The organism is Klebsiella sp. B345 (assembly GCF_051131735.1).
GTDB lineage: Bacteria > Pseudomonadota > Gammaproteobacteria > Enterobacterales > Enterobacteriaceae > Klebsiella.
Genome location: NZ_CP180443.1, coordinates 2,633,181 through 3,094,553, shown reverse-complemented (window position 1 = coordinate 3,094,553; position 461,373 = coordinate 2,633,181). Strand labels below are relative to the sequence as shown.

The 461,373-nt window shown below is 56.0% G+C and carries 410 protein-coding genes, 3 tRNA genes, 3 rRNA genes, 3 pseudogenes, 1 riboswitch and 1 other annotated feature (2 of these 421 running past the window's edge); of the genes and pseudogenes, 212 read left to right on the top strand and 207 right to left on the bottom strand.

All coding sequences use genetic code 11. From position 1 onward, the window contains the following. The 3 genes from argH to argC all read right to left on the bottom strand — a co-directional run. A protein-coding gene (gene argH / locus ACMYSO_RS14550) for an argininosuccinate lyase (protein ID WP_434665478.1) crosses the window boundary here: on the bottom strand, positions 1-38 show its start. 1,336 nt of this gene lie to the left of the window's left edge; the window shows 38 of its 1,374 coding nt (coding positions 1-38); it begins with the start codon at positions 36-38; its stop codon lies off the left edge, out of view. A gap of 70 nt (positions 39-108) precedes the next feature. Then, positions 109-885 (bottom strand): acetylglutamate kinase, encoded by a 777-nt coding sequence (gene argB / locus ACMYSO_RS14545; RefSeq protein WP_434586925.1) that lies wholly within the window; start codon positions 883-885, stop codon positions 109-111. 6 nt (positions 886-891) lie between these two features. Continuing rightward, positions 892-1,896: an N-acetyl-gamma-glutamyl-phosphate reductase gene (gene argC, locus ACMYSO_RS14540; RefSeq protein WP_434586926.1), complete on the bottom strand. Its 1,005-nt coding sequence runs from the start codon at positions 1,894-1,896 to the stop codon at positions 892-894. A gap of 177 nt (positions 1,897-2,073) precedes the next feature. Here argC and argE point away from each other — a divergent pair, with 177 nt between their 5' ends. Continuing rightward, the gene (gene argE / locus ACMYSO_RS14535; RefSeq protein WP_123757995.1) at positions 2,074-3,225 is read left to right on the top strand and encodes an acetylornithine deacetylase; all 1,152 of its coding nucleotides are present in this window, start codon (positions 2,074-2,076) and stop codon (positions 3,223-3,225) included. 255 nt (positions 3,226-3,480) lie between these two features. Next, on the top strand, positions 3,481-6,132 hold the full coding sequence (ppc, locus tag ACMYSO_RS14530) for a phosphoenolpyruvate carboxylase (protein WP_434586928.1): 2,652 nt from the start codon (positions 3,481-3,483) through the stop codon (positions 6,130-6,132). A gap of 108 nt (positions 6,133-6,240) precedes the next feature. Here the strand turns inward: ppc and zinT are convergent, their stop codons facing one another. Continuing rightward, a complete protein-coding gene (gene zinT / locus ACMYSO_RS14525; RefSeq protein WP_434665475.1) occupies positions 6,241-6,891 on the bottom strand; it encodes a metal-binding protein ZinT in 651 nt (216 codons plus the stop codon). Between the two features lie 153 nt (positions 6,892-7,044). Here zinT and ACMYSO_RS14520 point away from each other — a divergent pair, with 153 nt between their 5' ends. The 3 genes from ACMYSO_RS14520 to gldA all read left to right on the top strand — a co-directional run bounded on the left by ACMYSO_RS14520 (position 7,045) and on the right by gldA (position 9,927). Next, entirely contained in the window at positions 7,045-7,899 is an 855-nt protein-coding gene (locus ACMYSO_RS14520; RefSeq protein WP_434665472.1) for a helix-turn-helix transcriptional regulator, read from the top strand. 207 nt (positions 7,900-8,106) lie between these two features. After that, entirely contained in the window at positions 8,107-8,769 is a 663-nt protein-coding gene (fsa, locus tag ACMYSO_RS14515; RefSeq protein WP_434665470.1) for a fructose-6-phosphate aldolase, read from the top strand. A 54-nt stretch (positions 8,770-8,823) separates the two neighbouring features. Beyond that, complete coding sequence (gene gldA, locus ACMYSO_RS14510; protein ID WP_434665468.1) at positions 8,824-9,927, top strand: bifunctional L-1,2-propanediol dehydrogenase/glycerol dehydrogenase; 1,104 nt, start codon at positions 8,824-8,826, stop codon at positions 9,925-9,927. Positions 9,928-9,958: 31 nt separating this feature from the next. On the opposite strand, the gene metF is transcribed toward gldA, so the two are convergent. Both metF and ACMYSO_RS14500 read right to left on the bottom strand, forming a co-directional pair. Beyond that, a complete protein-coding gene (metF, locus tag ACMYSO_RS14505; RefSeq protein ID WP_123758001.1) occupies positions 9,959-10,849 on the bottom strand; it encodes a methylenetetrahydrofolate reductase in 891 nt (296 codons plus the stop codon). Between the two features lie 167 nt (positions 10,850-11,016). Continuing rightward, positions 11,017-11,916 (bottom strand): LysR family transcriptional regulator, encoded by a 900-nt coding sequence (locus ACMYSO_RS14500; RefSeq protein WP_434665466.1) that lies wholly within the window; start codon positions 11,914-11,916, stop codon positions 11,017-11,019. 89 nt (positions 11,917-12,005) lie between these two features. On the opposite strand from ACMYSO_RS14500, the gene ACMYSO_RS14495 reads away from it, so the two are divergent. Beyond that, a complete protein-coding gene (locus ACMYSO_RS14495) occupies positions 12,006-12,377 on the top strand; it encodes a carboxymuconolactone decarboxylase family protein (RefSeq protein ID WP_434665464.1) in 372 nt (123 codons plus the stop codon). 45 nt (positions 12,378-12,422) lie between these two features. On the opposite strand, the gene ACMYSO_RS14490 is transcribed toward ACMYSO_RS14495, so the two are convergent. Further along, positions 12,423-14,855, bottom strand: coding sequence for a bifunctional aspartate kinase/homoserine dehydrogenase II (locus tag ACMYSO_RS14490; RefSeq protein WP_434665462.1), 2,433 nt, complete (start codon positions 14,853-14,855; stop codon positions 12,423-12,425). Positions 14,856-14,857: 2 nt separating this feature from the next. Further along, positions 14,858-16,018, bottom strand: a complete 1,161-nt coding sequence (gene metB / locus ACMYSO_RS14485) for a cystathionine gamma-synthase (protein ID WP_174510280.1) — start codon at positions 16,016-16,018, stop codon at positions 14,858-14,860. Between the two features lie 265 nt (positions 16,019-16,283). On the opposite strand from metB, the gene metJ reads away from it, so the two are divergent. After that, a complete protein-coding gene (metJ, locus tag ACMYSO_RS14480) occupies positions 16,284-16,601 on the top strand; it encodes a met regulon transcriptional regulator MetJ (RefSeq protein WP_004869405.1) in 318 nt (105 codons plus the stop codon). Between the two features lie 122 nt (positions 16,602-16,723). On the opposite strand, the gene rpmE is transcribed toward metJ, so the two are convergent. Beyond that, the gene (gene rpmE / locus ACMYSO_RS14475) at positions 16,724-16,939 is read right to left on the bottom strand and encodes a 50S ribosomal protein L31 (RefSeq protein WP_045853658.1); all 216 of its coding nucleotides are present in this window, start codon (positions 16,937-16,939) and stop codon (positions 16,724-16,726) included. Positions 16,940-17,203: 264 nt separating this feature from the next. Between rpmE and priA the strand changes: the two genes are divergently transcribed. The 7 genes from priA to rraA all read left to right on the top strand — a co-directional run bounded on the left by priA (position 17,204) and on the right by rraA (position 25,320). Continuing rightward, positions 17,204-19,399, top strand: a complete 2,196-nt coding sequence (priA, locus tag ACMYSO_RS14470; protein WP_434665459.1) for a primosomal protein N' — start codon at positions 17,204-17,206, stop codon at positions 19,397-19,399. 151 nt (positions 19,400-19,550) lie between these two features. Next, on the top strand, positions 19,551-20,579 hold the full coding sequence (gene cytR, locus ACMYSO_RS14465; protein ID WP_123758007.1) for a DNA-binding transcriptional regulator CytR: 1,029 nt from the start codon (positions 19,551-19,553) through the stop codon (positions 20,577-20,579). Positions 20,580-20,655: 76 nt separating this feature from the next. After that, on the top strand, positions 20,656-21,657 hold the full coding sequence (gene ftsN, locus ACMYSO_RS14460; RefSeq protein ID WP_123758008.1) for a cell division protein FtsN: 1,002 nt from the start codon (positions 20,656-20,658) through the stop codon (positions 21,655-21,657). A gap of 91 nt (positions 21,658-21,748) precedes the next feature. Next, positions 21,749-22,279: an ATP-dependent protease subunit HslV gene (gene hslV / locus ACMYSO_RS14455; protein WP_095105382.1), complete on the top strand. Its 531-nt coding sequence runs from the start codon at positions 21,749-21,751 to the stop codon at positions 22,277-22,279. A 9-nt stretch (positions 22,280-22,288) separates the two neighbouring features. Continuing rightward, the gene (gene hslU / locus ACMYSO_RS14450) at positions 22,289-23,623 is read left to right on the top strand and encodes an HslU--HslV peptidase ATPase subunit (RefSeq protein ID WP_123758009.1); all 1,335 of its coding nucleotides are present in this window, start codon (positions 22,289-22,291) and stop codon (positions 23,621-23,623) included. 192 nt (positions 23,624-23,815) lie between these two features. After that, complete coding sequence (menA, locus tag ACMYSO_RS14445; RefSeq protein ID WP_434665457.1) at positions 23,816-24,742, top strand: 1,4-dihydroxy-2-naphthoate polyprenyltransferase; 927 nt, start codon at positions 23,816-23,818, stop codon at positions 24,740-24,742. 92 nt (positions 24,743-24,834) lie between these two features. Beyond that, positions 24,835-25,320: a ribonuclease E activity regulator RraA gene (gene rraA / locus ACMYSO_RS14440; protein WP_123758011.1), complete on the top strand. Its 486-nt coding sequence runs from the start codon at positions 24,835-24,837 to the stop codon at positions 25,318-25,320. Between the two features lie 61 nt (positions 25,321-25,381). On the opposite strand, the gene pfkA is transcribed toward rraA, so the two are convergent. The 3 genes from pfkA to cpxP form a co-directional block, all read right to left on the bottom strand. Next, positions 25,382-26,344, bottom strand: a complete 963-nt coding sequence (pfkA, locus tag ACMYSO_RS14435) for a 6-phosphofructokinase (RefSeq protein ID WP_123758012.1) — start codon at positions 26,342-26,344, stop codon at positions 25,382-25,384. A 203-nt stretch (positions 26,345-26,547) separates the two neighbouring features. Then, a complete protein-coding gene (gene fieF / locus ACMYSO_RS14430) occupies positions 26,548-27,444 on the bottom strand; it encodes a CDF family cation-efflux transporter FieF (protein WP_434665453.1) in 897 nt (298 codons plus the stop codon). 159 nt (positions 27,445-27,603) lie between these two features. Beyond that, positions 27,604-28,107, bottom strand: coding sequence for a cell-envelope stress modulator CpxP (gene cpxP / locus ACMYSO_RS14425; protein ID WP_123758014.1), 504 nt, complete (start codon positions 28,105-28,107; stop codon positions 27,604-27,606). Between the two features lie 155 nt (positions 28,108-28,262). Here cpxP and cpxR point away from each other — a divergent pair, with 155 nt between their 5' ends. Both cpxR and cpxA read left to right on the top strand, forming a co-directional pair. Continuing rightward, entirely contained in the window at positions 28,263-28,961 is a 699-nt protein-coding gene (gene cpxR / locus ACMYSO_RS14420) for an envelope stress response regulator transcription factor CpxR (protein ID WP_004203671.1), read from the top strand. Beyond that, the gene (cpxA, locus tag ACMYSO_RS14415) at positions 28,958-30,331 is read left to right on the top strand and encodes an envelope stress sensor histidine kinase CpxA (RefSeq protein WP_123758015.1); all 1,374 of its coding nucleotides are present in this window, start codon (positions 28,958-28,960) and stop codon (positions 30,329-30,331) included. Before cpxR ends, cpxA begins: the two co-directional genes overlap by 4 nt. A gap of 75 nt (positions 30,332-30,406) precedes the next feature. Here the strand turns inward: cpxA and yiiM are convergent, their stop codons facing one another. The 4 genes from yiiM to rhaS (ACMYSO_RS14395) all read right to left on the bottom strand — a co-directional run bounded on the left by yiiM (position 30,407) and on the right by rhaS (ACMYSO_RS14395) (position 33,810). Next, on the bottom strand, positions 30,407-31,081 hold the full coding sequence (yiiM, locus tag ACMYSO_RS14410) for a 6-hydroxyaminopurine reductase (protein WP_434665451.1): 675 nt from the start codon (positions 31,079-31,081) through the stop codon (positions 30,407-30,409). A 70-nt stretch (positions 31,082-31,151) separates the two neighbouring features. After that, positions 31,152-31,772, bottom strand: a complete 621-nt coding sequence (gene sodA, locus ACMYSO_RS14405) for a superoxide dismutase [Mn] (RefSeq protein ID WP_434665449.1) — start codon at positions 31,770-31,772, stop codon at positions 31,152-31,154. 280 nt (positions 31,773-32,052) lie between these two features. Next, a complete protein-coding gene (gene rhaR / locus ACMYSO_RS14400; RefSeq protein ID WP_434665447.1) occupies positions 32,053-32,901 on the bottom strand; it encodes an HTH-type transcriptional activator RhaR in 849 nt (282 codons plus the stop codon). A 72-nt stretch (positions 32,902-32,973) separates the two neighbouring features. Continuing rightward, a complete protein-coding gene (gene rhaS / locus ACMYSO_RS14395) occupies positions 32,974-33,810 on the bottom strand; it encodes an HTH-type transcriptional activator RhaS (protein ID WP_434665445.1) in 837 nt (278 codons plus the stop codon). Between the two features lie 311 nt (positions 33,811-34,121). Here rhaS (ACMYSO_RS14395) and rhaB point away from each other — a divergent pair, with 311 nt between their 5' ends. The 9 genes from rhaB to rhaM all read left to right on the top strand — a co-directional run bounded on the left by rhaB (position 34,122) and on the right by rhaM (position 43,901). Next, entirely contained in the window at positions 34,122-35,588 is a 1,467-nt protein-coding gene (gene rhaB, locus ACMYSO_RS14390; RefSeq protein ID WP_434665443.1) for a rhamnulokinase, read from the top strand. After that, positions 35,585-36,844 (top strand): L-rhamnose isomerase, encoded by a 1,260-nt coding sequence (gene rhaA / locus ACMYSO_RS14385; protein WP_434665441.1) that lies wholly within the window; start codon positions 35,585-35,587, stop codon positions 36,842-36,844. Before rhaB ends, rhaA begins: the two co-directional genes overlap by 4 nt. A 98-nt stretch (positions 36,845-36,942) precedes the next feature. Next, positions 36,943-37,773, top strand: a complete 831-nt coding sequence (gene rhaD / locus ACMYSO_RS14380; protein ID WP_434586945.1) for a rhamnulose-1-phosphate aldolase — start codon at positions 36,943-36,945, stop codon at positions 37,771-37,773. Between the two features lie 78 nt (positions 37,774-37,851). Continuing rightward, a complete protein-coding gene (gene rhaS, locus ACMYSO_RS14375) occupies positions 37,852-38,838 on the top strand; it encodes a rhamnose ABC transporter substrate-binding protein (protein WP_434586946.1) in 987 nt (328 codons plus the stop codon). A 53-nt stretch (positions 38,839-38,891) separates the two neighbouring features. Then, the gene (locus ACMYSO_RS14370; protein ID WP_434665439.1) at positions 38,892-40,403 is read left to right on the top strand and encodes a sugar ABC transporter ATP-binding protein; all 1,512 of its coding nucleotides are present in this window, start codon (positions 38,892-38,894) and stop codon (positions 40,401-40,403) included. Further along, entirely contained in the window at positions 40,400-41,407 is a 1,008-nt protein-coding gene (locus ACMYSO_RS14365; RefSeq protein ID WP_434670816.1) for an ABC transporter permease, read from the top strand. Before ACMYSO_RS14370 ends, ACMYSO_RS14365 begins: the two co-directional genes overlap by 4 nt. Beyond that, positions 41,404-42,423 (top strand): ABC transporter permease, encoded by a 1,020-nt coding sequence (locus ACMYSO_RS14360; protein WP_434665437.1) that lies wholly within the window; start codon positions 41,404-41,406, stop codon positions 42,421-42,423. Before ACMYSO_RS14365 ends, ACMYSO_RS14360 begins: the two co-directional genes overlap by 4 nt. Positions 42,424-42,441: 18 nt before the next feature. Next, positions 42,442-43,590, top strand: a complete 1,149-nt coding sequence (gene fucO / locus ACMYSO_RS14355; protein ID WP_434665436.1) for a lactaldehyde reductase — start codon at positions 42,442-42,444, stop codon at positions 43,588-43,590. After that, positions 43,587-43,901, top strand: a complete 315-nt coding sequence (gene rhaM, locus ACMYSO_RS14350) for an L-rhamnose mutarotase (protein ID WP_434665434.1) — start codon at positions 43,587-43,589, stop codon at positions 43,899-43,901. The genes fucO and rhaM overlap by 4 nt, the downstream gene beginning before the upstream one ends. Positions 43,902-43,947: 46 nt before the next feature. Here the strand turns inward: rhaM and ACMYSO_RS14345 are convergent, their stop codons facing one another. The 5 genes from ACMYSO_RS14345 to ACMYSO_RS14325 form a co-directional block, all read right to left on the bottom strand. After that, positions 43,948-45,336 carry a carbohydrate porin gene (locus ACMYSO_RS14345; RefSeq protein ID WP_434665432.1) on the bottom strand — a complete coding sequence of 463 codons (1,389 nt, stop codon included), beginning with the start codon at positions 45,334-45,336 and terminating at the stop codon, positions 43,948-43,950. A 337-nt stretch (positions 45,337-45,673) separates the two neighbouring features. Next, entirely contained in the window at positions 45,674-46,939 is a 1,266-nt protein-coding gene (locus ACMYSO_RS14340) for an MFS transporter (protein WP_434665429.1), read from the bottom strand. A gap of 41 nt (positions 46,940-46,980) precedes the next feature. Continuing rightward, positions 46,981-49,104 carry an alpha-galactosidase gene (locus tag ACMYSO_RS14335; protein ID WP_434665427.1) on the bottom strand — a complete coding sequence of 708 codons (2,124 nt, stop codon included), beginning with the start codon at positions 49,102-49,104 and terminating at the stop codon, positions 46,981-46,983. 114 nt (positions 49,105-49,218) lie between these two features. After that, entirely contained in the window at positions 49,219-50,214 is a 996-nt protein-coding gene (locus tag ACMYSO_RS14330) for a substrate-binding domain-containing protein (protein ID WP_434665424.1), read from the bottom strand. 95 nt (positions 50,215-50,309) lie between these two features. Further along, positions 50,310-50,858, bottom strand: coding sequence for a helix-turn-helix domain-containing protein (locus tag ACMYSO_RS14325; protein ID WP_123758036.1), 549 nt, complete (start codon positions 50,856-50,858; stop codon positions 50,310-50,312). Positions 50,859-50,959: 101 nt separating this feature from the next. Between ACMYSO_RS14325 and ACMYSO_RS14320 the strand changes: the two genes are divergently transcribed. Next, the gene (locus tag ACMYSO_RS14320) at positions 50,960-51,619 is read left to right on the top strand and encodes an AzlC family ABC transporter permease (RefSeq protein WP_123758037.1); all 660 of its coding nucleotides are present in this window, start codon (positions 50,960-50,962) and stop codon (positions 51,617-51,619) included. Further along, positions 51,619-51,942 carry an AzlD domain-containing protein gene (locus ACMYSO_RS14315; RefSeq protein WP_123758038.1) on the top strand — a complete coding sequence of 108 codons (324 nt, stop codon included), beginning with the start codon at positions 51,619-51,621 and terminating at the stop codon, positions 51,940-51,942. Before ACMYSO_RS14320 ends, ACMYSO_RS14315 begins: the two co-directional genes overlap by 1 nt. Before the next feature lie 40 nt (positions 51,943-51,982). On the opposite strand, the gene ACMYSO_RS14310 is transcribed toward ACMYSO_RS14315, so the two are convergent. After that, positions 51,983-52,195, bottom strand: coding sequence for a YdgH/BhsA/McbA-like domain containing protein (locus ACMYSO_RS14310; protein WP_123758039.1), 213 nt, complete (start codon positions 52,193-52,195; stop codon positions 51,983-51,985). A 128-nt stretch (positions 52,196-52,323) separates the two neighbouring features. Next, positions 52,324-53,160 carry a formate dehydrogenase accessory sulfurtransferase FdhD gene (gene fdhD / locus ACMYSO_RS14305; RefSeq protein WP_434665420.1) on the bottom strand — a complete coding sequence of 279 codons (837 nt, stop codon included), beginning with the start codon at positions 53,158-53,160 and terminating at the stop codon, positions 52,324-52,326. Between the two features lie 156 nt (positions 53,161-53,316). Here fdhD and fdnG point away from each other — a divergent pair, with 156 nt between their 5' ends. From fdnG to ACMYSO_RS14280, 5 genes are all read left to right on the top strand, one after another. After that, the gene (gene fdnG, locus ACMYSO_RS14300) at positions 53,317-56,367 is read left to right on the top strand and encodes a formate dehydrogenase-N subunit alpha (RefSeq protein WP_434665417.1); all 3,051 of its coding nucleotides are present in this window, start codon (positions 53,317-53,319) and stop codon (positions 56,365-56,367) included. A gap of 12 nt (positions 56,368-56,379) precedes the next feature. Then, positions 56,380-57,282 carry a formate dehydrogenase subunit beta gene (fdxH, locus tag ACMYSO_RS14295; RefSeq protein WP_434665415.1) on the top strand — a complete coding sequence of 301 codons (903 nt, stop codon included), beginning with the start codon at positions 56,380-56,382 and terminating at the stop codon, positions 57,280-57,282. Continuing rightward, entirely contained in the window at positions 57,279-57,914 is a 636-nt protein-coding gene (gene fdoI / locus ACMYSO_RS14290; RefSeq protein ID WP_434665412.1) for a formate dehydrogenase cytochrome b556 subunit, read from the top strand. The genes fdxH and fdoI overlap by 4 nt, the downstream gene beginning before the upstream one ends. Next, positions 57,911-58,840 (top strand): formate dehydrogenase accessory protein FdhE, encoded by a 930-nt coding sequence (gene fdhE / locus ACMYSO_RS14285; protein WP_434586960.1) that lies wholly within the window; start codon positions 57,911-57,913, stop codon positions 58,838-58,840. Before fdoI ends, fdhE begins: the two co-directional genes overlap by 4 nt. 191 nt (positions 58,841-59,031) lie before the next feature. Then, complete coding sequence (locus ACMYSO_RS14280) at positions 59,032-59,955, top strand: alpha/beta hydrolase (protein WP_434665410.1); 924 nt, start codon at positions 59,032-59,034, stop codon at positions 59,953-59,955. A gap of 15 nt (positions 59,956-59,970) precedes the next feature. Here the strand turns inward: ACMYSO_RS14280 and fabY are convergent, their stop codons facing one another. The 8 genes from fabY to typA all read right to left on the bottom strand — a co-directional run bounded on the left by fabY (position 59,971) and on the right by typA (position 68,097). Further along, positions 59,971-60,912, bottom strand: coding sequence for a fatty acid biosynthesis protein FabY (fabY, locus tag ACMYSO_RS14275; RefSeq protein ID WP_434665407.1), 942 nt, complete (start codon positions 60,910-60,912; stop codon positions 59,971-59,973). Between the two features lie 44 nt (positions 60,913-60,956). Beyond that, positions 60,957-61,394 (bottom strand): D-aminoacyl-tRNA deacylase, encoded by a 438-nt coding sequence (gene dtd / locus ACMYSO_RS14270; protein ID WP_434665405.1) that lies wholly within the window; start codon positions 61,392-61,394, stop codon positions 60,957-60,959. 2 nt (positions 61,395-61,396) lie between these two features. Next, the gene (locus ACMYSO_RS14265; RefSeq protein WP_434586963.1) at positions 61,397-62,251 is read right to left on the bottom strand and encodes a virulence factor BrkB family protein; all 855 of its coding nucleotides are present in this window, start codon (positions 62,249-62,251) and stop codon (positions 61,397-61,399) included. Positions 62,252-62,253: 2 nt separating this feature from the next. Continuing rightward, on the bottom strand, positions 62,254-62,844 hold the full coding sequence (yihX, locus tag ACMYSO_RS14260; protein ID WP_434665403.1) for a glucose-1-phosphatase: 591 nt from the start codon (positions 62,842-62,844) through the stop codon (positions 62,254-62,256). A gap of 138 nt (positions 62,845-62,982) precedes the next feature. Further along, positions 62,983-64,251 carry an MFS transporter gene (locus ACMYSO_RS14255; RefSeq protein WP_434665401.1) on the bottom strand — a complete coding sequence of 423 codons (1,269 nt, stop codon included), beginning with the start codon at positions 64,249-64,251 and terminating at the stop codon, positions 62,983-62,985. Positions 64,252-64,355: 104 nt separating this feature from the next. After that, positions 64,356-65,336, bottom strand: coding sequence for a sugar phosphate isomerase/epimerase family protein (locus ACMYSO_RS14250; protein ID WP_434665398.1), 981 nt, complete (start codon positions 65,334-65,336; stop codon positions 64,356-64,358). 7 nt (positions 65,337-65,343) lie between these two features. Next, entirely contained in the window at positions 65,344-66,054 is a 711-nt protein-coding gene (locus tag ACMYSO_RS14245; RefSeq protein WP_434670815.1) for a GntR family transcriptional regulator, read from the bottom strand. 219 nt (positions 66,055-66,273) lie between these two features. After that, positions 66,274-68,097, bottom strand: a complete 1,824-nt coding sequence (gene typA / locus ACMYSO_RS14240) for a ribosome-dependent GTPase TypA (RefSeq protein WP_123758054.1) — start codon at positions 68,095-68,097, stop codon at positions 66,274-66,276. Positions 68,098-68,476: 379 nt separating this feature from the next. Here typA and glnA point away from each other — a divergent pair, with 379 nt between their 5' ends. The 3 genes from glnA (at position 68,477) to glnG (ending at position 72,541) form a co-directional block, all read left to right on the top strand. Further along, positions 68,477-69,886 carry a glutamate--ammonia ligase gene (glnA, locus tag ACMYSO_RS14235; protein ID WP_434665396.1) on the top strand — a complete coding sequence of 470 codons (1,410 nt, stop codon included), beginning with the start codon at positions 68,477-68,479 and terminating at the stop codon, positions 69,884-69,886. Between the two features lie 187 nt (positions 69,887-70,073). Continuing rightward, positions 70,074-71,123, top strand: a complete 1,050-nt coding sequence (gene glnL / locus ACMYSO_RS14230) for a nitrogen regulation protein NR(II) (protein ID WP_123758055.1) — start codon at positions 70,074-70,076, stop codon at positions 71,121-71,123. An 8-nt stretch (positions 71,124-71,131) separates the two neighbouring features. Then, positions 71,132-72,541: a nitrogen regulation protein NR(I) gene (gene glnG / locus ACMYSO_RS14225; protein WP_123758056.1), complete on the top strand. Its 1,410-nt coding sequence runs from the start codon at positions 71,132-71,134 to the stop codon at positions 72,539-72,541. Positions 72,542-72,584: 43 nt separating this feature from the next. Here glnG and hemN read toward each other — a convergent pair whose 3' ends face one another. Together hemN and yihI are read right to left on the bottom strand one after the other, a co-directional pair. Further along, a complete protein-coding gene (gene hemN, locus ACMYSO_RS14220; RefSeq protein WP_434665393.1) occupies positions 72,585-73,958 on the bottom strand; it encodes an oxygen-independent coproporphyrinogen III oxidase in 1,374 nt (457 codons plus the stop codon). 188 nt (positions 73,959-74,146) lie between these two features. Further along, positions 74,147-74,653 carry a Der GTPase-activating protein YihI gene (gene yihI / locus ACMYSO_RS14215; RefSeq protein ID WP_434665391.1) on the bottom strand — a complete coding sequence of 169 codons (507 nt, stop codon included), beginning with the start codon at positions 74,651-74,653 and terminating at the stop codon, positions 74,147-74,149. Between the two features lie 583 nt (positions 74,654-75,236). Here yihI and yihA point away from each other — a divergent pair. Further along, entirely contained in the window at positions 75,237-75,869 is a 633-nt protein-coding gene (gene yihA, locus ACMYSO_RS14210; protein WP_123758060.1) for a ribosome biogenesis GTP-binding protein YihA/YsxC, read from the top strand. A 349-nt stretch (positions 75,870-76,218) separates the two neighbouring features. Here the strand turns inward: yihA and polA are convergent, their stop codons facing one another. After that, a complete protein-coding gene (polA, locus tag ACMYSO_RS14205) occupies positions 76,219-79,011 on the bottom strand; it encodes a DNA polymerase I (RefSeq protein ID WP_434665388.1) in 2,793 nt (930 codons plus the stop codon). A 395-nt stretch (positions 79,012-79,406) separates the two neighbouring features. Here polA and ACMYSO_RS14200 point away from each other — a divergent pair, with 395 nt between their 5' ends. Continuing rightward, the gene (locus tag ACMYSO_RS14200) at positions 79,407-80,315 is read left to right on the top strand and encodes an acyltransferase (RefSeq protein ID WP_123758062.1); all 909 of its coding nucleotides are present in this window, start codon (positions 79,407-79,409) and stop codon (positions 80,313-80,315) included. A 42-nt stretch (positions 80,316-80,357) separates the two neighbouring features. Here the strand turns inward: ACMYSO_RS14200 and dsbA are convergent, their stop codons facing one another. The 3 genes from dsbA to ACMYSO_RS14185 all read right to left on the bottom strand — a co-directional run bounded on the left by dsbA (position 80,358) and on the right by ACMYSO_RS14185 (position 82,340). Then, the gene (gene dsbA, locus ACMYSO_RS14195) at positions 80,358-80,981 is read right to left on the bottom strand and encodes a thiol:disulfide interchange protein DsbA (RefSeq protein WP_123758063.1); all 624 of its coding nucleotides are present in this window, start codon (positions 80,979-80,981) and stop codon (positions 80,358-80,360) included. A 27-nt stretch (positions 80,982-81,008) separates the two neighbouring features. Then, the gene (locus ACMYSO_RS14190; RefSeq protein ID WP_434665385.1) at positions 81,009-81,995 is read right to left on the bottom strand and encodes a serine/threonine protein kinase; all 987 of its coding nucleotides are present in this window, start codon (positions 81,993-81,995) and stop codon (positions 81,009-81,011) included. Between the two features lie 75 nt (positions 81,996-82,070). Further along, a complete protein-coding gene (locus tag ACMYSO_RS14185) occupies positions 82,071-82,340 on the bottom strand; it encodes a YihD family protein (protein ID WP_132731766.1) in 270 nt (89 codons plus the stop codon). A gap of 71 nt (positions 82,341-82,411) precedes the next feature. Here ACMYSO_RS14185 and mobA point away from each other — a divergent pair, with 71 nt between their 5' ends. Both mobA and mobB read left to right on the top strand, forming a co-directional pair. Then, positions 82,412-82,993: a molybdenum cofactor guanylyltransferase MobA gene (gene mobA, locus ACMYSO_RS14180; RefSeq protein ID WP_434665384.1), complete on the top strand. Its 582-nt coding sequence runs from the start codon at positions 82,412-82,414 to the stop codon at positions 82,991-82,993. Continuing rightward, the gene (gene mobB, locus ACMYSO_RS14175; protein WP_434665382.1) at positions 82,990-83,496 is read left to right on the top strand and encodes a molybdopterin-guanine dinucleotide biosynthesis protein MobB; all 507 of its coding nucleotides are present in this window, start codon (positions 82,990-82,992) and stop codon (positions 83,494-83,496) included. Before mobA ends, mobB begins: the two co-directional genes overlap by 4 nt. A 152-nt stretch (positions 83,497-83,648) precedes the next feature. On the opposite strand, the gene rrf is transcribed toward mobB, so the two are convergent. The 4 genes from rrf to ACMYSO_RS14155 form a co-directional block, all read right to left on the bottom strand. Further along, positions 83,649-83,764 (bottom strand): 5S ribosomal RNA (rrf, locus tag ACMYSO_RS14170). 94 nt (positions 83,765-83,858) lie between these two features. Beyond that, positions 83,859-86,762, bottom strand: a 23S ribosomal RNA gene (locus tag ACMYSO_RS14165). A gap of 218 nt (positions 86,763-86,980) precedes the next feature. Beyond that, a tRNA-Glu gene (locus tag ACMYSO_RS14160) sits at positions 86,981-87,056 on the bottom strand. 84 nt (positions 87,057-87,140) lie between these two features. Next, positions 87,141-88,682 (bottom strand): 16S ribosomal RNA (locus tag ACMYSO_RS14155). Together the 16S, 23S and 5S rRNA genes with 1 tRNA gene alongside form the textbook arrangement of a ribosomal RNA operon. A gap of 480 nt (positions 88,683-89,162) precedes the next feature. Between ACMYSO_RS14155 and ACMYSO_RS14150 the strand changes: the two genes are divergently transcribed. Continuing rightward, a complete protein-coding gene (locus ACMYSO_RS14150; protein WP_123756951.1) occupies positions 89,163-89,864 on the top strand; it encodes a FadR/GntR family transcriptional regulator in 702 nt (233 codons plus the stop codon). Positions 89,865-89,876: 12 nt separating this feature from the next. Then, positions 89,877-91,274 carry a multidrug transporter subunit MdtD gene (mdtD, locus tag ACMYSO_RS14145; protein WP_434665379.1) on the top strand — a complete coding sequence of 466 codons (1,398 nt, stop codon included), beginning with the start codon at positions 89,877-89,879 and terminating at the stop codon, positions 91,272-91,274. On the opposite strand, the gene rbsR is transcribed toward mdtD, so the two are convergent. From rbsR to kup, 7 genes are all read right to left on the bottom strand, one after another. Then, on the bottom strand, positions 91,271-92,254 hold the full coding sequence (gene rbsR / locus ACMYSO_RS14140) for a ribose operon transcriptional repressor RbsR (protein WP_434587071.1): 984 nt from the start codon (positions 92,252-92,254) through the stop codon (positions 91,271-91,273). The genes mdtD and rbsR overlap by 4 nt on opposite strands. 12 nt (positions 92,255-92,266) lie before the next feature. Next, a complete protein-coding gene (rbsK, locus tag ACMYSO_RS14135) occupies positions 92,267-93,199 on the bottom strand; it encodes a ribokinase (RefSeq protein WP_434670814.1) in 933 nt (310 codons plus the stop codon). 99 nt (positions 93,200-93,298) lie between these two features. Then, positions 93,299-94,189: a ribose ABC transporter substrate-binding protein RbsB gene (gene rbsB, locus ACMYSO_RS14130; protein WP_434586975.1), complete on the bottom strand. Its 891-nt coding sequence runs from the start codon at positions 94,187-94,189 to the stop codon at positions 93,299-93,301. A gap of 27 nt (positions 94,190-94,216) precedes the next feature. Next, the gene (rbsC, locus tag ACMYSO_RS14125) at positions 94,217-95,182 is read right to left on the bottom strand and encodes a ribose ABC transporter permease (RefSeq protein WP_123756956.1); all 966 of its coding nucleotides are present in this window, start codon (positions 95,180-95,182) and stop codon (positions 94,217-94,219) included. Between the two features lie 5 nt (positions 95,183-95,187). Continuing rightward, positions 95,188-96,693, bottom strand: a complete 1,506-nt coding sequence (gene rbsA, locus ACMYSO_RS14120; RefSeq protein ID WP_434665378.1) for a ribose ABC transporter ATP-binding protein RbsA — start codon at positions 96,691-96,693, stop codon at positions 95,188-95,190. A 10-nt stretch (positions 96,694-96,703) separates the two neighbouring features. Then, a complete protein-coding gene (rbsD, locus tag ACMYSO_RS14115) occupies positions 96,704-97,123 on the bottom strand; it encodes a D-ribose pyranase (RefSeq protein WP_434586977.1) in 420 nt (139 codons plus the stop codon). A gap of 185 nt (positions 97,124-97,308) precedes the next feature. Beyond that, complete coding sequence (gene kup / locus ACMYSO_RS14110) at positions 97,309-99,177, bottom strand: low affinity potassium transporter Kup (RefSeq protein ID WP_123756959.1); 1,869 nt, start codon at positions 99,175-99,177, stop codon at positions 97,309-97,311. Positions 99,178-99,394: 217 nt separating this feature from the next. Between kup and ravA the strand changes: the two genes are divergently transcribed. Next, a complete protein-coding gene (ravA, locus tag ACMYSO_RS14105) occupies positions 99,395-100,894 on the top strand; it encodes an ATPase RavA (protein WP_434665376.1) in 1,500 nt (499 codons plus the stop codon). After that, entirely contained in the window at positions 100,891-102,339 is a 1,449-nt protein-coding gene (viaA, locus tag ACMYSO_RS14100; RefSeq protein WP_434665375.1) for an ATPase RavA stimulator ViaA, read from the top strand. Before ravA ends, viaA begins: the two co-directional genes overlap by 4 nt. Positions 102,340-102,358: 19 nt before the next feature. On the opposite strand, the gene asnA is transcribed toward viaA, so the two are convergent. Next, entirely contained in the window at positions 102,359-103,351 is a 993-nt protein-coding gene (asnA, locus tag ACMYSO_RS14095) for an aspartate--ammonia ligase (RefSeq protein ID WP_434665373.1), read from the bottom strand. A gap of 152 nt (positions 103,352-103,503) precedes the next feature. On the opposite strand from asnA, the gene asnC reads away from it, so the two are divergent. The 13 genes from asnC to ACMYSO_RS14030 all read left to right on the top strand — a co-directional run bounded on the left by asnC (position 103,504) and on the right by ACMYSO_RS14030 (position 114,994). Beyond that, on the top strand, positions 103,504-103,962 hold the full coding sequence (asnC, locus tag ACMYSO_RS14090; RefSeq protein ID WP_045853727.1) for a transcriptional regulator AsnC: 459 nt from the start codon (positions 103,504-103,506) through the stop codon (positions 103,960-103,962). Positions 103,963-104,053: 91 nt separating this feature from the next. After that, positions 104,054-104,494, top strand: a complete 441-nt coding sequence (mioC, locus tag ACMYSO_RS14085; RefSeq protein WP_434582370.1) for an FMN-binding protein MioC — start codon at positions 104,054-104,056, stop codon at positions 104,492-104,494. 381 nt (positions 104,495-104,875) lie between these two features. After that, the gene (gene mnmG / locus ACMYSO_RS14080) at positions 104,876-106,765 is read left to right on the top strand and encodes a tRNA uridine-5-carboxymethylaminomethyl(34) synthesis enzyme MnmG (protein ID WP_434665371.1); all 1,890 of its coding nucleotides are present in this window, start codon (positions 104,876-104,878) and stop codon (positions 106,763-106,765) included. A gap of 108 nt (positions 106,766-106,873) precedes the next feature. After that, entirely contained in the window at positions 106,874-107,497 is a 624-nt protein-coding gene (gene rsmG, locus ACMYSO_RS14075) for a 16S rRNA (guanine(527)-N(7))-methyltransferase RsmG (RefSeq protein WP_434665368.1), read from the top strand. 615 nt (positions 107,498-108,112) lie between these two features. Then, entirely contained in the window at positions 108,113-108,493 is a 381-nt protein-coding gene (atpI, locus tag ACMYSO_RS14070; RefSeq protein ID WP_174509652.1) for a F0F1 ATP synthase subunit I, read from the top strand. Between the two features lie 8 nt (positions 108,494-108,501). Continuing rightward, positions 108,502-109,317, top strand: coding sequence for a F0F1 ATP synthase subunit A (atpB, locus tag ACMYSO_RS14065; RefSeq protein ID WP_123756967.1), 816 nt, complete (start codon positions 108,502-108,504; stop codon positions 109,315-109,317). A gap of 47 nt (positions 109,318-109,364) precedes the next feature. Next, positions 109,365-109,604: a F0F1 ATP synthase subunit C gene (atpE, locus tag ACMYSO_RS14060; protein WP_000429386.1), complete on the top strand. Its 240-nt coding sequence runs from the start codon at positions 109,365-109,367 to the stop codon at positions 109,602-109,604. A gap of 54 nt (positions 109,605-109,658) precedes the next feature. Continuing rightward, the gene (gene atpF, locus ACMYSO_RS14055; protein ID WP_434582378.1) at positions 109,659-110,129 is read left to right on the top strand and encodes a F0F1 ATP synthase subunit B; all 471 of its coding nucleotides are present in this window, start codon (positions 109,659-109,661) and stop codon (positions 110,127-110,129) included. A 14-nt stretch (positions 110,130-110,143) separates the two neighbouring features. Then, on the top strand, positions 110,144-110,677 hold the full coding sequence (atpH, locus tag ACMYSO_RS14050) for a F0F1 ATP synthase subunit delta (protein ID WP_123756968.1): 534 nt from the start codon (positions 110,144-110,146) through the stop codon (positions 110,675-110,677). A gap of 12 nt (positions 110,678-110,689) precedes the next feature. Then, complete coding sequence (atpA, locus tag ACMYSO_RS14045) at positions 110,690-112,231, top strand: F0F1 ATP synthase subunit alpha (protein ID WP_123756969.1); 1,542 nt, start codon at positions 110,690-110,692, stop codon at positions 112,229-112,231. Between the two features lie 50 nt (positions 112,232-112,281). Further along, positions 112,282-113,145, top strand: coding sequence for a F0F1 ATP synthase subunit gamma (atpG, locus tag ACMYSO_RS14040; protein WP_123756970.1), 864 nt, complete (start codon positions 112,282-112,284; stop codon positions 113,143-113,145). Between the two features lie 26 nt (positions 113,146-113,171). After that, positions 113,172-114,554, top strand: coding sequence for a F0F1 ATP synthase subunit beta (gene atpD / locus ACMYSO_RS14035; protein WP_004869217.1), 1,383 nt, complete (start codon positions 113,172-113,174; stop codon positions 114,552-114,554). Positions 114,555-114,574: 20 nt separating this feature from the next. Further along, positions 114,575-114,994, top strand: coding sequence for a F0F1 ATP synthase subunit epsilon (locus ACMYSO_RS14030; RefSeq protein WP_123756971.1), 420 nt, complete (start codon positions 114,575-114,577; stop codon positions 114,992-114,994). A 422-nt stretch (positions 114,995-115,416) separates the two neighbouring features. Here ACMYSO_RS14030 and ACMYSO_RS14025 read toward each other — a convergent pair whose 3' ends face one another. Beyond that, the gene (locus ACMYSO_RS14025) at positions 115,417-117,588 is read right to left on the bottom strand and encodes a right-handed parallel beta-helix repeat-containing protein (protein ID WP_434665365.1); all 2,172 of its coding nucleotides are present in this window, start codon (positions 117,586-117,588) and stop codon (positions 115,417-115,419) included. Between the two features lie 345 nt (positions 117,589-117,933). Between ACMYSO_RS14025 and glmU the strand changes: the two genes are divergently transcribed. The 7 genes from glmU (at position 117,934) to phoU (ending at position 126,392) form a co-directional block, all read left to right on the top strand. Further along, positions 117,934-119,304: a bifunctional UDP-N-acetylglucosamine diphosphorylase/glucosamine-1-phosphate N-acetyltransferase GlmU gene (gene glmU / locus ACMYSO_RS14020; RefSeq protein WP_434665364.1), complete on the top strand. Its 1,371-nt coding sequence runs from the start codon at positions 117,934-117,936 to the stop codon at positions 119,302-119,304. 306 nt (positions 119,305-119,610) lie between these two features. Continuing rightward, positions 119,611-121,440 carry a glutamine--fructose-6-phosphate transaminase (isomerizing) gene (gene glmS, locus ACMYSO_RS14015; protein ID WP_434665362.1) on the top strand — a complete coding sequence of 610 codons (1,830 nt, stop codon included), beginning with the start codon at positions 119,611-119,613 and terminating at the stop codon, positions 121,438-121,440. A 340-nt stretch (positions 121,441-121,780) separates the two neighbouring features. Next, entirely contained in the window at positions 121,781-122,821 is a 1,041-nt protein-coding gene (gene pstS, locus ACMYSO_RS14010; protein WP_434582383.1) for a phosphate ABC transporter substrate-binding protein PstS, read from the top strand. A 125-nt stretch (positions 122,822-122,946) separates the two neighbouring features. Further along, positions 122,947-123,906, top strand: coding sequence for a phosphate ABC transporter permease PstC (gene pstC / locus ACMYSO_RS14005; protein ID WP_123756976.1), 960 nt, complete (start codon positions 122,947-122,949; stop codon positions 123,904-123,906). Further along, entirely contained in the window at positions 123,906-124,796 is an 891-nt protein-coding gene (gene pstA, locus ACMYSO_RS14000; protein WP_123756977.1) for a phosphate ABC transporter permease PstA, read from the top strand. Before pstC ends, pstA begins: the two co-directional genes overlap by 1 nt. Positions 124,797-124,841: 45 nt before the next feature. Then, complete coding sequence (gene pstB, locus ACMYSO_RS13995; protein ID WP_110276026.1) at positions 124,842-125,615, top strand: phosphate ABC transporter ATP-binding protein PstB; 774 nt, start codon at positions 124,842-124,844, stop codon at positions 125,613-125,615. Between the two features lie 51 nt (positions 125,616-125,666). After that, the gene (gene phoU, locus ACMYSO_RS13990; RefSeq protein ID WP_123756979.1) at positions 125,667-126,392 is read left to right on the top strand and encodes a phosphate signaling complex protein PhoU; all 726 of its coding nucleotides are present in this window, start codon (positions 125,667-125,669) and stop codon (positions 126,390-126,392) included. A 58-nt stretch (positions 126,393-126,450) separates the two neighbouring features. Here the strand turns inward: phoU and yieH are convergent, their stop codons facing one another. After that, positions 126,451-127,116 (bottom strand): 6-phosphogluconate phosphatase, encoded by a 666-nt coding sequence (gene yieH / locus ACMYSO_RS13985; protein ID WP_434582384.1) that lies wholly within the window; start codon positions 127,114-127,116, stop codon positions 126,451-126,453. Positions 127,117-127,286: 170 nt separating this feature from the next. Here yieH and adeP point away from each other — a divergent pair, with 170 nt between their 5' ends. Then, entirely contained in the window at positions 127,287-128,624 is a 1,338-nt protein-coding gene (gene adeP / locus ACMYSO_RS13980) for an adenine permease AdeP (RefSeq protein ID WP_123756981.1), read from the top strand. Positions 128,625-128,668: 44 nt separating this feature from the next. On the opposite strand, the gene ACMYSO_RS13975 is transcribed toward adeP, so the two are convergent. The 10 genes from ACMYSO_RS13975 to ACMYSO_RS13930 all read right to left on the bottom strand — a co-directional run bounded on the left by ACMYSO_RS13975 (position 128,669) and on the right by ACMYSO_RS13930 (position 136,714). After that, positions 128,669-129,235, bottom strand: a complete 567-nt coding sequence (locus ACMYSO_RS13975) for an NADPH-dependent FMN reductase (protein WP_123756982.1) — start codon at positions 129,233-129,235, stop codon at positions 128,669-128,671. Between the two features lie 37 nt (positions 129,236-129,272). After that, the gene (locus ACMYSO_RS13970; RefSeq protein ID WP_434670813.1) at positions 129,273-129,857 is read right to left on the bottom strand and encodes a 4'-phosphopantetheinyl transferase family protein; all 585 of its coding nucleotides are present in this window, start codon (positions 129,855-129,857) and stop codon (positions 129,273-129,275) included. A 309-nt stretch (positions 129,858-130,166) separates the two neighbouring features. Next, positions 130,167-131,126: an HTH-type transcriptional regulator YidZ gene (gene yidZ / locus ACMYSO_RS13965; RefSeq protein WP_434665361.1), complete on the bottom strand. Its 960-nt coding sequence runs from the start codon at positions 131,124-131,126 to the stop codon at positions 130,167-130,169. Next, positions 131,095-132,279, bottom strand: a complete 1,185-nt coding sequence (locus tag ACMYSO_RS13960; protein WP_434665360.1) for an MFS transporter — start codon at positions 132,277-132,279, stop codon at positions 131,095-131,097. The genes yidZ and ACMYSO_RS13960 overlap by 32 nt, the downstream gene beginning before the upstream one ends. 190 nt (positions 132,280-132,469) lie before the next feature. Then, entirely contained in the window at positions 132,470-133,834 is a 1,365-nt protein-coding gene (gene mnmE, locus ACMYSO_RS13955) for a tRNA uridine-5-carboxymethylaminomethyl(34) synthesis GTPase MnmE (RefSeq protein WP_434665358.1), read from the bottom strand. Positions 133,835-134,029: 195 nt separating this feature from the next. Further along, on the bottom strand, positions 134,030-135,676 hold the full coding sequence (gene yidC, locus ACMYSO_RS13950; protein WP_434665356.1) for a membrane protein insertase YidC: 1,647 nt from the start codon (positions 135,674-135,676) through the stop codon (positions 134,030-134,032). Positions 135,677-135,678: 2 nt separating this feature from the next. Further along, on the bottom strand, positions 135,679-135,936 hold the full coding sequence (yidD, locus tag ACMYSO_RS13945; RefSeq protein ID WP_123756988.1) for a membrane protein insertion efficiency factor YidD: 258 nt from the start codon (positions 135,934-135,936) through the stop codon (positions 135,679-135,681). Next, the gene (gene rnpA / locus ACMYSO_RS13940) at positions 135,900-136,259 is read right to left on the bottom strand and encodes a ribonuclease P protein component (protein ID WP_049264554.1); all 360 of its coding nucleotides are present in this window, start codon (positions 136,257-136,259) and stop codon (positions 135,900-135,902) included. Before rnpA ends, yidD begins: the two co-directional genes overlap by 37 nt. Before the next feature lie 15 nt (positions 136,260-136,274). After that, a complete protein-coding gene (gene rpmH / locus ACMYSO_RS13935; protein WP_004871828.1) occupies positions 136,275-136,415 on the bottom strand; it encodes a 50S ribosomal protein L34 in 141 nt (46 codons plus the stop codon). Positions 136,416-136,633: 218 nt separating this feature from the next. Beyond that, positions 136,634-136,714, bottom strand: coding sequence for a hypothetical protein (locus ACMYSO_RS13930; protein WP_434587074.1), 81 nt, complete (start codon positions 136,712-136,714; stop codon positions 136,634-136,636). A 322-nt stretch (positions 136,715-137,036) separates the two neighbouring features. Between ACMYSO_RS13930 and dnaA the strand changes: the two genes are divergently transcribed. From dnaA to gyrB, 4 genes are all read left to right on the top strand, one after another. Further along, a complete protein-coding gene (dnaA, locus tag ACMYSO_RS13925) occupies positions 137,037-138,443 on the top strand; it encodes a chromosomal replication initiator protein DnaA (RefSeq protein ID WP_434582392.1) in 1,407 nt (468 codons plus the stop codon). A 4-nt stretch (positions 138,444-138,447) separates the two neighbouring features. Further along, complete coding sequence (gene dnaN, locus ACMYSO_RS13920) at positions 138,448-139,548, top strand: DNA polymerase III subunit beta (protein ID WP_123756990.1); 1,101 nt, start codon at positions 138,448-138,450, stop codon at positions 139,546-139,548. A gap of 139 nt (positions 139,549-139,687) precedes the next feature. Continuing rightward, positions 139,688-140,761, top strand: coding sequence for a DNA replication/repair protein RecF (gene recF / locus ACMYSO_RS13915; protein ID WP_434665354.1), 1,074 nt, complete (start codon positions 139,688-139,690; stop codon positions 140,759-140,761). 28 nt (positions 140,762-140,789) lie between these two features. After that, on the top strand, positions 140,790-143,204 hold the full coding sequence (gene gyrB, locus ACMYSO_RS13910) for a DNA topoisomerase (ATP-hydrolyzing) subunit B (protein WP_434665353.1): 2,415 nt from the start codon (positions 140,790-140,792) through the stop codon (positions 143,202-143,204). A 33-nt stretch (positions 143,205-143,237) separates the two neighbouring features. Here gyrB and ACMYSO_RS13905 read toward each other — a convergent pair. Next, positions 143,238-144,175 (bottom strand): annotated as a pseudogene (locus ACMYSO_RS13905) (LysR substrate-binding domain-containing protein). Positions 144,176-144,285: 110 nt separating this feature from the next. Here ACMYSO_RS13905 and ACMYSO_RS13900 point away from each other — a divergent pair. The 9 genes from ACMYSO_RS13900 to ACMYSO_RS13860 all read left to right on the top strand — a co-directional run bounded on the left by ACMYSO_RS13900 (position 144,286) and on the right by ACMYSO_RS13860 (position 154,124). Beyond that, a complete protein-coding gene (locus tag ACMYSO_RS13900) occupies positions 144,286-145,311 on the top strand; it encodes a zinc-dependent alcohol dehydrogenase family protein (protein WP_434665350.1) in 1,026 nt (341 codons plus the stop codon). Positions 145,312-145,426: 115 nt separating this feature from the next. Beyond that, positions 145,427-146,239 (top strand): sugar-phosphatase, encoded by an 813-nt coding sequence (yidA, locus tag ACMYSO_RS13895; protein ID WP_174509640.1) that lies wholly within the window; start codon positions 145,427-145,429, stop codon positions 146,237-146,239. A 278-nt stretch (positions 146,240-146,517) separates the two neighbouring features. Then, complete coding sequence (locus ACMYSO_RS13890; RefSeq protein ID WP_434670812.1) at positions 146,518-147,648, top strand: BamA/TamA family outer membrane protein; 1,131 nt, start codon at positions 146,518-146,520, stop codon at positions 147,646-147,648. A 235-nt stretch (positions 147,649-147,883) separates the two neighbouring features. Continuing rightward, positions 147,884-148,573: a D-galactonate utilization transcriptional regulator DgoR gene (dgoR, locus tag ACMYSO_RS13885; RefSeq protein ID WP_123756996.1), complete on the top strand. Its 690-nt coding sequence runs from the start codon at positions 147,884-147,886 to the stop codon at positions 148,571-148,573. Continuing rightward, the gene (locus ACMYSO_RS13880; protein WP_434665348.1) at positions 148,570-149,469 is read left to right on the top strand and encodes a 2-dehydro-3-deoxygalactonokinase; all 900 of its coding nucleotides are present in this window, start codon (positions 148,570-148,572) and stop codon (positions 149,467-149,469) included. Before dgoR ends, ACMYSO_RS13880 begins: the two co-directional genes overlap by 4 nt. 26 nt (positions 149,470-149,495) lie before the next feature. Then, complete coding sequence (locus ACMYSO_RS13875) at positions 149,496-150,113, top strand: 2-dehydro-3-deoxy-6-phosphogalactonate aldolase (protein WP_434665346.1); 618 nt, start codon at positions 149,496-149,498, stop codon at positions 150,111-150,113. Further along, positions 150,110-151,258: a galactonate dehydratase gene (dgoD, locus tag ACMYSO_RS13870; protein ID WP_434665344.1), complete on the top strand. Its 1,149-nt coding sequence runs from the start codon at positions 150,110-150,112 to the stop codon at positions 151,256-151,258. Before ACMYSO_RS13875 ends, dgoD begins: the two co-directional genes overlap by 4 nt. A 126-nt stretch (positions 151,259-151,384) precedes the next feature. Beyond that, entirely contained in the window at positions 151,385-152,722 is a 1,338-nt protein-coding gene (locus ACMYSO_RS13865) for an MFS transporter (RefSeq protein WP_123757374.1), read from the top strand. Between the two features lie 175 nt (positions 152,723-152,897). Then, entirely contained in the window at positions 152,898-154,124 is a 1,227-nt protein-coding gene (locus ACMYSO_RS13860) for a DUF3748 domain-containing protein (RefSeq protein WP_434665341.1), read from the top strand. A 1-nt stretch (position 154,125) separates the two neighbouring features. Here ACMYSO_RS13860 and ACMYSO_RS13855 read toward each other — a convergent pair whose 3' ends face one another. Next, a complete protein-coding gene (locus ACMYSO_RS13855; protein WP_434665338.1) occupies positions 154,126-154,458 on the bottom strand; it encodes a YceK/YidQ family lipoprotein in 333 nt (110 codons plus the stop codon). 243 nt (positions 154,459-154,701) lie between these two features. Continuing rightward, positions 154,702-154,775: a sequence feature (ROSE (Repression Of Heat Shock gene Expression) occurs in the 5'-region of heat shock genes and acts as an RNA thermometer to modulate expression.), on the top strand. Here ACMYSO_RS13855 and ibpA point away from each other — a divergent pair. From ibpA to ACMYSO_RS13840, 3 genes are all read left to right on the top strand, one after another. Then, positions 154,769-155,182, top strand: a complete 414-nt coding sequence (gene ibpA / locus ACMYSO_RS13850) for a small heat shock chaperone IbpA (RefSeq protein WP_123757002.1) — start codon at positions 154,769-154,771, stop codon at positions 155,180-155,182. It overlaps the preceding feature by 7 nt. A 120-nt stretch (positions 155,183-155,302) precedes the next feature. Beyond that, on the top strand, positions 155,303-155,731 hold the full coding sequence (gene ibpB / locus ACMYSO_RS13845) for a small heat shock chaperone IbpB (RefSeq protein ID WP_123757003.1): 429 nt from the start codon (positions 155,303-155,305) through the stop codon (positions 155,729-155,731). Positions 155,732-155,922: 191 nt separating this feature from the next. Further along, complete coding sequence (locus ACMYSO_RS13840; RefSeq protein WP_434582407.1) at positions 155,923-157,584, top strand: putative transporter; 1,662 nt, start codon at positions 155,923-155,925, stop codon at positions 157,582-157,584. On the opposite strand, the gene ACMYSO_RS13835 is transcribed toward ACMYSO_RS13840, so the two are convergent. Then, positions 157,552-158,298, bottom strand: a complete 747-nt coding sequence (locus ACMYSO_RS13835) for a GntR family transcriptional regulator (protein ID WP_434665335.1) — start codon at positions 158,296-158,298, stop codon at positions 157,552-157,554. The two genes, ACMYSO_RS13840 and ACMYSO_RS13835, sit on opposite strands and share 33 nt — an antisense overlap. A 298-nt stretch (positions 158,299-158,596) precedes the next feature. On the opposite strand from ACMYSO_RS13835, the gene ACMYSO_RS13830 reads away from it, so the two are divergent. The 4 genes from ACMYSO_RS13830 (at position 158,597) to ACMYSO_RS13815 (ending at position 162,349) form a co-directional block, all read left to right on the top strand. Continuing rightward, complete coding sequence (locus tag ACMYSO_RS13830) at positions 158,597-160,219, top strand: alpha-glucoside-specific PTS transporter subunit IIBC (protein WP_434665334.1); 1,623 nt, start codon at positions 158,597-158,599, stop codon at positions 160,217-160,219. Further along, positions 160,216-161,538 carry a 6-phospho-alpha-glucosidase gene (locus tag ACMYSO_RS13825; RefSeq protein WP_434665333.1) on the top strand — a complete coding sequence of 441 codons (1,323 nt, stop codon included), beginning with the start codon at positions 160,216-160,218 and terminating at the stop codon, positions 161,536-161,538. Before ACMYSO_RS13830 ends, ACMYSO_RS13825 begins: the two co-directional genes overlap by 4 nt. Before the next feature lie 111 nt (positions 161,539-161,649). Then, a complete protein-coding gene (locus ACMYSO_RS13820) occupies positions 161,650-161,997 on the top strand; it encodes a YidH family protein (RefSeq protein ID WP_174509632.1) in 348 nt (115 codons plus the stop codon). Then, positions 161,987-162,349, top strand: a complete 363-nt coding sequence (locus tag ACMYSO_RS13815) for a DUF202 domain-containing protein (protein ID WP_434665331.1) — start codon at positions 161,987-161,989, stop codon at positions 162,347-162,349. Before ACMYSO_RS13820 ends, ACMYSO_RS13815 begins: the two co-directional genes overlap by 11 nt. 61 nt (positions 162,350-162,410) lie before the next feature. On the opposite strand, the gene dsdA is transcribed toward ACMYSO_RS13815, so the two are convergent. After that, positions 162,411-163,739: a D-serine ammonia-lyase gene (dsdA, locus tag ACMYSO_RS13810; protein ID WP_434665328.1), complete on the bottom strand. Its 1,329-nt coding sequence runs from the start codon at positions 163,737-163,739 to the stop codon at positions 162,411-162,413. A 17-nt stretch (positions 163,740-163,756) separates the two neighbouring features. Further along, positions 163,757-165,094, bottom strand: coding sequence for a D-serine transporter DsdX (gene dsdX, locus ACMYSO_RS13805; RefSeq protein WP_434665327.1), 1,338 nt, complete (start codon positions 165,092-165,094; stop codon positions 163,757-163,759). Positions 165,095-165,319: 225 nt separating this feature from the next. Here dsdX and dsdC point away from each other — a divergent pair, with 225 nt between their 5' ends. Further along, positions 165,320-166,246, top strand: coding sequence for a DNA-binding transcriptional regulator DsdC (dsdC, locus tag ACMYSO_RS13800; RefSeq protein ID WP_434665325.1), 927 nt, complete (start codon positions 165,320-165,322; stop codon positions 166,244-166,246). A 61-nt stretch (positions 166,247-166,307) separates the two neighbouring features. Here the strand turns inward: dsdC and emrD are convergent, their stop codons facing one another. The 4 genes and pseudogenes from emrD to tisB form a co-directional block, all read right to left on the bottom strand. Next, complete coding sequence (gene emrD / locus ACMYSO_RS13795) at positions 166,308-167,492, bottom strand: multidrug efflux MFS transporter EmrD (RefSeq protein WP_123757016.1); 1,185 nt, start codon at positions 167,490-167,492, stop codon at positions 166,308-166,310. A 175-nt stretch (positions 167,493-167,667) separates the two neighbouring features. Continuing rightward, on the bottom strand, positions 167,668-168,501 hold the full coding sequence (locus ACMYSO_RS13790) for an EamA family transporter (protein WP_434665323.1): 834 nt from the start codon (positions 168,499-168,501) through the stop codon (positions 167,668-167,670). A 67-nt stretch (positions 168,502-168,568) separates the two neighbouring features. Next, complete coding sequence (locus ACMYSO_RS13785) at positions 168,569-169,015, bottom strand: GNAT family N-acetyltransferase (RefSeq protein WP_434665321.1); 447 nt, start codon at positions 169,013-169,015, stop codon at positions 168,569-168,571. A 90-nt stretch (positions 169,016-169,105) separates the two neighbouring features. Next, positions 169,106-169,220, bottom strand: a pseudogene (gene tisB / locus ACMYSO_RS13780) (type I toxin-antitoxin system toxin TisB); the annotation flags it as partial. A gap of 548 nt (positions 169,221-169,768) precedes the next feature. Between tisB and ivbL the strand changes: the two are divergent. The 3 genes from ivbL (at position 169,769) to ilvN (ending at position 171,948) form a co-directional block, all read left to right on the top strand. Further along, positions 169,769-169,864: an ilvB operon leader peptide IvbL gene (ivbL, locus tag ACMYSO_RS13775; protein ID WP_123757020.1), complete on the top strand. Its 96-nt coding sequence runs from the start codon at positions 169,769-169,771 to the stop codon at positions 169,862-169,864. A gap of 101 nt (positions 169,865-169,965) precedes the next feature. Continuing rightward, on the top strand, positions 169,966-171,654 hold the full coding sequence (ilvB, locus tag ACMYSO_RS13770) for an acetolactate synthase large subunit (protein WP_434665319.1): 1,689 nt from the start codon (positions 169,966-169,968) through the stop codon (positions 171,652-171,654). Positions 171,655-171,657: 3 nt separating this feature from the next. Beyond that, positions 171,658-171,948 carry an acetolactate synthase small subunit gene (gene ilvN / locus ACMYSO_RS13765; protein WP_123757022.1) on the top strand — a complete coding sequence of 97 codons (291 nt, stop codon included), beginning with the start codon at positions 171,658-171,660 and terminating at the stop codon, positions 171,946-171,948. 1 nt (position 171,949) lies between these two features. On the opposite strand, the gene ACMYSO_RS13760 is transcribed toward ilvN, so the two are convergent. Further along, positions 171,950-172,741, bottom strand: a complete 792-nt coding sequence (locus ACMYSO_RS13760; protein WP_434665318.1) for a DeoR family transcriptional regulator — start codon at positions 172,739-172,741, stop codon at positions 171,950-171,952. A gap of 336 nt (positions 172,742-173,077) precedes the next feature. On the opposite strand from ACMYSO_RS13760, the gene rbsK (ACMYSO_RS13755) reads away from it, so the two are divergent. From rbsK (ACMYSO_RS13755) to uhpT, 7 genes are all read left to right on the top strand, one after another. Next, the gene (gene rbsK, locus ACMYSO_RS13755) at positions 173,078-173,998 is read left to right on the top strand and encodes a ribokinase (protein ID WP_123757024.1); all 921 of its coding nucleotides are present in this window, start codon (positions 173,078-173,080) and stop codon (positions 173,996-173,998) included. Positions 173,999-174,025: 27 nt separating this feature from the next. Next, on the top strand, positions 174,026-175,342 hold the full coding sequence (gene fucP, locus ACMYSO_RS13750) for an L-fucose:H+ symporter permease (protein WP_434582424.1): 1,317 nt from the start codon (positions 174,026-174,028) through the stop codon (positions 175,340-175,342). A gap of 11 nt (positions 175,343-175,353) precedes the next feature. Continuing rightward, positions 175,354-176,367 carry an aldose 1-epimerase family protein gene (locus ACMYSO_RS13745; protein WP_434665316.1) on the top strand — a complete coding sequence of 338 codons (1,014 nt, stop codon included), beginning with the start codon at positions 175,354-175,356 and terminating at the stop codon, positions 176,365-176,367. Positions 176,368-176,510: 143 nt separating this feature from the next. Next, the gene (gene uhpA / locus ACMYSO_RS13740; RefSeq protein ID WP_434665313.1) at positions 176,511-177,104 is read left to right on the top strand and encodes a transcriptional regulator UhpA; all 594 of its coding nucleotides are present in this window, start codon (positions 176,511-176,513) and stop codon (positions 177,102-177,104) included. A gap of 17 nt (positions 177,105-177,121) precedes the next feature. Beyond that, positions 177,122-178,603, top strand: a complete 1,482-nt coding sequence (uhpB, locus tag ACMYSO_RS13735; RefSeq protein WP_434670811.1) for a signal transduction histidine-protein kinase/phosphatase UhpB — start codon at positions 177,122-177,124, stop codon at positions 178,601-178,603. 9 nt (positions 178,604-178,612) lie between these two features. Next, the gene (locus ACMYSO_RS13730) at positions 178,613-179,941 is read left to right on the top strand and encodes an MFS transporter (RefSeq protein WP_434670810.1); all 1,329 of its coding nucleotides are present in this window, start codon (positions 178,613-178,615) and stop codon (positions 179,939-179,941) included. A gap of 141 nt (positions 179,942-180,082) precedes the next feature. Beyond that, positions 180,083-181,477, top strand: coding sequence for a hexose-6-phosphate:phosphate antiporter (gene uhpT, locus ACMYSO_RS13725; protein WP_434665311.1), 1,395 nt, complete (start codon positions 180,083-180,085; stop codon positions 181,475-181,477). A 43-nt stretch (positions 181,478-181,520) separates the two neighbouring features. Here the strand turns inward: uhpT and ACMYSO_RS13720 are convergent, their stop codons facing one another. After that, positions 181,521-182,426 carry a LysR family transcriptional regulator gene (locus ACMYSO_RS13720; protein WP_434665308.1) on the bottom strand — a complete coding sequence of 302 codons (906 nt, stop codon included), beginning with the start codon at positions 182,424-182,426 and terminating at the stop codon, positions 181,521-181,523. A 229-nt stretch (positions 182,427-182,655) separates the two neighbouring features. Between ACMYSO_RS13720 and ACMYSO_RS13715 the strand changes: the two genes are divergently transcribed. The 3 genes from ACMYSO_RS13715 to nepI all read left to right on the top strand — a co-directional run bounded on the left by ACMYSO_RS13715 (position 182,656) and on the right by nepI (position 185,080). After that, positions 182,656-183,108, top strand: coding sequence for a DUF1198 family protein (locus tag ACMYSO_RS13715; RefSeq protein WP_434665306.1), 453 nt, complete (start codon positions 182,656-182,658; stop codon positions 183,106-183,108). Between the two features lie 114 nt (positions 183,109-183,222). After that, a complete protein-coding gene (locus tag ACMYSO_RS13710) occupies positions 183,223-183,744 on the top strand; it encodes an SRPBCC domain-containing protein (protein ID WP_434587078.1) in 522 nt (173 codons plus the stop codon). A gap of 154 nt (positions 183,745-183,898) precedes the next feature. Then, positions 183,899-185,080: a purine ribonucleoside efflux pump NepI gene (gene nepI / locus ACMYSO_RS13705; RefSeq protein ID WP_434665305.1), complete on the top strand. Its 1,182-nt coding sequence runs from the start codon at positions 183,899-183,901 to the stop codon at positions 185,078-185,080. A gap of 53 nt (positions 185,081-185,133) precedes the next feature. Here the strand turns inward: nepI and phnX are convergent, their stop codons facing one another. Continuing rightward, a complete protein-coding gene (phnX, locus tag ACMYSO_RS13700; RefSeq protein WP_434665303.1) occupies positions 185,134-185,943 on the bottom strand; it encodes a phosphonoacetaldehyde hydrolase in 810 nt (269 codons plus the stop codon). 9 nt (positions 185,944-185,952) lie between these two features. Beyond that, on the bottom strand, positions 185,953-187,056 hold the full coding sequence (gene phnW / locus ACMYSO_RS13695) for a 2-aminoethylphosphonate--pyruvate transaminase (RefSeq protein WP_434665302.1): 1,104 nt from the start codon (positions 187,054-187,056) through the stop codon (positions 185,953-185,955). A gap of 143 nt (positions 187,057-187,199) precedes the next feature. Here phnW and phnR point away from each other — a divergent pair, with 143 nt between their 5' ends. The 5 genes from phnR to phnV all read left to right on the top strand — a co-directional run bounded on the left by phnR (position 187,200) and on the right by phnV (position 191,970). Further along, positions 187,200-187,919 carry a phosphonate utilization transcriptional regulator PhnR gene (phnR, locus tag ACMYSO_RS13690; RefSeq protein ID WP_434665299.1) on the top strand — a complete coding sequence of 240 codons (720 nt, stop codon included), beginning with the start codon at positions 187,200-187,202 and terminating at the stop codon, positions 187,917-187,919. Positions 187,920-188,178: 259 nt separating this feature from the next. Further along, a complete protein-coding gene (gene phnS / locus ACMYSO_RS13685; protein ID WP_434665296.1) occupies positions 188,179-189,192 on the top strand; it encodes a 2-aminoethylphosphonate ABC transporter substrate-binding protein in 1,014 nt (337 codons plus the stop codon). 5 nt (positions 189,193-189,197) lie between these two features. Further along, positions 189,198-190,307 (top strand): 2-aminoethylphosphonate ABC transport system ATP-binding subunit PhnT, encoded by a 1,110-nt coding sequence (gene phnT, locus ACMYSO_RS13680; protein ID WP_434665294.1) that lies wholly within the window; start codon positions 189,198-189,200, stop codon positions 190,305-190,307. Positions 190,308-190,309: 2 nt separating this feature from the next. Then, positions 190,310-191,170 carry a 2-aminoethylphosphonate ABC transporter permease subunit gene (phnU, locus tag ACMYSO_RS13675; RefSeq protein ID WP_434665292.1) on the top strand — a complete coding sequence of 287 codons (861 nt, stop codon included), beginning with the start codon at positions 190,310-190,312 and terminating at the stop codon, positions 191,168-191,170. Between the two features lie 2 nt (positions 191,171-191,172). Continuing rightward, a complete protein-coding gene (gene phnV / locus ACMYSO_RS13670; RefSeq protein WP_434665290.1) occupies positions 191,173-191,970 on the top strand; it encodes a 2-aminoethylphosphonate ABC transport system, membrane component PhnV in 798 nt (265 codons plus the stop codon). Positions 191,971-192,037: 67 nt separating this feature from the next. Here the strand turns inward: phnV and ACMYSO_RS13665 are convergent, their stop codons facing one another. From ACMYSO_RS13665 to ACMYSO_RS13650, 4 genes are all read right to left on the bottom strand, one after another. Further along, entirely contained in the window at positions 192,038-193,417 is a 1,380-nt protein-coding gene (locus ACMYSO_RS13665) for a carbohydrate porin (protein WP_434665288.1), read from the bottom strand. 156 nt (positions 193,418-193,573) lie between these two features. Beyond that, complete coding sequence (locus ACMYSO_RS13660) at positions 193,574-193,876, bottom strand: PTS lactose/cellobiose transporter subunit IIA (RefSeq protein WP_434582447.1); 303 nt, start codon at positions 193,874-193,876, stop codon at positions 193,574-193,576. A 136-nt stretch (positions 193,877-194,012) separates the two neighbouring features. Further along, positions 194,013-195,338: a PTS sugar transporter subunit IIC gene (locus ACMYSO_RS13655; protein ID WP_434582448.1), complete on the bottom strand. Its 1,326-nt coding sequence runs from the start codon at positions 195,336-195,338 to the stop codon at positions 194,013-194,015. A gap of 11 nt (positions 195,339-195,349) precedes the next feature. Beyond that, positions 195,350-195,664 carry a PTS sugar transporter subunit IIB gene (locus ACMYSO_RS13650; protein ID WP_123757045.1) on the bottom strand — a complete coding sequence of 105 codons (315 nt, stop codon included), beginning with the start codon at positions 195,662-195,664 and terminating at the stop codon, positions 195,350-195,352. A 293-nt stretch (positions 195,665-195,957) separates the two neighbouring features. Here ACMYSO_RS13650 and ACMYSO_RS13645 point away from each other — a divergent pair, with 293 nt between their 5' ends. The 3 genes from ACMYSO_RS13645 (at position 195,958) to ACMYSO_RS13635 (ending at position 199,778) form a co-directional block, all read left to right on the top strand. After that, entirely contained in the window at positions 195,958-196,899 is a 942-nt protein-coding gene (locus ACMYSO_RS13645; RefSeq protein WP_434670809.1) for a LacI family DNA-binding transcriptional regulator, read from the top strand. Positions 196,900-197,131: 232 nt separating this feature from the next. Continuing rightward, entirely contained in the window at positions 197,132-198,502 is a 1,371-nt protein-coding gene (locus ACMYSO_RS13640; RefSeq protein ID WP_434665286.1) for an MFS transporter, read from the top strand. Between the two features lie 13 nt (positions 198,503-198,515). Continuing rightward, positions 198,516-199,778, top strand: a complete 1,263-nt coding sequence (locus ACMYSO_RS13635) for a gallate dioxygenase (protein ID WP_434665285.1) — start codon at positions 198,516-198,518, stop codon at positions 199,776-199,778. Here ACMYSO_RS13635 and ACMYSO_RS13630 read toward each other — a convergent pair. Further along, positions 199,775-201,001 carry a LysR family transcriptional regulator gene (locus ACMYSO_RS13630; RefSeq protein ID WP_434582454.1) on the bottom strand — a complete coding sequence of 409 codons (1,227 nt, stop codon included), beginning with the start codon at positions 200,999-201,001 and terminating at the stop codon, positions 199,775-199,777. The genes ACMYSO_RS13635 and ACMYSO_RS13630 overlap by 4 nt on opposite strands. A gap of 127 nt (positions 201,002-201,128) precedes the next feature. Between ACMYSO_RS13630 and galB the strand changes: the two genes are divergently transcribed. The 4 genes from galB to ACMYSO_RS13610 are packed head-to-tail and all read left to right on the top strand — an operon-like array spanning position 201,129 to position 204,535. Then, positions 201,129-201,869, top strand: a complete 741-nt coding sequence (gene galB / locus ACMYSO_RS13625; protein ID WP_434582455.1) for a 4-oxalmesaconate hydratase — start codon at positions 201,129-201,131, stop codon at positions 201,867-201,869. Next, a complete protein-coding gene (locus ACMYSO_RS13620) occupies positions 201,866-202,579 on the top strand; it encodes a 4-carboxy-4-hydroxy-2-oxoadipate aldolase/oxaloacetate decarboxylase (RefSeq protein WP_434665283.1) in 714 nt (237 codons plus the stop codon). The genes galB and ACMYSO_RS13620 overlap by 4 nt, the downstream gene beginning before the upstream one ends. 1 nt (position 202,580) lies before the next feature. Continuing rightward, entirely contained in the window at positions 202,581-203,666 is a 1,086-nt protein-coding gene (locus ACMYSO_RS13615; RefSeq protein ID WP_434665282.1) for a 4-oxalomesaconate tautomerase, read from the top strand. A gap of 2 nt (positions 203,667-203,668) precedes the next feature. Next, positions 203,669-204,535, top strand: a complete 867-nt coding sequence (locus tag ACMYSO_RS13610; protein WP_434665280.1) for a DUF1932 domain-containing protein — start codon at positions 203,669-203,671, stop codon at positions 204,533-204,535. Here the strand turns inward: ACMYSO_RS13610 and ACMYSO_RS13605 are convergent, their stop codons facing one another. From ACMYSO_RS13605 to ACMYSO_RS13565, 9 genes are all read right to left on the bottom strand, one after another. After that, positions 204,536-204,826: a YicS family protein gene (locus ACMYSO_RS13605; RefSeq protein WP_434665278.1), complete on the bottom strand. Its 291-nt coding sequence runs from the start codon at positions 204,824-204,826 to the stop codon at positions 204,536-204,538. It abuts the gene before it with no gap. Between the two features lie 102 nt (positions 204,827-204,928). Next, positions 204,929-205,831, bottom strand: coding sequence for a DMT family transporter (locus ACMYSO_RS13600; RefSeq protein ID WP_434665275.1), 903 nt, complete (start codon positions 205,829-205,831; stop codon positions 204,929-204,931). Positions 205,832-206,049: 218 nt separating this feature from the next. Next, positions 206,050-207,483, bottom strand: coding sequence for a PTS N-acetylmuramic acid transporter subunit IIBC (murP, locus tag ACMYSO_RS13595; protein ID WP_434665273.1), 1,434 nt, complete (start codon positions 207,481-207,483; stop codon positions 206,050-206,052). A 24-nt stretch (positions 207,484-207,507) separates the two neighbouring features. Then, positions 207,508-208,410 (bottom strand): N-acetylmuramic acid 6-phosphate etherase, encoded by a 903-nt coding sequence (gene murQ, locus ACMYSO_RS13590; protein ID WP_434670808.1) that lies wholly within the window; start codon positions 208,408-208,410, stop codon positions 207,508-207,510. A gap of 164 nt (positions 208,411-208,574) precedes the next feature. After that, positions 208,575-209,738 carry a multidrug effflux MFS transporter gene (locus ACMYSO_RS13585; RefSeq protein ID WP_434665272.1) on the bottom strand — a complete coding sequence of 388 codons (1,164 nt, stop codon included), beginning with the start codon at positions 209,736-209,738 and terminating at the stop codon, positions 208,575-208,577. Between the two features lie 69 nt (positions 209,739-209,807). Then, complete coding sequence (locus ACMYSO_RS13580; RefSeq protein WP_434665270.1) at positions 209,808-211,172, bottom strand: efflux transporter outer membrane subunit; 1,365 nt, start codon at positions 211,170-211,172, stop codon at positions 209,808-209,810. A 3-nt stretch (positions 211,173-211,175) separates the two neighbouring features. Further along, positions 211,176-214,283 (bottom strand): efflux RND transporter permease subunit, encoded by a 3,108-nt coding sequence (locus ACMYSO_RS13575; protein ID WP_434665268.1) that lies wholly within the window; start codon positions 214,281-214,283, stop codon positions 211,176-211,178. Continuing rightward, the gene (locus tag ACMYSO_RS13570) at positions 214,283-215,407 is read right to left on the bottom strand and encodes an efflux RND transporter periplasmic adaptor subunit (protein ID WP_434582467.1); all 1,125 of its coding nucleotides are present in this window, start codon (positions 215,405-215,407) and stop codon (positions 214,283-214,285) included. The genes ACMYSO_RS13575 and ACMYSO_RS13570 overlap by 1 nt, the downstream gene beginning before the upstream one ends. A gap of 131 nt (positions 215,408-215,538) precedes the next feature. Beyond that, on the bottom strand, positions 215,539-216,108 hold the full coding sequence (locus tag ACMYSO_RS13565; RefSeq protein WP_434665265.1) for a TetR/AcrR family transcriptional regulator: 570 nt from the start codon (positions 216,106-216,108) through the stop codon (positions 215,539-215,541). 199 nt (positions 216,109-216,307) lie between these two features. Here ACMYSO_RS13565 and ACMYSO_RS13560 point away from each other — a divergent pair, with 199 nt between their 5' ends. After that, positions 216,308-216,724: a GNAT family N-acetyltransferase gene (locus tag ACMYSO_RS13560; protein ID WP_434665263.1), complete on the top strand. Its 417-nt coding sequence runs from the start codon at positions 216,308-216,310 to the stop codon at positions 216,722-216,724. A gap of 3 nt (positions 216,725-216,727) precedes the next feature. Here the strand turns inward: ACMYSO_RS13560 and ACMYSO_RS13555 are convergent, their stop codons facing one another. Beyond that, complete coding sequence (locus ACMYSO_RS13555) at positions 216,728-217,375, bottom strand: TetR/AcrR family transcriptional regulator (RefSeq protein WP_434665261.1); 648 nt, start codon at positions 217,373-217,375, stop codon at positions 216,728-216,730. Between the two features lie 80 nt (positions 217,376-217,455). Here ACMYSO_RS13555 and ACMYSO_RS13550 point away from each other — a divergent pair, with 80 nt between their 5' ends. Continuing rightward, positions 217,456-218,949 (top strand): MDR family MFS transporter, encoded by a 1,494-nt coding sequence (locus ACMYSO_RS13550; RefSeq protein ID WP_434582472.1) that lies wholly within the window; start codon positions 217,456-217,458, stop codon positions 218,947-218,949. Here the strand turns inward: ACMYSO_RS13550 and ACMYSO_RS13545 are convergent. Further along, positions 218,946-219,860: a LysR family transcriptional regulator gene (locus tag ACMYSO_RS13545; protein ID WP_434665259.1), complete on the bottom strand. Its 915-nt coding sequence runs from the start codon at positions 219,858-219,860 to the stop codon at positions 218,946-218,948. The two genes, ACMYSO_RS13550 and ACMYSO_RS13545, sit on opposite strands and share 4 nt — an antisense overlap. Positions 219,861-219,962: 102 nt before the next feature. Here ACMYSO_RS13545 and ACMYSO_RS13540 point away from each other — a divergent pair, with 102 nt between their 5' ends. Both ACMYSO_RS13540 and ACMYSO_RS13535 read left to right on the top strand, forming a co-directional pair. Further along, the gene (locus ACMYSO_RS13540) at positions 219,963-220,592 is read left to right on the top strand and encodes a pyridoxamine 5'-phosphate oxidase family protein (RefSeq protein WP_434665256.1); all 630 of its coding nucleotides are present in this window, start codon (positions 219,963-219,965) and stop codon (positions 220,590-220,592) included. Next, the gene (locus ACMYSO_RS13535; RefSeq protein ID WP_434670807.1) at positions 220,592-221,062 is read left to right on the top strand and encodes a DUF1348 family protein; all 471 of its coding nucleotides are present in this window, start codon (positions 220,592-220,594) and stop codon (positions 221,060-221,062) included. Before ACMYSO_RS13540 ends, ACMYSO_RS13535 begins: the two co-directional genes overlap by 1 nt. A gap of 16 nt (positions 221,063-221,078) precedes the next feature. Here the strand turns inward: ACMYSO_RS13535 and ACMYSO_RS13530 are convergent, their stop codons facing one another. Beyond that, positions 221,079-221,615, bottom strand: a complete 537-nt coding sequence (locus ACMYSO_RS13530; RefSeq protein WP_434582475.1) for a carboxymuconolactone decarboxylase family protein — start codon at positions 221,613-221,615, stop codon at positions 221,079-221,081. Between the two features lie 117 nt (positions 221,616-221,732). Here ACMYSO_RS13530 and ACMYSO_RS13525 point away from each other — a divergent pair, with 117 nt between their 5' ends. The 4 genes from ACMYSO_RS13525 to nlpA all read left to right on the top strand — a co-directional run bounded on the left by ACMYSO_RS13525 (position 221,733) and on the right by nlpA (position 225,453). Continuing rightward, positions 221,733-222,638: an AraC family transcriptional regulator gene (locus tag ACMYSO_RS13525; protein WP_434665254.1), complete on the top strand. Its 906-nt coding sequence runs from the start codon at positions 221,733-221,735 to the stop codon at positions 222,636-222,638. A gap of 87 nt (positions 222,639-222,725) precedes the next feature. Further along, on the top strand, positions 222,726-223,499 hold the full coding sequence (locus tag ACMYSO_RS13520) for an isocitrate lyase/PEP mutase family protein (protein ID WP_434665252.1): 774 nt from the start codon (positions 222,726-222,728) through the stop codon (positions 223,497-223,499). Beyond that, a complete protein-coding gene (locus ACMYSO_RS13515) occupies positions 223,486-224,532 on the top strand; it encodes a bifunctional transcriptional activator/DNA repair enzyme AdaA (protein WP_434665249.1) in 1,047 nt (348 codons plus the stop codon). The genes ACMYSO_RS13520 and ACMYSO_RS13515 overlap by 14 nt, the downstream gene beginning before the upstream one ends. A 111-nt stretch (positions 224,533-224,643) precedes the next feature. Further along, positions 224,644-225,453: a lipoprotein NlpA gene (gene nlpA / locus ACMYSO_RS13510; RefSeq protein ID WP_434670806.1), complete on the top strand. Its 810-nt coding sequence runs from the start codon at positions 224,644-224,646 to the stop codon at positions 225,451-225,453. Between the two features lie 24 nt (positions 225,454-225,477). Here nlpA and ACMYSO_RS13505 read toward each other — a convergent pair whose 3' ends face one another. Continuing rightward, complete coding sequence (locus ACMYSO_RS13505; protein WP_434665246.1) at positions 225,478-226,032, bottom strand: NUDIX domain-containing protein; 555 nt, start codon at positions 226,030-226,032, stop codon at positions 225,478-225,480. Positions 226,033-226,199: 167 nt separating this feature from the next. Between ACMYSO_RS13505 and ACMYSO_RS13500 the strand changes: the two genes are divergently transcribed. Both ACMYSO_RS13500 and ACMYSO_RS13495 read left to right on the top strand, forming a co-directional pair. Then, complete coding sequence (locus ACMYSO_RS13500) at positions 226,200-226,979, top strand: MBL fold metallo-hydrolase (protein WP_434665244.1); 780 nt, start codon at positions 226,200-226,202, stop codon at positions 226,977-226,979. Between the two features lie 25 nt (positions 226,980-227,004). Continuing rightward, entirely contained in the window at positions 227,005-227,958 is a 954-nt protein-coding gene (locus ACMYSO_RS13495) for a GlxA family transcriptional regulator (protein ID WP_434665241.1), read from the top strand. On the opposite strand, the gene ACMYSO_RS13490 is transcribed toward ACMYSO_RS13495, so the two are convergent. The 5 genes from ACMYSO_RS13490 to ACMYSO_RS13470 form a co-directional block, all read right to left on the bottom strand. Beyond that, entirely contained in the window at positions 227,955-229,004 is a 1,050-nt protein-coding gene (locus tag ACMYSO_RS13490; RefSeq protein ID WP_434665239.1) for an NAD(P)-dependent alcohol dehydrogenase, read from the bottom strand. The two genes, ACMYSO_RS13495 and ACMYSO_RS13490, sit on opposite strands and share 4 nt — an antisense overlap. Positions 229,005-229,188: 184 nt before the next feature. After that, complete coding sequence (locus tag ACMYSO_RS13485) at positions 229,189-229,488, bottom strand: putative quinol monooxygenase (RefSeq protein WP_434665237.1); 300 nt, start codon at positions 229,486-229,488, stop codon at positions 229,189-229,191. Position 229,489: 1 nt separating this feature from the next. Beyond that, a complete protein-coding gene (locus ACMYSO_RS13480) occupies positions 229,490-230,497 on the bottom strand; it encodes a zinc-binding alcohol dehydrogenase family protein (RefSeq protein WP_434665235.1) in 1,008 nt (335 codons plus the stop codon). Positions 230,498-230,668: 171 nt separating this feature from the next. Further along, positions 230,669-231,556 carry a hypothetical protein gene (locus ACMYSO_RS13475; RefSeq protein ID WP_434665233.1) on the bottom strand — a complete coding sequence of 296 codons (888 nt, stop codon included), beginning with the start codon at positions 231,554-231,556 and terminating at the stop codon, positions 230,669-230,671. 154 nt (positions 231,557-231,710) lie between these two features. Further along, positions 231,711-231,805: transfer RNA gene (locus tag ACMYSO_RS13470), tRNA-Sec, on the bottom strand. 292 nt (positions 231,806-232,097) lie between these two features. Here ACMYSO_RS13470 and ACMYSO_RS13465 point away from each other — a divergent pair. From ACMYSO_RS13465 to ACMYSO_RS13455, 3 genes are all read left to right on the top strand, one after another. Continuing rightward, a complete protein-coding gene (locus ACMYSO_RS13465; protein WP_123757078.1) occupies positions 232,098-233,492 on the top strand; it encodes a glycoside-pentoside-hexuronide family transporter in 1,395 nt (464 codons plus the stop codon). Positions 233,493-233,651: 159 nt separating this feature from the next. Continuing rightward, positions 233,652-235,970: an alpha-xylosidase gene (gene yicI / locus ACMYSO_RS13460; RefSeq protein WP_434665229.1), complete on the top strand. Its 2,319-nt coding sequence runs from the start codon at positions 233,652-233,654 to the stop codon at positions 235,968-235,970. Positions 235,971-236,128: 158 nt separating this feature from the next. Then, entirely contained in the window at positions 236,129-236,860 is a 732-nt protein-coding gene (locus ACMYSO_RS13455) for a MurR/RpiR family transcriptional regulator (RefSeq protein WP_434665226.1), read from the top strand. Between the two features lie 29 nt (positions 236,861-236,889). Here ACMYSO_RS13455 and ACMYSO_RS13450 read toward each other — a convergent pair whose 3' ends face one another. From ACMYSO_RS13450 to ACMYSO_RS13435, 4 genes are all read right to left on the bottom strand, one after another. Then, positions 236,890-238,269: a glycoside hydrolase gene (locus tag ACMYSO_RS13450; RefSeq protein WP_434665224.1), complete on the bottom strand. Its 1,380-nt coding sequence runs from the start codon at positions 238,267-238,269 to the stop codon at positions 236,890-236,892. Between the two features lie 13 nt (positions 238,270-238,282). Then, positions 238,283-239,842: a PTS transporter subunit EIIC gene (locus tag ACMYSO_RS13445; RefSeq protein WP_434582498.1), complete on the bottom strand. Its 1,560-nt coding sequence runs from the start codon at positions 239,840-239,842 to the stop codon at positions 238,283-238,285. Positions 239,843-240,045: 203 nt separating this feature from the next. Then, the gene (locus tag ACMYSO_RS13440; RefSeq protein ID WP_434665222.1) at positions 240,046-241,755 is read right to left on the bottom strand and encodes an AsmA family protein; all 1,710 of its coding nucleotides are present in this window, start codon (positions 241,753-241,755) and stop codon (positions 240,046-240,048) included. Between the two features lie 158 nt (positions 241,756-241,913). After that, complete coding sequence (locus ACMYSO_RS13435; RefSeq protein ID WP_123757084.1) at positions 241,914-243,305, bottom strand: nucleobase:cation symporter-2 family protein; 1,392 nt, start codon at positions 243,303-243,305, stop codon at positions 241,914-241,916. Positions 243,306-243,590: 285 nt separating this feature from the next. Here ACMYSO_RS13435 and gltS point away from each other — a divergent pair, with 285 nt between their 5' ends. Next, positions 243,591-244,793, top strand: coding sequence for a sodium/glutamate symporter (gene gltS, locus ACMYSO_RS13430; RefSeq protein ID WP_123757085.1), 1,203 nt, complete (start codon positions 243,591-243,593; stop codon positions 244,791-244,793). A 159-nt stretch (positions 244,794-244,952) separates the two neighbouring features. Here the strand turns inward: gltS and glpK are convergent, their stop codons facing one another. After that, positions 244,953-246,461 carry a glycerol kinase GlpK gene (glpK, locus tag ACMYSO_RS13425; RefSeq protein WP_434665220.1) on the bottom strand — a complete coding sequence of 503 codons (1,509 nt, stop codon included), beginning with the start codon at positions 246,459-246,461 and terminating at the stop codon, positions 244,953-244,955. 21 nt (positions 246,462-246,482) lie between these two features. Next, on the bottom strand, positions 246,483-247,328 hold the full coding sequence (locus tag ACMYSO_RS13420; protein ID WP_123757087.1) for an MIP/aquaporin family protein: 846 nt from the start codon (positions 247,326-247,328) through the stop codon (positions 246,483-246,485). Between the two features lie 558 nt (positions 247,329-247,886). Between ACMYSO_RS13420 and zapB the strand changes: the two genes are divergently transcribed. The 4 genes from zapB to ACMYSO_RS13400 all read left to right on the top strand — a co-directional run bounded on the left by zapB (position 247,887) and on the right by ACMYSO_RS13400 (position 251,506). Further along, positions 247,887-248,132, top strand: a complete 246-nt coding sequence (gene zapB / locus ACMYSO_RS13415) for a septal ring assembly protein ZapB (RefSeq protein WP_095102595.1) — start codon at positions 247,887-247,889, stop codon at positions 248,130-248,132. Between the two features lie 158 nt (positions 248,133-248,290). Continuing rightward, entirely contained in the window at positions 248,291-249,280 is a 990-nt protein-coding gene (locus tag ACMYSO_RS13410) for a sulfate ABC transporter substrate-binding protein (protein ID WP_434665218.1), read from the top strand. Between the two features lie 92 nt (positions 249,281-249,372). Beyond that, positions 249,373-250,128: a CDP-diacylglycerol diphosphatase gene (locus tag ACMYSO_RS13405; protein WP_434665216.1), complete on the top strand. Its 756-nt coding sequence runs from the start codon at positions 249,373-249,375 to the stop codon at positions 250,126-250,128. A 73-nt stretch (positions 250,129-250,201) separates the two neighbouring features. Then, entirely contained in the window at positions 250,202-251,506 is a 1,305-nt protein-coding gene (locus ACMYSO_RS13400) for an SLC13 family permease (RefSeq protein ID WP_434665213.1), read from the top strand. A gap of 68 nt (positions 251,507-251,574) precedes the next feature. Here ACMYSO_RS13400 and tpiA read toward each other — a convergent pair whose 3' ends face one another. Beyond that, on the bottom strand, positions 251,575-252,342 hold the full coding sequence (gene tpiA / locus ACMYSO_RS13395) for a triose-phosphate isomerase (RefSeq protein WP_434582506.1): 768 nt from the start codon (positions 252,340-252,342) through the stop codon (positions 251,575-251,577). A 109-nt stretch (positions 252,343-252,451) separates the two neighbouring features. Further along, the gene (locus ACMYSO_RS13390; RefSeq protein ID WP_434582507.1) at positions 252,452-253,051 is read right to left on the bottom strand and encodes a DUF1454 family protein; all 600 of its coding nucleotides are present in this window, start codon (positions 253,049-253,051) and stop codon (positions 252,452-252,454) included. A 112-nt stretch (positions 253,052-253,163) separates the two neighbouring features. Here ACMYSO_RS13390 and ACMYSO_RS13385 point away from each other — a divergent pair, with 112 nt between their 5' ends. After that, complete coding sequence (locus ACMYSO_RS13385; RefSeq protein ID WP_434665211.1) at positions 253,164-253,592, top strand: DUF805 domain-containing protein; 429 nt, start codon at positions 253,164-253,166, stop codon at positions 253,590-253,592. Here ACMYSO_RS13385 and fpr read toward each other — a convergent pair whose 3' ends face one another. The 7 genes from fpr to gmk form a co-directional block, all read right to left on the bottom strand. Next, positions 253,593-254,339: a ferredoxin--NADP(+) reductase gene (fpr, locus tag ACMYSO_RS13380; protein ID WP_123757095.1), complete on the bottom strand. Its 747-nt coding sequence runs from the start codon at positions 254,337-254,339 to the stop codon at positions 253,593-253,595. It abuts the gene before it with no gap. A gap of 152 nt (positions 254,340-254,491) precedes the next feature. Next, on the bottom strand, positions 254,492-255,502 hold the full coding sequence (gene glpX / locus ACMYSO_RS13375; RefSeq protein ID WP_434665207.1) for a class II fructose-bisphosphatase: 1,011 nt from the start codon (positions 255,500-255,502) through the stop codon (positions 254,492-254,494). A gap of 68 nt (positions 255,503-255,570) precedes the next feature. Continuing rightward, positions 255,571-257,652, bottom strand: coding sequence for an ATP-dependent DNA helicase RecG (gene recG, locus ACMYSO_RS13370; RefSeq protein WP_434665205.1), 2,082 nt, complete (start codon positions 257,650-257,652; stop codon positions 255,571-255,573). Position 257,653: 1 nt separating this feature from the next. Beyond that, a complete protein-coding gene (gene trmH, locus ACMYSO_RS13365; protein WP_434665203.1) occupies positions 257,654-258,427 on the bottom strand; it encodes a tRNA (guanosine(18)-2'-O)-methyltransferase TrmH in 774 nt (257 codons plus the stop codon). Positions 258,428-258,437: 10 nt separating this feature from the next. Then, positions 258,438-260,561, bottom strand: coding sequence for a bifunctional GTP diphosphokinase/guanosine-3',5'-bis pyrophosphate 3'-pyrophosphohydrolase (gene spoT, locus ACMYSO_RS13360; RefSeq protein WP_434665201.1), 2,124 nt, complete (start codon positions 260,559-260,561; stop codon positions 258,438-258,440). 18 nt (positions 260,562-260,579) lie between these two features. After that, complete coding sequence (rpoZ, locus tag ACMYSO_RS13355; RefSeq protein WP_004868966.1) at positions 260,580-260,855, bottom strand: DNA-directed RNA polymerase subunit omega; 276 nt, start codon at positions 260,853-260,855, stop codon at positions 260,580-260,582. Between the two features lie 54 nt (positions 260,856-260,909). Then, positions 260,910-261,533, bottom strand: a complete 624-nt coding sequence (gmk, locus tag ACMYSO_RS13350) for a guanylate kinase (RefSeq protein ID WP_123757098.1) — start codon at positions 261,531-261,533, stop codon at positions 260,910-260,912. 258 nt (positions 261,534-261,791) lie between these two features. Here gmk and ligB point away from each other — a divergent pair, with 258 nt between their 5' ends. Further along, complete coding sequence (gene ligB / locus ACMYSO_RS13345) at positions 261,792-263,468, top strand: NAD-dependent DNA ligase LigB (protein WP_434665198.1); 1,677 nt, start codon at positions 261,792-261,794, stop codon at positions 263,466-263,468. Positions 263,469-263,473: 5 nt separating this feature from the next. On the opposite strand, the gene ACMYSO_RS13340 is transcribed toward ligB, so the two are convergent. Beyond that, the gene (locus ACMYSO_RS13340; protein WP_434582516.1) at positions 263,474-264,091 is read right to left on the bottom strand and encodes a trimeric intracellular cation channel family protein; all 618 of its coding nucleotides are present in this window, start codon (positions 264,089-264,091) and stop codon (positions 263,474-263,476) included. Between the two features lie 206 nt (positions 264,092-264,297). Beyond that, on the bottom strand, positions 264,298-265,161 hold the full coding sequence (locus ACMYSO_RS13335) for a YicC/YloC family endoribonuclease (protein ID WP_434582517.1): 864 nt from the start codon (positions 265,159-265,161) through the stop codon (positions 264,298-264,300). A 250-nt stretch (positions 265,162-265,411) separates the two neighbouring features. On the opposite strand from ACMYSO_RS13335, the gene ACMYSO_RS13330 reads away from it, so the two are divergent. From ACMYSO_RS13330 to pyrE, 6 genes are all read left to right on the top strand, one after another. After that, positions 265,412-267,115: a lysophospholipid acyltransferase family protein gene (locus ACMYSO_RS13330; protein WP_434670805.1), complete on the top strand. Its 1,704-nt coding sequence runs from the start codon at positions 265,412-265,414 to the stop codon at positions 267,113-267,115. Between the two features lie 70 nt (positions 267,116-267,185). After that, entirely contained in the window at positions 267,186-268,151 is a 966-nt protein-coding gene (locus tag ACMYSO_RS13325) for an HlyD family secretion protein (RefSeq protein ID WP_434665196.1), read from the top strand. Beyond that, a complete protein-coding gene (locus tag ACMYSO_RS13320; RefSeq protein ID WP_434665193.1) occupies positions 268,144-269,067 on the top strand; it encodes an ATP-binding cassette domain-containing protein in 924 nt (307 codons plus the stop codon). The genes ACMYSO_RS13325 and ACMYSO_RS13320 overlap by 8 nt, the downstream gene beginning before the upstream one ends. After that, positions 269,048-270,187, top strand: coding sequence for an ABC transporter permease (locus ACMYSO_RS13315; RefSeq protein ID WP_434665190.1), 1,140 nt, complete (start codon positions 269,048-269,050; stop codon positions 270,185-270,187). The genes ACMYSO_RS13320 and ACMYSO_RS13315 overlap by 20 nt, the downstream gene beginning before the upstream one ends. Positions 270,188-270,278: 91 nt before the next feature. Continuing rightward, positions 270,279-270,995, top strand: coding sequence for a ribonuclease PH (gene rph, locus ACMYSO_RS13310; RefSeq protein ID WP_004868954.1), 717 nt, complete (start codon positions 270,279-270,281; stop codon positions 270,993-270,995). Positions 270,996-271,054: 59 nt separating this feature from the next. After that, entirely contained in the window at positions 271,055-271,696 is a 642-nt protein-coding gene (gene pyrE / locus ACMYSO_RS13305) for an orotate phosphoribosyltransferase (protein WP_123757102.1), read from the top strand. Positions 271,697-271,733: 37 nt separating this feature from the next. Here pyrE and ACMYSO_RS13300 read toward each other — a convergent pair whose 3' ends face one another. The 4 genes from ACMYSO_RS13300 to coaBC all read right to left on the bottom strand — a co-directional run bounded on the left by ACMYSO_RS13300 (position 271,734) and on the right by coaBC (position 275,278). Continuing rightward, entirely contained in the window at positions 271,734-272,750 is a 1,017-nt protein-coding gene (locus tag ACMYSO_RS13300; protein ID WP_434665188.1) for an SMP-30/gluconolactonase/LRE family protein, read from the bottom strand. 158 nt (positions 272,751-272,908) lie between these two features. After that, on the bottom strand, positions 272,909-273,505 hold the full coding sequence (gene slmA, locus ACMYSO_RS13295; protein WP_434582523.1) for a nucleoid occlusion factor SlmA: 597 nt from the start codon (positions 273,503-273,505) through the stop codon (positions 272,909-272,911). Between the two features lie 125 nt (positions 273,506-273,630). Next, complete coding sequence (gene dut / locus ACMYSO_RS13290) at positions 273,631-274,089, bottom strand: dUTP diphosphatase (protein ID WP_004868951.1); 459 nt, start codon at positions 274,087-274,089, stop codon at positions 273,631-273,633. Next, positions 274,067-275,278 carry a bifunctional phosphopantothenoylcysteine decarboxylase/phosphopantothenate--cysteine ligase CoaBC gene (gene coaBC / locus ACMYSO_RS13285; RefSeq protein ID WP_434670804.1) on the bottom strand — a complete coding sequence of 404 codons (1,212 nt, stop codon included), beginning with the start codon at positions 275,276-275,278 and terminating at the stop codon, positions 274,067-274,069. The genes dut and coaBC overlap by 23 nt, the downstream gene beginning before the upstream one ends. Before the next feature lie 174 nt (positions 275,279-275,452). Between coaBC and radC the strand changes: the two genes are divergently transcribed. The 4 genes from radC (at position 275,453) to mutM (ending at position 277,830) form a co-directional block, all read left to right on the top strand. After that, on the top strand, positions 275,453-276,118 hold the full coding sequence (radC, locus tag ACMYSO_RS13280; protein ID WP_123757105.1) for a RadC family protein: 666 nt from the start codon (positions 275,453-275,455) through the stop codon (positions 276,116-276,118). Positions 276,119-276,447: 329 nt separating this feature from the next. Continuing rightward, positions 276,448-276,684 (top strand): 50S ribosomal protein L28, encoded by a 237-nt coding sequence (gene rpmB / locus ACMYSO_RS13275; RefSeq protein ID WP_002436699.1) that lies wholly within the window; start codon positions 276,448-276,450, stop codon positions 276,682-276,684. Between the two features lie 20 nt (positions 276,685-276,704). Continuing rightward, positions 276,705-276,872: a 50S ribosomal protein L33 gene (gene rpmG / locus ACMYSO_RS13270; RefSeq protein ID WP_003024094.1), complete on the top strand. Its 168-nt coding sequence runs from the start codon at positions 276,705-276,707 to the stop codon at positions 276,870-276,872. 148 nt (positions 276,873-277,020) lie between these two features. After that, a complete protein-coding gene (mutM, locus tag ACMYSO_RS13265; protein ID WP_434665184.1) occupies positions 277,021-277,830 on the top strand; it encodes a bifunctional DNA-formamidopyrimidine glycosylase/DNA-(apurinic or apyrimidinic site) lyase in 810 nt (269 codons plus the stop codon). Positions 277,831-277,901: 71 nt separating this feature from the next. On the opposite strand, the gene coaD is transcribed toward mutM, so the two are convergent. The 7 genes from coaD to rfaQ all read right to left on the bottom strand — a co-directional run bounded on the left by coaD (position 277,902) and on the right by rfaQ (position 284,834). Then, positions 277,902-278,378 (bottom strand): pantetheine-phosphate adenylyltransferase, encoded by a 477-nt coding sequence (coaD, locus tag ACMYSO_RS13260; protein ID WP_100682896.1) that lies wholly within the window; start codon positions 278,376-278,378, stop codon positions 277,902-277,904. Positions 278,379-278,380: 2 nt separating this feature from the next. After that, complete coding sequence (locus ACMYSO_RS13255; RefSeq protein WP_434665181.1) at positions 278,381-279,151, bottom strand: glycosyltransferase family 2 protein; 771 nt, start codon at positions 279,149-279,151, stop codon at positions 278,381-278,383. Next, positions 279,151-280,425 carry a lipid IV(A) 3-deoxy-D-manno-octulosonic acid transferase gene (gene waaA, locus ACMYSO_RS13250; RefSeq protein ID WP_434582530.1) on the bottom strand — a complete coding sequence of 425 codons (1,275 nt, stop codon included), beginning with the start codon at positions 280,423-280,425 and terminating at the stop codon, positions 279,151-279,153. The genes ACMYSO_RS13255 and waaA overlap by 1 nt, the downstream gene beginning before the upstream one ends. A 91-nt stretch (positions 280,426-280,516) precedes the next feature. Then, on the bottom strand, positions 280,517-281,506 hold the full coding sequence (locus ACMYSO_RS13245) for a glycosyltransferase (protein WP_434665178.1): 990 nt from the start codon (positions 281,504-281,506) through the stop codon (positions 280,517-280,519). A 30-nt stretch (positions 281,507-281,536) separates the two neighbouring features. Continuing rightward, the gene (locus tag ACMYSO_RS13240) at positions 281,537-282,631 is read right to left on the bottom strand and encodes a glycosyltransferase (protein WP_434665176.1); all 1,095 of its coding nucleotides are present in this window, start codon (positions 282,629-282,631) and stop codon (positions 281,537-281,539) included. Between the two features lie 2 nt (positions 282,632-282,633). Further along, positions 282,634-283,761, bottom strand: coding sequence for a glycosyltransferase family 4 protein (locus ACMYSO_RS13235; protein ID WP_434665174.1), 1,128 nt, complete (start codon positions 283,759-283,761; stop codon positions 282,634-282,636). Further along, the gene (rfaQ, locus tag ACMYSO_RS13230; protein ID WP_434665172.1) at positions 283,758-284,834 is read right to left on the bottom strand and encodes a putative lipopolysaccharide heptosyltransferase III; all 1,077 of its coding nucleotides are present in this window, start codon (positions 284,832-284,834) and stop codon (positions 283,758-283,760) included. Before rfaQ ends, ACMYSO_RS13235 begins: the two co-directional genes overlap by 4 nt. A 111-nt stretch (positions 284,835-284,945) precedes the next feature. On the opposite strand from rfaQ, the gene ACMYSO_RS13225 reads away from it, so the two are divergent. From ACMYSO_RS13225 to ACMYSO_RS13215, 3 genes are all read left to right on the top strand, one after another. Next, positions 284,946-285,908 (top strand): polysaccharide deacetylase family protein, encoded by a 963-nt coding sequence (locus ACMYSO_RS13225; RefSeq protein ID WP_434665171.1) that lies wholly within the window; start codon positions 284,946-284,948, stop codon positions 285,906-285,908. Between the two features lie 116 nt (positions 285,909-286,024). After that, a complete protein-coding gene (locus ACMYSO_RS13220; protein ID WP_434665170.1) occupies positions 286,025-286,666 on the top strand; it encodes a hypothetical protein in 642 nt (213 codons plus the stop codon). Between the two features lie 6 nt (positions 286,667-286,672). After that, positions 286,673-287,899, top strand: coding sequence for an O-antigen ligase family protein (locus tag ACMYSO_RS13215; protein WP_434665167.1), 1,227 nt, complete (start codon positions 286,673-286,675; stop codon positions 287,897-287,899). A gap of 18 nt (positions 287,900-287,917) precedes the next feature. On the opposite strand, the gene ACMYSO_RS13210 is transcribed toward ACMYSO_RS13215, so the two are convergent. The 4 genes from ACMYSO_RS13210 to rfaD form a co-directional block, all read right to left on the bottom strand. Continuing rightward, on the bottom strand, positions 287,918-288,835 hold the full coding sequence (locus tag ACMYSO_RS13210) for a sugar glycosyltransferase (RefSeq protein WP_434665166.1): 918 nt from the start codon (positions 288,833-288,835) through the stop codon (positions 287,918-287,920). Then, a complete protein-coding gene (gene rfaC / locus ACMYSO_RS13205) occupies positions 288,835-289,806 on the bottom strand; it encodes a lipopolysaccharide heptosyltransferase RfaC (RefSeq protein WP_434665164.1) in 972 nt (323 codons plus the stop codon). The genes ACMYSO_RS13210 and rfaC overlap by 1 nt, the downstream gene beginning before the upstream one ends. 3 nt (positions 289,807-289,809) lie before the next feature. Continuing rightward, entirely contained in the window at positions 289,810-290,868 is a 1,059-nt protein-coding gene (gene rfaF / locus ACMYSO_RS13200; protein WP_434665162.1) for an ADP-heptose--LPS heptosyltransferase RfaF, read from the bottom strand. 79 nt (positions 290,869-290,947) lie between these two features. After that, on the bottom strand, positions 290,948-291,928 hold the full coding sequence (rfaD, locus tag ACMYSO_RS13195; RefSeq protein ID WP_434665160.1) for an ADP-glyceromanno-heptose 6-epimerase: 981 nt from the start codon (positions 291,926-291,928) through the stop codon (positions 290,948-290,950). A 212-nt stretch (positions 291,929-292,140) separates the two neighbouring features. On the opposite strand from rfaD, the gene kbl reads away from it, so the two are divergent. The 3 genes from kbl (at position 292,141) to ACMYSO_RS13180 (ending at position 295,358) form a co-directional block, all read left to right on the top strand. Continuing rightward, positions 292,141-293,334, top strand: coding sequence for a glycine C-acetyltransferase (kbl, locus tag ACMYSO_RS13190; RefSeq protein WP_434582543.1), 1,194 nt, complete (start codon positions 292,141-292,143; stop codon positions 293,332-293,334). 9 nt (positions 293,335-293,343) lie between these two features. Continuing rightward, positions 293,344-294,369: an L-threonine 3-dehydrogenase gene (gene tdh, locus ACMYSO_RS13185; protein WP_123757121.1), complete on the top strand. Its 1,026-nt coding sequence runs from the start codon at positions 293,344-293,346 to the stop codon at positions 294,367-294,369. Between the two features lie 191 nt (positions 294,370-294,560). Further along, positions 294,561-295,358 (top strand): glycosyltransferase family 2 protein, encoded by a 798-nt coding sequence (locus ACMYSO_RS13180; RefSeq protein WP_434665157.1) that lies wholly within the window; start codon positions 294,561-294,563, stop codon positions 295,356-295,358. A gap of 144 nt (positions 295,359-295,502) precedes the next feature. Here the strand turns inward: ACMYSO_RS13180 and ACMYSO_RS13175 are convergent, their stop codons facing one another. The 3 genes from ACMYSO_RS13175 to gpmM are packed head-to-tail and all read right to left on the bottom strand — an operon-like array spanning position 295,503 to position 299,273. Then, positions 295,503-296,444: a divergent polysaccharide deacetylase family protein gene (locus tag ACMYSO_RS13175; protein WP_434665154.1), complete on the bottom strand. Its 942-nt coding sequence runs from the start codon at positions 296,442-296,444 to the stop codon at positions 295,503-295,505. A gap of 3 nt (positions 296,445-296,447) precedes the next feature. After that, positions 296,448-297,719: a murein hydrolase activator EnvC gene (gene envC / locus ACMYSO_RS13170; protein WP_123757124.1), complete on the bottom strand. Its 1,272-nt coding sequence runs from the start codon at positions 297,717-297,719 to the stop codon at positions 296,448-296,450. A 9-nt stretch (positions 297,720-297,728) separates the two neighbouring features. After that, on the bottom strand, positions 297,729-299,273 hold the full coding sequence (gene gpmM / locus ACMYSO_RS13165; protein ID WP_434665151.1) for a 2,3-bisphosphoglycerate-independent phosphoglycerate mutase: 1,545 nt from the start codon (positions 299,271-299,273) through the stop codon (positions 297,729-297,731). A gap of 244 nt (positions 299,274-299,517) precedes the next feature. Here gpmM and ACMYSO_RS13160 point away from each other — a divergent pair, with 244 nt between their 5' ends. The 5 genes from ACMYSO_RS13160 (at position 299,518) to cysE (ending at position 302,752) form a co-directional block, all read left to right on the top strand. Then, entirely contained in the window at positions 299,518-299,949 is a 432-nt protein-coding gene (locus ACMYSO_RS13160; protein WP_434665148.1) for a rhodanese-like domain-containing protein, read from the top strand. A gap of 107 nt (positions 299,950-300,056) precedes the next feature. Further along, entirely contained in the window at positions 300,057-300,308 is a 252-nt protein-coding gene (gene grxC / locus ACMYSO_RS13155) for a glutaredoxin 3 (protein WP_123757127.1), read from the top strand. A gap of 58 nt (positions 300,309-300,366) precedes the next feature. Further along, complete coding sequence (gene secB, locus ACMYSO_RS13150) at positions 300,367-300,834, top strand: protein-export chaperone SecB (RefSeq protein ID WP_041143201.1); 468 nt, start codon at positions 300,367-300,369, stop codon at positions 300,832-300,834. Further along, positions 300,834-301,850, top strand: a complete 1,017-nt coding sequence (gene gpsA, locus ACMYSO_RS13145; protein WP_434665147.1) for an NAD(P)H-dependent glycerol-3-phosphate dehydrogenase — start codon at positions 300,834-300,836, stop codon at positions 301,848-301,850. Before secB ends, gpsA begins: the two co-directional genes overlap by 1 nt. Positions 301,851-301,930: 80 nt before the next feature. Then, positions 301,931-302,752, top strand: coding sequence for a serine O-acetyltransferase (gene cysE, locus ACMYSO_RS13140; RefSeq protein ID WP_094326422.1), 822 nt, complete (start codon positions 301,931-301,933; stop codon positions 302,750-302,752). Between the two features lie 39 nt (positions 302,753-302,791). On the opposite strand, the gene trmL is transcribed toward cysE, so the two are convergent. The 5 genes from trmL to ACMYSO_RS13115 form a co-directional block, all read right to left on the bottom strand. Continuing rightward, entirely contained in the window at positions 302,792-303,265 is a 474-nt protein-coding gene (gene trmL, locus ACMYSO_RS13135; protein ID WP_434665146.1) for a tRNA (uridine(34)/cytosine(34)/5-carboxymethylaminomethyluridine(34)-2'-O)-methyltransferase TrmL, read from the bottom strand. 94 nt (positions 303,266-303,359) lie between these two features. Continuing rightward, entirely contained in the window at positions 303,360-304,544 is a 1,185-nt protein-coding gene (gene lldD / locus ACMYSO_RS13130) for an FMN-dependent L-lactate dehydrogenase LldD (RefSeq protein ID WP_434670803.1), read from the bottom strand. Further along, positions 304,544-305,317 carry a transcriptional regulator LldR gene (lldR, locus tag ACMYSO_RS13125; RefSeq protein ID WP_434665143.1) on the bottom strand — a complete coding sequence of 258 codons (774 nt, stop codon included), beginning with the start codon at positions 305,315-305,317 and terminating at the stop codon, positions 304,544-304,546. The genes lldD and lldR overlap by 1 nt, the downstream gene beginning before the upstream one ends. Next, positions 305,314-306,969: an L-lactate permease gene (lldP, locus tag ACMYSO_RS13120; protein ID WP_434582552.1), complete on the bottom strand. Its 1,656-nt coding sequence runs from the start codon at positions 306,967-306,969 to the stop codon at positions 305,314-305,316. Before lldP ends, lldR begins: the two co-directional genes overlap by 4 nt. A 279-nt stretch (positions 306,970-307,248) precedes the next feature. After that, positions 307,249-307,611 (bottom strand): YibL family ribosome-associated protein, encoded by a 363-nt coding sequence (locus ACMYSO_RS13115; RefSeq protein ID WP_434582553.1) that lies wholly within the window; start codon positions 307,609-307,611, stop codon positions 307,249-307,251. Between the two features lie 277 nt (positions 307,612-307,888). Here ACMYSO_RS13115 and ACMYSO_RS13110 point away from each other — a divergent pair, with 277 nt between their 5' ends. Further along, on the top strand, positions 307,889-308,113 hold the full coding sequence (locus tag ACMYSO_RS13110; protein ID WP_434670802.1) for a hypothetical protein: 225 nt from the start codon (positions 307,889-307,891) through the stop codon (positions 308,111-308,113). On the opposite strand, the gene mtlR is transcribed toward ACMYSO_RS13110, so the two are convergent. From mtlR to ACMYSO_RS13095, 3 genes are all read right to left on the bottom strand, one after another. After that, positions 308,102-308,698: a mannitol operon repressor MtlR gene (mtlR, locus tag ACMYSO_RS13105; RefSeq protein ID WP_434587085.1), complete on the bottom strand. Its 597-nt coding sequence runs from the start codon at positions 308,696-308,698 to the stop codon at positions 308,102-308,104. The genes ACMYSO_RS13110 and mtlR overlap by 12 nt on opposite strands. Then, on the bottom strand, positions 308,698-309,846 hold the full coding sequence (gene mtlD / locus ACMYSO_RS13100) for a mannitol-1-phosphate 5-dehydrogenase (RefSeq protein WP_434665141.1): 1,149 nt from the start codon (positions 309,844-309,846) through the stop codon (positions 308,698-308,700). The genes mtlR and mtlD overlap by 1 nt, the downstream gene beginning before the upstream one ends. 102 nt (positions 309,847-309,948) lie before the next feature. Further along, positions 309,949-311,868, bottom strand: coding sequence for a PTS mannitol transporter subunit IICBA (locus ACMYSO_RS13095; protein ID WP_434665138.1), 1,920 nt, complete (start codon positions 311,866-311,868; stop codon positions 309,949-309,951). Between the two features lie 664 nt (positions 311,869-312,532). Here ACMYSO_RS13095 and ACMYSO_RS13090 point away from each other — a divergent pair. The 5 genes from ACMYSO_RS13090 to selB all read left to right on the top strand — a co-directional run bounded on the left by ACMYSO_RS13090 (position 312,533) and on the right by selB (position 318,060). Continuing rightward, positions 312,533-312,889, top strand: a complete 357-nt coding sequence (locus ACMYSO_RS13090; protein ID WP_434665136.1) for a DUF3302 domain-containing protein — start codon at positions 312,533-312,535, stop codon at positions 312,887-312,889. Between the two features lie 2 nt (positions 312,890-312,891). Then, positions 312,892-314,028 carry an HlyD family secretion protein gene (locus ACMYSO_RS13085; protein ID WP_434665133.1) on the top strand — a complete coding sequence of 379 codons (1,137 nt, stop codon included), beginning with the start codon at positions 312,892-312,894 and terminating at the stop codon, positions 314,026-314,028. Between the two features lie 90 nt (positions 314,029-314,118). Next, complete coding sequence (locus tag ACMYSO_RS13080) at positions 314,119-314,727, top strand: glutathione S-transferase (RefSeq protein ID WP_434665130.1); 609 nt, start codon at positions 314,119-314,121, stop codon at positions 314,725-314,727. Positions 314,728-314,833: 106 nt separating this feature from the next. Continuing rightward, entirely contained in the window at positions 314,834-316,222 is a 1,389-nt protein-coding gene (gene selA, locus ACMYSO_RS13075) for an L-seryl-tRNA(Sec) selenium transferase (protein WP_434665129.1), read from the top strand. Beyond that, positions 316,219-318,060 (top strand): selenocysteine-specific translation elongation factor, encoded by a 1,842-nt coding sequence (selB, locus tag ACMYSO_RS13070; RefSeq protein ID WP_434665127.1) that lies wholly within the window; start codon positions 316,219-316,221, stop codon positions 318,058-318,060. The genes selA and selB overlap by 4 nt, the downstream gene beginning before the upstream one ends. A gap of 86 nt (positions 318,061-318,146) precedes the next feature. Here the strand turns inward: selB and ACMYSO_RS13065 are convergent, their stop codons facing one another. Next, positions 318,147-320,108 (bottom strand): glycoside hydrolase family 127 protein, encoded by a 1,962-nt coding sequence (locus ACMYSO_RS13065; protein WP_434665125.1) that lies wholly within the window; start codon positions 320,106-320,108, stop codon positions 318,147-318,149. Positions 320,109-320,118: 10 nt separating this feature from the next. Then, the gene (locus ACMYSO_RS13060; RefSeq protein WP_434665123.1) at positions 320,119-321,519 is read right to left on the bottom strand and encodes an MFS transporter; all 1,401 of its coding nucleotides are present in this window, start codon (positions 321,517-321,519) and stop codon (positions 320,119-320,121) included. 252 nt (positions 321,520-321,771) lie between these two features. Here ACMYSO_RS13060 and ACMYSO_RS13055 point away from each other — a divergent pair, with 252 nt between their 5' ends. Further along, positions 321,772-322,587 (top strand): helix-turn-helix domain-containing protein, encoded by an 816-nt coding sequence (locus tag ACMYSO_RS13055; RefSeq protein WP_434665121.1) that lies wholly within the window; start codon positions 321,772-321,774, stop codon positions 322,585-322,587. A gap of 42 nt (positions 322,588-322,629) precedes the next feature. Here ACMYSO_RS13055 and araD read toward each other — a convergent pair whose 3' ends face one another. From araD to ACMYSO_RS12995, 12 genes are all read right to left on the bottom strand, one after another. Further along, a complete protein-coding gene (araD, locus tag ACMYSO_RS13050) occupies positions 322,630-323,328 on the bottom strand; it encodes an L-ribulose-5-phosphate 4-epimerase (protein WP_004868864.1) in 699 nt (232 codons plus the stop codon). Then, a complete protein-coding gene (locus tag ACMYSO_RS13045; RefSeq protein ID WP_174509555.1) occupies positions 323,322-324,182 on the bottom strand; it encodes an L-ribulose-5-phosphate 3-epimerase in 861 nt (286 codons plus the stop codon). Before ACMYSO_RS13045 ends, araD begins: the two co-directional genes overlap by 7 nt. Continuing rightward, positions 324,175-324,837 carry a 3-keto-L-gulonate-6-phosphate decarboxylase UlaD gene (gene ulaD, locus ACMYSO_RS13040; RefSeq protein WP_434665118.1) on the bottom strand — a complete coding sequence of 221 codons (663 nt, stop codon included), beginning with the start codon at positions 324,835-324,837 and terminating at the stop codon, positions 324,175-324,177. The genes ACMYSO_RS13045 and ulaD overlap by 8 nt, the downstream gene beginning before the upstream one ends. After that, on the bottom strand, positions 324,834-326,339 hold the full coding sequence (locus ACMYSO_RS13035) for an FGGY-family carbohydrate kinase (protein WP_434665116.1): 1,506 nt from the start codon (positions 326,337-326,339) through the stop codon (positions 324,834-324,836). The genes ulaD and ACMYSO_RS13035 overlap by 4 nt, the downstream gene beginning before the upstream one ends. A gap of 47 nt (positions 326,340-326,386) precedes the next feature. Continuing rightward, positions 326,387-327,706, bottom strand: a complete 1,320-nt coding sequence (locus tag ACMYSO_RS13030; protein WP_044350496.1) for an MFS transporter — start codon at positions 327,704-327,706, stop codon at positions 326,387-326,389. Positions 327,707-327,759: 53 nt separating this feature from the next. Next, on the bottom strand, positions 327,760-328,695 hold the full coding sequence (locus tag ACMYSO_RS13025) for a DUF4862 family protein (protein ID WP_434665114.1): 936 nt from the start codon (positions 328,693-328,695) through the stop codon (positions 327,760-327,762). A gap of 45 nt (positions 328,696-328,740) precedes the next feature. Further along, entirely contained in the window at positions 328,741-329,208 is a 468-nt protein-coding gene (locus tag ACMYSO_RS13020; RefSeq protein ID WP_004868849.1) for a YhcH/YjgK/YiaL family protein, read from the bottom strand. 11 nt (positions 329,209-329,219) lie between these two features. Next, complete coding sequence (gene yiaK / locus ACMYSO_RS13015; RefSeq protein ID WP_434665112.1) at positions 329,220-330,218, bottom strand: 3-dehydro-L-gulonate 2-dehydrogenase; 999 nt, start codon at positions 330,216-330,218, stop codon at positions 329,220-329,222. 112 nt (positions 330,219-330,330) lie between these two features. Beyond that, positions 330,331-331,194 (bottom strand): SMP-30/gluconolactonase/LRE family protein, encoded by an 864-nt coding sequence (locus ACMYSO_RS13010; protein WP_434665111.1) that lies wholly within the window; start codon positions 331,192-331,194, stop codon positions 330,331-330,333. A gap of 1 nt (position 331,195) precedes the next feature. Continuing rightward, on the bottom strand, positions 331,196-332,263 hold the full coding sequence (locus ACMYSO_RS13005) for an ABC transporter substrate-binding protein (protein ID WP_434670801.1): 1,068 nt from the start codon (positions 332,261-332,263) through the stop codon (positions 331,196-331,198). Positions 332,264-332,326: 63 nt separating this feature from the next. Further along, on the bottom strand, positions 332,327-333,397 hold the full coding sequence (locus tag ACMYSO_RS13000) for an ABC transporter permease (RefSeq protein ID WP_434665109.1): 1,071 nt from the start codon (positions 333,395-333,397) through the stop codon (positions 332,327-332,329). Positions 333,398-333,410: 13 nt separating this feature from the next. Further along, positions 333,411-334,931, bottom strand: coding sequence for a sugar ABC transporter ATP-binding protein (locus tag ACMYSO_RS12995; protein WP_434665108.1), 1,521 nt, complete (start codon positions 334,929-334,931; stop codon positions 333,411-333,413). A gap of 223 nt (positions 334,932-335,154) precedes the next feature. On the opposite strand from ACMYSO_RS12995, the gene yiaJ reads away from it, so the two are divergent. Further along, positions 335,155-335,973, top strand: a complete 819-nt coding sequence (gene yiaJ, locus ACMYSO_RS12990) for an IclR family transcriptional regulator YiaJ (RefSeq protein WP_123757157.1) — start codon at positions 335,155-335,157, stop codon at positions 335,971-335,973. Positions 335,974-336,091: 118 nt separating this feature from the next. Then, entirely contained in the window at positions 336,092-336,580 is a 489-nt protein-coding gene (locus ACMYSO_RS12985) for a 4Fe-4S dicluster domain-containing protein (RefSeq protein ID WP_434665105.1), read from the top strand. Positions 336,581-336,662: 82 nt separating this feature from the next. Here the strand turns inward: ACMYSO_RS12985 and avtA are convergent, their stop codons facing one another. Together avtA and ACMYSO_RS12975 are read right to left on the bottom strand one after the other, a co-directional pair. After that, complete coding sequence (gene avtA, locus ACMYSO_RS12980; protein ID WP_434582571.1) at positions 336,663-337,922, bottom strand: valine--pyruvate transaminase; 1,260 nt, start codon at positions 337,920-337,922, stop codon at positions 336,663-336,665. Positions 337,923-338,095: 173 nt separating this feature from the next. After that, positions 338,096-340,129, bottom strand: a complete 2,034-nt coding sequence (locus ACMYSO_RS12975; RefSeq protein ID WP_434665104.1) for an alpha-amylase — start codon at positions 340,127-340,129, stop codon at positions 338,096-338,098. A 314-nt stretch (positions 340,130-340,443) separates the two neighbouring features. Here ACMYSO_RS12975 and ACMYSO_RS12970 point away from each other — a divergent pair, with 314 nt between their 5' ends. Further along, a complete protein-coding gene (locus ACMYSO_RS12970) occupies positions 340,444-341,262 on the top strand; it encodes a protein bax (protein WP_434665102.1) in 819 nt (272 codons plus the stop codon). 76 nt (positions 341,263-341,338) lie between these two features. Here ACMYSO_RS12970 and xylR read toward each other — a convergent pair whose 3' ends face one another. From xylR to xylF, 4 genes are all read right to left on the bottom strand, one after another. Next, positions 341,339-342,517 (bottom strand): D-xylose utilization transcriptional activator XylR, encoded by a 1,179-nt coding sequence (gene xylR / locus ACMYSO_RS12965; protein ID WP_123757161.1) that lies wholly within the window; start codon positions 342,515-342,517, stop codon positions 341,339-341,341. 124 nt (positions 342,518-342,641) lie between these two features. Beyond that, complete coding sequence (gene xylH, locus ACMYSO_RS12960; protein WP_434582575.1) at positions 342,642-343,823, bottom strand: xylose ABC transporter permease XylH; 1,182 nt, start codon at positions 343,821-343,823, stop codon at positions 342,642-342,644. Then, positions 343,801-345,342 carry a xylose ABC transporter ATP-binding protein gene (locus ACMYSO_RS12955; RefSeq protein WP_434582576.1) on the bottom strand — a complete coding sequence of 514 codons (1,542 nt, stop codon included), beginning with the start codon at positions 345,340-345,342 and terminating at the stop codon, positions 343,801-343,803. Before ACMYSO_RS12955 ends, xylH begins: the two co-directional genes overlap by 23 nt. A 63-nt stretch (positions 345,343-345,405) precedes the next feature. Continuing rightward, entirely contained in the window at positions 345,406-346,398 is a 993-nt protein-coding gene (xylF, locus tag ACMYSO_RS12950) for a D-xylose ABC transporter substrate-binding protein (protein WP_434665101.1), read from the bottom strand. Between the two features lie 375 nt (positions 346,399-346,773). Here xylF and xylA point away from each other — a divergent pair, with 375 nt between their 5' ends. Together xylA and xylB are read left to right on the top strand one after the other, a co-directional pair. After that, a complete protein-coding gene (gene xylA, locus ACMYSO_RS12945; protein WP_434665099.1) occupies positions 346,774-348,096 on the top strand; it encodes a xylose isomerase in 1,323 nt (440 codons plus the stop codon). Between the two features lie 86 nt (positions 348,097-348,182). Beyond that, positions 348,183-349,640: a xylulokinase gene (gene xylB, locus ACMYSO_RS12940; protein ID WP_434665097.1), complete on the top strand. Its 1,458-nt coding sequence runs from the start codon at positions 348,183-348,185 to the stop codon at positions 349,638-349,640. Positions 349,641-349,650: 10 nt separating this feature from the next. Here xylB and ACMYSO_RS12935 read toward each other — a convergent pair whose 3' ends face one another. After that, a complete protein-coding gene (locus tag ACMYSO_RS12935; RefSeq protein ID WP_434665095.1) occupies positions 349,651-350,646 on the bottom strand; it encodes an acyltransferase in 996 nt (331 codons plus the stop codon). Positions 350,647-350,825: 179 nt separating this feature from the next. On the opposite strand from ACMYSO_RS12935, the gene ACMYSO_RS12930 reads away from it, so the two are divergent. The 3 genes from ACMYSO_RS12930 to glyS all read left to right on the top strand — a co-directional run bounded on the left by ACMYSO_RS12930 (position 350,826) and on the right by glyS (position 354,259). Continuing rightward, positions 350,826-351,131 (top strand): YsaB family lipoprotein, encoded by a 306-nt coding sequence (locus tag ACMYSO_RS12930; RefSeq protein WP_123757382.1) that lies wholly within the window; start codon positions 350,826-350,828, stop codon positions 351,129-351,131. A gap of 137 nt (positions 351,132-351,268) precedes the next feature. After that, positions 351,269-352,180, top strand: coding sequence for a glycine--tRNA ligase subunit alpha (gene glyQ, locus ACMYSO_RS12925; RefSeq protein WP_004126458.1), 912 nt, complete (start codon positions 351,269-351,271; stop codon positions 352,178-352,180). A gap of 9 nt (positions 352,181-352,189) precedes the next feature. Then, the gene (gene glyS / locus ACMYSO_RS12920) at positions 352,190-354,259 is read left to right on the top strand and encodes a glycine--tRNA ligase subunit beta (protein ID WP_434665092.1); all 2,070 of its coding nucleotides are present in this window, start codon (positions 352,190-352,192) and stop codon (positions 354,257-354,259) included. 97 nt (positions 354,260-354,356) lie between these two features. Here glyS and ACMYSO_RS12915 read toward each other — a convergent pair whose 3' ends face one another. Further along, the gene (locus tag ACMYSO_RS12915) at positions 354,357-354,545 is read right to left on the bottom strand and encodes a hypothetical protein (RefSeq protein ID WP_434582582.1); all 189 of its coding nucleotides are present in this window, start codon (positions 354,543-354,545) and stop codon (positions 354,357-354,359) included. A 78-nt stretch (positions 354,546-354,623) separates the two neighbouring features. Beyond that, positions 354,624-354,833 carry a YdgH/BhsA/McbA-like domain containing protein gene (locus ACMYSO_RS12910; RefSeq protein WP_123757170.1) on the bottom strand — a complete coding sequence of 70 codons (210 nt, stop codon included), beginning with the start codon at positions 354,831-354,833 and terminating at the stop codon, positions 354,624-354,626. Positions 354,834-355,212: 379 nt separating this feature from the next. Here ACMYSO_RS12910 and ACMYSO_RS12905 point away from each other — a divergent pair, with 379 nt between their 5' ends. Beyond that, positions 355,213-356,832 (top strand): ABC-F family ATP-binding cassette domain-containing protein, encoded by a 1,620-nt coding sequence (locus ACMYSO_RS12905; RefSeq protein ID WP_434665091.1) that lies wholly within the window; start codon positions 355,213-355,215, stop codon positions 356,830-356,832. A gap of 102 nt (positions 356,833-356,934) precedes the next feature. Here ACMYSO_RS12905 and cspE read toward each other — a convergent pair whose 3' ends face one another. The 3 genes from cspE to ACMYSO_RS12890 all read right to left on the bottom strand — a co-directional run bounded on the left by cspE (position 356,935) and on the right by ACMYSO_RS12890 (position 359,300). After that, the gene (gene cspE, locus ACMYSO_RS12900) at positions 356,935-357,147 is read right to left on the bottom strand and encodes a transcription antiterminator/RNA stability regulator CspE (RefSeq protein WP_004868803.1); all 213 of its coding nucleotides are present in this window, start codon (positions 357,145-357,147) and stop codon (positions 356,935-356,937) included. 261 nt (positions 357,148-357,408) lie between these two features. Continuing rightward, on the bottom strand, positions 357,409-357,699 hold the full coding sequence (locus ACMYSO_RS12895) for an HTH-type transcriptional regulator (protein WP_434665089.1): 291 nt from the start codon (positions 357,697-357,699) through the stop codon (positions 357,409-357,411). A 242-nt stretch (positions 357,700-357,941) separates the two neighbouring features. Further along, positions 357,942-359,300, bottom strand: coding sequence for an MFS transporter (locus ACMYSO_RS12890; protein ID WP_434665086.1), 1,359 nt, complete (start codon positions 359,298-359,300; stop codon positions 357,942-357,944). A 431-nt stretch (positions 359,301-359,731) separates the two neighbouring features. Here ACMYSO_RS12890 and ACMYSO_RS12885 point away from each other — a divergent pair, with 431 nt between their 5' ends. Then, a complete protein-coding gene (locus tag ACMYSO_RS12885) occupies positions 359,732-360,442 on the top strand; it encodes a DUF3053 domain-containing protein (protein WP_434582585.1) in 711 nt (236 codons plus the stop codon). A gap of 86 nt (positions 360,443-360,528) precedes the next feature. Here ACMYSO_RS12885 and ghrB read toward each other — a convergent pair whose 3' ends face one another. From ghrB to ACMYSO_RS12855, 6 genes are all read right to left on the bottom strand, one after another. Continuing rightward, a complete protein-coding gene (ghrB, locus tag ACMYSO_RS12880; protein ID WP_434665084.1) occupies positions 360,529-361,500 on the bottom strand; it encodes a glyoxylate/hydroxypyruvate reductase GhrB in 972 nt (323 codons plus the stop codon). A gap of 23 nt (positions 361,501-361,523) precedes the next feature. Next, positions 361,524-362,804, bottom strand: coding sequence for an MFS transporter (locus ACMYSO_RS12875; RefSeq protein ID WP_123757176.1), 1,281 nt, complete (start codon positions 362,802-362,804; stop codon positions 361,524-361,526). An 83-nt stretch (positions 362,805-362,887) separates the two neighbouring features. Continuing rightward, a complete protein-coding gene (locus ACMYSO_RS12870) occupies positions 362,888-363,826 on the bottom strand; it encodes a sugar kinase (RefSeq protein ID WP_434670800.1) in 939 nt (312 codons plus the stop codon). Between the two features lie 33 nt (positions 363,827-363,859). Then, the gene (locus ACMYSO_RS12865) at positions 363,860-364,609 is read right to left on the bottom strand and encodes a sugar phosphate isomerase/epimerase family protein (protein ID WP_434665081.1); all 750 of its coding nucleotides are present in this window, start codon (positions 364,607-364,609) and stop codon (positions 363,860-363,862) included. A gap of 110 nt (positions 364,610-364,719) precedes the next feature. Beyond that, on the bottom strand, positions 364,720-365,736 hold the full coding sequence (locus ACMYSO_RS12860; RefSeq protein ID WP_434582590.1) for a LacI family DNA-binding transcriptional regulator: 1,017 nt from the start codon (positions 365,734-365,736) through the stop codon (positions 364,720-364,722). A 125-nt stretch (positions 365,737-365,861) separates the two neighbouring features. After that, positions 365,862-366,524 (bottom strand): OmpA family lipoprotein, encoded by a 663-nt coding sequence (locus tag ACMYSO_RS12855; protein ID WP_154144305.1) that lies wholly within the window; start codon positions 366,522-366,524, stop codon positions 365,862-365,864. Positions 366,525-366,691: 167 nt separating this feature from the next. On the opposite strand from ACMYSO_RS12855, the gene ACMYSO_RS12850 reads away from it, so the two are divergent. Further along, entirely contained in the window at positions 366,692-369,022 is a 2,331-nt protein-coding gene (locus tag ACMYSO_RS12850; RefSeq protein ID WP_434665078.1) for a molybdopterin guanine dinucleotide-containing S/N-oxide reductase, read from the top strand. Here ACMYSO_RS12850 and ACMYSO_RS12845 read toward each other — a convergent pair. Both ACMYSO_RS12845 and tag read right to left on the bottom strand, forming a co-directional pair. After that, complete coding sequence (locus tag ACMYSO_RS12845) at positions 368,991-369,431, bottom strand: N-acetyltransferase (protein ID WP_434670799.1); 441 nt, start codon at positions 369,429-369,431, stop codon at positions 368,991-368,993. The two genes, ACMYSO_RS12850 and ACMYSO_RS12845, sit on opposite strands and share 32 nt — an antisense overlap. Next, complete coding sequence (gene tag / locus ACMYSO_RS12840; RefSeq protein ID WP_434665077.1) at positions 369,409-369,990, bottom strand: DNA-3-methyladenine glycosylase I; 582 nt, start codon at positions 369,988-369,990, stop codon at positions 369,409-369,411. The genes ACMYSO_RS12845 and tag overlap by 23 nt, the downstream gene beginning before the upstream one ends. A 229-nt stretch (positions 369,991-370,219) precedes the next feature. On the opposite strand from tag, the gene ACMYSO_RS12835 reads away from it, so the two are divergent. The 4 genes from ACMYSO_RS12835 to ACMYSO_RS12820 all read left to right on the top strand — a co-directional run bounded on the left by ACMYSO_RS12835 (position 370,220) and on the right by ACMYSO_RS12820 (position 374,530). Next, the gene (locus ACMYSO_RS12835; protein ID WP_434665075.1) at positions 370,220-370,864 is read left to right on the top strand and encodes an autotransporter outer membrane beta-barrel domain-containing protein; all 645 of its coding nucleotides are present in this window, start codon (positions 370,220-370,222) and stop codon (positions 370,862-370,864) included. Positions 370,865-371,104: 240 nt separating this feature from the next. After that, positions 371,105-372,307 (top strand): L-lactate MFS transporter, encoded by a 1,203-nt coding sequence (locus ACMYSO_RS12830; protein ID WP_434582594.1) that lies wholly within the window; start codon positions 371,105-371,107, stop codon positions 372,305-372,307. 364 nt (positions 372,308-372,671) lie between these two features. Then, a complete protein-coding gene (eptB, locus tag ACMYSO_RS12825; protein WP_434665074.1) occupies positions 372,672-374,363 on the top strand; it encodes a kdo(2)-lipid A phosphoethanolamine 7''-transferase in 1,692 nt (563 codons plus the stop codon). Positions 374,364-374,453: 90 nt separating this feature from the next. Next, positions 374,454-374,530, top strand: a tRNA-Pro gene (locus ACMYSO_RS12820). A 3-nt stretch (positions 374,531-374,533) separates the two neighbouring features. Here ACMYSO_RS12820 and ACMYSO_RS12815 read toward each other — a convergent pair. Further along, positions 374,534-374,671, bottom strand: coding sequence for a hypothetical protein (locus ACMYSO_RS12815; protein ID WP_434665071.1), 138 nt, complete (start codon positions 374,669-374,671; stop codon positions 374,534-374,536). A 672-nt stretch (positions 374,672-375,343) separates the two neighbouring features. On the opposite strand from ACMYSO_RS12815, the gene dppA reads away from it, so the two are divergent. The 12 genes and pseudogenes from dppA to ACMYSO_RS12755 all read left to right on the top strand — a co-directional run bounded on the left by dppA (position 375,344) and on the right by ACMYSO_RS12755 (position 392,944). After that, positions 375,344-376,951 carry a dipeptide ABC transporter periplasmic-binding protein DppA gene (gene dppA, locus ACMYSO_RS12810; RefSeq protein WP_123757187.1) on the top strand — a complete coding sequence of 536 codons (1,608 nt, stop codon included), beginning with the start codon at positions 375,344-375,346 and terminating at the stop codon, positions 376,949-376,951. A 107-nt stretch (positions 376,952-377,058) separates the two neighbouring features. Beyond that, a complete protein-coding gene (gene dppB, locus ACMYSO_RS12805) occupies positions 377,059-378,078 on the top strand; it encodes a dipeptide ABC transporter permease DppB (protein ID WP_434665068.1) in 1,020 nt (339 codons plus the stop codon). Positions 378,079-378,087: 9 nt separating this feature from the next. Then, positions 378,088-378,990 carry a dipeptide ABC transporter permease DppC gene (gene dppC, locus ACMYSO_RS12800; protein ID WP_434582597.1) on the top strand — a complete coding sequence of 301 codons (903 nt, stop codon included), beginning with the start codon at positions 378,088-378,090 and terminating at the stop codon, positions 378,988-378,990. Positions 378,991-379,000: 10 nt separating this feature from the next. Beyond that, positions 379,001-379,984 carry a dipeptide ABC transporter ATP-binding protein gene (dppD, locus tag ACMYSO_RS12795; protein WP_434582598.1) on the top strand — a complete coding sequence of 328 codons (984 nt, stop codon included), beginning with the start codon at positions 379,001-379,003 and terminating at the stop codon, positions 379,982-379,984. Then, complete coding sequence (gene dppF, locus ACMYSO_RS12790) at positions 379,981-380,994, top strand: dipeptide ABC transporter ATP-binding subunit DppF (RefSeq protein ID WP_123757191.1); 1,014 nt, start codon at positions 379,981-379,983, stop codon at positions 380,992-380,994. The genes dppD and dppF overlap by 4 nt, the downstream gene beginning before the upstream one ends. Before the next feature lie 449 nt (positions 380,995-381,443). Then, a complete protein-coding gene (gene bcsO, locus ACMYSO_RS12785; RefSeq protein WP_434665065.1) occupies positions 381,444-382,016 on the top strand; it encodes a cellulose biosynthesis protein BcsO in 573 nt (190 codons plus the stop codon). 1 nt (position 382,017) lies between these two features. After that, positions 382,018-382,810: pseudogene (locus ACMYSO_RS12780) on the top strand (cellulose synthase operon protein YhjQ/BcsQ). 19 nt (positions 382,811-382,829) lie between these two features. Continuing rightward, positions 382,830-384,941 (top strand): UDP-forming cellulose synthase catalytic subunit, encoded by a 2,112-nt coding sequence (bcsA, locus tag ACMYSO_RS12775; protein WP_434582600.1) that lies wholly within the window; start codon positions 382,830-382,832, stop codon positions 384,939-384,941. Then, positions 384,938-387,409: a cellulose biosynthesis cyclic di-GMP-binding regulatory protein BcsB gene (gene bcsB, locus ACMYSO_RS12770; RefSeq protein ID WP_434665063.1), complete on the top strand. Its 2,472-nt coding sequence runs from the start codon at positions 384,938-384,940 to the stop codon at positions 387,407-387,409. The genes bcsA (ACMYSO_RS12775) and bcsB (ACMYSO_RS12770) overlap by 4 nt, the downstream gene beginning before the upstream one ends. Beyond that, complete coding sequence (locus ACMYSO_RS12765) at positions 387,406-391,458, top strand: cellulose synthase subunit BcsC-related outer membrane protein (RefSeq protein ID WP_434665060.1); 4,053 nt, start codon at positions 387,406-387,408, stop codon at positions 391,456-391,458. Before bcsB (ACMYSO_RS12770) ends, ACMYSO_RS12765 begins: the two co-directional genes overlap by 4 nt. Beyond that, a complete protein-coding gene (bcsD, locus tag ACMYSO_RS12760; protein ID WP_434670798.1) occupies positions 391,458-391,934 on the top strand; it encodes a cellulose biosynthesis protein BcsD in 477 nt (158 codons plus the stop codon). The genes ACMYSO_RS12765 and bcsD overlap by 1 nt, the downstream gene beginning before the upstream one ends. An 11-nt stretch (positions 391,935-391,945) precedes the next feature. Then, complete coding sequence (locus ACMYSO_RS12755) at positions 391,946-392,944, top strand: glycosyl hydrolase family 8 (protein WP_434665057.1); 999 nt, start codon at positions 391,946-391,948, stop codon at positions 392,942-392,944. Between the two features lie 21 nt (positions 392,945-392,965). On the opposite strand, the gene map is transcribed toward ACMYSO_RS12755, so the two are convergent. From map to bcsE, 5 genes are all read right to left on the bottom strand, one after another. Then, positions 392,966-393,745 carry a type I methionyl aminopeptidase gene (map, locus tag ACMYSO_RS12750; protein ID WP_434665054.1) on the bottom strand — a complete coding sequence of 260 codons (780 nt, stop codon included), beginning with the start codon at positions 393,743-393,745 and terminating at the stop codon, positions 392,966-392,968. Further along, positions 393,726-393,944 (bottom strand): ParD-like family protein, encoded by a 219-nt coding sequence (locus tag ACMYSO_RS12745; RefSeq protein ID WP_123757200.1) that lies wholly within the window; start codon positions 393,942-393,944, stop codon positions 393,726-393,728. Before ACMYSO_RS12745 ends, map begins: the two co-directional genes overlap by 20 nt. Positions 393,945-394,149: 205 nt before the next feature. Then, entirely contained in the window at positions 394,150-395,826 is a 1,677-nt protein-coding gene (gene bcsG, locus ACMYSO_RS12740) for a cellulose biosynthesis protein BcsG (RefSeq protein ID WP_434665051.1), read from the bottom strand. Further along, on the bottom strand, positions 395,823-396,020 hold the full coding sequence (gene bcsF / locus ACMYSO_RS12735; protein WP_123757202.1) for a cellulose biosynthesis protein BcsF: 198 nt from the start codon (positions 396,018-396,020) through the stop codon (positions 395,823-395,825). The genes bcsG and bcsF overlap by 4 nt, the downstream gene beginning before the upstream one ends. Beyond that, positions 396,017-397,573, bottom strand: a complete 1,557-nt coding sequence (gene bcsE, locus ACMYSO_RS12730) for a cellulose biosynthesis protein BcsE (protein WP_434665049.1) — start codon at positions 397,571-397,573, stop codon at positions 396,017-396,019. Before bcsE ends, bcsF begins: the two co-directional genes overlap by 4 nt. 296 nt (positions 397,574-397,869) lie before the next feature. Here bcsE and bcsR point away from each other — a divergent pair, with 296 nt between their 5' ends. The 9 genes from bcsR (at position 397,870) to ACMYSO_RS12685 (ending at position 413,798) form a co-directional block, all read left to right on the top strand. Further along, positions 397,870-398,058 carry a cellulose biosynthesis protein BcsR gene (gene bcsR / locus ACMYSO_RS12725; RefSeq protein WP_434582608.1) on the top strand — a complete coding sequence of 63 codons (189 nt, stop codon included), beginning with the start codon at positions 397,870-397,872 and terminating at the stop codon, positions 398,056-398,058. Between the two features lie 11 nt (positions 398,059-398,069). Then, positions 398,070-398,807 (top strand): cellulose biosynthesis protein BcsQ, encoded by a 738-nt coding sequence (gene bcsQ, locus ACMYSO_RS12720; RefSeq protein ID WP_434665047.1) that lies wholly within the window; start codon positions 398,070-398,072, stop codon positions 398,805-398,807. Continuing rightward, positions 398,804-401,422, top strand: coding sequence for a UDP-forming cellulose synthase catalytic subunit (gene bcsA, locus ACMYSO_RS12715; protein ID WP_434665044.1), 2,619 nt, complete (start codon positions 398,804-398,806; stop codon positions 401,420-401,422). Before bcsQ ends, bcsA (ACMYSO_RS12715) begins: the two co-directional genes overlap by 4 nt. A gap of 10 nt (positions 401,423-401,432) precedes the next feature. Next, entirely contained in the window at positions 401,433-403,826 is a 2,394-nt protein-coding gene (bcsB, locus tag ACMYSO_RS12710; RefSeq protein WP_434665042.1) for a cellulose biosynthesis cyclic di-GMP-binding regulatory protein BcsB, read from the top strand. Positions 403,827-403,829: 3 nt separating this feature from the next. Beyond that, positions 403,830-404,939, top strand: coding sequence for a cellulose synthase complex periplasmic endoglucanase BcsZ (gene bcsZ / locus ACMYSO_RS12705; protein WP_434582612.1), 1,110 nt, complete (start codon positions 403,830-403,832; stop codon positions 404,937-404,939). Next, positions 404,921-408,400, top strand: a complete 3,480-nt coding sequence (gene bcsC / locus ACMYSO_RS12700) for a cellulose synthase complex outer membrane protein BcsC (RefSeq protein WP_434665040.1) — start codon at positions 404,921-404,923, stop codon at positions 408,398-408,400. The genes bcsZ and bcsC overlap by 19 nt, the downstream gene beginning before the upstream one ends. A 233-nt stretch (positions 408,401-408,633) precedes the next feature. After that, positions 408,634-410,640 (top strand): sensor domain-containing phosphodiesterase, encoded by a 2,007-nt coding sequence (locus ACMYSO_RS12695; RefSeq protein ID WP_434665038.1) that lies wholly within the window; start codon positions 408,634-408,636, stop codon positions 410,638-410,640. A gap of 155 nt (positions 410,641-410,795) precedes the next feature. Then, the gene (locus tag ACMYSO_RS12690; RefSeq protein ID WP_154144294.1) at positions 410,796-412,082 is read left to right on the top strand and encodes a dicarboxylate/amino acid:cation symporter; all 1,287 of its coding nucleotides are present in this window, start codon (positions 410,796-410,798) and stop codon (positions 412,080-412,082) included. 219 nt (positions 412,083-412,301) lie between these two features. Then, a complete protein-coding gene (locus ACMYSO_RS12685; RefSeq protein WP_434665035.1) occupies positions 412,302-413,798 on the top strand; it encodes a M16 family metallopeptidase in 1,497 nt (498 codons plus the stop codon). A 112-nt stretch (positions 413,799-413,910) separates the two neighbouring features. On the opposite strand, the gene ACMYSO_RS12680 is transcribed toward ACMYSO_RS12685, so the two are convergent. From ACMYSO_RS12680 to ACMYSO_RS12665, 4 genes are all read right to left on the bottom strand, one after another. Further along, positions 413,911-414,840, bottom strand: a complete 930-nt coding sequence (locus ACMYSO_RS12680) for a sugar kinase (protein WP_434665033.1) — start codon at positions 414,838-414,840, stop codon at positions 413,911-413,913. Positions 414,841-415,111: 271 nt separating this feature from the next. Next, a complete protein-coding gene (locus tag ACMYSO_RS12675) occupies positions 415,112-416,434 on the bottom strand; it encodes an MFS transporter (protein ID WP_434665030.1) in 1,323 nt (440 codons plus the stop codon). A 270-nt stretch (positions 416,435-416,704) separates the two neighbouring features. Beyond that, positions 416,705-417,736 carry an inner membrane protein YhjD gene (gene yhjD, locus ACMYSO_RS12670; protein ID WP_434582617.1) on the bottom strand — a complete coding sequence of 344 codons (1,032 nt, stop codon included), beginning with the start codon at positions 417,734-417,736 and terminating at the stop codon, positions 416,705-416,707. A 119-nt stretch (positions 417,737-417,855) separates the two neighbouring features. Continuing rightward, on the bottom strand, positions 417,856-418,755 hold the full coding sequence (locus tag ACMYSO_RS12665; RefSeq protein ID WP_434665027.1) for a LysR family transcriptional regulator: 900 nt from the start codon (positions 418,753-418,755) through the stop codon (positions 417,856-417,858). Positions 418,756-418,874: 119 nt separating this feature from the next. Between ACMYSO_RS12665 and ACMYSO_RS12660 the strand changes: the two genes are divergently transcribed. After that, positions 418,875-419,633 carry an SDR family NAD(P)-dependent oxidoreductase gene (locus tag ACMYSO_RS12660; RefSeq protein WP_434665024.1) on the top strand — a complete coding sequence of 253 codons (759 nt, stop codon included), beginning with the start codon at positions 418,875-418,877 and terminating at the stop codon, positions 419,631-419,633. Positions 419,634-419,694: 61 nt separating this feature from the next. On the opposite strand, the gene ACMYSO_RS12655 is transcribed toward ACMYSO_RS12660, so the two are convergent. The 3 genes from ACMYSO_RS12655 to ACMYSO_RS12645 form a co-directional block, all read right to left on the bottom strand. Then, complete coding sequence (locus tag ACMYSO_RS12655; RefSeq protein ID WP_434665021.1) at positions 419,695-420,231, bottom strand: GNAT family N-acetyltransferase; 537 nt, start codon at positions 420,229-420,231, stop codon at positions 419,695-419,697. Between the two features lie 67 nt (positions 420,232-420,298). Further along, positions 420,299-421,951, bottom strand: a complete 1,653-nt coding sequence (locus ACMYSO_RS12650; protein WP_434665018.1) for an alpha,alpha-trehalase — start codon at positions 421,949-421,951, stop codon at positions 420,299-420,301. 260 nt (positions 421,952-422,211) lie between these two features. Further along, positions 422,212-423,360: an iron-containing alcohol dehydrogenase gene (locus ACMYSO_RS12645; RefSeq protein WP_434665015.1), complete on the bottom strand. Its 1,149-nt coding sequence runs from the start codon at positions 423,358-423,360 to the stop codon at positions 422,212-422,214. 110 nt (positions 423,361-423,470) lie between these two features. On the opposite strand from ACMYSO_RS12645, the gene ACMYSO_RS12640 reads away from it, so the two are divergent. Both ACMYSO_RS12640 and ACMYSO_RS12635 read left to right on the top strand, forming a co-directional pair. Further along, positions 423,471-424,094, top strand: a complete 624-nt coding sequence (locus tag ACMYSO_RS12640) for a glutathione S-transferase family protein (RefSeq protein ID WP_434665012.1) — start codon at positions 423,471-423,473, stop codon at positions 424,092-424,094. 209 nt (positions 424,095-424,303) lie between these two features. Beyond that, positions 424,304-425,407, top strand: a complete 1,104-nt coding sequence (locus tag ACMYSO_RS12635; RefSeq protein WP_434665010.1) for a serine hydrolase domain-containing protein — start codon at positions 424,304-424,306, stop codon at positions 425,405-425,407. A 19-nt stretch (positions 425,408-425,426) separates the two neighbouring features. On the opposite strand, the gene gorA is transcribed toward ACMYSO_RS12635, so the two are convergent. After that, positions 425,427-426,779, bottom strand: coding sequence for a glutathione-disulfide reductase (gene gorA, locus ACMYSO_RS12630; protein ID WP_434665007.1), 1,353 nt, complete (start codon positions 426,777-426,779; stop codon positions 425,427-425,429). A gap of 97 nt (positions 426,780-426,876) precedes the next feature. Beyond that, positions 426,877-427,719: a 23S rRNA (adenine(2030)-N(6))-methyltransferase RlmJ gene (locus ACMYSO_RS12625; protein WP_434665004.1), complete on the bottom strand. Its 843-nt coding sequence runs from the start codon at positions 427,717-427,719 to the stop codon at positions 426,877-426,879. A 193-nt stretch (positions 427,720-427,912) separates the two neighbouring features. Between ACMYSO_RS12625 and ACMYSO_RS12620 the strand changes: the two genes are divergently transcribed. From ACMYSO_RS12620 to rsmJ, 3 genes are all read left to right on the top strand, one after another. Beyond that, a complete protein-coding gene (locus ACMYSO_RS12620; protein ID WP_434665001.1) occupies positions 427,913-429,184 on the top strand; it encodes an acid phosphatase in 1,272 nt (423 codons plus the stop codon). A 185-nt stretch (positions 429,185-429,369) separates the two neighbouring features. Beyond that, positions 429,370-431,412, top strand: a complete 2,043-nt coding sequence (prlC, locus tag ACMYSO_RS12615) for an oligopeptidase A (protein WP_434664999.1) — start codon at positions 429,370-429,372, stop codon at positions 431,410-431,412. Positions 431,413-431,546: 134 nt separating this feature from the next. Continuing rightward, positions 431,547-432,299, top strand: coding sequence for a 16S rRNA (guanine(1516)-N(2))-methyltransferase RsmJ (rsmJ, locus tag ACMYSO_RS12610; protein ID WP_434664996.1), 753 nt, complete (start codon positions 431,547-431,549; stop codon positions 432,297-432,299). Positions 432,300-432,395: 96 nt separating this feature from the next. On the opposite strand, the gene ACMYSO_RS12605 is transcribed toward rsmJ, so the two are convergent. Continuing rightward, complete coding sequence (locus ACMYSO_RS12605; protein WP_434664993.1) at positions 432,396-433,598, bottom strand: NAD(P)/FAD-dependent oxidoreductase; 1,203 nt, start codon at positions 433,596-433,598, stop codon at positions 432,396-432,398. 232 nt (positions 433,599-433,830) lie between these two features. Between ACMYSO_RS12605 and ACMYSO_RS12600 the strand changes: the two genes are divergently transcribed. Beyond that, positions 433,831-434,334, top strand: coding sequence for an RrF2 family transcriptional regulator (locus ACMYSO_RS12600; RefSeq protein WP_123757227.1), 504 nt, complete (start codon positions 433,831-433,833; stop codon positions 434,332-434,334). Positions 434,335-434,375: 41 nt separating this feature from the next. On the opposite strand, the gene dtpB is transcribed toward ACMYSO_RS12600, so the two are convergent. After that, positions 434,376-435,824, bottom strand: coding sequence for a dipeptide/tripeptide permease DtpB (gene dtpB / locus ACMYSO_RS12595; protein ID WP_434587096.1), 1,449 nt, complete (start codon positions 435,822-435,824; stop codon positions 434,376-434,378). Between the two features lie 336 nt (positions 435,825-436,160). Beyond that, the gene (gene uspA / locus ACMYSO_RS12590) at positions 436,161-436,598 is read right to left on the bottom strand and encodes a universal stress protein UspA (protein ID WP_004126268.1); all 438 of its coding nucleotides are present in this window, start codon (positions 436,596-436,598) and stop codon (positions 436,161-436,163) included. Between the two features lie 379 nt (positions 436,599-436,977). Here uspA and uspB point away from each other — a divergent pair, with 379 nt between their 5' ends. Further along, on the top strand, positions 436,978-437,313 hold the full coding sequence (gene uspB / locus ACMYSO_RS12585; RefSeq protein ID WP_123757229.1) for a universal stress protein UspB: 336 nt from the start codon (positions 436,978-436,980) through the stop codon (positions 437,311-437,313). Between the two features lie 66 nt (positions 437,314-437,379). On the opposite strand, the gene pitA is transcribed toward uspB, so the two are convergent. Then, entirely contained in the window at positions 437,380-438,879 is a 1,500-nt protein-coding gene (gene pitA, locus ACMYSO_RS12580; protein ID WP_434582635.1) for an inorganic phosphate transporter PitA, read from the bottom strand. Between the two features lie 230 nt (positions 438,880-439,109). On the opposite strand from pitA, the gene ACMYSO_RS12575 reads away from it, so the two are divergent. Further along, positions 439,110-440,303 (top strand): NAD(P)/FAD-dependent oxidoreductase, encoded by a 1,194-nt coding sequence (locus ACMYSO_RS12575; protein WP_434670707.1) that lies wholly within the window; start codon positions 439,110-439,112, stop codon positions 440,301-440,303. A 20-nt stretch (positions 440,304-440,323) separates the two neighbouring features. Here the strand turns inward: ACMYSO_RS12575 and ACMYSO_RS12570 are convergent, their stop codons facing one another. Next, complete coding sequence (locus ACMYSO_RS12570; protein ID WP_434670705.1) at positions 440,324-441,217, bottom strand: LysR substrate-binding domain-containing protein; 894 nt, start codon at positions 441,215-441,217, stop codon at positions 440,324-440,326. Between the two features lie 107 nt (positions 441,218-441,324). Between ACMYSO_RS12570 and ACMYSO_RS12565 the strand changes: the two genes are divergently transcribed. Continuing rightward, a complete protein-coding gene (locus ACMYSO_RS12565; protein WP_434670704.1) occupies positions 441,325-441,906 on the top strand; it encodes a nuclear transport factor 2 family protein in 582 nt (193 codons plus the stop codon). Positions 441,907-441,937: 31 nt separating this feature from the next. On the opposite strand, the gene ACMYSO_RS12560 is transcribed toward ACMYSO_RS12565, so the two are convergent. The 8 genes from ACMYSO_RS12560 to ACMYSO_RS12525 all read right to left on the bottom strand — a co-directional run bounded on the left by ACMYSO_RS12560 (position 441,938) and on the right by ACMYSO_RS12525 (position 449,779). Further along, positions 441,938-442,951, bottom strand: coding sequence for a magnesium transporter (locus ACMYSO_RS12560; RefSeq protein WP_434670703.1), 1,014 nt, complete (start codon positions 442,949-442,951; stop codon positions 441,938-441,940). A gap of 55 nt (positions 442,952-443,006) precedes the next feature. After that, a riboswitch (M-box (ykoK) riboswitch) is annotated at positions 443,007-443,188 on the bottom strand. 123 nt (positions 443,189-443,311) lie between these two features. Next, complete coding sequence (gene nikR, locus ACMYSO_RS12555) at positions 443,312-443,728, bottom strand: nickel-responsive transcriptional regulator NikR (RefSeq protein ID WP_434670702.1); 417 nt, start codon at positions 443,726-443,728, stop codon at positions 443,312-443,314. Further along, positions 443,716-444,507, bottom strand: coding sequence for a nickel import ATP-binding protein NikE (nikE, locus tag ACMYSO_RS12550; protein WP_434670701.1), 792 nt, complete (start codon positions 444,505-444,507; stop codon positions 443,716-443,718). Before nikE ends, nikR begins: the two co-directional genes overlap by 13 nt. Beyond that, positions 444,504-445,268: a nickel import ATP-binding protein NikD gene (gene nikD, locus ACMYSO_RS12545; protein ID WP_434670700.1), complete on the bottom strand. Its 765-nt coding sequence runs from the start codon at positions 445,266-445,268 to the stop codon at positions 444,504-444,506. The genes nikE and nikD overlap by 4 nt, the downstream gene beginning before the upstream one ends. Then, positions 445,268-446,101: a nickel ABC transporter permease subunit NikC gene (gene nikC, locus ACMYSO_RS12540; protein ID WP_434670699.1), complete on the bottom strand. Its 834-nt coding sequence runs from the start codon at positions 446,099-446,101 to the stop codon at positions 445,268-445,270. Before nikC ends, nikD begins: the two co-directional genes overlap by 1 nt. Further along, complete coding sequence (gene nikB, locus ACMYSO_RS12535; RefSeq protein WP_434670697.1) at positions 446,098-447,042, bottom strand: nickel ABC transporter permease subunit NikB; 945 nt, start codon at positions 447,040-447,042, stop codon at positions 446,098-446,100. Before nikB ends, nikC begins: the two co-directional genes overlap by 4 nt. Continuing rightward, the gene (gene nikA / locus ACMYSO_RS12530) at positions 447,042-448,616 is read right to left on the bottom strand and encodes a nickel ABC transporter substrate-binding protein (RefSeq protein WP_434670696.1); all 1,575 of its coding nucleotides are present in this window, start codon (positions 448,614-448,616) and stop codon (positions 447,042-447,044) included. The genes nikB and nikA overlap by 1 nt, the downstream gene beginning before the upstream one ends. 302 nt (positions 448,617-448,918) lie before the next feature. After that, positions 448,919-449,779: a LysR family transcriptional regulator gene (locus ACMYSO_RS12525; protein WP_434670694.1), complete on the bottom strand. Its 861-nt coding sequence runs from the start codon at positions 449,777-449,779 to the stop codon at positions 448,919-448,921. A gap of 96 nt (positions 449,780-449,875) precedes the next feature. On the opposite strand from ACMYSO_RS12525, the gene ACMYSO_RS12520 reads away from it, so the two are divergent. The 8 genes from ACMYSO_RS12520 (at position 449,876) to arnF (ending at position 458,163) form a co-directional block, all read left to right on the top strand. After that, entirely contained in the window at positions 449,876-450,382 is a 507-nt protein-coding gene (locus tag ACMYSO_RS12520) for a phenolic acid decarboxylase (RefSeq protein ID WP_174510213.1), read from the top strand. A gap of 393 nt (positions 450,383-450,775) precedes the next feature. After that, positions 450,776-451,915, top strand: coding sequence for a UDP-4-amino-4-deoxy-L-arabinose aminotransferase (gene arnB, locus ACMYSO_RS12515; protein ID WP_434670797.1), 1,140 nt, complete (start codon positions 450,776-450,778; stop codon positions 451,913-451,915). A gap of 1 nt (position 451,916) precedes the next feature. Then, positions 451,917-452,900: an undecaprenyl-phosphate 4-deoxy-4-formamido-L-arabinose transferase gene (gene arnC / locus ACMYSO_RS12510; RefSeq protein WP_434582645.1), complete on the top strand. Its 984-nt coding sequence runs from the start codon at positions 451,917-451,919 to the stop codon at positions 452,898-452,900. Continuing rightward, complete coding sequence (gene arnA, locus ACMYSO_RS12505) at positions 452,897-454,882, top strand: bifunctional UDP-4-amino-4-deoxy-L-arabinose formyltransferase/UDP-glucuronic acid oxidase ArnA (protein ID WP_434670692.1); 1,986 nt, start codon at positions 452,897-452,899, stop codon at positions 454,880-454,882. The genes arnC and arnA overlap by 4 nt, the downstream gene beginning before the upstream one ends. Continuing rightward, positions 454,879-455,781 carry a 4-deoxy-4-formamido-L-arabinose-phosphoundecaprenol deformylase gene (gene arnD, locus ACMYSO_RS12500; RefSeq protein WP_434670691.1) on the top strand — a complete coding sequence of 301 codons (903 nt, stop codon included), beginning with the start codon at positions 454,879-454,881 and terminating at the stop codon, positions 455,779-455,781. The genes arnA and arnD overlap by 4 nt, the downstream gene beginning before the upstream one ends. Continuing rightward, positions 455,778-457,433, top strand: coding sequence for a lipid IV(A) 4-amino-4-deoxy-L-arabinosyltransferase (gene arnT, locus ACMYSO_RS12495; RefSeq protein WP_434670689.1), 1,656 nt, complete (start codon positions 455,778-455,780; stop codon positions 457,431-457,433). Before arnD ends, arnT begins: the two co-directional genes overlap by 4 nt. Continuing rightward, entirely contained in the window at positions 457,430-457,768 is a 339-nt protein-coding gene (arnE, locus tag ACMYSO_RS12490; protein ID WP_434582649.1) for a 4-amino-4-deoxy-L-arabinose-phosphoundecaprenol flippase subunit ArnE, read from the top strand. Before arnT ends, arnE begins: the two co-directional genes overlap by 4 nt. Beyond that, entirely contained in the window at positions 457,768-458,163 is a 396-nt protein-coding gene (gene arnF, locus ACMYSO_RS12485; RefSeq protein ID WP_434670688.1) for a 4-amino-4-deoxy-L-arabinose-phosphoundecaprenol flippase subunit ArnF, read from the top strand. The genes arnE and arnF overlap by 1 nt, the downstream gene beginning before the upstream one ends. Here arnF and acpT read toward each other — a convergent pair. The 5 genes in view from acpT to ACMYSO_RS12460 are tightly spaced (at most 1 nt apart) and all read right to left on the bottom strand, a layout consistent with a single transcriptional unit that may run on beyond the window. Next, a complete protein-coding gene (gene acpT / locus ACMYSO_RS12480) occupies positions 458,153-458,722 on the bottom strand; it encodes a 4'-phosphopantetheinyl transferase AcpT (RefSeq protein WP_434670687.1) in 570 nt (189 codons plus the stop codon). The two genes, arnF and acpT, sit on opposite strands and share 11 nt — an antisense overlap. 1 nt (position 458,723) lies before the next feature. Further along, positions 458,724-459,953 (bottom strand): beta-ketoacyl-ACP synthase, encoded by a 1,230-nt coding sequence (locus tag ACMYSO_RS12475; protein WP_123757253.1) that lies wholly within the window; start codon positions 459,951-459,953, stop codon positions 458,724-458,726. Then, positions 459,950-460,681, bottom strand: coding sequence for a 3-ketoacyl-ACP reductase FabG2 (locus ACMYSO_RS12470; protein ID WP_434670685.1), 732 nt, complete (start codon positions 460,679-460,681; stop codon positions 459,950-459,952). The genes ACMYSO_RS12475 and ACMYSO_RS12470 overlap by 4 nt, the downstream gene beginning before the upstream one ends. Next, the gene (locus ACMYSO_RS12465; RefSeq protein WP_434670683.1) at positions 460,678-461,154 is read right to left on the bottom strand and encodes an ApeP family dehydratase; all 477 of its coding nucleotides are present in this window, start codon (positions 461,152-461,154) and stop codon (positions 460,678-460,680) included. Before ACMYSO_RS12465 ends, ACMYSO_RS12470 begins: the two co-directional genes overlap by 4 nt. Beyond that, positions 461,151-461,373, bottom strand: the final stretch of a protein-coding gene (locus ACMYSO_RS12460) for a beta-ketoacyl-[acyl-carrier-protein] synthase family protein (protein WP_434670682.1). It continues 947 nt past the right edge of the window; 223 of the gene's 1,170 nt are visible here — the last part of the coding sequence; its start codon lies beyond the right edge, outside the window — the gene reads right to left on this strand; the stop codon is at positions 461,151-461,153. The genes ACMYSO_RS12465 and ACMYSO_RS12460 overlap by 4 nt, the downstream gene beginning before the upstream one ends.

Genomic DNA, 461,373 nt, shown 5'->3' with positions numbered 1-461,373 from the left:
TCGGCTGCCTGAGTAAAACGCCCGCCCCAAAGTGCCATAATGTGCTTCCTTCAAATTTGGTTTTATGCTGCCGGGAAGCCCTGTGCCCCCGTCTTCAACTGTGTTAAATCAGGCCAGAATACGCGTGCCGATAGGCGTGCCGTTAAACAACGCCGGCAGTTGCTCCGCATGGCGCCATGAGGCGATATCTACCGGACGACCCAGCGTGCGCGCCGCATCCAGTGCCGCATTTACCTTCACAATCATACCGTCGGTAATAATGCCTTGCTCGATCAGCTGCTCTGCCTTCGCCGCGGTCATCTCCGCAATACGCTGGCCTTTACCATCAAGAATGCCGCTGACATCGGACAGCAGAATCAGGTCCGCACCGAGCGTTGCCGCCAGCGCGGTCGCTGCCTGGTCGGCATTCACGTTCATCAGTTGCCCTTCATCGGTAACCCCGATGGAGCTGACCACTGGCAGATAGCCGCCCGCCAGCAGAGTGTTAATCAGCGCAGGCGAACCCGGCTGCGCCAGACCGACGTGGCCCAGCTCTTCGTCCAGCTGTGTCACCTTAACGCTATCGCCATCGCCGAGGAACAGGCCCACGGAAGCCAGATGGTGTTTTTTCGCCCAGGCCAGCAGCGTTTTATTGGCGGTTCCCGCCAGCGCGCCGGTAATAATATCAATCTGATCCGCTGGCGTGACCCGCAGGCCATTTTTCTTGTTCACCGGCAGGTTGAGCTGCTTCATCAACTCATCTACTACACAGCCGCCACCGTGCACGATAATCAGCGGGCGATGATGGGCTTCACGGTAATTCACCAGCGCGGTAAACAGGCGCTCCAGCGCTTCTTCGCTATCGAGTAACACGCCGCCGAGCTTAATTATTAATGGGTTCATCATCACACCTTAAATAAGAGACTGCGTCTCAGCGTAGCCGAAACGAATATTCGCGCACTGTATTGCCTGTGCCGCCGCACCTTTCAACAGGTTATCTTCCGCCGCCACCACAATAATGTGCTGGTCCTGAACGGCAAAACCGATATCACAGAATGGCAGACCCACGACGTTTTTCAATGCCGGCACGCCTTTATCATATAAACGGACCAGCGGCTTATTGGCATAGGCCTGCTGGAACACGGCGGCAACCTGATCTTTGCTCACGCCAGGCTTCAGGCGGCAGGTAATGGTTTCGAGGATCCCACGTTTAAAATTACCAAGGTGAGGGGTAAAAATAACCTCCGCGCCAAGGTGGGTGGAGATTTCCGGGTGGTGACGATGATTGAATACGCCATACGGCTGCAGGCTGACTTCACAGAAGCTATTGCTGATGGCCGCTTTACGCCCTGCGCCGCTGACGCCGCTGGTCGCATTGATCACCGGCCACTGGTTCAGATCCAGCAGGTCCGCATCGATCAACGGTTTCAATGACAACTGAGCCGCCGTCGGATAACAGCCCGGGACAGCGACTAAATTCGCCTCTTTCAGCGCATCGGCGTTCCACTCAGCCAGACCGTAAACCGCCTGCTCAAGCAGGGCCGGATGCTGATGAGTGAAACCGTAATATTTTTCGTAAAACGCACCGTCGTTCACGCGGAAGGCGCCAGACAGGTCGAACACCACGCAGCCTGCGGCAAGAAACTGCGGCGCCAGGTCGTGGCTCACTTCATGTGCGGTCGCAAGGAAGACAACATCGACGCCGGCGCTAAATTCGCTGATATCTGACATCGGCTGCAGCGGCAGATCCACAATGCCTTTCAGCTGCGGATGCAAATCGGAAACTAATTTCCCTGCATCATTGCTTTGCGCGGAGACCGTCAAAGCGGTTATGGTCATATGAGGATGGCGATTTACATAGGTCACTAGCTCTGCGCCGGCATAACCGCTGGCACCCACAATCAGCGTCTTCAACATCGGGGCTCTTCACCTTCTTACGTCATATTTGCCCAGGAAGCATTTCGCTTCCTCACCCAGTTAAGCCGTAAGAGTCTCCCTGCGTTTTATGGGTTTTCTTACGCTCAACGATAATGTATTTTTATTCATAAATAATGCATGAATATTGATACTATCATGACCCGAGGTGTGTCAACAATGAAAAACAATTTACCGCCCTTTATCGAGATTTACCGCGCATTGATCGCCACACCTTCCATCAGTGCAACCGAAGAAGCGCTAGATCAAAGTAATGAGACTTTAATCAATTTACTCGCTGGCTGGTTCCGCGATATTGGCTTCAATGTTGAAGTCCAGCCGGTGCCGGAGACGCGTAATAAATTCAATTTGTTGGCCAGTACCGGCCACGGCGCAGGCGGCCTGCTGCTCGCCGGGCATACCGACACCGTGCCGTTTGATGACGGCCGCTGGACCCGCGATCCTTTCGCCCTGACCGAGCACGACAACAAACTGTACGGCCTCGGCACCGCCGACATGAAAGGCTTTTTCGCCTTTATCCTTGATGCCCTGCGCGATGTCGATGTCAGCACGCTGAAAAAGCCGCTCTACATCCTGGCCACCGCCGATGAAGAGACCAGTATGGCCGGCGCCCGTTACTTTGCCGAAACCACCCAGCTGCGTCCGGACTGCGCCATCATCGGTGAACCGACCTCTCTGCAGCCGGTGCGCGCGCATAAAGGCCATATGTCCAACGCGATTCGCATCCAGGGCCAGTCCGGCCACTCCAGCGATCCGGCGCGCGGTGTGAACGCCATTGAGCTGATGTACGATGCCATCGGCCGCATCATGCAGCTACGCGACGACTTAAAAGAGCGTTATCACTATGCGGCGTTTACCGTGCCGTATCCAACGCTCAACCTCGGCGCGATTCACGGCGGCGATGCCTCAAACCGTATCTGCGCCTGCTGTGAACTGCATATGGATATTCGCCCGCTGCCGGGTATGACGCTCAACGATCTTAACGGGCTGCTGGATGAAGCGCTGGCGCCGGTAAGCGAACGCTGGCCGGGCCGCCTGACGGTATCCGAACTGCATCCGCCCATTCCTGGTTACGAATGTCCACCAGACCACCGTCTGGTTCAGGTCGTGGAAAAACTGCTCGGTGCCCAAACCGAAGTGGTGAACTACTGCACCGAGGCGCCGTTTATCCAGACGTTGTGCCCGACGTTAGTATTAGGCCCGGGCTCCATTAACCAGGCCCACCAGCCGGATGAATACCTGGAAACCCGGTTTATTAAGCCAACCCGGGAGCTAATAACCCAGGTTGTCCATCATTTCTGCTGGCATTAAGGGCAGTCCGTTCCCGTCGCTTTTGCCAGGGCGGGACGGTGATTCTGGTCACATTTCCATAAGTAATGCTTATCAGGGGACCCCTGAGTTAAATTTCGCAAATTACCGTCATTTATTCGTTTGCTGAAGCGATTTCGCAACAATTGACGTGGGGGTTTTTACGTGGCTTTATAAAAGACGGCTGCTTATCCGATGCTCACTGTTGCAGAGCGCCGGATATAACAAAATAAAATGAGATGGGGTGTCTGGGGTAACATGAACGAACAATATTCCGCTTTGCGTAGTAATGTCAGTATGCTCGGTAAGGTACTAGGCGATACCATCAAGGATGCACTGGGAGAGAACATTCTTGATCGTGTCGAAACTATCCGTAAATTGTCCAAGTCTTCTCGCGCCGGCAATGAAGCCAACCGCCAGGAATTGCTGACCACGCTGCAAAACTTGTCCAATGACGAGCTGCTGCCGGTGGCCCGTGCTTTCAGCCAGTTTCTGAATCTGGCGAATACCGCAGAGCAATACCACAGCATTTCACCGAACGGTGAAGCGGCCAGCAACCCGGAAGTGATTGCCCGCACCCTGAGAAAGCTCAAAGACCAACCTCATCTCAACGAAGAGACCATTAAGAAAGCGGTGGAGTCCCTGTCTCTGGAGCTGGTCCTTACCGCTCACCCCACCGAGATCACCCGCCGTACGCTGATCCACAAAATGGTGGAAGTGAACAACTGCCTGAAGCAGCTTGATAACAAAGATATCGCTGACTACGAGCACCACCAGCTGATGCGCCGTCTGCGCCAGCTGATTGCCCAGTCCTGGCATACTGATGAAATCCGCAAATACCGCCCGACGCCGGTTGATGAAGCTAAATGGGGTTTTGCCGTTGTTGAAAACAGCCTGTGGGAAGGGGTACCAAACTACCTGCGCGAGCTGAACGAACAGCTGGAAGAGAACCTCGGCTACCAGCTGCCGGTAGATTTCGTCCCGGTGCGTTTCACCTCCTGGATGGGCGGTGACCGCGACGGTAACCCGAATGTCACCGCTGATATTACCCGTCACGTGCTGCTGCTGAGCCGCTGGAAAGCGACTGACCTGTTCCTGAAAGATATTCAGCTGCTGATCTCTGAACTGTCGATGGTTGAATGTACCGACGAGCTGCGCGAACTGGCCGGTGCGGAAGGGGCACAGGAACCGTATCGCTATCTGATGAAAAAGCTGCGTACCCAGCTGATGGAAACCCAGGCCTGGCTGGAAGCCCGTCTGAAGGGGCAGAAACTGCCGAAGCCGGCAGGCCTGATTACCCAGAACGAACAGCTGTGGGAACCGTTGTACGCTTGCTATAAGTCGCTGCAGTCCTGCGGCATGGGCATCATCGCCAACGGCGAGCTGCTGGATACGCTGCGTCGCGTGAAATCTTTCGGCGTACCGCTGGTGCGTATCGACATTCGTCAGGAAAGCACCCGTCATACCGAAGCGCTGGGCGAAATGACCCGCTATCTGGGTATCGGCGATTACGAAAGCTGGTCAGAAGCCGACAAGCAAGCGTTCCTGATCCGCGAACTGAATTCCAAACGTCCGCTGCTGCCACGTCAGTGGGAGCCAAGCAACGAAACCCGCGAAGTCCTCGACACCTGTAAAGTGATCGCCGAGGCGCCGTACGGATCCATCGCCGCGTATGTGATCTCAATGGCGAAAACTCCGTCCGACGTGCTGGCCGTGCACCTGCTGCTGAAAGAGTCCGGTATTGGCTTCGCCCTGCCTGTCGCGCCGTTGTTTGAAACCCTGGACGACCTGAATAACGCCAATGACGTCATGACCCAGTTGCTGAATATCGACTGGTATCGCGGCTTTATTCAGGGCAAACAGATGGTCATGATTGGCTATTCTGACTCCGCAAAAGATGCCGGCGTCATGGCAGCCTCATGGGCGCAGTATCAGGCGCAGGATGCGCTAATTAAAACCTGCGAAAAAGCCGGGATTGAGCTGACGCTGTTCCATGGCCGCGGCGGTTCCATCGGTCGTGGCGGCGCACCGGCACACGCCGCACTGCTGTCTCAGCCTCCAGGAAGCCTGAAAGGTGGCCTGCGCGTGACCGAACAAGGCGAGATGATTCGCTTTAAATACGGCCTGCCTGAAGTCACCATCAGCAGCCTGTCGCTGTACACCAGCGCGGTACTGGAAGCCAACCTGCTGCCACCGCCGGAACCAAAACCGGAGTGGCGTCATATCATGGCCGAGCTGTCTGACATCTCCTGCAAGATGTACCGTGGCTATGTGCGTGAAAATAAAGACTTCGTCCCGTACTTCCGTTCCGCAACGCCGGAGCAGGAGCTGGGTAAACTGCCGCTGGGTTCTCGTCCGGCAAAACGCCGTGCGACCGGTGGCGTCGAATCCCTGCGCGCCATTCCGTGGATTTTCGCCTGGACGCAAAACCGTCTGATGCTGCCGGCCTGGCTTGGTGCAGGTACCGCGCTACAGAAAGTGGTGGAAGATGGGAAACAGAGCGAGCTGGAAACCATGTGTCGCGACTGGCCGTTCTTCTCAACCCGTCTCGGCATGCTGGAAATGGTGTTCTCGAAAGCCGACCTGTGGCTGGCGGAATATTACGATCAGCGTCTGGTAACCCCGGAGCTGTGGAAGCTGGGCGCCGAACTGCGTGAGCTGCTCTCTACCGGGATCAACGTGGTACTGGATATTGCGAACGATTCCCACCTGATGGCCGACCTGCCGTGGATCGCCGAGTCTATCCAGTTGCGTAACATCTATACCGACCCGCTGAACGTTCTGCAGGCAGAACTGCTGCACCGTTCGCGTCTGGCGGAAGAAGAAGGCAAAGAGCCGGATCCGCGCGTTGAACAGGCGCTGATGGTCACCATCGCCGGCGTTGCTGCCGGTATGCGTAACACCGGCTAATCTCTGCGCAATACCAGTCCCGGATAGCGCCGTTTACGCCTTATCCGGGCAACAAAAACCCCGGCCAGCTTCGCGCGACCGGGGTTTTTTATTAACCGGCTTTTTTCATTAATGGTGCAGCATCTCGTCGACGATCTGCTCTTTGTGTAGGGCATACGGATAATAGGTCGGCCAGTTATCCATCTCTTTCAGCAGCGCCTCCTGCGATTCATTACCCATAAAGATGTGGAAGTGCTGCGATTTGCGCGGACCGATAATATGATCGCTGAACTGAACAAATTTCGGCGCTTTTGAATCAGCCTGCTGGCATTCGAACAGATAGCGCACGCCCTTCTTACCGGAGGCATAGGTCAGGATCTTCTTGCCGGCATAGGCGTACTGGCAGGTATTGACCGTTTTGCCAATGTGGAACTCCATCACGTTGTCCTCAATCCCAATCTGGTCAACGTCGGTGGCATAGCCTTTCTTATAATATTCCCGATACTCGGCCACGCTCTTAGCGCCCGCTTTTTTGGCTTTTTGCTCCAGCACCGGATCCAAATCGCCATTGAGCAAATAAGGGTTCACCGACTGCCAGATCCCATCCCAATCGCTTAGCGACCGATCCTTAACGTCCCCATCGGCAAAAATGCCCTCGCTTGCTTTTATCTCCGCCTCGGTTAACGCGGGTCCATGGCTATGATTGCCGTGAGCAAAGGTCTGAGCACTGGCCAATAGCAGGCCAACACCCAACGCAAGGGCAGACATCTTTATGGTCATTACATTCTCCTGAGTTAACGCTTGCAACGATATGTTACGATATAACATATCATACACGTCGTGCAACATCGTTATCCTGCCATCCTGAGCCGGCTTTTACCCTTTCAGCTCTGTCCGGTATGATAAATACGAGGCGCCTTGTATGGAGCAAGTATGGATACCGATCTCAATCAACTCATCGACGCGTTAATTACCGGTCCGGCGGCGATCCAGCAGATCCGCTTTGCCAGCACCCACCGTCCGCGTGCCGATGAGGTGCAGAAGGCTGATTTTTCACGTCTTGAAATCATGCTTGAAGGCCAGCTGTACGATCCTGGTATAAAAGCCGATCCGCCAATACTTACCCAATATGACGCGCTGTATATCCCCGCCGGAGGATGGCATTTTCCCCAGTGGAGCTCGCCCTGTCGCACCCTGAGCATCGTGTTTGGCAAGCAGCAGCTGGTGTTTACTCTGCAGCGCTGGGACGGCTGTCATCTGCAGATTGAGGAAAAGCTGCAGGTTCCGCGTCGCGGCCCTCGTACCGGATCTTTTCTGCTACAGGCGCTCAACGAGATGCTGATGCAGCCCCAGGAACAGCGCACAACGCGCAGCATTGTTATCAGCCTGCTGAGCCACTGCGCCGATCTCCTCGGCAGCCAGGTACAAACCGCGTCCCGTAGTCAGGCGCTGTTTGAGGCGATCCGTCAGTATATCGAGGCCCACTTTGCCGAGCCGTTAACCCGCGAAGCGGTCGCGCAGGAGTTTTACCTCTCGCCAAACTATCTCTCCCACCTGTTCCAGAAATGCGGGCCAATGGGGTTTAACGAGTACCTGAATCACGTCCGGCTCGAACAGGCCAGGATGCTGCTAAAGGGCCATGACATGAAGGTCAAAGATGTCGCCCACGCCTGCGGCTTTGCCGACAGCAACTATTTCTGCCGCCTGTTTCGTAAAAATACTGAACGCTCACCCTCCGAATATCGCCGCCAGTACCACAGCCAACTGACAGAAAAAGAAATCCAGTAAAAACTAGATTTTTGTAAGTATTCTTCATATTTCTCTGATTACGCTGCTCATGGGCATCAGGAATAACGGGAGAAACGTGATCTAAATCATCCTTAACCGTAATGCGTACATTTATCCAGTTTTTGGCAAATTTGTCATCTGGCGACCCGTCGGTGAGAAGCCGTATCCTTATCTCAACATCACTGAATTGAGCATCGAGGAAAGGCTATGGAACTCTATCTGGACACCGCAAACGTAGCAGAAGTTGAACGCCTGGCACGCATCTATCCCCTGGCTGGCGTCACCACTAACCCCAGCATTATCGCCGCCGGCAAAACGCCGGTCTGGGAGGTACTCCCGCGCCTGCAAAAAGCCGTCGGGCCAGAGGGAACGCTGTTTGCCCAGACCATGAGCCGCGATGCTGAAGGCATGGTGGCGGAAGCCAAACGCCTGAGCAATGCCGTCCCGGGAATTGTGGTTAAGATCCCGGTTACCGCCGAGGGCCTCGCCGCGATCAAGCTGCTGCAGAAAGAAGGCATTCCGACCCTGGGCACCGCGGTCTATAGCGCCTCCCAGGGGCTATTGGCCGCGCTGGCGGGCGCAAAATATGTTGCCCCTTACGTCAATCGCGTCGATGCCCAGGGCGGTGACGGCATCCGCATGGTGCAGGAGCTGCAATCCCTGCTGGAGCTCCATGCGCCAGAGAGCAAGGTGCTGGCCGCCAGCTTTAAAACCCCACGTCAGGCGCTGGATTGTCTGTTAGCGGGCTGTGAAGCTATCACCCTTCCTTTAGACGTAGCGCAACAAATGCTTGGCACCCCCGCGGTAGAGTCAGCCATAGAGAAGTTTGAGCAAGACTGGAATAACGCTTTTGGAAATCTGAACCTGTAACCCGATCGGCGCGCCGCCAAAGGGCGGCGCCACGATCATCCAGGAGGAAAAGAAATGGATCACATTATTCAATCCCCGGGCAAATACATTCAGGGCGCGAACGCCATCACCCGCCTTGGCGAATACCTCAAACCACTGGCCGAACGCTGGCTGATTGTAGGCGACAAGTTTGTACTGGGTTTTGCCGAAGAAAAACTGCGTAAAAGCCTGACAGACGCCGGCCTGATGGCCGAGATCGTCCCGTTTGGCGGCGAATGCTCACACAATGAAATCAACCGTTTGCAGGACATTGCTAGTTCAGCCAACTGTCATGCCGTGCTGGGTATCGGCGGCGGCAAAACGCTGGATACCGCAAAAGCATTAGCTCATTTTATGCACCTTCCGGTGGTGATTGCCCCGACCATTGCCTCAACGGACGCCCCCTGCAGCGCCCTCTCGGTTATCTATACCGATGAAGGGGAGTTTGACAGCTATCTGATGCTGCCACGCAACCCAAATATGGTGATTGTCGATACGCAAATCGTTGCCGGTGCGCCACCGCGCCTGCTGGCCGCCGGTATCGGCGATGCGTTGGCGACCTGGTTTGAAGCCCGCGCCTGTTCACGCAGCGGCGCCACGACCATGGCAGGAGGTCAGTGCACTCAGGCCGCGCTGGCGCTGGCCGAGCTGTGCTACAACACGCTGATAGAGGAAGGCGAAAAAGCGATGCTGGCAGCGGAGCAACATGTCGTCACGCCAGCGCTGGAGAAAGTGATTGAAGCCAACACCTATCTGAGCGGCGTGGGCTTTGAAAGCGGCGGTCTGGCCGCGGCGCACGCCATCCATAACGGGCTGACGGTACTGGCTGATGCCCACCATTTCTACCACGGTGAAAAAGTCGCTTTCGGTACGTTGACCCAGTTGGTGCTGGAAAATGCCCCGGTGGAAGAGATCGAAACCGTTGCCGCACTGTGCCACAGCGTCGGCCTGCCGATCACCCTGGCGCAGCTGAATATTAAAGGGGATATTCCGGGCAAGATGCGCGCCGTGGCGGAAGCCGCCTGCGCAGAGGGAGAAACCATCCACAATATGCCTGGCGGCGCGACGGCCGATCAGGTCTACGCCGCGCTGTTGGTCGCCGATCAGTACGGCCAGCGTTTCCTGCAGGAATGGGAATAAAACAGAATGGCCCTCGATGAGGGCCATTTTTTTATACCGCCGGGCGAACGCCCAGCGTGTGGCAAATCGCGTAGCTCATCTCAGCGCGGTTCAGCGTGTAGAAGTGGAAATCCTTCACCCCTTCCCGGCTTAAAATCTTCACCATGTCCATGGCGATGTTCGCCCCGACCAGCTGGCGGGTTTCCGCATCGTTATCCAGGCCTTCAAACATTTTCGACATCCAGGTGGGGATACGCACGTTGGTCATGTCGGCAAACTTCTTCGCCTGTTTGAAGTTAGAAACTGGCAGGATCCCAGGAATAATTTCGACATCAATGCCGGCGGACACGCAGCGATCGCGGAAACGCAGATAGCTTTCAACGTCGAAGAAAAACTGGGTGATCGCCCGGTTGGCGCCCGCATCGACTTTACGCTTCAGATTCAGTAGATCCGCCTGCGCGCTTTTGGCCTCGGGGTGCACTTCCGGATAGGCCGCCACGGAGATATCAAAATCGCCCACCTCTTTCAGCAACGTCACCAGATCGGCGGCGTACATATCCGGCTTGCCGCTGCCCGGCGGTAAATCACCGCGCAGGGCAACAATATGACGAATGCCGTTGTTCCAGTAGTCCTGGGCAATGGCGCGCAGCTCGTCGCGGCTGGCGTCGATACAGGTCAGATGCGGTGCCGCTTCCAGACCAGTACGCTCTTTAATGCCTTTGATGATGCTGTGGGTACGGTCGCGCTCGCCGGAGTTCGCACCGTAGGTCACCGAGACAAACTTCGGCTTCAGGCTGCTTAAGCGATCGATGGACTTCCACAGGGTTTGCTCCATTTCACTGGTGCGCGGCGGGAAGAATTCAAAAGACACATTAATCTGGCCCTGCACTTCTGCCAGGCTCTGATTCAGCGCTTCCCGCTGATTGGCGTGAAAAAAGCTCATACCTTACCTCATCAATCGCATTTTATTGTTTGTTGTGTTGCGAACTTCTATACGTTTAGACGTCCAGATGTAAAAATGACGGAAAAGCGGGCAGGCGTCAATAGAAAAATCAGCGTAAACAGTGAGGAATATTCAGCGAAGATGAGATTAATTCATGTCGCTCAACGCTAACTTAATGATTCTTCAATTAACGGCAGCAGCCAATCGCGCAACGCGTCATCTTCCGGCCGGGTTAATAATCCGAGCGTCAGATGCAGACGGGCATCCTCCAGCGCCAGGAACACCACCCCCTGACGCTGAATAGCCGCAAATGAGGCCGGCAGCAGAATCATCCCTTCTCCACGTGCAATACGCGCCAGCAGGACATCATGCTCGGCAGGCTCTTCAACGTAGGTTGGGGCATAACCAGCACGTTCAAAGAGGCGCCGGGTCTGGTCAAAAAACGCCGGATTACGCTCCCGCTTGAACCAGAACAGCGGTTGATGGTTCAGGGCGTTTAAGGTCAGTGGGGCCATGGTGGCTTGCGGCCATGAAGCCGGCAGCGCCGCAATCAGCGGTTCATCATAGGGCAGCGGCGAAAACGTTAAGCCGTCGGCATCCAGTGGCAGCGCCACCAGCGCGGCGCTCAGCTTGCCCCTGCGCACTTGTTGAGCCAGGGCCGGTGAAGACTGTCGGATGAGGTGCAGAGCGCTGATGTGACCGCTCAGGGCGGATTCCAGCGGCGCAAAGATCCCCTGTTCAAATGCGGTGGTCAGCCCCAGTCGTAACGGCTGCTGCCGATCGCGGGAGAGTTGGCTTAACGCGCTTAACGTCTGTTCCTGCAGCGCCAGCAATGGCCGGACCGTCTCCAGCACCCGTTCACCTTCTGCGGTCAGTATCAGTCCTTTGGTGTGACGGACAAATAGCGTCACCCCCAGCAGCATTTCCAACTGGCGGATATGCCGGCTCAGCGGCGGCTGTGAAATAAACAACCGCTGTGCTGCCCGACTAATATTGTTCTCTTCCGCCACCACCGCGAAATAACGCAGCAACCGCATGTCCAGAGAAGATAAGCGAGAATTTGTCATACCGGAAAGGTATCACGAAAAGGGTATTACTCAACGCTTCCCGATGCCTCTACTCTCCTTACAGCACATTATCACTATGAGGAAAGATCATGACATCAGAACGTTATACTACCGGCCTTGATATGTTGCAGCGCGTTGACGGCAAAGGCGGCGATGCCGTCGTAGCCAGTTTGCAGGCTATCGCCCCGGACTTTGCCCGCTATCTGATCGAGTTCCCGTTCGGCGATATCTACGCCCGTCCGGGGCTGGATTTGCGCAGCCGTGAAATCGCCACCATTGCCGCGCTTACCGCGCTGGGCAACGCCGCCCCGCAGCTCAAAGTGCACATTGCCGCTGGGTTGCATGTTGGTTTATCGCAGGAAGAAATTGTTGAAGTGATCATGCAGATGGCGGTATATGCCGGGTTCCCGGCGGCGCTGAATGGCCTGTTTGCCGCCAAAGAGGTGTTCGCTGCACGCTGATACGACGAGACCAGACCAACGCCTGGTCTCGTAGACAGAGTTGAGTTACAGCAGCTGCGCCAGACGGTTGATGTCCGACTGAATGGCGCCAGCGGTCACATCGCGGCCGGCACCCGGGCCGCGGATCACCAGTGGGTTATCGCGGTACCAGCGGCTCTCGATCGCAAACACGTTGTCGCACGGCAGCAGCGCTGCCAGAGGGTGCTCCTCACGGACCGCTTCAACGCCGACCCGTGCTTTGCCGTTGGCATCAAAACGCGCCACATAACGCAGAACCAGCCCCATTTCACGGGCCGCTTCCAGACGCTGCAGCATCTGCTCGTTCAGCTCTTCACCATTCTCAAAGAAGTGATCGACAGACCCCTCTTCGCAGTGCGCAGGCACCAGAGATTCCACACGAACCTGATCGGGTTCGATGTCATACCCGGCCTCGCGGGCGAGGATCACCAGCTTACGCATCACGTCTTTCCCCGCGAGGTCAACGCGCGGGTCCGGCTCCGTCAGCCCTTGCTGCCATGCCTGATCGACCAGATCGGTGAACGGCACGGTGCCATCAAACTGCAGGAACAACCAAGAGAGCGTGCCGGAGAAAATGCCGCTCAGCGCCAGGATGGTATCGCCGCTATCGATCAGATCGCGCACCGTGTGGTTCACAGGCAAGCCCGCGCCTACGGTGGCGTTGTACAGCCAGTGACGACCGGTTTTCTCAAACGCATCGTGGATTTGACGGTATTTGTCGCTGCTGCTGGCGCCCGCCAGTTTATTCGCGCTGATCACATGGAAACCGTGGCTGGCGAAATCCAGGTACTGATCGGCCAGCTGCTCGCTGGCGGTCACGTCCAGCACCACTAAATCATCGTACGGGTGAGCGCGCATCCACAAAAACAGTGACTCTTCATCCTGGGCGACGGCCTCGTCGTTGAAGAAGGCCAATGCGCGGCTGGCGTCCAGGCCCTCGTAGTTCAGCAGGCTGCGGCGGCTGTCCACCACGCCGGCGAGAATAAATTCAAAACCGGTGCGTGCGGAAAGCGTGCTTTGTTCGCGAGCGAACAGCTCCAGCCAGCGCGAACCAATGTTGCCTTTGCCAAACAGCACCAGGCCAATGCGTTTCTCTGCGCGGAACAGCGACTGGTGCAGCCCCTGAATCAGGCTTTCCGTCGGGCCAGCACGCAGCACCGCGACCAGGCTGATGCCCTCTTCGGACTGCCAGGTAAACTCAACCGGCTGCCCTTTCAGTTGCTGCCAGAAACGGTGACAGTGCAGTGGATTACGGCTGACGCCGGCCCCGACCATCGCCACCAGCGCCAGCTTCTGACGCAGACGCAGTTCGCCCGGGAGACCGGCTTCGTCCAACAGGCGCAGCGCGCTGTCGGCAACTTCCGAGGTATAGCAGAACTGCAGCAGCTTACGGTCAGCATGGACACCGACCGCCAGCGGGCGCAGTTGAGCGCGTTTAAAGATAAGATCCAGCTCTTTATGCGCCAGCTTGAAATCCTGGCCAGCAGGCACCTGGAACTCAATCAGGCACACATCATCGTGGCTGGTCACAATACGCGCGCCGGTACCGGAGGCCAACACACGCTCAATACGCGTAGAGCCCTGTTCAGGGTTATAGCTACAGCGTAATTGCAGATCGATATCGCTGCCGGAAACCGGCTGCAGTGTACGAGCATGGAGCACTGGTGCGGCCAGACGTGCCAGCTCGCTGGCTTCATCCAGACGCAGCAGCGGCAGCAGACAGGCATCTTTCACCTTACGCGGGTCGGCACTATAGACCCCGGCCACATCGCTCCAGATCGTGACGCGAGAAGCCCCGGCCAGCGCGCCAATCTGGGTAGCGGAATAGTCGGAGCCGTTGCGTCCCAGCAGAACCGTCTCACCCGCGTTGTTGCGCGAGATAAAACCGGTCACCACCAGGCGTTTATTCGGGTGTTGCGCCATCAACTGCTGCAACAGCGGATAGGACAGACCTTCATCCACCTGCGGCTGTGCGGCGCGTTCGGCACGCAGGAAGCTGCGGGCATCAAGCCAGGCCGCTTCCTGCCCTAAGTGGTTCAGGACTGCCGCCATCAGGCGTGCGGACCAGACTTCACCGTGACCGACCACCTCGGCGTAGACCGCATCGGTCACGCCGCTGTCAAGCAAGCCGGCAAGGCGCTCGAGATCGTGGATAAAGGTGGCGATCAGCGTATCGGCGGCGTCTGCTGGCAGCAGGCTGGCGATCAGCTCCATGTGATAACGGCGCAGCGACTGCTGCACCTGATGCGCAGAAAGGCGATCGGTCTGGCTGAGTTTCAGCCAGCTAATCAGCTGGTTGGTGGTGCTACCCGCGGCGGAGACAACCATCATGTCCCCCGCCTGCGAGTATTCCGTCATGATCCCTGCGACACGCAGGTAACATTTCGCATCCGCTAAACTACTCCCACCAAATTTGTGCAGTTGACGACCCTTCGCCCCTGCCTGCGCATTCACACTCATGTTTATTCCTCGTTTGCTGCCCGGAAGCCATTTTCCAGGTCGGCAATTAAATCTTCACCATCTTCAATACCGGTCGAAATACGCAGAAGCGTTTCTGAAATCCCAGCCGCCGCACGTGCTTCAGGCGACATACCTGCATGCGTCATCGTTGCGGCATGCGAAATCAGACTTTCTACGCCCCCCAGCGATTCGGCCAGCGTAAACAGCGACAATCCGCTCAGAAAACGGCGCAACGTCTGCTCATCCCCGTCCAGTTCAAAGCTTAACATTGCGCCAAAACCTTTTTGCTGACGCGCAGCAATCTCATGCCCCTGATTTTCCGGCAGGGACGGATGATACAGTTTTTTCACCAACGGCTGGGCTTTCAGATAGTCGACAATCGCCTGAGCATTGCGCTGCGCCACTTCCATACGCGGAGAGAGCGTACGCAAACCACGTAGCAACAGGTAACTATCGAATGCACCGCCGGTGACGCCGATATTATTCGCCCACCATGCCAGTTCGGTGACAAGGGCCGGATCTTTGGCAATCACCACGCCCGCCACCACGTCAGAGTGGCCATTCAGGTATTTGGTGCACGAATGCAGTACCAGATCGGCACCCAGCGCCAGCGGGTTTTGCAACGCCGGGCTCAGGAAGGTGTTATCCACCACGCTTACCGCACCTGCTTCACGAGCCAGCGAGCAGATTTTCGCAATATCCACCACCCGCAGCAACGGATTACTTGGGCTTTCGACCAATACCAGCTTCGGTTTTTCAGCCAATGCCGCATTCAGCGCCTGTTCATCATTCTGATCGACAAACAGCACGCGATAGCACCCGCGTTTCGCCAGGCTATCAAATAAGCGATAGCTGCCGCCGTAGCAGTCATGTGGCGCCACCAGCACATCACCAGGCTTCAGGAACACGGTGGTCACCAGCAGAATGGCCGACATACCGGTGTTGGTCAGCACGGCACCCGCGCCGCCTTCCAGCTCAGCCAGCGCGCGCTGCACGACATCACGCGTCGGGTTGCCGCGACGGGAATAGTCATGGGCACGAGGTTCATTAAAGCCGGTGAAGTTGTAGGTACTGGAAAGGTGAATCGGCGGGACAACGCAACCGTACTGTTCGTCGTCATTTAAACCGCTACGCACTGCGATGGTGGCCTGTTTACGCGTCATGTTGGGCAGTTCCTGGGCTGAATCGGTGAAAAGTCAGGCACCAGAGTAATCATTGTCACAATGGACGTCAATACATCTGGACATCTAAACTTCTTTGCGTATAGATTGAGCAAAAAGCGAATAGCCGTTAAAATTATATGCATTGGCGCACATCCGCAGGGGCTAATCAGATGTCAGACACGCCCCGCTACGGTAAACTACGCGCAATTATGGCCAGACAAGACGTTCTGGTCCTTAACTAATGAATAGAGGATTAAGGTATCTCATGGCTGAATGGAGCGGCGAATATATCAGCCCATACGCTGAGCACGGTAAGAAGAGTGAGCAAGTAAAAAAAATTACGGTTTCCATTCCTCTGAAGGTGTTAAAAATCCTCACCGATGAACGCACGCGTCGCCAGGTGAACAACCTGCGGCATGCCACCAACAGCGAACTGCTGTGTGAAGCGTTCCTGCATGCCTTTACCGGTCAACCGTTGCCGAACGATGAAGACCTGCGTAAAGAACGCAGCGATGAGATCCCGGAAGCGGCGAAGCAGATTATGCGTGAGATGGGCATCGACCCGGATACGTGGGAATACTAAGCGCATGAAAAAGGGCGGAGTTTACCTCCGCCCTTTTTGACGTCACTGACTGGCCATCTACAGCGCGGTCTGGCGACAAAAACAAAAAAAGCCGCCCTGAGGCGGCTTTTTCTTTCAGCAAATTACTTGCTGGTACCCGGCACGCTGAAGCGCTTGTTGAAGCGGTCAACACGGCCACCGGTAGCAACGTCACGCTGCTTGCCAGTGTAGAACGGGTGACATTTACCGCACACGTCGAGGTTCAGGTCGTGACCAACGGTAGAACGGATTTTCATGACGTTACCGCAAGAGCAGTTAGCAGTAACTTCTTCGTATTTCGGGTGAATATCTTTTTTCATGGGAGAACCTCAGTTAAGGCCGCGTCGCTCTTCCAGCCCTAACGCCAGACACCACGCGATGTTAATAATTGCCTGTCACCTTCTACGCTACCGGTACATTGACCACAGCGCGAGACTTTCAGGTAATACGTTTAGTTTGATGCTGCACGAAGCGCACCAAAGGCGGCGAATCATACAGAATTTGACCAGCATATGCAAACTGATCCGCGAGCCCTTATTACAATGTGTATACTAAGCGGCCAGATTTCAAGTCAGGAAGATGACATGTCCGTCGCTCACGTTGCCCTGCCCGTTCCGCTGCCCCGTACCTTTGACTATCGCCTCCCTGAAGGCATGTCGGTCAAAGCAGGCTGTCGCGTGCGTGTGCCCTTTGGCAAACAGGAGCGCATTGGTATTGTCACCGCCATCAGCGAGCACAGCGAACTGCCGCTGGATGAGCTAAAACCGGTTGTCGAAGCGCTGGATAGCGAACCGGTGTTTCCATCTACCGTCTGGCGACTGCTGCTGTGGGCGGCCGATTATTATCACCACCCTATCGGCGATGTGCTGTTCCACGCGCTACCGATCCTGCTACGCCAGGGCAAGCCGGCCAGCGCAGCGCCGCAGTGGTACTGGTTTGCCACCGAGCAGGGCCAGGCCGTTGACATTAATAGCCTCAAGCGCTCGCCGAAACAACAGCAGGCGCTGGCCGCCCTTCGCCAGGGGAAAATATGGCGCTATCAGGTTGCGGAGCTGGAATTTAACGATGCCGCGCTGCAGGCGCTGCGTGGTAAAGGGCTGTGTGAACTGGCGAGCGAAACCCCGGCCCTTACCGACTGGCGAACCCATTTTTCCATTCCCGGCGAACGGCTGCGTCTGAATACCGAGCAGGCTACCGCCGTGGGCGCTATTCACAGTGCGTCAGACCGGTTTTCAACCTGGCTGCTGGCCGGTATTACCGGTTCCGGAAAAACGGAAGTCTATCTCAGCGTTCTGGAAAACGTGCTGGCGCAGGGCCGTCAGGCGCTGGTAATGGTGCCGGAGATTGGCCTCACGCCGCAAACCATCGCCCGCTTCCGCCAGCGCTTTAACGCACCGGTTGAGGTGCTGCACTCCGGGCTGAATGATAGCGAGCGTCTCTCGGCATGGCTAAAGGCTAAAAATGGCGAGGCGGCTATCGTCATCGGGACGCGTTCGTCACTGTTTACGCCATTTAAAGACCTTGGGGTGATCGTTATCGATGAGGAGCACGATAGCTCCTATAAGCAGCAGGAAGGCTGGCGTTATCACGCTCGCGACCTGGCGGTCTGGCGCGCCCACAGCGAGCAAATCCCGATCATTCTGGGGTCCGCTACGCCGGCGCTGGAGACGCTCTATAACGTCCGCCAGGGCAAGTATCGGCAACTGAAGCTGACCAAGCGGGCGGGCAATGCGCGTCCGGCTCAGCAACACGTGCTGGATTTAAAAGGCCAGCAGCTGCAGGCGGGACTTTCTCCGGCCCTCATCAGCCGTATGCGGCAACACCTGCAGGCCGATAACCAGGTGATTCTGTTTTTAAACCGTCGCGGTTTTGCCCCTGCGCTGCTGTGCCACGATTGCGGGTGGATTGCCGAATGCCCACGCTGCGACAGCTACTACACCCTGCACCAGGCCCAGCATCACCTACGCTGTCATCACTGCGACAGTCAGCGCCCAATCCCACGTCAGTGTCCGTCATGCGGGTCGACGCACCTTGTCCCCGTCGGGCTGGGAACCGAACAGCTGGAGCAGGCGCTGGCGCCGCTGTTTCCCGACGTTCCGATCTCCCGCGTCGACCGGGATACCACCAGCCGCAAAGGCGCGCTCGAGCAGCACCTCGCCGATATCCACCGCGGCGGCGCGCGTATCCTGATCGGCACGCAAATGCTGGCCAAAGGTCATCACTTCCCGGACGTGACGCTGGTGTCTCTGCTGGACGTTGACGGCGCGCTGTTTTCCGCCGACTTCCGCTCCGCCGAGCGCTTCGCCCAGCTCTATACCCAGGTCTCTGGCCGTGCCGGGCGCGCGGGTAAACAGGGCGAGGTGATTCTGCAAACGCATCACCCGGAGCATCCGCTGCTGCAAACGCTGCTGTATCAGGGCTACGATGCTTTTGCCGATCAAGCGCTGGCCGAACGTCAGACCATGCAGCTGCCGCCGTGGACCAGCCACGTCCTGATTCGTGCCGAAGATCATAACAATCAGCAGGCTCCGCTGTTCCTGCAACAGTTGCGCAATTTGCTGCAGGCCAGCCCGTTGGCCGATGACAAACTGTGGGTGCTTGGCCCCGTGCCGGCGCTGGCGCCCAAACGCGGAGGCCGCTGGCGCTGGCAGATTCTGCTCCAGCACCCGTCGCGCGTTCGCCTGCAGCATATCGTCAGCGGGACATTAGCGCTGATCAACACCCTGCCGGAAGCACGTAAGGTAAAGTGGGTGCTGGACGTCGATCCTATTGAAGGTTAAGCCTTCTCTTGCGAGACGGATCGAAAAAATTCAACAGTCATCACGTTTTTCATGAAAATTCTGTAACTCTCTGCATCGACTATCTGCTAAAAATGTTGCTGATGTCAGAGCACAAGGGATGTGTCTGCACGAGTCAGTGAGGAGAAAACAGGTGAAGCCCAAAAAACAGGTGGTTGCCGCCACGATGAAAGACGTTGCCCTGAAGGCAAACGTTTCCACGGCAACCGTGTCCCGAGCGTTAATGAATCCCGATAAGGTTTCTCAGACTACCCGTAATCGGGTGGAGCAGGCGGCGCTTGAAGTCGGCTATTTGCCGCAGTCGCTCGGGCGTAACATGAAACGCAATGAATCGCGTACGATTCTGGTCATCGTGCCTGATATTTGCGATCCCTTTTTCAGCGAGATAATTCGCGGCATTGAAATCACCGCGGCAGAACAGGGATATCTGGTGCTGATCGGTGACTGCGCCCACCAGAACCGCCAGGAAAAAACCTTTATCGACCTGATCATTACCAAGCAGATCGACGGTATGCTGCTGCTCGGCTCACGACTGCCCTTCGATGCGGGCGTTGAAGAACAACGCAATCTGCCACCGATGGTCATGGCGAATGAGTTTGCGCCTGAGCTTGAGCTGCCGACGGTACATATCGATAACCTCACAGCGGCGTTTAATGCTGTCAATTATCTGCATGAGCTGGGACACCAGCGCATTGGTTGCATCGCCGGTCCGGAAGAGATGCCGCTGTGCCATTACCGTCTCCAGGGCTATGTGCAGGCGCTGCGCCGCAGTGGGATAACTATCGACCCGCATTATATTGCGCGTGGTAATTTTACCTATGAAGCCGGAGCCAACGCGCTGGAGCAGCTTCTGGCGCTCCCTGTGCCGCCCACCGCGGTTTTCTGCCACAGCGATATCATGGCGCTTGGCGCGCTGTCGCTGGCAAAACGCCGGGGCCTGAAAGTGCCTGACGACCTGTCGATTGTGGGTTTCGATAATATCTCTTTATCTGAATTTTGCGATCCGCCATTGACGACCGTTGCGCAACCGCGCTTTGATATCGGCCGCGAAGCGATGCTGCTGCTACTGGATCAGCTACATGGTCATAATGTAAACAGTGGTTCACGATTGCTGGACTGCGAACTGATCGTTCGCGGCAGTACACGTAAAATCAGAGCATAACCATCCGGTTCTGGTCAAAGCCTTGCCGCTTAAGTAACATGGCGGACTGACGAACGAATAAGACAGCGAAACGATAGTGGCACAACGAGATTATGTACGCCGCAGCCAACCGGCTTCTTCGCGGCGCAAAAAGGGTAATACCCGAAGCTCAAGGAACAAACAGAGCAGCCTTGCGGCGGTTTCACCAACGATGGTTGCGATCGCGGCGGCAGTGCTGGTGGCCTTTATCGGTGGGCTGTACTTCATCACGCACCATAAAAAAGAAGAAGCGGAAGCCCTGCAAAACCGTCAGGCTGCAGGAAACGGCTTACCGCCAAAACCGGAAGAGCGCTGGCGCTATATTAAAGAGCTGGAAAGTCGCCAGCCTGGCGTGCGTGCGCCGACTGAACCGACGGCCGGCGGGGAAGTGATGAAACCCGAACAGCTCACCAACGAACAGCGTCAGTTACTGGCACAGATGCAGGCGGATATGCGCCAGCAGCCAACCCAACTGACCGAAGTTCCGTGGAACGAACAAACCCAGGCCCAGCGTCAACAAACGCTGCAGCGTCAGCGTCTGGCTCAACAGCAGGTGCAGCAGCAGCAACAGGTTGCCCAGCAGCAGTGGGCGCAGACGCAAACGCAGGCGCCGGTACAACAGCCGCGTGCGCAACAGCGAGTAGCCGAGCAGCCAAAGCCTGCTGCGCAACCAAAACCGGTACAGCAGCCGAAGCAAACCGCGTCTACCCAGCAGCCGTATCAGGATCTGCTACAAACGCCGGCACATACGACATCGCAGCCTAAAACACAGGCCGCCGCGCCAGTTGCGCGCGTTGAAGAAGCGCAGAAAGCACCGGCTGAGAAGAAAGACGATCGTAGCTGGATGATTCAGTGCGGCTCCTTCAAAGGTGCGGAGCAGGCAGAAACCGTGCGCGCACAGCTGGCATTTGAAGGGTTCTCCTCACGCATTACCACCAACAATGGCTGGAACCGCGTGGTGATTGGGCCGCTGAAAGGCAAAGAAAGCGCCAACGATATGATCACTCGCCTGAAGATGGCCGGGCATGCAAACTGCATTCGTCTCGCCGCCAGGGGTTGAAACCCTAAAAATCCCCCCCATCTATAATTGCATTCTGCCCCGCGTCATCCGCGGGGCCCCTATTCCGCATTTGTAACCAAGGGGTCTGCTCGTGACAACAATAGTAAGTGTTCGCCGTAACGGCCATGTGGTTATCGCCGGTGATGGCCAGGCCACGCTTGGCAATACCGTCATGAAAGGTAACGTGAAAAAGGTTCGTCGCCTGTACAACGACAAAGTGATCGCAGGCTTCGCCGGCGGCACTGCTGACGCTTTCACGCTGTTCGAACTGTTTGAACGTAAACTGGAAATGCACCAGGGACACCTGGTCAAGGCCGCCGTGGAACTGGCGAAAGACTGGCGTACCGATCGTATGTTGCGCAAACTGGAAGCCCTGTTGGCGGTCGCGGATGAAAACGCCTCGCTAATCATCACCGGTAACGGTGACGTGGTGCAGCCCGAAAACGATCTGATCGCTATCGGTTCTGGTGGCCCTTACGCTCAGGCCGCAGCTCGTGCTCTGCTGGAAAACACGGATATGGGCGCACGCGACATCGCAGAGAAGGCGTTGAATATTGCAGGTGATATCTGCATATATACCAACCATTTCCACACCATCGAAGAATTAGCCTCTAAAGCGTAAGGATCTCCCATGTCTGAAATGACCCCACGCGAAATTGTCAGCGAACTGGACAAACACATTATCGGTCAGGATGCAGCCAAGCGTTCTGTCGCTATCGCGCTGCGTAACCGCTGGCGCCGCATGCAGTTAAACGAAGAGCTGCGCCACGAAGTCACGCCGAAAAACATTCTGATGATCGGCCCGACCGGCGTCGGTAAAACCGAAATTGCTCGTCGTCTGGCAAAACTGGCCAACGCGCCGTTCATCAAAGTTGAAGCAACAAAATTCACCGAAGTGGGCTATGTTGGTAAAGAAGTGGATTCGATTATCCGCGATCTGACCGATGCGGCGATCAAAATGGTTCGCATGCAGTCCATTGATAAAAACCGCTATCGCGCCGAAGAGATGGCCGAAGAGCGTATTCTCGACGTGCTGATCCCACCGGCAAAAAATAACTGGGGCCAGGCAGAACAGCCTCAGGAGCCGTCAGCGGCACGCCAGGCATTCCGTAAAAAACTGCGCGAAGGCCAGCTCGACGACAAAGAAATCGAGATTGACCTTGCCGCTGCGCCAATGGGTGTTGAAATCATGTCCCCTCCGGGCATGGAAGAGATGACCAGCCAGCTGCAGTCCATGTTCCAGAACCTCGGCGGCCAGAAGCAAAAACCGCGTAAGCTGAAAATCAAAGACGCAATGAAGCTGCTGATTGAAGAAGAAGCGGCGAAGCTGGTGAACCCGGAAGAGCTGAAGCAGGATGCCATCGATGCCGTTGAGCAGCACGGTATTGTGTTTATCGACGAAATCGACAAAATCTGTAAGCGTGGTGGCAACAGCTCTGGCCCGGATGTCTCCCGTGAAGGCGTTCAGCGTGACCTGCTGCCGCTGGTGGAAGGCTGCACCGTTTCAACCAAACATGGTATGGTCAAAACCGACCACATCCTGTTTATCGCCTCCGGCGCATTCCAGGTGGCCAGCCCGTCTGACCTGATCCCGGAACTGCAGGGGCGCCTGCCGATCCGTGTTGAGCTGAAAGCACTGACTACCGAAGATTTCGAGCGTATCCTGACCGAGCCGAATGCCTCTATCACCGTGCAGTACAAAGCGCTGATGGCAACTGAAGGGGTAAACATCGAATTTACCCAAGAGGGTATCAAGCGCATCGCACAGGCAGCATGGCAGGTGAACGAAACCACCGAAAACATCGGTGCACGTCGTCTGCACACCGTGCTGGAGCGTCTGATTGAAGATATCTCCTACGACGCCAGTGAAATGAACGGTCAGAGCATCACGATTGATGCGGAATATGTTGGTAAACATCTGGATGTACTGGTGGCAGATGAAGATCTGAGCCGTTTTATCCTATAATCCGGTCCAATATATTTTCATCACTATAGATGGGGCTATAGATACACAAAATCATTCAAGCTGCATCGAGGCGGCTAGCCTGAGAATCTCCCGGAGCTGACTAACGTTAGTGACCGGAGTGAGCAGGCGAAGCCGACAAAGAGGCAGTTTGAAGGATGACGGGTATAGCCCCATTTTTATTGGCCGGAACCTATGACTGAAAAACCGATAACCCGCACCCAGGCCTGGCTCGAAAGCCTGCGGCCAAAAACACTCCCTCTGGCCTTTTCCGCCATCGTGGTTGGCACAACGCTGGCATGGTATCAGGGGCACTTCGATCCCTGGGTCGCGCTACTGGCGCTGATCACCGCTGGACTGCTGCAAATACTGTCGAATCTCGCCAACGATTATGGCGACGCCGTAAAGGGCAGCGATAAACCCGACCGTTTAGGGCCACTGCGTGGCATGCAGAAAGGGGCTATCACTCAGGCGCAAATGAAACGCGCGCTGATCGCTACCGTAGTGCTGATTTGCCTCTCCGGGCTGGCGCTGCTGTTCTGCGCCTGGCAAACGATGGCCGATTTTATTGGCTTTATGGTGCTCGGCAGCCTTTCGATTATCGCCGCCATTACCTATACCGTCGGAACCCGTCCTTACGGTTATATCGGCCTTGGCGATATTTCAGTACTGCTGTTCTTTGGCTGGCTTAGCGTCGCCGGGAGCTGGTATTTGCAGGCCCACACCATTACAGCCGCCATTTTCCTGCCTGCCACCGCCTGTGGCCTGTTAGCCGCTGCGGTGCTGAATATCAATAATCTGCGCGATATCAATAGCGACAGAGAGAACGGCAAAAATACCCTGGCGGTACGTCTGGGGCCGCTTAATGCTCGTCGCTACCACTCAAGCCTGCTTATCGGCGCTCCGCTGTGTCTGGCGCTGTTTAATCTGATGTCGCTACAAAACCTATGGGGTTGGCTGTTCATGCTCGCTACGCCGCTGCTGGCGAAGCAGGCGCGATTTGTGATGCGCGAACGCGAGCCAGCGGCGATGCGTCCAATGCTGGAGCGGACGGTCAAAGCCGCGCTGTTAACCAACCTGCTGTTTGTCATTGGAATTGTTTGCAGCAAGCTCGCGGGTTAACTGACAAATATCAATTAACAATTGATGATTTTGCCAACAATACGATTCGCGAGATATACTAAAAACTCTCGCAGCAACTGAACGTTAAGCCTATGAAATACGATACTTCCGAGCTTTGTGACATCTACCAGGAAGATGTCAACGTAGTGGAACCTCTGTTCTCCAACTTTGGGGGGCGGTCGTCGTTTGGTGGACAAATCATCACGGTGAAATGTTTCGAGGATAACGGGTTGCTATACGATATGCTCGAACAGAACGGCCGTGGTCACATCTTACTGATCGATGGCGGGGGCTCCGTCCGCCGTGCGTTAATTGACGCCGACCTGGCGCGTCTGGCCGTACAAAACGAGTGGGAAGGGTTAGTGGTCTATGGCGCAGTGCGCCAGGTTGACGACCTGGAAGATCTGGATATTGGCATCCAGGCGCTGGCCGCGATTCCCGTTGGTGCAGCTGGCGAAGGTATCGGCGAAAGCGACGTTCGCGTCAATTTCGGCGGCGTGACCTTCTTCTCCGGCGACCATCTGTATGCTGATAATACCGGCATCATCCTCTCCGAGGATGCGCTGGATATCGAATAACCCGCCCGATAAAAAAAGGCCTTCTCTCTGAGAAGGCCTTTTTGTTTGTCTTACGCCAGAATTAATACAGTTTCTTCGCGCAATCCAGCCAGTCGTTTTTGAACGGGCGCTTCATGTTCTCGATAGCATCGATGATGTCATGGTGCACCAGTTTTTCGTTCTGAATACCGACACAGCGGCCACCGAAGCCCTGCAGCAGCAGTTCAATCGCGTAGGCGCCCATGCGGGAAGCCAGGATACGGTCGTAAGGAACCGGAGAACCACCACGCTGAATGTGACCCAATACCGTTGCACGGGTTTCACGGCCGGTTTCTTTCTCGATGTAGTGAGCCAGTTCGTCCACGTCGCACATGTGCTCAGTGATCGCTACGATGGCGTGTTTCTTACCTTTCGCAATCCCGGCTTTGATTTCAGACACCAGGTCATCGCGAGTGTATTCAACTTCGGGCACCATAATGAACTCACAACCACCGGAAATCGCCGCCGCCAGGGTCAGATCGCCACAGTAACGGCCCATCACTTCAACAACAGAAATACGCTGGTGAGAAGAAGAGGTATCACGCAGACGGTCAATAGCTTCAACCACCGTGCTCAGCGCAGTGAAGAAACCGATGGTGTAGTCGGTACCTTTGATGTCGTTATCGATGGTGCCAGGCAGGCCGATGCACGGGAAGCCCATTTCGGTCAGGCGCATCGCCCCCATGTAGGAGCCGTCACCGCCAATAACAACCAGCGCATCCAGACCACGCTTTTTCATGTTCTCAAGGGCTACGGCACGCACGTGCTCTTCGCGGAATTCAGGAAAACGCGCTGAACCCAGGAAAGTGCCGCCACGATTGATCATGTCAGAAACGCTATAGCGGTCGAGCTGAACCATGCGATCTTCATACAGGCCGAGGTAACCGTCATAGATTCCAAAAACTTCCAGACCTTCCGTTAATGCTGCGCGCACAACGCCACGAATTGCTGCGTTCATGCCCGGCGCATCACCGCCACTTGTCAATACACCGATTTTCTTAATCATGACTACCTCTGAACTTAGGAAGCAAAAAATAATCCTGTTGCCTGAAGCGCTCCTTGATCAGGAGAGCACGACGATAATTGCAATAGTATATCAAACGCTTCTGGCTGAATTGATTCAGGTCAGACCAAATGGCGGTAATTTATACAAATAATGCCGATCCGCCCCACATTTTAACATCGAATTTACAGACTATAACTCAACGCTCAAAAAACGCCCTGGCGTGCCAGCGGCACGACGGAGCAGGGGTCTTGATGGATAATGACATCAGAACCCGGGAAACGGTGCAGAATCGCCTGCTCAACCTGGTCGGCAATCACATGCGCCTGTACCAGAGGGAGGTTATCTTCCATTTCCAAATGTATTTGAATAAAGCGAGTCGGCCCTGACTGCCGCGTTCGTAGATCGTGCGCCCCGCTGACGCCAGGCCATGCGGTCACGATATTGATAATGTCCTGACGTTCCTCGTCAGGCAGTGCGCGGTCTAATAACGACTGAACAGCGTCATAGCCCATACGCAGCGCGCTATATAAAATATAGATGCCAATCCCGAGAGCAAACAGCGCATCGGCACGATGCCAGCCATACCAGGACAAGCCTAGCGCCACCAGAATGGCGCCATTCATCATAACATCAGACTGATAATGAAGCATATCTGCTCGCACCGCCTGACTTTGCGTTTTTCTCACCACCCAGCGCTGAAAAGTGACCAGCACCAGCGTGCTGGCCAGCGCAATCAGGGTCACGATCATGCCGATACCTGCCGCCTGCATAGGCTCCGGACGCGCCAGATGCTGTATGCCAGTCAAAAACAGGAACAGGGCCGACCCGGAGATAAACATACTTTGCGCCAGCGCGGCCAGCGATTCTGCCTTGCCGTGACCAAAAGTATGTTCTTCATCAGCGGGTTGTAGCGAATATCGCACCACCAGCAGGTTGGTTAACGAGGCGGCAATATCCACCAGCGAGTCCACAAGCGCAGCCAGAATACTGACAGAACCGGTATACCACCACGCAAAAATCTTGATCAAAAGTAACGTGGAGGCCATCACCGTCGCCGCAATAGCCGCCCGGCTCACCAGCCGCCCATAAGATTGATTCATAAAGTCTCCTTTTCGGCGATGCGCTTAGTATAACCTGAACTTTTGCCGCAACGAGGCGCAAGGAGAAGAAGTCGTATTGCTGAGTGACAGGCAAAAAAAACCCCCACATCATGTGGGGGAAGACAGGGATGGTGTCTATGGCAAGGAAAACAGGGTTTACTACTGGGGTTGCACGGTATTGCTACTACTCGACAGCATGGTTGCTGATCCTTTCTGCATCCTTGCAACCTCACGCAACTGATCCATTCGTTGCTGGTGTTTAGCATTGAGAACCGCTTGCTGCTCTGGCGTTAACAGGTGGTACATCTGGTTGCGAACTTTTGCCATTTCGATCTGGCGGGCAACCTGTTCCTGCGCCATCTTATCTGCCTGAGCGCGCACAGCGTTTTCATCAAAATTTTCTGCGGTGACAAGGCGATGCATTGTCTCCATTTCGCTAACATTAATGGGTGGCCTGTCGTGGCGCGCCCGTCGCATAAGATCTCGTAACTGCTGACGTTGCTGTTCGGTTAAACTTATGCCGTCAAACATATGACTCTGGCTGGTGCGCTGCACCCCGTCGTCTCCGGGGAGCCAGTTAACGCTGGTAACGACTTCAGCGGCCTGGCTATATGCACTTAACGCCAGCGTTGAGGCCATGACGGCAGCTATAACATTGCGCATCACATACTCCCAATACGTTTGTGTCTGTGTAGCGATTCAACGAGATACAGTCTACGATTCGGGCTGCAAACATGCGTCAGGGGGTGTAAAACAACGTAAAGTCATGGATTAGCGAGCCTTGATGACGTAATTTCTGCCTCGGAGGTATTTAAACAATGAATAAAATCCTGTTAGTTGATGATGACCGGGAGCTCACCTCCCTGTTAAAAGAGCTGCTTGATATGGAAGGATTTAATGTGCTCGTGGCCCATGACGGGGAACAGGCACTGGCTCTTCTTGACGACAGCATCGATTTACTTTTGCTTGATGTGATGATGCCGAAGAAAAACGGTATCGATACACTGAAAGAGTTACGTCAGACACACCAGACCCCGGTCATTATGCTCACTGCCCGCGGTAGCGAGTTGGATCGCGTGCTTGGCCTCGAGCTGGGCGCAGATGATTACTTGCCTAAGCCGTTCAACGATCGTGAACTGGTGGCGCGTATACGCGCGATTCTGCGCCGTTCTCACTGGAGCGAGCAGCAGCAAACCACCGAAGCGGGTTCCCCGACGCTGGAAGTTGATGCATTAAGCCTCAATCCGGGTCGTCAGGAAGCTAATTTCGATGGGCAAACCCTGGAGCTGACCGGTACGGAGTTCACCCTGCTGTATCTGCTGGCGCAGCATCTTGGCCAGGTGGTGTCTCGTGAACACCTGAGCCAGGAAGTATTGGGAAAACGCCTGACGCCATTCGACCGCGCCATCGATATGCATATTTCGAATCTGCGTCGTAAGCTGCCGGAGCGCAAAGATGGTCATCCATGGTTTAAAACCCTGCGCGGCCGCGGCTACCTGATGGTTTCAGCTTCATGATAGGAAGTTTAACCGCACGCATCTTCGCTATTTTCTGGCTTACGCTGGCACTGGTGTTGATGCTGGTTCTGATGTTGCCCAAGCTGGACTCGCGCCAGATGACCGAATTGCTGGAAAGCGAACAGCGCCAGGGCATCATGATTGAACAGCACGTCGAGGCCGAACTGGCGACAGACCCACCCAACGATCTGATGTGGTGGCGTCGTCTGTTTCGCGCGATCGATAAATGGGCCCCGCCGGGACAGCGTTTGCTGCTGGTAACCAGCGAAGGGCGCGTTATCGGCGCAGAACGCAACGAAATGCAGATCATTCGCAACTTTATCGGCCAGGCCGATAATGCCGATCATCCGCAGAAAAAACGTTACGGCCGCCTGGAAATGGTTGGCCCGTTTTCCGTCAGGGATGGGGAAGATAATTACCAGCTTTATCTGATCCGCCCCGCCAGTACCTCCCAGTCAGACTTTATCAACCTGCTGTTCGACCGTCCGTTGCTTCTGCTCATCGTGACGATGCTGGTCAGTTCTCCCCTGCTTCTGTGGCTTGCATGGAGCCTGGCTAAGCCGGCGCGTAAGTTGAAAAACGCCGCCGATGAGGTCGCACAGGGCAACCTGCGTCAACATCCGGAACTGGAAGCCGGCCCGCAGGAGTTTTTAGCCGCCGGGGCCAGTTTTAACCAGATGGTGACGGCGCTGGAACGCATGATGACCGGGCAGCAGCGTTTGTTATCCGATATTTCTCACGAGCTGCGTACCCCGCTCACGCGCCTGCAACTGGGGACCGCCCTGCTGCGTCGCCGCAGTGGCGAGAGCAAAGAGCTGGAGCGAATTGAGACCGAAGCCCACCGGCTGGACAGCATGATCAACGACCTGCTGGTGATGTCGCGCAACCAGGCGAACAACGCGCTGGTGAGCGAAACGGTGAAGGCGAATCAGCTGTGGGGTGAAGTGCTGGATAACGCCGCGTTTGAAGCCGAGCAGGTAGGGAAATCCTTCACGGTAGAGTATCCGCCAGGCCCCTGGCCGCTCTACGGCAACCCGAATGCGCTGGAAAGTGCGCTGGAAAATATCGTGCGTAACGCGCTGCGCTACTCGCATACCAAAATTTCAGTCAGCTTCTCCGTCGATAAAGACGGCATCACGATAAACGTTGATGACGACGGTCCAGGCGTCAGCCCGGAGGATCGCGAGCAGATATTCCGGCCGTTCTACCGTACCGACGAGGCCCGCGATCGCGAGTCTGGTGGCACCGGTCTGGGACTGGCGATTGTCGAAGCAGCTATTCAGCAGCATCGGGGCTGGGTCAAGGCCGATGACAGCCCGCTGGGTGGACTGCGTTTAACGATTTGGCTGCCGTTGTACAAACGAACCTGATGAGCTCTCTCCCGGCTGGCGCTACGCTTAGCCGGGCTACCACAGCCATCACCACACCCTGTAGCCGGCTGGCGGTTATTTTCCCCACAGCCGGCGCGAAGCATCCTCGATTTGCCCACTCAGACGCCGCTTCTGCATGGTGCGGGTCCAACTCACCGACAGCCCCGCGGCAGACAGCAGACGATGATACTGCTCATCATCGAACGGCATATGCCAGGCAATGGCCCCGGCTTCGTAGACGCTCACATCACTCACCTGCGACACCCGCTCCAGCGGCGCATCGCCAGAGACATGACCGCCCGCCACCACCCGATAGAGCCAGCCCGTTTTACCGCTTTGCTGCATCCGCTGCGCCATATCGCTGATAGCAAAATGGAAGTTGAGTTTGAAGCAGGGTGAACGCGGCTGCGTGACCTGAATCAGCGCCTCGCCCCAACGAAAGATATCGCCAATGTGGACGTTATGCTCCGTCAGCCCTTCGGTAGAGAGGTTTTCGCCAAACGCCGGCGAGCAGAAAAGGTCGGCCTGTTCAGGAAACTCGCGGATCCAGTCGGCATAGTGTTCACGGGGATAGTGGCAAAGCGCGCGGTCTGGCCCGCCATGAATTTTGTGTTCCGCCTGCTCATCACCCTCCAGGCCCAGCTCACCCAGGGTTAACTCGCCGTCGACCTGAATTTTTTTGATAGCGCTCGGGCGGCTGCCGGGAAAGTCGCGAACGCGACCGATATAGACGTTGAGCGGATAGTGCATCTGCTGCTCCTTATGCCGATACAAAAAAAGCGAGTCATCAGACTCGCTTCTCAGTCAGCACAATGCAACCTTATTTTTTGGCGGCAAAACGTGCAGCAGCTTCGTCCCAGTTAACCACGTCCCAGAAGGCTTTGATGTAGTCCGGGCGACGGTTCTGGAATTTCAGGTAGTAAGCGTGTTCCCAAACGTCCAGGCCCACGATCGGGAAGCCGGAAGCGCCAGAGATAGCTTCGCCCATCAGCGGGGAATCCTGGTTCGCGGTAGAAACCACGGCCAGTTTGTCACCTTTCAGGACCAGCCACGCCCAACCGGAACCGAAGCGGGTTGCTGCCGCTTTTTCGAATTCCGCTTTGAAGTTATCAACGGAACCGAAATCACGCTCGATCGCCGCTTTCAGGTCGCCCTGCAGGGTAGTTCCGGTTTTCAGGCCTTTCCAGAACAGGCTGTGGTTAGCGTGACCGCCGGCGTTGTTACGCAGAACGCCTTTTTTGTCAGCCGGCAGCTGATCCAGTTTGGTGATCAGTTCTTCAGCGGACAGGCTTGCGAATTCCGGCAGGCTCTCCAGCGCAGCGTTAGCATTGTTAACGTAGGCCTGGTGGTGCTTAGTGTGATGGATTTCCATCGTCTGCTTGTCAAAATGCGGTTCCAGGGCGTCATAAGCGTACGGCAGGGCTGGCAGTGTATAACTCATAATCATCTCCATTATTGTCGAGCGGCAGGAAGTGTTAAGGCCGCGTAAGCAGTTGGTTCATTATAGTTAATTAAATGATATTGAAAACGCTTATCAATGCCGTATTTTTAATAAGGTTATAACAACGGGGTATATCCTAATTTTTATCAACGGAAACAGACAATTAAGATTTTTGACGGAGGGATTCAGCCTCTCATGACCACAGCAGGAAGGCGAGCAAACTGACCGATTTTTACACTCATCGCCGGGAAAGAGGACTTATCCGATAAAAACAACCAGCCTAGGCGGCCATACGGCTGCGCTGCCGCCACTGCCCCGGCGTCATGCCGATTTCGCGGTTGAATACCACGGAGAAGTAGTTGCTGTCTTCGAAGCCGCACTGGGTCGCCACCTCGCCAATCAGCCGTTCGGTGTGCTGCAGTAAATACTGCGCGTGGCAGATACGCAGCTGTCGCAAATAGTGGTTGATGGTCATGCCCGTCTGCTGGCGAAACTGCTGGCGTAGCACCCGTTCGCTGCATGCTTCGCGCTCACAAAAATGATCCAGAAAGAAAGGTCTATTAAGGCTGCCCGCCAGTTCAGTCAGTAGCTTATCGAGCAACGTTTCGCTTGCAGTCGCCGCCCGGTTATCGGTCGCGTAGCGATGACGCTGCAGCGTCAGCACCAGCTGAGCGAACAGCAGTTCGGCCATATTGTTGGCCTGGGCGTCGCAGCGGCTACTTTCATGCTCCAGCTGGGTAATGACCTGGCGGACCTGAGCCATACCGGTGCTGCCGATACGCCAGTGCGGGATCCACGGTGTACCAAACAGACCAGGAATATGCGCCGCCCAGTCAAAATTGAGCCGCAGGCGATCCGGGCAGTAGATAACATTTTGCAGGACTAAATCATTCACTGAAGCGTAGGAGTGTTTATCTTCGGCGCGGATGTAGAACAGATCGCCACGGGTGATACGCCAGGGACGGTCGTTCAGGACATGCAGGCCGTTGCCTCGCCACACCAGCACCAGCTCGCAGAACTCGTGGGTGTGCTCGGCGAAGACGTTTTGCGGATAACGATCCGCCACCGCCACCGCCTGCGAAGGAGATGCGAAGAACTCATCTTTACGAAGAATCAACTGACCGGCCACCACGCACACTCCACCGCCAATAACGGTTAATTATTGGCGTTTTTCCTCGCTAAAACGTTGACTGCTCTCGCGTTATTGAAGAATCGCGTCGCGCCCCTGGCGAATATCGCGCGGCGACCAGTCAAACTCGCGGCGAAAAAGCGTCGAAAAGTGGTTACTGTCGCCGAAACCACAGTGATAAGCGATATCTGTCACGCTCTCATCGCTGTGGCGCAGCAGGTGACGCGCCTTCATCAGCCGCACCCGGTTAAGATAACGCTGCGGCGTCAGCCCCGTTTGCTGTTTCAGCTGGCGGTGTAACGTGCGCAGCGACAGCGAAAACTGCGCCGCCACCTCCTCCCAGCAGACATCTTCCGCAAAGTGATCTTCCAGCCAGGCCATCAAGTGGTTCAGTCGTGCATCGTTGTCCGTCGCCCCTTCCGCGAGACTGCTTTTCCGCAGCAGCACCAGCAGCTGCATAAAGAGGATCTCCCGTCCGGCGATGGTATGCATATCCGTATCTGCACCAACGTTCTCCATCTGCTCCACGATCTGCCGCACCTGCTGCAACGCATTCTGGTTCACCCGCCAGTGGGAGAGATAGTTACCCTCCTGCTCCTGCGGCAGCAGCTGGCTGACGCCATTCAGAAAACGAAAGGCATCCGGTGCGCGATAGAGCACGTTTGTCAGGCACAAATTATCCGTATGTTCATAGAGATGGCGGTCGTGGTCGCGAATAAAGCACACCGATCCCCCGCTGATGGTATAGGGCTGGCCGTTAAAAACATGGATCCCCGTCCCGTGCTCGACGATGACGATTTCATGGAAATCGTGGTGATGCTCCGGGAAGGCGGACTGAGGGAGACGCGGCTCAATGGCTACAGCAGAAGAGCCGGACTTAAAGAAATCCACGCTGTGCAGGATGGTCATAGCAACGCCCTCTAAATGAGAAAGACTATCAATCAGTGCTGGAATAGTAATAAAGGGCTGACAATCCGGCCTTCAATTTTTGACCGCAAAATTCGCAAAGCCTGCCGCTTTTTCAAGAAACAGCCGGAAAGTTCGGGAACTGCGGACGCCGTCACACCCCCGCTCCCGCCACTGATTAACAGGAAATGTGAGCTTCCTCACGGTCACCTTTGCTTTCTTGCCAGCGACGGATTTTCCCTGTCCGTAGCAAGAAGGTGAGTCAGTGACGGCTTTTTTAGACTGCACACAATGATTTTCACAAGGATCTCCCCATGAGTTTTCGTCATTGTGTCGCCGTTGATTTAGGCGCCTCCAGCGGGCGGGTAATGCTCGCCAGTTATGACCCCGGTCAGCGACAGCTGGCGCTGCGTGAGGTGCATCGGTTCGCCAACAGGCTGCAGAAGGTCGATGGCTTCGACTGTTGGGATATCGATAGCCTGGAAGCGGAAATTCGTCACGGGCTGCAGGCGGTGTGCGAACAGGGCGTCCTTATTGACAGCATCGGCATTGATACCTGGGGTGTGGATTATGTCCTGCTGGATCAACAGGGCCAGCGTGTTGGCCTGCCAGTATCGTATCGTGACGCCCGCACGGATGGCCTGATGGCTCTGGCGGAAACCCAGCTGGGACGGGCTGACATCTACCGTCGTAGCGGTATCCAGTTCCTGCCGTTCAATACCCTGTATCAGCTTCGGGCACTGGTGGAACAACAGCCGGAACAGGTCAGCCAGGTCGCGCACGCGCTGCTGATCCCGGACTACTTTAGCTTCCGCCTGACCGGCAAGATGAACTGGGAATACACCAACGCCACCACCACCCAGTTGGTCAACATTAACAGCGATAACTGGGATGACACGCTGCTGAACTGGTGCGGCGCGCCGCATGAATGGTTCGGCACCCCCACCCATCCAGGCAACGTGATTGGTGACTGGCTATGCCCGCAGGGCAACGCGATCCCGGTGGTCGCCGTCGCCAGCCACGATACCGCCAGCGCGGTTATCGCCTCACCGCTCGTCGACCAAAACGCGGCTTATCTCTCTTCCGGCACCTGGTCGTTGATGGGCTTTGAAAGCAAAACCCCCTGCACCAGCGATGACGCGCTGCAGGCGAATATCACCAATGAAGGCGGCGCCGAAGGCCGCTATCGGGTGCTGAAAAACATCATGGGCCTGTGGCTGCTCCAGCGGGTGATTGCCGAGCAACAGATCGACGACCTGGCGGCGCTGATTGCCCTGGCGGCGCAACGGCCAGCCTGCCGCAGCGTGATCGACTGCAACGACCAGCGCTTTATCAACCCGCCCAGCATGCGCGCCGAAATTCAGGCCGCCTGTCGTGAGTCCGGACAGCCGGTCCCCGACGATGATGCCGGGCTGGCGCGCTGTATTTTCGACAGCCTGGCGCTGCTGTACGCCCAGGTACTTAGCGAACTTGCCCGGCTCCGCGGCCAGCCGTTCAGCCAGCTGCATATCGTCGGCGGCGGCTGCCAGAACGACCTCCTGAACCAGCTGTGTGCCGATGCCTGCGGTATCACGGTGGTCGCGGGTCCCGTTGAAGCCTCCACCCTGGGCAACATCGGCATACAACTGATGACCCTTGATGAGCTGAACAACGTCGATGAATTCCGTCAGGTGGTGCAGCAAAACTACGCTCTCACCACTTTTACCCCACATTCTGACAGTGAAATTGCCCGCTTTATGGCGCAGTTTCAGCCCCAACAGACTAAGGAGCTTTGCGCATGACCACTCAACTTGAACAAGCCTGGGAGATTGCTAAACAGCGCTACGCCGCCGTTGGCGTGGATGTCGAGGAGGCCCTGCGCCAGCTGGACCGGCTACCAGTATCGATGCACTGCTGGCAGGGCGACGATGTTGCCGGCTTCGAAAACCCGGAAGGGAGCCTGACCGGCGGTATCCAGGCTACCGGAAGTTACCCAGGAAAAGCGCGCAACGCCGGCGAATTACGCGCCGACCTTGAGCAGGCGTTGAGCCTGATCCCCGGGCCAAAGCGCCTGAATCTGCATGCCCTTTATCTGGAGTCAGATACTCCGGTAGCGCGCAATGAAATCCAACCGAAGCATTTCCGTAATTGGGTTGAGTGGGCAAAAACACAGGGGCTGGGGCTGGACTTTAACCCTTCCTGCTTCTCCCATCCGCTGAGTGCCGACGGCTTCACCCTGTCGCATGCCAACGACGACATCCGTCAGTTCTGGATCGATCACTGTAAGGCCAGCCGCCGCGTGTCGGCCTATTTTGGCGAGCAGCTCGGCACCCCTTCGGTGATGAATATCTGGATCCCGGACGGCATGAAGGACATCACCGTCGACCGTTTCGCACCGCGCCAGCGCCTGCTGAACGCGCTGGATGAAGTGATCAGCGAGAAACTCAACCCGGCGCACCATATCGATGCCGTGGAGAGCAAGCTGTTTGGTATCGGCGCCGAAAGCTACACCGTCGGCTCCAACGAGTTCTATATGGGCTACGCCACCAGCCGTCAGACCGCCCTGTGTCTGGATGCCGGCCATTTCCATCCCACGGAGGTGATTTCCGACAAAATCTCCGCCGCCATGCTGTATATCCCGCGCCTGCTGCTGCACGTCAGCCGCCCGGTGCGCTGGGACAGCGATCACGTGGTGCTGCTGGATGATGAAACCCAGGCCATCGCCAGCGAAATCATCCGTCACGATCTGTTCGACCGCGTGCACATTGGCCTCGATTTCTTTGATGCCTCCATCAACCGCATCGCCGCCTGGGTGATCGGTACCCGCAATATGAAAAAAGCGCTGCTGCGCGCCCTGCTGGAACCGACAGGACAGCTGCGTCAGTTGGAAGCCGACGGCGATTACACCGCCCGCCTGGCCCTGCTGGAAGAGCAGAAATGCCTGCCGTGGCAGGCCATCTGGGAGATGTATTGCCAGCGCCACGATACCCCGGCGGGCAGCCAGTGGCTGGATAGCGTGCGGGCATATGAAAAAACGGTGTTAGTCCAGCGCGGGTAGTGTCAGGACATCCCCGGTCGCAACGTACAGAGCGGGGCAACCAACTTATTTATGGTGAGGGGTACTCCCCGCATCGCATTAACAGGAAACGCAAGACTATGCAGAACATCAACCACTCCTGGTTCGTCCAGGGCATGATTAAAGCCACTTCCGATGCCTGGCTGAAGGGCTGGGACGAGCGCAACGGCGGTAACCTGACGCTGCGTCTCGACGAGGCGGATATTGCGCCGTTCACGGCCGATTTCCACGCCAGACCGCGCTATATCTCGCTGAGCCAGCCGATGCCAACCCTGGCTAATCAGCCGTTTCTGGTCACCGGCTCAGGTAAATTCTTCCGTAATGTTCAACTCGACCCGGCCGCCAACCTTGGCGTCGTAAAAGTCGACAGCGACGGCGCGGGATATCATATTCTGTGGGGGCTGACCGACGACGCGGTGCCGACGTCTGAGCTGCCGGCGCATTTCCTGTCACATAGCGAACGCATCAAGCTCACCCACGGCAAAGACCGCGTGATCATGCACTGTCATGCCACCAATCTGATTGCCCTGACCTATGTTCTGGAAAACAACAGCGAACTGGTTACCCGCAAGCTGTGGGAAGGCAGCACCGAGTGTCTGGTGGTGTTCCCGGACGGCGTCGGCATACTTCCCTGGATGGTGCCCGGTACCGATGAAATCGGTCAGGCCACCGCCCAACAAATGCAGCAACATTCTCTGGTACTGTGGCCTTTCCACGGGGTCTTCGGCAGCGGCCCGACGCTGGACGAAACCTTTGGCCTGATTGATACCGCAGAAAAATCGGCCGAAGTACTGGTGAAAGTCTATTCGATGGGAGGCATGAAACAGACCATTACCCGGGAAGAGCTGATCGCGCTGGGCAAGCGCTTTGATGTGCAACCGATGCAGTCCGCGTTAGACCTTTATCCATAATAACATCGCGCCCCGCTCACTGAGACGGGGCGAACTCTGTCACCTGCAAACCCAACTCAAATATGTGGAGTAAAAGCAATGAAAATAAAGACAAGCTTGATCCTCACCGTTGCCGCTCTGGCGTTGTCCGGTTCCGCTTTAGCTGAAGTAAAAATCGCCCTCGTGGCGAAATCGTTAGGCAATGGCTTCTTCGAAGCAGCAAACGTGGGTGCCCAAGAGGCAGCCAAAGAGTTAGGTGATGTTAAAGTCATTTATACCGGCCCCACTACCACCACAGCAGAAGCGCAGATCGAAGTACTGAACGGGTTGATCGCCCAGGGGGTTGATGCGATCGCGATATCCGCTAACGATCCGGACGCGGTGGTGCCGGTGTTGAAAAAGGCAATGCAGCGCGGTATCAAGGTCGTTTCCTGGGATTCCGGCGTCGCGCAGGCCGGGCGGCAAATCCATCTCAACCCGTCGAATAACGCCTTAATTGGCGAAACCAACGTCAAGCTTGCCGCCGACGCGCTGAAAGCGTTGAACGTCGAAAAAGGCGATGTGGCGATCCTCAGCGCCACCCCGACGTCCACCAACCAGAACACCTGGATTGAAGAGATGAAAAAGGTGCTGCCACAGTACCCCTCCATCAATCTGGTTACCGTCGCCTACGGTGACGATCTGTCTGATAAGAGCTACCGCGAAGCGGTGGGCCTGTTGAAGTCTTATCCAGACCTTAAAGTGATCGTGTCGCCTTCATCGGTGGGGATCGTGGCCGCCGCGCAGGCGGTGAAAGATCAGGGAAAAATCGGCAAGGTGTACGTCACCGGGCTGGGTCTGCCGTCTGAAATGGCCGGCGCGATTAAATCCGGCGCCAGCAAAAGCTTCGCCATCTGGAACCCGATCGACCTCGGCTATGCCGCGACATATCTGGCTGACGATTTAGTCAAAGGGACCGCCACCAAAACCGAAGCCAACATGGGCAAGCTGGGTAAAGTGCAGCTGGATGCAAACGGCAACGGCGCCATGGCGCAGCCGTTCGTTTACGATGCCAGCAACATCGATAAGTTCTCGAAGATTTTCTAATCCTCATCATCCCCTGCTTCTCCTGACAGCGGGGGAAAAACCGGAGAACTATCATGTCAGCACCCACTCCTCTGCTGTCGCTGAAGGGCATCACCAAGGTTTTTCCCGGTGTGCGTGCCCTTGAGAACGTGCAGCTCGATCTCTGGCCCGGCAAAGTCACCGCCCTAATCGGTGAAAACGGCGCGGGCAAGTCCACGCTGGTCAAAGTGATGACCGGTATTTATCAGCCCGAAGAGGGCGACATTCTCTATAAAGCGATCCCCATTCAGCTGCCGAACCCGGAGTCGGCGCATAAGGTGGGGATCACCGCAATTCATCAGGAAACCGTGCTGTTTGACGAGCTGTCGGTCACCGAAAATATTTTCGTCGGCCAGTATCTGCATACCGGTCTGCTGAAAAAACTCGACTGGCCGGCGATGCATCGTAAAGCCAGTGAAATCCTCAATCGCCTTGAGGTGCAGATTGACCCGCGGGCGACGCTGAAAACCCTCAGCATTGCCCAGCGTCATATGGTGGCGATTGCCCGGGCGCTCTCTTTTGAGGCGCAGGTAGTGATTCTCGATGAGCCTACCGCGGCGCTCTCCCAGCATGAAATTCTGGAGTTTTATCAAATCGTTGAACGCCTGAAGCTCGACGGCAAAGCAATTTTGTTTATCTCGCATAAGTTCGACGAAATTTTCGAACTGGCAGATCACTACACTATTCTGCGCGATGGCGTGTACGTCAGCTCCGGCGATATTCACGCAATCACCGAAGAGCAGATGGTGGCGATGATGGTCGGCCGGGCCATCACCCAGACCTACCCGAAGGTCGACTGCACCCCGGGAGAGACGGTGCTTGAGGTGAAAAACCTGTGCCACCCGACCGAGTTTGCCGATATCACTTTTTCGCTGCGCAAAGGCGAGATTCTGGGCTTCTATGGCCTGGTCGGCGCCGGGCGTACCGAACTGATGCAGGCGCTCTCTGGGGTGTCCCGACCGTCCTCCGGAGACATCGTGCTCAACGGCAAAACGATGCGCTTTCGCCAGCCGGCGGACGCCATCCAGGCCGGGATCGTCTGCGTGCCGGAAGAGCGGCAGAAACAAGGGGCAATTATCGCCCTGCCCATCGCCCAGAACATCAGCCTGCCGCAGCTCAGCAAGCTGAACCCGAACGGCGTGCTGAACGATGCCCGCGAATGGCGGCTGGCGGATGAATACGCCACGCGCCTGCAGGTCAAAGCCTTTAGCTGGCGGCAGGCGGTGGAAACGCTCTCCGGCGGCAACCAGCAAAAAGTGGTGATCGGCAAATGGCTGGCGACCCATCCGGACGTCATTATTCTCGATGAACCGACCAAAGGCATCGATATCGGCTCCAAAGCGGCGGTGCATCAGTTTATGTCCGAACTGGTGAGCCAGGGGCTGGCGGTGATTATGGTCTCTTCGGAATTACCAGAAGTGATGGGGATGTCGGACCGGATCATCGTGATGCACGAGGGGTTGATGGTTGCCGAATATCGCGCAGGCGAAGCGACAGCAGAAACCATCGTCAGCGCCGCCAGCGGCACCGGCCAGGAGGCAGCATAATGGGGAGACAACTGCTTAAACACCGTGAAGCGCTGCTGGCGGCGGTGATCGTTTTGATGATCGGCGCCATCGGCAGCCGGGTGCCGTCGTTTGTCTCGCCGGGCAATCTGGCGGAGATGTTTAACGACACTGCCATCCTGATCATCCTCGCGCTTGGCCAGATGATGGTGCTGCTGACAAAAGGCATCGATCTGTCGATGGCCGCCAACCTGGCGCTTACTGGGATGATCGTCGCGCTGCTCAACGCCCACTATCCGGGGATCCCGGTCGTAGCACTGCTGGCGCTGGCCACTTTGTTGGGCCTGTTGATGGGGGTGATAAACGGCCTGCTGGTGTGGCGGCTCGGTATTCCGGCCATCGTGGTCACCCTGGGGACCATGAGTATCTATCGCGGCATTATTTTCCTGCTCTCTGATGGCGGCTGGGTCAACTCGCACCAGATGAGCGCCGGCTTCCTCGGCCTGCCGCGCACCTCATTCCTGGGGCTGCCGTTGCTGAGCTGGTGCGCCATCGCCGCGCTGTGCCTGGTCGGCTATTTCCTGCGCTACAGCCGCACCGGCCGGGCGTTATACACCGCGGGCGGCAACGCCACGGCGGCGTATTACACCGGGATTAACGCCGGGAAAATGCAGTTCGTCAGCTTCTGTCTTTCCGGCGCGCTGGCCGGGTTCTGCGGCTACCTGTGGATTTCACGCTTTGCCGTCGCCTACGTTGATGTCGCTAATGGCTTCGAGCTGCAGGTGGTTGCCGCCTGCGTCATCGGCGGTATCAGCACCATGGGCGGAACCGGTCGGGTGCTGGGTTGCCTGTGCGGCGCGCTGTTCCTTGGCGTTATCAATAACGCGCTGCCGGTAATCGGCATTTCACCGTTCTGGCAAATGGCAATTTCCGGCGCGGTCATTGTGATTGCGGTGCTCCTGAACGAGCGCAGCAATAAAGGGCACGGGCGGTTAATCCTGCGTAACGCAGCATTAGCCCGGCAGAAACAGGCGGTGAAATCATGAGCAAAATGATGCTAACTGAAGAGATCAAAAGCGCGCCGGTTGCGCCGTCACCACTGCGTCGTCTGCTGTGCTGGGAGGGGTTCCTGCTGGCGGTGACCCTAGCGGTGTTTATTGCCAATGCGCTGGCGTCCCCCTATTTCCTCAACATCTGGAACCTGTCGGACGCCACGTTTAACTTTACCGAAAAAGCGATCATCGTCCTGCCGATGGCAATGCTGATTATTGCCCGGGAAATCGACCTCTCGGTGGCATCGACGATGGCACTGAGCTCCACAGTCATGGGCTTTTGCGCAGCGGCGGGGATGGACACGCCGCTGCTGGTCATGGTGGGTCTCGGCGTGGGGCTGTTGTGCGGCCTGTTTAACGGCATTCTGGTGACGCGCTTTAACCTGTCGTCGATAGTTATCACTATCGGTACCATGAGCCTCTATCGCGGCCTGACCTATATCTTGCTGGGCGACAAGGCCCTGAATCAGTACCCGGAAAGCTTCGCGTGGTTCGGCCAGGGCTACGTGTGGGGCGCACTCTCCTTCGAGTTCGCGCTGTTTATTCTGCTCGCCGTCGCTTTTACTTTCCTGCTGCATAAAACCAACTTTGGTCGCCGGACTTACGCTATCGGCAATAACCCCACCGGGGCCTGGTTCTCCGGGATTAACGTCAAGCGCCACAACCTCGTGCTGTTTGCGCTGGTCGGGCTGATGGCCGGGCTGGCCGCGGTGCTGCTGACCTCGAGACTCGGCAGCACCCGCCCGACGCTGGCGATGGGTTGGGAGCTGGCGGTGGTCACCATGGCAGTACTCGGCGGCGTCAACATTCTCGGGGGGGCCGGCAGCATGGTCGGCGTGATTATCGCCGCCTTCCTGATGGGGCTGGTGACCTTCGGCCTGAGCCTGCTCAACGTGCCGGGCATCGTTATGTCAATCATCATCGGCGCGATGCTGATTGTAGTGATTTCACTGCCCATCATTACCCGACGGGTGATGCAACGCAGGGGCAGCCAAAAGGATAACCCGTAGATATTAAGGAGAATAATCATGAGCTTTATGTTGGCATTACCCAAAATTAGCCTGCACGGCGCAGGGGCTATTGGCGATATGGTGGAACTGTTGGCGAAAAAACCGTGGGGAAAAGCGCTGATTGTCACCGATGGTCAGCTGGTAAAGCTGGGCCTGCTGGACAGCCTGTTTACCGCCCTCGATAAACACCATCTGTCTTACCATCTGTTTGACGAGGTGTTTCCGAACCCCACCGAGACGCTGGTGCAACAAGGCTATGCCACCTATCTGGCAGCAGGCTGCGACTACATCATCGCCTTTGGCGGCGGTAGCCCGATCGATACCGCCAAAGCAGTGAAAATTCTGACCGCGAACCCGGCCCCGTCAACCGCCTATGCCGGCGTTGGCAAAGTGCAAAACGCCGGCGTGCCGCTGGTGGCCATCAACACCACCGCCGGTACTGCAGCGGAGATGACCAGCAACGCGGTGATTATCGATAGCGATCGCCAGGTCAAAGAGGTGATTATCGACCCCAATATCATCCCCGATATTGCAGTCGATGACGCCAGCGTCATGCTGGATCTCCCGGCCCCCGTCACCGCCGCTACCGGCATGGATGCCCTGACTCACGCCATCGAAGCGTTTGTTAGCGTCGGCGCGCACCCGCTGACCGACGCGAACGCCCTGGAGGCGATCCGCCTGATCAACCTGTGGCTGCCGCAAGCCGTAGACGATGGGCATCACCTCGAGGCCCGTGAGCAAATGGCCTTTGGTCAGTATCTGGCGGGAATGGCGTTTAACAGTGCCGGTCTCGGTCTGGTCCACGCACTGGCCCATCAACCCGGCGCCACCCACAACCTGCCGCATGGCGTGTGCAACGCTATTCTTTTGCCAGTGATCGAAAACTTTAACCGCCCGCATGCCGTCTCCCGCTTCGCCCGCGTGGCGCAGGCTATGGGAGTTGATACTCGCGGCATGAGCGATGAGGCCGCCAGCATGGAGGCCATCAACGCCATTCGCGCCCTGAGCAAACGCGTTGGGATCCCGCAAGGCTTCAGCCAGCTTGGCGTCAGCAAAGCCGATATTGAAGGCTGGCTGGATAAAGCGCTTGCCGACCCTTGCGCGCCGTGCAACCCGCGCAGCGCCAGCCGCGATGAGGTCCGCGAGCTCTATCTGGAGGCCTTATGATCCGCAAAGCATTCGTCATGCAGGTCAATCCCGACTCGCATGAGGAGTACCAGCGCCGCCATACGCCAATCTGGCCAGAGCTGGAGGCGGTGCTGAAAGCCCATGGCGCGCACCACTACGCCATTTATCTCGATACCGCGCGCCACCTGCTGTTCGCCACGGTAGAGGTGGAATCGGAAGCCCGCTGGGATGATATTGCCCGTACCGAAGTCTGTCAGCGCTGGTGGCAGCATATGGCCGATATTATGCCGACCAACGCCGATAGCAGCCCGGTGAGCGCCGCGCTGAAACCGGTATTTTATCTGGAATAAGTGGCGAGTTGCCCCGCGACATTCGCGGGGCAACGCTGACAGGTAATCAGAAGAAGTATTTAAAGCGCACGCGGGCACCGTAGCGATCGTCGTCATCGCTCTGGCTCAGCTTATCGTTGCTATCGAGCAGAGAGTAATAAGCCCCGAGGTAAATATTAAAGTTCTGCATATTCATCACGTTCGGAATTTGATACGACGCGTGGAAAGTATGAATATTGTAAGTGCCTTCATCTTTAATCCAGCAGTCGTCATCGCAAATTACCCCAGCATAATCGTTAATTTTATTATGCGCGTAGACATATCCCAGCTCAAAGCGCTGCCATAACGCATTCACCCCGGCGGTAAAATCTTTTTCATTACTGGCGTCCATATACGCGGTATTCAGATTAACCACCACGCCGTTATCCGGATCGCTATTCAGGCCATTCCAGGTCATGGTCAGGCCATATCCGGTACGGTCAGACTGATCGACAAAATTCCCTTGGGCATTCTGATAACCATAGGCATTGTTTACCACGTTCGACTCCATCGCCGTAGCGACAGAAAAATCGTCTTTCGCCCATGAAATCACCGGGCGCAAATAGGCGACGTTCTTTTTCTGCTCCATATTGCGACCGTGGTAGCCGCCGTTGTCATACAGCGATGTGCCGTCTTCCAGCAGCGTATTAAGCTCAAAATACCAGTTGTCGATCTGCTTGCTCAGCAGGAAGTTACCGCCGGCATCGGAACGGCCACGACCCTCTTTCATCATATAGATATAACCGTGACCGTCGCTGTAGAGGTCATTTGCGGTATTCCCGGAGTGCTCAACAAAGGTGTCCTGATTAAGCGGGAACATGTCGTAGGCTTCAAAGCGACCGACCTTCACCTTCCAGTCATCCTCCTGACCAAAAAAGAACACGGCGTCATCGAGGTTCATCGAACCGGTCATATCCGCCAGCGGCTGTACCGAGAAGCCGGCAAAATAGCCGTTGTCCATTTTGCGTATGCCGTCAAACCCCAGCAGGATGCGGCCGTTGAGGTCCCAGCGATCGGAGGTCGGGTCGCTGCTGACGTCGGCATTGGTCATCGCCAGCAGGCCGCGCTTGCTTTCAGCATCCATGTTGAATTCAACATCGCCATAGATTTTTAAATCGCCATAACCGCTAAGGGTCAGCGCAGGTACGCTGGTATTTTTCTTCGTTTCAATATCTGGAACCTGGCTTTTTACTGCCATGGTGCTTTGCGTGGTTTTCAGCTGCTGGATCTCTTGTGCCTGTTCAATCTTCAACTGTTTGATCTGATTTTCGGCTTGAGTGGCACGATTCTCCGCCGCGGCAAGCCGCGATTCAAGCTGCTGGAGGCGTTGTTCCAGCGTTTGTGACTGCGTTTTTGCCATACCGGTATTTGCCGCTAATAATAAGCCAACGGCTACCGCTAATATTGTTTTATTCATCGTTATGTTTCCCAGAGATAAAATTTCAATGTTTGGATTAATTAAAATCCACCATGTGAATGTTTTTATAAATGCCATGCTTTATTGTTTTTATTACCGAAAAATAGCAACTCCTGTTCAGAGATTAAGTTTAATCCTCCATTATCGTGAGCGAGATAACACTTAAATAGCACCCCTTAATAAAAAAGGGGATACAAATAAACCAATGAAATAATTAACACCGCAACATAAATAATAAGAATAAGATAACCAGACCAGGAGAACCGGAATATTCCGGTTCTCTATCTGGTTTCTTAATATATAAGTGGTTTCAATATGATTGCAGGTCTGTACCGGCTTACACTGCCATCGTCTTATTGCCGACGCTGTCGACAGTCGTTTTTCCTGACAAAGTGAAGGCTGAGATAATGGTGACAACCAGCGCAATGCTCCCAAGGATCAGATAGGTATCCTGAAAACCAATCCGGTCATACATATTGCCCGCAAACGCCGAGAGGAAAATCGCCGCCACCTGCTTGGCAAACTGAAAGCCCACCAGATAGATGGTCGCCGACAGTCGGGTATCAAACACCCCGGTAATGTATTTGAATGCGCCCACCAGCAGGAACGGGACTTCCAGCGCGTGCAGCATTTTCAGAACCACTACCTCCACCGCGGTCGTGGCGAACGACGAACCGATCATCCTCACCGCCATCACCATCCCGGCAATCAGCAGGGTATTCTTCGCGCCGATGCGGTTAATAATCCACGGAGAGCTAAACATAATGATGGCATTGCAAATTTCTCCGGCGGTGGTGGCAAAACCAAAAGCGCGAGTGCCGGCTTCCGGGGTGGCGAAGTAAGATTTAAAGAAGGTCGCAAACTGCTGATCGAAGACGTCGTACACGCAGGCCACGCCCACAACATACAGAATAAACATCCACATTTTACGCTGACGGAACATGCTGACGGCAGTTTTGAGATCCACAGCGGGACGGTTGGCCCCTAAGGAATCCAGCACCTGCGCGGAAGAACTGGCCTGCGGTCTGGCGATCGCCACCAGCAACAGCAGAAGCAGCGCGGCGATCGACCCCATCCAGAACACCCATTCGGGGTTAACGCTAAACAGCATCCCGGCCGTGGTCGCACACAGCGCCCAGCCCAGGCAACCAAAGGTTCGAGCCTTGCCATACTCAAACCCGCTATTGCGGCTTACCCGTTCAATATAAGCCTCCATCGCCCCGGCGCCGGCGGAGAAAACAAAGCCGATATAGGCCCCGCCACTCAGCGCGCCCAGCCAGATATTGCTTTTCAGCAACGGCGCAAAAACATAGAGGAAGAAGGGGGCAATCAGGACCAACAACACCGTGACGATCCACATCAGATGCTTTTTCAGCCCCAGCTTGTCGGAAATCACCCCGAGGATCGGCTGAAAACAGATAGCAAACAGAGACAGGCTGGAGAAGACAATGCCGGTTTCGGTTTTATTCAGGCCAATGACATCCGACAGCCAGATCGGCAGAAACGGAAAGCAGGTGGCCATAATGAAGAAATAGAGAAAAAAGAACAGTCCGAAAATCCAGAAGTTAGGGTTATTTTTATGGGTACAGGCGGTCGGATTCATTGTGTATTCCTCAAAAAGGGCCGACGCTCGGCCCGTCACCATCACACGCGTTGCAGGCCAATTAAAATGGCGCTTTCCGGGTCGAGAATGGGCAGCGCCAGTCCCGCTTGTTGTAACCACTCACCGCTTACCGTCAGCGGCGTCGTCATCCATTCCGGCAGCTTACGCATGGTATGGCCGCCCTCTCCTGTAATCTGAATATTCGGATGGTCCAGTAGCGTCACTCGATAGCGAGAGCCCGCCTCCAGACCCGCCACTCGCAGCGGCGCCATCAGGGTGTAATCCGGCATCGCCAGCTGACTCACGAGGAAAATCGCCTGGTGTTTATCTTCGCTGACCACGCCATGCGCGAGCGTGGTCGCATCGGGCATGTCTATCCGCCACTGCACGCCATGGTGCAGCACGTCGCGCCACTGCTTATGCAGTGCCACGTATTTGCGATAGCCCGCACGCTCATGCTCGTCAACGCCCACCGGATCCAGCTCCAGCCCCATATGGCCAAATAGCGCCGTCAGGCCGCGGAAGGCGATATCATGCTGGCGGAAGGTCGCATGGCAGTGGCGGTTGCCAACATGCGACCCCATCACTTCCGGCGGGAAGAAATAGCTCATCCCACGCTGGATGGTATTGCGCTCCAGCGCATCGTTATTGTCTGAAGGCCAGAAACGATGGCAGCGCTTAAGCACTTCATAATCGATACGTCCACCGCCAGAGGAGCAGGACTCAAATTCTATCTGCGGGAAGCGGGCGACCAGCGTATCCAGCAAGCGATAAAACTGGCGGGTTTGCGCATCGGCGGCGGCTTTGCCGTTATGGCCCGGCTGCACCAGCTCGCGGTTCATATCCCACTTCACATAGTCCACGGCATGCTCACCCAGCAACCAGCTCATCCGCTCAAGGAGATAGTCAAAAGCCTCCGGGATATTCAGGTTCAGCACCAGTTGATGGCGTCCGGGAAGTGGCGTATAGCCTGGCAGCGCCAGCACCCAGTCCGGGTGTGCGCGGTACAAATCAGAATTCGGGTTGATCATTTCCGGCTCGACCCAGATGCCGAACTCCATGCCCAGCGACTTCACGTGGTCGATAACCGGGCTCAGACCGTCGGGGTACTTTTTCTCATCGAGATACCAGTCGCCCAGCGCCGCCCAGTCATCGTTACGCCCCTTAAACCAACCGTCATCGATGATGAAGCGCTCAACACCCAGTTCCGCCGCCTCATCCGCCATGCGCATGATGTATTGCGGGTCGTGGTCAAAATAGATCCCCTCCCAGGTGTTGAGATGAACCGGACGCGGCTTATTATCAGGGAAGCGAATAATCTGTTCGCGCAGATAGCGGTGGAACTGCTGGCTCATGCCGTTCAGCCCCTGCGAGGAATAGCTGGCATAGAGGCTCGGAGTCCAGAGCGTTTTCCCCTCCTCCAGAACTATTTCGCCCGGCAGATAGAGCGCTTCCGCCTGCAGATAGCGACGACCGTCCGTTTTCGCTTCTGCCCGCAGACGATGGTTGCCGCTCCAGCCCAGATGCACGCCCCACACTTCGCCCTGCATTTCGCTAAAGGACTGGCTGCCGGTAATCAGCGCCGGAAAATGTTCATGCGACGTTCGGCCACGGCGGTTTTCCAGCACGATGCTGTCATGCTCAAGCGTCAAACGATGGGGTTGAAATTCGCGAGTCCAGCGGCCATGAAAAGCCAGTACTTCCCGGGCTCGTTCGGCGACCGGCAGCGTGACCGCCAGACGGTCTACCTGCCAGGGTTGCGGGTGCAGGTTGGTTAAACCGTGACGCACGCTCAGCACTCCGCTGCCGTCGAGCTGAATTTCGCTGCACAGGCGCAGACCGGCCTGGGCGTCTTCAGCGATCACGGCGACCTTCTGCCCATCCTGGATAACCTCAGTGGTCGTGAAAATCGGCGAGGCGTCGAGCCCCTGGCGGTGGCCTTCAATGCCCGGAGCGCCAAACAAACCGTGGCCCAGCTCGGCCATTAACGTCAGCGGTGAATCAACATCCAGACGACCGTTGGCGACCGGGCGCACAATACTGTCGGCATCCTGCGGCGAAAAGTAACGTAAATGCGGCCCCCAGTAGACAATTTCGGCAAACGGGTGAGTTTTAATGATCACATCAGCCGTTGAACTTTGTAGGCGTAAAATCGAATCAGACATCAGACATCTCCACAACAAGGAATGTCTTACTGTTGATCCGAAACGTTTCGGGTAACAACCAAAACGTTTCGGATCCGTGATAGACCTCAGGAAATTAGTGTGGAGAGGTGTAAATCAGCTGGTTTCGCCGGGGATAAATTCAGGCTGCCAGAGCACCTGGAGAGAGGCAAGATCGTCACCAGCGATGAGTCGGCGGACCATGCTGGCAATCTGGCGACCGACGCCCTGGCGAGTGGATTGGATCACCGCCCCGACCGGGGTTTCAATGATGCTGTCCTGTGGTAAACCGTCGTACACCACCAGAGATACGCGGTTATCACCGGTCAGACGCCCCTGCTGGTAGAGCGCCATAGCGGCACCATCGCCGTGAGTATTGCAGTCAGTGATAATTGCCGTTGGCGGCTCCGGCAGGCGGAGCAGCTCCAGCGTGGCCTGATAGCCGCCGCGTCGGGTTGGCGGCACGCGGCGCTGCCAGCGATCGGACAGACCGGCCTCCCGGAGCGCATCCAGATAGCCGTTCCGCCGCTGTGAGATAAACGCCTGGTTGTTGTTTTCGCCGAGAAAAGCGATGCGCTGATGGCCCTGGTTGATTAAATGACGGGCGGCGCGATAGGTCCCGGCATGGTTATCGAAATCAAACCAGGCATAGGGTAATGGCAGGCGGCTGCGTCCGAGGGCCAGAAAAGGAAAACCAGAGGCCAGCAATTGTGTCAGGCGCGGGTCGTCGTCAAGCGTATGCGCCACGATCAGCGCATCTATCCGCCGGCTTTGCGCCATGCGCATATAGCCGTGCTGATCGGCCTGCTCGTCGTCGGCAATCAGCAGCAGATCGATCTCATAGCGCGCCAGCTCGTGGCTGATTTCCCCGACCATGTCGTGAAACACGGTGTTGTTCAGCGGCGCCGGGCTCATGGGGAACACCAGGCCGACGGCGTCGATTTTGCCCATTTTAAGCCGCCGCGCGAAGGTATTCGGCTGATAACCACGGCGCTTTGCTTCGGCTTGAACCCGGGCTCGCGTCTCCTGCGACACGTCATCATAACCGTTTAGCGCACGGCTGACGGTGGTGACCGAGATCCCAAGTTCTTTAGCAATGGCTTTCAGAGACATACATATCCTTGTCGACGCGGGGAAGGCGGTTAGTGTCCCGCAATACGGGGATGGCGTCCAGCAACAGCATCGCCGCCCTTACCCCGGATATGCCGCTAGTTTTGTTCCGCCACCAGCAGCGCCTGGGTATCCGGTTCCAGCGCCTGGAAAACATGCTCGCGATCGGCCGGATAGCAGATGTAATCCCCTTCGCCAAGCTCTTCCGGCGCCTCGGTCAGCCCAACCCGCGCCCGGCCCTGGGTGATAATAATATGCTCCACCGAGCCTGCCGGGTGCGGATGTGAAATACGATCGGCTCCCGGTTGCGTCAGCAAAAGATAGATGTCGCGACGCGCGCCTGGCGGGCAGGCGGCCAGCAGGATCGCCTGATAGTTTGCCTGTTCCGCGATCACTTTTGTCCCCTCACCGCGGCGGATCACCTGGGTGGTGTTGACCTGCGGTTCCAGCAGTCGCGCAAAGGGGATATCGAGCGCCACGCAGAGCGCCCACAGGGTTTCCAGACTCGGGTTGCCGTTGGCCGACTCCAGCTGCGATAGCGTTGATTTAGCGATCCCGGCCCGTCGCGCGACTTCGGCGAGAGACAGCCCGGTACGCGCACGTTCACGCACCAGACTTTTGGCAATCAGGCTTATTGGCTGCGTCATATATCGCCCTATCGTTTTTTATATCGAACGTTTCGTTCGACTTGAAATGAATGTGTGTTGCGTTCATTATAATGGAAATTCGTTCGATATGGCTAAAGAGTATGAAACAGCATTTTGCCAGCCTGAAAGGCGACACCATTAAAGCGATTATTTTAGTCTGCCTGGCGGTTGGTATCGTGGGCATGTCCTATGGCTCACTGGCCATCGCCTACGGCTTCCCCATTTGGGTGCCTTTTGTGCTCTCCGTCTCCGTACTGGCGGGGGCCTCAGAGTTTATGTTTATCGGCATCGTCGCCAGCGGCGGTAATCCGCTAGCTGCCGCTGCCGCCGGATTATTAGTTAACGCCCGCCATATTCCCTTTGGCGTCACGGTGCGCGACCTGGTCGGCAAACGCGCAGCCAGCTTCCTCGGCTGCCACATTATGAACGATGAAAGCGTGGTATTCGGCCTGTCGCAAAAGACGCCGGAACAGCGCCGGGCGGCCTACTGGCTGTGCGGCCTGGGCGTGGCGATTATCTGGCCGCTGGGCGCCCTGCTTGGCGCCGGGGTGGGTAAACTGCTGCCGTCCCCGGAAACCATCGGTCTGGATGCAGTATTCCCGGCCATTTTGCTGGCGCTGGTCGTGCCGGCCTTTAAAAACCGCACCACCCTGATCCGGGCCTGCAGCGGAGCGCTGGTATCCTTAGCCGCCGTGCCTTTTGCGCCGGTGGGTTTGCCGGTGCTGCTCTCACTGTTTGGCCTGCTGGCGAGGAAAAAATAATGGGTAACATGACGCTGTTTATCGCCGGTATCGCGATTCTGTCGCTGGGGACCTATTTAATGCGTTTAGGTGGGGCGAAACTGGGCAACCGCCTGGCCTTTTCCGAACGTTCTCAGGCCCTGCTTTCCGATGCCGCGACGGTGCTGCTCTTTTCCGTGGCGCTGGCGACGACGTTTTATGAAGGTGAACATTTTGCCGGAGCGGCGCGGGTACTGGGCGTGGGCTTTGCGGTATTTCTCGCCTGGCGCAAGATGCCATTGATCGTGGTAATTATTGCCGCGGCGGTAGTGACCGCGTTGTTACGAATGGCCGGTATAAACTAAAAAAGCGCCCGCAGGCGCTCTTTCGACAATAGCTTTTGGCTTATTTGTTCAGTTCCGCCGTCATATGCACGCGGTTACCGGTAAAGGCTTCGGTAATTTTGTAAGACGATGCCCCGGCAGCCTGAGCCTGTGCGGCGATTTTTGCTTCTGCACCGTCCATTGTCATGGCGGTCGCCGTTACGGTTTCAGCGGCAAAGGAACCAAAAGAGACGGTCATAGCGATAACTGCTGCAAAAGTTTTGATGCTGTTCATGATGTAAACCCTTTAAATTAGTTGTTTGGATAAGGCGCCGTGCCTTGATGTGATAAATAGTAGCCCTCACATCGCCAAACAAAAAGCGGAAGGATTTGTTCTCATCATTCAAAAAAATTGATTTATTTTTAACCGGCGTTCAATCGCTGTGGATGGGTGTATACCGTGGCCCTGCCCGGCTTGCAGAAGCCGACCAGCGTCAGGTTGCAGCGCTCTGCGACCTCCACCGCCAGCGCCGTCGCAGCAGAGACGGCAAACAGAATCTCCACCCCGCACATCGCAGCTTTCTGCACCATCTCGTAGCTGGCCCGGCTGGAGACTAACGCTGCGCCGTTGCGCCAGGCGCCTTCTACATCAACCCGATGCCCGAGCAGCTTATCCAGTGCCACGTGCCGGCCAACGTCTTCGTGGCCTCCCGCCAGTTCGCCAGAAGGACGTACCCAGGCAGCAGCGTGGGTGCAGCCGGTCAGACGGCCGATCGGCTGAAAATCATTCAGATGCGCCAGCGCGCGGTCAAGATTCGCCAGATCGAAGGTCTGGGTAAACGGCAACGGCTGCACCGGTTTACCAATATCATTGAGTTGTTCCACGCCGCACACGCCGCAGCCGGTACGCCCGGCTAGCGCCCGGCGACGCGCTTTCAACCCCATAAAGCGACGGCTGGACAGCTCGATCTGCACTTCCAGCCCGTTGCAGGCCTGCACGACATCCATCCCATAAATGTCACGCCGGTCTTCTATAATCCCTTCAGAGAGAGAAAAACCAACGGCGAAATGCGCCAGATCCTTTGGCGTCGCCATCATCACGACGTGAGAGATGCCGTTATAGACCAGCGCGATCGGGACTTCTTCAGCTAACTCGTCCGGCTGAGGATGTTGCAAATCCTCGCGTTTCCAGAGCGTGACCCGGCGATAAGTTGTGACATCTGTCACATTTTCAATTTGTTCGTGAGGGTTCTTGTTCACTTTGTCTTAACCGTATTGGAACAGGCATACACACAATGTGGTATTCTCTCTATACCCCTTCAAGTGAAAGGGGGATCACCCCCAATTCTGAACCTTTGCGGCCCTGACCGCAAAGTAAATAACTACATGTGACAATGTCGATACAAGGAGTGAACCATGCAGGTCAGCAGAAGGCAGTTCTTTAAGATCTGCGCTGGCGGTATGGCAGGCACAACGGCAGCAACGCTGGGCTTTGCTCCAGCCATTGCGCTCGCGGAAACCCGGCAATATAAACTGCTGCGTACCCGTGAAACCCGTAACACCTGTACGTACTGTTCTGTCGGTTGTGGGCTGTTGATGTATAGCCTCGGCGACGGTGCGAAAAACGCCAAAGCATCCATCTTTCATATCGAAGGTGACCCTGACCATCCGGTCAACCGTGGTGCGCTCTGCCCTAAAGGGGCGGGTCTGGTCGACTTTATCCACTCTGAAAGTCGCCTGAAATTCCCGGAATATCGCGCGCCAGGCTCCGACAAATGGCAGCAAATCAGCTGGGACGAGGCGTTCGATCGCATCGCCAAACTGATGAAAGAAGACCGCGATGCCAACTTCATGGCGAAAAACGACGCTGGCACCACCGTCAACCGCTGGTTGACCACCGGTATGCTGTGCGCTTCCGCCTCCAGTAACGAAACCGGTTATTTAACCCAAAAATTCACCCGCGCGCTGGGTATGCTCGCGGTCGACAACCAGGCACGCGTCTGACACGGACCAACGGTAGCAAGTCTTGCTCCAACATTTGGTCGCGGTGCGATGACCAACCACTGGGTGGATATTAAAAACGCCAACCTGCTTGTGGTGATGGGTGGTAACGCCGCTGAAGCGCACCCGGTAGGGTTCCGCTGGGCGATGGAAGCCAAAATTCGCAACGGTGCGAAGCTGATTGTTATCGACCCACGCTTTACGCGTACCGCGTCGGTAGCCGACTTCTATACCCCGATTCGTTCCGGTACTGACATTACTTTCCTGTCAGGCGTGATCCTGTACCTGCTGAACAACGAAAAAATTAACCGTGAATACACCGAAGCCTATACCAACGCCAGCCTGATCGTGCGTGAGGATTACGGCTTTGAAGACGGTCTGTTTAGCGGCTACGACGCAGAAACCCGCAAGTACGATAAAACGTCCTGGAACTATGAGCTGGACGAAAACGGCTTTGCTAAACGCGATACGACGCTCCAGCATCCGCGCTGCGTGTGGAACCTGCTAAAACAGCACGTTTCTCGCTATACGCCGGACGTGGTCGAAAATATCTGCGGGACGCCGAAAGCGGACTTCCTCAAAGTCTGCGAGTACATCGCGGAAACCAGCGCTCACGATAAAACCGCATCGTTCCTGTATGCACTCGGCTGGACCCAGCACTCTGTCGGTGCGCAGAACATCCGTACCATGGCGATGATCCAGTTGCTGCTTGGCAATATGGGGATGGCAGGCGGCGGCGTTAACGCCCTGCGCGGCCACTCCAATATTCAGGGTCTCACCGACTTAGGATTGCTGTCGCAGAGCCTGCCGGGGTATATGACCCTGCCGAGCGAAAAACAAACCGACCTGCAAACCTACCTCGCCGCCAACACGCCGAAACCGCTGCTGCAGGGCCAGGTGAACTACTGGGGCAACTATCCGAAATTCTTCGTCTCGATGATGAAGGCTTTCTTTGGCGATAAAGCCACGGCGGAAAACAGCTGGGGCTTCGACTGGTTGCCGAAGTGGGATAAAGGCTACGACGTACTGCAGTACTTCGAGATGATGAACCAGGGCAAGGTCAATGGCTACATTTGCCAGGGCTTTAACCCGGTGGCTTCGTTCCCGAATAAAAACAAAGTTGTTGCTTCGCTATCGAAACTGAAGTTCCTGGTGACCATCGACCCGCTCAACACCGAAACGTCCACCTTCTGGCAAAACCACGGTGAGTCGAACGATGTTGATCCATCGAAAATCCAGACTGAGGTGTTCCGCCTGCCTTCCACCTGCTTCGCCGAAGAAAACGGTTCGATCGTTAACTCCGGCCGCTGGCTACAGTGGCACTGGAAAGGCGCAGATGCCCCCGGTATTGCGGTCACCGACGGTGAGATCCTCGCCGGTATCTTCTTACGCCTGCGTAAGATGTATGCCGAGGAAGGCGGCCCGACGCCTGAGCCGGTGCTGAACATGACGTGGAACTACTCCACACCGCATGAACCAGCGTCCGAAGAAGTGGCGATGGAAAGCAACGGTAAAGCGCTGGCGGACATTACCGATCCGGCGACCGGGGCAGTAATCGTCAAAAAAGGCCAGCAGCTGAGTTCGTTCGCCCAGTTACGTGATGACGGCACCACCTCCAGCGGCTGCTGGATTTTCGCCGGGAGCTGGACGCCGGATGGCAACCAGATGGCCCGCCGGGATAACGCCGACCCATCAGGCCTGGGTAATACGTTGGGCTGGGCCTGGGCATGGCCGCTTAACCGCCGCATCCTGTATAACCGCGCCTCTGCGGACCCGCAGGGCAACCCGTGGGATCCGAAGCGTCAGATCCTGAAATGGGATGGCGCGAAGTGGAGCGGAATGGACATCCCAGACTACAGCGCTGCCGCGCCTGGCAGCGATGTCGGACCGTTTATCATGCAGCCTGAAGGGATGGGACGTTTGTTCGCTATCGATAAGATGGCGGAAGGGCCGTTCCCGGAACACTACGAGCCGTTTGAAACGCCGCTGGGCACCAACCCGCTGCACCCGAACGTGGTCTCCAACCCGGCCGCTCGCGTCTTTAAAGGCGACCTTGAGCAGATGGGCAAAGCGGAGAAATTCCCGTACGTCGGCACCACTTACCGTCTGACCGAGCACTTCCACTACTGGACCAAGCATGCGTTGCTTAACGCTATCGCCCAACCGGAACAGTTTGTCGAAATCGGCGAGAAGCTGGCGAATAAACTCGGCATCGCCCACGGCGATACCGTTAAGGTCTCCTCCAACCGCGGCTATATCAAAGCCAAGGCGGTGGTGACCAAGCGTATTCGCACGCTGAAAGCCGACGGTAAAGATATCGATACCATCGGTATTCCGATTCACTGGGGCTACGAAGGCGTGGCGAAGAAAGGGTTTATCGCAAACACCCTGACGCCGTTCGTCGGCGATGCGAATACGCAGACGCCGGAGTTCAAAGCGTTCCTCGTTAACGTGGAAAAGGTGTAACGGAGACGACCTATGGCTTATCAATCGCAGGACATTATCCGTCGCTCCGCGACTAACGGCTTCACCCCCGCGCCTCGTGCGCGGGATCATCAGGAAGAGGTGGCGAAGCTTATCGACGTCACCACCTGCATCGGCTGTAAAGCCTGTCAGGTGGCCTGTTCCGAGTGGAACGATATCCGCGACGAAGTGGGTCATAACGTCGGGGTGTACGACAACCCCGCCGATCTGACTGCCAAGTCCTGGACGGTGATGCGCTTCTCGGAAGTGGAGCAAAACGACAAGCTGGAGTGGCTCATCCGTAAGGATGGCTGCATGCACTGTGCCGATCCGGGCTGCCTGAAGGCTTGCCCATCAGAAGGGGCTATCATTCAGTATGCCAACGGCATCGTCGACTTCCAGTCCGAGCAGTGCATCGGCTGCGGCTACTGCATCGCGGGCTGCCCGTTCAACGTGCCGCGTCTCAACCCGGAAGATAACCGCGTCTACAAATGTACGCTGTGCGTAGACCGCGTCACCGTCGGCCAGGAACCGGCCTGCGTGAAAACCTGTCCGACGGGCGCTATCCACTTTGGCTCAAAAGAGGATATGAAAGTGCTGGCAGGCGAACGTGTTGCCGAGCTGAAAACCCGTGGTTATGACAATGCCGGCCTGTACGATCCGGCTGGCGTTGGCGGGACGCATGTGATGTATGTTCTGCATCATGCCGACAAGCCGAATCTCTATCACGGCCTGCCGGAAAACCCGGAAATCAGCGCTACCGTGAAGTTCTGGAAAGGCATCTGGAAACCGCTCGCGGCAGTCGGCTTTGCCGCGACCTTTGCCGCCAGTATCTTCCACTATGTGGGTGTCGGTCCGAACCGCGCAGACGAGGAAGAAGACAATCTGCATGAAGAGAATGACGAGGTGCGCAAATGAAAAGACGTGACACCATCGTGCGCTACACGGCGCCGGAACGCATCAACCACTGGGTCACCGCCTTCTGCTTCATGCTGGCGGCGATAAGCGGGCTGGGGTTCTTTTTCCCGTCCTTCAACTGGCTGATGCAAATCATGGGCACACCGCAGCTGGCGCGCATTCTGCACCCGTTTGTCGGCGTGATTATGTTTGCTTCATTCATCATCATGTTTTTCCGCTACTGGCACCATAATCTAATCAATCGGGATGATATCTTTTGGGCGAAGAATATTCGTAAGATCGTCGTCAACGAGGAAGTAGGTGACACCGGGCGCTATAACTTCGGCCAGAAATGCGTATTCTGGGCGGCGATTATATTGCTGGTGCTGTTGCTGATAAGCGGTGTGATCATCTGGCGCCCTTACTTTGCACCTGCGTTCTCAATCCCGGTAATCCGATTGGCGCTCATGCTGCATTCATTTGCCGCAGTAGCATTAATTGTGGTTATCATGGTGCATATATACGCCGCCCTGTGGGTGAAAGGCACCATAACCGCGATGGTGGAAGGCTGGGTTACTAAAACGTGGGCGAAGAAACATCACCCACGCTGGTACCGGGAAGTTCGCCAGAAACAGGAAAACAAGACTGAATGAGTATTCGCATAATCCCGCAAGATGAGCTGGGTTCGAGCGAGAAACATACGGCGGAGTACATTCCGCCGTTACTGTTCCCCAGGCTGAAGAATCTTTATAACCGCCGCGCTGAACGCCTGCGCGAACTGGCGAAGAACAATCCGCTGGGTGATTACCTGCGTTTTGCTGCGCTGATTGCTCACGCCCAGGAAGTGGTGCTTTACGACCATCCATTACAGATGGATCTGACCGCACGTCTCAAAGAGGCGAACGAGCAGGGTAAACCGCCACTGGATATTCACGTGCTGCCGCGCGATAAACACTGGCACAAGCTGCTGCATTCGCTGATTGCCGAGCTGAAACCAGAGATGAGCGGCCCGGCGCTGGCGGTCATCGAAAACCTGGAGAAAGCTTCTGAGCAGGAGCTGGAACTGATGGCGAGCGCCCTGTTTGCTTCAGACTTTGCCGCTGTCAGCAGTGATAAAGCGCCGTTTATCTGGGCCGCGCTATCGCTGTACTGGGCCCAGATGGCCAGCCTGATCCCAGGTAAAGCACGCGCCGAATATGGTGAGCAGCGCCAGTTCTGCCCGGTATGCGGCTCCATGCCCGTATCCAGCATGGTGCAGATTGGTACTACCCAAGGGCTACGCTACCTGCACTGCAACCTGTGCGAAACCGAATGGCACGTGGTACGCATCAAGTGCAGCAACTGCGAACAGAGCCGGGATTTACACTACTGGTCTCTCGATAATGAACAGGCGGCCATTAAGGCCGAGAGCTGCGGCGACTGCGGAACCTACCTGAAGATTCTCTATCAGGAAAAAGATCCGAACGTCGAACCCGTCGCCGACGATCTCGCATCGCTGGTGCTGGACGCCCGCATGGAGCAGGAGGGCTTTGCCAGAAGCTCAATCAACCCGTTCATGTTCCCGGGTGAAGGGGAGTAAATCAGCTCTCATGTCGGGCAACACACGTTGCCCGACTCACCTATTTGACCATATCCTTCTTCCCGCGTCAGAGGTGAGTTTCACTTTTGCGAGCCGCTTTCCATAATCCTTCCGCCGTCATAAATGCCATTTTCTTTTGCCGCAAACCAGGCTATAACACTGTATACCCATACAGTTTAAAGGAATAAAAAATGGCGCTGGAAAAAGGTATTGCTGAGCAGGTTCAGGCCTTTATCGATGCAGGTCGCCCCGCTTCGCGAGGGCAACATATTGATGACCGGAGAAACGGCTACATCGCCAGCATGGTGTTAGCCGGCGAGACGGAAACCCGGGTACAGGTAGAAGATATCACGCTGGAAGGCATGACCTTTCGCGTGGTCTCGCCGCAGAATGCCGTCGGCACGCTACCCACCGTTATCTACTATCACGGCGGCTGTTTTATCAGCGGTGGTTTCGCGACCCATGATAAGCAGCTCCGGCAGTTGGCGTATGCCAGCGGTTGTCGGGTCATCGCCGTGGCATATCGGCTGGCGCCCGAACACACGTTCCCCACCGCACACGATGATGCCTACAAAGGGGCACAGATTATCCAGCGTCATTCCAGGCAGCTTGGGGTCGATACCGCGCACATCACCCTTGCCGGTGACAGCGCCGGCGGGCATCTAGCGCTGGTGACAGCGCTGCGTCTGAAAGCCGCGCAAGACTGGCAACCGGCGCAGCTCATTCTGATTTATCCCATGCTGGATGCCAGCGCTAGCTCGCCAACCTACATCAGCAACGGCAGTGATTACATCATCACCGGAGATACGCTGCTGAGCGGCTACGAAATGTACCTGGCTTCCACACCATTAACGCACCCGGAAGCCAGCCCGCTGTGGCGCGACGACTTCCACGGCCTGCCGCCGGTGCATATTGTCACCGCCGAATATGACCCTCTGCGTGATGAAGGCGAAGCACTGTATCAGTATCTGAGCGAGCAGCAGGTTGCCTGCACCTGCCAGCGCTACCTCGGGGTAATTCACGGCTTCTTTCAGCTTGCAGGGATAAGCCAGGCAGCGCGTAGTGCTATTGGGGATATCGCCTGGAGAATCCGTTCACCAGGCCAGTCGATGTGATGAGTGCGGTGGGAATTACTCTTCTTCGTTCCCGCCCTCTTCATACGAGCCAAAAGGCTTCGCGGGTAGAACAATATAAATACCTTCAAAAATCGCGCCCAGACTCTCGCCGCCAAATAGCTCCACCTGCAGCTGAACACGTGCTTTGCGCCCACGAGCAAGGCGATCGAGATCGCCGCTTAACGATCCCAGGTCAGCCACGGCGCTCGGGCGGCCGCTAATCGGCTGGCTATAGCGAATATGCGCGTCGGCGAGAATAATCGTGCCGCCCAGGTGGCGTTCACGCAGCATTAGCCAGATCAGCCCCCAGCCGGTTAAGGTCGCCTGGGAAAACAGGCTACCGGCAAACAGGGTATGGTGCGGATTCTGGTTGCCAGCTTCCGGCATGGTGGTAATAAACTTTTTCCCGGTGTATTGCTGAATGCGAACGCCCATTTTTTCGCTGAGCGGAATATGCTGATACCAGGCCTGCTGCAGCTGCCCGCACCAGTCTCCGCGGTGCAGAATGTCATCCAGCGAGGCAATCGGCTTAATCATCAGGAAATGGCGAATCGGCGTGGTGGTTGGCGTGGTAATCTCGCCCTCGTTGACAAAACCGAGCTTGGCAAAGAAATCCATGGCGTCTTCACGTGCGCTGCAGGTTACGCGCTTGACCCCTTCCTGACGGGCAACGGACTCGAGGGTCATCGCCATCAGCGTCCCCAGGCCTTTATCCTGCACCGACGGATGTACGGCCATAAAGCGAATAGAGGCTTCGTTCTCCGCGTTGATATACAGCCGTCCGACAGCAACCAGACGCCCTTCTTCATCCACCACCATCTGGTGATGCGCCATCGCATCCCAGGCGTCGCGTTCCGATCCTTTAGGCTGATGCAGCGGCTTGCGCAACATCTCCCAGCGGAACTGATAGTAGTTCTCGAGTTCTTCTTCTGTTTGCGGTACACGAAGGTGATACATAGCTGTACTCTCTTTTGTTACCCGCAACCGGCCTGGAAGCTGGCTCATACCTGCAACCAGAAGGTCACAGGACCATCATTAACCAAAGAGACCTGCATATCCGCAGCGAATCTCCCGGTCTGTGTGTCCATCTCCTGCTGACGACAGCGCGCGACAAAATAGTCATACAACGCTTCCGCTCTGTCCGGGGCGGCGCCTTTTGAAAAGCCAGGACGCATGCCGCGCTCGGTATCCGCCGCCAGCGTGAACTGCGATACCACCAGTACGCTGCCGCCGGACTGTTGAACATTGAGGTTCATTTTTCCGTCAGCATCGCTGAAAATACGATAGCCCAGCACGCGCTCGCACAGGCGATTCGCTTTCTGCTCATCGTCGTCTTTCTCGACGCCCAACAACACCAGAAGCCCCGGGCCGATTTCACCCGTCACTTCACCCTCCACGATTACGCTTGCACGGGTCACGCGCTGAATTAATGCAATCATCGTTATTCTGTTTCTTCTTTTTTAAGTTTGCGGTATTCCTCGAGAGTGACAGTAATTTCTGCCCCAAGCAAGACGATACACCACGTCCAGTACACCCAGACAAACAAAATTGGCACCACCGCTATCACGCCATAAATCAGCTGGTACGACGGAAACGCCGTGATATACAGGGCAAAGGCTTTTTTACCCGCCTCAAACAAGAGCGCCGCCACCAGCGATCCCACCAACGCATCGCGGGTACGCACCCGGGTCGTGGGGACAATGCTGTAAAGCAGCCAGAAAGCCGCCCAGGATAAAATTAACGGGAAGATCCGTAGCACATCATCAATCACGCTGTTCAGATCGCTCGCCCAGCGTAACGACAGCAGATAAGAGCTGATCGCCAGGCTCGCCCCTGCCAGCAGCGGCCCCAGCGTCAGGATCATCCAGTAAACCGCAAAAGAGTAAATTTTTGGCCGGGTCCGGGCACTGCGCCAGATAGTATTCAGCGCGCTATCGATCGAATACATCAGCAGCAGCGAAGTGACAATCAGCCCGAAAGCCCCGACGGCCGTCATCCGGCTGGAGTTTGCGACAAACTGCTCGATATAGCCCTGGATGACATCCCCCGTCGCCGGGATAAAATTCGAGAAGATAAAGTGGCGGATCTGTCCGCTCACCTCGGAAAACATGGGAAATGCCGAGAACAACGCGAAGACGACGGCAATCAGCGGCACCAGAGAGAGTAACGACACATAGGCGAGGTTTCCCGCCAGTGTCGTCATATTGTCTTCATCAATACGCCGCCAGAGCAGCTTTATCCAGGCCACAAAGGGTCGGGTACGATGCTTTGCTTTTTGATGAACGATTTTGAACATAGTTATTTCGCAAAGTAAGCGGGGATAGTCTCCTTTCCGGTCACCAAAATACTGGTTATCCCCAACTGGTCAGCCCCAGCTATATTATCGGCGTTATCATCAAAAAAGACCGCATCTTGCGCAGAAAAATCCTCTGATTGCAGGACGCTTTGATAGATCCGCGCTTCGGGTTTGCGCATCCCCATCTCCTGGGAAAGATAGATACGGTCGGCGGCGGTCCGTATCTGCGGGTATTCATCCGGCCAGAATGTGGTATGCAGGCGGTTGGTATTCGACAGCACCACCACTCGATGCCCCTGCTCACGCAGTTTTTGCATGATGGCGATAACTTCCGGGCGCAGGGTAACAAACACGGCCTGCCAGCCGTGGGCGAATTGTTCGTAGCTCAGCGGCATATTCATTTCATGACACATCGCTTCGGCAAAGGCCTCATCGCTGATTTCGCCGCGCTCGTGCTGGTGGAACGCCTCGCCCATGGTGAAATGCTGCTTGAGCGTCGCAAGCGGTATGCGGCTCAAATCACTCCATGTCCCAAGCACCCGGTTGAAATCGATGTCGACAATCACATTACCTAAATCAAAGATATAGAGCATTTTTGTCTCCTTCCGCACCCTGGATGTTTAACTGTAGCGGGAAAGGAGGGGTTTGACTATGGGGGGAATATCAGGAGAGCCATCAGGCCGCAAAGTCTCGCGGCCTGATGGCGTCAGGGAGCATTGACGGGCCGGGCGTTACGCCTCTGCCGCCTCTAACGCACGTTTTCTTTGGCTAATGCGTTTCACCAGTAACACTGAAACTACGGCGCCGCAGAACGCGAAACAGGCCATAATACCGAAGACAATTTTATACCCCAGGATCCCAGGGTTGAGGTCGAGGATATAGCCGTACAGGCTGAAGCAGAACATAGCGGGGGCATAACCGATAAAACTGCCCAGCGCCATGGCAGCACCGGTCTGGCTTTCCGCGATCTTAGCTTCACCAATTGGCGCAAAGAAGACCGCACGCTGGGTAAATACAATGGCCCCAAAACCTAAAGTACAGGCCATCCCCAGATAAACCGGCATGCTTTCATGAGGAAGCAGAATCAAGACCACCAGCGCGGCTGTGCTGATAAAGAAGGTGTAACACAGGTATTTACTAGGTGACTTCAGTATCTTATCGGAGATCATCCCGCCAACCGGGCCACCGATCATCTTCAGGCAATACTGGTTAATAATGCCGTAAGCCCCGACCAGCGCCACAGGCAGAAGATAGATGTTTTTCAGGAACGGAATAAAGAATGTCAGCCCGCAGTAGACGGCGTAAACAAAAAAGACGTTAAAGGCAATCAGCCAGATGGTTTTGTCTTTCAGTACGGAAGAGATGCTGGTGTTTTTCTTGTCTGACGGCTCGCAGTCAACGGCGGCGACCTTGACGTCGTCGTCATCCTGATTCAGCACGAAGAAGATAATCACCCCGACGCTGATGACGATGATGGAATAAAACCAGATCCCCGCTTTAAATCCTAACAGGCCGCTGCCGAACCAGGCAAAAACCGCCAGAGCAGAGAATGCAACGATGGTATCGACAATGCCGCGCCCGGTTTCAAAGAAGCCAAATAACCGTCCCTGCTGTTCGCTATTCCCCAGGCGGCTGACGGATTTTAATAGCACCGGCCAGTTCATCATGTCGCAGGTGACACCAAACAGCGCCCAGACAAAAAGTATGCCCCAGTACCCCGGCATGGTTGTCAGGTAGATACCTAACAGACCGGTGGCAATAAGCGAAAAAGACATGGTGTACTTACGCGGCAACTTATCGGCAAAATAAATGGAAAGAAAGAAACCAACAGTTGTGACAAAAGAGTTCACAGACATAGCATTCCCAATCTGACCATTGGTCAAATGAAAATATTCCTGCATCGGTATATAGAAAGCATCCTTTAGCGAAGGCAGTTTATAAATCGTACCGCCACACAACGTCAATAAGCTAAAGAGTGCCCATTTCTTTCTTGTGAGCATATGATTCCTTAATGATTTTATAATCATTTCGTTTTAAAAGGAAAAAGAACCCTGACCACACCTGGCGGGTGGCATATAGAAAAATTAAAGATCAGAGCTTGAAATTAACATTTAATAATATGGTTGGCCTCACTTTTTATTTGCTGGAGGGTGGTTCTGACAAACTCTAACTGGCGAATGGCATCTGCTTTTTCTTTCACTAATCGTGCTTCCAGCAGCGCGGCATCGGGTAAAGGGGTTTCACTCATTTCACGCCATGGGATCCACGGGTTGTCGCCTTCATCAGCAAAACGGAATGCCGGAGCATAGTAGTCCACTTCCTCTTCCAGGCCATAAGCCATTACCTGAGGCTGCTCATCACCCAGACAAATCAGCCGGGTCAGTAAATCTTTAAAAGGCATATCCCCCTGACCGGAGCTGCAGGCATGATGTCCGAGGCCATTATCCTCGTTGATAATTAAGGCATCTTTAATATGCACCTGAGTAATAAAAGGTGACATCGTCTCGAGGGCATTCAGCGGATGCTCGTTGGCGTTAATCATGTTTGCAAAATCAAACAGCAGCGAAAGAGAAGGCATCCCGCTTTGTTCAATCAGCGCCACCAGCTCGTGGCTTTTCAAATCTTCATGTTGTTCGAGCGTAAACGTCAGACCGCTATCCTGATAGCGTTCTTTAATATACTGGATATCAAAGTTAATTTTCGGTAGAACGTCTTGTAAATGACCCTCGTAACGAGGATAAAAGCGAACAGAGGTGGCGCCGGTTTTTAATGCGATGCGGGTAGCATGATCGATAGCTTGTTGATCCGAGGCGCTGGTTTCTATATGCACATCAAGCTGTAATTGTTTTGCTTTTTCTGCAAATTCGGCAAGTTCGATATCATTCATATTGCCGAGAGAACGTGTTTCACCATCGAGTACATGAATTTTCACACCTCGCAGATGATTCTCATGCGCAATATCTAATAAATCACCAGGTAATATCCGCTCAAGGCGCATATTAAAATGGTATGCATAGGCGTGAAGATAAAGGGGAAGATTATCTACACGAGCGAGAATTTTTTCTGCATCGTATTTCGTTAGCATAAGACACCTACAAGTTAATAAAAAGATCAACTGCCTCAAACCGCCAGTATTCAATATCGATCTGAATGATATTGCCATTACTGTCAGCCCGGTGTTTCTCAATAAGAATGGCAGGCATGCCTGAGGAGCCGCCAATAAATTTACCAATATCACCCGACATTCTGACTGGTTTAAACACCAGTTTTTTCGTTACGACGTCCTTTTGGTACTCATTTTTCCATACCGAGGAGAAAGACTGATTGTCGAGTTGTTCAATAAACCCGGGGGCAACATTGGGGTTAATAAACGTCTCATGATAAAACACTTTATGTCCTTCCAGCGCACCCCAACCGGTAATGAGATACAGCTCATCCGACGGCGTTGTTGCGAGAAGCGGCCGTGCGGCATCGGGAAAGCTGGCAGTGCGGCTCTTGGCGATAAACCCCCAGGAGGGCTCCCTGCCCTGTTCCAGCGCGGCACGTTGGAAGCTGGCAGACAGCTCCGGGCTGTAGTTAAAACGCGGCTGGGTAACAAACCATCCCTTGCGGTCTTTACGGAAAATTCGCGATTCCGCTTCCAGGTTTAAGAGCGCCTGACGCAGGGTCATACGCTTAATACCCAGCAGCTCCCCGAGCTCTCTTTCAGAAGGAAGTTTACCGCCCGGTGCCGTGATCCCTTCCCTCAACCAGTGGTCTAATTTTTCTTTCGCATTTTCGACGGTTGATTGATTCATCATTATTGTTTAGCCCATTTGGTTTAAACCAGATAATGAATCTTACTCTTACGCGCAAAAAAATAGCAATATCTACATTATTCTTTGGGGATAAATGTGACCGGCCTCTCCTCGCTAAAGGAGCGATTGTCCGTTGATGTGAGTGGTGACGGGGGATAGCAGGACTTCAGGGCAAAAAAAACCCCGCCGTAAGGGCGGGGTTCTGGCATCGACAAGAAGCGAAAATTAGTCTTCTTTCGAACCGCGCATCGCGCGTTTACGATCGTTCTCGGTCAGATGACGCTTACGAATACGTACAGAGGTCGGCGTCACTTCTACCAGTTCGTCGTCATCGATGAACTCCAGAGCCTGCTCCAGGGTCATTTTCTGCGCCGGAACCAGAGTGGTCGCTTCATCGGTACCTGACGCACGCATGTTGGTCAGTTTCTTACCGGTCAGGCAGTTTACTGTCAGGTCGTTAGAACGGCTGTGAATACCGATGATCTGGCCTTCATATACTTCCGCACCGTGACCCAGGAACAGCTTACCGCGGTCCTGCAGGCTGAACAGTGCGAAGGCAACTGCTTTACCCTGACCGTTGGAGATCAGAACGCCGTTCTGGCGCTGGCCAACATCACCCGCACGAACATCATCGTAGTGGCTGAAGGTGGAGTACAGCAGACCAGTACCGGAGGTCATGGTCATGAACTCAGAACGGAAGCCGATCAGGCCACGGCTTGGGATCACGTAGTCGAGACGTACGCGGCCTTTGCCATCTGGATTCATGTTTTTCAGGTCGCCTTTACGCTCACCCAGAGCCTGCATGACAGAACCCTGATGCTGCTCTTCAACGTCCAGCGTTACGTTTTCGAACGGCTCTTGTTTACGGCCGTCGATTTCGCGGAAGATAACTTTCGGACGGGAAACCGCCATCTCGAAACCTTCACGACGCATGTTTTCGATCAGAACAGACAGGTGCAGCTCGCCACGACCAGAAACGCGGAATGCGTCAGCATCCGGAGTTTCTTCAACACGCAGCGCTACGTTGTGCACCAGCTCTTTGTTCAGGCGGTCAAGAATCTGACGAGAGGTAACGTACTTACCTTCTTTGCCACAGAACGGAGAGGTGTTAACGCAGAAGAACATGGAAACGGTCGGCTCATCAACTGACAGCGCCGGCAGCGCTTCAACATTCTGCGGATCGCAGATGGTGTCAGAGATGTTCAGCTCACCCAGACCGGTGATCGCGATGATATCGCCAGCTTCAGCAACATCGCTCTCGATACGTTCCAGACCCAGGTGAGTCAGTACTTTACCAACTTTACCGTTACGGGTTTTGCCTTCGCTATCAACGATAGTGATCTGCTGGTTCGGCTTCACTTTACCGCGTTTGATGCGGCCGATGCCGATGACGCCAACGTAGTTGTTGTAGTCCAGCTGGGAGATTTGCATCTGCAGCGGGCCATCCAGGTCTACGTTTGGTGCCGCAACACGATCGACGATGGTCTGATACAGCGGAGTCATATCGTCAGCCATATCTTCGTGATCCAGACCCGCGATACCGTTCAGCGCAGAAGCGTAAACGATCGGGAAGTCCAGCTGCTCATCAGTCGCATCAAGGTTAACGAACAGGTCAAATACCTGATCGACGACCCAGTCAGGGCGTGCGCCCGGACGGTCAACCTTGTTGATGACCACGATTGGCTTCAGACCATGAGCAAATGCCTTCTTGGTTACGAAGCGCGTCTGCGGCATCGGGCCATCCATTGCGTCAACGACCAGCAGCACGGAATCAACCATGGACATGACACGTTCAACTTCACCTCCGAAGTCGGCGTGCCCTGGGGTATCAACGATGTTGATACGATAGTCGTTCCATTTGATAGCGGTGTTTTTAGCGAGGATGGTAATCCCACGCTCTTTCTCCAAATCGTTGGAGTCCATCACTCGCTCTTGAGTTTCGGCACGAGCATCAAACGTACCGGATTGCTGCAGCAGCTTATCGACCAGGGTAGTTTTACCATGGTCAACGTGCGCGATGATGGCGATATTACGCAAATTTTCGATCACAACTTTGCCTCAGGCATTTAGAAATAGCGCGTTATTGTACACGGATTAATCGCAGTACAAAACAGGATCACAAACATCCTCCACAAACAAGTATTGCAGAGTTTCTTTGTGATCGCTTTCACGACGCGTTAAAAGGGTTTTTATAGGTGATTTGCACCAAACTGGTGCCCAATGTTCACACAATTGCACTATATTAGTGCAATGCATTCATAATGGTGCAGCCCTTTTGCACGATGGAGTGCATGATAACGCCTTTTGGGGGCAATTTAAAAGTTGGCACAGATTTCGCTTTATATTTTTTAAGGCAACAACGCCACTTTACGTAGCAAAAAAGTTTTCGTTACCACGACGACAATGACCAATCCGGGAGAGTTTAAGTATGTCCGCTGAACACGTTTTGACGATGCTGAACGAGCATGAAGTGAAGTTTGTCGATCTGCGCTTCACCGATACCAAAGGTAAAGAACAGCACGTCACAATTCCTTCTCATCAGGTGAATGCCGAATTCTTCGAAGAAGGCAAAATGTTTGATGGCTCCTCGATTGGTGGCTGGAAAGGTATTAACGAATCAGACATGGTTCTGATGCCGGATGCGACCACTGCGCTGATCGACCCGTTCTATGAAGAACCGACTCTGATCATCCGCTGCGACATCCTGGAACCAGGCACCCTGCAGGGCTATGACCGTGACCCGCGCTCCATCGCCAAACGTGCGGAAGAGTATCTGCGCTCTACCGGTCTGGCGGACACCGTACTGTTCGGGCCAGAACCAGAGTTCTTCCTGTTTGACGACATCCGTTTCGGCGCGTCCATCTCCGGTTCCCACGTTGCTATCGATGATATCGAAGGCGCATGGAACTCTTCCACCAAATACGAAGGTGGTAACAAAGGTCACCGTCCTGGCGTGAAAGGCGGTTACTTCCCGGTTCCGCCGGTAGACTCCTCTCAGGATATCCGTTCTACCATGTGTATGATCATGGAAGAAATGGGCCTGGTTGTTGAAGCGCACCACCACGAAGTGGCCACCGCTGGTCAGAACGAAATCGCTACCCGCTTCAACACCATGACCAAAAAAGCGGACGAAATTCAGATTTACAAATATGTAGTGCAGAACGTGGCTCACCGCTTCGGCAAAACCGCAACCTTCATGCCAAAACCGATGTTTGGCGATAACGGTTCCGGCATGCACTGCCACATGTCTCTGTCCAAGAACGGCGTAAACCTGTTCTCTGGCGACAAATATGCGGGTCTGTCTGAGCAAGCGCTGTTCTACATCGGCGGTGTTATCAAACACGCTAAAGCGATCAACGCCCTGGCAAACCCAACCACCAACTCCTACAAGCGTCTGGTCCCGGGTTATGAAGCACCGGTTATGCTGGCTTACTCTGCCCGTAACCGTTCTGCCTCTATCCGTATTCCGGTAGTAACCTCTCCGAAAGCACGCCGTATTGAAGTGCGCTTCCCGGACCCGGCTGCTAACCCGTACCTGTGCTTCGCAGCGCTGCTGATGGCTGGTCTTGACGGTATCAAGAACAAAATCCATCCGGGCGAAGCCATGGATAAAAACCTGTACGATCTGCCGCCGGAAGAAGCGAAAGAGATCCCACAGGTTGCAGGCTCTCTGGAAGAAGCACTGAACGCGCTGGACGCGGACCGTGAGTTCCTGACTGCTGGTGGTGTATTCACCAACGACGCGATCGATGCTTACATCGCTCTGCGTATTGAAGAGAACGACCGCGTACGTATGACTCCGCACCCGGTTGAGTTCGAGCTGTACTACAGCGTCTAATTTTGCTGTAAATCCTGGGTATGCCATGTTGTGGCGTGGCATATCAAGGGTATTTTGTTGCCGTGGAAACTTTCAGCCCATCTCAGGATGGGCTTTTTTCTCCACCAACATGCTGATCTCATGCGCTTTTTATCCATAAAAAGCTATACTGCACTATAACAGTGCACTCATTTCAGGAGACTGTCAGATGGCAACAGGCACTCAGCCCGATGCTGGGCAGATCCTTAACTCTTTAATCAACAGTATTTTATTGGTCGATAACGACCTGGCGGTGCATTACGCGAACCCGGCAGCGCAGCAGCTTCTGGCACAAAGTTCACGTAAGCTTTTCGGCACGCCACTCCCGGAACTGTTGAGCTATTTTTCCCTGAATATTGGCCTGATGCAGGAAAGCTTGCTCGCCGGCCAGGGGTTTACCGATAACGAAGTCACGCTGGTTATCGATAGTCGTTCCCATATCCTGTCCTTGACGGCACAGCGTCTGCCTGATGGCTTCATCTTGCTAGAGATGGCGCCGATGGATAATCAGCGTCGCCTGAGCCAGGAACAGCTGCAGCACGCACAGCAAATCGCCGCACGGGATTTGGTTCGCGGGCTGGCACATGAGATTAAAAATCCGTTAGGTGGCCTGAGAGGAGCCGCGCAATTGCTGAGTAAAGCATTGCCTGACCCTGCACTGATGGAATACACCAACGTGATTATTGAACAGGCCGATCGCTTAAGAAATCTTGTCGATCGCCTGCTGGGACCGCAACACCCGGGGATGCACGTCACTGAAAGCATCCACAAGGTCGCGGAGCGAGTCGTGAAGCTGGTATCCATGGAGCTGCCGGATAACGTCAAACTTATCCGTGATTACGACCCTAGCCTGCCGGAACTGCCGCACGACCCCGACCAAATTGAACAGGTTTTGCTGAATATCGTGCGCAATGCGCTGCAGGCTCTGGGGCCTGAAGGGGGCGAGATTACCTTACGTACCCGTACCGCCTTCCAACTGACCCTGCACGGTGTACGTTACCGCCTTACTGCGCGTATTGATGTCGAAGATAATGGCCCGGGCATCCCGCCCCAGCTGCAGGATACGCTGTTTTATCCTATGGTCAGCGGGCGCGAAGGCGGCACCGGTTTGGGGCTCTCCATCGCCCGCAGTCTTATCGATCAGCACTCCGGAAAAATTGAATTTACCAGTTGGCCGGGACATACCGAATTCTCGGTATACCTGCCTATTCGGAAATAGAGGTGTTTATGCAACGAGGGATAGCCTGGATCGTTGATGACGATAGCTCCATCCGTTGGGTGCTTGAACGCGCGCTAACCGGAGCAGGCTTAAGCTGTACAACATTTGAAAGTGGCAACGAGGTGCTTGACGCCCTCACCACCAAAACGCCTGATGTCCTGTTATCTGATATTCGGATGCCGGGAATGGACGGTCTGGCGCTCCTGAAGCAAATTAAACAGCGTCACCCGATGCTACCGGTCATCATAATGACCGCGCATTCGGATCTCGACGCGGCGGTCAGCGCCTATCAGCAAGGCGCCTTTGATTACCTGCCAAAGCCGTTTGATATTGATGAAGCGGTCGCGCTGGTTGACCGGGCGATCAGCCACTATCAGGAGCAGCAGCAGCCGCGCAATATTACGATCACCAGCCCGACGGCCGATATCATCGGTGAAGCGCCGGCGATGCAGGACGTCTTCCGCATCATCGGGCGTCTGTCGCGTTCCTCAATCAGCGTGTTGATCAACGGCGAGTCCGGGACCGGTAAAGAGCTGGTAGCGCATGCGTTGCATCGCCACAGTCCGCGCTCAAAAGCACCATTTATCGCGCTGAACATGGCGGCGATTCCAAAAGACCTGATCGAATCCGAACTCTTTGGTCATGAGAAAGGGGCTTTTACCGGCGCCAACACCGTGCGTCAGGGGCGTTTTGAGCAGGCCGACGGCGGGACGCTTTTCCTTGATGAAATCGGCGACATGCCGCTGGATGTACAGACGCGCCTGTTGCGTGTTCTGGCCGATGGCCAGTTCTATCGCGTTGGCGGCTATGCGCCGGTGAAAGTGGATGTCCGCATTATTGCCGCCACCCACCAGAACCTTGAGCAGCGCGTACAGGAGGGAAAGTTCCGTGAGGACCTGTTCCACCGCCTGAACGTAATTCGTGTGCATCTCCCGCCGCTACGTGAGCGTCGCGAGGATATTCCACGACTGGCCCGACATTTCCTGCAAATTGCCGCCCGGGAACTGGGCGTCGAAGCCAAACAGCTGCATCCGGAAACGGAAACCGCGCTGACGCGTCTGGCCTGGCCCGGCAACGTGCGGCAGCTGGAGAACACCTGCCGGTGGCTGACCGTCATGGCCGCGGGTCAGGAAGTACTGACTCAGGATCTCCCCAGCGAGCTGTTTGAAACGTCAATTCCGGATAGCCCGACTCATATGCAACCGGATAGCTGGGCAACGCTGTTAGGGCAATGGGCCGACCGCGCGTTGCGATCCGGTCATCAAAACTTGCTTTCAGAAGCACAGCCGGAAATGGAGCGTACGCTGCTGACCACCGCGCTGCGCCACACGCAAGGGCACAAGCAGGAAGCCGCTCGTCTGCTGGGATGGGGACGTAATACTCTGACACGCAAGCTGAAAGAGTTAGGCATGGAATAAAGGCTATCGACCCCGGCAGACACCACGTCTGCCGGGGCCGCGTTTAAATCACCCGGGAGAACTGCTGCATCCGCGCTTTCTGGCGCAGATAGACATCAAAGCACATGCAAATGTTGCGAATCAGCAAGCGGCCTTTCGGCGTCACCTGAATCCCCTTCTCACCGACATCCACCAGCCCGTCTTTTGACAGCGGCGCCAGCAGGGCCAGATCGTCGGCGAAATAGCGCTGAAAATCGAGATCCCAGCGGGCTTCTATCGCCGAATAATCGAGGCTGAACTGGCAGATCAACGCCTTGATAACGTCACGGCGAATACCGTCATCGCGGGTCAGGGCAATGCCGCGCCAGAGTGCGTCTCCGCGTTCATCAACCTGTTGATAATAGAGCTTCAACTCTTTCTGGTTCTGCGCGTAAGCGTCGCCAATCATGCTGATCGCCGATACCCCTAACCCCAGCAGGTCCGAATCACCCTGGGTTGTGTAGCCCTGGAAGTTGCGATGCAATACGCCTTCACGCTGGGCTACCGCCAGCTCATCATCCGGACGCGCGAAGTGATCCATCCCGATAAACTGATAGCCGGCCGCGGTGAGCGACACGATAGTCTCCTGCAGAATATCCAGCTTCTGCTCCGCGGAAGGCAGGTCGGCATCTTTGATTTTACGTTGGGCGGCGAATAGCGTCGGCAGATGCGCATAGTTAAAGACGCTCAGGCGATCGGGGTTAAGCTCAGCCACTTTTTGCAGCGTAAAAGCGAAGCTCTCCGGCGTCTGTTTTGGCAGGCCGTAAATCAGGTCAATATTGGTCGACGTAAAGCCAATCTCACGCGCATGGTTGAGCAAGGCAAAAATAAAGGCTTCATCCTGCTCACGGTTGACCAGGCGCTGAACCTCTTTGTTAAAGTCCTGCACCCCCATACTCAGGCGATTGAATCCTTCCGATCGGAGATGATCCAGGACATCCAGTTCAATTTCGCGCGGATCGACTTCTATTGAGATCTCCGCATCAGCGTTAAAATTGAAATGGCTGCGCAGCAGTTGCATCAGCCGGCTGATTTGCGCTTTATTCAGGTAGGTAGGGGTGCCACCGCCCCAGTGCAGCTGGTTCACCTGACGCCCGCTAAAAAGCGGCGCACGATGAATAATCTCCTGCTCCAGGACATCCAGATACTGGTCGGCTTTATGCTGCTGGCGGGTCACAATTTTATTGCAGCCGCAGAAATAGCACAGCTTGTGGCAAAACGGGATATGTACATACAGCGAAAGCGGGCGCTGCGGGTAGCGGGCCACCGCCTCACCAAATTCAGCCGCGCCAAATTCAGGAGAAAACTCCAGTGCGGTGGGATACGAGGTATAACGCGGCCCGGAATAGTTATATTTCTGGATCAGGGCCAGATCCCAGTCGATTAACTGCTCAGACATGCTCACTCCTTCCGATGGTGCCGCCGACGGGTACGCCGCCCCGGCCCAACCATATCTCGGGTAATGAGCCGGTTGCGCAGCCATTTCTGACGCCGCGACAACCGTCGTAGTTTAGCGAATAACCACAGCAGATAACATATAACCAGAAGGGTTATAAGCAGGACCGGGAATCCGACTGAGTGCAAACGTTAGTTTCCACCCTTCAGCAAGCGCATCATATCTTCCTGACGCTCTTCTTCTTCTTCATCTTCGTCATCGTCGTAGGACAGGCCAAGCTGCTGCATCAGCTCATCAATACGATCGAGTTTGGCATCAACCCAGGTCTGCTCTTCAGCATTCAGGGAACCACCCTCTTCCAGACGTTCCAGCAGCGCGTCCAGGCGCTCATCGTTTTCCAGCAAATCCAGCTCAGCCTGCGGTGAAAGCATAGGTTTCTCGCTCTTCGGTTTGTGCTGCTTAGGAGCCGGGGTACTTTCAGTGACGCCCAGCGGAATCGGTTTTTTACTTCCAATACGTGGATCTTGCTGTTGGCCCTGTTTTTTGCCAGATGAAGCGGTATCGCCGCCGGTTGCGCGGCTCCCTGCGACGTGGCCACGATGTTTTTTCTGGCGCTTGCGGTCGCGGGCTTCCTGGTTCATTTCTTCACGGGTCTTGCGCTGCGTTTTGCCGCGGGGTGCAGATGTCGGTTTTTTCATGTCAGTAATCTTCAGATTCGTTTTCTTCAGTATAGAATTGAGGCGGAATCTAGCAGAAAGCAAGCAAAGAAAAAAGGCGACAGATTACACTGTCGCCTTTTTCCTCACTGACAACCCTTAACGGGTTTCCACTTTCCTTGTTAGCTAACGACACACCCTGTCTTTCCTTTAGCTAATAACAGTCCTTGTTACATCCCTTTCCTTATCAAAACGTCTCCAGACGTTTGTCATCCTGACGGTAATCCCTGGTCTTCGCCTCCTGGCGCTCCTGACCACTCATCCTGAGTACATGTCCTGTCGGCTTCCTCGCCCTTGCCTGCTACTTTACCGTCTCACGCAAATCCTACAACCACTTGTGATGCAAAAACGGTTATTTCAGATTTATACACTTTCATAGCATAATGATTTTTAAATATTTTTTAATAATCCACGCGACACTTTCATCAATAACCCCTACACAGAATGGGAAATGTCTCACAAAGTGCATGGTTTTACTGACATCAGAGAGATGCGGTAAAAACGGTCTTTTTCTGCTGTTCAGGTATAATCCCCACCATAGCCTTATTTAACGGAGACGACAGTCTTGACCAACTGGAACTATCAACAAACGCATTTTGTCACCAGCGCACCCGATATCCGCCATCTTCCATCTGATACCGGTATCGAAGTTGCCTTTGCTGGTCGCTCAAATGCCGGCAAATCCAGCGCACTGAATACGCTCACTAACCAGAAAAGCCTGGCGCGTACTTCCAAGACGCCTGGCCGCACCCAGCTTATCAACCTGTTTGAAGTTGCCGAGGGTAAACGCCTGGTCGACCTTCCGGGGTACGGCTACGCGCAGGTGCCGGAAGAGATGAAGATCAAATGGCAGCGTGCGCTGGGTGAATACCTGGAGAAGCGTCTGTGCCTGAAAGGTCTGGTGGTGCTGATGGACATCCGTCATCCGCTGAAGGATCTCGATCAGCAAATGATTGAATGGGCAGTGGAAAGCGATATTCAGGTGCTGGTACTGCTGACAAAAGCCGATAAGCTCGCCAGCGGTGCACGTAAAGCACAGGTGAATATGGTGCGTGAAGCGGTTCTCGCCTTTAACGGTGACGTGCAGGTGGAACCGTTCTCTTCGCTGAAGAAATCAGGCGTGGATAAACTGCGGCAGAAGCTCGATAGCTGGTTTAACGAAATCCCACCGCAGGAAGCGATCGAAGACGGCGAGTAATTCCTGCCTTACCCCGGATAGCGGTGTCTGACACACCTTATCCGGGCTGCATTTCCCGCCCGGATAACACGCCAGAAATTTTCTTTCGCGCAATAAAAAACGCCCCGGTCATAAATGACCGGGGCGGCTAAAATATTCAGCCAAATCCGATTACGTGAAGTAAAAGGTCTGAAAGATAGAACATCTTACCTCTGTACCCTACGTCATTAACTCTACTCTTCTTTCGATGAGGGAGAAAGCACTTTTTGTAGTTTTTTTTCACTCTTTACATAGCAAATTCAAATGATCATCACAAAATACGATAAGTTATGTTGCTTACTTACAGAAAATCACCTTATCCACTGAATACTTAGTGCGCTTGATCCCAGTTTTCACCGCTCCCCACTTCCACCAGCAGCGGTACCGCCAGCGTGGTGCAGTTTTCCATCAGTTCATGGACCTTTTTCGCCACCATTTCAAGATCGTCTTTATGCACTTCAAAGACTAATTCATCGTGGACCTGCATGATCATCCGCACGCGCGGTTGCTCAGTCAGCAACCACCCATCGACCGCGATCATCGCGCGCTTAATGATATCAGCAGCCGTTCCCTGCATCGGGGCATTGATCGCCGCACGTTCCGCTCCGGCACGGCGAGCGCCATTGCTGGATTTGATGTCCGGAAGATAGAGGCGGCGGCCATCCAGAGTCTCGACATAACCCTGCTCTTTCGCCTGAGCACGGGTGCGCTCCATGTAATCCAGCACGCCCGGATAGCGTTCGAAGTAGAGGTCCATGTACTTTTGTGCCTCTTTGCGCGGGATGTTGAGCTGACGGGCGAGGCCAAATGCGCTCATGCCGTAGATCAAACCGAAGTTAATCGCCTTGGCACTACGACGCTGCTCGCTGCTCACGCTGTCGAGCGGCAGGCCAAACACTTCTGCCGCCGTCGCCCGGTGGATATCTTTTCCTTCAGCGAACGCCGTCAGCAGGCCTTTATCACGCGACAGATGCGCCATAATGCGCAGCTCGATTTGCGAGTAGTCGGCAGAAACAATGAGGTAATCAGATGGCGCAATAAATGCCTGACGGATACGGCGCCCTTCCTCGTTACGTACTGGAATGTTCTGCAGGTTTGGATCGGTGGAAGATAAACGCCCGGTGGCGGTCACCGCCTGGTGATAGGAGGTATGCACACGCCCGGTCTTCGGATTAATCATCAGCGGTAGCTTGTCGGTATAGGTCGACTTCAGCTTCGCCAGCCCACGGTACTCCAGAATCACCTTCGGCAGCGGGTAATCCAGCGCCAGCTCTTCCAGCACCTCTTCCGACGTCGAAGGTGCACCGCCCGGGGTTTTCTTCAGAGGCTTAATGCCCTGTTTTTCAAACAAAATGGTTTGTAGCTGCTTAGGAGAAGAGAGGTTGAACTCTTCACCCGCGATCTCATAAGCTTTTTGTTCCAGCTCGATCAGACGTTTGCCAATCTCCTGCGAATGGGCATGCAGAACTGCCGGATCGATTTTAACGCCGTTACGTTCCACGCGGGACAGCACCGGGACTAACGGCATCTCAATCTGTTTAAAGATGTTCAGCGGCCCTTCATGCTGCTGCAGTTTCGGCCACATCTTCAGATGCAGCTGCAAGGTCACGTCGGCATCTTCCGCCGCGTAGCGCCCCGCTTCTTCCAGCGCAATCTGGTTGAAGGTCAGCTGATTTTTACCTTTGCCCGCAATTTCTTCAAAAGTAATAGTTTTGTGCTTCAGCCAGCGATCGGCGAGGCTGTCCATATCATGGCGACCGGCCACGCTATCAAGGATGTAGGATTCCAGCATGGTGTCAAACGCGATACCGCGCAGCTCGATGTCATAGTTCGCCAGAATCCCGCGATCATATTTCAGGTTTTGCCCGACCTTCTGCAATTTTTCATCTTCCAGCAGCGGTTTCAGTAGCTCCAGCACGCGCTCGCGCGGGATCTGATCCGGCGCATCCAAATAGTCGTGGGCTACCGGCACATAGGCCGCCAGACCCGGTTCAATAGCAAATGACAAGCCAACCATATTGGCAGAGATGTTATCCAGGCTGTCCGTTTCCGTATCAAACGCAAACAGCGGGGCTTTCTTCAGCTTTGCGATCCACTCGGTCAGCGTCTGTTCATCCAGGATGGTGACGTAGTTGTCTGCGGACAGGGTTGATGCAACCTCAACCTCTTCTTCGGCAACGGCAGCCGGCTCAGCGTCTGCTGTTTTCACCGAGGACTTCACGCCCTTGGTCGCCATCCATTTACCGGATTCAACATCGGTGATCCAGCGCTTAAATTCATATTTTTTGAACAGCGCCAGCAGATCGTCCGCAGCCGGCGGCAGCACGTGCAGCTCTTCACAGCCCAGATCCAACGCAACGTCGGTTTTAATGGTGGCCAACTTATACGAGAGATACGCCAGATCTTTATTTTGCTCCAGCTTCGCCGCCATGGTTTTCGCACCGCGGAAGGTCAGCCCGGCAATTTTTTCTGGCTCAGCGTACAACGTATCCAGCCCTCCCAGACCCTGCAGCAATGCCTGTGCCGTTTTCTCGCCCACGCCCGGCACGCCAGGAATGTTATCCGAGGAGTCGCCCATCAGCGCCAGGAAGTCGATAATCAGCTCAGGGGGAACGCCATACTTAGCCACCACTTCATCCGGACCGAGGATCGTGTTGGTCATGGTATTAATCAGGGTGATCCCCGGCGTCACCAGCTGCGCCATATCTTTATCACCGGTGCTGATCAGCACCGGACGGCCCACTTTTTCCGCTTCTCGTGCCAATGTTCCGATCACATCGTCAGCTTCAACGCCAGGCACCGCCATCAAAGGCAGTCCCATCGCTTTTACCATGGTATGCAACGGTTCAATCTGCGCCCGCAGATCGTCCGGCATCGGCGGACGGTGGGATTTGTAATCCTCAAACAGTTCATCACGGAAGGTTTTTCCTTTGGCATCAAAGACCACGACCGCATGGCTCGGCTGATACTGCAGGATCAGGCTCCGCAGCATATTCAGCACGCCATACATGGCGCCGGTCGGCTCTCCAGCGCTGTTGGTCAGCGGCGGGAAAGCGTGATATGCCCGGTAGAGATATGAGGAGCCGTCGACGAGGATGAGAGGGTTTTCTGGGATCTGAACCATAATTTCCGTGCCTGTTTATCAGATTATCGGTAAAGGATGCCACAGACAGCCCTGAAAACCTGAATTATTCCCGCATTTCATCGAAAAGATTCGTTGATCCGGTCGATCATGCGTCGATGATATCTGTGGATAACTTTGTGCATAGTTTTATAAGGATAGCTATCCAGCCTGAAAAAAATAGCAGAAAATACAAATATTAGTTATTTATCAATGCATTACCAATTACTCTTTGTGCTTAATATCATTCTGATGACTCAATGTTCCATGTGGATATAAGATCCGCCTTTTTTTCTGTTCTGGTAAGACCCGTCATTTGCCTCGTTTTCTGGTAAAATCAGCCTCTTGCATCATTTAATGGTGCTCTTTATCAGCCTAACTTTCTGAATAAACTAACTATGTCGAGATTACTCGCTGCGATAACGCTTCCGCTGAGTATCGCCCTTACTATCTTAGTCACCATTATCTGTTCCGTACCGATAATCATCGCCGGGCTGATTAAACTTCTTATACCTCTTCCCGTGGTATGGCGTGCGGTATCCCATTTTTGTAATTTCATGATGTACTGCTGGTGTGAAGGGCTAGCGCTGCTGCTTTACCTCAACCCCTGGCTGAAGTGGGATGTACAGGGACTTGAAGGGCTGAACAAGAAAAACTGGTATCTGCTTATCAGCAATCATCATAGTTGGGCGGATATCGTGGTGCTTTGCGTGTTGTTTCGCAAACACATCCCAATGAATAAGTACTTTCTAAAGCAACAGCTGGCCTGGGTGCCTTTTATCGGGCTGGCCTGCTGGGCGCTGGATATGCCCTATATGCGGCGGTACTCACGTGGCTATTTGATCCGCCATCCGGAGCGTCGCGGTAAGGATGTTGAAACGACTCGCCGCTCCTGCGAGAAATTCCGTTCACACCCGACGACCATCGTGAATTTTGTCGAGGGATCGCGTTTTACCGAAGAGAAGCAGCATCAGACCCGCTCGCCTTACCGCAACTTATTGCCGCCAAAGGCCGCTGGCATCGCGATGGCGCTGAATGTGCTCGGATCTCAGTTCGATAAGCTGTTAAACGTCACATTATGCTACCCGGAAAACAGCAAGAGACCGTTTTACGACATGCTGAGCGGTCGGCTGACGCGGATAGTGGTGCGCGTTAATTTGATTCCCGTGGCAGAGGAACTGCACGGTGACTATGTGAATGACAAGAACTTCAAACGTCGTTTTCAGCGTTGGTTGAATGTGCTGTGGGAAGAGAAAGATCGGCAGCTAACGGAAATCATGCAGCAGAAAGACAGAAACGTTCGTTAAGGTTGAAAACAAAAACGCCGGTCATTGACCGGCGTTATTTTTTTACTTCTTCTCAACCAGTTGCTTCACGGTATCTGCATATTGGGCGACAAAGGCGTCCATATTGCTGGTATCCATCCCCTGCGGGTTCAGCTGGTATTTGCCGTTGACGTACATCGCCGGCACACCCTGCAGTTGCAGGTCGGCAGCGGCTTTTTCCTGCTGAGCAACCAGGGATTTCACCACGAAGCTGTTCCATGCCGCATCGTAGTCTTCACCTTTCACACCAGCATCAACGAAGACTTTGCGAATATCGGCAACGGTCTGCACGGTCTGAGTTTTCTGTACCGCTTCGAACATCGGCACGGTTACCTTATCTTCAACGCCCAGCGCCATCGCCACAGCCCACGCCTGAGTTAAGTCTTTACCCAGCGGTCCGAGGAACTCAACGTGATATTTGGTCATTTTGACGCCTTCCGGCAGCTTTTTCTTCACGTTGTCAGAGACGTGCAGCACTTCTTCAAACTGATAGCAGTGCGGGCAGTAGAACGAGAAGAATTCGAGCACCTGAGGCTCACCGGCTACGGGCTTATCAAGGGTGATGTACTGCTTACCGTCAGTGATCTGGGCAGCGGATGCGCTGAAAGCCAGAATCATACCAGCCAGCGCCAGCCAAATTTTTTTCATGCTTACGTTTCTCCTGAAAATATCAAATTAATACATCGGCGTTAACTGAAGAGGGGGTTCTTGCAGAACCTTTACCTGCTCAAGAAAAGTTGCTGTCTGCCCGCGCCAGTAATCTTCCCCGGTTAGCCATGGGAAATTAATAGGGAAAGCAGGATCGTCCCACCGCCTGAGTAACCATGCCAGATAATAGACTAACCGCATGGCACGTAAAGGTTCGATAAGGGCAATTTCGTCCGAATTAAATGGACTGAATTCTTCATACGCTTCGATGATCATCTCCAGCTGCATTCTCTGCTCGGCTTTATCACCGTTGAGCAGCATCCAGAGATCCTGAATTGCCGGCCCGCTGCGGGCATCATCTAAATCGACAAACAGTGGACCATCCCGCCAGAGGATATTTCCGGCATGGCAATCGCCGTGCAGACGCAGGACTTCCGCATTGCTGTGCCATTGCGCCATCACGGCCGCAATCAGCTTGTCGGCAGCATGAAGAAAACTCTGCTTCAGGCCTGCGGGGATCAGCGTTGAGTGTTCGAATACCTCGCGCGGAGCAAGTAAATACTCATCGACTCCGATCTCCGGACGCGCGATAAATTTCTGCTTACGCCCGGTCTGGTGCAAGCGCCCCAGATAGCGGCCGACAGACTCCATTTGGTCAAGGTTATCTGACTCAAACTGGCGCCCGCCTAAGCTTGGGAATACCGCAAAGTAGAAGCCCTGGTGTTGATGAAGCGTATTGTCGTTAAACAGTAGGGGCGCAGCGACGGGGACATCATCCTGCTTAAGCTGGAGGGTAAACTGGTGCTCTTCGATGATCTGTGCGGCAGACCAACGTTCAGGACGATAGAACTTCACCACATAGCGATGGCGGTCTTCGTCCTGAAACTGGTAAACGCGGTTTTCATAGCTGTTAAGCGGGGTGAGCCCGGAGTCCACCCGCATCCCCAGATCAAACAGACCATCGATGATGGTATCCGGGTTAAGCGTCTGAAAATTGAAAGCCTTATCGTGCATCCTGACATCCGATAATCGTACGAATAGTTCAGGATATCATCTCATCAGCCGTTTCGTGGCAGCACTTACAACCTTTTACTCTTTAATCACACCACGCGCGCGTAGTAAGGCCGTTTTGAAATCTTCTTCATAATCTTTCTGAATACCTGGGATCACCGCCTCTTTTGCCGAATCACGCATTTTCAGATGATAAATCAGAATATCGTCGGAAAGATCGGTCAGTTCACCGTCATAACCGGCTTCTTTCGCCAGTTTCTGCAAGAATTGCATCAGGTTCAGTTCCGGCTCTTTCTGCCAGGCTGGCTGGAGGAGTTCAATTACTTCATTCAGGCGTTTACATTTCATGCTCATGCTCCTTACTCTTAATGAGGACACGTTAACAGGGTCAATCCCACAATGAAAGAGGCGATATTGATATGCAAGGCGAGGTCATAACCGGCGTGGTGTTAGCGGGCGGACGAGCCACGCGCATGGAGGGGGCGGATAAGGGATTGCAGTTGCTTAACGGAAAGCCATTATGGCGCCATGTTGCAGAAGCACTTTCCCCTCAGGTGACAAACCTGGCCATCAGCGCCAACCGTCATCTCGAGCGCTGGCACGCAACTGGGCTCCCGGTTTATACCGACAATCTCTCCGACTTCCCCGGCCCTCTGGCCGGGATGCTCTCTGTGATGCAGCAGACGGACAGTGAATGGTATCTCTTTTGTCCTTGCGATACGCCGTTTATACCATCGTTTTTGGTTGAGCGCTTTATGCAGCACAAAGGCTCCTCTCCAGTCGTCTGGGTGCATGATGGAGAACGCGATCATCCCGCGATAGCCCTGATGCATCGCCAACTGATTGGTGAACTTGCCGCATATCTTGCCGCTGGCGAACGACGAGTGATGGTGTTCATGCGCCAGAGCGGCGGACACCATGTTGATTTTAGCGAGGTCAGATCGGCGTTTGTTAACGTCAATACGCTTACCGATCTGCAGAACATGCAGGAGCCATTATGATCCCGGTTCTCGCCATTTCCGCCTGGAGCGGTACGGGTAAAACAACCTTATTAAAGAAATTGATCCCCGCATTGCGCGCAGAGGGCCTGCGTCCGGGTTTAATCAAACATACCCATCACAATATGGATGTCGATAAACCAGGTAAAGACAGCTACGAGCTACGTAAAGCGGGAGCCGCTCAAACGATTGTGGCCAGCTCAGAACGCTGGGCGCTGATGACCGAAACCCCGAATCAACCAGAACTGAATTTACACTGGTTGGTCAGCAGGATGGATGCATCAACGTTGGATGTGGTGCTGGTAGAAGGGTTTAAGCATGAACCGGTAGCGAAGATCCTGCTTTTTCGGCAAAACAGCGGACATGATGCAGCCGATCTTGTTGTGGATGAGCATGTCATTGCGATAGCCAGTGATACACAAATTGAAACTGCGCTTCCGCAATTAGATTTGAACGATATTCCGCAGATCGTGGCGTTTATCCGGCAGTGGTTATCAGAAGCATAGCGGTTGCGTTAAGTTACTGCAGTAAACGCAAAAAGCCCATCCGTCAGGATGGGCTTCTGTATTGTCTGATGGCCCGGAGACACCTTTCCCGGGTAAATCGCAGACAAAACAAAAGGCCCAGTCTTTCGACTGAGCCCTTTGCTTTATTTGATGCCTGGCAGTTCCCTACTCTCACATGGGGAGACCCCACACTACCATCGGCGCTACGGCGTTTCACTTCTGAGTTCGGCATGGGGTCAGGTGGGACCACCGCGCTATCGCCGCCAGGCAAATTCTGTTATCAACACGTCCTGAAGACGCATCGACTAATCTGTATCAGGCTGAAAATCTTCTCTCGTCCACCAAAACAGCTTTGGCGTTGTAAGGTTAAGCCTCACGGTTCATTAGTATCGGTTAGCTCAACGTATCGCTACGCTTACACACCCGACCTATCAACGTCGTCGTCTTCAACGTTCCTTCAGGACTCTCAAGGAGTCAGGGAGAACTCATCTCGGGGCAAGTTTCGTGCTTAGATGCTTTCAGCACTTATCTTTTCCGCATTTAGCTACCGGGCAATGCCATTGGCATGACAACCCGAACACCAGTGATGCGTCCACTCCGGTCCTCTCGTACTAGGAGCAGCCCCCTCAATTCTCCAGCGCCCACGGCAGATAGGGACCGAACTGTCTCACGACGTTCTAAACCCAGCTCGCGTACCACTTTAAACGGCGAACAGCCGTACCCTTGGGACCTACTTCAGCCCCAGGATGTGATGAGCCGACATCGAGGTGCCAAACACCGCCGTCGATATGAACTCTTGGGCGGTATCAGCCTGTTATCCCCGGAGTACCTTTTATCCGTTGAGCGATGGCCCTTCCATTCAGAACCACCGGATCACTATGACCTGCTTTCGCACCTGCTCGCGCCGTCACGCTCGCAGTCAAGCTAGCTTATGCCATTGCACTAACCTCCTGATGTCCGACCAGGATTAGCTAACCTTCGTGCTCCTCCGTTACTCTTTGGGAGGAGACCGCCCCAGTCAAACTACCCACCAGACACTGTCCGCAACCCGGATCACGGGTCTACGTTAGAACATCAAACATTAAAGGGTGGTATTTCAAGGTTGGCTCCACGCAGACTGGCGTCCACGCTTCAAAGCCTCCCACCTATCCTACACATCAAGGCTCAATGTTCAGTGTCAAGCTATAGTAAAGGTTCACGGGGTCTTTCCGTCTTGCCGCGGGTACACTGCATCTTCACAGCGAGTTCAATTTCACTGAGTCTCGGGTGGAGACAGCCTGGCCATCATTACGCCATTCGTGCAGGTCGGAACTTACCCGACAAGGAATTTCGCTACCTTAGGACCGTTATAGTTACGGCCGCCGTTTACCGGGGCTTCGATCAAGAGCTTCTCCTTACGGATAACCCCATCAATTAACCTTCCGGCACCGGGCAGGCGTCACACCGTATACGTCCACTTTCGTGTTTGCACAGTGCTGTGTTTTTAATAAACAGTTGCAGCCAGCTGGTATCTTCGACTGATTTCAGCTCCATGAGCAAGTCACTTCACTTACCATCAGCGTGCCTTCTCCCGAAGTTACGGCACCATTTTGCCTAGTTCCTTCACCCGAGTTCTCTCAAGCGCCTTGGTATTCTCTACCTGACCACCTGTGTCGGTTTGGGGTACGATTTGATGTTACCTGATGCTTAGAGGCTTTTCCTGGAAGCAGGGCATTTGTTACTTCAGCACCGTAGTGCCTCGTCATCACACCTCAGCGTTAACAAGCGTCCGGATTTACCTAAACGCTCCGCCTACATGCTTAAACCGGGACAACCGTCGCCCGGCTAACATAGCCTTCTCCGTCCCCCTTCGCAGTAACACCGAGTACAGGAATATTAACCTGTTTCCCATCGACTACGCCTTTCGGCCTCGCCTTAGGGGTCGACTCACCCTGCCCCGATTAACGTTGGACAGGAACCCTTGGTCTTCCGGCGAGCGGGCTTTTCACCCGCTTTATCGTTACTTATGTCAGCATTCGCACTTCTGATACCTCCAGCAACCCTCACAGGCCACCTTCAACGGCTTACAGAACGCTCCCCTACCCAACAACACATAGTGTCGCTGCCGCAGCTTCGGTGCATGGTTTAGCCCCGTTACATCTTCCGCGCAGGCCGACTCGACCAGTGAGCTATTACGCTTTCTTTAAATGATGGCTGCTTCTAAGCCAACATCCTGGCTGTCTGTGCCTTCCCACATCGTTTCCCACTTAACCATGACTTTGGGACCTTAGCTGGCGGTCTGGGTTGTTTCCCTCTTCACGACGGACGTTAGCACCCGCCGTGTGTCTCCCGTGATAACATTCTTCGGTATTCGTAGTTTGCATCGGGTTGGTAAGTCGGGATGACCCCCTAGCCGAAACAGTGCTCTACCCCCGAAGATGAGTTCACGAGGCGCTACCTAAATAGCTTTCGGGGAGAACCAGCTATCTCCCGGTTTGATTGGCCTTTCACCCCCAGCCACAAGTCATCCGCTAATTTTTCAACATTAGTCGGTTCGGTCCTCCAGTTAGTGTTACCCAACCTTCAACCTGCCCATGGCTAGATCACCGGGTTTCGGGTCTATACCCTGCAACTTAACGCCCAGTTAAGACTCGGTTTCCCTGCGGCTCCCCTATACGGTTAACCTTGCTACAGAATATAAGTCGCTGACCCATTATACAAAAAGGTACGCAGTCACCTAACAAGTAGGCTCCCACTGCTTGTACGTACACGGTTTCAGGTTCTTTTTCACTCCCCTCGCCGGGGTTCTTTTCGCCTTTCCCTCACGGTACTGGTTCACTATCGGTCAGTCAGGAGTATTTAGCCTTGGAGGATGGTCCCCCATATTCAGACAGGATACCACGTGTCCCGCCCTACTCTTCGAGTTCACAACGTGTGCATTTTAGTGTACGGGGCTATCACCCTGTACCGCCGGACTTTCCAGACCGTTCCACTAACACACACGCTGATTCAGACTCTGGGCTCCTCCCCGTTCGCTCGCCGCTACTGGGGGAATCTCGGTTGATTTCTTTTCCTCGGGGTACTTAGATGTTTCAGTTCCCCCGGTTCGCTTCGTTAAGCTATGTATTCACTTAACGATAGTGTGTCGAAACACACTGGGTTTCCCCATTCGGAAATCGCCGGTTATAACGGTTCATATCACCTTACCGACGCTTATCGCAGATTAGCACGTCCTTCATCGCCTCTGACTGCCAGGGCATCCACCGTGTACGCTTAGTCGCTTAACCTCACAACCCGAAGCTGTTTCGTAAAACAGTTCGCATTGCGAAAATTTGAGAGACTCGAACACACCGCTTTTCCTTTCTTATTACGGAGAAAGGAAACAGTGTGTCGTTTCAATTTTCAGCTTGATCCAGATTTTTAAAGAGCAAATATCTCAAACGTGATTCCGGAGAACCAGTTTTGAGATATTGAGGTCGGCGACTTTCACTCACAAACCAGCAAGTGGCGTCCCCTAGGGGATTCGAACCCCTGTTACCGCCGTGAAAGGGCGGTGTCCTGGGCCTCTAGACGAAGGGGACACTGAAGTCTCAATCGCAAGACGCCTTGCTATTTACTTTTCATCAGACAATCTGTGTGGACACTACAAAGGCAGGTTCTTCAGGTAAGGAGGTGATCCAACCGCAGGTTCCCCTACGGTTACCTTGTTACGACTTCACCCCAGTCATGAATCACAAAGTGGTAAGCGCCCTCCCGAAGGTTAAGCTACCTACTTCTTTTGCAACCCACTCCCATGGTGTGACGGGCGGTGTGTACAAGGCCCGGGAACGTATTCACCGTAGCATTCTGATCTACGATTACTAGCGATTCCGACTTCATGGAGTCGAGTTGCAGACTCCAATCCGGACTACGACATACTTTATGAGGTCCGCTTGCTCTCGCGAGGTCGCTTCTCTTTGTATATGCCATTGTAGCACGTGTGTAGCCCTACTCGTAAGGGCCATGATGACTTGACGTCATCCCCACCTTCCTCCAGTTTATCACTGGCAGTCTCCTTTGAGTTCCCGGCCGGACCGCTGGCAACAAAGGATAAGGGTTGCGCTCGTTGCGGGACTTAACCCAACATTTCACAACACGAGCTGACGACAGCCATGCAGCACCTGTCTCAGAGTTCCCGAAGGCACCAAAGCATCTCTGCTAAGTTCTCTGGATGTCAAGAGTAGGTAAGGTTCTTCGCGTTGCATCGAATTAAACCACATGCTCCACCGCTTGTGCGGGCCCCCGTCAATTCATTTGAGTTTTAACCTTGCGGCCGTACTCCCCAGGCGGTCGACTTAACGCGTTAGCTCCGGAAGCCACTCCTCAAGGGAACAACCTCCAAGTCGACATCGTTTACAGCGTGGACTACCAGGGTATCTAATCCTGTTTGCTCCCCACGCTTTCGCACCTGAGCGTCAGTCTTTGTCCAGGGGGCCGCCTTCGCCACCGGTATTCCTCCAGATCTCTACGCATTTCACCGCTACACCTGGAATTCTACCCCCCTCTACAAGACTCAAGCTTGCCAGTTTCAAATGCAGTTCCCAGGTTGAGCCCGGGGATTTCACATCTGACTTAACAAACCGCCTGCGTGCGCTTTACGCCCAGTAATTCCGATTAACGCTTGCACCCTCCGTATTACCGCGGCTGCTGGCACGGAGTTAGCCGGTGCTTCTTCTGCGAGTAACGTCAATCACTAAGGTTATTAACCTTAATGCCTTCCTCCTCGCTGAAAGTACTTTACAACCCGAAGGCCTTCTTCATACACGCGGCATGGCTGCATCAGGCTTGCGCCCATTGTGCAATATTCCCCACTGCTGCCTCCCGTAGGAGTCTGGACCGTGTCTCAGTTCCAGTGTGGCTGGTCATCCTCTCAGACCAGCTAGGGATCGTCGCCTAGGTGAGCCATTACCCCACCTACTAGCTAATCCCATCTGGGCACATCTGATGGCATGAGGCCCGAAGGTCCCCCACTTTGGTCTTGCGACGTTATGCGGTATTAGCTACCGTTTCCAGTAGTTATCCCCCTCCATCAGGCAGTTTCCCAGACATTACTCACCCGTCCGCCGCTCGTCACCCGGAGAGCAAGCTCTCCTGTGCTACCGCTCGACTTGCATGTGTTAGGCCTGCCGCCAGCGTTCAATCTGAGCCATGATCAAACTCTTCAATTTAAGTTTGATGCTCGTGAATTAAACTTCGTAATGAATTACGTATGTTCACTCAGAGACTTGGTATTCATTTTTCGTCCGAGGACGTTAAGAATCCATGTCACTTTGAGTGCCCACACAGATTGTCTGATAAATTGTTAAAGAGCAGTGCAACGCGGCTTTAGCTCACCGTTGCGAGGTCCCGTATAATACGTTTTCCTCATTCAGAGTCAAGCATTTGTTTTCGCTTTTCTCTGTCAGAATTTCCGGAGAAACCCTGCTGACCCGGCGGCTTGCTTGCCGTTGTTCCGTGTCAGTGGAGGCGCATTATAGGGAGTTCTGAGACGTTGACAAGCCCTGTTTTAAAAAAACTTTTCAACCGTCTTTTTTTTCACCAAAACGGTGCGTAACGTGGCAAAAAACCAGCGTTTTGCCGTTTAAACCAACGAAAGCGATCATCAGATGGCATACTGATACCGTAAAAAAGAGAAAGGAACGACATTTATGTCATTAAGCGCACAGCAACTGGCGGCACAAAAGAACATCTCCTGGGTATTAGCGGAGAAACTGGCTCAAAAAATCCTGACCGGTGAGTACCCGCCAGAAAGCATCCTTCCCGGCGAAATGGATCTCGGTGAACAGTTCGGCGTTAGCCGTACCGCGGTACGAGAAGCGGTCAAGACGCTCACCGCAAAAGGGATGCTGTTGCCACGTCCACGCATCGGTACCCGCGTCATGCCACGCAGTAGCTGGAATTTTCTCGACAAAGAGCTGTTGTCATGGTGGCTAACGGAAGATAATTTTGAAGACGTAGTCTCCCATTTCCTTGTCATGCGCAGCAGTCTGGAGCCACAAGCCTGCTTTCTGGCCGCGACAACCGGAAGCCCGGAACAAAAGGCTCAGCTCAATACCTTAATGGAAGAGATGGCGCAGTTGAAAAGACGCTTTCAGCGTGAACGCTGGATTGAGGTCGATATGGCCTGGCACGAACACATCTATGAGATGAGCGGGAATCCGTTCCTGATTTCCTTCGCCTCGCTGTTTCATTCGGTTTACCACACCTACTTCACTTCTATTACCCAGAATGAAGTGGTGAAGCTGGATCTCCACCAGGCTATCGTTGATGCCATTCAGGATAGCGACGGCCCACGAGCGCTTAACGCCTGTCAGACGTTATTGAACGCACCACACCATTCAGGCAAATAACAAGGGTTTCGCATGACCGAAAAGAAAGGGCGTAGTATGGCCGGGCTGCCGTGGATTGCGGCAATGGCCTTTTTTATGCAGGCACTCGATGCCACCATTCTGAACACCGCCCTTCCTGCCATCGCGCACAGTCTCAACCGTTCGCCGCTGGCTATGCAGTCCGCCATCATCAGTTATACATTAACAGTCGCTATGCTTATCCCGGTCAGCGGATGGCTTGCCGATCGTTTTGGTACCCGCAAAGTCTTTATTATCGCCGTCGGCCTGTTTACGCTTGGTTCACTGGCCTGCGCCCTTTCCAGCTCGTTGATGGAGCTGGTCATCTTTCGCGTCATTCAGGGGATAGGCGGCGCCATGATGATGCCGGTGGCGCGCCTCGCATTATTAAGAGCCTACCCGCGTAGCGAACTGCTGCCGGTACTGAACTTCGTCACCATGCCAGGACTGGTCGGCCCCATTCTTGGGCCGGTACTCGGTGGCGTGCTGGTGACCTGGGCCAGCTGGCACTGGATTTTCCTCATTAATATTCCTATCGGCATTATCGGCATCCTTTACGCGCGCAAATATATGCCGGATTTCACCACCCCACGCCGTCGTTTTGATACCACCGGTTTCATGTTGTTTGGTTTAAGCCTGGTGCTGTTCTCCAGCGGCATCGAACTGTTCGGTGAGAAAATTGTTGCGACATGGATTGCGCTTTCCGTCATAGCCCTGAGCGTCATATTACTGCTGGCCTATATCCGCCACGCACGTCGCCACCCTACACCACTGATCTCGCTGTCATTATTTAAGACACGGACATTCTCCGTGGGGATTGCCGGAAACCTGGCAACTCGCCTGGGGACCGGCTGCGTGCCGTTTTTGATGCCGCTGATGCTGCAGGTCGGTTTTGGCTATCCGGCGATTGTCGCCGGCTGCATGATAGCCCCCACCGCCATCGGTTCTATTATTGCGAAATCGACTGTGACGCAGATTCTACGGTGGCTTGGTTACCGGAAAACGCTGGTTGGTGTGACGCTGTTTATCGGCGTGATGATCGCCCAGTTCTCATTCCAGTCGCCGGGCATGCCGGTCTGGATGCTATTGCTGCCGCTGTTTGTGCTGGGGATGGCGATGTCCACCCAGTTCACCTCGATGAATACCATCACGCTGGCTGACCTGACCGATGACAACGCCAGTAGCGGCAATAGCCTGCTGGCCGTCACTCAGCAGCTATCGATTAGTCTCGGAGTCGCGATCAGTGCAGCCGTGCTGCGTTTTTATGAAGGGTTTGAAAGCGCCAATACCATCGAGCAATTCCACTACACCTTTATTACGATGGGGGCGATTACCGTGGTATCAGCACTGACCTTTATGCTGCTAAAGGCCAAAGATGGCCGCAACCTGATAAAGGAACGGCACCAGCGTTAGACGGAGCCGCGAACAACCAGCTCCGGGGTAAGCTGAACGCGCTGCTGTTTCTGCCCCGGATCGGCCATGCGATGGATCAGCACGTCAATGGCCAGTTCGCCCAGCTCATCTTTGGGTTGATGAATAGTGGTCAGCGGTGGCGTCATATAGCGCGCCAGTTCGATATCATCATACCCCACCAGCGCCATATCCTGCGGGATGCGCAGCCCGGCCTGATAAAGCGATTGATACGCGCCCACCGCCATCGCATCGTTGCCGACAAACACCGCCTGCGGTCGCTCGGGCAAAGCCAGTAACGCTTGCATGGCGCTAAATCCGCCGCCAAATTCAAAATCGCTGGTAATGACATAGCCTTCAGCCACGGTGAGTCCGGCGCGGGCCATTGCCGCATGGTATCCCTCCAGTCGCAGACGCGACGGGGTTTTATCCAGTGGCCCAGCGATACAGGCAACCCGGGTATAGCCTTTATCAATTAAGTACTGCGTCGCCATATCGCCGCCCAGCAGTGAGTTATCCTGGATCAGATCGCTGTCACCATCAAACGGCGCCCAGTCCATCATCACCGTCGGTACCGATGGGTAGCGCTGCATAATTTCTGGCGACGGTTGGTGTGTTTCGGTGCACAGCAGCAATAATCCATCGACGCGTTTTTGCATCAGCGTCTCAAGATTGCGGTTCATGCGCTGCTCATCGCCTTCGGTGTTACACAGCACCAGGCTGTAGCCGCGTTCAAAACAGCTGCGCTCCACGCCGCGCACCAGCTCCGAATAGAACGGGTTGGTACTGGCGGTGATCAGCATGCCAATCGTCCGGGTCTGGTTGAGTTTGAGGCTGCGCGCCAGCGCAGACGGCGCGTAGTTAAGATGTTTTATCGCCGCATCGACTTTGGCCGTGATCGCTTCGCTGACGAAGCGGTCTTTATTAATGACGTGAGACACTGTTGAAGTGGAAACGCCCGCTTCGCGGGCTACATCCTTCATGGTAGCCAAGCGTTACCCCTGTTGACGTAAAAACTCGTCGATCTCTTTGCGCCATGGAACCGAAGGCTGCGCGCCTTTGCGGGTAACGGCAATGGCGGCGGCGGCGTGGGCAAAGCGGATCGCTTCATCCAGCGCGGTGCCTTCCAGTAACGCCGTCACGACGGCACCATTGAAGGTATCGCCTGCGGCAATGGTATCGATGGCCTGGACTTTAAAACCGGCAACCCGACGACCTTCGCCTTCACGGCTAACCCATACTCCGCGGCTGCCGAGCGTAATCATCACAATACCGATGCCTTTTTCATGCAGTACGCGGGCCGCTTTTGCCGCATCGTCATCGTTTTCAACATGGATACTGGTCAGCTTTTCCGCTTCGGTTTCGTTGGGGGTAATGATATCCACCAGCGAAAGCAACGCATCGGGCAGTTCACGCGCCGGTGCAGGGTTTAGTACCACGGTGGTTTGATGCTGGTGAGCGATGGTGGCTGCCGCCAGGACGCTTTCCAGCGGAGATTCCAGCTGCATCAGCAGCGCCTGTGCGCCTGCAATCCGTTCTTTTTCTGCTTCCACCTGGGCCACAGAGAGCGCGGCATTCGCACCGGCATAAATACCGATGACATTCTCACCTTCAGCATTAACAAAGATCAGCGCCACGCCGGTCGATTGGTCTTTTACCGCACGCACTGGTGTCACATCGATGTTATCGCGCTCCAGCTGACGACGAACGCGCTCGCCAATATCGTCATCACCGGTGCAGGCAATAAACGCAATATCCGCTCCGCTTCGCCCGGCAGCAACGGCCTGGTTGGCCCCTTTACCACCGAAAGCCACCTGATAGTGCTGACCGGTGACGGTTTCGCCCGGCGTAGGGAAAGATTCAAGGTTAAGAATGTGATCGGCATTGATGCTGCCAAGGACGACAAGTTTGCCTGAGGTTTTCATTATTTCTGTTCCCGGGAAAGCGCGCCACCGGACTCCGGTGGCGCATGCCCTGCTTTTCTTTTTTATGTTGTCCCTCGGACCGTTTCCGGTCCGAATCGCATATTACTGCTTAATGACCAGTTTCAGCTCAACCGGATAGCTGGCATCCACTTTCTCACCCTTCAGCACTTTATCAGCAGTCTCGACGCCTTTCACGCCGATCTGCTCTGGCAACTGGGCGATAGTCGCTGCCAGTTTGCCACTGTTTACTGCTTTTTCGCCATCCGGAGTGCCATCAAATCCAACCACCATCACATCGGATTTACCAGCAGTTTGCAATGCGCGCAGCGCACCAAGCGCCATTTCGTCGTTCTGAGCAAACACCGCTTTCACATCAGGATGCGCCGTCAGCAGGTTCTGCATGACGTTCAAACCTTTGGTACGATCGAAGTCCGCCGGCTGGCTGGCCAGCACATTGAATTTGTGTGCTGCAACGGCTTGTTTAAAGCCTTCACCACGTTCTCGCGCCGCAGAAGTTCCGGCAATACCTTGCAGTTCAATAACTTTAGCGCCCTCACCGGCTTTTTTGGCGATGTAGTCACCGGCCATTTTACCGCCCAGCACGTTATCGGAAGCAATATGGCTGACTACGTCGCCTTTTGCCGCCTGGCGGTCAAGGGTGATCACCGGGATTTTCGCCTGGTTAGCCATCTTCACCGCGTTACCAACCGCATCAGAATCGGTCGGGTTGATCAGCAGCAGCTTCGCGCCACGCACCGTGAGGTCCTGGACGTTCGCCAGCTCTTTCGCCGGGTTGTTTTGTGAATCCAGCACCACCAGGTTGTAGCCCAGTTTGTCTGCTTCTTTCTGCGCCCCTTCTTTCAATGAGACGAAGAACGGGTTATTGAGGGTAGAGATTACCAAGGCGATGGTGTCTTTCGCCATCGCATTGGCGCTGACGGTTGCACTGAGGGCTACAGCAGAGACCAGGGTCGCCAGTTTTTTCATATTCATAGTTAAGATGTCCTGTAGAGTTCTTAGTTACTGCTTTTTGTTGTCTACCAGCACCGCCAGCAAAATTACCACCGCTTTCACGATCATCTGGTAATAGGAAGAAACGCCTAACAAATTCAGTCCGTTGTTCAGGAAGCCAAGGATCAACGCACCGATCAGTGTCCCGACGATACGGCCTTTACCACCGGCGAGGCTGGTACCGCCAAGCACGACGGCCGCAATCGCATCCAGTTCATAACCGGTACCCGCCGTCGGTTGCGCGGAAGACAGACGCGCCACTTCGATAATCCCTGCCAGGGACGCCAACAGGCCGCACAGCGAGTAGACGATGATTTTGACTTTATTGACGCTGATGCCGGACAAGCGGGTTGCCGCTTCGTTACCGCCCAGCGCGTAGATATAACGGCCCAGCCGCGTATGGTGCAGCATGTACCAGGCCGCAAGAAACACGATCGCCATAATCCACACCGGCGTCGGGATGCCTAACGGTCGGCCGATACCAAACCAGCCAAACAGGTCGGCATTATCGGTGAACCCGGTGTTAACCGGACTACCGTTGGTGTAGACCATCGTCACACCGCGTAGCAGCAGCATCATCACCAGCGTGGCAATAAAAGCCTGTACACGCCCTTTCGCCACGATGACGCCGGTAACCGCACCAATTGCCGCGCCTAACGCCAGAGCACCAGCAATCGCCACCAGCGCATTGACCTCCAGGCCCACAATCGACGCGGCAACCGCGCCGGTCAGCGCCAGCAGAGAACCGACGGACAGGTCGATCCCTGAGGTCAGAATGACCAGCGTCATCCCGACGGCCATAATGGCGTTGACCGACGTCTGTTGCAGGATATTGAACAGGTTATTGACGGTAAAAAAGTTGGGGCTCATGGTCGACACAATCGCTATCAGCACCAACAGAGCAATTAATGATTTTTGCTCCATCAGCCATGCTTTGGTGAAATAGCGGCGACCAGAAACAGCCTGGGTTGTCATCTTTTTTACTCCTGATTCACACGGTTAAGCTTGCCCACAGCGGCAGCCATCAATACTTCCTGGGTGGCCTGCTCGCGTGTAAATTCACCGCCGAGATGCCCTTCATGCATCACAATGATGCGATCGCTCATGCCTAACACTTCCGGCATCTCCGAGGAGACCAGAATGATGCTCAGACCATCGGCTTTAAACTGGTTGATCAGCTGGTAGATCTCTTTCTTCGCCCCGACGTCAACGCCACGGGTGGGCTCATCAAGGATCAGCACTTTTGGCCGCGTCATCAGCCCGCGGGCAATCGCCACTTTCTGCTGGTTACCGCCGGAAAGCAGGCCAATCGCCTGTTCCATTGACGGCGTTTTCACATTGAATAAGCGGATAAAGTCGCTCACCGCCTGCTGTTCATCGCCGTGTTTCAGGCGACCGCCGGCATGGCTGAAATAGCGCAGCGCAGTTAAAGACATGTTTTCTTTCACCGACATACCGAGCACTAAACCATCGCGCTTACGGTCTTCGGAAATATAAACAATACCGTTTGCCAGGCCATCCTGAGGGGAGCGGGTCACCACTTCATGCCCGTCGAGGGTGACGGTACCGCTGTGCCGCGCCAGCGCGCCGTACAGCACTTTCATCAACTCGGTTCGTCCAGCGCCCATCAGCCCGGCGACGCCGAGGATTTCACCCTGACGCAGGGTGAAAGTGACATTTTCAACGCCCGGCCCACACAGATTGTCCACCTTGAGACGAATCGCCCCCGGCGCTTTATCCAGATGCGGATACTGATCTTCCAGCTTGCGGCCGACCATCATTTCGATCAGCAGATCTTCATTGAGGCTGGCGACTTCACGCTCGGCGATAAACTGCCCGTCGCGGAAGACCGTCACATCATCACAAATCTCGAAGATCTCTTTCATGCGGTGGGAGATATAGACAATCCCGCGTCCTTGCGCTTTTAACTCGCGAATGACACGGAACAGGGATTCGGTTTCGGTATCGGTCAGGGCATCGGTTGGTTCATCCATAATGATGACCTTCGACTCGAAGCTCAGCACTTTAGCGATTTCAACCATCTGCTGATCGCCAATAGACAGATCGCCCACCAGCTTCCGGCTGTTAAAGCGTAAGTTCAGCTTTGCCAGCAGCTTGTCGGCTTCGGCATACATCGTTTTCCAGTCGATTTTGCCAAACCGGTTAACGAACTCACGACCGAGGAAAATGTTTTCCGCGATCGTCAGTTGAGGGATCAGGTTCAGTTCCTGATGGATAATGCCGATTCCGGCTTCCTGGGAAGATTTCGGTCCGTTGAAGGTGACCTCTTTCCCCAGCCACAGCAGGGAGCCGGCATCGCGGGCATAGATACCGGTCAGCACCTTCATCATGGTGGATTTGCCGGCACCGTTCTCCCCGACCAGCGCCATCACGCGGCCAGCATAAACATTCAGCGAGGCGCCGGAGAGCGCCTTTACGCCAGGGAACGCTTTATCGATCCCTTTTAATTGCAGTAAGGCTTCCATATCGGCGACCTCAGAACGTCACGCCGGCACAGAGAATAACGTTCGCATACGGGGAACACTCCCCGCTGCGAATCACCGCCTGACTCTCAGCGGTTTGTTTTTTGAACTGCTCATGACTGGTGTAACGAATATCAATGATATTTCCCTGGTGTTGCTGCAGCTGCTCAAGGTGAGTGAGCAACGTCGCATGGAGCTGCGGATTATGCGTTTTGATCTCTTCCGCCAGGACTGCCGCTTCAACCTGCATTTCCGCCGTGACCACCTCCAGAACCTGCATAAAGGAGGGAACGCCCTGAGTTAGCGCCATATCAATGCGCGTGCTGCTGTGAGGAACCGGTAAACCAGCATCACAGACCACCAGCGTATCGGTATGACCCAGGCGCGAGATAACCGAGGAAATATCAGCGTTAAGTACGGTGCCTTTTTTCATTTTTCTCTTTTGCTCCATTAGCGAAACGTTTCGCTGAGATAAGTATTGTCAATAAACGAGCGGAAAACCATCATCAGAGGAGAGAAGTGTGATCGCCATCGAAACGTTTCGCGAACGCGGAGAAGAAATGTGAAGCGGGGCAAAAGGTAACAAAAAGCCCTTCACGAGGAAGGGCTTCAGGAACATCAGATTTCGACCTGGGTACCCAGTTCGATAACCCGGTTTGGCGGGATTTCGAACTGATCCGGAGCCCTCAGGGCATTGCGCTGCAGCAGGAGATACAATTTCCCGCGCAGGCGCAGGTACCACGGCCGCTTGCCGATAATCAGCGATTCATGCGACATAAAGAACGAGGTTTCCATCATCCGGCAGCTCAGGCCTTCCAGCCCGCAGCGGTGGAACACTTCTTCGACGTTCGGCGTTTCGCGCCAGCCGTAGCTGGCCACCACGCGCCAGAACGACGGCGAAATCTGCTCGATCTGGACCCGACGCACATTGTGTACATAAGGCGCATCTTCGGTCCGCAGCGTCAGGAGGATCACCCGTTCGTGCAGCACCTTGTTGTGCTTGAGGTTATGCAGCAGGGCAAACGGAATCACGTTCAGCGCACGGGACATATACACCGCGGTTCCCGGCACGCGAACCGGCGGCGATTTTTCCAGGGAAGAGATCATCGCCTCCAGTGAGTTGCCGTGTTCGTGCATACGACGCAGCAGGCGGAAACGCTCGCTCTTCCAGGTGGTCATCACCGTGAACATCACCAGCCCCAGCGTCAACGGCAGCCAGCCACCGGAAACAATCTTATCAAGGTTGGCCGAGAACAGCGGCAGGTCAATGCACATGAAGCCGATAAGCAACAACGCCACCACGAACTTATTCCAGTGCCAGTTTTTACGCGCGACGGTGGTGAAGAGAATCGTCGTCAGCACCATGGTTCCCGTCACCGCAATACCGTACGCCGCCGCCAGGTTGGAGGAGTGCTCAAAGCTGATGATGACAATCACCACCGAGACGTACAGCAGCCAGTTGATGAACGGGATATAAATCTGACCCGATTCCATTTCCGAGGTATGGATGATGCGCATCGGCGACAGGTAACCCAGACGAACCGCCTGGCGCGTCAGGGAGAAGACGCCCGAAATAACCGCCTGCGACGCGATAACCGTCGCCAGCGCGGCGAGGATCAGCATCGGGATCAGCGCCCATTCCGGCGCCAGCAGGAAGAAGGGGTTTTTAATCGCTTCCGGGTGCTTTAGCAGCAGCGCACCCTGGCCGAAGTAGTTGAGCACCAGCGAGGGCAACACCACTGAAAACCACGCTAAGCGAATCGGCAATTTACCAAAGTGGCCCATGTCAGCATACAGCGCCTCGACACCGGTAATAGAAAGCACTACCGCCCCCAATGCCACGAAGGAGACGGTTTTATATTCCATAAAGAAATGGAAGGCCCAGTAAGGGTTAAGCGCCTGCAGCACTTCCGGGTTGGCCAGAATGCTTCTTGCACCCAGCACTGCCAGCAGCAGGAACCAGATCAGCATAATCGGTGCGAACAGTTTCCCGACCATGCTGGTACCGTGCTTTTGAATAGCAAACAGCAGCGTCAGCACGATAATGGAGATGGGGACAATCCAGGTGTCCAGATTCGGGGCAATAATCTCCAGACCTTCAATGGCCGACATCACCGAGATAGCCGGCGTGATGACCACCTCACCATAGAAGAAGCTGCCGCCAATCAGGCCAAGGATAACCAGAACCGATGTCATTCGTGCGGACGTGTTGCGTCCAGCCAACGACATCAACGTCAGGATCCCCCCTTCGCCGGCGTTGTCAGCACGCATAACGAAGGTGATATATTTGAGTGATACGGTAAAGATTAACAGCCAGAAAATTAGCGACAGAAAGCCAAAAACAGCATCACGTTCAACGCCAAACCCAAACTGACCAGACAAACATTCTCGAAGTGTATACAGCGGGCTGGTACCGATATCACCATATACCACGCCGATGGCTGCCAGCGTAACGGCTGGCAACGATTGCTTATTATCAGTGCTCATAGACTAGTCTTTTCGTTTATAAAACAAATGTGTGCCTAGTCCCTTGGCCCACAAAAAGCGCACAGTATGCACGATTATTTGCTGAATCGTACCCCTAACTGACATCATATTAATCTGACTCAAAGAAAATAAATCGATTCTTCAGGCTATTACCATACCCAATCAAACATCTATACTCGACTCAATAACGACACATGAAAAAGCACGCAACTCAATTATGGCTCAATCACATTTACTGGCAGAAAGAATTTCCCGGCTAAGTGCCTCGCTGGAAAAAGGTTTGTTCGAACGCAGCCACGCAATACGACTTTGCCTGCTCGCCGCGCTCAGCGGAGAAAGCGTTTTTTTACTTGGCCCACCGGGCATCGCGAAAAGCCTGATTGCCCGCCGCCTCAAGTTCGCCTTCCAGCAAGCCCGCGCTTTTGAATACCTGATGACCCGCTTTTCCACCCCGGAAGAAGTTTTTGGCCCCCTCTCCATCCAGGCACTGAAAGACGAAGGACGCTACGAGCGCCTGACCACCGGCTACCTTCCGGAAGCTGAAATTGTGTTCCTCGATGAGATCTGGAAAGCAGGCCCGGCAATCCTCAACACCCTGCTGACTGCCATCAACGAACGTCACTTCCGCAATGGCGCGACGGAGGAAAAAATCCCCATGCGTCTGCTGGTGGCGGCATCAAATGAATTACCGGAAGCGGACAGCAGTCTTGAAGCACTTTACGATCGCATGCTCATCCGCTTGTGGCTGGATAAAGTTCAGGATAAGACAAATTTCCGTTCTATGCTGGTCAGCCAGCAGGATGAAAACAGTAACCCGGTACCCACCAGCCTGCAGATCAGCACTGAAGAGTTTACCCAGTGGCAGCAGGATATCAGCGGCGTGAAGCTGCCGGATAGCGTGTTTGAGCTGGTGTTCCAGCTGCGCCAGCAGCTGGATACGCTGCCTGACACGCCTTATGTCTCCGACCGTCGTTGGAAAAAGGCCATTCGTCTGTTGCAGGCCAGCGCCTTCTTCAGCGGCCGTGACACCATTGCCCCAATTGACCTGATCTTGCTGAAAGATTGCCTGTGGCACGATATCAAAAGCATGAATCTGATGTCACAGCAGCTGGAAGCCCTGATGACCAGCCATGCCTGGCAACAGCAGGCCATGCTGACCAAACTGGGTGCGATTACCCAACGACGCATTCAAATCCAGCAGCAGCACAGCGACAAGACCGCGTTGAAGGTGACGCGTCTTGGCGGAATGTTCAGCCGTAAACCCCACTATGAGCTGCCTGCAGAGCTGCAGGAATCCACCCTGACCTTACTGCTCCAGCAGCCGCTTAAACTGCACGATATCAACGTTATCCACATTACTTTCGTACGCGAAGAGCTCTCGCACTGGCTGGAAAAAGGCGGCGAGATCCGCGGCAAGCTTAACGGTATTGGTTTCGCACAGCTGTTAACTATCGATGTCGATGCCAGCCAGCATCTGGTCGTGCGCGACGTCAGCCTGCAGGGTTCCCGCCTCTCGTTACCCGGCAGCGAATCGCAGGAAAATATGCCGGCAGAAATCAGGCAGCAGCTGGAAGCGCTGGATGACGAGTGGCACCAGCAACATAACCGCTTCAGCGAACAGCAAAAATGTCTGTTCATTCCTGGTGACTGGCTTGGGCGTATCGAAGCCAGCCTGCAGGACGTCGGGGCGCAGATTAAGCAGGCACGTCAGCCATGACGCTGGATATGCTGAATGTCATGCTGGCAGTCAGCGAAGAGGGGATGATCGAAGAGATGCTGCTGGCGCTGCTGGCCTCCCCTCAGCTTGCCGTGTTCTTCGAAAAATTCCCGCGCCTGAAAAACATTATTGCTGCCGATATTCCGCGCTGGCGGGAGTCGATCAGAGCCCGGCTCAAAGAGACCCATGTCCCGCCAGAGCTGGATGCGGAAGTGCAAAGCTATCAACGTGCGCAATTGCTCTCCACCTCGCAGTTCATCGTCCAGCTGCCGCAGATCCTTAACGGTCTGCGTAGTCAGCACTCGCCATTTGCCGCCCAGGCGCAGCAGCTGGTGGATGACAACACCACCTTCACTCCTGCGCTGCATACCCTCTTTTTACAGCGCTGGCGTTTGAGCCTGGTGGTCCAGGCGACCTCTCTCAACCAGCAACTGCTGGACGAGGAACGGGATCAGTTGCTCAGTGAAGTGCAGGAACGCATGACCCTCAGCGGTCAGTTGGAACCGGTGCTGGTGGAAAACGATAACGCTGCGGGGCGGCTGTGGGATATGAGCGCCGGTGAACTGAAGCGCGGCGACTATCAGCTGATCATTCGTTACGGTGATTTTCTCAGCCAGCAACCGGAATTAATGCAGCTGGCTGAACAGCTCGGTCGTTCACGAGAAGCAAAATCGGTACCCAAAAAAGAGGCGCCAATGGAAGCCTTCCGGAGCCTGGTCCGCGAACCGGCAACGGTACCGGAACAGGTTGATGGCCTGCAGCAGAGTGACGATATTTTGCGCCTGCTCCCGCCGGAGCTGGCGACGCTTGGGATCACCGAACTGGAATTCGAGTTTTACCGCAAGCTGGTGGAGAAGCAGCTGCTGACCTATCGGCTGCATGGCGACGCCTGGCGGGAAAAAATCACCGAGAGGCCGGTCACCCGGCAGGATGTCGACGAACAGCCGCGTGGGCCGTTTATCGTCTGTGTCGATACCTCCGGTTCGATGGGTGGTTTCAACGAGCAGTGCGCCAAGGCATTTTGCCTGGCCTTAATGCGGGTGGCGCTGGCGGATAATCGCCGCTGCTTTATTATGCTGTTCTCCAGCGAAGTAGTGCATTACGAACTGACGGGTCCCGAAGGGCTTGAGCAGGCGATCCGCTTCCTGAGCCAGCGTTTTCGCGGCGGTACCGATCTAGCCAGCTGTTTCCGATCCATTATTGAGCGCATGCAAAACCCGCAGTGGGTGGATGCCGATGCAGTGGTGATTTCCGATTTTATTGCCCAGCGTCTGCCGGATGAGGTGATTAATCAGGTAGGGGAACTGCAGCGCAAACACCAGCATCGCTTTCATGCGGTGGCGATGTCGGTACATGGCAAACCCGGCATTATGCGCATCTTCGATCATATCTGGCGCTTTGATACCGGGTTGCGTAGCCGCCTGCTACGACGCTGGCGGCGTTAACAAACTTCGCGTAGGTCTATTAAAGAAGCGCGTCCACACTCTCACGAACCTGAGCTGGCCACACGCCACACTGCACCTGGCCGATATGGTCAAGCTGCAGCAACAGCATGGTCAGACGGGACTGGCCAATACCGCCACCGATAGTCTGCGGCATCTCACCGCGCAGCAGCGCCTGGTGCCACTCCAGCTTCAGGCGATCTTCGTCACCGGTGATCGCCAGCTGGCGTTTCAGTGCGTCGGCATCAACGCGGATCCCCATGGAAGAGATCTCAAACGCGTCTTCCAGAACCGGGTTCCACACCAGGATATCGCCATTCAGGCCGCTGAAGCCTTCATCTACTGAAGTGCTCCAGTCATCATAATCCGGCGCACGAACATCATGACGCTGACCATCAGAAAGCTTGCCGCCAATACCGATAAGGAATACGGCCCCCAGCTCTTTGGCAATCGCCCGCTCACGCCCTTTGGCATCGAGGCCTGGATAGCGGCTCAGCAGCTCCTGGCTATGAACAAACTGAATCTGCTCTGGCAGGAACGGTGCCAGCCCAAACTCTTTACATGCAGCGGCTTCGGTCGCTTTGATCCCGGCGTAGATCGCTTCTACGGTCGATTTCAATGTTCCGACGTGGCGCTCACCATCCCCCATCACGCGTTCCCAGTCCCACTGGTCGACGTAAACAGAGTGAATAGCGGTCAGTCGGTCTTCATCGGGGCGAAGGGCTTTCATGTGCGTGTAGAGCCCTTCGCCCGCGCTGAAGTCGTGTTGTCCCAGGGTTTGACGTTTCCATTTCGCCAGCGAATGAACCACTTCGAACTGAGCGTCTGGCAGTGTTTTCACTTTCACCTGAACCGCTTTCTCGCTACCAGAGAGGTTGTCCTGAGTCCCGTCTCCCACACGGCTTAAAATAGGTGCCTGGACTTCAATCAGACCAAGCTTCTCTTCCAACTGGCGGGAAAAGTGCGACTTAACGAAACTAATCTGGCGTTGTTTTGCGATGTATGCGGTTTTCATTTTTTTTAACTCCTGCGTCCTGTTGGTATTGATTAAGCAACAAAACAGGCCAGCAATTCAATAATCAAACAACAAAAAGCCGGGTTAACTTTTGATTCATTAAAATATCGAGCTAATATAGAAAGAATCATTAAACATCATAAGAAAAACCTATGGAAAATTATCAGATCGACAATCTGGACCGTGGCATCCTCGAAGCATTAATGGCCAATGCCCGCACGGCGTACGCGGAACTGGCCAAACAGTTTGGCGTCAGCCCCGGCACCATCCATGTGCGCGTAGAGAAGATGAAACAGGCCGGGATCATTACCGGCGCTCGCATCGACGTGAATCCTAAACAGCTCGGCTACGACGTCTGCTGCTTTATCGGCATCATTTTGAAAAGCGCCAAAGACTATCCTTCCGCGCTAGCCAGGCTCGAAAGCCTCGACGAGGTCACGGAGGCTTACTACACCACCGGCCACTACAGCATCTTTATAAAGGTGATGTGCCGCTCGATCGATGCCCTGCAACAGGTACTTATCAACAAGATCCAAACAATCGATGAAATTCAGTCCACCGAGACCCTGATCTCCCTGCAGAACCCGATCATGCGGACCATCCGCCCGTGATCGGGCTTTTTTAATCCCACATTTTCCACAGGTAGATCCCAGCTCACACACAGCGTACAATGTGCCACTCTGAATAATTGAGCAGGCGATCATGGCAGACATTACGCTTATCAGCGGCAGTACCCTGGGCAGTGCGGAATATGTAGCGGAGCATCTGGCTGAAAAGCTGGAAGAGGCGGGTTACAGCACCGAAATCCAGCACGGTCCGTTGATCGAGGATCTGCAGGCTGAAGGGATCTGGCTGGTTATCTCCTCAACTCATGGTGCAGGTGATATCCCTGATAACCTGCTGCCGTTCTTTGAAGCCATTCAGGAACAACGCCCAGACCTGTCTGCCGTGCGTTTTGGCGCCATTGGTATTGGCAGCCGGGAATATGACACCTTCTGCGGAGCCATCGACAAGATCGACAGCGCGCTGAAAGCATGTGGCGCAAAACAGATCGGCGAAACGCTGAAGATAAATGTGCTGGAACATGAAATTCCGGAAGATCCAGCAGAGATTTGGGTCGGATCCTGGAAAGATTTACTCTGAGTTTTGTAAAGATCGTCCGTTTTTCTGTGTATAACTATGCTTAAAAGCTCTGATCAACCGGTAGTTATCCAAAGAATAACCCTTACTCGCTTTTTGGGCTGTGTATAACCCTTCATTTTGATCCCAGCTTATACGGAACAGGATCACCGATCATTCACAGATAGTGATCCTTCTTAACCGGTTGATCTTAAACTGTGGATCCTGCTTATCCACAGACAAGCTCGATCCTAATAAGAGATCACAATAAAACAGATCTCTAAATAAAAGATCTTCTTTTTAATACTCAAGATCCCGGAGCTTTCTCGATCGACTAAAGTTGAGTAGAATCCACGGCCCGGGCTTCAATCCATTTTCAAACCGCTTTATGCGAGGCATACCACCATGTTTTATCAGGATCCTTTTGACGTCATCATCATTGGCGGGGGTCATGCAGGCACTGAGGCCGCGATGGCCGCAGCGCGAATGGGTCAACAGACCCTGCTTTTGACACACAATATCGACACTCTGGGGCAGATGAGCTGCAACCCGGCGATTGGCGGCATTGGGAAAGGACACCTGGTAAAAGAAGTGGATGCACTTGGCGGCCTGATGGCGAAAGCGATCGACCAGGCAGGCATTCAGTTTAGGATACTAAACGCCAGCAAAGGCCCGGCGGTACGTGCCACCCGAGCACAGGCCGACCGTGTACTCTATCGCCAGGCGGTTCGCACGGCACTGGAAAACCAGCCAAACCTGATGATCTTCCAGCAGGCGGTTGAAGATCTGATTGTCGAAAACGATCGTGTTGTCGGCGCAGTGACCCAGATGGGCCTGAAATTCCGCGCCAAAGCGGTGGTCCTGACCGTTGGGACATTCCTCGACGGCAAGATCCACATTGGTCTGGATAACTACAGCGGTGGCCGTGCAGGCGATCCGCCGTCTATTCCGCTCTCCCGTCGTTTGCGTGAACTGCCGATGCGCGTCAGCCGTCTCAAAACCGGGACACCGCCGCGTATTGACGCCCGTACTATCGACTTTAGCGTGCTGGCGCAACAGCATGGCGATACCCCAATGCCGGTCTTCTCGTTCATGGGATCCGCGGATCAGCATCCGCGTCAGGTACCGTGCTACATCACGTATACCAACGAGAAAACCCACGACGTGATCCGCAATAACCTCGATCGCAGCCCGATGTATGCCGGGGTGATTGAAGGGATCGGCCCTCGTTATTGTCCGTCGATCGAAGACAAAGTAATGCGCTTTGCCGATCGCAACCAGCATCAGATCTTCCTCGAGCCGGAAGGACTGACCTCAAACGAAATTTATCCGAACGGCATCTCCACCAGCCTGCCATTCGATGTACAGATGCAAATTGTTCGCTCGATGCAAGGCATGGAGAACGCCAAAATCGTTCGCCCAGGCTACGCTATTGAGTACGACTTCTTCGATCCGCGCGATCTGAAGCCGACGCTGGAAAGTAAATATATCCATGGTCTGTTCTTTGCCGGTCAGATCAACGGGACTACCGGATACGAAGAAGCCGCTGCCCAGGGTCTGCTTGCTGGCCTCAACGCCGGTCGCTTCTCCGCCGAAAAAGAGGGCTGGGCGCCAGCGCGTTCTGAAGCCTATCTGGGCGTACTGGTCGACGACCTGTGTACGCTCGGTACCAAAGAACCGTACCGCATGTTTACCTCCCGCGCGGAGTATCGTCTGATGCTGCGCGAGGATAATGCCGATCTGCGCCTGACCGAACAGGGGCGTGAGCTGGGTCTGGTCGATGATGAACGCTGGGCGCGTTTCAATCAGAAGCTGGAAAGCATCGAACTTGAGCGTCAGCGCCTGAAATCTACGTGGGTTTATCCGGCGGCAGACAGCGTCGAAGCCGTTAACGCGCATCTGAGCGCGCCGCTTTCTCGCGAAGCCAGCGGCGAAGATTTACTCCGCCGTCCGGAAATGACCTACGAGCAGCTGGTCCAGCTGCCACCGTTCTCGCCGGGCCTGGGAGATACGCAGGCCGCAGAGCAGGTCGAGATTCAGGTTAAATACGAAGGCTATATTGCGCGCCAGCAGGAAGAGATCGAAAGGCAGCAACGTAATGAGAATACGATACTGCCGGCGACCCTTGATTACCGCCAGGTGATTGGGCTGTCGAATGAAGTCATTGCCAAGCTCAACGATCACAAGCCGTCTTCGATCGGCCAGGCTACCCGTATTTCAGGCGTGACCCCTGCGGCGATCTCCATTTTGCTGATCTGGCTGAAAAAACAGGGCATGCTGCGCCGTAGCGCATAATCTATTTCATTGTCTTCCGGCGGGTGGCGCATTGCCAACCCGCCCTACAAGCTTGTATGCCCGGTTTGCGCTAGCGCACCGGGCAAATTATTCAGACAGGTATCAACAGTGCTTAACAAACTTTCTCATCTGCTCACAGAAGCTGGCATTTCGCTCACCGATCACCAGAAAAATCAGCTGGTAGCTTATGTTGGACTGCTGGATAAATGGAACAAAGCCTACAACCTGACTTCCGTTCGCGATCCGAACGAGATGTTGGTACGCCATATTCTCGATAGCATCGTCGTTGCGCCGCACCTGAAAGGCAGTCGCTTTATTGATGTCGGAACAGGACCGGGTCTGCCTGGAATCCCCCTGGCTATCGTCTGCCCGCAGTCGCATTTCACGCTGTTGGATAGTCTTGGCAAACGCGTACGCTTCCTTCGTCAGGTCCAGCATGAGCTAAAACTGGATAACATCGAGCCGGTACAGAGCCGCGTGGAAGAATTTCCGGCAGAGCCGCCGTTTGATGGCGTCATCAGCCGCGCATTTGCTTCGCTCAATGACATGGTGAGCTGGTGTCATCATCTGCCGACGGAAGAGGGCGCTTTCTATGCGCTTAAAGGCGTTGCTCAGGAAGAGGAAATGGCTAATCTCCCGGAAGGATACGCCGTCAGCGAAGTGGTTAAACTGCAGGTTCCGCAGCTGGAAGGGGAGCGCCATTTGGTGCTTATTAAACCAAAAAAGATTTAAATTTTTATCAAAAAATGTGAAAAAAAAAGTCTGCCGCATGTTACAAAAATGGACACCAGTACGTGCGGATATCAGACCCTATTTAACCATGTTTTTACTATGGGTTATCCAGTCATTAACCTTAGAGACTCGTTAACAGATAATATAGTCAATGCTGAAAATATCAGCGTGCTAAAAATCGAGTCGCTGACAAAGCATACGAATGTTAAATTTTTATTATAAATGTCAATGAGTAGTTTTTATTGTATATAGGGTTGTTTTATAAATTGTCGCTATTTTTTGTCTTTAATATCAAAATGATGAAATCAGACGATTTATGAACAGAATTAATTCGATTAGCCCAAAAATGTTTAATATGTGATCTGTCGCACGCTTTGTTTTCTGTGTTTTCTCAGTATTTGCAGTTTCGTATGATCGCTCACAGATTGGTAAAATGCAGGAAAAGTTGCCAGTCAGAAAATAATTAAACATTTATTCACTATTTTGCTACTTATTGTTTGAAATCACGGGGCGTCACCGTATAATTTGTCCGCTTTTTGATGCTTGACTCTTCGTCTTAAAGGACGTTTTATACGACACGCGACATACCTCAAAGGGAGCAGGAGTAAAAACGTGATGTCTGTGTCGCTCTTGAGTCGAAACGTTGCTCGTAAGCTTCTGTTTATTCAGTTACTGGCAGTAATAGCAAGTGGACTGCTGTTCAGCCTAAAAGACCCCTTCTGGGGCATCTCTGCAGTATGCGGAGGTTTGGCGGTTGTTTTGCCAAACATGTTGTTTATGATTTTTGCCTGGCGTCATCAGGCGCATACACCATCTAAAGGCCGTGTGGCCTGGACCTTCGCCTTCGGTGAAGCATTCAAGGTGTTGCTGACCTTTGCCCTCCTCGCGATGGCGCTGGCCGTTTTTAAAGTGGTATTCATGCCGCTGATAGTGACGTGGGTTTTGGTGCTGGTGGTACAAATTCTGGCACCAGCTGTAATTAACAACAAAGGGTAAAAGGCATCATGGCTGCAGAAAATATGACGCCGCAGGAATACATAGGTCACCATCTGAACAACCTTCAGCTGGACCTGCGTACTTTCTCGCTGGTGGATCCGCACAACCCCCCGGCCACCTTCTGGACGCTCAACATTGACTCCATGTTCTTCTCAGTGGTGCTCGGTCTGTTGTTCCTTACCATTTTCCGTAGCGTTGCTAAAAAAGCGACCAGCGGTGTTCCTGGTAAGCTCCAGACGGCCGTTGAGATGACCATTGGCTTCGTCCATGGCAGCGTTAAAGATATGTATCATGGCAAGAGCAAGCTGATTGCTCCGCTGGCCCTCACCGTGTTTGTCTGGGTATTCCTGATGAACCTGATGGACCTGCTGCCAATCGACCTGATTCCTTATATCGGTGAGCACATTTTCGGCCTGCCTGCGCTGCGTGTCGTTCCGTCTGCTGACGTGAACATCACCCTGTCGATGGCACTTGGCGTGTTTATCCTGATTCTTTTCTACAGCATCAAAATGAAAGGCGTGGGTGGGTTCGTTAAAGAACTGACACTGCAGCCGTTCAATCACTGGGCGTTCATTCCTGTCAACTTAATCCTTGAAGGGGTAAGCCTGCTGTCCAAACCGGTATCACTTGGTCTGCGACTGTTCGGCAACATGTATGCCGGTGAGCTGATTTTCATTCTGATTGCTGGTCTGTTGCCGTGGTGGTCACAGTGGATTCTGAATGTGCCATGGGCCATTTTCCACATCCTGATTATTACGCTGCAAGCCTTCATCTTCATGGTTCTGACGATTGTCTATCTGTCGATGGCATCTGAAGAGCATTGATTTTTACCAACATACTACGTTTTTACTGAAACAAACTGGAGACTGTCATGGAAAACCTGAATATGGATCTGCTGTACATGGCTGCCGCTGTGATGATGGGTCTGGCGGCGATCGGTGCTGCGATCGGTATCGGCATCCTCGGGGGCAAATTCCTGGAAGGCGCAGCGCGTCAACCGGATCTGATTCCTCTGCTGCGTACTCAGTTCTTTATCGTTATGGGTCTGGTGGATGCTATCCCGATGATCGCTGTAGGTCTGGGTCTGTACGTGATGTTTGCTGTCGCGTAGTAAGTTGTTCGAAAGAAACCTAAGCCACAGAGTTAATTTAAGAGGTATTGTGCTGTGAACATGAACGCAACAATCCTCGGCCAGGCCATCGCGTTTGTTCTTTTCGTATGGTTCTGCATGAAGTACGTATGGCCGCCTTTAATGGCAGCCATCGAAAAACGCCAGAAAGAGATTTCTGAGGGTTTAGCTTCTGCAGAACGCGCTAAGAAAGATTTGGACCTTGCACAGGCCAACGCGACCGACCAGCTGAAAAAAGCGAAGGCGGAAGCCCAGGTCATCATCGAGCAGGCGAACAAGCGTCGCTCTCAGATGCTGGACGAAGCTAAAGCTGAAGCAGAACAGGAACGCACCAAAATCGTCGCACAGGCGCAGGCTGAAATCGATGCCGAACGTAAACGTGCTCGTGAGGAGCTGCGTAAGCAGGTCGCTATCCTGGCTGTTGCTGGCGCCGAGAAGATCATCGAACGTTCCGTGGATGAAGCTGCTAACAGCGACATCGTGGACAAACTTGTCGCTGAACTGTAAGGAGGGAGGGGCTGATGTCTGAATTTGTAACGGTAGCTCGCCCCTACGCCAAAGCAGCTTTTGACTTTGCCGTCGAACACAAAAGTGTTGAACGCTGGCAGGATATGCTGGCGTTTGCCGCTGAAGTGACCAAAAACGAACAAATGGCAGAGCTTCTGTCCGGTGCTCTGGCGCCGGAAACGCTCTCTGAAGCGTTCATTGCGGTCTGCGGTGAGCAACTGGACGAAAATGGCCAGAACCTGATTCGGGTTATGGCAGAAAATGGTCGTCTTAAGGTGCTCCCGGATGTTCTCGAGCAGTTCATTCACCTGCGTGCTGCCAGTGAGGCAACCGCAGAGGTAGATGTAATTTCTGCCTCCCAGTTGAGTGAAGAACAGCTTGCGAAGATCGTCGGCGCGATGGAAAAACGTCTGTCACGCAAAGTTAAGCTGAATTGCAAAATCGATAAGTCTGTTATGGCAGGTGTTATCATCCGTGCGGGTGATATGGTCATTGATGGTAGCGTACGCGGCCGTCTTGATCGCCTGGCAGACGTCTTGCAGTCTTAAGGGGACTGGAGCATGCAACTGAATTCCACCGAAATCAGCGAACTGATCAAGCAGCGCATTGCTCAGTTCAATGTTGTGAGCGAGGCTCACAACGAAGGTACGATTGTTTCCGTCAGTGACGGTGTTATCCGCATCCACGGCCTGGCCGATTGTATGCAGGGTGAAATGATCTCTCTGCCGGGTAACCGTTACGCTATCGCACTGAACCTGGAGCGCGACTCCGTTGGTGCAGTTGTGATGGGTCCGTACGCTGACCTTGCCGAAGGCATGAAAGTCAAATGTACTGGCCGTATTCTTGAAGTTCCGGTAGGCCGTGGTCTGCTGGGTCGTGTGGTGAACACCCTGGGTGCGCCAATCGACGGTAAAGGTCCGGTTGATAACGATGGCTTCTCGCCAATCGAAGTTATCGCACCAGGCGTTATCGAACGTCAGTCCGTCGACCAGCCGGTACAAACCGGTTATAAATCTGTCGATGCGATGATTCCAATCGGTCGTGGCCAGCGTGAGCTGATCATCGGTGACCGTCAGACCGGTAAAACCGCGATGGCAATCGATGCGATCATCAACCAGCGCGATTCCGGTATCAAATGCGTCTACGTCGCTATCGGCCAGAAAGCATCCACTATTTCTAACGTGGTACGTAAACTGGAAGAGCACGGTGCGCTGTCCAACACTATCGTTGTTGTTGCGACCGCTTCTGAGTCTGCTGCACTGCAATATCTGGCACCGTATGCTGGTTGCGCAATGGGCGAATACTTCCGTGACCGCGGTGAAGATGCGCTGATCGTATACGATGACCTGTCTAAACAGGCTGTTGCTTATCGTCAGGTTTCCCTGCTGCTCCGTCGTCCGCCAGGACGTGAAGCATTCCCGGGCGACGTTTTCTACCTCCACTCCCGTCTGCTGGAGCGCGCATCCCGCGTTAACGCTGAGTACGTTGAGAAATTCACCAATGGTGAAGTTAAAGGTAAAACCGGCTCCCTGACTGCTCTGCCGATTATCGAAACCCAGGCGGGTGACGTTTCTGCGTTCGTTCCGACCAACGTAATTTCCATTACCGATGGTCAGATCTTCCTGGAAACCAACCTGTTTAACTCTGGTATTCGTCCTGCGGTCAACCCGGGTATCTCCGTATCCCGTGTTGGTGGTGCTGCTCAGACCAAGATCATCAAGAAACTGTCCGGTGGTATCCGTACCGCGCTGGCACAGTATCGTGAACTGGCTGCGTTCTCTCAGTTCGCATCCGATCTGGATGAAGCAACCCGTAAACAGCTGAGCCATGGTCAGAAAGTAACCGAGCTGCTGAAACAGAAACAGTATGCTCCGATGTCTGTAGCACAGCAGGGCCTGGTCCTGTTTGCTGCTGAACGTGGTTACCTCGAAGATGTGGAACTGGCGAAAATCGGTAGTTTCGAAGCCGCTCTGCTGGCTTACGTTGACCGTGACCACGCTCCGCTGATGCAAGAGATTAACCAGACCGGTGGCTATAACGACGAGATCGAAGGCAAGCTGAAAAGCATCCTCGACTCCTTTAAAGCAACCCAGTCCTGGTAAAGTCTGGCGGCTTGCCTTAGGGCAGGCCGCAAGGCATTGAGGAGAAGTTCATGGCCGGCGCAAAAGAGATACGTAGTAAGATCGCAAGCGTCCAGAACACGCAAAAGATCACTAAAGCGATGGAAATGGTCGCCGCTTCCAAAATGCGTAAATCGCAGGAGCGCATGGCGGCCAGCCGTCCTTATGCAGAAACCATGCGCAAAGTGATTGGTCACCTTGCAAACGGTAATCTGGAATATAAGCACCCGTACCTGGAAGAACGCGACGTGAAACGCGTGGGCTACCTGGTGGTGTCAACCGACCGTGGTCTGTGCGGTGGCTTGAACATTAACCTGTTCAAGAAAGTGCTGGCAGATATGAAAGTATGGTCCGATAAAGGCGTTCAGAGCGATATCGCAATGATCGGCTCTAAAGGCGTCTCTTTCTTTAGTTCCGTCGGTGGCAATATTGTCGCCCAGGTGACCGGCATGGGTGATAACCCGTCCCTGTCCGAACTGATCGGTCCGGTAAAAGTGATGTTGCAGGCCTATGATGAAGGCCGTCTGGACAAGCTGTACGTTGTCAGCAACAAATTTATTAATACCATGTCCCAGACTCCGACTATCACTCAGCTGCTGCCGTTACCGGCATCAGATGATGCTGATCTGAAGCGTAAATCCTGGGATTATCTGTATGAGCCAGACCCGAAAGCGCTGCTGGATACCCTCCTGCGTCGTTATGTCGAGTCCCAGGTTTATCAGGGCGTGGTAGAAAACCTGGCCAGCGAGCAGGCCGCACGTATGGTGGCGATGAAAGCCGCAACCGATAATGGCGGCAGCCTGATTAAAGAGCTGCAGTTGGTATACAACAAAGCTCGTCAGGCCAGCATTACTCAGGAACTCACCGAAATCGTCGGTGGTGCATCCGCGGTATAACCAGGTTAATTCGTAGAGGATTCAAGATGGCTACTGGAAAAATTGTCCAGGTAATCGGCGCCGTGGTTGACGTCGAATTCCCTCAGGATGCCGTACCGCGCGTGTACGATGCTCTTGAGGTACAAAATGGTAATGAGAGCCTGGTGCTGGAAGTTCAGCAGCAGCTCGGTGGTGGTATCGTACGTGCTATCGCCATGGGTTCTTCCGACGGTCTGCGTCGTGGTCTGGAAGTTAAAGACCTTGAGCACCCGATCGAAGTCCCGGTTGGTAAAGCAACGCTGGGTCGTATCATGAACGTGCTGGGTCAGCCGATCGATATGAAAGGCGACATCGGCGAAGAAGAACGTTGGGCGATTCACCGTGCAGCACCTTCCTATGAAGAGCTCTCCAGCTCTCAGGAACTGCTGGAAACTGGCATCAAAGTAATCGACCTGATGTGTCCGTTCGCGAAGGGCGGTAAAGTCGGTCTGTTCGGTGGTGCGGGTGTTGGTAAAACCGTAAACATGATGGAGCTGATCCGTAACATCGCGATCGAACACTCCGGTTACTCCGTGTTTGCTGGTGTTGGTGAGCGTACTCGTGAGGGTAACGACTTCTACCACGAAATGACCGACTCCAACGTTCTGGATAAAGTATCCCTGGTTTACGGCCAGATGAACGAGCCGCCGGGAAACCGTCTGCGCGTTGCACTGACCGGTCTGACCATGGCTGAGAAATTCCGTGACGAAGGTCGTGACGTTCTGCTGTTCGTCGATAACATCTATCGTTATACCCTGGCCGGTACAGAAGTATCTGCACTGCTGGGTCGTATGCCTTCTGCGGTAGGTTATCAGCCGACGCTGGCGGAAGAGATGGGCGTTCTGCAGGAACGTATCACCTCCACCAAAACCGGTTCTATCACTTCCGTACAGGCTGTATACGTACCTGCGGATGACTTGACTGACCCATCCCCAGCCACCACCTTTGCTCACTTAGATGCAACCGTGGTACTGAGCCGTCAGATCGCGTCTCTGGGTATCTACCCGGCCGTTGACCCGCTGGATTCCACCAGCCGTCAGCTGGATCCGCTGGTTGTTGGTCAGGAACACTACGACACCGCGCGTGGCGTACAGTCCCTGCTGCAGCGTTATCAGGAACTGAAAGACATCATCGCGATCCTGGGTATGGATGAACTGTCTGAAGAAGATAAACTGGTGGTAGCTCGCGCTCGTAAGATTCAGCGCTTCCTGTCCCAGCCGTTCTTCGTGGCAGAAGTATTTACCGGTTCTCCGGGCAAATACGTCTCCCTGAAAGACACGATCCGTGGCTTTAAAGGCATCATGGAAGGCGAATACGATCACCTGCCAGAGCAGGCGTTCTACATGGTCGGTTCTATCGACGAAGCCGTAGAAAAAGCCAAAAAACTTTAACGCCTTAATCGGAGGGTGATATGGCAATGACTTACCACCTGGACGTCGTCAGCGCAGAGAAACAAATGTTCTCTGGTCTGGTCGAAAAAATCCAGGTAACGGGTAGTGAAGGTGAACTGGGTATTTACCCGGGTCACGCACCGCTGCTCACCGCCATTAAGCCTGGTATGATTCGCATCGTTAAACAGCACGGTCATGAAGAGTTTATCTACCTGTCTGGCGGCATTCTTGAAGTGCAGCCTGGTAGCACGACCGTTCTGGCTGATACGGCAATTCGTGGCCAGGATCTCGACGAAGCGCGAGCCCTGGAATCGAAGCGTAAAGCCGAAGAGCATATCAACAGCTCTCACGGCGACGTAGATTACGCTCAGGCGTCTGCGGAACTGGCCAAAGCGATCGCCAAACTGCGCGTTATCGAGTTGACCAAAAAAGCGATGTAACACCGGCTTGAAAGTTAAAAAGCCAGTCTGGTTTCCAGGCTGGCTTTTTTTATGGCTGCGTTTCAGAAAAGATGAAACTAAAAAGCGAGTTCAATATTTTTGTGATGTATGTCTCATTTTTGTTGATCGATTAAAAAATGAGGCGTAGACTTGGTTTTGTGATGTGAATCACAAAAAAATAAACCATCAAAAATTAATCGCTATCCAGGAAGTCATCATGAAACTGATCAACAAAATCGTCGCTTTCTTCAGTGCTATGAACGTTACCTTTGGTACTTTCAACAACTGAGAATAAAACTTTCCAGACTGCATTTGCGCTGTCCCGCTAACTAAAACGACAACACATGCGGTGTAAAGCAGAAAAGAAAAAAGGTCGCCTGATGGCGACCTTTGTGTTTTTTGTCTTCCAGAAACGCAACAGGCTAGTTACGACTGAGGAAGTCCCCGGTAGCAAAGCTTCCGTCATCGCGGCGCTGTAACGGATCCGGCAGCGCCAGGGTTTCATAATCGGCGCTCTGAATGGTTTTACCTTCAGCGTCTACGCTTTTACCGTCACGAATGAAGTAGTTGTTTGCGTCGATGTTGCCGACGACGGCATCATCATATTTTCCCGGCTGGCTACGCAGCGACAGGTTGTCGCTGAAGTGGCCCTGAGTTTCGGGCTTACCATAAGGACTCGGGCGGAAAATATAGTTAAAGCGCTGGTTATCCACCGCCACGTTATTGACCACCACCAGCTTGCCGGGGTTGAAATTATCGGTAAACCCGTCCAGATGGTTGCCAATTGCAATGCTGTTGCGCACTTCGTGTGCCACCGGCTGCCCTTCTCCACCGAGCTTGAACCCGTTGCTGGTATTGTTCTGCGCAATTGAATTCTCGATCACCACAACGCCATTGGCGCCGTCTTCAATCTTGTTGAACAGGTCGAAGCCATCGTCGATATTGTCGTGAGAGTAGCACCCTTCCAGTCGGTTCCCTTCCCCGACCCGCATTTTTACCGCAAAGCCATCGGCGTTAATCTTACCTGGATCGGCATTATTGAAGGACTCAGAGTTTACGACCCGGTTATAGCTGGCCCACAGTGGGCGACCGATCTTATCCGGAGAGGATATCTGGATCCCGGTATCATCGTTTTTGTAGGCGGTGACGTTTTCGATCAGATTATGGCTCCCCTGAATGCGCAGGCTTTTATCGGTGACCGAGATCCCGTTGATATCCCAGTAACTTGCATCCAGTAACAGACCGTGAATAACGGCTTTACCGTCGGCCTGCAGCGTTTTACGGCTATCTTTCAGTCCACTGGCCTGCAGCGGAATGACCGTTTGCGGGTAGTCTCCGGCGGCTAACACGACCTTACCTCCCGGCGGCAGCAGTTCCACTGCGCTGGAGAGATCGAGCGGAGAGTCTGCCGTCCCTTTAGCATCAGCCTGCCCCTGAGGTGCGGCGTACAGCGTGTTGTCTGAAATACGTGAGCTATGTTCAACCGTCACACGTTGCGTCACGGGTTTTTGGCCGTTGGTGGGGGTAAAATCAATCTCAAAGGTACTCTTGTCTTTGAGTGTCGCAAGCTGGGTCAGCATCTGGCCCGCTTTGACCTTTTTGTTTTGCCCGATGGTGACTTCATCCTGGCGGACGGTAAAGTCACCATCGTAATTTGCCCGGACCTGCAGCACATAATCGGCTCGTTGGCTGGTGGTCCCTGACGCGATTTGCATGACCACCGGCCAGGCTTTGGCGACATACGGTTTAGAGACTACCGTCCGGGCGGGAGAAGTCACCAGGGAGGCGTTACTGATGGTTATCTTCGCGTTACGTGATGCAAAAAAGCCGACATAGTAGTTGTCTTTATCCTGCCGGGTGACCAGATCGGCATGCGGCACGTTTTGGCTGACCCAGGCATCGCTGCCGACCGGCGCCCAGGATGTGATAAACCCCTCGTTGGTACGTTCCAGCCGGAGCTGGAATTCAGGCGTCTGCTTCACATCAATATTTTCTTTATAACTCAGCTTATTGATAGAAGACCCTGCGTTTCCCCAGGGTTGGGTAATTCCGTCACGGGCTATAGCCTGCAGCTTCACGCGCTCGTGGTCCTTTTTATCCTGCGTCATGATGGCGTTCATGACCATATTGGACGCTGCCGGAAACTCTTCATAACCAACTATTAAAGGCTGTTGGCGCGGATTGCCGATGACATCACGCACCAGCAGACCGGCCCCTTCCTGCGCCGCTGGCAGGGCGCCGTTTTCCGGGCCAAACTGATCGACCTTCACCGTTGCCTGCAGGACAAAGTTCTCACGTGACGGTAGCTCGGTATAAAAGAAGGTCAGGCCATCGTGCGAGTTGGCTATTTTCCCGCCGCGGCTTTCAATGGTGACGGGCGCGCTGAGATCGGCAACATCTTGCGGGGTCAGCTTTTTTCCCGCGATGGTCACATCGTTGACGCCGATTTTATCTGTCAGCACGTTAGAAGAAAAATTGACGTCGGTCGATTGACCAAACGCGATGCCTCGCCAGAGATGTTGCTCGTCAGCCTGCAGCGGCAATGCGATAATTGTGCTGCAAAGGGCTAATGCCAAAGGTATTTTGTTATTCATTTTTTTCTCCAGGGTAAATATTGACCAGCATTATCATGATAATGAAATGGCGTTTCTATTTGCTTCGTCACAATAAGTGAATATTGAAATATCGTTTTATTTTTAAAGGTGAGCTTTATTTAGTCATCAAAAAACAAGAAAAGCAGTGGGATAGCAGACTTTTATCTCCTTTATCATGCTTTTTCGGAGATAAACTCATTTGCAGTGGTGAAAAATAGCACCATAAAATGGTGTATATCGTTGAGCCAGGGTGTTTTCTCCTCGTCTCGTTTCATGATGAAAAATATGTAGATATTTCAACGTGAAAGGCTTTTACTTTTCGTTCTAACAGCTGTCAGGATGCGTATGTCAAACAGTGCGATGAGCGTGGTTATCCTTGCCGCAGGCAAAGGGACCCGCATGTATTCCGATCTTCCGAAGGTGCTGCACTCCCTGGCCGGGAAGCCAATGGTGCAACATGTTATTGATGCTACTAAAGATTTAGGCGCCACAGCCGTACATCTGGTGTACGGGCACGGCGGCGATCTGCTGCGTCAGACGTTGCATGAAGACAATCTGAACTGGGTTTTGCAGGCCGAACAGCTCGGTACCGGCCATGCGATGCAGCAGGCGGCGCCGTTCTTCCGTGATGATGAAGACATCATGATGCTGTATGGCGACGTGCCGCTGATCTCTGTCGATACGCTCCAGCGCCTGCGTGCGGCAAAGCCGCAAGGCGGTATTGGTCTGCTGACGGTCAGGCTGGACGATCCCAGCGGCTACGGGCGCATTACGCGTGAAAACGGCCAGGTTACCGGTATTGTTGAGCACAAAGATGCCAGCGATGAACAGCGTCAAATTCAGGAAATCAATACCGGGATTTTGATCGCCGGCGGGGCGGATTTAAAACGCTGGCTGGCGAAGCTGACCAATAACAACGTGCAGGGTGAATACTACATCACCGACATTATCGCTATGGCGTATCAGGAAGGCCGGGAAATCGTTGCCGTACATCCGCAGCGTTTGAGCGAAGTGGAAGGGGTGAACAACCGCCTGCAGCTCTCCCGTCTGGAACGCGTCTACCAGTCTGAACAAGCGGAAAAATTGCTGTTAGCGGGCGTGATGCTGCGCGATCCGGCACGTTTTGATCTGCGCGGTACGCTGACACACGGGCGTGATGTTGAGATTGATACTAACGTTATTCTGGAAGGCAACGTGGTTCTGGGTGAACGCGTGAAAATCGGCACCGGCTGCGTCATTAAAAACAGCCGCATTGATGATGACTGCGAGATCAGCCCTTATTCGGTGGTGGAAGACGCTCATCTACACGCTGCCTGCACCATCGGACCATTCGCGCGTCTGCGTCCAGGTGCTGAACTGCTGGAAGGTGCGCATGTCGGCAACTTTGTCGAAATGAAAAAAGCGCGTCTGGGTAAAGGGTCGAAAGCCGGGCATCTGACCTATCTCGGCGATGCAGAAATCGGCGATAACGTGAATATTGGTGCCGGCACCATTACCTGTAACTACGATGGCGCGAATAAATTTAAAACCATCATCGGCGACGATGTGTTTGTCGGTTCCGATACGCAGCTGGTGGCGCCAGTGACCGTAGGTAATGGCGTGACTATCGCCGCTGGTACCACGGTGACGCGTGACATTGCCGATAACGAACTGGTGTTAAGCCGCGTGCCGCAGGTCCATAAGCAAGGCTGGCAGCGTCCGGTGAAGAAGAAGTAATTTTTGGATTATCGCCGGTTGTGAAAATCGTCCGGCGAATCAGGATGAGAGGAACAACATAGTTCCCCGTCCGCAGGCAGTACCATAAAAATAACCCCACTCTCTACAAGGCTCGGGGCGCCCGAAAAGGGCATGACTCAAAGAATTTCGTGTTGTGACAAGGCGGCAAGCGAGAGTCCATGGGAGCTTACTTGAGTAAGTGACTATGGCGAGCACGTGCAGCCAACGCAGTCACAGCGTGAAAGACGAGAGTTATACAGGTCGGCGACAACGCATGGCATAACGCCATTATCAGGAAATTTAACTATGTGTGGAATTGTTGGCGCAGTCGCGCAGCGTGATATTGCTGAAATCCTTCTCGAAGGTTTACGTCGTCTGGAATACCGTGGCTACGACTCTGCCGGTCTGGCAGTTGTCGATAACGAAGGACATATGTCCCGCGTTCGTCGCCTTGGTAAAGTCCAGATGCTGGCTCAGGCGGTCGAAGAGCAGCCGTTACACGGCGGTACAGGGATTGCCCATACCCGCTGGGCGACGCATGGCGAACCGTCAGAAGGTAACGCGCATCCGCATGTTTCTGAACACATTGTGGTGGTCCATAACGGCATCATCGAAAACCACGAACCGCTGCGAGAACTGCTGCAGTCCCGTGGCTATGTCTTTGTCTCAGAGACCGACACCGAAGTGATTGCTCACCTGGTGCATTGGGAGCTGGAACAAGGCGGTACCCTGCGCGAAGCCGTGCTGCGCACCATCCCTCAGCTGCGCGGTGCTTATGGCACGGTGATTATGGATACCCGCGATCCGAGCACCTTGCTGGCCGCCCGTTCTGGTAGTCCGCTGGTTATCGGTCTGGGGATGGGGGAAAACTTCATCGCTTCCGATCAGCTGGCGCTGCTGCCGGTGACTCGCCGCTTTATCTTCCTCGAAGAGGGTGATATCGCTGAAGTCACGCGCCGCTCCGTTGTTATCTTCGATAAATCTGGTGCGGAAGTGAAACGCCCGGATATCGAATCCAACCTGCAGTACGACGCTGGTGATAAAGGTATTTACCGCCACTACATGCAGAAAGAGATTTACGAGCAGCCAAACGCGATTAAAAACACGCTCTCCGGGCGTATCAGCCATGGTGAGGTGGATCTCAGCGAACTGGGAGCCAATGCCAACGAGATGCTGTCTCAGGTTGAGCATATCCAGATCGTCGCCTGCGGGACCTCGTACAACTCCGGTATGGTTTCTCGCTACTGGTTTGAAGCGCTGGCGGGCGTCCCTTGTGATGTCGAAATCGCCTCTGAATTCCGCTATCGCAAATCAGCGGTGCGCCGCAACAGCCTGATGATCACCCTCTCTCAGTCCGGTGAGACGGCGGATACCCTGGCTGCACTGCGTTTGTCAAAAGAGCTGGGTTACCTCGGTTCGCTGGCGATTTGTAACGTTGCCGGCTCTTCGCTGGTGCGTGAGTCCGATTTGTCGTTAATGACCAAAGCGGGCACCGAGATTGGCGTTGCTTCGACCAAGGCTTTCACCACTCAACTGACCGTGCTGCTGCTGCTGGTGGCAAAACTGGCGCGCCTTAAAGGTCAGGATGTGGCGATTGAGCACGATATCGTGCATGGTTTGCAGGCTCTGCCAAACCGTATTGAGCAGATGCTGTCTCAGGATAAGCGTATCGAAGCGCTGGCTGAGAGCTTCTCTGATAAGCACCATGCGCTGTTCCTTGGCCGTGGCGATCAGTACCCGATCGCTCTGGAAGGGGCGTTGAAGCTGAAAGAGATCTCTTACATTCATGCGGAAGCCTATGCGGCGGGCGAGCTGAAACACGGGCCTCTGGCGCTGATTGACGCTGAAATGCCGGTGATCGTCGTGGCACCGAACAACGAACTGCTGGAAAAACTGAAATCCAACATTGAGGAAGTTCGCGCCCGTGGAGGTCAGCTGTACGTCTTCGCCGACGGCGAGGCTGGATTCACCAGCAGCGACAACATGCACATTATCGAAATGCCGCATGTGGAAGAGGTGATTGCGCCGATCTTCTACACCGTGCCGCTGCAGCTGCTGGCGTACCACGTCGCGCTGATTAAAGGCACCGACGTTGACCAGCCGCGTAACCTGGCGAAATCGGTTACCGTAGAATAAAACAACACCTGTCGTGACAAGGGCCGCCAAATGGCGGCCTTTTTTTGTCATTTTTACCACTTTATTCATCGCCCCCAAACAAAATTCCCGGGCGCTGGTTTATGACAAAGCGTCATCTTCGACTACGATCTTACGTGTCATAAAAAGAAAATTTTCCTGCAATGTTTCGGTCATGAAAGAAATTAACATTATGATTTATATTGTTTTTATTTTTACGCGATCGCTGTCTTTTTGGGTGTCATAAAACTGTAATAATTCGTACATTTTACTGTCACCTCTTTGTCCTATTTTGCTCACCATAGCCTTGAAACAACAATTTACGAACCCAGCAGGAGACATTATGAACGTTATGCGTACCACCGTCGCAACAGTTGTCGCCGCGACCTTATCGATGAGCGCTTTCTCTGCTTTTGCAGCAGCAAGTCTGACTGGCGCGGGCGCAACTTTCCCTGCACCGGTGTATGCCAAATGGGCTGATACCTATCAGAAAGAAACCAGCAATAAAGTGAACTACCAGGGGATCGGTTCTTCCGGTGGTGTAAAACAGATTATTGCTAACACCGTTGATTTCGGTGCTTCTGATGCTCCTCTGTCTGATGACAAGCTGGCGCAGGAAGGCCTGTTCCAGTTCCCGACCGTGATCGGCGGTGTGGTGCTGGCGATTAACCTGCCTGGCGTGAAGTCTGGCGAGCTGGTACTGGACGGTAAAACGCTGGGTGATATCTACCTTGGCAAAATTAAGAAGTGGGATGATGAAGCGATCGCTAAACTCAACCCGGGCATGAAACTGCCTTCGCAGAACATTGCTGTGGTGCGTCGCGCTGACGGTTCCGGTACTTCCTTCGTGTTCACCAGCTACCTGTCAAAAGTGAACGAAGAGTGGAAATCTAAGATTGGCGCTGGCTCTACCGTTAACTGGCCGACCGGTCTGGGCGGTAAAGGCAACGACGGTATCGCTGCGTTCGTACAGCGTCTGCCAGGCTCCATTGGCTACGTAGAATACGCTTACGCTAAGCAGAACAACCTGGCTTATACCAAGCTGCTCTCCGCAGATGGTAAGCCGGTTAGCCCGACCGAAGATAACTTTGCTAATGCCGCAAAAGGCATCGACTGGAGCAAATCCTTCGCACAGGATCTGACCAACCAGAAAGGTGAAAATGCATGGCCGATCACTTCAACGACCTTTATCCTGGTTCACAAAGCGACGACCAAACCGGAGCAGACGGCAGAAGTGCTGAAGTTCTTCGACTGGGCGTACAAAAACGGCGGTAAAGAAGCTAACGCCCTGGATTACGCAACGCTGCCGGAAAGCGTGGTTGAGCAGGTTCGTGCTGCATGGAAAACCAACGTGAAAGACAGCAGCGGTAAAGCGCTGTACTAAATACCCGTCATACTTCGAGCCGCATCTGCGTTGGCTGCAACTCGAATTATTTAGGGTATAGCATTACGTTAGCCTGGAGGCACGCTAAAATGCGCGCTTCCAGGCCCAAACAGAAAGAGTAACTTATGGCTGCAACCAAGCCGGCATTTAACCCTCCGGGGAAAAAGGGTGACATAATTTTCAGCGTGCTGGTAAAACTGGCGGCGCTGATTGTGCTATTGATGCTGGGCGGCATCATCGTTTCCCTCATTATTTCTTCCTGGCCAAGCATTCAGAAGTTTGGTTTTTCCTTTTTGTGGACCAAAGAGTGGGATGCGCCAAACGAAATCTTCGGTGCGCTGGTGCCCATCTACGGGACGCTGGTGACCTCGTTTATTGCGTTACTGATTGCCGTTCCGGTGAGTTTTGGTATCGCACTGTTCCTGACCGAACTTTCTCCTGCCTGGCTGAAGCGTCCTCTTGGTATCGCGATTGAACTGCTGGCGGCTATCCCGAGTATTGTTTATGGCATGTGGGGCCTGTTTATCTTTGCCCCGCTGTTTGCCAAGTACTTCCAGGAGCCGGTGGGTAACGTACTGTCGACGATCCCGTTTGTCGGCGCACTGTTTGCTGGTCCGGCGTTTGGTATCGGTATTCTGGCCGCTGGCGTGATCCTCGCCATCATGATCATCCCGTACATTGCGGCGGTGATGCGTGATGTGTTCGAACAGACGCCGGTCATGATGAAAGAGTCGGCCTATGGTATCGGCTGCACCACCTGGGAAGTTATCTGGCGAATCGTGCTGCCTTTTACCAAGAATGGGGTAATTGGTGGGGTGATGCTGGGTCTGGGGCGTGCGTTGGGGGAAACCATGGCGGTAACCTTTATTATCGGCAACACCTACCAGCTGGATAGCGCGTCGCTGTATATGCCGGGCAACAGTATTACCTCCGCACTGGCGAATGAGTTTGCCGAAGCTGAAAGCGGCCTGCACGTGGCAGCGCTGATGGAGCTGGGGCTGATCCTGTTCGTGATTACCTTTATTGTTCTGGCCGCATCGAAGTTCATGGTGATGCGTCTGGCGAAGAATGAGGGAGCTCGTTAATGGCGACGATCGAATTGCAAACTACCGCAGAGCTGGCGGAATCCCGTCGTAAGATGCAGGCCAAACGTCGGTTGAAAAACCGCATCGCCCTGACGCTTTCCATGGGCACCATGGCCTTCGGCCTGTTCTGGCTTATCTGGATCCTGATGGCCACCATCACCCGTGGTTTTGATGGCATGAGCCTGGCGCTGTTTACCGAAATGACGCCGCCGCCGAACACCGCAGGCGGTGGTCTGGCAAACGCCCTGGCGGGCAGCGGCCTGCTGATCCTGTGGTCGACGATTTTCGGAACGCCGCTGGGCATCATGGCGGGGATTTATCTGGCGGAATATGGTCGTAAGTCGGTTCTGGCAGAAGTGATTCGTTTTATTAACGACATTCTGCTTTCCGCACCGTCCATCGTGGTGGGGCTGTTTGTCTACACCATCGTGGTTGCGCAGATGCAGCACTTTTCCGGCTGGGCTGGCGTGATTGCGCTGGCACTGTTGCAGGTACCGATCGTTATTCGTACCACCGAAAACATGCTGAAACTGGTGCCGGACAGCCTGCGCGAAGCTGCGTACGCGCTGGGTACGCCGAAGTGGAAAATGATTTCCGCGATCACTCTGAAAGCTTCGGTATCCGGCATCATGACCGGGATCTTGCTGGCTATCGCACGTATCGCTGGGGAAACGGCACCGCTGCTGTTTACCGCGCTCTCCAACCAGTTCTGGAGCACCGATATGATGCAGCCGATCGCCAACCTGCCGGTGACCATTTTCAAATTTGCCATGAGTCCGTTCGCGGAGTGGCAGCAACTGGCATGGGCCGGGGTATTGATTATCACCCTGTGCGTATTGCTGCTGAACATTCTGGCGCGCGTTATTTTCGCGAAGAATAAACACGGTTAATTTTTGCGGCGCGGCGAAATGCGGCGCCGAATGAGGAAGATATTGATGAGTATGGTGAATGCGACCCCGGGTAAACTTTCAGTTCGTAACCTGAACTTCTACTACGGAAAATTCCATGCCCTGAAAAACATTAACCTGGATATCACCAAAAACCAGGTTACGGCGTTTATCGGTCCGTCAGGCTGTGGTAAATCAACGCTGCTGCGTACCTTTAACAAAATGTTTGAGCTGTATCCGGAGCAGCGCGCCGAAGGTGAGATTCTGCTGGATGGCGACAATATTCTGACTAATACTCAGGATATTGCGCTGCTGCGGGCGAAAGTGGGTATGGTTTTCCAGAAGCCGACGCCGTTCCCAATGTCGATTTATGACAATATCGCTTTCGGTGTACGCCTGTTTGAAAAGCTGTCACGTGCGGATATGGACGAGCGCGTGCAGTGGGCGTTGACCAAGGCCGCGTTATGGAACGAAACCAAAGATAAACTGCACCAGAGCGGCTATTCGCTCTCTGGTGGTCAGCAGCAGCGTCTGTGTATCGCTCGTGGTATCGCGATCCGCCCGGAAGTGTTGCTGCTTGACGAGCCGTGTTCAGCGCTGGACCCGATCTCCACCGGGCGCATTGAAGAGCTGATCACCGAGCTGAAACAGGATTACACCGTCGTTATCGTTACCCACAACATGCAGCAGGCTGCGCGTTGTTCAGACCATACGGCATTTATGTATCTTGGCGAGCTGATTGAATTCAGTAACACGGACGATCTGTTTACCAAGCCCGCGAAGAAGCAAACTGAAGATTATATTACTGGCCGCTACGGTTGATTGCCCTACTGCTTTCACAGGCTCTAACCAGTTGGGCATTCAGGAGACACCATGGACAACCTAAACCTTAATAAACATATTTCCGGCCAGTTCAATGCTGAACTGGAGTATATCCGCACCCAGGTGTTGACCATGGGTGGGCTGGTGGAACAGCAGCTTTCTGATGCCATCACTGCGATGCACAATCAGGATAGCGAGCTGGCAAAACGGGTCATTGACGGCGATAAGCAGGTCAACATGATGGAAGTTGCGATCGATGAAGCCTGCGTGCGCATCATCGCGAAACGCCAGCCAACCGCCAGCGACCTGCGTCTGGTGATGGCGATCATCAAAACCATCGCCGAGCTGGAACGTATCGGCGATGTCGCGGATAAAATCTGCCGCACTGCGCTGGAGAAGTTTTCTCAACAGCACCAGCCGCTGCTGGTCAGCCTGGAGTCGCTGGGACGCCACACCGTGCAGATGCTGCATGATGTGCTGGACGCCTTCGCGCGTATGGATCTGGACGAAGCGGTCCGTATTTATCGCGAAGATAAGAAAGTCGATCAGGAATATGAGGGCATCGTGCGTCAGCTGATGACCTACATGATGGAAGATTCACGCACCATCCCCAGCGTGCTGACTGCCCTGTTCTGCGCCCGTTCAATCGAGCGTATCGGCGACCGTTGCCAGAACATTTGCGAGTACATTTTCTATTTCGTGAAGGGTCAGGACTTCCGCCACGTTGGCGGCGACGAGCTGGACAAACTGCTGGCGGGTAAAGACCCGAAAGAGTAATCCCGGCGATACCGCGCGTGCCGGGCTACAGAGCAGCGTAGCCCGGCCGAGCAGGCTCTTACCGCGTGACCTCCCACCCTCGTGCTTTCCACAGCGCTGGCAACTGTGCCAGATCGGTAAAGGTCGTCACTTTTGGATGGTCGATCGGTTTGTTGTGCGGATCGGCGCAGAAGTAAAAGACCTCCATGCCAGCATCGATTCCTGACTGCGCGCCCGCGCTGGAATCATCCACCAGAATGCAGTTCTCAACGTTAACGTTCATCGCTTTTGCCGCGTGAAACATCAGTGCCGGGTCTGGTTTCCAGCGCTGGATATCGTAGCCGCTGTACAGCTGTTCAGGGAAATGATGCAGCATGCCGGTTCTCCCGAGCGAGTGCTGCATTTTGCTGACCGGGCCGTTAGAGACGACGCACATCGGCACGCTAACCGCATCCAGCAGCGTTTCCGCCCCGGCAATGGCCTGCAGCTCTGAGTCAAACAGACGCGCAACTTCTGCCCGATAAATCGGTTCAAGCTCCGGTTTTTGTAGGTTGACGCCGTATTCTTCGTTGATGGTATCGATGATTTCGTAGAGTTTTACCCCCTTGAAACGTTTGAATATTTCTTCCAGATCCAGCGTAATGCCGAACGTGTGGAACATGTGAACATAGGCGCGGGAACAGATCACCTCGCTGTCGACCAGCGTGCCGTCACAGTCGAAAAACAGAGCTTCTATTTGGGACATGCCGTTTCCATTTAAACAAGTTTAACGTTTTCGTAATGCGTATTGGTGCCACGCAATCGTTGCCGTATAAGCAAATTCAATGAAAAAAAGTTACCATACAACTGCACCTGGTGTCGCATTTTGGTATAGGATAGCGACGAATTTTCCCTCCTTAAGTTCGGAAACCGATAATGAGTCAACAACAAACCAGCCAGTCTTCTGGCCAGGGTCTGCTGGAGCGCGTGTTCAAACTACGTGAACACGGCACGACGGCACGTACCGAAGCGATAGCAGGTTTCACCACCTTTTTGACAATGGTCTACATTGTTTTTGTTAACCCACAAATTCTTGGCGTGGCGGGTATGGATACCAGCGCCGTGTTTGTGACAACCTGTCTGATCGCCGCCTTCGGTAGTATTCTGATGGGGCTGTTTGCTAACCTGCCGGTTGCGCTGGCGCCAGCAATGGGTCTGAACGCATTCTTTGCCTTTGTCGTGGTACAGGCCATGGGTCTGCCGTGGCAGGTGGGGATGGGGGCTATCTTCTGGGGCGCCGTAGGCCTGCTGCTGCTGACCATTTTCCGCGTCCGTTACTGGATGATTGCCAATATTCCGGTCAGTCTGCGTGTGGGGATCACCAGCGGTATCGGTCTGTTTATCGGCATGATGGGGCTGAAAAATGCCGGCGTGATTGTCGCCAACAAAGATACGCTGGTTAGTATCGGCAACCTGACCTCTCACAGCGTGCTGCTGGGGATCCTCGGCTTCTTTATTATTGCCATCCTGGCCTCCCGTAATATTCATGCGGCAGTACTGGTCTCTATCGTCGTCACGACGCTGTTAGGCTGGATGCTGGGTGATGTGCACTACACCGGGATTGTGTCCGCGCCGCCGAGCATCACTTCGGTGATTGGTCATGTGGATTTAGCCGGTTCGTTTAACCTCGGCCTGGCAGGCATCATCTTCTCCTTCATGCTGGTTAACCTGTTCGACTCTTCCGGTACCCTGATCGGCGTGACCGATAAAGCCGGTCTTGCCGATGAGAAAGGTAAGTTCCCGCGTATGAAGCAGGCGCTGTTTGTCGACAGTATCTCATCGGTGGCAGGTTCCTTTATCGGTACCTCTTCGGTGACGGCCTATATCGAATCCTCCTCCGGCGTCTCTGTGGGCGGGCGTACCGGCCTGACGGCAGTGGTTGTCGGGCTCCTGTTCCTGCTGGTGATTTTCCTGTCACCGCTGGCGGGAATGGTGCCGGCTTATGCGGCTGCGGGGGCGCTGATTTACGTGGGTGTGCTGATGACATCCAGCCTGGCGCGCGTGAAGTGGGACGATCTGACGGAAGCGGTACCGGCGTTTATTACCGCGGTGATGATGCCGTTTAGCTTCTCGATTACCGAAGGGATTGCGTTAGGTTTTATCTCTTACTGCGTGATGAAGATTGGTACCGGTCGCCTGCGCGATCTCAGCCCATGCGTGATTATTGTGTCACTGCTGTTTGTGCTGAAAATTGTGTTTATCGACGCCCATTAATGTGGCGCACAACACCCTCTCCCCGCAGGGAGAGGGTGATTTACTTACGCTTTCACACGCTGAATATACTCACCAAAGGCGCTCAGCTGTCCGCTCAGATGATCGAGCGTGCTCTGATCGACCACCTCGCCCGACTGCGGGTCCACTTTGTTCTGAATCACGCCGCCCATAAACTCCGGTTTGTTCATCACCATCGCGTCGAGGAACACCAGAATCTGGCGCAGGTGATACTGGCAACGCGCGCCACCGATAGCTCCCATCGAGCTGGTTTGAATCAGCACCGGTTTACCAGATAGCGGCTGCTCAGGCAGACGGGACAGCCAGTCAATCGCATTCTTCAGGCCGCCCGGCACCGAGTAGTTATACTCCGGTGTCACAATAACAACGCCGTCGGCTTCACGAATCTGCTGTGCAATATCCTGCACGCTTTGCGGGAATCCCTCTTCCTGCTGAAAATCCGCGTCATATAGCGGAATGTCGCCAATGGATGGCAGTGCGGAGATCGCCATGTTCGCCGGCGCGATCCCAGGCAGGGTACGGGCGACCATGCCATTAAAAGACCCTTTGCGCAGACTTCCGAGTAACGTAACAACTTTCAACGTATCAGACATGATTGCTCCTTTGCATCATGATGGCCGGACTGACCGGTCAGTTGAGGGAGAGTGCTTTTTCTACGGGGAGGCTGGTAAAACGCATCAGCCGGGCGGCGGACTCTTTTGCCCGCATCTGGGCGTCCGGCAGATTACGCCAGCCTTCCTGATGATGATATTCCCAGACTTTGAGCTGGCCGATGGCGGGGGTGGCGGCAATGGACCACACCAGCACCGTTTCTGCGTCACAGAGAGCCTCTACAGGCTGCATGTTGGTGGTTCGCAGACGACCCGCGCCGGGCAGCAGCTGCAGGCGCACCGGGTCTTCACCGGTCAGCTTCAGCACGCTCCGACGCAGAGCTACCAGCTGGGCGCGCGCTTCATCGGGATCGTGCTGGATGTTAATCCACAAATTCTCATTGCTGTTGAAGACATAGCGGTTCGGGTCGTGCAGCGGATGGATCCCGCGCGAGGCGTTCTGGAGTTCCATATCCAGCCCGCAGTCGCCTTCGGTGGTCAGCGCGACGCCAACAATATTCCCGGCATAAGAGATGGAAAAGCGCGGTAGGTTGGGATCGGAAAAGACCGGCCGACCGTTATCGTCATTGGTGATATCGGGCAGCTCGCTAATGCCATACAGCATAAACAGCAGCTCGGCGAGCAGTGAACGTGATGCGCGGTAGCGACTCTGCCGATACTCGGGCAGGCGCTGGGCGGATTGGTAGCAGGCCGCTGACAGTCGTGTCGATAGCGGCTCCCTGGTGCTGAGTATCCCTCTTGCAAAATGCGTTGCCATTCGTCGCTCCGTGATTAATGGTCATTGGAAAATTCTGAGGTCTATTATCACCTGGTATTGATAGGTTTTAATGCGGAATTCCCCCCTTGAAAAGGGTATTTATGCGAACTTTACAATTTCTTGCGCAGGCAGGAGAGGAGGAGCAACAAAATCGGCTTATAACGGGCCTTGATAGAGTTGTTTGAGGGTCTCTCTGAGCCAGACGATCTTCGGGTTACTGCTATTACGTTTATGCCACAGCAGGGTGAACGGCACGCGCGTTTTTTCCAGGAGCTGAGGTTCCAGCGGCAGCGGACGCGACACCAGCGGGAGGTGGTGCTGGCTGTTATAGTGATGGCAATAGCGCGGCGCGGTGGCCAGCATGGTGTGATGTGGCTGGGCCGCCATAAACAGCGACTGTTCAAAGCCCGGCAAGGTTAACGCGACGGTCCGTTTGTGCCCCATATCGTGCAGAATGTCATCCAGCGCCCAGGTATCGCTCTGTTCCCAGCTGATATTGATATGCGGGTAGCGTAAAAAGGTCTCCAGATTCCACTCCTCGGAGAGGGCCGGGTGATCTTCACGTAGCCAGACCTGAGGCAGGTCGGTAAACAGGACGTCAAAATCGATATACCACGGCAGCTGGCTTAACTGCTCCCGTGAACGCGGATGCGTTTCCCGCCCGCAAAAGCCGATGTCGACCTCGCCGCGAATAATCGCGTCCAGCGAGTCGTAATCCCAGTTACGCAGGCGGATCAGCGCCTGGGGATAGCGCTGATAGATCTGCTGCGACAGGGTATTAAACAGTATCATCAGCAGCGGTGACTCCGCCGCCAGTTCGAACTTCAGGCCGCTTGGCGTAGCGTGATGAGGTTTATCGAGGATTTGGTGACCGATCTGCATCCAGTCCGCCAGATCCTGCTCCATGCTGGACATCAATGGCGTCGGTGACAGGCCGAGCGGGGTTTTGACAAACAAGGGATCGTCAAACCACGCGCGCAGCTTGGCTAACGATTTGCTCACCGCCGACGGCGAAACGTTCATCCGTTTCGCCGTACGGGTCACGCTATGCTCCTGCGTCAGAAGCTGCAGGCAGAGTAATAAATTAAGATCGAGACTCGACAGGGGCTTCTTCATAGTGTTGCGCGACCCGTGCTGGGGAGGTGGCCAGAATCAGTACAAGGCTCACTATGCTACAACCAATGAGTATCCCGATCAGCATATTCATCGCACTAAGCCCCACAATCGCCGCCAGCCAAATCCACAACGACGAACCGCAGACCTGAGCAATCCCCAGTACGGAGCTGGCCACGCCTGCCCGCAGGGTAAATGGCCCCAGCGCCTGGCTCATGGCCACGCCGAACCCCACCGAGAAGCCGGCGCAAATCAGCGCCAGGCCCAGCAGGGTGACGGTCTGGCTGGTGGCGAGGCTGAGCAAGACACCGGCAAGCAGGAACATCACCTGCGAGGTCAGCATCAGGGTGCGCGGTTTAAATATCGTGAGGGCGAAGGGGGTGGAGAACGACACCATCATGCTCACCAGCGCCATTAAGGCCATCGCCATTGAATATTGTCCACGATCGAACCCCATCTCTTCCATCATCAACACCGGTGAAACATTCACGTAGGTCAGGATCGCTGTGACGCTAAGAGTGGTAATAGCGATACGGCTGAGGAAAAAGCGGTTCAACAGTGACTCAGCAACCGTATCCTGCCCGGCAGTAGCCAGCGAGTGCGCTACCGGTCGCGTTTCCCGCAGGAGAAAGACCGAGAGCAGGCCGACCATTACACCCATGCCGGTCATGGTATAGAACAGGCTTTGCCATGGGTATTTCAGCATAATCAGGTGGCCCAGTACCGGCGCCAGAACCGGGATAATGCAGGTGATACCATTCAACAGCGACAGGACTTTCGCGCGACGGCGATCGTCGAGGGTATCGCGCAGGACGGCGAAAGCGACCACGTAGCAGCTTCCGGCACCGATGCCCTGCATAAAGCGCCCAACCAGAAAGAGGTCGCTGGTATGCGCATGTGCGCAGAGCACGGATGCGAGAATAAACACCGCAGAGCCAAACAGCGCGACCGGCTTACGCCCGGACCTATCGGCAATTCTGCCGGCAAACAGCATCGCGGCAGCCATACCGGCCAGATAGACCGAGAACGCGATATGTAGCTGCGCTTCGCTGGCACCGAGATCCTGCGCAATACGCGGCAGCCCCACCAGATACATATCGATGCCGGATGGATAGAGCAAAACCAGCGCAAAACTACAGATCAGAAAGCGTGCCATAAGACCCCCGGGAAAATAGTGGGGTACAGAGTAATGGCTATTGCATGGCAGCACGAGTTGCCATTTGGACAACAATGATTTCCTGAGAGGAAAAACCCTCCTACAGATCGCAGGGTGAGAGGGCGCTAAAACGAAAAAACCCGTGTTAACAATGTGTTAACACGGGTTAGTCAAGACTCACTTACTGCGCTTATTTACCGATACAGAAGCTGGAGAAAATCCGTCCCAGCAGATCATCGGAGGTAAATTCGCCGGTGATTTCGCTTAACGCCTGCTGGGCGAGGCGCAGCTCTTCCGCCAGCAGCTCACCGGCCCACGCGCCAAGCAGCTGGGCTTTACCCTGTTGCAGATGGTTGGCAGCGTCGGATAGCGCCTGCAGGTGGCGACGACGGGCAAGGAAACCACCTTCCATATTGGTTTCAAAGCCCATGCTCTGCTTAAGATGATTGCGCAGAACATCCACGCCCTCGCCGGTGCGTGCCGACAGGCGGATCAGTGAGTGGCCATTCACTTCACTGAGGCCCAGCGTTTCACCGGTGACGTCGGCTTTGTTGCGTACCACCGTAATCGGCAGTTTCGCCGGTAAGCGTTCGATAAAGTCCGGCCAGATTTCTGCCGGATCGACGGCGCTGGTGGTGGTGCCATCGACCATAAACAGCACCCGGTCGGCCTGCTCGATCTCCTGCCAGGCGCGTTCAATACCGATGCGCTCAACTTCATCGCTGGCATCACGCAGGCCAGCAGTATCGATGATATGCAGCGGCATACCGTCAATATGGATATGCTCTCGCAGGACGTCGCGGGTGGTTCCAGCGATGTCGGTGACAATCGCTGCTTCACGCCCGGCCAGCGCGTTCAGCAGGCTCGATTTCCCGGCGTTCGGGCGACCGGCAATGACCACTTTCATCCCTTCACGCAGCAGGCTACCCTGGCGCGCTTCGGCGCGAACGGCATCGAGGTCGGCGATCACGCCGTTGAGCTGGGCTTCAATTTTCCCGTCGGAGAGGAAGTCTATCTCCTCATCCGGGAAGTCGATGGCCGCTTCCACGTAGATGCGCAGGTGAGTGAGTGCTTCCACAAGATGGTTTACGCGCGTGGAGAATGCGCCCTGCAGGGAGTTCAGCGCGGAACGTGCCGCCTGCTCGGAGCTGGCGTCAATCAGGTCAGCAATTGCTTCGGCCTGGGCTAAATCGAGCTTGTCGTTCAAAAACGCGCGCTCGGAGAACTCACCGGGGTTGGCAATGCGTAAACCAGGCAGGGTCAGAATGCGTTTGAGCAGCAGGTCGAGAATGACCGGGCCACCGTGGCCCTGGAGCTCCAGCACATCTTCACCGGTAAAGGAGTTCGGGCCAGGGAACCACAGTGCAATCCCCTGATCCAGCGGCGTACCGTCGGCATCTTTAAAAGGCAGATAATCGGCATAGCGCGGTTTGGGGAGCTTGCCCAGCACCGCCTGTGCCACGTCGCGTGCCCTCAGGCCAGAGATTCGCAGAATGCCCACACCACCGCGTCCCGGTGGGGTTGCCTGGGCGACGATCGTGTCGTTATGGCTCATGATGACTCTCTATGTAAATGTAAAAAAGGCGGTCTATTGACCGCCTTCTCTGGCATTAACTACTACCGTAGATACTCAAAATAATTCAAGCTGCGGGAAGGCGGCAAGTTAGCGAGGCCCCAGGAGCTTACTGAAGTAAGCTCCTGGGGCGAACTAACGAAGCCAACGTATCAGCGGCTTGAAGAATGAAGAGTCTCAGCTCTTTTTCTTCTCGCGGCTATGCAGCCCACGTTTTTCCAGACCACGATAAATCAGCTGCTGCTGAATGATGGTGACCAGGTTGCTGACGATATAGTAAACCACCAGACCAGACGGGAACCACAGGAAGAACACCGTGAAGATGACCGGCATAAAGGTCATGATCTTCTGCTGCATCGGGTCGGTCACGGTGGTCGGCGACATCTTCTGAATGAAGAACATCGTGGCGCCCATGATGATCGGCAGGATGTAGTACGGGTCTTGTGCAGACAGGTCGTGGATCCACAGGATAAACGGCGCATGACGCAGTTCAACCGAGGCGCTCAGCATGTAGTACAGCGCAAGGAAGATTGGCATCTGGATAATCAGCGGGAAACAGCCACCCAGCGGGTTAACCTTCTCGGCTTTATACAGCGCCATCATTTCCTGACTTTGGCGCTGTTTATCGTCACCAAGACGCTCACGCATTGCCTGAATTTTCGGCTGCAGCATACGCATCTTCGCCATGGAGGTGTACTGCGCTTTGGTCAGCGGGTACATGATGCCACGAACGATAAAGGTAATAACGATGATCGAGAAGCCCCAGTTGCCCAGGAAGCTATGGATCCATTTCAGCAGCTTGAACAGCGGCTGAGAGATGAACCACAACCAGCCGTAGTCAACGGTCAGATCCAGGTGCGGCGCAACGGCAGCCATTTTGTCCTGAATTGCCGGGCCAACCCACAGTACGCTTTGCAGCTTGTCGGTCTGTCCTGGCTGAACCAGTACCGGCTGAGATTTATAGCCGATAGCGACAACACCGTTGCCAAGGTTCGAGGTGTAGAAGTTATTCGTACCGTTGTTTTCCGGAACCCATGCTGTCGTAAAGTACTGCTGCAGCATCGCAACCCAACCGTTTTTGGTGTTGGTGTTCAGGTTCTCGTTATCGACGATGGTATCGAATTTATACTTTTCGTACTTCGACTCAGAAGTGGAATACGCAGCGCCACGGAAAGTGTGCATGGTAGACAGGCCACCGGTTTGCGTATCACGGCTGGTCGGCAGCGCTGCCGTTTGTTTCAGCTGACCGAACGTCGAAACTTCCAGCGGTTTTTCACCGGTGTTCTGCACGTTATAGCTCACGTTCACCGCATAATCACCACGTTTCAGGGTGAAGGTTTTGGTGAATACGTTGCCAGCTTTATCGGTATAGGTCAGCGGAATGACGATTTCGTTCTGGCCTTCGGCCAGTACAAACGCATCTTTATCGACGTTATACAGCGGACGTGGGCCGTTAGCCGGGTTATCCGGGCCGTCACGACCGGTTAAGCCGCTCTGTGCCTGATAGATAAACTGTGGCGTGGTTTCCAGTAACTGGAACGGTTCGTCTGACTTCAGTGCTTTCGGGTAAGTCGGAAGCAGTGCCTGCTCAATATCACCACCACGGGTGTTGATAGTCAGCTCCAGCACGTCAGTTTTAACCGTAATCAGTTTCCCTTGGCCACTGGCCGGTACGCCCTGGTCTGCGGCGCTACCCGCTGCTGTGGTCGTAGTCTGCGTGGTCTGCTGCTGGGCTTGAGGATTGTTATCCTGCTCCCAGGCTTGCCAGATCATGAAAGACACGAACAACAAAGCGATGATAAGAAGATTGCGTTGCGAATCCATCGTTAGTGTTCTCTGGTATCAAATGGTCCAGGCGGGACGGGGTCGTCACCACCAGGGTGTAAAGGGTGGCATTTTAATACGCGTTTCACTGTCAACCAACTGCCTTTTATCATTCCAAACCTGCGCAAGGCCTCAATTCCGTACTGAGAACAGGTAGGCGTGAAACGACAATGCGGCCCGAGTAGCGGACTAATCAGGCGCTGATAGACCCGGATAAGGCCTATCAGGACCCTGGAGCCAGGCGACAATGGCGGCGCCATAATTTTTCCAACGCTTCCGAGAGAGCACGGTTATCGAGGTCAGCAACCCCTTTTTTTGCCACCACCACGAAATCCATAGGCGGGAGTTCATGTTGACGCAAACGAAAGCTTTCACGCGTCAGACGTTTAATCCGATTGCGTTCATGCGCGCGCTTGACGTTTTTCTTGGCGACGGTAAGACCGATGCGGGGATGCCCCAGCGAATTCAGGCGGCCGAGGATGGTGATTTGCGGCGTGCCAGCCCGTTGTGGCTGCTGGAAGACGAAAGTGAAATGACTGGGAGTTAACAAACGTAACTCCCTGGGAAATGCGAGCTTAACCACGCAGGGTTAGCTTTATTACTTGGAAACGGTCAGACGAGCACGGCTTTTAGCACGACGACGTGCCAGAACCTGACGACCATTTTTAGTAGCCATACGTGCACGGAAGCCGTGAGAACGGTTGCGCTTCAGTACAGACGGTTGAAAAGTGCGTTTCATGGCGGTTTCTACCTAAACTTGAATAATTTCACTGACTTTTGCGTATACCCGAACGAACTTCGAACGACTTACGCCTCAGCGATGGTGATTAAAGAGGCCGGATTGTAATAATTGTACACTCCGGAGTCAATTCTCTTTCCTTATTTCTCGTACTTCGTTGCACAAAAAATGACCTGCGACAGTCGACGGAAAACGGGCATTACGCGCCGGGTGGAGGATTATACGGCCTGACGGGTAAAGCGCAAGGATCGTAAAGGATCTTTGTTAGATCGTTTAGACCCAAAACCGACATAGCTCATTAAATTTTCCGATATGTGGCTGAAATCGTCCCCCACTCTGCGCTGGATCGATTACACTTACCCGGCTTTGATCCTTCCTGTGGATAAATCGGGAAGAATCTGTTGAGAAACAGAAGATCTCTTTCTCAGTTTAGGCTATGATCCCCGGTCCTGATCGCGATCTACCGATCCGCATCGGATAAATACCGCAGATAGCGGTTCGCGCGTCACCCCTTTTGTGCAGGGGCTTTTCGGCCAATGCAGGGTCTTGTCGACGTGTGCCAACAATCACGATTGTTTCTTTTTTTCTTTATATCGATTTTATGTTCGAGTGGAGTCCGCCGTGTCACTTTCGCTTTGGCAGCAGTGTCTTGCCCGATTGCAGGATGAGTTACCAGCCACAGAATTCAGTATGTGGATACGCCCGTTGCAGGCGGAATTGAGCGATAACACGCTGGCACTGTATGCGCCAAACCGTTTTGTGCTCGATTGGGTAAGGGATAAATACCTCAATAATATCAATGGACTCCTCAATGATTTTTGCGGTGCTGATGCCCCACAGCTGCGATTTGAAGTCGGCACCCGCCCGGCCGTACAGGTGCAAAGAGGCGCGGTAACGAACAACGTTGCGGCCACCGTACCGGCGGCACAGGTGCAGACGGCGCGCGTGGCGCCCACCATTGTGCGTCCTGGCTGGGATAACGTCCCGGCGCCGGCGGAACCGACCTACCGCTCTAATGTTAACGTCAAACATACCTTCGATAACTTTGTTGAAGGTAAGTCGAACCAGCTGGCCCGCGCCGCAGCACGTCAGGTCGCGGATAATCCTGGCGGCGCTTATAACCCTTTATTCCTCTATGGTGGTACCGGTCTGGGTAAAACCCACCTGTTGCACGCGGTCGGTAACGGCATCGTCGCGCGCAAACCGAACGCCAAAGTGGTTTATATGCACTCAGAGCGTTTTGTTCAGGACATGGTTAAAGCCCTGCAGAACAACGCCATTGAAGAGTTCAAACGTTACTACCGCTCCGTAGACGCCCTACTGATCGATGATATTCAGTTCTTTGCTAATAAAGAGCGTTCTCAGGAAGAGTTCTTCCACACCTTTAATGCCCTGCTGGAAGGTAATCAGCAGATCATTCTGACGTCGGATCGTTATCCGAAAGAGATCAATGGTGTTGAGGATCGTCTGAAATCCCGCTTCGGCTGGGGCCTGACGGTGGCGATCGAGCCGCCTGAGCTGGAAACCCGCGTGGCGATCCTGATGAAAAAGGCCGACGAAAACGACATTCGTCTGCCGGGTGAAGTCGCCTTCTTTATTGCCAAGCGTTTACGTTCAAACGTGCGTGAGCTGGAAGGGGCACTGAACCGCGTTATCGCCAACGCCAACTTTACCGGACGGGCGATCACCATCGATTTCGTGCGCGAAGCGCTGCGCGATCTGCTGGCTCTGCAGGAAAAACTGGTCACTATCGACAATATTCAAAAGACGGTGGCGGAGTACTACAAGATTAAGGTAGCGGATTTGCTGTCTAAACGCCGCTCCCGTTCGGTGGCGCGACCACGCCAGATGGCGATGGCGCTGGCGAAAGAGCTGACCAACCACAGCCTGCCGGAAATCGGCGATGCGTTTGGCGGCCGCGACCATACCACCGTGCTGCATGCATGCCGTAAGATCGAGCAGTTGCGTGAAGAAAGCCATGATATCAAAGAAGATTTCTCCAATTTAATCAGAACATTATCCTCGTGACGCTATGAAATTTACCGTAGAACGTGAACATTTATTAAAACCGCTGCAACAGGTGAGCGGTCCCTTAGGTGGCCGTCCGACGCTGCCCATTCTCGGTAACCTGCTGCTTCAGGTTTCGGATGGCGCCTTGTCGCTGACCGGCACGGACCTTGAAATGGAAATGGTGGCGCGCGTTGCGCTAATTCAGCCGCATGACGCGGGCGCAACCACCGTTCCGGCACGTAAATTTTTTGATATCTGCCGCGGCCTGCCTGAAGGCGCGGAGATTGCGGTACAGCTGGAGGGCGACCGGATGCTGGTGCGCTCCGGGCGCAGCCGTTTCTCTCTGTCGACCCTGCCTGCAGCAGATTTCCCGAACCTTGATGACTGGCAGAGCGAAGTTGAATTTACCCTGCCGCAGGCGACCATGAAGCGTCTGATTGAAGCCACGCAGTTTTCGATGGCGCATCAGGATGTTCGCTACTACTTAAACGGCATGCTGTTTGAAACCGAAGGTGACGAACTGCGTACCGTTGCCACTGACGGACACCGCCTGGCGGTCTGTTCAATGCCGTTGGGCGAATCGCTGCCGAACCATTCGGTGATCGTGCCGCGTAAAGGGGTTATTGAGCTGATGCGCATGCTGGACGGCGGCGATACGCCGCTGCGCGTGCAGATTGGCAGCAATAATATTCGCGCCCACGTCGGTGATTTTATCTTCACCTCGAAGCTGGTTGACGGTCGTTTCCCGGATTATCGCCGCGTATTGCCGAAGAACCCGGACAAGCACCTCGATGCCGGCTGCGATATTCTGAAGCAGGCTTTTGCCCGCGCGGCGATCCTCTCGAACGAGAAGTTCCGTGGCGTGCGTCTGTATGTCAGTGAAAACCAGCTGAAAATTACCGCTAATAACCCGGAACAGGAAGAAGCAGAAGAGATTCTTGATGTTTCTTACTCCGGCAGCGAGATGGAAATCGGCTTTAACGTCAGCTACGTGCTGGATGTGCTGAATGCGCTGAAGTGCGAAAACGTCCGTATTCTGCTGACCGACTCGGTTTCGAGCGTCCAGATTGAAGATGCAGCCAGTCAGAGCGCGGCTTACGTTGTCATGCCAATGCGTTTATAGAAAAGTATCGGGCTATCTTACTTGTTATTCTGGCTCCGGGCAGTGCTCGCAATCCTCACGTACTTTAGTACGCTCCGGTTGCTGCGCGCTGGCCGTAACCAGACTAGCTGCGACGATAACGCCCTGGCTATGAGTTGATATGTCGCTAACCCGATTACTCATCAAAGACTTCCGCAATATTGAAAATGCGGATCTCGCTTTATCCCCTGGCTTTAACTTCCTGGTGGGTGCCAACGGCAGCGGTAAAACCAGCGTGCTGGAAGCTATCTATACGCTTGGCCACGGTCGGGCGTTTCGCAGTTTGCAAATCGGCCGGGTGATCCGCCACGAACAAGAGTCGTTTATTCTGCACGGACGTCTGCAGGGCGGCGAGCGTGAGGTCTCCATCGGCTTGACCAAAGATAAGCAGGGCGACAGCAAGGTGCGGATTGACGGCACCGATGGCCACAAGGTGGCGGAGCTGGCACACCTGATGCCGATGCAGCTGATTACGCCGGAAGGGTTTACTTTACTCAACGGCGGCCCCAAATACAGAAGAGCCTTCCTTGACTGGGGATGCTTTCACAATGAAGCCGGGTTCTTTACCGCCTGGAGCAACCTCAAGCGCCTGCTGAAGCAGCGTAATGCCGCGTTGCGCCAGGTGAGTCGCTATGCTCAGATACGGCCCTGGGATCAGGAACTGATTCCGCTGGCGGAAGAAATCAGCCGTTGGCGTGCCGAATATAGCGCCGCTATCGTCGAAGACATGGCGGATACCTGTAAGCAGTTTTTACCTGAATTCTCTCTGGCCTTCTCCTTCCAGCGCGGCTGGGAGAAAGAAACGGATTACTCCGAGGTTCTTGAGCGAAATTTCGAGCGTGACCGCATGCTGACCTACACCGCCCACGGCCCGCACAAAGCGGATTTCCGCATTCGTGCCGATGGTGCGCCGGTCGAAGATACTTTGTCACGTGGGCAGCTTAAACTCCTGATGTGCGCGCTACGACTGGCGCAGGGAGAGTTTTTAACCCGCGAAAGCGGAAGACGCTGTCTGTATCTGATAGATGATTTTGCCTCGGAACTGGACGACGCAAGGCGCGGTTTGCTTGCCAGCCGCTTAAAAGCCACGCAGTCGCAGGTTTTCGTCAGCGCTATCAGCGCTGAACACGTAATGGACATGTCGGACAAAAATTCGAAGATGTTCACCGTGGAAAAGGGTAAAATAACGGATTAACCTAAGTTTAAATGAGCGAGAAACGTTGATGTCGAATTCTTATGACTCCTCCAGTATCAAAGTCCTGAAAGGGCTGGATGCGGTGCGTAAGCGCCCGGGTATGTATATCGGCGACACGGATGACGGCACCGGTCTGCACCACATGGTATTCGAGGTTGTGGATAACGCTATCGACGAAGCGCTCGCAGGTTACTGTAAAGATATCGTTGTCACCATCCATAGCGATAACTCTGTCTCCGTACAGGATGACGGGCGCGGTATTCCGACCGGTATTCACCCGGAAGAGGGCGTATCGGCGGCAGAAGTCATCATGACCGTCCTGCACGCAGGCGGTAAATTCGATGATAACTCTTATAAAGTTTCCGGCGGCCTGCACGGCGTAGGCGTTTCCGTGGTTAACGCCCTGTCGCAGAAGCTGGAGCTGGTTATTCAGCGCGACAATAAAGTTCACCGTCAGATCTATACGCACGGTGTGCCACAGGCCCCGCTGGCAGTGACCGGTGAGACCGAAAAAACCGGCACCATGGTACGTTTCTGGCCAAGCTATGAAACCTTCACCAACGTTATTGAATTCGAATACGAGATCCTGGCAAAACGTCTGCGTGAGCTGTCGTTCCTGAACTCCGGGGTGTCTATCCGCCTGCGCGACAAGCGTGACGGTAAAGAAGACCATTTCCACTACGAAGGCGGCATTAAGGCGTTCGTTGAGTATCTCAACAAGAACAAAACGCCGATCCACCCGAATATCTTCTATTTCTCCACCGAGAAAGACGGTATTGGCGTAGAAGTTGCGCTGCAGTGGAACGATGGCTTCCAGGAAAACATCTACTGCTTCACCAACAACATCCCGCAGCGCGATGGCGGTACTCACCTTGCGGGCTTCCGCGCGGCGATGACCCGTACTCTGAACGCCTACATGGACAAAGAAGGCTACAGTAAAAAAGCCAAAGTCAGCGCCACCGGCGATGATGCGCGCGAAGGCCTGATTGCCGTTGTCTCCGTGAAGGTGCCGGATCCGAAATTCTCCTCACAGACCAAAGACAAACTGGTCTCCTCCGAGGTGAAAACGGCGGTTGAACAGCAGATGAATGAACTGCTGAACGAATACCTGCTGGAAAATCCGTCTGACGCGAAAATCGTGGTGGGCAAAATTATCGATGCGGCCCGCGCTCGTGAAGCCGCACGTCGTGCACGTGAAATGACCCGCCGTAAAGGCGCGCTGGATCTGGCAGGCCTGCCGGGCAAACTGGCGGATTGTCAGGAACGTGACCCGGCGCTGTCCGAACTGTACCTCGTGGAAGGGGACTCCGCGGGCGGTTCTGCTAAGCAGGGCCGTAACCGTAAGAACCAGGCTATCCTGCCGCTGAAGGGTAAAATCCTCAACGTCGAGAAAGCCCGTTTCGACAAGATGCTCTCTTCTCAGGAAGTCGCGACGCTGATCACCGCCCTGGGCTGTGGTATCGGCCGTGACGAATACAACCCGGATAAGCTGCGTTACCACAGCATCATTATCATGACCGATGCGGACGTCGATGGTTCGCACATCCGTACGCTGCTGCTGACCTTCTTCTACCGTCAGATGCCGGAAATCGTTGAACGTGGTCATGTCTACATTGCCCAGCCGCCGCTGTACAAAGTGAAGAAAGGCAAGCAGGAACAGTACATCAAAGACGATGAAGCGATGGACCAGTACCAGATTTCTATCGCTCTGGATGGCGCGACCCTGCACACCAACGCCAGCGCGCCGGCACTGGCGGGCGAACCGTTAGAAAAACTGGTGGCTGAATTCAACGGCACGCAGAAAATGATTGTTCGCATGGAACGTCGCTTCCCGAAATCGCTGCTGAAAGAGCTGATTTACCAGCCAACCCTGAACGAAGCCGATCTCTCTGATGAGCAGATCGTCACCCGTTGGGTCAACGCGCTGGTGAGCGATCTGAATGAAAAAGAGCAGCACGGTAGCCAGTGGAAGTTCGACATTCACGAAAATACCGAACTGCAGTTATTCGAACCGATTATCCGCGTGCGTACCCACGGCGTAGACACTGACTATCCGCTGGATCACGAGTTTGTCACCGGTGGCGAATATCGTCGAATCTGTACCCTGGGTGAGAAACTGCGTGGGCTTATCGAAGACGACGCGTTTATCGAACGTGGCGAACGCCGTCAGCCGGTTGCCAGCTTTGAGCAGGCGCTGGAGTGGTTGGTTAAAGAGTCCCGTCGCGGCTTGTCTATCCAGCGCTATAAAGGTCTGGGCGAGATGAACCCGGATCAGCTGTGGGAAACCACCATGGATCCGGACAGCCGTCGCATGCTGCGCGTGACCGTGAAGGATGCGATTGCCGCCGACCAGCTGTTCACCACCCTGATGGGCGATGCCGTTGAACCACGCCGTGCCTTTATCGAAGAGAACGCCCTGAAAGCGGCGAATATCGATATTTAATCGTGGCGAGATGGTCATACTCAGGCCGCGCGTTCAGCGCGGCTTTTTTATGGGCGCGGCTCAGGATCCAGCGACATCACTGCCGGTAAGCGACTCACCAGCCTGTCGATAGCCATTCTCACCCTCAGTGGTAAATGCACCGTCTGTTGCCAGACCGCATGAACGGGGAAGCGCACATCCGCAGCCTGTTTGAACAGCGGGACCAGTTTTCTATTCTGCAGGTCCTGGCGCACCATCCAGCAGGGCAACCATGCAATGCCGTGTCCGGCCAGCGCGGCGTCGCAGATCGCCTGTAAATCATCCATGTTCAGTGATGACCGGGGCACTATTGTGTACGGCGTTCCTTCGTTGTCCGCCAGTTGCCAGGGTAAAACCCGACCGGCGCGTAGATAGTTGATGGCCGAATGCTGATGTAAATCGGTAATGGTCTGTGGCTGGCCGTGATTCATCAGATAATCCGGTGCGGCGCATAGAACCATTCTGTGTTCCCCCAGCTTTCTGGCGGCCAGCACGGTACTATCTGCCAGTGCGCCATTGCGCACCGCCATATCAAACCCTTCCTCGACGAGATCCACCACCCGGTCGCTGAATGACATTTCCAGCTCAAGACCTGGATGTTCCTGTGCCAGCTCAATTAACAGCGGCGCGATGCACTGGCGACCAAACAGCATGGGCATCGCGACACGCAGGCGACCACGCACCTGTTGTTTCCCGGTTTCCAGCAGCGATTCAGCACCACGAATCTCCTCCAGCGCGCGCAGGCAGTGTTCATAAAACAGGGCGCCGCTATCCGTCAGGCTCTGGCTGCGTGTTGTGCGTTGAAACAGACGCACCTCCAGCCGCTCTTCAAGCCGGGCGATGCTCTTGCCCACCGCTGAACGCGATAAGTGCAGGCGGACTGCTGCCTGAGCAAAACTCCCCGCCTCAACGGCGGCCACGAAAACGGGAATATCCTTCAGCGTATCGGTCATAGATTGTATCGATTTTGGCGTCAATGATGGGAAAAGTTATCGCCACTGGCGACGATTAGTCAACGCTAAACTGTCGCTACTGAAGCTCTTTTGATGGCAGGAGAAAAACGATGACAGAGACAATGCAACGCTGGTCAATGAACGCCCTCGGGCGAGAGAATCTCAGACTCATTCAGGAGCCTGTTCCCCAGCCTGGCCCTGGTGAAGTACGCGTGCGCGTGAACGCTGTCGCGCTCAACTATCGCGATAAAATGGTCATTGAAGGCACCATGCCGATTTCGCTTTCCTTCCCCTTTACGCCAGCATCGGATATGGCGGGCGTGGTGGAGAGTACGGGGGCGGGCGTCACGCGTTTTAAATCCGGCGATCGCGTGATCTCGACCTTCTTCCCTGAGTGGATCGACGGTAAGCCAGTCGCAGACGCTCGCCACCTGCCCTACAGAACGCTTGGGGGTTACTTCCAGGGCATGCTGGCCGAATACGTGATTGTGAATGAAAACTGGCTGGTGGCTGCCCCGGAAACGCTGGATGACGCTGAGGCCAGCACCTTACCTTGCGCAGGGCTTACCGCCTGGTTCGCGCTGGTGGAACGCGGGAATTTACGCGCCGGCCAATCGGTGCTGGTGCAAGGTACAGGGGGGGTTGCGATATTCGCTCTGCAAATTGCAAAAGCACAGGGGGCAGAGGTTTTTGTCACCTCCGGCAGCGATGAAAAGCTGGCACAGGCCAAAAAGCTCGGTGCCGATCACGGCATTAACCGGCTCAAAGGCGACTGGACGGAAGGGATATATCAGCTGACCGACGATCGCGGCATCGACCATATTATCGAAACCGTTGGTGGGGAGAACCTGAGGCATTCCCTGCGAGCCGTTGCCGTTCATGGCCGCATATCGGTAATTGGCGTTCTGGGCGGGAGTGAAATCTCGCTGCCAGCCAGCGAATTGTTGCTGAAATCGCCAGTCATTCAAGGGATTGGAGTTGGGCACCGCCGCGCGCTGGAAGACTTCGTCCGCGCCGTTGATGTCACCGGGTTAAAACCGGTGATCGAGCAGCGCTACCGCTTTAACCAGCTTGAACAGGCACTTGAACACCTCGATCGCGGTGCGTTTGGCAAAATCGTCCTCACCCGCGAGTGAGTCATGGTTCCCCAGGACTGGCATAAAAGGGGTGTTTTTGCTGCGCAATGTAGCTCTATTTTTGCGGGCTTAATCGCGTTAGCATGAGGTAGCACTCATTTATCCTGGGGATCTCATGGCTATCAAACTTATTGCAATCGATATGGACGGCACGCTGCTGCTACCTGACCATACCATCTCTCCTGCGGTTAAAGCGGCGATTGCCGCAGCACGCGCACGCGGCGTCAACGTGGTACTGACCACCGGGCGCCCGTATGCCGGGGTTCACAGCTATCTGAAAGAACTGCAGATGGAACAGCCGGGAGACTACTGCATCACCTACAACGGCGCGCTGGTACAGAAAGCGAGCGACGGCAGCACCGTGGCGCAAACGGCGCTGAGCTATGACGACTACCGCTATCTCGAGCAGCTCTCCCGTGACGTGGGGTCACATTTTCATGCCCTTGACCGCAACACGCTGTACACCGCCAACCGTGATGTAAGCTACTACACGGTGCATGAATCCTATGTCGCGACGATCCCACTGGTCTTCTGCGAAGCCGAAAATATGGATCCGAACATCCAGCTGCTGAAGGTGATGATGATCGATGAGCCGGCGATCCTCGACCAGGCTATTGCCCGCATCCCGGCGGAAGTGAAAGAGAAATATACCGTGCTGAAAAGCGCGCCATACTTCCTCGAAATCCTCGATAAACGCGTCAATAAAGGGACCGGCGTGAAATCGCTGGCCGACGCGCTGAATATCAAGCAGGACGAGATCATGGCAATTGGCGATCAGGAAAATGACATTGCGATGATTGAGTTCGCGGGCGTCGGCGTGGCGATGGACAACGCTATCCCAACGGTGAAAGAAGCCGCAAACTTTATTACTAAATCGAACCTGGAAGATGGTGTCGCCTGGGCGATTGAGAAGTACGTGTTATCTTGACCGAACTTTCAGGCCCGGCAGCTCCGGGTCTGAAAAACCTCTTATGGTGCGTAAAATTAATCACTTAGGTCTTTTTTTTGCACTGAAAGGGGGAAATCAGCACATATCCCTTCCCCTAATGACGACGAATTCTATAAGCTTTCCTGCTTAACGTTCGACGACCCCATTTCTGCTCCGAAAGAGCCTGGCTGGATGCCAGCTATACTCAAATTCGACGCTATCGAGCTTTGCTGGCCGTCGCCATTTTTTATCTCTGGAGAGCATCGTTGTTGAGCACGCTGCGTCGCGTCATTCTGTGTTGCATTACATGCTCATTTATCGGGCAGGTTCAGGCGCAGGCCCTTAATCGGGAGCAGATCGATGACTGGCTAAAACAGCTGGGCGCGAGCGACAAATTTGATGCCTCCAAAGGTATCGACTGGGGCGTGATGCCCGGTCCGTTTTATACGCCGGAATTAGGCCTGGGGATCGGAACCGCGGTGGTCGGCATGTACCGGCCCGACCCCAATGACACCCTCAGTCAAAACTCGACCTTAACGCTCAGCGGCTACGCCAGCTCTACCGGCGCCTTCGGCGTCAGCGTCAAGAATTACGCCTTTTTTGCTGACGATCGCTGGCGTATTTTTCTTGAAGGCTCTCTGGCCAATACGCCGACCTATTACTGGGGTCAGGGCTTCGCCGCTGCAGATAATGATGGCGGCAAAGAGAAATATACCGCTCAGGTGCTGACGCTGCGGCCCACGGTCTATCGCCAGCTGGTGGACAACGTCTATTTTGGCGTTGGCTGGTCGCTGGCGGCCCAGAATGCCGACGAAATGGACCGGGAAGATCTGCCGAAAATAGAAAGTACCCCTCAGGGGCCATCGGTCTTCAGTTCTGGTGTCAGTATCGATTTAACCTGGGACGATCGCGATTTTGTCCCCAACCCGCGTCAGGGCCAGTACGCTGACCTACGGTATACCCACTACGCGCCGGGCCTTGGGAGTGACACCCGATTTGACGAATTCCATCTGCACTACAGCCGCTATACCGCGCTCAGTGATAAAAGCGTGCTGGCCTGGGAGGCTGACGGGGTCTTTACTCAGGGCGATGTGCCGTGGAGCATGCTCCCGCTGCTCGGCAGCGATGAACGTATGCGCGGCTACTATCAGGGGCGCTATCGCGATAAAAACGTATTCAGCTCGCAGCTGGAGTATCGCCGTCAGCTAACCTGGCGCCACGGCATTGTTGCCTGGGTGGGCGCCGGAACGATGGGGCCGTCCGTCGATACGCTCAATGATGGCCGCTGGCTACCGACGGCGGGCGTAGGCTATCGTTTTGAATTCAAACCTAAGGTGAATATCCGCCTCGACTATGGCATTGGCAAAGGCAGCAGCGGCTTTTACTTCCAGGTCGGCGAGGCCTTCTGACCACCATTTCCCACCCATCTTCTGACGTCCCCCTCCGACAGCGCTCTCCAGATGCGCTGTTTTTTTATCTCATCAATTGTTCTTTTTGTGATCTAAATTGTAGTACAGAATTATCAATTGGTACTACTATCTGTCGCGTCAGATAAATAAAGGTGTCATGTTTGTACTGCAAAGGTGAGGCGAAAACCGCCAGTCAGAGTAAAGTAAGGCGACGTCATCTCTTAAAGGACATGCCATGAACCTGACCAAAACCGACCGCATCATCATGACGCTGGGCCGCCAGATTGTTGGGGGCAAATACGTTCCCGGTTCCGCGCTGCCGGCAGAGGCCGAGCTGTGTGAAGAGTTTGAAACCTCGCGCAATATCATCCGCGAAGTGTTTCGTTCTTTGATGGCGAAACGGCTGATTGAAATGAAACGCTATCGCGGGGCGTTTGTCGCGCCGCGTAACCACTGGAATTACCTGGATACCGAAGTCCTGCAGTGGGTACTGGAACACGATTATGACCCGCGCCTGATTGGCGCTATGAGCGAAGTACGAAATCTGGTGGAGCCGGCTATCGCCCGTTGGGCGGCAGAACGGGCAACCTCCAGCGATCTGGCGCAAATAGAAGAAGCGCTTAACGACATGATCGCCAATAACCAGGATCGTGATGCGTTTAACGAAGCCGATATTCGTTATCACGAGGCGGTACTGCAATCGGTCCATAACCCGGTGCTCCAGCAACTGACGGTAGCCATCAGCTCGTTACAGCGAGCGGTGTTTGAACGGACCTGGATGGGCGATGAGGGCAACATGCCGAAAACGCTCCAGGAACATAAGGCGCTGTTTGATGCCATCCGACATCAGGACAGCGAAGCGGCAGAGCAGGCGGCGCTCACTATGATCGCCAGCTCAACACGAAGGCTGAAGGAAATCACATGATATCTCGCTACATCGCAATAGACTGGGGTTCGACCAATCTGCGCGCCTGGCTTTATCAGGGCGACAAATGCCTGGAGAGCAGGCAATCAGAAGCAGGCGTCACTCGCCTGAATGGTAAATCCCCGGCCGCGGTGTTGAGTGAGATAACCGAAAGCTGGCGCGAAGGCGCCACTCCGGTAGTGATGGCGGGAATGGTCGGCAGCAATGTCGGCTGGAAGGTTGCTCCCTACCTGCCAGTTCCCGTCCATTTTTCAGCAATTGGCCAGCAGTTAACCGCTGTTGGCGACAATATCTGGATTATTCCCGGGCTGTGCGTCTCTGAGGATAACAACCACAACGTCATGCGTGGCGAGGAGACCCAGCTGCTCGGAGCCCGGGCGCTTGCCCCTTCTTCTGTCTATGTGATGCCCGGTACCCACTGCAAATGGGTGCAGGCAGACCGCCAGCAAATCCACCATTTCCGCACCGTAATGACCGGTGAACTGCATCACTTGCTGCTGAGCCACTCGCTGATCGGCGCCGGGCTGCCATCGCAAGTTGCGGCACCGGAAGCGTTTCATGCCGGACTCGAACGCGGGCTGGCCTCGCCTGACCTGCTGGCCCAGCTGTTTGAAGTCCGGGCGGCGCACGTCCTGGGGGCACTCCCGCGTGAACAGGTGAGCGAGTTTCTCTCCGGGCTGCTGATTGGCGCGGAAGTCGCCACCCTCAGCGAGCGCTTTGCCGGGCAGCAGGCGATCACGCTGGTTGCCGGATCAGCGCTGACCGCCCGCTACGTTCAGGCGTTTCATACCATGGGGCGCGATGTCGCCACCATTGACGGCGATACAGCATTTCAGGCTGGCATACGCTTCCTGATCGAGTCCGCCCCTGTGCTGGCGACCCGCGCAGCGGAATGATTTTGTGTAACTAAGGAGCATCGCATATGCAGTGGCAAACTACGCTTCCGCTGATCGCAATTCTGCGCGGCGTGACGCCGGAAGAGGCATTGGCGCACGTTGGCGCGGTGATTGAGGCCGGGTTCGACGCCGTTGAGATCCCGCTGAACTCTCCCGGCTGGCAGCAGAGCATTCCGGCCGTTGTCGAGGCCTTTGGCTCACGGGCGCTGATTGGCGCAGGCACCGTACTCCAGCCGGAGCAGGTTGATGAACTGGCAAAAATGGGCTGCCGGCTGATCGTGACGCCGAATATTCAGGCCGAGGTGATTCGCCGCGCGGTGGGCTACGGCATGACCGTCTGCCCGGGCTGTGCCACGGCGACGGAAGCATTTACCGCCCTGGATGCCGGCGCGCAGGCGCTGAAAGTGTTCCCCTCATCCGCTTTTGGTCCGGAGTACATCAAGGCTCTGAAAGCCGTGTTACCGCCCGACGTGCCGGTGTTCGCCGTGGGCGGCGTGACGCCAGAGAATCTGGCGCAATGGATGAAGGCCGGCTGTGTCGGCGCCGGGCTGGGCAGCGATCTGTATCGTGCCGGGCAGTCCGTCGAAAGGACCGTACAGCAGGCGACAGCATTTGTTAAAGCGTATCGAGAGGCAGTGCTATGAAAATAACCAAAGTCACCACGTACCGTTTACCTCCGCGTTGGATGTTCCTGAAAATTGAAACCGATGAAGGCGTTGTTGGCTGGGGTGAGCCGGTCATTGAAGGGCGCGCGCGTACCGTTGAAGCGGCGGTCCACGAGCTGAGCGACTATCTCATCGGTCAGGACCCAGCGCGTATAAACGACCTGTGGCAGGTGATGTACCGCGCCGGATTTTATCGTGGCGGCCCGATTCTGATGAGCGCAATTGCCGGGATCGATCAGGCATTGTGGGATATCAAAGGCAAGGTGTTGAACGCGCCGGTGTGGCAGCTGATGGGCGGTCTGGTGCGCGATAAAATCAAAGCCTACAGCTGGGTAGGGGGCGATCGTCCAGCAGAAGTGATTGACGGTATTAAAAAGCTGCGTGCCATTGGCTTTGATACCTTCAAATTAAACGGCTGTGAAGAGATGGGCGTAATCGATAATTCTCGTGCGGTTGATGCTGCGGTGAATACCGTCGCGCAAATTCGCGAAGCCTTCGGCAGCGATATTGAATTTGGCCTCGATTTTCATGGCCGCGTCAGCGCGCCAATGGCCAAAGTCTTAATTAAAGAGCTGGAACCCTATCGTCCGTTATTTATTGAAGAACCGGTACTGGCGGAGCAGGCTGAATATTATCCGAAGCTGGCAGCGCAAACCCATATTCCCATTGCGGCCGGGGAACGGATGTTCTCGCGATTCGAATTTAAGCGGGTGCTGGAAGCCGGCGGCCTGGCGATTTTACAGCCGGACCTGTCGCATGCGGGCGGTATTACCGAATGCTATAAAATTGCCGGAATGGCGGAAGCCTACGATGTGGCCTTGGCACCGCACTGCCCGTTGGGACCGATCGCGCTGGCGGCCTGCCTGCACATTGATTTCGTTTCACGCAATGCGGTACTCCAGGAGCAGAGTATGGGCATTCACTACAATAAGGGCGCGGAACTGCTCGACTTTGTGAAAAACAAAGAAGACTTCAACATGGAAGGTGGATTCTTTAAACCGCTCATGAAACCGGGGCTTGGCGTGGAAATCGATGAGGCGCGGGTGATTGAGCTCAGTAAAAATGCGCCGGACTGGCGTAATCCTTTGTGGCGGCATGCGGATGGTTCCGTCGCGGAATGGTAAATGCGCGTCATATTTCGCACTGGGGATGCGAAAAATTTGCCGCCTTTCCCCAGCACGAACTATTTAGCGCATTGCAGTCAGGTTATTAATAAAAATTTTAAACACACCCTCTGTAAACTACAGGGCATGGTGAGCGGCTTCGCTATGCCCAAAATCTGGAGACAGATTACGATGGATATTTCAGTTACCGCTGTAAAACCCGGGCGTCGCCGCTATTTGACGCTGATTATGATCTTTATTACCGTCGTTATTTGCTATGTCGACCGCGCCAATCTGGCGGTGGCATCCGTCCATATTCAGGAAGAATTTGGCATCACCAAAGCGCAAATGGGTTATGTATTCTCGGCGTTTGCCTGGCTGTATACGCTCTGCCAGATCCCGGGCGGCTGGTTCCTTGACCGTGTGGGTTCGCGTCTGACCTACTTTATTGCCATTATGGGCTGGTCGGTGGCGACATTATTCCAGGGTTTTGCCACCGGTCTGATGTCGCTGATCGGCCTGCGGGCTATTACCGGGATCTTTGAGGCGCCGGCCTTTCCGACCAATAACCGTATGGTTACCAGTTGGTTCCCGGAACATGAACGCGCCTCTGCCGTTGGCTTTTACACCTCCGGGCAGTTTGTCGGGCTGGCATTCCTTACTCCGCTGCTGATCTGGATCCAGGAGATGCTGAGCTGGCACTGGGTATTTATTGTGACCGGCGGCATCGGCATTATCTGGTCGCTGATCTGGTTTAAGGTCTATCAGCCGCCGCGTCAGACCAAAAATATCAGCAAAGCCGAGCTCGATTACATCCGTGATGGCGGTGGCCTGGTGGATGGCGATGCGCCGGTGAATAAAGCATCCCGCCAACCGTTAACCAAAGCGGACTGGAAGCTGGTCTTCCACCGTAAGCTGGTGGGCGTGTATATCGGGCAGTTCGCGGTGGCGTCCACGCTGTGGTTCTTCCTGACCTGGTTCCCGAACTACCTGACACAGGAAAAAGGCATCACCGCGCTGAAAGCCGGTTTCATGACCACGGTGCCGTTCCTGGCCGCCTTTGTCGGCGTTCTGCTCTCGGGATGGCTGGCGGACCGGCTGGTGAAAAAAGGCTTCTCGCTGGGCGTGGCGCGTAAAACGCCGATTATCTGCGGCCTGCTGATCTCGACCTGTATTATGGGCGCGAACTACACCAACGACCCGGTGTGGATCATGGTGCTGATGGCGCTGGCATTCTTCGGTAACGGTTTTGCATCGATTACCTGGTCGCTGGTTTCGTCCCTGGCCCCGATGCGCCTGATTGGCCTGACCGGTGGGGTATTTAACTTTATTGGTGGCCTCGGCGGCATCACCGTGCCGCTGGTGATCGGTTATCTGGCACAGGATTACGGTTTTGCCCCGGCGCTGACCTACATCGCGGTGATTGCCCTGATCGGCGCGCTTTCCTACATCCTGCTGGTGGGCGATGTGAAACGTGTAGGCTAAGTCTTCCCGATGCTATACCCTGATGCGATGGTTGTTCATCAGGGTATATACCCGTCATACTTCAAGTTGCATGTGCGTTGGCTGTCCTCGCTCACCCCAGTCACTTACTTGAGTAAGCTCCTGGGGATCCCCTGCGTTACCGCCTTCTTGCAACTCGAATTATTTAGGGTATTCCATGAAGCAAGTCACTTTTTCTGCACGTAATCATCAGCTTACCAATACTCGTACCTGGACGGCGGATAGCCAGTGGCTGGTCTTTGATGTTCGACCGTCGGGTGCGTCTTTTACCGGTGAGACCATTGAACGCGTCAATGTGCAAACCGGAATAGTCGAAACGCTTTATCGCGCCGACCATGGTGCCCATGTTGGCGTCGTCACCGTACATCCATCGGCCGATAAATATGTCTTTATTCACGGCCCCGAACACCCGGATGAGCACTGGCAGTACGATTTCCACCATCGTCGCGGCGTGGTGACGTCTCAGGGAGAGACGCACAATCTTGACGCGATGGATATCACTGCCCCCTATACGCCCGGCGCGTTGCGCGGCGGCAGCCACGTCCATGTTTACAGCCCGGACGGACAAGCGGTCAGCTTTACCTATAACGATCATGTGCTTCATGAACGCTCAGCCGCGCTGGATCTACGCAACGTTGGTGTCGCGGTGCCTTATGGCCCGGTTATGCCACAGGGGCAGCATCCGCGGGAATATGGCGGTAGCCACTGGTGCGTGCTGGTGAGCCGGACCACGCCAACGCCGGTGCCGGGCAGCGACGAGATTAACCGCGCGTATGAAGAAGGCTGGGTAGGTAACCATGCGCTGGCGTTTATTGGCGATACGCTGTCGCTCAAGGGTGAAAAAATCCCGGAACTGTTCATTGTGTCATTGCCGATGAGCGAACAGGGCTGGAAGCAGGAGGGAGACGCGCCGCTGGCGGGCACTGACGCCACTCTGCCGGCCCCGCCAGCCGGGGTGATGCAACGTCGTTTAACCTTTACTCATCAGCGCCGCTACCCGGGGCTGGCAACGACGCCGCGACATTGGGTGCGGGCTAATCCGCAGGCGACGCAGATAGCATTTTTAATGCGAGACCAGGCGGGAGTCGTTCAGCTGTGGCTGATTTCGCCACAGGGCGACAATCTGCGTCAGCTCACCCATAACGTGAATGATATTCAGTCGGCCTTTAACTGGCACCCGTCAGGGGAATGGCTGGGGTTCGTGCTGGATAACCGCGTGGCTATCTGTCATGCCCAAAGCGGGGAAATCTCATTTTTGACTGCCGATCATGAAAATCCACCGTCAGCGGATGCTGTGGTGTTTTCACCGGACGGGAAGCATCTTGCCTGGATGCAGGAGACGGGCGGCTATCGTCAGCTGTGGATAACTGACGTCGCGCTTTAGATCAGGGTAATGGCATGTCCGCTGGCGGGATCGCTGAGTTGGTCGCCAGCGACGCTTTCTCGCTTTTCTCGACGCGCGATTTTATCGAACTGTCGGTGCGGAACATATCCCACGGCAGCAGCAAGGTGTCCATCACCGCAGTAAAGGGCATATCCAGCGCCACCAGGGATTTGGTGCCCCAGTTGGCATCTTCGTTACCCAGCATCTGCGCGCTGGCACGGGTTCCTGGATAGGTGCCTTCCTTGCCGCCGGTATGTGACATCACGCTGGAGCAACCGCCTAAACCCACAACTCCGCTGAACAGTAACAGCTTTAACAGACCGCTTTTCATCATTCTTCCATCGTAGTATCGGGCATTGAGATAACCTTCACATCGGTTATATCGAGCCATCCCGTGAATGCCTAGCGTTATTGCGCTGCACTGTGGCAGCCATCGCATTTTGCCTTTTGTGCTTTCCACCCAGTCTAAGCAATCAGCAGGAAACTGCAAAAAAAATTGGTTTCTCGCGCTTGAAAACGTCGGGATAAACCACATTTTAAGAATGTGACCCGATAAGGAGTACGCCTGCGGGGTATTCCGGGTAATAACGACCTGTCCATGATGGAAGGTCAACCACTCTCGCTGATTTCAGGAGCTATTTGTTATGCGTAATTTCGATCTCTCTCCGCTGTATCGTTCTGCTATTGGTTTTGACCGCCTTTTCAATCTGTTAGAAAACAACCAGAGCCAAAGCAATGGCGGCTACCCTCCGTACAACGTTGAGCTGGTAGATGAAAACCATTACCGCATTGCTATCGCCGTGGCCGGTTTCGCCGAGAGCGAACTGGAGATCACCGCGCAGGATAATCTGCTGATTGTTAAAGGCGCCCACGCGGACGAGCAGAAAGAGCGTACCTATCTTTATCAGGGCATTGCGGAGCGCAACTTTGAGCGCAAATTCCAGATCGCGGAAAACATCCATATCCGTGGCGCAAACCTGGTAAACGGCCTGCTGTACATCGAACTGGAACGCGTGATCCCAGAAGCGGACAAACCGCGTCGTATCGAAATTAACTAAGTCGTTTGGGCCGCATGCGCTGCGGCCCGATAACAACCCAACTATGCCTGCCGTCAGGGGGCACATGCAAATCCACGAGATTTGCAGATATTCACTCGCTTCTTAGAAGGAGAAACACCTATGCGTAACTACGATTTATCCCCACTGCTGCGTCAATGGATCGGTTTTGACAAACTGGCCAACGCGCTCCAGACCACCAGTGAAAGCCAGAGCTTCCCGCCGTACAACATTGAAAAAAGTGACGATAACCACTATCGCATCACCCTTGCGCTGGCAGGGTTCCGTCAGGAAGATCTGGATATTCAGCTGGAAGGGACGCGTCTGAGCGTCAAAGGGACGCCGCAGCAGGCTGACAAAGAGACAAAATGGCTGCATCAAGGGCTGGTCAGCCAGGCCTTTAGCCTGAGCTTCACCCTGGCAGAAAATATGGAAGTCTCCGGCGCCACGTTCAATAACGGGCTGCTGCACATTGAGTTAACCCGTAACGAGCCGGAAGTGGTTATCCCGCAGCGCATCGCGATTAGCGAGCGCCCGGCACTCAACAGCTAATACTACCATTTCCTATAAAGCCCCGATTTTCGGGGCTTTTTTTTGCACGCTAATCCCGAAGATTCACGATTAAGCCAGCGCTCTACGTCGTTCCGATGACCCGCTGATTATTGTGCGCCAGGCTGCATACAGACCCAGAGGCTTAAGCCATAATCCCTGATGTTGATGGTGTTATTCACAGGGAGCAGGCGATGAGTGATATAGCATTGACCGTCAGCGTACTGGCGCTGGTGGCGGTTGTCGGCTTGTGGATCGGCAGTGTCAAAATCCGCGGTGTCGGGTTTGGGATTGGCGGTGTGCTGTTTGGCGGCATAATCGTTGGCCACTTTGTGGATCAGGCGGGGATTGCTCTCAGCAACCCGATGCTCCACTTCATCCAGGAATTTGGCCTGATCCTCTTCGTGTATACCATCGGTATTCAGGTGGGGCCGGGGTTCTTCGCCTCGCTTCGCGTCTCCGGGCTGCGGCTCAATCTCTTCGCTATCCTGATCGTCATCCTGGGCGGGTTGGTCACCGCCATACTGCACAAACTCTTTCAGATCCCACTGCCGGTGGTGCTGGGGATTTTTTCCGGTGCGGTGACCAATACCCCTGCACTCGGGGCCGGGCAGCAGATTCTGCGCGACCTTGGCGTACCGTTGGACGTGGTCGATCAGATGGGGATGAGCTACGCCATGGCCTATCCGTTCGGCATCTGCGGGATTTTGCTGACCATGTGGCTGGTGCGCCTGTTCTTTCGCATTAACGTTGAAAAAGAAGCCCAACAGTTTGATGAAAGCAGTGGCAACGGCCACTCGACGCTGCAAACCATCAACGTCCGCGTTGAGAACCCCAACCTGAATAATATGGCGATTCAGGATGTGCCGATGCTCAATAGCGATAAGCTGATTTGTTCTCGCCTTAAGCGCGATGAGCTGCTGATGGTGCCGGCGCCAACCACCCTTATTCAGACCGGTGACCTCCTGCACCTGGTGGGACATCCGGCGGATTTACATAATGCACAGCTGGTCATCGGGATGGAGGTATCGACCTCCCTTTCAACTCGCGGTACCGACCTGAAAGTTGAACGGGTGGTGGTGACCAATGAGAAGGTGCTCGGCAAGCGCATCCGTGATCTGCATTTTAAACAGCGCTATGACGTGGTGATTTCTCGCCTCAATCGTGCCGGGGTGGAGCTGGTGGCCAGCAGCCACGCCAGCCTGCAGTTTGGCGATATCCTCAATCTGGTGGGGCGCCCGGAAGCGATTGACGCGGTGGCCGCCGAACTGGGCAACGCGCAGCAAAAACTGCAGCAGGTGCAGATGCTGCCGGTCTTTATCGGTATTGGTCTGGGGGTGCTGCTGGGTTCCGTGCCGTTGTTCATTCCCGGCTTCCCGGTGGCGTTGAAGCTGGGGCTGGCCGGTGGGCCGCTGATTATGGCGCTGATCCTCGGGCGAATCGGCAGCATCGGCAAGCTCTACTGGTTTATGCCGCCGAGCGCCAACCTCGCGCTCCGTGAACTGGGGATCGTGCTGTTCCTGGCGGTGGTTGGGCTGAAGTCCGGCGGTGATTTTGTCGCTACGCTGACGGAAGGCGACGGGGTCAGCTGGATTGCCTACGGCATTTTTATCACCGCTATTCCGCTGCTGACGGTGGGGATCCTGGCGCGGTTGCTGATGAAGATGAACTATCTAACCCTGTGCGGCATGCTGGCCGGTTCGATGACCGACCCACCGGCGTTGGCTTTCGCCAACAACCTGCACGCCACCAGCGGGGCGGCGGCGCTGTCTTATGCCACGGTCTACCCGCTGGTGATGTTTTTACGCATTATCACGCCGCAGCTACTGGCCGTGTTGTTCTGGGGGATGAGTTAGCGGGGTATCCAGGTGGGCGCGCCGCAGATGGTAGTCCACCTGATATTCGCTGGCGTTACGGAACATCACCGAATAGTTGAGAAACTCGCCGCTATCGCTATAAGACAGGGAGGTAATACGCAGCAGCGGCGTCTGCTCCTGCACGTTCATCGACCGGGCCAGCTGCTTGTCGGCGAGGACCGGCGTCAGGCTCTCGTAGTTACCGCTGATGGTGATCCCGCACTCTTTCTCAATGTAATCAAATTTCGACCCCTCCAGGTGGATCAGCGACAGGTTGCGGAACAGTTTGACCGGCATATAGCTGTCCTCGAGCATCAGTGGTTTTCCGTCCACGTAGCGCACCCGGCGCGAGAAGTAGATCCGCTCGTTAATCTGGATGCGCAGCTGGCTGGCGATAGCCGGTGGCGCCGGCATCACTTCGAAGATCAATACCTGGCTCACCACCTCTTTCCCCTGTTTATGCAGCACTTCGGCAAGCCCGGTGAGGTTGGTGGTCTCGTGGTGCACGTCTTTGCGGGCGACATAGGTACCTGAGCCATGACGCCGCACCACCAGCCCCCAGCTAATCAGCAGCGCGATCGCCTTACGGATGGTCATCCGCGCCACGCCGAACTCTTCCGCCAGCTTTTTCTCACCCGGTAGCGGACTGCCGATATTGAAATCGGAGGAATTCAGCCGAAGGCGCAATCTGTCTGCAATGGATTTGTAGATCACCAGTAGACCTCTGTTCCGCTTTTTTAACGGTGCGTGAATGGATGAGGGTATTTAAAAAATTCATGTAATACATCAAGTTATTAATTTGTGTTCGCGGCGCGATGGTTGGTGTTATTCATCATGTCTATTTTTAACACAAAAAGTAGACAACATTGCTGTAATTAAAACCATGAAAGCGATCACGAATCGCACCGCCGTTGCATGTCGCCAGTCCAGTAAATTCCTATTCTCGCTTTAGGCCGATACTCAAGACAAATAAGGCCTCTTACCCTACTGGTTGCTCTATGAGGATTTTAAAATGCTCAGTCAAATACAACGTTTTGGCGGCGCCATGTTTACCCCGGTTTTACTCTTTCCTTTCGCCGGGATCGTGGTCGGTATTGCCATTATGCTGCGCAACCCGATGTTCGTCGGTGAAGCGCTGACCGCTCCTGATAGTTTATTTGCGCAAATTGTTCACATTATTGAAGAAGGCGGCTGGACAGTATTTCGTAATATGCCGCTGATTTTTGCCGTTGGCTTACCTATTGGTCTTGCAAAGCAGGCTCAGGGCCGCGCCTGTCTGGCGGTGCTGGTGAGTTTCCTGACCTGGAACTACTTCATTAATGCCATGGGGATGACCTGGGGGCATTTTTTCGGCGTCGACTTTTCGGCTGACCCGACCGCCGGAAGCGGCCTGACGATGATTGCCGGTATTAAAACACTGGATACCAGCATTATCGGAGCGATCGTTATTTCCGGGATCGTCACGGCACTCCATAACCGCTATTTTGATAAACCGCTGCCGGTTTTCCTCGGTATTTTCCAGGGCTCCTCGTTTGTCGTTATTGTGGCCTTCCTGGCGATGATCCCCTGTGCCTGGTTAACGTTATTGGGTTGGCCAAAAGTGCAGATGGGCATTGAATCTCTGCAGGCGTTTTTACGCTCGGCCGGGGCGCTGGGAGTCTGGGTCTATATTTTCCTTGAGCGCATTCTGATCCCGACCGGCTTACATCACTTTGTCTACGGACCGTTTATTTTCGGCCCGGCGGTGGTAGAAGGCGGAATCCAGGTGTACTGGGCGCAGCATCTGCAGGAATTCAGCCAGAGCACCGAACCGCTGAAAGCCCTGTTCCCGGAAGGCGGTTTCGCCCTGCACGGTAACTCCAAGGTCTTTGGTTCCGTCGGGATTGCGCTGGCGCTCTACTTTACCGCCGCACCTGAAAACCGCGTCAAGGTGGCCGGCCTGCTGATCCCGGCGACGCTGACCGCGATGCTGGTGGGGATTACCGAGCCGCTGGAGTTCACCTTCCTGTTTATCTCTCCGCTGCTGTTTGCCGTCCATGCGGTGCTGGCCGCGACCATGGCGACGGTGATGTACATGTGCGGGGTCGTCGGTAACTTTGGCGGCGGTCTGCTGGACCAGTTCCTGCCGCAAAACTGGATCCCCATGTTCCACAACCACGCTTCGATGATGTTCATCCAGATCGGTATCGGGGTGTGCTTCACCGCCATTTACTTCGTCATCTTCCGCGCCCTGATATTGCATTTCAACCTGAAGACCCCGGGCCGCGAAGAGAGCGAAATCAAACTCTACAGCAAAGCGGATTACCAGGCGGCGCGCGGCAAGACCAGCGCGGCAGGCGCCACGGAATCCAAATTAGGCCAGGCCGCAGGTTTCCTGCAGGCGCTGGGCGGCGCGAGCAACATTGAAAGCGTCAACAACTGCGCCACCCGGCTGCGTATCACGCTGGTTGATATGGCGAAAACACAAAGCGACGACGTCTTTAAAGCGCTGGGCGCGCACGGGGTCGTGCGGCGCGGCAACGGGATTCAGGTCATCGTTGGCCTGCATGTCCCTCAGGTTCGCGACCAGCTGGAATCCCTGATGAAAGAATCTCTACAGACCGAACACACCACCATGACGGAGGCAGTATCATGAAAAAATTCTCAGTTGTTATCGCAGGCGGCGGCAGTACCTTCACACCGGGTATCGTTTTGATGTTGTTAGCAAACCAGGACCGTTTCCCGCTGCGGGCCCTGAAATTTTATGACAACGACGGCGCGCGTCAGGAGACCATCGCCGAAGCGTGTAAGGTTATTCTCAAAGAGCAGGCGCCGGATATCGAATTCAGCTACACCACCGACCCGCAGGCGGCCTTTACCGATGTCGATTTTGTGATGGCGCATATTCGCGTCGGCAAGTATCCGATGCGTGAAAAAGATGAAAAAATCCCGCTGCGCCACGGCGTGCTGGGCCAGGAGACCTGCGGACCTGGCGGCATCGCTTACGGTATGCGCTCTATCGGCGGCGTGCTGGAGCTGGTGGACTATATGCAAAAATATTCGCCGAACGCCTGGATGCTGAACTACTCCAACCCGGCGGCTATCGTGGCGGAAGCCACCCGTCGTCTGCGTCCGAATGCGAAAATCCTTAATATCTGCGATATGCCTATCGGCATTGAAGGGCGGATGGCGCAAATCGTCGGCCTGAAAGACCGTAAACAGATGCGCGTTCGCTACTACGGCCTGAACCACTTCGGCTGGTGGACCTCAATTGAAGACTTGCAAGGGAACGATTTGATGCCGAAACTGCGGGAACATGTGGCGAAATATGGCTATGTTCCGCCATCTAACGATCCGCACACCGAGGCCAGCTGGAACGACACCTTCGCCAAGGCCAAAGATGTACAGGCGCTGGATCCGGACACCATGCCGAACACCTACCTGAAGTACTACCTGTTCCCGGATTACGTCGTCGAGCACTCCAACCCGGCGCGTACCCGTGCCAACGAGGTGATGGATCACCGCGAGAAAAATGTCTTCAGCGCCTGCCGCTCGATTATTGCCGCGGGTCAGTCTTCCGCTGGCGATCTGGAGATAGATGAGCACGCCTCTTACATTGTGGATCTGGCGACCGCCATTGCCTTCAACACCCAGGAGCGCATGCTGCTGATTGTGCCGAACAATGGCGCTATCCATAACTTTGATGCCGATGCGATGGTGGAGATTCCGTGCCTGGTCGGCCACAACGGCCCGGAACCGCTGACCGTCGGCGATATTCCGAACTTCCAGAAAGGGATGATGAGCCAGCAGGTGGCGGTAGAGAAACTGGTGGTCGATGCCTGGGAGCATCGCTCCTACCACAAACTGTGGCAGGCGATTACGCTGTCGAAAACCGTGCCGAGCGCTTCGGTTGCCAAAGCGATTCTCGACGACCTGATTGAGGCCAACAAAGACTACTGGCCGGAACTGCACTAACCCTCCCACGCCGACCGGCATCCATCGGGTGCCGGTTGCCTCTGACTTTCCCCTGTTCGTCACGAATTACGCTATGCTGGAGCTTGCTCGCGCTACGAACAAGGAACCCTGATGAAAATCTCTCGCGTCGGCGAAGCACCGGATTACCGCTTCTCGCTGGCTAACGAACGTACCTTTCTGGCATGGATCCGCACGGCATTAGGCTTTCTGGCCGCCGGGGTTGGCTTAGATCAGCTGGCACCGGATTTTGCGACCCCGCTGATTCGCGAAGTGTTGGCGCTGTTGCTCTGTCTGTTTGCCGGCGGGCTGGCCATTTATGGCTACCTTCGCTGGTTGAGTAACGAAAAGGCGATGCGCCTGAAGCAGGACCTGCCCTATACCAGAACGCTACTGGTGATTAGCATCTTGTTGACGCTGGTGGTGGCCGTGGTGATGGGACTGGTGTTTTATGGCGGATAGGCGCCGGGCGCGGCGGGAAAGCGATCCTGGCCTGCAGCCGGAGCGGACATCGTTGGCCTGGTTTCGCACATTGCTGGGTTATGGGGCGCTGATGGCGCTGGCGATCAAGCATAACTGGCATAGCGCAGGGACGCTGTTCTGGCTGTCGATTGGCGTACTGCTGATCGTGGCGTTTATTCTCTGGCGCTACACCCGGCACCGTAACCTGATGGATGTGGATGATAACGATTTTGTCCAGCCAAGGGCGGTGTACGACAAGTTTTTCATCGCCGTCGCGGTGCTGTCGCTCTCGTTGATGTTCGCGGCCACGCACCTGCGGCAGATTGCCTTATTTATTCAGAATATGCCTTAGTGGGAAACCGGCCCATTTGCCGCACTGCCGTGCAGGGCCGGTTGGGAAAACACTCGCGACCTTAGCGGCCTTTCGCCAGGTACTGCGCCATTTCTTCTTCCGGTACCATGCCGCCGCCGGTCGCCCAGACCAGATGCGTGGCATTGTGCATCTGGCTGGCGCTGAAGCCGTGCATCTGCTGGTAAGTCTTGCTGGCGCAGACGCGCTGCGGCCCGGCCATCCCCGCCAGGGCGGATGGCTCCAGGCGAATATTTTCGGCTTGTGCCAGCCAGCCCAGCATGTCGTACATCGACTGGTCGCTGAGGGTATAGAAGCCATCCAGCAGACGTTCCATCGCTCTGCCAACAAACCCGGAAGCGCGCCCAACGGCCAGACCATCGGCGGCGGTCAGGTTATCGATCCCGAGATCCTGGACAGCAATACCATCATGCAGCCCGGTATGAACCCCCAGCAGCATGCACGGAGAGTGGGTTGGTTCAGCGAAGAAACAGTGAACATGATCGCCGAAGGCCAGCTTCAGGCCAAATGCCACCCCGCCTGGGCCGCCACCCACGCCGCACGGCAGATAGACAAACAGCGGATGATCGGCATCGACCACGCGCCCCTGTTGCGCGAACTGCGCTTTCAGGCGCTCGCCGGCGACGGCGTAGCCTAGGAACAGCGTGCGGGAGTTTTCGTCATCAATAAAGAAGCAGTTGGGATCGGCTTCTGCCGCCTTACGTCCTTGTTCAACCGCCACGCCGTAATCCTGCTCGTACTCCACCACCGTCACGCCGTGGCTGCGTAGTTTCGCTTTTTTCCACGCCCGGGCATCGGCGGACATATGCACCGTGACCTTAAAGCCAATGCGGGCGCTCATGATGCCAATCGACATCCCGAGGTTACCGGTCGAGCCCACGGCGATGCTGTACTGGCTAAAGAACTGTTTAAACTCTGGCGTCAGCAGCTGACGGTAGTCATCCCCGGTGGTCAGCAGGCCCGCCTCCAGCACCAGTTTTTCCGCATGAGTCAGTACTTCATAAATCCCGCCGCGCGCTTTAATGGAGCCGGAAACTGGCAAATGGCTGTCTTTTTTCAACAGCAGTTCACCGTCGATAGCCTGGGAAACAGCCTGCTCCAGCCGCGCTTTCATCGCCGGGATTGCTACCAGCTCGGATTCAATAATTCCGCCGGTAGCGGCGGTTTCCGGGAAGGCCTGCGCCAGATAAGGCGCAAAGCGCTCCAGCCGCGCACGGGCATCCTGAACATCTTCGGTGGTCAGGCCGACGTAGGGTAAACCTTCTGCCAGTGACGTAGTGGCCGGGTTAAACCAGGTGGTTTCTTTCAGGTCGATCAGCTCCTGCAGCAGCGGGAACCGGGTGATTAATGTGGTCATGTCAGCGTTTTTCATATGACGTCTCTTTGCGCTCAGATGATGAAAGAAAGCAGGAACGTGCAGGCAAGTGCAAGCAAGGATGCGATAAATGTGGCCGTTGTATAGTATTTGAACGTCTCACTCAGGCTCGCACCGCAGTACTGTTTTACCAGCCAGAACAGGGAATCGGTGACGATCGTGCAGCCAATTGCGCCGGAACCGATAGCAATGGCGATGATCTCTGGGCTTACGCCTGGGTACAGCGGCAGCATTGGCGCCACGATAGCGGTCGCTCCCATCATGGCGACGGTGGCCGAACCAACCGCCGCGTGCAGAATCAGCGCCACCAGCCAGGCCAGCAGAATCGGGTGCATATGCATGCCCGACAGAATCACCGCCAGCGAATCGGCCAGGCCGCTGTTCTTCAGGATGGCGTTAAACGCCCCGCCGGCACCGATGATCAGCAGGATATTGGCAATTGAGCCGAAGCCATTTTCAGTGTGGGTCAGCAGCGTGCCCATGCTCATATTCTGGCGGATACCGAGGATGTAATAGGCCACGAAGACGGCGATAAACATGGCGGTAATCGGGTTGCCGATAAACTCCAGCAGCATATACAGCGTGCCGCTACGGGTCATATTCAGCTCGGCCACGGTTTTCACCAGCATCAGCGCAATCGGCAGCAGAATGGTCAGCAGGGTGGCGCCGAGGGACGGCAGCGTCTCTTCCCGACGCACTTCCAGATTTGAAAACTCGGCGGGAACCGCTTTGAACGGCAGACGATTACCCAGCAGTCTCAGGAACAGCGGGCCGCCAACCAACGAGGCCATCAGCCCGACCAGCAGGCCGTAGACAATCACGGTGCCGATATCGGCGCCGAGCTTGTTGGCAACGAACAGCGCTGCCGGGTGCGGCGGGACCACGCAATGCACCGCCATTAACGCGGTGCACAGCGGGATTGCCAGCTTCAGCAGGGAGGTGTGGGTCTTTTTAGCGATGGAGAAGGCCAGCGGGATCAGCAGCACCACGCCCACTTCGACAAACAGCGTAATCCCACAGATCAGGCCGACCAGCACCATAATGACATCGACCGATAACCAGCGGCAGCGCTGGAGCGTCAGGCCGATCCGCTCGGCGGCGCCTGAAATCTCCATCATTTTCCCGAGGATGGTACCCAGACCGATTACCGCCGCCAGGAAGCCAAGGGTGCCGCCGATGCCGTTTTCAATGGCGTTGACCATATCCAACGGGCTCATGCCCATCATTGCGCCGACGAAGAAACTGGCTAACAGCAGCGCCAGAAACGGGTGAAATTTCAGCTTAACGATAGTTAGTACAATCAACACGATGCTAATGAGTAGCGTGCTCACAACCCAAATCTGAGATTCCATACCCCACCTCGCCTGTGAATTAGATGAGGCTATTGAACAGAAAAACGTCACCGGCTGACAAACGATATAAATGGCGCTTCAGGTGAATCAGATTGAATCAAAGTGGTGATTAAGGTCTAAAAAAGCCATGTGTTTGCGCTATGGGTCACTTTTTTTCATCTTTAAACCAGCGCGACGCGGCCATTTTGCTTACCATTGATGGTAAAAATGGCAGGGAAAAGAACGATGGATGTAGCAAAAGAGATTGGCAACCGGCTGCTGAACGGCTGGCAGCTGTCCAAACTGTATACCTTTGAGGTTGCTGCCCGGCATGAATCTTTCGCGCTGGCGGCGGAAGAACTGTCGCTCACCCCGAGCGCGGTGAGTCACCGGATAAATCAGCTGGAAGAGGAGCTGGGGATCCAGCTGTTCGTGCGTTCGCATCGCAAAGTGGAGTTAACCCATGAGGGGCGGCGAGTCTACTGGTCGCTGAAGTCATCGCTGGACAGCCTGAACCAGGAGATTCTGGATATCAAAAACCAGGAGCTGTCCGGCACCCTGACCATTTACTCGCGACCGTCGATTGCCCAGTGCTGGCTGGTTCCGGCGCTGGGGGACTTTACTCGCCGCTACCCGTCCATCTCGCTGACCGTGTTAACCGGCAACGAAAACGTCAATATGCAGCGCGCGGGCATCGATCTGGCGCTCTACTTCGATGATTTACCGTCATCGCAATTGACCCACCACTTCCTGATGGATGAGGCGATTGTTCCGGTTTGTACCGCCGAGTATGCCCGTCAGCATCAGCTTCAGCAGCACCCCGAGCATCTTCAGTATTGTACGCTGCTGCACGACCGTCAGGCCTGGAGCAACGACTCGGGAACCGATGAGTGGTTTAGCTGGGCGCAGCATTTTGCGGTGAATTTGCCGCAATCGTCGGGGATTGGCTTCGATCGTTCAGATTTAGCGGTGATTGCGGCGATGAACCATGTCGGCGTGGCGATGGGGCGAAAACGGCTGGTACAGAAGCGAATAGACAGTGGAGAACTGATCGCTCCCTTTGGTGACATGACGCTGAAGTGCCATCAGCACTACTATGTGACGACCCTGGCGGGCCGTCAGTGGCCAAAAATCGAGGCGTTTATCCACTGGTTACAGAGCCAGGTGCGCTGAGCACCTCCGTTCGATCAGCAACCCCCGGTTGCATTACGCTGACCGGGGGAGAAGCTGCGCGTTAAACCGGCTGCTGATGACGGCTGAAGCGTGAAGCCAGCGGCAGCCAGCACAGCAGAATCAGCAGCCCCATCAGCATCATCAGTAACCCCAGGCTGCTCTGACCGGTCTGCGGCATCATTGCCGAGAGCCAGGCCAGCACGCCGGAGCCAATATTTTGCAGCCCGCCAACCAGCGCACCCGCCGTCCCGGCGAGGAACGGGAACGGCTCCATCGCGCCGCTGGTCGCGAGCGGGAACAGCATGCCGGCGCCAAAGAAAAACAGCGCCGCGGGCACCAGCAGCGTCCAGACGGTCATGACGCCCATCAGTCCAGGGATCCACATCATCACCCCCGCCAGAAGACAGCAGATGACCGATTGCCACATCAGGGTCGAGAAGCGTTTATTCGGACGCCCGGCAAACCAGGCCCCGAAGAAGGCCGCTGGAATCGGCAGGATAAACAGAATACTGACCGCCATGCTGCTTAAGCCCAGTACGGCGCCCAGCAGCACCCCGGAGCAGGCCTCAAATACGGCGATACCCGCCAGCCCGCCAATTAACATCAGCAGATAGCAGTTAAATGCAGTATTGCCGAAAAGCGTCTTATAGCTGGTGGCCAGTCGGGTTCGTGGCGCGCCGACCGGGCGCGTTTCCGGCATCCAGCGTGCCATGCTGAAGGTCACCACTGCGCACAGGATCAACAGGAAAGCGTAGCAGGCACGCCAGCTCCACACGGTATTGAGGATCCCGCCAATCAGCGGTGCCAGCAGCGGGCTGACAAGAATCCCCATATTTAACAGGCTATTGGCGTGTCTGAGTTGGCTACCTTCATACAGGTCACGCGGTAGGGTACGCGCCATGACGCCACCAACACCGGTTCCCATACCCTGAATAGCGCTGGCGATAATCAGCACCGTCAAGCTGTGGGTGGTGATGGCAACCAGTGTCGCCAGCATAAAAATAGACATCCCAATGAGGATCACCGGACGTCGTCCCACGCGGTCAGACAGCGGGCCGTAGAAAAGTTGTGATACGCCATAGGTCAGCAGATAGGCGGCCATTACGCTTTGCACCGCACCCTCGCGGGCGTTCAGCGAAATAGCCATATCGGCGATCGCCGGAATATAAATGGTCTGCGCCATCTGGCCTACGGCCACCAGCACGACCAGCATCAACAACAAAGTGAAATTCTTATGCCGTTTCATGTCGATGAATACTTTGATAATGGAAGTAAATTAAGAATATGTGACTGGCACACCCCTTTAATGCTGGAGGAATCTACCACATAAAAATGACAGTACAACCACATGACGAGGATTGGTGGGGAATGCCAGGCAGGTTTTGTAAACAATAATCGGCAACAAATGTTGCCATTCTGCGTCAGGAGAGACGCAGCAGAATAGCCCCGGCCGCAATACCGCAGGCAGCCACAATACGCAGGGCAATAAGCTTCTCTTTAAGCAGCACCAAAGCGATGATGGCGCCGAATAAAATAGAGGTTTCTCGAAGCGCCGCGACCACCGCCAGTGGCGCCTGGGTCATGGCCCACAGCGCCAGGCCATACGACCCCATGGTGCTCAGCCCACCGATCAGCCCGGTTTTCCAGTGCTGGCGCAGATAGCGGCTGGCTTCCCGCCGACGGGCGACCATTGACCAGCTCAGCAAACAGAAGCCGTTCATAAAGAAGGACCACAGCGTGTAGCCCAGCGCGGTGCCCGACAGGCGAACCCCGGTGCCATCCACCAGCGTGTAGCCGGCAATAAAGCAGGCGTTGGTCAGCGCGAGGATGATACCGGTGCGGGAGCTGGCGCGGCCGTTAAAGGCCATCGCAAGGATCGCCAGGCAGATCACGGCAATACCGCTCCAGGCCAGCGGTGACAGCGAATCGCCGAGCACGGCGACGCTGACAATCGCCACCAACAGCGGCGCGGTGCCGCGCATCAGCGGGTAGGTCTGGCTCATATCCGAGACCTGATAGGTTTTGGCCACCAGCACGGTGTAGACTACTTGTAAGGCGCTGGAGAGGACCAGATACGGTGCGCTGGCCAGAGTGGGCTGCGGCACGAAAGGCAGTGCGACCATAGCGATCAGCGCGGCAGAACCGCTCACGCCGATTGCGGCGTACATCTTATCGCCGCTGGCTTTGACGATGGCATTCCAGCTGGCATGCAGCAGGGCGGCGAACAGCAGAATGCAGAAAACGCTAATGGTCATCGTAGGAGACGGTTAGTGGCTGTGTCCTGGCACTGTAACACGGGCGTTTTCCACCAGCCAGCGGCCCTTAAAGCGAACAGAACAGGCGATGCGTGACCCGCGGCTCATCATAAATCGGACGGAACCCCAGAGTTTCATAAAAGGGCCACGCTGACGACGGCGCATGGGTATTGAGAAAATCGAACCAGTGGCCGGAATGGGTTATCACCGATACCAGCAACTGTTGCCCGACACGCTGGCGACGCGAAGCTTCGCGGATATATAAATGGCGAATACGCCCGGCCCGCGGTTGTAGGCTGAACGGGTCAACATTCAGCCCGCAGACCCCCACCAGCTGCCCGGCAACAAAGGCGCCCAGTAGTTTCTCGCCCGGTGCATTAAAGCGGTTTTTGCCGCTTTGCCAGTTCTCCGTCAGACGACGCAGCATGGCAAATTGTTGCTCCAGGCTTTCTCTGCGCAGGGCAAGAAAGCCGGGGGTCTCCGGGGTGACCGGGCGAATCAACAACGGTGGCATGGTTTTCTCCAGTTAGTCAGCATCAGATGACGGGTCACCGCCTGTAGAGGGGCGGTTTCCCGCCCCTCTCAGCTGCGACTTGAACCTGAATCAGCGTGGCTGTCTCAGGACTGCATCAAGCAGTTGCAACACGGCAACCATGAGTCTCAGGATAAGAACAATAATATCCATCGCGCCCATACGCGTCTCCTCTGGTAGAGGAGCACGACCCGCTGGCGTACCTTTCCGCCGCCTGTTGCCAGCGAGGGGATACGCCGCCCGCCCGGGTACGTTGGTGTGCCCGGAACACAGTGGCGTATTTGTTGACGTAACACAGTGTGCTCTCTCGGGGTTAAGGCGCTGACGGCACCACCCGTTTCAGCCAGGACTTCATTGCGCCGGTAAAACATGCGGCCCCGAATCACACAACGTGTACGCATTCAGTATAAACAAATACTGTATATTTAAACAGTATTTTCTGGACAATCTGGCTCCCGCCTTCCATACTCTATTTCGGCGACAACCGCGTGAAAATTGCGTGAACGCCGGCGCGCGCGTATACTTTCAACGTTGACGTAATACAGTGTACTTGCGGTCACCAGCCGTAAACATGCTGACAAAAACCTCGCTGCGGCGGGGTTTTTTGTTTTTGTGCATCAGACGAAAAATTGTGATCCCTTACGCAAATACTCGTGGATGAAAATAATTCCGTTGTGTAATGGCGGCAGCTGTGTTTGTATAAATTCAGTTAATTTTTCGCACAACAGGTCCCTAATGAACACTTCCATTCTGACGTCGACTCTACTAAAAACCGCGCCTGCCGCGGTGGTCGTCGTGCGTGTGGTGGTCGTCGTCGGCAATGCGCCGTAGGGTCCGGAACAACACGATTCCAAACCCCGCCGGCGCAAACCGAGCGGGGTTTTTTTTCGACACTCGCCCGGTAAGTCGGCCCAGAATAAAAGGACTGGAGCATGGCAAGTTCGGGCACAACATCAGAAAAAATGCGCTTCACCGGCGCGCAGTTAGTTGTTCATTTACTGGAGCGTCAAGGGATCACCACCGTTGCGGGTATCCCGGGCGGCTCGATTCTCCCTATCTATGATGCATTAAGCCAAAGCACGCAGATCCGTCACGTTCTGGCGCGTCACGAGCAGGGCGCGGGTTTTATCGCCCAGGGGATGGCGCGTACCGAAGGTAAACCCGCGGTCTGTATGGCCTGTAGCGGGCCGGGCGCCACCAACCTGATCACCGCCATCGCAGATGCCCGCCTGGACTCCATTCCGCTGGTCTGTATTACCGGCCAGGTGCCGGCATCGATGATCGGTACCGACGCGTTCCAGGAAGTCGACACCTACGGTATCTCTATCCCCATCACGAAACACAACTACCTGGTCCGCGATATCGCTGAACTGCCGCAGGTGATGAGCGACGCGTTTCGCATCGCGCAGTCCGGCCGCCCGGGTCCGGTGTGGATAGATATTCCTAAGGATGTGCAGACCGCAACCATCGAGCTGGCGGTGTTGCCGGAGCCTGGTACTCGCGCGCCGACCCCGACGTTCGACAGCACCAGCGTTCAGGATGCGGCAGCGATGATCAATGCGGCGCAGCGTCCGGTACTGTATCTGGGCGGCGGCGTGATTAACGCCGGGGATCAGGTTCGCGCGCTGGCTGAAAAAGCCAACCTGCCCACCACCCTGACCCTGATGGCGCTGGGTATGCTGCCAAAAGCGCACCCGCTCTCATTGGGCATGCTGGGTATGCACGGCGCGCGCAGCACCAACTTTATCCTGCAAGAATCTGATTTACTGATTGTTTTAGGCGCGCGTTTTGATGACCGGGCGATTGGTAAAACCGAGCAGTTCTGCCCGAATGCGAAAATTATTCACGTTGATATCGATCGTTCCGAGCTGGGCAAAATCAAGCAGCCGCACGTCGCGATTCAGGGGGACGTTGCTGATGTTCTGGCGCAGCTGATCCCGCTGGTAGCCTCGCAGCCGCGTGACGAGTGGCGCCAGCTGGTGGCGGCCCTGCAACGCGAGTTTCCGTCCACCATTCCGCAGCAGTGCGATCCGCTGGCCCACTACGGGCTGATCAATGCCGTGGCCGCCTGTGTCGATGACGAGGCGATCGTGACCACCGACGTTGGCCAGCACCAGATGTGGGTTGCCCAGGCCTATCCTCTGAACCGTCCGCGCCAGTGGCTGACCTCCGGCGGGCTGGGAACCATGGGCTTTGGCCTGCCGGCAGCAGTGGGTGCCGCGCTGGCTAATCCTCAACGTAAAGTGATCTGCTTCTCTGGTGACGGTAGCCTGATGATGAACATTCAGGAAATGGCCACCGCGGCGGAGAATCAGCTGGATGTTAAAATCATCCTGATGAATAACGAAGCGCTGGGGCTGGTGTATCAGCAGCAGAGCCTGTTCTATCAGCAGGGCGTTTTTGCCGCCACCTACCCGGGGATGATCAACTTCATGCAGATTGCCGCCGGTTTTGGTCTGCAAACCTGTGATTTAAATAACGAAGCCGACCCGCAGGCGGCACTGCAGGCGATCATTGACCGTCCTGGCCCGGCCCTGATTCACGTGCGCATTGATGCAGAAGAGAAAGTCTATCCGATGGTGCCGCCGGGAGCGGCAAATACAGAAATGGTGGGGGAATAAACCATGCAACAGCAGACTCATGACAACGTTATTCTGGAACTCACCGTCCGCAACCACCCAGGGGTAATGACCCACGTTTGCGGGCTGTTCGCCCGCCGCGCGTTTAACGTGGAAGGCATTCTCTGTTTGCCGATTCAGAACAGTAACCACAGCCGAATCTGGCTACTGGTCAACGATGACCAGCGGCTAGGGCAGATGATCAGCCAGATTGAAAAGCTGGAAGATGTGGTGAAGGTCGCGCGTAACCAGTCTGACCCTTCGATGTTCAATAAAATAGCCGTCTTCTTTGAATGAGTTACTCGCTCTCAGTATCCGGCGTGATAACGTTGACCGAACCATTCCGGCAGTGGGTAGCATAATCTGCCGGTAATGGACGATCGCTGATCAGCACGTCAAATGCTGACAGCGGGGCGATGCTGGCAGGCGCCACATCGTCGAACAGCGCATAGCGCGCGAGCAGGATTTTTCGCAGACCGCGATCCATCGCTTTACGTTTGGTGGCGAGGTCTTCGGGGTTAAACCAGCTGACGCCAAAATGTTCGTGTACCCCGCTGGCGGAGATAAACACTTTCCGCGGATTCAGCGAATCCAGCGCCGAAGGGTTGCTGGTATCGTAGAACGCATCGCTTTTGGCCCGATAGGTACCGCCACACAAAATGGCGGTGGCGTTGGGCTTTTCATTCAGGGCCATAAACACCCGATGCGAGTAGCAAATGCCGGTAAAGGCAATGTCATCGGGGATCATATTGATAACCAGCGGCATTTCGCTGCCGTTATCAAAAAAGACCAGGTCGTTTTCACTCACCAGGCCCGCGGCGAGAATGGCAATCGGCAAATCGTCACGATGATGCGCCTGTTTTGGCGCAACGGTGGCGGTGAGCGACGGGGATGACGGCCTGTTTACCATCACCACGTAGCCGCCGAGCAGCGTAAGCGGCAGAGGCGAGTCACTTTCCTGGCTGAGATCCCGGCGGATGGTCATCACAGAGACCTCCAGCATACGCGCGGCCTCTTTAAGATGGATGCGGTCGGTTTTCTTCAGCAGTTCCATCAAGCGGCGTATACGTTCTTTTTGCTTGGTCTCCATTCACTCTCTCCGCAATTTATCTCGCAAATGTTCCTCTGGTAACATTTTTGGGCCTGAAGAAACATTCTGCATTCACATCACTATACTGTGAGCCAGCAGGAATTAAAAGCCTGATATATCGCGTTTTTATTAAAATAAATTCTTTTTTTCATCTTGTTATGATTTTTTTAGTTATCTTCTTTTTAATTTTTCGCCGTACTTCTCACTTTTCTGTGCGTGATAAATAAACAGATAATGATAGCGCAATCGCGATCATGGTCACAAATGGTACTAAAGTAACATGATAATGTTACGATAATATCATTGTTGTGTGATTGTTTCTGAGAGGTAGTAAAAATGGATATCGCGGTTATTGGCTCCAATATGGTGGATCTCATCACCTACACCAACCAGATGCCAAAAGAGGGCGAAACTCTTGAGGCACCGGCGTTCAAAATTGGCTGCGGTGGCAAAGGGGCAAACCAGGCCGTGGCGGCCGCCAAGCTCAACTCGAAAGTCATGATGCTGACCAAGGTGGGCGATGACATCTTTGCGGATAACACCATTCGCAATCTCGAATCCTGGGGCATCAATACCACCTATGTCGAAAAGGTCCCCTGCACCAGCAGTGGCGTGGCACCGATCTTCGTCAATGCCAACTCCAGCAACAGCATTCTTATTATTAAAGGTGCCAATAAATTTCTCTCACCAGAAGATATCGATCGCGCTGCCGATGATTTAAAAAAATGTCAGCTGATTGTTTTACAGCTTGAGGTCCAGCTGGAAACGGTTTATCACGCCATCGAGTTTGGCAAAAAGCACGGCATTGAAGTGTTATTAAACCCGGCGCCAGCATTGCGCGAATTAGATATGTCTTATGCCTGCAAGTGCGATTTCTTTGTCCCTAATGAAACCGAGCTTGAAATATTAACCGGCTTGCCGGTGGACTCTTACGATAATATTTGCCTCGCCGCCCGCAGCCTTATTGAAAGAGGTCTCAACAATATTATTGTGACCATGGGTGAGAAAGGCGCGCTATGGATGACCCGCGACCAGGAGGTCCACGTCCCGGCATTTAAGGTCAGCGCGGTGGATACCAGCGGCGCGGGTGACGCCTTTATCGGCTGTTTTGCCCACTACTATGTTCAGAGCGGAGATGTTGAATTCGCCATGAAAAAAGCCTCCCTGTTTGCCGCATTTAGCGTCACCGGAAAAGGCACCCAATCATCTTATCCCAGTATCGAGCAGTTTAATGAGTATCTGTCGTTAAACGAATAATCACCCTGCATGGTAAAAGGTAGCACTATGAACGATAAAAATATCATTCAGATGCCCGACGGCTATCTGAATAAAACCCCTCTGTTCCAGTTTATTTTGTTATCCTGCTTATTCCCGTTATGGGGATGTGCTGCTGCATTAAATGATATTTTAATTACGCAATTTAAAAGCGTCTTTGCATTAAGTAACTTTGCTTCTGCCCTGGTGCAAAGTGCATTTTATGGCGGCTATTTCTTAATTGCTATTCCGGCGTCATTAGTGATTAAAAATACCAGCTATAAAGTGGCGATTATGATTGGCCTGACGCTCTATATCGTCGGCTGTACGCTGTTTTTCCCGGCCTCGCACATGGCAACCTACACCATGTTCCTGGCCGCGATTTTCGCCATTGCCATTGGCCTGAGCTTCCTCGAGACCGCCGCGAACACCTACAGTTCGATGATCGGCCCGAAAAGCCACGCCACGCTGCGCCTGAACATCAGCCAGACCTTCTACCCGATCGGCGCGGCTGCCGGGATTTTATTGGGTAAATATCTGGTCTTTTCCGACGGTGAAAGCCTCGAAAAACAGATGGCGGGCATGAACGCTGAACAGATCCATCAGTTTAAAGTGCTGATGCTGGAAAACACCCTGGAGCCCTACAAGTACATGATTATGGTACTGGTGGTGGTGATGGTGCTGTTCCTGCTGACGCGCTTCCCGACCTGTAAAGTCGCGCAGACCGCAAACCATAAACGCCCGTCGGCGGCCGATACGCTGCGCTATCTGGCGAGCAACGCCCGTTTTCGTCGCGGAATTGCCGCTCAGTTCCTGTATGTCGGGATGCAGGTCACCGTTTGGTCGTTCACCATCCGCCTCGCGCTGGAACTGGGCGACATCAACGAGCGTGATGCCTCAACCTTTATGGTTTACAGCTTCGCCTGCTTCTTTATCGGCAAATTTGTCGCCAACATTTTAATGACCCGTTTCACGCCGGAAAAAGTGCTGATCCTCTACTCGGTCATCGGCGCGTTGTTCCTTGCCTACGTGGCGCTGGCGCCGAGCTTTAGCGCGGTGTACGTGGCGGTACTGGTCAGCGTACTGTTCGGACCGTGCTGGGCAACCATCTATGCCGGTACGCTGGATACGGTCGATAACGAACACACCGAAATGGCTGGCGCGGTGATTGTGATGGCGATTATCGGCGCTGCCGTGGTACCAGCGATTCAGGGCTTTATCGCCGACATGTTCCACTCTCTACAGCTCTCGTTCCTGGTGCCGATGCTGTGCTTCATCTACGTGGGCATCTATTTCTGGCGTGAGTGCAAAGTACGCCGCACGCTGACCGAAGCCACCGCATCCTGAGGAGTCTGTTGATGACGACACGTATACCGTTATGGCGCGCGCTCTTTCACGAGCAGCCGCGCACCCTTGTGGCCAATGATGACTTCACGGTCACCGCTTTTCGCTATACCAGCGGCGTAGAGGGGTTACGGGTGGAGAATGCCCGTGGCCATCTGGTGATTTTACCCTGGCTGGGGCAAATGATCTGGGACGCCGAATTTGATGGTCATGACCTGACCATGCGCAATATGTTCCACCAACCGAAGCCAGCCACCGAAGTGGTGGCGACCTATGGTTGCTTTGCTTTCCATTCGGGGCTGCTGGCAAACGGCTGCCCGTCGCCGGAGGACAACCATCCGCTGCATGGCGAAATGGCTTGCGCCGGGATGGATGAGGTCTGGCTGGAGCTGGAAGAGGACTGCCTGCGCGTGGCGGGGCGCTACGAATATGTGATGGGCTTTGGTCATCACTATGAGGCGCGACCGGCGGTGGTAGTACATAAAGCGAGCGCGCTGTTTGATATCCAGATGGCGGTGACCAACCTGGCGTCCGTCGCCATGCCGCTCCAGTACATGTGCCATATGAACTATGCCTACGTTGCGGGGGCGACCTTCAGCCAGAATATCCCCGACGAGGCGCTCTCGCTGCGCGAATCGGTCCCGGCTCATGTTCAGCCGACGGACTCATGGCTGGCGTTCAATCAGCGTCTGCTGCAGGGGGAAGCCTCGGTGGCGACATTAAATGAGCCGCAGTTCTATGACCCGGAGATCGTCTTTTTTGCCGATAAGCTGGATCGCTACACCGACAGCCCGGAATTTCGCATGATCGCACCCGATGGCACCACGTTCATCACGCGTTTCTCCAGCGCCGAGCTGAATTACGTCACTCGTTGGATCCTCTATAACGGCGATCAGCAGGTTGCTGCCTTCGCCCTGCCCGCCACCTGCCGACCGGAGGGCTTTCTGGCGGCACAGCGCAATGGCAGCCTGATATCACTGGCGCCGCAGGAGACCCGAACCTTCCTGGTTACCACTGGCATCGCCTGAGGCGGATAATACGGCTCAAGGCGGCAAGTCTGATAATCCTCAGGCGCTTACTTAAGTAAGTGCCTGAGGGAAGCAGACGCCGCTTGAAGGATGCAGTTTATATCGTTAAGGTAAGCGCGTTTTTTAACCCGCCAGGATACATCATGACCACCATTGCCCTTATTGACGATCATCTTATCGTCCGCTCCGGTTTTGCGCAGCTGCTGGGGCTGGAAGCTGATTTCCAGGTTGTCGCTGAGTTTGGCTCCGGCCGTGAGGCGCTGGCGGGGCTGCCCGGACGGGGTGTGCAGGTCTGTATTTGCGATATTTCGATGCCGGATATTTCCGGCCTCGAGCTGTTAAGTCAGCTGCCGAAAGGCATGGGGATCATCATGCTTTCGGTGCACGACAGCCCGGCGCTGGTGGAGCAGGCGCTGAATGCCGGCGCCCGCGGCTTTCTCTCCAAACGCTGCAGCCCGGATGAGCTGATTGCCGCGGTCAGAACCGTGGCGACCGGCGGTTGTTACCTGACGCCGGATATCGCCATGAAGCTGGCGTCCGGGCGGCGGGATCCGCTGACCAAGCGTGAACGCGAGGTGGCGGAAAAGCTGGCGCAGGGGATGGCGGTAAAAGAGATCGCCGCTGAACTGGGGCTGTCGCCGAAAACCGTGCACGTCCATCGCGCTAACCTGCTGGAAAAACTGGGCGTCAGCAACGACGTCGAGCTGGCGCGCCGTATGTTCGATAGCTGGCAATGAAAACATTTCTCTCCCGGCTGCTCTCGGTAATCGGCTGTTTCTTTATCTTTTCCGCCGCATGGTTCTGCCTGTGGAGTATCAGCCTGCACCTGGTCGCGCGCCCCGACCTTGCTGTATTGCTGTTTCCCTTTGGCCTGCGGCTCGGCCTGATGCTGCAGTGCCCGCGCGGTTACTGGCCGGTGCTGCTGGGCGCCGAGTGGCTGCTGATCTTCTGGCTGGCGCAGGAAGTGGCGCTGGCGCATCCGCTGATGCTGATGATCGGCGGCGTGCTGACCCTGCTGCCGGTGGCGCTGATTTCACGCTATCGCCACCAGCGCGACTGGCTCACGTTGTTACGCCAGGGGGGCGCGCTGATTGCCGCCGCGCTGCTGCAATCGCTGCCATGGACCGCGGAAGGGAGCGACGGGCTGAATGCGCTGCTGTTGACCCTCACCGGCGGCCTGACCCTGGCGCCGACCTGCCTGGTTATCTGGCACTATCTCACCAGCACCGTCTGGCAGCCGTTAGGCCCGTCGCTGGTGTCACAACCGATCAACTGGCGCGGGCGGCATCTTATCTGGTATCTGCTGCTGTTTACCGTCAGCCTGTGGCTCCAGCTGGGCTTACCTGCTGAACTCTCGCGTTTTACCCCCTTCTGCCTGGCGCTGCCGATTATCGCTCTGGCCTGGCACTACGGCTGGCAGGGGGCGCTAATCGCGACGCTGATGAACGCCATTGCCCTGATAGCCAGCCAGACCTGGCACGATCACCCGGTGGATTTACTGCTCTCGCTGCTGGCACAGAGCCTGACCGGGCTGCTGCTGGGGGCCGGGATCCAGCGCCTGCGTGAACTGAACCAGTCGCTGCAAAGCGAGCTGGCGCGTAACCGGCGACTGGCGGATCGACTGATGGAGACCGAAGAGAGCGTGCGCCGGGAAGTCGCGCGGGAGTTGCACGATGACATCGGTCAGACCATCACCGCCATCCGAACCCAGGCGGGGATTGTGCAACGCCTGGCGCCGCACAACGGCGGTGTGCAGCAGAGCGGACAGCTGATTGAACAGCTATCGCTGGGTGTCTACGATTCGGTGCGCCGCCTGCTGGGCCGGCTGCGCCCACGGCAGCTCGACGACCTGACCCTTGAACAGGCGGTGCGCTCGCTGATGCGCGAAATGGAGCTGGAAGATCGCGGGATGGTCAGCCATCTCGACTGGCGTATTGATGAGTCCGCCCTGCGTGAAAACCAGCGCGTCACCCTGTTCCGCGTCTGTCAGGAAGGGCTGAATAATATTGTTAAACACGCCAGCGCCAGCGCAGTGACGTTGCAGGGCTGGCAGCAGGACGGGCGGCTGATGCTGGTGCTGGAAGACGATGGCTGCGGACTGCCGCCGGGTAGCGGGCAGCCGGGCTTTGGCCTGACCGGCATGCGCGAGCGCGTCACCGCCCTGGGCGGAACCCTCACGATCTCCTGCACCCACGGTACCCGCGTTTGCGTCAACTTACCGCAACGTTATGTCTGAGGCGCGATGATGCTGAACTTGCTGAAATCCCCACCCGATGCCGCGCCGATTACCGATAAACAGGTGCTGGATGAGCGCTATCGCTACTGGCGGCGTCATATCCTGCTGACTATCTGGTTAGGGTATGCCCTGTTTTACTTCACCCGGAAAAGCTTTAACGCCGCGGTACCGGAAATCCTCGCCAGCAACGTCCTGACCCGCAGCGATATCGGCCTGCTGGCGACGCTGTTTTACATCACCTACGGGCTGTCGAAGTTTTTCTCCGGCATCGTCAGCGACCGCTCCAACGCCCGGTACTTTATGGGGCTGGGGCTGGTTGCTACCGGGGTGGTCAATATTCTGTTTGGTTTCTCCACCTCGCTGTGGGCCTTTGCCGTGCTGTGGGCGCTGAACGCCTTCTTTCAGGGCTGGGGTTCGCCGGTGTGCGCCCGACTGCTGACGGCCTGGTATTCGCGTACCGAGCGCGGCGGCTGGTGGGCGCTGTGGAATACCGCGCACAACGTCGGCGGGGCGTTGATCCCAATGGTGGTGGGCGCTGCGGCGCTGCACTATGGCTGGCGCGCCGGGATGATGATCGCCGGTACGCTGGCGATCCTCGCCGGGCTGTTTCTCTGCTGGCGGTTGCGCGACCGGCCCCAGGTTGTCGGGCTACCGGCGGTGGGCGACTGGCGTCATGACGAGCTGGAGATTGCCCAGCAGCAAGAAGGGGCGGGGCTAACGCGCAAAGAGATCCTCTACAAGTACGTGCTGGCAAACCCCTACATCTGGCTGCTGTCGCTGTGCTACGTGTTGGTTTATGTGGTGCGGGCGGCGATTAATGACTGGGGCAATCTCTACATGTCGGAGACGCTCGGCGTCGATCTGGTGACCGCCAACTCGGCGGTGACGATGTTTGAACTGGGCGGGTTTATTGGCGCGCTGGTCGCCGGTTGGGGATCGGATAAGCTGTTTAACGGCAACCGCGGGCCGATGAACCTGATTTTTGCCGCCGGGATTTTGCTGTCGGTCGGCGGCTTATGGCTGATGCCCTTCGCCAGCTACGTGATGCAGGCAGCCTGCTTCTTCACCACCGGCTTCTTCGTGTTTGGCCCGCAGATGCTGATTGGCATGGCGGCGGCGGAGTGTTCCCACAAAGCGGCGGCAGGCGCGGCCACCGGGTTCGTCGGACTGTTTGCCTACCTCGGCGCCTCGCTCTCAGGTTGGCCGCTGGCACAGGTGCTCGAGCGCTGGCACTGGACTGGTTTTTTCGTGGTCATTGCCATTGCCGCCGGGATTTCCGCGCTGCTGCTGCTGCCGTTTTTAAACGCCCAGGCACCGCGAACGCCGCACGAAGCGTGATGCACCTCACTGTTTTACCCTATTCGGGGCAAAACTAAGACATTTTCCCGGTTTCGCCTGGACGCTGTCTCAGGCCAGTCGCACCGCGGCTTTTTACAATGCCTGCCATTCGCAGGTATAAAAATTAGCCCGGAGTGTCCTATGTTGGCCTTCTTAAACCAGGTGCGTAAACCGACCCTGGATCTGCCGCTCGATGTGCGGCGCAAGATGTGGTTCAAACCGTTCATGCAGTCCTATCTGGTGGTCTTTATTGGCTACCTGACCATGTATCTGATCCGCAAAAACTTTAACATTGCCCAGAATGACATGATCTCCACCTACGGGTTGAGCATGACCCAACTGGGGATGATCGGTCTTGGTTTCTCGATCACCTACGGGGTGGGGAAAACGCTGGTTTCCTACTATGCGGACGGCAAGAACACCAAGCAGTTCCTGCCGTTTATGCTGATCCTCTCCGCCATCTGCATGCTCGGCTTTAGCGCCAGCATGGGGGCCGGTTCTACCAGCTTGTTCCTGATGATCGCCTTCTATGCGCTGAGCGGATTCTTCCAGAGCACCGGCGGCTCCTGTAGCTATTCAACCATTACCAAATGGACCCCGCGGCGTAAGCGCGGGACGTTCCTTGGCTTCTGGAATATCTCGCACAACCTCGGTGGTGCGGGTGCGGCGGGCGTAGCGCTGTTCGGGGCGAACTATTTGTTCGACGGCCACGTCATCGGCATGTTCATCTTCCCGTCGATTATCGCGCTGATTGTCGGCTTTATCGGCCTGCGTTTTGGCAGCGACTCCCCGGAATCCTACGGCCTCGGCAACGCCGAAGAGCTGTTTGGCGAAGAGATTAGCGAAGAAGATAAAGAGACCGAAGAGAACGCCATGACCAAATGGCAGATTTTCGTCGAGTACGTGCTGAAAAACAAAGTCATCTGGCTGCTGTGCTTCTCCAACATCTTCCTCTACGTGGTGCGTATCGGTATCGACCAGTGGTCGACGGTTTATGCCTTCCAGGAGCTGAAGCTGTCTAAAGAGGTGGCGATTCAGGGCTTTACCCTGTTTGAGGTGGGTGCGCTGGTGGGCACGCTGCTGTGGGGCTGGCTGTCAGATCTGGCGAACGGCCGTCGTGCGCTGGTGGCCTGTGTCGCGCTGGCGTTAATCATCGCCACTCTCGGCGTCTATCAGCACGCCAGCAACCAGTACGTCTACCTGATGTCGCTGTTTGCTTTAGGTTTCCTGGTCTTTGGCCCGCAGCTGCTGATCGGGGTTGCCGCGGTGGGCTTCGTGCCGAAAAAAGCGATTGGGGCAGCAGATGGTATCAAAGGCACCTTCGCCTATCTGATCGGCGACAGCTTCGCCAAGCTGGGGCTGGGGATGATTGCCGACGGCACGCCGGTGTTTGGCCTGACCGGCTGGGCCGGCACCTTTGCGGCGCTGGACGCGGCAGCCATCGGCTGTATCTGCCTGATGGCTATCGTGGCAGTCTTCGAAGAACGTAAAATTCGCCGCGAGAAAAAGAAACAGATTTTGCAGACCGCCGAGTGATGGCGTATTGGTAACCTTGCCCGGCCTTAGCGCCGGGCTTTTTTTATCTCTCCAGCTGGGCCGTCTGGTGCAGCAGCTCCCGCAGCCACTGCTGCGCGGGGTCGCGGTGGCTACGTTCGTGCCAGGCCATGCTTTTGGTAAAGCCGGGGATTGCCAGCGGCGGTGGGGCGATGTGCATCCCGCTCGCCATTTTCGCCAGCCGACGCGGCACCACCGCAATCATATCGCTGACCGCCAGCACCTCCGGCAGCACCAGAAAACTGCTCACCGACAGCCCCACCCGCCGCGAACGTCCCAGCGCCGCCAGCGCCTCATCGGTCACGCCACGAAAGCTATCGCCCTGCCAGGAGACCAGCACGTGCTCCAGCGCGCAGAACCGATCCAGGGTTAACGGCACCGCAGCCTGAGGGTGGTCCGCGCGCATCAGACACACGTACTCTTCCTGATACAGCGCCCGGCTGTGCAGCTCGGGGGGCGTGGAGCGGGGCGTCAGCAGGGCAATATCAACATCCCCGCGTTCGGTTTGGCTGAACAGGGTCTGCGGTGATTCCGGAATAATACGCACCCGGATACCGGGAGCCAGGGGCTTTAGCGCGGCGATAAACGGAACAATCACCGCCTTCAGCGCATAATCGGTGGCGGCTATCGTCCAGGTTAATTCGGCCCGTTGCGGATCGAAAATGGCTGGCTGCAGCAGCGCGTCGGCATCCGCCAGCAGCTGCTTTACCGGCAACGCCAGCGCCTGCGCGCGCAGGGTCGGCACCATACCGTGTGGGGCGCGGACAAACAGCGGGTCGTTAAAAGCGTCCCGCAGGCGCGTCAGCATGCCGCTGACCGCCGGCTGGGTCAGCGAAAGCCGCGCCGCTGCTCGGGTCACGCTACGTTCATCGAGGAGCGCGTCCAGTGCTTTCAGCAGATTCAGATCGAGGTTTCTGATATCAGATTTCATGATGGCCATCCGCAGCGACGATAAGTCACATTATGGTACGCCGGGGAGTCGACAGCGCGCAAATTCCCATTATGATAGTGAGGATGCGGGATACCCTCACTCATTCAGGTTACAGGAAAGCGGCAAGGGAGCGGCTCCCCTGAGGCAGAGATAACGTCTGGCCGGGGTGAACGCGCGTAGCCAACGCATCTGCAGTGTGAAGTATGACGGATAGAGAATGAGAGGATGAATGGTCTGGATAGGATTGGCCACGCTGGTGGTCGTATTTGTTGTCGGTTTTCGGGTACTTACCTCTGATTCACGCCGTGCGGTTCGCCGCCTGAGCGAGCGCCTGGGCATTACCCCGGAGCCACTGGAATCGATGATCGATGCGCTGGGGAAAACCGCCGGTCACGAGTATCTGCGTTATCTTGAGCGCCCCAACGAGGCGCATCTGCAAAACGCCGCCCAGGTTCTGCTGATCTGGCAGGTGGGGATCGTCGATGGCAGCGAGCGCAATCTGCACTACTGGTATCGGCTGATGCAAAAGGCCCGCCTGGCGGCGCCGATCACCGACGCCCAGATCCGTCTGGCTCAGGGGTTTTTACGCGAGCTGGACCCGGAACTGAGCGATATTGTCCTGCTACAACAGCGCTATAACGCCTTGTTTTTACCGGAAGATGGCGTCCACTGGCTGCACTGATATCACCGCATGTGATAATCATCATCAATGATGATGATTAGATTTATATCACCTCCCGGCAGATGATTGACCTCGTTAAAGCTCACCGTTACGAGGTCTCTTATGAAACAGTCAATGCACCAAAGCGCTATCGTCTGGCCGGAAGATTACCTGCCGGGGACAACCGATAACTTTGCCTCCAATGAAATCATCGTCAGCGGTCTGACCGCGGCGGAAATCTGGGCGCAGCTCGACGACACCACCCTATGGCCCACCTACTACAGCAACGTGGCCGATATCCGTTTTCATGACGGCAGCGGCCCGACGCTGAGCGCCAACGCCCGCTTTCGTTTTTCAACCTTCGGCTTCCCGATTGAAGCGCAGGTGACCGAATATGTCCCGCCAGTGGCCGGACAGGCAGCACGCATCGCGTGGCATGGTTGGGCAGAAGGGGATGCTACCACGCGACTGGACGTGATCCACGCCTGGCTGTTCGAAGATTTGCCCGGCGGTCGCGTGCGGATTCTGACCCAGGAGTCACAGAAAGGAGCGCCGGCACAGGCGCTGGCGCAGACCCTGCCGAACCCGATGATCAACGGCCATCAGGAGTGGATTTGCGGCCTGGCCACGGCGGCCAAAAACGCACAGCGCGGCTAATTTAGCATTCTGTGCGCTGGCAAGCCTTGTCTGATAGGCTTGCCAGCCGTTTTACCGGTAATAATCAAGCTTCACGTGATTGAATTGTTAAATTAGTCACACACAAAATGTTACACTGCGCAGCTTTTCCGCTCTCCAACCATGCAGGTAACCCATGACGTCTTCAAATGCCTCCACGCCACATGCTCACCAGACTGCGCGACCGAACTGGTCGGCGGTATTTGCGGTGGCCTTCTGCGTGGCCTGCCTGATTACCGTGGAGTTTTTACCGGTTAGCTTGCTCACGCCGATGGCTCAGGATTTAGGTATCTCTGAAGGGGTCGCCGGGCAGTCGGTCACCACGACCGCTTTTGTGGCGATGTTTTCCAGCCTGTTTATTACCTCGATTATCCGCAGCACCGACCGTCGCTACGTGGTCATTCTGTTTTCCGTGCTGCTGACCCTCTCGTGCCTGCTGGTCTCTTTTGCTAACAGCTTTACCTTGCTGCTGCTGGGCCGTGCCTGTCTGGGGCTGGCGCTGGGCGGCTTCTGGGCGATGTCGGCTTCGCTGACGATGCGCCTTGTGCCGATGCGGGTGGTGCCGAAAGCGCTGTCGATTATCTTTGGCGCGGTGTCGATTGCGCTGGTGATCGCCGCGCCGCTGGGCAGCTTCCTCGGCGGGATTATCGGCTGGCGTAATGTTTTTAACGCTGCGGCGGTGATGGGTGTGGTGTGTACGATTTGGGTGATCAAGGCGTTGCCTTCATTGCCGGGCGAATCACCGTCACAGCAGCAAAATATGTTTGGCTTGTTAAAGCGCCCCGGCGTGATGGCCGGCATGTGCGCCATCTTTATGGCCTTTGCCGGGCAGTTTTCCTTCTTTACCTATATCCGCCCGGTGTTTATGAACCTCGCCGGCTTTGATGTTTCTGGCCTGACGCTGGTGCTGCTGAGCTTCGGCATTGCCAGCTTTGTCGGGACATCGCTCTCCTCCGTGCTGCTCAAGCGCTCGGTGAAAGCGGCGCTGGCGATTGCGCCGGTGGTGCTGGCTGTCAGCGCGGCGGTGCTGGTGCTGTGGGGCGAAAGCAAAATTGTGGCCTCGACGGTGGCGATTATCTGGGGCCTCGCCTTCGCGTTGATTCCGGTGGGCTGGTCAACGTGGATCACTCGCTCTCTTGCCGATCAGGCGGAAAAAGCCGGGTCGATTCAGGTGGCGGTGATCCAGCTGGCAAACACTTGCGGTGCGGCGGTGGGCGGCGTGGCGCTGGACCATCTCGGTCTGCTGTCGCCGCTGATGATCTCCGGGGCCTTAATGCTGCTGACCGGGCTACTGGTTGCCACCAAAGTCCGGGTCTAACCTGTCGCCCAGGCACGGCGTTACGGCCGCTGCCTGGGGAACACGAGCTACGCCTACGGGCGCTCACCTCTTGCCAGACGGGCGTTGATGTCGGCAATGACGCCCGGCAGATCGGCCAGGGTATCGACCACATAATGCGCCCCGGCGGCATACAGTTTTTCAGCCGCCTGTTCACGACGGGTGGCGACCGCTTCTGCCGTCATCTGCTGATATTCCTCCCAGGTCGCGCCAAACTCGTTGCCGGACACCGCCAGCCCGACGCTCCACATCCCGGCGTTCAGCCCTTCGGTAATACCCGGAACGGCATCGTCGACCTTCACGCAGTGCGCGACGGCATCAATGCCGAGGGCAATGACGTTTTGCAGCGCCATCCACGGGCCGGGACGCCCGCCGGCGGCCAGGTCATCGGTAGCCACCCAATGGTCCGGGGCGTAGCCCTGGGCGGCAGCGGCGGGGATCAGCTTCTCCATGACCGCGCGCGGGTAGCCGGAGCAGGAGCCAATTTTCAGGCCCTCGGCGCGACAGGCGGCAATGGTGTCGACAACGCCGGCGATCGGTGCAGAAAAGTCGACGACTTTAGCAATTTGCAGCGGCATGAACGCCGCGTAGATCGCGTCAATATCGGCAGCGTTCATCGCGCGGCCAAATTTCGCCTGCCAGCGGGCATCCACCGAGGGTAGCTGCCCCAGCGCTTCAATGTGTTGCCACTTGCCAAGCCCCATCGGCACGCGGGCCTCCGCCAGCGTTATCTCGACGTCAAACGCCTTGCGGAAGGCCTCGACAAAAATCTGCGTTGGCGCGAAGGAGCCGAAGTCCACGGTGGTGCCGGCCCAGTCAAGAATCAGTGCGGTAATACGGTTCATGGCGGTTCCTCAGTGTGTCCAGTACATGGCGTTATCGATGGCGGTCAGCAGGGCGGTGATGTCGGCGTCGTAAACTTCGCCGATATTGCCGATGCGGAAACAGTCGCTTTGCGAGACTTTCCCCGGATAGATCACAAAGCCCTGCGCTTTAAGCTGCTGATAGAAGCTGTCAAAGCGGTACTGCGGCGCCTTCGGCGAGTAAAAGGCAGTGATGATCGGCGAATGCAGGCTGTCATCCAGCAGCGGCTGGAAACCTAAGGCGCGCATGCCGGCCACCAGCCGACGTTGGTTGGTGCTGTAGCGCTGATGGCGGGCGCTCACGCCCCCCTCTGCGGCCAGCTCTTTCAGCGCCTGGGCAAAGGCCAGCACGGTGTGGGTCGGGGAGGTGAAGCGCCACTTGCCGTGATGATCTTCCATGCAGCGCCACTGGGCATACAGATCCAGCGACAGCGAGCGCGAGCGGCCCGCGCAGGCTGCCAGCTCGCTTTCACGCGCAATCACGAATGCGAACCCCGGTACCCCCTGAATGCACTTGTTGGCGGAGCTTATCAGGTAGTCGATATTCAGCGCGGCGACGTCCAGCGGAATGCCGCCGAAGCTGCTCATCGCATCGACGATATAGCGTTTACCGTAGCGCTGTGCCAGCACTGCCACCTCGGCAATCGGGTTAAGCATCCCGGTGGTGGTTTCGCAATGGACCATCGCGATATGGCTGATCGCCGGGTCCGCCTGCAGGATCTTTTCGATCTCTGCCACGTCCGGGCGGGCCACTTCGCCGCAATCGTACGGCTGACAGGCGACGCCCATGCGCTGCGCCATTTCAATCATCCGCGCACCGTAGGCGCCGTTGCTGACGATCAGCACTTTGTCCTGCGCGCTGAGGGCACTGCCGAGCACCGCCTCCACCGCGTAGCTGCCGCTGCCCTGCAGCAGCACCGAGGTGTAGCCTTCCGCAGGGGTTGCCAGCTGGACCAGTTGCTGGCGAATGGTCTGCACCACCCCGAGGTTGTAGTCATCATCCCAGGTGCAGCTATCGAAGAGCATCGCCTCTTTCACCGTGCGAGAGGTGGTTAACGGGCCAGGGGTCAGCAGCAGGTAATTACGTGACGTCATTTGTCTCACCATTTTTTGGTCTATACCAGATTAGTTTTATAATGGTGATAATGGCGGCAAAAGGTCAAAGAAAAGATCGCGCTGCAACAAAAAATTCATCTCCATGGGTATAATGGCGCTATCCAATCTGTGTGCGAGACATCATGAAATCACCCTCTGGCGAGACGCCGCAATACCTGTTGATTAAGGCGCAATTGCAGGCTCGTATCGAAAACGGCGCGTTGAAAAGCGGCGACAAACTGCCGTCAGAACGCGAACTGTGTAGCCTGTTCAATACCACGCGGATTACGGTGCGTGAGAGCCTCGTGCAGCTGGAGGCCAGCGGCGTGATTTATCGTGCCGATCGCCGCGGCTGGTTTGTGACGCCGGAGCGCTTGTGGTTGGACCCGACGCAAAACACCAACTTCCACAAGCTGTGCCTGGAGCAGGGGCGGGAGCCAAAAACGGTTCTGCTGAATGGCCGGCTCGCCGCGGTGCCGCTGGATGTGATGGCGCCGCTGGCGCTGCAGCTGTTCGATCAGGTGTACCTGCTGACGCGTCTGCGCTACGCCGACGGGCGGGCGATCTGCTACAGCGAAAACCACTGTCTGCCAGCGCGGGTGCCGGAGCTGCTGCGCCACGATCTTAACGGCAGCCTGACCGAGATTTATCAGACCCATTACGACCTGATATATACCAGTATGCATCTGTCGTTCTATCCCACCTCGATGCCGCCGCAGGCCGCGCAGGCGCTGGGGGTGATGGAAGGCCGTCCGGCGCTGCTGCTGCGCCGCCTCAACTACGATCAGCACGGGCGCATTCTGGATTACGATATCGAGTACTGGCGCCACGACAGCCTGCGCATCGAAGTCGATACCCACTGATTTTACCGGCCCTACATGCGGCCTTTCCCCCGGTGGTGCTACGCTGACCGGGCTACTGATTTACCGCTATCAGATAGCCTGGACAGGTGCTATGCACCGCCTCCGGGGGAAATCTCTGCACGAGTTCAACCTTCCTGAGTTCTCCCGCTTTTCATCCTTTCGACATACTTCGTTCATCGTTCTGTCATAAATCCCCGGTAGCGTGACACTCAATCTGGTATAGACCATTTGACATCACCACCCTAATGAGGCTGATACGATGAAACTCTCCCGACTTGCTCTGCTCTCCGCTTTCGCACTCGCCAGTACCCCGGTTTGGGCCGACGGCGTGGTCACGGTTTATTCCGCTGACGGCCTGCATGATGGCGACAACAGCTGGTATCAGAACCAGTTCGACGCCTTCACCAAAGCGACGGGCATCAAAGTTCAGTACGTGGAAGGCGGCTCCGGGGCGATTGTCGAACGTCTGGCGAAAGAGCGGACCAACCCGCAGGCCGACGTGCTGGTTACCGTGCCGCCGTTTATCCAGCGCGCCGCCAAAGAAAACCTGCTCGCCGAATTTACCCCGCAGGGCAGCGACGCGATCCCCGGCGCCAACGCCCACTACTCGCCGCTGGTGAACAACTACCTGACCTTCATCTATAACAGCCAGCTGTTAAAAAGCGCCCCGGCCAGCTGGCAGGCGCTGCTGGACAGCAGCTTCAAAAACAAACTCCAGTACTCCACCCCGGGCCAGGCCGGCGATGGTACCGCGGTGATGCTGCAGGCCTTCCACAGCCTCGGCGGTAAAGATGCGGGCTTTGCCTATCTCGGCAAGCTACAGGCCAATAACGTCGGCCCGTCCGCCTCCACCGGCAAACTGACCGCGCTGGTGAATAAAGGCGAACTGTTTGTGGCTAACGGCGACCTGCAGATGAACCTGTCGCAGATTGCCCGCAACCCCAACGTGAAAATCTTCTGGCCGGCGGACGAGAATGGCGAACGCAGCGCCCTGGCCCTGCCGTACACCGTGGGCCTGGTCAAAAACGGTCCGCAGAGCGAAAACGGCAAAAAGCTGATCAACTTCCTGCTGGATAAACCGGCGCAGAGCCACGTCAGCGCGCTCTCCTGGGGCCTGCCGGTGCGTAGCGATGTCACGCCAACCGACGGCAATTATCAGGCGGCAAAAGCAGCGCTCGAAGGGGTAAAAAGCTGGGAACCGAACTGGGATGATGTGGCCGTATCGCTATCGGCAGACATTGCCCGCTGGCATCAAGTGACCGACAGCGAGTAAGCCAGATGCTGATGAAAACCACTGCTTCCCATTCCCCGGCGCAGGCGGGGACCTCCGGGATAACCCTCGACGCATTGCGCGTGTCCTACCACGGCAACGTGGTGCTGAAACCGCTGTCATTGACCATCGAACCCGGGGAAGTGCTGGCGCTGATCGGCCCCTCCGGCTCCGGAAAAACCACGGTGCTGCGGGCGATTGCCGGGTTTGTGCAACCGGCGGGCGGGCGCATTCTGATCGGCGATACCGATGTTACCGGGCTGCCGCCCTACAAGCGCGGCCTGGCGATGGTGGTGCAAAACTACGCCCTGTTTCCACATATGAAGGTGGAAGATAACGTCGCCTTCGGCCTGCGGGCGCAAAAGCAGCCAAAAGCGTTGATCGTCGACCGGGTCAAGGAGGCGCTGAAAATTGTCGGGATGGCGGACTATGCCACTCGCTATCCGCACCAGCTTTCCGGCGGTCAGCAGCAACGTGTCGCCATTGCGCGGGCCATTGCCGTTCGCCCGCGGGTGTTGCTGCTCGACGAACCGCTGTCGGCGCTGGATGCGCAAATCCGCCACAACATGGTGGAGGAGATTGCTCGTCTGCACCGTGAACTGCCGGAACTGACTATTCTTTATGTCACCCACGATCAGACCGAGGCCCTGACCCTCGCGGACAAGATTGGCATCATGAAAGACGGTTCGATGATTGCCCATGGAGAGACCCATCAGCTGTATCACAATCCGCCTAACCGCTTTAGTGCCGAATTCCTCGGCCGCGCCAATATCCTGCAGGCCATGGCGCTGAGCGATATGGTCGGCCCAGGGCTGGTCAGCGTCAGCTGCGGCGGTGGGCTGATCCAGGCTTTCAGCCAGGGTGGCCAGCACGGCAATAACAAGCTGTTGTGTATTCGCCCGCAGCATATGAGCCTGGCGCCGCGCTCGGCGGCCAGTAACCGGCTCCATGCCACGCTGACCTCAGTACACTGGCAGGGCGATTTGACCCATTTGCTGTGCGATGTTGCCGGCGAAGCGGTGCGTATTGTGATGACACATGTCAATCCGCTGCCCCGTGCGGGCGACAAGCTGACGCTTTACTTTGAACCGAACGATGCGGTCCTGATTGAGGTATAACGATGTCGCACATGCTCACGCTTTCGCGCCCGGCCCTGAATCTGCGGCCCTTCTTGTGGCTGTTGCTGCCGCTTCTGGTACTGGCGACGCTGTTTTTCTACCCGCTGCTGCTGATTGCTGAACAGGCGCTGCGCGATGACAGTGGTCATCTGAGCCTCGGGACCTTCTGGCAGGTGATCGACTCACGGCGTTTTATCGGCGCTCTGCTGAATACCTTGCAAATCGCGGTGTGCGCCACGCTCGGCTGTCTGGTGCTCGGCAGCTTGCTGGCGCTGATTCTGGTCTTTATTCCGTTCCCCGGCAGCGCGCTGATTGGCCGGGTGATCGATACCTTTATTGCCCTGCCGACGTTTCTGATCACCCTGGCCTTCACCTTTATCTACGGCTCGGCGGGGCTGTTAAACGGCACGCTGATGTCGCTGTTCGATTTCGCCTTGCCGCCGGTCGATTTTCTTTACTCGATTCAGGGGGTGATCCTGGCGGAAATCACCGTGTTCACGCCGTTGGTGATGCGCCCGCTGATGGCCGGGCTGCGACAGATCGATAAAAGCCAACTGGAGGCGGCCAGCATTCTCGGGGCCCATCCGCTGCGGGTGATCGCCCAGGTAATTTTCCCGGCAGCGCTACCGGCGCTGATGGCGGGCGGCAGCCTGTGTCTGCTGCTGACGACCAACGAGTTCGGTATCGTGTTGTTTATCGGCGCGAAAGGGGTGAATACCCTGCCGATGATGGTCTACAGCAAGGCGATTCTTGAGTCCGATTACAGTGTGGCCTGCATGATTGCGCTGATCAATATTCTGCTGTCGCTGGGGCTGTTTATGCTCTACCGACTGGCCGCCGCGCGTACCGGCGTGAGGAGCTAACGATGTTAATCTGGTCGCGTAAAGGCCGTGCGGCGGCGGGTGGGCTGGCGGTGGTACTGTTTGCCGGCTTTTTCTTCCTGCCGCTGGCGGTGATCCTGATGTCCAGCCTGAGCCAGCAGTGGAACGGCCTGCTGCCGTCGGGGTTTACCTTCGGTCATTTTGTGAATGCGTTTCGGGGCGCCGCCTGGGATTCCCTGTTCTCAAGCCTGGTGGTGGGCTTTTGCGCCAGTCTGTTTGCCCTGCTGTGTGGCATGTGGGCCGCGCTCTCTCTGCGCCAGTTCAGCGCCCGTCTGCAGCGTTATCTGGGGCTGGCGTTTTATCTGCCCAGCGCGATCCCGTCGGTGTCGGTGGGGTTGGGGATTCTGGTGGCTTTCAGCCAGGGGCCGTTGCAGATGAACGGGACTTTCGGGATCGTGCTGGCGGCGCACTTCGTACTGATTTCCGCCTTCACGTTCAGCAACGTCTCCACCGGGCTGGCGCGTATTTCGCCGGATATTGAAAATGTCGCCTCAAGCCTGGGGGCATCGCCGTGGTATCGCCTGCGCCATGTGGCGTTGCCGCTGATGATGCCGTGGATGATCTCCGCGCTGGCGCTGAGCCTGTCGCTGTCGATGGGGGAACTGGGGGCTACGGTGATGATCTATCCGCCAGGCTGGACGACGCTGCCGGTGACGATTTTCAGCCTGACCGACCGCGGCAATATTGCTGATGGTTCGGCGCTTACCATCGTGCTGGCGGGGGTGACGCTATTACTGATGATCAAGCTTGAGCGTATCGCCCGCCGCCTGAGCCAGAAATAACGTCACACCGTTGTGGTATACCGAGTCGCCCGGGCACGGCGCTAACGCCGCGGCCCGGGAACGGATCTTAGAACCAGGCTTCGAACATCCCGCCGACGTTCAGCGAATCCAGCTGGCTGTCGTCGGTGTTGTTCACTTTCGCGGTATGTTTGTTATCCACCTGACCGCCGGTGACGTAGAAGCGCAGCATCGGACGGAATTCCGGACCCATACCGATGGAGATGTTCTGCGACAGCGTCAGCTTCCAGCCTTTGTTATCCCCGCCCTGATCGTAGTCAACACGCTGGTAGCCGGCTTCCAGCCAGGTGGAATGCACCTCGTTCCAGAAGTACATCGGACGCACGATCACGCCGTAGTTTTTACGGTTGTCGGTATTGTCTTTGCCGTCGTCATAATCGTGGAATGCCAGCAGGTAATCGACCTGAGCCTGCGGGGTGAACTTATGGCTACCTTCAAAGCTGGCATACACCGTCGTCAGGTCGTCGGTTTTGTTATACACGCTGTTATCCGAATTATCGGAGTAGCGCAGGATAACCTTGTTGACGCCGCTGTCGTTGGTATGGCTCAGCACCAGACCTCCCTGCCAGGCATCGAGGCGCTCATCTCCGTCTACCGCTTTCGAGTCGAAGCCATAGTTGGCGTACACCTCGACATCGATCGGGCCGGCTTTCATGTTGTGAATTTTCGAGGTCAGCGCATAGTGTCCGTCGTCGCCGGTGCCGGAACCGCCGGTACAGGTGATGCGCGATGGGTTCGACTCATCGGCCATGACTTCCGGGCTACAGGATTCCACCTGCGACACCGTCGCCACGTCAAACTGCACGCCGCCAATATCGAAGTTCTTCACCCCGGCACCCTGGCCGTCGTGGTTCATCCAGAAGTAGTCGTTGATGCCCTGTTGCGGACGCTGGTGGAAGTCACGACCGGCCCAGATATAGGCGTTCGGGTTGGATTCCAGCACGTTGGTCACGCCGACGTAAGCCTTTTTCAGGTTAACTTCGTCGCTCCAGTGGTCGAACATCACGTTGATATCCCAGATCGCGCCCTGGCTGCTCTTAAAAGCTTTGGTTATCTGGAATTCGCCGCCGTTGCCTTCGTTACCCAGACGACCGATCGCCGAGGCGCCGTTATAGGAGCCGTCCACGCCAACAAATTTCTGGTCGCCGGTCTGGAACTGCGCGCCGTAACGGGCGTAGCCGCTGAATTTGAGGCCGAACGGAATCGCCATATCCGGGGAGGCGGCGGTGGTCTGCGGGTTGGTCACCACATCCACTTTCTTATCGGCGGCAGCATCGATTTTGGCCTGGCGGTCGGCCAGCGCTTTATCGACGGCTTTTGCCACAATGGCGTCGATTTGGTCCTGAGTAAAATCTTGTGCGATTACGGAAATTGGGCACAGCGCGGCGACTACCGCCATGGCTAATGGCAGTCTTTTTATTGTTTTCATGGTTATCTCACATTTAATATTTTATTGATGTTCAGACAATAACCATCCCGCTCCGAATGAAATATAATTATCGGGGCAAGCTGATCCGGTTTATTTAGGGTACAGCTACGCTGAAGAATAAAGGGACTTATTATTCAGTGTGATTTTATTAATAAATTAACGCTGATACAGGTGAATCATCTCTTCTGAAAATTCACGGGCAAGCAGTGAGTTCATTAAATGATCCTGCGCATGCACCATGATTAAGGTCATCGGCTGGCGCGCCTCACCGGCATCCTGCTCGATGAGCTGGGTCTGCATCTGGTGCGCACGACGAGCATAACCATCGGCTTCATTAAGGAGTAATTTGGCTTCATCGATATTACCGCTACGGGCCGCATGTAACGCTTCAAAACATAATGAGCGTGACTGTCCCGCATTCACGATAATTTCCATTACCGCTTCTTCTAGTTCAATCATAATTAATCCTGAGGTGATTAAATCTATATATTAAAGAATGTAGCGAAAATTCCTTTTTCGCATTATTCCAGAAGGTGTTGTCGATTTATTATTTAGGAAACCTGGGAAATACAATTAAGAGTGTATTCCCCGATGATTACTGACCAACGGTTTCGGCAACCGGAACGACGTTTTTGGCTTTTTCGACTTCAGTTTTCAGCAATGAGCGCTCATAGGCACGCAGGAATGGCAGGTAGATAACCGCAGACATCACCATGCAAATCACGCACATGACCACCGGGCTGAGCGTCCAGTTGGCGGCCCAGGAGGCGCCGATCGGTGCCGGTGTGGTCCACGGCGTCAGGGAAACCACCTGTGACAGCCAGCCGAGGCGGGTGGCGCCATAGGCAAGGATGGCGTTGATCATCGGGACGAACACGAACGGGATAAACATCATCGGGTTCATGATAATCGGGGCGCCGAACAGAATCGGTTCATTAATATTGAAGAAGCTTGGCACGATGCCCATTTTGCCGATGGTCCGCAGATGCGCCACACGGCTACGCAGCAGCAGGAAGGCCAGCGGTAAGGTTGAGCCAACGCCGCCAATCAGCAGATAGTGGTCCCAGAAACCCTGCAGATAGACGTGCGGCAGCGCGGCACCAGCGGCCAGTGCGGCCTGGTTGGCCGACAGGTTCGCCATCCAGAACGGGTTCATGATCCCGGTGACAATCAGCGAGCCGTGGATCCCGGCAAACCAGAAAATCTGGCACATCAGCACGGAGAGCAGAATCGCCGGCAGGGAGTCAGAAGCAGAAACCAGCGGTTCCAGCAGATGCATAATCGCCTGCGGGAGAATCATGCCGGTCTGTGCTTCGATAAACAGGTTCAGCGGATGCAGGGTACCAATGACCACCAGTACCGGGATCAGAATTTCGAAAGAGCGGGCCACGCCGGTCGGAACCTCTTTCGGCAGGCGAATAGTGATGTTGTTCTGTTTCAGCCACGCATAAATGCGGGTGGAGTAAATCGCGGTAATTAACGCCGTGAAGATCCCCTGGCCTGACAGATACTGGGTAGAGATTTTGCCATCAGCATACGGGGCGGCGACCAGCAAGAAGGCCATAAACGCCAGCAGGCCGGACATCACCGGGTCCAGTTGAAACTGGCGACCGAGGCTTGCGCCAATCCCGACGGAGATAAAGAATGTCATTACCCCCATGCTGAGGTTGAACGGCAGCATCAGTTGTTCGCGATACTGCTGGGAGAAATCGAGCCAGCCGCGGGCAAAACCGTTAGTGGTGTCCGGTGAAAAAGGAGGAAAGATAAATACCAGCATGAAAGAGCCGATGATCATAAACGGCAATGCGGCAGTGAAGCCATCGCGAATCGCGATAACATATTTCTGCTGCCCAAGGCGTCCTGCCAGCGGAGTAATAGATTGCTCGATCACGGCAATCATGGACTGATACAGAGAACTCATTTGAACACCTCTTATTGCGCCGGGTTAATCAGCGACAGGGCATAATCCAGAACGTTATCTCCTCGCTGCATGCCGTAGTCCATCGTGTTAATCGGCTGGACCGGAATATTCAGCGAAGCGGCTTTGTCAGACAGGGTTTTCAGCATGTATTTCACCTGAGGGCCAAGAAGCACCACCTGGTACTGCGGAAACTGCATGTCAAATTCGGAAACGCCATAGGCGTCAATCTGCACCGGCAGGTTACGTTCCTTTGCCACATCTACCATCTTTCTGACCAGTAAGCTGGTGGACATTCCTGCAGAGCAGCACAGCATAATCTTGTACATCGACACTTATCCTCAAAATGTAAAAAGTTATTGCGTGGATGATTTGATATCAGACGGAAACCGGTTTCCATTCATAAAAAACAGAACTGTGATGACTGTCAAGATCTTCTCCTTATGCCGCTAATTAATTGGATTTCGCTCACAGAAATTGGCTAGTTCTGCGATGTTTTTCCGTGAAATGGAGAATCGGTTTCCAAATGAAAATGGAAACGGATATACTGCGATGGTTATTATTGAAGCGATTCAGGACCAGGAATTTACGGGGATCGGACGGACCCTGTCAGGGGATAATGATGTCTACAATCAATGATGTGTCACGTTTAGCTGGAGTATCCAAAGCGACCGTCTCTCGGGTGTTGAGCGGTACGCGCGGCGTAAAAGAGGCCAGTCGTCAGGCGGTGCTGCAGGCGGCGGAAGAGCTCAACTACCGGCCCAATATGATCGCCCAGTCGCTGCTGAGCCAGACTACCGGCTGCATTGGCGTGATCTGCGCGCAGGACAATATTAATCAAACCACCAGCTACCTGTATGCCCTGGAAAAGCAACTGAGCCAGCATCAAAAACATTTGCTGCTGCGCTTTGCCAATACCCGTGCCGGGGTAATGAACTCGCTGGAAGAGCTGAGCTGTGGACTGTGTGACGATGTACTGATTATTGGCGCACGCTTCCCATTGAATATCGATCGTCCGGACGTGGCGCTGATTGACTGCCTGGAGAGTGAAGGGGCCAACAGCATTCAGTTTGACCACGCGTTTGCGGCGGAAACGGCCTGTAACTATCTGATTAGCCAGGGACGTCGGCAGATTGCGCTGATCCATCCGGAAGGGGGGGGATTTGCCGAGCAGGTGCTGCTGGGCTACAAGCACGCGCTGGAGAAAAACTTCCTGCCGTTTAATCGCAACCTGGTGTTCCTCGACAGCACCTCGCCGTCGGTGGCAGTTCAGGAGCTGGTCAACAATGCGACCACCTTGAACTTCAATGCCTTACTGGTGGCTGATGAGCAGCAGGCGCAGCATGTCGTGCCACAGCTGATGGCGTTCAACCGGGCGGTGCCGGAAAAAGTGATGGTCTTTAGCCTGGCCGGATCGTTACAGCTGCCCGGTATCCCGACCATTCCGGCCATTGAGTATTCGATGGATGCGATGGCAACGCGCATTGTCAGCTGGCTGACGGAAAAAACGCACATGCTCGGCGGCAGTATGCTGCGCGGCGATTTAATCATTCCGAACCGCTGATACCACTCGCCACCATTACCGCCGATAATCACCACCCACAGCCGCCGCGCTGTGGGTTTTTTTATGCCCCTCTTTTTTGTCGTCCACTTCACAATATAAACAGAACTCATAGCTGACGCCGGTTTTTTGAACCAGACAGCGCCCGGGGACTGCCTTAAGTTGAATACGAAAGTTCAATCCAAAAAAAACAGTCACCAGAACATTCGTACCGCCTGCTTAAGGAAGTGACCCTATGAACCACTCTCGTGTTGTCGATGTGAAGGCGTGGATCGATACCCGACCGATCTCGCGCTTTCAATGGAACGTCCTGCTGCTGTGTTTTGTCATCATCATGCTTGATGGCTATGACGCGGCGGTGATGGGTTTTATCGCCCCTGCTCTGATTGAAGACTGGGGCATCAGCCGGGCGCAAATGGGCCCGGTGCTCGGTGCGGCCATGTTTGGTGTGGCTATCGGCGCGCTGGTAGCCGGCCCGCTCTCCGACCGCTACGGTCGCAAACGCATCCTGCTGTGGTCGGTGGCGCTTTTCGCCCTCTTCAGCCTTGCCGGGGCACTGGCGCAAAGCCCGTCGCAGCTGGCGCTGATGCGTTTTCTGACCGGGCTGGGTCTGGGGGCGGTCATGCCGAACTGCGTCACGCTGGTGGCGGAATATATGCCTGAGCGTCGCAAGGGGCTGATGATCACCCTGATGTACAGCGGCTTTAATGTCGGTTCCGGGCTAGGGGGCTTTATTGCCGCCGGGCTGCTGTCGCATTACAGCTGGCATTCGGCGCTGATTTTCGGCGGCGTGCTGCCGCTGGTGGTCCTGCCGTTTATGATAGTGATGCTGCCGGAGTCGGCGATGAATATGGTGGCCCGTCGGCTGCCGTCCGGGCAGATTGCCGGGGTGCTGAACCGTCTTGGCGGTAGCTTCAGCAGCGAAACGCGTTTTCAGCTGAACGCGCCGCAAATCTCGCGGCACAATAAAGTGGCGCAACTCTTTCGCAACGGTTACGCCCGCGGTACCGTCGCCCTGTGGCTGACCTACTTTATGGGCCTGTTTGTGATTTATCTGCTCAACGGTTGGCTGCCGACCATTCTGCGCTCCGGCGGATTATCGCTGCAGCAGGCGGCGATCATTACCGGCCTGTTCCAGCTTGGCGGCCCGCTGGGCGGCATTCTGGTGGGCTATCTGATGGACCGCACGTCAGCAAAAGCGGTGATTGCGGTAACCTATTTCCTGGGCTGCGTATGTCTGCTGACGCAGGGGCTGATGGATTTTGGCTCCGCCGCGCTGTCGGTGCTGATCTTTATCAGCGGCATGTGCATTAACGGCGCGCAGAATGGCCTGCAGGCCTACTCGCCAGCCTATTACCAGACGGAAATCCGCGCCACCGGCGTGAGCTGGATGCACGGCATCGGGCGTACCGGGGCGATACTCAGCTCGACGCTGGGCGGCGTGATTATGCTGGCGGTCCCGGGCCACTCTTCAATCTTTTTGGTGCTGGCGCTACCTGCCTGTCTGGCGGGGGCCGCGATTTTACTGCACCGTATGAACCACCCGAAGCCTCGGCAAACAGAGGCCGATCTTAGCGCGCTGTCAGGCACAGTGCATAACCGATAAGTGGAGTCTCTTCATGGCCAGAATACTCGGCGGGATCGCCGTTTCTCATACCCCGACCATCGGCTTTGCTGTCGATCATCATAAACAACAGGACGCCGCGTGGGCGCCGATTTTCCAGAGCTTTGAGCCGCTGCAACGCTGGCTTGATGAGAAAAAACCGGATGCGCTGGTCTATATCTTCAATGACCATGTGACCGCTTTTTTCTTCGATCACTACTCGACGTTTACCCTCGGGATTGATAACGAATACGGCGTGGCCGACGAGGGCGGCGGCCCGCGCGATCTGCCGCCGGTAAAAGGTGACGCGGCGCTCTCCAGGCATATCGGCGCCAGCCTGATGGCCGATGAGTTTGATATGTCGTTCTTTATGAATAAAAAACTCGATCACGGGCTGTTCTCGCCGCTGTCGGCGCTGCTGCCGTGGCAGCAGGAAACCGGCTGGCCGACGCGGGTTATCCCGCTGCAAATTGGCGTTCTGCAATTCCCGATTCCCAGCGCCCGGCGCTGCTACAAGCTCGGTCAGGCGCTGCGTCGGGCGATTGAGAGCTACCCAGAAGACATCGACGTGGCGATCGTCGCTACCGGCGGTCTGTCGCATCAGGTGCATGGCGAGCGCTGCGGTTTCAACAACCCGCAATGGGACGCGGAGTTTGTGGATATGCTGGTCAACGATCCGGAAAAACTGACGGAAATGACCCTCGGTGAATTTGCCACCCTCGGCGGCATGGAAGGTGCGGAAGTCATTATGTGGCTGGTAATGCGCGGCGCGCTATCGGCGAACGTCAGCGAAACCTGGCGCGATTACTACCTGCCGTCGATGACCGGCATCGCCACGCTGATCCTGGAAAATAATGCCCGCACCCCGCCGGTAGATACCCTGAGCCGCCACCGTCAGCATATGGCGCAGCAGCTGGCCGGCGTTGAGGCGCTGCCGGGCACCTACCCGTTTACCCATGAGCGTAGCCTCAACGGCCTGCGGCTGAACCGTTTCCTGCATCAGCTGATCCAGCCTGCGTGGCGCGACCGTTTCCTCACCCAGCCGCAGGCGCTGTATGCCGAAGCGGGACTGAGTGAACAAGAGCAGAAGCTGCTCGACGATCGCGACTGGCGCGGGCTGATTCAGTACGGCGCCAGCTTTTTCCTGCTGGAAAAAATGGGCGCGGTGGTCGGGGTCTCTAACCTGCATATCTACGCCGCCATGCGCGGGCAGACGCTGGAAGATTTCCAGAAAACGCGTAACCAGCAGGTCACCTATTCGGTGGCGGGTACCCGTTAACCCTGCGCCACGTGCTGCTGGATAAACTGCAGCAGGGCCTGGGTCGCCGGTGAAGGCAGGCTCCCGGCGCGGAAGGTCAGCCCGATACGGCGAGTGGTATCGGGCAGCGGCACCGGCAGAACGGTGAGCAGGCGGTTGTCGATTTCAAAGCGCATCTGGCTGGCGGAGACCGCCGCCAGCATGTCGGAGTCTCTCAGCAGGCCGCGCACCATGGCGGCATCACCGGTTTCCACCGTCGGCTGCGGTAGGGGCAATCCCAGGGTTAAAAATGCTTTCTCCAGCAGGTGCCGCGCCGGAGCATTGGAGCGGGGCAGCACCCACTGGGCCGTCGCCAGCTGGCTTTGCGGGTCCGGGTGGTGCAGCAGCGGATGGCCGTTGCGCAGCAAAATAAGCATATCTTCTTCAAACAGCGCTTCACAGCGCAGGTCCGGCAGATCCTCGTCCTGGCGCAGCGCGCCGATAATAAAATCGATATGTCCCGCCCGCATGTCGGACACCAGCGACTCATATGGGCTTTCGTTGGTCATCACCATAATGCCGGGATAACGCGCCAGAAAGGCGCTAATCGCCGCGGGCAGCAGCTGGGTCCGGCTGAGCGGCAGGGCGCCAATACGCACGCTGCCCTCCAGCACCCCACGACGGGCGGCGAGATCGCTCCAGATATTTTCCAGTTCGTTCAACGCCCGGCTGATCGGCGGATAGAGCAGGTCCGCCGCCGGAGTGGGACGCACCCCTTCCGGCGTGCGGCGAAACAGCGCCGAGCCGGCGCCTTTTTCAAGAATTTTCAGTGCGGCGCTGACCGCGGGCTGGGTGATCCCCAACTGGCTGGCGACCGTTTGGGTATGGTTGACGTGGTACAGCTGCAGGAAAATCTCCAGCCGTCGGGTGTTGAACAGCCAGCCGGAATCCGGCAGCGCGCCGGAGGCGGTGCTTCGCGCGTGGAGCTTTTGCATCAGCGCGGGAATGGCCTGAAGATCTTCGATGGCGCGTAGCGCTCGCGGCAGAATGCAACGGCCATATTCCGTCGCCACCATTCCGCTGTAGTGGCGTTCGAACAGGGTGACGTTCAGCGCCGCTTCCAGATCGCGAATTGCCCGGGTGATCGCCGACTGCGTGCGGAATAAGTCATCAGCCGCGCGCGAGACGCTGCCGCGCTGCGCCACCTGGCAGAAGAAGCGTAGCTGCATGATATTTATTGTCTTATCGTACTTTCTCTTCAGCATTTCTCACCGGATACCGGAATGTGAGCGTAACGACAACATAAATAAAAATCATAGCCTTCGCAAGTTAACGAATTACCCACTCTCGCCACGACATGACAAGCTGAAAAAAACAACAGAGGAAGCCATCATGTCTCATTCGCATCATCCCAAAAGTGCCCTGGTTGTCAGCGCTCACTCTGCCGATTTTGTCTGGCGTGCGGGCGGTGCGATTGCGCTGCACGCCCGTCAGGGCTATCAGGTACATATTGTTTGCCTGTCGTTCGGCGAGCGCGGCGAATCGGCAAAACTGTGGCGTAAAGGCAATATGACCGAAGCGACGGTGAAGCAGGTCCGCCGCGAAGAAGCGCAGGCCGCTGCCGATATTCTCGGCGCCAGCGTCGAATTTTTTGATATCGGTGATTATCCGCTGCGCGCCGACAAAGAGACGCTGTTTCGCCTGGCGGACGTGTACCGTCGCGTACAGCCGCACTTTGTGCTGACCCACTCCCTGCAGGATCCCTACAACTACGACCACCCGATGGCCTCCAACCTGGCTCAGGAAGCGCGCATCATCGCCCAGGCGGAAGGGTATCGTCCGGGGGAAACGATTGTTGCTGCGCCGCCGGTGTACTGCTTTGAGCCGCACCAGCCGGAGCAGTGCAACTGGAAGCCGGACGTGCTGCTGGATATCACCAGCGTGTGGGAACAAAAATACCAGGCGATTCAGTGCATGCAGGGCCAGGAACACCTCTGGGAATACTACACCCGGGTAGCGTTGCAGCGCGGAGTGCAGGCGAAACGCAATATCGGCATCACCGCCGCCCGCGATATCGTCCACGGTGAAGCGTTCCACAGCATCTTCCCACGGGTGACGGAGAATCTGTCATGAACCTGTTGAATAAAAAAGGCATTGTCATTCGCCACCTGCCGCGCCATGACGCGGCAACGCTGAGTCAGTTCGCCGCCGCTGGTGTGGCGACGATTCACGAAGCCTACGACCGGCAGGGGCTGATGGCCCCGGATATCCGGCCGATCCAGCAGGGTATCAGCCGCGCCGGCAACGCGGTGACGGTGCTGGTCACGCCGGGTGATAACTGGATGTTCCACGTCGCGGTTGAGCAGTGCCGACCCGGCGATATTCTGGTGGTGGCGCCAACCTCACCCTGCGGCGACGGGTTCTTTGGTGACCTGCTGGCCACCTCGCTGCAGTCACGTGGCGTGGTGGGCCTGGTGGGCGATATCGGTATTCGCGATTCGCACACCTTACGTGAAATGGGCTTTGCCGTGTGGTCACGCCATGTTTATGCCCAGGGGACGGTGAAGGAGACGCTGGGCTCGGTCAACATCCCGCTGATCTGCGCCGGCCAGCTGGTTCAGCCGGGCGATGTGGTGGTGGCTGACGACGACGGCGTGGTGGTGGTGCCGCATGCGCAGGCCAGCACGGTGCTGGGAAAAGCGGAAACCCGTATGGCTAATGAAGTGGCGAAGCGTGAGCGGATGCGAAACGGCGAACTGGGGCTGGATATTTACGCCATGCGCCCGCGCCTGGCGGAGAAAGGGCTGCGCTACTACGACAACGCGGATGATGTAGAGGGCTAAGATGGCACAACGCAAAATACCCTGTCTGTTGATGCGCGGCGGCACCTCGAAAGCGGCCTGCTTTCTGGCCGAGGACCTGCCTGAGGATGCGGTACTACGAGATGCGGTGCTGCTGGCGGTGATGGGGTCGCCGGATGCCCGGCAGATTGACGGTATTGGCGGGGCCGATCCGTTAACCAGCAAAGTGGCGATAATCCGCCGTTCCACCCGCGCCGATGCGGATGTCGATTATCTGTTTGCCCAGGTGAATGTCGATCGCGCGGTGGTGGATTACGGACAGAACTGCGGCAACATTCTCGCCGCTGTTGGCCCGTTTGCCATCGAGCGCGGACTGGTGGCGCACGCGGCGCCGCTGACCCAGGTGCGGATCTTCATGGAGAACACCCGCCAGCTGGCGATCGCCGAGATCCCGTGCGGCGACGATGGCGTGGACTATGAAGGTGAGACGCGCATTGACGGCGTGCCGGGCTACGCCAGCAAAATCGTCCTGAATTTTCTTGATGTGGCAGGGTCCAGCTGCGGGGCGTTGTTGCCCACCGGCCAGGCGGCCGACCGTGTGGATGGCATCGACGTGACCTGCATCGATAACGGGATGCCGGTGGCGATCGTCCGCGCCAGCGACCTTGGGCGCAGCGGCTATGAAACCCGCGAGCAGCTCGATAGCGACGAGGAGCTGAAGCAACGGCTGGAGTCGATACGTCTGCAGCTCGGCCCGCGAATGAATCTGGGCGATGTGAGCCAGCGAACGGTGCCGAAAATGACGCTGATCGCCGCCCCGCGCGACGGCGGCACCGTGTCCAGCCGGACGTTTATCCCGCATCGCTGCCATGCCTCCATTGGCGTCTTTGGTGCGGTAAGCGTCGCCAGCGCCTGCCTGATCCCCGGCACCGTCGCCGAAGGGGTGGCCCGGGGCGTTGACGGTGAGCAGCCGGTGGTCAGCGTGGAGCACCCGAGCGGTGAGTTCAGCGTGGCATTGCAGCGCAACCAGCAGGGCGAACTAGTGGGCTGCGGCCTGCTGCGTACGGCCCGGTTGTTATTTTCCGGCGACGTGTGTGTTCCGGCCCGCGTCTGGCCGCTGGAGGAGTAAGGATGACGGCAATTACGTTTATTGGTTTTGGCGAGGCGGGCGGCATTCTGGCGCGTGATTTAGCGCGCAGCAACGACGTCACTATCTGGGATTGTAAACTCAACGGTCCGGAAGGTGACGCGATGCGGGAGCACGCGCGCCAGGCTGGAGTCCTGGCGGCGGGTTCGCTGGCGCAGGCGCTGGAAGGGGCGACGCTGATCTTCTCCACCGTGACGGCGGGGTCGGCACTCGAGGTGGCGCGCTCGGCGGCGGCCTGGGTAGGCGAGGGGAGCTATTTTCTCGACCTCAATTCGGTCGCGCCAGATACCAAACGCCAGGCGGCGAAGGCGTTCCGTCCGGGAGGCTATGTCGATGTGGCGGTGATGGCGCCGGTGCCGCCGGCACGGCTGAAAACCCCACTGTTGATCGGCGGACCGCAGGCGCATTCCATCACGGAAACGCTCAACGCCTTAGGGCTGAGTGCCCGCGCCGGCGGTGAGGCGATCGGCGACGTATCGGCGATAAAAATGTGTCGCAGCGTGATGATCAAGGGGCTGGAAGCATTGACTACCGAATGCCTGTTTGCCGCTCGGGAGTACGGCGTGGAAGAGGAGGTACTGGCGTCTTTGCATGCCAGCTTCCCGTCGCTGGGCTGGGATGGCGCCTTTGCGGGATATCTCATCAGCCGGGTGGCTGAACACGGTATTCGCCGTAGCGAAGAGATGGAAGAAGTGGTGAAAACGCTGCGCGATGCGGGCGGCGCGGGGCTGATGAGCCAGGCCACAGCGCATACTCAGCGCCAGCTGCCGCAGAGCATGGCCGCGTGCGGCCTGACCTATGGGCAACTGACGCCGTTCGACTGGAAAGCGCTGGCGGCTCAGCTGAAGTGATTACTTCACCGGGCAGCTGATTTTATCGATGGCTGCCTGGTAGCCCTTCTGGTTATTGCGCTCTTTTGCCAGCGTCGCTTCGCGTACAGATTCCTGATTGGCCTGGGTCGCGAGGATTTTATTGGCAAAATCGGTATCGCTGATGGTGGACTGCGGGGCGCATTTTTCCTTCACCGCCTTTAACACCAGCTGCTTTTGTTGCTCGAACTGCAGGCTTTTCAACGGTGATTCGGCCCAGGCCGCCGTCGCGCTGAGAGTGGTAACCAGACACAGTATCCAACACGCTTTCATGGTGCTTCTCCTTAACTAGTCGCTTCAGTCAACTATATGCTCAGGCGGCGAAACACGCAAATGGCGCTGAGATTAAGTTGTTTAAAATCAGGTGATTGCTCTCTATGTTACCCGCACTTTACGCCGCGAGTCCACGGCGATCAGCACCACCGACGAGAGAATCAGCAGCGTGCCGAGCCAGTCCGGCAGCGTGAAGGTAATACCCAGCAGCAGAAGGGATAGCAGGGCGCTACTTAGCGGCTCCGCGCAGCTGAGGATCCCCGCCTTCGCGCCGCCAATCATCTGCGCGCCGTTTAAATAGAGGCTGAAGGTCAGCGAGGTGCCGATCACCACCAGATAGAAAAAGGCCAGCAGCAGGCGGCCGTTGACCACAAAGTTGCTGCCCTGACCGCCGTAGAACGGCAGCAGCATGGCGCCGCCCAGCAGCATACTCCAGCCGACGATCGGCAGCGTGCCGTACCGGGCAATAAGCGTCGAAGGGTAAGTGGTGTAAAATGCGGCGGCAAAGGCCGAGGCCACGCCCCAGAGCAGCGCCGAGGGGGAAATAGACAGCGTGGTCGGATTGCCGTGGGTCACCAGCAGGAATGTCCCGGCCAGCGACGTGCCGATCGCCGCCAGCACCAGAGGGCGAGGGCGGGTTTTGCGCGCCAGCGCGAACCACGCGACGATAATGGTCGGCGACAGAAACTGCAGCACCGTGGCGGTCGCGGCATTCGATCTCTCGATGGTCATCAGGAAGGTGTATTGCACGGTCAGCGCGCCGAACAGCGAGAAGATCAGCAGGCTCAGGGCATCTTTACGGTTTTGCAGGACGCGGAAAATTTTATCGCCGTGAACGAAGGCGAGCATCAACAGAATCAGGCCAGCAAACAGCAGGCGCGTCATGGTCAGAAACGGCGATGACATCTGGCTTTGCTGCATAATGTACTGTGCACAAACGCCGGAGCTACCCCATAGCACGGCGGCTATCAGTACGTTCAGCATCCCTTTTTTGCTGGAGCCCATCTTTTCCTCGAGTGAAATAGCGCAAAGCGGGCATCATAGCATGAGCCAGCGGGGAGCAACGGGCAGGAAATGGTAGTCGGGTCACAGGTGTGTTGGTGAAAAGCCAGGTATGCGGTAAACCATAAAAAATGCTGGCCACCTTAAGTGACCAGCATTACGCCATATTACGCCATGTGGCGGGTTAAATAATGTACACCGTGATGTATCCGAGCCGCGTCCTAGCTTAAATCAACGTTTTTGCTGCCGAACAGCCAGGTGCAGACGAAGCCACACAGATAGGCCACCGCCAGTCCTGCGGCATAAACCGCCATACCGGCGTAGATCCCGCTGGCGGAGGTCATCAGCGGCAGCGCCACCAGGCCAGACGGACCGAACACCGTGTTCAGACCCACCGGCAGCCCCAGCCAGGCCACCAGACCGAGGAAGAAGCCGCCGCAGGCACCGCCGATACAGGCGGTGATAAACGGCTTCATGCGCGGTAGGGTCACGCCGTAAATCAGCGGTTCGCCGATGCCGAGGAAGCCGGGAATAATCGCCCCTTTAATCTGCGTACGCAGCAGCGAGCCGTGCTTTGCTCGCCAGTACAGTGCCAGCGCGGCGCCGACCTGCCCGGCCCCCGCCATCGCCAGGATTGGGAACAGCGAGTTAAAGCCCTGGGCATCGACCAGCGCAAAATAGACCGGCACGAAACCCTGGTGCACGCCGAACATCACTGCCAGCAGGAACAGACCGGCCAGCACGGCGGAGCCGAACGGGTTGCCGTTAAGATGCAGGAACAACCACGACATCCCGGTAAACAGCCAGCCGCCAATCGGCATGATCACGGTAAAGGTTACCGCCCCCATAATCAGCAGCGTCACCGCCGAGGTGAGGATCATGTCGAGGTTGGCCGGCATTATCCGCCGCACCTGTTTTTCCACCCACGCGCCGAGAATCGAGGCAATCAGCACGCCGATAATATTGCCGCGCGGGTCAATGCCGTGGCCAAAGAAGGTGGTGATCCCGGCATAAAATCCGCTGGTGGCTTCAGGGTTGTAGCCGAGGACGAACAGCGAAGCGATGATCGCGCCGTTGACCCCGGAACCGCCGAACGCCTTCTGGGCGTTATAGCCAATCAGGATACTCAGGAAGGTGAACATCCCCTTGCTGAACACTTTCATGTAGCCGATCAGCGCCACCAGAGAAGCGCTGGGATGGGCGTTTTCCAGCACGAACATCTGCTCCGCCAGCGTCGCGAAGCCGAGCAGCAGGCCTACCGCGATAAATCCGGGGATCAGCGGGGTAAAAATGGTGGCGAATTTGGCGAGAAACTTCTGCACGCCGCTGGTTTGTTTGCTCTTCAGCGCCTGTTTTTTCTCTGCCGCGACATCCGCCAGAGAAGGGGCGTCCGCGGGAGCGTCCTCCAGTAATCCGTTCATCATCTCCGCGGCGGTTTGTGCTTTGCCGGGGCCGAGCACCACCTGGAACTGCTCGTCGCTGACGATAACGCCTATCACGCCTTCAATCTGGCGGATGGCGGCGCTATCGGCGAGCTGCTCATCACGTAAAGTTAAGCGCAGGCGGGTCATGCAGTTCCCCGCCTGGGCGACGTTTCCGGCTCCGCCAACATGGGTAAGGATCCGCGCTATCATCTCTTTATTTATTTTTGCCATTGCACGTTACCTGGTTGTCGGCGCTTAGGTATTGCTCAGCGCCTGGCGGATATAGCCGTTATTTTTGCTCAACAGCGATTGCGCGTCTGCGGCGCTTAGATCCGCCAGCACCATCACAATGGCCGTTTTACAGTGGCGCCCGCAGGTGTCCAGCGCGGCTTGTGCGGTGGTGCGATCGCAGTCGGTCGCCTCCATCACGATGGAAACCTGACGTTCGATAAGCTTGGCGTTGGTGGCTTCGACGTCAACCATCAGGTTGCTATAGACCTTGCCCACACGGATCATCGCGCCGGTGGAGATCATGTTCAGCACCAGCTTCTGAGCGGTGCCGGCTTTCAGGCGGGTAGAGCCGGTGACCACTTCCGGGCCAACGACCGGCGTGATGGCGACATCTGCCAGGCGCGCCATTTCGCCATGCGGGTTGCAACTGACGATAGCGACAAAAGCGTTCTGGCTGTGGGCATATTCCATCGCGCCAATCACATAAGGGGTACGCCCGCTGGCGGCCAGGCCAACCAGCACGTCGCGCTTGCTGAAGTTCAGGTTTTGCAGATCCAGCGCGCCCTGCGCTTTGTTGTCTTCGACGTTTTCGACGGCGCTGAGAATCGCTTTATGGCCGCCAGCGATGATCCCTACTACCTGCTCCGGGCGCGTGCCGAACGTCGGCGGGCATTCGCTGGCATCGAGGATCCCGAGGCGGCCGGAGGTGCCGGCGCCAATGTAGATCAGGCGCCCGCCGTCCTGGATGGCGGCAGCGACTTTATCCACCACCTGGGCAATCTGCGGCAAATAGGGGGCGATCGCCTGGGCTACCAGCTGGTCCTCCTGGTTGATAACCGTCAGCATGTCGACGGTGGACAGGGTGTCTATATTGGCGCTATTGGCATTGCGGCGCTCGGTCAGCAATGCGCTCAGGTCGATACTCATCATAAAACCTCATCAGTCACAGTTGAGATAGATTCTAAGGAATTAATTATTCCTTTCATGTGAAGGGTATCACGATTGAGGCAGAAGAGATAAACGGATATTTATAGGTATTTTGGGGTGTCGTGCAGTAATAACATTGGAATATTTTATTACTGCACGATGATTTAGCGGTTGGGATGAGCTTTTTGCAGGCCGAAAAACAGGGCGATCAGATAGCTAATTGTCATGGCGACGCTCATTTTGAGCATCGTTTCACCGCCGATCCCGGCCAGCGGCGCGGCGATACCGCCACAGACGAACATCAGGGTGCCCATCAGGGCTGATGCGGTGCCCGACTGGGCGCTGCTGACTTCGCTCATTGCTCTGGAGCCGGAAATCGTGCTGATGCCGCTCATGAAGGATACCGTGAAGAACAGGCCAATCAGCGCCAGCCACGGCAGCTGCAGCCAGGCGAGGAGCAGCGTCAGCGTCGCGCACAGTACGGCCAGCGTCAGGCCGCGACGCAGCAGCATATCCGCATCGTAATGGTGTGAGAGGCGGGAAAAAATCTGCGCGGCGATAATCAACCCGATGCCGTTCAGGCCGAACAGCAGGCTGAACTGCAGGGCGCTCATGCCGTATTCGCTCTGGATCACGAACGACGATGAACCGATGTACGAGAACAGTCCCGCCATCATAAAGGCCTGAATCAGACAGTAACGCATAAAGCGGCGGTTTTTCAGCACCGGGGCGTCGTTTTGCTTTTCTGCAGTAGAGGCGCTTTGGCTGGGTCGCGTTTCCTGCAGCACCGCCAGGCTGACGATCAGCAGCACGGCGCCGATACCGGCCATCGCCCAGAACAAAAAGCGCCAGTCGAAGGAGGTGGTGATATAGCCGCCGATCACCGGTGACACCACCGGGGCGATGCCGTTGACGGCCATCAGCAGGGCGAAGAACTGGGTCAACTGGGTGCCCTGATATTTATCGCGGGCAATTGAGCGGGACAGTACCGAGCCGCCCGCCCCGGCGAAGCCCTGCAGGAAACGCCAGCCGATCAGCATATGTACGTCGTAGGTCATGGCGCACATCGCCGATGAGAAGATGAACAGCAGCAGCGACAGCGCCAGCGGCTTTTTGCGCCCGATACGGTCGCTCAGCGGACCAAAAAACAGCTGACCCACACCGAGGCCAATCAGCGCGGCGGTCAGGGAGAGCTGGGTCTGGGTGCCGGTGGCGCTCAGTTGCTGAGTAATGTCCGGTAAGGCGGGCAGATAAAAGTCGGTGCACAGCGGGCCGATGGCGGTGAGCAGGCCGAGAATGAGCACCCATGAAAGTGAGATGCGTGGCATAAATACTCCTTAGAACCTAATGGGACGGGCTCTTATGCGTGCCGGGCGATAGCGCCCGGCAGGAATGACTTAGCTGGCGCCGCCGCCAAGCGATTGCCAGAGGGTAATGCGGTTTTCCAGATCGGTTTGTTGCAGCGAAATCAGCGTCGCCTGCGCCGACCACAGCGTGCGCTGGGCGGTCAGGACCGACAGATAGTCACCGACGCCGGTCTGATATCGCTTCATCGCAATGTCCAGTGAGGTCTGCTCAGCGGCCACATATTGACGCTGGGCATCCAGCTGCTCGCTTAATGTTTCCCGGCGAGCCAGCGCATCGGCAACGTCCTTAAAGGCGCTCTGGATAGTTTTCTCGTAGGTGGCAATCAGCCCTTTTTTCTCCGCTTCGGCATAGCGTAACTTCGCCAGATTGCTGCCGCCGCTGAACAGCGGCAGGCTGATTGACGGGGCGAATGACCACACCGACATCCCGTGGCTGAACAGGGACGACAGCGAGTCGCTGCCGACGCCGGCGCTGGCGGTCAGGGAAATGGTCGGGAAGAAGTTGGCCCGCGCTGAACCAATGTCGGCGTTGGCGCTTTTCAGGTTGTGCTCTGCTTCCTGGATATCCGGACGGCGCAGCAGTACCGATGACGACACCCCAGCCGGCACCAGAACGATGCTGTTGTCGCCGAGGCTTTCCAGAGTCCCCGGAAGCAAGCTGTCTGGCACGGTAGAACCGGCCAGCAGATTGAGGGCGTTTTTATCCTGGGCGACCTGAGTACGGTAGCTGGCGACGCTGGCGCGCGCCTGTTGGTAAACGCTTTCCGCATCGCTGAGATCGCCGGCGGAGGCGGTACCGACTGCCATCTGACGGGCGACGATTTTGCGCGAGTTATCGGCGCTGGCCAGCGTCTCCTGGGCCAGCGCCAGGTTGCTATTGTCCGCCGCGAGGGTAACCCAGGCGGTGGTCAGGTCGGAAATCATCGTCAGGCGGGTGTTCTGCGCGGTGTATTCGCTGGCAAGCCAGGTTTCCCGCGCGGCCCGTGTCAGACTCTGATTTTTACCGAACAGGTCCAGCTCGAAGCTGGATACCGCCCCATCGGCTTGCGATGAGGAGGTCAGGCCGCTGTCTACCGTTTGACTACGGGTATGGCTGAGTTCCGCGTTAAGGGTCGGGAATAACGAGGCGCGGGTTTCCCCGAGTTCCGCACGGGCGGCCTCGATATCGGCGATGGCTTTCTGCACGTCGCGGTTACTGGTCAGCGCCATGCTGACCACTTTGTTGAGCCGGGCATCGTTAACGACCTGCTGCCAGTTGCCGACCACCGCGCTGGCTTCACCGTGGGTGCCGGGGAGCGTCGCGGGGATCGGCGCCGCCGGGCGGCTGTAATCCGGATCGAGCGAGACACAGCCGGCGGTCAGGAGCGCGACAAAAACTAACGTAAAACGAAACATAACTTACTCCTGAGTGGGGCGTCTGCGGGTGAACAGACGTTTCACCAGCACAAAGAACAGGGGAACGAAGAAGATCGCCAGCAGCGTGGCGGTCAGGGTCCCACCGATAATACCGGTACCGATCGCTACGCGGCTGTTGGCCCCGGCCCCGGTAGCAACCGCCAACGGCAGCACCCCGGCGACAAACGCCAGCGAGGTCATCACGATAGGGCGCAGACGGGTTTGCGCAGCGCGCAGTGCGGCACGTGATAGCGAGTAGCCCTCATCGACCGCCGCTTCTGCAAACTCGACGATCAGGATGGCGTTCTTCGACGACAGACCGATGGTGGTCAACAACGCGACCTGGAAGTAGACATCGTTGCTGAGATCGCGCATCCAGGCCGCCAGCGCGGCGCCGAGCAGGCCCAACGGGATAACCATGATCACCGAGAATGGCACCGACCAGCTCTCATACAGTGCCGCCAGGCACAGGAACACCACCAGAATCGAGATGGCGTAGAGACTCATCGCCTGGCCGCTGGCCAGTTTTTCCTGCAGTGACAAGCCGCTCCACGCCCAGGTGGTTCCTGCTGGCAGGTTGTTGGCTAACGCTTCCATCTTGTCCATCGCCGCGCCAGAGCTGAAGCCGCTGGCGTTCTCACCCTGGATTTCAAAGGCGGCAGATCCGTTGTAGCGCACCAGGCTTTCCGGGCCATACTCCCAATGGGTGCTGGCGAAGGCGGAGAACGGCGTCATGCTATCGTCGCTGCCGCGGACAAACCATTTGTTGAGATCCGACGGTACGGCGCGCGCTTCGCTATCGCCCTGGATATAGACCTTTTTCACTCGACCACGGTCGATAAAGTCGTTGACGTAGGTCCCGCCCCAGGCGCTGGAGAGCGTGTCGGTAACATCGCTCAGCGACAGGCCCAGTGAGACGGCTTTGTTGTTGTCGATGTCCACCTGCAACTGCGGCATCTGCGGCAGGTCGTTGGCACGGACCGACTGGAGTTCCGTGCTTTGATTCGCCGCGGCCAGCAATTGGGTACGCATCTGCATCAGGCTATCGCGATCGGTACCGCCGCTGGACATCAGCTCGAAGGTAAAGCCGTTGCTTTGGCCTAAACCGTCCACCGACGGCGGGATCATGGCAAACAGTGAGGCATCACGAATGCTGCCGAGCTCTTTGGTGGCGCGCAGGGCAATCGCCTGTGCGGTGTTTTCTGCCCCTTTACGCTCGGACCAGTTTTTCAGCGAGACGAAGGCCATCCCGGCGTTTTGTCCGCTGCCGCTGAAGCTGAAGCCATCGACGGTAAAGATAACGTCGGTGTTGTCTTTCTCTTTGGTCAGGAACCAGTCGGTGACCTGGCGGCGAACCTCTGCGGTACGTACCGCGGTCGCACCTGCCGGCAGGGTGTACTGGACCATGATTTCACCCTGATCCTCTACCGGCAGGAAGCTGCCCGGCAGTTTCCACATCGCCAGCGCCATCCCGGCGCAGATCACCGCAAACGCCCCCATCATGATCACCGAGCGGCGCAGACCGCCAATAACACGATGCTGATAGCCCTGTTCGGTGCGGCCCCACAGGCGGTTAAAGGCGCCAAAGAAGCCAGTGGTATGTGGTTTGGAGTGGCTGAGCAGCGCACCGCACAGCGCCGGGGTTAAGGTCAGCGCCACCACCACCGACAGCATCATCGCGGAAATAATGGTCACCGAGAACTGGCGATAGATAACCCCGGTCGAACCGCCGAAGAAGGCCATCGGCAAGAATACCGCCGACAGTACGAGGGCGATGGCGATCAGTGCACCAGTGATTTCCCCCATAGATTTTTCGGTGGCTTCGATGGCGGAAAGCCCTTCGTCACGCATGATACGTTCGACGTTCTCCACCACCACGATGGCGTCATCGACCAGCAGGCCGATGGCCAGCACCATCGCAAACAGGGTCAGGGTGTTGATGGAGTAGCCGAACAGTGCCAGCACGCCGAAGGTCCCGAGCAGCACCACCGGTACCGCCACCGCTGGGATCAGCGTGGCACGGAAGTTTTGCAGGAACAGGTACATCACGCAGATCACCAGCACGATGGCTTCAATCAGCGTTTGAATCACGTCCTCGATGGAGATTTTAATAAATTCGGTGCTGTCTTTCGGGTAGGCAATATCGTAGCCCGCCGGCATTTGATGGCGGTACTCGTTGATTTTGTTCTTCACCAGCGTGGAGGTATCAAGGGCGTTGGCCCCTGGCGCCATCATCACCGCGATACCCGCCGCCGGATGGCCGTTCAGGTTAGCCAGCGCGGTGTAATCCTCGCTGCCCATCTCCACGCGAGCGACATCGCTGACGCGCACGACGGAACCGTCGGATTTACTTTTCACGATGATGTTTTTGAACTGATCGACCGTTTGCAGGCGCGACTGGGCGCGAACGGTGGCGGTGAGCTGCTGAGCATTCGAGGACGGCAGGGCGCCGATCTTACCCGCAGAGACCTGCACGTTCTGCGCTTCAATGGCCGACTGCACGTCAGACGGCATCAGCGCGTAGGAAGCCAGTTTGGTCGGATCCATCCAGATACGCATGGCGTATTCGGCACCGAACACCTGCAGGCTCCCGACCCCTTCGATACGTGCCAGCGGGTCCTGCATATTACTGACCAGCCAGTCGGAAATATCGGAGCTAGTGGCACGGTTGGTTTTGTCATAGACCGCGAGGATCAGCAGGAAGCTGCTCTGCGATTTTTCCACCGTTACACCGGACTGCTGTACTTCGCTCGGCAGACGCGATTCTGCCTGCTGAACTTTGTTCTGTACCTGTACCTGCGCCGTATCCGGGTCGGTCCCCTGCTCGAAGGTGACGGTAATGCTGACCGAGCCGTCGGAGCTGCTGGTGGAGGTAAAGTAGAGCAGGTTATCCAGCCCGGTGAGCTGCTGTTCGATTACCTGGGTTACGCTGTTTTCCAGGGTTTCCGCAGAGGCCCCGGTATAGGTGGCGGAGATTTTCACCGCCGGCGGTGCGACGTCAGGATACTGGGCGACCGGCAAAGTGCGGATGGCCAGGACCCCGGCGAGCATAATCAGAATCGCGATCACCCAGGCAAAGACCGGGCGTCGCACGAAGAAACGAGAGAACATCAGGCGTTGCCCCCGTTAGTAGTGGCTTCGACTGCTTTCACTTGCTGGCCAATGCTGACCTTTGAGGTGCCTTCGACAATCAGTTTGTCACCGGCTTTCAGACCGCTCACCACCAGCCATTTGTCGCCATAGGTTTCGCCGGTTTCCACTTCACGTTGTTCCACTTTATTGCTGCTATCAACGATCAGCGCAGTGGCGGTGCCTTTGGCATCGCGGGTAATACCCTGCTGCGGCGCAAGGATCGCATCGTCCATAACCCCTTCATCGACGTGGGCGCGCACGAACATCCCAGGTAACAGGACATGCTGTGGGTTAGGGAAGACTGCGCGCAGCGTGACCGAGCCGGTGGACTCATCCACCGCCACTTCCGTCAACGCCAGGCGGCCTTTCTCGCTATAGGTGCTGCCATCTTCCAGGGTCAGAGAGACGCTGAGCGTGTTGCTGTTGGTGGCCAGGGTTTGCTTGCGCAAGCGCAGCAGATCGACGCTGGAGCGGGTGAGGTCGACATACATGGTGTCGAGGCCGCGCACGGTGGCCAGCGCGGTATCCTGATCGGCAGAAACTAACGCACCCGGGGTGACGGAGGAGATACCAATACGCCCGGCGATCGGCGAGGTGACGGTAGTCCAGTCCAGGTTGATGCGCGCGCTTTCGAGGGCCGCTTTTTTCGACTCGACGCTGGCTTTGTCCTGATTACAGGTGGACATCGCATCGTCGGCATCCTGACGCGATACGCCGTTGTCTTTAACCAGCACCGCATAGCGCTGGGCTTTCTGACAGTCGGAGATCACCAGCGCCTGCGCCTGTTTCAGGGCGGCGGCGGCTTCGTTGTAGGCCGCACGATAGCTGGAGGGGTCGATTTGATACAGCGCCTGTCCGGCTTTCACCATATCCCCTTCGGTAAACAGGCGTTTTTGAATAATGCCGCCAACCTGCGGGCGCACTTCAGCACTAAGCGATGCCGTGGTGCGTCCGGTCAGTTCGCTGATCACTGAAACCGATTGATTTTTAAGGGTGACAACACCAACTTCCGGCGTCATTTGCGGGGGAGCGGATGTTTGCGCATTATCACATCCGCTGAGGAGTAATAGTGCTGCTGCGATGGGGAGTATAGTATATTTCATTATATATTCTCAGGATGAACGACGTCCTCCTCGTTATTTCAATAACGAGGTTGTGGCCAGCTGATGACGCATTTCCGCGAAACGGAAATGACGAAAAGGGAATGCGATATTCCCGTTTTATTGATGATTAATTATTTATCCGCTAGTAACATAGTGGTTATTTCCCGATACAGTTTCTCGAGTATCTCTGGTTCTACGTTTTGTGGAACCAGACGCCGATAAATCGTCCCTTCCATCATCACTGCGGTGACTTCGACACAGCAACGAACACGTTCATTGCTCAGGTGCGGATAGGTCTTTTGTATGTGCGCGCAGGCGTTAGCAAACATACGTTTGTCGGCTTCGACCATCATAGCGGCGATTTGCGGGTTACGCGTCGCTTCTGCCGCCATTTCTAACATCAATGCGTCATCATCTTCATCCAGCGTTTCCCGGTAGGCAAGCACACGGGGGATCTCATCCGTCTGGGTATTCCCGTCCATTTTTGTGATGCGGTAATCAATGATACGGCGGATCATTTCTTCAATGATGGCGTCTTTATTGGCAAAGTAACGATAGATTTGCCCGACGCTCAGACTGGCCTGGCTGGCGATGTTCGCCATGCTGGCCCCGTGGAAACCATGATGGCGGAAGCAGTGGCGTGCGGCAGCGATGATCTCATCCTGTCGGCGTTTTTGTCGGTCTGCCAGTGCGCTGCTCATGGTGTTATCCTCGGGATGAAGAGTGAGAACGATCGTTCTCATTTTTCGTCATTATACGGTTTCAGCGAGTGATGGAAAGGTTTTTTTGATTAAAAAAAAGCTCAGGGAATTTACGCAGCAAATAATGGAGAAATTAAGTATTTTTTGTGAATTTAAGATATAGGTATTTCTTATAAATATTCAATTATGGAGAATTAATATGGCACTAATAATAACAAAAAGCATTAATCCGGCAGATCAAGAAGAGTTACTCGCAGGACTACGAGAATATAACTTGCGGTATCTCGATGCGACACATTTTGGTGATCTCGGGGTCTATATCCGCGACGAAGCGGGGGTGATGCTGGGCGGACTGATTGCCAAAAGAAAGGCTAACTGGTTGTGTGTTGAGTATTTGTGGGTCAGCGAGACGCAGCGCGGCGGCGGTCTGGGTAGCCAGCTGATGCGTGAAGTAGAAAACCAGGCGCGGGAGGCGGGATGCCGCCATGTGCTGGTCGATACCTTTAGCTTTCAGGCCCTGCCGTTTTATCAAAAACAGGGCTATCAGCTGCAGATGTCGCTCCCGGATTTCCCCCACGTCGGCATGGAGCGCCACTATCTCTCAAAGGCGCTTTAGTCCCTATCCCGCAATGCCCTGTCGCAGCAGCGCCAGCGCATGGTTAACGATGGTCTGGCGGGAGATCGCCGCTAAGCGTTCATCGGTACGCAGGCGGGAAAAAGGTACCAGCACCAGGCTAATCAGCGAGGTAAACAGCAGCGCTGGCGACAGGGCCGGGTTGATTTTGCCCTCCTCCTGCCAGCGAGTGACCGTGTTCAGCATCAGGTGATAACGCTCTTCGCCGAAGCGGGCGTCCATATGCTGGCGCAGCACCGGCATCTCGCCGATGACCTCCTGCATCCACAGGGGGGCAAACCAGGCGTGTTGTTCCGCCAGGGTGCCCAGCTCGTCAATCAGCAGCGTGAGGGCGGTGACCGGATCGTCCGCATGGGCGACGAAAATCTTGCTGATCTGCTGGCGCAGCGGCATGAAACGTTCTTCCAGCAGTTGGTCCACCAACGCTTCCCGCGAGCTGAAATAGTAATGCAGCATCGCCGGGGTGACCCCCGCTTCTTTGGCAATAGCGTTGAGCGAGGTATGGCCGATGCCCTGACGGGCAAACAGCGCCAGGGCAATATCCATTAGCTGTTCGCGGTTTGCCGTACCGGGTTTTTTACCCCGCGGACGGCCAGGGCGGCGAGGGACATCATTGTCTTTTTGTGCGCGCATTTCGGAATGTTCTCTTGACGTGATTCATCATTTCCCTAAATATTAATTATACATTTAATTAATTTCAAGTGAGTGATGAGATGACGTCTCAAATCACGACCCAACCTGCGCCGTCGATTCGTTTGCTGTTCAGCGCATTGCTGTTAGTCATGCTGCTGTCGGCGCTGGATCAGACCATAGTCTCAACCGCGCTGCCGACGATTGTCGGTGAGCTGGGCGGGCTGGATAAGCTCTCCTGGGTGGTGACCGCCTATATTCTTAGCTCGACCATTGTGGTGCCGCTGTATGGTAAATTTGGCGATCTGTTTGGCCGCAAAATCGTGCTGCAGGTGGCAATCGTCCTGTTTCTGGTCGGCTCCGCGCTGTGCGGCGTGGCGCAGAATATGACGCAGCTGGTGCTGATGCGTGCCTTGCAGGGGCTGGGCGGTGGCGGTCTGATGGTGATTAGCATGGCGGCGGTTGCCGACGTGATCCCACCGGCTAACCGTGGCCGCTATCAGGGGTTGTTCGGCGGCGTGTTTGGCCTGGCAACGGTGATCGGACCGCTCATCGGCGGGTTCCTGGTGCAGCACGCCTCATGGCGCTGGATCTTCTACATCAACCTGCCGTTGGGGCTGTTTGCGCTGCTGGTAATCGGTGCGGTGTTCCACAGCAGTAACAAACGTAGTCAGCATCAGGTTGACTGGCTGGGCGCGATTTACCTGAGTATGGCGCTGCTGTGCATTATCCTGTTTACCTCTGAAGGCGGCAGCGTGCGCGCGTGGAACGACCCGCAGCTGTGGTGCATCCTGGCCTTTGGCGTGGTGGGGGTCATCGGCTTTATTTATGAAGAGCGTATTGCCGCAGAACCGATTATTCCGCTCTCCCTGTTCCGTAACCGCAGCTTCCTGCTATGCAGCATGATTGGTTTTGTCATCGGGATGGCGTTGTTTGGCTCGGTCACCTTCCTGCCGCTCTATCTGCAGGTGGTGAAGGCGGCGACCCCGACCGAGGCCGGGCTACAGCTGATCCCACTGATGGGCGGCCTGTTACTGACGTCAATTATCAGCGGGCGCATTATCAGCCGTACCGGGAAATACCGCCTGTTTCCGATTCTCGGGACGCTGACAGGTATGGTGGGGATGTTGCTGCTGACGCGGATTACGATCCACTCGCCGATGTGGCAGCTGTATCTGTTTACCGGCGTGCTGGGCATGGGGCTGGGACTGGTGATGCAGGTGCTGGTGCTGGCCGTGCAGAACGCGATGCCGGCGCAGATGTACGGCGTGGCGACCTCCGGGGTGACGCTGTTCCGCTCGATTGGCGGCTCCATTGGGGTAGCGCTGTTTGGCGCAGTGTTTACCCACGTGCTGCAAAATAACCTGCAGCGCCTGTTGCCGGAAGGGGCCGAACTGCCGCGGGCGCTGAACCCGGCGGCGGTGCAGAACCTGCCGTCTGAGATCCGCCTCGATTATCTCGACGCATTTGGTTCGGCTATCCATGCCGCCTTCCTGATGGCGGCCTGCATTATGGCGGTGGCGTTCCTGCTGTCGTGGTTGCTGAAAGAGGTGCCGTTGAAAAAGGCGATGGACTAACCGGTTGCTGCGATCCGTCGTAGCGCCTGACGCAGCGCGGGAGTGGCGAAATCGAGAAATTTCCGCAGCTTCAGGGGGGCCAGTTCCCGAGCGGGGTACAGCAGATGGACCGGCGCCGCTGGCGGCTCGAGGGTTTCCAGTACCAGCCTGAGCTCCCCGCAGGCCAGACCATCGATAGCCTGATAGTGCAGCAGGCGTGCAACGCCGGTGCCCAACCGTGCCGCGTCCGCCGCGCTCTCTGGGGTGGTGACCCCGAGCACCGGCTGCAGGATGACCAGCCGGTCTTCCGCCGCCGGAGCGTTAAAACGCCAGCCGTTATAGGGCATCGGGGATTCAATATGGATCGTCGGGAGTGCGCTCAGCTCGCGGGGGCGCTGCGGCGTCCCGTGCTTTTCCAGCAGCGCCGGGTGCGCGCAGGTGACGATACGCATCTCGCCGAGGCGAATGGCGACCATGCCGCTGTCCGGCAGGACCCCGATGCGTACCGCGAGGTCAATATGATCGTCAATCAGATCGGCATTGCGGTCACTCAGCAATAAACGGATGCGAATTTGCGGGTAACTGGCAAGAAAATCAGTAACTATCGGTAAAACATGTTGCCGGCCAAACATCGTCGGCGCCGCAATCACCAGCTCCCCTTTCGGCTGCTGATACTCTCCCGCCGCCTGGCGTTCAGCTTGCTCCACCTCTTCCAGAATCCGCCGTGCGGCAGCGACATAATCAATCCCGGCATCGGTCAGCGTCAGTTTGCGGGTGGTACGGATCAGCAGGCGCACCCCGAGCGCGCTTTCCAGTTCGGCGATGTGGCGACTGACGGTGGTCAGCGGCATATGCAGAGTACGCGCCGCGGCCGACATGCTGCCGAGTTCCGTGACCTTCACCAGCAGTGCCATCGCGCTTAAGCGGTCCATGATTATCCCGTTTCTCGGAAAGATGATTCTCAGTATCCCAGTATTATCATTATTGGCGGCAGAGTCCATGATGTGCGCAGTGATACCGGACCCGGAGGTGTTATGTCAGGCGACTTTCTTGATATCGCCATCACACCTGATGTGATGGATGTGCAGCATGAAATGGGCAGTGACGGCATGTGGCAGTCCCCGCGCCGTCCGCGCCGGGGCGAACGCTTCTCTGACAGCGAAGAGGAGATGATTACCAGCCGCGACAGCTTTTACCTGGCGACGCTCTCCCAGACCGGCTGGCCCTATATCCAGCATCGCGGCGGGCCCGTTGGCTTTCTTCATCTGCTGGATGACACCACCCTGGCGATGGCCGATTTTGGCGGTAACCGGCAGTACATTACCACCGGCAACCTGCGCGGTAGCGACCGGGCCTGCCTGTTTCTGATGGATTATCCGCGGCGTGCAAGGCTCAAAATTTATGCCACCATTGAGGTGCTGGCGAAGGAGGATGAGCCGGAACTACTGGCGCGGGTGACGCCGGAAAACTATCGGGCCAGAGTCGAGCGCATCTATCGCTTTCACCTACAGGCCTTCGACTGGAACTGCCCGCAGCATATTACGCCGCGCTACAGCCCGCAGCAGATCGCGGAATACAGCCAGACGCTGCAGCAGCGCATCCATGAGCTGGAGCAGGAAAACCAACGTCTGCAACAACAGTTAACCCTCAAAGGAGAGCCATGATGACCGATCATCGTCCGCCATTACCGCCGTTTACCCGTGAAAGCGCGATGCAAAAGGTGCGCGCCGCCGAAGATGGCTGGAACAGCCGCGATGCACACAAGGTGGCGCTGGCTTATACCGTCGACAGTGAGTGGCGCAACCGCAGCGAGTTTGTGCATGGCCGGACCGAGATCATCGAGTTTCTGACGCGAAAATGGGGCAAAGAGCAGGAGTATCGCCTCATTAAGGAGCTGTGGGCATGGAGCGATGAGCGTATCGCGGTGCGGTTTGCCTACGAGTGGTGTGATGACAGCGGCCAGTGGTTTCGCTCATACGGCAACGAAAACTGGGCGTTCAATGAGCATGGGCTGATGCATACGCGCTATGCCTGCATCAACGACCTGCCGATTGCGCCGAGCGAGCGCCTGTTCCACTGGCCTCAGGGGCGCCGCCCGGATACGCATCCGGGACTGAGCGAACTGGGGCTGTAGACAGGCGCGCTGCGGGTTAATCCGCTTTCGGGAAGTCGACGACGGTGTCATTGACCCGGTTCACCATGTTGGTGAACAGAATAGCGCTCACCGCGCTGATGATCTCAATCACCTGCTGGTCGCTGAAGCCAGCGTGGCGCACCGCGCTGACCTCTGCTTCTGGCAGGGTACCGCGGGTGCTTACCAGGGTCTGGACGAAGGTCACCAGCGTATTGATACGGGCATCGTCAGCATAATCACCGTGGCGCAGCGCCTGGATCTGCTCGCGGCTGTAGCCCGCTTTTTTCGCCATCAGGGTGTGTGCCGCCAGGCAATAATCACAGCCGGTGGCTTCGCTCACCGCCAGGTTAATAGCCTCCAGCTCTTTTGCGTTCAGACTGCCTTTGCTCAGCATCGCGTTGTGCGCCAGCGCCTGCTGTAACGCCGCCGGCGAATGGCCGCCAATGGTCAGATAGGCATTCGGGACCTTGCCCATCGCTTTCTTGATCCCGGCAAAAATCTCGGCGGCTTTGCCGCTGACGTCTTGTTCATGAATCTCTGTTAAACGGCTCATGGTGTGCTCCTGTCTGGGTGAGGGTATGTCGTGCAATGACGTCATCTTAGGGAAGTTCCGCGTGCTAGACTGAGGCTCTGCGTCTCATATTTATGTCTTATCGTCTCAGGGGGTGGCATGGACAGTCTCAGTCATCTGTTGGCGCTGCTGGCGCCGCGTTGTGAAGTTAATCTGCACTGCCGGTTTGGCGACCGCTGGCAGGCCGGTCATGAGCAGATGCGCCGCGGGGTGGTGCCGTGGCATTTTGTCCTGCACGGCGAAGGGCGGCTGACGGTTGGCAAGCAAAGCCGTCATATGCGGGCGGGGGATGTGATCCTGCTGCCGCATGGTTCGCCGCATTTGATGGAAAGCCTGGTGGAGTGGGGCCAGATCCTGCCCGTCGCCCACCGCTTTAACGGCACGGTGACCGAGGTGCGCACCGGCAGCGACCACGATGCGCTGGAGATGCTGTGCGGGGAATTTTACTTCGGGCCACACGTCAGTTGGCTGTTTGCACAAGAGAGCGATCTCATTCACCTGCATACTGACGAACGTGCAGAGTGTCCGGAACTGGCGCTGCTGCTTGACGTGCTGGTGCGCGAAAGCCTGCTGGAGCACCCCGGCGGCGCGGCGATCGTGCGCAGCCTCGGCGATACGCTGCTGGTGTTCCTGTTGCGCACGCTGCTAGGTAGCGACACCCCGCCGGAGGGGTTGCTGCGCCTGATGAGTGATGAACGGCTGATGCCCGCGGTGCTGGCGGTGCTGGCGGCGCCGGAGCAGCCGTGGACGCTGGAGAGCATGGCCGCTCGTGCGTTTTTGTCGCGCGCCACCTTCGCGCGTCACTTTTCCAGCGCCTATCACCTGACGCCGCAGGCGTGGCTCTCGCAATTGCGGATGGCGATGGCCGCGCGTCTGTTGCGCATCGAGCGGCAGACTAACCTCGAGGTGATTGCCGGGCGCTGTGGATTTCAGTCGCAGGCGTCGTTCTCGAAGACCTTTAAGAAACTGTATGGCGTGACCCCCGGCGAGTGGCGGCGTCGCTAACAGCAAAAAATAGTCGTCCGGTTTTCGGTTGTTGCACCTGTGGCGAACAGGCCAGAATCCGCGTATCACCACAACACCGGAGGATCTATGGATTTCACACAACAGCATCACCAGGCTACGCCACTGCTGCTGGCCAACGTCTGGGACGTCCCCAGCGCCAGCGCCGCCGCTGAGGCCGGGTATACGGCGATAGGGACTTCCAGCGCCGCGATGGCCCACAGCCTGGGGTTGGATGATGGCGAAGCGTTGCCGTTCGCGGAACTGCTATACCGGGTCACCCGCATTCGCGCCCGGGTGGCGTTACCGCTCAGCGTGGATATGGAAGCGGGCTATGGCGCCAGCGCAGAAGAGGTGGTAGAAAATCTGCGCGCCCTGGCGCGTACCGGGGTGGTCGGCGTTAATCTTGAAGACAGCGTGGTGCACGAGGGCGTACGGACTCTGGTGGCAGCGCAGGCTTTTGCCCGGCGTCTGCAGGAGATAACCACCGGGCTGGCGCAGGCGGGGGTGTCGCTGTTTATCAATGTCCGCACCGATCCCTTTGTGCTGAACCACCCCCAGGCGCTGGCGGAGACCATTGCCCGGGGCCAGCTGTATGCCGGACACGGCGCCGACGGGCTGTTTGTTCCCTGCGTGACCGAGGCTACGGATATCGCCGCAATTGTTGCGGCGGTGGCGCTGCCGCTGAACGTCATGGCGATGCCCGCGCTGCCCGATTATGACCAGCTTGCGGAGCTGGGTGTGAAACGTATTTCGATGGGCAATGCGCTGCACGATGCGCAACAAGGGCATCTGTATCGGCTGCTGAAGACCGTCCGGCAGCAACGATCGTTTAAAGGGGTATTTGACCATGCAGGTGACTGATAGCGGGTTATGCGATACCTGGTACGACGCGCTGCTGGCCCGCGACTCCGGCTACGCGGGCGTTTTTTTCGTGGGGGTGAAAACCACCGGCGTGTTTTGCCTGGCAACCTGCCGTGCCCGCAAGCCGAAGCGGGAAAACGTCGAGTTCTATCGCGACTTTAAAGCCGCGCTGAGCGCCGGGTTCCGCCCGTGTAAGATCTGCCGGCCCACCGAAAATGCCAGTTCCGCGCCGCCGATGGTGGAGCAGGTGATGCAGCAGCTGCGGGCTAACCCGAAAGCGCGGATCAGCGATGACCAGCTGCGCCAGCAGCACATCAGCCCCGAGCGGATCCGGCGCTGGTTTACCCATCATTACGGCATGACGTTTCAGGCCTTTCAGCGGATGCTGCGGGTGAATACCGCCCTGCAGGAGCTAAAGGGCGGACGGCGCGCCACCGACGTGGCCTTCGACAGCGGATACGACTCGCTGAGCGGGTTTGGCTACACCTGTAAAAAACTCACCGGCCACGCGCCCAGCGAGGCGGCGCAGGTGATCCTACTGCACCGCTTTACCACGCCCATTGGCCCGATGTTTGTCTGCGCCAGCGAGCGCGGGGTTTGCCTGCTGGAGTTTGTCGACCGGCGGATGCTGGAGACGGAGTTTCGCGATCTCCAGCGCTTACTCTCGGCGAGGATTATCGCCGGCGAGAATCACCATACGCGCCAGGCGGTGGCGGAGATCGGCGAATATTTTGCCGGCCAGCGGCGTCATTTTTCCCTGACCCTGGAGACGCCGGGCAGCAATTTCCAGCAGACGGTGTGGCAGCAGCTCCAGGCGGTGGCGTACGGCAGCACCGAACATTATCAGGGGCTGGCGCAGCAGATGGGCAACGCCGGTGCGGTACGAGCGGTCGCCAACGCCAACGGCGCCAATCGGGTAGCGATCGTCATTCCCTGCCATCGTATTATCGGCAAAGATGGTTCGCTGACCGGCTACGGCGGCGGGCTGGCACGCAAGGCGTGGCTGCTGGCGCATGAAGCGAAATATCGCTAGATGATTTTATTTCCTGTTGCTGTTTTGAGTGTTTAAAAACCGGTCTTAAAGCCGTTATAGTTTTCGTCGAAAATAATAATGACTTTCTCATGGACTGACAGGATAACAATGATGAAATTGCGTTTACGGACGGCCGCCGCAGTGATGCTGGCGGGCCTGCTGCTGGCAGGTTGCGACCAAAAAAGTGATGATGCGAAACACATTAAAGTTGGCGTGATTAACGGCGCGGAACAGGATGTGGCGGAAGTGGCGAAGAAGGTCGCCAAAGAGAAGTTCGGGCTGGACGTCGAACTGGTGGGCTTCAGCGGGTCGCTGCTGCCGAACGAATCGACCAACGCCGGGGATCTGGATGCTAACGTCTTCCAGCACCGGCCGTTCCTCGAGCAGGATAATAAAGCGCATAACTACCATCTGGTTGCCGTTGGTAACACCTTCGTGTTCCCGATGGCGGGCTACTCGCGCAAAATTAAATCGGTGGCTGACCTGAAAGACGGGGCGACCATCGCCATTCCGAACGATCCGACCAACCTTGGCCGCGCGCTGCTGCTGTTACAGCAGGAGAAGCTGATTACCCTGAAGGCCGGTACCGGGCTGCTGCCGACGGCGGTCGATATCACGGACAACCCGCATCACCTGAATATTATGGAGCTGGAAGGCGCGCAGCTGCCGCGGGTGATTGATGACCCGAAAGTCGATGTGGCGATCATCAGCACCACTTATCTGCAGCAAACCGGGCTGTCGCCGGTGCATGACGGGATTTTCATCGAAGATAAAAACTCACCGTACGTGAATATCATCGTGACCCGCGAAGAGAACAAAAACGCCGAAAACGTGAAGGAATTCATCCAGTCCTATCAGTCGCCGGAAGTGGCGAAAGCGGCGGAGACTATCTTTAACGGCGGCGCGGTTCCCGGCTGGTGATCCTCTACCCGTGAACTAACCCCGCTACGCTAAACGGCCCCGCTGCTGCGCCATCAGATGCAGCAGCGGTACCAGAGAGAGTCCGTCCGGCATTTCGCCACGGGCGATGAGCTGGCTAATCTCGTCAAAGGTAAACCACCCCGTCTCCATGACCTCATCCTGATCCGCATCCATTCCGACATACTCCAGATCGCGAGCAAGCCAGGTGATGAACAGCTGGTCGCTGCTGCCATAGGAGGGGTTATAGCGGATAATTTCTTCGGCATTTTTCGCCTGCCAGCCGGTCTCTTCCCGCAGCTCGCGCAGGGCGGCGGCTTGCGGCTCTTCCCCTTCATCAATGCCGCCGGAGGGAATGGCCCACACTACCTGATCGATCAGATAACGGTAGTGGCGGATCAGCAGCACTTTGTCCTGCTGGATAGCCACAATACCCACCGCCGGGCGCGGGTAATGGATTGAGTAAAAGTCGCGGCGCTCGCTGTCGGTGATATCGATCGCCACCTTACGCATGCTGAACCACGGGGTTTGCGCCATCACTTCCGCATCGTGCATATCGGCGGCGGTCAGTCTCTTTTTCATCGTCACTTTTCCTCAGAACATGAATATTCAGAACACCATAGCCGGGGGCAGATGGCAACCGCGCAAAGTTGGCCCAATATCATCGATCATTGCCCAAATGCCCATATTGTACCAGGCTGGTGGGACGTACGATGTTCGCCAGATGACCGTGAAGAGGAGTGAACATCATGAAAATGACCCATATTCGTAATGCAACGCAACTGATTGAGTATGCAGGTAAAAAATTCCTGATTGACCCGATGCTGGCGGATCAGGGCGCCTGGCCTGGATTTGCCGGTACCGCCCGGGCCGAACGACGTAACCCATTGGTGGGGCTGCCTGTTTCCGTCGATACGCTGGTGGATGTCGATGCCGCGATCGTCACCCACACCCACGAAGATCACTGGGACGAGGCGGCGATCGCCGCGATCCCGAAAACGCTGCCGGTATTCGTGCAACATGAAGCCGATGCCGGGTTGCTGCGGGGACAGGGGTTCAGCGATGTTCGTTTGCTGTCTGAGCACAGCGAATTTGACGGGGTGGTGCTACAAAAAACCACCTCCGGGCAGCACGGCAGCGACCATACCTACGCGGTACCAGCGATGGCGGAGCGCCTGGGTGAGGCCTGCGGCGTGGTGTTCCGCCATCCGCAGGAGAAAACGCTGTGGCTGGTGGGCGATACCATCTGGCGCCCGGAGGTTGAAGCCGACATGCGGCGACTGCACCCTGACGTGGTGGTGCTGAATGCCGGATACGCGCATGTGATCGGTTTTGGCCCGATCATCATGGGCAAAGAGGATGTGCTGAAAGCGCATTTCACGCTGCCGGAGGCAAATATTGTGGCTATCCATCTCGAAGCGGTTAACCACTGCCTGCTGGGCCGCGCGGAGCTGCGTGAGTATGTGGCTGACAATCAGATTGCCGATGTCGTCAGCATCCCGCAGGATGGGGAAAGCCTTTTCTTTTAATGTGTTGCCGGGAGCGGAGGGCACCATGAAACTCACCGATGTCGCGATTGTCGCCGTGGATGGCTTTAGCCCTTTTCACTACTCGGTTCCCTGCATGGTGTTTGGCGACAGCGTGTCGGACACCCGGCGTTTCAACCTGCAGATCTGTGCCGAGCAGCCGGGATTATTGACCGCCCGAGACGGTTTTGCGTTGAACGCCAGCGCCGATTTTAAGGCCCTTGAGCAGGCCGATATCGTGGTGGTGCCGTACTGGGGCGCGGTGCATCAACGCCCGCCGCCGTCGCTGCTGGACAGCCTGGTACGGGCCAGAGCGCACGGCGCGGAGATTGTCGGTCTGTGTCTTGGCGCCTTTGTGCTGGGCTATGCCGGGCTGCTGGATGGCAAACGGGCGGCCACCCACTGGGAGTTTGAGCAGGCGTTTCAGCAGCTGTTTCCCCAGGTACAGCTGGATATCAACGCGTTGTACGTGGATGACCAGCGGATGATTACCTCCGCGGGCACGGCGGCGGCGCTGGACTGCTGCCTGTACATTATCCGCCAGCGCTTTGGCAGCCTGGCGGCAAACCAGATTGCCCGACGGCTGATCGTTCCGCCCCATCGCGAGGGCGGCCAGGCGCAGTTTATTGCCCAACCGGTGCCGAAAAACACCCGCGATGCACGGATTAATGGCCTGCTGGAGTATCTCCAGCAGCATATTCACGAGCCGCACAACCTCGACACGCTGGCGCAGGTGGTGGCGATGAGCCGCCGGACGCTCACCCGCCATTTCGCCCACGCCACCGGCATGAGCATTGCTGACTGGCTGACCGCCGAGCGTCTGCGGCGCAGTCAGCTTCTGCTTGAAGCGGGAGATATGCCGGTGGAGCAGGTGGCGGAAATGGTCGGCTTCCGTTCCGCCGTCACCTGGCGCCAGCAGTTTAAATCCCGCTTCGGCGTGAGCCCGAGGGAGTGGCGACGTACCTTTCGGCGCGGCCCTTAACCGGCGAGGGTGGCGCTGTCGATCACGAAGCGATACTTCACGTCCCCTTTGACCATTCTCTCCCAGGCTTCGTTGATCTGATCGCCGCGAATCAGCTCAATATCGGCGACGATGCCGTGTTCGGCACAGAAGTCGAGCATCTCCTGGGTTTCCGGGATCCCACCAATCATCGAGCCGGCAATCGCGCGGCGGCGGTAGATTAAATTGAAGATTTCCGGTGACGGATGCGGGGTGGCCGGGGCGCCAACCAGGGTCAGCGTACCGTCGCGTTTGAGCAGCGTGGTGAAGGCATCGAGGTTGTGCGGTGCCGCCACGGTGTTGAGAATAAAATCGAAGCTTTTCAGGTGCGCGGCCATTTCATCGTCGTTGCGCGAGACGACCACCTCATCGGCGCCCAGCTCTTTCGCCGCTTCACGCTTGGATTCCGAGGTGGTAAAGGCCACCACGTGGGCCCCCATGGCGTGGGCCAACTTGATCCCCATATGTCCTAACCCGCCAATACCAACGATACCGACTTTTTTACCTGGCCCGACGTTCCAGTGGCGCAGCGGAGAGTAGGTGGTGATCCCGGCGCAGAGCAGCGGCGCCACGGCGGCAAGTTGGGCTTTCGGATGGCGGACGTGGAGCACATAGCGCTCGTGTACCACCACCTGCTGCGAATAGCCGCCGAGGGTGTGTCCGGGCTCATCGGCCGTCGGGCCGTTGTAGGTCAGCACCATGTGATCGCAGTAGTTTTCCAGCCCCGCGTCGCACTCTTCACACGCTTTGCAGCTGTCGACCATGCAGCCGACGCCCACCAGGTCGCCGACGCTAAATCCCGTGACCTGATTGCCGATGGCGGTGACCTGGCCGACGATTTCATGCCCCGGAACGCAAGGGTAGAGCGTACCGGCCCATTCGGAACGCGCCTGATGCAGGTCTGAGTGGCAGACGCCGCAGAAATCGATGGCGATCTGCACATCATGAGGGCCTGGGTCGCGGCGTGAGATGGCCATTGCTTTCAGCGGTTGGGTGGCGGAGTACGTACCAATAGCGTTGATCTGCATAGCGAAACCTCTTTCTGAATGAACGAGCTGAAGAAACCGGAGGGGGGAACGAATCGTTGTTGGCAACGGTAAGCGTAGCCTGGTCAGCGCCGGACGTGGCGCGATTAGCTCAGAGTGTTAAAAAGAAAAAGGTGAGCCAACGGCAAATCCCCCGCGTGGCAGGGGATCCGTCATGCCGGGAGGCTTATTCGATCGGCGTCAGGTAGTCCAGGCGCAACGGTTCGGCCAGCAGGCTGTTCATCTGCGCGATAAAGGCCTGAAAATGCGGCAGCGAGATATGGGTTTCCAGCGCGGCGGCATCGCGCCACGATTCGCGCATATAGAACGTGTCCGGGGCATCGCGCAGCTGGAACAGGGCGTAATCGAGGTTGCCCGGCTCCTGGCGGGTTGGCTGCAGGAGTGCCTGCAGCGCTTTGCCAAGTGCGTCAACCTGGCCTGGTTTGGCTTTTAATACCGCCAGAATCGAGATCGCGTCGTGGCTCATCTTAAAAGCCTTCCAGCACGATTTTGCCGACAGCGCGGCCGGTTTCCAGATGAGCATGGGCCTTTTGCAGGTTGCTGGCGTTAATTGGCCCGTAATGCTCGCCCAGAGTGGTTTTGATGGTCTGGTCGTCAATCAGGCTGGCAACCCGGGTCAGCAGCTGGTGTTGGGCAATCATGTCCGGTGTGGTGAACATCGAGCGGGTGAACATAAATTCCCAGTGCAGTGAGATACTTTTGGCCTTCAGCGGCCGGGCGTCGAGGGTTTCCGGATCGTCAATCAGCGCCAGTTTACCCTGTGGCGCGAGGGCGGCGACCAGCTGGGCGTAATGCTGTTCAGTGTTGTTGAGGCTGGCGACGTGGGTGACCGCGGGGATCCCAATCCGCGCCAGCTCTTCGCTGAGCGGCTTGCTGTGATCGATAACATGGTGCGCGCCCGCATCACGTACCCATTTCTGGCTTTCCGGCCGCGAGGCGGTGCCGATCACCGTCATCCCGGTCAGTTTGCTGGCCAGCTGGGTGAGAATCGAACCGACGCCGCCTGCCGCGCCAACAATCAGCAGCGTGTCCCCGCTGTTGCCGCCTTCCTGTACGCCGAGCCGGTCAAACAGCAGTTCCCATGCGGTAATGGCGGTCAGCGGCAGGGCGGCGGCAGAGGCGTTATCCAGCGAGCGCGGCTTCAGCGCGACCAGGCGTTCATCGACGAGCTGAAATTCGCTGTTGCTTCCCGCGCGACCCAGCGCACCGGCGTACCAGACTTCATCCCCCGGCGTGAACAGCGTGACCGCTTCGCCGACCGACTTGACCACCCCAACCGCGTCCCAGCCCAGCACGCGCGGGGTGTCGCCGGTAAACCCGGCGCGGACTTTGGTGTCCACCGGGTTGACCGAAATGGCCTTGATTTCGATCAGCAGGTCATGCCCTGCGACAACCGGCACCGGTAGCTCAATATCACGTAAAAAAGGAATGTTGCTGCCGTCTGTGGCGGCACGGGTAATGGCGATCGCTTTCATATTTTCTCCGCAGAAGGAATGGGGTTTATCAATGGCATGCATCAAGGATAGACCGGTGGGAGAAGGGGAAAAACGCCCCGGCGGCGATAACAGTTATATGCAGAAAGTGAAAATCAGGGATATGTCGGACGATCTCTCAAAATTAATCCTTAGCGTGCTTGTGGCTCAATATCAGCTTATTGTGCCTAATGTGCATTCAACTTTTGATTTTATCTCTGCGGCATCTTTCTTGCTGACTTCAATAAATCCCTGCGCATCATACGGCACCTGGCGGGTTTGCTCGCCCTTAAATACCTGCTGACTAATGTCCATCCAGCTTTTATCTTTCAGCTTTCGGGCATAGAAAGATAATTCATGATTGTTGTAGGTAATTTTTGCCAACACTTTGCCTTGTGCTGTCCTGAAATCGCTATAGCAAACCGCTTTGTTATCCACCGTTATTTTGGTTGGGTCCGCAGCGGATGGTGTCGGAACGGTTAACGTTTGGCTGTGCAGTTGCTGATTCCTGACCATTATTGCGCCAGATTTTTTTCCGTTGTCATAGCAGAGGGTACCAATGGTTAGAAAGAGAGCGATCGTAATGATGGATGTTAGCCAAAATCTATTACTCGCTTTATCTAATTTTTCTTGCTGTTGTTTCACCCTTTCATTCAGGCAGATAACCTCTTTGGCTAATTCACGGCTTTCTACCTGTGCCGTTGTTAAGGAGGCTATATTATTATTCGCAGCGTTCAGATTATTGTTGACGATGGTGAATTGGTCTCGTAGGTTCGAGAGTGCTAACGCATTCTGTTCTGCTTCCCTTTTACACTGAACCGCAACACGTTTAGCCTGGCGGAGATCGGCTTCAAGGGTGCTAATTTGACGTTTTAGCCCGTTAACTTCTTCTGTATTTTCCGCCTGCCAATCCTCATCCTCATCGGCTTTCAGACGTAGTAGATCAGCAGGATTAATCCCCAGCTTTTGCATATTTGCTGCCGCCATTTTTAGCGCAGTTGCGGCTTCATTTGCGCTGCTATTATGAAGCGCAGAGCTAATAAGCTTTTTTATTCTTTTCATTAGTGTGGCCAAAATCTATTTTCGCCATATTCTACGCTTCTGAACCTGTAGAGAGGAGCGGTTCGATCAATAAAAACAGGTATCAATAACGCATTGATATTTCGATGATTGAATCGTGTGATGTACAACGGAGGACTAGCCAGAGGGAGCAAACTGGCGGAAGATCACAGGAGTTGAACCTGCCCGGGACCGCTGGCGGCCCCAACTGGATTTGAAGTCCAGCCACCTCACCGGAGATGACGATCTTCCGCGCCTCGATTGCTACATGGAGGCGGGGCGCATTATAGCTACTTTCCGCCATTTACCACATACCTAAACGCACTTTTTTACTGTTAAAACTGGACATTACAGAACAGTCCTACATAAACCCTTTCGAAATCCGAGGGTTACACTTTTTCGTCTGCATTCGGCCTACCGCGATCACAGAAAACAAGAAACATAATTTGATAACGAGATATCGCAATTCATCTTACTCCGCGGATCGTTTACAAATTCTGTAACCGGTACCAACCCGTGATACCGTTTGGGGAAGAGTGCGCACATGAAAGAACATATATTGTCCGTCAAAGAGAAGATTGGCTACGGCATGGGTGACGCCGCTAGCCATATCATTTTTGATAACGTCATGTTGTACATGATGTTTTTCTACACCGATATTTTTGGTATTCCCGCTGGTTTTGTTGGCACCATGTTCCTACTGGCGCGTGCGTTGGACGCGATTTCTGACCCCTGCATGGGGCTGCTCGCCGACCGTACCCGCAGCCGCTGGGGGAAATTCCGCCCGTGGATCCTCTTCGGCGCGATCCCGTTTGGCCTGGTCTGCGTACTGGCCTACAGCTCACCGGACCTCAGCCACAACGGCAAACTGATCTACGCCGCCGTCACCTATACCCTGCTGACCCTGCTCTATACCGTGGTGAATATTCCCTACTGCGCGCTGGGCGGCGTCATTACCGATAACCCGACCCAGCGTATCTCGCTGCAGTCCTGGCGCTTCGTGCTGGCGACGGCGGGCGGCATGCTCTCCACCGTGCTGATGATGCCGCTGGTCAACTTTATCGGCGGCGACGACAAAGCGTTTGGCTTCCAGGGCGGCATTGCGGTGCTCTCCGTCATCGCCTTCCTGATGCTGACCTTCTGCTTCTTCACCACCAAAGAGCGCGTGCAGGCACCGCCGAGCACCACCTCCATGCGTGAAGACCTGCGCGACATCTGGCGCAACGACCAGTGGCGTGTGGTCGGCGTGCTGACCATCCTGAATATCCTCGCGGTCTGTGTCCGCGGTGGCGCCATGATGTACTACACCACCTGGATCATGGGTTCAGCGGCGTTGTTTACCGTCTTCCTGACCACCTACTGCGTCGGCAACCTGATTGGCTCCGCACTGGCAAAACCGCTCACCGACTGGAAATGCAAGGTCAGCGTGTTCTGGTGGACCAACGCGATTCTGGCGGTGCTGAGCGTGGCGATGTTCTTCGTGCCGATCGATGCGGAAATCACCATGTTCGTCTTTATCTTCGCGATTGGCGTGCTGCACCAGCTGGTTACGCCTATTCAGTGGGTAATGATGTCCGACACCGTTGACTACGGCGAATGGTGCAACGGTAAACGGCTGACGGGTATCAGCTTCGCAGGCACCCTGTTTGTGCTCAAGCTCGGTCTGGCGCTGGGCGGCGCGATGATTGGCTGGATGCTGGCCGGCGGTGGCTATGATGCGGCGGCCAAAACCCAGAACGGTGCGACCATCACCATTATTATCGCGCTTTTTACCCTCGTACCGGCAGTCTGCTATGCGCTGAGCGCGGTTATTGCCAAACGCTACTACACGCTGAAAACGCCGTTCCTGGTAAAAATCATGGCCGAACTGGCCCAGGGCGCACGTCGTAACGAACAAGATTTCGCTTCAGCCCCGATCGGCAAAGAATTGCAAAACTAAGAGCCTGGCCCATTAGGCTTTTTTATTTGCCGTTTTGGCCCTGGTCAGTGCTCGCCATCTCACGTACTGCGTGTACGCTCCGGTGGTTCCGCGCTGTCCGTGGCCAAACTGGCTGCAACAATGTATGCCTACCGAGATAGGCCCTAAGAGGACGTTTTAATGAAAATCAGTGATGGAAACTGGCTTATTCAACCGGGACTCAATCTGATCCAACCCGTACAGGTCTACGAGGTGGAACAGCAGGGCAATGAGATGGTGGTCTATGCTGCTCCGCGTGATGTCCGTGAACGCACCTGGCAGCTGGATACCCCGCTGTTTACCCTGCGCTTTTTCTCTCCGCAGGAGGGTATCATCGGCGTACGGATGGAGCATTTCCAGGGGGCGCTGGATAACGGTCCGCACTATCCGCTGAATGTCCTCCCCGATGTCGACGTTGAGATCCAAAACACCGAAGCGTTCGCCGAGCTGAAAAGCGGTAACCTGAGCGTACGGGTGACCAAAGGGGAGTTCTGGGCGCTGGATTTCTTGCGCAACGGCGTGCGTATTACCGGCAGCCAGCTGAAAAACAACGGCTACGTGCAGGATACGAACACCAACCGTAATTACCTGTTTGAACGCCTCGATCTTGGCGTCGGTGAAAGCGTTTACGGGCTCGGTGAGCGTTTTACCGCCCTGGTTCGCAACGGACAGACGGTGGAAACCTGGAACGAAGATGGCGGCACCAGTACCGAGCAATCCTACAAAAATATCCCGTTTTATCTGACCAACCGTGGCTACGGCGTGCTGGTCAACCATCCGCAGCGCGTCTCCTTTGAGGTCGGGTCGGAGAAGGTTTCTAAGGTGCAGTTCAGCGTCGAAGGCGAGTATCTCGAGTATTTCGTTATCGATGGCCCGACACCGAAAGCGGTGCTCGACCGCTACACCCGCTTTACCGGGCGCCCGGCGCTGCCGCCGGCCTGGTCCTTTGGCCTGTGGCTGACCACCTCGTTCACCACCAATTATGACGAAGCGACGGTGAACAGCTTTATCGACGGAATGGCGGAGCGCAACCTGCCGCTGCACGTGTTCCACTTCGACTGCTTCTGGATGAAAGCCTTCCAGTGGTGTGATTTCGAGTGGGATCCAGTGACTTTCCCGGACCCGGAAGGGATGATCAAACGGTTGAAAGACAAAGGACTGAAGGTCTGCGTATGGATTAACCCCTACATCGGCCAGCGCTCGCCGGTGTTTAAAGAGCTGAAAGAGAAGGGCTATCTGCTCAAGCGCCCGGACGGATCGCTCTGGCAGTGGGATAAGTGGCAGCCGGGTCTGGCGATCTATGATTTCACTAACCCGCAAGCCTGCCAGTGGTACGCCGATAAGCTGAAAGGCCTGATAGACATCGGCGTTGACTGCTTCAAAACCGACTTTGGCGAGCGTATCCCGACCGACGTGCAGTGGTTCGATGGTTCCGATCCGCAGAAAATGCATAACCATTACGCCTTTATCTACAACGAACTGGTGTGGAACGTGCTGAAAGAGACCGTCGGTGAGCAAGAGGCGGTACTGTTCGCCCGTTCCGCTTCGGTGGGTGCGCAACAGTTCCCGGTGCACTGGGGCGGCGACTGCTACGCCAACTACGAATCGATGGCAGAGAGCCTGCGCGGCGGGTTGTCGATCGGCATGTCCGGCTTTGGCTTCTGGAGCCACGATATCGGGGGCTTCGAAAACACCGCACCGGCTCATGTCTACAAGCGCTGGTGCGCGTTCGGTCTGCTCTCCAGCCACAGCCGGCTGCATGGCAGCAAATCCTATCGGGTGCCATGGGCTTATGATGATGAATCCTGCGATGTGGTGCGCCACTTCACGCAGCTGAAATGCCGCATGATGCCGTATCTCTATCGCCAGGCGGCACTGGCCAGCGAGTGCGGGACGCCGATGCTGCGGTCGATGATGCTCGAGTTCCCGAACGACCCGGCCTGTGACTATCTGGATCGTCAGTACATGCTGGGGGATTCGGTGCTGGTGGCTCCGGTGTTTAGCGAAGCGGGCGAGGTGCAGTTCTACCTGCCGGAAGGCCGCTGGACGCACCTGTGGCACAACGATGAAGTGTCGGGTAGCCGCTGGCTTAAACAGACCCATGATGTGTTGAGCCTGCCGGTGTACGTGCGCGAGAATACCCTGCTGGCGCTGGGCAATAACGATCAGAAGCCGGATTACGCCTGGAACGAAGGCACTGCCTTCCAGCTGTTCTATCTGGCGGACGGCCATGAGGCGGTATGTCAGCTTCCGGCGGCGGACGGCACGGTGGTCTTCACCCTGCGGGCGAAACGTCAGGGTAATACGATCGCCGTCAGCGGCGACGGTACGGCCAGCAACTGGACGCTGTGTCTGCGTAACATTGCGCAGGTTGCTGGCGTGCAGGGCGGTACGCAGACGGGCAGTGAGTTGGGCGTGGTGGTGACCGCGCAGGGCAACGCGTTGACCATTATGTTGTGAGTTAATTCGTTAACGCCTGAGACCCTCTTCGTCGCCGGAGAGGGTTTTTTTATTCCATTTTATCTAAGAAAGTAACGTTTGTTTCATTCCGGTGATTGATCCCACAGACAGTACCGCCGTTCGGTGATAGCGTACTCTGCCGCTGAGAGGAGCCAGGAATGGATTTAGAAAATATCTTTCGTGACGTGAAGCTGAATAAAACAGAAATGACCGTTCTGCGCTTTATTCAGAACGATCCTGAACAGTGCGTGCGAGAGGGGATCCGCGCCGTTGCTGAGCGTTGCTACAGCAATCCTTCGTCGCTGGTGCGTCTGGCAAAGAAGCTCAAGTTCAGCGGCTGGCTGGAGCTGGTCTATTTCATTAAATTCAACATCACGATGCCTAAGCTCGATGTCACCAATGATATCGACTATATGAGCATTCTCCCGGCGGAGCAGGTCACCCCGCTGCTGGCAAGCCTTCAGCAGCACCGCATCCTGATCCACGGCAGCGGCTTTTCGCAGCTGATTGCCCAATATATTTATAATAAGTTCCTGGTAACCGGCGTAAATGCCAGTCTCGCCCTGTGGCCGGATTATGAAATTCTCGAGCAAAAGAACGCCGCCAAATTTGACTCGATCTGGATAGTTTCTAAATCAGGACGCAGCAGTTCGGCGCTAAATTGGGTGAAGGCGCTGGAGGGCAAGGAGATTAACCTGGTCTGCTTTACCGGCGATTATCAAAGCCCGCTGGCCCAGGCGGCGGATACCGCGTTCATTATCCACGACCCGCAGAAATTTGATGATGATATTTACTGGAGCAATCCGTTTTTTGGCTACTGCATATTAGGTTTTGAGCGCTTTCTGAAGATGTGGTTTATGCAGATGGGGATCCCCGGAGGCGGCGCTTAATGCGCCTGTCCGGGGAGTGAGCCGGGCGTTTAGTGCCAGTCGGCAAACAGTTTATCGTCGAGGTAGGCGTTAGCCAGCTTCTGCGCCAGCGACCAGGAACCGACCAGCGGGTGGGCCATCAGCGCCCGGATCGCCAGCGATTTGTCCCGCTGTAGAATGGCCGCCACCGCCAGACGTTCATACTCTTTGACGCTGGCGATCATGTTTTTCTGCGCCGTTGGCACCTGTGCCGGGGTGACCGGCTTCAGACCTTCTCTGCTCAGATCGCAGCTGATCTCAATGACATCATCAGGGCGTAAAAAATCGAGGGTGGTGTTGTTGGATATCGAGACGACAATCCGTTTGGTGGTGGTGCTGTTGACCGCCTCGAGAATATCCAGCGCCACCCCCGCGTAGCCGCCGGTATCCGGCTCTTCGATAAACTGCTGCAGGGTGAGCGGTTCGCGGGTATGGAACTTCTCCTGCTGCGACTCATTTTGCATATAGCTATTTTCCCGGCGCAGATAGTGCTTCATCCAGATATTAAACGCCGCTTCCGGGTTGGTATGGACATCCACGGTGCGCAGCTCATCGCGCATATCGCGGTTGATGCGGGCGATCTGCTCGCCGCGGGTTTCCGGCGCGTCCTGAATCGCCTTTAACGCCACTTCGCGGTAGTAGTAGTAATAGAGATATTCGTTCAGTAGCTGGTTATCACACAGCTTCACCAGCTCCGGCGAAAAATACTGCATCGCCGTTTTACGGTACAGCTCCGGGCTGGCGATCAGCCGTTCGGTTACGTCTTCCCCACGCACCGTGAAGTGGGTAAACCAGGAGAAATGGTTCAGGCCATAACACTCGACGCTAAGGTCACGCTCGTCGCAGCCCAGAATCTCCGGCAGCTCGCGGATCAGTTCCGATGGCGCATCGCAGATACCGTACACGCGGCGCTTAAAGCCCGACTTGATAATCGCTTCGGTCACCAGTCCTGACGGATTGGTGAAGTTAAACAGAATCGCATCTTCGGCGGCGTGCTCTTCGATCAGGCGACAGTAGTCCAGAATCGCCGGTATCGAACGCATCGCCATGGCAAAACCACCGGCACCGGTAGTCTCCTGGCCCAACGTATTATGCTCCAGCGCAATACGCTCATCGCGAATACGGCTCTCATCGCCGCCTACCCGCAGGGTGGTAATGACGTAATTCGTATCGGTAAGCGCCGCGACCGGATCGCGGGTAATGCTAAAATGAATATCCGGGCGGATAGCCTGAAACACATAGCGGGCGATCTCACCAAAAATGGCCAGGTTATCAGCGGAGCTGTCGAGAAATACCACTTCCGTTAAACCAATGCGGTGTGCGTTATAAGCCAGTGACTTTGCCAGGAACGCAGAGCGAACGCCGCCCCCGCCTAATACGGTTAATTTCATACATAACTCCTGATTAATTTTCTGCTAGCCAGCTATCAACCCGGGAACGGACTTGTCCCACTTTGACGCCATAAATAACCTGTACTTCATTTCTGTTGCGCACGACGCCGTTAGCCCCGGTGCTTTTTAATATGACATCGTCAACCAGATCCATATTGCGTATTGCAACCCGCAGGCGGGTAAAACAATTGTCCACGGAAATAATATTATCTTTGCCGCCTAAGCCATTAATAATCTCATCTGTCACCGCCGACTTATCATTCATCTTCTGGCGATAATCGGCTTTGCTATATAGCTTCACGTTTTCATCATCTTCGCGGCCTGGTGTTTTCAGATTCAGCTTAACCACCAGAGTACGGAAAATAACGTAGTAGACGCCAAACTGGCCGATACCGATCAGCACATAGCCAGGCCAGCGTGTTAATGACACGGGCAGTGGCAGGTTATAAATCAGGAATTCGATCAACCCCGACGCGCCCCATGGACGAACGGTAAAGATGTCGCAAATTGCCTGGGATGCGGCGGTGAGCGTGGCGTGAATAACCCACAACAGCGGCGAAACAAACAGGAAGGTGAACTCAATGGGTTCGGTAATACCGGTCAGCATTGAGGTGATGATGGCGGGCAGCAGAATCGCTTTGGCCAGCATTTTCTTCTCGGGTTTTGCGGTGTGGTAGAACGCCAGTGAGGCTCCGGCAAGGCCGAAGATGGTGGTCATCCCTTGCTGCGAGAAGCGCAGGGCGTCGTTCATCACCGGGGTCAGATCCGGATGGCGCATATAGGCGAGGAAAATGGCCTGGGTGCCGGAAACGACCTGGCCGTCAACGTTCAGCGTGCCGCCGATTTGCGTTAACTGGAACGGCGACCACACGAAATGGTGCAGGCCGGTCGGGATAAGGAATTTTTCAAAGAAGCCGTAGACGAAGACGCCCGCGACGCCGGCATTTTTCATAAACCCGGTTAATGCCGCAATGCCGTGCGTCATAAACGGCCAGATCCAGGTGAAGGCGATAGCATAGAAGATGATCACCGGCGTCATGGCTACCAGCGTCAGCTTGGCGCCGCCGTACATCGACAGCGCGCCGGGCAGTTCAATCGTTGAGACTTTATTATGGACCCAGGCGATAGTGCAGCCGAGAATAATGCCGAGGAAAACCCCCATATCGACCACCACAAACCCTAAAAGCTGTGTCTGGCCGGTGCCGTAATATTCGCCGTTAATTTTTTCGGCAATACCGTGAGTATGCTCCAGCCACGAATGGTTGGCGCCCAGAAACATGATAAAACACATCACCGAAACCAGTGCCACTTCGGTTTTTTTATCTTTTGCCAGACCGTAGCTAATACCGACGCAAAACAGTAATCCGAGATTACCGAATAATGGCCAGAAGGTATCGCCGAGTAACTGCCCCAGCTGATGTAAGAAACTGGTTTCAGAAATTAATGTGGGGTTGGTTAAGACAGAACTGAGTGCCAGAATTAAACCGATAACCGGCAAGAACAATACTGCACCGATCATTGCTCTGGAGAATTTTTGCATATTCTCCAGAGCATGTTGACGTATTACAGACATAGTTGTTCCTTTTATTTTTGTAGGTACAGGGACTTTAATTATTTTTTTTACTTCCAGTATTTTTGTTATAGCAATTCCGCTATTTGAAAGGAACAGGTTGCGGGAAATAGGTACAAACAGCCGCAATATGGCAACAGGTTTCAGTGACGGGACGGCATGAGAGGCCTTCTCCCGGTGGGGAGAAGGCTGAAGGAAAGAACGATTTAAGGGGCGACAGGGGCTGGCGCGGCCTGGGCGGTCGTGACCTCGCCGTTGCGCATGGTCTGCGCAACCGGCTGTTTATCCATATTTACTGCACTGAGCTGGCCGTTTACCGTGGGTTTCAGCGGCGCCTCTGCCAGCACGCTGCCGCCAGCGGTCAGCTGGAAGTTACCATCGCCGGTAATCGGCAAGGCCGGCCAGCCCCACTGCTGCAGAATATTCAGCGGCACGCCGCGGCCGTTGAGGCTCAGGGTGACCTGCCGCTGGGGAAGTTGCGATACCGCGGCGGTAGCCTGCAGAATGCCGCGCTCGGTAAAGGCGCTCAGCTCATTAATATTGACCGTGGAGGCGTTGGCGCTCAGTTTTAACGAGGGGCGACGGACATCCACGCGGTTAAAGGTCGCGGCAGCGGCATTCAGCGTGGCGTTACCGTTCCAGACGCCCCAGCGACGATCTTTCACCAGCTGCAATTCGCCACCGTAACCGTCAAGGGCGGTGATCTGCCACGGGAACGTAGGATCGATGTCGATCACCAGGTTACGGCTGGCGCTGAATTTCTTCAGCGTCAGGCTTTGCAGCCAGGCTGGCAGCGGCTCCATCCACAGCTGTTTCCAGTTCTCAGGAAGGGTGTACTCCAGCCCGGCAAAGGCGGCGTCATCCAGCACCAACGCGTTACCGGCGCGCAACCAGTTACCGGAAGTGCGCACCATTCCTCCTTCCCAGCGCGACGTAAACTGGCGCAGGGCAATCCCCTGAGGTGAAAATTCGGCATTGGCGATCGGGTCGAGCAAATGCAGCGAGCCGTTAATGAACTCGCTGGCATTCATCGACAGGGTTCCCTCTTCGCTCTGCCAGTCGCCGTGGCTCAGGGTCAGGTTCCGCAGGTTAAGGTCGAGGTCCGTCACCGCCCAGTCCGGCCCCTGCAGGCGCGCATCGGTCATATCAAGGCGGCCAATTTGCAGCGAAGGAATGCTGGTCAGCGGGGTGAAGAAGTCCGCCAGCGATTTATCGCTCTGCAGGCGAATTTCGTTGAGCTGTAGATTATCCACCAACCAGCTGCCGTCGGCGTTGCGTTTGGCGTTACCGGTCAGCGTCCCGCGAGCGACATCGGCGCCGAGGGTGGAGAGCGTGACCTCGCCGTTATCGAGGCTGCCCTGAATCAACACGTTGCTGGCATCAACACCGTTGAGGGTCAACGAACCGGCGCTCATCTGAATCTGCGCCTTTTTACCCAGCACATTGCCTGCTTCCGGCGCCCAGGGGCTGACGCCGCCGGTGACGCGCTGGGCGCTCAGGTCCCAGCCAGTTTCCGGGCTGTTAAACGCCATATTGCGCAACTGCAGGCGGTCGGCGGCAAAAGGTAAGGAGGCGGAGGAGGGGGAAAGGTTTAATGTCCCGTCGCTCAGCACAATCTCGTCGGCGTGCAGCGGGTCGCTGAACTGGCGGGTACTGAAGCCAATATCGACCGTTTTGGCGACCAGCGTAGGCGGCTTGCCGTCGCGCCCGAACGTCACATTTTGCAGTTGCAGATGCAGCGGTGAAGAGAAGTCGTGATCCATCTCGTCAAAGGAGACCTGCCAGCCGGTGCCGTCACTCAGCCAGGCGCTGGCCTGACGCGCGCCCCAATGGGTCTGCAGCAGGAACCAGGCGGCGACGATCGCGACCAGCAGGGCGGTCAGCAGCCAGAGCAGTAACTTTCCAGGCAATTTCATGGTCTTACATCCTGAGCGAGGCACATAAGGCTGTTATGCCCGAATTATGCGCAATCCTCAAGACAGGAATTGTGTAATCAGATGATGTGAGGCTACCGCAGGGGTCATACGCAGGTATGCCCCGGCCGCCGAATGCGACCGGGGAAGTTAAGGCAGGATCAGTTTTTCTCTGGTGGGAAGACCAGGTTCAGGACAATCGCCGTAATACCGCCGGCAGCAATCCCGGAGGAGAGCAGGTTCTTCAGCCAGTCAGGGGCGAACTGCAAAATCAGCGGCTGCTGGGACACGCCGAGCCCGACGGCCAGCGACAGGGCGATAATCAGGATCGCACGACGGTTCAGTGGCTCGCGGGAGACGATACGCACGCCGGACGCGGCGATGGTACCGAACATAACCAGCGTGGCGCCGCCCAGCACCGGCTCAGGAATGTGCTGAACAAAGCCGCTGACCGCCGGGAACAGGCCAAGCACGATCAGCATCAGCGCCACCACAAAACCGACATAGCGGCTGGCTACACCAGTCAGCTGAATAACGCCATTATTCTGGCCAAAACAGGAGTTCGGGAAGGTGTTGAAGACGGCAGAAACAAAGGAGTTCAGGCCGTTCGCCAGCACACCGCCTTTCAGGCGTTTCATATACAGCGGGCCGGAAACCGGCTGCTCGGAAACGTCGGAGGTCGCGGTGATGTCGCCGATGGTTTCCAGCGAGGTGATCATAAACACCAGCATTAGCGGCAGCAGCAGGCTCCAGTCAATGCCGAGGCCGTAGTAGAGCGGCGTTGGAACCATGATCAGGCTGTCGTTGGCCGGAGCGGCATTGGCCGGCAGCATATCGAGCAGCCAGGCTGCCAGATAGCCCGCCGCCATGGCAATGACCAGCGACGCAATGCGCAGGTACGGGTTGCGCTGACGGTTAAGAATAATAATCAGCGCCAGCACGATGCCCGCCAGCAGCAGGTTTTTCGGCGCGCCAAAAGTATGGTCCGCCATGGCCGCGTAGCCGCCGCCAATTGAGGTCAGGCCGACCTGAATCAGCGACAGGCCGATAATCATCACCACTACGCCGGAGACCAGCGGGGTGATCACTCGCCGGGCCAGGTGCAGCACGCGGGAAATGACCATTTCTGTGCAGCTTGCCAGCATCAGGGTGCCGAACAGCGCCGCCATCATCGTTGGCACGTCGGCGCCGCCGGTTTTTAGCGCGGTTCCGCCCATAATCAGCGGGGCGACGAAGTTAAAACTGGTGCCCTGGATGGAGAGCAGACCGGAGCCGACCGGGCCCCAGGCTTTAATCTGGATGATGGATGCCACGCCGGAAGCGAACAGCGACATGCTGATGATGTGCTGGGTATCCTGAGCCGGAAGGCCCAGCGCCTGGCAGATGAGTAACGCCGGTGTGATGACCGCGACAAACATTGCCAGCAGGTGCTGAAAGGCGGCAAACAGGGTTTGTGGTAAAGGCGGGCGGTCTTCGAGACGGTAGATTAATTCGCTGGTTGTTTTCGACGCAACCGGTTGCGCAACTTCTGACTCGGCGGTATTAACGGACATCACAAGCATTCCCAAAGTATCAAAGCGGGAATTTTATCGGACTGTAGTACAAAAGCAAACGTTTGCCACTCTTTGGCGGGAAATTTTTATACAAAAAACCAGACAGGAAATTTTATTAACATTTTGTATGCTTGATCGCATCAATATCAAAACAAACTATCTTTTCCTGTTATTTGCTACGTGCTTTTGCTTAAAATCTGGCTCCGATTTCTCAAGACGAGAATATATCGACACCGGGAATACCGTCGCGTGTGAATGAATCATGCGCAAATAAGGAGCTTTTTTATGTTTCACCTCGATACCTTATCGACGCTCGTTGCCGCAACCTTGGTGCTGCTTCTGGGCAGACAACTTGTCCAGAAAGTCCCCTTCCTGAAGAAATACACTATCCCTGAACCTGTTGCAGGCGGCCTGCTGGTGGCGCTGGCGCTGCTGGTGCTGAAAAAAAGCATGGGTTGGGAAATCGACTTTGATATGAGCCTGAAAGACCCGCTGATGCTGGCGTTCTTTGCGACTATCGGGCTTAACGCTAACCTGGCCAGCCTGCGGGCAGGCGGTAAAGTTCTGGGGACGTTTCTGATTGTGGTGGTGGGTCTGCTGCTGCTGCAAAATGCTCTCGGCATTGGCATGGCGAAGCTGCTGGGCCTGGACCCGCTGATGGGCCTGCTGGCCGGTTCGATCACCCTCTCCGGCGGCCACGGTACCGGCGCGGCGTGGAGTAAGTTGTTTGTTGAACGTTACGGTTTTGCCAACGCCACCGAAGTGGCAATGGCCTGCGCCACCTTCGGTCTGGTGCTGGGCGGCCTGATTGGCGGCCCGGTCGCGCGTTATCTGGTTAAACACTCCTCTTCTCCGGACGGAACGCCGGACGATCAGCTGGCGCCTACCGCGTTTGAAAAGCCTGAGATGGGCCGAATGATCACCTCGCTGGTGCTGATCGAGAGCATTGCCTTAATCGCAATCTGTCTGACGCTCGGGAAGGTGGTTGCGCAACTGCTGATGGGAACGGTGCTGGAATTGCCGACCTTTGTCTGCGTGTTGTTTATCGGCGTGATCCTCAGCAACGGTCTGGCGCTGGCGGGCTTCTATCGCGTGTTTGACCGGGCGGTATCGATCCTGGGTAACGTCAGCCTGTCGCTGTTCCTCGCCATGGCGCTGATGAGCCTGAAGCTGTGGGAGCTGGCTTCGCTGGCGCTGCCGATGCTTGCCATCCTGGCGGTGCAGGCGGTGGCGATGGCGCTGTATTCGATTTTCGTCACCTACCGCATGATGGGCAAAAACTATGATGCCGCGGTGCTGGCTGCCGGTCACTGTGGCTTTGGTCTCGGCGCAACGCCGACGGCGATTGCCAATATGCAGGCGATTACCGACCGCTTTGGCCCGTCGCATATGGCGTTTCTGGTGGTGCCGATGGTGGGGGCGTTCTTTATCGATATTGTGAACGCGTTGGTGATTAAGCTGTATCTGCTGTTGCCGATCTTTGGCTAAATCCCTGTCGTCTTTCAGGCCACAGGTGCGTTGACTACGTTTGCTTATCCCGGTCACATAGTTATCTATGTGACCGGGATTGTGATCGGGATTGCCAGGTAAAGATCCGTGCCGGCCTGTAGCCCCGGTCAGCGTCGCGCCACCGGGGACTGGGGGAACTTACTCTTCGTGCTCTTCCCACGCCAGGGCGCGTTTCACCGCTTTTTTCCAGCCGCTGTAGCGGAAGTTACGCTCGGTGGTTTCGATCCCCGGGCGGAATTCGCGTTCAATAACGGCTTTCTCCTGCAGCTCATCCAGATTTTGCCAGAAGCCAACGGCCAGGCCTGCCAGATAAGCGGCGCCCAACGCGGTGACTTCACGGACTTCCGGGCGTTCTACGCGGGTACCCAGGATGTCTGACTGGAACTGCATCAGGAAATTGTTAGCGACAGCACCACCGTCGACACGCAGCGCGTGCAGACGAATACCAGAGTCCGCCTGCATCGCTTCCAGCACATCACGTGTCTGATAGGCAATAGATTCCAGGGTTGCACGGATAATGTGGTTGGCATTCACCCCGCGGGTCAGGCCGAAGATCGCGCCGCGTGCATACGGGTCCCAGTATGGTGCGCCGAGGCCGGTAAACGCCGGGACGACATACACCCCGTTGGTATCTTTCACCTTGGTGGCGAAATATTCGGAATCGAACGCGTCGTTAATCAGTTTCATTTCGTCGCGCAGCCACTGAATAGAGGCACCGGCCATAAACACCGCGCCTTCCAGCGCATAGTTCACTTCACCACGCGGACCGCAGGCGATGGTGGTCAGCAGGCCGTGAGTCGACGCCACCGCTTTCTCACCGGTATTCATCAGCATAAAGCAGCCGGTACCGTAGGTGTTCTTCGCCATCCCCTCTTTAACGCACAGCTGGCCGAACAGTGCCGCCTGCTGGTCGCCCGCGATGCCGGCGATAGGAATACGCGTACCGCCTTTACCACCGATGTTGGTCTGACCGTACACTTCGGAAGACTTGCGTACTTCCGGCAGCATGGCGCGCGGAATATCCAGCGCGTCGAGCATCTTATCGTCCCAGTCCAGATCGTTAATATTGAACAGCATGGTACGCGAGGCGTTGGTGTAGTCGGTCACGTGGACGCGGCCCTGGGTCATTTTCCATACCAGCCAGGTATCCACGGTGCCAAACAGCAGCTCGCCGCGTTTTGCGCGCTCACGTGAACCTTCAATGTGGTCCAGAATCCATTTTACTTTGGTCCCGGAGAAGTACGGGTCAACCACCAGGCCGGTGGCCTGACGGATGTACTCTTCCATCCCGTCACGCTTCAGTTGCTCACAGATCTCGGCGGTACGACGGCACTGCCAGACGATCGCGTTATAAATCGGCTTGCCCGTTTCGCGTTCCCACACAATGGCGGTTTCGCGTTGGTTGGTGATGCCGATAGCGGCAATCTCATCGGAGCTAATATCGGCTTTCGCCAGTACTTCAACCAGCGTGGAGCTTTGGGAAGCCCAGATCTCCATCGGGTCGTGCTCAACCCAGCCTGGTCGCGGATAAATTTGTTCAAATTCGCGCTGCGATACGCTGACGATATTGGCATCATGATCCATCACAACGGCCCGGGAGCTGGTGGTGCCCTGGTCGAGCGCAACGATATATTTTTTGTCGGTCATAGTATGTGTCCCGTAGTCAGATTACAGCGAAGCGTTGTGTTGCGTTGTAGAGGAGGTCTCTTTCTCTTCCTCGACGCAGGTGTCGCATGGCAGATGGCGGCCAATCAGCTTGCGGTAGCTGAACGCGCCCAGTGCGGCGCCCACCACCGGCGCGCACAGCGGCACCAGGAAATAAGGGATATCTTTGCCGCCGGTAAAGGCGACGTCACCCCAGCCGGCGAGCCAGGCGAACGTTTTTGGCCCCAGGTCACGTGCCGGGTTCATGGCAAAACCAGTCAGCGGCCCCATTGATGCGCCGATGACGGCGATTAACAGACCAATCAACAGCGGTGCCAGCGGGCCACGCGGTATACCGTTGCCATCGTCGGTCAGCGCCAGAATCACGCCCATCAGGATAGCGGTAATCACCATTTCTACCGCGAATGCCTGCACAAAATTGATATGTGGGTTCGGGTAAGTGGAGAAGATACCGGCCAGCTCAAGACTTTCGACGCTGCCACGCACCATATTGTGGCTGTGTTCGAAATCGAAGAAAAGATTGTAGTAAAGCCCGTAAACTAACGCTGCAGCGCAAAAGGCGCCGGCAAATTGAGAAAAGATAAAGGGTACAACTTTACGCCCGTCGAAGCAGGCAAAAAGCCACAGTGCGATCGTGACGGCAGGGTTGAGGTGTGCACCGGAAACACCCGCGGTCAGATAGATAGCCATGGCCACCCCCAGACCCCAGATGATGCTGATTTCCCACTGACCGAAGCTGGCACCTGCCACTTTTAATGCGGCAACGCATCCAACCCCGAAAAAGATCAACAACCCGGTACCTAGGAACTCTGCGATGCATTGGCCTTTTAATGTTGATGTTTGGCTCATATCGAATCCTGAAGCGAAGTGGTGATTATGGTATGTATGAAGGTCGCAAGCGACCACGCTGCCATGTAGGCATAGTGTTAATTTATCGTTAACGAACAAAAACGAGAAATATCGAAATATAAATGTGTGTACTGCGTCAAGAAAATGAGCGATTTCGCGCTATAAACGCGTGTTGTGACACATCAAAGACAGTTTGATGGCGATTTTTGTTAACCCATTGATTAACAATTGCGGGAGAAGTTCCGGGGAAAAGCGCCGAATGCGCCAGGTAAAGACTGAAAAGTGTTGCAAACCGCGATCTACGCGGGTTGTCGCTGGACAGGGACGGCGGGGATTCATACAATCGACAGCATGATCACTGTAGCGCGCTTATTTTCGTTAAGGCGTCACCGCGTAGGTACACAACATCATTCGGGATGCGTCAAAACGGCCAGCGAATGAATCCTCAGCCGCTTACTGTAGTAAGCGACCGGGGCGAACCCGCTAACGCAGAAGCAGCTTGAAGGACGGCGTGTACGGGATAGTACTCTATCAACGCCTTGCAAGTTCAGGAGAGGTATGACGATGTCATTAGAAGTGTTTGAGAAATTAGAATCAAAAGTACAGCAGGCGATTGATACCATCACTCTGTTACAGATGGAAATCGAAGAGCTGAAAGAAAAAAACAACACGCTGGCGCAGGAAGTTCAGGGCGCACAGCACAGCCGTGAAGAGCTGGAACGTGAAAACGGTCAGCTGAGAGAACAGCAGCAGGGCTGGCAGGATCGTCTGCAGGCACTGCTGGGTCGCATGGAAGAAGTGTAACCCTCTCGTCCTCACCCTCTCCTGTTCGGGGGAGGGTAAGCATTTCCCCGCGTTATATATACTCTCAAGTTATAGCCAATCTTTTTTTATTCTTTAATCATTGGTTCGCTTTCTGGCACGCTTATCCCATCACAACACGACATAAAGAGAGCGGTGCGATGAATAAGTGGGGCGTTGGGTTAACTCTGTTGCTGGCATCCGCCAGCGTTCTGGCAAAAGACATTCAGTTATTAAACGTATCTTATGATCCAACGCGCGAACTGTACGAACAGTACAACAAAGCGTTCAGCGCACACTGGAAACAGGAAACGGGCGACAACGTGGTTATTCGTCAGTCGCACGGCGGTTCAGGCAAGCAGGCGACGTCGGTCATCAACGGTATTGAAGCCGATGTGGTCACCCTGGCACTGGCCTATGACGTTGACGCGATCGCTGAACGCGGTCGTATCGATAAAAACTGGCTGAAACGCCTGCCGGATAACTCCGCACCTTATACCTCAACCATCGTGTTTCTGGTTCGTAAAGGCAACCCGAAACAGATCCATGACTGGAACGATTTGATTAAACCGGGCGTGTCGGTCATTACGCCAAACCCGAAAAGCTCCGGTGGCGCGCGCTGGAATTACCTGGCGGCATGGGGTTATGCCCTGCACCAGAATAACGGCGACCAGGCTAAGGCTCAGGACTTTGTGAAGGCCCTGTATAAGAATGTTGAAGTGCTGGATTCAGGCGCTCGTGGCTCGACAAACACCTTTGTTGAACGCGGTATCGGCGACGTGCTGATTGCGTGGGAAAACGAAGCGCTGCTGGCGGCGAATGAACTGGGCAAAGATAAGTTTGAAATTGTTACCCCGAGCGAATCGATTCTCGCAGAGCCGACCGTCTCCGTGGTGGACAAAGTGGTGGACAAAAAAGGCACTCGTCAGGTGGCCGAAGCCTACCTGAAGTACCTGTACTCACCGCAGGGCCAGGAGATCGCAGCGAAGAACTACTATCGCCCACGTGACCCGGAAGTGGCGAAGAAATATGCGAGTGAGTTCCCGAAACTGAAGCTGTTTACCATCGATGATGAGTTCGGCGGCTGGACCAAGGCGCAGAAAACCCACTTCTCTAACGGCGGTACTTTCGACCAAATCAGTCAGCGTTAATCTCCCCCAACGCCCGGTTTCCTCACCGGGCGTTATCTTTTAGTCATCAAACTGCGCTACTCTTCCGGTTCTGGCTTAGACAGGAAAACATAATGCGAAGAGTGCGATACCTTTTATTAACGCTGCTGGTGGTGGTTCTGGCGGCGATTGCGGGCGGTTACTATTGGCTCCATTCCGGCAATCCGGATGCGTTGCGCAAAATTGTTCTGCAACAGTGTGTTCCCAATCAACAGCAGCACCAAAATCCCGCGCCCTGTGCGGAAGTGAACCTGAAGGGCGGCTATGTCCTGTTTAAAGACCGTAATGGCCCGCTCCAGTATCTGCTGATGCCGACTTACCGCATTAACGGCACCGAAAGCCCTCTTCTGCTTGACCCACTGACGCCGAACTTCTTCTGGCAGGCCTGGCAGGGGCGCGAAATCATGAGCCAGCGTCGTGGCTCCGCTATAGCGGATGAAGCGGTTTCATTGACGATTAATTCGCGTAGCGGACGCACGCAAAATCATTTCCATATCCATATTTCCTGCTTGCGGCCCGATGTCCGTACGCAACTGGATAAAGAAGCCTCCGTGATTAGTAGCCGCTGGCTGCCGCTGCCCGGCGGCTTAATGGGCCACGAATATCTGGCCCGCCGGGTCACCGAGACGGAGCTGGCGCAGCGCAGCCCTTTTCTGATGCTGGCGGAAGAAGTGCCGGAAGCGCGCGAACATATGGGGCGCTTTGCGCTGGCGATGGCGAAACAGAGCGACGGCTCGCTGGTGCTGTTAGCGACCGAGCGTAACCTGCTGACGCTCAATCGTGCCTCGGCGGAAGAGATTCAGGATCATAGCTGCGCAATCCTGCGATAACCCCACTATATCTGGCATTTACCTGTCTTACTGTCCGTCGTATTCTTGCTGAAAAAAACGACAGGAGACAGGTATGTCACTCTGGTTTTCCCACCCTCTGTTCATTCCTTCTATCATTGTTGGCATCACCATCCTGCTGTGGGCGACCTCGCTGCTGCCGGAATTTATGACCGCGCTGCTGTTTTTTGCCGCCGCCATGATGGCTAAAATCGCCCCGCCGGAAGTGATTTTTGGCGGCTTTGCCTCGTCGGCATTCTGGCTGGTATTTAGCGGTTTTGTCCTGGGCATTGCGATTCGTAAAACCGGTCTGGCAGACAGAGCGGCGCGGGCGCTGTCGGCGCGCTTAACCGACTCCTGGCCGCTGATGGTCGCCAGCGTGGTGCTGTTGAGCTACGCGCTGGCCTTCGTGATGCCCTCTAACATGGGGCGTATTGCGCTGTTGATGCCGATTGTCGCGGCGATGGCGAAGCGGGCGGGCATTGAAGAGGGCACTCGTCCCTGGTTCGGGCTGGCGCTGGCGGTGGGCTTTGGGACGTTCCAGCTGTCGGCCACCATTCTGCCCGCCAACGTCCCGAACCTGGTGATGAGCGGGGCGGCAGAAGGCTCCTATGGGATCCACCTTAACTATCTGCCCTATTTACTGCTGCACACTCCGGTGCTGGGCTGGCTGAAAGGCGCTGCATTGATCGCCCTGATTTGCTGGCTGTTTCCTGGAAAACCCCATCCACCGCGCGATTTGACACCTTTGTCGCCGATGAGTCGCGATGAGAAGCGTCTGGCGTGGCTGCTGGCGGTGGTGCTGGTGCTGTGGGTGAGTGAGAGCTGGCACGGCATCGGTCCGGCCTGGAGCGGGCTGGCGGCTGCGGTGGTGACGCTGCTGCCGCGCGTCGGGTTTATCAGCGGAGAGGAGTTCTCCAGCGGCGTGAATATTCGCACCTGCATTTACGTCGCCGGGATCCTCGGGCTGGCGATTACCGTCACCCAAACCGGCATCGGCGAGGTGGTGGGCAATGCGCTGCTGCACGTGATGCCGCTCGATAAAGAGAGTCCGTTTACCAGCTTCCTCGCTTTAACCGGCATTACCAGCGCCCTGAACTTCATTATGACCGCCAACGGCGTTCCGGCACTGTACACTACGTTTGCGCAGAGTTTTGCCGATGCCACCGGCTTCCCGCTGTTAAGCGTGATTATGATTCAGGTGCTGGGCTATTCAACACCGCTGCTGCCGTATCAGGCTTCACCGATTGTGGTGGCGATGGCGTTGGGGAAAGTTCCGGCGCGTTCCGGCATGCTGCTGTGTATTGCGCTGGCGGCGGTGAGCTATTTGATTCTGCTGCCGCTGGATTATCTGTGGTATCAGGCGTTGGGGAAACTATAAAAAAACCCGGCTTAGCAGGCTAAGCCGGGTTACGAATCCATCTCGTCGGGGTTTCCCGGCGTATTGAATTACGCTTTTTTCGCTGCTTCTGCTGCTTTCACGATCACCGCGAAAGCGTCTGCTTTCAGGGATGCACCGCCAACCAGCGCGCCGTCGATATCCGGCTGAGTGAACAGCTCTGCGGCGTTGGATGCGTTAACAGAGCCGCCGTACTGGATGATGACCTGCTCAGCGATTTTTGCGTCAGCTTTAGCAATGTGATCGCGGATGAATTTGTGCACGGCCTGAGCCTGAGCCGGAGTTGCGGATTTGCCGGTACCGATAGCCCATACTGGTTCGTAAGCGATAACCACGCCTTCGAAGGCGGCTGCGCCCTGAGTGGTCAGAACGGCGTCGATCTGGCGTGCACACACTTCTTCAGTTTTGCCCGCTTCGTTTTCCGCTTCGGTTTCACCAATGCACAGTACTGGGATCAGACCCTGCTCTTTCAGCACGGCGAATTTCTTAGCGATGAACTCGTCAGATTCTTTGTGGTAAGTACGACGCTCAGAGTGACCGATGATGATGTATTCAGCACCGACATCTTTCAGCATTTGAGCGGAGGTTTCACCGGTAAATGCGCCGGACTGGTTCAGGTCTACGTTCTGCGCGCCCAGGTGAATATGGCTACCTTCTGCCGCGTGCTTAGCCAGGTCGATGTACATTTCTGGCGGAGCGATCGCAACGGCACAGCCAGAAACGCCAGCCAGTTCGGTACGCAGGTTCGCGATCAGTTCGTTTACCATGTGGCGGCTGCCGTTCAGTTTCCAGTTACCCATCACTAAAGGATGTCGCATTTTAATTCTCCACGCTACTTAAGCGAATTAAGGAATATAGCCGCCCGGAAGGGCAGCATGGTCTGTCAAACAGTATAGAGATTCATCGCTGGAAAGGCTTTGCTTTTTGTCATTTATTATTGCTCTCGAGCGATTCAGATAGCGCCAGCTTAATCGGTTCAACAGCGAAGGTCAGCCCCTTTTCGCCGTGGTCTGCCACCACATAGCGTATCGCGCCTTCCGTTTCGGAGAAGTAGCGTTTGCCTTTGCCAGCGGCAAGTATTTTCTGCAATTTTTGCTGGCTCTGCGCCAGGCTTATGGTGGGGACAAAGGCGCACAATACGGCGCTCATATAGAGCTGTGCTTTGGCTTTGGCGGCTTTCTGCTCCGGCCCCTGAATAGGCAGCCAGGTGATCTGCATTGATTTTATTTTCAGCGTCCCGCGCTCCAGTGCCGCGGAGGCATAGAGATTCTCATTAATTTTGCTTGCCGCTCGCGTCAGGTTTTCCCGGTCGCGGTTAGAGGCGATAGCGCGAAACTCATTCAGCGGGAGCTTTGGATTGTCGGCGTTGAATTTTTCCCGAAACTCGCTGATGGACATATCAAAGGTGGGGGCGCCCGCCAGCAGATAGGGGGCTGTGGCGGAAGATTCTGGCTCTGCGGACAATGCCTTCTGGCCGACAGATAACGCTGTCAGCCCTATAAAACACAATGTCGTCCACATCTTCATGTCAGTCTTTCCTTTTTTTATCTGCTGACGATTAAAACGGGAACCGTCGCGCTTGTCAAAAAGTGGCAGCTTCAGGGTAAACTACGCGAATGATGATGGTAAGGAATAAAACATGACCCTACAGCAGTGGATGTTCTCAATAAAAGGGCGTATCGGACGCCGTGATTTCTGGATCTGGATGGCGATCTGGGTCCTGGCCATGTGCGTGCTGTTTACCCTGGCCGGCACCAACTTACTCAATTTGCAGACCGCGGCGTTCATGCTGGTCTGCCTACTGTGGCCGACGGCGGCGGTAACCATTAAGCGACTGCATGACCGGGGAAAATCGGGGCTGTGGGCGTTGCTGATGGTGCTGGCGTGGATGCTGCTGGCTGGCAACTGGGCGATGCTGCCCGGCGTCTGGCAATGGGGCGTAGGGCGGTTTATCCCCACTTTAATTATCGTCATGATGCTCATCGACCTGGGGGCGTTTGTGGGCACCCAGGGCGAGAATAAATTTGGCAAAGAGACGCTGGATGTGCGCTGGAAAGCGGCGTCCTGATTACCAGTAATGCTCGGCAGTCATGTGGCCCGGCCGGCGACGCAGATGTTTGGTCATCTCGCGGGTCTCTTTCAACAGCTGCTGAGTGTCACGCACCATCTGCGGATTACCGCACAGCATCACGTGGCTGGTGTCCGCCGTCATCGGCAGGCCAACGGCCTCTTCGAGTGCGCCGGTTTCAATCAGGAAGGGCAGTCGCCCGGTCAGCGAACCCGGCGCGGCCTCGCGGCTTACGACGGTTTGAATCCGCAGTTTTCCGCCATAGCGTTGTGCTAATTCACGCATCAACGGCAGGTAGCTGAGGTCGGCTTCATAGCGAGCGGCGTGGACCAGCACCAGGTTTTTAAAGCGCTCAAGGTCTTTGCCTTCCTGCAGAATGGACAGATAGGGGCCGATAGCGGTGCCCGTTGCCAGCATCCACAGGGTGTCGCAGTCCGGTACCTCTTCGAGGACAAAAAAGCCCGCGGCTTCGCTGACAATCAGTACCTCATCGCCCGGTTTCAAGGCCGCCAGGCGGGGGCTGAGTTTGCCCTCCGGTACGGTGACCAGGTAAAACTCAAGATCGGGATTGCCCGGCGCATTCACGTAAGAGTAGGCGCGCTGCACACGCTCACCGTCGATCTCCAGCCCGAGCTTGGCAAACTGCCCGGCGGTGAACGGTTGAACCGGCGCGTGGAGGTACAAGCTGAACAACGTATCGGTCCAGAACGTCACTTTTGTTACTTTGCCGCTAACCCAGTCCGCCATCTTCTTCTCCCGTTGCGCGAAGCGTTGCCTTATCTTCGTTGCACACGGCAAAGATTTCCAGCCCGACGGGGTAGAAAAGCTCTATTGATCAAATATTCCCGTGACGGAACAGGCGAGCCGGGGGAAGCCCGCTCGCCGTTTTTCATCCAGCCTTACAGAATGTGCAGCTGGATGTCCGGATCTTTACGGTCGAGATAATGAATGGACTGAATACGGCGAATGGTGCGGGATTTGCCGCGGATCAGCAGCGTTTCGGTGGTGGCCATATTCCCTTTGCGGGTGATGCCGTCCAGCAGATCGCCTTTGGTGATGCCGGTGGCGGAGAATACGACGTTATCACTGCGGGCCATCTCGTCCAGGCGCAGCACTTTGCCCGCTTCGATGCCCATCGCTTTGCAACGTGCCAGCTCATTTTCGCCGATGCGGCGGTTCTCTTCGGTATCGCCTTTGACGACATGGCGTGCCAGCAGACGGCCCTGCATGTCGCCATCCAGCGCGCGGATCACCGCCGCAGAGACTACCCCTTCTGGCGCGCCGCCGATGCCATACAGCACGTCGACTTCGCTGTCCGGCATGCAGGTCAGAATCGACGCTGCGACGTCGCCATCCGGGATCGCGAAGACCCGGACGCCGGCCTGTTGCAGCTCGGCAATGACCGCATCGTGGCGCGGTTTGGCCAGAATGGTCACGGTCAGCTCACTCAGTGGTTTCTGTAGCGCCGCGGCGATATTGTGCAGGTTTTCGACCAGCGGCAGATTGAGGTCGATGGCCCCTTTGGCCCCGGGACCGACAATCAGTTTTTCCATGTACATATCCGGCGCGTTGAGGAAGCAGCCTTTATCGCCGACCGCCATCACCGCCAGGGCGTTTGCCTGGCCCATCGCCGTCATACGGGTCCCTTCGATCGGGTCCACGGCAATATCCACCGCATCGCCGTTGCCGGTGCCGACCTTCTCGCCGATAAACAGCATCGGCGCTTCATCAATTTCACCCTCGCCAATCACGATGGTGCCATCGATATTGATCAGGTTGAGCATAATGCGCATGGCGTTGACCGCTGCGCCATCGGCGGTGTTTTTATCACCACGGCCCAACCATTTATAGCCTGCCAGGGCGGCAGCTTCGGTGACACGCGAAAATTCGATGGCCAGTTCTCGTTTCATAATCCACTCGTTGTGAAGATACATTGTGCCAGGCGTCACGGCCCGACCCTGCGGGCGCAGACGGGACGTCAGGCGTTGGAATAGCGTTCGGTTTCCGGCATCCAGCGCTCGATAAGCGCCTGGGCCTGCTGGGCATAACGTTCGTGAATATGGCGGGCGATGCGCTGAACGTCGGGGATCATGGCCTGATCGCGCAGCAGATCGGCGACTTTAAATTCGGCGCTTCCCGTCTGCCGGGTACCGAGCAGTTCGCCTGGACCGCGAATTTCCAGGTCTTTTTGGGCAATGACGAAACCGTCGTTGCTGTCGCGCAGCACCTGCAGCCGTTTTTGCGCTGTTTTCGACAGCGGCGATTTATAGAGTAGCACGCAGTGAGAGGCGACCGCGCCGCGGCCGACGCGCCCTCTGAGCTGGTGCAGCTGCGCCAGCCCCAGACGCTCTGGGTTTTCGATGATCATCAGGCTGGCGTTGGGGACATCCACCCCGACTTCGATAACCGTGGTGGCGATCAGCAGATGCAGCTCACCCACTTTAAAGGCCTGCATGACCGCCTGTTTGTCGGCGGGTTTCATACGGCCGTGTACCAGGCCAATATTCAGCTCCGGCAGCGCGAGTTTTAGCTCTTCCCAGGTGGCTTCTGCCGCCTGCGCTTCCAGCAGGTCGGACTCTTCAATCAGCGTGCAGACCCAGTAGGCCTGACGCCCTTCCTGAGTGCAGGCGTTGCGCACCCGGTCAATAATATCGTGGCGGCGGGTATCGGGAATGGCGACCGTGGTGACCGGCGTACGGCCCGGAGGCAGTTCGTCAATAACCGAGGTATCGAGATCGGCATAGGCGGTCATCGCCAGGGTGCGCGGAATCGGCGTGGCGGTCATGATCAACTGATGGGGATGGAAGCCTTGCTGCTGGCCTTTTTCCCACAGCGCCAGCCGCTGGTGGACGCCGAAACGGTGCTGCTCATCGATAATCACCAGCGCCAGACCGTTGAACTGCACCTGCTCCTGAAAAATGGCATGGGTGCCGACGATCATCTGTACCTGACCGCTGGCGATCGCTTCCTGCTGAGCCTGTCGCGCTTTCCCTTTCTGTTTACCCGCCAGCCAGCCCACTTCAATGCCCAGCGGGGCAAACCACTGTCGGAAGTTGGTGGCGTGCTGTTCTGCCAGCAGTTCGGTCGGCGCCATCAGCGCCACCTGCTTGCCGTGGGCGATGGCCCGCAGCGCCGCAAGGGCGGCGACCAGCGTCTTGCCGGAGCCAACGTCGCCCTGAACAAGGCGCATCATCGGCACGTCGAGCGCCATATCGCGCTCGATCTCCGCGCTGACCCGCGCCTGTGCAGCGGTTGGTTTAAAGGGCAGGGCGGCAAGCAGCTGATGTTTTAAGGTGTCATTGGCGCTCAGCGGCAGAGCGTGATAACGCTGTGCGCCGGCGCGCAGCGCCAGCATGCTGAGGTTATGCGCCAGCAGCTCTTCCAGAATTAAGCGTTGCTGTGCCGGGTGCTTACCGCTTTCCAGATCGCTCAGTTGTAACGATGGTGGTGGCCGGTGCAGGGTGCGCAGCGCCTCCGGCAGGCTCATCATCCCCTGAGCCAGTTCGGGCGGCAGTAGCTCGGCGATAGCGCAGGTTTCCAGCAGTTCCAACGCCTGATCGGTCAGCTTACGCAGCGTGGCCTGCTTGATGCCTTCGGTGGTTGGGTAGACCGGCGTCAGGGTTTCCTGAAGCTCAGGGGTGCTCATGTCGCCCTGTACGCGATATTCCGGGTGGATCATCTCCGCCCCGTATTTGCCGCGTTTGGCTTCGCCGTAGGCCAACACGCGCCGACCGGTCGCCAGGCTATTTTTCATGGCGGCGTTGAAGTTGAAGAAGCGCATGGTGAGGATGCCGGAGCCGTCGCTGATCTGACAGGTCATCATCCGGCGACCGCCAAAGGTGATGTTGCTGCTGAGGACTTCGCCCTCGACGGTGGCATATACCCCTGGCAGCAGCTCGCCTATTTGATAAAGATGGGTACGGTCTTCATAGCGTAGCGGCAGGTGTAGCAGGAGATCCTGCACCGTATGCAGGCCGATTTTTGCCAGTTTGCTGCTTTGTGCTGCCCCTACGCCGGTGAGCGAGTTGAGCGGCACTGCATCTAACAGGCGGCCTGCCATGTTACTCGTCATCCATCAGGTTGTGCTTTTGCTGGTCTGCTCCAGGGGTAGGGCGCGGGATACGACGACGGCTTTGCGATTCGACTGTGCCGACAGCCTGCATGGTGGCCCACCATTGCGCATCGGCTTCGACTTCTCCTTGCACGTTTACGTGTGGGTAAGGCAGCCCTTTTTGCCTGGCGACTCTGGCCAGAACCGGATAGCCCCCTTCAAACAGCAGACGCTGCTGCTCTTCTTCCGGCAGCATGCTGTTCTCGCGTTGATACATGCCCGCATTTTGCCGCTGACGTTGCGCTTCGTAGAGGATCAGAGCAGAGGCAACGGAGACGTTGAGCGATTGCACCATGCCCGTCATCGGGATGATGATATCCTGGTCAGCCAGCGCTAAGGCTTCCTGAGTGATGCCGGTTTTTTCCTGGCCCATCAGGATGCAGGTGGGGCGGGTGTAGTCGATCTCGCGAAAATCAACGGCTTTATCAGAGAGATGCGTCGCAAGGATTTGCATGCCCTGGCCCTTTAAATGGCCGACGGCATCGCCAATGCTGCGGTGGGTTTTGACCTGCACCCAACTGTTGCTTCCGGCGGCGGCAGAGACCATGGTATGCATACGACTGCTGGGCCAGACAGCGTGTACTTCATGGACACCAACGGCATCTGCAGTACGAACCACCGCCGACACGTTATGAGGTTTATGGACCTGCTCCATGCAGACCGTCAGGTCGGGCTGACGCCTGGCGAGCATCTCACAAATACGTGCATAACGTTGAATATTCATAAAACGAGTTCTAGTTACGGTTACGGGTGACTTTTATCACATCCGGCATGACGCGAATTTTGCGCATGATATTCGCCAGATGCACGCGGTCGCGCGCCGTGAGGCGGATAAAGGCGCTGTACACGCGGCCATCTTTTTCTTCCGTATTCAGGCTCTGAATATTGGAGGAGGCGGTGTTAATCGCCGCGGTGAGATTCGCCAGGGCACCCTGGTGGTTAAACATATCCACCTTAATTTCGGTAATAAACTCCTGCGCGGTCTCTTTATCCCACTCGACGGCCATAAACTTCTCGGGCTCTTTCTGGTAGCCACGAATGTTACGACAGGACTCATGGTGAATGACCAGGCCTTTACCAGGGCTGACGTGAGCGATAATCGGGTCGCCTGGAATCGGACGGCAGCACTTCGCAAAGGTAATCAGAACCCCGTCGGCGCCTTTAATCGGCAGATGACCGTGGCCTGAAGCGTTTCCTTGTGTCGGTGCGCTGACGGTGGTTTCGCCTTGTTGCAGGTTTTTCGCTACCACCACGCTCATGGCGTTGCCGAGGCCGATTTCTGCCAGCAGGTCGTCAAGACTCGCCAGCTTCATACGCTCGAGTTCGCGCTGAATGCTCTCCGGCGGGATTTCAGCCAGTTTGCGGCTACCACCCAGCGCATGGTTGAGCAGGCGGCGACCCAGGCTGACGGAGTCATCGCGCTTGAGGTTTTTCAGCAGTTGGCGAATTTTGGCGCGCGCTTTCGAGCTGACGACAAAGTTCAGCCACGCGGCATTCGGACGTGCACCCGGTGCGGTGATAATCTCCACCGTCTGGCCGCTGGAGAGCGACTGCGACAGCGGATACGGCTGGCGGTCGACGCGCGCCCCGACGCAGGCATGGCCGATATCGGTATGCACCGCATAGGCGAAGTCCACCGGCGTGGCGCCAGCGGGCAGTTCGACAATACGTCCTTCCGGGGTGAAAACGTAAATCTCATCCGGGAACAGATCGGATTTGACGCTCTCGATAAATTCAAACGAGCTACCGGCACTTTGCTGCAGTTCCAGCAGGCTCTGCATCCAGCGCTGTGCGCGGATTTGTGCGGTGGTGCTGCTTTCGCCACCGTGCTCTTTATAAGCCCAGTGTGCCGCAACCCCCATTTCTGCCATCTGATCCATGTCTTCAGTACGAATTTGTACTTCAACCGGAACACCGTGCGGGCCGATCATCGAGGTATGCAAAGATTGATAGCCGTTCGCTTTCGGAATGGCGATGTAATCTTTCATACGACCGGGACGTGGCTTGTAAAGGCTGTGCATCTGGCCAAGCACGCGGTAACAGGTGTCGGCATCATGCACGATCACGCGGAAGGCGTAGATGTCCATGATCGAGTGAAAACGCTGCTCTTTCAGCACCATCTTGCAGTAGATGGAGTACAGATGCTTTTCGCGACCGCTGACGCGACAGGGGATTCCCGCTTCCTGCAAACGCCCTTCAATTTCGGAGAGGATCTTTTGAATCATCTCTTTACGGTTGCCGCGCGCCGCTTTGACGACTTCTTTGATCACGCGATAACGGTTGGGGTACAGCGCTTCAAAGCCCAGCTCTTCGAGCTCGGTTTTGATGTGATGGATACCTAAACGGTGAGCCAGCGGGCTGTAGATCTCCAGCGTTTCACGGGCAATACGGCGGCGTTTATCCGGGCGAAGTGAGCCCAGCGTACGCATATTGTGGGTTCGGTCGGCAAGTTTGATGAGGATGACGCGGATATCCTGCACCATCGCCATAATCATTTTGCGGAAGTTTTCGGCCTGCGCCTCTTTCTTATCGCGGAACTTGAGTTTATCAAGTTTCGATACCCCTTCTACCAGCTCGGCAACGCTTTTGCCAAAGAGCTGCTCCATGTCCTGGTAGGTGGCAGGGGTATCTTCAATCACGTCATGCAGCAGCGCAGCCATTAGCGTTTCGTGGTCGAGTTTCATCTCGGCCAGAATGCAGGCTACCGCCACCGGGTGCGTGATGTAGGGTTCACCGCTTGAACGTGTCTGGCCCTCGTGAGCGTCACGTGCAACGAGATAGGCCTGCCGAAGACGCTTGATTTGCTCTTCCGGCAGGTAGTGTTGAATCAGCTGATTCAGGCTTTCAAACAGATACAAGGGCGACCCACTGCGTGATTAACGACGACCTTCAGCAATAGCGGTAACAGCCTGTAATTCAGCGGCTTCCTGCTCTTGCTGTTCCTGACGATCGCGGACGTCGAGGATCTGGTTGTTGATCAGACCTTCTTCGATTTCGCGCAGGGCGATAACGGTAGTTTTATCGTTTTCTTCCGGAACCAGCGGATCTTTTCCGCCTACCTGCATCTGACGAGCGCGACGCGCGGCGACCAGTACCAGGTCAAAACGGTTACCAATTTTCTCTACAGCGTCCTGAACAGTTACGCGTGCCATACTTAAAATGCTCCACAGATGAAGAAATGACTGGGCATGATACTGAATGTGGGTTCAGTCTGCCAACAGTTTGGTGATTAAAGCGCCATGTCGCTGCTTTTGGCGGCTCATGCGCAGACGTTCGGCGCGAATAATGTTTTTCAGATCGCTCAGGGCGGTATCAAAATCATCATTCACAATAAGGTAATCATATTCCGCGTAATGGCTCATTTCTGCAACAGCCTGCGCCATACGTTTTGCGATCACCTCTTCGCTGTCCTGACCGCGACCACGCAGGCGACGGTCAAGCTCATCTTTTGACGGCGGCAGAATGAAAATGCTGCGCGCGCCCGGCATTTTTTGACGGATTTGCTGAGCACCCTGCCAGTCGATATCAAGGAAGACGTCGACGCCGGTTGCCAGTACCTGCTCGATGGTTTCGCGCGAGGTGCCGTAATAGTTGCCAAAAACTTCTGCGTGCTCAAGAAATGCATCTCTGGCAATCATCGCTCTGAAATCGTCGTGATTAACAAAGAAATAGTGTTCACCGTGCACTTCACCCGGACGCGCCGCGCGCGTGGTATGAGAAACAGAAACCTGGGTGTCGTACAGCGGTTGGGTTTTCAATAAAGCCTGAATCAGGCTGGATTTACCCGCGCCACTTGGGGCGGAAACAATATAAAGCGTGCCTTGAGCCATGAGAGTCTTTTGTATGTGATGATCGAAAGAGAAACTACATACGAGCCTATTATACACGGCGCCGCACTGTGACGCAGTCCCTGTCACACATTTTGCCTCTGTTTCTTTCATTTTGCCTGCCGTTTCCCTGATTTCGCTGCCTCTTGCTGCGCTGAAGGACAAAGTCAGGAAGCCCGATCGCAACCTGAAAAATCGCCCATCGCCTGCAAAATACCTTCTCCGACACAATGGCCACGAGCAAAAACAGGAGGCGGGATCATGCAGAAAGGGCTCTGGGCAATCGCCCTGTGGCTGGTGATGGGATACGGGCGGGCGGCGTGCCCTGAGTGGCCGCAGGCGCTGGCCGAGCAGGAAATCGCTCGTCTGAACCAGCAGGTCACAGACTGGAATAATGCTTACTGGCGTGAAGGGCGCAGTGAGGTCAGCGATGATGTCTACGATCAGCTGCTGGCGCGATTGCGGCAGTGGCAGCGCTGCGTGTCAATAGACTCTCCTCGTGACGATAATCCGCCGTTGCCGGCTGGAGCAGCCAGCCATCCGGTCGCGCATACCGGCGTGCGTAAACTGACGGATAAGGTTGACGTTGCCCGGTGGATGCGTGGCAAAACGGATCTCTGGGTACAGCCGAAGGTCGATGGCGTGGCCGTGACGCTGGTGTACCGCGACGGGCGACTGGCTCAGGCCATCAGCCGCGGGGACGGGCGCAGCGGCGAGGCGTGGACGGACAAAGTGCGGCAGATCCCGGCGATTCCCGCGGTTACGCAAGGCGAGCTGACGAACAGCGTACTGCAGGGCGAGATTTTCCTACAGCATACCGGGCATGTGCAGAAGCAGATGGGGGGAATGAACGCCCGTGCGAAAGTCGCCGGGATGATGATGCGCCGGGAGTCACCCGCTCAACTGGCGGAGCTGGGTATTTTTATCTGGGCGTGGCCAGATGGCCCCCAGGACATGCGCCAGCGCCTGAGGCTGCTGAAAGAGGGCGGATTTCGCCATAGCACTCGTTTTTCGCAGCCGGTCACCACGGTGGAGCAGGTTGAGCAGTGGCGCGGGCGTTGGTTAACCTCGGCGCTGCCGTTTGCCACCGATGGCGTGGTTGTACGCCGTGGGCAGGAGCCCGCCGGGCGATACTGGTCGCCGGGGCAGGGAGAGTGGGTGGCCGCATGGAAATATCCCCCGGCATCGCAGTTGATGGAAGTGCGCGACATCCTGTTTCGCGTTGGGCGCAGCGGAAACATCGCGGTAGTGGCCCGGCTGGAACCGGAGCGCCTGGATGACAAGCTGGTTCAGCGAGTCAATGTCGGGTCGCTGTCTCGCTGGAAGCGTCTGGATATTGGCCGCGGCGACCAGCTGCAAATTAGCCTGGCAGGCCAGGGTATTCCGCGCATCGACCGTGTGGTGTGGCGGGTTAATCCGCGCAATAAACCGCAGCCGCCAGCAGAACGCTTTACGCCACTGAGCTGCCATTTCCTGACGCCTGGCTGCAGTGAACAGTTTCTCTCCCGGCTGGTCTGGCTGTCATCAAAACCGATACTGAATATTGATGGCGTTGGGGCGTCGGTGTGGCGGGCCATCCAGCTTGCGCACCCGCTGGAGCATATTTTCTCCTGGCTGGCATTAACACCCTCGCAGCTGGCGAGGGGCCCAGGGATGTCTGCAGTACGGGGGCAGCGGCTATGGCATCAGTTTAATCTGGCTCGCGAGCAGCCGTTTCTGCGCTGGATACAGGCAATGGGAATACCGATTCCTCAGGTAGCACTTGCCGGTCTGACGGGAGAGAACTGGCAGCAGCTCCAGGCGCGCAATGAAGCACAGTGGCAGCGTCTGCCTGGGGTGGGCGCAGAGCGTGCCCGGCAGCTGGTTGTTTTTCTTCAGCACCCGGAGGTTGCCGCGCTGGCGCGCTGGCTCAGCGGGCAAGGTATTTCGGGGTTTTGACGCGATCAGTGAGGGCTATGGTTGTAGTTGAAGACGGGCAGTCCCAGCTTCCAGCGTAGTGCCAGCATGCGAGCGGTAAAGCCAAACAGCAGGGTAGAGATAACTACCACGTCGTGGCTGCTGACGTAGTGCTGCAGGGCGATATAGAGGATAGCGGCGGCAAATGAGATGCCGGCATACAGCTCTTTCTGGAACACCAGCGGGATGCGTTTGCAGAACATATCACGCAATACGCCACCAAATACCCCGGTGACGACTGCCGCGATGGAGGCAATGACCGGCCCTTCACCCATATCCAGCGCAATCTGTGCGCCGATGATAGAGAAGACAATCAGGCCGAGGGCGTCGAGGACCAGAAACAGACGGCGCAAATGGGGCATAACCGGCGCGGCAATGGTGGTGAGTACCGCGGCAACGGCAACAATAATAACGTATTCCGGATTCTTGACCCATCCGAGCGGGTAGTGTCCCAGCAGGATATCCCGGACTGAACCACCGCCCAGTGCGGTTGCGGTCGCAATGATAATGACACCAAAGGTATCCATACGGCGGCGTCCGGCGGCCAGAGCACCGGTCATCGCTTCGGCAGTGATACCAATTAGATAAAGAATATGAAGCAGCATAAATCCCCCACAATGATGCCGGGCAGATTAGCGATTTGTGCGCGAGATCACGATTGAGATTTTCTAAGGTGAAGCATTTTCCCCAGGAAAAACTAATGCATTATGTTGGGTATGGCTAGCTATTCATGGGTGGTTGTGTATCGGTGGAGAAAAAACAGATAAGAAAAAATAATGCTGGCTCACCATTGGAGAGCCAGCAAAAGTGATTACTCGATATTCTGAATCTGCTCGCGCATTTGCTCGATCAGCACTTTCAGTTCGATGGCGGATTTGGTCACTTCCGCATTGATGGATTTTGACGCCAGAGTATTCGACTCGCGGTTAAACTCCTGCATCATAAAGTCGAGACGACGGCCAACGGCCTCTTTCTTCTTCAGGATGTTCCAGGTTTCTTTAACGTGCGCTTCCAGACGGTCCAGCTCTTCTGCCACATCGATACGTTGCGCCATGAGAACCAACTCTTGTTCGAGGCGGTTATTTTCCAGCTGTACTTCTGCATCTTCCAGCTTCGAGACCAGGCGGTCACGCTGCCACTGTAAGATTTCTGGCATATGGGCGCGGACTTTTGTCACCTCGGCGGTCACGCCGTCGAGACGCTGCTCGATCAGGGTTTTCAGCGCCTGGCCTTCGCTCTCGCGGGCGACGATAAAGTCATCCAGCGCACCGTTCAGCGCGGACAAAATTTCAGCGGTAATCGCGTCAAGGTCCTGCTCACGGGCTGCCATCACCCCAGGCCAGCGCAGAATATCCACTGGATTAATTTCGCCTTCGTCGCTCTGCATTTTGACCCAGTTGGCAGCATTGACCAGCTGTTTTGCGAGGTTTTCGTTCAGAATCAGCTCGCCCTGAGCGCTGGGGTCCTGTTCAAAACGTAAGGTACATTCTACTTTGCCACGGGTCAGGCGCGAACGAATGCGCTCACGTACAACGGGCTCAAGGCTACGGAACTGCTCCGGCAGGCGGAAATAGGTTTCCAGGTATCGTTGGTTTACCGAGCGCAGTTCCCATGCGGCGCTGCCCCAGTCACCCTTGATTTCTCGCCGGGCATAGGCGGTCATACTGCGGATCATAGACGTTCCTGTTTTTAAAGGAGAGTGAGGTGGATTATAGCTTTGCCCGTCAGAACTTAACAGGAATACTAATAACATACTCAAAATAGTTTATTTTACGGTTGATTGTTTTCATGTGATTTCGTGTTCGAGTCATATTCTTATTTTCACTTGATTTTTATCTTTGCGGGTTGTTTTTAAGTTTATATCACTGATAATCGGAATAATAAAATATATTAAATTTCGATATTAAAAGGTTGTTAGTATAATGATGGGTGATATTTTTGAGAAAATTATTCAGGGGCTTTTTCCTAATGTAGAGTTACCCTTCTGGAAACGAAGCTTAATGAAATGGGCATTTGGTTATAGCTACCTTTCTCAGTTAGTTTCAAAAGATAACTTCATGAAAGAAAAGGGTGTTGCCTGGGTTGATTACATGCTCAGTTTTCTACATTTTCGTTGTGAAACGCACCTGCATGACTTTAAAAATATTCCCGCTCACGGCCCGGTTATTGTTGTTGCAAATCATCCTACTGTTATGGACGGGATGGCGTTAATTCATACCGTAGCCAAAGTCAGGAAAGACATAAAGATTGTTTCGAATAATCTTCTGCCAATTATTTTTCCGCAAATTTCTGAGTTGACTATCGGAATTCAAAATATGGCTGGGAAAATGGGCCTGAAAAAATTCAAAGAAATGAATGAGCACCTGAAAAATGGCGGGTTATTAATAATTTGTCCTGCTGGAAAGCTTGCTAGTTGGTCACTCTCAGGGTTGAAAGAGCACGACTGGAAACCGGGTTTTCTTCAACTGGCAACCCGTAATAATGCAGCACTGGTACCGTTATATATCTCTGGTAGAAATAGCATAAGATACTATTTAACGGCAACGTTTTGGCGCCAGTTATCCAATCTAATGATCATTCGGGAATCTTTGAGGCATCGTGGTAAAACCTTACAGATAAAGATTGGACAGCAAATTGATTTATGTTCGCTTCATCTGGAAGATGAGGATCATCAATCTGTCGCGAGTCACTGTCTGAAACACCTCCAGAGTATTGGCAATCACGGGCCTGCATTAGTTGGTACTATCCCGCCGGCGAAATGCGATGAAAGCAGAAGTCAATTAATCACGGCGTTAAAGCCGTGTAAGGTACTAAAGGAGTTTAGTGACGGTAAAAAAATACTTATTTATCGTTATGCAAATGAAGATACTTCACCTGTCATTAATGAGCTGGGGATCTTGCGTGAGAAGTGCTATCGCGAAATTGGTGCCGGAACGGGAAAGTTAACCGATACTGACGTATATGATAATAGCTACTATCATATCTTATTATGGGATCCTTGTGAGGCAGAGATTATTGGGGCATATCGTGTTGTTCCTGTCGGTGAGTTATTGGCACAACAGGGTATTACAGGCCTGTATAGCAATACTTTGTTTAAGTATCATGATACTGCATATGAGTATTTAGATAAATGTATGGAGGTGGGGCGTGGATTCATTCAGAAAAAATATCAAAAAACGAATGCACTTGATTATTTGTGGCAGGGGATATTTTGTTTTTTGACATGCTATCCAGAGTGTAAGTACCTGTTAGGTGTGTTGACTATTCCGGCCACTTACCCGACAGATGTTCAACAGCTTATTGTGGCGTTCTATAACATTTACTTCCCTGCTGAAAATGATTTTTGTTCTCCAGTAGAACCATTTTTAGTCGAAGATGAAAGTGTTTATAATGTTTTTTCTTCCGAAAGTTTTAGTGATGACTGGTTAGTGCTTAATGGCCTTCTTAAAGAAAAGGGTTATGAGCTACCCTGGCCTTATAAACAAGCGGCAAGATGGTTCTCACCTGGAGGTTCATCCATCAACTCTTTTACTCGGGACAGGTCGTTTAGTTCAATTGCAGGGTTGAATGTTTCATCTATTGATAAGTTAAATAAAATCTACAGCAACCATTACCTTAAAAATAATTAATGCAATTATGACATTCAGGTCGTAGCGTCAACGATGCAGAAAATAAGATGATGAACATGGATGTATTATAATGTGTAAACTAATTGTTAGATTTTTTCTTGGCATCAATATATTGTTTGTTTTAGGATGTGATAACAAATCAGATAATATGTTTTCAGGATACTCGCATGGTAACTTTGTTTATCTGTCGTCTTCCAGCAATGCGAAGATTGAGCATGTATTAGTAAAAAAAGGGGATCTTGTTAAAGATGGGCAGGCGCTGGTCAAGTTAGAGTCTTTTGACGCTCTGAACATTTTGCAGCGTGCCGAAGAAAAGCTTAAGGCGGAGCACGCTTTATTAAGGAACCTGGCGTCTGGAGAACGGCCTGAACAGTTAAATATTATACGTTCTCAGCTTAAAAAGGCCCGATCTTCGGAATCTCAGGTAAAGCGCCAGCTTGAGCGATATCGTGATCTTTATGCTAAGCAGGCGATATCGGTCGCTGAATGGGAGAATATCAGAGATGACTTTGTACAAAAAAGCGCACAGGTTGAAGAGCTGGTTCACCAGTTAGAAGCCCGTCAGTTACCTGCGCGTCAGGATGAAATTGAAAAACAGCAATCACAGGTTAAATCTGCACAGCTTGAACGCGACAAGGCTAGTTGGGATGTACAGCAAACGACGCTTTTTTCACCGTTGAATGCCCAGGTTTTTGACATCATATACCGAGCCGGGGAACGTTCTACCGTGGGGCGGCCAATCATTAGCCTGTTACCACCCGATAATATTAAGGTCCGTTTTTTTGTCCCGGAGGCAATTCTTGGGAAATTTAAAACTGGCATGAGTGTAAAGCTTTTATGTGACGGCTGCTCAACGGCAATTCCAGGGACGATTAATTATATCAGCCCGGAGGCTGAGTTTACGCCTCCGGTTATTTACAGCACCAATCGCCGGGAGAAATTGATTTACATGATTGAAGCTGTGCCTGATCGAGAGTATGCGATGCAGTTGAGAGTCGGTCAGCCATTTAGTGTGGAGACTCTCTTCGATGAATGAGCTGTGCATTGATGTTAAAGACCTTAATAAATATTTTGGTGAGAATCATGCGGTTAAGGATTTTTCTCTTCAGGTTGCTAAAGGTGAAATTTATGGTTTTCTTGGACCTAATGGCAGTGGAAAGACCACGTCAATTCGAATGATGTGTGGTTTAATCACGCCAGATTCCGGGAGAGGTAATTGCCTCGGGATGGATATATTTACTCAGCGTGAAAAAATAAAAAGAAAAATTGGTTATATGACCCAGTATTTTTCTATGTGGGGAAATTTAACGATTCGTGAGAATTTACTTTTTATCTCCCGATTATATAGCCTCGATCGGCGTAAAAGTCGGGTTGACGAGGCACTGTCAGAACTGGGCCTGAGCTCACGACAGCATCAGTTGGCGAGGGTGCTTTCCGGGGGCTGGAAGCAGAGAATGGCATTAGCAGCATGTATGCTCCATGAGCCGGTTTTGTTGTTCCTCGATGAACCTACCGCAGGCGTGGACCCAAAGGCGCGCCGTGAGTTCTGGCAAATGTTGCATCAATTATCTGACAGGGGCATATCGATACTGGTGAGCACCCATTATATGGACGAAGCCGAACGCTGTCACAAAGTCGCCTACCTGTCATATGGCCGCTTGCTGGCCAATGGGACCATTTCATCGATTATATCGGCGCAGAACCTCATTACGGTCAAAACCAGCGGCTCCGGACTGGCGGCGCTTGAACGCCTTTTACAGCGCTCGCCTGATATTGAGCAAACGGTCATTTTCGGCAACCAGCTTTATATTACCTCCCGAAATGAGGCTAAGTTAACGTCAGCACTTTTTGAGTTTACGCAAAAAGGCTATGAATTTTCCCAGGTTGATACCAACCTGGAGGATGCTTTTACCTATTTAATGAAGAATGAATGTGAAACGTCTAAATATTGAGTTCTCATTGACGCGCTGGATTGGCGTGGTGATTAAGGAAATCCATGAGTTACGGCGCGATAAAGTCAGCATTGCCATGGTTATTCTGACCCCTATTTTTCAGTTAATCGTTTTGGGTTATGCCGTCAATATGGACCCACGTAATATTCCCACCGCACTACTAAATTACGATACAGAGCGAATGAGTCAGGTCTTTGTCACCAGCGCCCAAAACACGGGTTATTTTTCTATGGTTCCCGTGGATTCTGAAGAGGCTGCGCAGAAAGCGTTTGTCCAGGGCGATGTGGTATTCATCGTGACCATTCCTGAAGGTTTTACTCAAAAAATGCTTCGCGGTGAGAAACCTCAGCTGCTGGTTCAGGGAGATGCAATCGATCCCATGACCACAGGGAATGCGATAAGCGCCCTTGTTCATGTCGCTAAGTCAATGTTTCAGAAGGATCTGCCCGGAGAGATGCAAAAAGTACAAGCAGATGATGATTTTGAACTCATTATCCATCGTATGTTTAATCCTGAGGGCATCACTCAGTTCAATACGATCCCGGGCATTATGGGCTCGATATTAAGCACCACGCTAATACTAATGACGGCGTTATCGATTACACGGGAACGCGAAAATGGCGCCTTAGAAAATATACTGGTCTCTCCTCTTTCCGGACTCGAGGTCATTGTTGGAAAAATAACGCCTTTTGTGTTGATTGGTCTGTTTCAGGCTACCATCATTCTGGTTGCGGCGATCCTGCTGTTCAATATCCCATTGCAGGGAAGCCTGGTGTTGCTGTTTCTGGTGCTGGTGATTTATGTTTTCCTGTGCCTGTCGATCGGCATCGGTATCTCCGGATTAGCCCAAAATCAGTTACAGGCGCTACAGATGTCTTCGTTTTATTTTATCCCTTCCATCATGCTCTCCGGATTTATTAGTCCGTTTATCAGTATGCCTGGCTGGGCGCAGGCTATCGGCTCCTGCTTGCCGCTGACCTACTTCATTCGGCTGATGAAGGGAATTATGTTGAAGGGATACTCTGCAACAGCATTACTGCCGGATCTTTTACCGCTCATCGCGCTGGCGGTATTTGTTATTGCCGTTAGCCTGACATCTTACCGTAAAACACTGGACTGAGGCCGTCGACGAGGCGGGAGATCGGCATGGGCATTTAGCTGTAAATTCCGTATAATGCGCGCCACATTCGTTTCAAGCCGGAGTTAACATTATGCGTCCAGCAGGTCGTAGCGCTAATCAGGTGCGTCCCGTCACCCTGACCCGTAACTATACAATACACGCAGAAGGCTCCGTGCTGGTCGAATTTGGTGACACCAAAGTGCTGTGCACCGCGTCGATCGACGAAGGTGTGCCACGCTTTCTGAAAGGCCAGGGACAAGGGTGGATCACCGCAGAATACGGCATGCTGCCACGCGCAACCCATACTCGTAACGCGCGTGAAGCGGCGAAAGGTAAGCAGGGAGGCCGTACGATGGAAATCCAGCGTCTGATTGCACGTGCATTGCGCGCGGCGGTAGACCTGAAAGCACTCGGCGAATTCACCATTACCCTCGACTGCGATGTTCTGCAGGCGGACGGCGGCACCCGTACCGCATCCATTACCGGTGCCTGCGTGGCGCTGGCCGATGCGCTGAATAAGCTGGTTGCTGCCGGCAAGCTGAAAAGCAACCCGATGAAAGGGATGGTGGCGGCGGTTTCGGTAGGTATCGTCAACGGCGAAGCGCTGTGCGATCTGGAGTATGTTGAAGATTCGGCAGCTGAAACCGATATGAACGTGGTGATGACCGAAGATGGTCGCATCATTGAGGTGCAGGGCACGGCGGAAGGCGAGCCGTTTACCCACGAAGAGCTGCTCACCCTGTTGGCGTTGGCCCGAGGGGGAATCGAATCCATTGTGGCGACGCAGAAAGCGGCGTTAGAAAACTAGTTTTTAAGGCGACTGAGAAGTCGCCTTTTTTTTGTCTGAAAATAGTAAGGGGCTATTCCATGAAATTATATCAGCGCCAGTTTATTGAGTTTGCGCTTAGCAAACAGGTCCTTAAGTTTGGCGAATTTACGTTGAAATCCGGGCGTAAGAGCCCCTATTTCTTCAACGCCGGCCTGTTTAACACCGGGCGCGATCTGGCACTGTTAGGCCGTTTTTATGCTGAGGCGTTGGTTGATTCCGGCATCGATTTCGATCTGCTGTTTGGCCCGGCCTATAAAGGTATTCCTATCGCGACCACTACCGCGGTGGCGCTGGCGGAACACCACGATCTGGATTTGCCATACTGCTTTAACCGCAAAGAAGCGAAGACCCATGGTGAAGGTGGGAACCTGGTCGGCAGCACCCTGCAGGGACGAGTTATGCTGGTCGACGACGTCATCACCGCCGGCACCGCGATCCGTGAGTCGATGGAGATTATCCAGGCGCACGGTGCTGAACTGGCGGGCGTCCTGATTTCCCTTGATCGTCAGGAACGCGGTCGTGGTGACATCTCCGCGATTCAGGAAGTTGAGCGGGATTACGGCTGTAAAGTGATCTCCATCGTCACTTTGAAAGAGCTGATCTCCTACCTGGAAGAGAAGCCGGAGATGGCAGAGCATCTGGCAGCGGTTCGGGCTTACCGCGAAGCCTACGGGGTATAAGCATCAGCCCGGCAGGCCATCACCTGCCGGGAAGGTTTCAGACCAGTTTCGCCCCCTGAGCATTAACGTAGAGCGAATAGATTGAGGTGCTGGAGGCCATAAACAGGCGATTGCGCTGCTCACCGCCAAAACAGAGGTTCGCGCAGCGTTCCGGCAACTGAATGATGCCGATGTTTTTCCCCTGAGGGTTGAAGACGCGCACTCCATCCAGCTCCTCGCTGCCGGTTCCCCAACCACACCATAGATTTCCGTCCATGTCGCAGGCGATGCCGTCCGCGGTCCCGTTACCGCAGTCAATATGTACTCTTTTGTTTTTCAAAGTGTTATCGACAACATCCCACGCCAGGATGAGGCGGTTTGGCGTCGCGCGGCTCTCCACGACGTACAGCGTTTTCTCATCTGCGGAGAAACAGAGTCCGTTTGGACCTTTCACGTCGCCCAGCATGACGCTCAGCTTGCGGCTTTCTGGATCCAGCCGATAGACGTTCTGTGGCAACTGCGGTGTAGCTTTGTGCCCTTCATAGAACCCACTGATACCGAAAGGCGGATCGGTAAACCAGATACTGCCGTCTGACTTCACGACAATATCGTTTGGCGAGTTCAGCGGTTTGCCGTCAAAGCTGTCGGCGAGGACGGTGAGGGTACCGTCGTATTCGGTGCGGGTAATGCGGCGGGTGTCGTGCTCACAGCTAATCAGCCGTCCCTGCCGGTCGCGGGCGTGGCCGTTTGCGTAGTTTGCCGGTTGACGAAAGACGCTGGTTTCACCGGTGGCTTCATCCCAGCGCATGATGGCGTTATTGGGAATATCGCTCCAGAGCAGCATTCGTGTATCGCCAAACCATACCGGTCCTTCTGCCCAGCGAAAACCTGTTGCGATTTGCTCGACTTTTGCGCTGGCAAGCATATAGCGACGAAAGCTGTCATCCACCGCCATAATACGCGGGTCGGGATAGCGTGCAGATGGCGCCCAGGTCGCGAAACTTTTTTGACTGAGCAATAGTGATGCGGTCGCCAGACCGCCCAGTTTGAGCAATTCCCGCCGTGATGTCGCCATCAGCCTTCTCCTTGTCCATTGAAAAGATGCAATCAAAGGATGTTATGAGAGAGGTAGAGCCGAAAACATCTGGCAATTCAACGAATTGTTATGGGCTTTATGACAGAAAAATCAAAAATGAGATGCAGCCTTTTGGGCTGCATAGTGAAAGGTGCGGATTATTGCAGCTGGGCGGCGACCAGCGGCCAACGGGCGTCAAAGTCATCCGTCGGACGATACTTAAACTCGCTACGCACAAAACGTGACAGCATGCCCTCGCAGAACGCCAACAGCTGGCTGGCCAGCAGGGCTTCATCGACGGTATAGCCCTCACCTTCACGCATTTTCTTTTCGCGCATCACCTGGCGCAGCTGCACTTCGATGCGTTCGAATAGCTGGTTAATCCGTCCTTGCAGACGGTCCTGTTCGAACATCAGCGCATGGCCGGTCAAAATCCGCGTCAGCCCAGGATTACGCTCACCAAACCCAAGAATCAGTAACACAATCAGGCGAAGACGGGCCGATGTATCCTTTTCATCTTTTAAAATCAAATTGATGCGCGTAATCAGACTGTCTTCGATAAACTCGATCAGACTATCAAACATGCGGGTTTTACTCGGGAAATGACGGTACAACGCCGCTTCGGATACCCCCACGGATGCCGCCAGTTTCGCTGTGGTAATACGCTGACTACCATCGCTGGATTCAAGCATCAGGGCCAGAGACTGAAGTATTTCTTCGCGACGGTTCCTTTTCGCAGTTTGTTTTTCTGCCATGTTTTAAAATACCCCTGAAAATAAGCACTAGTCAGGCAGGCATCCACAAAGTGACCGCAAACGGTCGTTTGCGGCGATGTTATTGCATTAATGCACTTCGGGATGCGGATGTACTGTGGTTGGGCTTATGCGCGCCCTGAGTGGCCAAAGCCACCTTCGCCACGTTCGGTGGCGTCAAAATCTTCCACCAGGTTAAATTCCGCCTGGACGACGGGTACAAACACCATCTGAGCGATACGCTCGCCGGGCTCAATCGTAAAGCTCTGCTGGCCACGGTTCCACACGGAAACCATCAGCTGTCCCTGATAGTCAGAGTCGATAAGCCCGACCAGATTGCCCAGTACCACGCCATGCTTATGGCCCAGCCCGGAACGCGGCAGAATTACCGCCGCCAGAGAAGGGTCGGCGATATGGATTGCCAGACCGGTCGGCAGCAGCGTGGTGGCGCCCGGTGCCAGCTCTACGGCGTCATCGAGACAGGCTCGCAGGTCAAGTCCGGCAGAACCGGAGGTGGCATAGGTTGGCAGCGGAAATTGCTGGCCAACACGCGGGTCCAGAATCTTAACGTCGATTTTTTTCATCATAGCGGGTCACGATCTCGTCGAGTAATAATTGGCCCAGGAGTTCCTTGCGCTCAAGTGGTAAGCGCTTATCTCCATCCTGCCAGAAAAGGTGTAATGCATTGTTGTCGCTGTTAAAGCCTTGATTTTGCTTAGAAACATCGTTAGCGCAAATCAGGTCGAGATTTTTTCGAGCGCGTTTTTGTCTCGCGTATTCTTCCACATTATTCGTTTCGGCAGCAAACCCAACGACAAACGGTCGGTGAGTCGTCAATGCGGCTACCCCGGCCACGATATCCGGATTTTTGACCATCTTGATAGTAAGTTCGTCACCTTGCTTTTTAATTTTTTCTTCAGCAATCGCCACGGCACGATAGTCGGCTACGGCGGCGCAGCCAATAAAAATCTGCTGTTGCTGAACGCCCTGCTGGACTGCTGATTCCATTTCCAGCGCGGTGGTCACATCGATGCGCTGTACCAGCGGCGGCGTGGGTAAAGAGACCGGCCCGCTAACCAGCGTCACGTTCGCCCCGCGGTTGGCGGCGGCGGCGGCAATCGCGAAACCCATCTTACCGGAGCTGTGGTTGGTGATATAGCGCACCGGATCAAGCGGCTCACGGGTAGGGCCAGCGGTAATCATGATATTGAGATGTTGCAAATCTTTGACAGGCGAAAAATGCGCTGCTGCCATATCGACGATGGTCATTGGGTCCAGCATACGTCCCGGGCCGATATCGCCACAGGCCTGACTGCCGCTATCCGGGCCCCAGAGCAGCAGGCCGCGTGAGGCAAGGACGGTCAGGTTATGCTGGGTGGCTGCGGCACGGTACATTTGCTGGTTCATCGCCGGTACGACAGCGACCGGAGAAGGCGTCGCGAGGCAGATGGTGGAGACCAGGTCATTCGCCATACCGGCGGCGACACGGGCGATCAGATCGGCGGTGGCCGGTGCGAGGATAACCAGGTCCGCCCATTTACCCAGCTCGATATGGCCCATCGCCGCTTCTGCGGCTGGGTCGAGCAGGCTATCGGATACCGGATACCCGGATACCGCCTGTAGGCTCAGCGGGGTAATGAAGGCTTTCGCGGCTTCGGTCATGGCGACACGGACTTCCGCGCCACGGTCACGCAGGCGGCGCACCAGTTCTGGTGTCTTGTAAGCAGCAATACCGCCGCTCACGCCCAGAACGATCTTTTTACCAGCCAGACTCATCATGATTCTTTCCTGTTGCAGTACACCAGAATCCGCGCATCTTACCACAATCCTGTCGCCGTCGTGCGGCTACCAGGCATTCACTTTGCGAGACGCTACGCAAGCGGGCGACGCGGTGGTCGGCAGCGCCAGCGGGCTGTGCCAGGATAGGCGGGACTGGAAAGGAGAGGTCCTATGGATGCCGACGAAGCCCTCATGCCGAGGGAAAAAATGTCGCTTTATGGCATTGAAGCGTTATCGGATATTGAGCTGCTGGCGCTGTTTTTACGCACCGGCACGAGGCAGAAAGATGTCATGGTCTATGCGGAAGACCTGCTAAAGCACTTTGGGTCTCTCCATGGCCTGCTGTCGGCGGATAAAGCCCGGTTTAATGAGGTCGAAGGGATTGGCTTGGCAAAATATGCTCAGCTGAAGGGGATTGCCGAACTGGCCCGGCGTTATTTTAGCCTGCGGTTGATTGCAGAACCCTCCCTGGAAACGCCGATGATGACGCTGGAGTTTTTACAAAGCCATCTGGCCCACGAAGAACGGGAGATCTTTATCGTGATCTTTTTAGATAATCAGAACCGGGTATTGAAACATAGCCGGCTTTTTTCTGGTACTCTTAGCCACGTAGAGGTGCATCCGCGAGAAATTGTACGCGAAGCCATCAAAGTGAACGCCGCTGCGGTGATCCTTGCACATAATCATCCGTCCGGTAGTCCTGAGCCGAGTAAGGCTGACAGACTGATTACCGAAAGAGTGGTAAAGTGTTGTGGTTTCATGGAGATACGAGTGCTCGATCATCTTGTAATCGGCCGCGGTGCGTACGTATCTTTTGCCGAGCGCGGCTGGATTTAGCCCCGATCACGCGATCTCGCGGGATCTTTGTCTGTTCGGGACTTGAGCACATCGCTGAGTCAGCGTATACTACGCCACCTTTGAGAATCTCGGGTTTGGCATTTGGGCCTGGCAATCGATGGTTCACTTAGACACCCAATCATTCAGGTTGCATCAAGTCGGCAAGAGAGTGAATCCCTGGGAACGTACTCTGTACATGACCTGGGTGAGCCAACGCTGAAGCAGCTTGAAAGATGACGTGTAGAACTGCGATGACCGGGCTGTAAAGCCTGACGAGGCGCCAATACCCCATACGAAGCTCGAGCTAATTTGATTTTTGGAGAATAGACATGTCCCGAGTCTGCCAAGTTACTGGCAAGCGTCCGGTGACCGGTAACAACCGTTCCCACGCACTGAACGCGACCAAACGCCGTTTCCTGCCGAACCTGCACTCTCACCGTTTCTGGGTTGAGAGCGAAAAGCGTTTTGTCACCCTGCGTGTATCTGCTAAAGGTATGCGTGTTATTGATAAGAAAGGCATCGATACAGTTCTGTCCGAACTGCGTGCCCGTGGCGAAAAGTACTAAGTACTAAGAGGAAATAAATCATGGCTAAAGGTATTCGTGAGAAAATCAAGCTGGTTTCTTCTGCTGGTACTGGTCACTTCTATACCACCACGAAGAACAAACGTACTAAGCCGGAAAAACTGGAACTGAAAAAGTTCGATCCAGTTGTCCGTCAGCACGTTTTATACAAAGAAGCTAAAATCAAATAATTTTAGTTTTCGATGTAAAGAAAACCCCGCCTCGGCGGGGTTTTCTGCTTTTTGTCCCGCGGAAACTTGCGGACAACCCCTGCCGGGAATTTGCTTCCCAGACGCCTGCTGCTGAATCACAATACGTTAGGTTAACGGAGGAAAATAAATGCCTGAATTACCTGAGGTAGAAACCAGCCGTCGCGGTATTGAACCGTATCTGGTGGGCGCGACCATCCAGCACGCCGTGATTCGCAACGGACGCCTGCGCTGGCCGGTCAGTGACGAAATCTATCGCCTGAGCGACGTACCGGTGCTGAGCGTACGCCGACGCGCCAAATATCTGCTGCTGGAGCTGCCCGATGGTTGGATCATCATCCATCTGGGGATGTCCGGGAGCCTGCGCATCCTCAAGGACGACCTGCCCGCCGAAAAGCATGACCATGTGGATCTGGTGATGAGCAACGGCTACGTGCTGCGTTATACCGACCCGCGTCGCTTTGGCGCCTGGCTGTGGACCAAAGAGCTGGAGGGCCATCCGGCGCTGGCCCATCTGGGACCGGAACCGCTGAGCGATGCCTTCACTGCGGAGTATCTCCAGCAGAAGTGCGCGAAGAAGAAAGCGCCCATTAAGCCGTGGCTGATGGACAACAAGCTGGTGGTTGGCGTCGGCAATATCTACGCCAGCGAATCGCTGTTCTCCGCGGGGATCCATCCCGATCGGCTGGCCTCGTCGCTGTCGCGTGAAGAGTGTGAGCGGCTGGTCAAGGTGATTAAAGCGGTGTTGTTGCGCTCGATTGAGCAGGGTGGAACGACGTTGAAGGATTTCCTGCAAAGTGACGGTAAACCGGGGTATTTTGCCCAGGAGCTGCAGGTGTATGGCCGCAAAGGCGAGCCTTGCCGCATCTGTGGTACGCCGATTATCGCCAGTAAACATGCGCAGCGGGCGACGTTTTATTGTCGTCAGTGCCAGAAGTAAAGCGTGGTGGTTACGTTGATCCCGGCTACAGGTTCCCGGCTGTCTGTGGACAGGTAGCCGGGAAGCGCGTCCTACAGCTTCTTCAGCAGCGCCTGGTGTACGTTGGCAGGAAGAAAGTGGGACACATCACCCTGGTGGCGTGCCACTTCCTTCACCAGCGAGGAAGAGATAAACGACCACTCTTTGCACGGCATCAGAAAGACGCTTTCCAGCGTCGGCATCAGATGGCGGTTCATGTGCGCCAGCTGCATCTCATATTCGAAATCCGCCACCGCGCGTAAGCCGCGAATCAAAATATTCGCCTGCTGAGCGCGGGCAAAATTCGCCATCAGATCGCTAAAGCCAATCACCTCGACGTTGACCAGATGCGCCGTCGCCTGTTCTGCCAGCGCGATACGTTCATCGAGGGTGAACATCGGCTTCTTGCTCGGGCTGGCGGCAATGGCCAACAGCACCTTGTCAAACATGCTGGCCGCCCGGGTGACGATATCGATATGGCCGTTGGTTATGGGGTCGAAGGTCCCAGGATAGATCGCTTTTGTGCTCATAATTACACTTTCTCTGAGTAGCCGTGGCTTAGCGCCCACAGCTCGGTGTATTTATTAAACGTATACTGCGCGTTGACCACAGCGAGTAGCCAGCCCTGTTTACCATCCAGCACGCCCCCGCGCAGCAGCAGCGTTTTGACGAATGCGCCCAGCGTATGACCAAAGATGCTTGCCAGAGAGGTCTTCTTCCCCTTCTGGTGGCGCTCCTGCGCCCAGGCGGTGGCATAGGCCAGCTGCTTTTGCTGGAAGCCAGAAAAGTCACGGCAGGTCAGATGCAGTAAATCACCTGACAGTTCGATAACCTGCGCCCCTTTGGCATCAAGGGATTCGTGCACCAGATTATTGTTATAGCGGAAACGGCGGCGTTCGTACAAACGCATCACGCGGTCGGGGTACCAACCGCTATGGCGCATAAAGCGACCAAGGAAATAGTTACGGCGGGCAATGCTGTAGACAGCAGTGCTGTCAGGCGCTTCCAGGACCTGGCGAATGGATTGCTCCAGCTCCGGCGTGACGCGTTCATCGGTATCAAGCATCAACACATATTCACCGGTCGCATAGTCCTGAGCGCGTTGGCGTTGAATGCCGTAGCCCTGCCAGTCGGTGTCGATATAAACCGTGGCGCCGAGGCTGCGGGCCAGTTCGACGGTGTTATCGCTGCTGCCGGAGTCCAGTAGCACAATCTCATCGGCCCAGCTGACTGAGGCAAGGCAATCCGCCAGCAGATCCGCCGCGTTTTTCGCGATCAGCACGACGGACAGTCGGGGGGCCATCAGTGGCTCCGCTGCGGAAGATAGGGTTGCAGCAAATGCAGCAAACGCGAAAGCGCTCCCTGGTTTTGATGCAGCACTTCCACCGCATGGCGGCCGTACCACAGACGGTAGTCTTCGTCGGTCAGCAGGTTGGAAACCTGGGTGACCAGTGAGCTCACGTCGGTCACCGTAATCAGGCCGTCGTCTTGCTGCAGCTTGGCGCAGATGTCTTTAAAGTTGAAGGTGTGCGGGCCCATCAGGACCGGGATAGCGTGCGCCGCCGGTTCCAGAGGGTTATGGCCGCCCCGTTCAACCAGGCTGCCGCCAACAAAGGCGAGGTCGGCAATGCCGTACAGTAGCATCAGTTCGCCCATGGTATCGCCGATCACCACCTGGGTATCGTTCGATGGGATTTCGCCGGTGCTGCGCAACGTGAAACGCATACCTGCTTTCTGCACCATGTCTCGCGCATCGCCGAAACGTTCAGGGTGGCGAGGAACCAGAATCAGCAGTAAATCAGGGAAGGTCTCCAGCAGCTTTTTGTGCGCCTGCAGGATGATTTGCTCTTCGCCATCGTGGGTGCTGGTGGCGATCCACACTTTGCGGTGCGGCGCCCACTGGCGACGCAGAGTAATGGCTCGTGCCGCCAGCTCTGGCGTCACGGAGATATCGAATTTGAGGCTACCGGTTACCGCCAACTGGTTGCGCTTCAGGCCCAGAGCCAGAAAACGATTGGCGTCTTCTTCGTTCTGCGCGGCAATCAGGGTGATGCGGCTGAGCAGGCGACGCATAAACTTGCCGAGTTTGGCATAGCCTTTTGCTGAACGCTCCGACAGGCGGGCGTTGGCGATGACCAGCGGGATTTTACGTTTATGCAGCGCGGCGACCATATTGGGCCACAGCTCGGTTTCCATCACGATAACCAGCTTCGGCTGGACGGTATTGAGGAAGCGGTTCATCGCGCAGGGCAAGTCATACGGCAGGTAGACGTGGTGGACATCTTTACCGAAGGCCGACATGGCGCGTTCGGAGCCGGTCGGCGTCATGGTAGTGACGGTAATCGGCAGGGAAGGGTAGCGGTGGCGCAGCGCACGCACTAACGGGATGGCTGCAAGCGTCTCACCGACGGAAACGGAATGCAGCAGAATCCCATCCGGAGCTACCTTGTTCTGACAATAGCCATAACGTTCAGCCCAGCGCTTTCGATAGGCCGGCGCCTTACGGCTGCGCAGCAGCAATCGCAGCCATACCAGCGGCTGAATAAGGTAGAGTAGGGTGGTATAAAGCAATTCCAAGCGATTTATCCGTTTTATGTTTTAGCGGGCAAATTCTAAGCATTTAGCCCGCGTAAAGCTATCTCTTTGGCGGAAACAACGGGATTGTGAGTCAGGCCGCGTCGCGATAACGTTTAATCCGCAGGTAGCGCCGGCCAAGGCGCCAGCGTAAACGGAAGGTCCGTGCATTTTTCCAGATCAGGCGCCAGATGCCGCGGTCAAAGAACTCTTTAATGATGATATGCTTTTTTGACTCATCTTTCATGCTATCGAAGGTATGAATAATTCCCAGCCCCTCTTTGGCGATTTGCCAGCGGCAGGCAGAAATGTGGCGCACCTTGTCCGGATAGCGCTCGTTGATGGCATCCAGCATCTCCAGAATCTTCATGTAGTGGCGTGCCGAGCGCATCAGCGTATCGTCGTTGTCCGGCTTATGCGATACCGATTCCGAGTGAATATAGTAATCGTAGAATTGTTCGCTGGTGTACTGCACGCGCTCTGCTGCCAGCAGCGCTTCCGTGGTCCAGGGAATGTCCTGATGACGCAGTCCTGGCTCAAAGTGGAAGTGGTGCTGCATGATAAATTCCCGGCGATAGATATTCAGCCAGGTGACGTGCAGGAACTTGCGCGAGTCCAGTGCTTGTTTGAGCCAGATGTGGCCGGGCAAAACCCCGGTCGAGGGCAGGCGGTCCGGTGGTAAAATCGGATGAATATCCTGACGGGTCTCGTAAACATAACGGCCGTTGCAGGTGGCGATATCCAGGTTGCCTTTTTCTGCCATCTCCAGCAACGTGCGGTACATGCCGGGATACAGTTTATCGTCGATATCCGGAAAGGCCAGGTACTTACCGGTCGCCACTGCCAGACCGGTGTTGCGGGCGACCGAGACGCCCTGGTTTTCCTGTTCCAGCACCCTCACGTTTTGCAGGCGCGCTTTCCACGCCTCGATGACCGCCAGGCTCCCGTCCGTCGAGCCGTCGTTTACCAGGATCAGTTCATAGCTTTCCAACTGCTGTTGCTCAAGGCACTCGAAGAATTGCGCAAGGAATTTTTCACCGTTATAGACGGCGGCCACGATACTCAGTAAAGGCGTTTGACTCATAAATCATTCGATCCTGGTTAAATAGCGGCGTCAGTCGCGACGCAATTGACGGTACTGCTGACAAATCGTATCGACGCTGAATTTTTCCAGCGTCGACGGTTCGATGGCCGGCGGGCTATGGTAAATGCTTTGCATCGTCCGGGCCAGTGCCGGGCTGTTCAGATCGGCCAGACCGCGGGCTAATTCGCCAGTGAGGATTTCCGTGACCCCGCCAGGACAGCGGGTGCTGGCAACGGGCGTATCCAGCAGCAGCGCTTCAACCACCACGTTGCCAAAACCTTCACTGTCGGAGCTGAGCACCAGCATCCGCGCCTGTTTGATCCACGGCAGCGGGTTTTGCTGAAAGCCTTTAAACAGAACCCTGTCGGCCACCTGGTGCTGTTGCGCCAGCTGGCGCAGGCGTTGTTCCTGCTCGGGTTTTCCCTGGCCCAGCAGCACCAGCGGCGCATTAATGCCGCTTTGTGCGTAGGCTTCGATCAGGCGATCGTGACGCTTGCCGGGATGAAAACGGCCGACGTGAATAATATAGTCGCCATCTGGCCGGTCGCTAGGGGCATCGGCGGCGGCACGCAGCGCGGCGATGTCGAACGGGTTATAAATCGTTTTTAACTGCGCCGGGCGCACTGCGAACTGCTCGACCAGATCCTGGCCTACCGCACTGGAGACGCTCACGATGTTGCGTCCCTGGTAGACGCGCTTAATCTTCTGCTGCTTCATCCAACGGTCAAAACCGCTGCGGTGACCGAGGTATGAGGTGGAGAAGACACCATGCAGGCAGAACCAGAGGTTACGGTGGGCGAGCTGACGGCTGCGGGCGACGATGCGGTCGGTTTTATGCAGGCTGGAGAGTACCAGATCGAACTCGCCCTGCTGCTCGGCCTGCGCGATGGCTGCATCCAGCTGGCGGGCGCGGCGCGACAGTTCGGTGAGCTTGCGCCACGGAGCGCGGCAACCGTCGCTAATGACCTGGTAATCCAACCCTTCCGGCAGCGGATATTCGCAGACGTCGCGCAGGGAAAATAGTGACACCCGTTCACCCTGGCTCAGAAAATGCTCTGCCAGCGTCAGCACCACTTTTTCGGCGCCGCCGCCGGGCAGGCCGTCAATGATAAACAGTATGCGCATCGCTATTTCACCAGATCCTGATAGAGGGAGAGCAGCTGCGCTGACAAGCGTTCGCTGGTGCAGTCCATAATGCGTTCCCGGGCGCGCTCGCCTTCGCTGGAGCCCAGCGCACGAGCGGGAAGCGCGACCACCGCCTGCTGTAGCGCCGGAATATCCAGCGCGTCGCAGACATATCCGTTGTGACCCTGAACGATAAACTCCTGACCACCGCAGCCGGTGGTGGTGATCACCGGCAGACCGCAGGCCATGGCTTCCAGAATGACGTTAGGGAACGGGTCATACAACGTTGGCAGCAGCAGGCCGTCGGCCATCTGGTAAAACGGCAGGGTTTCCGACTGCATCCCGAAGAAGCGTACCCGGTTTTCACAGTGCAGCGTTTTCGCCAGCGACTGGTAGCGGTTCTGATCTTTGTCTTTGCCCACCACCAGCAGATAGCGGTCGGTGGGCGCAATGGCGCGAATCGCCGCCTCCAGCCCTTTACGCTCAAAACCAGACCCGACGTATACCAGGCAGGTCGCCTGTAGCGGGAGATCCCACTGCGTGCGCAGGGCCGCAAAGGCCTCGGCGGTGGGCGGCAGGAACCGCTGATGGTCAATGGCGTTGTAGATAACGTGGATCTTCTCTGCCGGGATTGCAAAATCCTCGATGATCTCTTGCTTGATCATCGAGGCATTACAGATAACTCCCCGCAGATGCGGGTCCTGATACATTTCCCGTTCGGCCTGCATGACATAGCGATGATAGCGGTCAGCAAACAGCAGACGGCTTTTCCAGCCGGGCAGAATACGCGAACGCTGGTGCAGCCAGCGCTGGTGGACGCCGTCACCGGCGCGATAGAGGTCGCAGCCAGGGATACGTTCATGGCTCTGCACCAGATCGAACCGTTCGCGCTGCCACAGCTGGCGCGCGGCATCGGCGAAACCGCGCTCGCGGCTGATACGGCCCCATTTGCGCGGATTGCAGATGTGGATCTGCCAGTCAGGTTTGACCGGCCCTTGCCATTCACGGGTGATGACGTTCAGTTCAATATTGCTGCTATCAAGGGCTTCCAGCGCACGGGAGACGAAACGCTCCGCGCCGCCGTCCGGGCGATATTTCTGTCGCACCAGGGCCAGCCTGAATGTACTCATGCCAGTACCTTTTTCGCCGCCGCGATCACCGCGTCGGTGGGGATTAAATCGAGATACCGTTCGGTGGTACCGGTATCGATATCGTCAGGATCAGGCAGGGGACCGAAATCGCCGGCCCAAATGACTTCGCCTTGTGCCTGCCACGGACGCCAGAACGTTAGCTTCGACGGGCCGAACAGCGCCACCAGCGGCGTGCCGAGGGCGGCTGCCATATGCATGGGCACGGAATCCACGCCGATAAACAGGCGGGCATGGTCGATAACCGCCGCCAGCTGACGCAGGGACAGCTGACCGGCAAGCGAGTGCAGGCGCGCCTGCGGGCTGCCGGCGATAATGGTTTCTACCATCTGCTTCTCTTTGGCATCCGGCCCGGAGGTCAGGACGATGGCGTAGCCGGCGTCAGACAGCGCGTTAATCACGGCGCTCATGCGATCTTCCTGCCAGCATTTAAAGAACCAGCGGGAGGTCGGTTGGATCACGATATAGTGATTTTCAAACCCCTCTGGCAGCAGTGAACGGCTGGTGACCCAGTCCTGTTCGCTGTAGCCCATTCGCGCCGGGGCATCATCGAGAGTGAAGCCGAGCGGAGCCAGAATCGACAGGTTCTGCTGCACCGTGTGCAGGCGCTGGTGTGCCTGGGTTGAGGCCAGCGCGGTGTGGCAGAAACGCCAGGCCGGATGGCGGCGCTTCGGGAAGTCAAAGCCGATACGCGTTGCTGCACCGGTCAGTCTGGTGATGATGGCGCTGGGCCACTGGTCCGCAAGATTGAGCACCATATCGTAGTGCTGCTGGCGCAAGGTGCGGATCAGTCTGAATTCCATCTTGAGCTGATGCCCTTTCCCCTGTTTTTTCCAGCGCCGGTCAATGGCAAAAATCTGCTGGATATCAGGATTGGCCGCGAGCATGTCCCGGGTTTCTTCATAAAGCAGCACATCGACGCTGGCCGCGGGATAGTGCTGTTTGAGGGCGTGAATGAGCGGCGTGATCAATAGCATATCGCCATGATGGCGCAGCTTGATGACCAGGATTCGCGCCGGGGTCACGGTACCGGGAGAGCGGGTTTCAGGCGTCATTCTCTGTTCTTCATTCAGTATCAGGTTTCCGATTCTAGGGGATCAGACAGATTGAGAGAAGCGTTGTATTGCTCTACCATGACCCGATACGTATGGTCTGAGGACGTTTTCGTGCACAAACCCGCATTTCTCATCACGATTGATACAGAGGGCGATAACCTCTGGCAAAAACACGACAGCATTACCACCGAGAATGCGCGCTATTTACCGCGTTTTCAGCAGCTTTGCGAAAAGTATGGTTTTAAACCCGTCTATCTGACCAACTATGAAATGGCGATCGACCCCTTCTATATCGACTTCGCCAAAGATGTGATTGCCCGGGGGACGGCGGAGATTGGTATGCACCTGCATGCCTGGAATAGCCCGCCGACGGACCCGTTGACCGATGATGACTGGCGTCATAAGCCCTACCTGATTGAATATTCCGATGCGGCGATGCGCGAAAAAGTCGCCTTTATGACCCATCTGCTGGAAGAGACCTTCCAGACCAAAATGGTCAGCCATCGCGCCGGACGCTGGGCGTTCGACGAGCGCTACGCTCGCCTGTTGGTGGAGCATGGCTATCTGGTTGATTGTTCGGTGACCCCGCGGGTCAACTGGAAGACGGCGAAGGGCGCACCGCAGGGCGATGGCGGCACCGATTATCGTCGCTTCCCGCAGCATGCCTATTTCCTCGATGAGAACGATATCAGCCGCGAGGGACATTCTGCATTGCTGGAAGTGCCGATGAGCATTCAGTATAAGCACTCCGGCTGGATGAACAGCGTGAAGCAGGGCTACGACCGTCTGCGCGGTAAAGTCCGCTCGCCGTCGGTGCACTGGCTGCGTCCGATGGGTGGCAACGTCGAGACAATGAAAAAAGTCGTGACCCAGACGTTGGCGCAGGGGAATGACTACGTCGAATATATGCTCCACTCTTCTGAGTACATGCCTGGCGGCAGCCCAACGTTTAAAAACGAACAGGATATCGAGCGCTTATATGCTGACCTGGAAGCGTTTTTCAGCTGGCTGGCGCCGCAGGTGAAGGGAATGACCCTGGCGGAATACTATCAATTCCGGAGAAATCTTACATAAAATAACCGTGTATCATAGAGATACACAGGTTTTCTGGTGTAATATTAGCGCCGATTCCACATCGGCCTGCTGGTCTTTATTATTCGATGCACTGTGTTTTCATTTATGAGGCATGTATGAAAATTGTAACGGTATTGCGTTCTGGTGGTGATTATAATCATGATCATGTTCAGTGGTTGTATAAGCAATTACCGGATGACATCGAAAAAGTGTGCTTTACCGATCTGACTATTCCTGGCGTGCAGACAATTAAGCTGACGGAAAATCTGCCTGGCTGGTGGTCAAAGATTGAAATATTTGATCCGCAAAAAATTGACGACGATATTTTTTATATAGATCTGGATATTGTTGTTGTGGGCGATATTTCCGATATTTTACAAAATACCCGACTGACCATGCTCAGCGATTTCTTCTTCCCGCAGAAAACAAAAAACTCGGCCATTATGCGCATCCCGCATGAAGAAAAATATAAGGTCTGGGAGGCATTCAAACGTTATCCTGAACTGTTTATGTCACGTTATCAGAGCGGTGGCGATCAGGAGTTTATTAGTAAGATTTATCCCCATGCTGCTATCTGGCAGGATATCCTCCCGGGACAAATTGTGAGCTATAAAAAGCATGTGGTCAGTAAGAAAAAAAATGAACATGCTACCGGAAATGGTTCCGTCCCATCCGGGACGCGCATCGTATGCTTCCATGGAAAACCACGTCCTTGGGATTGCGGTGAGGCATGGGTTCCTCCATTTGTGAGAAGTTAATCGTTCATGATCAAAGATAAGTTCCCTTTGTTAATATTTCTGGCAGCAATACTCGCTGCCGCTTCCGTTATGCCGGAAAAAATCATGGGGAGAAATCTTTTCTACCTTTCTGCGCTAATGACGGTCGGTTATGCCCTGTGCCACGCCAAAGCTCTTCGTTTCAAAAAAGAAGAGCTGATCCTGGCGCTGTTCTTGTTGTTGATGGGAAGTTCGCAACTGCTGTGGGCATATCGGTTTCCTGCAAATGCCGCGGAAATCTATATGGCGGATGTGAGTTACGGGCGCACGGGGAGCTATTTGATCATCGGTGCGGTAATGGTGCCGTTAATTTCTGCGATATTAAGACTTATACCCGCGTGGCAGGGAAAGTTTATTAATGCGCTGCTGTTGTTTGGCTTTACGTATTTAACGTTGTATGCCTTACATTTTCATTTTTTTGTCTCTGACGATCGTTTAAGGATTGGTAACTCTGCAACCCTGAGCGCTTATCTGTATGCACTTTACACGATAGTGACGCTGTATGCTTTAGCGTGTGTCAACATGCGCTATCGGCAATATATTATATTTGGTGTCATTGTTTTCTCTTTCTGGGTTATCTTTTTAACGCAAACGCGTTCAGTGCTGCTCTTTTACCCCGCCATTTTGATATACACCTTGCTGAACAGTAACTTCATGTCGAAGTCCAAAATGATTGCCCTGTGCCTGGTATCCGTCCTGGTTTCCGTGGTGATTATTGATATTGCGTTTCCCTCTATCAAAACGCGAGCGGTGGATGCGGTGGCGGAACTTTCAGAATATCAAAGCGATAACAACACCTCATTAGGTGCCAGATTGAGTATGTGGCATACGGGGCTCTACGAAATATATCGCCATCCGGGCGGGGTGAGTTCACAGCAACGCTATGACATTCTGTTGCAGCTTATGCAGGAGAAAGAGCAGGGTAATCCGGAAGGGATCCGCAATATGGTCTATCACCTGCATAATGACCTGATAGAGACGATGTCGCTGCAGGGGGTTATCAGTGGCGTGATTCTACTGGGGCTGTATGCCGCAATGTTATTCTATGTGCATAAGAAACGGGTGCTGTCATGTGCAACGATGTTTGTATGCGCGCCGGTTATTTTGTTTGGTTTAGTCGATACGCTTTTTATTCATGACCGGTTTATTGTTATGTTTATCGTCTGCCTGGTTATCTGTGCCGGATTACAGCGCGTAAAACAGCCACAAGCGTGATGCAGGAAAAGCAGTGGCCTAGCGGGTCACTGCTTTTATTGACTGGCTAAACGGTGCTTTATTGAATATATGCTCAGGAACAGCGCTCTCTGTTGAGGTATTGATAATATCGATACCCGCGCTGCGCATATAGGTACTGGCGAGTTCAAATGCCGGGAAAATCAGTGATTCGACTTTGCTTGCCAGGTAAGAAGGGAGCTTATTGCTGCTGCTTTCATAAAATCTTGGCTGCTCAAAGTTGGTCATGTCCAGGCCCGCAATAAGTACTTTATCAAACCCCAGCCAGGCAATGATCTGTAACGCCCAGTAGGCGACGGTGCCTGCATCAAATATCCCCTGACGAATATCAATGGCAAACCCAATCTCATCAGAATGTTGATGCAGGACGACGGTATCAGTCTCGCAGAACGTCTTTTTAATATTGGCACAAGGAATACGGGCCAGATAAATGCGGTAACACGCATCTTCGATCGCCGCGAGACGACACTGAATATGGTCGAAACCCAGGCGGTCTATTATTTTGGCAATACCGTGTATGGTCGTAAAAAACAGAATATTGGGATTGGCGACGATGGCGGCGATGATCTCGGGTTTTCGGTCGAAAAACTCCATATCAACGATCAAATAGAAAGAGAAATTGACCTGCCCCGTCAGAAAATAAGCACCGTTGACGCCCATCACCGGTACCGAAGCGGGCATAACGGAAAAATCGATCTCTTTCACTGAAGGGCCGGTTGCGGTGAGCAACAGCGGCCCGGAAACGGTATTTTTGAGATCGCTCAGGCGACACAGCGGCACCGGGTGGCCCTTATAAACCAGTGCGCTAATTTCTCCGCCTGCCCCGCGGGTGATTTTCGTCCACGGCCAGAGATTTTCGTTGTGGCGGTAGGCCCGCGGGCGGGTGTAGCGATAAAATTGCTTAAACAGTGAACCCATTACAGCAGTCCTTGTGATTTCAGCAACTGCGCCACCTGCTCTGCGGCAATATCCCCGGTGCTGTTGCCGCTGTCCGGACGGACGACAAACTGGTTTTGACCGTAGCCGCCAATCAGCCCCGGATCGGTGGGGCCATACAGCGTAAAGTTCGGCTTATCGAGTGCCGCGGTCAGATGGCTCAGGCCGGTATCGACGGACACCACGCCTCTGGCGCTCGCCAGAACCTGAGCGACCTGCTCCAGGCTCATCCGCGGCAGCACCTCGACAAAGTCGTGGCCTGCGGCCAGTCGTTTAGCCCGCGCTTCTTCGTGCGGTGCGCCCCACGGTAGCTTAATCTGCAGACCGCTGTTGGCCAGCAGAGCGATCAGCGCCTGCCAGTGGCTTTCGGGCCAGTGTTTATCGTCGCGGGTCGTAGCATGCAGGAAAACCAGGTACGGTGCAGCCGTAGCGGCTGACGAATCCGTAAAGTGACGGGCGATGGCATAATCACCCTGCTGCGCCGGTCGGGTATAACCGAGGCTTTTAGCAAACAGTTCCCGGGTGCGCTCGACGGCGTGTTGCTGCCTGGCAATCGCGTGGCGGCGATTGTAGAACAGGCTCGCCAGCGGCTCGCGGGCGCTGTGCCAGTCCATACCGTGTTTGACCCCCTGCGCCAGGCGGGTCACTAACGCGGCGCTTTTGACCAGACCCTGGGCATCGATAATGGCATCGTAGCGTTGCGCGCGTATGGCCTGACGAAAAGCCGCACGCTCCGCTTTAATCGGGGCGGAGAACCAGGCTTTACGCCAGCGGCGAATGGCGACCGGGATCACGCGGTCGACGGTATTATGCCAGGAAGGGATCTGCGCGAACCCTTCCTCCACCGCCCAGTCAAAACGAATGCCGGGAATGGCCTGCGCGGCGTCGGTCAGCGCGGGCAGCGTATGCAGGACGTCGCCCATGGACGAGGTTTTCACGATCAATACCCGCATCCGTTACGCTTCCTCTTTTTCCGGTTTTTCCTGCAACAGCGCGGTCAGCTCTTCCAGCACGCGCTGCGGCGTAATATCGATCAGGCTCTGGTGATAGCCTTGATCGGCATCGCCTTTGCGAACCTTGTGATAGCCGCTAATCAGGCGGATAACCCGCGCCTGGTGCGACAGCGGCGGGGTGAAATCGGGGCTGCTCGGGCCATACAGCGCCACCAGCGGGCGATTGAGTGCCGCTGCAACGTGCATCAGGCCAGAGTCATTGCTGACCACCGCTTTACAGGCGGCAATCAGTACTACCGCTTGCTCAAGCTGGGTTTCGCCAGCCAGGTTACGGCACCACGCCTGCTGCTGGGTGTTCAGCGCGGCAAGAATGTCGTTGCCGGCTTCATGATCTTTGGCCGAACCGAACAGGATAACCTGGTACCCGGTATCGATGAGCTGCTTTGCCAGTTCGGCATAGTGGTAATGCGGCCAGCGTTTCGCCGGGCCAAATTCCGCGCCGGGGCAGAAGCCGACCATGGGCCGATCGGCCGAAATAGAAAACGCGCTACAGACCTGTGATTTTTCACCGTCGAAAACCTGCAGCTGTGGCCAGAGCAGAGGCTGCGGCAAATCTTTGGCACTGCGCATGACGCCGTTATCGTAAGCCAGCGCCACATAGCGCTCGACCATTAGTGGCCAGGCGTCTTTATCCAGCACCCGCGCATCGTTCAACAAACCGTAGCGCATCTCACCCCGCCAGCCGGTACGGTGCGGAATATTGGCGAAGAAGGGGACCAGCGCCGATTTAAACGAGTTTGGCAGCACGTAGGCACGGTCGTAACGACGTTCGCGCAGGCTGTGCCCGAGCTTTCGACGTTCACCGATGGCCAGCGCACCGTGGCCGAGCGGCATCGGGATGGCTTCGTTGACTTCCGGCATACGCGACAACAACGGACGGCACCACGCGGGCGCCATCACGTCGATAATGGCCTGGGGATAGCGCGCCTTGAGCGTGCGATAGAGACTTTGCGACATCATCATGTCGCCCACCCAGGACGGGCCAACCACCAATATTTTCATTCACTTCATCCTTCAAACGGTCTCTGCGTTGGCTACCTGCGTTCACTCCGGTCACTTACTTTTGTAAGCTCCCGGAGATTCACTTAGCTGCCGCCTTGTTACCGCTCGAATGATTTTGTGAATTTGTATCGCTGTCGCGGTTCAGCCAGTGCATGTATTCAGTGACGCCTTCGGCAACGGTTTTAAACGGTTTATCGTAGCCTGCTGCGCGCAGGTTGGTCAGATCCGCCTGAGTAAACGCCTGATAGCGGCCCTTCAGTTTATCCGGGAACGGGATGTATTCGATGCTGCCTTTCTGGTGATATGCCAGCGTCGCGTCTGCCACTGCCTGGAAGGATTCCGCACGGCCGGTACCCAGGTTGAAAATCCCGGAGACGCCGTTTTCCCAGAACCACAGGTTTACCGCGGCCACGTCACCCACGTAAACGAAATCGCGTTTGAAGCCATCGCTGCCTTCGAACAATTTCGGGCTTTCACCATTGTTTAATTGGGTGTTGAGGTGGAATGCCACGCTCGCCATGCTGCCTTTGTGGCCTTCACGCGGCCCGTAGACGTTGAAGTAACGGAAGCCGACAATCTGCGAGTCTGCTTCCGGCGTGATCTGGCGGACGTATTCGTCAAACAGGAATTTCGAGTAGCCGTAGACGTTGAGCGGCTGCTCGTATTCGCGGGATTCGATAAAGTCGCTGGTGCGGCCGCCGTAGGTTGCCGCCGAAGAGGCGTACAGGAACGGGATTTGGCGCTCCAGGCAGTAATGAAGAAGCTCTTTAGAGTACTGATAGTTGTTATCCATCATGTACTTGCCGTCCCACTCTGTGGTGGAAGAGCAGGCGCCTTCATGGAAAACCGCTTCGATGTCGCCAAACTCTTCGCCGGCCATCACCTGGATCAGGAAGTCTTCTTTATCCATGTAATCCGCGATATTCAGGTCAACCAGGTTCACAAACTTGGTGCCGTCTTTCAGATTGTCTACAACCAGAATGTCGGTAATGCCTTTGTCGTTCAGGGCCTTAACGATGTTGCTGCCGATAAACCCTGCGCCGCCGGTAACGATGATCATAACTGTAACCTTTGAAGTGTGGCGTCCAGAGACAATCCGGACGCGAATATTCATATCATATCACCACATGGAGAAGGCTTCAGCCATTCGCCGAAAAGGGGGTGTTGAGCGTGATTAATGCTGCAAATAATTCATTAAGGCATGCATCATCTCGTATCAGCGTATAGCTTTGGGTAATATGTGCCAAATTTTGCCGAATCTGGAGAGTTGCAATGCGTGGTGATTTTTACAAACAGTTAACCAATGACCTGGAGACCGCTCGTTCAGAGGGGTTGTTTAAAGAAGAACGCATTATCACATCGGCGCAGCAGGCGGATATCACCGTCGGCGGCAGCAACGTTATTAACTTCTGCGCCAATAACTACCTGGGTCTGGCGAACCACCCGGCACTGATCGCCGCGGCAAAAGACGGCATGGACAGCCACGGTTTCGGTATGGCTTCCGTGCGCTTCATCTGTGGGACCCAGGACAGCCACAAAGCGCTTGAGAAGAAGCTGGCTGAGTTCCTCGGCATGGAAGATGCGATTCTCTACTCCTCCTGCTTCGATGCCAACGGCGGCCTGTTTGAAACCCTGCTGGGGCCGGAAGATGCCATTATTTCTGACGCCCTCAACCATGCTTCGATCATCGACGGTGTGCGCCTGTGCAAAGCGAAACGCTATCGCTATGCCAATAACGATATGCAGGAGCTGGAAGCGCGTCTGAAAGAGGCCCGTGAAGCCGGCGTGCGTCACGTGCTGATTGCTACCGACGGCGTATTCTCAATGGATGGTGTAATTGCCAATCTGAAAGGCGTCTGCGACCTGGCGGACCAGTACGATGCGTTGGTGATGGTCGATGACTCTCACGCCGTCGGCTTTGTCGGCGACAACGGTCGTGGCTCCCATGAATACTGCGACGTGATGGGCCGGGTGGACATCATCACCGGTACGCTCGGCAAAGCGCTGGGCGGCGCGTCTGGCGGCTACACTGCCGCACGCAAAGAGGTGGTTGAGTGGCTGCGCCAGCGCTCGCGCCCGTACCTGTTCTCCAACTCGCTGGCACCGGCGATTGTCGCCGCCTCCATCAAAGTGCTGGAGATGGTCGAGACCGGCAGCGAGCTGCGCGACCGCCTGTGGTCCAACGCACGCCTGTTCCGCGAAAAAATGACCGCCGCGGGCTTTACCCTCGCCGGCGCCGACCACGCCATTATCCCGGTGATGCTGGGCGAAGCCGTGGTGGCGCAGAACTTTGCGCGCGAACTGCAAAAAGAAGGTATTTACGTCACCGGGTTCTTCTATCCGGTGGTACCAAAAGGCCAGGCGCGTATTCGCACCCAGATGTCGGCGGCGCATACCCCTGAACAAATTGAACGTGCGGTGGAAGCCTTTACCCGCATCGGCAAACAACTGGGCGTTATTGCCTGAGGGTGTGAGATGAAAGCGTTATCCAAACTGAAAGCGGAAGAAGGCATCTGGATGACCGACGTACCGGAACCGGAAGTCGGCCATAACGATCTGCTGATCAAAATCCGCAAGACCGCGATTTGCGGTACTGACGTACACATCTATAACTGGGATGAATGGTCGCAAAAAACCATCCCGGTACCGATGGTGGTAGGGCATGAGTACGTCGGTGAAGTCGTGGGTATCGGTCAGGAAGTGCGTGGCTTTAAGATTGGCGACCGCGTTTCCGGTGAAGGGCATATTACCTGCGGCCACTGTCGTAACTGCCGTGCCGGGCGTACTCACCTGTGCCGCAATACCATCGGCGTGGGCGTCAACCGTCCGGGCTGCTTCGCGCAATACCTGGTGATCCCTGCCTTCAATGCTTTCAAAATTCCGGACAACATTTCTGACGATCTGGCGTCCATTTTTGACCCGTTTGGTAACGCCGTGCATACCGCGCTCTCCTTCGACCTGGTGGGTGAAGACGTGCTGGTGTCCGGTGCGGGCCCGATCGGCATTATGGCGGCGGCGGTGGCTAAGCACGTCGGTGCTCGCAACGTCGTCATCACCGACGTCAACGAATACCGCCTCGGCCTGGCGCGTAAAATGGGCGTCACCCGCGCGGTCAACGTTGCGCAGGAGAGCCTGACCGACGTGATGGCGGAACTGGGCATGACCGAAGGCTTCGACGTCGGGCTGGAAATGTCCGGCGCGCCGCCGGCCTTCCGCACCATGCTGGATACCATGAATCACGGTGGTCGCGTGGCGATGCTCGGTATTCCGCCGTCGGATATGTCGATCGACTGGACCAAGGTCATCTTTAAAGGGCTGTTAATCAAAGGGATTTACGGCCGTGAAATGTTTGAAACCTGGTATAAGATGGCGGCACTGATCCAGTCTGGTCTGGATCTCTCGCCGATCATCACCCACCGTTTCGGCATTGATGAGTTCCAGCAGGGCTTTGACGCGATGCGCTCCGGCCAGTCCGGCAAAGTGATTCTGAGCTGGGATTAAGCCGTAACGACTGCCGCCCGGCGATGGCCGGGCGTAACGTCGCTATCTACTGAGCGCCTGCGGGCGCTTTTTTTTTATTTAGATTTGGATAACATTTCAACGCGTCTTCATCGCAAACGCACTATTTCTAAATCGATTTTTGGCCTATTCGTTTATACAGTCGTTTAATCACCGTTTAACTTTATAAAACCATGTTTAAACTCTCTGTTTGCTTGCTGACCTGTAATTCTGCCCGCCTGCTACGGCAGGTTTTGCCCCCGCTGCTCGCCGTGGCGGATGAGTGTATTGTCGTTGACTCCGGAAGCAGCGATGCGACGCTGGATATCTGCCAGCAGTTTGGCTTAACGGTTCATCATCATCCCTATAGCGCCCACGGCGATCAGATGAACTACGCCACGGCACTGGCCAGCCATGACTGGGTGCTGTGCATGGATAGCGATGAAATTCTTGATAGAGACGTCGTCGAAGCGATCCTGAAACTGAAAGCCGGCGAAGCGCCCGATCCGGCCTGCGCATGGCGTCTGCCGCGTTACTGGTATGTACTGGGTGAGGCTGTCAGAACTATCTATCCCGTCTCCTCGCCGGATTATCCGGTCCGTTTGTTCAACCGCACGACCGCCGCCTTTAATGATCGACCGGTCGACGATCAGGTCGTGGGTCACAAGCATTCACTCAAGCTGCCGGGCCACGTGCGCCACGATACGTTCTATTCGCTGCATGAAGTGTTTAATAAGCTTAATGGCTACACCACCCGGCTGGTTAAAAACCAGAAGATCAGGCCGTCGTTATGCCGCGGGATCGTCAGCGCAATTGGCGCGTTTTTTAAGTGGTATCTGTTCAGCGGCGCGTGGCGTCAGGGAAAGGTTGGGGTGGTCACCGGGCTGTATGCGACCCTGTACAGTTTTCTGAAGTATTTTAAAGCCTGGTATGCCGATGATGAAAAACGGGAACCTGCCGTGGAGAAACAGACAGATTCCCGCTCAACTTAGAGCCTATCCCATTAGGCTATTTTATTTGCCATTTTGGCCCTGGGCAGTGCTCACCATCCTCACGTACTGCGTGTACGCTCCGGTGGTTCCGCGCTGTCAGTGGCCAAGCTGGCCGCATCAATCTACGCCTACCGGGACAGGCTCTTAGTTATTGGGATTATCCCAGCCCTGCCATTTCAACTGGTAGTACTGCACCAGGGTGCTCTGGCTGATGCTTTCGCTCAGGATAGTGAAGAAACGACTGGCGGAAACCGGCTCAGGCGGATGTTTCGGCTTGCAGACTTTCACGCCGCGGAACGGATTGCGCGGCTGAGTGTTCTGCGCTGGCGGCTGGCCTTTGTCTGGCGTTGAGGTATCGACCTGAGGCTCGTTCAGCAGGCTGCTGGGGCGAACGAGGGTGATATCCGGCGGCAGGTTATAGACCATCTGCTGCAGCACGCGCACCGTGGTGGGGTGCGGGTGACCGATGGCGATGGCGGAACCATTGCGGCGTGCCAGGGCGATCGCCCGATTGAACTGGACGCGAATATCGGCTTCATTCTGCGTGTCATCGAGAAACACCTTGCGTTTGATAACCTTGACACCGGTACCCTGCGCCGCGCGCATGGCCTGGGTATTGCCGATGGTGACGCTATCGAGGAAGTAGAGGTTGTAGCGCTCCAGCGCCTGCATCACCTTTTGCATACCGAACAGGCTGGAGGTCATCGCGCTGCCCATATGGTTGTTCAGGCCAACGGCGTAGGGCACCTTGCCATAGGCATCGCGGATGATGCGTTCGATCTCACTGCTGCTCATATCAGGGCGCAGGGTATCTTTTTCCAGCGGCTGTTTGCTGATTGGCGCCATCGGCAGGTGGATCAGTACTTCGTGACCGAGATTGTGCGCCCGGGTCGCCATTTCATGCGCATGGGGCGCGTTCGGTAAAACGGCAATGGAGATGGTCGCTGGCAGCGCCAGCACCTGACTTTCCGTCTGGGGACGGTAGCCAAAGTCGTCGATAACAATGGAGAGTTTGCCGGCAAATGCGGGCGATGCCATAGCCAGCGTACCGGCTACCGCGAATGCAATTCTGCGAAATTGAAGCAAAACTTATCTTCCCAACCACGGCTGTGGATTGACCGCCTGACCCTGGCGACGAATTTCGAAATAGAGCGACGGACGGCCCTGACCGCCGCTGCTGCCTACGAGAGCAATCGGCTGGCCCGCCCGGACCTGTGTGCCGACGCTGACCAGCGCGCTTTGGTTATAGCCGTAAAGGCTCATGTCACCTTTACCGTGTTCGACCACGACTACCAGGCCGTAGCCCTGCAGCCAGTCGGCGAGAATGACCCGGCCATCGGCAATGGCCTTGACCTCGGTACCTTCAGACGCAGCGATAACCATCCCTTTCCAACGTAGTTCACCTTGCAGCTGTTCGCCATAACGATGAAGCAACGTTCCGCGAACCGGCCAGTAGGCCTGACCGCGCGGAGAGCCCAGACCACCGGTACGGGACATCAGCGAACGCTCGCTTTCCGTTGGTTTGTAGGTGGTGCCTTTACGGGATGCATCCTGCTGACGATCGCGCACGGCTTGCGCATCGCGGGCTTCTCGATCGGCACGGGCCTTCGCCGCGGCTTCCGCCTGGGCGATGCGACCACGCAGGCGCGATTCGTTGGCCCGCATTTCGCCAAGCTGCTGCTGGCCTTTCTGAATGGAGGATTCAAGGCCTGAAAGGGTTTTCTTACGTTCGTTGCGTGCTTGTTCCAGCTTCGCCTGCTGTGCCCGCTGTTCGTAAACCAGCGTCTGCTGCTGGCTCTGTTTCTCTTCCAACTCGGCCTTTTGGGCGGCGACCTCTTCGCGGGTCTGCTTCAGCTGGAGGATGGTTTCCTGGCGAGCCTGGTTCAGGTAACCGTAATAAACCTGCATGCGCTGGTTACGCTGCCCTTCTTCGCCGCTGAGGATCATCTGCACCCCGGTATGCGGCCCCTGACGGAACGCGGCATCGAGCTGAGCGGAGAGGTTGCGCTCCTGGGAGGCACGCTGGCGCTCGAGCTTCGCGATAGACGCGTTCATCTCGTTAATCTGCTTATTCAGCTGATTAAGAGTGTCCTGGGTTTCACGGAGTTTACGGGCCGCGGCGGAAATGGCTTCTTCCTGGGCCTTGAGCTGGGCGAGCAGGGAAGCGCGCTGCTGTTGCTGTTGCTTGATCGCCTGCTGTTTCGCGGCGATGTCAGCCTGAATTGATTTTAGCTGGTCACGATCGTCCGCCTGAGCGGGTGCGGCGCACAGCAATACGCCAGCGCTGAGTGCGCTGGCGTAAAGGACGGATCGAACAGCCGTTGCGATCCATGTGTTTGAATAAGTCGCCTTTCCCCTCATGGGGAAGGATTATTCCACGATGAACAGCGGCTTGCCAGTCATCTCTTGCGGGATTTCCATTCCCATGAGCGACAACATGGTTGGCGCGATATCGGAAAGCTTGCCACCTTCAGCCACTTTGACGTTTTTATCGCCAACGTAGATCAGCGGAACCGGCAGGTTGGTGTGAGCGGTATGGGCCTGGCCGGTTGCCGGATCGCGCATCTGTTCTGCGTTACCATGATCGGCGGTAATCAGCAGCTGGCCGCCGACGGATTCTACCGCTTTGGTGACCTGCTCGATGCAGTTATCCAGGGTTTCAACGGCTTTAATCGCCGCTTCCATCACCCCGGTATGACCGACCATATCGCCGTTCGGGTAGTTACAGATGATGGTGTCGTACTGACCGCCCTTGATGGCGCCGACCAGTTTTTCGGTCAGCTCGGCAGAGCTCATTTCTGGCTGCAGATCGTAGGTCGCCACTTTCGGGGAATTGATCAGAATACGTTCTTCGCCCTGGAACGGCTCTTCGACACCGCCGTTGAAGAAGAAGGTTACGTGCGCGTATTTCTCGGTTTCGGAGATACGCAGCTGAGTTTTGTCGTTCTTCGCCATCCACTCGCCGAAGGTGTTGGCCAGTGAGGCCGGCGGATAGGCGCAGGCGACTTTGATGTCGGCGGCGTATTCGGTCAGCATCACGAAGTCGAGTTTGACGGTTTTCTTACGGGCGAAGCCGTCGAAATCGGCGTTCACGAAGGCGCGGGTGATTTCACGCGCACGGTCGGCACGGAAGTTCATGAAGATCAGCGCATCGCCATCTTCCATGGCGGCATCGGCCTGGCCTTCAGCACGGATCACCGTCGCTTTAACGAATTCGTCATTTTCATCACGGGCGTAAGCGGCCTGCAGACCGGCGACTGCGCTGTCTGCCTGGAACTCGCCTTTCGCCAGGGTCATCAGGTCATACGCCTGTTCAACGCGATCCCAACGGTTGTCACGGTCCATCGCGTAGTAGCGGCCAATGATAGAGGCGACACGACCTTTGCCCAGGGCAGCAAATTTCTCTTCAAATTTGGCCAGGGATTTTTCAGCGCTGCGCGGTGGGGTATCGCGGCCGTCAAGGAAAGCGTGCAGGTAGATTTTTTCTGCACCGCGTTCTGCGGCCAGTTCCACCATCGCCATGATGTGGTCTTCGTGGCTGTGAACGCCGCCAGCAGACATCAGGCCCATGATGTGCACCGCTTTACCCGCAGCAACGGCTTTATCGACCGCGGCGGTCAGCACCGGGTTGGCGAAGAAGGTACGTTCTTTAATTTCGACATCGAGACGGGTCAGATCCTGATACACGATACGACCGGCGCCGAGGTTAACGTGGCCCACTTCAGAGTTACCCATCTGGCGGTCCGGCAGGCCGACTTCCAGGCCTGAAGCGTCAATCAGCGTATGGGGACGTTTGGCCCACAATGCGTCCATGACGGGGGTTTTCGCGCTATAAATCGCGTTATCCTGCTGGTCTTCACGATAGCCATAGCCATCAAGAATGACCAGTACCATTGGCTTTTTAGAATTCGACATTGCGACAACCTCATGCTCAAAGACAGAAAATTTGCGTAATTTTACTACAGCTGAATCGATCAAAGCACCGTAAAAGATCAAAGAAAGAGAGCGGCAATCGTCAACGAAAGTCACGTGGCGATTATTTTTTCGTGACGGACCGCAGAAAATGCATTACATCGCGCTCACTGGCTGTATTTGCCGCAATGCACAGGTATACTCCTTCCCTGGTTTTTTATCACTTAGTCGGGAGTTGTAACCCCCCATGCAAGAAATTATGCAATTCGTCGGCCGTCATCCCGTCCTGAGCATCGCGTGGATCGCGCTGCTGGTGGCGGTGCTGTTCACTACCTTTAAAGGGCTGATGTCGAAAGTTAAAGTCATTACCCGTGGTGAAGCGACGCGCCTAATCAACAAAGAAGATGCCGTTGTCGTCGACCTGCGTCAGCGTGACGATTTCCGTAAAGGCCATATTGCTGGCTCCATCAACCTGCTGCCGAGCGATATCAAGGCAAATAACGTAGGTGAGTTGGAAAAGCACAAAGCACAACCCATTATAGTGGTAGACGGTTCCGGTATGCAGGCGCAAGAGCCAGCCAGTTCGCTGAATAAAGCCGGATTCGAGAAAGTCTTTGTACTGAAAGAAGGCATCGCTGGCTGGAGCGGCGAGAACCTTCCGCTGGTACGCGGCAAATAATTTACCCCGCGTCTTTATGGCGTGACCAGGTCCCCCATTGCGCACAACCGCTGGGGGGCGCCTTGTCTGCGGCGTAAAATCCTCAGGGTAAAAACAGGAGTGAAGTCATGGCCAATATTGATATCTATACCAAAGCGACCTGCCCGTTCTGCGTGCGTGCTAAAGCGCTGCTGAACAGCAAAGGCGTAACCTTCAATGAACTGCCGATCGATGGCAATGCCGCAAAGCGTGAAGAGATGATTCAGCGCAGCGGTCGGACGACGGTTCCGCAGATTTTTATTGATGAACAGCACATTGGCGGCTGTGACGACTTGTATGCGCTTGATTCACGTGGTGGACTTGATCCCCTGCTGCGCTAATTTTGCGTCTACTCAATTCGGGTAGGCGTATTTAAGGACAACACTAAAGGGTTTTACTATGTCAGAACAAAACAGCACCGAAATGACGTTCCAGATCCAACGTATTTATACCAAGGATATCTCCTTTGAAGCGCCGAACGCGCCGCAAGTTTTCCAGAAAGACTGGCAGCCAGAGGTTAAACTTGATCTGGATACCGCTTCCAGCCAGCTGGCTGAAGGCGTTTATGAAGTGGTGCTGCGCGTGACCGTAACCGCCGCGCTGGGCGAAGAAACTGCATTCCTGTGCGAAGTACAGCAGGGCGGTATTTTCTCCATCGAAGGCATTGACGGCAACCAGATGGCACATTGCCTCGGTGCATACTGCCCGAACATTCTGTTCCCGTATGCGCGTGAGTGCATCACCAGCCTGGTTTCTCGCGGTACCTTCCCGCAACTGAACCTTGCGCCAGTGAACTTTGATGCGCTGTTTATGAACTATCTGCAGCAGCAGGCTGGCGAAGGTGCCGAACAACATCAGGATGCCTGATGAACGCACTTAATGCTGCAATGACTGTGATCGGTGCCGGCTCTTACGGCACCGCTCTTGCCATCACCCTGGCAAGAAATGGCCACGATGTCGTACTCTGGGGCCATGACCCGAAACATATCGCGACGCTGCAGCATGACCGCTGCAACGCGGCGTTCCTCCCTGACGTTCCATTCCCCGACACGCTGCATCTTGAAAGCGACCTTGCTGCTGCACTGGCCGCCAGCCGCGACATTCTGGTCGTGGTGCCGAGCCATGTATTTGGCCAGGTCCTGCGTCAGATTAAACCGCTGATGCGCTCTGATGCGCGTCTGGTCTGGGCGACCAAGGGGCTTGAGGCGGAAACCGGCCGTTTACTGCAGGATGTCGCGCGCGAAGCGCTGGGCGACACTATCCCGCTGGCGGTCATTTCGGGCCCGACCTTCGCCAAAGAACTGGCGGCGGGGCTGCCGACGGCTATCTCGCTGGCCGCAACGGATCCGCAGTTTGCTGACGATCTGCAACGCCTGCTGCACTGTGGCAAAAGCTTCCGGGTGTATATCAACCCGGACTTTATCGGCGTACAGCTTGGCGGCGCGGTGAAAAACGTCATCGCTATCGGAGCCGGGATGTCTGACGGCATCGACTTTGGCGCCAATGCACGTACCGCGCTGATTACCCGTGGCCTGGTGGAAATGTCTCGCCTCGGCGCCGCGCTGGGCGCAGACCCGGAAACCTTTATGGGCATGGCAGGACTCGGCGATTTGGTGCTGACCTGCACCGATAACCAGTCGCGTAACCGCCGCTTTGGCATGATGCTCGGTCAGGGCATGGATGTGCAGGGCGCGCAGGATACGATTGGCCAGGTGGTTGAAGGTTATCGCAATACCAAGGAAGTTCGCGTTCTGGCACAGCGTTTAGGTGTCGAAATGCCAATAACCGAGCAAATTTATCAGGTATTGTATTGCGGAAAAAACGCGCGCGAGGCAGCATTGAGCTTATTAGGTCGTGCACGCAAGGACGAGCGTAGCAACTAACTGCGATGGAACCTGGATCACCTGAATGACCCGGCCAGCAAAGAACTGGCCGGTCATTATTATATCGTCTGGAGTCAGCAATGCCGTGTGAAGAACTGGATATCGTCTGGAATAATATTAAAGCCGAAGCTCGGGCTTTAGCTGACTGTGAGCCTATGCTCGCCAGTTTTTACCACGCCACGCTACTCAAGCACGAAAATCTGGGCAGCGCCCTGAGCTATATGCTGGCCAACAAGCTGGCATCACCGATTATGCCCGCCATCGCCATTCGCGAAGTGGTGGAAGAGGCCTATGCCGCTGACCCGGAAATGATTGCCTCTGCCGCCTGTGATATTCAGGCCGTGCGCACCCGAGACCCGGCAGTCGATAAATATTCAACCCCATTGCTGTACCTGAAAGGCTTCCACGCGCTGCAGGCCTACCGTATTGGTCACTGGCTGTGGGCGCAGGGGCGTCGTGCGCTGGCGATTTTCCTGCAAAACCAGGTGTCGGTCTCGTTCCAGGTCGATATCCACCCGGCGGCTAAAATTGGCCGCGGGATTATGCTCGATCATGCCACCGGCATTGTTGTCGGTGAAACGGCGGTAATCGAGGACGACGTCTCTATTCTGCAGTCCGTAACCCTGGGTGGTACCGGTAAAACCAGCGGTGACCGCCATCCGAAAATTCGTGAAGGGGTCATGATTGGCGCCGGGGCGAAGATCCTCGGCAATATCGAAGTCGGGCGCGGCGCGAAAATTGGCGCCGGCTCTGTGGTGCTTCAGCCCGTGCCGCCGCACACCACCGCGGCGGGCGTGCCGGCGCGTATCGTCGGGAAGCCGGAGAGCGACAAACCGGCGATGGATATGGACCAGCACTTCAACGGGATACACCATACTTTCGAATACGGTGACGGGATTTAGCCTGGGCTTAGCCCGGTAGCCCGGACAGGCCTCCGGGACTCAACTACGCAATACTGCGCCAGCGTATCCCAGCTGGCGCCACGCCTCATATACCACCACCGACACGGCGTTTGACAGATTCATGCTGCGGCTGTCCGGCATCATTGGGATACGGATTTTCTGCTCTGCGGGCAGAGCATCAAGAATACTGGACGGCAGGCCGCGCGTTTCCGGGCCAAACATTAAAAAATCACCTTCTTGATAGCTGACCGCGCTGTGGGCCGGCGTACCTTTGGTGGTCAGGGCGAACAGACGCTGCGGCTTCGCACTCTCGACAAAGGCGTGATAATCGTGATGGCGCTGAACGGCGGTGAACTCATGGTAATCCAGCCCGGCACGGCGTAGGCGCTTATCGTCCCAGGTGAATCCCATCGGCTCGATGATATGCAGGCGAAAGCCGGTGTTGGCACACAGGCGGATAATATTGCCGGTATTCGGCGGGATTTCTGGTTCGAATAATACAATGTTAAGCATGCTGCCCTGTCTCATTAGGCTCTTGATCGCGGGGGGCAGAATAGCAGATATTTGCCCGGCGCTCACCCTCACGGGCGCGCGCCGGGCAGGCAGATTACGCCGCGTTACCCTGCTTGAGGGCCGCGAAGGTCTGAAGCGCGTCGGCGCTCTGCACCAGTGAATCACGGCTGATTTCGCCGATGTTCTTCGCCCCGGTCAGGGTCATCGCCACCTTCATCTCTTTCTCAATCAGGTTCAGCAGATTAGCGACCCCTTGCTTACCGTGGGTGGCCAGGGCGTACAGATAGGCGCGGCCCAGCAGTACGCTATCGGCACCCAGCGCAATCATCCGCACCACATCAAGGCCGTTACGGATGCCACTATCGGCAAGAATTGTGATATCGCCTTTTACCGCATCGGCGATAGCCGGCAGGGCGCGGGCGGAGGAGAGGACGCCGTCGAGCTGGCGGCCGCCGTGGTTGGAGACCACAATCCCATCGGCGCCGAAGCGCACCGCATCGCGTGCATCTTCCGGGTCGAGGATCCCTTTGATCACCATCGGGCCGTCCCAAAAATCACGGATCCATTCGAGGTCCTTCCACGAAATCGACGGATCAAAGTTATTCGCCAGCCAGCCAATATAGTCCTCAAGACCGGTCGGTTTGCCCAGATAGGTCGAGATATTACCGAGGTCATGCGGGCGTCCGTTTAAGCCGACATCCCATGCCCACTGCGGATGGGTCATCGCCTGCCAGTAACGGCGCATGGCGGCATTCGGGCCGCTCATGCCGGAATGGGCGTCACGATAGCGCGCGCCGGGCGTCGGCATATCCACGGTAAACACCAGGGTTGAACATCCCGCGGCTTTGGCGCGCTCCAGCGCGTTGCGCATAAAGCCACGGTCGCGCAGCACGTACAGCTGGAACCACATCGGGCGCTTAATGGTCGGCGCAACCTCTTCGATTGGGCAGACGGAAACGGTAGAGAGGGTAAACGGAATGCCTTTATCGTCCGCCGCCCCTGCCGCCTGCACTTCACCGCGACGCGCGTACATGCCGCACAGCCCGACCGGCGCCAGTGCAACCGGCATGGAGAGGGTCTCTTTGAACAGCGAGGTCTCCAGGCTCAGGTCCGACATATTCTTCAGGATCCGCTGGCGTAACGCGACGTCTGAGAGGTCTTCAACGTTACGGCGCAGCGTGTGTTCAGCATAGGCACCGCCGTCGATGTAATGGAACAGAAACGGCGGCAGGATCCGCTGGGCGGCGGCGCGATAGTCGCTGGCGGCTGAAATAATCATCACGGGTTCTCCCTGGCATTTTCATTATGGTCACCGGGCAGGCGGGTAATTCGCGCCTGGCGGGCCTGGTCTTCATCAAAGTGTTTAATCGTGGCGTGGACAAAGCCGAGATGCGCCATCATCGCCTGCCGTGCGCCTTCGGCGTCACCGGCGAAAATGGCCTCCATCACGGCCTGGTGCTGCTCGGTGAGGCGGGCGAATACCGGTGGGACGAGGTACATCCGCTGGCGGCTTTGCTTGACCGAGGATTGTAAGAGGTCGAAAAAGCCGCGCATGGTTTGCAGCAGCACAACGTTATGTGAGGCTTCGGCAATCGCCAGGTGGAAGCGGACGTCGGCCTGCGAGGCGAGGTCCGGGTCTTCGCTCTGGGTGGCTTCAAAGCACAGGCGAATACGCTCTTTTTCGGCATCGGTTGCCCGCAGCGCCGCATGCCAGGCGGTGCTGGCTTCGATGGCGTGGCGGGCTTCCAGAATATCAAAGCTGTAATCGGGGTCGTCGGCGAGCAAGGTTTTCAGTGGCTGGACGATGTTCTGGTCCGACCACTCCTCATGCTGCCAGCGCAGGAAGGTCCCGCCGCCGCGGCGGCTGACAAGCAGACCCTCGTTGACCAGCATCGCCAGCGCTTCACGCAGTGAGTTACGTGAAACGCCAAGCTGTGCGGCCAGCTGGCGCTCGGCGGGCAATCGCATGCCCGCCTCCAGATGTTGTTCTTCAATCAGCGCTCGCACACGACGAGCGACATCGTCTGCAAGGCGCCGGGGCATCACTATCATGGGATCATCCAGGTTAATACATAGGCCTGCAGCGTGGTGATGACGCCAACCATGCAGGTAAAGATCAGGCTGTGTTTCACTGTGAAGCGGAACAGATCCGACTCTTTACCCACCAGGCCGACGGCTGCGCAGGCGATGGCGATGGACTGCGGTGAAATCATCTTACCGGTGACGCCACCGGTGGTGTTAGCCGCGACCAGCAGGATATCGGAGACGCCGATTTGCTGGGCAGCGGTGGCCTGCAGCGCAGCGAACAGGGCGTTGGATGAAGTATCCGAACCGGTCAGGAATACCCCCAGCCAGCCGAGGAACGGCGAGAAGAAGGTAAACGCGTGTCCGGTATGCGCCAGGGCCAGTGCCAGCGTTGAAGATAGCCCGGAATAGTTAGAGATAAAGGCGAACGCCAGCACCATACCGATGGAGTAAATCGGCAGCGCCAGCTCTTTCAGCGTGCTGCCAAAGGTGACCAGCGCATCTTTTGGTTTCATGCGCAGCCAGACAATGGAGAGCAGCGCTGCGAACAGGATGGCGGTGCCGGTAGCGGACAGCCAGTCGAACTTATACACCGCGGCGTAAGGGGTCGCTGCGCTGACCACCGGCGGCATGCGGGCGACCATCTTATCGAGGAACGGCACGGAGATATTGATGACGAAGTCATACATTGCGCCGCCGGGGGCGAACAGGGCCTTAAACGGCGGGATGCTCCATAAGGTCACCGTGGCGGTCAGGAACAGGAAGGGCGACCAGGCGCGAACCACTTGTCCGGCGCTGTAGTGGGTACGGGCCAGCGTTTGATCGACCTGTGCCGCGCCCATATCGCCGAAGCGGAAAATACGTACCGGCTGCCAGCGTTTGAGGAACAGGGTCAGACAGACCAGCGACACCAGCGAAGAGATAATGTCCGGCAGTTCCGGCCCGAGGAAGTTGGAGCTGAGATACTGAGCGATAGCGAAAGAGCCGCCGGCGACCATCACGGCCGGCCAGGTCTCTTTGACCCCGCGCCAGCCGTCCATAATCGCCATAATCCAGAACAGCACGATAATGGTCAGGAATGGCAGCTGACGGCCCACCATCTGGCCGATGGCGAAGCTATCAATCCCGGTCACCTGGCCGGCAACCAGAATCGGGATCCCCATCGCCCCGAAGGCCACCGGCGCGGTGTTGACGATCAGGCACAGTCCGGCGGCATAGAGCGGGTTAAAGCCCAGGCCAACCAGCAGCGCGGCGGTAATCGCTACCGGAGCGCCAAAGCCCGCGGCCCCTTCCAGGAATGCCCCGAAGGAGAAGCCGACGATAAGCATCTGCAAGCGCTGGTCAGGGGTAATCGAGAGAATCGACGAGCGAATAATGTCGAACTGCCCGGTTTTGACCGAGATTTTATAGACGAACACCGCGGCGATAATAATCCACGCGATAGGCCACAGGCCGTAGAAGAAGCCGTAGACCACGGAAGTCAGCGCGCGGTCGACCGGCATTTTATAGAACAGCAATGCGACCGACAGCGCAATGGCGACGGTCCAGGTTGCCGCCACATACCCTTTGAGTTTGAGCTTAATCAGGGCAAAAAAGAAAAACAGAATCGGTAGCGATGCGATAAGACTCGAGAGCCAGATATTACCGGCCGGATCGTAATTTTGTTGCCAGAGGTTCATGCAGGTCTCCATCGGGCCACAAAGATGCGGTGCTGAGTCTGCGCTCCTTGCAGGTCACATCTTTTGTAAAATTGGCCCAGCCAAATTCAGTTGTAGGATTAACGACAACGAATGGTTAACCAAATGTTATTGCCAGGCAATATATCTGTGACCAAAAATGATGGATATGTGAACTACTGGACGGTTTAATAAATAATTGGTAGGGCCAATAATGCGAGGGAGGAATCAGGTTGCCCCGGCACGCGTAGCGCCACCGGGGGAATGCTCAGGCGCAAAATATCAGAACGCGGTTTTTGAAAAGCCGGTCATCTCTTTGAGGCCCATTTCACGGCCGAGCGCGGTCATCGGATGCACAATCACCAGCCCGCGTACGCTTTTCTTCAGCTTGCCCATATCGGCTTGCTCTTTTTTGGTGATCGCGCGGCGATGCGGCAGGTTCATCAACTGTTGCGCTTCTTTGCTCAGTTTCTGGCCCTGTACTTCGCGCAGGCGAACGAGCTCAGCCTCGATGGTGGTTTTTTCTTTTTCCAGTTCGGCGTACTTGTCTGCCGCTTCAACCAGGGACAGATCCGCCTGCTGGTGGCGGATGGCGTCGAGACGGTCGCTCAAACGCTTAATTTCATTCTTTTCGACTTCTTTCATGGTGACTTAATCTATTAATAAAGGGATTTCGACGTCATATAGTATGGGCTGTGGCGGGTATTGTGGGTAGTCATTTATCAAAAATGCTGCGTTTTTTCCACGGGCGGAACAGAAGTGGTGAATTCTAATTATTTGAATATAAATAGTATTATGACTAATATTCGTCTGAATTTCATCTCTGTGAAGTTCGTCGGTAATACCGCACGTTTTCCTCAAACAACCCCCTGCTTTTAGCCGATCCTTTATAAGATTTATCCATGAAAAAGAGGAGGGCATGATGACAAAAATCGGTGACGGCGTACCGCGTATTATCGACAAGACGGTTGATTTTATGGCTTCAAGCCAGGCATTTATGGAGTATCTGAAAAAATCTCCGCGCATACAGCACGTGCCGCGCGATATTCCGCAGAATAAAGAGGCGCTGTATCTGAGTCGTCTGGAGTACTACCGGCAGCTTTACCGGCCTGTTGATGAACAGGTAGAGTCCGGATCAGAGCGTTGATTTCTGGAAGGCTTTTTTTAAGCTGATTCGGGAAATCAGCTCAGTCAGAGACAGCATCATCGTTGAGCGCACAACCTGCTGGTAGCGCAGTTTCTGCATTGCCAGCAGTTCATCGTCGCTGTCATCAAACAGCGGCAACGGCGGCAGGGCGGAAACGCAATGCAGTTCGCCAAACGGCCCAAGAATCTCATCATCGGTAAAACCGTAGTCATTACCATCGTGATTCAGCTCTTCCCGCAGGGCCATCAGTAGCTCAGCGTCTTCGTATTCGGCGCGACTTATCACCCCAAGGCCGTAGATCAGCTTCAGGCGTACGGAAAGATCGCCCAGCGGCCCGTCGCCATCCAGCAACGGTTCCACTGCGTATTTCACCGCGTAATCGTCTTTGCGGAAGACCTGAAGCACCAGGATATTGACCGCTTCCGTGAGTAATTCGACGGCCGCAATCAGAAAGCTTCGTACGGTTTTGCCAGCATTCAGACGCTCAAGCACGCGGTTTTCAAATGCCTGTGTTTCTTCCATTATTGCCTGCATATCTGACAGGGGTGGTAATGGGCGCGGTTCATACCGCGCCAGATCTTGCATCATTTGGTCGCGTTATAGTCGAGAACGGCCTCCGCTACCACGGCGCTTGCTGCATCGAGGCCAGAAATTTCTGCCAGTGCAGCCTGTGGACCTTTCTCGTCAATTAACGCAGCCAGTTCCTGTGCCTGCGGATCGTCTTCGCTACGGAAGTGCATGGCGGCAGCGATCCCTTTCACCAGATTAACGTGCGGCAGTGCATACTCCAGCGTGCCCAGCAGCGGTTTGATCAGGCGATCGCCGGCGCTCAGTTTACGCAGCGGCTGACGGCCTACGCGCTCAACGTCATCTTTCAGGTACGGGTTCTCGAAACGGCCGAGGATTTTCTGGATGTAGGCAGCGTGCTTCTGTGCATCAAAGCCGTAGCGTTTGATCAGCACCGCACCGCTCTCCTCCATGGCCCCTTTGACCACCGCGCGAATACGCTCATCGAGAATCGCGTCGCGGATTGTCTGGTGACCAGCCAGTTTTCCAAGGTAGGCGGTTATAGCATGTCCAGTGTTTAAGGTGAATAGCTTGCGCTCGACAAATGCCATCAGGTTGTCGGTTAATTCCATTCCTGGGATCTCGGGCAGCGCGCCTTTAAACTGGGTTTTATCGACAATCCACTCGCTGAAGGTTTCCACCGTGACTTCCAGCGGATCGTGAGTCGCAGAGGCGGACGGCGGCACAATCCGGTCAACGGCAGAATCGACAAATCCGACGTTGGCCTCGACCCAGGCTTTGTCTTCTTCAGCCAGGGCGTTAAACACGTGGCCTTTGAGCTGCGTGGTGCCGCGCACCATGTTCTCACAGGCGATGATGTTCAGTGGGGTGGCGATCCCCTGAGCTTTACGTTGCGTCAGCCCCTTCGCGATAGCCGGTGCGATGCGTTCCAGAACTACCGGGCCAACGGCGGTGGTGATCAGGTCGACGTGGGCAATCAGGTCAATCACCTCGTCGCCGATGCTGCTGACAGCATTGACGCCGGAAACGGTATCCACCTGCTCGTTCTCGCCGACAACATGGACCTGATAGCTATGACGGGCATTCAGGGCATCCAGGACAACCTGATTCACATCGGCGAATGTTAATGCGAGCCCCGCATCAGCCAGCAGTTTGCCGATGAAGCCACGTCCGATATTACCTGCGCCAAAATGTAATGCATTCATAGTATTAACCTTCATTAATGTTTTTACCTGAGAGGGTTCGGGTGAGGCTTGTCCCTCACCGGAACCCTCTCTCCCGTTCAGGAAGAGAGGGTCTGGGTCAGATTACGCTTTATTCCCAGCCAGCAGCGCCAGTACTTCGTCAACGCTGGTGGCATGAATCAGGCGTTCAATGACTGATTCATCATCCAGAGCATTGGTCAGGCTGGTGATCACGTGGATGTGCTCGTTATTGCGGGCCGCGATACCGATGACCAGACGGGCAATGTCATCTTCTTCTTCACCGAAGCGGACGCCCTGCGGGTACTGGCAGAACACCACGCCGGTCTTGAGTACACGGTCTTTGGCTTCAATGGTGCCGTGCGGTACCGCAATGGACTCACCCAGGTAGGTCGGGGTCAGTTTTTCACGGTCCAGCATCGCTTGCACATACTCCGGCTCAACGTAGCCCCCTTTGACCAGTTGCTCACCGGCGAAGAGGATCGCTTCTTCTTTAGTCGCCGCTTTGCAGCCGAGGAAGATGTTATCGGCACCGAGTTTGAACAGGTTGGTGTCTTTGGCATCAAAGCTGTCTTTCAGGCTGTCGCGTACTTTCACTTCGTTGTCTTCATGGCGCTGCGCGGCGACCAGACGTTCGGTCAGGCTGGTATACAGGCCACTGTCGAGGAAGTTGGTCAGCGAAATATGCTGGGCCTGCGGTACCTGGCGCATTGCCCGCTCGGTCAGGTCGCGGTGGGTAATCACCAGGTCGACATCCGGCGGCAGGTTGTTGATCGCACAGTTGGTAACGGAGATAGCGTTCAGTCCAGCATCCTGCACTTTCTTACGCAGTACGCCGGCACCCATGGCGCTGGAACCCATACCGGCATCACAGGCAACGATGATTTTACGCACGTGGCTCAGGTCGTTAGCGACATTCCCGGCAGACAGCGGCGTTGCTGCGCCTTTGGATTCGGCTTTCATATCGTGCATGCGACGGGTCGCGGCATCGATATCATCTTCTTCTTTCACTTTGCTGGTTTTCAGCAGGATAGCGGAGACCACAAACGAGACCGCCATCGCCGCAACAATCGCTGCAATGTTTGCGAAGTAGGCGCCTTTCGGGGTCATCGCCAGTACCGCCAGGATAGAACCCGGGGAAGCTGGAGAGACCAGACCGCCGTTGAGGATAGTCAGGGTGAACACGCCAGTCATACCGCCAAGAATAACGGCGAGGATCAGACGCGGGTTCATCAGCACATACGGGAAGTAAATTTCGTGGATACCGCCCAGGAAGTGGATGATTGCCGCACCGCCTGCAGACTGCTTCGCGCTACCGCGACCAAAGAACATGTAGGCCAGCAGGACGCCCATCCCCGGACCCGGGTTCGCTTCAATCAGGAAGAAGATGGATTTGCCCAGTTCGTGAGATTGCTGAATACCCAGCGGTGAGAAGATACCGTGGTTAATCGCGTTGTTCAGGAACAGGATTTTCGCCGGCTCGACGAAGATGGATGCCAGCGGCAGCATGTCATGGACAACCATGAAGTTAACGCCCGCTGCCAGAATTTTGGACAGGACTTCAACCGCCGGGCCAATGCCGAGGAAGGCCAGGATGGCGAGGATCATCCCGATAATGCCGGCGGAGAAGTTGTTGACCAGCATCTCGAAGCCGGATTTGATCTTACCGTCTACCCAGCTATCAAAGTGTTTAATCGCCCAGCCACCCAGCGGACCTGCGATCATCGCTCCGAGGAACATCGGCATGTCGGCACCGACAATGACGCCCATGGTGGTAATCGCACCGACCACGCCACCGCGCTCACCGCCAATTAACTTACCACCGGTATAACCGATCAGCAGCGGCAGCAGATAGGTGATCATTGGACCGACTAACTTCGCCAGCGTTTCGCTTGGTAACCATCCCGTTGGTATGAAAAGTGCGGTGATGATACCCCACGCGATAAACGCGCCGATGTTGGGCATCACCATATTGCTGAGGAAACGACCAAAGCTTTGCACCTTGATCTTGATATCGGATGACATAAAACACCCCTTCTTCTGTTGAGCTTATCGCGTAGGCTAAAAGCCTGAGGCTTGTTGTTAATATGGCGGCAGAGGTCGCCGGACCCTGTTTGATGAAGCGAATTTGGCACCGAATCGTAAAACTGTCCAGTCAGTGGGTTTTTATGTGATTTGGATCACGTGAATATAGGCATTCGACGGTCATTTGTAGTGATGTGCGTCACAAAATGGCTGTGCAAAAAAAATGCATGAGGTCAAAAATACGCCATTTCGAATAATTAATGTGAGATATGTCACGAAATGTGGTTTGTTGTTTGTTTTGATAATGTGATGTTAATCACAATAAAAAGTGCGCTGTTTTTTCCGACTGTGATCCACCACAAACTCCACTTCGCTGTCGCGCTTCCGTCAGCAACGGCTGATGAACTGAATGAAAAAACATCATCGAAAGCCGACATGGAAAAAAGTAAAGATCTGTCTTAAGCTCAACGTGTAAAGTTAAGTATGTTGTTATTCAAGATATATTTTGTCACGCTTAAAAACTTGCAAGGAGAATAGCGAAAAACAATACTCCCCGGCCTTAAATTATAAATACACGCCGTTTGTACTTTAATTTAATTAATTAATTTGATTGCTTAGCATTTTAAATCATTGACGATTTGACATCGTATTTAGTGAGGCACATATGTTTCTCAACTACTTTGCACTGGGTGTATTGATTTTTGTTTTTCTGGTTCTTTTCTATGGCATCATCGCGATTCACGATATTCCATATTTAATGGCTAAAAAACGTAATCACCCCCACGCTGACGCCATCCATACTGCCGGATGGGTAAGCCTGTTTACGCTGCATGTTATCTGGCCATTTCTATGGATCTGGGCCACGCTCTATCAACCTGAACGCGGGTGGGGAATGAAATCACATATCCCACCTGCCGAGCGCGATCCCAGCGTTGAGCAACTATCGCAACGCGTTGCCGAACTAGAAAAACGACTAGGGGCGATGTCGCCCTCCACAGATAAAGAGACGCCGGAGCGCTAATCATGGATCTGCTCATTGTATTGACCTATGTCGCGCTCGCGTGGGCCGTTTTTAAAATATTTCGTATTCCGGTTAATCAGTGGACATTGGCCACGGCAACGCTGGGCGGTATATTTCTGGTTGGCGCCCTCATTTTATTAATGAACTATAACCACCCTTATACCTTTACGGCACAAAAAGCGGTTATTTCTATTCCGATTACCCCGCAGGTGACCGGTGTTGTCAGTACCGTCACGGATAAAACTAACCAGCGGGTTAACAAAGGTGAGGTGCTGTTTACTATCGACCCGACGCGTTATCAGGCCCGGGTCGATCGGCTGCAGGCTGACCTGGTGACCGCCATGCACAACATCAATACGCTGAAGGCGCAGCTTTCTGAAGCACAGGCCAACACGGTTCGCGTTTCCGCCGAGCGCGATCGGCTCTACAAAGATTACCAGCGTTACCTGAAAGGCAGTCAGGCGAGAGTCAATCCGTTCTCCGAGAGCGATATCGATAACGCCCGGCAAAACTATCTGGCGCAGGATGCGTTAGTGAAAGCGTCGATCGCCGATCAGGCGCAGGTCCAGAGTCAGTTAGACAGTACGGTGGGTGGCGAACAGTCGCAGGTTGTTAGCTTGCGAGCACAGCTGGCAGAGGCGAAATATAACCTCGATCAGACGGTCATTCGTGCCCCGAGCAACGGCTATGTGACGCAGGTGCTGATCCGCCCCGGCACCTATGCGGCGGCGCTGCCGCTGCGTCCGGTGATGGTCTTTATTCCGGAACAAAAACGCCAGATAGTGGCCCAGTTCCGCCAGAACTCCTTGCTGCGACTTAAGCCAGGTGATGATGCCGAAGCGGTCTTTAACGCCCTGCCGGGCCAGGTTTTTCATGGCAAGCTGACCAGTATCCTGCCGGTGGTGCCCGGCGGTTCCTATCAGGCGCAGGGGGCATTGCAGTCGCTGAGCGTCCTGCCGGGGACCGATGGCGTGCTGGCGACCATCGAGCTGGATGCCAATGCCGATGTGGATTCGCTGCCGGATGGCATCTATGCCCAGGTGGCGGTCTACTCCGATCACTTCAGCCATGTCTCGGTGATGAGGAAGGTGCTGCTACGCATGACCAGCTGGATGCACTACCTCTATCTCGATCATTAATTCCGACCACGGCAGGCTGGCGCAACGTCAGTCTGCTATTTGTCTGTGCCTGAACCATACTTACCTTTTTGTTGGCGAAAGGAGCAGGCAATGAAACTGATCGGCAGCTACACCAGTCCCTTTGTGCGCAAAATCTCCGTCATTCTGCTGGAGAAAAATCTCCCCTTTGAATTCGTCAATGAATTTCCCTACCAGGAGGTCAACGGGGTCGGTAAATTCAATCCGTTAGGCAAAGTGCCGGTGCTGGTCACCGACGGCGGCGAGTGCTGGTTCGACTCGCCCATTATCGCGCAATATCTTGAACTGCTCGGCGCTGCACCGGCGATGGTGCCCTCAGACCCGCAGGGGGCGCTAAAAATGCGCCAGATGGAAGCCCTGGCCGATGGCGTGATGGAGGCAGCACAGGCGCTGGTACGTGAAAAGGCCCGTCCTCCGGCGCAGCAGTCGGAAAGCGAACTGCTGCGTCAGCGGGAGAAGGTGGCCCGGGGTCTCGATGCCCTCGAGGCTCATGTTGCCGACGGCACCCTGCGTACCGACGAGGTCAATCTGGCCTCGATCTCGGCGGCGTGCGCCATTGCCTACCTTAACTTCCGTCGGGTGGCGCCCGGCTGGTGCGCGACGCGGCCCAGGCTCATTAAACTGGTCGATACGTTGTTCCAGCGCGCCAGTTTTGCCCGTACCGAACCGCCAAGGACTTGACCCAGACAGGTAACAGTTTCCCCCTGGAGACGTTACAATCACTGCTGATTTGTTGACTCCCTCTCCCGTCGGGAGGGGGGAAAATAACCTACCGCCAGGTCCATTCATGACTACCGATATTCGTGCGCTTTACACTCGTCTTCCGGCTACCGACCGTTTGCTCCGCGACCCCGCATTTTCCGCCGTGCTGGCCGAGTATGGCCATGCTCAGGTTGTGGCGCTGCTGCGCCAGATGCTGGAAGAGGCCCGTGAATCTGTTCGTCAGGCCCAGGCGCTGCCGGCCTGGAGCGACGACTGGTCACAGGAGGCCGCGCGGCGGCTGGCGCAAACCGGGCAAAGCGCGCTGCGTCCGGTATTCAACCTGACCGGCACCGTACTGCATACCAATTTAGGGCGTGCCGTACAGGCCGACGCGGCGGTCGAGGCGGTGGTGCGGGCGATGCGGGCCCCGGTGACGCTGGAATACAGCCTCGATGATGCCGGGCGCGGCCACCGCGATCGCGCGCTGGCGGAGCTATTGTGCCGGATCACCGGTGCGGAAGATGCCTGTATCGTTAACAATAATGCGGCGGCGGTACTGCTGATGCTGGCGGCGACGGCGGCGGGCAAAGCGGTGGTCGTGTCGCGGGGTGAACTGGTGGAGATCGGCGGCGCGTTCCGCATTCCCGACGTGATGCGTCAGGCCGGTTGTGTGCTGCATGAAGTCGGCACCACCAACCGTACCCACGCGAAAGATTATCGCCAGGCGGTGAATGACAACACCGGCCTGTTGATGAAAGTTCACACCAGCAACTACAGCATTGAAGGTTTTACGAAGGCGGTCGATGAAGCTGAACTGGCCGCCCTCGGGCAGGAGATGAATGTGCCGGTGGTGGTTGACCTTGGCAGCGGTTCGCTGGTCGATTTAAGCGAGTATGGCCTGCCGAAAGAGCCGATGCCGCAGGAGATGATTGCCGCTGGCGTCAGCCTGGTGAGCTTCTCCGGCGATAAATTACTGGGCGGCCCTCAGGCGGGGATTATTGTCGGCAAGAAAGCGCTGATCGCCCGCCTGCAGAACCACCCGCTGAAACGCGCGTTGCGGGTTGATAAGATGACACTCGCCGCGCTGGAAGCCACGTTGCGGCTGTATCTGCACCCTGAAAAACTGGCCGCCCGTCTGCCGACGCTGCGTCTGCTGACCCGCCAGGCGGAAGACATTGGCGAGCAGGGCCAGCGCATGCTGAGCGCGCTGACGGCACATTATCCCGACTTTGCGCTACGGGTAGAGCCGTGCCTGTCGCAGATCGGCAGCGGCTCGCTGCCGGTGGACCGTTTACCCAGCGCGGCGCTAACGTTTACCCCGCGCGACGGCCGCGGCAGTCAACTTGACGCGCTGGCGGCCCGCTGGCGTCTGCTGCCGGTGCCGGTTATCGGCAGAGTGTATGAGGGGCGCCTGTGGCTGGACCTACGCTGTCTTGATGATGAATCCGGGTTTATGGAGATGCTACTGAGATGATTATTGCCACCGCCGGGCACGTTGACCACGGCAAAACCACGCTGCTGCAGGCTATTACCGGCATCAATGCCGATCGCCTGCCGGAAGAAAAAGCACGCGGCATGACGATAGACCTCGGCTACGCCTACTGGCCGCAGCCCGATGGGAGGGTGCTGGGATTTATCGACGTGCCCGGTCATGAAAAGTTTTTGTCCAACATGCTGGCGGGGGTGGGCGGTATCGATCACGCGCTGTTGGTGGTGGCTTGTGACGACGGCGTCATGGCCCAGACCCGCGAGCATCTCGCGATCCTCCAGCTTACGGGCAAGCCGACGCTGACCGTCGCGCTGACCAAAGCGGACCGCGTCGAGGCGCAGCGCGTTGAAGAGGTGCGTGGCGACGTGACGGCGGTACTGGCAGAATTTGGTTTTACCGACGCCACGCTGTTTGCCACCGCGGCCACTGAAAACCAGGGGATCGCCGAACTGCGCGAGCATTTACTGCAGCTGTCAGCCCGTGCGCACCCGCAGCACCAGCGTTTTCGCCTGGCGATCGACCGGGCCTTTACGGTTAAAGGTGCCGGGCTGGTGGTGACCGGAACGGCGCTGTCGGGCGAGGTCAATGTGGGCGATACGCTGTGGCTGACCGGGGTCGATAAACCGATGCGCGTGCGTGGTCTGCACGCGCAGAACCAGGCCGTCGGGCAGGCCTGGGCAGGCCAACGCATTGCGCTGAATATTGTTGGTGATGCGCAAAAAGAGGCGCTGAATCGCGGCGACTGGCTGCTTTCGGTGCGGCCGCCGGAGGCTTCTGAACGGGTGATCGTTGAGCTGCAGTGCCACACGCCGCTGAGCCAGTGGCAGCCGCTGCATATTCACCATGCTGCCAGTCATATTACCGGCCGTGTGTCGCTGCTGGAAGGCGCGCTGGCGGAGCTGGTGCTGGATACGCCGCTGTGGCTGGCGGATAACGACCGGCTGGTGCTGCGCGATATTTCCGCCCGCGTCACCCTGGCCGGCGCGCGGGTGGTGGCGCTGAATCCGCCGCGTCGAGGCAAGCGTAAGCCCGAATATTTACAGTGGCTGGCGGCGCTAGCCGCATCGCAGGGCGATGATGCTCAGGCGCTGGATATTCATCTGCAACGCGATGCGGTTCGCCTCGATGATTTTGCCTGGGCGCGTCAGCTTAGCGATGAAGGCCTGAACTCGTTAATCAAACGCCCGGATTATCTGCAGGCGGGCAACAGTCTGCTCAGCACCCCGCTGGCCGCGCGCTGGCAGCGCAAGCTGCTCGATGCCCTGGCGCGTTATCATGATCAGCATCGCGATGAGCCGGGTCCGGGCCGCGAGCGTTTGCGGCGTATCGCGTTACCGATGGAAGACGAAGCGCTGGTGCTGATGCTGATTGAACAGATGCGCGACAGCGGGATGGTCTGCAGCCATCACGGCTGGCTGCATCTGCCGGAGCATACCGCAGGCTTTACCGATGAACAGCAGGTCATCTGGCTGCGGGTTGCCGGGCTGTTTGCCGATGAACCCTGGTGGGTGCGCGATCTGGCGCGGGAAGCCCGTGTCGAAGAGCCTGTTATGCGCGCGGTGCTACGCCAGGCCGCGCAGCAGGGGATGATTACCGCGATCGTCAAAGATCGTTATTACCGTAACGATCGGATTGTGGCGTTCGCCAAAATGATCCGCGAACTGGATCTGGCTCGCGGATCCACCTGTGCGGCCGATTTCCGCGATACCCTGAACGTCGGGCGCAAGCTGGCGATTCAGATTCTGGAATATTTCGACCGGATTGGTTTTACCCGCCGACGTGGCAACGACCATATCCTGCGCGATAAGGCGCTGTTTCTGTAGCCAGGGGAATCCCGGAGGCAGCGCTTGATGCGCCTGGGCGGGCTACCAGACCGATCCGGTAGCCCGCCCAGCGGGGGATTCACGGGCTATTGGTCCGCTTCTTTCACCCAAATGCGCATCTCGCCTTCGCCGCGGTTGGCCCAGCTAAACCACGGAATAAAGGTCAGGGTCTGCGGCTGGCGGGTTGTCGGCGCACGGTCATAATGCCATAGCGCCTGCTGGCCGGCGTCTTCCGCTGTCTGCTTATAACCTGGCGCCTGCAGGATCACCTTGTGGGCAAAAATCCCTTTGCCTTCAAAGGCGCTGAACCCGGCGTCGCGCGGCAGCTGCAGGTTATGCAATTGCTCGCCGTTATCCGCCTGCTCCAGGCAGTACACCAGCGGGCCGCGCTGGACGGCAACCTGGCCGGCCTGATGACGCACCAGCGGATTACCGTATAGGCGGCGCACCGGCATCGGCAGCGTTAACAGAAGCGTATCGCCTTCCTGCCAGCGATGGCTAATATGCAGATACCCCTTGCGCACATCCTGCGCCACTGGCTTGCCGTTGAGCGTCACCTGCGGGTTATCGCACCAGTCCGGCAGGCGCAGCGCCAGGGTGTGGTTGACCGGCGTCGGCGAGTCTATCGCTATTTTCACCTGCTCCTGCCACGGATAGTTGCCGCTGATACGCAAGCGCAGGGTTTCATCACCCACCGGGATCTCCGCGCTGTTACCCACATACAGGTTGATGTACAGCGCATCCTGATGCGGCGTGTAGATATAGTGCCCCAGCGAGGTCAGTACGCGGGCTATGTTTGGCGGGCAGCAGGCGCAGCCAAACCAGCGTTGACGCACGGGCTTCACGTGGTCATAGATATGGTTGAATTTTAACGATGTCGGGTGCACTTCCAGCGGGTTAACGTAAAAGAAGTGTTTACCATCCAGCGCCATCCCGCCCAGCACGGTGTTATACAGTGCACGCTCCATCACATCGGCATACTGGCTGTCGGCTTCCATCTCCAGCATCCGGCGGGCAAACATCATCAGCCCGATAGAGGCGCAGCTCTCCGCGTAAACCGTGTCGTTTGGCAGGTCATAGTCGCTGCTGAAGGCTTCGCCGCTGCTCTGTGAACCAATGCCGCCGGTAATATACAGCTGGCGCTGAGCCATATTGTTCCACAGGCGCAGGCAGTCCTGGCGTTTGCCCTCGTCCTGGCTTAAACGGGCGAGATGGGCGACGCCGGTCATCAGGTAGACAAAACGCACCGCATGGCCGATGGCCACAGGCTGTTCGGAAATCGGCTGGTGCGCCTGGCTGTAGGGCTTATCCATCACCATCCAGGCCGGACCGTAGGTATTCCAGTAGGAGGTTTTGCCACGCTTTTCATATTCGATATCGTAAAAGTGCGGCTGCGTGCCGCGTTCTTCAACGAAATAGTTCACCAGCGCCAGATAGCGCGGCTCTTGGGTTATATCGTACAGACGCATTAACGCCAGCTCGATCTCCGGGTGGCCGGGGTAGCCGTGCAGCTGGTTGTCGCCGGGGCCGAACACGCTGTCGATATGATCGGCGAGACGGCAGACGACCTCCAGCAGGCGGCGTTTGCCGGTAGCCTGGAAGAAGGCTACGCCCGCTTCAATCATGTGGCCCGCGCAGTAAAGCTCATGGCATTCCGCAAGGTTAGTCCAGCGTTCTGCCGGGGCTTTGACCGTGAAATAGGTATTCAGGTAGCCATCTTCGCACTGGGCGGCCGCCACCAGTTCAATCACCTCGTCGGCGGTCTTTTCCAGTTCGGCGTCCGGCTTCTGGCATAGCGACCAGGCAACGGCTTCCAGCCATTTCGCCACGTCGCTGTCCTGAAAGACCATGCCGTAAAATTCTCCTTCCTGCTGCCCCGCAGCAATCCGAAAGTTTTCGATTGCATGGCTCGGATCCGCCTCGGCAATGCGGTCGTTCAGCGCATCCCATTGATACGGGATCACCACATCGCGCACCAGCTGCTGGTACTGACCGAGGAACGGGTCGTTGATTTTCAGTTTGTGCAGATCGACTTCCATAACAGACATGACGGACTCCTTAAGACTGAACGTGACGCGTGCGCAGATCGCTGGCAATGCGCGCCATCATAGGATTATTAAGCTTGCAGGCGCGAATGGTGAAGGCCAGCAGCAGGTGGAACAGGGCCGGCAACAGGGTCTCCATGGAGGAGATACCGGCCAGCGATGATGCCGTTTGGTTTTCCGCGCCCGGCTGATAGGCCACATAGATAAACACCAGGCTGATAATGCCGGCGCTGGAGGCCCATGCCAGCTTGATGAAGAACAGGTTAAAGGCGAAGTTCATACCGGAAGAGCGCACGCCGGTTTTCCATTCACCGTAGTCGTCGGAGAAGGCCATCAGCGAGAAGTGCAGCGGCAGGGTGAAGCCGAGAATGATGCCGTTACCGAGGATCACCACCAGCCATAAGGTCTGGTAGGCCGGGCCGGTCGGTAAAAACCACATCGCGAAGGCAATCGCGGCTAACACCAGGTTGGTGTAGTAGTAGAGTTTGACGGTATCGAAGCGGCGCGACAGCAGGTTGATAATCACCGAGCCGCCAATCGAGGCGAAGGTCACCATGGTGAAGAACAGTGAGGTATAGCCGGTAGAGCCACCCAACACGTAGGTGATGAAGTACATGTAGCCGCCGCCGCGGATATTAAAGACGTTGATCAGCAGGAACGACATCACCAGCATCAGCAGCAGCTGGTCATTCTGGCGCAGCCCGGCGATATGTTCGCGCAGGGTGAATTTGCCCATCATGTCCAGCGAGACGCGTTCGCGAACCCAGAAGAAGCAGCACAGGAACATCACCACCGCGATGGCGCAGAGTACGCCGACGCCATACTGATAGCCCTGCGCGGTGTTGCCCTGGCCGAGTGCCTTCACCAGCCACGGCAGCCCAACGGATACCAGGAATCCTGCCACGCCGCACAAGACAAAACGCCACGCCTGGCACGAGATCACTTCGCTGTGGCGCGTGGTCATGGTGTTAATCAGCGCGCAGTAGGGCACGTTAATCGCGGTATAGCTCACCGACAGCAGCAGATACGTGCCGAAAGCCCAGGCGATTTTTACGCCCATACCGGCATCCGGCACGGTAAAGGTCAGTACACCGATAATGCCGATGGGCAGCGCTATCCATAGCTGCCACGGGCGAAAGCGTCCCCAGCGGCTTTGGGTGCGGTCGGCCAGCACGCCCATGATCGGGTCGGAGATGGCGTCAAACACGCGCAGCGCCAGGAATAGCGTCCCGACCAGCGCCGGCGTCAGTCCAAAGACGTCGGTATAGAAGAAGGTTAAAAAGTTCATGATCAGGCAGGTAATGACTGTCCCGCCCGCATCGCCCAGGCCGTAACCGATTTTTTCACGGAGCGTGAGGGAATCGTCCTGAGTGCGTTGTGCTAAATCACTTGTGGTAATCGGAGCCGAAGTCATAAATAACTCCCGGAGATGATGTGCGGAATAATATCCCGCTGAAGTGCGGGATTTTATTTGTCATTTGCAAAGTACGTTATTTATTCTGCACTAAATACCTGGGCTAACAAGGGAAGGGAAAAGTATAAAAAGGTGACGATTCCGACTTCATGATAAAAGTGTGATTGCGATCCTGAATCATGCGGTTTTATCGTGAATAATCAAAGGTAAAGCGAATATTTGGTGATGCAAATAGCGGGAATTTTCATATCTATGCTTGAATTATCCATGTCTTTACCGATTAGAGTCCAAAATGGCGGGTTATTTATTTCTCGCGGTATTGGTAGCCATCCGGCACGACAGCTTCGCTCCTGGGAAATTATCTTCGTTGAAAAAGGGACATTAACGATTCGCGAAGATAACGAGGTATTTAGCGTGAATGCCGGGGAAAGTTTGCTGCTGTGGCCGCAGCGTTTGCATGTTGGGGTAGGGCAATTTCCGGCGGATTTGAAATTCTACTGGCTACATTTCGAAGTGGTAGCAGACGAGGCCGCCTCGCTGCCCGAAGCGCTGCTGGCGGTGCCCCAGCACACGCGGGTGAGCGAGCCGCAATATATTATCTCCCTGTTCAGGCAATTCTTACACGAACAGGAAAATATTCATCGTAGCGTCGCGCTGGAGCTGATCCTGCTGCTGATTTTGCAGCAGATTGCGGCGGCGGCCAGAGAGCAGCCCGCCGATAGCCCCGGTACCGCGCTGGCGTGGAAAGCGCAGCAAATTATCCTGACCCGGTTTCATCTGCCCATTTCCGCCTCCACGCTGGCGAAGGAATTGCACTGTAACGCGGACTATCTTGGACGCGTCTATCGCCATGCTTTCCGGCTGACGCTAACCGAAGCGCTGCATCGCCAACGGGTGAGGGCGGCGGAAAAGCTGCTGATCAGCGATTCGCTGTCGTTGACCGACGTGGCGTTGAAATGCGGGTTTAACGATGTCGGCTATTTCCGCAAAATTTTCCGCAAGCACACCGGTCTGACCCCGGCGGCATGGAAACGTCGCTACTGTAAGGAGCACGTAAATTCGGCGTAGGAACGGCCTCCTCCGGGCGGAGGAGGCGCGGTGGTAGGGTGGTCAGTTTTGCCCGTAGTAGGCATTGGCGCCGTGTTTACGCAGATAGTGTTTATCGAGCAGTTCAGACTGCATATCCGGCAGTTGCGGGGCCAGCTGGCGCGAGAACAGCCCCATGTAAGCACACTCCTCCAGCACTACCGCGTTATGCACCGCATCGGCGGCATCTTTGCCCCAGGCAAACGGACCGTGTGAATGGACGAGGACCGCCGGAATTTGCGCCGGATCCAGCCCGCGCTCTTCAAAGGTTTTAATGATCACTTCGCCGGTCTGATATTCGTATTCGCCGTTAATTTCGTCCACGGTCATCAGACGGGTACAGGGAATGGCGCCGTAGAAATAGTCGGCATGAGTGGTGCCCCATGCCGGCAGGTCAATGCCCGCCTGCGACCAGATCGTCGCGTGGCGGGAATGGGTGTGCACGATCCCGCCGATCTGCGGATAGCGGCGATAGAGCGCCAGATGGGTCGGGGTATCGGAAGACGGCTTTTTGCTGCCTTCAACAACTTTACCGCTGGCTAACTCCACCACTACCATATCGTCGGCGGTCATTACCGTATATTCGACACCGGAGGGTTTGATGACCATCAGCGTGCGCGTGTCATCGACCGCGCTGACGTTGCCCCAGGTAAACGTCACCAGCTGGTGGGCCGGCAGCGCCAGGTTGGCGGCCAGGACCTCGGCTTTGAGTTGTTCTAACATGTAAATCCTCCTTCCTGCATCCGCGATTCAATCCAGCGACGTGCCTGGATAATTTCCAGCACCGGTTCGCTGGCTTTCTCCGTCCACATTTCAATCAGAAACGATCCGCGATAGTTCAGCTCGTGCAGGGTTTTGAAAATGCCGACAAAATCGACACAGCCTTCGCCAAACGGCACGTCACGAAACTGGCCTGGACTGTGCGCGGTGACCGGCTGAGTGTCTTTCAGATGGATGGCGGCGATGCGGTCGATACCCAGTTTGAGCTCGGCGGCCACATCGTTACCCCAGGCGCTGAGGTTGCCGACGTCCGGATAAACGGTGAACCACGGAGAAGAGAGCATCTCATCCCACGCTTTCCACTTGCTGATAGAGTTCATAAAGGCGGTATCCATGATCTCCACCGCCAGCATCACCTGCGCTGCCGCGGCCTGTTCCACCGCCCACGCCAGCCCTTCGGCAAAGCGCTGACGGGTGCCTTCATCGTGTTCTTCGTAGTAGACGTCATAGCCCGCCAGCTGAATGGTGCGGATACCCAGATCGCGCGCCAGACGGATGGCTTTGGTCATGATCTCCCGCGCCCGCTGGCGGGTGGACTCATCGCGGCTGCCAAAAGGAAAGCGGCGATGTGCGGAGAGGCACATCGACGGAATGGCCACTCCAGTCTCCAGCATGGCGGTCACCAGCGAGGCGCGCTGAGCGGGGCTCCAGTCGAGGCGCGACAGGCGTTCGTCGGTCTCATCCACCGACATTTCAACAAAATCAAACCCGCAGCTTTTTGCCAGCACCAGCCGTTCCGGCCAGCTGAGATCTTTGGCCAGCGCTTTCTCATAGATACCTAACGGATGATTACGCATGCTGTTCTCCCCAGATGGCGTCAATCTGTGCGTGGAATTCGCCGGCAACCTGTGCCGGGTGGGCGGCGCCTGATAATGCGCGTCCGGCAATAAACGCTTTAACGTTAATATCACGGAACAGCGCCAGGTCAGCGGGGGTGATCCCGCCGGTAATCGACAGTTCGAGGCCAATATCCGACAGCGCCTTCATGCGCGTCAGATCGGCGTCACCCCACTGCTGCCCGCTGGCCTGGGCGTCGCGTCCGCGGTGGTAGATCGCCTGACGAACCCCGGTGCGATACCAGCCACGGGCATCCTCCAGCGTCCAGTTGCCGAACAGCTCCATCTGAATTTCTCCGCCGCAGGCCTGCGCCACGGCGTGGCCTTTCTCTACCGTGGCGAGCGGGGCGGCGCAGATGATAGTCATCCAGTTGGCGCCGGCGTTAAACGCCTGCTGTGCGAGGGTTTCGCCGGCATCCGCCACCTTCCAGTCGGCGACGATAATTTTGTCCGGACACTGGGCGCGCAGCGCGGTCACCGCGCGCAGCCCTTCGGCAAGGCACAGGATCGTGCCGGCTTCGACGATATCGACGTGGTCCTGTAACAGGGCGACATCGTGCTGTGCCGCCTGAAGATGGGTATGGTCGAGCGCCAGTTGCAGTAATGGACGGCTCATAGTGCGTGCTCCTTAATGCGGGCGTGGTAGCCCTGTAGTGCCTGAATCAAATGTTGGTATTGCTGGTATTTGTGCTGGTAGCGCGCGTGCGCGGCCATGTCGGGCTGCAGCGTGCGAACCGGATGTTGTAGATCGTGCTGGGCGTCGTGGAAGGTGCGGTAGACGCCGGTCCCGACGCGGGCGGCAAGCGCCGCGCCGAAACAACCTGTCTCCTCGACCTGCGGCAGTTCGATGCGCAGACCGCTGACGTCGGCCAGCATCTGCATCCAGACGTCGGAGTGCGCCGGGCCGCCGGTGACGCGCAGGGCGTGAACACCGGTAAAGCGTTCACGCATGCGGTTCAGGTGGGTCATATGGCTGAAGACCACCCCTTCGTAGACCGCCTGCAGCAGATGGGCGCGGGTGTGCAGCGCCTGCAGGCCGTAAAACCCGCAGGTCATCTCCAGCCCGGCGTTGCTGCCATAGAGAAACGGCAGGAAAAAGAGCTGGCCGTCGGCTTTCGGCAGCCCGGCGACGGCCTGGTTGATCTCATCGAAAGAGAGATCGCCCCATTGGGCCGTGAACCATTCAAGATTGCCGGAAGAGGTTGGGCTGGCTTCGTGAACGATGTACTGCCCGTCGTTGACGTAGCGACCGTAAACGTAAGGATGAGCCTCGCGATCGCGCAGGCCGTGGGTGATCCCGCTGGTCACCGCCCAGGTCCCCATTACCGCATTGAGGGTAAACTCATCTTCGATACCCGCGCAGAGTGCGGTGGAAACCACATCAAACAGACCGCCGACGACGGGAGTTCCCGCCGCCAGACCGGTGATAGCGGCTGCCTGAGCGGTGATTTCCCCGCATATTTCTGCTGAACCGACGATGGGCGGTAAGGCGTTATCGATTTCACTGATGCCCAGCCAGCGGGTCAGCTGTGGGTCGTACTGGCCGGTTTCCATATTGTAGAGGTTGGACTCGGAGATGTTGCTCTCTTCGCAGCCTTTAACGCCGGTTAAGCACCAGCGCAGGTAATCGTGGCCCATCATAACGCTGCCGATTTGCGCATAACGCTGAGGCTCATGCTCTTTTACCCAGCGCAGCAGCGAGGCCGGATGCCCGGTCCACAGCGTCTGGCGGGTGACCGGATACAGCTGCTCAGGGATGCCGTCCTGCTGCCAGCGTTGGACAATGTCCAGCGCCCGGCGATCGGAAGAGAGCATGGCATTGCCCAGCGGCCGATCCTGTTTATCCAGGAGAAACAACCCCTTGCCCTGCGCCGAAATACCGATCCCGGCAATCTGTTCGCCCACGACGCCGGTGTGTTGCAGTAGCCCGGCAATGGTCGCCGCGCACTGTTGCCAGAGCTGGTGCATGTCGCGTTCGGCATAGCCTGGCAGGGGTGACGCCGTCTGCAGCGATTGCCGATGAATGCCATGCTCATGACCTTTGGCGTCATATAAACCGGCTTTCAGATAGGTACCACCGCAGTCGATACCGAGCCAGAAGGTCTTTTTCTCACTCATCTTTGTATTCTCTTTGTTGCCGGGAGGCGCAGACCCCCCGGCAGGGTTTACGCCGCGTGTTTACGTGGGCTCATCGTCTTTACCGGGGCTGCGCCGGTATCGCATTTTGACGGCAGCAGAAGGGCCATCAGCGCAGCCAGCGCCAGGGAGATCGCCAGGCAGTAAACGCCGGCGTCTTTGCTGTAGAGGGTGATCAGTACGCCCACCGCGTAGGGACCGCAGAAGCCACCGAGGTTGCCGAGGGCGTTGATGACGCCACGGGCGCCGCCGGCCATTTCAGCGCTGAACAGACGGGCCGGAATGGTCCAGAACACCCCCGCCGCGGACTGCAGGAAGAACCCGCAGCCCACCAGCGCGGCATAGGCCAGCCAGACGTTGTTCTTCAACGCCACCGACAGGAACATGCACAGGGCAAAGCCAACCAGCGGCAGGCAGACGAACAGTTTGCGTTTTCCGGTACGGTCAGAGAGGGAAGAGAACAGGAACATCCCGGCAATTGCCCCGACGTATGGCAGGATAGCGAGCATCCCAACCTGCCCCATGCTGCTGTGCGTCAGCTCTTTGAGAATGGTGGGGAGCCACAGGGTGTAGCCGTAAATACCGGTCTGATAGAAGAAGTTCAGGGCGATCAGTTGCCACATGGTTCTGTCGGCCAGAACGGCGCTGAGGGACGCATTTTTGACGGTGGTTCCGGCGATGGCGCGTTGCTCGGCGGCGAGGGTGTCGACGAGGTAGCGCTTTTCGGCTTCAGAAATCCACCGGGCTTCCTGCGGACGGTCGTAGACGGTATAGGCCCACAACGCCAACACCACCACCGAGAGCAAGCCTTCAATAATGAACAGCCAGCGCCAGTCGAGGATGGTAATGATCCACCCGGAGAGCGGGGCGGTGATAATGCCGGCAATCGGGACAAACATAATCACAATCGCGTTGGCACGGCCCCGTTCAGCATCCGGGAACCAGTTGCTGATCATCGTCAGCACCACGGGCAGCATGCCCCCTTCGGCGACGCCCAGTAAGAAGCGCAGGACCAGCAGCTGATACTGGTTGGTGATTAAACCGGTCAGGACCGAAATCACCGCCCAGGCAACCAGCGACCAGCCGATAAACTTCTTGCCGCTGCCGTGGACCGCGATTTTTCCGCCCGGCACCTGTAAAAACAGATAGCCGATAAAGAAAATCCCGCCCGCCAGCCCCGCCATGGTGGCAGAAATACCGAGTTCAGCATCCATCCCGCCGGGCATGGCGAAAGCAATGTTGACCCGGTCCATATAGGAAATAATACACGCGATAAGAATAGGGGGAATAATTCTTAACCAGCGTTGGCGCGGAATATCCGCGGTTGTAGCGTAAGAGGAAGTGTTCATATTAATCTCGTGTTTAAAGTAACTGACGTTGCGATTAAATTGACGCTTTATATTTATTGTTGGGCTATGTTTAACGCGTTAATGCCATCGCGTAATATGGCTATGCGATGATTCGCATCAGCATTCTCATCAATTTCCAGTAACTTAATACCGGCAAACTGTAATTTTGCTGAATCAGCCACATTAAATAATTCTTTGGCGTGCGCCGCCGTTAACAGGCTGTGCGGGCAGAACGGGGCGAATGGTGTGTGCAGGTCAGTCCATTCGCCATACGGCCCTTCAGTAGCGGTGCCAGAGAACATCAGCGCCCCCAGTTTTCCTGCGGCATGTACCGCCTGAGCGTGCGTCAACGGCAGGGCGGCGTTACGCCCTTCAATCGCCGACCGCGCCCAATTGATACAGATATCAATGCGGTAACCTGCCAGGACCTCCAGCACGTTTTCCAGCGGCAAAAAGCCTTTGCGTGGCGCCGGCTGGTTCATGGCATCACAATGTTCCAGTACGAGTGAGCATGACCAGTCCCAGGCCGCAATCTCTTTGATTGAGCGGGCGAAAGCATCGGTTGCCTGCTCTACGTTCGCATTGCCTGCAAGCGGCGCTGCCTGCAGTTCCAGGGAGATGACCTTGCCGGCAAAACGTTTGTTTAGCGCATTGATTTTGTTGTGTAAATGACGATGGAATTCGACGCATGCCAGGCGCTGTTCTTCATCGCTGGAGGCCAGACCGAAAGCCGTGTTGCCGCCACCACGGCGACGCATGGTTTCCGGGATGGCAGTCACCACCATCTGCCACTCCTGCGGCGTATGCTGGAGCAACCACTCATCGCCATAGGGGTGAAAGTTCTCATGGCATGGCTGCTCGAGCCCACGGATGTGGGGCGTGTCCGCGAGTAAGCGCCAGAATTCCGTCTCTTCTTGTTCGCTCTTTTGGTGAAATGAGGGCGCACAAGGGTATGCGCCGATGATATAACCGGCGTCATTTCTTTCCATTTTTCACTCCTTTTATTTATCGCCGTGCGACAAATAAATTACGGATTAATCTAAAGCGGAAATAGCAACTTTAACCACTATTTTCCTGATTGCCGTTGCCCGGTGTTTATTACAGGCTGGGCGGTGAACATCCTGTGGGAAAAATATGGCATAGTTCCCCGGCCTCATTTCTATTAACGATTCATTTTCGCTGTGGTGATAGAAAATAATATCCCGCTGCTCAAGTAATTCTTCACTGACAACATTATTGCCGGTATCGATAGCGACACCGATTTGCTCTTCACCGGAATATAAAAACTGGATATCCAGGTAGCGGCGGTGTACTTCCGGGCGCAGCTCATCATGCGGGCGGGTGGTCAGGTCGAGGATCTGCGCGAAGATCGTGCGCCCCTCGATTTCGACCACCCCGGTCTCCAGCTTGCTGAAGTCCGTGGTGCGCAAAAAATCCAGTGCTTTTTCAATCGCCGCCGGATACCGGCAGGCATTGGGTTGAGAAATATGCCCATAAATCATGATGATATTCCTTACAGCGCTTTGATTTTTGCCCACACGCTGTCATCAACGGTGATGCCGTTGCGGCGGTTCTCTTCTAGTAGACGGGAAAACTCATGGCCGGGCAGACGGACCGGCACGTTTTCGTCGGCACGTTCGGCGCTGGTGATGTAATCCATGATGCGTTGTAGCTTGGCGTCGCGGGTGGCTCCGTCGATCAGCTTGTCCACTTCGATAGCGATAAAGACTTGCGAGATGTTGAATTCGTCACTGTTGTCTTCAGTTACTGCAGCAACGGAAGCGCCATCGGAGAGCAGGGTGGCGATCATGTCCAGCACAATGGAGAGGCCTGAACCTTTCCAGTAGCCCATCGGCAGAATGCGGCGGTTTTTCTCGATGGGTGCCGGGTCTTTGGTCAGGTTGCCTTCGTCATCGAAGCCGCCGTCAACCGGCAGCTGGCGGCCCGCCAGACGGTTCACTTCCAGCATGCCGTAGGAGAACATCGACATCGACATGTCCACCATGGTGATCGGCGTCGACGGAATGGCGACGATCAGTGGGTTGGTCCCGATGCGGCACTCTTTGGCGCCCCACGGCGGCATCACGGCAATGGAGTTGGTCCAGCAGATACCGATGTAGCCTTTTTCCGCCGCCTGCCAGCCGTAGCTACCGCCACGCATCCAGTGGTTGGCGTTTCGTACCGCAACCAGACCAATACCGTGGTCAGAAGCCAGTTCAATAGCCCGATCCATCATTTTTTTCGCCGTCAGGTTACCGATTGAACGCTGGGCATCCCACTGCTCAATTGCCCCTAATGAAGCGGTACGTTTTGGCTGGGCCTCCGGGATGATATCGCCGTTTTCCAGTTGCTGAATAAAGCGCGGGAAGCGGTTTACCCCGTGGGAATAGACCCCTGACTCGGTGGTGCGAGCGAACATTTCAGCACAGGCATCGGCGGTTTCAGTCGCCACGCCGCGTGCCAGCAGGACACGGGTAAACTCATTTTTAAGGTCAGAAAAACTCAATAACATACGTTTTCTCCATTACATCTTATGTTTCACATAGTGGAATGCGATTCCACTAAATAGTGTCCGGTTGCAAAAACACGCCGGCAGGACCGGTGCGTGTCGGTGTGATTCTGGTTTATCCCTGAAGGCGGGATGGGGTGAAGGTCACCCGGTACAGCGATGTCGTTGCCGTAATAAAAAGCACATTCCCGTCGGGGCCACCAAAGGTGCAGTTAGAGACGCGCTCGGGGACCGCAATGGTGTCCAGTAATTCGCCTGCGGCGGAGAAAATCAAAATCCCCGTTTCACAGCTGCAGTAAATATTCCCGTCCTGGTCGACGCAGAATCCGTCCGGAATACCCGGTTTGACCTGGGTTACAACGTGGGAAAATAGCGCGTTATCGCCTTCAAGACGGTAAGCACGAATTTCCCGGCGACCCTGGCTCGGAAAATCAATAACCGACATATCTGCCACGTATAGCCATTTATCATCTGGCGAAAAGGCCAGCCCGTTGGGGCGCTGGGTATCGCTGATGGCAATAGCGACCTGGTGACGCGCTTCATCAAAGCGATAGACGTAGCAGCCAATGACCTGACTTGCGGCGCGATAGCCCTCTTCGTCACCGACGATGCCGTAGGGCGGATCGGTAAACCAAATCGACCCGTCCTGGCGCACCGCGATATCGTTGGGGGAGTTAAAACGCAGCCCATCGACTTTATCCACCAGCAGGGTGTGATTGCCTGCGGCGTCGGTACGGCTGATCCCGCGCCGACCGTGCTCGCAGGTCAACAAACGCCCTTGCAAGTCCCGCGCGTTGCCGTTGGCAAAGTGGGATTCGGCACGAAACACGCTGACGCCATTTTGCGCATCCCAACGGAACATTCTGTTGCCTTTCACATCGCTGAAAATCAGGCACTGCTGATCTGCCAGCCACACCGGGCCTTCCGCCCAGATCGCCGGTGAGCACAGGCGTTCAATACTTCCCGTGACGGCTAACATTTCACTTCACGCCCCAGATGGCTTTGTAGCGATCGCGATAATGGTTGTTCGGGTCGAATTCGTTGTTCTGGCCGCCGTCGGCAGCGATGTTCTCTTTGGTTACCAGATGTGCCGGGGTGATATAACCAGACGGCGCTTTGCCCGCGAAGGCGCGGTTAAATTCATCCAGCAGCTGCCAGCCGTGCAGTTTCAATGGTTCTGGTACGGTTGCGATCTGCGCTTTGCCTTCACGTACGCGCTGGTAGGCGGTGACGGAACCGTCGCCAGCGGAGATGTTGTACGGTGGTTTATCTCCGCTGCCTTTGCCCGCGGTTTGCAGGGCTGGGGCCATAAAGTCGAAGTACAGGTCGTTAATCGCCAGTGAGTATTCAAATTTATCGCCATATTTTTGGATCAGGCTGTAGGTCATGCCCGGCATGCGGTTGGAGGTATCGGCCAGCGGGGTATCGATAAACTCCACCACCTGGCAACCGCTGCACTGCTCAATCACCTTCTTCATCGCGTTGGCTTTATCCAGCGCGATTTGGTACAGCGAGTCGGTGAAAATCAGCACCCTGGCGGTACCGTTGGATTTTGCCACCGCATACAGCGCCGCCATGCGTGAGACTTCATTCGAGTCGGAGGTCACGTTGTAGAAAATGTTGTAAGCCGGAACCGGGCCAGGCGCGGGAACCGCGTGCCATGCGGTCAGCACGATTCCCTCTTTCACGGCTTTTTTCAGCGGAATTTTGGCAACGTTCGGGTTCCAGCCGCCAATGACGATACCGTCCGGTTTACGGGCGATCGCCTGGTTCAGCGCCGCCAGTTGATCTTTCACCGAACCTGCGCCATCCAGCACATCCAGCTGCCAGCCCGCGGCTTTCACCGCTTCCTCCAGACCCTCTTTAACGCCCAGTACACCGCCGTTTTTCATGTCCGAGGCGATGAAAATGATCTTCTTATTCGGCTGCAGCGCCGGACCTTGGGTTGGGCCGTCCCATGTGGTGACTGGCGCGGTCGCTTTGGCAATCGCCGTTTTCGCTTGTTGAACAAAGGCATCGTCGGCGAGGCTGAAACCACTTGCCATCATCAACCCGGCAGCCAGACAGTATTGAACTATTTTTTTATTCATTTTCAGTTCCTTACGTGAGAGTCATTGGGTAACGGAGGAGCCTGATGCTGGCGATTGTGCCCGCTGCACCAGTTTTTTATTTAATGCCCGGCGGCGTTGGGCGTAGCCTGCGAGGGTAATCGACAGCAGCAGCGTCGCGCCGTTAAACAGCGGTTCGACCCAAAACGCGCCGCCGAACTGCTGGATACCCGCAATACCAATCGCCAGCACCGCAATACCTACCACCGTGCCCCAGACGTTCACCCGGCCGGGACGAATGGTGGTGCTGCCAAGGAAGGCGCCCACCAGAGCCGGGAGCAGATAATCCATCCCGACGCTGGCCTGGCCCACGCCCTGCTCGGCGGCGATGATCACCCCGGTAAAGCCGGTTAAGGTGCTGGAAGTCATAAATGCCCCGATGATGTAACGATTAACGGAAATGCCGTTGAGCGCTGCGGCGACGGGGTTGCCGCCCACCGCATACATGCAGCGACCAATCGGGGTATGTTCGGTGATGATCCACAACACCACGGCGGCAAAAAGGACGTAGAAGGCCACCACCGGAATGCCGAACAGGTCGGAGTGATGCAGGGCGATAAAGGCGTCCGGTAAGTCCCCGACGATCTGCCGACCGCCAGAGTGCCAGAGCGCGATGGCGTACAGCACCGTACCGGAACCCAGGGTCGCAACAAAGCTGTCGATATCCGCCAGCGCCACCAGAATCCCGTTCAGCAAACCGTAGAGCGCAGAGAGCACCAGCACGATCGCCACAGCGACGGGCCAGGAGAAACCATATTCAACCTGCAACGTAATGGCGAGGATGTGCCAGAGCACGATGCCGAAGCCGACGTTCAGGTCGATTTTGCCAACAATCATCGGGATGGTTGCTGCCAGCGCCAGCAGGGCAATTTTCGATTTGCTATCGAGAATTGCCTGCAGCGTCAACAGGGAAGCAAACGAAGGCGTTGTCAGCGAAAAAACGATAACCAGCAGCACGCAGATCGCGGGTAAACCGTAACGCGTGGTCAATTGTCCAAGCCAGGTAGCCGCACCGTGTTCATGAAGTGATACGCGCGATTCCAGGGCCGTCGATTTCATTGATGTTTTAGCCATAACGCACTCCGACTTAATGTATGGTGCCGCTGCCCGATGCCAGCTCAAGCAATCTGGCAAAGGTGACATCCTGGTTGAGAAGTTCGCCGACGATCTGCCCGCGGTTAAACACCAATGCCCGGTTACAGATGTGCGCTACCTCTTCCAGGTCGTTGGAGATGACCAGAATGGCAACGCCGTTTTGCAGCGCCTGATTGAGTAAATCGTAAATTTCTGCGCGTGCGCCTACGTCAACGCCAGCAGAAGGATCTTCCAGGATGAGCAACGGTGCATTGAGCGAGAGCCAGCGTGCCATGACTACTTTTTGCTGGTTGCCGCCCGACAGCGCACTGATTTCAATATTTATCTGCGCAGGACGCACGTCGAACTGGCGGATTTTCTCCCAGCTCAGCGGCGCTTCGCTTTTTTCGTTATAGCGGGAAAACAGTGCATGGCCGTGTTTACACGGGTTCATAAACAGGTTTTCACGCACCATCATGCCCGGAATCAGGCTTTCATGAAGACGGTCGCCGGCAACAAAAGAGATGCCTGCGGACATCGCTTCCCCTGGTGTTGTCGCCGTAAACGGCACGCCACTTAAGGTGATTTGTCCACTCTCCTGCGGCCTGCAGGCAAACAGTAAACGTCCAATCTCTTCCTGACCGGCGCCACGCAGACCGGCGAGTGCTACCATCTCACCGGCACGCAGCTCGAAGGAGACCGGCCCGGTATCGCCCACTTTGACGTTGTCCATTTTCAACAGCACCGGCGCGCTGGCATCGGGTAAGGCCTGACGCCGATCGCCGCCGAGGCTTTCACCCACAATCAGTTCGACCAGACCACGCAGGCTATAGCGGCCGATATCGCCGCCTCCGGCGTAGCAGCCGTCGCGCATCGCACAAACGGTATCCGCCATCTCCATCACCTCATCCAGGCGGTGGGTGATGTAAATCATGCCGACCTGCTTCTCGCGCAGGATGTTCATCACGCGGAACAGGTGGCGGACATCGTCAGCAGGCAGTGAAGCAGTCGGTTCATCGAGCACCAGCACCGAGGCATCAACGGCCACCGCGCGGGCAATCGCCAGCAGGGATTTTTCGGTGCGGGAAAGGTCAAACACGCGGTCATCCGGGTCGAGCTGAATGCCGATATCTTCCAGCGCTTTTTGCGCCTGGCGTTTGGTGGCCGCCCAGTCAATCAGGCCAAAGCGACGGGGGAAACCCATCACCAGCGCCATGTTTTCGGCGACGGTCATCCACTCTACCAGGCCTAAATCCTGATGAATAAAGGCGATGGGTTGTTCGTTACCCTGACGTAACGCGGCGGCGGAATCCACCGGCTGCCCGCGAAACAGGATCTCTCCGCCATCACGGGAATAAACGCCCGCCAGCACCTTAATCAGCGTCGATTTACCGGCACCGTTTTCTCCCAGCAGCGCTACAACCTGGCCCGGATAAATATCCAGGCTGACGTTATTGACCGCCACGTTTCCACCAAAGCGCTTGATAATGTGGCGCATGGATAACAACGGAGACAACACTGCTGCTTCTGCCATTTAAGGTGACCTCCCGCCGTGTGGGAAAGAACGTTTTACATGCTATAAATTTCACTATGCGAAATCTGATTTCAAATATATCGATCATGATTTGACAAAGCAATCGGTGAGGTTGTTTTTGAAATTCAATAAAATCAGATAATTACAAAATTTCTGTTCAGATCGTGAAGTGAAACACACTTTGCGCTACCATCAGAGCGGGTCGAAAAGGGGAGCTGACGCGATGGACACAAAAGAGAGAGAAATGACGCAAGATAAAGAAAGGCCTGCGGGAAGCCAGAGCCTGTTCCGCGGGTTGATGCTGATTGAAATCCTCAGTAACTATCCGAACGGTTGCCCGCTGGCGCACCTTTCGGAGCTGGCGGGCTTGAACAAAAGCACCGTCCATCGCCTGCTGCAGGGGCTTCAGTCCTGCGGCTATGTGACGCCCGCACCCGCGGCCGGTAGCTATCGACTGACCACCAAGTTCATTGCGGTGGGGCAAAAAGCGCTCTCCTCGCTGAATATCATCCACGTTGCTGCGCCGCACCTCGAGACGTTGAACCTGGTTACCGGCGAAACGGTGAACTTCTCCAGCCGGGAAGATGATCACGCCATTCTGATTTACAAGCTGGAACCCACCACCGGGATGCTGCGCACGCGGGCCTATATCGGCCAGCATATGCCGCTGTACTGCTCGGCGATGGGCAAGATCTACATGGCTTTTGGTCACCCTGACTATGTCGAGAGCTACTGGGAAACTCACCAGGATATTATTCAGCCGCTGACCCGAAATACCATCACCGGGCTGCCCGCAATGCATGATGAACTGGCGCAGATCCGCGAGCGCAATATGGCGATGGACCGGGAAGAGAACGAACTGGGCGTCTCCTGCCTGGCGGTGCCGGTGTTCGATATCCATCGCCGGGTGCCTTATGCGATCTCTATCTCCCTGTCGACCTCGCGCCTGAAGCAGGTGGGCGAAAAGAACTTGCTGAAACCGCTGCGCGATACCGCAGAGGCGATTTCACGTGAGCTGGGTTTTGCCGTACGGGAAAACTAAGGCAGATGACCAAATTCCGCTGACGTAACGAAAAAAAGACCGCTGACTCCATTCAGGATCAAGGCGCGCAGGAGGATATTTCTGGCACGCTGCCGTTTTATCCCCAATGGAGCAGTGGATGAACCGTTTTATCATCGCGGATGCCCAGAAGTGTATTGGCTGCCGTACCTGTGAAGTGGCCTGCGTGGTCTCCCATCAGCACGACCAAAGTTGTTCGACGGTTTCTGCGACTCAGTTTGCGCCACGCATTCGCGTGGTGAAAAGCGATGCGCTGTCTACGGCCACCCTGTGCCGGCAATGTGAAGACGCTCCCTGTGCTAATGTCTGTCCGGTTGAAGCTATCCAGCGCGACCGTGGGGTCTGGCGCGTCGACCAGCGGCGCTGTATCGGCTGTAAAAGCTGTATGGTGGCCTGCCCGTACGGGGCGATGAGCGTGATGATGACCGGGGAAGGGGTGCAGGCGTTGAAATGCGATTTATGCAGCCACACCGACGAAGGCCCGGCCTGCGTGGCGGCCTGTCCGACCCAGGCGCTGCAATGCATGGAACCGATCGAGCTGGAAAGACTTAGCGCTGAGCGTCGCCAGCGCATGGCGCTGGCGATGTAGCGATGATGCTTGCGGCGTGTTCCCCGGAAGTGGCGCTGGCGCGCCTGTCCGGGCTACGGGTTAGCAGATGGCGATGAGCCGGTTACGCGGCGCCCTGTTCACTCCAGGCCCGCTCAATCTCTTCGGCGAGGATTTTCACGCCCGCTTCGATTTTTTCCGGGTCCGGTACGTAGTTCATACGCATACATTGATGGGTGTGCGGCCAGGGTTTATCCAGCCCCGGGAAGAAGTAATCGCCCGGCACCATCAGCACGCCACGCTTTTTCAAACGCTGATACAGCAACTCGGTGGAGATCGGCAGATCTTTAAACCACAGCCAAAGGAAAATCGCCCCTTCCGGCTTATGAATCAGGCAGCGTTCTTCGGAAAGATAGCGGCGAATGGTGGCGATCGTCTCCTGTACGCGCTGGTAATAGAACGGCTTAATCACCGTTTCTGACAGCCGCAGCAGGTCATGGCGTTTGATCATTTCACACATCATTGCCGGGCCCATTCCGCCTGGCGCCAGGCTAATAATCCCGTTCATATTGCTGATGGCGGTAATAATCTTTTCATTGGCGATGATGATGCCGCAGCGGCTGCCTGGTAGCCCCAGTTTTGACAGGCTCATGCACAGCACGATATTGGGGTTCCACAGCGGCCTGGCGTCGCTGAAGATAATGCCCGGGAACGGCACGCCATAGGCGTTATCAATCACCAGCGGCACCCCATGCTGATGGGCCAGCGCATCGAGTTTGATCAGCTCTTCATCGGTAATGACGTTGCCGGTGGGGTTGGTTGGGCGAGAGACGCAAATCATGCCGGTCTCTTCGGTTATCTGCAGGTGCTCGAAATCGACGTGGTATTTAAACTGGCCTTCCGGCAGCAGTTCGATATTCGGTCGTGTTGCGACAAACAGATCCTCTTCGAGGCCCGAGTCAGCGTAGCCGATATACTCCGGCGTCAGCGGGAACAGGACTTTACGGGTGGTGCCATCCGCACGGCGCCCGGCAAAGAGGTTAAATAAGTAGAAAAATGCACTCTGACTGCCATTTGTTAGTGCAATATTCTGTGGTTCAATCTCCCAGCCCAGTTCGTCCCGCAGCATCTCCGCCAGCAGAGTCAGCAGCTCGCTTTTCCCCTGCGGGCCGTCGTAATTGCAAAGCGCATCAAGGGCTTTGCCGTTGCTCAGCATATCGGCCAGCAGATTGTTGAAGTAGTCGTTCATCTCTGGGATCTGTGCGGGATTGCCGCCGCCCAGCATGATGGCGCCTGGCGTGCGCAGGCCGTCATTGAGGTCTTCCATCAAGCGGGTAATGCCCGAATGACGGGTGAATTTGTCGCCGAAAAGTGAAAATGTCATCGCGGATAATCTATCGGTCTTCCTGGAAAGTGGGTAACCATAACGCCAGCGTTAGCGCGGTGCAAATCGGCAGGATCGACAAAGGTATCGTGATTATTCTTTGATTATTTTGTTCTGCAGTTATTTATTCTGTTAAAGCTCCTCCGGGAACGGAGGAGCCTTCAGAAGGCGGGTTAGCGCTGGCCTGCCCACACCACCATGACTTTGTCATCGCCGCTTTCGCGGGTGAAGCCATAGCCCTGCGGCATCGAGAGCGTGGTCTGTTTACCCATGCCAATCGCCGGGTGGCGGGCGCGGAACTGGCCGAGCTTCTGCCAGTGGCTGACGCTGAGGGCGGCTTTACCCTCGACATCCTGCCAGTTCATATCGGAACGGGTTCCCTGCAGCGGATCGGACCCGGTAGGGCCAAACGGCCTGGCGGACTCATCGCCGTAGAAGATCTGTACCGCTCCTGGCGCCAGCAGCAACAGTTCTGCCGCCGACGAGCCGCCTTCACGGAACAGGCGGGTATCGTGAGAGGAGAGGTAGCTCAGGACGTTAAAGGTCTGCAGTTTATCCGCCATCTGTTGCCAGGTCAGATCAATCCCGGAGAGGCAGCCTGACGCCTTCGCCGCCTGGTCTTGATAGTCGAAGTTAATCATCGCATCAAAGCCGTGGCGGTAGTAATCGCTCTGCATCACGCCGTGGCCCCAGGCTTCGCCGGTCATCCAGAACGGGGCGTTATCCAGCGCTTTGTCCGGGTTGGCCTGTTTCCATTCCGCCAGCGCTGCGGTGGCCTGAGTTTTCAACTGTTGCCATGCGGCCTGTTCAACGTGCTTAGCGGTATCAACCCGGAAGCCATCGATGCCATAGTCACGTACCCACTGACTCAGCCAGTGGGTCAGATAATCGCGCGGCGTGTAGCCGGGGATCGCTTTTGCCGCAGTGTCCGGCTTCTGTTGATAGAAGTTTGGCAGCCCGGAGGCGGTGGTCGATTCGGTTTTCAGGTCCGGCAGGAAGGCCAGCGACATGGTCAGATCGTCAAAACCGGGGTTGTCGTAGTCGCCAATATCGGTGCGGATCCACTTTTTCCCCCACCATTTTTCCCAGCCGGCTTTATCGCTGAAGTTGATGTAGTCGTTAAAGCTGTGCCAGCTCTGGCCAGGGCCGGGCTTCCAGTCGGTCCAGTGTTGCCCAAGCGTCTTTTTCAGCTCGTCGCCTTGCAGGTACAGGGAGCCGAATTTGAACTCCTGCATGTCGGCAAGCGTGGCGTAGCCGATATGGTTCATCACCACGTCGAACAGAATGCGAATACCGCGTTTGTGGGCCTCATCGACCAGGCGGCGTAAATCTGCCTCGGTGCCCATGTTGGCATCCAGCTTAGTCCAGTCCTGGGCGTAGTAGCCGTGATAAGCGTAATGGGGGAAATCACCTTTGGTTCCGCCGCCGACCCAGCCGTGTATTTGCTCCAGCGGCGAGCTTATCCACAATGCGTTAACGCCTAATGTCTTCAGGTAATCCAGTTTGCTGGTCAGGCCCTGCAGGTCACCACCGTGGAAGGTGCCAATTTCCTGCATACCGTCTTTGTGGCGCCCGTAGCTGTTGTCGTTCGCCGGATTGCCGTTAACAAAGCGATCGGTCAGGACGAAATAGACGGTGGCGTTATGCCAGTTGAAAGGGGCGTCGGCGGCGGTTTTTGCCTGCTCGAGCAACAGTAAGCCGTTGCTGTTGTGGGCTGGCTGCAGGGTGATTTTTCCGCCGCTGACCGTGGCCATATTGCCGCTGTAGAAATCACGGACCTGGCTGCCTTCAGCAAAGGTTTTGCTGACATCCAGCGTCAGCGGCTTGCCGTCCCATTTAGGGCACTGGCGCAGCGGCGTGGCCGATGCCGTCGCCGGCTCTTTTTCCTCCAGCGAGATCATCAACGTCGGCGTACCAGAACGGGTGTCAACTGCCAGGGTGTACAGACCTTCGCGGAATACCCGCCACTGTACAGGGGTCCCGTGGCAGGGTTCCATCGACAGCATCTGGTTGAGTTTTATGGCCCCGGCGGGCTGCCAGCACTGTTGGTCAAAATTAATCTGCAAAGGACGTGTACCCTTCGCCACCTCATTTTGACTGATAAATCGGCCGCTGCCCTCTTCAGTGAAGGCAGGAAAATCAGCGGTGGTCCAGGCGGCGAACGCCATCCCAGGCAACAACAGCGACGCAAGCGCAGCGAGTTTCATTCTGGAGTCCTGTGAGCGGTTTTTGCCTAGTGTGCCCGGTAAGCTCAGGGATGAAATCATCCCGCAGAGGCTTTTGCAGGGATGACGAAAAGGGGTGAGTGATGAAGGTCAAAAAATAGACAAAAAATGAGACGGCGCTAGCATTTTCGTACCCTCATAAGGGCACCGAAACCGATTTCAGATGACAGCATTTAGGAATTGGACTATTTCTGTTAGTGCTCTCACTGGGTATTTTTGATACTATTCGCGACTCAATTAACGTTTTTTTGCGTAAAACAAGGTGTTGGAATGATTAAATCCGACCAGGAGATCTAATGATATCGATTCCCATGCGACGATATGGGGCTGCGATACTCATGTTACTTACCTGCATATTTTCAGGTAGTGTGTTGGCAACAACCCACACAGCAACAACGAGTCATAAAGCCTCAAAAGTTACAAAAAGTAGTCAAGTTAAGGTAAGCAGTAAACAAGAGTATTCTCGCAATAGTGTAAAGAGCAGTTCACTTCCTGATTTGCGAAAATACCCTTCCGGGACACCAAGGAAAAAAGCGTTTCTCCGGACAGTAATGCCTTATATTACTAAACAAAATCAGGTGATTACCGCCGACCGCAACTGGCTTGTTACTAAGCAGTACGACTCGCGCTGGTCACCGACAGAGCGTTCACGTCTGAAGGACATTGCGTCACGCTATAAAGTGAAATGGTCTGGTAATACCCGGCACATTCCATGGAACACGCTGATGGAACGCGTTGATATCATTCCGAACAGTATGGTTGCGACGATGGCGGCAGCGGAAAGTGGTTGGGGTACGTCCAAACTGGCGCGTATGAACAACAACCTGTTTGGTATGAAATGCGGCGGCGGTAACTGCCAGGGTGCAATGAAAGGCTATTCTCAGTTTGATTCTGTAGAGCAGTCAGTTCAGGCTTACGTGACTAACCTGAACACACACCCGGCGTACAAATCCTTCCGAAAATCCCGCGCGCAGCTGCGTAAAACGGATCAGGAAGTGACTGCCAGCACCATGATTCATAAGCTGAAGGGCTATTCGACCAAAGGGTCGAGCTACAACAACTATCTCTTCGCGATGTATCAGGACAATCAGCGCTTAATCGCTGCTCATATGTAATTGAAAATGCCCGGTGCGTAAGCCCGGGCATTTTTGTTTCCGCACTTTTCCCTGCTATCTGTCTCTGCTACATGCCCTACATCATCACTTCACTGTGCCGGTCCCGGTACTCCTTCGGCGTGACGTCGTACTCTTTCTTAAACACCGAATAGAAATATTGCAGTGACGGATAGCCGCACATCTGTGAGATTTCGTTAATTGACAGCGTGGTGGAGACCAGCAGGCTGCGGGCCTTTTCTAACTTCTCGCTATGAATGATGGTGTGAATGGTATCGCCCACCTCCTCCTTGAAGCGCTTCTCGAGGTTGGAGCGGGAGATGCCGACGGCATCCAGCACCTGTTCGACCTTAATGCCTTTGCAGGCGTTATTGCGGATGTAGTGCATCGCCTGAATAACCGAGGGATCGCTCAGTGAGCGATAGTCCGTTGAGCGGCGCTCGACGACACGCATGGGCGCAACCAACCGGCGCTGAAGCGGCAGCGGCTCATTATCCAGCAGACGATGCAGCAGCTTTGCCGCCTGGTAGCCCATCTGGCGGGTTCCCTGGGCCACTGAGGAGAGCGCGACGCGCGACAGGTAACGGGTCAGTTCTTCGTTATCAATCCCAATGACGCACAGCTTCTCCGGTACCGGGATATGCAGCAGTTCGCAGGCCTGCAACACATGGCGGGCCCGGGCGTCAGTCACCGCGATGATGCCGGTTTGCGGTGGCAGCGTCTGTAGCCAGTCGGCCAGGCGATTCTGGGCGTGCTGCCAGTTTTCTGGCGCGGTCTCCAGTCCCTGATAGACCACACCGCGATATTTCTCTTTTGCGACCAGCTGACAGAACGCATGCTCGCGCTCCACCGCCCAGCGCTTACCGCTGGAGGTTGGCAGGCCGTAGAACGCGAAACGCTGCACGCCTTTTTCTTTCAAATGCAGAAAGGCGCTCTCAACCAGCGCGGCGTTATCCGTCGCGATATAGTGCACCGGAGGATAGTCGTCGGGATGGTGATAGGATCCGCCTACACCGATAATCGGGACCTCGACCCCCGCGAGCAGTTTTTCAATTTCCGGATCGTCATAATCGGCAATAACGCCGTCGCCCAACCACTCCCTGATGTTCTCAATTCGCGCCCGAAAATCCTCTTCAATGAAGATGTCCCATTCCTGTTGCGATGCCTGTAAATATTCACCAACCCCTTCGACAACCTGCCGGTCATAGGCTTTGTTGGCATTGAACAGCAGCGTAATACGGTGGCGCTTTGCAAACATAGTGTTGTTCCCTGGTCTTTCTGACTGGCCATACAATACCGGCCAATGCCCGAATCATGACAAGCGTCTTATGCGCAAATCTGGTGGTAGCGCAAAAAATTCGGGCATTATTTTCTTAACGGACCTATCCGCGACGTTTGGTTGCTGAATCCATCCATACCGCCAGCAGCAAAATGGCGCCTTTGACGATGTACTGCCAGAAGGTCGCGACGTCCATCATGCTCATGCCGTTATCCAGCGCCGACATAATAAAGGCCCCCATGACCGCTCCTGCGACGCTCCCCACGCCGCCGGCCAGGCTGGTACCGCCGATCACGCAGGCGGCGATGGCGTCCAGCTCAGCAATGTTCCCGGCGGAAGGCGAACCGGCCCCCAGTCGCGAGCTCAGAATCAGGCCGGCGATCGCCACCATCAGGCCATTGATAGCAAAGACCGCCAGTTTGGTGCGCTCGACGCTGATGCCGGACAGACGCGCGGCTTCCAGATTACCGCCAATGGCGTAGATCCGGCGGCCAAACGCGGTGCGGGTCGCCATAAACATGCCTGCCAGCAGCAGGGCCGCCAGAATCAGCACCGGCGTCGGGACGCCGCGATAATCGTTTAATAACCAGATGGCGCCTAACACAATAACCGCGGTAATGCTCTGACGCGCCACCGTTGAGGTGGGGGCCGGCGTGGTTAACCCCAGCGACTGGCGACGCAGGCGACCGCGCCACTGCCAGACAATAAAGGCTGCCATGCCAACCACCCCGATGCCGAAGCCCAGGCCATCGGGCAGATAGCTTTGGCCAATTTGCGACATCGCCGGGCTGGTGGGGGAGACGGTGGTGCCGTTGGTGATACCGATCAGAATACCGCGGAACGCCAGCATCCCGGCGAGGGTCACGATAAACGACGGGACTTTACGATAGGCAACCCACCAACCGTTCCAGGCACCAAGCAGCAGCCCCATGACCAGCGTGACCACGATGGTCAGCGGCAGCGGCCAGCCAAGCCAGACGTCAAAAATCGCCGCCGCACCGCCGAGCAAGCCCATCATGGAACCCACGGAGAGGTCGATCTCCGCCGAAATAATCACGAAGACCATGCCGACCGCCAGAATCCCGGTGATCGCCGTCTGCCGTAGCAGGTTGGAAATATTACGTGCGCTTAAATAGGCACCTTCGGTGGCCCAGGTGAAGAACAGCATGATCACCACAATCGCGGCGAGCATGACGAAAACCTGTAGGTTCAGCCCCTTGAGTCCAGGCAGACCAGCAGGGGCGGGCGGGATAACTTTAATCTCAGACGACGTGTTTTTCGACATGGGGTTCGCTCCTCAGCGCGGCTTCCATCACCTGTTCCTGGGTCAGATCGTGGTTGACTAAATTGGCTTTCAGCTTGCCTTCATGCATCACCAGCACCCGATCGCTTAACCCCAGCACCTCGGGGAGTTCGGATGAGATGACGATGACGGCGATACCTTGCTGCACCAGTTGATTAATCAATTTGTAGATTTCGTATTTCGCACCGATATCGATGCCGCGGGTTGGCTCATCGAGGATCAGGATGCGTGGATTCAGCAACAGGCAGCGGGCCAGAATCGCTTTCTGCTGATTTCCGCCGCTCAGACGGCCGATGGCCAGCTCTGACGAGGACGTTTTGATTTTCAGCCGCTGAATGGATTGCTGAATGCAGTGCTGCTCGGCGGCATCATCCAGGCTGCTCAGCGGGCCGGTAAACTGATCTAACGCCGCCAGGGTGATGTTCTTCCCGACCGCCATTACCGGAACGATGCCATCTTTCTTGCGATCCTCCGGCACCATGGCGATACCGTGAGCGATGGCCTGCTGGCAGTGATGAATGGCAACCTGTTGCCCGTCAATGAAAATGTCTCCCTGCCAGCGCCCCGGCCAGACGCCAAACAGGCATTGCACGGCCTCGGTGCGCCCGGCGCCGACCAGACCGGCAATGCCAAGAATTTCGCCTTTATGCAGAGAGAAGGAGACATCGTTGACCCGCTTAATGTGGCGATTCACCGGGTGCCATGCGGTTAAATGCTCGACGCGTAGAATTTCGTCGCCGCGCTCGTGTGGTTCGTTGGGGTAGAGGGCGGTGAGTTCGCGGCCCACCATCATGGTGATCACGTCATCTTCATTCATACCGCTGGCGTCACGGGTGCCAATATGCTGACCGTCGCGAATGACGCAGATGGTGTCGGAGATGGCCTTCACCTCATTCAGCTTGTGGGAGATATAAATACAGGCGATCCCGTGAGCCTGGAGATCGCGAATGATATTCAGCAGAATCGCCGTTTCCTGCTCGGTTAATGACGCCGTCGGTTCATCGAGGATTAATAAACGAACCTGCTTATTGAGCGCTTTAGCAATTTCAACCAGTTGCTGTTGACCAAGGCCTAAATCGCCGACGCGGGTATCAGGTGAAATGGCTAAATTAACCTGGGCCAGCAGTTTCTGACAGCGCAGGGTCATGGTTTCATAATCGAGAAAACCATGGCGGGATATTTCCGCACCAAGAAAAATATTCTCCAGTACGCTCAGGTGTTTCACCAGTGCGAGTTCCTGATGAATAATGGCAATACCTTTGCGTTCGGTGTCACGAATATGGTGAGGGGTGATCGTTTCACCGGCAAAAACAATCTCCCCTTGATAGCTGCCGTGAGGATAAATGCCGCACAAGACTTTCATCAGGGTGGATTTACCCGAGCCATTTTCACCACATAAAGAGACAATTTCCCCGGCATTGAGCCGCAAGCTGATATTATCCAGCGCTTTGACGGTGCCGAAGGATTTGGTGATGTTTTTCATTTCGAGTAACCAGGACATAGATGCTCCGCATAAGCGATATCCGGCTGGACAGAAATAACGCCCCGGCAGGGGCGTCGGGGGTTATAATTCGCTTTTTTTGTGGAACCCGTCTTTAATCACCGTTTGTTCGATGTTGCCTTTATTCACTTCAACCGGGGTTAACAGCCGGGCCGGGACATCTTTCAGTCCGTTATTCAGCGTGGTATCGGCCTTCGGTTGCTTATCGTTGCCTAACTCAACGGCGATCTCCGCCGCGGTCGTGGCCAGGGTGGTGATCGGTTTGTAGACGGTCATCGTCTGGGTACCGGCAATGATCCGTTTCACGCCGGCAAGGTCGGCATCCTGACCGGATATCGCCACTTTGCCTGCCAGGCCCTGGGAGCTTAATGCGTGAATGGCGCCGCCGGCGGTAGCGTCATTAGACGCGACGACCGCATCAATTTTGTTGTTGTTGGCGGTGAGCGCATTTTCCATAATTTTCAGCGCATTTTCCGGCAGCCAGCCGTCAACCCACTGGTCGCCGACAATTTTAATTTTGCCTTCATCGATATACGGCTTGAGGACTTTCATCTGCCCGGCACGGAACAGTTTGGCGTTGTTATCGACCGGAGATCCGCCCATCAGGAAATAATTCCCCTGCGGGGTTTTATCAACCAGGCTCTGGGCCTGCATTTCGCCGACTTTTTCGTTATCAAATGAAATATAGAAATCGATGTCGGCGTTGTTGATCAGGCGGTCGTAGGCCAGGACTTTAATCCCTTCCTGTTTCGCTTCTTTAATGACATTACTTAATACCTGACCGTTGTAAGGAATAATAACCAGCACATCAACGCCGCGGTTTATCATATTTTCGATTTGCGACATTTGTGTTTCTTCATTACCATTGGCGGACTGCACAAATACTTTCGCACCTAATGATTCGGCTTTGTTGACAAAAATATCACGATCTTTCTGCCAACGTTCAAGACGGAGATCGTCAATGGCCATGCCAATCTTAACTTCTTTAGCAATACCCGCCATGCTGGTGAGCAGGAGTGAAGCACAGAGCGTGAGGCAAAGGTTCTTTATCTTCATAATAATAACGCCTTTTTTGTAGGGTGCAGGATAAGACGAACGGGGTAAAGAAACGGCCTGATACTTAGTAGATTCTTAACAGCCAGAGGACTGCTGGCAATTATCTGTGCTTATTTTGCGGTTACGAAATTTCGTTTGTTTGCTGATTTATGACCACGATCTTATTTTTAAAAATGATGGTTTGCGCTATATCATTGATATGACTCTGAAGAGAAAATGACGGCGCGATTATTAATATTGCGTTATGGGATCTGGCGCACGTTTGTGGATTCTCTCAATGGTGGTGTGAAATAACGTAATTGAGGAAAGTAAAACAGCGATTCTATATTGAGGTCAGACGAATTACCCGCCGCATCCCTGAATATGGAGTTCATTATGCAGACCTATTTCGATCAACTCGATCGCGTTCGTTATGAAGGCCCGAAAACCACTAACCCGCTGGCATTCCGTCACTACAACCCGGATGAGCTGGTGTTGGGCAAACGTATGGAAGAGCATCTGCGGTTTGCCGCCTGCTACTGGCATACGTTCTGCTGGAACGGGGCCGATATGTTTGGCGTGGGCTCTTTTAACCGTCCGTGGCAGCAGCCGGGCGATGCACTGGAAATGGCCAAACGTAAAGCCGATGTCGCCTTTGAGTTTTTCCACAAGCTGAACGTCCCCTATTACTGCTTCCACGATGTTGACGTCTCTCCGGAAGGCGCCTCGCTGAAAGAGTACCTGGAGAATTTCTCCCGGATGGTGGATGTGCTGGCGGCGAAGCAGGAACAAAGCGGCGTGAAGCTGCTGTGGGGCACGGCAAACTGCTTCACCAACCCGCGCTACGGTGCCGGAGCAGCGACTAATCCGGATCCGGAAGTCTTCAGTTGGGCGGCGACTCAGGTCGTGACCGCCATGGATGCGACCCACAAACTGGGCGGGGAAAACTATGTCCTGTGGGGCGGTCGTGAAGGTTACGAAACCCTGCTGAATACCGACCTGCGCCAGGAACGTGAGCAAATTGGTCGTTTCATGCAGCTGGTGGTTGAACACAAACATAAAATCGGTTTCCAGGGTACGCTGCTGATTGAACCTAAACCGCAGGAGCCGACCAAGCATCAGTACGATTACGATGCTTCTACCGTCTACGGCTTCCTTAAGCAGTTCGGCCTGGAAAAAGAGATCAAGCTGAATATTGAAGCCAACCACGCAACCCTGGCCGGCCATTCGTTCCACCACGAAATTGCCACCGCCATTGCGCTGGGGCTGTTCGGTTCCGTCGACGCTAACCGCGGCGACCCGCAGCTGGGCTGGGACACCGACCAGTTCCCGAACAGCGTGGAAGAGAATGCGTTGGTGATGTATGAAATCCTGAAAGCGGGCGGCTTTACCACCGGCGGGCTGAACTTTGATGCCAAAGTGCGTCGCCAGAGTACCGACAAATACGATCTGTTCTATGGTCATATTGGGGCGATGGATACCATGGCACTGTCGCTGAAAGTAGCTGCGCGTATGATTGAAGAGGGCGAGCTGGATAAGCGCGTCGCGAAACGCTACGCCGGCTGGAACGGCGATCTGGGCCAGCAAATCCTGTCCGGGAAAATGACCCTGATGGAGATCGCCCAGTACGCGGCGCAGCATAATCTGGCGCCGCAGCATCAGAGCGGCCATCAGGAACAGCTGGAGAATCTGGTTAACTATTATCTCTTTGATAAGTAATGATGACGCCCGGCTCTGCCGGGCGTTGCACTAGTATGCATGCGCGCGCCACGGTTAGCCGTGGCGCGCGGTTAAGGAGAGTCCGTATGTACATCGGGATTGATTTAGGCACCTCGGGCGTGAAGGCCATTCTGCTCAATGAGCAGGGCGAGCTCCTGGCGTCGCACACCGCGCCCCTCAACGTATCGCGCCCACACCCGCTGTGGTCTGAACAAGACCCCGAGCACTGGTGGCTGGCGACAGACCGCGCCATGCAGGCGTTGGGTGCACAGCACGCGCTGCGCGACGTCAAAGCCATCGGTATTGCCGGGCAGATGCACGGCGCCACGTTGCTGGATAAACAGCAGCGGGTCCTGCGTCCGGCGATTCTGTGGAATGATGGTCGTAGCGGAGACGAGTGCGCCGAGCTGGAACAGGCCGTGGGGCGCTCGCGGCAGATTACCGGCAACCTGATGATGCCGGGTTTCACCGCGCCGAAATTACTCTGGGTTCAGCACCATGAACCTGAGGTTTTCCGTCAAGTTGATAAAGTTCTGTTGCCGAAAGATTACCTCCGTCTGCGGATGACCGGCGATTATGCCAGTGATATGTCAGATGCCGCCGGTACCCTGTGGATGGATGTCGAAAAACGCGACTGGAGCGATGAGATGCTCGCCGCCTGCGGCCTGAGCCGCGATAACATGCCTGCGCTGTTCGAAGGCTGTGAAGTGACGGGTACGCTGCGTGCCGAGGTCGCTCAGACCTGGAATATGCCGCAGGCGCTGGTGGTGGCTGGCGGCGGCGATAACGCAGCCGGTGCGGTCGGCGTGGGGATGGCGGATGCGGGCCAGGCCATGCTCTCCCTGGGAACCTCCGGGGTCTATTTTGCGGTTAGCAACGGCTTTCTTAGCAAGCCTGAAAGCGCGGTGCACAGTTTTTGCCACGCCCTGCCGGGTCGCTGGCATTTGATGTCGGTGATGCTGAGTGCCGCTTCCTGTCTGGATTGGGCCGCAAAACTGACCGGCCTCGGCACGGTGCCTGCGCTGATAGCCGCGGCGGAATCGGCGAATGAGAATAGTGATACGATCTGGTTTTTACCCTATCTCTCCGGTGAGCGTACTCCGCACAATAACCCGCACGCCAAAGGCGTCTTTTTTGGTCTGACCCATCAGCACGGCCCGGCGGAGCTGGCGCGCGCGGTGCTGGAAGGCGTGGGTTATGCGCTGGCGGACGGTATGGACGTGGTGCATGCCTGCGGCGTGAAACCGGAAAGTATCACCCTGATTGGCGGCGGGGCGCGCAGTCCCTGGTGGCGGCAGATGCTGGCGGATATCAGCGGCCAGCAGCTTGATTTTCGCACCGGCGGTGACGTCGGGCCAGCCCTTGGCGCTGCTCGCCTGGCGCAGCTGGCGCTGCATAAAGGTGTGGCGTTCTCCGACCTGCTGCCGCAATTGCCGCTGGAACAGGCGCACCGACCCGACGCTGAGTGTTTTGCCCGCTATGCGCCGCGCCGGGAAACCTTCCGGCAGATTTATCAGCAGCTGCTGCCGCTGATGTCGTCATAAATCCGGGGGGTTAGCTGACCAGACGTCGGGTATCCAGGCGCTGTAGCAGTATCGACAGCAGCAGGCTGCCCGACAGCGCCGTACCAAACACCCACAAAATATCCAGCAGCGGCCAGCGGGTCAGCACCAGGCCGCTGGCTCGTAGCGCATGAATAAGCAATGCATGAAAGCCGTAGATCCCCAGCGAGTGGCGGGCAATCAGCGCCAGGAAAGGGATCTGGCGCTGATTTAGCGTATTTTTTACTAGCGTAAACAGGGCTATCGCGCAGATAAACACCGCCGGTCCGCAGTATAAATACCAGGTATCGCCGAAGTCGCCCCGCCATGACAGCTCGTGCAGGGTCCCGCGTGAAATCACCCAGATCGCCGTGGCAACAAGCCCGGCGCACAACAGCGTGAGCCATTTTTTCTCCGTCTCCATCATGCCTATTGCCCGGCCCAGCACGCCGTACAGGACGTAGTAAAACGTATCGCCGTTGATGTAGAGGTTGAGCGGCAGCCATTCGATGCCGCCGGCTTTGAGCGACACCATGTTGGGGTTCGCCAGCAGGCCGATGACCAGCATCAGGACCAGCAGCATTTTGGGCGCCACCTGTTTCACCTGCAGCAGCGGAGAGAGCAGGTAAATGACGATGATGGCGAAGAAAAACCACAGGTGATAGAACACCGGCTTTTGCAGCAGATTCTTCAGCGACAGCAGTACGTTGATATGGGTGAACAAGGTGATGTAGAGCAGCGATAGCGCGCTATAGAACAGTACACACAGGACGATACGCAGGAAATGCCGCGGCTGGGCGCTGCGTTCACCGAAAAACAGATAGCCTGACATCATGAAAAACAGCGGGACGCTGGCCCGGGACGCGGAGTTAAGCAGGTTGGCAATATCCCAGTCCAGCAGGTTAATCGTGTGGGGATGGGTGATGTACCAGGTGGTGCTGTGGATCATCACCACCATCATGCATGCAATACCGCGCAAATGTGTAATCCAGCGTATTTTTTCCTGCATCAGTGCCTCAGTTGCTCCTGCTTAAAGAGAGTCTGACTTCCCTTACCGGAGGGTGTCGCAATGGAATATTCCGAGTTTCCCGCAATACTCTTGTCGGGATGTGGAGAGATTCGCACAATGGTCCGGTGATTTCACGTAGCCTGCAAGATAACAATTTGCTAACAAAACGGTTGGGAAAAATGGTGATGAAATATTTATTTTCTGGTCTGTTAGTGCTCCTGCTCGCGGGCTGCAGCCAGTCGCCAGCTCAGCCGGTGCAAAAAGCGCAGCGTGCGCGTATTACGCCGCAAATTACCCTGAATATGGAGCAACTGTGCAAGGATCAGGCCGCAAAACGCTATAGTACCGGAACCAGAATGGTTGACGTCAGCCGTTTTGAGCAGTTTCAGGGGAGCTACGAGCTCTCAGGCCTGACCTCGAAGAATGAGCACTTTATCTGTTCTTTTGACCCAGACGGGCAGTTTTTACATCTTTCTATGCGGTAAATCGGGCCCTGATGCCCCATGATGGCGCGAATTTCCGCAATTTTGTTTAAACAATACCGTTTCGTACTGTATATCTCGCATCCAGCGGGTATACTGATCCCTTCCTTTAAATCCACACGTATCCAGCACGAAATAATATGCAAAAGTTTGATACCAGGACCTTCCAGGGCCTGATCCTGACCTTACAGGATTACTGGGCTCGTCAGGGCTGCACCATTGTTCAACCACTGGACATGGAAGTCGGCGCCGGCACCTCTCACCCGATGACCTGCCTGCGTGCGCTGGGGCCAGAGCCGATGGCGACCGCCTATGTGCAGCCTTCCCGCCGTCCGACCGACGGTCGCTATGGCGAAAACCCGAACCGCTTACAGCACTATTACCAGTTCCAGGTGGTCATTAAGCCATCGCCGGACAACATTCAGGAGCTGTACCTTGGGTCTCTGAAAGAGCTGGGTATGGATCCGACCATTCACGATATTCGCTTCGTGGAAGACAACTGGGAAAACCCGACGCTGGGTGCCTGGGGTCTGGGTTGGGAAGTGTGGCTGAACGGCATGGAAGTGACGCAGTTCACTTACTTCCAACAGGTGGGTGGCCTGGAATGCAAACCGGTTACCGGTGAGATCACCTACGGTCTGGAGCGTCTGGCAATGTACATTCAGGGCGTAGACAGCGTTTATGACCTGGTCTGGAGCGACGGCCCGCTGGGTAAAACTACCTACGGCGACGTGTTCCATCAGAACGAAGTCGAGCAATCGACCTACAACTTTGAATACGCGGATGTCGACTTCCTGTTCTCCTGCTTCGAGCAGTATGAGAAAGAAGCACAGCAGCTGCTGGCGCTGGAAAACCCGCTGCCGCTGCCTGCCTACGAGCGTATTCTGAAGGCCGCCCATAGCTTCAACCTGCTGGATGCACGTAAAGCCATTTCCGTCACCGAGCGTCAGCGCTATATCCTGCGCATTCGCACCCTGACCAAAGCAGTGGCGGAAGCCTACTACGCTTCCCGTGAAGCCCTCGGCTTCCCGATGTGCAACAAAAACAAATAAGAGGCGGCCATGTCTGATAAAACTTTCCTGGTGGAAATCGGCACCGAAGAGCTGCCACCAAAAGCCCTGCGCAGCCTGGCTGAATCCTTTGCTGCGAACGTTACCGCGGAACTGGATGCTGCTGGCCTCGCCCACGGCGCCGTTGAATGGTTTGCTGCACCGCGTCGTCTGGCGCTGAAAGTCGCTAACCTGGCGGCATCTCAGCCGGATCGCGAAGTCGAAAAACGCGGCCCGGCAGTCTCTGCGGCGTTTGATGCAGAAGGCAAACCGAGCAAAGCGGCCGAAGGCTGGGCGCGTGGCTGCGGAATCACCGTCGACCAGGCCGAGCGTCTGGCTACCGATAAAGGCGAATGGCTGCTGTATCGTGCGCATGTGACGGGCGAAAGCGCCGAAGCGCTGCTGCCAAACATGGTAGCAACCTCACTCGCGAAACTGCCGATCCCGAAACTGATGCGTTGGGGCGACTCTGACGTCCACTTCGTCCGTCCGGTCCACACCGTGACGCTGCTGCTGGGCGATAAAGTGATCCCGGCAACGATTCTGGGTATCGCGTCTGACCGCGTGATTCGTGGTCACCGCTTTATGGGCGAACCGGAATTCACCATCGACAATGCCGATCAGTATCCGCAGATTCTGCTGGAGCGCGGCAAAGTGGTGGCGGATTACGCAACACGTAAAGCGATGATTAAAGCCGACGCAGAAGCCGCGGCGCAGAAGATTGGCGGTAAAGCCGATCTCAGCGAAAGCCTGCTGGAAGAGGTCACCTCGCTGGTCGAGTGGCCGGTAGTTCTGACGGCGAAATTCGAAGAAAAATTCCTCGCGGTACCGTCTGAAGCGCTGGTATACACCATGAAAGGTGACCAGAAGTACTTCCCGGTGTACGCCGAGGACGGCAAACTGCTGCCGAACTTTATCTTCGTGGCTAACATCGAATCTAAAGACCCGCAGCAGATCATCTCCGGTAACGAGAAGGTGGTCCGTCCGCGTCTGGCGGATGCGGAGTTCTTCTTCAACACCGACCGTAAAAAGCGTCTGGAAGATCATCTGCCGCGTCTGCAGACCGTGCTGTTCCAGCAGCAGCTGGGCACGCTGCGCGACAAAACCGACCGTATTCAGGCCCTGGCGGGCTGGATTGCCGGTCAGATCGGCGCCGATGTTAACCACGCGACCCGTGCGGGCCTGCTGTCGAAGTGCGACCTGATGACCAATATGGTCTTCGAGTTCACCGATACTCAGGGCGTCATGGGGATGCACTACGCGCGCCATGATGGCGAAGCCGAAGACGTTGCCGTCGCGCTGAACGAGCAGTACCAGCCGCGCTTCGCCGGTGATGACCTGCCGTCTAACCCGGTTGCCTGTGCGGTGGCGATTGCCGACAAGATGGACACCCTGGCGGGTATCTTTGGTATCGGCCAGCATCCTAAAGGTGATAAAGACCCGTTTGCGCTGCGTCGTGCCGCGCTGGGCGTGCTGCGCATCATCGTCGAGAAGAACCTGAATCTGGATCTGCAGACGCTGACGGAAGAAGCGGTGCGTCTGTACGGCGACAAGCTGACCAACGCGAAGGTTGTTGATGATGTTATCGACTTCATGCTCGGTCGTTTCCGCGCCTGGTATCAGGATGAAGGCTACACCGTTGACACCATTCAGGCGGTACTGGCGCGTCGTCCGACCCGTCCGGCAGATTTCGATGCCCGTATGAAGGCGGTCTCACACTTCCGTACTCTGGAAGCGTCATCTGCACTGGCTGCGGCCAACAAGCGTGTTTCCAACATCCTGGCGAAGTCCGATGAAGTTCTGAACGACATCGTTCACGCCTCGGTGCTGAAGGAATCTGCTGAGATGAACCTCGCCAGAAACCTGGTCGTACTGCGCGATAAGCTGCAGCCGTACTTTGCCGAAGGTCGTTATCAGGAAGCGCTGATCGAACTGGCTGCTCTGCGTGAGCCGGTGGATGAGTTCTTTGAGAACGTGATGGTGAATGCCGAAGATAAAGACGTGCGTATCAACCGTCTGACGCTGCTGTCGAAGCTGCGCGATCTGTTCCTGCAGGTTGCGGATATCTCTCTGCTGCAGTAACGGTTCGTCTGCATAATAAAAAACCTGCCCGATGGCAGGTTTTTTTATGCGCTAAGCGATGGATTAGCTCATCGAAAGGCCGTTCGGCCCTTCTGTTTTACTGCAGATTACCTGCAGTCAGGTTCTCTTTATCAAAGGCGTGGCTGACGTTGATACGATTCTGATGCACTGAGGTATCAATGTTTGAACCGGCTTCCGGCTGTGCAGGCTGACGTTCTGCGGCCATCACGCCAGAGGAAAGTGAAGCAGCCAGCAACAGGGCGGTGATCACGCTGATATTTTTCATTCTGTATTCCTTCTTCATCGTGTTGTCGTTGTCGCCTGTCTGGTTCACGTCCGGCGGCCCGGCAAAAACGGGGACGACTTATTTAGTCAGTTCGGCAGTCATATGTACGCGGTTGTTAAACTGGGCGCTGGTGATTTTGTATGACGCACCTTGTTCAGCAGCCTGAGCAGCAATTTTCGCTTCTGCGCGGTCCAGTGTGGAGGCGGTAGTGCTGATACTCTGGGCAAATGCACCGAAGGACATCAGGGAGAGGGCGGAAACTACAGCTAAAGTTTTGATGGATTTCATGGTCATATTCCTTAAGTGATTTTGTGTGTAAGAGCGCGTTGTTGCTCTGATGTGATAAATAATAGAGCGAAAATTGATTGATTAAAATTGGAACAATTTGCGCATCTAATTCAAAAAAATAGAATGATAATTGAGCGATAAAAATCACGCGATATTGCGAATGTTTTGCGTCTGCTGGCGGGGGAGAGTCGATTGGCCTGAAAGCGGTTGTTGGAAAATTAATCTTGTCATGAGGGGGCGGGTATGGCTATCCTGTGCCCCGACGAATCCCTCCTCTCACTGAGAGCACACTGAAATGGACCAACACGCCTGCTGAATTCGGATCCTTGCTAACGCACTGCGTCAGCAGGGGATGTATTGATTTCATTCAGGAGTGCTTATGGCCCATTGTGCCCAATCCCCCTCTTTTATTTTGCATCAGGTTACCTGTCAGTTTGCGACGGGAGAAATGCTTTTTGGTCCGCTGAATATCGCGCTGGAGACATCACTCTGCGGCCTGGTCGGGCGAAATGGCGTCGGGAAAACCCGGCTGCTGCGCCTGCTGGCGGGCATCGATTCGCCCTCAGGTGGACACATCGAACACGCTACCTCACTGGCCTATGTTGCTCAACAGCCGGCTATCACCTCCCGCACATCGCTGGCCGTCCTGTTGGGCTATGAGCCCATATTTTCTGCCTTGCGGCGGCTTGAGTGCGGTGAAGGACTGCCTGACGACGTCGATAGTCTGGAAGGTTTCTGGGATCTGCGCGATCGCCTGAGCGCGGCGTTTGAAGAGGCTGATCTGCCGGCGTTTTCCCCCGATCGACTCGCGTCGTCACTGAGCGGTGGGGAGCGGGTGAAAGCGTTACTGTGCGGGGCCTTTCTGTCAGGCTCGGACTATTTATTGCTGGACGAGCCAACTAACCACCTGGACAGACAGGGACGCGATTGGTTGTATCAGCAGCTTGAACGCTGGCCCGGCGGGGCGCTGATAGCCAGTCACGATCGCGCGCTGTTGGCCAACATGCCGCGCATACTTGAGCTCACGCCCGGCGCGCTGCGCAGCTACGGTGGCAACTACACCGATTATCAGCAACAGCGTGAAATAGAACAGCAGGCGGCGCGTTCGGCGTTGGAACATGCTGCGACCGAGCGCCGTCGCACGCGTGCCCGGATGCAAAAGGAGCATGATGCCAGCCAGCGACGCTCTGCTCAGACACTGCGTGTGGTTGATACGCTGAACATCGCCTCCTTTGAGCGGGTGAAATACAAAGGAGCGGCGAAGGAGCGTCCGGGTACATTGCAGCGCCAGCACCGGGAACAAAATAGTGCCCTGAACGCTGCGGTTGCTCAGGCACGTGAGCGGGTTGAAGAAGATGCTGCGGTGATGTTTACCCTGCCGGGAAGCCAGGTTGCCGCCGGCAAACAGGTATTCGTCCTCGATGCTTTACGGCTGGCCTTTTCTGACACGCCGCCGCTGGACTGGCGACTTGACGGACCGTTGCGCGTGGCGTTGCGGGGTCCAAACGGTTGTGGGAAAACCACGCTTCTGAAAACGTTGATGGGCCTGGTAGCACCTCTATCCGGCGAGTGTCGGGTATCGGTGCATACGGCCTGGTTGGATCAACACTTGTCGCAGCTGGATTTGTCGCTGTCGGTCATGGCGCACCTTAATCTTGATAATACTCCGCTGGAGGCAGGTGCATTACGCAGCCGTCTTGCCCGACTGCAGTTGGGGGCGGATAAAATTAATCTGCCGTTGTCGGCATTAAGCGGCGGCGAGCGATTAAAAGCCGCGCTGGCCTGTGTGCTGTGGCGGCGTGAAGCGGCGCAGCTTCTGTTGTTGGATGAGCCAACTAACCATCTTGATTTAGCGTCCACCCGGGCTATCGAGTCGGCATTAGCGACGTTTCCTGGGGCGATGATTGTCGTGTCGCATGACGATGATTTTCTGCAAGGATTGCGGCTGACCCACTCGCTGGAGTGGCGTAGGGAAGGCTGGCATTTTTCAGCGCTGTAAAAACAAAAAAACCGCCCTCTGTGAAGGCGGCGGTTTTGATCAGCAGATAAAAAAAATCCCCGCCGTAAGGCAGGGATCTTGAATTCTGAGCTTAATTTAAGCTTACAGGCTGGTTACGTTACCAGCTGCCGGGCCTTTAGCGCCGCTTTCGATGGTGAAGGAAACTTTCTGACCTTCATCCAGAGATTTGTAGCCATCGTTCATGATAGCGGAGAAGTGTACGAACACGTCTTTAGAACCGTCATCAGGAGTGATGAAGCCGAAGCCTTTGTCAGCGTTGAACCATTTTACGATACCAGTCATTTTACCGGACATAGCGAAATACCTTTAAATAATAAATGAACCTTTCGGCGATAAGGTCTGGACTACAGATTTGAAGCTATAAAGGGAAAGTTCACTACCGGGGTATCTATGATAACCGCTCAAGGACTACTCTATACCAATGCTCTGTGGTCTGTACATCAAACCTGCGAGCATTAACTCATTTTTGCGCAGCGATAGCAAACCTTTTTTTCACACAAATAAAAACGGTCCCGTATCAGGACCGTAGTCAGACCCTCGCTTTATTATAGAACTTTAGTCAAGAAGTTGCCTTGAAAGCTGAGGGTTTGCCTGAATCAGGCGCATTAATTTGAGCTCGGTGGAAGAGGGCTTCACCCGTCTTGATTCCCACTCTTGTACCATCGCCACGCTGACGCCCATGGCATTGGCAAAATCATCAATTTGCAGGCCGCTGCCTTGACGAAGTCGCTCAAACTCGCTGAATGCGGTCGGCTTCCTGGACTGGGCGGTAGTCTGAGAAATATCTTTAAAAACAATTTGTTCCAGGCTGCTAAGCAGTTCAAACACGGGATCTTTATATTCCATTGAGAACTCCTTTTATCACACAGCAAAAGGGTAGATTTATTTAGCCTATTAAGAATAGTCAGAAAAAAGGCAAATAATGATCATGTGGGTGATTATGTGCATGCATACTATCGTTTGAGCGGCGATACGCAGGGGAAAACAGCAGGTAAGGTGATGATTAATCATCAGACGAGCGGGAATGGAAAATTTTTGTAAACGTTGATGAAAACGCTCAGGCCAGCGGCTTACCGCCGGCCTGAGGATCAGGCTTTTTGCATGCTTTTCGCCTGGGCCTGAGGCGATACCTGTTGCTGCTTGCTCATCTTATATTTCACCAGCAGCGCACCGGCAGATAAGAACGCCGGAATCGACAGCAGGGTGAAAATGGTCTCGAAGGAGAGCTGGGCTTGCATCAGGAACGCGCCGCTGAAGGCGCCAAGGATGCCGCCAAATCGACCGATGCCCAGCATCCAGGCCACGCCGGTCGCCCGACCTTGCGTCGGATAAAATCCGGCGGCCAGTGCGGGCATTGAGGATTGCGCGCCGTTCATGATGCTGCCGGCAATAAACACCATCACCCCCATTAAGACCAGGCTGCTGGTGGAGAAGCCCACGAGGCAGACGAAGATACCGGTCAACAGCCAGCCTACAGCCACCACTTTATTGGGGTTTATCTTGTCCATCAGCGCGCCGAGGATCAGCACCCCGATACCGCCGCCCAGCGGGAACAGCGCGGTGATGATTGATGCCTGGCTCATCGACGCGCCGGTTTCGCGAATCAGCAGCGGCAGCCAGCTGGTCAGTAAATAGAAAATGAGCAGCCCCATAAAGTAGGTCATGCACAGCATCACGGTACCGACGATATAGCGCGGCGAGAAAATCACGGCCAGTGCCGATTTTTCTTTCACCTGGTCGGCTTCATGCAGCGTAAAGTCAACCTGCTCCGGCAGCGGCGCGATACGGCGAAGAATCGCCGCAATACGCGGTGCGGGCTGGCGTTTGACGACCATGTAGCGCGCCGACTCTGGCAACAAGAACACCAACGCCACCGCCAGCAGCAGGGGCATGACGCCGCCAAGGATCAGGACGCTTTGCCAGCCGTAATGAGGGATCATCCAGGCCGAGAGAAAGCCGCCCAGCGATGAGCCCATCGGGAAGCCGACGAACATCAGATTCACCAGCAACGCGCGACGGCGTTCAGGGGCGTATTCACTCATCAGCGTGGCCGCATTAGGCATCGCGGCGCCGAGTCCAAGGCCAGTCAAAAAGCGTAACAGCGCCAGTTGATTAAGGCTGGTGGCGAAAGCGGTCAACAAACTAAAGCTGCCGAAAACCACGATCGACATGAGCAGGACTTTCTTACGACCAATGCGGTCAGCCAGCGGGCCGGCGGTCAGCGCGCCAACTGCCAGGCCGACCAGCGCGGCGCTCATCACCGGACCTAAGGCCGATTTCTCTACGCCCCATTCCTGCACCAGGTCAGAGGCAATAAAGCCGATAATGGCTGTATCGAACCCGTCCAGCGCGACGGTGATAAAACATAAGGCCAGAATCATCCACTGATATCTGGTAAACGGATGTTCATTAATAAAAGCCTGAATATCGATGGTTGTCTTATTCATACGGCATTCCTGGCAGCCAGAGCGGGGCAGGGTGATGACTCACTCCCTCGCTGTCGTTAAGATAATTTGTGCGATAATCGAACGAGTTGCCGTTAATCGCTCGTTTATCAAATCACTGAACGTCAACCCAGGCAACGCAGGCACGCCAGGAAGCGTGCGATTATCGTTCTCTTTCGCTGTCGGGCAGAAAACGCGTTTTTTAAATATTAATTAAATCATGGTGTTGCTGGTTTTTGCTGGCCGATGAAGGATGGCGGTAATTGTGATGGGCTTAACAAACGGTGGCCTGTGGTGATAAAACGCCGGGAACCGTGCTTTTCCTGCTCAGATTGTCAGGAAAGAGTATCCTGCCGGGCCGACCTGGACTATCCTTGTCAGCGTCTGGCACGTGTGTGCCTGTGTGCGCTTTTTTGGCTGAAAGGAGTAAAAAAATGGCGACAGGAAAGTCCTGCTCTCGCTGGTTTGCGGCTATTGCGGCCTTATTGATGGTGGTGAGCCTGAGTGGGTGTTTTGATAAAGAAGGCGATCAGCGCAAAGCGTTTATCGATTTCCTGCAAAATACGGCAATGCGTAGCGGCGAACGTCTGCCGACGCTGACTGCCGATCAGAAAAAACAGTTCGGTCCTTTTGTCTCCGATTATGCGGTGATTTACGGCTATTCACAGCAGGTAAGTCAGGCGATGGATGCAGGTCTGCGTCCGGTCGTAGATAGCGTGAGCGCGATTCGCGTTCCCCAGGATTATGTGACTCAGCGTGAACCGCTGCGCCAGGCAAACGGTGCGCTGGGCGTGCTGAGCCAGCAGCTGGAAAATGCGAAGATGCAGGCCGATGGCGCGCATAGCGCGCTGAAGCAGGGTGACGATCTGAAGCCGGTCTTTGACCAGGTTTACAATAAAGTCGTGACCACTCCGGCCAATGCATTGCAGCCGCTGATCCCTGCCGCGCAGGTCTTCACGCAGCAGCTGGTACAGGTGGGTGATTTCATCGCTCAGCAAAATACTCAGGTGAGCTTCGTGGCGAACGGGATCCAGTTCCCTACGTCGCAGCAGGCCAGCCAGTACAACACCCTGATTGGCCCGCTGGCTGCCCAGCATCAGGCTTTCAACCAGGCGTGGACGGCGGCAGTTAACGCCACGCGTTAATCGGTTTGCCACCCCGGGTCTGGCTCTGACGCCGACCCGGGAGACTGCCCGGTCCGTATGCAGCCGGGTAGTATCAGCTTTTCCCTTCACTTCACCTGCGGGTTGACGCAGTTTTTCTCCACCTGACCATTCAGCGCATCAATCAGATTATCCACTGCACAGGCCGCCATATTGTAGCGGGTCTCATGGGTGGCGGAACCGATATGCGGCAGCGCGACGACATTCGGCAGACTCAACAACGGAGAGTCTTTCGCCAGCGGTTCCTGCTCGAAAACATCAAGCCCCGCCGCGTGGATTTCGCCCTGCTGTAATGCCGCGATCAGTGCCTGTTCATCAACAACCGGACCGCGTCCGGCATTAATAAAGATGGCGGAGGATTTCATGCGGGCAAATTTGTCGGCGTTGAACAGATGGTGCGTTTCAGCGGTCAACGGCAGGATCAGACAGACCACATCGGCTTCCTGCAGCAGCGTATCCAGATCGCAGTAGCGCGCGTTAAAGCGTTCCTCCGCCTGCGGATGTCGCTTGCGGGCGTTGTACAGAATCGGCATGCCGAAACCGGCGTGCGCCCGCTGTGCCAGGGCCATGCCAATGCGGCCCATGCCAACGATCCCCAGCGTTTTGTGGTGCACATCGGTACCGAACCAGTCCGGGCCAATACTTTTGGTCCACTCCCCGGCTTTTACGCGATTCGCCACTTCGACAACACGACGTGACGTGCTGAGCACCAGCGCCATTACCGTATCGGCCACCGTTTCGGTGAGCACGGTCGGCGTATGCATCAGGAGCACCTTACGCGCGTTCAGCGCCTCAACATCGAAGTTGTCATAGCCGACGGAGATGGTCGAGGTCGCACGAAGCCTGGGCATTTTCTCCAGTAACGCGGCATCAACTTTTTCGCTCGATCCCAGTAGCCCTACCGCGCCGGCAAAGGCATCAGCGTGCTGCTGGATGGTGTCGTGGCTCAGATTCTTAACCTGAGTCACGGTAAAGTGTTTTTCCAGACGTTGTAGCAGGTCGTCGGGAAGCGTTTTGTAGAGAATTACGGACGGCTTCATGCGGATCTCCCTGGTGATAAAGGTCAGGCGTGTCGAGCGCCAAGCGGAAGTTTTTGATGATTAGCAGGCTTAACAATTAAAGTAAGCCATACCGAGACGAAAAGCGCCACCCCCATGAAAATGTATGAGGCGGAGGGGCTGCCGGTGCTGCCGTTCAGGTAACCCACAAACCACGAGCCAAAGAACGAGCCTAACGCACCCATGCTGTTAATCAGCGCCATCGCGCCGCCGGCGACGTTACGTGGCAGCATTTCCGGGATAATGGCGAAGAACGGACCATAAGGGGCATACATCGCCGCTCCGGCAATCACCAGCAGCGTATACGAGGCCCAGAAATGGTTGGCGCCAACCGCCCAGGAACCGATAAAGGCCAGTCCGCCAATCAGCAGTAACGGCCAGACGAACAGTTTACGGTTCTGCATTTTATCGGACGCCCATGACACGACGATCATCGCGACAGTTGCGGCCAGATACGGTACGGAAGAGAGCCAGCCCACTTCCACCATGCCCATATTGACACCGCCGCTGCGGATAATAGACGGCAGCCACAGGACGAAACCGTACACCCCGATGCTCCAGGCAAAATACTGCATGCACAGCAGAATAACGTTACGTGAACGGAAGGCTTCGCCGTAGTTACGCACGGCTTTGATGCCCTGCTGTTCGCTTTCCAGCTGCGCCTGCAGCGCGGCTTTTTCACTTTCGGCAAGCCAGTTGACCTGTGACGGTTTGTCTTTTACCAGCACCCACCAGCAGAAGGCCCACAGTACCGCCGGAACGCCTTCAATAATGAACATTTCACGCCAGCCGAAGGACTGAATCAGGTAGCCGGATACTACCGACATCCACAGTACCGTGACTGGATTACCCAGAATTAAGAAGGTATTGGCCCGCGAGCGTTCAGATTTGGTAAACCAGTTACTGATGTAAATCAGCATGGCCGGCATCACTGCCGCTTCGACGACGCCCAGAATAAAGCGGATTGCCGCCAGCGCCGGAATATTGTGCACCATGCCGGTTAGCGAGGCGCAGGCGCCCCACAGAATCAGGCAGATAAAAATCAGTTTGCGCACGCTGCGGCGCTCGGCGTAAATCGCTCCCGGGATCTGGAAGAAGAAATAGCCGAGGAAGAAAAGCGCGCCCAGGAGCGACGACACCCCTTTGGTAATGCCTAAATCTTCAGTAATGCCCGCTGCCGAAGCAAAACTGAAGTTTGCGCGGTCAAGGTACGCCAGGCTATACGTGATAAACACGATAGGCATGATGTACCACCAACGTTTTGCTGCATTGGTGGAGCTGTTCATAGGCTTGCCTCTAAAGTTGAGGTTTATGATGCCGCCGCTGTATGTAGGGTACAGAGGTGGCTGTTATGGTTCGCCAGCCCGGACTATTCGCCCAGCGCCTCGCGAGTTGGTAATCCTTCGCTATCGCCCTGGACCTGAATCGCCAGTGCGCCAATATGGTTCCCGCGCTGTACTGCATGATGCAGCGAGTGACCTTCCAGCAGGGCGCTGATCACCCCGACGGCAAAGCCATCGCCAGCGCCAACGGTATCAACGACGTTGTCGACGGTGACGGCGGCGACTGCCCCCTGGTCACCCGCAGCGGTTTTAAACCAGGCGCCGTCGGAGCCGGTTTTAATGATGACCGCCTGCACGCCGCGCGTCAGATAGAAATCCGCGATACCTTCTGGCGTCTGCTGGCCGGTGAGGATCATCCCTTCTTTCAGTCCCGGCAGAACCCAGTCGGCCTGGAAGGCAAGCTGGTTGAGCTTCTCGACCATTTCGGCTTCGCTGTTCCACAGCACCGGGCGCAGGTTAGGATCGAAAGAGATCGTTTTTCCCTGGGCGTTCATCGTCCTGGCTGCATGATCCAGCAGGGCATACGAGCTTTCTGACAGCGCTGCTGCCACTCCGCTGAGGTGAAGATGGCGGGCGCTGGCGAAGTAATCGGCGTGGAAATCCTCCGTCGAGAGGTGGCTGGCTGCGGAACCTTTGCGAAAGTATTCCACTATGGGATCGGTTCCATTTTCGACTTTTGATTTCAGCTGAAAGCCGGTAGCGTAACGGCTGTCTTCGCTAACACCGCTGGCATCAATGCCCTCTTTTGCCAGCGAACGCAGGACAAAACGACCGAAGCTGTCCTTGCCGATGCGGCTGACCCAGCCCACCTTCAGCCCCAGACGCGCCAGACCGGTGGCGACGTTTAACTCCGCCCCAGCCACGCGTTTGATAAAGTGCTCGACGTCAGCCAGATCGCCGGTTTGCGTGGCGACAAACATGGCCATCGCTTCGCCAATGGTGATGACATCTAATGGGGTTTCCATGCCTGTGGTTTCTATCACCTTGTTTTCCATGGCTTACTCCTCGCGTAGCAAATTGACGTAGCGGCGGGTCACGGTCGTCAGATCGTGGCCAACCAGCGGAAATTCGATACCGCGCGGGGCATCGGCGGGCAGGTTATCGAGCAGGGCCAGCCAGCGCGTCGGCGCTTCATCAGGGGGAACGGCGCGATAGTTTTCCCGGTGGGGCTCTGCGGCTTTGACATGGATATAGCTGACGCTGGGCGCCAGATGGCGGGCGGCCTCTTCGGGCGAATCGCCGACCCACAGCCAGTTCCCCATATCGAAGGTCAGGGTGACGGGCAGATGGTTCACCCGGCAGGCGGACTGAAAGCGTAGCATCGGCGCCAGCTGGCCGCAGTCGGTCTGGTCGTTTTCCACCACCAGCGCCATGCCGCTCTCCTGCAGAGTGTGGCGCAGCGTTTCCAGATCGTGGTGGTGGGAGAAGTGACCCAGCGACAGTTTCAACCACAGGGCGTTGAGGGTTTGCGCCTCCTGCAGCAGCGCCGGCAGGCGAGGGTTGAGGGCGCCATTGGCTTCAAACAGGGCTTCCGGCGCGGAATAGCAGGCTAACAGGCTATGGTGCTCGATGTCAGCCGCCAGCGCGGGCAGCTGATTGAGCTCGTCAGCGCTGAATAATTCACGGCGGATTTCCACGCCGTCAGCGCCGGATCCGGAGATAAACGGCAGCACGGCGGATTGCCCACCCAGTTCTTTAATACGATCGTGACCATAGGCGGCGGTCACGACAATGATCTTTCTGGCCATCTGACAAACTCCCGGTTGCACTGTAGCGAATCTTTCTATAACGCTAGATGGTACCGGTTCCAAAGGAAAGCGAAGGATGTCTGATTTATGATCACCATCACGAAGGTTGATTACCGGGAGGTGGAGCCACGCACGATCAGCTCGCCAGAAAAAACCCGCTCGCAGATGGGGTCGTTACTACCTTCAATGCGCCGTACCACCTGCTCAACGGCGGCATAGCCAATCTGCCACGTGGGCTGTTTCAGGGTGGTGATACCCACGCCAGCCAGCTCCGCCCACTCCAGCTCATCGAAGCCGAGCAGGCCAATATCGCTGCCCCAAATCAGGTCGACCCGTTTGAGCGCGCGCGCAATCTGCAGCGTCAGCGCGCCGTTGGCGGAAATCAGCGCCTTGCGCATGCCGCGATGCCGGGAGTGGAACTGGCGCAGCACCGTATCCAGCATCGCGCCGTCGTTAAGCTGGACTTCGGCGTTCTCCGCGACGATACCGGTGTGGCGCTGGATCGTGGCGCGAAACGCGCTCAGGCGCTCGCGGCGGGTGTTCACCGAACCCAGCGGTTCGCTCAGGAACAGCAGAGCCTCGAAGCCTTTCTCCACCAGATGTTCCGTCGCCGTCGTTGCGGCCTGGGTGTTGTCCAGACCGACGACGTCGCAGGCGAAATCAGGAATTTTGCGGTCGATAAGCACCATCGGCAGCGCCGACTGCTGCAGGCGATTCAGCCCCTCTTCACGCATCCCCACCGCATTGACGACGATGCCTTCAACCTGGTAGCTGCGCAGCAGGTCGAGATAGTGCAGCTCCTGGTCGAGCTGGTTGTTGGTATTACACACCAGCAGGGTGAAGCCTTTCTCCCGACAGGCCGCTTCAATACCGCTAAGGACATTGACGGAGTAGGGGTTGGTGATGTCGGCGATGATCAGGCCAATGAGCCGGGTCCGGCCATGCTTCAGCCCGCGCGCCATCAGGCTGGGGTGATAGTTGAGTTCAGCAATTGCGGCTTCAATTCTGGCCAGCAGGTCATCGGAAAGCAGGTGTTTTTCGCCATTGAGATAGCGTGAAATACTGGTTTTTCCGGTCTTAGCGGCTTTCGCCACATCGCTAATCGTTGCTCGCACCGCTTTCGCCATGATGGCATCCTTTGCTGAAATCTGGAGAACACCTTAGCGCGAAATTCGGCTATATCAAGCATTTTGCCCGGCAGATGAGCGTTGCCGGGCGGAGGAAACCGCAATCGGTGCAATGACCGGCGGGTTTACTGGAGCGGGCTGAGGGTGATTTCCACGCGACGGTTCTGCGCTTTGCCTTCTGCCGTACTGTTGCTGGCGATCGGGTTGGCCGGGCCCAGTCCGCTGGTGCGGATGCGGTTTGCAGCAACGCCCTGGGTGATCAAGGCGCTGGCGACGCTGTCGGCACGTTGCTGTGACAGGCGCATATTCAGATCCTGACCGCCGGTGCTGTCGGTATAGCCCACAACGTTCACCGCGGTTTTTTCGTACTCTTTCAGGACCATTGCCACGCCGGTCAGGGTATTTGCGCCGGCAGGTTTCAGGTTAGCGCTGCTGCTGTCGAAGGTGACGTTATTCGGCATGTTCAGCACGATATTATCGCCATTTCGCGTCACGCTTACGCCAGTTCCTTGCATTTTCTCGCGCAGTTTTGCTTCCTGCACATCCATGTAATAACCGATACCGCCGCCCAGCGCCGCACCGGCCGCTGCGCCAATCAACGCACCTTTGCCGCGATCTTTTTTCGACGAGGAGAGGGCGCCTACGCCCGCGCCGACCAGTGAACCGATGCCGGCTCCGATCCCGGATTTGCCCGCTTCGCGTTCGCCGGTGTAGGGATTGGTGGTACAGCCCGAAATGGCCAGAGTGCCGCTAACTACCGCCGCAATCATGAGTACGCTTTTTTTCATGTTATTTCCTTAATCCTTTTTATTCTTTGTCACAGCGCGCGTGACGGTTGATTATGACGCCCAAAAGCGTAGAAAATTCCCCGGATAACATCTCTTTTTGTAAATAACATTGAACGGTCGCGTAACAGACCGTCACCACACCTGCATTCGCTGACCAGGAGCCTGCTTTGCCAACCTCATCTGCAACCGAAACCATCTTAACCGCAGCCCACTGGGGGCCAATGCTGGTTGAAACGGATGGAGAAAATGTCCTCTCGTCTCGCGGTGCGCTGGAGACCTCTTTCGCCAACTCGCTGCAAACCGCCGTGCGCGAGCAAGTGCATAGCAAAACCCGCGTGCGTTATCCGATGGTACGAAAAGGTTTTCTGGACTCGCCGGAGCGCCCGCAGGGTGTCCGCGGTCAGGATGAGTTTGTTCGGGTGAGCTGGCAGCAGGCGCTGGATCTTATCCATACCCAGCATCGACGGATCCGGGAAAGCTACGGGCCCGCATCGATTTTTGCCGGCTCCTACGGCTGGCGCTCAAACGGCGTCCTGCACAAAGCTGCGACGTTATTGCAACGCTATATGAGCCTGGCGGGGGGATACACCGGCCACCTGGGTGACTACTCCACCGGGGCGGCGCAGGCGATTATGCCGTATGTCGTGGGTGGCAATGAGGTTTATCAGCAGCAAACCAGCTGGCCGATGGTGCTGGAGCACAGCGATGTGGTGGTGCTGTGGAGCGCCAACCCACTGAATACGCTTAAAATTGCCTGGAACGCTTCCGATGAGCAGGGGATCGAATGGTTTGACCGACTGCGCAAAAGCGGCAAGCGGGTGATCTGTATCGATCCGATGCGATCGGAAACCGTGGATTTCTTTGGCCAGGAGGGCGAGTGGATTGCGCCTCACATGGGCACGGACGTGGCGATGATGCTGGGTATCGCCCATACGCTGGTGGAAAATGGCTGGCAGGACACGGCGTTTCTTGCGCGCTACACCAGCGGCTATGAGATTTTCGCCCGTTACCTGACCGGCGAGAGCGACGGTACGCCGAAAAGCGCCGAGTGGGCCGCCGATATCTGTGGGGTTAGCGCAGCTAAGATCCGCGAACTGGCAGCATTATTCCACGAAAATACCACCATGCTGATGTCCGGTTGGGGTATGCAGCGCCAGCAGTACGGCGAGCAAAAGCATTGGATGCTGGTGACCCTCGCCGCGATGCTGGGGCAGATTGGCACCCCTGGCGGCGGCTTCGGGCTTTCTTACCATTTTGCAAATGGTGGCAACCCCACCCGGCGGGCGGCGGTGCTGGCCTCGATGCAGGGCAGCGTGGCGGGCGGCACTGATGCCGTCGATAAAATTCCGGTGGCGCGCATTGTCGAAGCGCTGGAAAACCCCGGCGCCGCGTATCAGCACAACGGAATGGACCGCCATTTCCCGGATATTCGCTTTGTCTGGTGGTGCGGCGGGGCGAACTTTACCCATCATCAGGATACCAACCGCTTGATTCAGGCGTGGCAGAAGCCGGAGCTTATCGTGATCTCCGAATGCTTCTGGACCGCCGCCGCCCGTCATGCCGATATCGTTTTGCCGGCGACCACCTCGTTTGAACGTCACGATCTGACGATGACCGGGGATTACAGCAATCAGCATCTGGTACCCATGAAGCGAGTCGTGGCGCCACGCGATGAGGCCCGGGATGATTTTGACGTCTTTGCCGATCTCAGCGAGCGCTGGGAAGCCGGGGGGCGTGAGCGCTTTACGGAAGGAAAAAGTGATTTACAGTGGCTGGAAAGTTTCTATCAGATAGCAGCGCAACGCGGAGCGAGCCAGCAGGTTACGCTGCCATCGTTTGAGCAGTTCTGGCAGGCTAACCAGCTGATAGAGATGCCGGAGAACCCGGAGAATGCGCGCTTTGCCCGTTTTGCCGAATTCCGCGCCGATCCACTGGCCCATCCGTTGAAAACCGCCAGCGGAAAAATTGAGATCCACTCTCCGACAATCGCCGGTTTTGCCTATCCCGACTGCCCGCCCCACCCGATGTGGCTGGCACCGGATGAGTGGCACGGTAACGCGCAGACCGGTCAGCTGCAGGTGCTCTCCGCGCACCCGGCGCACCGTCTGCACAGTCAGCTTAACCACACGACGCTGCGTGAAACTTACGCCGTTGCCGGTCGTGAACCGCTGACCATTCACCGGCAGGATGCGCAGGCGCGCAATATTGCCGACGGTGACGTGGTGCGGGTCTGGAACTCGCGAGGCCAGGTGCTGGCCGGTGCGGTGGTGACCGACGGTATTCGTCCGGGGGTTATTTGCCTGCATGAAGGGGCCTGGCCTGATATTGACCCACAGGTGGGCATCTGCAAAAACGGTGCGGTGAATATGCTGACCAAAGATATCCCGACCTCGCGGCTGGGCAACGGCTGTGCCGGAAATACGGCGCTGGCGTGGCTGGAGAAATATGATGGCCCCGCACTGACGCTTACAGCGTTTGATCCGCCGGCCAATGCATAATCCAGGTTGGCTGTAAGGTATCATCCTGCCATGCGCAGTCTTCTATCCGGAAGCCTTGCGCATGGTAGAAATTCACCGCCTCAACGTTTTTCTGATACACCTCCAGACTCAGCCAGAGGTAATGCTGTTTGACCTCCGCCAGCAGCGCGCTGCCGATGCCCCGCCGAATGGCATCCGGGGCGACGAACAGCGCACCGATAAAGCGTGCTTCCATGACGCTGACAAACCCTTTGACCATGCCATGTTCTTCCCACACCCAGCTTTTGGCTGCGGGCAGATAGACATCGCGAACCACCGCAAGGCTCTCATGCCAGTACGTTTCGCGGATAAACGGGTGCGCGTGAATCGTGCTTTCCAGCCACAGGGTGAGCAGCGGAGCGGTATTGTTATCGTCCCACTTGCGGATCATCATCGCCTCCCGGATGGCAGAAACAGCTCGTCACGTGATCGTTGACCAGACCGCAGGCCTGCATAAAGGAGTAGCAGATCGTGGAACCGACAAACTTAAAGCCGCGTTTTTTCAGCGCCTTTGAGAGCGCATCGGAAGCTGGAGTGGTGGTTGGGATTTCCGCAAGGGTGGCGGAATGGGAGATTTGTGGCTGATTGTCGACGAAAGACCAGACAAAATCTCTAAAAGACTCACCATTTTGCTCCATCTCCAGGAAGGCGCGCGCGTTGCCAATAATGGCCTGAATTTTCCCACGATGGCGAATAATACCGGCATCCAGCACCAGCCGTTCGATATCGGCTTCGTCCATGGCCGCGACGCGATCGGGGACGAAATGATGAAAGGCCTGGCGATAATTTTCGCGTTTTTTCAGTACCGTGATCCATGACAGCCCGGCCTGCTGGCCCTCAAGGCAGATCATTTCAAACAGTTTATGGGCATCTCTTTGCGCAACGCCCCACTCGGTATCATGATAATCGATATAAAGCGGGTCCTGGCTTACCCATCCGCAACGTTGCATGTCTCTCTCCCTTTAGCAATAAAACTTACGCGTTCACCTTGACGGCTGAAAGATAAAGATAATAGTTAATACAGGGATACCGCTCTCAAATATACCCGCCATTATTCAGCTTGCATGTGCATTGGCAGCATTCGCTTGTCCAGTCACATTATTCAGGGTATTCACGGGAAGCACATCCCATAAAAACACAGCAATAATATCGGTTTGGCTCTTCTCTGGAGTCGCATTAATGATAATAAAGAAAAGCTATGGCATTCGGGGGCGCTTGCTTCCGGCGTGTGTGGTCGTCTGGGCCTCGTTGATTACTGGTGCGTATGCCTGGCAACAGGAATATATCGCTAACGATACTAAAAGTAATACCTCTGAACGCTATACGTGGGATAGCGATCACCAACCACGTTATGAAGATATTCTGGCTGAGCGGATGAATGCTTCCGGCGATCTTCCCGGTATGGCGCTAAATCAGGCTGTCGCCCCGCCGGACAGCAGCCACGGGATGAGCGTCGGCTGGAATTTTACCCTGGCCAACGGCGTCACCTCCGGGCCGGTGGCGAGCCTGCGGAGTGATGTAGTATCGACTCCGCCGGCGCGCCGGGCGACGGATAATCCATGGGTGAATACGCTCGGCTGGCGCATGGACTATCAGGAGCTGTGGGGCGTGCATCCGTGGGCGCAGGTGAGCTATAACCAGCCTGTTTCGTCGGAACTGATTGGGCCAAACCGCGGGCAGGACGGTGCCTGGCGCGATGTGACGTTTGGAGCGGACATGTCGCTCAATTCACACCTCGCGGCATGGGCGGCATTATCCCAGGCAGAGAATCCGACGACGGGTGCAAATTATCTCTACGTGATGGGTGTTAGCGCGAATTTTTAGCGTTTTTGTAGCATCCTGGAAACGTAGTTGTTACCTAAAAAATACAGTAATGGCGCAGGTTTGTAAGATAGCGATCACTAACTTACTGACGTGGGTTTCATGCGCCATCGCTTTTCCTATGTCATTCATTCCTGCCTGCATGCATTTCATTCCATGCTGATGGCATTTCATGCCTTTTTTAGCCTGGCGGCCAGGGGACTTCGCTATTGTGGCGGCAGTTAATTCTTCAGGATATCTGCTATGAACGCTGCAAACAGTCAATATACCCGCTGGCTTACGCTAGCCGGCACGATCGTTACACAATTCGCGCTGGGATCGGTTTATACATGGAGTTTGTTCAACAGTTCCCTTTCCGCAAAACTGGATGAACCGGTCAGCCAGGTGGCTTTCTCCTTCGGTCTGTTAAGTCTCGGTCTGGCGCTATCCTCTTCCGTTGCCGGTAAATTACAGGAACGTTTTGGCGTCAAACGCGTCACAATGGCGTCCGGGATTTTGCTGGGCCTCGGCTTTTTCCTCACCGCACACTCCAATAGCCTGTTAATGCTCTGGTTGAGCGCGGGTCTGCTGGTGGGGCTGGCGGATGGCGCAGGCTACCTGCTGACGCTCTCCAACTGCGTGAAATGGTTCCCGGAACGTAAGGGACTGATCTCTGCCTTCTCCATTGGCTCTTACGGTCTCGGCAGCCTCGGATTTAAGTTTATTGATACCCACCTGCTGGCCACCGTCGGGCTGGAGAAAACCTTCATTATCTGGGGTGCCATCGTCCTGGTGATGATTGTCTTCGGTGCGACATTAATGAAAGATGCGCCAGAACATACCGCGACTTCCCACAACGGCGTGGTGGAAAATGACTTCACGCTGGCTGAGTCGATGCGTAAACCGCAGTACTGGATGTTAGCTGTGATGTTCCTGACCGCCTGCATGAGTGGTCTGTATGTGATTGGCGTGGCGAAAGATATCGCTCAGGGGATGGTGCATCTGGATGTTGCGACGGCGGCGAATGCGGTAACCGTTATATCTATCGCCAACCTGAGCGGACGCCTGGTGCTGGGCATCCTGTCGGATAAAATCTCCCGCATTCGGGTGATTACGATTGGCCAGGTGGTCTCCCTGATCGGGATGGCGGCGCTGCTGTTCGCCCCGTTGAACGCGATGACTTTCTTTGCCGCTATCGCCTGTGTGGCCTTTAACTTCGGTGGCACTATTACCGTGTTCCCATCGTTAATTAGTGAATTCTTCGGTCTGAACAATCTGGCGAAAAACTACGGTGTGATTTATCTGGGCTTTGGTATCGGCAGTATTTGTGGGTCGCTGATTGCTTCGCTGTTCGGCGGGTTCTATGTCACCTTCTGCGTTATATTCGCGCTGCTGATTCTTTCGCTGGCGCTGTCCACCACGATTCGCCAACCGAAAGGCGAGGTGTATAGCGAAGCGCATGCCTGAAGACGCGCTTTCACGACATGAAGTCGTTACCTCCTAAGCAAATTGTGCCAGTCCAACCAAATGTTTTGTAAATGTTTGGTTGGATCACATTCCCTCCCGGTACTTTTTCCTCTCTCTGTGGTCTACTTAGCGCGCTTTAAAGAGGTTTCTTATACTCTCCGTCCTTCAAATGACCTTATTGTTGACTGCGCTCGCGTGTTTCAGTCACTGACTTAAGTCAGTTCCGGAGGATTCGCGAGCCCGTCGCCGCAAGGCATCTCGAATGGGTTTGAGTAGTTAAACAACCTGAACGCACCCTATTAACCTGCCCACTTATATTGCGTAAGCAAGGCGGTTTTATCTCTTCTTTTTCCAGGTTTCATGCATGAAATATATTAGAACGATGACACAGCAGAAACTCAGTTTTTGGCTGGCGCTGTACATCGGCTGGTTTATGAACGTCGCTGTGCTTTACCGTCGGCTTGATGGTTATGCGCAGGAGTTTACCCTCTGGAAAGGGCTTTCCGGGATTGTGGAATTGGTTGCAACCGTACTGGTGACGTTTTTCCTGCTGCGTCTGCTGTCGCTGCTGGGCAGACGTGTCTGGCGAATATTAGCCACACTGGTCGTGATTTTCTCTGCCGCCGCCAGCTATTACATGACCTTCCTGAACGTGGTCATTGGTTACGGCATTATTGCGTCGGTCATGACGACAGATATCGACCTTTCTCAGGAAGTGGTGGGCTGGTATCTGATTCTATGGATGGTGCTGGTCAGTGCGCCTCCGCTCCTGCTTATCTGGAATAACCGCTGTCGCCATACGCTATTGCGGCAAATTCGCACGCCGGGTCAGCGGCTGAAAAACATTACTATTGTGGTGCTGGCCGGGTTAATGGTCTGGGGGCCAATTCGTCTGCTGGAGCTGCGGCAGAAGAACGTTGAGCGCAGCTCTGAGGTGGATATGCCAAGCTACGGCGGGGTTATGGCCAACTCGTATCTGCCGTCGAACTGGCTTTCTGCGCTGGGGCTGTATGCCTGGGCACAGGTGGATGAATCCTCCGACAACAAGTCGTTAATCAACCCGGCAAAGAAGTTCACCTATGTGGCGCCTGAAGGTCTGGATGATACCTACGTGGTGTTCATTATCGGCGAGACGACCCGCTGGGATCATATGGGAATTTTAGGCTATAGCCGAAATACCACGCCGAAGCTGGCGCAGGAGAAAAACCTGGTCGCCTTCCGCGGTTATTCCTGCGATACGGCTACCAAACTTTCTCTGCGCTGTATGTTCGTGCGGGAAGGCGGGGCGGATGATAACCCACAGCGGACGCTGAAAGAGCAAAACGTATTCTCGGTTCTGCATCAGATGGGCTTTAGCGGCGATCTGTACGCGATGCAGAGCGAGATGTGGTTCTACAGCAATACCATGGTGAACAACATTGCCTATCGTGAGCAGATTGGCGCCGAGCCGCGTAACCGTGGCAAGAGCGTGGATGACATGCTGCTGGTGGATGAGGTTCAGCGCTCGCTGGCGAAGAATACCCATGGTAAGCATCTGATTATTCTGCATACGAAAGGGTCGCACTTTAACTACACCCAGCGTTATCCGCGCAGCTTTGCCAAATGGCAGCCGGAGTGTGTAGGCGTGGATAACAAGTGCTCTAAGGCCGAGCTGATTAACTCGTACGACAACACCGTGACCTATGTCGATCACTTTATCGTGAGCGTGCTGGATCAGCTGCGGGATAAGAAGGCGATTGTGTTCTATGCTGCCGATCACGGTGAGTCGATCAACGAGCGCGAGCACCTGCATGGTACGCCGCGTAAGATGGCGCCTCCTGAGCAGTTCCGCGTGCCGATGATGGTATGGATGTCGGATAAGTATCTGCAAGCGCCTGACCATGCAGCCTCTTTCGCCCGCCTTAAAGAACAGGCGGCGATGAAGGTACCGCGTCGTCATGTAGAACTGTATGACACTATTATGGGGTGCCTTGGTTATACTTCGCCGGACGGCGGGATTAACCAGCATAACAACTGGTGCCACGTTCCTGACGCTGCTGCGGCGCCGAAGAAATAACCGGGTGGCGAGTTTCTCGCCGCTTGAGTGATTTTTTCATAATAAGCCATTGACGGGTGTGTATCTCAGCAGTAAGATGCGCCCCGCATTCGGTGATTGGCGCAGCCTGGTAGCGCACTTCGTTCGGGACGAAGGGGTCGGAGGTTCGAATCCTCTATCACCGACCAAATTTAAAAAACCTGCTCAACGAGCAGGTTTTTTTTCGCCTGTAGTCCGGTGCCAGCATCTTGCTCCAGCGCGATCCCGGTAGCCCGGCCGAGCGGTGCGACACCGGGAATGCCTCGCAGCCCGTTAACCAAAGTTACCAAAAAACCATTTCTCCCCGTTTTCAAGCGCCTGTTAACCATTTTGTGACATCTTCCATTGTATTTTTTTATCTCTGGTTAGTTCTTATTTCGCGAAGCTTATGGATAACTTCAGCATTTTCCGCTGTGCGTTTTAACGTTCGCGCTATTAATCGCTCACATATTGGCCATATCGCAATAAATTTTCACCATTTACCAGAATTGCTTATCACTAGATGTTGCAAGGTATTAAGACGCTTATGCTGCAAAATTGCCGGTAGCATAAATTTCTCTGCTGAAAATACCGGCATGAAGTTTTTTTAATCTTTGCCTGCGGATTCTCACCCCGGATGTAAAACCAGGTTGGCTGTATTGACGTTTACGCATTCTGTTGACAGATTGTAGGGCATGAGGGGCATTTCATGGAGAATCCGCACTGCAACTCAGTCGTTTTTGTGAAAGGAATCCCCATCTCTCTCTACGCCTTCGGGCACCACCGACCGGACCGGGTATATTCTAAATAGTTCGAGCTGCGGGAACGCGGCAAGCTTGTGAATCTCCAGACGCACAGATAATGATGTGATTGAGGTTAGCAAGCGTAGCCAACGCATTCGTAGCCCGAAATATGACGAATAAAAATAAATAAAGGCCTGGCGGATATATGCAAAACAACATCATCACATTTGGAGCAGAAGAATGAGTATTTCCTTGAAAAAGTCAGGGATGCTGAAGCTTGGTCTGAGCCTGGTCGCCCTGACTGTTGCCGCAAGCGTTCAGGCGAAAACCCTGGTTTATTGTTCTGAAGGTTCGCCGGAAGGATTTAACCCACAGCTTTTCACCTCTGGTACCACCTATGACGCCAGCTCGGTGCCAATCTATAACCGCCTGGTCGAATTCAAAACCGGTACCACCGAAGTTATTCCTGGCCTGGCCGAAAAGTGGGAAGTCAGCGCTGACGGAAAAACCTATACCTTCCACCTGCGTCAGGGCGTGAAGTGGCAGGACAATAAAGACTTTAAACCGACCCGTGACCTGAACGCCGATGACATCGTGTTCTCGTTCGATCGCCAGAAAAATGCTCAAAACCCGTACCATAAAGTTTCTGGCGGGAGCTACGAATACTTCGAAGGCATGGGCCTGCCGGACCTGATTAGCGAAGTGAAGAAGGTGGATGATAAGACCGTCCAGTTCGTTCTGACTCGCCCGGAAGCGCCGTTCCTCGCGGACCTGGCGATGGACTTCGCCTCTATTCTGTCCAAAGAATATGCTGACAACATGCTGAAAGCCGGCACGCCGGAAAAAGTGGATCTGAACCCAATCGGTACCGGTCCGTTCCAGCTGCTGCAGTACCAGAAAGACTCCCGTATTCTCTATAAAGCCTTCCCGGGCTACTGGGGCACCAAGCCGCAGATCGATCGTCTGGTCTTCTCTATCACACCTGATGCTTCCGTACGTTACGCCAAACTGCAGAAAAATGAGTGCCAGGTGATGCCGTACCCGAACCCGGCCGACATTGCACGCATGAAGGAAGATAAGAGCATTAACCTGATGGAGCAGCCGGGCCTGAACGTCGGTTACCTGTCGTTCAACACCGAGAAAAAACCGCTGGATAACGTGAAGATCCGCCAGGCGCTGACCTACGCGGTGAACAAAGAAGCGATTATCAAAGCCGTTTATCAGGGCGCCGGGCAGTCCGCGAAAAACCTGATTCCGCCGACCATGTGGGGCTATAACGACGACGTTAAAGACTACACTTACGATCCGGAAAAAGCGAAAGCGCTGCTGAAAGAAGCCGGTATGGAGAAAGGCTTCTCGATCGACCTGTGGGCCATGCCGGTACAGCGTCCGTACAACCCGAACGCACGCCGTATGGCTGAGATGATCCAGGCCGACTGGGCCAAAGTTGGCGTCCAGGCGAAGATCGTAACCTACGAGTGGGGTGAATACCTCAAGCGCGCGAAAGCCGGTGAACACCAGACCGTCATGATGGGCTGGACTGGTGATAACGGGGATCCGGATAACTTCTTTGCGACCCTGTTCAGCTGCGCGGCGGCAAAAGACGGCTCTAACTACTCTCGCTGGTGCTACAAGCCGTTTGAAGATCTGATTCAGCCGGCACGTGCTACTGACGACCATAATAAGCGTATCGAGCTGTACAAACAGGCGCAGGTAGTAATGCACGACCAGGCTCCGGCTCTGATCATCGCACACTCCACTGTTTATGAGCCGGTGCGTAAAGAAGTCAAAGGCTACGTGGTCGATCCATTAGGTAAACACCACTTCGATAACGTCTCTATCGAATAATAACAGCGTGTTTCCCCTCTCCCCGCCTTGGGGAGAGGGAACTGACATTTGTGAGCAATACAGACGCCCCGTCACCAGGCGGGTCGTCACTAGAGAGAATCCGGGTTATGTTGCAGTTCATTCTCCGACGTTTGGGACTTGTCATCCCGACATTTATCGGTATTACCCTTCTCACCTTTGCCTTTGTCCATATGATCCCCGGTGACCCGGTGATGATTATGGCGGGCGAACGTGGTATTTCCCCTGAACGTCATGCTCAGCTGCTGGCTGAAATGGGCCTTGATAAGCCGATGTGGCAGCAGTATGTCCACTATATCTGGGGCGTCCTGCATGGCGATTTAGGCATTTCGCTGAAAAGCCGTATTCCCGTGTGGCAGGAGTTCGTGCCGCGCTTTAAAGCGACGATGGAACTGGGCGTATGCGCGATGATTTTCGCCGTCGCCGTCGGTATCCCGGTAGGGGTACTGGCTGCGGTAAAACGCGGCTCTATCTTCGATCACACCTCCGTGGGCCTCGCGCTGACCGGCTATTCCATGCCTATCTTCTGGTGGGGCATGATGCTGATTATGCTGGTCTCAGTGCAGCTGAACCTGACCCCGGTTTCCGGGCGAATCAGCGACACGGTATTCCTCGACGACACGCTACCGCTCACCGGTTTTATGCTGATCGACACCGCTATCTGGGGTGAACCCGGCGACTTTGTTGACGCGGTGATGCACATGATTTTGCCAGCCGTGGTGCTGGGCACTATCCCGCTGGCGGTGATCGTCCGTATGACGCGATCGTCGATGCTGGAAGTGCTGGGTGAAGATTACATTCGTACCGCGCGTGCCAAGGGGCTGACCCGCATGCGCGTAATTGTGGTCCATGCGCTGCGCAACGCCATGCTGCCGGTAGTGACGGTGATCGGTTTACAGGTGGGGACGCTGCTGGCGGGCGCCATCCTGACCGAGACTATCTTCTCCTGGCCAGGCTTAGGGCGCTGGCTGATCGATGCACTGCAACGCCGTGATTACCCGGTGGTGCAGAGTGGGGTACTGCTGGTCGCGACGATGATTATCCTCGTCAATTTGCTGGTCGACCTGCTGTACGGCGTGGTGAACCCGCGTATTCGGCATAAGAAGTAAGGGGCCATCATGTCACAAGTTACTGAAAATAAAGTTGTCGCCGCACCGGTGCCAATGACCCCGATGAAGGAGTTCTGGCACTATTTCAAACGCAATAAAGGGGCGGTCGTTGGCCTGGTCTACGTGGCGATCATGATTATTATCGCCGTGTTCGCGAACTTCCTCGCACCTTACAACCCGGCGGATCAGTTCCGCGACGTACTGCTGGCACCGCCTGCCTGGCAGGAAGGGGGAAGTTTTGCGCACCTGCTGGGCACCGATGACGTTGGCCGCGATATTCTGTCGCGACTGATGTACGGCGCCCGTTTATCGCTGCTGGTGGGCTGTCTGGTGGTGGTGTTGTCGCTGATCCTCGGCGTGGTGCTTGGCCTGGTGGCCGGCTACTTCGGCGGCGTCATTGACTCCATCATCATGCGTATCGTCGATATTATGCTGGCGCTGCCAAGCCTGCTGCTGGCGCTGGTACTGGTGGCCATCTTCGGCCCGTCGATTGTGAACGCCTCAATCGCACTGACCTTTGTCGCCTTGCCGCACTACGTGCGTCTGACGCGCGCGGCGGTGCTGGTGGAAGTGAACCGTGATTACGTGACTGCCTCACGAGTGGCGGGCGCGGGCGCGCTGCGTCAGATGTTCGTCAATATTCTGCCTAACTGTCTGGCGCCGCTGATCGTTCAGGCGTCGCTGGGTTTCTCTAACGCCATTCTCGATATGGCCGCTCTTGGCTTCCTTGGCATGGGTGCGCAACCGCCGACACCGGAGTGGGGCACGATGCTCTCCGACGTGTTGCAGTTCGCGCAGAGTGCCTGGTGGGTGGTCACCTTCCCGGGAGTGGCCATTCTGCTCACGGTGCTGGCATTTAACCTGATGGGTGACGGTCTGCGTGACGCGCTCGATCCCAAACTGAAGCAGTAAGAGGTTCGAGATGGCGTTATTGAATGTTGATAAATTATCGGTGCACTTCGGTGATGAAGGCACCCCGTTTCGCGCGGTAGACCGCGTGAGCTACAGCGTTAACCAGGGCGAAGTCGTCGGGATTGTTGGTGAGTCTGGTTCCGGTAAATCGGTCAGCTCGCTGGCGATTATGGGCCTGATTGATTATCCCGGCCGCGTAATGGCGGATAAGCTGGAATTTAATGGTCGCGATCTGAAACGTATTTCAGAAAAAGAGCGCCGCCAGCTGGTGGGCGCAGAAGTGGCGATGATCTTCCAGGACCCGATGACCAGCCTTAACCCATGCTACACCGTCGGCTTCCAGATCATGGAGGCCATTAAGGTGCACCAGGGGGGCAATAAAAAAACCCGCATCCAACGGGCGATCGACCTGCTGACGCTGGTGGGTATTCCGGACCCGGCATCGCGGCTTGATGTCTATCCGCACCAGCTTTCTGGTGGGATGAGCCAGCGCGTGATGATTGCCATGGCGATAGCCTGTCGGCCGAAGCTGTTAATTGCCGATGAGCCAACCACGGCACTAGACGTGACGATTCAGGCGCAGATCATTGAGCTGCTGCTGGAGCTGCAGCAAAAAGAGAATATGGCGCTGGTGCTGATCACTCACGATCTGGCGCTGGTGGCTGAGGCCGCACACAAGATTATTGTGATGTACGCCGGCCAGGTCGTCGAAGCGGGCGATGCGAAAGATATCTTCCGCGCCCCGCGGCATCCGTATACTCAGGCATTGCTGCGTGCGCTGCCGGAGTTTGCTCAGGATAAAGCGCGGCTGGCTTCTCTGCCTGGTGTAGTCCCTGGGAAATATGACCGTCCCAACGGCTGCCTGTTAAACCCGCGCTGCCCGTATGCCACCGACCGGTGCCGCAGCGAGGAGCCGACGCTGAACCACGTTGACGGCGGCCGTCAGTCGAAATGTCACTACCCACTGGATGATGCCGGGAGGCCTACGCTATGAGTACCCATGAGGCCACCACGCAACAGCTGTTGTTGCAGGCCATCGACCTGAAAAAATATTACCCGGTGAAGAAGGGGCTGTTCGCACCGGAGCGCCTGGTGAAAGCGCTGGACGGCGTCTCATTTACCCTCGAACGCGGGAAAACGCTGGCGGTTGTGGGTGAATCCGGCTGTGGGAAATCCACGCTGGGTCGCCTGCTGACGATGATTGAAATCCCGACCGGGGGTGAGCTTTACTACCAGGGACAAGACCTGCTTAAGCACGATCCGCACGCGCAAAAGCTGCGTCGTCAGAAAATCCAGATCGTCTTCCAGAACCCCTACGGGTCGTTAAACCCGCGTAAGAAAGTGGGGCAGATTCTTGAAGAACCACTGCAGATCAATACTACGCTGAACAAAGAGCAGCGCCGGGAAAAAGCGTTGGCGATGATGGCGAAGGTGGGGCTCAAAACCGAGCACTACGATCGCTATCCGCATATGTTCTCTGGCGGTCAGCGCCAGCGTATCGCCATTGCCCGCGGTCTGATGCTGGACCCGGACGTGGTCATTGCCGACGAACCGGTATCCGCGCTGGATGTCTCGGTGCGCGCGCAGGTGTTAAACCTGATGATGGACCTGCAGCAGGATATGGGGTTGTCCTACGTGTTCATCTCCCATGACCTGTCAGTGGTAGAGCATATTGCCGATGAAGTGATGGTGATGTATCTCGGACGTTGCGTGGAAAAAGGGACCAAGGATCAGATCTTCAACAACCCGCAGCATCCGTATACCCAGGCCCTGTTGTCGGCCACACCGCGCCTGAATCCGGACGATCGCCGCGAGCGTATTAAGCTGACCGGCGAGCTGCCGAGCCCGCTGAACCCGCCGCCGGGTTGTGCATTCAACGCCCGTTGCCGTCGTCGCTTTGGCCCCTGCACTCAGCTGCAGCCGCAGCTGAAGAACTACGGTGGCCAACTGGTGGCCTGCTTTGCCGTTGACCAGGACGAAAACCCGGAAAAACACCCCGCCTGATCGTTTGCGCCGCTGTCGATGAGACAGCGGCCGCAATTTCACCCTGATATTTTGTCACTTAAATAAGCCGTTTGACCTATTTATATAGTGATAAAAAAGAGATAAAATCTATTCCAGTCGCGCGAAAGATTATTTTTTTACTTCATTATTTTTAAATATAACCAGATAAAATGCTGGTTTTATTTAGCAATCAGGTGGTTTCAGGTTTTGCATACAGATACCTCCTAAAAAATGGAGCTATCATTTAGTATTAGAAATGGTAGGGTAATCCCAAAGCTATCAATAAATTACGCCGCCTTGACCAATATCCCTATACATAGTCATTGTATTGTTGGTCATGCTGATCAACTTAAGCTGATGATAAACAATAAAATAAACTATGCTCTAAAGGCGTAGTGTCAAAATAAAAACAGATTAAATATTATGTATTTAAAATCATGAGGTTATCCATGAACCATTATGATGATTTGCAGCGCTTCAAGGAAAAGACTCGTACGCAAAGTCTACATTTCAAGGACCTTTCATCACAGGCACCCACCCGGGAACAGGGCGATTGGATTATTCTCAATCAGCTAACTCCTGGGGAAGAGAAAGAATCTTCTCTGGCGATGGGGGGATCGGTATCGTTACCGATACCACAACCCGTGCCAGCAGATATGTTCCATTGGGTAGAAACAGAACCTGAGCACACTCCTGCGCCGACAGTTGCGCCAACGCCTGTGGCACAGCAGGTGGTTACGCCCCCGGTGTCTGAACCGGTTGTATCCCCCATTGCTGCCGCTGCACCAGTTGAACCACCTCCGTTGGTGACGCCGCCAACGACACCTCCGGTCATGGCGGAACCTGCTCCGGCTATCGCAGCGGCACCGGCACCGCGGGTCGCACCTCGCCCGGCAGTGACACCTGCGCAGGCCAGCGACGGCTTTGCACATTTATTTGCGGCAAAAGCCGCTGAACCGGCGGCAAAAAATAAAGATCAGCCGCTGAAATCACTTTTAGAAAGGATTGCGACATGCCGTTGATCTGCGTGTGTTCTCCAAAAGGCGGCGTAGGAAAAACGACCCTCGCGGCTAATCTTGCCTATTCTCTGGCGCGCGCGGGCAGCAAAGTTCTGGTTGTCGATTTTGACGTTCAGAATGCGTTGCGCCTGCATTTTGGCGTCCCGCTTAGCGATGAACGCGGCTATGTCGCGAAAGCGCTGGAACTTCATGACTGGAGCCAGTGCGTACTCAGTGCCGGCAGCAATATTTTTGTCCTGCCATATGGCGATGTCAGCGAGGCGCAGCATCAGGCGTTTGATCAACACCTGGCCACCGATCCTCACTTTCTGACCCGTGGTCTGGCGGCGTTATTGAATTATCCCGGGCTTATTATCATCGCCGACCTGCCACCGGGTCCGTCGCCAGCGCTCACCGCGCTGACGTCACTGGCGGATCTCCACCTGGTGCCGCTGCTGGCGGATACGGCGTCGATGTCGGCCCTGTCGCACGTGGAAAAACAGCGCCTGACTGGCGGTAAGCTAAACAACAAACTCGGGCATTATTTTGTGCTGAATCAGAGTGATAACCGTCGCCAGGTCAGTCGCGATGTGACCGCGCTGATGGAGGACAAACTGGGCGATCGGCTACTGGGCATTATCCACCGTGACGAAAGCGTGGTGGAGGCAAATGCGTCGCAGAAGTCGGTTCTCGACTTTAGCTCCTCCTCTGCAGCCGCTTTTGATATTGAAATCATTGCAAAAAAAATCTCTGCGCTGTTGGGTATCAAAATTGGCGACGGCACGGTGCACAGCCAGCCTCGCATGTCAGGGCTTTAACTTATTGCAGGGCTGCTGAATGAAAAAGTCTCTTTTCTGGTTGCTGGCACTGGTGCTGTCGCCCGTTGCCGTTCTGGTGATTATTACGCCGATGGACAGCCAAAAGCAGTATCTTTTTGGTCTGTTGAGTATCGGTATTCTGTTTTTAATGGGGTTTAGCAAAAAACGCAGTATTTCGGTCATTATGGTCGTAACTTCGCTGCTGATGTCGACCCGTTATATGTATTTCCGCTTGACGCAAACCCTGCATTTTAACTCCGGGATCGAGACGGTTCTGGGGATGGGACTGTTTCTGGCGGAAGTCTATATCTGGGTGATGTTGCTGCTGAACTACCTGCAAACGGTCTGGCCGCTTAAGCGCGAAATCGTCCCGCTGCCGGATGATATGAGCACCTGGCCGACGGTCGATATCTATATTCCTAGCTATAACGAACCGCTGGACGTGGTCCGTGATACCGTGCTGGCCGCGCAGTGTATTGATTACCCAGCGGATAAGATGAAAATTTATCTGCTGGATGATGGTAAACGCAGCGAGTTTGCGGTGTTTGCCGCCGATGTTGGGGTGGGATATATCACCCGAAATGACAATAAACACGCCAAAGCAGGTAACCTGAACCATGCGATGACCCTCACCAAGGGCGAGCTGATTTGCGTCTTCGATTGCGATCACGTGGCAACCCGCGTGTTCCTGCAGGCTACGGTGGGCGGTTTCCTTAAGGATCCTATGCTGGCGCTGGTCCAGACGCCGCATTACTTCTACTCGCCTGACCCGTTTGAACGTAACCTCTCCGTGGGACGCAATATTCCCAACGAAGGGATGTTGTTCTATGGCCCGATTCAGCAGGGTAACGATAACTGGAATGCGACCTTTTTCTGTGGCTCCTGTGCGGTGATCCGCCGTAAAGCGCTGGAAGATATCGGTGGTTTTGCGGTGGAAACCGTCACCGAAGATGCGCACACCGCGCTGAAGTTCCAGCGTCTGGGCTGGAAATCGTCGTTTCTCGATATTCCGCTGGCGGCGGGTTTAGCGACCGAGCGTCTGGTGGTACACGTGATTCAGCGAACCCGCTGGGCACGCGGCATGACCCAGATTTTCCGCCTCGATAACCCGCTGTTGGGTCGGGGGCTGACGTTCCAGCAGCGCTTGTGCTACCTCAGCGCCATGCTCTACTACCAGTTTGCGTTACCGAGGGTGGTGTTCGTCACCGCACCGTTAGCGTATCTGCTGTTTAACCTGAATATTATCTACTCCTCGGCGAGCCTGATCGTGTCGTATGCCTTGCCACATCTGTTCCTTGCGATCTACGTCGGTTCGCGGATGAATGGCCGCTATCGTTACAGCTTCTGGGGGGAAATCTACGACATCGTACTGGCATTCCACCTGGTATTGCCGACGCTGGTGACGATGATTTTCCCCAAACGCGGCAAGTTCAACGTGACCGACAAAGGGGGGCTGCTGGATGTCGGTTACTTCGACTTTACCGTCGTCAGACCTCATCTGGTAGTGGCCTGTTTGCTGGGCGTCGGCGTGATTGTCGGTATCGTTCGCGCCATTGGGCATGATTACTTCGGCTCTGACCCTAACGTAATCGCTCTGAACGTTGGCTGGGGGCTCTACAGTCTGATCTTCCTGCTGGCGGCGATTGCCGTGGCGCGCGAAACCCGGCAGGTACGTAAGACTATCCGTATTGATGTCGATATTCCTGTGCTGATTCACTACGCCAGCGGCGTGGTTTCACGTAGCCATACCGCCGACCTGTCGATGGGTGGCTGTCGTATTGCGGTGCCGGATGACCGTCATCTGCAGGACGACATTGAAGAGATTGAGCTGATTTTGCAATCCGGGGCCATTTGTATTCCGGCAGAGCAGGTGACCGCCGACCAGCAGTTTATTCGTCTGAAGTTTGATGAAAATATCCCGCTGTCGCTGCGTCGCGAACTGGTGCGCGTGGTGCTGGCGCGTGCGGATGCCTGGATTAACCCGCCGCGTCCGCAGGACAACCCGTTCCGCTCGTTTGTCACCATCTTACGCTGCGTCTTTGAACTGTTCTGGCTGTCCTGGAAAACCCGGGGCGCCCGCCGTCGGCAGAAACCTGTTGCGAGTACCGCGCAGGAGGATGGCCAACTATGAAGCGACTGACCACGCTTGCGCTGCTGGCCGGGATCTTTTCCGTGCCTGCGCTGCACGGTGAAGAGACGCCTGCCGAACCGACAGCGACGCTGAACTTCCCGCTGCCGGGCGCCGCCGTCGACGGGACGACCGCCGATGACGCCGCGACGACGACAGCACCGAACCAGACGGCTACACCAGAATCGACCACCGCGGGTGCTGCAACGCCAGCAACCGACGCTACGACGGCAGCCGAATCCACGCCCGCAGCGGATCCGGCTGCCTCGCTGCCCGATCTACCGCCGCCGGTTAACACTGCTGCGCCGGTGGCCGTACCGTTAACGCCGGTCGTTAGCGGCACGCTGAATCTGGCGCAAATGGGGATGCCGGACGGCATTATTCTCAGCGGTGGGCAACGTCAGGGGGGCGCTGATTTTACGCTGCCGTCTGACCAGGTCGTGACCCATGCCGAACTGATGTTGGATGTGCGGGTGTCACCAGAAATGGCAACCCGTAACGCTACGCTGCAGCTGATGCTTAACGGCCAGCCGCTGGGCACGGTGCCGCTGGGTACCGACGGGGCCGATATTTCCCACTATCAGCTGGATATTCCGGCTGCGCTGATGGTCTCCAGCAATAACCTGAGCTTTAAGGTGAATGATGGCGACAACATGCAGTGTCTGCTCAATAGCCAGGATACATCGGGCGTCACCATTTTAGCGGCGTCGCGCTTTAGCTGGGAAAGCCAGCCGCTGAATCTCAGCAATGATTTAAGCCATTTCCCGCGGCCGTTCTTTGACAACATGCAGATGACCCCTGCAGATATCGCGGTGGCCTTCCCGGAAAACGCTGGGGCGGATGTCTATAGCGCCGCGGCGTTAATCTCCTCCTGGCTAGGGATTCAGGCTGACTATCGCGGCATCTCCTTTAATGCGCTGCGCGATCGTTTACCGGAGCGCCACGGCATTATTATTGGTCATCCGGGCGACCAGGTGGGCGGGATCACTTTGCCGCAAACCGACAAACCGCTGCTGAAGATTGTTGATAACCCGGGGAATCCGACCTACAAACTGCTGTTGATCGTCGGACAAAACGATGCGGCATTGCGGGCTGCGGCCTGGCGTCTGACGCGTGGCGACATTGCTCCACAGACCGCCAGCCTGAGCGTAGATCCGCAGGCGATCCCGGTTGGAAAACCGTATGACGCCCCACGCTGGATCCCGACCGATCGGCCGGTAAAAATCAGCGAGCTGCTGCGTAAAGATCAAAGTATGACGGTTAACGGCGTCTGGCATGAACCACTGCGGGTGGCATTCCGCGCGGCACCGGACCTGTACCTCTGGGATGGCGAAACTATCCCGTTGCAGATTGGCTACCGCTTCCCGGCGGAAAACTGGATCAACGAAGATAAGTCGTTATTGAGCGTCACGCTCAACAACACCTTCCTGCACAATTTACCGCTGAACAAGCAGGGGCCGCTGGAGAAGTTGTGGCGCCGCCTGGGAGGCGATGCGCGTCAGGAGCAGTTTACTATCCCGCTGGCACCTTACCTGATCTACGGGGATAACCAGCTGTCGCTCTATTTTAACGTGGTCCCGAAAGACAACGCGCCCTGCTCGGTGGTGATGAATAACAACATCAAGAGCCGAATTACCGATGATTCATGGATTGATTTAAGCAATACGCGCCATTTCTCGCTGTTGCCAAACCTCTCCTATTTCGTTGGTGCCTCGTTCCCGTTCTCGCGGCTGGCGGATTACTCGCAAACCGTGCTGCTGCTGGCAGAAAAACCGTCAGAAACACAGGTGGCTACGCTGCTCAACCTGGCGGCACGTTCGGGGAATGCGACCGGAACGGCGCTGGCCAACAACCGGGTGGTTCTGGGTGTCCCGAGCGGTGGAGCGGGCCTGCAGTATCTGCGCGACCGCGATGTCCTTGCGGTCAGCGGCCTCGATCAAAAAGCATTTAACCAAAGCCTGCTGGCAGACTCGCCCTATTATCAGGCGGATAACCAACTGGGCGTGCGTGAGTCGGGGTTGGGAGAAAAAGTGCAGCGTTGGCTGAGCGGCGACTGGACGTCCGCCAGCGTTGACGCCGATCGCTATCTCTCTTCCAGCAACGCCTGGCGTGGTTTTATCAGCTACCGCTCTCCATGGAGCTCACAGCGCACGGTGGTGGTAGCGATGGCCAGCAACGATGATCAACTGGCCAGACTGAAAGTCGACCTTGATTCACCGCGTATCAACGCCGGGATTCGGGGCGATACGGCGATTATCACTAGCGACAATGGCGTGCGCAGCTTCCAGGTTAATACGCCGTTCCCGAGCGGTCAGATGCCGTGGTACATGATAGCGGTATGGTATGCCAGCCAGCACTCGGGCCTGCTGGCATTGCTGGGGCTGCTTGCCACCTCGATAATCGGCCTGGCGCTCACCGCTATGTTTAAACGCCATGCTCGCAAGCGTCTGAGTTCGGGGGAAAGCCAATGAAACGAGTTATCAAAATGAATCGCCGGTCGACCCGAAAATTGCCCACCCTTTGTCTGTCAGGCGTGCTGACATTTGGCGCACTCGGTGATGCCCTCGCTGCCGGTAATGATGCCGCGCTGCAAGCATTGTTTGCCCAGGCAAACTACTGGCATGAAAAATCACACGATGAACTGGCGAAAGAGTCGCTGCAAAAAGTGCTGCTGGTCGATGCCAATAACACTCAGGCCATGTATCTGATGGCGCTGTGGTCGCAGCAGGGTGGGGATCTTCAGGGGGCAGCGCAGTGGCGCGCCCGGCTGGCGAAGGTCTCGCCCAATAGCCCCAATCTGCAGGAGCTGGATAACGCCAAGAAAATGGCCCAGGTCCCGCAGGGGCAGCTCAGCCTGGCAAGACAGCAGGCGCGAAGCGGCAATATTCCGGCGGCATTAACCACCTGGCGGGGCATGTTTAATGGCAATACCCCGCCATCGAGCCTGGCTGCCGAATATTACATGACCATGGCCAGCGACAAATCGCTCTACCCGCAGGCGGTCGGCGAGCTGCGCCAGTACGTGGCGCAGCATCCGCAGGAAAACGCCGCGCGCGTGGCGTTAGGTAAAGCGCTGACCTGGCGGGAAGACACTCGTCGGGAAGGGATCTCGATGCTGGAATCGATGGCCAGCGGCAGCAAAGATGCCGACAGCGGCCTGCGTCAGGCGCTGCTGTGGCTGGGTCCGCAGGCTGGTGATGAGGCGATGTACGATACCTGGATGCAGCGTCACCCGCAGGATACTGAAGTCCAGAATTACTACCGCCAGCGGATCAGTGGCCAGGCGCGCGGTCAGGGGTTTGTTAACCTCAATAGCGGCAATACCACCGCCGCGAAAGAGCAGTTTGAACAGGTACTCCAGACCAACCCGCAGGATGCCGATGCGCTGGCTGGGATGGGCTACATCGCGCAACGTAACGGCGACTTTCAGGCCGCGTCGCAATATTTAAGTCGGGCCGCAGATCTTGGCGGCGCGGACTCCGCTGCCCGCCGCGAGCAGGCGGCAGATGCCTTATTCTACGGCCAACTGGCGCAGGCGCAGCAGGCCTACAAACAGGGCAACATCAGCCAGGCGCTGGCGCTGTCCGCGCCGCTGGCTCAGCAGAGCGGCACGCGTGGCGCGTCGGCAAAACTGTTCCGGGCCGATGTGTTGCGCCATAACAAAGACCTCCCGCAGGCAGAGCAAACGCTGCGCTCGCTGCTCAACGATCAGCCGCAAAACGGCCCGGCGCGTGAGAACCTGTACTACGTCCTGCGCGAGCAAAATAAATCGGCGGAGGCGCAGGAGATGCTGCGTACGCTGCCGGCCAGCATGCAGCAGAAACTACAGCCTCGCGTGGTTACCGGTATGCCGGGGGATTCGCTGCGTCGTCAGGCACAAGAACAAGCCAACAGCGGCAACGTCACGGCGGCAATCGCCACCTTGCGTCAGGGGGTATCGCGTTACCCGGACGATGCCTGGATGCGCCTGGATCTCGCGCGACTGTTGCAAAAATCGGGCAATGAGAGCGAAGCCGCGTCGACGATGGCGGCCGCCTATCGCCCTGGCGCCAGCAGCAATTCGCTGTATGCCGCCGCGCTGTTTGCCAGCGAAAATGGCGCCTGGCAGCAGGCGCAGACGCTGTTGGGGCGGATCCCCGCAGCCAGTCAGACCAGCCAGATGAGTGATTTACGCCAGCGGGTGAACTACAACCTGCAGCTGGTGACCGCGCAGAACTACCTGGCGCAAGGGAATACGGTGGCGGCATCGAATACCCTGAAAGCGATGGCTGCGACGCCGCCTAAATCGCCGGCGGATGTCGGCAAGCTGGCGCGCATGCTGGCCCAGAGCGGCGATGTTGGCGGGGCTGTTACGTTGGTGCGTAACAATATCAGCGGCGGTATCACCGGCAATGCCGGCGATTACGCCGATCAGGTCTCGGTACTTAATCAAGCGGGGTTGACCAATGAAGCCCAGGCGCTGTTAACCAACCCGCAGCTGCAGGCCACCAGTACGCCGACGCAGCTGGCAAGCATCCGCAACGGTTACGTGATCAACGAAGCGGACCGGCTGCGCGAGCAGGGCAACTATGCCGGGGCTTACGACAAACTGATGGGGGCGATGCAAAGCGACCCGCAAAATACCGACCTGATGTTCGCCATGGCGCGACTCTATCAGAGCGGAAAAATGAACAAAGAAGCGGGCGTGGTCTATGACTACCTGATGACCCGCGATACGCCGGACCAGGCGGCGCGTACCGGCGCGATTGACATTGCGTTATCGGAAGGCAACAACGACCGGGCCGAACAGCTGGCTGGTGGACTGCGTCCGGATAATTCGCCGGATCGCTTAGTGCTGCTGGCGCGCGTCGCGGAATCGCAAGGGCATCACCAGCAGGCGATGACGTATCTGCGTAGCGCGCGCGGCAAACTGCTGGGACTGCAGAGCAGCAACAGCGCCCAGACGCCAACCGTTGGCGGCGTGCTGGCGGCGGACAACCCCTTTGTGGGCGTCTCCCGCACCACCACCCCGACGCGGACGGCGTCGGCCTACGGGCAGTATATGCCGTGGCAGGTCGCTCAGGTGTCGACCGGGCCCGGGACAACCCTGCCGGGGATCCAACGTCCGGACCTGCCGGTAGAGACCGCGCAAACCCGTACGCTGCGTCAAGTGGATAGTATGATGGAGACGCTACAGGAAAAAACCGGCACCTGGCTACAGGGTGGCATGGAAGTGCGCGGTCGTGATGGCGAATCCGGTACCAGCAAGCTGACGGAGATGAAAACCCCTCTGACGTGGTCCTCATCGCCGTTTGGCGACTCGCGCTTTGACTTTACCGTCACGCCGATCACGCTGAATGCCGGTACCGCCACCGGCGATGCCTGGCGGCGATACGGTGCGAACCCGCTCTCCAACGCGGTTTCCAATATGATCTCCACCGCCACCAGCGAGCAGGCGGCGATTGCCGCGATGACCGACACGGAAAAGGAAACCTATTTTGCCAGCAATCCTGGGGCTGAGGCGTTAAGTGAGCTGGGGACGCTGAATGCCTCCGACTATAACGCCACTACCAGCAGCGGGATGGAAAACCTGGCGAAACTCGGTGCCTACGATTCCGGCCAGGTGGCTAGCTATCTGGCGTCATCGAGCCTGAAACCTGACGTCGATCAGGCGAGCGGATCAACGGATTCTCAAAAGGCCAATGGCGTTGAGCTGGCCATGGCTCTGGGCGGCGACAATTATCGTGTCGACATCGGCAGTACCCCGCTGGGTCAGGATCTGAATACCGTAGTCGGTGGGGTGAAATGGTCACCGAAGCTGACCAACTACCTGTCGCTGATCTTCACCGGTGAGCGCCGCTCACTGACCGATAGCCTGCTCTCCTACGTGGGTCTGAAAGATTCCTACTCCGGGAAAACCTGGGGGCAGGTGACCAAAAACGGCGGTACCCTCCAGTTAAGCTATGACGATGGCGATGCTGGCTTCTACGTGGGCGGCGGCGGCTACAGTTATCTCGGCACAAACGTTGCCAGCAACACCAGTATTAACGCCAACGCCGGGGTCTATCTGCGGCCTTACCATGATGATTATCGCCAGCTGCAGGCCGGGTTGAGTATGAGCTACATGGATTACTCGAAAAACCTCAGCTACTTCACCTATGGCCAGGGTGGTTACTTCAGCCCGCAGAACTACGTGAGCGTCTCGCTGCCGGTTAACCTGACCGAGAAATATGACAACTGGACGATGAAGCTGGGTGGGTCAGTGGGTTATCAATCCTACAGCCAGGATAAGAGCGCTTACTTCCCGACCAACTCCGAATGGCAGCAAACCCTGGAGACTGCGGTCACCAATGGTTTTGCGAAAGAAGCTTACTATTCGGCGACCTCGAAGAGCGGCATTGGCTATACGCTGCGCGCCGGTGCTGATTACAAAGTGAACAAACAGATGACGCTAGGCGGCCAGATTGGCTACGACACCTTCGGTGACTATAACGAGAGCACCGCGGGTCTCTACATCCGCTATATGTTGGGAGACAACTGATCATGACGGAGAATAACAACGCGGAAGTCATGGCCTGGTTTCAACAGCAGCAGACGCCAGCCGGATGGTTTGACCTGCTGTTGATCATGGTCGATGGCATGTTAAACAACGCCGGCGAGCTGGAAAGTCAGCCGTTCTTACGCCAGATGGGGGAGATGCTGGCAGATCGCTACCCGCTGCCAGAGTCAGAAACCGTGGGCCAGCTGGAAGCCAATATCAACCAGTGGCTGAGCCGTTTTAAATGGGGTGTGGTTAGCGTCGATGTGGGCGAGGACGGGTTACGACTGCGCCATCGCGCGCTCCCGGTGAGCCGCGATGATGCGCATCGGGTGCGCTGGTGCAATGCATTTTGTGCCATACTCGAGGGGCTTTATTCTCGCTGGCTACAGGGACAAGGAGGCAGTACGCACGTGGTGTTGCAACGTGAGCGGCTGTTTTCGGTCTCGGATGTTCAGTTCCTCTACTTCCATCCATAACGGGTGACCTTATGTCTTTGCGTGCAGTAATAGCGGTCATAGTGACGATGATGGTACTTCCTCGCGCGTGGGCTGACACCGCGTGGGAAAGCTATAAATCACGGTTTATGATGGCCGACGGGCGAATCGTTGATACCGGTAATGGGAGTATCTCTCACACTGAAGGGCAGGGGTTTGCGATGCTGCTGGCGGTGGCGAAAAACGATCGCCCTGCCTTTGACAAGCTGTGGCAATGGACCGATAAAACGCTGCGAAATAAAGACAATGGCCTGTTTTACTGGCGCTATAATCCCGTCGCGCCGAACCCGATTGCGGATAAGAACGACGCCACCGATGGCGATACCATGATTGCCTGGGCGCTGCTGCGCGCCCAGAAGCAGTGGGGCGACAAGTCCTACGGTGCGGCTTCCGACGCCATTACCGCGTCACTGCTGAAAAACACGGTGGTAACCTTCGCCGGTTACCAGGTGATGCTGCCCGGTGCGAAAGGCTTCAACCTCAACGATCATCTCAATATTAACCCGTCCTACTTTATCTTCCCGGCGTGGCAGGCGTTTGCCGAGCACACCCATCTGACTGCCTGGCGCAAGCTGCAAACCGATGGTCTGGCGCTGCTGGGGAAAATGGGCTGGGGGAAATCAAAACTGCCTACTGACTGGGTGGCGCTAAAAGCGGACGGCAAGATGGAGCCGGCGAAAGAGTGGCCGCCGCGCATGAGCTATGACGCGATCCGCATCCCGCTGTATCTCTCCTGGGCCGACCCGCAAAGCGCCCTGCTGACGCCATGGAAAAACTGGTTCAACAGCTATCCGCGACTGCAGACGCCGGCCTGGATCAACGTCAGCAACGACAACGTTCCGTCGTGGTTTATGACCGGCGGCCTGCTGGCGGTGCGCGATCTGACCATGGGTGAGCCGCAGGGTGACCCGCAAATCACCGCGCAGGATGATTACTACTCAGCCAGCCTGAAGCTGCTGGTCTGGCTAGCCAGGCACGACCAGTCGCGTTAACCGTCAGGTGTCTCGCCAGGATTACTGCGGAATAATTTCGCCCTGGCGTAGGGTCAGGACTTCAACGCCGTCGGCGGTAACGGCCACGGTGTGCTCCCACTGCGCGGACAATTTCTTGTCGCGGGTCACCACGGTCCAGCCGTCCTTTTTGACTTTGGTCCGGCTGTCACCCTGGTTGACCATCGGTTCGATGGTAAAGACCATCCCTTCTTTCAGGACGGTGCCTTCACCCGCTTTGCCGTAGTGCAGCACCTGCGGATCTTCATGCATCTCCTGACCGATCCCGTGGCCACAATACTCGCGTACCACGCTGTAGCCATGGCTTTCAACATGGCTCTGAATCGCATGGCCGATATCGCCCAGGGTCGCGCCGGGCTTAACGGCCTTGATACCTTTCCACATGGCTTCGTAGGTTTTCTTCACCAGCCGGCGGGCCAGCGGCGAGACTTCACCAATCAGGTACATTTTGCTGGAGTCGGCGATCATCCCCTCTTTTTCCAGCGTGATGTCGACGTTAACAATGGCCCCGGATTTCAGGTGCTCCGTCTCTTTTGGTATCCCGTGACAGACCACCTCGTTGATGGAGGTGTTTAACACGTAGGGAAAATCATATTGCCCTTTGCTGGCGGGGCGGGAGTGCAGTTGATTAACGATAAAATCTTCCACCCGATCGTTAATCGCCATGGTGGTGACGCCGGGCTGGATAAAGGTGTCCAGCATGTCAAATACCGAGGCTAATAGCTCTCCGGCGTGGCGCTGTCTGGCAAGCTCATCGGCGGTTTTAATGCGAATTGATGGCATTGATCACCTCCAGCAAGCGGTCGGAACCGGATTTCAGCATCATCATCTTAATTTGTTGATGGTTCAGCTCCGGATAGAGCTCGCTCATCATCCCCAGCCGGATCCAGTATTCCGCCTGCGCGTTCACCGAACGTGACATGGCCTTGCTGGCATCGCGAATGTCGTCGTGCAGCAGGTCAGTGATTTTTACAATGCCCATATATATGTTCCGTAATGATTCATATATATATCGTATATTTTGAAACGACGGCTGTCACGACGTTTTTGCCAGCATCAACAGTGAAGGGAGCCCTGCAAAAGACGGTGAAGCGGCTGGAGAAAAGAGGGGGAAAAACTGGGTGGGCAAGACGTTACAGTGCAGCGAAAGCGCGGCCACAGGGTTTCCCCTGCGGCCGCGGGGCAGGTTATTGCGGGTACGGTACCCAGCTTCCGCCGTTCAGCTGAACGTACGGTTTACCCTGATACTGCATAACAATGGCGTTGGCGTTTTCTGACACCGGCGCGCTTTGCGGCAGGCCGGCGGTGTACTGCTGCCAGTCAACGTTGTCTTCGGTGAACATCTTGCCATCCAGCGCACGAACCACCAGTTCAGACACCGCGAGGTAGCTGCTCGGCTGGTCAATAATCACCGGAGCACCCTGGTGCGGTGCCTTCATGCCGAAGAATTTCACGGCCGTCGGCACGTTGGTGATCGACGGGCTTGGGATGTCGCGCAGGCCAGACACCTGCATTTTGTCACCCTTCAGCGCGCCGCCGTGTTCCGGAACCACCACAACCATGACTTTCCGGCCCGATTTTTCCAGCTCGGTAAAGAAGTTATCCAGCTCGTCGAACAGTTTCTGCGCACGTACTTTGTAGTCCGCCGTCTTGCTCTGACCTGGGAAGTGGTTGCCGTCGTGGAGCGGCAGAATGTTGTAGAAGGTGGCGCTCCGGGCCGCGTCGCCCTCTTTGTTTTCTTTCTCCAGCCAGCGGTTCAGGGTCGCTAAGTCGTCATACACCGGCGAACCGTCGAAAGCCTGCAGGCTGACCGGCAACCCGGTTTGATCCATCAGCGGGCTTTGCATGCCGCCTAAGCTACGCAGCTCTTTCAGGAAGTCGCCGAACAGACCGTTATGCCCGAGCATCAGCTGCTGGGTAAAGCCGAGTTTTGCCAGGTTTTCGAACAGGTAGCAGTCGCTGCCCGACGGTTGATACAGGTTCGAGTGTGACAGCTGACCGCAGCTGGCGCGCAGCAGACGTACCGCCGCCGGGCCACTGTAGGAGGTCGCCGAGTTGAAGTTCTTGAACACAATATCGAAATGCTTCCACAGCGGATGGTCCATCAGCCCTGCCGCTTCAATATCTGACCACGACAGTGAGCAAATATTGATCACCAGCAGGTCAAAGGGTTGAGCATCCGCCGGCAGTTGTTCCGGGAACGGCGTCTTGCGTTTCTGTTCCGCGGCATAGAAGGTGTTCAGCCAGTTGGTTAAATTGGCGGAGGTCGGTGGTTCGGTCTGCGCCGGAATATCGCCGTTGGCAGCCGTCGTGCTGGCGGCTGAAGCGGAGGTATTTGTGGTCCGCGCGGTCGTGGCTGCTGCGGTTGTCGGCTGGCCGGCGGGCCACAGCGTAAAGGCCGGGAGCAGCGGACTGATGGTCAGCCAGATCATGATGGCGGAAACCAGTACCGTGACGCGCAGCCACTGTCTGATGAACAGCCACAGCACCAGCAGCAGGAAGAAGGCGCCGACCATATTCCAGTTAATAAAGCGGGTCACCAGGTCCCAGAGGTAATCGGCGCTGAAGCCGGCCAGCTGTGAACCCTGGCTAAAGATACTTTCCGGTCCCGGCAGCCAGGTATCATGCCAGAACAGCCCGATGCCAATGGGAATGGCAACCCAATGGCGCAGGCGGTGGAGCTTGTACTTTGGCAGAGGAACCAGCAAAAAGGCGAGGAACACCAGGTTTAGCATCGGGTGAAAGTTAAGATACCCCGCCCAAAGCAGCGCAAACTTTACCAGAAAGTAAAAATTCCAACCGGCCAGGCCACGCCAGTACTGCCAGAGCGGAAGCGGCGTAGCGTTAGTTTTTTCATTCGTCATTTATTCAGTTTGCCTTGCTGAGTTGTTGCTTCCCGGCGTAAGACGCCAGCCGGTTTGACATAGCGGGGTTTAAAGAACATCAACCGTAAGGTGGTGCGAATACGGCGTTGGTAGTGGCGTGTCAGGTATCCCAACGGGAAAAAAAGCAGGGCGCATAGAACGACCAGCTGAATAATATCGCTGATGGACATCATGACGTTTTCTCCCTGTCAGTGGACAGACGATGCGGTTCAGGGAACCGTCGCCAGTGGCGTCCATCATGGGTGGCATTGATGGTGACGTTTTTCTCAACCGAGACCGGAAGCGGGGTATTCCATTGCGATGGATCGATTCCGCGCATCAGTAAAATTTCGGCGGTGATCTGCTTATCTTCGAACCAGACCATACGGTTAGAAAAGATATCGCCGGTGGGTAACGGGAAAATATGGTTTAACGCGGTGTCCAGGTCATTCACGCGACAAAACGACAGAAAAAGCACTAATCGGTTATTGCCGATGGTCATAATATCGCCCATGCGATTCGGACGACACAGCGTTAACGCCTGCTCGACACGCAGGCCTGGCGCTGGACGTAACGCCACCATCACGCCTTTACCGTCTTCAGGCAGCATGGTGTTCGTCATGATGTTGTGCACCGCCGTACAGAAATCGCCCCACTTCTGGAAACCGCGCAGATTGAGCGGCTGGCTCCAGCTCAGCAGGGTGTCAAACTCTTCTGGAATATGGCGGGTGAATTTCTGCTTCTGCACGCTTTCTATTAAGGTCAGGCAGCGGGAAAGTGGGGCGCTGGAAGGAATAACCATATTTGCGCCGCTGCTTAGCAGCAGTCGTTCATCGGTGGTGCGCAGGCTTGGGGTTTGCTCGCGCACGACAATTTTCAAGGCGCTGCCGCGCTGCTTACGCAAGATATGGATATAGCGGCCCAGCTGTTCGATCTGCTCGTTTTGAGTGACGGAAAACAGCAGGGTGGCCGCCTGAGATTTGCGTGCGGCGTTAAAGACGCCATCGTTGGTATCAAACAGCGTCCAGTATTCGGAAAGGGCTGGCGCGCCTTCCAGCACCCGGAGGTTGCTCAGTACCACCTTTTCATCGCTGCGCGGTTGCACCAGCGTCTCTTCGTTTTGCGCCAGATGCCAGCCGTCGTCACCGTGTAAAACCGTCAGCTGCTGCTGCGCGCTCATTCCCTTTTCACTGCCCCAGAATGCAATATCAAATAAAAAACTATCGCCCTGGTAGCGCAGGCTAGCCAGCCCGGAAAGCGAGCGGTATTCATTTAATAGGGGGGAAAGTTGCTTATCAACATTTTGACCGGAATTAAGCACTAACAATGAACAATGATGATATTTGGTCCACCGGTGTGATTTTTCAGCCCAAAGGCATAATTGTTCTTTTTTCATATTCTGCCAGGCATTTTCTGACGTCAGCAGAATAAAGAGGTAGTTGTCCGGATCGAGGCTACAAAGTAAATCGCGATGCAGTTCTTCCAGTCCTTCTGTACTATCCGGCATGGTGAACACAGCAATTTTTTCAGGACCACGGTGAGGATCGACTGAAATGATTTTACCTGGGGTATTACCCATCACGATAGCCGCAACTTTGCAGTCTTTATCTTGTGCCGCCAGCGTCTGATTGAGCAGGCTCACCGCATCTTCATAGCGATCGAGGTTAAGCCACCATACGCCACCCACGGGCATATGGCAGACCTCATCCCACAATGATGAAATACCCAAAGTATATACGTTTTCCACGGCGTCCCTCGTGAGAACTGATTTACACTAGAATAGTTTACTAGCGAAAGCGGCAGAGTAAACCTAACATTGAAATTAAAGGGTATCAGTTTTAGCATATATATCCCCTTCATCCTTCAAGTTGCCTGGGTGTTGGCTGCAACCGTTCACCCCAGTCACTTACTAGAGTAAGCTCCTGGGGATTTACGGCCTTGCCGCCTACAAGCAACTCGAATTATTTTGGGTATAGGTGATTTGAGATTGAGCCTTTTGTACCTCGGGTTTTATTTATGTTTTATTTGTGAATGGAAAGTGAAATGCCGGGAAAAGAGCCTGCAGTACCTTCTGATGCCACATTAGGCTATACCTTTCAAAATGATTTCCTGGCGCTAAGCCGGGCATTTTCTTTGCCTGAAATTGACTACCATGACATTTCCCGGCGCGAGCAGTTAGCCGCGGCGCTGAAACGCTGGCCACTCCTGGCTGAATTCGCAGAGAAAAAGTAAGGACGCTGCCGATGGCTATTCTAGGATTACAGGGTATACGCGGTGGCGTGGGCACCACGTCGATTACCGCCGCGCTGGCCTGGGCGCTACAGCTCCTTGGTGAAACGGTTCTGGTGGTCGATGCCAGCCCGGACAATATGCTGCGTTTTTTCTTTAACGTCGAGGCATCCCATCAGGATGGCTGGGCGCGTTCATTGCTTGACGGGCGTGACTGGCGTGATGCCGGTATTCGCTATACCTCGCATATTGATATTCTGCCGTTTGGTCAGCTCACCCCCGGTGAGAGAGAGCATGTCGATTCGCTCTATCCGACGCTGGAACCGATCGCCGACATCGTCGAAAAAATGGTGCAGCAGGGCGACCATCGCTGGGTGTTGTTGGATTTACCCGAGGGGTATTCTTCGCTGTCCAGCGCGTTGATTAGCGCCTGCGACCGCACGCTGGTGGTGGTACATCCCGATGGCAATTGCCATATTCGCTTGCACCAGCAGGCGCTCCCGGTCAACGGCGATGTGCTGATCAACGATCTGCGTGTTGGTAGCCAGCTGCAGGAGGATTTATACCAGCTGTGGCTGGAGAGCCAGCGCCGTATTCTGCCCATCACCATTCATCGTGATGAGGCGATGGCGGAGTGCCTGGCGGCGAAGCAGCCGCTCGGTGAATATCGCCAGGATTCCCTGGCTGCAGAAGAGATACTGACCCTTGCCAGCTGGTGTTTACTGCACTATTCCCGCGTGGAGGCACCATGATACGCCTGAGCGCCTTGTTGCTGGCGCCTCCGGTGGCGGAACGACTGAGCGAACGCTACCGTGATTATCGTCAGCACGGCGCCTCGTGGCTGTCTGCGGCGATGGGCTGCCTGTGGGCGTCAATCGTCTGGGCGCTGATGCCGCTGGAAACCCCACGCTGGCAGGCCATTCTGAATAACCATCGCGACTATTTCCCGCATATTAATCCCCATCGCCCGCGTCTGTTGGATCCGCTACGTTATCTGTTGCAGTCTCTGTGGCTGCTGGTGACGCGGGTTCCGGAACCTGAGAAAAAGGCAAACTGGCGGACCTTTGTCGCCCTCGAAGGCGTTCACGGGCGCTATACGCAATGGATGGAGACGCTCCCGGAACGGGTCAACACCCGTACCAGTCACCTGAATAAACAGAAAGAGCTGGCACACCTGAATCCGAAGCTGCGTAAGGCTATCCTCGGCGTGGTGGTGGTCTTCTCGCTGATACTGGCTCTGCTCTGTATCACGCAGCCGTTTAACCCGCTGTCGCAGTTTATCTTCCTGCTGCTGTTGTGGGGCGTGGCGCTGCTGGTACGCCGTATTCCGGGGCGTTTTTCCGCTCTGATGCTGATTGTCCTCTCACTGACCGTCTCCTGCCGTTATATCTGGTGGCGCTATACCTCGACGTTGAACTGGAACGATCCGGTCAGTCTGGTGTGCGGACTGGTACTGCTGTTTGCTGAAACCTATGCCTGGCTGGTGCTGGTGCTGGGCTATTTCCAGGTTGTCTGGCCGCTCAATCGCCAACCGGTGCCGCTGCCAAAAGATATGGCCGACTGGCCAACTGTGGATATCTTCGTGCCGACGTACAACGAAGACCTTAACGTGGTGAAAAACACCATCTATGCGTCGCAGGGTATCGACTGGCCGAAAGATAAGGTCAACATCTGGATCCTCGATGATGGTGGTCGTGAAGAGTTTCGTCAGTTCGCCAAAGATGTCGGGGTGCACTATATCGCCCGTACTACCCATGAACATGCGAAGGCCGGGAACATCAACAATGCCCTGAAATACGCCAAAGGCGAATTCGTCTCCATTTTTGACTGTGACCACGTACCGACGCGCTCCTTCCTGCAGATGACCATGGGCTGGTTCCTGAAGGAGAAAGAGCTGGCGATGATGCAGACACCGCACCACTTCTTCTCCCCGGACCCGTTTGAACGTAACCTCGGTCGATTCCGTAAAACGCCAAACGAAGGCACGCTGTTTTACGGTCTGGTGCAGGATGGTAACGATATGTGGGACGCCACCTTCTTCTGCGGCTCCTGTGCGGTGATTCGTCGCGGTCCACTGGATGAAATTGGCGGCATCGCCGTTGAGACGGTCACCGAAGATGCTCACACCTCCCTGCGTCTGCACCGTCGCGGTTACACTTCGGCCTATATGCGTATTCCACAGGCCGCCGGGCTGGCAACCGAAAGTTTGTCGGCGCATATCGGCCAGCGTATTCGCTGGGCGCGCGGGATGGTGCAGATCTTCCGTCTTGATAACCCGTTGTTTGGTAAGGGGCTGAAGTTCGCGCAGCGGATTTGTTATGTCAATGCGATGATGCACTTCCTGTCTGGTATTCCGCGGTTGATCTTCCTGATAGCCCCGCTGGCATTTCTCCTGCTGCACGCCTACATCATCTATGCCCCGGCATTGATGATCGCGCTGTTCGTCCTGCCGCATATGATTCACGCGAGCCTGACGAACTCGAAGATCCAGGGCAAATATCGCCACTCTTTCTGGAGTGAAATCTACGAAACCACGCTGGCCTGGTATATCGCGCCGCCGACCTTTGTCGCACTGATTAACCCACATAAAGGCAAGTTCAACGTGACGGCGAAGGGCGGACTGGTCGAAGACGAATATGTCGACTGGGTGATCTCGCGGCCCTATATCTACCTGGTTCTGCTGAACCTGGTGGGGGTTGCCGCGGGGATCTGGCGCCATTTCTACGGCCCGGAAAACGAAGTTCTCACCGTCTGGGTCAGTATTGTCTGGGTGTTCTACAACTTGATTATCCTCGGTGGCGCTGTGGCGGTATCGGTAGAGAGTAAGCAGGTTCGACGCTCGCACCGCGTGGAAATGAGTATGCCGGCAGCGATTGCTCGCGAAGATGGTCATCTGTTCTCCTGTACTGTTCATGACTATTCTGATGGCGGACTGGGGATCAAAATTCACGGTAAGGCGCAGGTGCTGGAAGGGCAGCAGGTGAAGCTGCTGCTGAAGCGCGGGCAACAGGAGTATGCCTTCCCGGTACGGGTCGCGCGCGTAAATGGCAGTGAGGTTGGTTTGCAGTTAATGCCGTTGACCAATCAACAACATATTGATTTTGTACAGTGTACGTTTGCCCGCGCTGATACGTGGGCGCTTTGGCAGGATAGCTTCCCGGAAGATAAACCGATGGAAAGCCTGCTGGATATCCTGAAACTGGGGTTCCGTGGATATCGTCACCTGGCGGAGTTCTCACCGCCGTCGGTGAAGGTTATTTTCCGCTCGCTCACCATGCTGGTTGCCTGGATAGTTTCGTTTGTTCCTCGCCGGCCTGAACGCGCCGCAGCGATACTCACTTCAGAACCAGAAATGGCTCAACAATGATGATAATGCGATGAAAAGAAAACTCTCTTTAATTTGTGCAGTAGCGGTGGGAATAGCTGGCTGGTATCCCTTAGCAACTTTTTCGGAACCCACGACCGCGATTGCGGCAGCCCCGACACCGGCGGCCCCTGCCGTTCCGGTAACGCCAGCAGCGCCGGCCGCTACGGCGACGGATCCGCTGGCAATCCCCGCGCCAGTTGTCGCTGACGGTCAACCGACGGCCACTGTGGTTGATCCTGCTGGCGCACCGGTGGTAGTGGAAAACGTGCCAAGCCGCGACGTGAAGCTGTCATTTGCCACTATCGCCCCGGCTCCGGGCAGCATGGTACTGCGCGGCGCGCACCCTGACGGTTCTGTTGAATTTGGCATGCGCAGTGATGAAGTGGTGACAAAAGCGGTGCTTAATCTCGACTACACGCCGTCGCCTTCGTTACTGCCGGTGCAGTCGCAGCTGAAGGTGTACCTCAACGATGAGCTGATGGGCGTCCTTCCGGTCACCAAAGAGCAGTTGGGTAAAAAAATCAACGCGCAGATCCCAATCGACCCGCTGTATATCACCGACTTTAACCGCGTGCGGCTGGAGTTTGTTGGCCATTATCGCGATGTCTGTGAAAACCCGGCCAGCAGCACGTTGTGGCTGGACGTCGGGCGTAACAGTAATCTCGATCTGACCTACCAGGCCCTGGCGGTGCGCAATGACCTGTCCCACTTCCCGGTCCCGTTCTACGATCCGCGTGACAACCGCCCGCTGACCCTGCCGATGGTCTTTGCCTCCTCGCCGGATGCGCAGCAGCAGCATGCGGCGGCGATTGTGGCCTCATGGTTTGGTAGCAAAACCGGCTGGCGTGGTCAGAACTTCCCGGTGCTGTTTAACCAGCTGCCGGAACGCAACGCCATCGTGTTTGCCACCAACGACAAGCGCCCGGACTTCCTGCGTGAGCATCCGCCGGTGAAGGCGCCGACCATCGAAATGATCGACCACCCGAATAACCCTTACGTCAAACTGCTGGTGGTCTTCGGGCGCGATGATAAAGACCTGCTGCTGGCGGCCAAGGGCATCGCCCAGGGCAATATTCTGTTCCGTGGCAGCAGCGTTGAAGTCGATGGCGTCAAACAGTTGCAGGAGCGTAAACCGTACGATGCGCCGAACTGGGTACGTACTGATCGTAAAGTGACCTTTGGCGAGCTGAAAACCTATGAGCAGCAGCTGCAGTCCAGCGGTCTGGTGCCGGACTCCATTAACGTGGCGTTGAATTTGCCGCCGGATCTCTATCTGCTGCGCGCCAACGGCATTGATATGAATCTGAACTATCGCTACACCATGCCGCCGATCAAAGACAGTTCGCGCATGGATGTCAGCCTCAACGACCAGTTCCTGCAATCGTTCAGCCTCAGCAGCACCCAGGAAGTGAGTAAACTGATATTGCGCCTGCCGGTGCTGCAAGGGCTGCTGGACGGCAAGTCAGAAATGACGATCCCGGCGCTGCGCCTGGGCGCGATGAACCAGCTGCGCTTTGATTTCCAGTACATGAACCCGATGCCGGGTGGCTCTATCGATAACTGTATTACCTTCCAGCCGGTGAGTAACCACGTGGTGATTGGTGATGACTCGACGATCGACTTCTCGAAGTATTACCACTTTATCGCGATGCCGGACCTGCGCGTCTTTGCCAACGCCGGCTTCCCGTATAGCCGGATGGCCGATCTCGCAGACACTCTGATCGTGGTACCAAAAGCCCCGACCGAGGGTCAGGTGGCGACGCTGCTGAGCTCTGTTGGTGGGATTGGCGCCCAGACGGGCCTCGCCGCGATCAACATGCAGGTTACCGATGATGGCAGCAAGATTAAGGACAAAGATGCCGATCTGCTGTTGATTGGCGCGATTCCAGCCGAGCTGAAAGACGAAAGTAAAATTAACCTGCTGGTCGAAGCGACCAAAAGCTGGGTGAAAATGCCGATGCGTCACTACGACCTGCCGAGCATTTACCCGGATGACGAAGCCAGAACGCCGAACACCCGTACGGATATCACCTCTTCCGGACCGATGGCGGCCATTATCAGCTTCCAGTCGCCGTACTATGATCAACGTAGCGTGATAGCGCTGCTGGCGGATAGTGCGCGTGGTAACGAACTGCTGAACGGCGCCCTGAACGATACCGGTAAGCGGGCGGCGATGTTTGGTTCCGCCGCGGTGATTCGTGAATCGGGCGTCAATAGCCTGCGCGTGGGCGATATTTACTATGTCGGCCACCTGCCGTGGTTTGAGCGCATCTGGTTTGCGCTGTCGAGCCATCCGGTGCTGCTGGCGATTCTGGCGGCCGTGAGTATCGTGCTGCTGGCGTGGGTGCTGTGGCGGATGCTGCGTATTGTCAGCCGTCGTCGCCTCCATCTTGATGACGAGTAAACCATGATGAAAGCAGTACGTGGAGCAATCATGTCGGTGTTAATGCTGGCGGCGGCGCAGGTGAATGCCGCTTGCCAGTGGCCGGCCTGGGATCAGTTTAAGAAGGATTTCGTGACCGCCGAAGGACGGGTGGTTGATCCCAGCGATGCCCGGAAAATAACGACCTCTGAAGGGCAAAGCTATGCGCTGTTCTTTGCGCTGGCGGCCAACGATCGTAAGAGCTTCGATACGCTCTTTCAGTGGACGCAGAACAACCTGGCAGAGGGCGACCTGCGTGCGCATCTGCCGGGCTGGCTGTGGGGTAAGAAAAGCGAGGAGCAGTGGACGTTACTGGACAGCAACTCGGCCTCTGACTCCGATTTATGGATAGCCTGGTCGCTACTGGAGGCAGGGCGTTTGTGGCAGGTGCCGCAGTACACGGAAGTGGGCAAGGCGCTGCTGTCCCGTATCGCCGATGAAGAAGTGGTGGAGGTACCAGGGCTGGGCCCGATGGTGCTGCCGGGAAAAGTCGGCTTTGCTGACGATAAAGGCTGGCGCTTTAACCCCAGCTATCTTCCGCCACAGCTGGCCAGCTACTTTGCCCGTTTTGACGCCCCGTGGCCGGCGCTGCGCGACAGCAACTTACGTTTGCTGCTGGAGACGGCGCCGAAAGGTTTCTCCCCTGACTGGGTGCGTTATGAAAAAGGCAAAGGCTGGCAGCTGAAAGCCGACAAACCGATTATTGGCAGCTATGACGCGATTCGGGTCTATTTATGGGCCGGGATGCTGGATGACGGCGATAAACAGAAAGCACAGCTGCTGTCCCGCTTTGCGCCGATGGAAGCTCAGACGATTCACCTCGGCGTACCGCCGGAAAAAGTGAATATTGCTACCGGGAAAACCACCGGCAACGGCCCGGTTGGCTTCTCGGCGTCGCTGCTGCCGTTCCTGCAAAATGATGACATCCGGGCCGTGCAACGCCAACGCGTCGCAGACCACTATCCCGGTGCAGATGCCTACTATAATGCGGTCCTGACTCTTTTTGGCCAGGGATGGGATCAACATCGTTTTCGCTTCTCTGTGGAAGGCGAATTACGACCTGACTGGAACAAGGAATGCGCAAGTTCAGACTAAATGTTATCACGCTGTCGTTGGGCATCGTGCTGCTGCCAGCGGTACAGGCGGCGATAACGCCCGCCCAGGAACATCTGCTGGAGCAGGTCCGGCTGGGTGAAGCGAGCCATCGTGAAGATCTGGTGAAGCAATCCTTATACCGGCTGGAGCTGATTGACCCGAATAATCCCGCCTATGTGGCTGCGCACATGCGTTATCTGTTGCGTCAGGGCGACACCCCCGGCGCGAAAAAACAGCTCGAAAAATTAGCGAAGGTGGCCCCGGACTCCGCGGAGCTGAAATCATCGCGTAGCGAGATGAGCCTTAGCACCAGTGACGGGCGTCAGGAGCTACAGCAAGCCCGCCTGCTAGGGGTATCAGGGCGGGTGGAAGAGGGCATTGCCGCTTTTGACAAATTGTTCGGCGGCGTGCCGCCCGATCAATCACTGGCGATCGAATACTGGGCGTTGGTGGCACGGCTTCCGGCCCGTCATACAGAAGCGGTCGCGCAGTTGAAAAAACTGGATGCCAGCGCGCCTGGCAACCCCGATCTTCAGGCCGTGCTCGCCAAACAGATGTTTGCCGACAACAAGCCGGCGGAAGGGTTTGCCTATTTAGAGCAGATGTCGCGCTCGGCCGCCGGTCGCGGTACCGCGGCGGATATGTGGCTCAGCGAAATCAAGGACATGCCGGTCAGCAAGGGCAGCGTACAGGAGCTGCAGCGTTTTCTGACGCTGTTCGAAACCGGCGAATCGGCAGCAAATGCCCGGGTACTGCTGGCTCAGCAGCAGGCACAGCTCCAGGATCCGACGTTCCGCGAACGATCCGAAGGGCTGGCGGCGGTGAAAAACGACAACCCGGCGCAGGCCATTGCCAGTTTACAACAGGCCGTCCGGGCCGATGCCAGGGACAGCGACGCGGTGGGGGCGCTGGGTCAGGCCTATTCGCAGCGTGGTGACAGAGCCCGGGCCGTCGCACAGCTTAACAAAGCGATCGCGATGGATCCCAAAAGTCCGAGTCGCGATAAATGGGACAGCCTGCTCCAGACCAACCGCTACTGGCTGTTGATCAAGCAGGGCGATAACGCGCTGAAAGCCGGGCAACTGGATCAGGCGCAAAACGCCTATGCACAGGCGCAGCGGGTAGACAATACCGATAGCTATGCGGTTCTTGGACTCGGCGATGTAGCGGCAGCGCGCAAAGATACGGCCGCGGCGGAGCGCTATTATCAGCGCACCCTGCGGATGGATCGCGGTAACAGCCTGGCGGTCCGCGGACTGGCTAACCTCTATCGAACCGAATCGCCGGAAAAAGCCAGCGCCTATATTGCCACGCTGTCGCCGAGCCAGCGCCGCAGCATCGACGATATTGAACGCAGCCTGGCCAATGAACGGTTAGAAAAACAAGCCGAAGCCCTGGAGAGCAAAGGGAACTGGGCGCAGGCGGCGGAAGTTCAGCGCCGACGTCTGGCGCTTGACCCGGACAGCGTGTGGATCACCTACCGCCTGTCTCGCGATCTAGTCAGCGCAGGCCAGCAGACGGAAGCCGATACGCTGATGCGCGATATGGTCAACCGTAAACCTGGCGATGCCGACCGCGTCTATGCCTACGGACTCTATTTATCCGGTAATAATCAGGATGACAGGGCGCTGGCGCAGATTAACGCGCTGCCGCAGAGTCAATGGACGGATAATATCCGGGAGCTGGATGCGCGTCTGCAAAGTGACAAAGTGATTCGCCAGGCCAACCAGCTGCGTGATAGCGGCCAGGAAGCGCAGGCAATTGCCCTGATCAAACAGCAACCGCCGCTGGTCCGTTACGATCTGACCTTGGCGGACTGGGCGCAGCAGCGTGGCGACAACCAGACGGCGATCGCCCGCTACAATGATGCCCTGGGTAAAGAGCCGGACAACGGCGATGCGCGTCTGGGGCTGGCGGAAGTGTATCTTGCCGAGGGCGATAAAAATGCCGCTCGCGCGCAGGTCAGCAAGCTGAAGGACGACGAAACCGACTCCCTCAATATGCAGCGGCGGATTGCCCTGGCAACGGCCGGATTTGGTGATACCGCCCAGGCGCAGCAGATTTTTGAGCGCATTATCCCGCAGGCGAAATCCCAGCCGCCGTCGATGGACAGTGCGTTGGTGCTGCGTGATGCGGCCCGTTTCCAGACGGAAAACGGCGAACCGCAGCAGGCACTGGAAAGTTACAAAGATGCGATGGTGGCCGCGGGCGTGACGCCTGTCCGCCCGCAGGATAACGACACCTTTACCCGCTTAACTCGCAACGACAGCAGCGATGACTGGCTGAAACGTGGGGTTCGCAGCGACGCTGCCGATCTCTATCGTCAGCAGGATCTCAACGTGACCCTGGAGCATGACTATTGGGGCTCCAGCGGTACCGGCGGCTATTCCGATTTGAAAGCGCACACCACCATGTTGCACGTGGATGCGCCGCTTGCCGACGGGCGAATGTTCTTCCGTACCGACCTCGTCAATATGGACGCCGGGAGTTTCTCCACTAACAGCGACGGCAGCTACTCGCCGAGCTGGGGGACCTGTGGCGAAATTGCCTGTACCAGCGGCAGTAAGAACCAGAGCGACGGCGGGGCCAGTATTGCGGTGGGCTGGAAGAACGATACCTGGAGCGGCGATATTGGCACCACGCCGATGGGCTTTAACGTCGTCGATGTCGTGGGTGGACTGAGCTACAGCAACGACCTCGGGCCGATCGGCTATACCGTCAATATGCATCGTCGACCGATTTCCAGCTCGCTGTTGGCCTTTGGCGGACAGAAAGACAGCAGCAGCCATACCGGGACAACCTGGGGCGGCGTGCGTGCTGACGGCGGTGGCGTTAGCCTGAGCTACGACAAAGGTGAAGCCAACGGAGTCTGGTCTTCGCTGGGCGTCGATCAGCTCACGGGCAAAAATGTCGAGGATAACTGGCGCGTGCGCTGGATGACCGGCTATTACTATAAAGTTATCAATGAAGACAATCGCCGCGTCACGGTAGGCCTGAACAATATGCTCTGGCACTACGACAAGGACCTGAGCGGTTATACCCTGGGGCAAGGCGGTTACTACAGTCCGCAGGAGTATATCTCGTTCGCGGTGCCGGTGACCTGGCGTCAGCGTACGGAAAACTGGTCATGGGAGCTGGGTGGTTCAGTCTCGTGGTCGCATTCACGGACCAAAACCCAGGCGCGCTATCCGTTGTTGAATTTGATCCCCTCAGAATACCGTGCTGACGCCAGTCAGCTGACGGAAGAAGGCAGCAGCAGCCAGGGCTTTGGTTATACCGCCCGGGCGTTGGTTGAGCGTCGGGTCACCGGAAACTGGTTTGTCGGCGCGGCGGTGGATATCCAGCAGGCGAAAGATTATACCCCGAGCCATGCGTTACTCTACGTCCGCTACTCGGCGGCCGGCTGGCAGGGCGATATGGACATGCCGCCGCAGCCGCTTGTTCCCTATGCTGACTGGTAACAGATTCGCCTGAATTACGCTTTCGGACGTCACTCCACCCGTCCGTTCGCGTATACTCGTCACACTTCGTCCGTCTTCGGCTACGTGGGGTGTTCGTTCCCCCGGCGGCGCTACGCTGACCGGGCTACAGGCTGGCGGGCGTAAACCAACAATTTGAGTATATAATCAGCCTGAAAAAGACCGGTTTGATGGATCTAAACCGGGTATGTGTCAGGTATCAGTGGAGAACCCAGTTGCGCGTCAGCCGTTCACTTACAATTAAACAAATGGCGATGGTCGCGGGCGTGTCCATGGCATTTGTATTGGTCTTCTGCTCTATTTTACTGTTTCACTTTGTGCAACAGAATCGCTTTTCGACGGCCACGCACTTAGAAAGTATCGCTCGTGCGGTTCGCGAACCGCTGTCTTCGGCCATCCTGAAGGGGGATATTCCGGAAGCGGAAACCATCCTCAGCCGTATTCAGCCTGCTGGCATTGTCAGCCGGGCCGATGTGGTGTTGCCGAATCAATTCCAGGCGCTGCGGATGCGCTTTATCCCCGAACGCCCGGTGCCGGTGACCATCACCCGTATTTTCGAGCTGCCGATTCAGATATCGCTCCCGGTCTATTCGCTGGAAAGACCGGCTAACCCACAGCCGATTGCCTACCTGGTGCTGCAGGCTGATTCCTGGCAGACCTACAAATTCATCATGAGCGTGCTTTCTACGTTAGTGACCGCTTACTTCCTTTTGGTGCTTATCCTGACGGTCGCTATTACATGGTGTATCAACCGGCTGATGGTGCGCCCGCTGCGTAAAATAGCGCGCGAACTCAATGAAGTCTCGCAGCAGGACCGGCTGGGGCATCAGTTAACGCTGCCGCGACTGCACCATGATGATGAGCTGGGCCTGCTGGTGCGCAGCTATAACCGCAACCAGCAAACCCTGCTGCGTCAACACGACGAGCTGGCATTGCAATCCACCCGTTTCCCGGTGTCCGACCTGCCCAATAAAGCCTTCTTGATGGCGCTACTTGAGCAGACGGTGGCCCGACCGCAAACCTCAGCCCTGCTGGTGATTGCCTGTGAAACCCTGCAGGACACGGCTGGAGTGCTGAAAGAGACCCAGCGCGAGATCCTGCTGCTGACGCTGGTGGAAAAACTGCGCGGTATTATCCCGCCGCGGATGGTGCTGACCCAAATCAGCGGGTATGACTTTGCGATTCTGGCCCAGGGAATGAGCGAGCCCTGGCATGCGGTGACATTAAGTAAGCAAGTGCTCACTGTTATCAATGAACGGCTGCCGCTGCACGGTATCCAGCTGCGTCCTTGTGCCAGCGTAGGGATTGCGATGTTCAATGGCGAACTGACGGCGGAGCAACTCTACCGCCGGGCATTTTCCGCCGCGGTTGCCGCGCGCCATAAAGGGAAAAACCAGATTGAGTTTTTCGATCCCGCCCAGATGGAAAAAGCCCAGCGCCGGCTAATGGAAGAGCACGATATCCTGGCGGCACTGGATAACCATCAATTTGCTATCTGGCTTCAGCCGCAGGTGAATACCGCCAGCGGCGAGGTCTGCGGGGCGAAAGTGCTGTTGCGCCAGCATCAGGCCGATGGCAGCTGGTCGCTGCCGCCAGGCCTGCTTGAGCGCATCGACGCCTGCGGCCTGACGGTGCCGGTGGGCTATTGGGTGCTGGAAGCCGCCTGTCGCCAGCTCGCCTCGTGGCAAAGTGCGGGCATGATGTTGCCGCTGTCGGTGAGCGTCTCGCTCCTCCAGCTGCTGCATCACGACCGTGGCGCCGAAATGCTGACGTTACTCGAACGCTACCGTATTGCGCCGGGTACGCTGATCCTCGAGATTACCGACAGCCGTCGTCTGGATGACCCACAGATGGTGGTTTCGCTGCTGCGCCCGCTGCGTGATGCCGGCGTGCGTATTGCGATGGATGATTTTGGTATGGGGTACGCCGGGCTGCGTCAGCTTCAGCACCTGAAATCGCTGCCTGTCGACATTCTGAAAATCGATAAGGTATTTATTGATATGTTGCCCGAGGACACCAGCATGGTCCCGGCAATTATCCAGCTGGCGCGCGGCCTGAATCTGCACATTGTCGCCGAAGGGGTCGAAAAGCAGGAGCAGTATCTTTGGTTGCAGGCATCCGGTGTCGATGTCGTTCAGGGGCAACTTTCCGGCGATGCGGTAGCGCAAGATGCGTTTATCGGACTGTATCTCCACCAGCGTGAAGAGGGTGCAAGTTTGTAAAACCAGAGTAAACTTGTGCGTGTCAGTTCAAAGTTTTTAACAATTCCGTTGCATTATTGCGGTTAGTTATTTCTGAAATGTTTCCTTGGTGTTACTTTTAGGCCACAGACGCCATATGACCCCTCAATGTCTGTGGTTATACCTAAGGACACCCTATGAAAACCTCTCTGTTCAAAAGCCTCTATGTGCAGGTTTTGTCTGCCATCGCGATCGGTATTCTGCTGGGCCATTTCTACCCGGAACTTGGCGCGCAGATGAAACCCCTTGGCGACGCCTTCGTTAAACTGATTAAAATGGTGATCGCCCCGGTTATCTTCTGTACGGTCGTGACAGGGATTGCCGGGATGGAAAGCATGAAGGCCGTTGGCCGCACCGGTGCGGTGGCGCTGCTCTACTTTGAAGTAGTGAGTACCATCGCGCTGATTATCGGGCTGATCATTGTTAACGTTGTGCAACCCGGCGCGGGGATGAACGTCGACCCGGCTACGCTCGATGCACATGCTGTGGCGGTCTACGCCGAGCAGGCCAAAGAACAGGGGATTGTCGCCTTCCTGCTGGATATCATTCCCGGCAGCGTGATTGGCGCGTTTGCCAGTGGGAACATCCTGCAGGTGCTGATGTTTGCGGTGCTGTTCGGCTTTGCGTTGCACCGCCTCGGCAGCAAGGGTCAGCTCATTTTTAACGTCATTGAGAGCTTCTCTCAGGTGATCTTTGGCATCATCAATATGATCATGCGCCTGGCGCCGATCGGTGCCTTCGGGGCGATGGCCTTTACCATCGGTAAATATGGCGTGGGCTCCCTGGTGCAACTGGGGCAGCTGATCATCTGTTTCTACATCACCTGTATTCTCTTTGTGGTGGTGGTACTGGGTTCTATCGCCCGGATAACCGGCTTCAGCATCTTCAAATTTATCCGCTATATCCGCGAAGAACTGCTGATTGTTCTCGGGACTTCGTCGTCGGAATCGGCATTGCCGCGCATGCTGGATAAAATGGAAAAGCTGGGCTGTCGTAAATCGGTGGTCGGCCTGGTCATTCCAACCGGCTACTCCTTTAACCTTGATGGTACGTCGATCTATCTGACGATGGCGGCGGTCTTTATTGCCCAGGCGACCAACAGCCATATGGATATCTTCCATCAAATCACCCTGCTGGTGGTGCTGCTGCTCTCCTCTAAAGGGGCCGCGGGCGTGACGGGAAGTGGCTTTATCGTACTGGCGGCGACGATTTCGGCGGTGGGCCATTTACCGGTTGCCGGTCTGGCGCTGATTCTTGGGATTGACCGCTTTATGTCAGAAGCGCGTGCGCTGACCAACCTGGTGGGTAACGGTGTTGCAACAGTTGTGGTGGCAAAATGGGTCAAAGAGCTGGACACCCAACAGCTGGATGATGTCCTGAATAACCGCACGCCAGCGAACAAATCGCACGAATTATCCTCTTAAATCCTCCTGTTAAGCCCGTTGTCCTTGCTGGACTCCGGGCTCCTGCGCATAATTAGGCATCCTTCCCCGGCAGCGGGGGACGATGCCTTATGTTTATTTTACGTCTCCGTGTGACATTTTCATCTCCACGTGGTCTAAACGACGTACTTTGCTCACTCTCTTTTTGGCGGCCCGCGAGCGGGTTGCTTTTGTAACCAGGAATGTTCATCAGGGGTTCACATGCAGGGCACAAAAATTCGACTGTTAACGGGTGGTTTGCTGATGATGGCAGCGGCCGGTTATGTGCAAGCAGAAGCGCTCCAGCCGGACCCGGCCTGGCAACAGGGGACTCTCGCCAACGGACTCCAGTGGCAGGTTTTAGCCACTCCGCAGCGTCCCAGCGATCGTATTGAAGTCCGTCTGTTCGTGAATATTGGCTCGCTGAGTGAAAGCACTCAGCAGAGCGGCTTCACCCGCTTTATCCCGCGGCTGGCGTTGACACAGAGCGGTAGTCTGCCGACTATGCAGGCGCGCTCGTTGTGGCAGCAAAGCATCGATCCTAACCGTCCTATGCCGCCGGCGCTGGTCTCGTACAGCTACACCATGTTTAATCTCAGCCTGCCAAACAACCGAAACGACCTGCTCAAAGAGGCGTTAAACTGGCTCTCCGATGCCAGCGGTAAACTGGTGATCACGCCGGAATCGGTGAATCACGCCCTGCAGGGTGATGATATGGTGGCGACCTGGCCGCTTGACACCAAAGATGGCTGGTGGCGCTATCGCCTGAAAGGCTCCACAATGCTCGGCCATGACCCGGCCGCGCCGCTGAAACAGCCCGTCGATACGGCGCAGCTGAAGGCGTTTTATAAGAAGTGGTACACCCCGGACGCCATGACGCTGATTGTGGTGGGGAACGTCGATAGCCGCAGCGTGGCGGAGCAAATCAATAAAACCTTCGGTGAGCTGCAGGGCAAGCGCGAAACGCCGGCGGCGGTGCCGACGCTGGCGCCGTTGCCGACGACACCGGTTAGTATCATGAGCAACTCGGTGCGTCAGGATAAGCTGTCGATCATGTGGGATTCACCGTGGCAGCCGATCCGTGATTCGGTTGCGCTGCAACGCTACTGGCGCGATGACCTGGCGCGTGAGGCGTTGTTCTGGCATGTTCAGCAGAGCCTGAGTCGTGGCAACGTCAAAGATGTGAACCTTGGTTTCGACTGCCGGGTGCTCTATCAGCGCGCGCAGTGCGCCATCAATATCGAATCGCCGGGCAATAAACTCAACGCTAACCTGAGCGCGGTCTCCCGTGAGCTGGCGAAGGTCCGTGATAACGGCCTGCCGGAAGAAGAGTTTGATGCCCTGATCGCCCAGAAAAATCTGGAGCTGCAGAAACTGTTTGCTACCTATGCGCGTACCGACACCGATATCCTGATTAGCCAACGTACGCGTTCGCTGCAAAATCAGGTGGTCGATATCGCGCCGGAGCAGTATCAGAAACTGCGTCAGGAGTTCCTTGATTCGCTGACCGTCGACATGCTGAACCAGTATCTGCGACAGCAGCTGTCGCAGGATATGGCGCTGGTATTACAGCAGCCGCAGGGCGAACCGGAATACGATATGAAGGATCTGAAAGCGACGTGGGAACGGTTGATGATGCCGCCTCCGGCTGCGGCAACCAGCGCGGACAGCGCCGGGGAAGCGCATAGCGAGGTCACGGATATTCCACCTGCACAGTAATGTCTCCGCAGGCCCGGGAGCTTTCCCGGGCCACCTGCAACATCACAGATAGCTCCGGTCAGCGTAGCGCGACCGGGGAATCTCCCCGAATCGCGCCATTCACGACGGTAAGTTACAGCGGCATCGCTTCACGCGGGATAATCGCCCCACGATACTGAATCACCGTGCTGGCGGTCAGGTGCCCACGTCTGGCGGCTGACTCGGCATCGCCACCGGTCAGGCGTACCGCCAGATAACCGGCACTGAAGGAGTCCCCGGCCGCTGTGGTATCCACTACCTGCTCTTTTGGCAGCTTCACGGCCGGTACGTCCAGCAGTGGTTGACCCGCAACGGCCACCAGGCAGGAATCCGCCCCGCGTTTTACCACGACTTCACTCACGCCTGCGGCCTGCGTCCGGGCAATCACTTCATCAACCGGCTTTTCACCCCACAACGCATCTTCATCATCCAGCGTCAGGAAGGCGATATCGGTGCAGGTCAGCATTTGTTGGTAGACCTGCTGTGTCTCTTTCTTGCTGGCCCACAGACGCGGACGGTAGTTGTTGTCAAAAATGACCTTGCCACCGTTAGCGCGGCATTCGCACAGCAGGGTCAGCAGTTTTTCACGGCTGGTCGGGCTGAGGATCGCCAGGCTGATCCCGCTGAGATAGAGGTAATCAAAGGTTGCCAGCTCTTCACAGATGGCGGCAGAGTGCTCGCTCTCCAGCCAGAATTTCGCGGCGGCTTCGTTGCGCCAGTAGTAAAAGGTGCGCTCGCCGGTATCGTCGGTTTCGATGTAGTACAGCCCCGGCAGGCGGTCAGCCATGCGCTGAATCAGGCCAGTCTGCACGTTCTCCTGCTGCCAGGCGTCCAGCATCTGCTGGCTGAATGCATCCGTACCTAACGCGGTCACATAGTGTACGGCGAGATCGCTGGCATCGGTCTGACGCGCCATATAGACCGAAGTGTTTAAGGTATCGCCGCCAAATCCGCGGTTTACCGCCGCGTGTTTCTCTGACAGCTCAATCATACATTCGCCAATGACGGCAATTTTTTTAGACATAGTCATGACCTGAGATGGAATCGAATTTAACGCTAGTGTGCGCTGTGCCGTTTTTATGGTCAATTATATTAAAACAATGTTCCATTATTTTTTTGACCTGACGCGCGTAATGTGACGAAAAACGCATTTGTCAGTGCAATATGGCGTTCCAGACAGGGTTTTTCATCAACGTGAGGTACAGGCAATCGCAGCGAAAGTGGGGATCAACGGGGGCAGAAGTGAGCAGGAGTGAGAATGTGCTGCCCGACGACATGCGCCGGGCAGCAGGTGATTACAGTGACTGGTGGCGCGTTTCGTGGGTTAACAGCAACGCGATCAGCGTCAACCCGGCCATCGCCGCCAGGTAGATGCCCACCGCCGCCAGACCGTAGTGACCCTGCAGCCAGGCCGCAATGTACGGTGCAACGGAGGCGCCGAGAATCGACGACACGTTATAGGAGAACGAGGCACCGGTGTAGCGGACTTCAGTCGGGAACAACTCCGGCAGCAGGGCGCCCATCGGGCCAAACGTCAGCCCCATCAGGCTTAAGCCCAGCAGCAGGAAGGCAAAGACGAGGATCGGTTCGCCGGAACCCAGCAGCGGTTTAAAGGCGAACAGCGCGAAGAGGATAATCATCGAGGTAATGACGATCATGCTCTTACGACGACCAAACGCATCCGCCAGAAGGCCGGCAACCGGCACCATTACGCCGAAACCAATCACCGCCATCATCAACATCCACAGCACTTCATTACGCGGCAGGCCAAGGCCGACCGGCGCCGCGCCGGTGCTGAACGTCATGGAATAGACGGTCATGATATAGAACAGGGTGTAGGTGGCCAGCATGATGAAGGTGCCCAGCACGGTCACGCGCACATGCTTGGTCAGCAGGGTACCCAGCGGAATTTTGACCTGTTTCTTCGCCGCGGCAATTTTGGCGAAGACCGGCGTTTCATGCAGCGAAACACGGACATACAGCCCAATAATGACCAGCACGGCGGAGAAGATAAACGGCACGCGCCAGCCCCATTCCATAAACTGCTGGTCGGTCAGCAGCCAGGAGAGCAGCAGGAAGGTGCCATTGGCAAAGAAGAAGCCGATAGGTGCACCCAGCTGTGGGAAAGAACCGTACAGCGCACGTTTACGCGGCGGGGCGTTTTCGGTCGCCAGCAGCGCAGCGCCTCCCCACTCACCACCGAGGCCCAGACCCTGACCAAAGCGCGCCAGCGCCAGCAGCATCGGTGCCAGAATACCAATGCTCTCGTAGCCAGGCAGCAGGCCGATAATGACCGTGGAAATCCCCATGGTCAGCAGAGAGGCCACCAGCGTGACTTTACGCCCGACGCGATCGCCGAAGTGGCCGAACAGCGCGGAACCAATCGGACGTGCGACGAAGGCAATGGCGAATGTTGCCAGCGACTGGAGCGTCGCGGCAGCAGGATCGCCTTGCGGGAAGAAAATGTGCGGGAATACGATCACCGCGGCGGTGGCATAGATATAGAAGTCGAAGAACTCAATGGCGGTACCGATGAGTGACGCGACGACGACCTTGTTGCGCGAGTTAACCGGTGCGGTTTCCTGCGAGTTGTCGAGTGTGGTGGCTGTGGCTTGCATAAATCTTTCTTATTTTTTGCGGACGAAAGGTCATATAGCCACAGCAAAAGGGACATTTCAATCTGTAACAGAGCCTGCCGGAGGCTAAAAAACAGGCAAAAAGCGGATAATTTTTACACCAGAAAAATAACTTCTATGAAACACTTAACATAAATAAAAAAATAGCAGATAAAACCAGTTTTAAGTTAAATAAAAGTTACACGTTGGATTTATCTGCTGAAATGATGAATCGGACTGAATTTTGCGTCTTTACTCAGTCCGATGGTATCGCTAATCGTGAGTTTTTCCCGGCATCCGCCGGTCGTCTTTGTACTCGGCGGTGGCAATCCAGGCCGCGCAGAACAACGTCAGGCGGGCGAAGAAATAGAAGAAGGCCATCAGTCCCAGCACCGAACCAAATGCCGCGCCGGACGGCGATTTCACGAGGGCAGGCAGCGTCCAGGTCATGATCATCTTGATGATCTCAAAGCCGATGGCAGCAATCAGTGTGCCGCGAATCAGCGCTTTACGCCGCGGGCGGTGGCGCGGCAGACGCCAGAAGATCCAGAAAAACAGCAGATAGTTAGCGAAGATAGAAATGGCGAGGCCGATCAGCCGCCAGGCTGGTTTTAACCACTCGATATAATCGAGATACAGCGCCGAGATAATCATCTGCTGCGCTGAACCGGCCACGGAGGTGATCGACAGAGTGACGACCAACGCCACCAGCAGGCCAATCAGCGAGATAAAATCACGGAAGTATTTCACCCAAATTTTTTCCTGGTCCTGCGGCGTGCGCTCCCACACGTCGCGCGACTGGGCGCGAATGGCCTCACGGAGGTTACCCATCCAGTTGATCCCGGAGTACAGCGCCACCAGCAGACCGACCAGTCCGACGGCGGTACGCTGCTGTACGGCGGTATTAATGGTGTTTTTCAGGGTTGCCGCCAGGGTGGGATCGCTGACGTTGAGCAGAATTTTATCGAAAATATCCTGCAGCAGCGTCGGGTGCCAGGCCAGAACAAAACCGGCAGCGGCGAAGGAGACCATCAGAATGGGGATCATCGACAAGAACGAGAAGTAGGTGATGGCCGCACCGAACTGGTTGCCCATGCGGTCATTGAAGCGTTCGGCCGCACGCAGCAGGTGCGCAATAATCGGGTTGCGCTGCACTTTCCCGGCGGTCCCGGTTACGCTCTTCAACGCCTGATTGGCCTTCTGTGCCACGGCGGAATCGTTGATGGCGGCCAGCTTACTTTTGCTTTTTTCTGGCGACTGGCCCGGCTCCTGGGGTGGGCGTTTACTGTCGTTTTCCGGTGTCATTCGTTATTTCTTCCTTTTTTTACAACGAGGTTCTACAAAATTATATACGTAAAACCTGCGAGGGGCTTGCCTTGCACCCAATCCGGCACCGCAGACTACAGCATAAAGCGCTGTGGCGCTTAATCGACGTACTCTTTCATGACTCCCCCCAGCCACTCCATAAACAGATGCACCCGCCGGGAAAGGTTGCGGCGGTGAGGGTAGATCAGGGACACCTGCAACGGCTCTGCGCGATACTGCGGCAGAATTTCAATCATCTCGCCGGTGCGTAGCGTCTCACGCACGCCGGTGCGCGGAACCTGAATAATCCCCAGACCTGCCAGACAGGCGGCCTGATAAGTTTCGGTGCTGTTGACGGTGAGCACCCCGCCGGTTTTCACCCAGCGGACCAGGCCGTCACCCACCACTTCAAACCCCAGCGGCCGTGCGCCAGGAGTGCTCGCATAGTGGATCAGGGCATGATCGGCCAGATCCTCGAGCGTGGTCGGGTAACCGAAGCGCGATAAGTATTGCGGGCTGGCGCAGTTAATTTGCGTCAGCTTGCCCAGCGGACGGGCAACCAGGCCAGAATCTTTCAGCGTGCCGACGCGCACCACGCAATCAAAACCTTCGCGAATCACGTCCACCAGTCGGTCGCTACTGCTGAGCTCCAGCTCAATCCCCGGATACTGCTGCAAAAACGCCGGCAGGCGCGGAATAATTAGTTTTTTGGCCACCCCAACCGGCATATCCACCCGCAGGCGGCCGCTGATGCTGGAGGGATCGTGCTGAAACATGCCGTCCAGTTCGTCGAGATTACTCAGCAGGTCTTTGGCGCGTTCGTAGTAGACCATACCATCCTGTGTGAGCTGTACCCGGCGGGTAGTGCGGTGCAGCAGGCGGACGCCGAGGTGGTTTTCCAGCGCCTGAATCTGGCGCGAAACGCTGCCTTTCGGCAGGCTCAGGGTATCGGCGGCGCGGGAAAAACTCTCCAGTTCTGCCACCCGAATGAACAGCTGCATTGCGTGAATTTTATCCATACCGAGACCTGATTGTTGTCGTAATTGAAACAGTAAAACGTAATCTAGCGTATTTATTGATTTACTTGCAGCTAATAAGCTCTGTTACCAGACAAACGTAACTGAGAAGGGGTTTTCTGATGACACAACGTATTGCTTTAGTGACCGGTGGCAGCCGTGGACTGGGAAAAAATGCAGCGCTGAAGCTGGCAGCGAAGGGAACCGACATTATTCTCACTTACCACAGTAACCAGCAGGCTGCGCTGGAAGTGGTGCAGGAAATTGAACTAAAAGGAGTGAAAGCGGCAGCATTAGCGCTAAATGTCGGCGATACGGCGAGCTTCGAAAGCTTTGCGCAAAATGTGGCGGATGTGCTGGAGCAGCGCTGGCAGCGTGATACCTTTGATTATTTATTGAACAACGCCGGTATAGGGTTAAACGTCCCCTTTGCCGAGACCAGCGAAGCGCAGTTTGATGAGTTGATGAATATCCAGTTTAAAGGCCCGTTCTTCCTGACCCAGCGCCTGCTGCCGCTGATCGCGGATAAAGGACGCATCCTCAATGTGTCGAGCGGGCTGGCTCGCTTTGCCCTGCCGGGTTATTCCGCCTATGCCGCGATGAAAGGGGCGATGGAGGTGCTGACCCGCTATCAGGCGAAGGAGTTGGGGGCGCGCGGTATTTCAGTGAACATTATTGCTCCTGGCGCGATAGAGACCGATTTTGGCGGCGGTGCGGTACGTGATAATGCGCAGCTTAATCAGCATATTGCGGCGCAGACCGCCCTCGGACGGGTCGGTTTACCGGATGATATTGGTGATGCTATTGCCGCGCTGTTGAGCGATGACCTGGGATGGATGAACGCCCAACGCGTGGAAGTCTCCGGCGGGATGTTTCTGTAATCACGGCCAGTGTGGCTGAGGGGCGCCCGGACCTGGGCCGGCGGCGGCGTGGAGCCGCCGCTCACTCCGGCGGATGGTAATCGCGGCGCAGCAGGCCAAACAGCCAGTCATTGTGCCAGCGGCCGTTCAGCCAGTAGCATTCGCGCAGCTCGCCTTCCTGCAGGAAACCCATCTTCTGGAGCAGGTTGCGTGAGGCAATGTTTCCGACGGTGACGGTGGCGGTCAGGCGCCGTATACCGCCGGTGTGAAAGGCGAAATCACAGAGGGCACGCAGGGATTCATAGCCATAACCGCGACCCTGCGCCGTGGGGGTAAATAAAAACCCGACTTCCGCGCAATCGCCCTCCAGGTGCCGGTAACCGGTCAGGCCCAACGGTACGCCGGTTTCCAGATTGCGCACGACCAGACATAACCACTGCTTTGCGCCTGGCGACCACGGTGGAATGCGTGAATCAAAGGCCTCTCGGATTTCTGACAGCGGGCGCGTATCGGCGATATAGAGCATCACCTGCGGATCCCGCTGCAGCGTGAGAAAAAAAGACCAGTCTTCCAGCTTCAGCGGTGAGCAGTGCAGTCGTGGCGTAATCAGTTCGGTCATACAACGATTCCTGCGGGGAGTTGTTGTATGACGATAACAGGACCTGAGCGGGCGGAATAGCACCTGGTTATAAGGGTTCGCCGTAAAGCCCGATCAGCCGACGCACCACGCCGTTGGTCCAGCCAAAGCCATCCTGCAACGGATATTCGCCGCCGCCACCGGCATGGGGAACGCTGCTGGCGATATGGTATTTCTCAATCAGCTTATGGTGCTGCTTGTAGAAATGGTTCACAGTGCGCAGCCAGCTGTGGGCGATTTCGTCGCCGAGCGCGTCCTGGCCATACATTTTAAAGCCCTGCACCGCCATCCATTGCAACGGCGCCCAGCCGTTGGGCTTATCCCACTGCTCTCCGCTGTCGTACTCGGTGGCCATAATCCCACCGGGGGTTAACAGGCGGGCGCGGACCGCCGCGGCCAACCGGTTCGCCTGTTCGTGGGTGGCCATTCCGACATACAGCGCCACGATGCTGGCGGCGGAAAACAGCGCCAGCTGCTCACGCCGCCAGTCGTAGTCGCGAAAGCAACCGCTCTCCTCGTCCCACAGATAGCGGTTTACCGCAGCCCGACGCTCGCTGGCCTTGTGGCGGAAAGCGGCTTCCACCTCCCGGTCGCCATTGAGTCCGCTAAGATTGGCGATGGTGTTTTCCAGTTTGAACAAGAACGCGTTCAAATCGATAGGGATGAACTGGGTGGTGCGGATGCTCGCCAGCCGGGTCATTTCGCGTAGCCAGCGGCTGGAATAGTCCCAGCCGCTGGCGGCACCGGCGCGCAGATCGCGATAGACCTCATTGGCCGGGCGTCCGGAGTGCCTTGCGGTTTCGACATCTTCTCGCCAGGATTCATCGCGCGGCGTATCCCGGTCGTCCCAGTAGCGGTTCAGCAGCGAGCCGTCCGGCATACGCACCACATGGCGATAGGCCTGGTTGGGGATTAACGATTCGGCGCCGTCCATCCAGAACTGGTACTCCAGCTTCAGATGATCGAGATAACGCCGCGCTCCGCGTACGCCATCTTCCTCAAACAGCTCCACCATCAGGGCAAAGACCGGCGGCTGCGAGCGGCTGAGATAATAGGTGCGGTTGCCGTTGGGGATATGCCCGTAGGTCTCGATCATCCAGGCAAAGTTATCCGCCATGCATTTCAGCAGGTCCTCGCGGCCGCTTTCCGCCAGCCCCAGCATGGTGAAATAGGAGTCCCAGTAGTAGGTTTCGCTAAAGCGCCCGCCGGGCACGATATACGACTGCGGCAGCGCCAGCAGCGACGACCAGGGAATATGGTCCTGCGGCTCGCGGGTGAGGAACGGCCAAAGGTGATCGATATGCTCTTTCAGCGATCGATCGGGATCGGAGATGTAATCTTCCGCCCGATGATCCGGCAGCCAGAAGTGATCTTCGACGAACTGTCGCAGATCGAACCCCGGCACCCGCTTTTGCCGACGATAGGAGATCAAAATATCCAGCGGATCCTGCCTGGGCGCACAGTCGGGGAAGGTTTTGCTGTCGGCAAAGATGCGCGAGCGCTGAACGTGGGTAAACAGCTCCAGATAACGGTCGGCGGGCGTCAGGGCATCCGAGGCCGGAAAGCCTTCGATGATCTCCGGCTCCGGTTCAGCATCGAACATTTCATCCAGTTTTAACTCATACGGATCGACGCCGTAGCGCAGTTCGTCTTCGATCGGCAGCGCGTTGCCATTATCGTTGCGTAATGTCTGGCTGGACATAGTGATACGGACCTCCGGATCGCGTCAGTTCAGGGCGCCGGGCCTCTCCCGGCCTGATTAATAAGCGTAGTCATTCGCTTCGGTGTTCGGGAGAAAAACTGTGCGTCGCGTCACAGTTATCAGCGAGAGAAGGCAACGATGTATTTTATAATTTACTGATTTTAAACATAAAATATTCGCAATGGTGCCGCCATGAGCATCCGGCTGCGGCGCCATCGTTTTTGCAACAAAATCTAATTATGGCGAATGGGATGGGGAAATCAGTCCCAGGCCGCCTCTAGCATCTCCAGCATCTGTTCGCTATCGAGACGTGCTGGGTTGGCTTTCATTGATGAAGAGCTGCTGGCGGCCAGCGCCGCGGGTTCCAGGGCCTCGTGCGGCACTCCCAGATCGCGCAGATTCCCCAGCCCGGCGCGACGGCTCCAGTCGCGCAGGCTATCCCAGGCCGTTTCCGCCTCGATGTTCAGCCCGTCAGCCAGCCACTGCCGGACCTCGGCAAAGCGCCCGCGGATTGCAGGATCGCTAATCTGCGACTCATTGAGCGCAAGCCCGTAAGGCAGCAGGCTGCCGCAGAGCGCGCCGTGTGAAGCAGGGCTCAGGCCACCCAACGGGCCAGCCAGCCCGTGGATCACGCCAAGTCCGGCATTGGCCAGCGCCAGGCCACCGCACAGGCTGACCCAGGCCATCTCATCACGGCTGTCCGGACACTCTTTTGTCATCAGCGTATTGAGCGCCTTGATCCCCCGCGGAATAGCCGCCCGGCACAGTGCATCGGTGAAGGGATTCGCCCGGGTACACAGCCAGGGTTCGATGAGCTGGGTGATGGCATCAAGGCCGGAGCCGAGCGTCACCGCGCGCGGGGAGTTATCGGTGAGCGCCGGGTCGACAATCGCCAGGTCCGGTAGCATGCGGTCATCGCGCAGGCTGACTTTGCGCTGCTGCTGGGTGACGTTAATCACCGCATTCTTCGTCACTTCCGCGCCGGTGCCGGCGGTGGTTGGGATCGCAACAAACGGCAGCGGCTGCGCTTCTAATTGCCGCCCGTTGCCCACCACTTCCAGATAATCAATCACCGGCCCGGATGCTGGCACCAGCGCGGCAATGGCTTTCCCCGCGTCGATTACCGCGCCGCCGCCGAGGCTGACCACCGCGCCGATGCCCTGTTCACGCGCCAGACGTACCCCCTGTTCGATATCTTCCAGACAGGGTTCTCGGGTGACGGACAGGGTCACTACATGGATTTCCTGGGCATGAAGGGCGTCCAGTAAAAACTGCGCCCGTTGCGGGCTGGCGCCGTGGATCAGGAGGACCTGAGCGGTATGCTGCGCCAGCCAGGGGGCGGCGCTCCCGGCAAGACCGCGACCAAAACGGATATTGCCCGGCGTTAAAACGTTAAACGGAGTCAGCATGGCGGGTTCCTGTGTCAGCAAAAAAGACTGAAATCAACTATACCCGAAATACTTCAAGCTGCCTTTTAGAGTAGGGTGAAAGAGACGTCTCATCGCTAAAGGAATTCACAATGCTAAGCATACTGGGCAAACGCACCTCAATTAACGTGCGTAAAGTGTTATGGACCTGCGAGGAAGCAGGGCTGGAGTATCAGCAGGAGGATTACGGCAGCGGCTTCCAGCCGACCGACACGGCGGCGTTTCTCGCCCTTAACCCCAACGGTCTGGTGCCGGTGCTGCTGGATGACGATGTGGTTCTGTGGGAGTCCAACAGTATCTGCCGCTATCTGGCGCGCAAAGCCGGACGGGAAGATCTGCTGCCCGTGGCGCCACGACAGGCAGCGGATGTTGAACGCTGGATGGACTGGCAGGCCACCGAGTTCAACAATGCCTGGCGCTATGCGTTTATGGGCCTGGTGCGTAAAGACCCGCGTTTTCAGGATCCGGCGGCGCTCAAAGAGAGTATTGCGGCGTGGACCCGCTGCGTACAGATCGTCGAGTCGCAGCTTCAGCAAACCGGTGGCTGGGTCACGGGGGCGCATTTTACGCTAGCGGATATTGTGCTTGGCCTGTCGGTGCATCGCTGGAAAATGACCCCGTTTGCCCATCCGGAGATGCCGGCAGTGGAGCACTGGTATATGGCGCTGAACCAACGTCCGGCATTTATGCGTCATGGCAATAATGGTACGGCGTGATGGGGAAAAGATGTCCAGAATTGGATAAAAACGGTGATATTTTCAGCCTGTTCGCTTTGCAATGAGCGTTGACAGCCGTTACGATCCAGGCCTCTTGGCTTCTCCCCATTGGTTTCAGTACGGCAGGAAGGTATGGTTTGAACAGGCAGCTGAGCCCTGTGTTATTGGCGTCACTGCTGCTTGTAGGATGCTCCGGAACGCTCTCGCAAATGAGCGTTCCCTCTGATGCCACCACTCTGGTTGCGCAAAACGGGCAACCGATGCCCGTCGATGCCTTCGTCACCCGCTATATGCAGCAAAAGCAGGTCAGTGGCGTGGTGGTGGCGATCATCCATCATAATGGCCCGGCAGAATTTCACTGCTATGGGGTAACCGACAGTAAAAACCAGTACCCGATCGCCCCGGACACGCTTTTTGCGCTGGGCTCCCTGAGCAAAGGGACCACCGCCGAAGTGATAACCTTGCTGGTGAACGAAGGGCGGCTGCACTGGGATGATACGCTGCTCACGTTGCTGCCTCCAGGCACGCCGCTGAGCAATGATGCTAAAAAAATCACCCTGTTACAGCTGGTGACCCACACTTCCGGCCTGCCGCGTCAGCCAATGAACCTGCTGTCGCTGGAACATCTGCTGGCCTATCTGAGCGACGGCGAAAACTTCTACCATGAGCTGGATAGCGACAAGGTGCTGGGCTATCTGAGCACCTTTAACGCTCCCGCAAGCCGTGAACCCGAATACTCCAATCTGGGCTACGCGATCCTCGGCTACATCCTCAACTATCAAACCGGTGAGTCGGTGGAAACCCTGGCGTCGCGGATGATTTTTCAGCCGCTGGCAATGCGCAATACCAGCTATGCGCCACAGACGCTGCGCGGCTATCCGCAGCGGGCCCTTGGCCATGCGGGCGACCAGCCGAAGTTTAAATCTCGCGGCGCGTTGACCCCGGACTGGCAGTTCAGCAACAACATGGTGGGGGCGGCGAGCCTGTACAGCAACGCCCGCGACCTGATTGAATACGCCCGCGCCCATTTCTCACCGACCCATCATGCCGCGTTGGATAAGGCTTTTGCCGACGTCAGCGTCGAGTACTATGCGCGGGAAAAAGAGGCGGCCAATATTGCCTGGGTAACCGATACCCTTGGCGAGCAGAAAATTACCTATCAGGTGGGGTATATCGGCGGCTATGCCAGCTATATCGGTTTCGATAAAGTGCATCAGAATGCGGTGGTGGTGCTGCAAAATAGCTTTAACTGGAGTAACTACATCGGTCACGCGATCCTGCAAAATCAGGAGCCGACAAAAAAAGCCCCGTGAGAACACGGGGCCGGGAGGATTAACGCATGGTGACGAACTCTTCCGCTGCGGTCGGGTGAATCGCCACGGTGTTGTCGAAGTCCTTCTTGGTTGCGCCCATTTTCAGCGCGACCGCGAAGCCCTGCAGCATTTCATCCATGCCGAAACCGATGCCGTGAATGCCGACAATCTTCTCTTCCGGACCGACGCAAACCAGCTTCATGCGGCACGGCTGGCGGTGTGAGGTTACGGCGGTGTACATGGCGGTGAAGGAGGATTTATAGACCTTCACGGCGTCATCGCCATACTGCTCGCGCGCCTGCGGTTCGGTTAAACCGACGGTGCCGATCGGCGGGTGGCTGAAGACTACGGTTGGGATATTGCTGTAGTCCAGATGTTCGTCCGGCTTGTTGTTGAACAGACGTTCGGACAGGCGACGACCCGCGGCTACCGCCACCGGCGTCAGCTCGACCGCACCGGTGTTATCGCCCACGGCGTAGATGCCTGCCACGTTGGTGTTCTGGAATTTATCTACCGCGATATAGCCTTTGTCGTTGGTTTTTACGCCAGCGGCTGCCAGGTTGATATTGTCGTTCGCCGGTTCACGACCGATGGCCCAGATCAGGCAATCGACGGTCTGGCTACGGCCATCTTCCAGCGCCAGCGTCAGGCTGCCGTCCGCGTTTTTCACTACCGCTTTCGGGATTGAAGTGGTGTGCAGCTGCGGCCCTTCGGCGTTCATTACCTCAACCAGCGTGTCGACGATCAGCGGATCGAAGCTGCGCAGCGGCGCGTGTTTACGCACGAACAGGTGGGTTTCGGCACCCAGGCCATTGATCACGCCCGCCAGCTCAACGGCGATATAGCCCGCACCGACCACGGCAACGCGTTTTGGCAGTGCCGGCAGTTCGAAGAAACCGTCGGAGTCGATGCCATACTCAGCGCCCGGAATCGACGGATGGCTCGGACGGCCGCCGGTGGCAATCAGGATATGATCGGCGGTGATGGTCTCGCCGTTCACTTCCACGGTATGCGCGTCGACAAAACGGGCAAAGCCTTTGATCACATCGACCTTGTTTTTGCCCAGCACGTTGTCGTAAGAGGTATGAATACGATCGATATACGCGCTGCGGCTGGCGACCAGCTTATCCCAGTCGAAGTGATTGATGGTGGCGTCGAAACCGTAATCCGGACCGTACAGATGAATCGCTTCGCGAATCTGCGCCGCATGCCACATCACTTTCTTCGGTACGCAGCCGACGTTCACGCAGGTGCCGCCCAGATCTTTAGCTTCAATCAGCGCGCACTTTTGGCCATACATTGCCGCACGGTTAATGGAGGCGATACCGCCGCTGCCGCCGCCGATAGCGATGTAGTCATAATGTTTGCTCATAGCGTATATCCTTAGAAGAGCCTGTCGAGCAGGCTCTTAATCGTTGATTGACCGCGATTGTAGCGCGAGGCGTAAAAGGTTCCACCGATGGTTGCGATTACTCAGGGACGATCCAACTGACGGTGGCATGGCCATTTCCCGTCGGCGACAGCTTCTTATGCAGCCACGGCAGCACGTTGTTCATCTGCTGTTCCAGCTTCCACGGCGGGTTGATAACGATCATCCCGGAAGCGGTCATGCCGCGCTGGTCGCTATCCGGGCGCACGGCGAGTTCAATTTGCATGATTTTGCGAATGCCGGTGGCTTCCAGCTCTTTGATCATGCGTTTAATTTGCGCACGCAGGACCACCGGATACCACAGCGCGTAGGTGCCTGTGGCAAAGCGTTTATAGCCTTCATGGATCCCGGCCACCACGGCCTGGTAATCGCTTTTAATTTCATACGGCGGGTCGATAAGCACCAGGCCACGACGGGAGACGGGTGGAAGCTTCGCCTTCAGTTGCTGATAGCCATCGGCCTTAGCCACCCGCGCGCGGTTGTCTTTCTGAAATTCAGAACGCAGCAGCGGGAAATCGCTCGGGTGCAGTTCGGTCAGATCCAGGCTGTCCTGCTCGCGCAGCAGCTGGCGGGCAATCAGCGGAGAGCCCGGATAGTAGCGCAGCTGACCGCTGCGGTTGAAATGCTGGAGCACGGAAATATAGGCTTCCATCTCGGCCGGCAGGTCGTCCTGCTGCCAGATGCGGGCGATCCCTTCGAGGTATTCACCGGTGCGTTCGGCGTGTTCGCCGCTCAGCTGATAGCGACCCGCGCCAGCGTGGGTGTCCAGGTAGAGAAACGGTTTTTCTTTCTCTTTCAGCGATTCAATGATCAGACTCTGAACGGTGTGTTTAAGGACGTCGGCGTGGTTGCCTGCGTGAAAGCTGTGGCGATAACTGAGCATGGATGCAGAGATTCCGGGAATTGAACAAGATTACCGATAGTTTACCGCAGATCCGCCCAGATTACCGCTGCGGTGCCATGCTGTTTCAATCGTGATGAAAGGGTTGCAAAACGTGAATGAGTCATAAAAGTGTCAAAAATCCGCGCTAGCGTCGCGAGCAGGCAAGGTAATTGTTTGAATAAAAGGAAAAATAATGAAACTGCAAATCACACTTTTGACATCAGCACTGATCCTGGCGCTACCGGCACTGGCAAAAGAGATTCCGTTGAACCAGGCGGCGGCGATCGCCAGCAGCGTCACCCCCGCGGCGGCCAGCCCGGCCTTTGACGACCTCGAAAGTCAGACGTTGACCCGGCTACGCGCGGCGCTGAAAGGGGATGCCGCAACGCTCACCCGCGACCAACTGGAGCACGCGAAACAGAGTAAAACTCAGGCAGACAAGGCCTGGCTGAAGGCCAGCGGCTACGATTTTCAGGCTAAAGCGAACCAGCAGGCGGGGATTGAGCTGCTTTCGGCATTCAGCAAACTCCCTGATTCGGTGGTGAAAGATAACCTCGCTACCGTCACCGCCATTAACCGTGATGCCACTCAGGCGGCCCGTCATCAGGCACTGGCGGATGCGGAAGGGATTAGCTATCTCTACTTCCTCAGCGATGCGCTGGGCCCGCGGCTGGGGAAAGCCTTCCTCACCGCCTACGATAAAGGCGAGCTGGGCAAAGCGGCGGCGTTGATTAAGGCCAGTGAAGTCAGCACCGGGGCGGCGAAAAAGCATTTTAACAATCCGCGCCCGTTCCTGATTCAGGGCAATACTATTCATCTGGTGCCGGACGACGTGGTGGTCAAGGATAACCAACCCTATACCGCCGACGGCGGCTCGTTCCCCAGCGGACACACCAATACCGGCTATACCGATGCCTTGCTGATGGCCGAGATGATACCTGAGCGCTTTGATGCCCTGGTGACGCGCGGCGCGCGCTACGGCTACTCCCGTATCGTGCTTGGCGTACATTACCCGCTGGATGTGATGGGGTCGCGGATGGTGGCGCAACGTAACGTCGCGCACTACCTCAACGACGCGAAGTATCACGCGCTATTCAATGAGGCGCGCGATCAGCTGCGCGCGGCGCTGGAAAAAGAGTGCGGCACGTCGCTTGCCGAATGCGCAAAATCCGCCGGGAAAGACGATCCCTATCGCGATCCGGCCATGAACGCCTTTTACCTGTTCACCATGACCTATAACCTGGCGCAGCAGAAGGGCGAAAAGCCGGGGATGGCAGTGCCTGAAGGGGCGGAGGTACTGCTGGAGACCGCACTGCCGCATCTTTCAGGGGCGCAGCGTCGGGCGTTGATGGTGAAAACTGCGCTCCCGGCGGGCTACCCGCTGTCGGGCGAGACCGCCGACCAGCAGTTCTGGCAACGCCTGAATCTACCGGCGGCGTATCAGATGGCGCAGAAAGCGCATTAATCTCACATATCCCGGCGAAGCATCGCGCCAGCCGGGATTTTGCTCAACGGCCGGGCTTATTACAGCAATACCCGGCGCTGAGCATTGCACGACATTGAAATTCACCCAACTATCCCCCATTCTAGATCTCATGCTAAAGCGCCGGAACGCGCGCTTCATTTACCCTTTTCAACAGGACTGCGCTTATGACCAATCCATTACTGACGCCTTTTTCTTTGCCGCCTTTTTCTGCGATCAAGCCGGAACATGTGGTCCCTGCGGTCAGCAAAGCGCTGGACGACTGCCGGGCATCGGTAGAAAGCGTGGTGGCGCAAGGAGCGCCGTACAGCTGGGAAACCCTCTGCCAGCCGCTGGCTGAAGTGGACGACGTACTGGGACGTATCTTCTCCCCGGTCAGCCACCTGAACTCGGTGAAAAACAGCCCGGAACTGCGTGAAGCCTACGAGCAAACCCTGCCGCTGCTGTCGGAATACAGCACCTGGGTCGGCCAGCACGAAGGCCTGTACAAAGCCTACCGCGATCTGCGTGATGGCGACCATTACGCCACCCTGAATACTGCCCAGAAGAAAGCGGTCGATAACGCGCTGCGTGATTTCGAACTGTCCGGTATTGGTCTTGCCAAAGAGCAACAGCAACGTTACGGCGAGATTGCTGCGCGTCTGTCTGAGCTTGGCAACCAGTACAGTAACAACGTCCTCGACGCCACCATGGGCTGGAGCAAGCTGGTGACCGACGAAGCCGAGCTGGCCGGGATGCCGGAAAGCGCGCTGGCGGCGGCTCAGGCCCAGGCCCAGGCGAAAGAGCAGGAAGGCTATCTGCTGACCCTGGATATCCCGAGCTATCTACCGGTGATGACCTACTGCGACAACCAGTCACTGCGCGAAGAGCTGTACCGGGCCTATTCTACCCGTGCGTCAGACCAGGGGCCGAATGCCGGTAAATGGGATAACAGCCCGGTGATGGCGGAAATCCTCGCGCTGCGCCACGAACTGGCCCAGTTGCTGGGCTTTGAAAGCTACGCCTTTAAATCGCTGTCGACCAAAATGGCCGAGAACCCGCAACAGGTGCTCGACTTCCTGACCGACCTGGCAAAACGCGCACGTCCGCAGGGCGAGAAAGAGCTGGCCCAGCTGCGCGCCTTCGCCAAAGCCGAATATGGCGTTGACGAGCTGCAGCCTTGGGATATTGCTTACTACAGCGAAAAACAGAAGCAGCATCTCTACAGCATCAGCGATGAGCAACTGCGTCCGTACTTCCCGGAAAACAAAGCCGTTAATGGCCTGTTCGAAGTGGTTAAGCGCATTTACGGGATCACTGCCAAAGAGCGCACGGACATTGACGTCTGGCACCCGGAGGTTCGTTTCTTCGAACTGTATGATGAGAGCAACGAGCTGCGCGGCAGCTTCTATCTCGACCTGTACGCGCGTGAACATAAGCGCGGCGGGGCGTGGATGGATGACTGCGTTGGCCAGATGCGTAAACTCGACGGTTCGCTGCAAAAACCGGTTGCCTATCTGACCTGTAACTTCAACCGCCCGGTGAACGGCAAGCCGGCGCTGTTTACCCACGACGAAGTGATCACCCTGTTCCACGAGTTCGGTCACGGTCTGCACCATATGCTGACCCGGATTGATACCGCCGGGGTATCCGGCATCAGCGGGGTGCCATGGGATGCGGTCGAACTGCCGAGCCAGTTTATGGAAAACTGGTGCTGGGAGCCGGAAGCGCTGGCGTTTATCTCTGGCCACTATGAAACCGGTGAGCCGCTGCCGCAGGCGCTGCTGGACAAAATGCTGGCCGCGAAAAACTACCAGGCGGCGCTGTTTATCCTGCGTCAGCTGGAGTTCGGCCTGTTCGACTTCCGTCTGCATGCGGAATACCAGCCGGAGCAGGGGGCGAAAATTCTCGAGACCCTCGCGGAAATCAAAAAGCAGGTGGCCGTGGTGCCGGGGCCGTCATGGGGTCGCTTCCCGCACGCCTTCAGCCATATCTTTGCCGGTGGTTATGCGGCAGGTTACTACAGCTATCTGTGGGCCGACGTGCTGGCGGCAGACGCCTTCTCTCGCTTTGAAGAAGAGGGGATTTTCAACCGCGAAACCGGTCAGTCGTTCCTCGATAACATCCTGAGCCGCGGCGGTTCCGAAGAGCCAATGGTGCTGTTCAAACGCTTCCGTGGGCGCGAGCCGCAGCTGGACGCAATGCTCGAACACTACGGGATCAAGGGCTAATTTACCCGTCGTTCTTAAAGCTGCCTCTTCGGCAACGGCACTCACTCACCCTGGTCGCGTACGTGCTGTACGTTCCCAGGGATTCATTCATTTGTTGTCTCGATGCAACTTGAATTACTTAGGGTAAAGTGGACGTGAAAATCTGCTTAGTAGATGAAACAGGCGCCGGAGACGGCGCCTTATCTGTTCTTGCAGCTCGCTGGGGGCTGGAACAGGATGATGACAACCCGATGGCGCTGGTGATGACTCCGGAGCATCTGGAACTGCGCAAACGCGATGAGCCGAAGCTCGGCGGGATCTTCGTTGATTTTGTCGGCGGAGCCATGGCCCACCGGCGTAAATTTGGCGGCGGTCGCGGTGAAGCGGTGGCGAAGGCCGTTGGCGTGAAAGGTGACTACCTGCCAGAGGTGGTGGATGCGACGGCGGGACTGGGGCGAGATGCCTTCGTGCTGGCGGCGGTCGGCTGCCGGGTGCGGATGCTGGAGCGCAATCCGGTGGTGGCGGCTCTGCTTGATGACGGGCTGACACGCGGCTATGCCGACCCGGAAATCGGCCCGTGGTTACGCGAGCGTTTGCAGTTGATTCATGCTTCCAGCCTGACGGCGCTGACGGATATTACACCGCGTCCGCAGGTGGTCTATCTGGACCCGATGTTCCCGCACAAGCAGAAAAGCGCGCTGGTGAAGAAAGAGATGCGCGTGTTTCAGTCGCTGGTGGGACCGGACCTGGATGCCGACGGGTTGCTGGCGCCGGCACGACTGCTGGCAACTAAACGGGTGGTGGTGAAACGCCCGGATTACGCGCCGCCGCTGGCCGAGGTCGCCACGCCGAACGCGGTGGTCACCAAAGGCCACCGTTTCGATATCTACGCCGGGACGCCTGACTAGCCGGGGGGAGTTCCCGGATGGTGGCATAACTGCGCCTTATCCGGGCGACCATTCGTCGCCCCGCTAAGCGCAGCGCAACTGGGGAGTTTTTGGCGATCAGACAAACGGTGCCAGCGGGTCGGCCATCTCAAAGGCGGCGGTTTTCTCGGCCTTTGGCGGATAGATCAACTCCTGGGTAATGGACATCTTCAGCTTTTTCGCCTCTTCCCGGGTCAGTTTCACCTGCTGATCCCAGCCTTCGGTATAAACCGCCCCCCACGCGCCGAGGTCGAGACAGGTCACGTAGTTTTCCTGACGATAGGGCAGCGGCGTCACGTCGAGCAGGCTGGCAGCCGCGTTATTCCCGGCAAACTTACCCAGCAAAATCGCGTGCTGGCAGGTCATCAACGCATGGTTACCTTTGTCATCGGTGGCGGCATAGGCCACGTCACCGGTCGCATAGATATCGTCATAACCCACCACCTGAAGCGCCGTATTCACATGCAGGCGGCCCAGACGATCTCGTGGGGCATCAATCTGCGCCGTCAGGCCGTTAGCCTCGACGCCAACGGTCCAGATAACGGTCCGGGAGGCGATTCTCTGGCCGTCTTTCAGCATCACGCCGTCGGCATCGACACACTCAACTTCAGTGTTCACCCGCCACTCAACGCCGAGCTCTGCAGAGGCCTGGACGATAACCTCGCGCAAGGCTTCGCTGTAGCGTGAACCCGGCTGCGGGCCGCGCTCAACTACGACTACTCTGGTCTTAGCATTCGAGCCGAGGATCGCCCGCAATTTGCCGGGCAGCTCCAGCGCCATCTCGATACCGGTGAAGCCGCCGCCGCACACGACCACGGTATTGCGTGACTCACTGTCGGCCTCATGGGCAAGGGATTTCAAGTGCGATTCCAGCACGCTGGCGCTCTCCAGCTGATCGAGATCGAAGGCGTGGGTATCGGCGCCGGCCACCAGTGAACGGTTGACGTGGCTGCCGCTGGCCAGAACTAACCGGTCGTAGCTCTGCTGCTGCGTGACGCCGTTGGCATCGGTCCAGGTCACGGTTTTGCTGGCCGGAAGGATCCGGGAAACCGTCCCGCGCAGGAAGCGCACGCCGGTTACGTCAAACAACGGCTGCAGCGGCGCCACCAGGGTCTCGACGGCATTTTCATAAAAGCGCGGACGCACCCGCAGTTCAGGCTGCGGCGCAATCACCGTTATCTCTACGGCCTGTGATTGATGTTGATCGGCCAGGCGAGCGGCGCTAAGCGCGGCCCACATTCCTGCAAAGCCGGCACCGACAACCAGAATTTGTTTACCCATGATGGTTTCACTCACTGTTAACGACGATATGTTTACTCGGATTTTATTTGTCGTAGTATGTAATTGCAATCTGATTTGTGATGCGGAGCGGGCTTGGTGGGTTGATTTGTGTTTATCTTATTGATAATAAAAAGTTTAAAAATTTTATGGTCGACGTGATCTTTTATCCTTGTGGCAAGGCTATGGCGAAAAAGCTACAATAACTCAGATTTATTTTGGCTGAGATAAGAGCATGGCATTCTACAGTTCCGGTGTTGAGTACGGCATCCATAGCCTGATGTGTATGGTGGACAGCAAAGGCGACGCCCGCGATATGAGCGTGCGCGAAATTGCCGATCTGCAAAGCGTGCCCTACGACTATCTGGCCAAAATCTTTACCCGCCTCTCGAAGGCCGGCCTGGTGCGCAGCACGGAAGGTAAGGGCGGCGGATTCCAGCTGGCGAAGCCGGCGGAACACATCACGGTACTCGATGTGGTGAACGCCATTGATGGCGATAAGCGCATTTTTGAGTGTCGGGAAATTCGCCAGCGGCTGGCGGTGTTTGACGAACGCCCGCCGGAATGGGCCTGCGAAGGGATCTGCGGCGTGCGATCGGTGATGGATATGGCCCAGCAGCGCATGGAAGAGGCCCTGGGACAGCATACGATTCTGGACCTGGCGCGTAAGATGTACCGCAAAGCGCCGGACGAGTTTGTTATCGAAGTACAGGACTGGATTGCCGCGCGCAAAGGTTAACCCCAGCCGTGTTGTCCGCTGAGGTTAACCAAACCATAGCGTTACTGGTCGCTGGTCGGCGTATTGATCATCCGGTTGAGCCACGGCACCAGAATTGCCATCACTATTGTCACTCCCAGCGTCACCAGGCCAATCTTGCCGAAGACGTTGGTGTAGATCGGTAGGGTTTGCAGCGGGTCGGTGATGTTTTCCGGCACGGCGGTGAAGGTCGCAACATAGCCGCCCATCAGGAAAGCGGCCGCCTGAGTCAGGAACCACATCCCCAGAATAAAGCCCATCAAATGCTGCGGCACCAGCGCGGCGACCATCGCCAGGCCGAGGGCGCTAATCAGCAATTCACCGAGGCTCTGGAACAGGTACACCAGCACGATAAACCACGGTGACGTCAGCCCCTGGGCATCGGCAAACCAAATCCCTGCCGCCGCCGCGGTCAGGAATCCCAGCGAACATAAAAACATCCCGAGGGTAAACTTCATCGGCATGGTCAGGTCTTTGCCTTTATTGCCCAGGCGCGTGTATATCGCCGCCAGTACCGGGCTGGCTACCACTACCCAGAACGGGTTCAGCGCCTGGAAGCTCACCGGGTTAATGGTGATGCCGAGAATGTCGTGATGGACGTTATTAATGGCGAAGAAGTTGAGCGAGGTCGGCATCTGCGCGTACAGAATGTAAAACAGCACCGCCTCCAGCATCAGGATAAAGGCGACAAACATTTTATTGCGCCCGGTCTTATCGAGTTTGAAGGCCTCGCGGAAGAAGAAAATGATCACCACAATGGAAAGCACAATCAGCACCAGGTTGGCAATTTTGACGTTATGCAGCAGCCAGGCGCAGAGGAACACCATCGCCACCGTACCCACCAGGACATACAGCAGGTTACGCAGTACTAAGGGACGATGGTCCGGTTCAGAACCGATATCTTTGACCATTCCCCGACAGGCGAAATAGACCAGCAGCGCGATAATCAGCCCCGCGCCGCACAGGTTATAGGTGACGGCATAGCCAAACTTTTCGGCGATCACCGGGGCCAGCGACAGTGACAGCAGCGAGCCGATATTAATCGACATATAAAACAGGGTGAAGGCCCCATCAAGACGCGCGTCTTTGGGCGGGTAGCATTTTGACAGCAGGCTGGCGGGGTTGGCTTTAAACAGGCCGTTGCCGACGGCGATAGTCCCCAGAGCGATAAAAATCAGGTCGGGCTTGAGCAGCGACATCCCGGTCATAAAGTAGCCCAGCGCCAGCACCACTGCGCCGAGAACCAGCGTGCGTTTGGTGCCGAGCAGATGGTCACCGACATAGCCACCGATAGAGATCAGGCCATACACCAGCGCCGCAAAGGCACCAAAGGTAATAAATGCCTGTTCCTGAGAAAATCCGAGCTGTTTAACAAAGAAGACGGCCAGAATCCCCTGGACGCCGTAATAGCCAAATCGCTCCCATAATTCCACAAAAAAAATCATGAAGAACGGCCGTGGTTGCTGCAACAACCCAGTAGGTGCAGTAGTTTTCATATTCCTTCGCCTTAAAGTTCTATCCCAAAAAAGTATGAACGCGTATGCCAGAACGCGCTGAAAAAGTATTCTTAAGTGCAATGATTCGGTAATTTGCTATGTTTGTAGATTATTATACGAATTATATTTCTTATAATTGGTTGATCACACTAATCATTAATAATTTTGTGGATTGATGTTCTGGAATGATTTTGAGGGGGAGGCGAGGGAGGGATACCATGAGAAATAGCGTTCAGGCCGGTTCACGCCCCGTAAAAACAACAACGCCCGCAATAGCGGGCGTTGGCATTCTGCTGGTCTACAGAGCGACGGTTATTCGTCTTCTTCGTCGCGCAGCGGAACAATCAGCATATCGACATGAACGGTGTTGATCAGCTGGCGTGCGGAGGACATCAGCTTGCTCCAGAAATCCTGATGGTGACCGCAGACCACCAGGTCCATATCGTATTTTTTAATCGCATCAACCAGCACCTGACCGAGATCGCCGCTGCCGCTCAGGGTTTCGGTAATCGGGTAGCCCGCATTGGTGGACAGTTCGCTCAGCGCGTGGTGGGTCTCTTCGGAAATGCGTTTCTGCATGTCACCCAGGTTGACATCGATCAGACCGGTGTAGAGGTCGGAGTAATTCACATCTACGTGAATCAGAGAAACCTTGGCATTGTAAGGTCGGGCCATTGAAACGGCTTTTTCTACCAGCACTTTGCTTTCCGGGGAGAGGTCTACTGCAATAAGAATATGTTTGTAAGCCATAGTGTTACTCCTTCCATAAGTTGTCGATGACCATTGGACCAGACAGCTGGTGCTGTCGCTTCGCCCGCGTCCTGCGCGCTAATCCGCGGGGGTTCAGCCTGTTAAGGACTTAATTGTAGAAGATATTTCTACCTTATAGCGCCCCTCGCGCTCCGTCAATGCACCTGGTCCACCAAAAGTTAAACAAATATATCCGTCTTACGTATTGATAACGATTAACCTTGTGGTAAAAAAATTGACTGATCTCCTACACTATTTAATGAGCCGATCGGATAAATAAACGTGATCGGTATCTCACTCTTGTATTGTATGTTGGGTTGGGTATTGGGGAGCGCTAGCCCCGGAGACGTCTCCGAGGGTGGGTCGCCGGGGAGGACGTATGATCAGCACTATTGCGCTGTTTTGGGCCCTGTGTATCGTTTGTGTGGTGAATATGGCACGCTACTTCTCTTCACTGCGTGCGTTATTGGTTGTGCTACGTGGTTGCGATCCCTTGCTTTATCAATATGTCGATGGTGGCGGCTTTTTCACCTCGCATGGGCAGCCGGGTAAACAGATGCGTCTGGTTTGGTATATCTACGGCCAGCGTTATCGCGATCATCATGATGATGAGTTTATTCGTCGCTGCGAGCGGGTACGGCGGCAATTTATCCTGACCAGCGCGCTCTGTGGTCTGGTGGTGGTGAGTCTGATCGCGCTGTTGATCTGGCACTGACCGGTTGCCAGATAAAAAAAACGGGCCAGTTTCCTGACCCGTTTTTATCATGTGCTGATACCCGCGTTAGATAAGCTTCAGCGAGAGCCAGTACAATCCGCCGGAGAGCAGAATTGCGGCCGGTAAGGTGAGAACCCACGCCATCAGAATGCTGGTGACGGTTTTTCTCTGCAGGCCACCGCCATCGACGAGCATCGTCCCCGCAACAGAGGAGGAGAGCACGTGGGTGGTAGAAACCGGCATACCGGTATAGCTCGCCAGACCAATCGATACGGCGGCGGTCATCTGGGCTGACATACCTTGTGCGTAGGTCATGCCTTTCTTACCAATTTTCTCACCGATAGTGGTCGCCACGCGGCGCCAGCCGATCATGGTGCCGATACCCAGCGCCAGCGCAACCGCCATAATGATCCAGATTGGCGCGTACTCGATGGTGCTCAGCATATCGGTTTTCAGTTTCTTCAGCAGGCGCTGATCGTCTGCATTCACTTCCGGAAGCTTCGCGACTTTGTCGGTGGTATCGGAGATGCACAGCATAATGCGGCGCAGCTGAGCACGCTGATCGACCGAAAGGGCGTCATAGCTTTCGATACCGGTCAACGCGGTCTTCACACGGTCCAGGGCGTTGATGGTGTTCGCCGGGTGGCAATGGAATTCACCGCCGTTTGGCGTCGCGCTGGCATCCGGAGACGGTACCAGTTGGTCAACGCCGGTGACTTTCTTCAACAGCTCAGGGCGCTGCTGGAAGAAGGTTTCCACGTTGTTGACCGCATCACGAGTCCGGGTGATTTCATAGCCGGAGGCGTTCATGTTGACCACGAAGCCCGCCGGAGCGACGCCGATAAGCACCAGCATGACCAGACCAATGCCTTTCTGACCATCGTTGGCACCGTGCGAAAACGATACGCCAATAGCCGACAGAATCAGCGCAATACGGGTCCAGAATGGCGGCTTTTTCTTACCGTCTTTCTTTTCACGTTCTGCCGGGGTCAGGTGGATACGGGCGCGTTTTTTAGTACCGCTCCAGTAGCGACGCAGAATGAAAATCAGCCCGCCTGCAACCACCAGGCCGACGATCGGCGAGATGATAAGCGAACCGAAAATTCCGAGCACTTTCGGAATATTCAGCGCGTCAACCACTGAGGTGCCCGTCATCAACGCATTGGTTAAACCAATACCGATGATAGCGCCGATCAGCGTATGTGAACTGGAGGCTGGCAGACCAAAATACCAGGTGCCGAGGTTCCAGATAATCGCGGCTAGCAACATAGAGAACACCATGGCGAGGCCATGTGCGGAACCCATATTAAGCAGCAGGTCGGTCGGCAGCATATGCACGATGGCATAAGCGACGCTAAGGCCACCTAACAGCACGCCGAAGAAGTTGAAGAGGGCCGCCATCGCAACAGCAAGTTGCGACCGCATTGCGCGTGTGTAAATCACAGTTGCAACCGCGTTTGCGGTATCATGAAAGCCGTTAATCGCTTCGTAAAACAGCACGAAAGCTAAAGCAAGCAATAGTAATAGTCCGGTATGTAAATCCAGACCGGCAAATAAATGTAGCATAGGACGTTACGCCATTTTGAGGACATGAACGCGGCGCATTATCAGGGACTTTAGCGGCGCGGGCAAAGTGAAATATAGACTTTTTTTGATTTTCTTCCTGTCTGTTTTTTACTCTCTTGAGATTAATCTTATATCTTTCAATGATGTATCTAAATACATGGATTTTCGTGCTGGTGCGACCAGAGTGAAAAATTTACAATTCCCGACAATCGGGATATGAGGAAAGTTGTGTGGAAAGGTTTGATGCCATTGTAATCGGCGCCGGTGCGGCGGGAATGTTTTGTGCAGCGCTGGCGGGCCAGGCAGGGCAGCGTGTGCTGCTGCTGGATAATGGCAAAAAGCCGGGTCGTAAGATCCTGATGTCCGGCGGTGGACGCTGCAACTTTACCAATATGTATATTGAGCCAGCGGCTTATCTCAGCCAAAACCCGCATTTTTGCAAATCTGCGCTGGCGCGCTACACCCAGTGGGATTTTATCGAACTGGTCGGCAAGCACGGCATTGCCTGGCACGAGAAGACCCTCGGCCAGTTGTTCTGCGATGACTCCGCCGGGCAAATTGTCGACCTGCTGCTGGCCGAATGCGAAAAAGGGGCGGTGCAGATCCGCCTGCGCAGCGAGATCATCAGCGTTGAGCGCGACGATGAGGGTTACACCCTGCAGCTGAATGGCGACGCGGTGGCGGCAAAAAAACTGGTAGTAGCCTCGGGTGGTCTGTCGATGCCGGGGCTGGGCGCCTCGCCGTTCGGCTATAAGCTTGCCGAGCAGTTTGGCATCAAGGTGCTGCCCACTCGTGCGGGCCTGGTGCCCTTCACTCTGCACAAACCGCTGCTGGAACAGCTGCAGGTTCTTTCTGGCGTCTCGGTACCATCAACCATCACGGCGCAAAACGGCACGCTGTTCCGTGAAAATCTGCTGTTTACCCACCGTGGCCTCTCCGGGCCAGCGGTGCTGCAAATTTCCAGCTACTGGCAGCCGGGTGAGTTTGTCAGTATCAATCTGCTACCGGATTGCCATCTCGATGATTTTCTCAACGAGCAGCGCCGCGAGCACCCGAATCAGAGCCTGAAAAACACCCTCGCTATGCAGTTACCAAAGCGCCTGGTGGAGTGCCTGCAGCAGCTGGGACAGATACCGGACGTCACGTTGAAACAACTGAACCTGCGCGATCAGGAGTTGCTGGTGGAAACGCTGACCGCCTGGCGCGTCCAGCCGAACGGTACTGAAGGCTACCGTACCGCAGAAGTGACCCTCGGCGGCGTTGATACCAACGAACTGTCGTCGCGCACTATGGAAGCCCGGAAGGCACCGGGACTCTACTTTATCGGTGAAGTGATGGATGTGACCGGCTGGCTGGGCGGCTATAACTTCCAGTGGGCGTGGTCTTCCGCCTGGGCCTGCGCACAGGCGCTGGCGGGTGAGTGACAATCACGCCGTCTGTCGGGTTAGCTTTCTGCCTCTGAATCGTGGCGGAATAGCGCCTGCCAGGCACGCGCAGCGCCGTTAATCTCCTCTTTACGGCTCACCCGGAGCAGACTGGCGCAAAGCGCCGGGTCATTCAGGGGACGATAGACAATCCCCGGAATGCCGACCTGCACTACCGGTTCGGGGACCAGTGCCACGCCCAGTCCGGCGCCGGCCATCGCCAGCACGCTTAGCGTTCCTGACGCGCGGGATATACGCTGGGCATTCCCTCCGTTGAGCGCCTGCAGAACAGACGTCAGCTGCGCATCCGCATCGTGGCTGGCATAGAGGATCAGCGGCTCCTCCGCCAGCATCGCCACGGTCAGCTGCGGGTACACGGCCAGCGGGTTATCCTGTCTCATTGCCACAAACCGTTGCCAGCTGCCGACGGCTTCGCAGCACAGCGCCGGGTGGCTTGCTCCCTGAAAGTCCGGCAAATAGCCAATATCCAACTGGTCATGAAGAATCGCATCAATTTGCTGATGCGGTTCCAGCTCCTGCACCGTCAGTTCGGCCTGCGGATAGCGCTGGTGAAAAAGCCGCATATCGGCAACCAGCAGGCCGCTGAGCACCGCATTACCGGCAAAACCGACGCGTACCTGGCCCATTTCTCCTTTGAGTGAACGCTCGACCATTAAGAGACTATGCTCAGTCTGGGCGAGGATATTTTGTGCCTGAACCTGCAGAAGCTTCCCGGCTTCAGTAAGCATCACCCGGCGGCTTGAGCGGATAAACAATGCGCCACCCAGCTCATTTTCCAGATCTTTAATCTGCTTACTCAGCGCAGGCTGCACGATATGCAGGCGTTCCGCGGCGCGACCGAAATGGCTCTCCTCGGCGACGGCCAAAAAGTAGCGCAGATGGCGAAGTTCCATAGAGCCTCATTAATCACTAAAAGTGATTGATCGATGAAATCTGTATATTTGAGTTTATTGTATCGCGGGCACAAACTACACCCGGTTCACTAATCGGAGAGACCAACATGCATAGCCAATTACAAGACCGTCAGCAGCTTAATGACTTGATGACCGGCTGGATCCATCGTGACCTGAGCGAATGGGAGAAATTACGTGGCCTGTTTCACCCGGACGGGACGATAGAAATCACCTGGTTTGAAGGGCTGGCCAGCGATTTTATCGATGGTTCGATCCGCATGGGCGCCTCTGAGTTGCGCACCCGTCACCTTATCGCGTCACCCGTCGTGCAGTTCAGCGATGACGGCAGCCGGGCCATTCTCGAAACCTGCGCGGTGATTATTGCTGAAAACACCCGGTTGAATATCGGCTGCGAGTGCCATAACCGTTTTTATGATATGGCTGAAAAGCGCGACGGCGTGTGGCGGTTGTTCCATCGTCAGAGTATCTACGATATGGGGACCTTCACTTTCCCGCAGGGACCCACGGAGATTGACGCCTCGTTGGTCGCAAAATACCCGCGTGAATACGCCGCGCTTGGTTATCTGCTAGAGCAGAGTGGTTTTCCGGTACAGCGCGTGTTTGCTACCCGGGGCAGCGACCAGGAGCGAGACATGAAAGCCGCGGGAATGCGCTGGCTCTCGGCATAGTTCTCGCATCGCGCTGGCGCCCCCGAGGTGATTAATTCAGGCCAAGAAAGTGCTGGGCGATTTTGAAGTAAATAATCAGCCCGGTACCGTCGATCAGCGTGGCGATAAACGGTGCGGAGACCACCGCCGGGTCAATCCCGACGCGCTTGAGCACCATCGGGATCACCGACGACACCACCGCGCTCCACAGGGTAATGCACACCAGCGTCAGGCTGACGATCATCGTGATTTCCATGCCGATGCCCATCATCCAGGCTCGGATGCATCCCGCCAGCCCAAGAGTAATGGCAATCAGTAGCGATGTGGTCACCTCTTTGCGAATCACCCGTCCCATATCACGCAGTCGGACTTCCCCCAGCGCCATGGCGCGCACCAGCGTGGAGGTGATCTGCGTACCGCTGTTGCCGCCGGTGCCAATCAACAGTGGGATGAAAAAGGCCAGCGCGATGGCGGACTCCAGCGCCTCGCCAAAGTGTTGAAGCACGCTGCTGGTATAGGCCTCCGCCACGAACAGCAGCAGCAGCCATACCGCTCGCTTCTTCCACAGCGTCCACGGGCTGATCTCCAGATAAGGCTGATCCAGGGGCAGCGTCGCCCCCTGGCGATGAACATCTTCGGTGACGTCATCCTCCAGCAGATGGGCAATCTCTTTTTCCATCAGACAGCCCACCAGTTCGCCTTTGTCGACCACCGGCACCAGATCGAGCCCGCGTTCGGTCAGCTCCGCCACCACCTGCTGGCGCTCGTCATCAGGCCTGACGCGAAACAGACAGCTGTCCATCAGGTAGCGAATGGGCTGCGCCGTCTCGTTCTCCTGGAGCAGTTTTTTAATCGATAAACTCCCGCGCAGTTTCTTACCGGCCACCACAAAGACCTGGCCGGGGATCTCATCGCTGGTGAGTCGGGAGATAAACAGTTCCCGTGCCTCAGAGACGCTGAGGTGCTCAGGCAGGGTGATAAAATCGGTACGCATGTATTGTGCGATAGCGTCGCCGTCAAAGTTGGCAGCGGGCAGGTGCGCGGTGCAGTGCTGAATAGTTGACATGAGGTATACCCTATAAAAAATCACTCATAGGGGCGAACAAGACAGGGTGCGCACAGGCAGATCCCTACGTCCTGGTTTTAGCACTGCACAACGTATCTGAACGGAAAATACCGCCAGAAGTTACCTTGGCAACACCTTGATTCGATGGATGCCTGTATTTCCCTGAGTGGTCTCTCTCGATACCAGCAGGGCGGTAACTTATGTTTATGCAGGAGCCTCGCCATAACGAGATCGTTAAATGAGCGGCCATTATAGGGAGGTGAGATTGTTGTGAAAGCGTATCATTTACGTGGTTTATCAACCGTTGATAAACGATGGATAAACCACTGCAGATAAGCTGGTTACGGCATCGAGCGTGTGTCAGGCGTGGTGGTGATCGTCTTGTGCTGTTAAACAGTGCAAATGGCCGTGGCGGACTCCGCGCTGGGCAATCACCTCATCGGCGAAATGCTGCACCTCGCCCATTTCACCTTTCAGCACCGCGATCTCCAGGCAGTCGTCATGACTGATATGCACATGCAGCGTGGCGACGGACAGGTCGTGATGGTGGTGCTGGGTGGCGATCAGCCGGCTCGCCAGCTCGCGCTTTTCATGTTCGTACACGTAGGAGAGCACCGCGTAGCCGTGCTGTCCGCCCTGCTGGGTATGTTCATGCATCAAGGTGTTACGCAGGATATCGCGCACCGCCTCCGAGCGGTTGTGATAGCCACGTTGGGCGCTTAACGCGTCGAGGGTCGCCAGAAGATCGTCATCAAGAGTCAGGGTTACGCGCTGCATGGTCGTTTCTCTTTAGCAAGGGAGGCCGGAAAAGCGGGAAGCACCGCACGCTGCAGCGCCCGGCCCGCCGTTGACTGAAGACGCAACGGTGCGTGGACCGGCGTCGTCTCGATAATCTGCCCGTTCTCCATCACCATAACCTGCTGGCAAAAACGCTCGACCAGCCGCAGGTCATGGGTGATAAACAGGCAGGCGGTAGAAAACTGTACCTGCAGACGCTTGAGTAACGCAACGATCTCCGCCTGCAGCACGAGGTCAAGGTTCGACACCGCTTCATCGAGAATCAACAACTGCGGTTGCACTACCAGCGCCCGCGCCAGGCACACGCGCTGAAGCTGCCCGCCGCTGAGCTGCACCGGGCGCTTATCGCGCAATGTCGGGGAAAGGTCCACCGCCTGCATCATCGCCTCTACCTGGGCCTGGCGTTCGTCGCGCGAGTAGCGAAACAGATGGCGGAGCGGCTCGCTGATAATCTCGTTCACCGTTTTACGTGGGTTCACGGCGCTGTGCGCATCCTGAAACACCAGTTGAATATCGCGGCGAAATGCCCGCAGCGCCTCGCCTTTTAAGGTGTTCAGCGGGGTCTGCTGCCAGCGGATGTCGCCGTGAACAGGGGTTTCCAGACCGACCAGCATGCGCGCCAGGGTGCTTTTACCGCAGCCGCTGCGGCCAAGCAGCGCCATGGTCTCGCCGGCCTGGATACTGAAGCTGACTTCGCGCAGCACGCCTGGGTGATGTGGATAATCGTGGCTGACGTTAGTGACGTTCAGAAGATTCATACCGGGGACTCCATGCCATACAACGCCAGATGCGCTGCCAGTAACCGCTGGCTGACCGGATGTTGCGGCGCGCTGAACAAGGTGTCCACGTCACAACGCTCGACAATGCGCCCGCCGTCCATCACCGCCACTTGATGCGCCAGCCGTGCGACCACCCCCATATCGTGCGTCACCAGCAGCAAGCCCTGGCCGCGGGTAGCGACAATCTCTTCCAGCAGGTCAAGGATACGGCCCTGCGCGACGGCATCGAGGTCGGTGGTGGGTTCATCGGCAAAAATAAACGGCGCCTTGCTCAGCAGGGCGAGGGCGATCATCATACGCTGCAGCATGCCGCCGCTCATCTCGAAGGGGTAGCGCTTGAGCAGCTGGGAGGGGTTGTCCAGCCCCACGGCTTTCATGGCGTTAATGAGCGTCGCCTCGTCCGTAGGCTGGCCGCTGGCGCGGCAGGTCTCCCGCGCGTGGGTGGCCATGGTGTACAGCGGATTAAAGGCGCTACGTGGGTTCTGCATGATGGTGGCGACGGTGCCACCGCGCAACTGCTCGCCGTGTACAGGAATACCGTCCAGCAGCAGACGGCCGGCGGTTTGCCGGACTCCAGGCGGCAGCACGCCGAGGGCCGCCGCGCAGGTCAGCGACTTGCCGCAGCCGCTGCTGCCCAGCAGCGCCAGCACCTGCCCACGCCGTAAGGTTAACGACAGGTCTGTGACCAGCGGCTGGCCGGCGCACAGGGCTAATTGTTCTAACTGGATCTTCTGAGGCATCAGTGGTTGTGCTCCGCGATCAGGTGTGGATCGAGACGATCGCGTAGCGCATCGCCCACCAGATTAAAGGCCATCACGCTGATAAACAGCGCCAGACCAGGCCACAGCATCTGCAGAGGTTGGGTCCAGATATACTGGCGCGCATCGTTTATCATCACGCCCCATTCTGCCGTCGGCGCGCTGACGCCAAGGCCCAGGAATGACATCCCGGCGACGTGCAGCATCATGTGCCCGATATCGAGCGTCGCGAGGACCAGCAACGATGGCATCACCGCCCCGGCCAGATGATCGACAAACAGCCGCCAGCGGCTGGCGCCGCTGAGTCGGGCGGCGAGAATAAACTCGCGCTGGCGTAGCGACACCACCAGGCTGCGGACCATTCGGGCATACCATGCCCAGTGTGACAGGGCGATGGCGATAATAACGTTGGTCAGCCCGGTACCCAGCACGCCGACCATAAAGAATGACAGGATCGAGGTGGGGAAGGTCATAAACATATCGGCCACCCGCATTGTGAACTGGTCGACACGTCCACCAAGCAATCCGGCGCAGCCGCCGACGATAATTCCCATCGCCAACACCAGCAGTAAACAGGCCATCACTGCCCCCAGCGAGACTCGCGTCGCCGCCAACAAGCGGGAGAAAATATCGCGCCCCAGGTGGTCGGTGCCCAGCCAGTGCTGTGCGTCCGGCGACAGCAGACGGGCGGGCAAATTAATGGCCTGCGGATCGTACGGCAGCCACCACTGGTTGGTGAGGGCGATCAGCGTCAGCAGACCGATAATGACCATCGCCACACGCACCGACCCGCGAGCGGAGCAGAAGAGGTTCATGACTGCGCTCCTTCGTGGCGACGAATACGGGGGTCCAGCGCGGCGTTAAGCAGGTCAACCGCCAGATTACAGAGGGCGAACACCACCACCATGATCAGCGTAAAGCACTGAATCACCGGGTAATCACGGTTGAAAATGGCGGAGACGGCATAGCGTCCGATGCCCGGCCACGCGAAGATATTTTCGATAATCATCGTGCCGCCGATCAGCTCGCCAATATGCATCCCCACGGCGGTGATCATCGGCAACGAGGCGTTGCGTAGAATGTGACGACGTTCGGTCTGCTTGTCGTTCAGGCCGCGCAGGCGCGCCCAGGTGACATGGCGCTGCCCGGCGACGTCCAGCATGCTGGCACGCAGCAGGCGGGCATTAATGGCCAGCGACATAAACGCAATTGAGACGGCGGGCAGAACGATATGCTGCCAGCCGCCGTAGCCCAGCGCGGGTAGCCACTGCAAATAGACTGAAAAAAACAGCACCAGCAGGAAGGCGAGCCAGAAGTTCGGCATCGATACGCCAAGAAACGCAATCAAGCGCACGATGAAATCCGGCAGTTGCTCGCGATGGCGGGCAGCCCAGATCCCCAACGGCACGGAGGTCAGCAGGATCAGCACCAGCGCCGCACCAGCCAGCTGCAGCGTCGCCGGCAGGAAGTGTAGTACGTCATCCAGTACCGGGCGCTGGGTGGCAAATGAGAGGCCAAAATCCAGGTGCAGCGCCTTCCACAACCAACTGCCGTACTGGACCAGCAGCGGCTGATCGAGGCCGAGCATGATCCGGGTGGATGCTACCATCTCCGGCGTCGGCGGCAGGTTCGAGAGCCGCAGGTAGTCGAGCGCCGGATCGCCGGTGCCGAGGCGCAGCATCAGAAAGATAATCACCGAGGCGGCAAAAATCATCGGGATCAGCAGCAGAATACGTCGTAGCAGATAACGTCGCATCAGGGTTGCACCGGCTGGATCTGTTCGAACGGGATTTCTGCGGCGATCGGGGCGTAGGGGATAGCTCCCAGCTCAGGTTTCGCCACTACCATCATCGAGATGTAGCTAATCGGCAGATAAACCGCGTCATGATGCAGACGGGTTAAAATATCGCGATACAGCGCCTGGCGCCGGGTCTCGTCGCTGGTCTCCAGCACCTGACTAATCTCCTTATCAATCAGCGGCTTGTCGGACAGCCCTTGCTGCGCCTGGTAATCGGCGTGGGAGGGCACGCGCATGGAACTCATAAACGCATGCGGGTCGTACGGTGCGCCCCAGGTACGGTTGAAGATCATGCCAAAACGGCCATCGCGCTGGCGGGCATAAATACTGCTCTCTTCTTCACCGACCAGCGTCACATCGACGCCGACCTGATGCATATCCGCCTGAATAATCTCCGCCATCGATTTGCTCAGTGCATCGGTACCGATAAACGACAGTTCAATGCGCAGCGGCTGGCCATTCTTCTCGCGAATCTCTTTGCCTGCCGGACGGATCCAGCCGGCTTTTTCCAGCAGCTGGTTGGCCTGCTGCGGATCGTACTGACGAGGCGTCAGGCCAATGTTGGCGTAGGGAACGCTCGGAGCAAACAGCGTGTCGGCAACCTGCTGGGTGCCGTACAACACATTGTCGATCAGCGATTTTTTGTTGACCGCGTGGTTCAGCGCCTCGCGCACCGCCAGTTCGTTGGTCGGGGCTTTGGCGGAGTTCAGCGCCAGCATCACCGTCTCAATCGGTTGCGAAAGCTGGGTGCGGTAAGCCGGGTTGTGGCTGAATCGGGCGAAGGTATCCAGCGGCAGCAGGCCCTCGTTGCCATACAGCAGATCGATATCCCCGGTTTCAAAGGCGACGGCGCGGGTCATCGGGTCCGGAATGACTTTCACCGTGACCTGGTCGATCGTCGGCTTCTCTCCCCAGTAGTGCTCGTTGCGCACCAGCACATCGTACTGATTAAGCTTCGACGTTTTTAACACCCACGGCCCGGTGCCGATCGGCGCTTTGATACCGTGCAGCGTGCCTCCCTCGACAAACTGCGACGGGGCAATAAACCGGAACGGCCGCGGCAGAGCCAGCTCCTGCAGGAAAGGGTAGTAGGCGCCTTTGAGGGTAATTTGTAGTTGGATATCGCTCAGGGCGCGAACGTCGGTGATCTGGTTGGTCAGCTCCAGCCAGGCGTGGCGTTGGCGATTCGCCAGCACTGCCTGAAAGTTGGCGACCGCCGCCTGGGCGTTAAACGGCTCACCGTTAGAAAACTGCACATCGTCACGCAGGGTAAAGGTCCAGACTTTTCCGTCCGTGGAGTGGCTCCAGTGGGTTGCCAGCCACGGTTTGACCGAACCATCGGCCTGATATTTCACCAGCGGTTCATACACCATGCTTTGGGCGAACATCTGGTTAGGGGTGTACAGATGGGGATTCAAAGGACCGATATTCACCGGCCAGGCAGTTGTGATGGTGTTTGAGGCGGCGGGAGCCAGCAGAGGAACGCAGGCGAGCACCGCCAGCAGCGTGGTGCGGAAAATAGACAAGGTCATTATCTCAACGGACAGGAAAGTATGATGATTTTAGTAATTCATCATACTTAAGGAGTAATCTGGATCAATGTAGGGCCGGAAAGTATAAGAAAATCCTATATACCCGTCATACTTCAAGTTGCATAAGCGTTGGCTTTCCTCGCTCACCCCAGTCACTTACTAGAGTAAGCTCCTGGGGATTCCCTGCGTTGCCGCCTTCCTGCAACTCGAATTATTTAGGGTATAACCGTGCTGTTTCAAGCTGCACAGGCGTTGGCTGCGCCCGCGCACCTCAGCGATTTACCGGCGAGCGGATCGGGCGATCACGGCGTTCTGAACAGCGCCAGTAATGTTGCGAGCGGCTTATCAATGGGGGCCAGATCGCGTTTGACGATCAGGTGCAGCGGCGTGGCGCGGCGGGTGCCATGGGCAAGGGGCAGAATTTTCAACGTCCCTTGTTGCAGCCGGTCGCGGATGCGTTCTTCCGGGAGCCAGCCGAAACCAACCTGGTACAGCACCGCGTCTATGGCCGCATCGATGGTGGAGAAGGTCCAGGCATCCCGGCTGGCCTGCGGGTCGTCGCTGCGATCGGCGATCCGGACGAGGGGCCAGGGGGCCAGCGCGCTGTCATCCAGCGGGCCGCTCAGTGCGGCAAGCGGATGATGCTGATGGGCGACCGCGACAAAATCAATGTTCATCAGCCACTCGCCGCGTCCGGTAATATCCTGACGGCGGGTTAAGACCATCACATCGGCTTCGCTGAGGGTCTCGCTCTCCTCTTTTCTGTTCTCCAGCACTTCGGTCAGCCGGACCTGGGTCTGAGGATGCTGTTGCTGGAACTGACGTAGAATGGCAAACAGTCGTTCGCGGGGAAAAATGCTGTCCACCACCAGATCCAGCCGGGTGCGCGCACCGTTGTGCAGCGTGGCGGCGCGGGTTTCCACATAAGAAAACGCCTGCAGCAGCGGTTTTACCTGGCTCAGCAGTAGCTCTCCGGCAGGCGTCAGAACCGCGCGGCGGCCTGCGGGTTGCAGCAGCGCGACGCCGAGCCTTTCCTGCAGCAGGGCGAGGTTATAGCTGACCGACGACTGGCTACGGTGCGTCTCTTCCGCCGCTTTGGCGAAGCTGCCCAGCGCGGTCACTCTCTCCAGTAAAGCCCATTGTTCCAGCGTTGTTTTGTGCATGACTCATCTAAAAAATGAATGTATTTCATCCAAACATAGCGTTATTCATTCATTTTTTAAAGCCGTATGCTGAGTCTCAACAGCAAAGGAGAAGACATTATGAACACATTTGATAAACATGACCTGAGCGGCTTTATCGGCAAACATCTGGTTTATACCTACGATAATGGCTGGAACTACGAGATTTACGTCAAAAACGGCCACACGCTGGATTACCGTATTCACAGCGGTATCGTCGCGAATCGTTGGGTAAAAGACCAGCAGGCGTACATCGTGCGGGTGGGGGCGAGCATTTATAAAATTTCGTGGACCGAGCCGACCGGTACCGACGTCAGCCTGATTGTTAACCTCGGCGATAAACTGTTCCACGGCACCATCTTTTTCCCACGTTGGGTGATCAATAACCCGGAAAAAACCGTCTGCTTCCAGAACGATCACATTCCGCTGATGGAATCATATCGCGCCGCCGGTCCGGCCTACCCGACCGAAGTGATTGATGAGTTCGCCACGATTACCTTTGTACGCGACTGCGGGGCAGATAATGACAGCGTGATTAATTGCCCGGCGAGTGAATTACCTGCTGATTTTCCTGCAAACTTGTAATCTTCTGGAAATAAATTTGTGATCTGAGTCGAATTTATTCTTTATCCCTTGCAGAGTAAATTGCAACTATTGTTTTGTCGTTTAATGTTTGTTTACTTTATACCAGCATGCCCCTGTTTTAGATGTGAACAGGGGCATTTTTTCGTTCCTTTGCATCTCCTGAATTTATAAATATACTTTATAAATATGATGTTAGTCACACCCTGTTAAATAATATTAATTTCTTAATATTATCCTAAGCAACCCCGTCTAAATTTAATAGCGTCAAATACCCTGGAATGAAATGTGACATTGCAGTGCGTCCATTTTCATTTTGTTTAAGTCCGCTGGCGCAGGATATTTTTTCTATCAGACCCGCAATCAGCAATGGGTCATATACCTAACAGGAAAATGATGAGCGAATTTTTGCCGTTTTCGCGCCCGTCAATGGGTGACGCAGAGCTGGCTGCGCTGCGTGAAGTTTTGCAATCGGGCTGGATCACTACCGGACCGAAAAATCAGGCTCTGGAAGAGGCTTTCTGTGCGTTGACCGGTAACCGGCATGCGGTAGCGGTCAGTTCGGCGACCGGCGGTATGCACGTCACGCTGATGGCGTTGGGTATTGGTCCGGGTGATGAAGTGATCACCCCGTCACAGACCTGGGTTTCCACGCTGAACATGATTTGTTTGCTGGGGGCGACCCCGGTGATGATTGACGTCGATCGCGACAATCTGATGATTTCCGCAGACGCGGTTGAGGCGGCGATTACCCCGCACACCAAAGCGATTATTCCCGTGCATTACGCGGGTGCTCCTGCGGATATCGACGCGATTCGCGCCGTGGCAGAACGTCACGGTATACCGGTGATTGAAGATGCTGCGCACGCGGCGGGGACCTACTACAAAGGTCGCCATGTGGGCGCGAGCGGTTGCGCGATCTTCTCCTTCCACGCCATCAAAAATATGACCTGCGCCGAAGGCGGGCTGATCGTCACCGATGATGAGCAACTGGCCGCGCGTATCCGCAGCCTGAAATTCCACGGTCTTGGCGTCGATGCCTACGATCGTCAGACTCATGGTCGGGCGCCGCAGGCTGAGGTCATTTCCCCGGGGTTCAAATACAACCTGGCCGATATCAATGCCGCGCTGGCGCTGGTGCAGCTGGATAAACTGGCCCATGCCAACCAGCGTCGTACCGAGATTGCCCAACGCTACCTGCGCGAGCTGGCCGATACGCCATTTAAGCCGTTGACGGTACCTGAGTGGCAACACCAGCACGCCTGGCATCTGTTTATTATCCGCGTGGATGAAACCACCTGCGGGATCGGCCGCGATGCGCTAATGGAAAAACTGAAGGCCATGGGCATCGGTACCGGGCTGCACTTTCGCGCCGCGCATACCCAAAAATACTACCGCGAGCGTTTCCCGACGCTGTCCTTACCGAATACGGAATGGAACAGCGCGCGCATCTGTTCACTCCCTTTGTTCCCGGATATGACCGATGACGATGTCACCCGCGTCATTTCCGCGCTGCACCAGCTGTCAGGATGTTGATATGTTTACTTACCCTCCCGTGAAAAAAGTCTCGGTCGTCATTCCGGTTTATAACGAACAGGAAAGCCTGCCCGAACTGATTCGCCGTACGGATACCGCCTGCGCGACGCTGGGCCGCCAGTATGAAATTTTACTGGTAGACGATGGCAGCAGCGATGAGTCTGCCCGCATGTTGACCGACGCCGCCGAAGCTGAAGGCAGCCACGTGGTGGCGGTGTTGCTTAACCGCAACTACGGCCAGCACTCGGCGATTATGGCTGGTTTCAGCCATGTGACCGGCGACCTGATTATTACCCTTGATGCCGATCTGCAAAACCCGCCGGAAGAGATCCCGCGGCTGGTGGCGAAGGCTGATGAAGGCTACGACGTCGTTGGTACCGTTCGGCAGAACCGCCAGGACACCTTCTTCCGCAAAAGCGCGTCGAAGATGATTAACCGCCTGATTCAGCGCACTACGGGTAAAGCGATGGGCGACTACGGCTGCATGCTGCGCGCCTATCGCCGCCACATTATCGACGCGATGCTCAACTGCCATGAGCGCAGCACCTTTATCCCGATTCTGGCCAATACCTTCGCGCGCCGGGCGGTTGAAATCCCGGTGATGCACGCGGAACGTGAATTTGGCGATTCGAAATACAGCTTTATGCGCCTGATTAACCTGATGTACGACCTGGTGACCTGTTTAACCACCACGCCGCTGCGTCTGCTCAGCGTCTTTGGCAGCGTGATTGCCCTGCTGGGCTTTGCTTTTGCCTTCCTGTTGGTTCTCCTGCGGCTGGTCTTCGGCCCGCAGTGGGCAGCGGAAGGGGTGTTCATGCTGTTTGCCGTACTGTTTATGTTTATTGGCGCACAGTTTGTCGGCATGGGCCTGCTCGGGGAGTATATCGGCCGCATCTATAACGATGTCCGCGCCCGTCCCCGCTATTTTATTCAACGTGTTGTTCGTCAGCCGGAAACGGCGTCTCAAGAGGAAGATCGTTCATGAAAGCTGTAGTCTTCGCTTATCACGATATGGGGTGTGCAGGTATTCAGTCGCTGCTGGATTCTGGCTATGACATCGCCGCTATTTTTACCCATCCGGATAACCCTGGCGAAAACCACTTCTTTGGCTCGGTGGCGCGTATTGCGGCTGAGCAAGGTATCCCGGTGTGGGCACCTGAAGATGTTAACCACCCCCTGTGGATTGAACGCATTCGCGACATGAAGCCGGACGTGCTGTTCTCTTTCTATTATCGCAACATGCTGGGCGACGAAATCCTCAGCCTGGCGCCAAAAGGCGGCTTTAATCTGCACGGTTCTCTGCTGCCAAAATACCGCGGTCGCGCCCCGTTGAACTGGGTGCTGGTGAACGGGGAAACGGAAACTGGCGTGACCTTGCACCGCATGGTCAGCCGTGCGGATGCCGGCGATATCGTGGCACAGCAGACGGTGGCGATTGGCGCCGATGACGCTGCGCTGACCCTGCACCGCAAACTGTGCACCGCCGCGTCAGACCTGCTGGGGCAGGCGCTGCCGGCGATTCGTGATGGTAAAACTCAGGACCGCGCGCAGGACGAGAGCGAGGCTACTTACGTGGGCCGTCGCACGCCGGAAGATGGCCGTCTCGATTGGGATAAACCCGCGCTGACGCTGCATAACCTGGTGCGTGCCGTCTCCGACCCGTGGCCGGGCGCCTTTGGCTACGCCGGGGCAAACAAATTTATCGTCTGGAAATCCCGTGTGCGCCACGACCTGGCGGCGGCGAAGCCGGGGACGGTGATTTCCACCTCTCCGCTGGTGGTAGCCTGTCAGGATGGTGCGCTGGAGATCGTTACCGGTCAAACCGAGCGCGGCGTTTACATGCAGGGTACGCAGCTGGCGCAGGCGCTGGGCCTGGTGGCCGGTGCGGTGCTGAGTAGCAAACCGGTGGTGGCGATTAAACGCCGTACCCGCGTGCTGATCCTCGGCGTGAACGGGTTTATCGGTAACCACCTGACCGAACGCCTGCTCGCCGACGACAATTATGAAATCTACGGTCTGGATATCGGGTCTGACGCCATCAGCCGTTTCCTCGGCAACCCGCGTTTCCACTTCGTTGAAGGCGATATCAGCATTCACTCCGAGTGGATCGAATATCATATTAAGAAATGCGACGTGGTACTGCCGCTGGTGGCTATCGCGACGCCGATTGAATACACCCGTAACCCGCTGCGCGTGTTCGAACTGGACTTCGAAGAGAACCTGAAGATTATTCGCGATTGCGTGAAATACGATAAACGCATCATCTTCCCGTCGACTTCCGAAGTGTACGGCATGTGCACTGACAAAAACTTCGACGAAGACACCTCCAATCTGGTGGTTGGCCCGATCAATAAACAGCGCTGGATTTACTCGGTCTCGAAGCAGCTGCTTGACCGCGTTATCTGGGCCTACGGCGACAAGTCCGGTCTGCGCTTTACGCTGTTCCGTCCGTTCAACTGGATGGGTCCGCGTCTCGATAACCTGAATGCTGCGCGTATCGGCAGCTCCCGTGCGATTACTCAGCTGATCCTCAACTTGGTTGAAGGCTCGCCGATTAAGCTTATCGAAGGCGGTAAGCAGAAGCGTTGCTTCACCGACATTAGCGATGGTATCGAAGCGCTGTTCCGCATTATCGAGAACAAAGACGGCCACTGCGACGGGCAGATTATCAACATTGGTAACCCGGACAACGAAGCCAGTATCAAAGAGCTGGCGGAGATGCTGCTGGACTGCTTCGAGCGCCATCCGCTGCGCGGCAACTTCCCGCCGTTCGCCGGTTTCCGCGACGTTGAGAGCAGCGATTACTATGGTAAAGGCTATCAGGATGTGGAGCATCGTAAGCCAAGCATTCGCAACGCTAAGCGCTGCCTGAACTGGGTGCCGACGGTTCCAATGGAAGAAACCGTAGAACATACGCTCGACTTCTTCCTGCGCACGGTTGAGCTGGTGGACGACAAGACATCATGAAACAGGTCGGCTTACGCATAGATGTCGATACCTTTCGCGGTACCCGGGACGGGGTGCCGCGCCTGCTGAGCCTGCTGGGCCAGCATGGAGTTCAGGCAAGCTTCTTTTTCAGCGTGGGGCCGGACAATATGGGGCGCCATTTATGGCGCCTGATAAAACCGAAGTTTCTGTGGAAGATGCTGCGTTCAAACGCGGCTTCGCTATACGGCTGGGATATCTTGCTGGCCGGTACTGCCTGGCCCGGGCGGCGGATTGGCGCGGGTAATGAAGAGGTTATCCGGGCGACGGCGCAGACCCATGAAGTGGGTCTGCACGCCTGGGACCATTACAGCTGGCAGGCATGGAGCGGCGTCTGGCCACAGGAGCGACTGGCGCTGGAGGTCGAACGTGGCCTGCTGGAGCTGGAGCGGATCATCGGACGTTCGGTCACTTGTTCCGCCGTGGCGGGCTGGCGCGCAGATCAGCGGGTGATTAAAGCCAAAGAGCCTTTCAATTTCCTCTACAACAGCGACTGCCGGGGCACGCGTCCCTTCCTGCCGCTGTTAGGCGACAAGGCGCCGGGTACCGTGCAGATCCCGGTGACGCTGCCTACCTGGGATGAAGTGGTCGGCAGCCGCGTCGATGCCGGTGGCTTCAATCGCTATCTGCTGGACAGGATTCACCAGGATAGCGGCACGCCGGTCTACACCATTCATGCAGAAGTCGAAGGCATTGCCTTTGCACAGCAGTTTGATGAACTGCTGACCATGGCCGCGCAAGAGGAAATCCAGTTTTGCCCGCTGAGCCAACTGCTGCCCGCTGACTTTAGCGAGCTGCCATTGGGCAAAGTGGTTCGCGGTGAATTGGCTGGCCGGGAAGGCTGGCTTGGGCGTGAACAATTATTGAGTCAGGACGTATGAAAAGCATTCGTTATAGCGTCTCTTTAGTGGTGTTATTTGCGCTGTATTATTTACTCCCGTTGAATTTCCGGCTGCTCTGGCAGCCTGATGAAACGCGCTATGCGGAGATCAGTCGTGAAATGCTGGCCTCCGGTGACTGGGTGGTGCCGCATTTTCTCGGGCTGCGCTATTTTGAAAAACCCATTGCCGGATACTGGATGAACAGCATCGGACAGTGGCTGTTTGGTCACAATAACTTTGGCGTACGCTTTGGGTCGGTATTTTCGATTAGCGTCACCGCGTTGCTGGTGGCGTGGCTGGCGTGGCGCATCTGGCGGGATAAGCGGGTTGCGATTCTGTCTGGCGTTATCTTCCTGACCGCGCTGCTGGTGTACGGCATTGGCACCTATGCGGTGCTGGATCCAATGATCACCTTGTGGATGGCCCTGGCGATGTGCAGTTTCTGGGGCGCAACTCAGGCGCAGACCCGAGGCGGCAAAATCGCCGGCTATGCGCTGCTGGGGGTGGCCTGCGGCATGGGGGTAATGACCAAAGGCTTTCTTGCGCTGGCGGTGCCGGTTATCGGGGTTCTACCGTGGGTGATTGCCCAGAAACGCTGGCGTGAAGTGCTTATCTACGGCTGGCTGGCGGTGGGCGTGTGCATACTGATGGTGCTGCCGTGGGGCCTGGCTATCGCTAACCGCGAGCCGGATTTCTGGCGCTACTTCTTCTGGGTGGAGCATATTCAACGCTTTGCCGAGAAAGATGCCCAGCACAAGGCACCTTTCTGGTATTACCTTCCGTTCCTGATTGCCGGTAGCCTGCCGTGGCTGGCGCTGCTGCCCGGTGCGCTGAAGCGCGGCTGGACCGAGCGCGATGATGCGCGTGGGGCGCTGTACTTACTCGGTTGGGTGGCGATGCCGTTCCTGTTTTTCAGCATTGCGAAAGGCAAATTGCCAACCTATATCCTGCCGTGCTTCGCACCGCTGTCGATACTGATGGCGCGCTATGCGCTGGATGCGGCGAAAGCCGGGGCCAAAGCGCTACGGGTCAACGGCCTCATCAACCTGATTTTCGGCCTGACGGGTCTTGTGGCGGTGCTGGTGGTGTCGCCGTGGGGCGTCATGCATAAGCCGGTCTGGAGCCATATTGAGCTGTATAAATGCCTGCTGGCGGCCATCGCGTTTGCGGTCTGGGCGCTGATGGGCTGGCTGGCGATGAAAGATAACGGTCGTCGCTGGACTTTAGCCGCCTGCTGCCCGCTAGGTCTGGCGCTGCTGATAGGTTTTGCGATTCCTGACCGGGTGATTGATAGCAAACAGCCGCAGTTCATGGTTGATATTATTGGTGAATCGCTGGCGCCCAGCCGCTACGTGCTGAGTAATAACGTCGGGATTGCTGCCGGTCTGGCGTGGGAGCTCAAGCGTAACGACATCATCATGTTTGATAAGCAGGGTGAGCTGAAGTACGGCCTGAACTGGCCGGATGCCAAAAATAGCTTTGTGAGCCAGAGTGAGTTTGCCGGCTGGCTGGCGATGCACCGTCAGGAAGGCCCGGTGTCTCTGGTGCTGCTGATGGATAAAGGAGAAAACATGGCTGATTTACCCCTCCCGAAACCTGACAATGTATATGTGTTAGAGCGGGTTGTGTTTCTTCAGTATTTGCCGCAATGAGTATCTGGATCTGTCTGGCGCTGGCGAGCCTGTTAAGCTGCGCCGGGCAACTGTGCCAGAAACAGGCGACGCGTCCGTCGAAATCCCGGCGGCGCGGTCGCCATATTCTCGGCTGGCTTGGCCTTGCGCTGCTGGCGCTCGGTGGCGGTATGCTGCTGTGGCTGAGCGTCCTGCAAGCTATTCCGGTGAGCGTGGCCTATCCCATGTTGAGCCTTAATTTTGTCTGGGTGACGTTAGCGGCCTGGGGACTCTGGCGTGAGCCGGTGGCCCGGCGCCACTGGGTAGGCGTGGGATTAATTGTCGTCGGCATTGTGATCCTGGGGAGCAGTGTCTGATGGGGTTAATCTGGGCATTATTCAGCGTTGGGTTGGTCAGCGTGGCGCAGCTGCTGCTGCGCGGCGCCATGGTCGAACTGCCGCCGCTGAACGACCTGATGGCGTTTATCAGCCATCTTTTCCATCTGCGTAGCGGTACGTGGAGCCTGCTGCTCGGGCTGAGCGGCTATTTACTGTCGATGGTTTGCTGGTACTTTGCCCTGCACCGACTGCCGCTCGCCAAAGCCTACGCGCTGCTCAGCCTCAGCTACATTGTCGTGTGGGCCGCCGCCATCTGGCTGCCCGGCTGGGATGAACCGTTCCACTGGCGGGCGCTGGCGGGGGTGCTATTGATCATCGCCGGGGTACTGACCATCTTCTGGCCGCTTAAACGCCCGGGATCTTTCAGAGAATAAGCGCGGCATCCACCACAAACGGCGTCGGCGTGCAGACCGCAAGGCTCAGGTTGCCCAACTGAATCTGGCTGACCGACAGCGTCGCGTGGCGGGTGCTGTCGACGCTGGCGATTTGCCAGGCGCTACCGCCGCGTTGCTTCACCATGGCCTCTTTCCGCGTCCAGATCCGCCAGAATGCATTGATCTGCTGCGCCGGCGGTTCTGCTTCCACCTCCGCATGCTCATCGGTGCTAAAGACCGCATTCGCCAGCCGACGCCAGTTCTGGCGCGGGCGAATCACTTCGATATCGCAACCCACTTCTCCTTCGTCGCTAATCAATAGCGCAATCTCATCGCCGCTGTGGCTGAGGTTAAACCAGCGCGTGACAGTGCCGGCGAAGCCCGGTTTACCCTGCGCGGAGTAAATGATTTCTGGCAGCGGTGTGATCGCTTGCGCCAGCAGGACGCGACCGGCCAGCCAGCTTGCGCGGCGCACACCCTGTGGCGCCTGAGCCACGATCTCAGGCGGCAGGGGGCGGGCGCTGAGCTGCGAGATTTTCCGCAGGTACAGTTGATACATATCAGGGCCAGCGCTTAATGATGATGGAGGTATTGATCCCGCCAAAGGCGAAGTTATTGCTCTGCAGGAACTCGCAGTCCAGCGGACGGGCTTCTCCCATGATGTAATCCAGCTCACCGCACTGCGGATCCGGCTGGCGCAGGTTGAGCGTCGGGGCAAACCAGCCTTCGCGCATCATTTGCAGGCTCATCCATGCCTCCAGCGCCCCGCAGGCCCCGAGGGTATGACCAAAATAGCTTTTCAGCGACGAGATCGGCACGTTGTTGCCGAACACCGCGGCGCTGGCCTGGCTTTCGGCGATATCGCCGCGATCGGTTGCCGTGCCGTGCGCGGAGACGTAGCCGATATCCCGGGCGTCTAAACCGGCCATCCTGAGCGATTGCTCCATGCAGATTTGCATGGTCTCCTGCTGTGGCTGGGTAATATGCGCGGCATCGCAGTTGGTGGCGAAGCCGACGATTTCGCCGTAAATGGTTGCTCCCCGGGCTTTGGCATGCTCGAGCTCTTCGAGAATCAGCGTGCCGGCCCCTTCGCCAATCACCAGCCCGTCGCGTTGTTCATCGAACGGCGACGGCGTGGTGGCCGGGGCGTCGTTGCGTTGGCTGGTGGCGAACAGAGTATCGAAGATCGCGGCTTCAGACGGGCACAGCTCTTCCGCGCCGCCGGCGACCATCACCGTCTGATAGCCGTGGCGAATCGCTTCCCAGGCGTAGCCAATTGCCTGGCTGCCGGAGGTGCAGGCGCTGGAGGTCGGGATCACCCTGCCGCGCAGGCCGAAGAACAGGCCGGTGTTGACCGCGGTGGTGTGCGGCATCATCTGTACGTAGGTGGTGCCGGTGATGTTATTGGTGTGCTTTTCCGTCAGCATGGTGGCGAACTCGCTGACCGGGCCGGTGCTGCCGGTGGAGGAACCGTAGGCAATGCCGGTTTCACCGTTGGTGAGCACCGCATCGCCAATCAGCCCGGCCTGCTCCAGCGCCAGTTCGCTAGCGCGGGTGGACATCAACGACACGCGGCCCATGGCGCGGATCCGCTTGCGGGTATAGTGCTCCGGCAGACTGAAATCATCGATTGGCGCCCCGAGCAGGGTATGCAGGCCGTCATAGATTTTCCACTCCGGCATGGCGCGCACGGCGTTCTTGTAAGCGCGCAGCCGGGCAGACACCGCCTGCCAGCTTTCGCCAAAGGCGGTTACGCCTCCCATACCGGTAATCACGACGCGGCGAGTCATAGCATGCCTCCGTTGATGGAAATCACCTGGCGGGTAACATAGCCCGCAATATCCGACATTAAATAGCTGGCGAGTCCGGCCACTTCTGCGGCCTGGCCCATACGTTTCATGGGGATGATCGACATCGCCTCTTTGAGGGCGGCCTCTTCCATGGCGATCATGCCGGTGTCAATCAGGCCTGGGGCAATGCAGTTGACGGTAATTTTGCGTTTTGCCAGCTCAATGGCCAGCGCTTTGGTGGCGCCGATAATGCCCGCTTTGGCGGCGCTGTAGTTTACCTGACCGCGGTTGCCCATCACCCCGGATACTGATGACAGCGTGATGATCCGCCCACCCTGACGGGCGCCAATCATCGGCATAATGCAGGGCTGAATGACGTTATAAAAGCTGTCGAGATTGGTGTGGATCACCGCATCCCAGTCGTTGTCGCTCAGCGCGGGGAAGGCACCGTCGCGGGTGATACCGGCGTTGCTCACCACGCCATACCACGGGCCGTGAGCGGCGATATCCTGCTCCAGCACCTCGCGGCACTGCTCGCGCTCGGCGACATCAAAGCTCAACAGTCGGCCTTTGCCGCCGGCGGCGAGGATCGTCTCCAGCGTCTCCTGCGCCCCCTGGGCATCGCGGTGGTAATGGACGCCGACGACAAAGCCGTCAGCCGCCAGCTGGCAGGCGATAGCGCGGCCGATACCCTTGCTGGCACCGGTCACTAATACGGAACGGCTCATGGTTTCTCTCCCTGATTAAACAGCGTCGTTAACTCGTCTGGGGTGGGCTGGAAGGTGTTGACGCGGCCCGTCGCCAGGGTGTTATCCCCGCTAGCGATAATGCAGTCGAAACTGCCAAAACGGTCATCCTGCATTAATAGCGTGACGGCGATCGTCAGCGTGTGTCCAGCGGGAAAAATACCGGCGGCGCAGACCAGCTCCCGGGCACCGAGCACCATTCCGAGGGCGATGCTCTCCTGCTGGTGTTGATGGCGATGCCAGCCCGACCAGACGCCGACGGTCTGTGCCATCAGCTCCAGCGCAAACCAGCCGGGCAGGTTGCCGTCGCTATCGAGAAACGGTGCCAGCACGCCTGAGGTGTTAACCCCGACGCGGCAGGTGGCGGTCTCTTCGGTCACTTCCAGCACCTCTTCGAGCAGCAGCATTGGCGCGTCATGGGGCAGATAGTTGCCGGGGGGCAGATAGTGGCTCATGAACATCTCCCGAGCAGAATGCTGGCGTTATTGCCGCCAAAGGCAAATGAGTTGGAGAGGATCACCGGGCGTTCAAGGCGCTGCGCGGTGGTAATCAGACCACAGTCTGCCAGCGCCGGGTCGCGCGGCGACAGCGTGAAGTCCTGGGGTGGTAACGGCAGGTCACGCTGCAAAATCAGCATGGCGATTGCCGCTTCGGTAATCCCGGCGGCGCCGAGG

What these genes read in the sequence shown, in the direction of transcription:
- ACMYSO_RS13095 (WP_434665138.1), bottom strand. Translation starts at nt 311,868, where the DNA reads ATGTCATCCGATATCAAGATCAAGGTGCAAAGCTTTGGTCGTTTCCTC.
- ACMYSO_RS14025 (WP_434665365.1), bottom strand. Translation starts at nt 117,588, where the DNA reads ATGAATAACAAAATACCTTTGGCATTAGCCCTTTGCAGCACAATTATC.
- ACMYSO_RS13300 (WP_434665188.1), bottom strand. Translation starts at nt 272,750, where the DNA reads ATGGCGACATCACGGCGGGAATTGCTCAAACTGGGCGGTCTGGCGACC.
- ACMYSO_RS12675 (WP_434665030.1), bottom strand. Translation starts at nt 416,434, where the DNA reads ATGCAAGCCACAGCCACCACACTCGACAACTCGCAGGAAACCGCACCG.
- ACMYSO_RS13600 (WP_434665275.1), bottom strand. Translation starts at nt 205,831, where the DNA reads ATGGGCTCCAGCAAAAAAGGGATGCTGAACGTACTGATAGCCGCCGTG.
- glnL (WP_123758055.1), top strand. Translation starts at nt 70,074, where the DNA reads ATGGCAACAGGCACTCAGCCCGATGCTGGGCAGATCCTTAACTCTTTA.
- dppC (WP_434582597.1), top strand. Translation starts at nt 378,088, where the DNA reads ATGTCACAAGTTACTGAAAATAAAGTTGTCGCCGCACCGGTGCCAATG.
- argC (WP_434586926.1), bottom strand. Translation starts at nt 1,896, where the DNA reads ATGTTGAAGACGCTGATTGTGGGTGCCAGCGGTTATGCCGGCGCAGAG.
- ACMYSO_RS13500 (WP_434665244.1), top strand. Translation starts at nt 226,200, where the DNA reads ATGAAAATGACCCATATTCGTAATGCAACGCAACTGATTGAGTATGCA.
- ACMYSO_RS14200 (WP_123758062.1), top strand. Translation starts at nt 79,407, where the DNA reads ATGTCGAGATTACTCGCTGCGATAACGCTTCCGCTGAGTATCGCCCTT.
- coaD (WP_100682896.1), bottom strand. Translation starts at nt 278,378, where the DNA reads ATGAGCACAAAAGCGATCTATCCTGGGACCTTCGACCCCATAACCAAC.
- ACMYSO_RS12830 (WP_434582594.1), top strand. Translation starts at nt 371,105, where the DNA reads ATGAACGCTGCAAACAGTCAATATACCCGCTGGCTTACGCTAGCCGGC.
- gpsA (WP_434665147.1), top strand. Translation starts at nt 300,834, where the DNA reads ATGAACGCACTTAATGCTGCAATGACTGTGATCGGTGCCGGCTCTTAC.
- rpmB (WP_002436699.1), top strand. Translation starts at nt 276,448, where the DNA reads ATGTCCCGAGTCTGCCAAGTTACTGGCAAGCGTCCGGTGACCGGTAAC.
- dsdC (WP_434665325.1), top strand. Translation starts at nt 165,320, where the DNA reads ATGGATGTAGCAAAAGAGATTGGCAACCGGCTGCTGAACGGCTGGCAG.
- dppA (WP_123757187.1), top strand. Translation starts at nt 375,344, where the DNA reads ATGAGTATTTCCTTGAAAAAGTCAGGGATGCTGAAGCTTGGTCTGAGC.
- mobB (WP_434665382.1), top strand. Translation starts at nt 82,990, where the DNA reads ATGATCCCGGTTCTCGCCATTTCCGCCTGGAGCGGTACGGGTAAAACA.
- ACMYSO_RS13480 (WP_434665235.1), bottom strand. Translation starts at nt 230,497, where the DNA reads ATGAAAGCGATCGCCATTACCCGTGCCGCCACAGACGGCAGCAACATT.
- ulaD (WP_434665118.1), bottom strand. Translation starts at nt 324,837, where the DNA reads ATGAGCCGTCCATTACTGCAACTGGCGCTCGACCATACCCATCTTCAG.
- fucO (WP_434665436.1), top strand. Translation starts at nt 42,442, where the DNA reads ATGAGCTTTATGTTGGCATTACCCAAAATTAGCCTGCACGGCGCAGGG.
- cysE (WP_094326422.1), top strand. Translation starts at nt 301,931, where the DNA reads ATGCCGTGTGAAGAACTGGATATCGTCTGGAATAATATTAAAGCCGAA.
- bcsF (WP_123757202.1), bottom strand. Translation starts at nt 396,020, where the DNA reads ATGATGTCCATCAGCGATATTATTCAGCTGGTCGTTCTATGCGCCCTG.
- tag (WP_434665077.1), bottom strand. Translation starts at nt 369,990, where the DNA reads ATGCAACGTTGCGGATGGGTAAGCCAGGACCCGCTTTATATCGATTAT.
- ACMYSO_RS12855 (WP_154144305.1), bottom strand. Translation starts at nt 366,524, where the DNA reads ATGAAAAAAAGCGTACTCATGATTGCGGCGGTAGTTAGCGGCACTCTG.
- mdtD (WP_434665379.1), top strand. Translation starts at nt 89,877, where the DNA reads ATGACCGAAAAGAAAGGGCGTAGTATGGCCGGGCTGCCGTGGATTGCG.
- rbsC (WP_123756956.1), bottom strand. Translation starts at nt 95,182, where the DNA reads ATGACAACCCAGGCTGTTTCTGGTCGCCGCTATTTCACCAAAGCATGG.
- mtlR (WP_434587085.1), bottom strand. Translation starts at nt 308,698, where the DNA reads ATGCAAGATCTGGCGCGGTATGAACCGCGCCCATTACCACCCCTGTCA.
- ACMYSO_RS12975 (WP_434665104.1), bottom strand. Translation starts at nt 340,129, where the DNA reads ATGAAACTCGCTGCGCTTGCGTCGCTGTTGTTGCCTGGGATGGCGTTC.
- tdh (WP_123757121.1), top strand. Translation starts at nt 293,344, where the DNA reads ATGAAAGCGTTATCCAAACTGAAAGCGGAAGAAGGCATCTGGATGACC.
- rpoZ (WP_004868966.1), bottom strand. Translation starts at nt 260,855, where the DNA reads ATGGCACGCGTAACTGTTCAGGACGCTGTAGAGAAAATTGGTAACCGT.
- ACMYSO_RS13010 (WP_434665111.1), bottom strand. Translation starts at nt 331,194, where the DNA reads ATGTTAGCCGTCACGGGAAGTATTGAACGCCTGTGCTCACCGGCGATC.
- nikC (WP_434670699.1), bottom strand. Translation starts at nt 446,101, where the DNA reads ATGAACCTCTTCTGCTCCGCTCGCGGGTCGGTGCGTGTGGCGATGGTC.
- ACMYSO_RS13785 (WP_434665321.1), bottom strand. Translation starts at nt 169,015, where the DNA reads ATGCCACCGTTGTTGATTCGCCCGGTCACCCCGGAGACCCCCGGCTTT.
- ACMYSO_RS12625 (WP_434665004.1), bottom strand. Translation starts at nt 427,719, where the DNA reads ATGCTCAGTTATCGCCACAGCTTTCACGCAGGCAACCACGCCGACGTC.
- rhaS (WP_434586946.1), top strand. Translation starts at nt 37,852, where the DNA reads ATGAAAATAAAGACAAGCTTGATCCTCACCGTTGCCGCTCTGGCGTTG.
- ACMYSO_RS13055 (WP_434665121.1), top strand. Translation starts at nt 321,772, where the DNA reads ATGCTTGAATTATCCATGTCTTTACCGATTAGAGTCCAAAATGGCGGG.
- ACMYSO_RS13715 (WP_434665306.1), top strand. Translation starts at nt 182,656, where the DNA reads ATGGTCTGGATAGGATTGGCCACGCTGGTGGTCGTATTTGTTGTCGGT.
- lldP (WP_434582552.1), bottom strand. Translation starts at nt 306,969, where the DNA reads ATGAACCTCTGGCAACAAAATTACGATCCGGCCGGTAATATCTGGCTC.
- uspA (WP_004126268.1), bottom strand. Translation starts at nt 436,598, where the DNA reads ATGGCTTACAAACATATTCTTATTGCAGTAGACCTCTCCCCGGAAAGC.
- lldD (WP_434670803.1), bottom strand. Translation starts at nt 304,544, where the DNA reads ATGATTATTTCAGCCGCCAGCGACTATCGCGCCGCCGCCCAGCGGATC.
- ghrB (WP_434665084.1), bottom strand. Translation starts at nt 361,500, where the DNA reads ATGAAGCCGTCCGTAATTCTCTACAAAACGCTTCCCGACGACCTGCTA.
- rpmG (WP_003024094.1), top strand. Translation starts at nt 276,705, where the DNA reads ATGGCTAAAGGTATTCGTGAGAAAATCAAGCTGGTTTCTTCTGCTGGT.
- viaA (WP_434665375.1), top strand. Translation starts at nt 100,891, where the DNA reads ATGACGCTGGATATGCTGAATGTCATGCTGGCAGTCAGCGAAGAGGGG.
- ACMYSO_RS13655 (WP_434582448.1), bottom strand. Translation starts at nt 195,338, where the DNA reads ATGAGTTCTCTGTATCAGTCCATGATTGCCGTGATCGAGCAATCTATT.
- ACMYSO_RS13580 (WP_434665270.1), bottom strand. Translation starts at nt 211,172, where the DNA reads ATGTTTCGTTTTACGTTAGTTTTTGTCGCGCTCCTGACCGCCGGCTGT.
- glyQ (WP_004126458.1), top strand. Translation starts at nt 351,269, where the DNA reads ATGCAAAAGTTTGATACCAGGACCTTCCAGGGCCTGATCCTGACCTTA.
- ACMYSO_RS12890 (WP_434665086.1), bottom strand. Translation starts at nt 359,300, where the DNA reads ATGAATAAGACAACCATCGATATTCAGGCTTTTATTAATGAACATCCG.
- yihI (WP_434665391.1), bottom strand. Translation starts at nt 74,653, where the DNA reads ATGAAAAAACCGACATCTGCACCCCGCGGCAAAACGCAGCGCAAGACC.
- ACMYSO_RS12910 (WP_123757170.1), bottom strand. Translation starts at nt 354,833, where the DNA reads ATGAAATCCATCAAAACTTTAGCTGTAGTTTCCGCCCTCTCCCTGATG.
- glpK (WP_434665220.1), bottom strand. Translation starts at nt 246,461, where the DNA reads ATGACCGACAAAAAATATATCGTTGCGCTCGACCAGGGCACCACCAGC.
- ACMYSO_RS13110 (WP_434670802.1), top strand. Translation starts at nt 307,889, where the DNA reads ATGACAAAAATCGGTGACGGCGTACCGCGTATTATCGACAAGACGGTT.
- adeP (WP_123756981.1), top strand. Translation starts at nt 127,287, where the DNA reads ATGAGTCAACAACAAACCAGCCAGTCTTCTGGCCAGGGTCTGCTGGAG.
- metF (WP_123758001.1), bottom strand. Translation starts at nt 10,849, where the DNA reads ATGAGCTTTTTTCACGCCAATCAGCGGGAAGCGCTGAATCAGAGCCTG.
- phnV (WP_434665290.1), top strand. Translation starts at nt 191,173, where the DNA reads ATGTTAATCTGGTCGCGTAAAGGCCGTGCGGCGGCGGGTGGGCTGGCG.
- ACMYSO_RS13090 (WP_434665136.1), top strand. Translation starts at nt 312,533, where the DNA reads ATGTTTCTCAACTACTTTGCACTGGGTGTATTGATTTTTGTTTTTCTG.
- dppB (WP_434665068.1), top strand. Translation starts at nt 377,059, where the DNA reads ATGTTGCAGTTCATTCTCCGACGTTTGGGACTTGTCATCCCGACATTT.
- ACMYSO_RS14185 (WP_132731766.1), bottom strand. Translation starts at nt 82,340, where the DNA reads ATGAAATGTAAACGCCTGAATGAAGTAATTGAACTCCTCCAGCCAGCC.
- ACMYSO_RS12465 (WP_434670683.1), bottom strand. Translation starts at nt 461,154, where the DNA reads ATGAGCCACTATCTGCCCCCCGGCAACTATCTGCCCCATGACGCGCCA.
- glnA (WP_434665396.1), top strand. Translation starts at nt 68,477, where the DNA reads ATGTCCGCTGAACACGTTTTGACGATGCTGAACGAGCATGAAGTGAAG.
- bcsB (WP_434665063.1), top strand. Translation starts at nt 384,938, where the DNA reads ATGAAGCGACTGACCACGCTTGCGCTGCTGGCCGGGATCTTTTCCGTG.
- xylR (WP_123757161.1), bottom strand. Translation starts at nt 342,517, where the DNA reads ATGTTTGCAAAGCGCCACCGTATTACGCTGCTGTTCAATGCCAACAAA.
- trmH (WP_434665203.1), bottom strand. Translation starts at nt 258,427, where the DNA reads ATGAATATTCAACGTTATGCACGTATTTGTGAGATGCTCGCCAGGCGT.
- ACMYSO_RS13860 (WP_434665341.1), top strand. Translation starts at nt 152,898, where the DNA reads ATGAAGCAAGTCACTTTTTCTGCACGTAATCATCAGCTTACCAATACT.
- ACMYSO_RS13620 (WP_434665283.1), top strand. Translation starts at nt 201,866, where the DNA reads ATGAACCTGTTGAATAAAAAAGGCATTGTCATTCGCCACCTGCCGCGC.
- xylB (WP_434665097.1), top strand. Translation starts at nt 348,183, where the DNA reads ATGTACATCGGGATTGATTTAGGCACCTCGGGCGTGAAGGCCATTCTG.
- dsdX (WP_434665327.1), bottom strand. Translation starts at nt 165,094, where the DNA reads ATGGAATCTCAGATTTGGGTTGTGAGCACGCTACTCATTAGCATCGTG.
- yihX (WP_434665403.1), bottom strand. Translation starts at nt 62,844, where the DNA reads ATGCTCTATATCTTTGATTTAGGTAATGTGATTGTCGACATCGATTTC.
- arnB (WP_434670797.1), top strand. Translation starts at nt 450,776, where the DNA reads ATGAGCGAATTTTTGCCGTTTTCGCGCCCGTCAATGGGTGACGCAGAG.
- ACMYSO_RS13220 (WP_434665170.1), top strand. Translation starts at nt 286,025, where the DNA reads ATGAAAATTGTAACGGTATTGCGTTCTGGTGGTGATTATAATCATGAT.
- ACMYSO_RS13830 (WP_434665334.1), top strand. Translation starts at nt 158,597, where the DNA reads ATGCTCAGTCAAATACAACGTTTTGGCGGCGCCATGTTTACCCCGGTT.
- ACMYSO_RS13815 (WP_434665331.1), top strand. Translation starts at nt 161,987, where the DNA reads ATGGCGGATAGGCGCCGGGCGCGGCGGGAAAGCGATCCTGGCCTGCAG.
- pstS (WP_434582383.1), top strand. Translation starts at nt 121,781, where the DNA reads ATGAACGTTATGCGTACCACCGTCGCAACAGTTGTCGCCGCGACCTTA.
- ACMYSO_RS13390 (WP_434582507.1), bottom strand. Translation starts at nt 253,051, where the DNA reads ATGAAGATGTGGACGACATTGTGTTTTATAGGGCTGACAGCGTTATCT.
- ACMYSO_RS12650 (WP_434665018.1), bottom strand. Translation starts at nt 421,951, where the DNA reads ATGTCCAGCCAGACATTACGCAACGATAATGGCAACGCGCTGCCGATC.
- ACMYSO_RS12845 (WP_434670799.1), bottom strand. Translation starts at nt 369,431, where the DNA reads ATGATCCGCAAGTGGGACGATAACAATACCGCTCCGCTGCTCACCCTG.
- ACMYSO_RS13660 (WP_434582447.1), bottom strand. Translation starts at nt 193,876, where the DNA reads ATGATTGAACTAGAAGAAGCGGTAATGGAAATTATCGTGAATGCGGGA.
- ACMYSO_RS13930 (WP_434587074.1), bottom strand. Translation starts at nt 136,714, where the DNA reads ATGAGCTATGTCGGTTTTGGGTCTAAACGATCTAACAAAGATCCTTTA.
- ACMYSO_RS12765 (WP_434665060.1), top strand. Translation starts at nt 387,406, where the DNA reads ATGAAACGAGTTATCAAAATGAATCGCCGGTCGACCCGAAAATTGCCC.
- ACMYSO_RS14495 (WP_434665464.1), top strand. Translation starts at nt 12,006, where the DNA reads ATGACATCAGAACGTTATACTACCGGCCTTGATATGTTGCAGCGCGTT.
- rbsB (WP_434586975.1), bottom strand. Translation starts at nt 94,189, where the DNA reads ATGAATATGAAAAAACTGGCGACCCTGGTCTCTGCTGTAGCCCTCAGT.
- ACMYSO_RS13760 (WP_434665318.1), bottom strand. Translation starts at nt 172,741, where the DNA reads ATGGAGACCAAGCAAAAAGAACGTATACGCCGCTTGATGGAACTGCTG.
- recG (WP_434665205.1), bottom strand. Translation starts at nt 257,652, where the DNA reads ATGGCAGGCCGCCTGTTAGATGCAGTGCCGCTCAACTCGCTCACCGGC.
- ACMYSO_RS13610 (WP_434665280.1), top strand. Translation starts at nt 203,669, where the DNA reads ATGACGGCAATTACGTTTATTGGTTTTGGCGAGGCGGGCGGCATTCTG.
- araD (WP_004868864.1), bottom strand. Translation starts at nt 323,328, where the DNA reads ATGTTAGAACAACTCAAAGCCGAGGTCCTGGCCGCCAACCTGGCGCTG.
- selA (WP_434665129.1), top strand. Translation starts at nt 314,834, where the DNA reads ATGACTACCGATATTCGTGCGCTTTACACTCGTCTTCCGGCTACCGAC.
- ACMYSO_RS12475 (WP_123757253.1), bottom strand. Translation starts at nt 459,953, where the DNA reads ATGACTCGCCGCGTCGTGATTACCGGTATGGGAGGCGTAACCGCCTTT.
- gldA (WP_434665468.1), top strand. Translation starts at nt 8,824, where the DNA reads ATGGATCACATTATTCAATCCCCGGGCAAATACATTCAGGGCGCGAAC.
- xylH (WP_434582575.1), bottom strand. Translation starts at nt 343,823, where the DNA reads ATGTCGAAAAACACGTCGTCTGAGATTAAAGTTATCCCGCCCGCCCCT.
- ACMYSO_RS13825 (WP_434665333.1), top strand. Translation starts at nt 160,216, where the DNA reads ATGAAAAAATTCTCAGTTGTTATCGCAGGCGGCGGCAGTACCTTCACA.
- ACMYSO_RS13820 (WP_174509632.1), top strand. Translation starts at nt 161,650, where the DNA reads ATGAAAATCTCTCGCGTCGGCGAAGCACCGGATTACCGCTTCTCGCTG.
- ACMYSO_RS12875 (WP_123757176.1), bottom strand. Translation starts at nt 362,804, where the DNA reads ATGAACAGCTCCACCAATGCAGCAAAACGTTGGTGGTACATCATGCCT.
- ACMYSO_RS14190 (WP_434665385.1), bottom strand. Translation starts at nt 81,995, where the DNA reads ATGCACGATAAGGCTTTCAATTTTCAGACGCTTAACCCGGATACCATC.
- ACMYSO_RS12985 (WP_434665105.1), top strand. Translation starts at nt 336,092, where the DNA reads ATGAACCGTTTTATCATCGCGGATGCCCAGAAGTGTATTGGCTGCCGT.
- bcsC (WP_434665040.1), top strand. Translation starts at nt 404,921, where the DNA reads ATGCGCAAGTTCAGACTAAATGTTATCACGCTGTCGTTGGGCATCGTG.
- ACMYSO_RS12645 (WP_434665015.1), bottom strand. Translation starts at nt 423,360, where the DNA reads ATGCTGACTCCGTTTAACGTTTTAACGCCGGGCAATATCCGTTTTGGT.
- rfaD (WP_434665160.1), bottom strand. Translation starts at nt 291,928, where the DNA reads ATGATCATCGTTACCGGCGGCGCAGGGTTTATCGGCAGCAACATCGTT.
- ACMYSO_RS12755 (WP_434665057.1), top strand. Translation starts at nt 391,946, where the DNA reads ATGTCTTTGCGTGCAGTAATAGCGGTCATAGTGACGATGATGGTACTT.
- dnaN (WP_123756990.1), top strand. Translation starts at nt 138,448, where the DNA reads ATGAAATTTACCGTAGAACGTGAACATTTATTAAAACCGCTGCAACAG.
- ACMYSO_RS14280 (WP_434665410.1), top strand. Translation starts at nt 59,032, where the DNA reads ATGGCGCTGGAAAAAGGTATTGCTGAGCAGGTTCAGGCCTTTATCGAT.
- ACMYSO_RS13535 (WP_434670807.1), top strand. Translation starts at nt 220,592, where the DNA reads ATGACCGATCATCGTCCGCCATTACCGCCGTTTACCCGTGAAAGCGCG.
- fabY (WP_434665407.1), bottom strand. Translation starts at nt 60,912, where the DNA reads ATGTATCACCTTCGTGTACCGCAAACAGAAGAAGAACTCGAGAACTAC.
- ACMYSO_RS13455 (WP_434665226.1), top strand. Translation starts at nt 236,129, where the DNA reads ATGGATTTAGAAAATATCTTTCGTGACGTGAAGCTGAATAAAACAGAA.
- dut (WP_004868951.1), bottom strand. Translation starts at nt 274,089, where the DNA reads ATGATGAAAAAAATCGACGTTAAGATTCTGGACCCGCGTGTTGGCCAG.
- ACMYSO_RS13045 (WP_174509555.1), bottom strand. Translation starts at nt 324,182, where the DNA reads ATGCGTAATCATCCGTTAGGTATCTATGAGAAAGCGCTGGCCAAAGAT.
- ACMYSO_RS14345 (WP_434665432.1), bottom strand. Translation starts at nt 45,336, where the DNA reads ATGAATAAAACAATATTAGCGGTAGCCGTTGGCTTATTATTAGCGGCA.
- yhjD (WP_434582617.1), bottom strand. Translation starts at nt 417,736, where the DNA reads ATGACACCGGAAAACGACAGTAAACGCCCACCCCAGGAGCCGGGCCAG.
- atpH (WP_123756968.1), top strand. Translation starts at nt 110,144, where the DNA reads ATGTCTGAATTTGTAACGGTAGCTCGCCCCTACGCCAAAGCAGCTTTT.
- selB (WP_434665127.1), top strand. Translation starts at nt 316,219, where the DNA reads ATGATTATTGCCACCGCCGGGCACGTTGACCACGGCAAAACCACGCTG.
- pitA (WP_434582635.1), bottom strand. Translation starts at nt 438,879, where the DNA reads ATGCTACATTTATTTGCCGGTCTGGATTTACATACCGGACTATTACTA.
- slmA (WP_434582523.1), bottom strand. Translation starts at nt 273,505, where the DNA reads ATGGCAGAAAAACAAACTGCGAAAAGGAACCGTCGCGAAGAAATACTT.
- pstC (WP_123756976.1), top strand. Translation starts at nt 122,947, where the DNA reads ATGGCTGCAACCAAGCCGGCATTTAACCCTCCGGGGAAAAAGGGTGAC.
- atpB (WP_123756967.1), top strand. Translation starts at nt 108,502, where the DNA reads ATGGCTGCAGAAAATATGACGCCGCAGGAATACATAGGTCACCATCTG.
- mnmG (WP_434665371.1), top strand. Translation starts at nt 104,876, where the DNA reads ATGTTTTATCAGGATCCTTTTGACGTCATCATCATTGGCGGGGGTCAT.
- nikD (WP_434670700.1), bottom strand. Translation starts at nt 445,268, where the DNA reads ATGCCTCAGAAGATCCAGTTAGAACAATTAGCCCTGTGCGCCGGCCAG.
- uhpT (WP_434665311.1), top strand. Translation starts at nt 180,083, where the DNA reads ATGTTGGCCTTCTTAAACCAGGTGCGTAAACCGACCCTGGATCTGCCG.
- ACMYSO_RS13585 (WP_434665272.1), bottom strand. Translation starts at nt 209,738, where the DNA reads ATGCCACGCATCTCACTTTCATGGGTGCTCATTCTCGGCCTGCTCACC.
- uhpA (WP_434665313.1), top strand. Translation starts at nt 176,511, where the DNA reads ATGACCACCATTGCCCTTATTGACGATCATCTTATCGTCCGCTCCGGT.
- phnS (WP_434665296.1), top strand. Translation starts at nt 188,179, where the DNA reads ATGAAACTCTCCCGACTTGCTCTGCTCTCCGCTTTCGCACTCGCCAGT.
- yidZ (WP_434665361.1), bottom strand. Translation starts at nt 131,126, where the DNA reads ATGAAGAAGCCCCTGTCGAGTCTCGATCTTAATTTATTACTCTGCCTG.
- radC (WP_123757105.1), top strand. Translation starts at nt 275,453, where the DNA reads ATGGATGCCGACGAAGCCCTCATGCCGAGGGAAAAAATGTCGCTTTAT.
- ACMYSO_RS13545 (WP_434665259.1), bottom strand. Translation starts at nt 219,860, where the DNA reads ATGGACCGCTTAAGCGCGATGGCACTGCTGGTGAAGGTCACGGAACTC.
- glnG (WP_123758056.1), top strand. Translation starts at nt 71,132, where the DNA reads ATGCAACGAGGGATAGCCTGGATCGTTGATGACGATAGCTCCATCCGT.
- ACMYSO_RS12860 (WP_434582590.1), bottom strand. Translation starts at nt 365,736, where the DNA reads ATGGCGAAAGCGGTGCGAGCAACGATTAGCGATGTGGCGAAAGCCGCT.
- ACMYSO_RS12620 (WP_434665001.1), top strand. Translation starts at nt 427,913, where the DNA reads ATGAAACTGCAAATCACACTTTTGACATCAGCACTGATCCTGGCGCTA.
- ACMYSO_RS14490 (WP_434665462.1), bottom strand. Translation starts at nt 14,855, where the DNA reads ATGAGTGTGAATGCGCAGGCAGGGGCGAAGGGTCGTCAACTGCACAAA.
- metJ (WP_004869405.1), top strand. Translation starts at nt 16,284, where the DNA reads ATGGCTGAATGGAGCGGCGAATATATCAGCCCATACGCTGAGCACGGT.
- ACMYSO_RS13540 (WP_434665256.1), top strand. Translation starts at nt 219,963, where the DNA reads ATGTCAGGCGACTTTCTTGATATCGCCATCACACCTGATGTGATGGAT.
- ACMYSO_RS13245 (WP_434665178.1), bottom strand. Translation starts at nt 281,506, where the DNA reads ATGAGTCAAACGCCTTTACTGAGTATCGTGGCCGCCGTCTATAACGGT.
- ACMYSO_RS13420 (WP_123757087.1), bottom strand. Translation starts at nt 247,328, where the DNA reads ATGAGCCAAACATCAACATTAAAAGGCCAATGCATCGCAGAGTTCCTA.
- ACMYSO_RS12690 (WP_154144294.1), top strand. Translation starts at nt 410,796, where the DNA reads ATGAAAACCTCTCTGTTCAAAAGCCTCTATGTGCAGGTTTTGTCTGCC.
- ACMYSO_RS13650 (WP_123757045.1), bottom strand. Translation starts at nt 195,664, where the DNA reads ATGTACAAGATTATGCTGTGCTGCTCTGCAGGAATGTCCACCAGCTTA.
- ACMYSO_RS13210 (WP_434665166.1), bottom strand. Translation starts at nt 288,835, where the DNA reads ATGGGTTCACTGTTTAAGCAATTTTATCGCTACACCCGCCCGCGGGCC.
- nlpA (WP_434670806.1), top strand. Translation starts at nt 224,644, where the DNA reads ATGAAATTGCGTTTACGGACGGCCGCCGCAGTGATGCTGGCGGGCCTG.
- ACMYSO_RS13320 (WP_434665193.1), top strand. Translation starts at nt 268,144, where the DNA reads ATGAATGAGCTGTGCATTGATGTTAAAGACCTTAATAAATATTTTGGT.
- cpxR (WP_004203671.1), top strand. Translation starts at nt 28,263, where the DNA reads ATGAATAAAATCCTGTTAGTTGATGATGACCGGGAGCTCACCTCCCTG.
- ACMYSO_RS13020 (WP_004868849.1), bottom strand. Translation starts at nt 329,208, where the DNA reads ATGATTTATGGGCATATTTCTCAACCCAATGCCTGCCGGTATCCGGCG.
- ACMYSO_RS13560 (WP_434665263.1), top strand. Translation starts at nt 216,308, where the DNA reads ATGGCACTAATAATAACAAAAAGCATTAATCCGGCAGATCAAGAAGAG.
- fieF (WP_434665453.1), bottom strand. Translation starts at nt 27,444, where the DNA reads ATGAATCAATCTTATGGGCGGCTGGTGAGCCGGGCGGCTATTGCGGCG.
- yiaJ (WP_123757157.1), top strand. Translation starts at nt 335,155, where the DNA reads ATGGACACAAAAGAGAGAGAAATGACGCAAGATAAAGAAAGGCCTGCG.
- ACMYSO_RS13855 (WP_434665338.1), bottom strand. Translation starts at nt 154,458, where the DNA reads ATGATGAAAAGCGGTCTGTTAAAGCTGTTACTGTTCAGCGGAGTTGTG.
- ACMYSO_RS12640 (WP_434665012.1), top strand. Translation starts at nt 423,471, where the DNA reads ATGCTAAGCATACTGGGCAAACGCACCTCAATTAACGTGCGTAAAGTG.
- ACMYSO_RS12660 (WP_434665024.1), top strand. Translation starts at nt 418,875, where the DNA reads ATGACACAACGTATTGCTTTAGTGACCGGTGGCAGCCGTGGACTGGGA.
- ACMYSO_RS14250 (WP_434665398.1), bottom strand. Translation starts at nt 65,336, where the DNA reads ATGCTAACGAAATACGATGCAGAAAAAATTCTCGCTCGTGTAGATAAT.
- nikA (WP_434670696.1), bottom strand. Translation starts at nt 448,616, where the DNA reads ATGACCTTGTCTATTTTCCGCACCACGCTGCTGGCGGTGCTCGCCTGC.
- xylF (WP_434665101.1), bottom strand. Translation starts at nt 346,398, where the DNA reads ATGAAGATAAAGAACCTTTGCCTCACGCTCTGTGCTTCACTCCTGCTC.
- nikB (WP_434670697.1), bottom strand. Translation starts at nt 447,042, where the DNA reads ATGCGACGTTATCTGCTACGACGTATTCTGCTGCTGATCCCGATGATT.
- ACMYSO_RS13385 (WP_434665211.1), top strand. Translation starts at nt 253,164, where the DNA reads ATGACCCTACAGCAGTGGATGTTCTCAATAAAAGGGCGTATCGGACGC.
- metB (WP_174510280.1), bottom strand. Translation starts at nt 16,018, where the DNA reads ATGACGCGTAAACAGGCCACCATCGCAGTGCGTAGCGGTTTAAATGAC.
- ACMYSO_RS14330 (WP_434665424.1), bottom strand. Translation starts at nt 50,214, where the DNA reads ATGTCTCTGAAAGCCATTGCTAAAGAACTTGGGATCTCGGTCACCACC.
- bcsB (WP_434665042.1), top strand. Translation starts at nt 401,433, where the DNA reads ATGAAAAGAAAACTCTCTTTAATTTGTGCAGTAGCGGTGGGAATAGCT.
- yidC (WP_434665356.1), bottom strand. Translation starts at nt 135,676, where the DNA reads ATGGATTCGCAACGCAATCTTCTTATCATCGCTTTGTTGTTCGTGTCT.
- ACMYSO_RS13180 (WP_434665157.1), top strand. Translation starts at nt 294,561, where the DNA reads ATGTTTAAACTCTCTGTTTGCTTGCTGACCTGTAATTCTGCCCGCCTG.
- ACMYSO_RS13035 (WP_434665116.1), bottom strand. Translation starts at nt 326,339, where the DNA reads ATGAGTGAGAAAAAGACCTTCTGGCTCGGTATCGACTGCGGTGGTACC.
- rph (WP_004868954.1), top strand. Translation starts at nt 270,279, where the DNA reads ATGCGTCCAGCAGGTCGTAGCGCTAATCAGGTGCGTCCCGTCACCCTG.
- ACMYSO_RS13085 (WP_434665133.1), top strand. Translation starts at nt 312,892, where the DNA reads ATGGATCTGCTCATTGTATTGACCTATGTCGCGCTCGCGTGGGCCGTT.
- tpiA (WP_434582506.1), bottom strand. Translation starts at nt 252,342, where the DNA reads ATGCGACATCCTTTAGTGATGGGTAACTGGAAACTGAACGGCAGCCGC.
- phnX (WP_434665303.1), bottom strand. Translation starts at nt 185,943, where the DNA reads ATGAACCGTATTACCGCACTGATTCTTGACTGGGCCGGCACCACCGTG.
- ACMYSO_RS14265 (WP_434586963.1), bottom strand. Translation starts at nt 62,251, where the DNA reads ATGTTCAAAATCGTTCATCAAAAAGCAAAGCATCGTACCCGACCCTTT.
- pstB (WP_110276026.1), top strand. Translation starts at nt 124,842, where the DNA reads ATGAGTATGGTGAATGCGACCCCGGGTAAACTTTCAGTTCGTAACCTG.
- ACMYSO_RS13615 (WP_434665282.1), top strand. Translation starts at nt 202,581, where the DNA reads ATGGCACAACGCAAAATACCCTGTCTGTTGATGCGCGGCGGCACCTCG.
- ACMYSO_RS13875 (WP_434665346.1), top strand. Translation starts at nt 149,496, where the DNA reads ATGCAGTGGCAAACTACGCTTCCGCTGATCGCAATTCTGCGCGGCGTG.
- emrD (WP_123757016.1), bottom strand. Translation starts at nt 167,492, where the DNA reads ATGAAACGGCATAAGAATTTCACTTTGTTGTTGATGCTGGTCGTGCTG.
- ACMYSO_RS13080 (WP_434665130.1), top strand. Translation starts at nt 314,119, where the DNA reads ATGAAACTGATCGGCAGCTACACCAGTCCCTTTGTGCGCAAAATCTCC.
- ACMYSO_RS13450 (WP_434665224.1), bottom strand. Translation starts at nt 238,269, where the DNA reads ATGAAATTAACCGTATTAGGCGGGGGCGGCGTTCGCTCTGCGTTCCTG.
- rbsR (WP_434587071.1), bottom strand. Translation starts at nt 92,254, where the DNA reads ATGAAGGATGTAGCCCGCGAAGCGGGCGTTTCCACTTCAACAGTGTCT.
- ACMYSO_RS13440 (WP_434665222.1), bottom strand. Translation starts at nt 241,755, where the DNA reads ATGAAATTGCCTGGAAAGTTACTGCTCTGGCTGCTGACCGCCCTGCTG.
- rhaD (WP_434586945.1), top strand. Translation starts at nt 36,943, where the DNA reads ATGCAGAACATCAACCACTCCTGGTTCGTCCAGGGCATGATTAAAGCC.
- gltS (WP_123757085.1), top strand. Translation starts at nt 243,591, where the DNA reads ATGTTTCACCTCGATACCTTATCGACGCTCGTTGCCGCAACCTTGGTG.
- ACMYSO_RS13330 (WP_434670805.1), top strand. Translation starts at nt 265,412, where the DNA reads ATGGGTGATATTTTTGAGAAAATTATTCAGGGGCTTTTTCCTAATGTA.
- ACMYSO_RS12745 (WP_123757200.1), bottom strand. Translation starts at nt 393,944, where the DNA reads ATGGGCATTGTAAAAATCACTGACCTGCTGCACGACGACATTCGCGAT.
- uspB (WP_123757229.1), top strand. Translation starts at nt 436,978, where the DNA reads ATGATCAGCACTATTGCGCTGTTTTGGGCCCTGTGTATCGTTTGTGTG.
- rhaM (WP_434665434.1), top strand. Translation starts at nt 43,587, where the DNA reads ATGATCCGCAAAGCATTCGTCATGCAGGTCAATCCCGACTCGCATGAG.
- envC (WP_123757124.1), bottom strand. Translation starts at nt 297,719, where the DNA reads ATGAGGGGAAAGGCGACTTATTCAAACACATGGATCGCAACGGCTGTT.
- ACMYSO_RS13970 (WP_434670813.1), bottom strand. Translation starts at nt 129,857, where the DNA reads ATGCTGTATGGCATTAGCGAGCTGCCCGATATCACCAATGACGATAAC.
- ACMYSO_RS14360 (WP_434665437.1), top strand. Translation starts at nt 41,404, where the DNA reads ATGAGCAAAATGATGCTAACTGAAGAGATCAAAAGCGCGCCGGTTGCG.
- ACMYSO_RS13495 (WP_434665241.1), top strand. Translation starts at nt 227,005, where the DNA reads ATGAAACTCACCGATGTCGCGATTGTCGCCGTGGATGGCTTTAGCCCT.
- ACMYSO_RS13720 (WP_434665308.1), bottom strand. Translation starts at nt 182,426, where the DNA reads ATGAAATCTGATATCAGAAACCTCGATCTGAATCTGCTGAAAGCACTG.
- ilvB (WP_434665319.1), top strand. Translation starts at nt 169,966, where the DNA reads ATGGCAAGTTCGGGCACAACATCAGAAAAAATGCGCTTCACCGGCGCG.
- ACMYSO_RS13405 (WP_434665216.1), top strand. Translation starts at nt 249,373, where the DNA reads ATGCGAAGAGTGCGATACCTTTTATTAACGCTGCTGGTGGTGGTTCTG.
- phnU (WP_434665292.1), top strand. Translation starts at nt 190,310, where the DNA reads ATGTCGCACATGCTCACGCTTTCGCGCCCGGCCCTGAATCTGCGGCCC.
- glyS (WP_434665092.1), top strand. Translation starts at nt 352,190, where the DNA reads ATGTCTGATAAAACTTTCCTGGTGGAAATCGGCACCGAAGAGCTGCCA.
- rbsD (WP_434586977.1), bottom strand. Translation starts at nt 97,123, where the DNA reads ATGAAAAAAGGCACCGTACTTAACGCTGATATTTCCTCGGTTATCTCG.
- fdxH (WP_434665415.1), top strand. Translation starts at nt 56,380, where the DNA reads ATGGCTTATCAATCGCAGGACATTATCCGTCGCTCCGCGACTAACGGC.
- atpI (WP_174509652.1), top strand. Translation starts at nt 108,113, where the DNA reads ATGTCTGTGTCGCTCTTGAGTCGAAACGTTGCTCGTAAGCTTCTGTTT.
- ACMYSO_RS13665 (WP_434665288.1), bottom strand. Translation starts at nt 193,417, where the DNA reads ATGAAAACAATAAAAAGACTGCCATTAGCCATGGCGGTAGTCGCCGCG.
- argE (WP_123757995.1), top strand. Translation starts at nt 2,074, where the DNA reads ATGAAAAACAATTTACCGCCCTTTATCGAGATTTACCGCGCATTGATC.
- phnW (WP_434665302.1), bottom strand. Translation starts at nt 187,056, where the DNA reads ATGACGTCACGTAATTACCTGCTGCTGACCCCTGGCCCGTTAACCACC.
- grxC (WP_123757127.1), top strand. Translation starts at nt 300,057, where the DNA reads ATGGCCAATATTGATATCTATACCAAAGCGACCTGCCCGTTCTGCGTG.
- atpG (WP_123756970.1), top strand. Translation starts at nt 112,282, where the DNA reads ATGGCCGGCGCAAAAGAGATACGTAGTAAGATCGCAAGCGTCCAGAAC.
- cpxA (WP_123758015.1), top strand. Translation starts at nt 28,958, where the DNA reads ATGATAGGAAGTTTAACCGCACGCATCTTCGCTATTTTCTGGCTTACG.
- ACMYSO_RS13710 (WP_434587078.1), top strand. Translation starts at nt 183,223, where the DNA reads ATGCACCAAAGCGCTATCGTCTGGCCGGAAGATTACCTGCCGGGGACA.
- ACMYSO_RS13255 (WP_434665181.1), bottom strand. Translation starts at nt 279,151, where the DNA reads ATGGCCCCCCGACTGTCCGTCGTGCTGATCGCGAAAAACGCGGCGGAT.
- mobA (WP_434665384.1), top strand. Translation starts at nt 82,412, where the DNA reads ATGCAAGGCGAGGTCATAACCGGCGTGGTGTTAGCGGGCGGACGAGCC.
- murQ (WP_434670808.1), bottom strand. Translation starts at nt 208,410, where the DNA reads ATGAGTATCGACCTGAGCGCATTGCTGACCGAGCGCCGCAATGCCAAT.
- ilvN (WP_123757022.1), top strand. Translation starts at nt 171,658, where the DNA reads ATGCAACAGCAGACTCATGACAACGTTATTCTGGAACTCACCGTCCGC.
- map (WP_434665054.1), bottom strand. Translation starts at nt 393,745, where the DNA reads ATGCCATCAATTCGCATTAAAACCGCCGATGAGCTTGCCAGACAGCGC.
- ACMYSO_RS14335 (WP_434665427.1), bottom strand. Translation starts at nt 49,104, where the DNA reads ATGTCTGATTCGATTTTACGCCTACAAAGTTCAACGGCTGATGTGATC.
- ACMYSO_RS13060 (WP_434665123.1), bottom strand. Translation starts at nt 321,519, where the DNA reads ATGACTTCGGCTCCGATTACCACAAGTGATTTAGCACAACGCACTCAG.
- murP (WP_434665273.1), bottom strand. Translation starts at nt 207,483, where the DNA reads ATGGCAAAAATAAATAAAGAGATGATAGCGCGGATCCTTACCCATGTT.
- ACMYSO_RS14340 (WP_434665429.1), bottom strand. Translation starts at nt 46,939, where the DNA reads ATGAATCCGACCGCCTGTACCCATAAAAATAACCCTAACTTCTGGATT.
- rfaQ (WP_434665172.1), bottom strand. Translation starts at nt 284,834, where the DNA reads ATGACGCCTGAAACCCGCTCTCCCGGTACCGTGACCCCGGCGCGAATC.
- bcsG (WP_434665051.1), bottom strand. Translation starts at nt 395,826, where the DNA reads ATGACGAATGAAAAAACTAACGCTACGCCGCTTCCGCTCTGGCAGTAC.
- rraA (WP_123758011.1), top strand. Translation starts at nt 24,835, where the DNA reads ATGAAATACGATACTTCCGAGCTTTGTGACATCTACCAGGAAGATGTC.
- dtd (WP_434665405.1), bottom strand. Translation starts at nt 61,394, where the DNA reads ATGATTGCATTAATTCAGCGCGTGACCCGTGCAAGCGTAATCGTGGAG.
- sodA (WP_434665449.1), bottom strand. Translation starts at nt 31,772, where the DNA reads ATGAGTTATACACTGCCAGCCCTGCCGTACGCTTATGACGCCCTGGAA.
- ACMYSO_RS13065 (WP_434665125.1), bottom strand. Translation starts at nt 320,108, where the DNA reads ATGTCTGTTATGGAAGTCGATCTGCACAAACTGAAAATCAACGACCCG.
- ACMYSO_RS12905 (WP_434665091.1), top strand. Translation starts at nt 355,213, where the DNA reads ATGGCCCATTGTGCCCAATCCCCCTCTTTTATTTTGCATCAGGTTACC.
- galB (WP_434582455.1), top strand. Translation starts at nt 201,129, where the DNA reads ATGTCTCATTCGCATCATCCCAAAAGTGCCCTGGTTGTCAGCGCTCAC.
- ACMYSO_RS14320 (WP_123758037.1), top strand. Translation starts at nt 50,960, where the DNA reads ATGAAACAGCATTTTGCCAGCCTGAAAGGCGACACCATTAAAGCGATT.
- pyrE (WP_123757102.1), top strand. Translation starts at nt 271,055, where the DNA reads ATGAAATTATATCAGCGCCAGTTTATTGAGTTTGCGCTTAGCAAACAG.
- ACMYSO_RS13635 (WP_434665285.1), top strand. Translation starts at nt 198,516, where the DNA reads ATGGCCAGAATACTCGGCGGGATCGCCGTTTCTCATACCCCGACCATC.
- bcsR (WP_434582608.1), top strand. Translation starts at nt 397,870, where the DNA reads ATGCCGGGAAAAGAGCCTGCAGTACCTTCTGATGCCACATTAGGCTAT.
- ACMYSO_RS13410 (WP_434665218.1), top strand. Translation starts at nt 248,291, where the DNA reads ATGAATAAGTGGGGCGTTGGGTTAACTCTGTTGCTGGCATCCGCCAGC.
- ACMYSO_RS12470 (WP_434670685.1), bottom strand. Translation starts at nt 460,681, where the DNA reads ATGAGCCGTTCCGTATTAGTGACCGGTGCCAGCAAGGGTATCGGCCGC.
- ACMYSO_RS13215 (WP_434665167.1), top strand. Translation starts at nt 286,673, where the DNA reads ATGATCAAAGATAAGTTCCCTTTGTTAATATTTCTGGCAGCAATACTC.
- ACMYSO_RS12835 (WP_434665075.1), top strand. Translation starts at nt 370,220, where the DNA reads ATGATAATAAAGAAAAGCTATGGCATTCGGGGGCGCTTGCTTCCGGCG.
- hslU (WP_123758009.1), top strand. Translation starts at nt 22,289, where the DNA reads ATGTCTGAAATGACCCCACGCGAAATTGTCAGCGAACTGGACAAACAC.
- rfaF (WP_434665162.1), bottom strand. Translation starts at nt 290,868, where the DNA reads ATGAAAATATTGGTGGTTGGCCCGTCCTGGGTGGGCGACATGATGATG.
- glmS (WP_434665362.1), top strand. Translation starts at nt 119,611, where the DNA reads ATGTGTGGAATTGTTGGCGCAGTCGCGCAGCGTGATATTGCTGAAATC.
- ACMYSO_RS13030 (WP_044350496.1), bottom strand. Translation starts at nt 327,706, where the DNA reads ATGAACACTTCCTCTTACGCTACAACCGCGGATATTCCGCGCCAACGC.
- ACMYSO_RS12665 (WP_434665027.1), bottom strand. Translation starts at nt 418,755, where the DNA reads ATGGATAAAATTCACGCAATGCAGCTGTTCATTCGGGTGGCAGAACTG.
- kup (WP_123756959.1), bottom strand. Translation starts at nt 99,177, where the DNA reads ATGAGCACTGATAATAAGCAATCGTTGCCAGCCGTTACGCTGGCAGCC.
- cpxP (WP_123758014.1), bottom strand. Translation starts at nt 28,107, where the DNA reads ATGCGCAATGTTATAGCTGCCGTCATGGCCTCAACGCTGGCGTTAAGT.
- menA (WP_434665457.1), top strand. Translation starts at nt 23,816, where the DNA reads ATGACTGAAAAACCGATAACCCGCACCCAGGCCTGGCTCGAAAGCCTG.
- coaBC (WP_434670804.1), bottom strand. Translation starts at nt 275,278, where the DNA reads ATGAGTCTGGCTGGTAAAAAGATCGTTCTGGGCGTGAGCGGCGGTATT.
- atpA (WP_123756969.1), top strand. Translation starts at nt 110,690, where the DNA reads ATGCAACTGAATTCCACCGAAATCAGCGAACTGATCAAGCAGCGCATT.
- yidD (WP_123756988.1), bottom strand. Translation starts at nt 135,936, where the DNA reads ATGGCGCCGCCATTGTCGCCTGGCTCCAGGGTCCTGATAGGCCTTATC.
- ACMYSO_RS13880 (WP_434665348.1), top strand. Translation starts at nt 148,570, where the DNA reads ATGATATCTCGCTACATCGCAATAGACTGGGGTTCGACCAATCTGCGC.
- ACMYSO_RS13005 (WP_434670801.1), bottom strand. Translation starts at nt 332,263, where the DNA reads ATGATGGCAAGTGGTTTCAGCCTCGCCGACGATGCCTTTGTTCAACAA.
- ACMYSO_RS12935 (WP_434665095.1), bottom strand. Translation starts at nt 350,646, where the DNA reads ATGCAGGAAAAAATACGCTGGATTACACATTTGCGCGGTATTGCATGC.
- ACMYSO_RS13550 (WP_434582472.1), top strand. Translation starts at nt 217,456, where the DNA reads ATGACGTCTCAAATCACGACCCAACCTGCGCCGTCGATTCGTTTGCTG.
- ACMYSO_RS13000 (WP_434665109.1), bottom strand. Translation starts at nt 333,397, where the DNA reads ATGGCTAAAACATCAATGAAATCGACGGCCCTGGAATCGCGCGTATCA.
- phoU (WP_123756979.1), top strand. Translation starts at nt 125,667, where the DNA reads ATGGACAACCTAAACCTTAATAAACATATTTCCGGCCAGTTCAATGCT.
- nikE (WP_434670701.1), bottom strand. Translation starts at nt 444,507, where the DNA reads ATGAATCTTCTGAACGTCACTAACGTCAGCCACGATTATCCACATCAC.
- ACMYSO_RS13570 (WP_434582467.1), bottom strand. Translation starts at nt 215,407, where the DNA reads ATGAAATATACTATACTCCCCATCGCAGCAGCACTATTACTCCTCAGC.
- ACMYSO_RS13485 (WP_434665237.1), bottom strand. Translation starts at nt 229,488, where the DNA reads ATGAGCCACGACGCGATCTCGATTCTGGCGGTATTAAAAGCCAAACCA.
- bcsZ (WP_434582612.1), top strand. Translation starts at nt 403,830, where the DNA reads ATGATGAAAGCAGTACGTGGAGCAATCATGTCGGTGTTAATGCTGGCG.
- ACMYSO_RS12955 (WP_434582576.1), bottom strand. Translation starts at nt 345,342, where the DNA reads ATGTCCTGGTTACTCGAAATGAAAAACATCACCAAATCCTTCGGCACC.
- arnF (WP_434670688.1), top strand. Translation starts at nt 457,768, where the DNA reads ATGGGGTTAATCTGGGCATTATTCAGCGTTGGGTTGGTCAGCGTGGCG.
- ACMYSO_RS14520 (WP_434665472.1), top strand. Translation starts at nt 7,045, where the DNA reads ATGGATACCGATCTCAATCAACTCATCGACGCGTTAATTACCGGTCCG.
- fdoI (WP_434665412.1), top strand. Translation starts at nt 57,279, where the DNA reads ATGAAAAGACGTGACACCATCGTGCGCTACACGGCGCCGGAACGCATC.
- asnC (WP_045853727.1), top strand. Translation starts at nt 103,504, where the DNA reads ATGGAAAATTATCAGATCGACAATCTGGACCGTGGCATCCTCGAAGCA.
- ACMYSO_RS14370 (WP_434665439.1), top strand. Translation starts at nt 38,892, where the DNA reads ATGTCAGCACCCACTCCTCTGCTGTCGCTGAAGGGCATCACCAAGGTT.
- ACMYSO_RS12570 (WP_434670705.1), bottom strand. Translation starts at nt 441,217, where the DNA reads ATGGAACTTCGCCATCTGCGCTACTTTTTGGCCGTCGCCGAGGAGAGC.
- ACMYSO_RS12655 (WP_434665021.1), bottom strand. Translation starts at nt 420,231, where the DNA reads ATGACCGAACTGATTACGCCACGACTGCACTGCTCACCGCTGAAGCTG.
- ACMYSO_RS12885 (WP_434582585.1), top strand. Translation starts at nt 359,732, where the DNA reads ATGGCGACAGGAAAGTCCTGCTCTCGCTGGTTTGCGGCTATTGCGGCC.
- ACMYSO_RS14325 (WP_123758036.1), bottom strand. Translation starts at nt 50,858, where the DNA reads ATGACGCAGCCAATAAGCCTGATTGCCAAAAGTCTGGTGCGTGAACGT.
- ppc (WP_434586928.1), top strand. Translation starts at nt 3,481, where the DNA reads ATGAACGAACAATATTCCGCTTTGCGTAGTAATGTCAGTATGCTCGGT.
- ACMYSO_RS14310 (WP_123758039.1), bottom strand. Translation starts at nt 52,195, where the DNA reads ATGAACAGCATCAAAACTTTTGCAGCAGTTATCGCTATGACCGTCTCT.
- fsa (WP_434665470.1), top strand. Translation starts at nt 8,107, where the DNA reads ATGGAACTCTATCTGGACACCGCAAACGTAGCAGAAGTTGAACGCCTG.
- bcsO (WP_434665065.1), top strand. Translation starts at nt 381,444, where the DNA reads ATGAACCATTATGATGATTTGCAGCGCTTCAAGGAAAAGACTCGTACG.
- phnT (WP_434665294.1), top strand. Translation starts at nt 189,198, where the DNA reads ATGCTGATGAAAACCACTGCTTCCCATTCCCCGGCGCAGGCGGGGACC.
- secB (WP_041143201.1), top strand. Translation starts at nt 300,367, where the DNA reads ATGTCAGAACAAAACAGCACCGAAATGACGTTCCAGATCCAACGTATT.
- dsdA (WP_434665328.1), bottom strand. Translation starts at nt 163,739, where the DNA reads ATGAAAAACGCTGACATGACCACATTAATCACCCGGTTCCCGCTGCTG.
- ACMYSO_RS13160 (WP_434665148.1), top strand. Translation starts at nt 299,518, where the DNA reads ATGCAAGAAATTATGCAATTCGTCGGCCGTCATCCCGTCCTGAGCATC.
- ACMYSO_RS13325 (WP_434665196.1), top strand. Translation starts at nt 267,186, where the DNA reads ATGTGTAAACTAATTGTTAGATTTTTTCTTGGCATCAATATATTGTTT.
- trmL (WP_434665146.1), bottom strand. Translation starts at nt 303,265, where the DNA reads ATGCTTAACATTGTATTATTCGAACCAGAAATCCCGCCGAATACCGGC.
- arnE (WP_434582649.1), top strand. Translation starts at nt 457,430, where the DNA reads ATGAGTATCTGGATCTGTCTGGCGCTGGCGAGCCTGTTAAGCTGCGCC.
- ACMYSO_RS13790 (WP_434665323.1), bottom strand. Translation starts at nt 168,501, where the DNA reads ATGACCATTAGCGTTTTCTGCATTCTGCTGTTCGCCGCCCTGCTGCAT.
- ACMYSO_RS13240 (WP_434665176.1), bottom strand. Translation starts at nt 282,631, where the DNA reads ATGCGCATACTGTTTATCATTGACGGCCTGCCCGGCGGCGGCGCCGAA.
- ACMYSO_RS12565 (WP_434670704.1), top strand. Translation starts at nt 441,325, where the DNA reads ATGCATAGCCAATTACAAGACCGTCAGCAGCTTAATGACTTGATGACC.
- rpmH (WP_004871828.1), bottom strand. Translation starts at nt 136,415, where the DNA reads ATGAAACGCACTTTTCAACCGTCTGTACTGAAGCGCAACCGTTCTCAC.
- ibpB (WP_123757003.1), top strand. Translation starts at nt 155,303, where the DNA reads ATGCGTAACTACGATTTATCCCCACTGCTGCGTCAATGGATCGGTTTT.
- ravA (WP_434665376.1), top strand. Translation starts at nt 99,395, where the DNA reads ATGGCTCAATCACATTTACTGGCAGAAAGAATTTCCCGGCTAAGTGCC.
- ACMYSO_RS13605 (WP_434665278.1), bottom strand. Translation starts at nt 204,826, where the DNA reads ATGAAAGCGTGTTGGATACTGTGTCTGGTTACCACTCTCAGCGCGACG.
- ACMYSO_RS13530 (WP_434582475.1), bottom strand. Translation starts at nt 221,615, where the DNA reads ATGAGCCGTTTAACAGAGATTCATGAACAAGACGTCAGCGGCAAAGCC.
- ACMYSO_RS13435 (WP_123757084.1), bottom strand. Translation starts at nt 243,305, where the DNA reads ATGTCCGTTAATACCGCCGAGTCAGAAGTTGCGCAACCGGTTGCGTCG.
- arnD (WP_434670691.1), top strand. Translation starts at nt 454,879, where the DNA reads ATGAAACAGGTCGGCTTACGCATAGATGTCGATACCTTTCGCGGTACC.
- rpmE (WP_045853658.1), bottom strand. Translation starts at nt 16,939, where the DNA reads ATGAAAAAAGATATTCACCCGAAATACGAAGAAGTTACTGCTAACTGC.
- arnA (WP_434670692.1), top strand. Translation starts at nt 452,897, where the DNA reads ATGAAAGCTGTAGTCTTCGCTTATCACGATATGGGGTGTGCAGGTATT.
- bcsA (WP_434665044.1), top strand. Translation starts at nt 398,804, where the DNA reads ATGATACGCCTGAGCGCCTTGTTGCTGGCGCCTCCGGTGGCGGAACGA.
- gorA (WP_434665007.1), bottom strand. Translation starts at nt 426,779, where the DNA reads ATGAGCAAACATTATGACTACATCGCTATCGGCGGCGGCAGCGGCGGT.
- mutM (WP_434665184.1), top strand. Translation starts at nt 277,021, where the DNA reads ATGCCTGAATTACCTGAGGTAGAAACCAGCCGTCGCGGTATTGAACCG.
- bcsA (WP_434582600.1), top strand. Translation starts at nt 382,830, where the DNA reads ATGAAAAAGTCTCTTTTCTGGTTGCTGGCACTGGTGCTGTCGCCCGTT.
- ACMYSO_RS13115 (WP_434582553.1), bottom strand. Translation starts at nt 307,611, where the DNA reads ATGAAAGAAGTCGAAAAGAATGAAATTAAGCGTTTGAGCGACCGTCTC.
- rhaB (WP_434665443.1), top strand. Translation starts at nt 34,122, where the DNA reads ATGAGTTTTCGTCATTGTGTCGCCGTTGATTTAGGCGCCTCCAGCGGG.
- yicI (WP_434665229.1), top strand. Translation starts at nt 233,652, where the DNA reads ATGAAAATCAGTGATGGAAACTGGCTTATTCAACCGGGACTCAATCTG.
- rhaA (WP_434665441.1), top strand. Translation starts at nt 35,585, where the DNA reads ATGACCACTCAACTTGAACAAGCCTGGGAGATTGCTAAACAGCGCTAC.
- ACMYSO_RS13505 (WP_434665246.1), bottom strand. Translation starts at nt 226,032, where the DNA reads ATGAAAAAGAGACTGACCGCCGCCGATATGCACGATGCGGAAGTGATG.
- ACMYSO_RS13515 (WP_434665249.1), top strand. Translation starts at nt 223,486, where the DNA reads ATGCAGGTGACTGATAGCGGGTTATGCGATACCTGGTACGACGCGCTG.
- ACMYSO_RS13565 (WP_434665265.1), bottom strand. Translation starts at nt 216,108, where the DNA reads ATGAGCAGCGCACTGGCAGACCGACAAAAACGCCGACAGGATGAGATC.
- ACMYSO_RS13745 (WP_434665316.1), top strand. Translation starts at nt 175,354, where the DNA reads ATGACGACACGTATACCGTTATGGCGCGCGCTCTTTCACGAGCAGCCG.
- ACMYSO_RS13645 (WP_434670809.1), top strand. Translation starts at nt 195,958, where the DNA reads ATGTCTACAATCAATGATGTGTCACGTTTAGCTGGAGTATCCAAAGCG.
- ACMYSO_RS12865 (WP_434665081.1), bottom strand. Translation starts at nt 364,609, where the DNA reads ATGGCCAGAAAGATCATTGTCGTGACCGCCGCCTATGGTCACGATCGT.
- prlC (WP_434664999.1), top strand. Translation starts at nt 429,370, where the DNA reads ATGACCAATCCATTACTGACGCCTTTTTCTTTGCCGCCTTTTTCTGCG.
- yidA (WP_174509640.1), top strand. Translation starts at nt 145,427, where the DNA reads ATGGCTATCAAACTTATTGCAATCGATATGGACGGCACGCTGCTGCTA.
- ACMYSO_RS14500 (WP_434665466.1), bottom strand. Translation starts at nt 11,916, where the DNA reads ATGACAAATTCTCGCTTATCTTCTCTGGACATGCGGTTGCTGCGTTAT.
- dppD (WP_434582598.1), top strand. Translation starts at nt 379,001, where the DNA reads ATGGCGTTATTGAATGTTGATAAATTATCGGTGCACTTCGGTGATGAA.
- phnR (WP_434665299.1), top strand. Translation starts at nt 187,200, where the DNA reads ATGAAATCACCCTCTGGCGAGACGCCGCAATACCTGTTGATTAAGGCG.
- ACMYSO_RS13025 (WP_434665114.1), bottom strand. Translation starts at nt 328,695, where the DNA reads ATGGAAAGAAATGACGCCGGTTATATCATCGGCGCATACCCTTGTGCG.
- pfkA (WP_123758012.1), bottom strand. Translation starts at nt 26,344, where the DNA reads ATGATTAAGAAAATCGGTGTATTGACAAGTGGCGGTGATGCGCCGGGC.
- ACMYSO_RS12605 (WP_434664993.1), bottom strand. Translation starts at nt 433,598, where the DNA reads ATGGGTAAACAAATTCTGGTTGTCGGTGCCGGCTTTGCAGGAATGTGG.
- gpmM (WP_434665151.1), bottom strand. Translation starts at nt 299,273, where the DNA reads ATGTCGAATTCTAAAAAGCCAATGGTACTGGTCATTCTTGATGGCTAT.
- polA (WP_434665388.1), bottom strand. Translation starts at nt 79,011, where the DNA reads ATGGTTCAGATCCCAGAAAACCCTCTCATCCTCGTCGACGGCTCCTCA.
- zapB (WP_095102595.1), top strand. Translation starts at nt 247,887, where the DNA reads ATGACGATGTCATTAGAAGTGTTTGAGAAATTAGAATCAAAAGTACAG.
- mnmE (WP_434665358.1), bottom strand. Translation starts at nt 133,834, where the DNA reads ATGAGCCATAACGACACGATCGTCGCCCAGGCAACCCCACCGGGACGC.
- atpE (WP_000429386.1), top strand. Translation starts at nt 109,365, where the DNA reads ATGGAAAACCTGAATATGGATCTGCTGTACATGGCTGCCGCTGTGATG.
- ibpA (WP_123757002.1), top strand. Translation starts at nt 154,769, where the DNA reads ATGCGTAATTTCGATCTCTCTCCGCTGTATCGTTCTGCTATTGGTTTT.
- avtA (WP_434582571.1), bottom strand. Translation starts at nt 337,922, where the DNA reads ATGACATTTTCACTTTTCGGCGACAAATTCACCCGTCATTCGGGCATT.
- asnA (WP_434665373.1), bottom strand. Translation starts at nt 103,351, where the DNA reads ATGAAAACCGCATACATCGCAAAACAACGCCAGATTAGTTTCGTTAAG.
- yiaK (WP_434665112.1), bottom strand. Translation starts at nt 330,218, where the DNA reads ATGTTATTGAGTTTTTCTGACCTTAAAAATGAGTTTACCCGTGTCCTG.
- nepI (WP_434665305.1), top strand. Translation starts at nt 183,899, where the DNA reads ATGACGTCTTCAAATGCCTCCACGCCACATGCTCACCAGACTGCGCGA.
- ACMYSO_RS13975 (WP_123756982.1), bottom strand. Translation starts at nt 129,235, where the DNA reads ATGTCTGATACGTTGAAAGTTGTTACGTTACTCGGAAGTCTGCGCAAA.
- ivbL (WP_123757020.1), top strand. Translation starts at nt 169,769, where the DNA reads ATGAACACTTCCATTCTGACGTCGACTCTACTAAAAACCGCGCCTGCC.
- glpX (WP_434665207.1), bottom strand. Translation starts at nt 255,502, where the DNA reads ATGAAACGAGAACTGGCCATCGAATTTTCGCGTGTCACCGAAGCTGCC.
- ACMYSO_RS13575 (WP_434665268.1), bottom strand. Translation starts at nt 214,283, where the DNA reads ATGTTCTCTCGTTTCTTCGTGCGACGCCCGGTCTTTGCCTGGGTGATC.
- ACMYSO_RS12915 (WP_434582582.1), bottom strand. Translation starts at nt 354,545, where the DNA reads ATGAAAAATATCAGCGTGATCACCGCCCTGTTGCTGGCTGCTTCACTT.
- gyrB (WP_434665353.1), top strand. Translation starts at nt 140,790, where the DNA reads ATGTCGAATTCTTATGACTCCTCCAGTATCAAAGTCCTGAAAGGGCTG.
- ACMYSO_RS13520 (WP_434665252.1), top strand. Translation starts at nt 222,726, where the DNA reads ATGGATTTCACACAACAGCATCACCAGGCTACGCCACTGCTGCTGGCC.
- gmk (WP_123757098.1), bottom strand. Translation starts at nt 261,533, where the DNA reads ATGGCTCAAGGCACGCTTTATATTGTTTCCGCCCCAAGTGGCGCGGGT.
- ACMYSO_RS13630 (WP_434582454.1), bottom strand. Translation starts at nt 201,001, where the DNA reads ATGCTGAAGAGAAAGTACGATAAGACAATAAATATCATGCAGCTACGC.
- ACMYSO_RS12870 (WP_434670800.1), bottom strand. Translation starts at nt 363,826, where the DNA reads ATGGAAACCCCATTAGATGTCATCACCATTGGCGAAGCGATGGCCATG.
- ACMYSO_RS12895 (WP_434665089.1), bottom strand. Translation starts at nt 357,699, where the DNA reads ATGGAATATAAAGATCCCGTGTTTGAACTGCTTAGCAGCCTGGAACAA.
- ACMYSO_RS13400 (WP_434665213.1), top strand. Translation starts at nt 250,202, where the DNA reads ATGTCACTCTGGTTTTCCCACCCTCTGTTCATTCCTTCTATCATTGTT.
- nikR (WP_434670702.1), bottom strand. Translation starts at nt 443,728, where the DNA reads ATGCAGCGCGTAACCCTGACTCTTGATGACGATCTTCTGGCGACCCTC.
- fdhE (WP_434586960.1), top strand. Translation starts at nt 57,911, where the DNA reads ATGAGTATTCGCATAATCCCGCAAGATGAGCTGGGTTCGAGCGAGAAA.
- arnC (WP_434582645.1), top strand. Translation starts at nt 451,917, where the DNA reads ATGTTTACTTACCCTCCCGTGAAAAAAGTCTCGGTCGTCATTCCGGTT.
- rbsA (WP_434665378.1), bottom strand. Translation starts at nt 96,693, where the DNA reads ATGGAAGCCTTACTGCAATTAAAAGGGATCGATAAAGCGTTCCCTGGC.
- ACMYSO_RS14030 (WP_123756971.1), top strand. Translation starts at nt 114,575, where the DNA reads ATGGCAATGACTTACCACCTGGACGTCGTCAGCGCAGAGAAACAAATG.
- ACMYSO_RS12930 (WP_123757382.1), top strand. Translation starts at nt 350,826, where the DNA reads ATGGTGATGAAATATTTATTTTCTGGTCTGTTAGTGCTCCTGCTCGCG.
- dppF (WP_123757191.1), top strand. Translation starts at nt 379,981, where the DNA reads ATGAGTACCCATGAGGCCACCACGCAACAGCTGTTGTTGCAGGCCATC.
- ACMYSO_RS13340 (WP_434582516.1), bottom strand. Translation starts at nt 264,091, where the DNA reads ATGCTGCTTCATATTCTTTATCTAATTGGTATCACTGCCGAAGCGATG.
- ACMYSO_RS14255 (WP_434665401.1), bottom strand. Translation starts at nt 64,251, where the DNA reads ATGCTCACAAGAAAGAAATGGGCACTCTTTAGCTTATTGACGTTGTGT.
- ACMYSO_RS12995 (WP_434665108.1), bottom strand. Translation starts at nt 334,931, where the DNA reads ATGGCAGAAGCAGCAGTGTTGTCTCCGTTGTTATCCATGCGCCACATT.
- arnT (WP_434670689.1), top strand. Translation starts at nt 455,778, where the DNA reads ATGAAAAGCATTCGTTATAGCGTCTCTTTAGTGGTGTTATTTGCGCTG.
- kbl (WP_434582543.1), top strand. Translation starts at nt 292,141, where the DNA reads ATGCGTGGTGATTTTTACAAACAGTTAACCAATGACCTGGAGACCGCT.
- ACMYSO_RS13840 (WP_434582407.1), top strand. Translation starts at nt 155,923, where the DNA reads ATGAGTGATATAGCATTGACCGTCAGCGTACTGGCGCTGGTGGCGGTT.
- zinT (WP_434665475.1), bottom strand. Translation starts at nt 6,891, where the DNA reads ATGACCATAAAGATGTCTGCCCTTGCGTTGGGTGTTGGCCTGCTATTG.
- ACMYSO_RS13525 (WP_434665254.1), top strand. Translation starts at nt 221,733, where the DNA reads ATGGACAGTCTCAGTCATCTGTTGGCGCTGCTGGCGCCGCGTTGTGAA.
- ACMYSO_RS13960 (WP_434665360.1), bottom strand. Translation starts at nt 132,279, where the DNA reads ATGGCACGCTTTCTGATCTGTAGTTTTGCGCTGGTTTTGCTCTATCCA.
- atpD (WP_004869217.1), top strand. Translation starts at nt 113,172, where the DNA reads ATGGCTACTGGAAAAATTGTCCAGGTAATCGGCGCCGTGGTTGACGTC.
- ACMYSO_RS13490 (WP_434665239.1), bottom strand. Translation starts at nt 229,004, where the DNA reads ATGCAGATCAACGCTATTGGTACGTACTCCGCCACCCAACCGCTGAAA.
- rfaC (WP_434665164.1), bottom strand. Translation starts at nt 289,806, where the DNA reads ATGCGGGTATTGATCGTGAAAACCTCGTCCATGGGCGACGTCCTGCAT.
- pstA (WP_123756977.1), top strand. Translation starts at nt 123,906, where the DNA reads ATGGCGACGATCGAATTGCAAACTACCGCAGAGCTGGCGGAATCCCGT.
- ACMYSO_RS13640 (WP_434665286.1), top strand. Translation starts at nt 197,132, where the DNA reads ATGAACCACTCTCGTGTTGTCGATGTGAAGGCGTGGATCGATACCCGA.
- argB (WP_434586925.1), bottom strand. Translation starts at nt 885, where the DNA reads ATGATGAACCCATTAATAATTAAGCTCGGCGGCGTGTTACTCGATAGC.
- ligB (WP_434665198.1), top strand. Translation starts at nt 261,792, where the DNA reads ATGCAGAAAGGGCTCTGGGCAATCGCCCTGTGGCTGGTGATGGGATAC.
- lldR (WP_434665143.1), bottom strand. Translation starts at nt 305,317, where the DNA reads ATGATAGTGATGCCCCGGCGCCTTGCAGACGATGTCGCTCGTCGTGTG.
- xylA (WP_434665099.1), top strand. Translation starts at nt 346,774, where the DNA reads ATGCAGACCTATTTCGATCAACTCGATCGCGTTCGTTATGAAGGCCCG.
- recF (WP_434665354.1), top strand. Translation starts at nt 139,688, where the DNA reads ATGTCGCTAACCCGATTACTCATCAAAGACTTCCGCAATATTGAAAAT.
- ACMYSO_RS12680 (WP_434665033.1), bottom strand. Translation starts at nt 414,840, where the DNA reads ATGTCTAAAAAAATTGCCGTCATTGGCGAATGTATGATTGAGCTGTCA.
- priA (WP_434665459.1), top strand. Translation starts at nt 17,204, where the DNA reads ATGTCCGTCGCTCACGTTGCCCTGCCCGTTCCGCTGCCCCGTACCTTT.
- ACMYSO_RS13475 (WP_434665233.1), bottom strand. Translation starts at nt 231,556, where the DNA reads ATGAAAAGAATAAAAAAGCTTATTAGCTCTGCGCTTCATAATAGCAGC.
- bcsQ (WP_434665047.1), top strand. Translation starts at nt 398,070, where the DNA reads ATGGCTATTCTAGGATTACAGGGTATACGCGGTGGCGTGGGCACCACG.
- ACMYSO_RS13465 (WP_123757078.1), top strand. Translation starts at nt 232,098, where the DNA reads ATGAAAGAACATATATTGTCCGTCAAAGAGAAGATTGGCTACGGCATG.
- dgoR (WP_123756996.1), top strand. Translation starts at nt 147,884, where the DNA reads ATGAACCTGACCAAAACCGACCGCATCATCATGACGCTGGGCCGCCAG.
- dgoD (WP_434665344.1), top strand. Translation starts at nt 150,110, where the DNA reads ATGAAAATAACCAAAGTCACCACGTACCGTTTACCTCCGCGTTGGATG.
- ACMYSO_RS13900 (WP_434665350.1), top strand. Translation starts at nt 144,286, where the DNA reads ATGACAGAGACAATGCAACGCTGGTCAATGAACGCCCTCGGGCGAGAG.
- hemN (WP_434665393.1), bottom strand. Translation starts at nt 73,958, where the DNA reads ATGTCTGAGCAGTTAATCGACTGGGATCTGGCCCTGATCCAGAAATAT.
- ACMYSO_RS12635 (WP_434665010.1), top strand. Translation starts at nt 424,304, where the DNA reads ATGAGCGTTCCCTCTGATGCCACCACTCTGGTTGCGCAAAACGGGCAA.
- ACMYSO_RS12525 (WP_434670694.1), bottom strand. Translation starts at nt 449,779, where the DNA reads ATGCACAAAACAACGCTGGAACAATGGGCTTTACTGGAGAGAGTGACC.
- rhaS (WP_434665445.1), bottom strand. Translation starts at nt 33,810, where the DNA reads ATGACCATCCTGCACAGCGTGGATTTCTTTAAGTCCGGCTCTTCTGCT.
- dsbA (WP_123758063.1), bottom strand. Translation starts at nt 80,981, where the DNA reads ATGAAAAAAATTTGGCTGGCGCTGGCTGGTATGATTCTGGCTTTCAGC.
- cspE (WP_004868803.1), bottom strand. Translation starts at nt 357,147, where the DNA reads ATGTCCGGTAAAATGACTGGTATCGTAAAATGGTTCAACGCTGACAAA.
- glmU (WP_434665364.1), top strand. Translation starts at nt 117,934, where the DNA reads ATGTCAAACAGTGCGATGAGCGTGGTTATCCTTGCCGCAGGCAAAGGG.
- ACMYSO_RS14315 (WP_123758038.1), top strand. Translation starts at nt 51,619, where the DNA reads ATGGGTAACATGACGCTGTTTATCGCCGGTATCGCGATTCTGTCGCTG.
- ACMYSO_RS13865 (WP_123757374.1), top strand. Translation starts at nt 151,385, where the DNA reads ATGGTGAGCGGCTTCGCTATGCCCAAAATCTGGAGACAGATTACGATG.
- yiiM (WP_434665451.1), bottom strand. Translation starts at nt 31,081, where the DNA reads ATGCACTATCCGCTCAACGTCTATATCGGTCGCGTTCGCGACTTTCCC.
- ACMYSO_RS13235 (WP_434665174.1), bottom strand. Translation starts at nt 283,761, where the DNA reads ATGAGTACATTCAGGCTGGCCCTGGTGCGACAGAAATATCGCCCGGAC.
- ACMYSO_RS13730 (WP_434670810.1), top strand. Translation starts at nt 178,613, where the DNA reads ATGCTGAACTTGCTGAAATCCCCACCCGATGCCGCGCCGATTACCGAT.
- acpT (WP_434670687.1), bottom strand. Translation starts at nt 458,722, where the DNA reads ATGTATCAACTGTACCTGCGGAAAATCTCGCAGCTCAGCGCCCGCCCC.
- fucP (WP_434582424.1), top strand. Translation starts at nt 174,026, where the DNA reads ATGAACGATAAAAATATCATTCAGATGCCCGACGGCTATCTGAATAAA.
- mtlD (WP_434665141.1), bottom strand. Translation starts at nt 309,846, where the DNA reads ATGAATGCATTACATTTTGGCGCAGGTAATATCGGACGTGGCTTCATC.
- ACMYSO_RS13335 (WP_434582517.1), bottom strand. Translation starts at nt 265,161, where the DNA reads ATGATCCGCAGTATGACCGCCTATGCCCGGCGAGAAATCAAGGGTGAC.
- eptB (WP_434665074.1), top strand. Translation starts at nt 372,672, where the DNA reads ATGAAATATATTAGAACGATGACACAGCAGAAACTCAGTTTTTGGCTG.
- ACMYSO_RS12970 (WP_434665102.1), top strand. Translation starts at nt 340,444, where the DNA reads ATGATATCGATTCCCATGCGACGATATGGGGCTGCGATACTCATGTTA.
- mioC (WP_434582370.1), top strand. Translation starts at nt 104,054, where the DNA reads ATGGCAGACATTACGCTTATCAGCGGCAGTACCCTGGGCAGTGCGGAA.
- yieH (WP_434582384.1), bottom strand. Translation starts at nt 127,116, where the DNA reads ATGTCCCAAATAGAAGCTCTGTTTTTCGACTGTGACGGCACGCTGGTC.
- ACMYSO_RS12560 (WP_434670703.1), bottom strand. Translation starts at nt 442,951, where the DNA reads ATGTCAACTATTCAGCACTGCACCGCGCACCTGCCCGCTGCCAACTTT.
- ACMYSO_RS12685 (WP_434665035.1), top strand. Translation starts at nt 412,302, where the DNA reads ATGCAGGGCACAAAAATTCGACTGTTAACGGGTGGTTTGCTGATGATG.
- fpr (WP_123757095.1), bottom strand. Translation starts at nt 254,339, where the DNA reads ATGGCGGACTGGGTTAGCGGCAAAGTAACAAAAGTGACGTTCTGGACC.
- ACMYSO_RS13445 (WP_434582498.1), bottom strand. Translation starts at nt 239,842, where the DNA reads ATGTCTGTAATACGTCAACATGCTCTGGAGAATATGCAAAAATTCTCC.
- ACMYSO_RS13555 (WP_434665261.1), bottom strand. Translation starts at nt 217,375, where the DNA reads ATGCGCGCACAAAAAGACAATGATGTCCCTCGCCGCCCTGGCCGTCCG.
- ACMYSO_RS12600 (WP_123757227.1), top strand. Translation starts at nt 433,831, where the DNA reads ATGGCATTCTACAGTTCCGGTGTTGAGTACGGCATCCATAGCCTGATG.
- ACMYSO_RS14150 (WP_123756951.1), top strand. Translation starts at nt 89,163, where the DNA reads ATGTCATTAAGCGCACAGCAACTGGCGGCACAAAAGAACATCTCCTGG.
- rbsK (WP_123757024.1), top strand. Translation starts at nt 173,078, where the DNA reads ATGGATATCGCGGTTATTGGCTCCAATATGGTGGATCTCATCACCTAC.